This is a genomic window from Salmonella sp. A7, assembly GCF_020181675.1.
Classification (GTDB): domain Bacteria; phylum Pseudomonadota; class Gammaproteobacteria; order Enterobacterales; family Enterobacteriaceae; genus Salmonella; species Salmonella enterica.
The window spans coordinates 2,805,110-3,266,482 of sequence record NZ_CP084001.1 but is presented as its reverse complement, the minus strand read 5'-3'; the positions used below and the strand labels follow the sequence as shown (position 1 = coordinate 3,266,482).

The window sequence follows — 461,373 nt, the reverse complement described above, 5'->3', positions numbered from 1 at the left end:
CGCGACGCTGGTCCGCAAGATGCCGTCCTGATGCAAATTGTGCGTCAGCGGGTAAAACACGGTACTGCCGTCATGAGCGCGCGCGCCGACTAACGACACTTCGCCGGAAAAATGGATGCCGCGCTCAACAATACATTCGCCATAGCAGTCATCCGGCAGTTGCCCGGTTTCGTCCGCGCGTAGACGCCACTGCCCGCGACCGTCGTAGCCGCCAACGCGACGCTTAATAATCGCCAGTTCGCCCAGGCGGTCAAAGATGCCGGACCACTCGTCGGCGCTGGTCAGCAGCTGCCACGGCGCGGTCGCGAGTCCCAGTTTATCGAAAAGCTGTTTTTGTGTCAGACGGTCGGCGATGATCGGAAATACATCGCGATTGACGAATGCCGGGTGGCGTGCCAGCTCGCGGGTAAGCGCGGTTTCCGGCCAGCGCTCAATCTCTGCGGTAATGACGCTCTGCTGTACCGGAACAGCAGTAGGCTCTGCATCCAGACCAACCGGCCAGACGGCGATACCCAGCGGTTCGCCCGCCTGGCGCAGCATTCGGCCCAGTTGTCCGTTGCCGAGAACGCAAACTTGCTTCATAGCGTCCCCCGCGGATCGGGGTTTTCCAGAACTTCATCGGTTTGCGCTTTGCGCCAGTCAGCGATGCGCTGATGCAGTTCCGCGTCGTGTTGCGCCAGAATCTGCGCGGCGAGCAGGGCGGCGTTAGCGGCACCGGCTTTACCGATCGCCAGCGTACCCACCGGAATGCCGCGCGGCATCTGCACAATGGAGTAAAGGCTATCCACGCCGCTTAGCGCAGCGCTTTGTACCGGCACGCCGAGCACCGGGACCAGCGTTTTTGCCGCAATCATTCCCGGCAGGTGTGCCGCGCCGCCCGCGCCGGCAATAATCACTTGATATCCGTTCTCTTCCGCCGTTTCGGCGAAGCTGAACAGCTTATCGGGGGTGCGATGAGCGGAAACCACTTCTACATGGTGCGGGACATCCAGAATTTCAAAAATTTCGGCGGCGAATTGCATGGTAGCCCAGTCGCTTTTGGACCCCATCACGATGGCGACACGCGCCGGATTATTGCGGGAAGACATGCGTCTTAAAACTCCTGTGGTGCGGGACACGCTGCTTTTGAGGTGTCAGAGAATAGCATGATAATCAGGCAAGGAAAACGGTTGCGTGTGCGCCGTAACGGACGATTCGACGAACATTTACAGGGGGAAGGCGATTAACTCTACGTTGTCCGGCGTGACTTTTACCATTGAACCTTCATGATGCCATGCGCCTAACACCACGCGGAATGCGGGCTGGTCGTTGGCGGAAAGTTCATGCACTGCCGGGCGGTGGGTGTGACCGTGAACCAGCCACTGTACGCGGTGTTTTTCCATTTCGGCGACGACGGTCTGTGCATTGACGTCCATAATATCCAGCGATTTGCTGCTGTTGGCGGCTTTACTGCCGGCGCGCATTCTGGCGGCGATACGGCGGCGGATAAACAGCGGCAGGGTAAGGAATAGTCGTTGAACCCACGGATTATGGACTTTGGCGCGAAACGCCTGATAACCGGCATCATCGGTACAGAGCGTATCGCCGTGCATAATCAATACATTGCGGCCATACAGGTCGAGCACCTTTTCCTGCGGCAGTAGAATCATGCCGCTTTCGCGGGCAAAGCGTTTGCCAATCAGGAAGTCGCGATTACCATGAATAAAGAAGCAGGGGACGCCGGAATCAACCAGCGATTTAATGGCAACGGCCATTTCACGATGTAGCGGGTTGGGGTCGTCGTCGCCAATCCAGGCCTCGAAGAGATCGCCAAGAATATACAGCGCGTCGGCCTGACGGGCTTCCACGGCTAAAAAACGCAGAAAACCGGCGACGATCGCCGGTTCTTCCGTTTGCAGATGCAAGTCTGCAATAAACAGTGTCGCCACGATTACTCGCTGACGGTCACGTTTTCAATGATGACGTCTTCTTTTGGTACGTCCTGGTGCATACCGCTACGGCCAGTGGCGACGCCTTTGATTTTATCTACCACGTCCATACCTTCTACGACTTCCGCAAAGACGCAGTAGCCCCAGCCCTGCAGACTTTCGCCGGAGAAGTTCAGGAAGTCGTTGTCTGCCACGTTGATGAAGAATTGCGCGGTAGCCGAGTGTGGTGCCTGAGTACGCGCCATCGCCAGCGTACCACGGGTATTTTTCAGACCATTGTTGGCTTCGTTTTTGATCGCCTCTTTGGTGGCTTTCTGTTTCATGCCCGGCTCAAAGCCGCCGCCCTGAATCATAAAACCGTTAATCACACGGTGGAAAATGGTGTTGTTGTAAAAACCTTCGCGGCAGTAGTCCAGGAAGTTTTTAACTGTTTCAGGCGCTTTATCATCAAAGGTTTTGATTACGATATCGCCGTGATTAGTGTGGAAAGTAACCATTTTTGCATCCTGTTCCAAGAGAGTGGTGCTTTAGCCCGCAATGGGGCACATATAGGGGCTTGTTATAGCATAACCGTAAGCTGCGATCACCTTGCAAAGTGTGCTGCTTCGATTACGAATAATATGTATCATACGGAGATTATTACCCACACACGTCTATACGGAATCTTCGATGTTAAAAATTTTTAATACACTGACGCGCCAAAAAGAGGAATTCAAACCCATTCATGCCGGGGAAGTCGGCATGTACGTGTGTGGTATCACCGTTTACGATCTCTGCCACATTGGCCACGGACGCACGTTTGTCGCTTTTGACGTTGTCGCGCGCTATTTGCGTTTTCTCGGTTATAAGCTGAAGTATGTGCGTAACATTACCGATATCGACGATAAAATTATTAAACGCGCCAATGAAAACGGCGAAAGTTTTGTCGCGCTGGTCGACAGAATGATTGCGGAAATGCATCAGGACTTTGACGCGCTGAATATTCTGCGTCCGGACAGCGAGCCGCGTGCGACGCACCATATTCAGGAAATTATCGAGCTCACCCGCACCTTAATCGAGAAAGGGCACGCCTATGTGGCGGATAACGGCGATGTGATGTTCGATGTACCGACCGATCCGACTTATGGGCAGCTTTCCCGTCAGGATCTTGAGCAGCTTCAGGCGGGCGCGCGCGTGGATGTCGTTGACGTGAAGCGTAACCCGATGGACTTCGTGCTGTGGAAAATGTCGAAAGAGGGCGAGCCGAGCTGGCCGTCGCCGTGGGGCGAAGGGCGTCCGGGCTGGCACATTGAATGTTCGGCAATGAACTGTAAGCAGTTGGGCAACCATTTTGATATTCACGGCGGCGGTTCCGATCTGATGTTCCCGCACCATGAAAACGAGATTGCCCAGTCTACCTGCGCCCACGACGGCGAATACGTCAACTACTGGATGCACTCCGGTATGGTGATGGTGGATCGCGAGAAGATGTCCAAATCGCTGGGCAACTTCTTTACCGTGCGCGACGTGCTGAAATACTACGATGCGGAAACCGTGCGCTACTTCCTGATGTCCGGGCATTACCGTAGCCAACTGAACTACAGCGAAGAGAACCTCAAGCAGGCGCGCGCCTCGCTGGAGCGGCTATACACTGCATTGCGTGGAACGGATAAATCAGCGGCCCCGGCGGGCGGCGAGGCGTTTGAAGCGCGTTTCGTCGAGGCGATGAATGACGATTTCAATACGCCGGAAGCCTACTCCGTCCTGTTTGATATGGCGCGTGAAGTCAACCGTCTGAAGGGCGAAGATATGACCGCCGCGAATGCGATGGCGTCTCATCTGCGGAAGATTTCCGGCGTGCTGGGACTGCTGGAGCAGGAGCCGGATGTTTTCCTGCAAAGCGGTGCGCAGGCGGATGACGGTGAAGTTGCGGAAATTGAAGCCTTGATTCAACAGCGTCTGGATGCCCGTAAAGCGAAAGACTGGGCGGCGGCGGACGCGGCGCGCGATCGTCTCACTGAAATGGGCATTATTCTGGAAGATGGCCCGCAGGGCACCACCTGGCGACGTAAGTAAGCGCTTTTACAGGCCGCTCTATTTGGCATAGAACGGCCTGTTTTTTATTTTTTCGCGCCGGGCGAAAGATAAACGCACACCGACTCCCCCAGATTCTGATGTTCACATCCGGATATTGCCCGACTGTAACGGGCAATAAAGCGGATGACGCTGTCGCCGCTGTTTAGCCCCACATCTCCTTTTCGCAGCAATTCTGCTGGCTGATCGTCGGTGAAAACGTTAGGGGTGAACAGTTTTGCGCCTAATCGTTCAAAAGTGCCAGCACTAACGATAGAGGGTTGATAACCCTGAAGCTGCAGCCAGCGGCGGGCATCATTACGTGACCAAACCTGCGCATCGTTTGCTCGCGCAAACACTTCGAGAAGCCAGCCATTCGAATTCTGATAAGGGCCGGAAAAAGGCCACGCAATCAGGTTATAGCGGGGACTGTGGAAGAGATTGAGTTTGATAGCGCTATGTAAGAGCGTTTGTAATGCCGTCGCGATATCTGAACGCGGGCGCAAAACGGCAATGCTCTGATTCACCAGGTCATCAGCCAGAAACTCATACAGACCTTGTATATAGAGCGCTGATTCAGCGGTTCCGCAAGTATTCAGATTATGGTAAACCCGCCAGTCTCCGTTTGGCTGGCGCATGGCATAGCCAGCATGTGACCAGATTAAATGTCGGCTCGACATATCTTGCCCCTGGCGAACCAGAATGACGACCGGATCGGGTTGACTGTTAAGCTGCTGTTTGAGTTGTAACGCCTGATCCATTGTCGCTGCGATGCTCTCCGGCGTGTTTGCTTTTTGGTGACAGTTAGCACTGTCTGCATAAGCGTTGAGCGAGATTGCGCTGAGCCACAGGGCAAACGCGAATCGCTTCATTTGGCCGGTACCGTCTGGTTGCTGGAAAGTCCTGCGTCGTCCTGATTTACCATATGGGCAAGGACTTTGCCCTCTTTTTTCAAATAAGCGCCGGTGCCTTCCTGCGTTTTTTCCAGAGTGACTTTATCACCTGCTTTGAGGTTGCCTTCTTTGACGACATTTAGCGGAACTTGCATTTTAATGTCTTTGTTATCGGGAGACTTAGTGGTTATCAGCGCGGTTTTTTGCTTTTTATTTTCGACAACAGATCCAATGATCAGGTTGAGCGGCAGCAGTACGGGGGAGAGTATAATTCCGCTAACCAGTGCGGAACTGCCCACGCTGACAACCGCAGACGATGCCGCATACCAGCCAGTGGCAGACATTTCTTCGCTATAGCTGGCGTGGGAAAATGAGAAACAGACGACCGCGGCGGCGAATGTCATTTTATTCATATTGATTCCTTTTAATATGCGTTTTAAGTACCCATAGAAATAACACTAAAATACTTCCCGGCAACCACACCCACAGCAATTCTGAGAGAATGACCTGATGTCCATACGGCGTGATGTAGCTTGAAAGCGCGAACGGCGCGACTTTAATCACCTGCCATGGGGCAAAGAAACGTTCATCTGACCACGGCCACAGCCAGCCGACGCCTTTACCACCCGTGGTTATCGAATCCAGCAGGCTGTGCGACAACAATGAAACGGTTAAAAACAGCCAGCAGCGCACCTGCCCCGCTCGAAACCATCGTCGTCCCGCGAGTACGCACAACAGGGGGAGGACGAATGCGAAAAGTAAAGAGTGGGTAAATCCGCGATGGCCGAAAACGTTGCCGTAGGCGATGCCAAATTTAAAGGCCAGCACGTCGGCATCGGGGAGCATCGCCAGCACAACACCGGCAAACAGCAGGCGAGGAGGGATAACTTTCAGGCCTAAGCCTGCGCCAAAACACAGGGGAACGGCGGCGTGGGTGATAACGGTAGGCATAGCGATGGTTCACAGGGAAATAGCCATGCTAGCAGTTGGAACGCAGAGGATTAAGTGGATGATTATCTGAAAAGACAGCGTAATCAGGCCGGATAAGACGCTTTGCGTCGCTATCCGGCACTCTGTATCAGGCCACGACGTTCACACTTTGGCCTTCAAAGCTAACGGTTTGCCCGGCGACAATTTTGCAGCGTTTACGCGTTTCAACCGCGCCATCAACCTTCACCAACCCGTCGGCAATGGCGATTTTCGCCTGTGCGCCGCTTTCGCTCCAGCCTTCCAGCTTGAGCAGATCGCACAGCTCGACGTGCGGGTGCTTGCCTAAAGAGAATGTCGCCATGTTATTTTCCTTGTGGATCGTGATATTCAATGCACGCCTGCAGCGTGTTTTCGATAAGCGTAGCGACCGTCATCGGGCCGACGCCGCCCGGTACTGGCGTGATGTATGACGCGCGCGCCGCGGCTTCGTCAAACACGACGTCGCCAACGACCTTGCCATTTTCCAGACGGTTAATACCGACATCAATCACAATTGCGCCTTCTTTAATCCATTCGCCGGGAATAAAGCCCGGTTTACCTACGGCGACAATGAGCAAATCAGCATGCTCGACATGGTGACGCAGATCTTTGGTAAAGCGGTGCGTAACGGTAGTCGTACAGCCAGCCAGCAGCAGCTCCATGCTCATCGGGCGTCCAACGATATTGGACGCGCCAATGACCACCGCATTCAGGCCGTAGGTATCAATATTGTAACGCTCAAGCAGGGTCACAATACCGCGGGGCGTACAGGGACGCAGGCGCGGCGCACGCTGGCACAGACGACCGACATTATAAGGATGAAAACCGTCTACGTCTTTATCTGGCGCGATACGCTCCAGCACTTTAACGTTGTCGATGCCTGCCGGTAAAGGCAACTGCACCAGAATACCGTCGATCGTGTTATCTGCATTCAGAGTATCGATAAGCGCCAGCAGTTCGGCTTCGCTGGTGGTTTCTGGCAGGTCATAGGAGCGGGAGACGAATCCCACTTCGTCGCACGCTTTACGTTTGCTTGCGACATAAATCTGTGAGGCCGGATTGCTGCCGACCAGCACTACAGCCAGGCCGGGAGCGCGAAGACCTGCTGCGACACGTGCCTGAACTTTTTGAGCAACCTCAGATCGCACCTGCTGCGCAATCGTTTTACCGTCAATAATCTTTGCTGCCATCAGAGAGAAGATTCCATCTGTTACTTCAAGTCAAAGGGGATAACGCTATTTTGTCAGAAGCGGGCCTCGCTGTCAGTTAACGTTTGTGTTTCCGATGCAAACGCGACGTCTCCCCCGTCTGTTGACGATACTGAGACGTGACCAGTAAGCGCGCCATGATTAACCAAAAAGAAACAATTCATCACCCTGGCTATGGTTACCGTAATCCCTCGTCGTTAATAGCATCGGGCGGCATAATGCGACATTTTATACAAAATAAGATTAGACCCTTCTTATATCCCAATAAGAATTAGCTTAGGTCATTAAAAGAGTTTGCGGCTATTTTTTATTTAGCGAAATGTTTAATTTATTACCGTGACGAAATGTCATATTCGCAAAGATTAATTACTGCGTCTGATACTCAGGGGAGAAACAGAAAACTAATTAATCTGCGATATCTATCTTTACAGGATGCAGAGATAACTTTTCTGACATGCTATGTCGATAATAATTCAAACGGAGCCGACAGGATGCCGAAACCGGGTGTGTGTAATTCAAGGGAAATCCATGAAACATAAATTAATGACCTCTACTATTGCGAGTCTGATGTTTGTCGCTGGCGCAGCGGTTGCGGCTGATCCTACTCCGGTGAGCGTGAGTGGCGGTACTATTCATTTCGAAGGTAAACTGGTTAATGCAGCCTGTGCCGTTAGCACTAAATCCGCCGATCAAACGGTGACGCTGGGTCAATACCGTACCGCCAGCTTTACGGCGATTGATGATACGACCGCGCAGGTGCCTTTCTCCATCGTCCTGAATGACTGCGATCCGAAAGTGGCGGCTACCGCTGCCGTGGCTTTCTCTGGTCAGGCAGATAACACCAACCCTAATTTGCTGGCTGTCTCCTCTGCGGACAATAGCACTACCGCAACCGGCGTCGGGATTGAGATTCTTGATAACACCTCCTCACCGTTGAAACCGGACGGCGCGACCTTCTCGGCGAAGCAGGCGCTGGTTGAAGGCACCAATACGCTGCGTTTTACCGCACGCTATAAGGCAACCGCCACCGCCACGACGCCAGGCCAGGCTAATGCCGACGCCACCTTTATCATGAAATACGAATAATCCCGTCTGGGAACGCCAGGGAAGGGAGGCGCCTCAACGGAAGAGGCTATCGGGGATAAAAGAGAACATAGCAGATGATAAGGAAAGGCGCGGCGCTAGTGGGGCTTGTTTTGATGTCGCCCGTTATTGCGCAGCCGGTAATGGTGGAGAGCGGGCGTATTCACCTGCGCGGACAACTGGTCAATGGCGGCTGCGCTGTCGCCACAGAAAGCCAGGATTTGCGCGTACTGATGGGACAGTACCGCACGAATGCGTTTACCGGTCCTGGCAGCTTCGCTCCCGTCAGCGTTCCATTTTCGTTACGGTTAATCTCCTGTAGCGCGGAGGTCTGGCGTCATGTCGGCATTGCGTTTGCCGGCGTTACGCCTGCGGAAGATCCCCATGTTTTTCTGGCCAGCGGCGAGGGTATCGGTAATGCCGGAATCGGCCTGGCATTATTTGATGACCAGCAGCGGCAAATCATACCTAACACGTTACCGCTTCATTACACGCCCATTTTAACGTCAGAAATGACTTTGCATTTTACTGCCCGCTATCGGGCAATTTCAGAAAATATGACGCCGGGACGAATTCATTCAGAAGTGTGGTTTACGCTGGTTTACCCATGAATTTTCTTGCCGACGTGACTCAATGCAAAAGGTATTTTTTACCATGCTGAATAGTATAAAATTAGGCTTTATTGTTCTTCTCACGTTATTTACTTCGCTGAACGTACAGGCGGCGGGGGGGATTGCATTAGGCGCCACGCGCGTTATTTATCCCTCGGCGGCGAAACAGACTTCTCTGGCAATCAGTAATAGCGATACTCAAGAACGTTACCTCGTCAATTCATGGATCGAAAATAGCGCCGGGCAGAAAGAAAAAACGTTTATCGTTACGCCGCCTTTATTCGTCAGCGAACCCAAAAGCGAAAACACGCTGCGTATTATCTACGCCGGGCAACCGCTACCCGGGGATCGGGAGTCGTTATTCTGGATGAACGTGAAAGCCATCCCGTCGGTCGATAAAAGTCATATTGAAGGAAAAAACGTTCTGCAACTGGCGATTCTGTCGCGCATCAAACTGTTCGTGCGTCCGGCGAATTTGCCGCAGACGCCGGAAGACGCGCCGACCTTGCTGAAATTTTCCCGTGTTGGCAACCATCTCAAGATAACCAACCCATCTGCTTATTACCTCACGCTGGTCAATATCAGCGTGGGCGCGAAAAAGATTGATAACGTGATGATCGCGCCAAAAAGCGACATGCAAATTCCCTTACCGACTGGCGCGCAGGGCAGCGTGACATTTCAGACCGTCAATGATTACGGCGCATTGACGTCGGCGACAACGGCCAGTCTCGGTTAAGCAGAGAGCGTGAAGCCACACGAGAACACGATGAAGAAGACAACCTGGTTTGTAGGGCGATTTCCCGGCTATGTATCACCGTTAAGCGGCGTGGCGCTGTCGGTGCTGGCGGCGCTGTGTCCGCTGACGAGCCGCGGCGAAAGTTATTTCAACCCTGCGTTTTTGTCGGCGGATACCGCGTCTGTGGCGGATTTATCTCGCTTTGAAAAAGGTAATCATCAGCCTCCCGGTATTTACCGGGTGGATATCTGGCGTAACGACGAATTCGTAGCGACGCAGGATATCCGTTTTGAGGCGGGCGCCGTGGGCGCCGGCGATAAATCCGGCGGCCTGATGCCTTGTTTTACACCGGAGTGGATTAAACGGCTGGGCGTGAATACCGCGGCGTTCCCTGTCTCAGATAAAGGCGTCGATACCACGTGTATTCACCTTCCTGAGAAAATCCCGGGCGCGGAGGTCGCGTTCGATTTCGCGTCGATGCGCTTAAATATTAGCTTGCCGCAGGCGTCATTGCTCAACAGCGCGCGTGGCTATATCCCGCCGGAGGAGTGGGATGAAGGGATACCCGCCGCACTCATTAATTACAGTTTTACCGGTAGCCGCGGAACAGACAGCGATAGCTATTTTTTGAGTCTGTTGAGTGGTTTGAACTATGGCCCCTGGCGGCTGCGTAATAACGGAGCCTGGAACTATTCGAAGGGGGACGGCTATCATTCGCAACGCTGGAACAACATTGGCACCTGGGTACAGCGCGCCATCATTCCGCTAAAAAGCGAACTGGTCATGGGGGACAGCAATACCGGGAACGATGTTTTCGATAGCGTCGGCTTTCGCGGAGCGCGGCTGTACTCTTCTGACAATATGTATCCCGATAGCCTGCAAGGCTACGCCCCCACGGTCAGAGGGATCGCCCGGACGGCGGCAAAGCTGACGATACGACAGAACGGGTATGTTATCTACCAAAGCTATGTGTCGCCGGGCGCGTTTGCGATTACCGATCTTAATCCTACCTCTTCCAGCGGCGACCTTGAGGTGACGGTAGATGAAAAAGACGGTAGCCAACAACGTTACACGGTGCCTTACTCTACCGTTCCGCTATTGCAGCGTGAGGGCAGGGTGAAGTATGACCTGGTGGCCGGGGATTTTCGCAGCGGCAATAGTCAGCAGTCTTCGCCATTCTTTTTCCAGGGAACGGTGATTGCCGGCCTGCCTGCGGGGCTGACGGCTTACGGCGGTACGCAACTTGCCGATCGTTACCGTGCCGTGGTGGTCGGGGCGGGGCGAAATTTGGGCGACTGGGGAGCCGTGTCGGTCGATGTCACACATGCGCGTAGCCAACTGGCAGATGACAGCACCCATCAGGGGCAATCGTTGCGTTTTCTGTACGCCAAATCGCTGAATAATTACGGGACTAATTTTCAATTGCTGGGTTACCGCTATTCCACGCGCGGATTTTACACCCTGGATGATGTGGCATACCGCAGTATGGAAGGGTACGACTACGAATACGATAGCGACGGACGCCGCCATAAAGTGCCGGTGGCGCAGAGCTACCACAATCTCCGTTACAGCAAAAAAGGCCGCTTTCAGGTCAATATTTCGCAAAACCTGGGGGATTACGGGTCACTGTATCTTTCCGGCAGTCAACAAAATTACTGGAATACGGCGGATACCAATACCTGGTATCAACTGGGATACGCCAGTGGATGGCATGGCATAAGTTATTCGCTGTCATGGTCGTGGAGCGAGTCGGTGGGGATCTCAGGCGCCGACCGCATTCTGGCATTCAATATGTCCGTTCCGTTTAGCATTCTGACCGGACGGCGCTATGCGCGCGACACTATTCTTGATCGTACTTATGCCACGTTTAACGCCAACCGCAACCGCGACGGCGACAATAGCTGGCAGACCGGCGTGGGCGGCACGCTTCTGGAAGGACGTAATCTGAGCTACAGCGTGACGCAGGGGCGTAGCAGTAGCAATGGTTATAGCGGCAGCGCCAGCGCTAGCTGGCAGGCGACGTATGGCACGCTGGGCGTGGGATATAACTACGATCGCGATCAGCATGACTATAACTGGCAACTTTCCGGCGGCGTGGTCGGTCATGCGGATGGTATTACGTTTAGCCAACCGTTGGGCGATACCAATGTCTTGATTAAAGCGCCGGGAGCGAAAGGCGTGCGCATCGAAAACCAGACCGGCGTGAAAACGGACTGGCGGGGCTATGCGGTAATGCCCTACGCCACGGTATATCGCTATAACCGCGTCGCGTTAGATACCAACACGATGGACAACCATACCGATGTCGAGAATAACGTCAGCAGCGTGGTGCCGACAGAGGGCGCGCTGGTGCGGGCCGCTTTTGATACGCGGATAGGCGTAAGGGCCATCATTACCGCGAGGCTTGGCGGACGTCCGTTACCGTTTGGCGCGATAGTACGAGAAACCGCCAGCGGCATTACCAGTATGGTCGGCGATGACGGGCAAATTTATCTGAGCGGCTTGCCGCTAAAAGGTGAACTGTTCATCCAGTGGGGAGAGGGGAAAAACGAGCGTTGTATCGCCCCTTACGCCCTGGCGGAGGATAGTCTGAAGCAGGCGATTACGATAGCCAGCGCGACCTGTATCCGTCCGGCATCATAAAAGGAAAAATAGAGATGAAAATATACTCAGCGCTATTGCTGGCGGTGACCTCGCTCTTTTTCACCCATCCCGCGCTGGCGACGGTTTGCCGCAATTCAAACGGGACGGCGACCGATATCTTTTACGACCTGTCAGATGTTTTCACCAGCGGCAATAATCAGCCGGGACAGGTGGTTACGTTGCCGGAAAAATCAGGTTGGGTCGGCGTAAACGCGACGTGCCCGGCGGGGACAACGGTAAATTATACCTACCGAAGCTATGTATCAGAATTACCGGTACGAAGCACCGAAGGAAATTTTAAATACCTCAAGTTGAATGACTACCTTCTGGGCGCGATGAGCATAACCGATAGTGTCGCTGGCGTATTTTATCCGCCCCGTAACTATATTCGCATGGGCGTCGACTCTAACGTGTCGCAGCAAATGCCGTTTGGCGTGCAGGACTCAAAGCTGGTTTTTAAATTAAAAGTGATACGGCCTTTTATTAATATGGTGACGATCCCTCGCCAGACAATGTTTACCGTCTATGTGACGACCTCTACCGGCGACGCGTTGAGCACGCCGGTGTATACCATTAGCTACAGCGGCAAAGTGGAAGTGCCGCAAAACTGCGAAGTGAATGCCGGACAGGTCGTGGAGTTTGATTTCGGCGATATCGGCGCGTCGTTATTTAGTCAGGCGGGAGCGGGTAATCGTCCGCAAGGCGTCACGCCGCAAACGAAAACCATCGCTATCAAATGTACCAACGTCGCGGCGCAGGCCTATTTATCGATGCGGCTTGAAGCCGAAAAGGCCTCAGGGCAGGCGATGGTGTCCGATAATCCGGATTTAGGTTTTGTAGTTGCTAATAGCAACGGTACACCGCTCACACCCAATAATTTGTCGAGTAAAATTCCGTTTCATCTTGATGATAACGCCGCCGCTCGCGTAGGTATTCGCGCCTGGCCGATCAGCGTGACGGGGAATAAACCGGCGGAAGGGCCGTTTACTGCGCGCGGCTATCTACGAGTCGATTATGATTAAGGAGGCATAATGATCCTTCGGCGCGTTTTCATCGCTATCGGTTGTGTTTTGTTAAGCCCGCTGAGTCAGGCCACCTCATCTCTGGGCGAAGTGAATATTGAACTGCGCGGTAACGTGGTGGATTTTACCTGCGCCGTGGTGGCGGGCGACAGTAACAAGTCGGTTAATCTCGGCACCTGGCCGACAAAACAGCTTCACGCCGTCGGTGACGCCACGCAACCGGTAGCCTTTAGCCTAAAACTTGAAGGTTGCCCGCCGGGGTCGGCGTCTATAACGTTTTCCGGGACGCCAGCGCCTGGCACGGCATTACTGGCGCTTGCTGATACGGCAATGGCGCAAAAACTGGCGATTGAAATTCGCGATGGCGATCAACGTCGATTGCCACTTGAACAGGCCAGCAAGGCCGTCGATATTGACAACAACGGCAATGCTACCCTGAAATTCTATGCGAACTATATCGCCTTAGCCGATGGCGTGCAGCCCGGACTTGCTAACGCGGATGCGACTTTCCTGATCAATTACAATTAATGCCCGTTATTGTGTCTCCCGAACGATAATTCGCCGGGAGTACCTTTACAATAATTCGTGTGATTTGGCGTAATCGATAAGCTCAACGATAGAGTGAAGGCCAAGTTTAGAAAATATATTGGCCTTATGCGCGCTGATAGTCTTGTTACTCAATAAAAGTTGCTCGGCAATTTCTTTGTTAGACATTCCATTGGCCAGATAGCGCAGCACGGTGACTTCGCGGTTAGAAAGTGGCATATCATGGTGCCCGCCTTTGGGGGGACGGGCATTACTGATAAAGTTAAGCGTCTCAGATGGAAAAAAAGAATAGCCGGATAAAATCATTTTTACCGCATTATAAATATCATTGAGGTCTTTGCGTTTACTTACAAATCCGTTTGCGCCCGCTCTTATTGCTCTTCCGGCATAAAAAGCCTCTGATTTTGACGATAAAAAAAGTATCCGGGTATGTTCCTGGATAGATTTGATTCGTTTAAGTAAGGTAAAGCCGTCGGTGCCCGGTAATTCAATATCCAGAATGACAAGGTCAACAGGATAAGTGCGCAGATACTCTATCGCTGTTCGGCTATCATCCGTTTTCAGGACAACCTGAATATTGCTATTTTTACCGAGTAAAACTTCGATCGACATTCTTACAATAGGGTGTTCGTCCATAATGATAACAGATGCAGGTTTCATTGTTGTATGCCTCAGACTGTTATGCGTCCTTCGTTTTAGAATAAGCGTCAGACACCTTAAAGATTGTGAAATAGCCAGATCTACACACCACACAGTGGAGCAATAATAAAGAATGAGACATCCCTGTTGACTGGCTATTTTGCGTAAGAGTAATAAATATGTGGAATATCCATTTCGCACCAACAAAAAAGAAATTTCTGATTAAGTAAAAACAATATGGATTATACCTGGTCTGATTTCTCGGAAAAGTCTTGCGAAATGCGAATTATGGATAGCGGGTAGGATGTTCTGTGGCGTTATAGAAAATTTGTTCGTGGTAGAGCTATTTTCTTTAGAGTTGACATTGAGTAGTTTAAACTGTTGTTTTTAAGTATAAAAATAATATGAAAGACTAATTGTTTAGTATTTGTTATGTAACAACAGAAAGATGTTGACGCTGGAGACCTCAAAAAACGAGGAGGGACAGGGGACGATGTAAGAAAAAAATTTTTATCGCTTACCAGGACGAGTTGTAAATATTAATTTTATGTGAAATATTTACATTTAATGGAAGTGAAAATAAGTAATTTCTTAAAAAATCTTATTCACCAAAACGTTACTCCGTTAAAAAATATCGTGGAAAGTAACGTTTAGCTGCTGGATCAGCCGAAGAAAGCTTTGCCTGTGGGGAAGGTTAAGGAGGGTGATAAGTTGTTTAAGCCGGTAAACTACACGATGATAAGGTACGCTTTGCTGACGTGCTATTTCTTTTAAAGAGGCGCCTTGCGCTAAAGTTTCAATCATCAACCAGTCAGTACGGCTAAAGCTTTCCGATAAGCGAGGTTTAGCGGCTGATAACAAGGCTTCGCGTACTGAAGCCAGATTTTGTCGTCGTGACAGAACAAAAAAACGCCCAGCCATACGGATAAACTGTGTTATAGCGGCGGTTTTATCTGATACCAGCAGGTAAATCTGGATATCGCTTTGTTGCCAACTGAGCGCGCGTAGCTGGTTAAGCGCCTCAATACAGGAGACAGGTAGCGTCTCCATATCTACAATCAGTTGTCTGAGCGACCCCTTTTCAATCCACAAAGAAATGTCATCTAATGAGCGGAATGCTGCGGTACGTTTTCCGGAAAATAAGTAGTGACTCAATGAATAGCCGAGGTAGTTATCAGTTGTAATTATTGCCTGGGAAATGATACCAACCGGCAAGGCATAATTAAGCTGTTGGTCCAGTAACTCAAGGCGATCAAATATCTGCGGCGTTGGAGAGTGATAACGGCAGGCGCAGTCTTTGGCATTTCTTAAACGGCGGTGTCTTTCCCTGCGTGGTACGCTGCGCATCCTGCTTTTTCCATTGCTCTAATATATATCTGGTAATATGGCTGGCCATAAATAACCTTGTCCCATCGTTGCACCAGCGTAAAAAGCAATGCTTCGTTGCTCTGATGTTTCAATGCCTTCCATCAGCATTAACTGCTGAAAAAAAACTTCGCTATCATGTTCTGACGAAAGTTGCGTCAGGACCTCATAGCCGATTAATTGCGCAGTTGAGAGATGAACGATTGGCTCAGATTTTAACAATCCGCTGTTGAGATATGAATGGCGTGTTGGCGAAGATGCCAGGTGTGGGGGATTTATCCTTTCCTTTAATAAAGTACCCTGTGCCACCAAACACTCCTCCAGGCATTTATGATGCAGCCATATATTTTCGACCCCTGAATCTATCAGGATATTATGGGCATCATTGTGGCAGCGTTAAAAAAATGCCTGTAGGTATCGTTACTTAATTATTGGTGAGATATTTCGTAAGCCTTGTAAAAAGTTAAGTGAGTTTACTTACTGAGTAAGAAATGAAGGTTAACTCTAATATACTTTAAAAACTGCTGCTCCGTTTTAACATGTAATTTTCGCATAATGCTCCGGCGGAGTGACTTTGTCTGCTCTTCAGAAAGCGAAAGTAAAGCGGCCGTTTCGCTTAAATGATAACCGCTGGCGATCAGTTTTAATAAGTGACGTTCTGTTACTGAAAAATGACGAGTCGTGCAATAGTGGCAAATGCCAGAAGGGACGCTATGTCGAAGCGCTCGCTTATGTAAGATCAATATCATTTTCCGGGTAATTTCTTCAACATCATCTTCCCGATAAATATGCGGCAGCATATACAGACATGGTCTGAACATGAGCTTTTCTTTATCGCATTTATTACAAATAATTACCCGTAGCTGATGTTGGGTATGCATAGGTATCTGGTAACAGCCTGCGCTGAACCAATCATCATCCAGGGCCAGGAAAGCGATATCGGCATTATCTATCTCTTCTGGCGGCAGAAAGTCAATTTTCTGCTGCCATTGATTCGCCAGACGCGTCATGATGATTTTCAACCCATGCTCAAAGTGACTGTTTTGTTCCTTAATAGCGATACTCAGCATAAAAAATATCCTACACGGCAGGTGAATCATGGTGAAATATTAAAGAAACTGATTGATTATCTAAATACTGGCGGCCTTAATTCCCACTTTATGCGTGCTGAGATGTGTCCAGGCGATTTCCTGGAACCTGGCATTGCGCCAGAAAAGACGATATTCGTACACTTAGTCAGCAACCAGAACAAAAGCCATTGACTCAGGAGTACCTGACCGTATAATTCTCGCGTTTCGTCTACACGAAGTCTTCACTTCACAAGGCGCCCTTAGCTCAGTTGGATAGAGCAACGGCCTTCTAAGCCGTGGGTCGCAGGTTCGAATCCTGCAGGGCGCGCCATTGATAAATCAAGCAGTTACATCAAAAAAACTATCATCTAAAATTATCCTGCAGTGTAAGTATCAGGGTAAGTTTTAAATCATCCCTGTATTTGCGCATTATCTCGCAACAGGTGTCGTTACGGGTGCTGTTTTATTTCCCTCAAATACAACGCTGAACTGTTTGTAATCAAATAAAAATTTATGCTTCTCTAAAAAAGAGTCGGGTCATTGTGATTCCGTCTTGCTGCTTAGTCTGTCAACCGCTGTATTTTTCGGGATTATCGCCTACGTAGAGCGTCTATTAGTGTTGAGACCGCCACGGGGCAGGTTGCAGAGTCGACGTAAGGGAAGCGTTATTGAACATTACCAGCGTTCCCTTTGCGATGATCGGCGGCATGATTACCGCGCCGTTGCTGTCGCTGTTCATCATTCCGGCAGCCTACAAGCTGATGTGGCTGCGCAGGCATCGTCGCCTTGCGGCATAACGTGTGTCGCCCGCCTGCGGCGTCAAACTGCAGGCGGGTTCAGCCTACGTTTATCGTCCGAGCGCGTTGACCCGTTTGCGGTATTCGCCTGGTGTACAACCGAATTCACGGACAAACGCTTTGTGAAAAGAAGATTCGCTCGCATAACCTACCGACTCGGCAATCACCATCACCGGCAGCGCTTCACGCGACAGGGTCTGGGCGGCGATTTGCAGGCGCAGCGTTGTTAACACGGCTAAGGGCGTCGTCGCGGACACGTCGCGAAATAGCTGGGCGAAGCTCGCCCGCGACATGTGTACCCGTTGCGCCAGCGTTTCGACCGTCCAGGGATGCGCCGGTGTTTCCAGCATGTGAAGGATCACGCGGCCCAGCCGGGGATGCAGCAATAAATTGAGCACGCTTTTCGCTGTGCCAGCCTGCGATAGCCAGTCGCGAACGGCGAGGGTAAACAGCGTGGCGCACTGCTGACTGTATAAGACCTCAGTGCCAGGTAAATGGCGTTCTGACTCCTGCTGTAACAGCAAAATGGCGGCGTTAAGCCAGATACTGGCGGGGCTATGCGGCGGCGGGGCAAGACATAACACTTCCGGCAACGCGGTAAGGAAATAACGTGACGTCGTGTGCAGACGTAGACTACCGCACACGATATGTGTCGGTGCTTCGCCAGACTGGCGCAAACGGTGGGCGGAGTTTTGCGGCAGAATCACCACCTTTCCCGGCGTAAGCGTCATGGCGTCGCCGGTAGGCATTTCCAGTTGCGCTTCGCCCTGCGTAACGGTATGCCAGCGAATCACCGATAGTTCGCCAGCGGCGTGCGGCAACTGCCAGTCGCCGCCTAACGGGCAATTCTTGTCGATTGAGCCCTGAGGGGCGTTAAGCGTCAATAGCCGACTAAGCGCATCCATATAGACTCCAGAACAGATTCTTTTTCAAAAATAGGGATAACCATTTCTGTCTATTTTCACTATATTTCGGACTTGATGTCATTTCTACTCTTGTTTTTGCTAACCGCCAATTTAGACGATAAGACAAAAAATGACGCGTTGCAGATAACCCTGTCTTTTTTGACGTTACTTATACTTGTCCTGACAAACAGATGGTGATTTGGCGGAGAAAGAAGATGACACAGTATCAGGCGCTCATTATTGGTTTTGGCAAGGCAGGAAAAACGTTGGCGGCAACTCTGGCGAAGACGGGATGGCGCGTGGCGATTATCGAACAGTCCGCCAGTATGTTCGGCGGAACCTGCATCAACATTGGCTGTATTCCAACGAAAACGCTGGTGCATGATGCGGAACGTGAGGGCGATTTTTCTGTCGCCATGCAACGCAAAGCGGCGGTCGTAAATTTTTTACGCGACAAAAATTTTCATAATCTTGCCGACCTGGACAATGTCGATGTGATTGAGGGAAGGGCAGAGTTTATTGATAACCATACCTTACGGGTATTTCAGGCGGACGGCGAGCGGGTGTTACGGGGAGAAAAGATCTTCATTAATACTGGCGCAGAGTCGGTGATCCCGGCTATTACGGGCTTAACAACGACGGCAGGGGTGTTCGATAGCACCGGGCTACTCAGCCTGAGCCAGCGTCCGGCGCGGCTGGGGATTTTAGGCGGCGGTTATATTGGCCTTGAATTTGCCTCAATGTTCGCCAACTTCGGTACGAAGGTCACTATCTTTGAAGCAGCGCCGCAATTCCTGCCTCGTGAAGATCGGGATATCGCGCAGGCAATTACCCGCATTTTACAGGAAAAGGGCGTCGAGCTGATTTTAAACGCCAACGTACAGGCCGTATCCTCAAGGGAGGGCGCGGTACAAGTAGAAACGCCGGAAGGCGCGCATCTTGTGGATGCCCTGCTGGTGGCGTCGGGGCGAAAACCGGCGACGGCTGGCTTACAGTTGCAGAACGCCGGCGTGGCGGTGAACGAACGCGGCGGGATCATCGTGGATGATTACCTGCGTACCACGGCGGACAATATCTGGGCGACGGGCGACGTTACCGGTGGGTTGCAGTTTACCTATATTTCACTGGATGATTTTCGTATTGTACGCGACGGATTATTAGGAGATGGCAAACGCAGTACCCGCGATCGCCAGAACGTTCCGTATTCCGTCTTTATGACGCCGCCGCTCTCTCGTGTCGGGCTGACGGAAGAACAAGCGCGGGCAAGCGGCGCAACGGTGCAGGTGGTGACATTACCGGTGGCGGCGATCCCTCGCGCCCGTGTTATGAACGATACCCGTGGCGTACTAAAAGCGGTAGTGGACGTGAATACGCAGCGTATTGTAGGGGTGTCATTGTTATGCGTCGATTCTCATGAAATGATTAATATCGTTAAAACCGTTATGGATGCAGATTTACCTTATACGGTGTTACGCGACCAGATATTTACCCATCCTACAATGAGTGAGTCTTTAAACGATCTCTTCTCTCTCATTAAGTAAAACATAAATAACGTAGCCCTGTTAATCAGGGCTTTTTTTTGCCTGTCAGGCTATAAAAATACGCCAGGACAAATATGCTGGCGTCTGAAAGAAAAGGCTTTAGTCAGGCGTAACGTATTATAACACCATTGAAATAACCCACGACTGGAAATCTCGATGTTAAAAGTTACCACACTTATTGCTTCATTATTGGCTGCGCCGCTGGCGTTTTCCGCCTCCGCCCAGCCGCTAACTGACGTTGAATATATCAGCGTTTCTGCGGTGTCAGCAACGCCGTCAATGCTTGAGGACGCTATTGCCAGACTGGCGCAAAGTAAACAGGCGTCGTCATGGAAAATTACGTCCATGCGTATTGATAATACGGGTTACGCCACTGCGATATTATATAAATAAGGAGAGCCTGAGATGGATAAATATCTTCGTCTGTTAAGTCAGGGGGATCGGCTGGGATTAACATTAATTCGCCTGAGTATCGCCATCGTTTTTATCTGGATTGGACTACTAAAATTTGTGCCCTATGAGGCAGACAGTATTACCCCGTTTGTGGCGAACAGCCCGTTTATGTCTTTTTTCTATGAACATCCTGAAGAATATCGTCAGCATCTGACTCATGAGGGCGAACTAAAACCGGAGGAACGCGCCTGGCAAACGGCCAATAATACGTATGCGTTTTCGGATGGTCTGGGCGTGGTGGAATTGATTATCGCGGCGCTGGTACTGGCCAACCCTGTTAGCCGCTGGTTAGGGCTGGCAGGCGGCGTGCTGGCATTCCTGACGCCATTTGTCACGCTGTCGTTTTTAATCACCACGCCGGAGGCCTGGGTTATGCCGCTGGGCGATGCGCATTATGGTTTTCCGTATTTATCGGGCGCCGGACGGCTGGTATTAAAAGATACGTTAATGCTGGCAGGTGCGGTGATGATCATGGCGGACTCCGCCCGTTCGTTACTTTTACAGCGACAGTAGCGACCCTCTTACCCTCTTTATGCCGCGATTCGTCGGATGGCGCTTGCGCCATCCGACAATGTGTTGATGAATGATGGACTACCCTGACAGAAGTTCCTGTTCCACCTGTTGAACCTGCGCCTCCAGCGTATTGCGAATTTCGGTTAGCGCCCGTTCCTGCTCGGAGAAATAGGCTTCCTTATCCGCAACGGAAGAGGCGAGCCGCCAGGCGTTTTCCGTTTCCAGTTGCGTTATCTCTTTCAACAGCGCGTCGATTTGCGTGCGGAGCTGGCGTATTTTATGGCGCAGATGTTCCAGGTTATTTAGCCTGTCGCTTGCCATCATCGGTTCCAGACCGCTTTGCAGCTGCGTCAATAACGCGCGAATTGCCGCCAGATCGGCATTCTGCCGCGCCTGATTAAGCTGTACCATCATCTGGTGCGCTTTTTCTTTTAATTCATCGGCGACCACATCCGGGTGACACAGGCGGCTGGCCTGACGCCACAAACGTTTTAATTCATTGCGTTCGTCAGCCGACAAACGTTGATCGCGGGCGTAGCGGAATTGCGCTTCCTGCTGCTGCTCCCGGTACTGGTGATAGTCCTGTTCCGCATTTTCCTGCGCCTGGCGGAATGCGCTGTCGTCCTGATGGGAAAAATCCGCTTCCAGCTCGCGAATTTCCGCCAGCAACGCGGTAATTAATTCCGTCTGCTGCTGGATTCGCTGACGGATGCCCACCGCTTCGCGCGAGGCGGCATTCAATCCTGTCCACTGCTGTTTTAGCGTTGCCAGTTGATCCACGGCCTGGGAAATAAATTGCAGGCAGGATTGATAATCCTTTTCCCGGCGTTTTATTTCGGCCTCTTGCTTACGCTGCATACTCACCGCGAGCTGTTTACGCAACTCCAGAATACGGCTCATCAACGGCCCGAGACGCAGATGATAGAGGTCGTTGAAATCGTCGAGGATTTGTACCCGCGCATTTCGTTTGTCAATCAGATCGCGAAGCTGGGCTTCAAGCGCTTTCAGCTCCAGTTTACTGGCGGCAATAGAGGGATCTTGCCACGTCGAGAGCGCCCGTTGAGCCTGTAGCCAGGCGGCGATCTCTTGCATGGCGTCACTGAATCGACGAGCTTCAATCGCCTGGGCAATCGCGCTGATTACGGCATCCTGCGGCTCATTTTTCAGGTAGATGAGCTGCTGACGGATAATCTCTTCGTCCTCAAGTTCAATGGCGCTTTTGATGATCTCTAAACGTTTGATGATCTTATTCATGACGTTGATGCCTGGCGTGGCTCAAAAACGGATAACAGATACCAGGTCTGATTCACCTTTTTGAAAATACTGAAAAAATACTAAATGTATTCTGTAGGGTGTCGTACTTTTCGTCCAGAGTTATTCACATGTTTTATACTCGGCGTCTGTCACCCGTAACGTTCTATATCGGCGCGCACTCTTTTCTTTTTACTCCCCGCGACATCTTTTTTTACACGATAACGTTAACGTCCGGAGTTGAGCCTTGACAAACGATTGCGCCTTGCGGCAGCGAGAGCGAAATGTTAAAAGGTGCCCCTCAATAAAAACGATACAGGGGTAGGACGTGAAAAACGCGTCAACTGCATCCGGCGCCAGCGTGTCGGATGCCGCGTCGAAGAATGAACCGACGCTTCAACGGGGGTTGCAAAACCGCCATATTCAGCTAATTGCGCTGGGCGGCGCCATTGGCACCGGACTGTTTCTGGGCATCGGCCCGGCGATTCAAATGGCGGGGCCGGCTGTTTTGTTGGGCTATGGCGTTGCCGGGATTATCGCTTTTCTCATTATGCGCCAGTTGGGTGAAATGGTTGTGGAAGAGCCGGTTTCCGGATCGTTTGCCCACTTCGCCTGGAAATATTGGGGGCCGTTTGCGGGCTTTTTGTCGGGCTGGAACTATTGGGTCATGTTTGTGCTGGTCGGGATGGCGGAGCTGACCGCGGCGGGCATCTATATGCAGTACTGGCTGCCTGACGTACCAACATGGGTATGGGCGGCGGTGTTTTTTATTATCATTAATGCCGTGAATCTGGTGAACGTTCGTCTGTATGGCGAAACGGAATTCTGGTTCGCGCTGATTAAAGTGCTAGCGATTATCGGCATGATAGGTTTTGGTCTGTGGCTGCTGTTCTCCGGCCACGGCGGCGAACATGCCAGCATTGATAACCTCTGGCGTTATAACGGTTTCTTCGCTACCGGTTGGCATGGTTTGCTTCTGTCGCTGGCGGTGATTATGTTTTCTTTTGGCGGACTGGAGCTGATCGGCATTACTGCGGCGGAAGCGCGCGATCCGCAAAAAAGCATCCCGAAAGCGGTGAATCAGGTGGTATACCGTATTTTGCTGTTCTACATCGGTTCGCTGGTGGTGTTGCTGGCGCTCTATCCGTGGGTAGAGGTGAAATCCAATAGCAGCCCTTTTGTAATGATCTTCCATAACCTGGACAGTAATGTGGTGGCTTCGGCGTTGAATTTCGTTATTCTGGTCGCGTCGCTTTCGGTGTATAACAGCGGCGTTTATTCGAATAGCCGAATGCTGTTCGGCCTGTCCGTACAAGGCAACGCGCCGAAATTTTTAACCCGCGTCAGCCATCGCGGCGTGCCGGTGAACTCGCTGATACTTTCCGGAGCGATTACCTCGCTGGTGGTGCTGATCAACTATCTGTTGCCGCAAAAAGCGTTTAGCCTGTTGATGGCGCTGGTTGTCGCGACGCTATTGCTAAACTGGATAATGATCTGTCTCGCGCATTTACGTTTTCGCGCGGCGATGCGTCGTAAAGGGCGCGAGACGCAATTTAAGGCGCTGTTCTATCCCGCCGGAAACTATTTGTGCATTGCGTTTCTGGCGCTGATTCTGGTGTTAATGTGTACGATGGACGATATGCGATTGTCGGCGATTTTGCTGCCGGTATGGATTGTATTCCTGTTTATCGCGTTTACAGTTTTGCGCCGTAAGGCTCATTAACTTTTTTGCCCGATCCCATGCTCATGCGATCGGGCAATCCATTAATGCCGCAATGTCCCTGACAGCGCGCGAATATCGCTGCCGGTCGGCGTCTGATGAATACGCAAGCCGAACTCTTCCACCACCGCAAATATATGGTCGAAAATATCGGCCTGAATGCTCTCATATTCCAGCCACACGACGGTATTGGTAAAGGCGTAGATCTCTATCGGCAAACCATGATCGTCAGGCGCCAGTTGGCGTACCATCAGCGTCATATCTTTACGGATGCGCGGATGGTGGCGTAAATATTCGTTCAGATAGGCGCGAAATGTCCCGATATTAGTCATTCGGCGGTGATTTAAGGCTGATTCCGGCGCATCCAGTTGTTTATTCCATTCATCGATTTCCTGATGACGGCTGGTAAGGTACGGCTTTAACAGTTGCGCGGTTAACAGCCGTTGTTTTTCATCATCATCCAGAAAATGGATACTGGTCGCGTCAATATTAATGCTGCGTTTAATCCGGCGTCCGCCGGACGCAGACATGCCGCTCCAGTTTTTGAACGAGTCGGAAACCAGCGACCAGGTGGGAATGGTGGTGATGGTATTATCCCAGTTGCGTACTTTTACCGTGGTTAAGCCAATATCAATGACCGCGCCATCTGCGCCATATTTCGGCATTTCCAGCCAGTCGCCCAGTTTGAGCATATCGTTGGCGGAAAGCTGGATACCGGCAACCAGGCCAAGAATCGGGTCTTTAAAGACCAGCATTAATACCGCGGCCATCGCGCCCAGCCCGCTGATTAAAATTGCTGGTGACTGGCCAATCAGCAGTGAGATCATCAGAATGCCGACGATAATGGCGCCGATGAGCTTAATACCCTGAAATATTCCTTTTAGCGGTAACTGAGAGGCGGCGGGCCATTTTTGCGATAGATTGAAAATCACGTCCAGCAGAGAAAATAACGACAGCAGGGCGTAGGTCATAATCCATAACTGCGCGCAGGTCGTCAGGATATCCGCAGCCTCACTGCCTTTTTGTAGCCAGAGCGCGGCCTGAATATTGACAATGATGCCTTGCAGCGTAAAAGCCAGACGATGGAATAATTTATTCTGGGTAATAATTTGCAGCCACAGGCGGGAACTGGCGCTGGCACGTTTTTCGAAAGCGCGCAGTACTATCCAGTGCAAAATAATATGCACGACAACTGCCGTCAGAAAAATAATACCAAATATCACCACCAGCGACGTGGTGTGATTCATTTCAATTCCCGCTAAATCTTCTACCTGGGATATCAATTCCTGCATAATCTCTCCTTTATAAACAGCAGCCTATGATGACTGCTGAATGGCATTTATGCAAATCAGGACGCTCGCGCTTCAGGCATAATCAGCAACAGACGGGTAAAAGCGCTTCAGGGGTTATCCATACGCTATATTTTATCCAGCGCCCCATAAACGTCGTTATTTTACGCCACCCCATTTTTTTGAACAGGCGCCAGTTCGTCAACAATGGATGAAAACATTTTAACCAGAATGCTTAAAACGATTGCAATGTTTCTGTCGGATGATGATTAGCACCGTCGTACCTCTCAACAATAACATTAAGGAACATCGGATGACCCAAAAGCGTACCCTGCTAAAATACGGCATACTCTCGCTGGCGCTGGCCGCGCCATTATCTGCCTGTGCGTTTGACTCTCTTACGGTATTTGGCGATAGCCTTAGCGATACCGGGAATAACGGTCGCTGGACCTGGGATAGTGGTCAAAATAAGCTCTACGACGAACAGTTGGCCGAACGATTTGGGCTGGCATTAAGCCCTTCCAACAATGGCGGTTCTAATTATGCCGCCGGCGGCGCGACGGCGACCCCGGAATTAAACCCGCAGGATAATACCGCGGATCAGGTACGGCAGTGGCTTGCCAAAACGGGGGGAAAAGCCGACCACAACGGTTTGTATATTCACTGGGTCGGCGGAAACGATCTGGCGGCGGCCATCGCGCAACCAACCATGGCACAGCAAATAGCCGGGAATAGCGCCACTAACGCGGCGGCGCAGGTAGGACTGTTACTGGATGCCGGCGCCGGGCTGGTTGTGGTGCCAAACGTACCGGATATTAGTGCGACGCCAATGCTTCTGGAGGCGGTAATCACCGCCGGGCTGGGCGCAGCGGCGCCTCCGGCGTTAAAAGCGGCGTTAGACGCGCTGGCGGAGGGTGCTACGCCCGATTTCGCCAGTCGGCAACAGGCGATCCGCAAGGCGTTGCTGGCGGCGGCTGCAACGGTAAGCAGCAATCCGTTTATTCAGCAACTGCTCGTTGAGCAACTGCTGGCGGGCTATGAAACGGCGGCAGAGCAGGCGTCAGCTCTGACCGATTATTATAATCAGATGGAAGAGAAGGGGCTGGAGCAACACGGCGGCAATATAGCCCGTGCCGATATCAACGGCCTCTTTAAGGAAATTCTTGCCAACCCGCAGGCGTTTGGTCTGACAAATACCGTAGGTATGGCCTGCCCGCCGGGCGTATCCGCTTCGGCGTGCTCCTCGGCAATGCCTGGATTTAATGCGTCGCAGGACTATCTGTTTGCCGATCATTTACATCCCGGTCCGCAGGTCCATACCATTATTGCGCAATATATCCAGTCGATCATTGCCGCGCCGGTACAGGCGACATACCTGAACCAAAGCGTTCAGTCGATGGCGCAAGGCAGTCGTACCACGCTTGACAGCCGTTATCAGCAGCTTCGCCAGGGGGAAAATCCTGTTGGTTCACTGGGCATGTTCGGCGGATACAGCGGGGGATATCAACGTTATGATAATAATGAGGCCGACGGGAACGGTAATCATAATAATCTGACGGTTGGCGTCGATTATCAGCTTAACGAGCAGGTACTGCTGGGAGGGCTGATAGCCGGTTCTCTGGATAAGCAACATCCTGACGATAATTATCGTTATGATGCCCGCGGTTTTCAGGCCGCCGTATTCAGCCATTTGCGCGCCGGTCAGGCGTGGCTGGATAGCGATTTACACTATCTGTCCGCTAAATTCAGTAACATTCAGCGCAGTATAACGCTCGGTGCGTTAAGACGGGTGGAAGAGGGCGAAACCAACGGTCGGCTGTGGGGCGCGAGGTTAACCAGTGGTTATGATTTTGTCATGATGCCGTGGTTAACGACCGGACCGATGCTGCAATATGCATGGGATTACAGCCACGTTAATGGTTATAGCGAGAAGCTCAATACCAGTACATCAATGCGTTTTGGCGACCAAAACGCCCATTCGCAGGTGGGTAGCGCTGGTTGGCGTCTGGATCTCCGCCACAGCATCATTCACTCCTGGGCGCAGATTAATTATCGCCGTCAGTTTGGCGATGATACGTATGTGGCGAACGGCGGCCTTAAATCGACCGCGCTGACGTTTAGCCGCGACGGAAAAGCGCAGGATAAAAACTGGGTTGATATCGCGATTGGCGCAGATTTTCCGCTGTCGGCAACGGTGTCCGCTTTCGCCGGGCTGTCGCAAACGGCAGGGTTAAGCGATGGCAATCAAACCCGTTATAACGTTGGGTTTAGCGCCCGATTTTGATGACACGCCAGGGAGGACCAACCCCGTGGTGACAATATCGCCATCGTAGGCGCAAACCGGTGTCACGCCGTGTTCTCCTTCATCCAGATAGGGGGTATCCAGATATAGCAAACGGCGTGCCAGTTTTAAATATTATTTATTTTCAATAGGTTGAAAGAGGAAGTTAACACTAGCGATGTAAAACCTGGCACTTCGCGCCATTGATCATTGAGGAACCTGGCAGAAAGGTGAAAAAAGCCGGACGGGCGTCCGGCTTAGGCAGGGGATTAGACTTCCGTCAGTGTGGTTTCAAGCGGCAGACGTGATTTCGGCAGCCCGGCGTTGAAATCCTCGACGCTATGATGGCCGACCGGCACCACGACCAGACTGGTATAGCCTTTTTCTTTCAGACCAAATTCAGCGTCGAGCACCTCGGCGTCGAAACCTTCAATGGGGACGGCGTCGAGACCCATCGCGGCGACGCCCAGCAGAAAGTTGCCGACGTTCAGATAGACCTGTTTCGCCATCCACTGGTGGTCATCTTTCAGCGAGACGCGGTGCATATCGGCGAAAAAGCGGCGACCTTTATCATTTGCCGCTTTAGCTTCCGGCGTAGCGAAACGGCCATCGGCTTCTTCCTGATCGACGACGCGCTCAAGCCATGCGTCATCCATTGCGGTTTTTGCGCAGAAGACCACCACATGGGAGGCGTCTAACATTTTACGTTCGTTAAACACATAATTGGCGGCGGCGGATTTTGCGACACGCGCTTTGCCCTCTTCCGTACTGGCGACAATAAAGTGCCACGGCTGGGAATTGGTGCTGGAGGGGCTGTACTGTAGTAGTGTTTTTATTTTATCCGCTTCTTCGGCGGTCAGTTTTTTGCTGGGATCGAACGCCTTAGTGGAGTAGCGCTTTAAGGCGACAGAAACGATATCCATAAATGCTCCTGGTTGGTTTAGTACCCTTTTGTATCAGCAGGGTACCGGGTTATCGGTAAAAAGATAAGGGAGGAAAATGCGGAAACGGTTATTGCATCAGCGCGGCCGCAGGCGCAGTTGCTCTCTTTTAGGCAGCCCGTCTACGACCAGATTCCATGAGTCATTTATCAAATCGTTGAGTAGCGAGACGGTGATATCCTCGCCCGCATAGACTGAAATCCAGTGTTTCTTATTCATGTGATAGCCAGGCGCAATGCTGGGGTAAATTTGTTGATTTACCAGGGATTTTTGGGGATCCGACTTCAGGTTCACCACTGGACGGCAGTGATGTTCAGTGAAAAGCATGAATATTTTGCCGCCGACTTTAAACACATCGTACTGTGGGCCGAAAGGCCAGCAGTGTTCGGTAAAAGGCAGTTCCAGCGCAAAGCGTTTTGCACAGGCGTGCAGTGTTTGACCGTCCATTATTGCTCCTCGCGAGTCAGCGCGCGCCACATGGCTTCGAATCCCAGCGCAATATATTCGCCAGCGCGAGCGGGATCGCGCGCGGCGAAATCCATTGTTGTTTCAGCCAGCGCCAGAAAAAGGCCGTCGCCGAAGGCGCGGTACTCATCCGACATAAATACCATCAAAACGGAACGATGACATAAATCGCGCAATTCGGGGAACATATCGTCGGCCCGTTGTTCCGTCTCTTTGGTGAGCTTTTCGCTGACGGCCAGTTGACGGATCGCCCGATGGCGCGCGGGATGGTTCAGACCCCAACTGATGTAACTGTTCCAGATAAAACGGGTCATCATTTTGGCATCGGTAATGGATCGATCCAGCTCCATTATCATTGACTGGCAGAGATCCTGCTTTAAATGCAAATACAACGTGTTAATCAGCTCATCTTTGGTCGCGAAATAGCGAAACAATGTTCCTTCTGCAACACCTGCGTTACGCGCAATCACCGCCGTTGAGGCGGCGATACCGGATTGCGCTATCGCCTGGGTTGCCGCTTCCAGTAATGCTTGTTTTTTGTCTTCACTCTTCGGACGAGCCACTACACGTTACCCTTATGTCTGAAAAAACATGATTGAATCATGCCCGTTGTCGCGTCGCAACGGTGAATGTCAACCTTTGAAAAGTACCTTGACGGCGTATCTTTGCTTTCTATAATGAGTGCTTACTCACTCATAATCAAGGGCTGCCGCATGAAGTGGTAGAAAAGCATATTGCAGGCCATGCGATAAGCTGTCTCACAATTTGTGTGGTTATTACTATGCTTATTGCTGTTGCCGTAAATGTGCGGTGCGGGAGCCGCTGACGAGTTTGATAGAGGGGAGAGCACGATGACCATTTCCGCTCAGGTTATCGACACGATTGTCGAGTGGATTGATGATAATTTGAATCAGCCGTTACGTATTGATGATATTGCCCGTCATGCGGGGTATTCCAAGTGGCACCTGCAGCGCCTTTTTATGCAGTACAAAGGGGAGAGTCTGGGGCGCTACGTGCGTGAACGGAAGCTAAAACTGGCGGCGCGCGACCTGCGCGACACCGACCAGAAGGTGTATGATATTTGTCTAAAGTATGGTTTTGATTCGCAGCAAACCTTTACGCGCATTTTTACCCGCACGTTCAACCTGCCGCCAGGCGCTTATCGTAAAGAAAATCATGGCCGTACGCATTGAAATGTTTAATTGGCCAGCGAAAACCAGCGCCGCCAGATAAAGCGAATAACATAATATTCCAGCGCGCCGAGCAAAAGAAACCATAAACAAAACAACAAAGTATAAAGCTGGTTGAGATCCATAAGATGAAAGATCCCGACCAGTTTTTGCGCCAGCGCAAGGCCGAGCGAAGGGGCGGGCAGCAGCAGGCTGGAGAGCAACGCCATCAGCAAAATACCGGCAGCGGTCATCAATGATTCAAGCGGGTGTTTCATGGCTTTGTTAAACGTAAGTTAAAACGCCATTGTCCGGGATATCGCCTGGTAAGGCAAATATGCTGTCTATTGTCCCGCCCAGATTTCACAATGTTTTTGTACCAGGCCTATCAGCGATCCGCCGTCGGCAATAAACTCCCGCATATATTGCGCTTCGTTACCGCCTTTTTTCACCTGCAGACGTAGCGCGTCAATGGCGCTGTCGGCGCCCAGCTTGCGCGCTGAGGGGGTAACGTTGTCCAGCAGGCGCAGCGTATCATCTGCCAGGCGACGGCGGTCGCCGGTATAGGCATCGGTTAGCACGCCCTCCAGACCATAGCGGCAAGCCTGAAAACGGTTGAATTTATATAACAGATAGTCTTGTTCCTGCGGTTTAAAGGGACGCTCGGTCAGCAGCCAGTGCGCGGTCGCCTGAATCAATCCTGCCATATTGATGGCATGATCAAGGGTGAGCGGCGTATCCATCACCCGAACTTCAACCGTGCCAAAGGCCGGGCTGGGGCGGATATCCCAGTGCAAATCTTTGATGCTGTCGATCATCGTGGTGTAAGACAGACGGCGAAATAGTCCGGCAAACTCTTGCCAGTTACTGACCCACGGCATGGGACCGTTATCGGGAAAAGCGGAAAAAATATTCAGGCGCGCGCAGGCAAAACGGGTGTCAGATCCTTGCATATAGGGAGACGCGGCGGAGAGCGCAATAAAGTGCGGCACAAAATGCGACAGCCCGTGTAAAAGATAAATCGCATCGTCGCCGTTCGCGCAGCCGACGTGGACATGCTGACCGAAAACCGTCGCCTGTTGAATTAAATAGCCGAAATTTTCCAGCGTGCGTTGATAGCGCTCATTATCACAGACCTCCTGACGCTGCCATTTTTGAAAAGGGTGCGTACCGCCGCCGCAAATGCCGAGATGGTGTTCCGACGCCGCCTGTAAAATAACGTGCTGCATGGCAGAAAGTTGGGCCGCCGCCTGGTCAATATCGCGGCAGACGCCCGTGGCCATCTCCAGCATACTTTCGGTAATATCGTGCTTAATTTCTCCCGCAGTAAGTTGGGGCTTAACGGCGTCGATCAGTGTAGAAGAGTCCTGACTTAAATCGTAGCCAGGTGGATTGATCACCTGCATCTCCAGCTCAATACCAAGCGTATAAGGTTCAGAAACGTGAAAATCATTCAGCGTCATAGTGATCTCATTTATCGGGGTATTGCGCTAAGTATAGAAGCGGGAGCGCTCCTGTCGTGGGGAAAGCGCGTTATTGCAGAAACAAGAGTAATAACGCTATTGTCACGTTGAAACCATTCTGTACGGACGGTACGTTCAGCCATCGTGGCGGCAAAGGCTGGCAGCAGATGTAACGAGATGTGCGTGGCGGTAAGCGAGGTAACTTTTGCGCTATCGAATCCCGGGAGCGTGACGCGGTCTGAAAAGGCTTTATAAACGCTCTCTTTGGCGGAGAAGGCCAGCGTCAGGGCAAGCGGAAAAGGGAGCGAGCTCGCCTGGAGAATTTGGTGCTCATCGCTATCGATAATGGACGGCGCCAGCTCTGTCGCCGTGTGCTGACTCATGATTTTTTCTATATCAATGCCGATACGCTGTCGGGATATGACGGCCAGCGCCGTTGACGCACAGTGGCTGATGCTGCCAAATAGGCCGTCCGGCCATAGCGGCTGTCGCTTGTCGCCAATACCGGGCACTGTCCTGACGCCCACCTCGCGTAGCGCATGAACGGCGGCGATGCGGCCTGCCAGATGTTCAGCTTTACGCTTGCGTCCGGCAGACCGGAGCCGATCGTGATGAGGCAGCCATAACAGGTCGTGCTCGTGAAAGCTGCTCGCATCAAAGTCGACGATATGCAGCCTGTGTCCGGCAAAGGGAAGGGGAAAATGAGATGTCCGCATCGTTTTTTGCTAATTCCCTCCCCCGAATGAGGGAGGGAAGGTTGCCATCAGAAATGGGTATTAATGCTCATATACCACGTACGTCCCGGTTCGTTATAGGTGTACGCGCCAGCGCCCGCCATATAAGCGCCAGTTTGAGTATCCCTGACGGTTTGCGCGTTACCTTCACGCCACAGACGTTTGTCAAAGAGGTTATCCACGCCACCGGTCAGGCTGACATTTTTGGTCACGTCCCAGGTCGCGCTCAGGCCAACAATACTGTATGGGCTGACCGCTTGCTTATCTGTTCCGGTAACGGGGTTACCCTGATAATCATATTTCTTCGGCTCTTGTTTGCCGTACCAGGTGAAGGTCGATTGCAGAGAAACGTCCTGACGTACCTGCCAGCTCAGGGTTGAGTTAAGCGTGTACTGTGGAATAATCGACAGGCGTTCGCCGGTCTCTTTGTTTTTACTCTGCAGCATATACGTAACGTTATTCGTCCAGTTGACGGTGTCGCTAACCGGTACGTTTAACGTGCCTTCCAGACCTTCAACGACCGCTTTCGGCACGTTCTCCCACTGATAGACATCCGTTTTGCCGTTGTTGATACGCTGCAACGGCACCGTACCCGCTTCAATCTTATTGCGGTAATCATTGCGGAACCAGGTGATGCCGGCCAGCCAGCCATCGCGTTTAAATTCCAGACCGATCTCTTTATTGATGCTGGTTTCGGCTTTCAGATCATCGTTACCCATCATATAGCAGCCGATGCCGGTACCCGCGCCAGTCGCGTAGCAACCCTGACCTTTACTGTACAAAATATAGTTTGGGTTAGTCTGGTACAGACTCGGGGCTTTATAAGCGCGGGCGATCCCCATTTTCAGGGTAAAGTCATCCCCCAGACCTTGCGACAGGTTCAGCGACGGGCTCCAGTTATCCCCCACAATACTGTGATGATCGAAACGTAGCCCCGGCGTCAGCATGGTGCTGTCGGTCAGTTCCATGTTGTTTTCAGCAAACAGAGAGAAAATTTCCGCTTTTGAATAGGGGCTACGATTGGTACTGCTGTAACCCGGGATATTTCCCCCCATAAAGGTTTGCGAGTTGGAGAGCTCGTCTTTCATACGCTGTTGGGCCCATTCGCTACCCAGCGTCAGGTTTTGATTGACCAGCAGATCGAAAGGAAGGCTCACTTCGCTGTGTAGGGTGACGTCATTCAAATCGGCATCGGCATATTTTTGCGATGCTTTGGGATCGAAAATTCCTTCGGTGCCGCCTGCCAGGCCTTCCGGCATCCGGGAGTTACGGGTATGTTCGTATTGCACCCAGTTACTGGTGGTTACGCCATTATTCCAGCCGCCGTTCCAGGTCAGAGAGTAGTTCTGCCGATAGAGGCGGTTCGTCTCTTTTCCGTAATTATCTTTCACCAGTTGGTTCGTATTGGTGTTCTGAGTATCACCGGCATAGAGGTTGCCCTGGCGACTGTAACCGGCCTCCAGCTCCAGAGACTGAAGCGGAGCAAAATCCCAACGAACCACGCCGTTGATATCTTTGTTAATGACCCCCTCGCGTCCTGCCGGTAGCGTGTCGGCGTAACTCCCGGTACGTTCAGACTGATGCCCCTGGTTAATATTACGCGCATCCGCCTGCGTTTTGTCGAGGTTGCCATACAGACGGAAGCTGAAATCCCCGCCCAGCGGGCCGTTCAGGCTAAAGTTAGTGCGTTTGGTCGCGCCTTCGTCTTTATGTTCCGGCGCGTTGAAATAGGTATTCCAGGAACCGTGCCACTCGCTACCGCCTTTTTTGGTAATGATATTGACCACGCCACCCGCCGCGCCGTTACCGTAGCGTGCGGCGGCAGGGCCACGCAGCACTTCAATGCGTTCGATCATCTCCGGCGGCACCCACGCGGTATCGCCGCGGGTATCGCGTTCGCCGCGCCAGCCCAGGCGCACCGAGTTACGGCTGGTGACGGGTTTACCGTCTATCAGGATGAGGGTGTTTTCCGGCCCCATGCCGCGAATATCGATTTGGCGGTTATTCCCGCGCTGACCGCTGGTGGAGTTGCCGGTCAGGTTTACGCCTGGCATGGTGCGGATGATTTCTGACACGTCGCGCGCGGGCGGATTTTTGCGGATCTCATCGGCGGTGATGGTGGATACGCCTGGCGCCTGTAGGTTTTGCTGGGCAGCGGTCACCACGATGGTGTCTTCATTGGTGAGCGCAGCGCTATCGGTTTTTTCTTCCGCCATCACGGGCAGAGCGGCCCCGTAAATCCCTAAATTGACCAGTAAGGTCAGGGAATGAATCTTCTTGTTCATTGTATATCCTGCTTTTCTTTAGCCACATAAGCCAAAGCGCCCGTCAAAGGCATTGGCCGGGTGGTGAAATTGTGTTCGCGCGTCCCATAGCGCGACAATACGCTATTGCAAATGCAAATAGTTATCAATAATATTATCAATATATTTCACCTTTTATATACAAAATTCATAATAAACACAGGGTTATAATGAAAGAGGCGCTGGCAACGGGAAGTGAGGCCTGGTGGAGGACGAAAACCGGGCCGGAATGGATACGGGAAAAAGACGGAAATTATCGGGTCACTTTTTGGTGGCGCGACCCGCAGGGAAACGAAACACACTCCCCGATACGGCATGTCTGGGTCTACATCACTGGCGTAACCGATCATCATCAAAACGCGCAGCCTCAGACGATGGCGCGTATTGCCGGAACGGATGTCTGGCGCTGGAGCACGGCGCTTAGCGCTAACTGGCGCGGCAGCTACTGTTTTATTCCTACCGAGCGCGATGACGTTTTTGCCGCTTTTGCGCCGGGCGAAACGCCCGATCGGAACGCACTGCGTGAAGGCTGGCGACAGCTATTACCGCAGGCGATTGCCGACCCGCTTAATTCGCAAAGCTGGCGGGGAGGACGTGGTCATGCGGTTTCAGCGCTGGAAATGCCGGATGCGCCCCTTCAGCCGGGATGGGATCGTCCTGAAACGCCGTACTCGCCGCCTTTGATGATGCAGTGGCATAGCGCACGTCTGGGCAATTCCCGCCGCGTATGGATATTGACGACCGGAGACGAGGCGCCGGAGGAAAGACCGTTGGCTATTCTGCTGGACGGTCAATTCTGGGCGGAAAATATGCCCGTCTGGCCCGCGCTCGCCTCGCTGACTCATCAACGCCTGCTTCCCGGTGCCGTCTATCTGCTGATTGACGCGATTGATACTCAACACCGCAGCCAGGAGTTGACCTGCAATGCCGACTTCTGGCTGGCGGTGCAGCAGGAACTGTTGCCGCAAGTCAGAGCCGTGACGCCTTTTAGCGATGATGCCGGGCGAACGGTGGTCGCCGGACAGAGTTTTGGCGGCCTGTCGGCGCTGTATGCCGGCCTGAACTGGCCGACGCGTTTTGGCTGTGTACTAAGCCAGTCAGGATCGTTCTGGTGGCCCCATCGCATCACCCCGCCGGAGGGGGAAGTCATTACCCGGCTGAAAACCGGCGCATTATGCGCGCGCGGACTGCGTATCGTACTGGAGGCCGGCGTGCGTGAGCCGATCGTGTTTCAGGCGAATCAGGCGCTTTATGCCCAACTGAATACCTCGCAGCAGTCCATTTTCTGGCGTCAGGTTGACGGCGGACACGATGCGCTTTGCTGGCGCGGCGGGCTAACGCAAGGGCTGATGCTGCTTTGGCAGCCGCTTATCGACACGCTTTAACCGGGCACATGTCCATGACAGGAGTTGAGTATGGAATTCAGTAATCCCTTCGATAATCCGCAGGGACAGTTTTACATCCTGCAAAATACGCAGCGTCAATTCAGCCTTTGGCCAGCGGCGTGCGCGCTTCCCGCAGGCTGGAACGTGGTATGCGAAGCGCAATCGCAGGACGCGTGCCAGCAGTGGCTTAATACGCGCTGGACAACACTGAATCCGGCGCATTATGCCGATAAGCAGGAGGCGAAATGACGCAGCGTTTACCATTAGTCGCCGCTCAGCCGGGGATCTGGATGGCGGAAAAACTCTCTGATTTACCCTCCGCCTGGAGCGTGGCGCACTACGTGGAACTGAATGGCGAGCTGGATGCCCCCTTGCTGGCAAAAGCGGTAGCGGTAGGGATGCAACAGGCGGATACGCTACGGATGCGTTTTACCGAAGAGAACGGCGAGGTCTGGCAATGGATAGATCCTGAGCGCACCTTCGGCGAGCCCCCGATTGCCGATTTACGCGACCAGCCCGATCCGCATCACGCGGCGCTGACGTTAATGCAGGCGGATTTACGGCAAAACCTGCGCGCAGATAGCGGTAAGCCGCTGGCTTTTCACCAGTTAATCCGCATTGATGATACCCGCTGGTATTGGTATCAGTGCTATCACCATTTGCTGGTGGATGGCTTTAGCTTCCCGGCGATAACCCGCCAGATTGCGGCGATTTATCGCGCCTGGCAGAGCGACGCCCCTACGCCGGAGTCGCCTTTTACCCCCTTTGCGGATGTGGTCGAGGAATATCAGCGCTATCGCCAGAGCGAGGCCTGGCAGCGTGACGGCGCCTTCTGGGCGCAGCAGCGACGCGAGCTGCCGCCGCCGGCGTCAATTTCTGCCGCGCCGCTGCCGGGGCGGTCGGCGAGCGCGGATATTCTGCGTATGAAATTGAGCGCGCCGGCGGGGGCGTTTCGCCAACTGGCGGCGCACATGCCTGAGATACCGCGAGCGGATCTTGCCCTGGCGCTGGTGACGTTGTGGCTGGGACGATTATGCGGGCGAATGGATTATGCCGCCGGATTTATCTTTATGCGGCGGATGGGCTCGGCGGCGTTAACGGCGACCGGGCCTGTCCTTAACGTGTTGCCGCTGGCGGTTAACCTTCATGCGACGGAAGATCTGCCAACGCTGGCGAAGCGTCTTGCGGCGCAGTTAAAGAAGATGCGCCGCCACCAGCGTTACGACGCCGAACAGATTGTACGCGATAGCGGGCGAGCCGCAGGGGAGACGCCGCTATTTGGCCCGGTGCTCAATATAAAAGTGTTTGATTATCATCTGGATCTTCCTGGCATACAGGCGCAAACCCATACCCTGGCGACGGGGCCGGTTAACGATCTTGAACTGGCGCTTTTTCCGGATGAAAACGGCGGTCTGGATATTGAATTGCTGGCGAATGCACAGCGTTACGATGACGCCACGCTCTCCCGCCATGCCTTACGATTGATGGCGCTTATCACGCAGTTTGCGGATAACCCGGCGCTGCGCTGCGGCGATGCGCAAATGCTGCTGGCGGAAGAACAAACGCAATTAGCACACCTTAATAATACGGCGGTAACGATTCCCGCCGCCACGCTTAGCGATTTGGTGGCGCAGCAGGCGCAAAAAACGCCAGAGGCTTCCGCGTTGGCAGATGCGCATTATCACTTTACCTACCGTGAAATGCGCGAACAGGTTGTGGCGCTGGCGTACGCGCTGCGGGAACGCGGCGTTCAGCCTGGCGATAGCGTGGCGGTGGCGTTGCCGCGGTCGGTTTTCCTGACCTTAGCGCTGCATGGCATTGTCGAGGCGGGCGCCGCCTGGCTGCCGCTGGATACCGGTTATCCTGACGATCGGCTGCGAATGATGCTGGAAGATGCGCAGCCGAAACTGTTAATTACGACTCAGGCGCAGCTGGCGCGCTTTCACGATATTCCGGGGATGGAATATTTGTGTTATAGCCAACCGCTACCGGTCAGTGACGCCACTCCGCTGGGGCTGTCGTTACCGCATCATACCGCTTACATCATTTTCACCTCTGGTTCGACGGGCAGGCCGAAAGGGGTGATGGTGGGACAAACGGCGATAGTCAACCGGTTGCTGTGGATGCAGGATCACTATCCGTTGACGGCGGATGATGTAGTAGCGCAAAAAACGCCGTGCAGTTTTGACGTCTCAGTATGGGAGTTTTTCTGGCCGTTTATCGCCGGGGCGAAACTGGTGATGGCTGAACCGGAAGCGCACCGCGACCCGCTCGCGATGCAGCGGTTCTTTGCGCAATACGGCGTCACGACCACCCATTTTGTGCCGTCGATGCTGGCGGCCTTTATTGCCTCGCTCACGCCAGCGTCGGCTGGGAAAAGCTGCGCTTCCTTAAAGCGCGTTTTCTGTAGTGGCGAGGCCCTGCCGACGGCGCTGTGCCGCGAATGGGAGACGTTAACCAACGCGCCGCTACACAATCTGTACGGGCCAACGGAGGCCGCGGTGGATGTGAGCTGGTATCCGGCCTGTGGCGATGAGCTGGCGGCTGTTGACGGCAACAGCATCCCGATTGGTTATCCCGTCTGGAATACCGGTTTACGTATTCTCGATGCGCATATGCAGCCAGTGCCGCCGGGCGTGGCTGGCGATCTCTATCTTACCGGTATCCAACTGGCGCAGGGCTATCTGGGGCGTCCGGATCTTACCGCCAGCCGTTTTATCGCCGATCCTTTTGCGCCAGGCGAACGGATGTACCGTACCGGAGATGTGGCGCGCTGGCTGGATTCCGGCGCGGTAGAATACCTGGGGCGCAGCGACGATCAGCTCAAAATTCGGGGTCAACGTATTGAACTGGGCGAGATTGACCGCGTCATGCAAACGCTGCCGGATGTTGAACAGGCGGTAGCACATGCCTGCGTCTTTAATCAGGCGGCGGCGACGGGCGGGGATGCCCGGCAACTGGTCGGCTATCTGGTGTCGCACTCCGGTTTGCCGCTGGATTTACCAGCGCTGCAGGAAAAATTACGCCAAAAACTTCCCGCGCATATGGTGCCGGTTGTGCTGTTGCAACTTGCCAGCTTGCCGCTTAGCGCTAATGGCAAGCTGGATCGTAAAGCCCTGCCGCTGCCGGACCTGACGCCGCGCGTGAAAGGGTGTGCGCCGCAGTCCGCAACGGAGATTGCTGTCGCCGCGGCGTTTTCCCGCCTGCTGGGCTGTGAGATTAACGATGTTGAAAGTGATTTCTTTGCGCTGGGCGGACACTCGCTGCTGGCGATGAAACTGGCCGCGCAGCTAAGCCAGACGTTTAATCGCCAGGTGACGCCGGGGCAGGTGATGGTGGCGTCTGACGTGGCGCAGTTGAGTAAGCTGCTCGATACTGACGATGACGAACGCTCGCGCAATCTGGGGTTCGGGCCGCTGTTGCCGCTGCGTGAAAGCGATGGTCCAACGTTATTTTGTTTCCATCCGGCGTCGGGGTTCGCCTGGCAATTTAGCGTATTATCACGCTATCTCAGCCCGTCGTGGTCGATTATGGGGATTCAGTCGCCGCGCCCCGCTGGCCCTATGCAAACCGCAACCACCCTTGATGAGGTATGTGAACATCATCTGGCGACTTTGCTCGCCCGGCAGCCGCATGGCCCTTATTATTTATTAGGCTATTCGCTGGGCGGGACGCTGGCGCAAGGGATCGCCGCCCGGTTGCGCGCACGCGGCGAAACCGTAGCGTTTTTGGGGTTACTGGACACCTGGCCGCCGGAAACGCAAAACTGGCGGGAAAAAGAGGCGAATGGCCTCAATCCGGACGTATTGGCGGAAATTGAACGTGAACGCGCAGCGTTTGTCGCCGCTCAGCAGGGAAATGCCTCCGAAGCCTTATTTACCGCCATTGAAGGCAATTATGCGGATGCCGTCCGTTTGCTGACGACGGCGCATAGCGTACCGTTTGATGGACATGCTACGCTCTTTGTGGCGGATAAAACGGTGCCGGAAGGCGTATCGCCTGAACAGAGCTGGTCGCCGTGGATAGCGTCTTTGGCTATTTATCACCAGCCGTGCGCGCATGTAGATATTATTTCTCCCTCCGCTTTTGAAACTATCGGGCCCATCATCAGCGAGCTCATTAATAAATAACGGGCGTTGTTTCTGCCTTTAAAAAATTAAATCCTGAAACCCATAATAATTACTAATTATTATGGGTTTTTTATTGCAACGATTAATTCTTTTAACATAAGTGATACATGCTACAGGCAAGTTTAATTCCGAATATTTAGCTTTTCGGGCACTGGCGCGCAAAGAGTGTTTCGGATAATTCTGACTTGCTGTTAGAATCTCTGACAGGAATGTGTTCTTTCATTGGATAAAGTTTTCAGGTCATACGGCATGCCATCTCTTAATGTAAAACAAGAAAAACATCAGTCACTTGCAGGTTACTCACTGCCGCCCGCCAACAGTCATGAAATCGATTTGTTTAGCCTTATAGAGGTGTTATGGCAGGCGAAACGTCGTATTCTTGCTACCGTTTTCGCCTTTGCGTGCGTGGGGTTACTTCTGTCCTTTTTGCTGCCGCAAAAATGGACCAGCCAGGCGATTGTCACACCGGCGGAGTCGGTACAGTGGCAGGGACTGGAGAGAACGTTGACCGCGCTGCGCGTGTTGGATATGGAGGTAAGCGTTGATCGGGCCAGCGTCTTTAATCTGTTTATTAAAAAGTTTAGCTCGCCCTCGCTGCTGGAAGAATATCTTCGTTCTTCTCCGTATGTCATGGATCAATTAAAAGGCGCGCAAATAGACGAGCAGGATCTTCACCGGGCGATTGTCGTGCTGAGCGAAAAAATGAAAGCGGTGGACAGCAATGTCGGCAAGAAAAATGAAACGTCATTATTCACGTCGTGGACGTTGAGTTTTACCGCGCCGACGCGGGAAGAAGCGCAAAAAGTGCTGGCTGGCTATATTCAGTACATCTCTGATATCGTCGTGAAAGAGACGCTGGAAAATATTCGTAACCAACTGGAAATCAAAACCCGCTATGAGCAGGAAAAGCTGGCGATGGATCGAGTGCGTCTCAAAAACCAGCTTGATGCCAATATTCAACGTCTCCATTATTCGCTGGAAATCGCCAACGCCGCTGGCATTAAGAGACCGGTTTACAGTAATGGTCAGGCGGTAAAAGATGATCCGGATTTTTCTATTTCTCTCGGCGCGGATGGTATTTCCCGCAAACTGGAAATTGAAAAAGGGGTAACGGACGTGGCCGAGATCGACGGTGATTTGCGTAACCGTCAATACCATGTTGAACAACTGGCGGCAATGAATGTGAGCGACGTGAAGTTTACCCCGTTTAAATATCAACTGTCGCCGTCTCTGCCAGTGAAAAAAGATGGCCCGGGTAAAGCGATCATTATTATTCTGGCGGCGTTGATTGGCGGTATGATGGCCTGCGGCGGCGTATTACTGCGTCACGCGATGGTCTCGCGTAAAATGGAAAACGCGCTGGCGATAGATGAACGGTTAGTCTGATTTATATGAAAAGCCGGATAGCGATTATCCGGCTTTTTCATCTGTGTGAACGACTATCGCCGCCCCAGCGGTACCACCAGCGGCGTCCCGGCAACCGGATCGTCGATAATCATACAGCGCAGCCCATAGATTTTTTCGATAAGCTCTGCGGTAACAATCTCTTTCGGCGCGCCCTGCGCGACAATGTTACCTTCGCGTAATGCAATCAAATGCGTGGCGTATCGGCAGGCTTGATTCAGGTCGTGCAGGACGGCGGCGAGCGTATAACCTTTTTCGCGGTTGAGATCGCTTAACAATTCCAGCAAATCAATTTGATGGCTAATATCCAGCCACGTTGTCGGCTCATCCAGCAGCATGATGGACGTTTCCTGCGCCAGCACCATGGCTATCCACGCCCGCTGGCGTTGGCCGCCGGACAGAGTATCTACGCTTTGCGTCGCCAGTGAGGTGATACCTGTTGCACGCATGGCACTGGCGACGGCGTCGGCATCTTCCTTGCGCCAGCGGGTAAATAACGGCTGGTGCGGATAACGCCCTCTGGCGACCAGCTCTTGTACGGTGATATCGCCCGGCGTAGTGGCGTTTTGCGCCAGCAATCCGATGCGCCGCGCCACCTCTTTACTGGCGTAACGCTGTATTTGTTCGCCATCCAGCCAGACATGGCCGTCAACAGGCGTCATCAGACGGCTTAGCGTGCGTAGCAACGTTGACTTGCCGCAGCCGTTAGGGCCGATGATGGCGGTAAAATGGCCGTCCGGAATCGAAACATTAAGGTTTTTTGCGACGGTATAGCTGCCATAACCCAGCGTTAACTGGTCGCCGCGCAAACGGGCTACGGATTCGGTCATTTTTTGCGGGACTCCTGAATTAACAAGACGATAAGGTAAATACCGCCGAGGCTGACGGTGACCACGCCTACTGGAAGCTGATAAGGCATAAACAGTTGCTGCGCGCACGCATCGGCGGCCAGTAGTAACAACGCGCCGCACAGCGCCGACTGGGTTAATCCCCAGCGCGCTGTGCCGCTAAGACGGCGGGCGATGTGCGGCGCGACAAGGGCAATAAACGAGATGGGGCCAGCCAGTGCCGTTGCCGCAGCGGTGAGCGACACCGCCACCAGCATCAGCATCAGGCGTGACCGCTCCACGCTAACACCCAGCGCGCAGGCGCTGTCATCGCCCATCTCCAGCAGCCGCATACGACGCACCAGTAGCGCGGCGCCTGTCAGCATCACAATAATCAGCGGCGCCGAAGGCCAGGTTTTTGCCCATGTCAGACCGTTGAGCGACCCGGCGTTCCATAAGCCGGCGGTGAGCGCCGTTTCCAGCGACGCCTGCAACAGAAGCCAGGTATTAAAGGCGACTAACATCGCGCGGATGCCGATACCGATGATAATCAGCCGGAAAGTTTCAATCCCGTTACGCCAGGCGAGCAGCCAGACAAGCAATGACGTGACGATACCGCCCGCCATTGCCGCCAGCGCGATCGCGGTAAGATGCTGGCCAAACAGGACCATTGCGACCAGTACGCCGCTCCAGGCGCCGGTATTAAAGCCCATCACATCAGGGCTGCCTAGCGGGTTACGCATCAGCGACTGAAAAATCGCGCCACTGACGCCAAGCGCAGCGCCAATCAGCAACGCCATTAATACGCGCGGTAGTCGCCATTCGGTTACGACAAGGGTGATGTTACGCGGCGCGTCGCCCAACAGCGCGGCAATAATCTGCCCGGTCTCAAGAGGCACGGCGCCGCTTTGCAGGCTCCATAAACCAATGGCGAAGCAGCCAGCCGCCAGAAGCAGGCAGCTTACGATAAGCCGACGAGAAAGAAACATCACAGGCCGCCTCCGTTCGATTTACGGCGTACCAGAAAAATAAGTACCGGCGCGCCGATAAATGCACTGACAACCGATACGCGGAGTTCGCCCGGCACCAACAGACGACCAATAATATCGGCAAAAAGCAGCAGAGCAGGGGTTGCCAGTAGCGTCACTGGCAGCGACCAGCGGTGGTCTGCGCCCACCAGCCAACGCGCCATATGCGGCATCATCAGACCAATAAAGGCGATAGGGCCAACCAGCGCCGTTGCGCTGCCGCACAAGACGGTAATCGCCAGTAAACCGATAAGTTGGGTGCGCGCCACTTTACTCCCCAGCGCCGTCGCGGTATCGCTGCCGAGGCTCAGGCTGTTCAGCGCTCGGCTCAGAAATAGCGCCACGATCCCAGCGATAACCACGGGCGCAAGCGCGACTTTCAACGTTTGCAGGCTGCGAATGTCCAGCGATCCCGCCTGCCAGAAGCGAAGCTGGTCATAGACCTCTGGATTTAACAGCGCGATGCCGCTGGTCAGCCCTTCCAGTACCGCGCCAAGCGCCACGCCCGCCAGTGTCAGGCGGACCGGGCTTAACTGGCCGCCGCCCTGACTACCGGTGAAGGCGACAATCAGCGATGCGATAAGCGCGCCGCTAAATGCCATGAAAAGCTGTTCCAGCGGCGTGGAGAAACCAAACAGCGCCGCGCCCAGTACAATGGCGAAGCTGGCGCCGTTGTTAACGCCCAGAATCCCCGGGTCGGCGAGCGGGTTGCGAGTAAGTGTTTGCATGAGCGCCCCGGCGAGACCCAACGCGCCGCCTGCCAGTAATCCGGCCAGCGTACGCGGCAAACGCGCATCCAGGACGATGGTGCAATCGGCGCTTTGGCATACGCCGGTGAACGCCTCCAGCACGGCGGCGGCGGGCAGCGGTTTCGCGCCAATGACCAGGCTTAAAACCGCGGCGAGACTCAGTAATAACAACAATCCGGGCACGGCAAACGCGCGCGTCACGGAAAATGAGCATGACATAGTAACTTCCCTGATAATGATAGTAATTATCGTTATCTATCTTATTTGGTTATGTTAGCATGTGCAGCCATTGAATGGATATTTAAAAAAACTCGCATTAAGGCGTTGTAATGAATCGACAATCCTGGCTGCTCAATCTCAGCCTGTTGAAGACGCACCCTGCATTTCGCGCAGTATTTCTGGCCCGTTTTATCTCTATTGTCTCGCTGGGGCTGCTTGGCGTGGCGGTTCCGGTACAGATCCAAATGATGACGCACTCCACCTGGCAGGTAGGGCTGTCGGTAACGTTAACCGGCGGCGCCATGTTTATTGGCTTAATGGTGGGCGGCGTACTGGCCGATCGCTACGAACGTAAAAAGGTGATTCTGCTGGCGCGCGGTACTTGCGGTATTGGCTTTATTGGCCTGTGCGTGAACGCGCTGCTGCCGGAACCATCATTGCTGGCGATATATCTCCTTGGCCTGTGGGACGGCTTTTTCGCGTCTCTGGGCGTGACCGCGTTACTGGCGGCGACGCCAGCGCTGGTCGGAAGAGAAAATCTGATGCAGGCCGGCGCGATTACCATGCTGACGGTACGTCTGGGATCGGTTATTTCGCCGATGTTGGGGGGCATATTGCTTGCCAGCGGCGGTGTAGCCTGGAACTATGGGCTGGCGGCCGCCGGGACGTTTATTACGCTATTGCCGTTACTGACGCTGCCGCGACTGCCTGTCCCTCCGCAGCCGCGGGAAAATCCATTTATCGCGTTACTGGCGGCATTTCGTTTTTTGCTCGCCAGTCCGCTTATCGGCGGTATTGCGCTGCTTGGCGGCCTGGTGACGATGGCAAGCGCGGTACGCGTCCTCTATCCGGCGCTGGCGATGAGCTGGCAGATGTCGGCGGCGCAAATCGGTTTGCTGTATGCGGCAATTCCGCTGGGGGCGGCCATTGGCGCGCTGACCAGCGGACAACTGGCGCATAGCGTTCGTCCGGGGCTCATTATGCTGGTTTCGACAGTGGGTTCTTTTCTGGCTGTGGGGCTGTTCGCCATCATGCCGGTCTGGATCGCAGGTGTTATCTGTCTGGCGCTGTTTGGCTGGCTTAGCGCCATCAGTTCGTTATTACAATATACCCTGCTGCAAACCCAGACGCCGGAAAATATGCTGGGGCGAATGAACGGCCTGTGGACCGCGCAAAACGTCACGGGAGACGCTATCGGCGCGGCGCTGTTAGGCGGTCTTGGCGCAATGATGACGCCGGTCGCTTCCGCAAGCGTGAGTGGATTCGGGCTGGTAATTATTGGTTTGCTGCTGCTGTTAGTGCTGGGCGAGCTACGTCGTTTTCGCCAGACGCCGCCGGTTAGCGATGCTGGCTGATGAAGAGGCGTTTATCCGACTGACAAAATCGGTCTGGTCAGTCGGATAAGACTCCGATAAGGCTAAAACAGGGCGGCCAGCCGGTTAAGCAGCAACGTTGCGCTGTAATAATCCAGACGGAACGTCTCCGTGCCCAGGGCATAGACGCGCTTATTTTGCACCGCTGGCAGGTGCGCCAGCAGCGGATTGGCGTAAAGGGCCGCGACATCTTTGTTGTCGCCGGCAAACAGGAAAAGAGATTGGCCGTTTAACCCGGCGGCCAGATTTTCACCGCCAAGCTGAATGATATCGTGGCGCTTACCCTGGCTTTTGCTGGTTTGCAGCCCTCGGGGCAATGTCGCCAGCGTAAAGCCTAACTGCGTCAATAGCTTGCCTTGTGCTGATTCTGGCGTCCACAAATTGGCGCTATGCGCGGCAGGGGTATACACCAGCGCGCTAACCGGTTGCGGCGGCAGGGCGATTCGCTGTTTAACCGTCGTCAGTTGCGCCTCAAATTCCGCTATTCGCGCGGCGGCCTGTTTCTCCTGACCGGTGATCTCGCCAAGCTGCGTGAGCAAACTCTGCCAGCTTTTATCGTCATAATTGATGACGAGCGTCGGCGCGATAGCGGAGAGCTGATCGTAAAGCGCCAGCGCGGAGTCGCCGCCGGTGGCGCTAATCAAAATGAGATCCGGCATTTGCGCGGCGACCGTTTCGGCATTCGGTTCGCCGATATACAGCCGGGCGACATGGCGAGCCTTTGCTACGTCGCTCCACTGGCGCATAAACCCTTGATCGTCAGCAAAGCGGTTATTCGGCGTAGTGGCCCCGCTGGCGACGACGGGGGCATCAATCGCCAGCAGCGAGCCTGTTAACGTCACGCTGGTAGAGACGATACGCGTGGGTTTGTGGTCCAGAGTATGAACGCCGCGGCTGTCCTGGATTTGCCGGGGCCAACTGGCGTCCTGGGCTAAGGATATTCCTGAAATTGATAAACCAACCACTAAAAGCAGCCAACGATAAAAGGCGGGGAGTCTCACAATAGCGTCCTGTTATTAATAAAGTTAATGCTTCTCATTTTCATGTCAGCGGCAGCGAGATGCAAGCCTTAGTGCCATTTAACTCATGACCAGAGTTGACAGAGCGACGTTTTACTCTTAGGTTAGCGCACTAAAAATAGAAATAATAATCATTATTATACACAAAATCATTCAAGAAGCATCGCAACGGCAAGGGAAGAAATCCCCGCGAGCATAGATAACTGTGTGACCGGGGTTTCTGAGCGCAGCCAACAAAGAGGCAGCTTGAAAGATGAAGTGTATATAAGCCTTTATCATTGGAGGATGATATGGATATGTCACTGGCCGAGGACGCTCAGGAGACAATGGCAACGCTTGCTCCCGATCGCTTTTTCTTCATGTCGCCGTATCGCAGTTTTACCACTTCCGGGTGCTTCGCCCGTTATACCGAGCCTGCGGTTGCCGGAGATTCGCCGGATAGCCCTTTCCAGCAGAAATTGCGCCAGCAGTTTGCCGAGGCCAAATCGCAGGGCATCGCCAACCCTATCCTGGTGGGGGCGATCCCCTTTGATACCCGTCAGCCGTCGTCGCTATTTATCCCGATGGCGTGGCAGTCCTTTTCCCGCCAGCAAAAGCAGCGCACGGCGCGTTATTTTACTGACCATCAGCCACTGACGGTGACGGCGCGAAAGGCGATTCCGGAGCAGGATGCTTTTGAAGCAATGGTCGCACGCGCGGCTATGCTGACCGCCACGCCAGACGTCGATAAAGTGGTGCTTTCCCGGCTAATAGATATCACCACTGATGTGGCGGTGGATAGCGGAGCATTGCTGGAGCGGCTGGTTGCGCAGAATCCAGTTAGTTACAACTTCCATGTGCCACTGGCGGATGGCGGCGTTCTGCTGGGCGCCAGCCCCGAATTGTTGCTACGCAAAGAGGGCGAGCGGTTTAGTTCGCTGCCGTTAGCAGGCTCGGCACGCCGACAGCCGGATGACGTTCTGGATCGCGAGGCGGGAAACCGACTACTGGCTTCACAAAAAGATCGCCATGAACATGAGCTGGTGACGCAGGCGATGAAGCAGATCCTGCGCGATCGCAGCACGGAACTGCAATTACCTTCCTCTCCGCAGTTGATCACCACGCCGACGCTATGGCATCTCGGTACGCCGTTTGAGGGCAAGGCCAACGCCGGAGAAAACGCGCTGACGCTGGCCTGTCTGCTGCATCCGACCCCTGCGTTAAGCGGTTTCCCCCATCAGGTCGCGAAAAAGCTGATTGCTGAACTGGAACCGTTCGATCGTGAACTGTTTGGCGGCATTGTCGGCTGGTGCGACGCCGAAGGAAACGGCGAGTGGGTAGTGACGATTCGTTGTGCGAAATTGCAAGGTAATCAGGTGCGCCTGTTCGCCGGCGCCGGGATTGTCCCTGCCTCTTCGCCAGTCGGCGAGTGGCGGGAAACCGGCGTCAAGCTCTCTACGATGTTGAACGTTTTTGGACTGCATTAAGGAACGATGATGCGTATACCTTTCACCCGTTGGCCGGATGAATTTGCCCGCCGTTATCGTGAAAAAGGCTACTGGCAAGACGTGCCGTTGACCGATATTCTGACCCGCCACGCTGACAGCGATAAGACGGCGGTCATTGAAGGCGAGCGCGCATTCAGCTATCGCCAGCTCAACCAGGCCGTGGATAATCTGGCCTGCAGTTTACGCCGTCAGGGCATCAAACCTGGCGAAACCGCTCTGGTGCAACTGGGGAATGTACCGGAACTGTATATCACCTTTTTCGCCCTGTTGAAGCTTGGCGTAGCGCCCGTTCTGGCGCTGTTTAGCCATCAACGTACCGAACTTAACGCCTATGCGATGCAGATCGCGCCGACGCTGGTGATTGCCGATCGCCAACATACGCTGTTCGCCGGGGAGGACTTTCTCAACACGTTTGTGGCTGAACACCGCTCTGTGCGGGTGGTGTTATTGCGTAACGACGACGGCGATCACAGCCTGGACGCGGCGATGCGGCAGGCGGCGGAAGATTTCACCGCCACGCCATCACCTGCTGACGAAGTGGCCTACTTTCAGCTTTCCGGCGGTACTACCGGCACGCCAAAGCTTATTCCCCGTACCCATAACGACTATTACTACAGCGTGCGCCGCAGCAATGAGATTTGCGGTTTCAACGAGGAGACGCGTTTTCTGTGCGCGATTCCCGCCGCGCATAACTACGCCATGAGTTCGCCGGGCGCGCTGGGCGTTTTTCTCGCCAAAGGAACGGTAGTGCTGGCGACCGATCCCAGCGCCACGCTCTGTTTCCCGCTGATCGAAAAACACCAGATTAATGCCACGGCGCTGGTGCCGCCCGCGGTCAGTCTATGGCTACAGGCTATCCAGGAGTGGGGCGGCAATGCGCCGCTGGCGTCATTAAGGTTATTGCAGGTTGGCGGCGCGCGGCTTTCTGCGACGCTGGCCGCCCGTATTCCGGTTGAAATTGGCTGTCAGTTGCAGCAGGTCTTCGGTATGGCGGAAGGGTTAGTGAACTATACCCGGCTGGACGATAGTCCGGAACGGATTATCAATACCCAGGGAAGACCCATGTGTCCGGACGACGAAGTGTGGGTGGCGGATGCCGACGGGAATCCACTGCCGCCGGGCGAGATTGGTCGTCTGATGACGCGCGGCCCCTATACTTTTCGCGGCTATTTCAACAGTCCGCAACACAATGCCAGCGCCTTTGACGCCAACGGTTTTTACTGCTCCGGCGATCTGATCTCCATTGATCAAGACGGCTACATCACCGTTCACGGGCGTGAAAAAGATCAGATCAATCGGGGCGGCGAGAAGATAGCCGCCGAAGAGATAGAAAACCTGTTACTGCGCCACCCGGCGGTGATCCATGCGGCGCTGGTCAGCATGGAAGATGAACTGCTGGGGGAAAAAAGTTGCGCATATCTGGTGGTAAAAGAGCCGCTGCGAGCGGTACAGGTACGCCGTTTCCTGCGAGAGCAGGGCGTGGCGGAATTTAAATTACCGGATCGCGTGGAGTGCGTTGCGTCACTGCCACTGACGCCGGTTGGTAAAGTCGATAAAAAACAATTACGCCAGCGGTTGGCGTCACGTTCACCGCTCTGAAGGAGAAAGAGAGATGGCCATTCCGAAACTACAGTCTTACGCGCTGCCCACCGCACTGGATATCCCGACCAACAAAGTGAACTGGGCATTTGAGCCGGAGCGCGCGGCGCTGCTCATCCACGATATGCAGGATTACTTTGTCAGCTTTTGGGGCCGCAACTGCCCAATGATGGACCAGGTGATTGCCAATATCGCCGCTCTGCGCCAGTACTGTAAGGAACATCATATCCCGGTCTATTACACCGCTCAGCCGAAAGAGCAAAGCGATGAAGATCGCGCGTTACTCAATGATATGTGGGGACCGGGACTGACGCGCTCTCCGGAACAGCAGAAGGTGGTAGAAGCCTTAACGCCGGATGAGGCGGATACGGTGCTGGTGAAGTGGCGTTATAGCGCGTTTCACCGCTCGCCGCTGGAACAGATGTTAAAAGATACCGGACGCAATCAGCTCATCATTACCGGTGTGTATGCGCATATTGGCTGTATGACCACCGCTACCGATGCGTTTATGCGCGACATTAAGCCGTTTATGGTGGCGGATGCGCTGGCGGATTTCAGCCGGGAAGAGCATCTGATGGCGCTGAACTATGTGGCGGGGCGTTCCGGTCGCGTCGTCATGACTGAATCGCTGCTGCCGACGCCGGTTCCTGCCAGTAAAGCGGCGCTGCGGGCGTTGATTCTGCCGTTGCTGGATGAGACTGACGAGCCGCTGGATGATGAAAACCTGATTGATTATGGCCTGGATTCAGTACGCATGATGGGGCTGGCGGCGCGCTGGCGTAAAGTACATGGCGATATCGACTTCGTGATGCTGGCGAAAAATCCGACCATTGACGCCTGGTGGGCGCTGCTTTCTCGCGGGGTAGAGTAATGGCCAGCTTTGATTTTTCAGACAAAACGGTATGGGTGACCGGGGCGGGGAAAGGAATCGGTTATGCGACGGCGCTGGCGTTTGTTGACGCCGGGGCGCGGGTGATCGGCTTCGATCGCGAATTTACGCAAGAGAATTATCCCTTTGCTACCGAAGTCATGGATGTGGCGGATGCCGCACAGGTTGCGCAGGTGTGTCAGCGTGTGTTGCAAAAAACGCCGCGGCTGGATGTGCTGGTCAACGCCGCCGGTATTTTGCGTATGGGAGCGACCGATGCGCTTAGCGTCGACGACTGGCAGCAGACGTTTGCGGTTAATGTGGGCGGGGCATTTAACCTGTTTTCGCAGACGATGGCGCAGTTTCGCCGTCAGCAGGGAGGGGCGATTGTCACCGTAGCCTCAGATGCGGCGCATACGCCGCGTATCGGTATGAGCGCTTACGGCGCCTCTAAAGCGGCGCTGAAAAGCCTGGCGCTAACCGTAGGGCTGGAGCTGGCGGGCTGCGGGGTACGCTGTAATGTGGTGTCGCCGGGTTCGACTGACACCGATATGCAGCGCACTTTATGGGTGAGTGAAGATGCCGAACAGCAGCGTATCCGCGGTTTCGGCGAACAGTTTAAGCTCGGTATTCCGCTCGGTAAAATCGCCCGTCCGCAGGAGATAGCCAATACCATTTTGTTTCTTGCCTCCGATCTGGCCAGCCACATTACCTTGCAGGATATCGTGGTGGACGGTGGTTCAACATTGGGAGCCTGACGATGATCTGGAAACGGCATTTAACGCTGGATGAATTGAACGCTACCAGTCAGAACACGCTGGTGGCGCATCTGGGCATTGTTTACACCCGTCTGGGCGATGACGTGCTGGAGGCGGAAATGCCCGTCGATGCCCGCACTCATCAACCGTTTGGTCTGCTACACGGCGGCGCATCGGCAGCGCTGGCGGAGACGTTAGGATCAATGGCGGGTTATCTGATGACCCGCGACGGGCAGTGCGTGGTCGGGACCGAGTTAAACGCCACCCACCACCGCGCCGTCTCGCAGGGGAAAGTACGCGGCGTTTGCCTGCCGCTGCATCTGGGGCGGCAGAATCAAAGCTGGGAAATTACGCTCTTTGACGAGCAGGGGAGGCGCTGCTGCACCTGTCGCCTGGGAACGGCGGTAATGGGATAGTTCTGGCAAAGTAAAATGCAATTGCAGCGTTAACGAAGAAAGGAAGTGATCTGGTTAACACTGTAATGTAAAAAATGGGTAACGATCCGGTTTTATCATGTTGTTGTGTTGTTAATTACGGTAAAGGTGTTATAGAAACAAAATGTAACATCTCTCTGGAACACCCAAACGGACAACAACTATGAATAAATCAGGGAAATACCTCGTCTGGACAGCGCTCTCAGTATTGGGTGCGTTTGCCCTGGGCTATATTGCGTTAAATCGTGGGGAACAGATCAACGCGCTATGGATCGTGGTGGCGTCGGTCTGTGTCTATCTTATTGCGTATCGTTTTTATGGGCTCTATATCGCCAAAAAAGTGCTGGCGGTTGACCCAACGCGTATGACGCCCGCGGTACGTCATAATGATGGTCTGGATTATGTCCCGACCGATAAAAAAGTGCTTTTTGGTCACCATTTTGCGGCCATTGCTGGCGCAGGTCCGCTGGTCGGGCCGGTACTGGCCGCGCAGATGGGCTATCTGCCGGGGATGATCTGGCTGCTGGCGGGCGTTGTGCTGGCGGGAGCGGTGCAGGACTTTATGGTGCTGTTCGTCTCGACCCGGCGTGATGGGCGTTCGCTTGGCGAGCTGGTTAAAGAGGAGATGGGCGCGACGGCCGGGGTGATCGCGCTGGTGGCCTGCTTTATGATCATGGTGATCATTCTGGCCGTCCTGGCGATGATCGTGGTGAAAGCGCTGACCCATAGCCCGTGGGGAACGTACACTGTTGCGTTCACCATTCCACTGGCGATTTTTATGGGCATCTACCTGCGTTATCTGCGTCCGGGGCGCATCGGCGAGGTGTCGGTCATTGGGCTGGTATTCCTTATTTTCGCTATTATTTCCGGCGGATGGGTGGCGGCAAGCCCAACCTGGGCGCCGTACTTTGATTTTACTGGCGTGCAGCTTACCTGGATGCTGGTGGGGTATGGTTTTGTCGCGGCGGTACTGCCGGTCTGGCTGCTGCTCGCGCCGCGTGATTACCTCTCTACCTTCCTGAAAATTGGTACGATTGTCGGTCTGGCGGTCGGGATTCTGATCATGCGTCCGACGCTGACTATGCCGGCGCTGACCAAATTTGTTGATGGTACAGGACCGGTCTGGACAGGCGACCTGTTCCCGTTCCTGTTTATCACCATCGCCTGCGGCGCGGTATCCGGTTTCCATGCGCTCATCTCCTCCGGCACGACGCCGAAGATGTTGGCCAACGAAGGCCAGGCCTGCTTTATCGGCTACGGCGGGATGTTAATGGAATCTTTCGTCGCCATTATGGCGCTGGTCTCGGCCTGTATTATCGATCCGGGCGTTTACTTTGCGATGAATAGCCCGATGGCGGTACTGGCGCCAGCGGGGACTGCGGATGTCGTTGCTTCTGCTGCGCAGGTGGTCAGCAGTTGGGGTTTCGCTATCACGCCGGATACGTTACACCAGATTGCCAATGAAGTCGGCGAACAATCCATTATCTCCCGCGCAGGCGGTGCGCCAACTCTGGCGGTAGGGATGGCCTACATTTTACATGGCGCGTTGGGCGGCATGATGGATGTGGCGTTCTGGTATCACTTTGCCATTCTGTTTGAAGCGCTGTTTATTCTGACGGCGGTGGATGCGGGTACCCGTGCGGCGCGCTTTATGTTGCAGGATTTGTTGGGCGTAGTGTCGCCAGGGCTGAAACGTACCGATTCGCTGCCAGCGAACCTGCTTGCTACGGCATTGTGCGTGCTAGCGTGGGGGTATTTCCTCCATCAGGGCGTGGTCGATCCGTTGGGCGGTATTAACACCCTGTGGCCGCTGTTTGGCATCGCTAACCAGATGCTTGCGGGGATGGCGCTGATGCTTTGCGCCGTGGTACTGTTCAAAATGAAGCGTCAGCGTTATGCGTGGGTCGCGCTGGTGCCAACGGCCTGGCTGCTGATTTGTACGCTGACGGCGGGCTGGCAGAAAGCGTTTAGTCCGGATGCGAAAATCGGCTTCCTGGCCATTGCCAATAAGTTCCAGGCGATGATCGACAGCGGCAATATTCCGCCGCAGTACACCGAATCGCAGCTCGCGCAGTTGGTATTCAATAACCGTCTGGATGCCGGGCTAACCATCTTCTTTATGGTGGTGGTCGTGGTGCTGGCGGTCTTCTCTATTAAAACGGCGCTGGCCGCTCTGAAGATTGATAAACCGACGGCGAATGAAACGCCGTATGAGCCGATGCCGGAAAATGTGGATGAGATCGTGACGCAGGCGAAAGGCGCGCACTAATCTTTTTTCATCAATAGCCCTCTCCAGAATAAGGGGAGGGCATTTGAATGACAGGTGACAACGATGTTCGATACGCTTTCAAAAGCCGGAAAATATCTGGGACAGGCCGCAAAAATGATGATTGGCGTGCCAGACTACGACAACTATGTGGAACATATGCGCATAACGCATCCGGATCAGACGCCGATGACCTATGAAGAATTTTTCCGCGAGCGGCAGGATGCGCGCTATGGTGGAAAAGGCGGCGCGCGTTGCTGCTGAGTGTTGCCAGGCCTGATAAGCGCAACGTCACCAGGCTATATTCTGAAAAATTCAACTTTTTCAAACGCCGCACGCAGGGTGTCAGGCGTTAACGTCACCGGTAAATAGTGGATGGATTCGACCGGGCGCAGGGTATGTGCGATTACCCTATCGATCTCGGCGGTGTTATGAATATCCACGTCCAGTTCGCTAAGTCTGGCCGGCAGATGAAATCGCCGGTACGCTGCAATCAATTGCGCCAGCACGTCATCTTGTCCCAGTAGCGCGCTTTGCACCAGAATGCCATAAGCCACTTTCGTTCCGTGCAGGAATTTTTCCGTTTGCGGCAGGACGGTCAGACCGTTGTGTACCGCATGGGCGGCGGCGACACGGGTATAGCGTTCCCCGAGGCCGCCGACCATACCGCCGCCAGCGATAATCGCATCCACCACGTCGCAAAATGCCTGGGTCAGCCGACGCTGCTGTTTATCCGCTAATGCTTGTTCGCTGCTGGTCAGCAGGAGATCGCGAATAGCGTACGCGCTGTTAATGCCCAGTCTTACGGTCAATGGCAACGTTTCAGGCTGCGGCGCAAGCACAACGGCTTCATACCATTTCGCCAGCGTATCGCCAATGCCAGCTAACAGATAGTCATCGGGCGCCTGCAGAATAATGCGCGGTTCGACCAGCACCAGAAAATTGGCATCATCAAAAATTTCGAACTGTAACGCCTGTCCCGCGTCGTTATACCAGACGGAAAGCGGTGTCCAGGCGGCGCAGGTCGCCGCGATGGTCGGGATAGCGACAAACGGCAGCGCCAGACGGCGGGCGAGCGCTTTGGCGGTATCGAGCAGCGCGCCGCCGCCGACGCCTATCACCACCTGACGATCGTCGTTGCAGGCGTGCGCCAGTTGGGCAACATGGCGTTCGCTACAATGGCCGGTAAACGGCAGATGTTTTGCGCCAGCACGTTCAAACGCTTCCGGCAGGTAAGGACGGGCGGCGGCAATCGCGCGTTCGCCGAACACCCAAACGGCGTGGGAAAGCTGTTCCGGCGTGAAAAAGTCTGTCAGTCTTCCGAGGCTTCCAGCATGGGAAAAATAATTCGCCGGGCCGGTAACGACGCGGATTTCAGTGTGGTTCATGTTGTGTTGTCCTTAGGGTCTTCTCACCGTTGTTATTATATTTAGACATCTAAACGTCTTGATTGCCAAATACTAACACCCTGTGATAGTGTGTCAACAACCACATCACTGGCGGGTATGAAGATAATGAGAAATAACCCACTGATTCCAAAAAGCAAATTGCCCAATCTTGGCACCACGATTTTTACGCAAATGAGCGCGCTGGCGCAGAAACATCAGGCAATAAATTTATCGCAGGGCTTCCCTGATTTTGATGGTCCTCGTTATTTGCACGAGCGGTTGGCTTATCATGTCGCGCAGGGCGCGAATCAATATGCGCCGATGACGGGCGCGCAGGCGCTGCGGGAGGCCATTGCCGATAAAACGGCGGAAATATATGGTTATCGACCCGATGACGTCAGTGATATCACCGTCACGGCGGGCGCGACAGAAGCGCTGTATGCGGCGATTACCGCGCTGGTGCGGGCAGGGGATGAGGTTATCTGTTTCGATCCCAGTTATGACAGCTATGCCCCGGCCGTGGCGCTTTCCGGCGGCGTGTTAAAACGCATAGCGCTCACGCCGCCGCATTTTCGCGTCGACTGGCAGGCGTTTTCGGCGTTGCTTAGCGAGCGCACGCGGCTGGTGATCCTCAATACGCCGCATAATCCCACCGCTACCGTCTGGCGTCAGGCGGATATCGAGGCGCTGTGGCAGGCTATCGGCGAGCGGGAAATTTATGTGTTAAGCGATGAAGTGTACGAACATATTTGTTTTGCCGTCGAAGGTCATGCCAGCGTATTGGCGCACCCTCAGTTACGAGAGCGGGCGGTTGCCGTTTCATCGTTTGGTAAAACCTTTCATATGACAGGATGGAAGATTGGTTACTGCGTTGCGCCTGCGGCCATTAGCGCCGAAATACGCAAAGTTCACCAGTACCTGACGTTTTGCGTCAATACGCCGGCGCAACTGGCGCTGGCGGATATGCTGCGCGCCGCGCCGGAACACTATCGCGCGTTACCCGATTTTTATCGGAAAAAACGCGATGTGCTGGTTAACGCGCTGGCGCAAAGCCGATTAAAAGTGCTGCCCTGTGAAGGTACCTATTTTCTGTTAATCGATTACAGCGCAGTGTCGACGCTAAATGACGTTGAGTTTTGTCAGTGGCTAACCGAAGAAGTCGGCGTCGCCGCTATTCCGCTCTCTGTCTTTTGCGCCGCCCCTTTCCCGCATCAGCTTATACGTTTATGTTTCGCTAAACAGGAATCAACGCTGCTGGCCGCCGCAGAGCGCCTGTGTAAACTGTAGTTATTTAACCGTCCACGCTCTGGAGAATCGACGGTCTGCAAAAAGCTCCTGCAGGCCGTTGATCTGTTTCAGGCGCAGGACTTCATCGGCGTCCATACCTAACTCCTGGCCGATTTTGCTTTCGTCCCAGCCTAGCAGAGAAAGTTCGCGCACGATTTCTGACATGGCGTGGATCTGGTGGCGTCCGCGCGCGCGGTTATGCCGAATGGTTGCCGCCATGCGTTCGTGACGTTCTCTGTCCAGACACGTTATCGGCAGGTAGCCTTTCAGACGCCTTTTCAGGACCGTTTTTCCTTTGCCCAGCTCATGACGGTGAAAACCGTCCACAATCTCGTACTCCTCCGCATCGGCCTTTACCACCACTATCGGCTGAGTAAACCCATCTTGTTCAATCGATTTAAGCAGCAGTTTTTTCTCCGGCGGCGCAACGTTATTCGGGTTGTAGTCATTAGGCGAAATATGATCGTTTTTCACCCACAGGACACAATCGACAGGCTCATCGCGAAAAGGACTAACGTTATGTATCGCCATTCTAAATTCATTAATGGCGGCGATTCTCTCTTCTTCAGGCAGTTCAGAGAGAAAGTGAGTTATTTCGGTTGTGAGTCGGTGTTGCATAAGATCCCCCATTCCTGGCGTTTAGCTTTCATACGTTCGTTATAACGCTGGTAATTCTTAGGTTTTGTCGGACTGAATGACAGCGCCCGGCACCAGTAATCATTGTTCAGTAAAACTTTGCAGATCCGTCGCCACGACGGAATATCGCGCGATCCGATATCGCCCTGCTGCGTCTGTGGGATGGTGTTCATGCCTTTTTTCTTATACCACTGCAAATAAACGGCGATTTTATTACGGTAATGTTCGGCAGTGACTTCAGGCATACTGTGTAGCAGGAGCAGCGCGTACTCTTCCCAGTTAAGGTGATCGGGTTTTAAAATTTTCCGGTGGCCATAAAAATGGTTGTCTTGTCCAGCGTAAATACCTCCGCTGAGCACGCCGCTGACTCTGGCGCACATGGCCGCCCAGCGCTCAGGTTCGATAACATGATACAGCCATAACCCCTGTCGTTGTTCCGGGCCGAACGGTTCGCAAATACGCATGTAACGGGGCGGTACGCCAGCCTGATACATCAAATTATACAAAGGGTTACATGGTTTACCTGTTTTGGCGAACCAGGTCCAGATATCTGCGGTTTTCCAGTCATAGATGGGGTAGATATACCAGGTGTGACCCTTAGGGGCTAACGTGGTCCAGGGCTTGTCGTCGGCAAAGCGCAGCTTATGCGAGTTAGCGATAGCGGCAAATCGGTTATAGGATTCGTCGGAACGAATACCGACCAGCATAGCGGCAGGACGCTTTTCTGAAAACCAGTCGGCAAAATCGCGAACGAACTGTTCAAAGGTCATGCCGTGTTGATAAAAGGAAAAAAAGGCCGGATCGGTAATCGCATCTTCTGGCGGTTGTCGTACCCAGTCGGCACCCGGCTGCCAACACTGCCACTCCGGCTGGTATTGTGAAAGGGAATTTTGTGTGGTTAAGGGTAATGCGACCCAATAAAAACGCTCGATAACGTCCGCGTAGTATTCACGTAATGATTCAATATAGGCGATGGTACAGGAGAATTGCGCTTCCCAGTCAATGAAGAGAACGTGGATCTTTTTATTCATTTTGCGCGCCAACGTTGCCGTCAGGTGCAGCATAAGTCCTGAATCTTTACCACCGGAAAATGAGACGCAGACCCGGGGTAAGGTTTCCAGGGTCCACATTATACGCTCTTGAGCCGCTTCCAGAACATTTTGCTCAAGCGGAACTTTATAAACCGACATCTCTGGATAGTCTCCGATGTGTTAACTACAGTATATTCGAAATAATTAACATAAAGGATAAGCAGATTAGATGAACTTGCAATGCTTTATTATATTTACTAAATAAATGCATTCTATAAATATATAGATTGAATTTATGTTAATGCCCGTTACCTGACCTTTTTATTCATGCTTTTTTGTAATGTACTCAATGAGCTCAGTAAATCCGCTATTATTCATCGAAGCTCTATTATACATAAGATAGAGTTGTACAGGAGCAATGGTAAAAGGTATGGAGACTTTTTTAAGTTTGATAGTGGATGAGTAATAGTCAACAAGTGATTGTGGTAAAAAACCAATAAGCTCCGTGGCGCTGATGGCGTTGGCGATGGTTATCAGCGATTTGCTTCTGAAACCAATTATTCTTTCCCCCAGCATATCATGGATAACTGAATGATGCTCTTTTATATCGTTTTTCCGGGCGACGAATTGCGTAAATGACTCTTGTAGAATTTCGTCGATAGTTGCGGTTTCACCTAGCCGGGGATGGTTTTCACTGCAAGCCAGGATACATTCCACCTTATTAAAGTGAGTACAAACAATAGAACGATTATTGAGTGGGGCCATTGAAACCACAATATCTGCTTTGCGGTAGGCAAGAAGATCTTCAGGCTGTTCGTCAGTGGTCAAAATGTCGTGATGTTCAATTTCAACCTGTGAATCTTTGCGAATATATTCAACTAATTTCATCACATATTGGGTGATCAACAGCTGTGGGCTATAGATAATAAACTTTTTCTTCAGACTGGACTGATTCATTATATTAATAGTTTGTTCCAGACTGTTAAGGTTATTTTCTAAATGATAATGTAAATTAATGCCTGTTACGGTAGGCGTAATTCCTTTACCTGAACGAATAAATAAAGGGTCATTGAATTGCGTGCGCAGGCGTTGCAATGACTGGCTTACGGCAGAAGGTGTAATATAGAGAGTTTCTGCCGCTTTGCTAATGCTTAAATGTTGATAAATACATTCAAATATAACCAACAAGTTAAGATCAAATTTTTTAAGGTCGTAAAGATTAGCCATAGTATCTTCCAGGCATAATCATGGTATCTTCCATGATTATGACTTAATCTCAATAATTTACCAGAATTATGTTTATTAAACTTAATGTAGAGTTTATTTAAACTAAAATACCACAGTTATGAATATTTTAGCGAGTAAATAATCACAGTAAAGACGAACATAACTTACACTTTTATAATCACGCCGTTAGTCTAAAAAAGCTGTGCTGGATGATATGCTGGTCTGGCGTCGCGTTAATGCCAGGAGGAGGTTGGCCCGACAAACGCAGCGCTATCGGGCGTGGTACGGTTAAGCTTCTGCCTTGCTAATTTCTGCGTTAAGGCTGCCCCATCATGGCGTCCAGTTGCGCTTTTTCCGGTAAACCCACAACCTGTTGCAACGTCTTATCTTTATTCATGTAATAAATTGCTGGCGTCGCGTTAGCGCCAAGATCGTCCATTAACTGCTGATTCTGATTAATGACTTTCATCTGCGCCGGGGGGATGGACGCCGGAACCTCCAGCTTCATCTTTCCTGCGGAGGCTTCATAGTCATGCCATGTTTTCGCCGGGTCTTTCGCGCCTAAAATCGCTGCGGCTGTGGCCGGGCTTTCCGGTTTAATCACGCCGACCAGTAACGTACGTAATTGTACCTTGCCGGATTCGACCCACGGGCGAGCTTGCTGCCAAAACTGCTTACAATAGGGGCAGAAAGGGTCGGCGAAGACATACAGCACCACCGGCGCGTCTTTTTTACCGTCGAGTATCCATGACGCCTTTTCCATTTTCTGCCACATTTCTCGTCCGGCCGGCGCATAGATCTCTTTTTCTATCAGGGCGTTGCTAAGATTTTCACCTTTTTCATTATACATATAGCCGGAAATCGCGTGTTTGCCGTCCGGCGTCAGGTAAATCGTGACGCCCATATCCTGATACTTTCCGAGATAGCCCTTCATGCCCCCCGGCGCCTCGAAGGATTTCAGGATTGTTATGCCCTGTTTTTCAATGGCTTTAACCGGCGCAGGCAGTTCTTCCGCGTGGGCGAGAATGGGCAGCATAGCAAGCAGCAATGTACGTTTAATCATATTTTTTCCTTTTAAGATCAAAGCGAAAAGAGTATTAATGATGATGCCTATCACAGACATAGGTAAGAGCTGGCGTGCCGGGATTGCCCTTTCTATGCTGGGGTGATGTAATCCTTTTCGCTGTTACAGCCTTTGTTAAGGTAATGTAGAGCGCAACACTTAGCCAGCATATACGCTATGGATTTCGAGTTGCAGACAATACGTCTGTAATTTGCAAGACGAGTCGTACTGGCTCTGAAGTTACCTACGGGTAGTTCAGGTAATGGGGCCGCCTGTCAGGCGGCCTTTTTACTTTAGATGGCTGACAGGGCGCAGTGTTCACAATGTCGCCCGAATCGGGTTGTTAGTTAACGCTTATTGATTTGATAATGGAAACGCATTAGCCGAATCAGCAAAATTTCGTTAACTTACTCCTCAACGAAAACACGGAGGAAGTATAGATGTCCTTAATTAACACCAAAATCAAACCTTTCAAAAACCAGGCGTTCAAAAACGGTGAATTCATTGAAGTCACCGAGAAAGATACCGAAGGCCGCTGGAGCGTCTTCTTCTTCTACCCGGCCGATTTTACCTTTGTTTGCCCGACTGAACTGGGTGACGTTGCCGACCATTACGAAGAACTGCAGAAGCTGGGCGTAGACGTTTATTCCGTCTCAACCGATACTCACTTCACGCACAAAGCATGGCACAGCAGCTCTGAAACTATCGCAAAAATCAAATATGCGATGATCGGCGACCCGACTGGCGCCCTGACCCGTAACTTCGACAACATGCGTGAAGATGAAGGTCTGGCAGACCGTGCGACCTTTGTTGTTGACCCGCAGGGTATCATCCAGGCGATCGAAGTTACCGCTGAAGGTATCGGCCGTGACGCGTCTGACCTGCTGCGTAAAATTAAAGCAGCACAGTATGTTGCCGCTCACCCAGGCGAAGTATGCCCGGCGAAATGGAAAGAAGGTGAAGCGACTCTGGCTCCATCTTTAGACCTGGTCGGTAAAATTTAAATTTCCGTCGTCTTTCACGCCATAGCTGCGTTGGCGTCGCCTGCTCACCCCGGTCACTTACTTCAGTAAGCTCCCGGGGATTCTCAGGCTAGCCGCCTTACTCTGACGTGAAATACTTTGGAAATTGTTTCAGTCATGGGCGCACCCGCGCCCATTTCATTTCAGCACCATGACGCAAGTTGTATTAATGCAGTCCCGCGAAGTCGGCTTGCATGATGATGTTTTCAGAGAGGGAAGAAGAATGCTCGACACAAATATGAAAACCCAGCTCAGGGCTTACCTTGAGAAACTGACCAAACCTGTTGAGCTGATTGCCACGCTGGATGACAGCGCTAAATCGGCGGAAATCAAGGAACTGCTGGCTGAAATCGCCGAGCTGTCCGACAAAGTCACATTTAAAGAAGACAATACTCTGCCGGTGCGCAAGCCGTCTTTCCTGATTACGAATCCAGGTTCTCAGCAGGGGCCGCGCTTTGCCGGTTCTCCGCTGGGCCACGAATTTACCTCGCTGGTTTTGGCGCTGCTGTGGACCGGCGGTCATCCGTCAAAAGAAGCGCAGTCGCTGCTGGAGCAGATTCGCGATATTGATGGCGATTTTGAATTCGAAACTTATTATTCACTCTCCTGCCATAACTGCCCGGATGTCGTGCAGGCGCTGAACCTGATGGCGGTGCTGAACCCGCGTATTAAACATACGGCAATTGATGGCGGCACCTTCCAGAACGAAATTACCGAACGTAACGTGATGGGCGTTCCGGCGGTGTTTGTCAACGGTAAAGAGTTCGGCCAGGGACGTATGACTCTGACCGAGATTGTCGCTAAAGTGGATACTGGCGCAGAAAAACGTGCGGCGGAAGCGCTGAACAAACGCGATGCGTATGACGTGCTGATTGTCGGCTCCGGCCCGGCGGGCGCGGCGGCGGCGGTCTACTCGGCGCGCAAAGGTATCCGTACCGGTCTGATGGGCGAGCGCTTCGGCGGTCAGGTGCTGGATACCGTGGATATCGAAAACTATATCTCGGTGCCGAAAACCGAAGGCCAGAAACTGGCGGGCGCGCTGAAAGCGCATGTCAGCGATTACGACGTTGACGTTATCGACAGCCAGAGCGCAAGTAAACTGGTTCCGGCCGCGACAGAAGGTGGCCTGCATCAGATTGAAACGGCGTCCGGCGCAGTCTTGAAAGCGCGCAGTATCATCATCGCCACCGGCGCGAAATGGCGCAATATGAATGTGCCGGGCGAGGATCAGTATCGCACCAAAGGCGTCACCTATTGTCCGCACTGCGACGGTCCGTTATTTAAAGGGAAGCGTGTGGCGGTCATCGGCGGCGGCAACTCCGGCGTTGAGGCGGCTATCGATCTGGCAGGTATTGTAGAACACGTTACGTTGCTGGAGTTCGCGCCGGAGATGAAGGCGGATCAGGTGCTACAGGACAAAGTGCGTAGCCTGAAAAATGTCGATATCATTTTGAATGCGCAAACGACAGAAGTGAAGGGCGACGGTTCGAAAGTGGTGGGGCTGGAGTATCGTGACCGTGTCAGCGGCGATATTCATAGCGTCGCGCTGGCAGGGATTTTTGTGCAGATTGGTCTGTTGCCGAATACCCACTGGCTGGAAGGCGCGCTTGAGCGTAACCGCATGGGCGAGATCATTATTGACGCCAAATGTGAAACCAGTGTTAAGGGCGTCTTCGCCGCAGGCGATTGTACCACCGTTCCTTACAAACAGATTATCATCGCCACAGGCGAAGGGGCGAAAGCCTCGTTGAGCGCCTTTGATTATCTGATTCGCACCAAAATCGCATAAAAAGAAGTAAGCACACCTGCAAGGTCAGTTAACTGGCCATCGTAAATGGCCCGATAGTGTAAGCTATTCGGGCCTGCGCTGTTTATGCCTGGGGCTCGCCGCCAGCTAAAACACATTCTTCATTATCAATACTCTGAAACCGTCTGTTAATAACAGACGGTTTTTTATTTCAACGGTCTTCTGTTTTTAAAATTTGAAACAATAAAAACCTCTTCTACGGATTTAACGGGAATTTTTCTGTTTTTTTATCAAAGAAAGATTAAGCGCTTCCGTTAACATGCCCATTCTTTTTTCTTGATTTATATTGCATTTGTATGTGAGGTTATTTATTCATGGATTCAATCTATGAATCACTGACGGAATTAGAAAAAACAGGGCTTACATTGCGTGATTTTTTTAATTCTCATGATAGTCGTTCACTGAAATCTGCCTACGTGAGATTAAATCCCACTGCTGCGGTAAACCTTACCGATCGGGCGTGGCTGGAGGCGGAGTATGACTTTAATGCGCTATTCGTCGGTCCTGGCAAGCTGCTGGCTGCGCCTTTCGCTTCAGTGTATCTGGAGGACGATGCGCTGGTGATGGGAAAGGCGACGCTGGAGATACGGGATTTTATGGCAGCGTTGGGATTATCGGTTAATCAGGAGAGCAATATCCCTGACGGTCATATTTCCTGCGTGCTGGAATTGACCACACTATTACTGGCTAATATCCGGCAAACGTCACAATACCGAACTACTCTCACTCAATATATCAATAACTATTTAACAAAGTGGGTGCCATTATATATCGAAAAAATAAAAACTCATGCGCAAACGACCACGTTATATACGGTGGCGGACATCTTATTTTATTGGCTTGATGAATTAAAACGAGAGTATCAATATGAGTAATGAGACAGGACATCTGAACAGACGTTCTTTTTTAAAGGGGATAGTGGCACTGGGCGCCGTTGCGGCTTTACCCGGAGGATTACTGACCTCCCGATGCGCGCTTGCGCAGCCGCCTGTTCCCTTTAACCCTAAAACGTACAAAATTTATCGTAACGCGTGTCCGCGTAACTGCTATGACACCTGTAGCCTCAAGACATGGGTAAAGGACGGGGTCATTACTTTCGTGGAAGGCGCGCCGGAATCAACATTTACTCACGGTACCCCTTGCGTCAAAGGGTTAAGCTATCCGCGCCGGGTTTATAGCCCCGATCGTATTAAATATCCCATGGCGCAGGACGTTCGCGGTAGCGGCAACTGGCGTCGCATCTCATGGGAAGAGGCGATGCAGCGCATTGCCGCCAGGATGCTGGAGATTAAGAAAAAAGACGGTTCTATGCTCGGTCTGGCGCTGACCAAATATTCCGGTAAGTTTGGCGTGCTGAACTATGCCGTTGAAGGGATGATGTCCTCGCTTGGCTACACCACCCGTTTCGCCGGTACGCCGTGCTGGCCTGCCGGTATCGACGCGCAAAACTACGACATGGGCGACATGTGGTGTAACGACCCGGAAGATATGGTGAAAGCGAAATACATCATTATCTGGGGCGCCAACCCGGCCTGGTGCTCAATGCACAGCATGAAGTACATCTATCAGGCGCGCGAGAAAGGGGCGAAGGTCGTGGTTATCGACCCGCTGCTGTCGCAGACTGCCGCCAAAGCCGATCTCTACCTGCGCGTGCGGCCTGGCTCAGACGGCGCGCTGGCGCTGGGAATGGCGCGCCACCTGGTGGATAAAGGGCTGGTGGATCAAGATTTTGTCAACAACGATGCTCACGGCTATCCGGAATTTGAAGCCTATCTGCGTAACCATGTGACCGTGGAGTGGGCATCAGAAATCTGCGGCCTGTCTGCGGATGTCATTCGCCAGCTGGCGGAAGAGTTTACGGCGGTTAAGCCGGCCACGGTCTGGATTGGTTACGGGATGCAGCGTCATGTCAACGGCGGCGCCAACGTTCGCGCTATCGATGCCTTTGTCGCTATGTCCGGCAACATCGGTGTCGAAGGCGGCGGCGCGCGTTATGGTCATCTGCACACCTGGGGCTTTAACTACAACGCCATGCTGCAGAAGCCGCCGGAGGGCGCTATTGGCATACCGGGAGCGGCGGGCACCACCAGTGAATTCGGGGCTTCCGCTGGCAGCGACGCCGTGCAGTACTCCGATCGCTCTCTGAATATCAACCAAACGGCGCAGGGGATTCTGGAGGCCAACGATCCGCCGGTTCGTATGCTGTGGGTCGCCTGTAAAAACCCGTTTGCCCAGGATTTCGATCGCAGCAAGATGAAGAAAGCGTTTGAAAAACTGGAAATGGTGGTCTGCGCCGATCAGTTCTTCAACGAAACGGTGCAACACGCTGATATCGTGCTGCCCGTTACCACCGCGTTTGAAGAGTGGAACGTGGATGCTTCTTACTGGCACTACTGGCTTTCCATTAATCAGCCGGCGATTAAGCCGATGTATGAAGCGAAATGCGACCTTGAAATCGCTACCATGCTGTCGCGCGCCATTAATAAGATGGCGCCGGGTTCCTGTACTTTCCCGCAAGAGTTCGATCATAAGCGCTGGCTGGATCAGGAGTTCAACGACGGTATGGCGAAAATGTTCGGCATCTCTTCCTGGGACGATCTGCTGGACGGGCCGAAAAAAGCGATCCTGCCAAGCTCTGCCGCCTGGTATGACCGCAAGTTCAAAACGCCGTCAGGCAAGTATGAATTTAAATCTGAACTGGCGGAGAAAAACGGCCACACCGCGCTGCCGGAATACAAACCGGAAGCCGAGAGCAAACTGCCGTTCCATCTGTTTACGCCGCACGTGCAGTTTGGTCTGCACTCGCAGTTTATCAACCTGGACTGGATGCAGGTGTTCTACCCGGAACCGTTCGTTTATATCCATCCTTCTTCCGCACAGAAAAAAGGCATCAGCGAGAACGATCTGGTCAAAGTTTTCAATGGCACCGGTGAAGTTGAGCTGCGGGCAAAAGTCACCACCAACGTGCCGGAAGATTTTCTGGTGATGTATGAAGCCTGGTTCCCGAAACGGCAGTACAACGTGCAAAACGTCGTGGCTGATACGCCTGCTGATATGGGGCTGATGAAAACTGGCGCGCCGGGCGCCGCTATCCACAGTCAGTTTGCTGACGTTGTATTGATCGGTAAAGGGGAGTCCGTAGCATGAGACGTGCGTTTTTAGTGAATAGCGATAAGTGCATCGGCTGCCGCGGCTGTGCTATGGCGTGTAAAAGCTTTAACCAACTGGAGCCGGATCGCTTCTGGCGCTACGTTTATCCGTTGGATAAAGACATCTATCCACATGAAGAGCGGGCGTTTTACTCGCTGGCCTGTAACCACTGCGAACATCCGGCCTGTGTCGCCGCCTGTCCGGTCGAAGCCTATACCAAACGTGAAGATGGCGTGGTGGTGCATAACCCTGAGCGCTGCATCGGCTGTAAAAACTGTATTCGTAACTGTCCTTATGGCGCGCCGCGTTTTAATGAAGAGACGCGTAAAGCGGAAAAATGCAGTATGTGCTACGAGCGTCTTGATATCGGTATGAATCCGGCGTGCGTGAACGCCTGTCCGGTGGGCGCCTTGTCGATTATCGATTTGGATGTCGATCCTGTGCCCGATAATGCGGTGCAGTATCCGCCAGGGTTCCCGCATATGCCACAGCTCAATCCAGGAACGCGCTTTATTCTGGCGCGCCAGCCTAAGCAGCCGGAGGACAAGTAATGGAAAAATATGAACTGCCGCTGGTGTTTTTTACGGTATTAAGCCAGATGTCTGTCGGGATGGCTTTGGTACTGACATGGCGTACGCTGCGTGGTGAAGTGGAAGGCCAGCGTTTCTATTGGTTGGTCACTGGGCTGGTGCTGGCACTGGCGTCTATTGCCGCGATTCTGCATCTGGCGCATCCCGATCGCGCTTATAATGCGCTGATTAATCTGCGACATGCTTGGTTAAGTCGGGAAATCCTTGGTGCTACGTTGTTTGGCGCAGCGGTCGGCGTAACGTTCCTGGCAAAGGGACATAAAGCGATGACTCTTATCGCCTCCGTGTTCGGCGTGTTACTGGTGGCGGTGCAGGGGATGACCTACGCCGCGCCAGCGATGGTGGCTATCGCTAATGGATTTACCATGCTGTTATTTTTTATTACGGTATGGGTCATGGGTTGCGCGGCGATTCCGCTGTTAAAACTCAGGCCTGCCGTTCCTGCGTTACGCCAGGGAATTGTGGTGTGTATCGCGGTACTTATCGCGGCGCCGCTGGTGTGGTTAAGCGGGGGAACGGTCATGCAGATGACGGCGCATTCATGGCTGGCTTCACCGTTTTATCTGGCAAGCCTGGTTTGCCTTGCGCTCGCTTTTGTCGCCAGCCGTCACGGTGATTCGCGCCCGAAACTCCTGTTCGTCTTGTTATTCGTTGGTGTATTTCTGAGTCGGCTGGTCTTTTTTGGCGACACGGTGAGTACTATTGTGAATATCGGGCATTTGTACTAACGATGATGCAATAAAAAGCCCTGCCAGGCGCGACCTGGCAGGGCGTGTCAGTTTTTAGCCACCAGAGTTAACGCACAACCAATACCGGCAGCGTCGCATGGCGCACCACGCTTGAGGCGTTAGACCCCAACAGGTGTGTCGTGATGGACGGATTACGCGAACCGATTACCACGACATCCGCATCCAGTTCTTCGCCCATCTCATTGACGACATCGCGCACGCTACCAAAGCGAACATGTGTTTTAATTCGTGAAGGATCGATACTGAAGTGTCCCACCATCGTTTGCAGACGCGTTTCCGCCTCATGCTGTAAATGTTCTTCAAAGCGACGCACGTCGGCGGCAAAACGGTGCAGACTCATGCTCGCGGACCCAGGCAGTACATGCAACAGATGAATGACGCCATCCTGTTGCGCCAGAAACTCAGCGTGGCGAATAGCTTTATCGCTAAGTTCCATTTCAAAAACATCAACCGGCATAATGATTGTCTTATACATACCCGTTACTCCCTGTTAATCAATACTGAATTTATTCAAGCATATAATAATGTTTCTTTCTGCTATTTGTCTGGCAATTTTAAATATTGCGACAACCTGGCGCTAAAAAATCGTATATTTTCCAGGAAAAATCCTAAAGCCGCCTGTTTTGCCGGCAGTCTCTCCGGGATAGCTACCCTTTTATAGTCGAACGCAACATTCACCGTTACCCCGGAGGCTGCATGAAAGCATTGACGTATCACGGTCCACATCACGTAAAGGTTGAAAACGTACCCGATCCCGGCATTGAGCAGCCTGACGATATCATTTTGCGTGTTACCGCCACCGCGATTTGCGGATCTGATTTGCATCTCTATCGCGGCAAGATCCCACAGGTAAAACATGGCGATATTTTCGGCCATGAGTTTATGGGCGAGGTGGTGGAAACCGGACATGATGTAAAGAATATTCGGAAAGGGGATCGGGTCGTTATCCCGTTTGTCATTGCCTGTGGTGACTGCTTTTTCTGTCGGCTACAGCAATATTCAGCGTGTGAAAACACTAACGACGGACACGGCGCGGCGATGAATAAAAAACAGATCCCGCCACCGGCGGCGCTGTTTGGGTATAGCCATCTGTATGGCGGCGTTCCCGGCGGACAGGCCGAATATGTTCGCGTGCCAAAAGGTAATGTTGGTCCATTTAAGGTGCCGCCGCTGTTATCTGACGATAAAGCGCTGTTTCTTTCTGATATTTTGCCTACCGCCTGGCAGGCGGCAAAAAATGCCCAGATTCAGCAAGGTTCCAGCGTGGCGGTTTTTGGCGCAGGGCCGGTAGGATTACTGACTATCGCCTGTGCGCGCCTGCTGGGCGCGGAGCAGATCTTCGTCGTTGATCACCACGCCTGGCGCTTGCGTTTCGCCGAAGAACGCTATGGCGCGATACCGATCAACTTCGATGATGAGAACGATCCGGCGGAAAAAATCATCGAGCAGACGGCAGGACACCGCGGCGTGGACGCGGTAATTGATGCCGTAGGCTTTGAAGCGAAAGGCAGTTTGACGGAGACGGTGCTGACGAACCTTAAACTGGAAGGCAGTAGCGGCAAAGCGCTGCGACAATGTATCGCGGCGGTCAGACGCGGCGGCGTGGTCAGCGTACCCGGCGTGTATGCCGGTTTTATTCACGGCTTTTTATTCGGCGACGCCTTTGATAAGGGGCTAACTTTTAAAATGGGTCAAACCCATGTTCACGCGTGGCTGGGGGAGTTATTACCGCTTATTGAAAAAGGGTTGCTGAAGCCGGAGGAGATTGTCACGCACTATATGCCGTTTGAAGAGGCGGCGCGCGGCTACGAAATTTTCGAAAAACGTGAAGAAGAGTGCCGAAAGGTTATCCTGGTGCCGGGAGCGACGTCGGCACAAGCGGCGCAGAAACAGGCGACGGGAGTAATCAACCCGATGCCAGGCGGCGTTGTCTGAAACAGGCAGAAATGAAAGGGCTAACGGAAAGAGGATGCGTAGGCATCCTCTGTGTAAACGCATTAACGCTTATGCAGATGGGGTTTAACGCAGGAAGTCGCCCGCGGCTTCAGGCTGATATTCGAGTTCCAGCACTTCGAGATGGGTGGAGGCGCCGCCCGGCAGTTCCCAGTGAATGGTGTCGCCGACGCGCAGTCCCAGCAACGCCGCGCCGACGGGCGCCATTACCGAAAGCTGGGTACTGCTGTCCGTCATATTGGCGGGGTACACCAGCGTCCGCACGCGTGTTTCACCATCGCTCAAATTGCGGAATTTAACGCGGCTGTTCATGGTGACGACATCGTTCGGCATCTCTTGTGGCGAACACATTTGCGCGCGATCCAGTTCGGCGTTGAGCGCGTCGGCAATCGGCAGATCCGCATACGCAGGCTGTTCCAGAAGACGATCAATACGTTCGGCGTCAAGGTCGTTAATGATAATAGTGGGTCTGGACATTTCTTACTCCATGTCATCGATACTGCGAGTAGTGCAGGTAAATGGTCCCAAAAGAAAACCCTCACCGTCTGGCGGCGAGGGTTTAACTCTCATGATGATACTGAGACTTCCCCCGTCTTTGAAGTGATTTAGTTCACATTCGGGTAAATCCTCAAACGTCATAGCCTTGAGTGAATTTTAGTCTACATTCGGGCGTGTTCTCAAATGTGGCTACGGTTTTAAACCTCTGCTTCGTCAATAACCGGCTTTATCGATAATAAACTGTTTCCCGCAGTTGCCGGGATGCGGCTGCGGCTGAAATGAGGCAGAGGAGAGCGGGGCGTTAATCATCGACGCCTTTAGTGAAAACTGAATCTCTGTTAAATAGGCGGGGTTGCCATGGCAGTTTACTTTAACGGCTTTGACATTATCCTGGCCCCACATTTGTGCGACGACGCTATCAAACTCAGCGCGGCTAACGGTTTTGCCGTAATTATCCGCCAGAAACTGCCCCAGCGAGCTGTCTTTTATCGCCTTATCCAGCCGTATCATGGTGCCGAAATAGGCATTGGGATCAAACCCGAAACAGGCGCCATGTTTGGCATATTCGTAGCGCTCCAGACAGGAATTCCCCCCCGCGCCGGGCATCACTTCCTTAAGCGCTGCCGCGATGTCAGGCGAAAGTCCGGGGGCGGGGGCGGAGCATTTCCGGCTGGCCTTGACTTCAGGCAGATTCGGGATTGGCCGCGTCGCACAACCAAAGCGCTGCCAGCGTCGCTGGTCAACACCGCGTGCGGCGATAGATTTGGGTAATCCAGGCCACAGGCCGTGGACGGTCAGAAAGTCTGCTTTGTTGGCTGGCTCTTTTTGCAGACGGCACTCATCGGGCTCCCGATGGCGGCGTTCATGCTGGCTTTGACAAAAACCGGTTTGCCAGGAAAGCGCCAGCACATAGTCAGTGAAATCACCGTACTGTTGCGCCTGAAGTTCGTCGGCGTTGGCGGCAAAAATCGGGGTTAAGAGGGCAGCCAGCAGCGGGCTGTAATGCCATATTGTGTTCATGGTGAATTCGATAATTTATACACATTATGAATGTTACCCATTTAATCATAAAAAATGCCGCTCAGGTGAACCTGAACGGCATCATTTTTAACCTACGTTGGCGTAATGTTTAATTCCACATTGCCAGAATCGGCCAGCCCACCAGCAACAGCATCGCGATATAGATAACGCCAAAGATTGCGCCAAGCCGCCAGTAGTCTTTGGATTTCACGTAACCGCAGCCGTAGATAATCACACCAGGGCCGGTGGCATACGGCGTCAGACAGCCCATGATACCGATAGACAGCACCAGCAGAATACACAGTTGTTCCATCGGAACGCCCGGAATGCCTTTACCCACCGCCAGAATGACCGGCAGCATGGTCGCGGTGTGAGCGGAAAGGCTGGCGAACAGGTAGTGCGCGAAATAGAACACCAGTACCAGTACAATGACGGTTGCATCCGGCGAGAAACCTTCCAGATGTGTACTCATGGTATTGGCGAACCAGTCAATAAAGCCGGAGCGGGTTAAGCCATTGGCCATGACCACCAGCGTAGCGAGGTTCACCAGGGTGTTCCAGGCGCTGTTGTAGCGCGTAATGTCTTTCCACGGCACAACATGCAACGCCAGCATCAGCGAGACGGCCAGCAGACCCACGGCAGTGGCGTTGATGATTTTTCCACCAAAAACCCACAATCCTAAGCTAAGCAGCACCAGGCCAATCAGCGTCCACTCTTTGCGGGACAGACGCCCCATGTTTTTTAACTCGCCGCCAGCCCAGGCTGCGACTTCCGCACTGTGGGTCACTTCGGGTTTATAAAGCACATAGGAGAGCCACGGCGCAACGATCAGTAAAATAATCCCTACCGGCAGAAAGCTGAGAAACCACTGCAGCCAGCTAATCTGGACGCCGGCGATCTTGCTGACGAACTCCAGACCTAACACGTTTGGCGCCGCGCCAGTGACAAACATCGAAGAGCTCAGGCTGGTACTGATCACCATCATCCACATCAAATAACCGCCGATGCGGCGTGCGGAAGGATCGTTTGGAAACGATTTAAACAGCGGCGGCAGGTTCTTGATGACCGGGAAGACAGTCCCGCCGGTACGAGCCGTATTGGAGGGAGTAAATGGCGCCAGCAAAATATCGATAATGACAATCGCATAGCCGAGCGTCAGCGTGCGTTTACCCATGAATTTTACCAAAAACAGCGCAATGCGGCGCCCCAGCCCGGTCACTTCGTAGCCCAGCGCGAAAATAAACGCGCCGAAAACCAGCCAGACCGTGGTGCTGGAGAAACCGGCAAGCCCCCATTTCAGCGCCTGTTTACTGGCGTTAAACGCCGGATCGGCCAGTTCTGAAGCGTCAAATAGCAGGTAATTGCTGCCGATAACGCAAATGGTTACGGCGATAAAACTGATCGCTGTCGCCGGGATCGGCTCCAGGATCATACCGACAATCATCGCGACGAAAACCGCAAAATAGTGCCAGGCCTGCGGCGGCATACCATCTGGAACAGGAATTAGCAACATGACGCCCATCACCACTAATGGGGCCAACAACTTCCATATATTATCTTTGGATAAAGACATAAATGACTCTCCGGAAAGGATATTTTCTATAATTGTGTTAATGATTAACTTGCGAAATTTGCGCTAAAAACCAGGTCACGATCAGCAGATCGGCGCTACCGCCTGGGCTGAGATTGCGTTCAATGCATTGCTGATCGAACCGGTGGAGATAAACGAGATCGTCAGGCGTCCGTATGCCGCCCTGATGTAATAAGAAAGCCGCCTGCTGCTGTAACCAGCGCAGACCGTCCGCCCCGCCGCGCGACGCGACGTTGGTATCGCCGTTAAGCGACATCAGCAGCAGTAAGGTATCAAGCAGCGCCAGTTCGGGATCGCGCCCCTGCGCCAGCAATGCGCGGTAGTGCGGCAACGCGTGGCGGATGACCAGCGGATAGCCTGCTTCCGCTTCGCCGCGCGCGCCGGTTAATCCCAGTTGCTGATACAACCGCTGACCTGCGGTGAGCTGTAGGTTGTTCTGGCGCAGTTCGCGCGTGGTCAGGCCGCGGCAAAAATCGGCGGCGGTAGCGCAGAGTGTTTCTGCGGCGATCGGCTGGCGTAGCTGATACAGGCGGCCAATGGCGGCGCACAGTAACCCCAGCGAGAAAATGCTGCCTTTATGGGTATTGACGCCCGCCGTTGCGCGAAACATCGCTGCTTCACAGGCCATCCCCAATGGACGCAGGCCCGCCAGAACTGACTCTGGTGGCAGGCGCGTGCAGCTGGCGCCATATTCCATAAAGCGCGGCAGCCAGTGTCGAATCGCCTCCGCGCTGCGGTGAAAATCCGCCAGCGCCATATCTTTGTGCGCGCCGCAGTTTAGTCGGTCTACCAGACCGGGTTTTGGCGATAAATTTACCTCGGTCAGCATGGCGCGCCAGGCCAAATCGGCCCAGGCGTCATACAGCGACTGAGGCTGAATGGAGGCGTTAGTCGGGTTGACGGGAATCGGCATCATGCAGCAGCGCCTCCATATGAGTCAGTAAATCAGTCAGCGCGTGGGTTTTACCCCGCGCGCATTCAGCCGCGCTTTGCCCGCACAGCAGACAGCGGCGAGCGGGAAGCGCGAAATGGCGGCGAGAGAGTATTTCGCCTTCCGCCGTCAGGACATCGATATCCCACAGGCGCCCCAGTGGATAACGCTGTTCCAGCGCGATGGTCGCCTGTTTGAGCGCCTGAGCGGGCGCGTCAATCGCCAGCAGTCCTTCCGGCCCGCTGGCGGAAGCCAGTGCAGCCTGCTCCCGGATGGTCCAGCCATACTCTTCTGCCAGCGTGTGCAGGGCAGTCACGCCGTGATTAAAGATCCGGCGGGTTAACGCGCTGTCTTTCATCGGGCCTGGCGCCACCACGGTAAAGGAGACCAGCGGAGTAGCGTGGCGCGTTAGCCAGGCGCGCTGTCTTGCTTGTCTCTCATCCCGGCTGGCGAGCAGCTCAGGAATAGAAACGTTGTGACAGGCGGCGAGTTCCGGAAGCAGGCGCATGGCTTATTCCTTCACCTGATGCACCACATCGATCACTGAACCGTCGCGATAACGCACGACAGCAATCACGCGGTCAGTGAATTCGATAGGGCGGGGCTGACCGGTAAGCAGTTGCGCGCGTTCGCGCAGCCACTCAATCGATACCACTTTCATTCCCGCAGCTTTCAGGCGTTCAGCCAGCTCCGGACGCGCCGGATTGACGGCGATACCGTGATCGGTGACCAGAATGTCAACGCTGGAGCCTGGTGTGACGCAGGTGGTGACGTTATCAACCAGCGTTGGGATGCGACCGCGCACCAGCGGCGCGACGATGATGGACAGCGCCGCCGCGACGGCGGTATCGCAGTGACCGCCGGACGCGCCGCGTAGAACGCCGTCGGAGCCGGTCAGCACGTTAACATTGAAGTGGGTGTCTACTTCCAGCGCGCTCAATACCACCACGTCCAGACGGTCGACGGAAGCGCCTTTAGAGCCCCAGTTGGCGTACTGGTTAGCGCTGATTTCGATATGGTTCGGGTTGCGGGCCAAAGATTGCGCAGCGTTACGATCGAAGCTCTGCACGTCAAGCAGTTTGCGGATTAAGCCTTTTTCATGCAGGTCGACCATGGTGGCGGTGATTCCGCCCAGCGCGAAATTAGCCACAATGTTGCGGCTACGCATTTTGTCTTCCAGGAAGCGGGTGACCGCCAGCGATGCGCCGCCAGTGCCGGTTTGCAGGGAGAAACCTTCGTTGAAGTAGCCGGAGTGAGCAATGACTTCCGCCGCGCTGCGGGCGATCAGCAGTTCACGCGGATTAGTGGTCATGCGGGTCGCGCCAGCGCCGATTTTGTTTGCATCACCGACTTCTTCGATTTGCACAATCAGATCAACCTGATCCTGAGCGATGCTTGCCGGGTTATGCGGATACGGCAGCAGTTGCTCCGTCAGCATTACGACCTGTTTCGCGCTGTCGGCATCCACCATCGCGTAGCCCAGTGAACCGCAGCAGGCCTTGCCGGTATAACCGTTAGCATTACCGAATTCATCGCAGGAGGGCACGCCAAGAAACGCAACATCAATATTGAGTTCGCCGCTTTGTACCAGATGTACACGACCGCCGTGGGAGTGAATCTGAACCGGCTCAGCCAGCAGGCCGCGAGAAATTTCTTCCGCCAGCGGGCCGCGCAAGCCTGACGTATAGATGCGACTGACCACCCCGTTACGAATGTGTTCAACCAGCGGCGCATGGCAGTCGCTTAGCGAACTGGAGGCCAGGGTCAGGTTTTTGAAGCCCATCTTCGCGATGGTTTCCATCACCAGGTTAATCGTCAGATCGCCGCCGCGAAACGCGTGGTGAAAAGAGAGCGTCATGCCGTCGCGTAAACCGGAACGGCGGATGGCCTCTTCCAGGCTGGCGCACAGTTTGTGGTCGCGCGGTTTTTGCGCTTGTAGATCCAATTTTGCCGCACTTTGGTAAGCGCTCAGTTCGCTTTCAGCGTGACGGCTCCAGGCTGCTACGCGATCCTGGCGTTGAGATTCATTTTTCTGCGTCATTGTTTTGCCTTATTCTTCGCGAATACCGGAAAGTTCTGCACGGGAGAGCACCAGACGGGCGCGTTCAATCACCGGGCTGTCGACCATCTTGCCGTTAAGGGAAACGACGCCAAGACCTTCGCGGGCGGCGGCTTCTGCGGCTTCAACGACCAGACGCGCATGGGCGACCTCTTTACGCGTCGGCGCATAAAGGTTGTGCAGCAGCTCTATCTGGCGGGGGTTGATCAGTGACTTACCGTCAAAGCCCAACTGTTTAATGTGGGCGGCTTCTTGCAGGAAACCGGCTTCGTTGTTGGCGTCGGAATAGACGGTATCGAAGGCCTGAATGCCGGCGGAACGCGCGGCCTGCAAAATGGAGCAGCGGGCGAACAGCAGTTCGGTGCCTTCCGGAGAGCGTTCGGTGCGCAGGTTGCGAACATAGTCTTCCGCGCCCAGCGCAATCCCGATCAACCGTTCAGAGGCGTGGGCGATTTCTACCGCGCGGGTAATACCCAGCGGCGATTCCACGGCGGCTAACAGGCCGGTACTGCCCGGTTCGCGACCGCAGGCGTTTTCAATGCGCAGAATTTCGTTTTCGATATCAATGACGTCCTGCGCGGTGTCGGTTTTCGGTAAACGCACCACGTCCGCGCCGCCGCGCACGACCGCTTCCAGATCGTTGACGCCCCATTCGGAGTCCAGCGCATTCACGCGGACGATGGTTTCGACGTCACGGTAAAGCGGATGTTGCAGCGCGTGATATACCAGACGGCGCGCCGCGTCTTTTTCGCGTAATGCAACGGAGTCTTCCAGGTCGAACATCAGCGCGTCGGCCGGATAGATAAACGAATTGCTCACCATCGCCGCGTTGGCGCCCGGTACGAATAACATACTGCGGCGGGTGCGGGTTTTACGTTGTTGCAGAGAGGCGGAAATCATTGGCGATCCTCCCAGGGCAGAGCGGCAATACCGCTGGCGCGCGCCAGTAGCGTTTCCAGTCGGGCGCGCAAAATGCAGTCCAGAGCGCCTTTATCATCGACGTTCAGTTGTACGCCGCGCACGTCGTAGCGAGAAAGCACCTCCAGGATGGTGGCGCGAATGGCCTCGCCAAACTGTTTTTCAACGCTACTGCTGATTTGCAGGTCAATATCCTGCGTATCGAGCGGCGCAATGCGTATCATCACATCGCCGGACTCAAGCGTGCCTGCGACGGCTAGCTGGTTTATTTTCATTTTTCACCTGTTGCTAATACGGGGGACTTTTGACGGGCTGCCGCGCTGCCCGGATGGCGTTCGACCATGCCCTGCAAATAGCGCAGGGTGGCGTCGGGAACCAGCGGCGCGATAGCCGTGAGATCGTGTTTAACCAGCAGCTTGCGTACCCAGGAGGCGGATATCGGCGTCTCCTGGAAGCAAAGCCGCTCTATTTCCACCAGCGTAATGGGTGGGGCGGGAAGCGTTGGCGTCTCCAGCCAGAAACGCATATCAAGGTTATACTGGGCGGTAACGGTACAAAATGGTTCCGTACCGACAAAGCGGTGTGTGATGCCAAGCGCGGGCGCCAGATACTGGCGGAAAATCTTCAGGTCGATTTCGGTATAACAGTGATTAATAACGCTCTGCTCTTTAATGAAATAGCAGGGGAACGTCGCCCGAGAAATAATGTATTCGGAGCCGCGGTGAACGGTTAAGCGCGGGATATCGGTGGTCCCTTTAAGAACCAGATCGAGTCGGTCTTCATAGGGAAAGCGTGACGTATCTTCTTTGACCAGGAACAGATGCAGCCAGTCGCACTGCGCAGCCGCCTGTTGGATCAGATAGCGATGGCCGTTCGTGAAAGGATTGGCGTTCATCACAATACAGCCAATTTTCTTTCCCTCGTGACGTAATGTCGCCAGCGATTCCGCATACCGTTTCAACCGGGTCGCGCTATTTTCCATTAAGACCATCACGCCGGGGACGCTGGCTATCGTCGAAAAGCTGCACTGTTTAAACAGCGCTTCGTATTCCGTTTTGGTATAAATAAAAAGATGGGTGCAGTGCCGTTCCCAGGCGAGATTAATCAATTCCGTCGCTAGCGTTAACGCTAAGCCTTCGCCGCGTACTGATTCGCTAATGGCCACGCATTTAATGATATTTCCAGCAATACCGCCGCAGGCAATAAGACGGTCATCACGGCTGACGGTAATAAACACCTCTACAGTGGTATCGACGCTTAAATCATTCTCTTTGAGAAAGTGAGCGATCTCCGCCATTTTTTTATTTTCAGAGCGTTTTACCCGAGTGAATACATTATTGCCAAACATAGTAAGAAATATCCTGGTGATATGCTTGTTGCCACTTTTCTGTATATGTTGCGCTGTGTTGCAACTTGATAACTTTTTCTTTTCAGTCAGAGTAGGAGTATTTTTATGACGAGTTATTTATTTTTTCTCACTGACGTATACATCGTAAGGAGTATTTTGGTGGTAAATTTTGATTTATTTCACAAAGCGTTAGATGGTTTTTAAGTGTTTTATGGTTTTAAGTTTTTTAATTAATTTAATCGCCATTCCGGCGATGGGTTTTAGTTGTTTAATTGATTTAATGTGGGGAATCTGTAACGATTGGTTTTTATAGGCTTCAAGATGCTCAAAACATTTTTATTACATTTGCGATAAATCTGCAGAGAAATACCCATAAGGAACCTTAATGTCCTATCAGAAAAATAAAAAGCTGTTTCCTTTTTTTCGGCAACTCGCGTTTCCGTTACGTATTTTTCTGCTCATTCTGGTGGTTTCTGTTTTCATCGTGGCAGCGTTAGCACAATATTTGTCTGCCAGTTTCGAAGATTATCTGGCGTCCCATGTTCGTGATATGGCGATGAATCAGGCAAAAATTATTGCTTCTAACGACAGCATTATCGCCGCCGTAAAAAACCGGGACTATAAACGCCTGGCGATAATTGCGAATAAACTGCAGCGCGGGACGGATTTTGACTATGTGGTGATAGGCGATCGCCACTCGATCCGGCTTTACCATCCGAATCCGGAAAAAATCGGCTATCCCATGCAGTTTACGAAACCCGGCGCGTTGGAAAGAGGAGAAAGTTATTTCATTACCGGTAAGGGCTCAATAGGGATGGCGATGCGCGCCAAAACGCCTATCTTTGACAACGAAGGCAACGTGATCGGCGTTGTTTCAATTGGCTATCTGGTCAGTAAAATCGACTCCTGGCGGCTGGACTTCTTATTACCGATGGCGGGGGTTTTTGTCCTGTTGCTGTTGGTATTAATGCTGCTTTCCTGGTTTTTCGCCGCGCATATCCGCCGACAAATGCTGGGCATGGAGCCGAAACAGATTGCGCGCGTGGTACGCCAGCAGGAGGCGTTGTTTAGCTCGGTTTATGAAGGGCTGATCGCCGTTGATCCGGAGGGACATATCACCGCGATTAACCGCAATGCGAGAAAAATGTTGGGGCTGCCGTCGCCGGGGCGTCAGTGGCTGGGCAAGCTGATAGCGGAAGTCGTCAATCCGGCAGACTTTTTTACCTGCCAGATCGCAGAAAGACGCCAGGACGTGATGGCCAACTTCAATGGCCTGAGCGTCATCGCCAATCGTGAAGCTATCCGTTCCGGCGAGGAGTTGCTGGGCGCTATTATTAGTTTTCGCAGCAAAGATGAAATCGCGACGTTGAACGCGCAGCTAACCCAGATTAAACAGTATGTTGAGAGCCTGCGCACGCTACGCCATGAGCACCTGAACTGGATGTCGACTCTGAACGGCCTGCTGCAAATGAAGGAGTATGATCGGGTCAGAGAGATGGTGCAGGGTGAGTCGCAGGCGCAGCAGCAACTTATTGATAGTTTACGCGGCGCCTTCGCCGATCGTCAGGTGGCCGGTTTGCTGTTTGGCAAAGTTCAGCGCGCGCGTGAACTGGGGCTCAAGATGGTGATTGTTCCCGGCAGCCAGCTACATCAACTGCCGGAGGGGCTGGATAGCACGGAGTTCGCCGCCATCGTCGGGAATCTGCTGGATAACGCGTTTGAAGCGAGTTTGCGTACACAGGAAGGCGACAATACCATCGAACTTTTCCTGAGCGACGAGGGCGACGAGGTGGTGATAGAGGTCGCCGACCAGGGCTGCGGCGTTCCTGAAGCGCTGCGGGAAAAAATTTTTGAACAGGGCGTAAGTACCCGAACCGACGAACCCGGTGAGCATGGTATCGGGTTATATCTGATTGCAAGTTATGTGGGGCGCTGTGGCGGGGTCATTACGCTGGAAGACAATGATCCTTGTGGCACCTTATTTTCTTTATTCCTTCCGAAAGTGAAAAAAAACGATGACAGAACCATTAACCCTATTGATCGTTGAGGATGAAACGCTGCTGGCGGAGATGCACGCAGAATATATCCGCCATATTCCTGGCTTTAAGCAGATATGGCTGGCGGGCAATCTGGCGCAGGCGAGAATGATGATTGACCGGTTCAAACCTGGATTAATTCTGTTGGATAATTATCTGCCGGATGGGAAGGGGATTACGCTGCTGCATGAATTAATGCAGTCGCGCTATCCCGGCGGCGTCGTGTTTACGACCGCCGCCAGTGACATGGAGACGGTAGCGGAAGCGGTACGTAGCGGCGCGTTTGATTATCTGGTCAAACCTATTGCTTATGAACGTTTGGGACAGACGCTGACCCGCTATCAACAGCGCAGACGTATGCTGGCGAGCGCGGATAGCGCAAGCCAGAAGCAGATAGATGAAATGTTCAACGCCTATGCGCGCGGCGAACCGAAAGGGGATTTGCCGACCGGTATTGATGCCTTAACCCTTAATGCGGTGATGAAGCTGTTTGCCGATCCAACCGTACGCCATACGGCTGAAACGGTTGCGCAGGCCTTAACGATAAGCCGCACCACATCCCGACGTTACCTGGAATATTGCGCGAGTCAGCACCTGATTGTCGCAGAGATTATTCATGGCAAAGTGGGCAGGCCGCAGCGTATTTACCACGGCGGCTAAGCTTGGTTTAAGATGCCGGGGCGATGTTTTCCCTCGCCCCGGCTTACCGGCTATCAGCCGCCAGTAACGGCGGAAGAGGCGCCTGGCACCATAATTTCCGTGGCGATAATGACGATCAACAGACCGACGATGACCGGAACGGACGTGCGCTTCACCACTTCAAACGGTGATATTTTAGCCATCCCGGCGACAGCGACCACCACGCCGGAGACCGGCGAAATCGTGCGCCCCAGGTTTGAGGCTTGCAGCATTGGGATGGATAAATAGGCTGGGTTGATGCCGGAGGAGTGCGCCAGTTTAGGGATCATCTCAACAAAGGCGTAAAAAGGCGCATTGCCTGAACCGGTGGTCATCGCGGCCAGCATGGTTAAAATCACTAATACCAGCATCAGAATAATGCTGGCGGAGCCAAAAGAAGTGGCAATCGAGATCAGACTTTGGATAAAGCCAATGGTGCTCAGCCCCTGGGCGAAAACGCCCGCCGCGACCAGCAGCATCACGACGCCGGCAAACGCATCCGCCATGCCGCGATAAGCCACTTCCAGGCCGGAAAACACATTTTGCGTGTTGAAGCCGCGCACGAATTCCAGCACGGCGGCCAGCAGCATACAGATCACCAGGATGGTAATAATGTGCAACTGCGGCCCCCATTTACCGTCAAAAATCAGTACGCCGATAATGGGCGTGAACGGCAAAAGGGCATAAAACGCCGGGGCCGTGGTGGTAATCTCCGCAACGTCCAGCATCTCATGTGAAATGTTCTCTTTTTTATCCAGATAGCGTTGCCAGAAAAAGTGCGCAATCGCCATACCGATAATTGCGGCGATGGAAATCGGCAGCGTGGTTTTGAACGCGAAATCGATTAACGGCATCTCCGCCGCTTTTGCGGCTAAAACCACATCGCCAGACGTTGGCGAGAGGATGATGGCGGCCGGAGAGGCGCAAATAGCCGCCGCCGCGCCGCGGCTAATGCCGACGTTGACCATCACCGGGAAGAGAGTAGCCATGAGCAGTACGCCAAGCCCCGTCGCGGAAGAGACGGCCAGCGACATCAGGCAGGCGACAAAATAGGCGGCAATCATCAACAGGTAGGGCGAGTTTATGTACTGTAAAGGTTTCGACGCCAGCTTCACGACCATATCATTCGCGCCGATATGCGTCATATAAGCGGCAAAGCCGCACAGCATCATGATCATCATGCCAAGATCGCCGCCGCGACTCATGAGCAAAATTTTGATGTATTCAACAATATCTGTTGCGGTATAGCCGGTACTGGTTTCGCTGGCAGGTAATACCTTATGCCCCATCAGTGCGCTGATAATAAGCAGAACCAGACCGCCGACAAATAAAACGCCAGTGGCGGAATATCCCTTAATGATGTAGCGCGCTACACCCACAATAACGACGACTCCGATAAGGAGCTCTATAACTGTTAGCATTGTTTCCCCTGTCTTATCGACACCCAGAGTAAAAATAAGAACCACAAAAGTGGTATAAAAATGTACCGAATAAAGGATGGCGCCTTACTGATTAAAATCACGGCGCGGTTATTTTTTCATGTCATCGCTAAAGATGAAATATGCTTATACGAATTTTCTGTAGCGCTATAAGTATTAATTTATTGTTATTTTATTGTTTTGTTTGTTGTGCTTTGTTTTGTGTTTTTTGTGAAAACTTAGTAAGGAGAGCGCGACGGTTCTGAGTGCTAAATCAAACGCCGTTAACCCGATACTTTCTCAGATTATTCTCTGTTTATAGTTTGTTAAGATTTTATTCAGGTTAATGTTGTTATTATCACGGTCGAATTTTTGAACGGTATGGCTGTTGTGATGATTATCAGAAAGTATTTTCTTATTATTGCTCTCCTTGTTATGCCATGGCTGGCTATTCCTTCAGTCTCTGCGGCGGATAAAGGGTGGTTTAACACGTTTACCGATAACGTCGCAGAAACGTGGCGACAGCCTGAGCATTATGATTTGTATGTCCCCGCCATTACCTGGCATGCGCGCTTTGCCTACGATAAAGAGAAAACGGATCGCTATAACGAGCGGCCGTGGGGCGTTGGTTTTGGTCAGTCGCGCTGGGACGACAAAGGCAACTGGCATGGCCTCTATATGATGGCCTTTAAAGATTCATTTAACAAATGGGAACCCATAGGCGGTTATGGCTGGGAAAAAACCTGGCGACCGCTGGAAGACGATAATTTTCGTCTGGGACTGGGCTTTACCGCAGGCGTTACCGCGCGCGACAACTGGAATTATATTCCCATCCCTGTACTGTTGCCTTTAGCGTCGATAGGCTATGGTCCCGCTACCTTTCAGATGACCTACATTCCGGGTTCGTATAACAACGGAAACGTCTATTTCGCCTGGATGCGTTTCCAGTTTTGACGGGGAAGGACATGCTTCAGTTGTGAATAAAAAAGCCTTAAAAAACAATAAGTAGACAGGGTTAGCTAAAAATTAACGCGATATTTATCACTTTTTCGCAAAGTTCGACTGGACAAAATGCATCACAATTGTTGTACTGGTATCCGACACAGCATTTGTGTCTATTTTTCATGTAAAGGTAATTTTGATGTCTAAGATTAAAGGTAACGTTAAGTGGTTTAATGAATCCAAAGGATTCGGTTTCATTACTCCGGAAGATGGCAGCAAAGACGTGTTCGTACACTTCTCTGCAATCCAGACCAATGGTTTTAAAACTCTGGCTGAAGGTCAGCGCGTAGAGTTCGAAATCACTAACGGTGCCAAAGGCCCTTCCGCTGCAAACGTAACTGCTCTGTAAGCATACGTCCGACAGCAAGATTTCAAAACCCGTCCTTTCGGCGGGTTTTTTTTTTTGCGCTTAACGCGCCGCTGCGGCGGAAAATAGCCAGAATGCCAGCGCTGTCATGGCAAACGAACCCAACAGGTTAATCAGCACATTCAGCAGCGCCCAGCCAAAGCGCCCCTCTTGCAGCAAGAATACCACTTCAGCAGAAAAAGTAGAAAAGGTCGTCAGGCCGCCGCAAAAGCCGGTCGTAATGAGCACTTTCCACATCGGATCGATATGTGTCATGCGGTTAAACCAGGCGAACCCCATGCCGATAATAAACGCGCCAAGCAAATTTGCTGTTAGCGTACCGATGGGAATCGCCTGATGAAGCGGATTAAAACGCATACTTAGCATCCACCGGGCTACGCTCCCCGTTCCACCGCCGATAAAAACTGCTAAAAGAAGCTGTAACACTGCCGAATCCTTTATTTAATTGCTATACAGGAGGAGTGTAACGCCGAACACGCATAATTGGCGAGTCCTGACAGAGGTGTGGGAGGGGATATGTTCGTTGCAGCCGGGCAGTTTGTGGTGAGTTCTGTATGGGAAAAGAATGCGCAAGTTTGCGTTTCGTTAATGGCTCAGGCGGCGGGCCGCGGCGTATCGCTTCTGGTGCTGCCTGAGGGGATATTAGCGCGAGATGACATCGACCTTGACCTGCCGATTCGCGCCGCGCAGCCGCTGGATGGCGCGTTTATGACGCGGCTTCAGGAAGAAAGCGCTCATAATAATATGACGACGATATTCACTATCCTTGTCCCGTCAACGCCTGGACGGGCGGTTAATATGCTGGTGGCGCTACGGGCAGGTCACATTGTCGCGCGTTACGCGAAGCTGCATCTCTATGATGTGTTTTCGATGCAAGAATCCCAAAGTATTGATGCCGGAACCGCTATCGCGCCTGTGCTGGACGTGGAGGGGGTTAAGGTGGGGCTTATGACCTGTTATGACCTGCGCTTTCCTGACATGGCGTTAGCGCTGGCTTTACAGGGGGCTGACGTATTGGCGCTGCCGACGGGCTGGGTTCGCGGCCCGTTGAAAGAGCAGCAGTGGTCGACGCTGCTGGCGGCGAGAGCGCTGGATACCACCTGCTATATGATTGCGGCCGGGGAGTGTGGTAATCGTAATATTGGTCAAAGTCGTATTATCGATCCGTTGGGGGTAACGATAGCCGCAGCAGCCGATCGTCCGGCGCTGATCGTCGCGGAAATATTCAGAGAACGAATAGACCAGGTGCGGGAGCAACTTCCTCTTTTGCAGCAACGACGATTTGCGCCACCGCAATTATTATGATGTTTTTTTACGCAAAGCTTGATTCACCTTGTTACAGATTGCTATTGTGTGCGCGCGTCGAAAGACCGTTAATATTCTCAGGTTAATCCGGCGCGTTACGCAGCCTGTTTTTAGTGAAGAAGGTATCTATGGGTGAGATTAGTATTACCAAACTGCTGGTGGTTGCCGCACTGGTTGTTCTGCTGTTTGGTACCAAGAAGTTACGTACGCTGGGCGGAGACCTGGGCACGGCGATTAAAGGATTCAAGAAAGCAATGAACGATGAAGACGCGGGCGTTAAGAAAGACGTCGACGGTAGCGTTCAGGCTGAAAAACTCTCGCACAAAGAGTAATAGCGCGATGCGCTTGCTCCGCAGAGTAAAAAAACCGGCAAGTTGCCGGTTTTTTTTGCCTGAAATGTAAGCGTCTATTACACGATCATTTCACTTCCATGCCTTTGGCCTGGAGATCAGCATGGTACGAAGAACGTACAAAGGGGCCACAGGCGGCATGGGTAAAGCCCATCGCCAGGGCTTCCGCTTTCATCTCGTCAAACTCTTCCGGGCTGACATAACGCTGTACCGGCAGGTGATGGCGGCTTGGCTGTAGATACTGACCAAGCGTCAGCATGGTGACGCCATGACGGCGTAAGTCGCGCATAACCTCAATGATTTCCGCATTGGTTTCGCCTAAGCCCACCATCAGACCCGATTTTGTCGGAATTTCCGGGTGCGCTTCTTTGAAGCGTTCCAGTAATTTCAGCGACCAGTTGTAATCGGCGCCCGGACGAACCTGGCGGTAAATACGCGGCACGTTTTCCAGGTTGTGGTTAAACACATCCGGCGGCGTCGCGTTAAGAATATCCAGCGCGCGATCCATACGTCCACGGAAGTCTGGCACCAGGGTTTCTATTTTTATCTCCGGGCTTTTGGCACGGATAGCGGTGATGCAGTCAGCAAAATGCTGGGCGCCGCCGTCACGCAGATCGTCACGGTCGACAGAGGTGATGACCACATAGCGTAGCGCCATGTCGGCGATCGTTTGCGCCAGTTTCTGCGGCTCTTCCGCATCCGGCGCAACGGGGCGGCCATGGGCGACATCACAGAACGGACAGCGGCGAGTGCAAATGGCGCCAAGGATCATAAACGTAGCGGTGCCGTGGTTGAAACATTCAGCCAGGTTTGGGCAAGACGCTTCCTCGCAGACAGAATGCAGGCCATTTTTGCGCATTGCGGCTTTGATGCCCTGGATACGGGTAGAATCCGCCGGAAGTTTTATTTTCATCCATTCCGGTTTACGTAGTAGAGCGTCGCGCTCTGTGACCACATTTTTAACCGGGATAAGAGCCATCTTATCGGCATCGCGGTATTTTACACCGCGTTCCATCACAATGGGTTTACTCATAGCGTGCGTGTTCCAGTTGCGAATAACGAAGGAAAGCGTTTCAATTCAAGGGAAAGTTGTATTTATCAACTATTTTTGAATTTGTGACACGCAGTATATCATTGATAAGGGCCATAAAGCAGCCTGACAGCCCGGCAAAATGTAAAATAGTTGTTGTTTTGTGCTGTTTGCCCATATCTTCCGTGACCTGAATGCAACATTTTTGTCAGAACGCCTCACGAATGATATCAATGACGTTCTCCAGCACCGGATCGCGCAGACTCAGTTTATTGTAATGCAGCGAGAACTCGACCTGTTCACTATTCACCGGCGCGTAGGGAAGGCGTTCAAGCGGCCAGCAGCGGCTAAATAAGTCGTAGAAGCGGGTGGGCATCAGTCCCAGCAGATCGCTGCTGGCGATCAGCGAGGCAATGGTAAAAATATTGTAGCTGCTAAAACTGATTTGCTGATCGGGAAATGTCTCCTGCAGTCGCTGGCGCAGTAGGGAAAGATGTTGTCCCTCCAGCATCAGAAAGGTGTGATCCGCGCTGTTCAGTCTCTCTTCAGTAATGGCGTTCGCCAGACATGGGTGATGCTGGCGGCAGACAATCTCAAGCGTATCGCTAAACAGGACGTGATGCTGGATGCTCCGGTTGTTATAGCTATGGGTATTGATAATGAGATCGGTCTGAAACTGACTAAGCTGGCTTTCGGCATCGTCTACCGGAATGTTGCGCAGCAAAAGCTGAGGATAACGCGGCCTGATGGCCTGGTAAATAATCGGCATCACTAGCGCGCCGACCGAAGGCGTCGTGCCAATTGTAATGGTACGCTGCTTATCGTAGCTGCCCGTAAGATCCAGGGCGCCAAGAATAGATTCCAGCCCCTGGCTGATGTATTCGTGCAGATGCGTAGCATACGTCGTGGGCGTTACGCCCTGGCCTTTGCGAATAAACAGCGGATCGGGAAATATAGTCCGTAATTTTTGAATGGACTGGCTGATGGCTGACGGCGTCAGGTTAAGAATTTTCGCGGCATTGACGATCCCTTTATGGACATATACGGCCTCGAAAATCGTCAACAGATTGAGGTCAATATTTCTCAGTGTTCTGAAAATTTGCGGTTTGTCTTGTAGATGTTGATCGGCCGGTTGTCTTTCTGCCTGATTATTATCACTCACGCTCTGGCTCCGAATTCATTCGTATTATGAATAATAGATGAAATAGTATATTTTGCATTTATGAGTTGGTTTTAAAATTACTCTTATGAATGTATTTTAAGTCATTTCAATAAGATAAGTAACAGCAAGGCCGGGATTTTGTTCACGGAAAATTCCTCATCATGAGGACTGAAGAGGCCATGCCGCCTGGCGGCTACAGCAGGGATATAACGAAAATATAGAAAGCGGGGGGAGAAGTAAAGCATTCAAATCATATATGATTAATGACCCATAAATTTCTTGGGCCATTATATTTTACGCATTAAGCAGCAATATATTCATACGATGGATTATTTAGCAGAGCTAAAATATTCGCCAGCAAGCGGGGCGCAATATTATCCGTGGTAGCGTCTTCTTTCCACTGTGTTATTTTGGCCATTTCCATGCCGGCATAACCACACGGGTTGATGCGCAGGAAAGGAGAAAGATCCATGTTAACGTTTAGCGCTAAACCGTGGAATGAGCAGCCGCGACGGATACGTAAACCCAGCGAGCAGATTTTCTTTTCACCCACATAGACGCCCGGCGCATCGGCGCGCGGATGCGCCTCAATACCAATTTCAGCCAGCGTATTCACCACGGTCTGTTCAAGTAGGGTGACTAAATCACGCACGCCCAGTTTACGTCGTTTCAGGTTAAGTAAAACGTACATTACCTGTTGGCCCGGACCATGATAGGTCACCTGTCCTCCACGATCGCTCTGCACAACGGGAATATCGCCAGGCATCAATATATGTTCCGCTTTACCGGCTTGGCCCTGGGTAAACACCGGGTAATGCTCAACCAACCAGATTTCATCATGGCTGTTTTCATCGCGCATATCGGTAAAGTTATGCATGGCCTGAGAGATAGCTTCATAGGGCTGAAGGCCGAGCTGGCGGACAAGGATTTTATCCTGATACAAAACGGCATCTCCGTAGAGAATGAAAAAAGAGAGGAAAGTATATCACAGCGGGGGAGGCGGGGAGTTACCCGGATAAGACCGGGTAACCGTCTGGATGTATTACAATACCATTCGCACGATATCAATATTGCCCAGTTCTTCGTACAGCGTTTCAACCTGTTCAATATGGGTGGCATTAATGGTGATAGAGACCGAGTGGTAGTTGCCTTTGCTGCTCGGTTTTACCGTCGGAGAGTAATCACCAGGCGCATGGCGCTGTACCACTTCAACCACCTGATCAACCAGCTCAGGTAACGCCTGCCCCATTACTTTGTAAGTAAATGGCGTAGGGAATTCAAGCAGTTCGTTAAGTTTGGTTTTCATGTCAGCTCCGGCATTACGTAAAAAAAATAACAACTCCCGCCACAGGGCGGGAGTTTTACTGATGCATAGTATATGGGGACGAAAATCACACTTTCAAGCGTTCAATTTTTATCCAAACCAGTGATGGAACATTAATTTAATGTAATCAATGATTTTACCGAAGAAGTTCCCTTCCGGGATCTCTTGCAGTACGACCAGCGGACGCTGCTCGATGGTTTTACCGTCCAGCTGGAAGTTGATGGTGCCGACCACCTGGTTTTTCTGCAGCGGCGCGTGCAGTTCTGCGGTATTCAGTACATAGCTCGCTTTCAAATCTTTCATGCGACCACGAGGGATCGTCAGGTAAACGTCTTTATCGACGCCCAGCGAGGCGCGATCGGTATTACCAAACCAGGCGGGTTCAGAGGCGAACTCTTTACCAGCCTTCAGCGGATTAACGGTTTCAAAGAAACGGAAGCCCCACGTCAGCAGTTTTTTGCTTTCTGTTTCACGGCCTTTATAGGTCCGTCCGCCCATCACGGCGGAAATCAATCGCATCTGGCCTTCGGTTGCGGAAGCGACCAGATTATAGCCCGCTTTGCTGGTATGGCCGGTTTTGATGCCGTCCACATTCAGGCTGTTATCCCACAGCAGACCGTTACGGTTTAACTGGCGAATGCCGTTAAAGGTGAACTCTTTTTCTTTATAAACGGCATATTCGTTAGGCACATCGCGAATTAACGCCTGACCAATCAGCGCCATATCGCGAGCTGAACTGTATTGTCCGTCGGCGTCCAGGCCGTGTACGGTCTGGAAGTGGGTATTTTTCAGCCCTAACGCGTTCACATAGCTATTCATCAGCCCGACGAAAGCATCCTGGCTACCGGCGGCGAAATCAGCCATTGCCACACAGGCGTCATTGCCGGATTGCAGATTGATGCCGCGTATCAACTGAGAGACCGGTACCTGCATTCCCGGCTTGAGGAACATCAGCGAGGAGCCTTTAAATACCGGATTGCCGGTGGCCCAGGCGTCATTACCGACGGTAACCAGGTCGGTTTCTTTAAATTTACCCGCTTTCATTGCCTGTCCGATGACGTAACTGGTCATCATCTTCGTCAGACTCGCCGGGTCGCGACGTTCGTCGGCGTTTTGTTCCGCCAGAACTTTACCGGAGTTGTAGTCGATCAGGATGTAGGATTCCGCATCGATCTGCGGAACACCCGGGATCATAGTTTTGATATTCAGGTCATCGGCATGTGCGGTTGAGATAAACGCGGCACAAAGCGCCGTGGTGAGCGCCATGCGCTGCATAAAACGAGCGGAAAAAGTGGTCTTCATGGTCTGAACTACGACGTCCGTGATGAAATTAAAAAAAGAGCCCTACTATAGCAAAAGCATAACTGGCAGGCATCTGACTTTCCGCGTGACTTTGTTAATGTCATTTACAGAAATTGACAGTACAGATACCTGCGATCGGTTACTGCGCGCTGGCGATAAAGGACTGTAATTGTGCTTCTGTTTGCAAACGTTGCTGTAACGCGCTGGCTTCGGCTTTACTGGCAAAAGGCCCCAGTTGAATACGCCAGACCGCGCCGTTTTGTATTACGCGTCCTGGTACGCTGAACTGCTGGCTTAAACGCTGTTGGTACTGCTGCGCACGCGTTTGATCGCTGACGGCGCCGACCTGGACGACGAAACGGCCGCTCGCCGCGGCGACAGGCGCGCTCACCGGGGCAGATACCGGGGCCGTGGCGGCAGGCGCGCTAACCGGCGTCGCAGTCGCTGGAGCCGTCACCGGCGCGGAAACCGGCGCTGGCTGTGGCGCTGGCGTCGGTTCATTACCCTCCAGCACGCCAGGCGCCAGCGTGGTCGGCGCGCCGAGGAAGCCGCTGCTGCTCACCGGCGCGCCGGTGGTATCGTCACTTTTCAACGTGGCATTGCTGACCGGAAGCACGTCGCCTTGCGGTTGCGCAGGCGCTGAAGAGGCGCTTCCCATTCCGCCGCTTAAATCAGGGCGCGGGGGCAGAGCGTAGGTCTGTTTCGCCACCGTCGTACAGGCCATCCCCGGGCCGGAGAGCGAACCATCCGGCGCCACGATAATGGGGTCAATCCGTACTTTAGTATTATTCGAGGTATTCAGACGATCCGCCGCTGCGCGGGACAGGGAGATGACCCGATCGGTGCCATAGGGGCCGCGATCGTTAATACGCACGACGATCATGCGACCGTTGGCCAGGTTGGTGATTCGCGCATAGCTGGGGATAGGCAGTGTCGGATGGGCGGCGGTAAGCTGCATCGGATCGAACATCTCCCCGGAGGCGGTTAAATTACTGCCGGGTTCCGCATCATAAATAGCGGCCAGGCCAGCCTGGCTAAAGCGGGACGGGTCCTGAACGATTTTATAACTTTTACCGTCACGCTGATAATCCTGGTTTGCGGTCGGATTCAGAGGTTCATAACGCGGTTCCGCTCCGCTGATTTCCACAGTCGGACCATTACATACCGCAGGTTGCGGCGCGACGGTGGTTTGCTGCTGACCGCCGTCATTAGTACATGCCGCGAGTAGTACTATCCCTGCCGCGACGCAGATTACAGGCAACTGCTTACGCATTGCGCACCCCTTATACGCTTTTCGACAACATTTTTCTGTGGGTGTGGATCGACATCACAATCCCGAACCCGGCCATCAGCACAATCAGTGCGGAGCCCCCGTAGCTGACCAGGGGTAAAGGTACTCCAACCACAGGCAGAATACCGCTCACCATACCAATATTTACGAAGACATAAACGAATAATATTAACATTAATCCGCCAGCCATCACGCGACCAAATGTAGTTTGCGCTCTGGCGGCAATCCACAGACCGCGCATTATCAGCAAAATATAGAGCGCGAGCAGAATCAGGATGCCCACCAGACCGAGCTCTTCCGCCAGTACCGCGAAGATAAAGTCGGTATGGCGTTCGGGTAAAAACTCCAGCTGCGACTGGGTGCCGTGGAGCCAGCCTTTACCGCGCAGGCCGCCTGAGCCAATGGCGATTTTAGACTGAATAATATGATAGCCCGCGCCCAGCGGATCGGTCTCCGGATCAAGGAGCATCATGACGCGCTGGCGTTGGTAATCGTGCATCAGGAAAAACCACAAAATAGGAATAAATGCAGCGATCAATACAATGGCGACCCCAATTAAGCGCCAGCTCAGACCAGACAAAAATAGGACAAAGAGACCGGAAAGGGCGACCAAAATAGACGTCCCGAGGTCCGGCTGGGCGGCAACCAGCAGGGTAGGCATAAAGATTAATACCAGGGCGATGGCGGTATTTTTCAGCGAGGGCGGGCAGACGTCGCGGTTAATAAAGCGGGCGACCATCAGCGGCACGGCGATTTTGGCTATTTCCGAAGGCTGAAAGCGAACGATTCCCAGATCGAGCCAGCGCTGCGCGCCTTTGGATATTGCGCCGAAGGCATCAACGGCGACCAGCAAAATGATACAAATGATATAGAGATAGGGCGCCCAGCCTTCATATACGCGCGGCGGGATCTGCGCCATCACCACCATAACCACCAGCCCCATCGCAATCTGACCGATTTTACGCTCCATCATGCCGATGTCCTGGCCGCTGGCGCTCCAGATGACCAATGCGCTGTAAACCAGTAACGCCAGCAGAATGAGTAGCATCGTGGGATCGATATGAATTTTATCCCAGAAGGTTTTTTTGTTCGGATTATCCGTCATGATTATTGGTCCTCCGCCGCTGCAACCACCGGGTTTTCCGCAGGCAAATGGGTGTTGTTGTCGCCCAGCATGATGTGATCAAGGATTTGGCGCATGATCGTGCCTACTGCCGGGCCTGCGCCGCCGTTTTCAAGGATGATCGCGACGGCGACCTGGGGATTGTTATACGGCGCAAAGGCGGTCATTAATTTATGGTCACGCAGGCGCTCGGCGATTTTATGCGCATTGTACGTTTCGTTGGCCTTCAGGCCAAAGACCTGCGCGGTGCCCGACTTCGCCGCGATTTTATAGGGCGCGCTGGCAAAATATTTATGAGCCGTGCCGTTAGGGCGGTTGGCGACGCCATACATTCCATCTTTCGCAATTTCCCAGTAGCCGGAGTGAATATCGCCCACCGGCGGCTCATGCGGCTGTACCCACGGCACCTGCTTACCGTTTTCCGCGGTGCTCATTAACAGATGCGGGACTTTAACTACACCGTCGTTAATAAGGATCATCAGCGCCTTACTCATCTGAATCGGCGTTGCCGTCCAGTAGCCCTGGCCGATGCCCACCGGAATCGTATCGCCCTGATACCACGGTTTTTTAAAGCGTTTCTGTTTCCACTCGCGGGTCGGCATATTACCAGAGCGCTCTTCTGCGAGATCAATTCCCGTATAGTGCCCATAGCCAAACTTACCCATCCATTCTGACAGGCGGTCGATTCCCATGTCATAGGCCACCTGATAGAAGAAGGTATCCGCCGACTCTTCAAGGGATTTGGTGATATTCAGATGCCCGTGGCCCCATTTTTTCCAGTCGCGGTAGCGTTTCTCAGACCCCGGCAACTGCCACCAGCCAGGGTCGAAAAGACTGGTGTTACGGGTGATGACGCCAGCGCTTAACGCCGATACGGCGACGTAAGGCTTAACGGTAGAAGCGGGTGGGTAGACACCCTGAGTCGCGCGGTTCACTAATGGCGTGTTCGGGTCGTTAAGCAGCCCGGAGTAATCTTTGCTGGAGATGCCATCCACGAAAAGGTTAGGGTCGTAACTTGGCATGGAGACCAGCGACAGCACGCCGCCGGTACGCGGATCGGTGACAATCACCGCCGCGCGACTGCCTGCCAGCAGCGTTTCAATATACTGCTGGAGCTTGAGATCCAGCGTCAGGTAGATATCGTGTCCGGCCTGCGGCGGCACCTCTTTGAGCTGGCGAATGACGCGGCCGCGGTTGTTGACTTCAACCTCTTCATAACCGGTTTGCCCATGCAGAATATCTTCATAGTAGCGCTCAATGCCCAGCTTGCCGATGTCATGGGTGGCGGCGTAGTTTGCCAGTTTGTTTTCTCTGTCGAGACGCTCGACGTCTTTATCATTGATTTTCGATACGTAGCCGATAACGTGGGTCAGCGCCGATCCGTATGGATAATAGCGGCGTTTATAGCCTTTGACTTCAACGCCCGGAAAACGGTACTGGTTGACGGCAAAGCGCGCGACCTGAACTTCCGTCAGGTTTGTTTTCACCGGAATAGAAGTAAAGCGATGGGATCGGGCGCGCTCTTTTTTAAAGGCGGCGATATCGTCGTCGTTTAAATCGACCACACTGCGTAGCGCATCCAGCGTTTGCTGAACGTTATCCACCTTTTCCGGCATCATTTCAATCTGATAGATAGTGCGGTTCAGCGCAAGGGGAATGCCGTTACGGTCGTAGATTATCCCGCGGCTTGGCGCAATTGGCACCAGCTTGATACGGTTTTCGTTCGAGCGGGTCTGGTAATCGGTAAAACGGAGGATTTGCAGATTATACAAATTGGCGATCAGTACGCCGGTCAGCAGCAAAATACCCAAAAAGGCGACCAGCGCCCGACGCACAAACAGTGCGGACTCAGCCGTATAGTCACGAAAAGAATTTTGTCGTTTCATCCGCTGCTTAATCTTCTCAAGACTTCACGATCACTCACGGTGATAAGGGTGGTTGGTTGTGATGCTCCACGCCCGGTACAAACTCTCCGCGACCAGAACCCGAACCAGTGGGTGAGGGAGCGTTAACGCCGAGAGCGACCAGCTCTGTTCCGCTGCCGCTTTGCAGGCGGGAGATAATCCTTCCGGGCCGCCAATCAGCAAACTGACGTCGCGCCCGTCCTGTTTCCAGCGCTCCAGCTCATTGGCTAACTGCGGCGTATCCCACGGCTTGCCTGGAATATCCAGGGTAACAATGCGATTCTTACCGGCGGCGGCCAGCATCTGCTCGCCCTCTTTGTCGAGAATGCGTTTGATATCCGCGTTCTTGCCGCGTTTGCCCGCAGGGATTTCGATCAGCTCAAAGGGCATATCTTTCGGAAAACGACGCAGATATTCCGTAAATCCCGTTTGAACCCAGTCGGGCATCTTCGTGCCGACAGCGACAAGTTGCAGCTTCACGCATTAACTCCAGAGTTTTTCCAGTTCATACAGGCGGCGACTTTCTTCCTGCATGACATGCACAATCACATCGCCCAGATCGACGACAATCCAGTCAGCCGCATTCTCGCCTTCGACGCCTAACGGCAGCATACCGGCCGCGCGCGACGACTGCACCACGTGGTCGGCAATAGACATAACGTGACGGCTGGAGGTGCCGGTACAAATAATCATACAGTCGGTGATACTGGATTTACCCTGAACATCTAAGGCGATGATGTCCTGACCTTTCAGGTCATCAATTTTGTCGATAACAAAATCCTGGAGTGCTTTACCCTGCAAGTTTTCCCCCTGGGTGAATAATTGCGTTATAACGATAGAAAAAGGCCAACAGGCTGGACCGGTAAGGCGTTGCGAGTTAACGCTAACCTTCCGGCGGGACGCCGTGTAGTATACCTGAATCAGCGGCGATACCGGGACTTATGTCGCCGGATCGGCGTTTAAAACCAGATTATCATCCCATCCCACGTCACAGAAAGCATCGCCATTTTTGTAAAACAATTTCTGCAAAGCTCTGCAAGGTGAAAAAAGCCTGGCTGCGGAGAATAACAGCCTGTCGGGGGCTGTCAATGGGCGAAACCGCTGCGGCGAGAAAAAACGGAAAATTCATCACTCAGGCCGCCAGACGGCACGACTATTTAATACTTTCAGGGTGGCGAACCCTTCGCATATGTCGATTGCGCTCCAGCATCCCTGTTCTACCCGGAAATGCCATAGCGAGGCGGCGGGCATTGCGAGCAGACGGGCAATCAACAGGCTGAGTACGCCCTGATGGCTGACGATCAGCAGGTTCTGGCAATCGCTAAACGCGTCGAGTCGCGAGATAAAGCGCTCTACGCGCCGGGTAAAAGCCTGAAAACCCTCGCCATTGGTCGGAACCGCATTCTGCCAGTCCGTACACCAGGCGGCATAGCTTTCGGCATCTTCATGGGTGAGGTCGCGGTGATGGCGCATTTCCCAGTCGCCGAAGTACATCTCATTAAGCTCAGGTAAGATGTGTTGCGGCGTATCCCGGCCCTCCAGTACGAGCCGGGCGGTATGGCGCGCGCGCTCCAGCTCGCTGCATAACACCCGGTCAAATGGCGCGTGGCGCAATAAAGTATGTAGCGTTTTCGCCTGGCCAATCCCTTTTTCCGTTAACGGCGTGGGAGCATGTCCGCTATACAACCCGGCGACATTGGCCTCGGTTTCGCCATGACGCACCAGCCACAATCGCATGGTATTCCTCATGAGGTTAAATGCGCAAAACATGATAATGCCCCTGATTGCGCAACGTTTTTTTCACTAAAATAGCATTTTTTGGCCGGAGGCATAATGGCGTTATTCAACAGCGCGCATGGCGGTAATATTCGGGAAGCCGCGACGGTGTTGGGCATCTCGCCTGACCAGTTACTGGATTTTAGCGCAAACATTAATCCGCTGGGTATGCCTGTCAGCGTGAAACGCGCGCTTATCGACAATCTGGACTGCATTGAGCGCTACCCGGACGCCGATTATTTTCATTTGCACCAGGCGCTGGCGCGTCATCATCAGGTGCCGGCATCGTGGATACTGGCGGGAAATGGCGAGACGGAGTCAATCTTTACCGTGGCGAGCGGTCTTAAACCGCGTCGTGCAATGATTGTCACGCCAGGTTTCGCGGAGTATGGCCGGGCGCTGGCGCAAAGTGGCTGTGAAATTCGTCGTTGGTCTCTACGCGAAGCGGATGGCTGGCAGCTTACCGATGCCATTCTTGAGGCGTTGACGCCCGATCTGGACTGCCTGTTTCTGTGTACGCCCAATAATCCTACCGGCCTGCTGCCGGAGCGGCAGTTATTACAGGCCATTGCCGATCGCTGCAAATCGCTGAACATTAACCTGATCCTGGATGAAGCGTTTATCGATTTTATTCCGCATGAGACGGGCTTTATTCCTGCTCTTAAAGATAATCCGCATATCTGGGTGCTGCGTTCGCTGACCAAATTTTATGCCATTCCCGGCCTGCGGTTGGGATATCTCGTCAACAGCGATGACGCGGCGGTGGCGCGGATGCGTCGCCAACAAATGCCGTGGTCGGTTAACGCGCTGGCGGCGCTTGCCGGTGAGGTAGCGTTACAGGATAGCGCCTGGCAACAGGCGACCTGGCATTGGTTACGGGAGGAGGGCGCCCGGTTTTATCAGGCGCTTTGTCAGCTCCCCCTGCTGACGGTCTATCCCGGGCGGGCAAACTATCTGTTGCTACGCTGTGAGCGAGAGGATATTGACCTGCAGCGACGGTTGCTGACGCAGCGGATTTTAATCCGTAGCTGCGCTAACTACCCGGGGCTGGACAGCCGCTATTATCGTGTGGCGATACGCAGCACTGCGCAAAACGAGCGTCTGCTGTCGGCGCTGCGCAATGTGCTTACTGGTATAACCCCTGCTGATTGATGTAGTTCAGCACGTTTTCCGGCAACAGATCGTCGCAGGATTCGCCTTTTTCCAGACGTTCGCGGATGAGGGTTGCGGAGATATTAAGCCAGGGCGTTTCCGCCAGGTAAATTTTACCGGCTGGCAACTGGTGCAGATCGTCCGGCGTATGGGTCAGATGCTGTTCCAGCCACTGCTGGTGTTGCGCCTGCGTCATTTCAAGGGGATAGCCCGGACGACGACAAACGATCAGGTGAGTGTTATCAAGGATGGTGTCGTAATCATGCCAGGTGGGGAAGTTAAGCAGAGAGTCCTGGCCGATAATAAACGCCAGCGGCGCTTCGGGGCCCTGTTCTTCGCGCCATGCTTTCAACGTTTGCGCAGTGTAAGAGGGCGCGTTTCGCTGTAGCTCGCGTTCATCCAGCGTAAAAAGCGGCTTATCGGCGATAGCCAGCTCCAGCATATATTTACGCTGCGCGCTGGAAGCTTCCGGCTGGGGGCGATGCGGCGGCACATTGTTAGGCATAATAATCACCCGCGATAAGCCGATCAGATTCGCCAGCGTTTCAACAGGTTTAAGATGTCCATAATGCACCGGATCAAAGGTGCCGCCGAATAAAGCCTGTAACGATTTCATATCACCCATCAATAAATACGTCTGCCAGCGCCTTATGGCAGAGCAGGAGCGACAGCCCTTCAAGATCTGCCCATACCGACTGACCATAATCCTGTTTGAGCGTAATTTCTGTACGCGTCAGTAACTGCACGGCCTGGCGAAGCTGTGCAGGATGGAGACGCTGCAACGCGTCGCCGATCATGGGGCGACGGTTTTGCCAGACCCGGTGTTTATCAAACAGCGCGCGTAACGGCGTATGCGCGGACTGACGTTTGAGATTTACCAGCAGCAGCAGCTCTCGCTGGAGGGTCCGCAGCAGAATAACCGGCTCGCTGCCTTCAAGGCGTAGCTGTTGCAGAATATGCAGCGCGCGTTTGCTTTTCCCCATCAGTAACGCATCCACCCAGTGGAAAGGGGTAAAGTGGGCGGCGTCATTGACGGCCTGCTCCACGCGAGGAAGCGTTAACTTACCGTCAGGCCAAAGCAGCGACAGCCGTTCCAGCGCCTGCGCCAGCGCCAACAGATTGCCCTCATAGCAATAGCACAGCAGTTGGTTCGCGGCGTCATCCAGTTGCAAATTCTGTGCTTTCGCTCTGGCGGCCACCCAGCGGGGAAGCTGCGCCTGCTCCGGCGTCTGACAACTGACCTGAACGCTACGGTCTGCCAGCGCGGTATACCAGGCGGCGTTTTCCTGCGCTTTGGTGAGCTTGTTTCCGCGTACTATTAATAACAGGTCGTCATGCAGCAGCTCGCTCAGGGTGGCGAGTTGCTCATTCATTGCCGCGTTAGGCCCGTTTTCCGGTAGTTGCAGCACCAGCGTTTGACGACTGGCGAACAGACTCATCGCCTGGCAGAGTGAGAAAAGCGATCCCCAGTCGGTACTGGGATCGAGAGTAAAAGCGTGGTGCTCTTCGAAGCCTTGCGACGCAGCCGCCAGACGAATAGCGTCCTGACTTTCCTGCAGCAGCAGCGGATCGTTGCCCAATAATAAATATGCCGCACGCAGCCCTTCGTTGAGCTGCGCGCGGAGTTGTTCAGGATACAACCTGATCATTAGTTACTCAGCGTAGTGGAGATGCGTGCTGGCGTAGAGGCGGGCGCCGCCGTCTCATTGTCGGCGGTAGCCTCCTCTTTCGTCGCCTGAATATCCGCCGCGCGGACGCTGGTCAGCTTACGAATCAGCTGTTCAGCGGCTTTGTCGTACATCTCCTGAACGATCATGGCCTGCTCGTTATCCTTCGCCAACGCCATCTGCGGGTTATCGAAGAACGAACGGTACACTTTCGTGCTGATAGGATAGATGTCATGGCCAGGAATCAATACCGAGGCATTGACGGTCATTACCATCTGATATTCCGCCGTCTGGCCATCCTGGAACACTGACGCCGTATCCTGCGAAATAGTCACCGTTCCAAGCCGCAGAGACGGAACGTCTTTGCGCGTTGTGTCTTTATCAAGCAGGTTTACGTTATTCAGCCGTAACTGATTACGTACCGCACGACTTAGCGGACCGTTCGGATCGCCTGAATCGAGGATCATCGTTTTCATTGAAGCCGGAACCTGCGTAGTGCTACGCAGATGCCAACCGCATCCGGCGGTGACCAGCACCGCCAGAGATAACAACAGTGTTACCAGATATCGCACGCTTCCTCCCGCGCTTAGCCAACAACCAGATTGAGGAGTTTACCCGGAACGTAAATCACTTTACGCACGGTAACGCCATCAAGATATTTTGCCACCAGATGTTCCTGGCCTGCACGTTCACGCACCTGTTCTTCAGTGGCATCCACCGCAACGGTGATCTTACCGCGAACTTTACCGTTAACCTGCACGACAACCAGCGTGGTGTTTTCCACCATTGCCTGCTCGTCGGCAACCGGCCACGGCGCGTTGTCGATATCGCCTTCGCCACCCAGTTCCTGCCACAAGGTAAAGCAGACGTGCGGGGTGAACGGGTTAAGCATACGCACGACGGCCTGCAGCGCTTCCTGAAGCAGTGCGCGGTCTTGTTCGCCTTCCTGCGGGGCTTTCGCCAGTTTGTTCATCAACTCCATGATCGCCGCAATGGCGGTGTTGAACGTCTGACGGCGGCCGATATCATCGGTCACTTTGGCAATGGTTTTATGCACATCGCGACGCAGCGCTTTTTGATCTTCGCTCAGCGCATCGACGTTCAGCGCCGCGACAGGACCTTTAGCGGTGTGTTCGTAAACCAGCTTCCAGACGCGTTTAATAAAGCGGTTTGCGCCTTCTACGCCGGACTCCTGCCATTCCAGAGTCATATCCGCCGGAGAAGCGAACATCATAAACAGGCGTACCGTGTCCGCGCCATAACGTTCAACCATTACCTGCGGGTCGATACCGTTATTTTTCGACTTGGACATTTTACTCATGCCAGTGTAGACCAGCTCATGACCCGCTGCGTCTTTTGCTTTGACGATGCGGCCTTTTTCATCGCGCTCGACGATAGCGTCAACTGGCGAAACCCAGTTACGTTCGCCGTTCTCGCCGACATAATAGAACGCATCCGCCAGTACCATGCCCTGGCACAGCAACTGTTTAGCCGGCTCGTCAGAGGTGACCATGCCCGCATCGCGCATCAGCTTATGGAAGAAGCGGAAGTAGAGCAGGTGCATGATGGCATGTTCAATACCGCCGATGTAGATGTCGACTGGCAGCCAGTAGTTTGCCGCTTTCGAATCCAGCATTCCTTCCTGATACTGCGGGCAGGTGTAACGCGCGTAGTACCATGACGATTCCATAAAGGTGTCGAAGGTGTCGGTTTCACGCAGCGCCGGCATACCGTTAACGGTGGTTTTCGCCCACTCAGGATCGGCCTTGATCGGGCTGGTGATGCCGTCCATGACGACATCTTCCGGCAAAATAACCGGCAGTTGATCTTCCGGCGTCGGCAGCACGGTGCCGTCTTCCAGGGTGACCATCGGGATCGGCGCGCCCCAGTAACGCTGACGGGAAACGCCCCAGTCACGCAGACGGTAGTTCACTTTACGCTCGCCGACGCCTTTTTCCGCCAGTTTATCGGCAATGGCGTTAAACGCTGCTTCAAAGGCCAGGCCGTCAAACTCGCCGGAGTTAAACAGCACGCCTTTTTCGGTCAGCGCCTGTTCGGAAAGATCCGGCTCGGAACCGTCGGCGGCCAGAATCACCGGCTTGATGGTCAAACCGTATTTGGAGGCAAATTCGTAGTCGCGCTGATCGTGACCCGGAACGGCCATCACCGCGCCAGTGCCGTACTCCATCAGGACAAAGTTTGCCGCCCAGACCGGGATCTCTTCGCCAGTTAACGGATGAATCGCTTTAAAGCCGGTGTCGACGCCTTTTTTCTCCATGGTCGCCATTTCGGCTTCGGCCACTTTGGTGTTACGGCATTCGTCGATGAACGCCGCCAGCTCGGCGTTGTTCGCCGCCGCTTTTTGCGCCAGCGGATGACCGGCGGCCACCGCCAGGTAAGTGGCGCCCATAAAGGTATCCGGACGGGTGGTATAGACGGTCAGGGTGTTATCGTAACCCTTCACATCGAAGGTGATTTCCACGCCTTCAGAGCGGCCAATCCAGTTGCGCTGCATCGTTTTTACGGTATCAGGCCAGTGGTCCAGCTTATCCAGATCGCGCAACAGCTCGTCTGCGTAAGCGGTGATTTTGATAAACCACTGTGGGATCTCTTTACGCTCAACTTTGGTGTCGCAGCGCCAGCAGCAGCCGTCGATCACCTGTTCGTTGGCGAGAACGGTCTGATCGTTCGGGCACCAGTTAACGGCAGAAGTCTTCTTGTACACCAGGCCTTTTTTATACAGCTCGGTGAAGAATTTCTGTTCCCAGCGGTAGTATTCCGGGGTGCAGGTCGCGATTTCACGGCTCCAGTCATAGCCAAAACCCAGCGTTTTGAGCTGGTTTTTCATGTACGCGATGTTGTCGTACGTCCACGGCGCCGGCGCGGTGTTGTTCTTCACCGCCGCGCCTTCCGCCGGCAGGCCGAAGGCGTCCCAGCCGATTGGCTGCAGCACGTTTTTGCCCAGCATACGCTGGTAGCGGGCAACCACGTCGCCGATGGTGTAGTTACGTACGTGGCCCATGTGTAGTCGGCCAGAAGGATAGGGAAGCATCGACAGGCAGTAATACTTCTCTTTGCTCTCGTCTTCGGTCACTTCAAATGTGCGCTTCTCATCCCAGTGAAGCTGTACTTTGGATTCTATCTCTTCCGGGCGGTATTGCTCTTGCATGGCAGCCAGTAGTCCTGTTTTCGATACAGCTACAAATGTAGCTTTAGAGGTGGTGTTTAGATCCGCATAGCATAGCCCAAACACGCACGTCAAAACAGGGGGTAGAACATTTGTCGCGCCAGGCGTTCATGAGGAGGTGACGCAAAATGCGACACGACTGAGGCAAATTACCGCAGTTCCTGTCACCGCCAGATCGGCCCATAAAAATAAAGTCATATAAACCATGCAGTTAAAAAATGGCACGCCTTTTGATTAGGGAAGACAGGACTAAAGCAAAGGAGTTAATCGTGAAAAAAAATGCAGTGGTGATTCACCCTCAGGATTGCGTCGCGACGGCTATTACGGCGCTCAAGGCCGGCGAAACCGCCACAATGTTCATTGGCGAACGCGAGATAAGCGTTGTGTTACATCAGGATGTGCCATTTGGCCACAAATTCGCCATCTGCGATGTGCCTTTTCATGGCGAAGTTTATAAATATGGCGAATCCATTGGCCGCGCCACTCAGGAAATAAAAAGTGGCGACTATGTGCACGTCCACAATGTGGAAAGCGAACGCGGACGTGGTGACTGGAAATAATATAAAACAAGGGAAAATGATTATGAGCAATGAGACTTTTTTGGGTTTCCGCCGCCCTGACGGCCGTTTTGGCATCCGTAATTATGTACTGATTTTACCTACCAGCGTTTGTGCGAATAAAGTCGCCCAGGATATTGCCCGGCAGGTAAAAGGCGCGACATGGGTGAATAACGATTTTGGCTGCTGCCAGGTGGCAGGCGATGCGCGTCTGACGGAAAAGACATTGATTAATGTGGCGAATAATCCCAACGTCGGCGCTATTGTGGTTGTGGGCTTAGGCTGTGAAGGCGCGGAGCCGCTGCGCATCGCAGAAGAGATTACCGCATTTGGCAAACCGACCTCCTGCATCACCATTCAGGAAGAGGGCGGCACGCTTAAATGTCAGGCCAGGGGGATTTCGCTGGCCCGCGACTATGCGCAACAACTCTCCATGCAAAAACCGCAGCAAGCACCGGTTAGCGAGCTGCTGCTGGCGATGGAGTGCGGCGGGTCAGATACGACATCGGGGCTGGCGTCTAACCCTTCCTGCGGGGTCGCCTCGGATAAGCTGATACGCTGCGGCGGAAGCTCAATTCTTTCTGAAACGACGGAATTTATTGGCGCCGAGCATGTGATGGCGAAACGTGCGGTGACGCCGGAGGTTGGTCAACAGCTCATTGATTTAGTGGTCGGCTGCGAGGCGCGAGCAAAAGCGCTGGGCGAGGATATTCGCGGGGGACAGCCGACGCCGGGCAATATTAAAGGCGGGTTGACTACCATTGAAGAAAAATCGTTAGGCTGTATGCATAAAGCGGGTCATGCGCCACTACAGGGTGTACTGGAATATGCCGATAGTCCAACGCATCCGGGCCTGTGGATTATGGATACCCCGGGGCAGGATATTGAATCTATTTCCGGCATGGTGGCGGGTGGAGCGCAGATCGTTATTTTTACTACCGGTCGCGGAACGCCTGCCGGTAACCCAATAGCGCCGGTAATAAAAATTACGGGTAATAAAGCAACGTGGGAAATGATGCAGGACAATATTGATATTGATGTGTCCGCCATTATGTCTGGCGAGGCTTCTATTACGCAAATGGGCGAGGAAATTTATCAGGAAATTTTACGCGTCGCGAATGGGAAAACGACTAAATCAGAAGATTTAGGTCATAACGAATTCTCTATTTATAAGATCGCGCCGACGTTCTGATACCAAATCGGGCAGCACAAGCTGTCCGGTTATCTCCTGGGAATAAGCTATGAAAATTAAAAAAACACTGGAACGTTTTCCTGGTGGTATGATGGTTGTACCGCTAATCATCGGCGCATTGTTTAAAACCTTTGCGCCGGAGGCGCTGGAAATAGGCGGTTTTGTCACCTCTATTTCGCATGGTGCAATGGCGATTTTAGGCATGTTTTTAGTCTGTATGGGCGCGGATATCCAGTTTAAAGCCGCGCCGAAAGCGCTGAAAAAAGGCGCTGCGATCACCTTTGCGAAATTTGCCAGCGGCGTGATTATTGGCATTCTGGTCGGAAAATTTTGCGGCCCGGATGGGTTATTAGGTCTGTCGGCTTTAGCGATTATTTCGGCGATGACCAACTCGAACAGTGGGTTATATGCCGCGTTGGTTGGGGAGTACGGCGATGAAACTGACGGCGGCGCGATTGCGGTAATATCGTTGAACGATGGTCCCTTTTTCACCATGCTGGCGTTAGGGTCGGCAGGCATGGTGTCGATACCCTTTATGAATCTGGTGGCGGTTATTATTCCCATTATCATTGGCATGATTTTGGGCAATCTGGATGAGGACATGCGCAAGTTTCTTAAACAGGGCAGTGTGGTAACGATTCCCTTTTTTGCCTTTGGGTTAGGATACGGTATTGATTTCGCAAGACTTATCACGGCAGGTTCTTCAGGCATTTTACTGGGACTCATGACGGTGGCGATTGGCGGATTTTTTAATATTTTCGCCGATCGTCTGACGGGAGGTAGCGGCGTGGCAGGCGCGGCGGTCTCCACTACCTCTGGCAACGCCGTCGCGACGCCAGCGGCAATCGCGCTGCTCGATCCGCATTTTACCGACCTGGCGTCGACGGCGGCGGCGCAGGTGGCGGCCTCGACGATTATTACCGCTCTGTGCGCCCCATTCCTGACCGTATGGATAAAAAAACGCTACGATCGTAAACTGAACCCAGCCGCCGCAGGCGGTTAGCGTTTCGGCGGAAAATAAATCACGACGGGCGGTCTCGCCCGTTCATAAACCAACAGGATGGTGAGTGATGAATAAGACGAAAGATATAGCCGCATCTCCTCTCTGTTTTGTCTCTCCTTACCCTCAACTGGCAAAGGCTGCCGAGGCGCTGGTCGCGCGGTTGGATTACGCCGTCACTATTCATCAAACGACGCTTAATCGTATCCTGGATGAGCTACCTTTATTAGAGTCTCGTGGGCACCAGGTACTGATTAGTCGTGGCGGCTGTGCGGAAATATTAAAAAAGCACAGTAAATTACCGGTAGTCGAAATTAAAATGTCCGGCTACGACATTCTTGATGCGCTTATCCCTTTTAAAGGACAAAAAGGCACTGTCGGTATTGTCGGCTTTTCCAGTGTGATCAAAGGATGCGCGCGCGTAGCGGAACAGTTAAATATTAACTATAAAATTTTTACCTTACAGGGAAATGATAAAGAAACGATTTCTTGCCTGAAGCAACAATTAGCGTCCACGCCATTAGATTGCATTGTTGGCGATACCGTTTGTCAGGATTATTTTTCACCGCTGGGCTCGCAATTCCGTTTACTTGATTCCAGCCCCGCCTCAATAACCGAAGCTCTGGAAGAGGCCCGCTCATTATATCTGGCTTTTCGCAGCCAATTACTCGAGCGTCATCATCTGCAGCTGATTCTCGATCAGTTTGATAAAGCTGTTATCACGCTTGATGATACCGGCGCGTTACTGCATTACAATAAATATGCGAGCCAACTTTTTAAAGTTAACGCCTCCGGTGAAATTTATGACGCGTCTTTCCTGAAACAGGTATTGCACCAGGAGCGGCATACATTACGCGAGGGAAAAACCGTCAGCGCGAAAGTCGTCGATACGCCGCAAGGCGCGATGGTGGTTAATCTGTATCCGGTATTTGCGGCCAGACAGTTAAGCCGGGTAGTGTTGACGATGCAAACCGTCTCCAGTTTACAGGGGGCGGAACATCATGTTCGCCGCCAGGAACTGTCTCGCCGCGGCTTGAGCGCCCGCTATCATTTCGACGATCTGCTTACCGAAAACCCGGAAATGCTGCGTCGTCTGGCGATCATTAAAAATTATGCCGGTACGGACGCGACTATCTTAATTAATGGCGAAAGCGGGACGGGAAAAGAGGTGCTGGCGCAAAGTATTCATAATGCCAGCCAACGCGTCAACGGCCCGTTTGTCGCCATTAACTGCGGCGCGATGGCCCCTCAGATTCTGGAGAGCGAACTCTTTGGCTATGTCGCCGGCGCATTTACCGGCGCGTCGCCGAAAGGCAAAATAGGCCTGTTTGAATTAGCGCACCACGGTACCATTTTTTTGGATGAGATTAGCGAACTGGATAAACCGCTACAGACGCGCTTATTACGGGTATTGCAGGAGCGGCAGATTATGCGGCTGGGCTCAGACCAGATGATACCTGTTGATATTCGCGTGATTGCAGCGACCAATCAGACATTAACGAAGCTCATTGCGGACGGGACATTTCGCGAAGATCTTTACTATCGGCTTAACGTATTAAAAGTGACCACCATCCCGCTACGCAAACGTCCGGAGGATATCAAAGCCATCGGCCTGTCGCTGCTTACCAGTTTCAGCCAGCATTATAAACGCCCGGCACTAACGTTAACCCCGGCGCTGTGGCAAGAGCTTCAGCGCTTCGCCTGGCCCGGAAACGTCAGGCAGTTAAGCAATATTATCGAACGGCTGGTGCTCTCTATTGATCACTCCCCGGCAACGCTGGATGAGGGCCGCCTCTTGCTGGACGATCTGGAAGAGGGGAGCCGACGCGAGCCAAGTACCTGCCACGACTGCCAGATGTTGGCTGGCGATTATAAAACGATTCGCCTGCGTATTTTGAGAAAATTATTAGAGGCGGAAAGGGATAATAAATCGTTAGTGGCGAAACGATTAAATGTCGATCGTACCTCGCTGACGCGCTGGATACGCGAGTCGGCCTGACAAGAATTTACAGACTCTGTGGGCAGCCTTGCAAAGCGTAACGCAAATAACGTCTATTATTATAGGCAGTTAACGATCCAAGAGGTGAAGTGATGAACAAGGTTGCTCAATATTACCGTGAACTGGTGGCCTCATTAAGCGAGCGTTTACGCAATGGCGAGCGCGACATTGATGCGCTGGTGGAGCAGGCGCGCCAGCGCGTGATGCAAACAGGGGAGTTAACGCGAACCGAGGTGGACGAACTGACGCGCGCTGTCAGACGCGATCTGGAAGAGTTCGCCATGAGCTACGAAGAGAGCCAGGAAGATAGCGTCTTCTTGCGGGTGATTAAAGAGAGTCTCTGGCAGGAACTGGCGGACATTACCGACAAAACCCAGCTGGAATGGCGCGAGGTATTCCAGGATTTGAATCACCACGGCGTGTATCACAGCGGTGAGGTGGTGGGATTGGGGAATCTGGTGTGCGAGAAGTGCCACTATCATCTGGCGGTTTACACGCCGGATGTGTTGCCGCTGTGCCCGAAGTGTGGGCACGACCAGTTTCAGAGAAGACCGTTTGAGCCGTGAGAGGAAGAGCACCGGTGCGTCTTATCCGGCCTACCAAAAATCGTTCACGTAGGCCGGATATGGCGAAGCTGCCATCCGGCAAATATTACGCGTAAAACTTCAGCCGTTCCGCCAGCAAATCGACAAATCCCTGGCGGTCTACATCGACCATCACCGTTGCATTCGGCTTATTCCCCGTCAGGAAATAATAATCCACCACCGTCATCCCCTGGGTGTATTTCCCCTGGGTTTCCACGCCAACCCAACGCTCAACGGTGGTGAAAATCTCGGGTTTCAGCAGCCAGGCGATGGTGCATGGGTCATGCAGCGGCGCGCCGACAAATCCCCATTTTTCGTCTTTGTGGTACTCCATAAAGAAGTCCAGCAGTTCGGCAACGATGGTGGAAATCGGGTTGCCAATAGCGCGAAAGCGTTCGATATCGGCGGCGTGAATCTGCGCCTTATGGGTGACGTCCAGCCCGGCCATCACCACCGGAATGCCTGACTGGAAGACAATTTCTGCCGCTTCCGGGTCGACGTAAATATTAAATTCCGCAGCGGGCGTCCAGTTACCCAATCCCATTGCTCCGCCCATGATCACAATGCGGGCGATTTTCGTATGCAGTTCCGGATGGCTATTCAGCAGCAGCGCCACGTTAGTCTGTGGGCCAGTGGAGACGATGGTGACTGGCTGTGAACTCTCACGCAGTGTTTTTGCCATCAGCTCAACGGCAGTGCCGCTTTGCGGGGCGAATGACGGCTCGGGCAGCGCCGGGCCGTCAAGACCACTTTCGCCGTGAACGTTATCGGCGATAATCAGTTCGCGCATGAGAGGTTTCACCGCGCCGCCCGCCACCGGAATATCCGGGCGTTTGAGCAGTGTCAGCATCCGCAGCACGTTGCGCAGGGTCTTATCCGGCGTCTGGTTGCCGGCGGAAGAAGTGATCGCTTTCACTTCCAGTTCAGGGGAGGCGAGGGCGAGAACGAGGGCGATCGCGTCATCATGACCCGGATCGCAATCAATAATAATGGGCAGTGCCATAGCGGTTCCTTGTAAGCGGTACTTTGTGACAAGGTTAACGCCCGGCTGGATACGTTTCGAGAAGCGAAGCGGTAAAGCGTGAGATAGCGCGCACTCTGACGTGCGCGCCGGGAAGATTAGTGCAGGATTTTCGCAAGGAAGTCTTTTGCGCGATCGGAACTGGGGTTAGCGAAGAACTCCTCTTTTGGCGAATCTTCGATGATTTTACCTTCATCCATAAAGATCACCCGGTTAGCCACTTTACGGGCAAAGCCCATTTCGTGCGTCACCACCATCATGGTCATCCCTTCGTTCGCCAGTTCGACCATCACGTCCAGTACCTCGTTGATCATTTCCGGATCGAGTGCGGAAGTCGGTTCATCGAATAACATGGCAATGGGGTCCATACATAGCGCACGGGCGATGGCGACACGCTGCTGCTGACCGCCGGAAAGCTGCGCCGGGAACTTGTTGGCATGTGCAGACAGACCAACGCGCTCCAGCAGCTTCAGGCCTTTATCGCGGGCGGCGGCCTTATCGCGTTTCAGCACTTTCACCTGCGCCAGCGTCAGGTTTTCGATGATCGACAGGTGGGGAAATAGCTCGAAGTGCTGGAATACCATGCCCACGCGGGAACGCAGTTTCGCCAGATCGGTTTTTTTGTCGTTCACAATAATGCCGTTAACGGTAATTTCGCCTTTTTGCACCGGTTCCAGACCGTTGACGGTCTTAATTAGCGTGGATTTACCGGAACCCGATGGCCCGCAGACTACCACCACCTCACCTTTTTTCACTTCTGTTGAACAATCGGTCAGCACCTGAAAGTGACCATACCATTTTGAAACATTTTTCAGGGTAATCATTAAACTGTCCTTTTCTTCAAATAGCTGACCAGCAACGACGCGCTCAGGCTGATAACAAAATAAACGGCGCCGGCGAACAGAATCATTTCGACCTGAGTTCCGTCACGCTCGCCGATAGTCGACGCGGTGCGGAAGAAGTCCGCCAGGCTGAGTACATAAACTAAAGAGGTGTCCTGAAATAGCACGATGCCCTGCGTAAGCAACAGCGGCACCATCGCCCGAAACGCCTGCGGCAGAATAATGAGCTTCATCGACTGCCAGTGGGTCATCCCCAGCGCCAGCGCGGCGCTGGACTGCCCGCGGGAAATACTTTGAATACCGGCGCGAATAATCTCGGAATAGTAGGCCGCTTCAAACATAGAGAATGCCACCATCGCGGAGATCAGGCGGATATCGGTTTTCGGCGATAGTCCCAGCACGTTTTGCAGAAAGCCGGGTACAATCAGATAGAACCACAGCAAGACCATCACCAACGGGATGGAACGGAAAACGTTAACATACGCTTTAGCAAACCAGGCGATAGGGGTAAAGCTTGAGAGGCGCATGACGGCCAGAATGGTTCCCCAGACTATCCCCACGACAACGGCGGTGACGGTGATCTTCAGCGTGATGACCAACCCGGCCAGCAGGTAAGGCAGTGAGGGGATAATCGAACTCCAGTCAAATTCGTACATTATTTGCTCCCCACGTTGCCCGGCAGGCGGACTTTGCGTTCAACCAGGCTCATGACCAGCATGATAACGGCGTTAATCAGCACATAGGCCAGCGTAATGGCGGTGAAGGATTCCCAGGCGTGCGCCGAGTAATCCAACAGTTTGCCTGCCTGCGCCGCCATATCCACCAGGCCGATGGTTGAGGCAATAGCCGAGTTTTTCACCAGGTTCATCATCTCTGACGTCATTGGCGGCACGATAACGCGATAGGCATTCGGCAGCAGGACATAGCGATAAGCCTGCGGCAGCGTTAGCCCCATCGCCAGCGCCGCGTTCTTCTGCCCGCGAGGCAGAGACTGAATCGCGGCGCGCACCTGTTCGCAAACGCGGGCGGCGGTAAACAGTCCCAGACAGATCATTGAGGAGAGGAAAAACTGAATATTGGGATCGAGTTCCGCCTTAAACCACATGCCAAGATCTTCCGGCAACAGTTCAGGCACCACCAGGTACCAGGTGAAGAATTGCACGATCAGCGGCACGTTACGGAACAGTTCTACGTACAATGTGCCCAGTCCGGAGAGGAAACGGTTGGGAACGGTACGTAAAATGCCGAAAATAGATCCTACCAGGAAAGCGATAATCCAGGCGGTAATCGAAAGGGCTACGGTGACCTGAAAACCACTCCATAGCCAGCCGAGATAGGTGGTATTGCCGAAGGGGGCTTCCTGTAAAAAAATACCCCAGTTCCAGTCTATTGACATACATCTACTCCGAAAAAAAAGGGTAGCAGTGCTACCCTCGAAGATTGTTGCCCGGCGATTTGCGGTTTCAGGCCCGAGGGGGAACGACCATCAGGCTTATAGTCTGTCCGTGCTGAGCGACAATCGAGAGGACAGGAGTCCCGTCCCATTTAGTTTTAGTTAGTTAAGCGCTTTATCATTCGGTGCTTTGAACAGGGCTTTCATCTCGTCAGACAACTCGAAATTCATGTTCAGGTTTTTCGGTGGGATCGGATTTTTAAACCACTTATCAAACCACTTTTCCGCTTCGCCGGAGGTTTGCGCCTGAGCGATGGTATCGTCCATCAACTTTTTAAACTCAGGGTCGTTTTTACGCAGCATACAGCCGTAGGCTTCCTGGGACTGCGGTTTACCGACAATCTCCCAGTTATCCGGTTTCTTGGCTTTGGCGCGCTCGCCGGCCAGCAGCGCGTCATCCATCATAAAGGCGACGGCGCGACCGCTTTCCAGGGTGCGGAACGAGTCTCCGTGGTCTTTCGCGCTAATAATACGCATCCCCATCTTTTGCTCTTCGTTAAGCTTATGCAGCAGAATTTCAGAGGTCGTCCCGGAGGTGACGACGACCGCTTTGCCTTTCAGATCCGGGAAATCTTTAATATCGCCGCCTTTTTTAGTCAGCAGTCGCGTCCCGACGACGAAAATCGTATCGGAGAAGGCGGCCTGTTTCTGGCGCTCAAGGTTGTTAGTCGTTGAACCACATTCAAAATCGAAGGTTCCGTTTTGCAACAGCGGAATACGGTTTTGCGAGGTGATCGGAATCAGCTTCACCTGCAGATCCGGCTTGTTAAGTTTCTTTTTTACCGCTTCCACAATGGCGTTGGAGTAGTCCTGGGAATAGCCGACCACTTTCTGCTGGTTGTCGTAATAAGAAAAGGGCACAGAAGATTCGCGATGCCCGACGACGATCACGCCATTTTTAGCGATCTTGTCCAGGGTGCTACCAGCGGCAGGCGCGCCATCTTCTGCGTGCGCAAGGCCCGCAGACAGTCCCATGACCAGCATTGCTGTGGTTAGCTTACGTAATTGCATATCCAACTCCTTTATCATCTGCGCCGTCGACGCATTGATAGCTATTGTGATGTTGTTATTGCCTGCAACTTGCGCGTGCAGTGTTATGTGTGTTTGTTAACATTTAGTGTGGCTTGTTGTAAATATTTTGCTGCGATATTGTTTATTTTTGCGAAGTGCGCCGCACCGTTCAGAGGCAAAAATCCTACATTGCACCGTTCAGGTGCTACCAATGATCGATTTTGGTGCGACCAGGTTGCACAAACAGCCAGAACAGGTTTGCCATGTTTAACAAAGCAATAGACGTGCCAGAATGGGGGAAAAAGGAGGATTTTCAGGCCGGATAAATGAAGCGCTATCCGGCCTGGGGAGATATTATTTCCGTCGTTGTCGCAGACTCATCACTACCGCGCCAAAAGCAAACAGCGCGGTCAGTACCCATAGCGGGCAGTTGCCGGTACGAGCATAGGGAGTTAACCCCGTGGTTGGCGTGACGTGGGTGGTCAGCACCTGGCGTGTGAACTGCGGAATCATCGCCTGGATTTCGCCCTGCGGGCCAATCACCGCCGTAATACCGTTATTAGTACTGCGCAGTAACGGACGCGCCAGCTCCAGCGAACGCATCCGCGCCATCTGGAAATGTTGCCACGGGCCAATGGACTTACCAAACCAGGCGTCGTTAGAAATCGTCAGCAGATAGTCGGTGTCCGGGCGGAAGTTATCCCGCACCTGTTCGCCAAGAATAATTTCATAACAGATTGCCGCCGTCAGCTTATAGTCGTGCGCATGTAACTGCGGCTGGATATAAGGGCCGCGGCTAAAGGAGGACATGGGCAGATCGAAGAACGGCGCCAGCGGACGCAGGATAGACTCCAGCGGAACGAACTCGCCAAAGGGCACAAGGTGATTTTTATTGTAGCGATTGGGCGAATCATAACTGTATGGATTATCTTTGCCCAACGTAATAATCGTATTGTAGGTGTCGTATCGATTCTGTTTATTGAGACGCGCATCGACAATACCGGTGATCAGCGTGCTATTTTTTTCGCGTAACATCTCGTCCAGCGAACGAAGGAAAGGCTGCTGATTGATTTCGAGATCCGGAATCGCCGACTCAGGCCAGATAATAATCTGTGATTTGCCTAACTCTGGGCGAGTTTCGTTGAGATAAATTTTTAGTGTATTCAGTAGCTGGTTTTCGTCCCACTTCAGCGACTGCGGGATATCGCCCTGCACCAGCGATACCTGGGTCGCTTTGGCCGGTTCCAGCGTAAACCACTGGATATAACGTAGCGGAAAGGGCAAAGCAAACAGAATCACGGCGACAGCCAGCGGACGCCAGTTCCGCGTCGCCAGTGCCAGCGCTAACAGGCCGCTGATCATCATCAGCAGAAAGTTGATCGCTTCGACGCCCATTACCGGCGCCAGGCCTTTTAGCGGGCCGTCGACCTGACTATAGCCAAATTGCAGCCAGGGGAAGCCGGTCAGCACCCAGCCGCGTAAAAATTCGGTGATTTGCCATATTGCAGGCGCGGCGATAGCGACGCGCAGCCAGTTGGTTTTTGGCCACAGGCGCGACAAAATCCCGGCAAACAGTCCGGTATACAGCGAGAGATAAGCTGCAAGCAGCACCACCAGAAAAACGTTAACCGGGACCGGCATGCCGCCAAACTGCGCGATACTGACATAAACCCAGTTAATCCCGCTACCGAAAAGTCCGAGTCCCCAGCAATAGCCGATGGCGGCAGACTGGAGCGGGCGGCGATTAAACGTTAAGGCCTGCAGCCCGATAAGCGACACTATCGCTGCGGGCCAGACGTCATACGGAGAGAAAGCCAGTGTTCCGCAGGCGCCGAATAATAACGCCAGCAGCAGGCGAATACGCTGGCGTTCAATTAACGAGGCAAATGCCATTTTTAGTCCACTATTGCTGTTATTCGTCCAGTTTTGGCTGGGGCGAGTCATCCGGGATCCTGACATGCACCTGAATAATACGACGACTATCGGCCATCGCCACTTTGAACTGGTAACCATCAATGTCAATGGTTTCGCCGCGGGCCGGTAAATGGCCGAACGCCTGCATCACCAGCCCGCCGATGGTATCGACTTCTTCATCGCTGAAGTGGGTGCCGAAAGCGTCATTGAAGTCTTCAATCGACGCCAGCGCGCGAATCGTCCAAGTATGGCGGCTAAGCTGACGGAAGTCAATATCGTCTTCTTCGTCATACTCATCTTCAATTTCACCGACAATCAGTTCGAGGATGTCTTCGATAGTCACAAGGCCGGAAACGCCGCCAAACTCATCAATCACGATCGCCATATGGTAGCGCTGGGAGCGGAATTCCTTGAGCATACGGTCAACCCGTTTACTTTCCGGTACGACAACCGCGGTGCGTAACACTTTGTCCATGCTGAAGGCTTCGGCATCGCTGCGCATAAACGGCAGCAAATCTTTGGCCATCAGAATCCCTTCAATGTGATCTTTATCTTCGCTGATCACCGGAAAACGCGAGTGGGCGGACTCGATGATAACATCGAGACATTCGTCCAGCGTCTGGTTGCGTTTCAGGGTAATCATCTGGGAGCGCGGGATCATAATATCGCGAACGCGCTGGTCGGCGATGTCCATTACGCCTTCGAGCATATCGCGCGTATCTTCATCGATAAGCTCGTTCTGCCCGGAATCACGGATCAGCGCCAGCAACTCATCACGGTTTTTAGGTTCACCGTGGAAAAGCTGGCTGAGTAGCAGGGAAAAAAATCCCTTTTTACTGTTTACTGTGTCACTACTGTGTGAATTGTCGTCGCTCATGGCGTCGTATGGGTTCTCATGTTAGTTAATACAAAGCTCGTCATGCGCATACTCAGCTGTGACGGCATGTTTTGCCTGATGGCGCTACGCTTATCAGGGCTACAAAAGGCATGAATGTAGGCCGGATAAGGCGCAAGCGCCGCCATCCGGCAAGCTACTATTCTGCAATCTTCTCGGCAATGTACGGATCCTCATAGCCCATAGCAAGCATAATCTCCGTTTCGAGAGACTCCATCTCTTCCGCTTCGTCATCGTCGATATGATCGTAACCCAGCAAATGCAGGCTACCGTGCACGACCATGTGCGCCCAGTGCGCCTCCAGCGGCTTGCTCTGTTCCTGCGCTTCCTGCTCCACGACCTGACGGCAAATAATCAGATCGCCCAGTAGCGGCATTTCAATGCCGGGGGGCGCTTCAAACGGGAAGGAGAGAACATTAGTGGGTTTATCTTTCCCGCGGTACGTTAAATTAAGGTCGTGGCTTTCGGCCTCATCCACCAGACGGATTGTGACTTCCGCCTCTTCCTGAAACTGCGGAATAACGCCGTCCAGCCAGCGTTGAAACTGAGCTTCATCCGGCAGGCCCGCGTGGTTTTCACAGGCCAACTGTAAATCGAGGATCACCTGGCTCATTTCTGCTCCTGCTCCTGGGCTTCACGCTTACGCTCTGCCGCCAACGCCGCTTTGCGTTTTTGTTCTGCCTCTTCCCAGGCTTCATAGGCGTTAACAATGCGGGCAACGACAGGATGGCGCACCACGTCTTCGCTGTGGAAGAAGTTAAAGCTGATTTCATCGACTTCCGCCAGCACTTCAATGGCATGACGTAAGCCGGATTTGGTGTTGCGTGGCAGGTCAATTTGCGTCACGTCGCCGGTGATCACCGCTTTCGAGTTAAAGCCGATACGCGTCAGGAACATCTTCATCTGTTCGATAGTGGTGTTCTGGCTTTCATCCAGAATGATAAAGGCGTCGTTTAATGTGCGTCCGCGCATATAGGCCAGCGGCGCGACTTCAATTACATTGCGTTCAATCAGCTTCTCGACTTTTTCAAAGCCGAGCATTTCGAACAACGCGTCATACAGCGGACGCAGGTACGGGTCCACTTTCTGACTTAAATCGCCTGGCAGAAAGCCCAGTTTTTCGCCTGCTTCCACCGCCGGACGGGTCAGCAGAATACGGCGAATCTCCTGGCGCTCCAGGGCGTCTACCGCAGCGGCGACCGCAAGATAAGTTTTACCGGTACCCGCCGGGCCGACGCCAAAGGTAATATCGTGATCGAGAATATTGGCGATGTACTGCGCCTGGTTCGGGGTCCGCGGTTTAATCACGCCGCGCTTGGTTTTGATATTAATCGCTTTGCCATAGTCAGGCACGCTTTCCGCGCTCTGTTCCAGCACCCGCGCTTCTTTGATCGCCAGATGAATTTGTTCCGGTTCGATATCCTGAGTCTGGCCGCGCATCGGTGCGGTATCGACATACAGACTTCGCAAAATATCTGTCGCCGCGGTCACGCAAATCGGACGACCGGTCAGTTTAAAGTGATTGTCACGGCGGTTGATTTCAATACCGAGACGACGTTCGAGCTGTTTAATATTGTCATCAAACGGCCCGCAAAGGCTCAACAGACGGGCGTTGTCTGCGGGCTCAAGGGTAATTTCGCGAGTGTCTATATTCAAACTGTTCCTCTTGTGTCTGTATCGCCGGACGCTGAACATTTACCGGCATCTAAGGAAATTATTCACGCCATAGGGAAAAGGCGCAAGCATTGCAATGAAGATGGGGGTGGAGATAGAAAATTGCAAGGCCCGTCGGGCGACAGGCCATGACCAGGAAGCCCGACAGGCGTAGCGCCATCGGGCATTATTGCCTTTCCAGCAGGATTAAGGCTGGTAGAATCCTACCCCCAGCTCATTTTCTTTACGGGTACGGGCAATGACGGACTCCGGCGTTTCGGCGACGCGCAGACCCATTTCATCTTCGGTACGCACCACTTTTCCGCGCAGCGAGTTCGGATAGACGTCAGTAATTTCCACATCGACAAACTTACCAATCATCTCCGGCGTGCCTTCAAAGTTCACCACCCGATTGTTTTCGGTACGGCCAGATAGTTCCATAATGTTTTTACGTGACGTGCCTTCCACCAGAATGCGCTGTGTCGTGCCGAGCATACGGCGGCTCCATGCCATCGCCTGCTGATTGATACGCTCTTGCAGAATATACAGACGCTGCTTTTTCTCTTCTTCCGGTACGTCATCAACCATATCGGCAGCCGGCGTTCCCGGACGCGCAGAGAAGATAAAGCTGTAGCTCATATCAAAGTTGACGTCAGCGATAAGCTTCATGGTTTTTTCGAAATCATCGGTAGTTTCGCCAGGGAAACCGACGATAAAGTCAGAGCTTATCTGAATGTCCGGCCGCGCCGCGCGCAGTTTACGGATGATTGCTTTATATTCCAGCGCAGTGTGGGTGCGCCCCATCAGATTCAACACGCGATCGGAACCGCTCTGTACCGGCAGATGCAGGAAACTGACCAGTTCCGGCGTATCGCGATATACCTCGATAATATCGTCGGTGAACTCAATCGGATGGCTGGTGGTAAAGCGAATACGGTCAATGCCGTCGATGGCGGCAACCAGACGCAGCAGATCGGCAAAGGTGCCGGTGGTGCCGTCGTAGTTTTCTCCGCGCCAGGCGTTAACGTTCTGGCCCAGCAGGTTGACCTCACGCACGCCCTGCGCCGCTAACTGGGCGATTTCGAACAGGATATCGTCTGAGGGACGGCTGACTTCTTCACCGCGGGTATACGGCACCACGCAGTAAGTACAATATTTATTGCAGCCTTCCATGATAGAAACGAAAGCGGTCGGGCCTTCTGCGCGCGGCTCCGGCAAACGATCGAACTTCTCGATTTCCGGGAAGCTGATATCGACCACCGGGCTGCGGTCGCCACGCACGGAGTTAATCATCTCCGGCAGGCGGTGTAAGGTTTGCGGGCCAAAAATAATGTCGACGTAATGGGCGCGTTGACGAATGTGCTCGCCTTCCTGGGAAGCCACGCAGCCGCCGACGCCGATAATCAGATCGGGATTTTTCTCTTTTAACAGTCTCCAGCGACCTAATTGATGGAAGACTTTTTCCTGAGCCTTCTCGCGGATTGAGCAGGTATTCAACAGCAGCACATCCGCCTCTTCCGCCACGTCGGTCAGTTGATAGCCGTGGGTGGCGTCCAGCAGATCGGCCATCTTCGATGAATCGTACTCGTTCATCTGACAGCCCCAGGTTTTAATATGGAGTTTTTTAGTCATCGACTTGCTCTTGCGAAATAGTGGCTGAAAAGCAGGGCGCATAGTGTAATGCTTTGGCGCGGTTGTGACCAGTATGACTGACGTCAGCCCTAATGGGTAAAAAATCCTGTAAACTTGTCTAAAACGTAACAGGATGAATGACCATGACAAATCAACCAACGGAAATTGCCATTGTCGGCGGGGGAATGGTCGGCGGCGCGCTGGCGCTGGGTCTGGCGCAGCAAGGGTTTACGGTGATGGTAATAGATCATGCCGCGCCTGCGCCGTTTGTGGCTAACAGCCAGCCTGACGTGCGGATTTCGGCCATTAGCGCGGCATCCGTGGCGCTGCTCAAGGGACTGGGCGTTTGGGAGGCGGTGCAGGGGATGCGTAGCCATCCTTATCGGCGACTGGAGACCTGGGAGTGGGAAAACGCCCATGTGGTGTTCGACGCCGCTGAACTCAAGCTGCCGCTGTTAGGCTATATGGTGGAGAACAATGTCCTGCAACAGGCGCTATGGCAGGCGCTGGAAGCGCACCCCGGCGTGACGCTGCGCGTTCCGGCTTCACTGTCGGCATTGCACCGCCGCCACGATGGTTATGCGCTGGAACTGGCCGACGGCGAATGGGTAACGCCGAAGTTAGTGATTGGCGCCGACGGCGCGAATTCGCAGGTTCGGCAAATGGCGGGAATTGGCATTCATGCCTGGCAATATGCGCAGTCGTGTATGCTTATCACCGTCAAGTGTGAAAATGCGCCAGGCGACAGCACCTGGCAGCAGTTTACGCCGACGGGGCCGCGCGCCTTTTTGCCGCTGTTCGACGATTGGGCGTCGCTGGTGTGGTATGACGCTCCGGCACGTATTCGCCAGCTACAGAGTTTATCGATGACGCAATTGCAGGTGGAAATTAACCAGCATTTTCCGGCGCGTCTGGGGGCGGTGATGCCGGTCGCGGCGGGCGCGTTTCCGCTAACCCGTCGTCACGCGTTGCAGTATGTACAACCGGGGCTGGCGCTGGTAGGCGACGCGGCGCATACCATTCATCCGCTGGCCGGGCAGGGCGTCAACCTGGGGTATCGGGATGTTGATGCGTTGATTGATGTGCTGGCGAGTGCCCGTAGCTATGGCGAGTCCTGGGTCAGCCATTCGGTGTTGAAACGCTATCAGACGCGGCGCATGGCAGATAATTTTATGATGCAAAGTGGAATGGATCTGTTTTATGCCGGGTTCAGCAATGAATTGCCGCCGCTGCGTATTTTACGCAATATGGGGCTGATGGCGGCGCAGCGCGCAGGCGTGCTAAAACGTCAGGCGCTGAAGTATGCGTTGGGGTTGTAGTTTGTGTTATGCCGGGTGGCGGCAATACCTTACCCGGCCTGTATTCGCCCGTAGGCCTGATAAGCGTAGCGCCATCAGGCAGTCCGAATTACCAGAAAAGCAAAAAGCTCGCCGAAGCGAGCTTTTTAAAGGTGGCTGGGGTACGAGGATTCGAACCTCGGAATGCCGGAATCAGAATCCGGTGCCTTACCGCTTGGCGATACCCCAATTGTCGTACTTCTTGCGCTCATTAGCAGAGCGTCTTTAAAACTGGCTGGGGTACGAGGATTCGAACCTCGGAATGCCGGAATCAGAATCCGGTGCCTTACCGCTTGGCGATACCCCAACAAATTATTTTCGAACCGGTCGAATACCTCGACGCGTTCTGAATATGGTGGCTACGACGGGATTCGAACCTGTGACCCCATCATTATGAGTGATGTGCTCTAACCAACTGAGCTACGTAGCCAGATGATTTCTTCGATGGCTGGGGTACCTGGATTCGAACCAGGGAATGCCGGTATCAAAAACCGGTGCCTTACCGCTTGGCGATACCCCAATACCGTCGCGGTGAACCGCAAACTCGAAGAAATATGGCTGGGGTACCTGGATTCGAACCAGGGAATGCCGGTATCAAAAACCGGTGCCTTACCGCTTGGCGATACCCCATCCGTACAACGCTTATCGGTGAATGGTGCGGGAGGCGAGACTTGAACTCGCACACCTTGCGGCGCCAGAACCTAAATCTGGTGCGTCTACCAATTTCGCCACTCCCGCAAAAAAGATGGTGGCTACGACGGGATTCGAACCTGTGACCCCATCATTATGAGTGATGTGCTCTAACCAACTGAGCTACGTAGCCATCTTTTTTTCGCGTTACCTTATCGGCGTTGCGGGGCGCATTATGCGTATTGAGCCTTGAAGCGTCAACCTCTTTTTCATCGAAAAACGTCGGAAAGTGTCTGTTTGGTTAGGTTGCGAACAGCGTGGCGCAATATTCGGCAATTATTGGTTATTAATCGTTTTTCCGAAAGTGGTTTGCTATAAAAAAAGAGCCCCTAAGGGCTCTTTCGTCATCGTTAATTTACTGGTACGCCGACTGATGCACGCCGACCGCGCGGCCTGATGGGTCATCCATCGTTTTGAATGCTTCATCCCACTCAATGGCTTTGGCGGAAGAACAGGCGACGGACGGGCCGCCGGGTACGCATTCCGCCGCGCTTGGCACCGGGAACAGCTCTTCAAAAATTTCCCGGTACAAGTACGCTTCTTTAGACGACGGCGTGTTGTATGGAAAGCGGAAGCGGGCGGTTTCCAGTTGTTGATCGGAAATCTGTTTCGCCGCCACCTCTTTCAGCGTATCAATCCAGCTGTAGCCTACGCCGTCAGAGAACTGCTCTTTCTGACGCCACGCGACGCTTGCTGGCAGATAAGACTCGAAGCACTCGCGCAGCACGTGTTTTTCCATCTTGCCGTTGCCGCACATTTTATCCTGTGGGTTGATACGCATCGCCACGTCGAGGAATTTTTTATCCAGGAACGGTACGCGCGCTTCCACGCCCCAGGCGGACATCGCTTTGTTGGCGCGGGCGCAGTCATACATATGCAGCGCCTGTAGCTTACGGACCGTCTCTTCATGTAACTCTTTGGCGTTCGGCGCTTTATGGAAGTACAGGTAGCCGCCAAACACCTCATCGGAGCCTTCGCCGGAGAGCACCATTTTGATGCCCATCGCTTTGATCTTACGCGACATCAGATACATCGGCGTTGAGGCGCGGATAGTGGTCACGTCATAGGTTTCGATGTGGTAGATAACATCACGAATGGCATCAAGGCCTTCCTGCACGGTGAAGTGAATTTCATGATGCACGGTGCCGAGGTGGTTAGCCACTTCCTGGGCCGCCTTCAGGTCAGGCGAACCTTCCAGACCGACCGCAAAAGAGTGCAACTGTGGCCACCAGGCTTCGGAGCGCTCCTGATCTTCGACGCGACGGGCGGCGAATTTTTTGGTGATAGCCGAGATAATCGACGAGTCCAGACCGCCGGAGAGCAGCACGCCGTAAGGGACGTCGGACATCAGGTGGCTTTTCACGGATTCTTCCAGCGCCTGGCGCAGCGCGTTTTTGTCGGTAACGTTGTCTTTTACCGCATCGTAATCGAACCAGTCGCGCTGATAGTACTGACGAATTTCGCCGTCTTTGCTCCACAGGTAGCTGCCCGCCGGGAACTCTTTAATGGTGCGGCAGACCGGGGTCAGCGCTTTCATTTCTGACGCTACGTAGAAGTTGCCGAATTCGTCATAGCCCATGTAGAGCGGAATAATACCGATATGGTCACGACCAATCAGATAAGCGTCTTTTTCGCTGTCATACAGGGCGAAGGCGAACATCCCCTGTAAATCGTCAAGGAAATCCGGCCCTTTTTCCTGATATAGCGCGAGGATAACTTCGCAGTCGGAGCCTGTCTGGAACGCGTAACGATCGCCATACTCCGCGCGTAACGTCTGATGGTTATAAATTTCACCGTTCACCGCCAGCACGTGGGTTTTTCTGGCGTTATACAGGGGCTGGGCGCCGGCGTTAACATCAACAATCGACAAGCGTTCATGTGCGAGAATCGCGTTATCGCAAGCGTAGATGCCGGACCAGTCCGGGCCGCGATGGCGCATCAGGCGTGACAGTTCAAGGGCTTTTTTACGCAGTTCCGCTGCATCTGTTTTGATATCGAATACGCCGAAAATAGAACACATAGCCTTCTCCGTTAATCTGTTGCGTCGTACTTTTTGTGTTTGCTTGACTAAAAAATGCCGCAAAGGCGTGGAAGGCGCAAGGGGATTACGGTCTGAAAAATGAAAAATGCAATCGTCATTGTTGATTAGTGAAAAATGATTACGTATTGCGTGGATTTATTGATGGATCTTCAGTTTTATCGTGGTTTAATTGAATTATGTTTTTCCTGATGGCGTTTCGCTTATCAGACCTACAATGTTGTTCGAACCGTAGGCCTGAAAGCGGCGCGTCATCAGGCAGGGGACAGGTTTAGATAACGTCGATCTCAGCGACGGAAGGGTAAATCCAGCTTGGGCGGAACGGCATACTGTCAATATCATTGATTGTTGATACGCCTGAAAGCACCAGAATGGTCTCCAGACCGGCCTGGAATCCCGCCAGAATGTCGGTGCGCAGGTTGTCGCCGACGATAACGGTCTCTTCCGAGTGCGCCTGCATTTTGTTTAACGCCGCGCGGATGATCCACGGGCTGGGTTTGCCGACATAAAACGGCTTCCGGCCGGAAATTTTTTCAATGCCTGCGCACAGCGCGCCGCAGGCCGGATAAAAGCCGCGACCGTGGGTATCCGGATTGGTGGCGATAAAGCGCGCGCCATTGGCGACGAAAAATGCCGCTTTATGCATCATGTCCCAGTTGTAGGAGCGGGTTTCTCCAACGATGACAAAATCAGGGTTCACATCGGTAATGGTAAAACCCGCTTTATAGAGCTCGTGAATAAGCGCGCCTTCGCCCACGACATACGCTTTCTTACCTTCCTGACGGCGCAGAAAATCGGCTGTCGCCATTGCTGAAGTATAAAACACGCTGTCCGGCACGTTAACGCCAGCGGTAGCAAAACGGTTCGCCAGATCCTGGCCGGTTTGCGACGGGTAATTGGTCAGCAGCACCAGCGGCAGACCTTTTTCCAGAATCCCCGTCAGAAATTCCGCCGCACCGGGTACGGCTACGTTGTCGTGCATCAGCACGCCGTCGATATCGCAGATTACATTCTTGATGGTCATGAACTACCCAGGGAATTTGTGAATAATCCGATACTATAAGAGCGCATCAACTTTCCAGCAAACGTTGCAGCAATGTTCCGTTGAGCATGGCGCGTTTAACTAAGGCAAATGCGCCGATAGCAGAACGGTGATCCAGCGTGGAGCGTACCACCGGCAAATTTTTGCGAAATGCCTTTAACGCCTGCGTATTGATACAGCTTTCGATAGCGGGCAACAGGACTTTATCGGCTTCAATGATCTCGCCGGCAATGACGATTTTTTGCGGATTAAACAGGTTGATAGCAATGGCGATCGTTTTGCCCAAATGGCGACCAACATGCTCAATGACTTCCGAGGCCAGGCTGTCGCCCCGGTTTGCCGCCTTACAGATGGTTTTAATCGTGCAGTCGTCAAGCGGAACACGGCTTTGATACCCTTGTTTAAGTAAATTCAGCACCCGTTGTTCAATCGCCACATTGGCGGCAATGGTTTCCAGACAGCCGAAATTACCGCAGTGGCAGCGCTCGCCCAACGGCTCCACCTGAATGTGCCCAATTTCGCCGACGTTGCCGTTACGGCCAATGAAGATGCGCCCGTTGGAGATAATCCCGGCGCCTGTACCACGATGGACGCGCACCAGAATCGAGTCCTCGCAATCCTGACTGGCGCCGAAGTAGTGTTCCGCCAGCGCCAGGCTACGAATATCGTGTCCCACGAAACAGGTAACGTGAAACCGTTTTTCCAGCGCTTCGACCAGTCCCCAGTTTTCAACCTGAATGTGCGGCATGTAACGAATCACGCCGCTTTCCGGATCGACAAGCCCTGGCAGGATCACCGAGATAGCGATCAATTCACGAATTTTACGCTGACAGCTATCAATAAAGACGGCGATGGTGTTGAGCAGCGCATGTTCCAGCGTCTCCTGAGTGCGCTCCGGTAGCGGATAATGCTCCTCAGCGACCACTTTACTGCTCAGATCGTAGAGCGTTAAAGTGGTGTCATGACGCCCCAGGCGAACGCCAATGGCATGGAAGTTACGGGTTTCCGTGACGATAGAGATAGCGCGGCGGCCTCCGGTAGAGGCCTGCTGATCGACTTCTTTGATCAGCCCGCGTTCAATGAGTTGACGCGTAATTTTCGTTACGCTGGCGGGAGCAAGCTGGCTTTGCTCGGCAATTTGTATGCGCGAGATAGGACCATGCTGGTCAATCAGGCGGTAAACGGCCGCGCTGTTAAGCTGTTTTACGAGATCAACGTTACCTATCTGAGCTTGTCCGCCTGGTGTCATATTCTCACTTACTCAAGTCAACGACCTCGTCACCATTAACGATGGTCTTGATAATTTTAAAATCGTGGGTGAACGCGGTCAGGTTGGCGACTTTACCCGGCGCAATGCTACCGAGATGTTTATCAACGCCGATAGCGCGTGCCGGATAGAGCGTTGCCATGCGCAGCACTTCATCCAGCGCGATGCCGCAATGCGCGACCAGGTTACGTACGCCTTCAATCATGGTTAAGGACGAACCGCTCAACGTACCGTTTTCATCCACACACAGTCCATTGCGGTAGTATATTGTTTTACCTGCGAAAATGAACTGCTCAATATTGGCCCCCGCCGGTGCGGTGGCGTCTGTCACCAGACAAAGTTTGTCGCCTTTCAGGCGTTTGGCATTGCGAATGTTGGCGTAGTCGACATGCAGACCATCGGCGATAACGCCGCAATAAATATCCGCTTCGTCCAGAACGGCGCCAGCAAGGCCCGGCTCACGCCCTGTAATGTACGGCATCGCGTTAAACAGGTGAGTCGCAAAGGTAATCCCGGCGCGGAAGCCCGCTTTTGCCTCTTTTAACGTCGCGTTGGAGTGGCCTGCGGAAACCACAATGCCCGCATTCGCCAGTTTAGCGATTACGTCAGCAGGCACCATTTCCGGCGCGAGTGTAACTTTGGTGATGACGTCGGCATTATCGCACAAGAAATCGACCAGCGCAGCGTCTGGTTTACGCACGAAATCAGGATTATGGGTGCCTTTTTTTACCAGATTAAGCCAGGGGCCTTCCAGGTGGAGACCCAGCGCCTGGTGCGGATGTTTTTCCAGGTATTCGCGCATGACGCGAATACCCTGTTTCATCAATTCGTCGCTGGTAGTGATAAGCGTTGGCAGAAAGTTAGTACAGCCCGATTTTTCATTGGCTTTCTGCATAATTTCCAGCGTTTCAACGCTGACGGCTTCTGCGGTATCGTTAAACTGCACGCCGCCGCAGCCGTTTAACTGCACATCAATAAAACCGGGGGAGAGAATGGCCCCATTCAATGAGCGTTGTTCTATTCCCGGCGGCAGTTCGGCCATCGGACAAACGCGGTCAATCAGGCCATTAGCGACAACAAGCGCATGGTCATCAAGAATTTCGTGACCGGTAAAGATCCGGCCCTGGGTTAAAGCATACATTCTGACCCCCGATATCAAAAATTTACCGCCCCGCATTGACTGGCGGGGCGGAGACAACATTACAGACCTTTAATATTTTCTGCTTCTAATTCATTGAAATATTTCAATGTTTTAACTTTAAGTTCCATTGTGGACGGCTCATCGCATACCACAACCGCTTTCGGATGGAGTTGCAGGCAGCTAATAGTCCACATGTGGTTGACGTTGCCTTCAACCGCCGCCTGCAGCGCCTGGGCTTTCTGATGGCCCAGCACCAGAATCATCACTTCTTCCGCATCCAGCAGCGTGCCCACGCCTACCGTCAGCGCGTATTTCGGCACCTGGTTTACGTCGCCGTCAAAGAAGCGGGAGTTCGCTACGCGAGTATCATGGGTTAACGTTTTGATACGGGTACGGGAAGCCAGGGAAGACGCCGGTTCGTTAAAGGCGATGTGACCGTCGTTGCCGACGCCGCCCATAAACAGATGGATTTTACCGTAAGAACGAATTTTTTCTTCATATTGACGGCATTCTGCATCGATATCCGGTGCGTTACCGTTGAGAAGATTGATGTTTTCTGCTGGAATATCAACGTGATCGAAAAAGTTACGATGCATAAAGCTGTGGTAGCTTTCCGGGTGCTCTTTCGGCAGGCCAACATATTCGTCCATATTAAAGGTGACCACATGCTTAAAGCTGACCTCGCCCGCTTTGTGCATCTCAACCAGCGCTTTGTACGCCGTTAGCGGCGTGCCGCCGGTAGGCAGTCCAAGGACAAACGGACGATCGGCGGTCGGTTTGAACGCATTAATACGGTTAACGATATGGCGAGCGGCCCATTTGCCAACCTGTTCTGCGGTACTCAGGGGGATCAGTCTCATTCTTCACCTCAATAATCAATGTCAAAATTTGGCGGATCGTATTAAGCGTAACCTGGATATCCAGGGTTCGTGTTCAATCCGTCCTGATTTTTTGAATCATAAAATAAGTTTTCCGTGTTAGCCAGTGGATGGTGGGGGTGATTACGATATTTAGTGATTATAATCACAAAAAACACCCGTTTAATTTGCGAGGCGAATTAATTTTCCACACACTCTGCAGAAGATGATCTCACCGTTCGATTACAGAACATCACGTTTTTAACGTTTGCAGCACAATAAAAAACGGCTTCAAAGAAGCCATATCGGCGTCTCGTAGGGGGAATAAGATGAATGTTTTAGGTTTTTTCCAGCGGCTGGGTAGGGCGTTGCAGCTCCCTATCGCCGTGTTGCCGGTGGCAGCGTTGTTGCTGCGATTCGGCCAACCAGATTTGCTGAATATGCCGTTTATCGCGCAAGCGGGCGGGTCTATTTTCGATAACCTGGCGCTGGTTTTCGCTATCGGCGTGGCATCCAGTTGGTCTAAAGATAGCGCGGGCGCGGCAGCGCTGGCGGGAGCCGTGGGTTACTTCGTCATGACCAAAGCGATGGTGACGATTAACCCGGAAATCAACATGGGCGTGCTGGCGGGGATTATTACCGGTCTGGTCGGCGGCGCGGTTTATAATCGCTGGTCTGGTATCAAACTGCCTGATTTTCTCAGTTTCTTCGGTGGAAAACGTTTTGTGCCGATCGCAACGGGCTTTTTCTGTCTGGTGCTGGCCGCTATTTTCGGTTACGTCTGGCCGCCGGTACAGCATGGCATCCATGCGGGCGGTGAATGGATCGTTTCCGCAGGCGCGCTGGGTTCCGGTATCTTTGGCTTCATCAACCGTCTGCTGATCCCAACCGGTCTGCATCAGGTACTGAACACCATCGCCTGGTTCCAGATTGGCGAATTCACCAATGCCGCAGGCACTGTATTCCACGGCGACATCAACCGCTTCTATGCTGGCGACGGCACGGCGGGGATGTTTATGTCCGGCTTCTTCCCGATCATGATGTTTGGTCTGCCGGGCGCCGCTCTGGCGATGTATTTCGCCGCGCCGAAAGAACGTCGTCCGATGGTGGGCGGTATGCTGCTGTCTGTCGCGATCACCGCGTTTCTGACCGGCGTAACCGAGCCGCTGGAATTCCTGTTTATGTTCCTGGCGCCGCTGCTGTACCTCCTGCACGCCATTTTGACCGGTATCAGCCTGTTCGTCGCGACGTTGCTGGGTATCCATGCGGGCTTCTCTTTCTCGGCAGGCGCGATCGACTATGTTCTGATGTATAACCTGCCAGCGGCCAGCAATAACGTCTGGATGTTGCTGGTGATGGGCGTTGTATTCTTTATCATCTACTTCCTGCTGTTCAGCGCGGTTATTCGTATGTTTAACCTGAAAACGCCGGGCCGCGAAGATAAAGTTGATGAGATGGTAACGGAAGAAGCCAACAGCAACACCGAAGAAGGGTTAACGCAACTGGCGACCAGCTATATTGCTGCGGTTGGCGGTACGGACAACCTGAAAGCGATCGATGCGTGTATTACCCGTCTGCGCCTGACCGTGAATGACTCTGCTCGTGTCAACGATGCGGCCTGCAAACGCCTCGGCGCTTCCGGCGTGGTGAAACTGAACAAACAGACCATTCAGGTTATTGTCGGCGCGAAAGCGGAATCGATTGGCGATGAAATGAAGAAAGTGGTGGCGCGGGGGCCGGTCGCGGCAGCGTCTGCTGATGCGGCTCACGTTGCAACACCTGCTCCGGCGGCCAAACCCCAGGCGGTGCCGAATGCGGTGACTATCGCTGAACTAGTCTCTCCGATTACCGGTGAGGTAGTGGCGCTGGATCAGGTACCGGATGAAGCTTTCGCCAGCAAAGCGGTCGGCGACGGCGTAGCAGTGAAACCCACCGATAAAACCGTGGTTTCTCCGGCCGCGGGTACTATCGTGAAAATCTTCAACACTAACCACGCGTTCTGTCTGGAAACCGAAAAAGGCGCGGAGATCGTTGTCCATATGGGTATCGATACCGTCGCGCTGAACGGTCAGGGCTTCAAGCGTCTGGTAGAAGAGGGTGCGGAAGTCACGGCGGGTCAGCCGGTTCTGGAACTGGATCTGGACTTCCTGAATGCCAATGCGCGTTCCATGATAAGCCCGGTTGTTTGTAGCAACAGCGATGACTTCAGCGCTCTGGTCATCAAAGCGGATGGTCACGTGGTAGCGGGTCAAACGCCACTGTACGAGATCAAGAGCAAATAATCGCTTCCTGGCCGGATAAGGCGTAAGACGTCATCCGGCGATATCACAGAAAACATAAGCGGCAGAGGGGAACCTTCGCCGCTTTTTTTTACCGCAATTAGCCCCAATATTTTCTGCAAAGCCACTTTTTAAGTAACTAAAGGTTGTCAGTCTGTCCGGCTTATAAGATCATATGCCGTTATACGTTGTTTACGCTTTGAGGAATCCACGATGAGTGAGGCTGAAGCCCGCCCGACTAACTTTATTCGTCAGATTATTGATGAAGATCTGGCGAGTGGTAAACATACCACTGTCCATACCCGTTTTCCGCCGGAGCCGAATGGCTATCTGCACATCGGCCACGCGAAATCTATCTGCCTGAACTTTGGCATCGCGCAAGATTATCAGGGCCAGTGCAACCTGCGTTTCGATGACACCAACCCGGTAAAAGAAGATATCGAGTACGTTGATTCGATCAAAAACGACGTCGAGTGGTTAGGCTTTCACTGGTCTGGCGATATTCGCTACTCCTCCGATTACTTTGACCAACTGCACGCCTATGCGGTCGAGCTGATCAATAAAGGCCTGGCCTACGTTGATGAGCTGACGCCGGAGCAGATCCGCGAATACCGCGGTACGCTGACCGCGCCGGGTAAAAACAGCCCGTTCCGCGATCGCAGCGTGGAAGAAAACCTCGCGCTATTTGAAAAAATGCGTACCGGCGGTTTTGAAGAGGGTAAAGCCTGTCTGCGCGCTAAAATCGACATGGCGTCGCCGTTTATCGTGATGCGCGATCCGGTGCTGTATCGCATTAAATTCGCCGAGCATCATCAGACCGGCACGAAGTGGTGCATCTACCCGATGTACGACTTTACTCACTGCATCAGCGATGCGCTGGAAGGTATTACTCATTCTCTGTGTACGCTGGAGTTCCAGGACAACCGTCGTCTGTACGACTGGGTACTGGACAACATCACCATTCCGGTTCACCCGCGCCAGTACGAATTCTCGCGGCTGAATCTGGAATACACCGTGATGTCCAAGCGTAAGCTGAACCTGCTGGTGACCGACAAACACGTCGAAGGTTGGGACGATCCGCGTATGCCGACTATTTCCGGTCTGCGCCGTCGCGGCTATACCGCGGCTTCTATTCGTGAGTTCTGCAAACGCATCGGCGTCACCAAGCAGGACAACACCATTGAGATGGCGTCGCTGGAATCCTGCATTCGCGAAGATCTGAACGAAAACGCGCCGCGCGCAATGGCGGTAATCGATCCGGTAAAACTGGTTATCGAAAACTACCCGCAGGGTGAGAGCGAAATGGTTACCATGCCTAACCATCCGAATAAACCGGAGATGGGCAGCCGTGAAGTGCCGTTTAGCGGTGAGATCTGGATCGATCGCGCAGATTTCCGCGAAGAAGCGAACAAGCAGTACAAGCGTCTGGTGATGGGCAAAGAAGTGCGTCTGCGTAATGCCTACGTCATTAAAGCGGAGCGCGTAGAGAAGGATGCCGAAGGGAATATCACCACCATCTTCTGTACCTATGATGCCGATACGCTGAGTAAAGATCCGGCTGACGGGCGTAAAGTGAAAGGCGTAATCCACTGGGTTAGCGCAGCACATGCGCTGCCGATTGAAATTCGTCTCTACGACCGTCTGTTCAGCGTGCCGAATCCAGGCGCCGCGGAGGACTTCCTGTCCGTTATCAACCCCGAATCATTAGTGATTAAGCAGGGTTATGGCGAGCCGTCACTGAAAGCGGCGGTAGCAGGGAAAGCTTTCCAGTTTGAACGTGAAGGCTACTTCTGCCTCGACAGCCGCTATGCAACGGCCGATAAGCTGGTCTTTAACCGCACTGTGGGCCTGCGTGATACCTGGGCGAAAGCGGGCGAATAAGCACTGCGCCAACAGGCGAATGCTGTAAAAATACCTTGTCAACGCCGCGTTCTGCGGCGTTTTTTCTCTGCATTTCCAAGAGCCTATCCCATTAGGGCTATTTTACTTGCCATTTTGGACCTGGGCAGTGCTCAAAATCCTCACGTACTACGTGTACGCTCCGGTTTTTGCGCGCTGTCCGTGTCCAAACTGGCTGCGCCAATAACGCCTGGTGGGATAGGCTCTAAGTCGATTCTCTTTTTTGCGAGGCGAATTAATTATTCTCTGAAAATTATTGATCTGATAAATGATTATTAATCTAAATGTTATAAGCGTCAGGTCAACAGGAGACAATTATTTTCATGCCTATGGAAAACAAGTCAATTTTCTTTCTGGCGGTCTGCTTCCCCCACCAGCAGTTGAATGTAACAGAAAGCAATTAAATATGTGCGGTTGCTCATATTATTACATACTGGTTACAGAAAGAGATTGATAATTCGCATCGCGAAAAATAGTCTATTTAACGTAGTAAATGAGGTTTCTCAGCGCTACTTTTTATTTTTATTTTTTCGCTGTTCGCTTTTGTCGGCAGCAATTTATACGTCAAAGAGGATTAACTTATGCGTACGTTTAGTGGCAAACGTAGTACGCTGGCTCTGGCTATCGCCGGTATCACAGCAATGTCGGGGTGGATCGTTGTTCCGCAGGCGCAAGCCTCCGGCTTTTTCGACGACTCCACGTTAACGGGCGGCATCTATTATTGGCAGCGTGAACGCGATCGCAAAGATGTGACCGACGGCGACAAATATAAAACTAACCTTTCTCATGCGACCTGGAACGCTAACCTGGATTTTCAGTCTGGTTACGCTGCGGATATGTTCGGTCTGGATATCGCAGCGTTTACCGCGATTGAAATGGCAGAAAACGGCGACAGCGGTCATCCAAACGAAATTGCCTTCTCGAAAAAGAATAAAGGCTACGACGAAGACTATTCCGGCGATAAGAGTGGTATCAGTCTTTATAAAGCCGCCGCGAAATTTAAATATGGCCCGGTCTGGGCGCGCGCCGGTTATATTCAGCCTACCGGTCAGACGCTGTTAGCGCCGCACTGGAGTTTTATGCCAGGTACCTATCAGGGTGCGGAAGCCGGCGCCAGTTTTGACTATGGCGATGCGGGCGCGTTAAGTTTTTCCTACATGTGGACTAACGAATATAAAGCGCCGTGGCATACCGAAATGGATAAGTTTTATCAGGCGGATAAAAAAACCAATGTGGATTATCTCCACTCCATCGGCGCGAAGTACGACTTCAAAAATGATCTGGTGCTGGAAGCGGCGTTTGGTCAGTCCGAAGGCTATGTCGATCAATATTTCGCGAAGGCCAGCTATAAATTTGATTTAGGCGGCAATCCGTTCACCACCAGTTACCAGTTCTACGGCGCGCGCGACAAAGTAGACGATCGCAGCGTGAATGATATTTACGACGGTACGGCCTGGCTGCAGGCGTTGACCTTCGGCTACAAAGTCGCGGAAGTGGTTGACCTGCGTCTGGAAGGCACCTGGGTGAAAGCGGACGGTCAGCAGGGCTATTTTCTGCAACGTATGACGCCAACCTACGCCTCTTCAAACGGTCGTCTGGATATCTGGTGGGATAACCGCTCCGACTTTAACGCTAACGGTGAAAAGGCGGTTTTCTTCGGCGCGATGTATGACCTGAAAAACTGGAATCTGCCGGGCTGGGCTGTGGGCGCGTCTTATGTTTACGCCTGGGATGCTAAACCGGCAACCTGGCAAAGTAACCCGGATGCTTACTACGACAAAAACCGCACTATCGAAGAGTCCTCATACAGTCTGGATGCGGTTTATACCCTGCAGGAGGGGCGTGCCAAAGGCACCATGTTCAAACTGCACTTCACCGAATATGACAACCACTCCAATATTCCAAGCTGGGGCGGTGGTTACGGCAACATCTTCCAGGATGAGCGTGACGTGAAATTTATTGTTATTGCGCCATTCACTATTTTCTGATGTCAGATGCGGCAGGCTGCCGGTCTGCCGCGCTGTTGAGGAACGACCTATGAAAAAAATTTTACTCATCGCCAGCATGACCGCCGGTTTGACGGCCTGTGCGTCATCACCCGCGCCGGAAGAAGATAGCCGGCTGAAAGAGGCGTACAGCGCCTGTATCAATACCGCACAGGGCTCGCCTGAGAAGATAGAGGCCTGCCAAAGCGTACTGAATGTCCTTAAAAAAGAGCGCAAACATCAGCAATTTGCTAACGAAGAAAGTGTGCGGGTACTGGACTATCAGCAGTGCATTCAGGCGACGCGCACGGGTAACGATCAGGCGGTCAAGGCTGACTGCGATAAGGTCTGGCAGGAAATTCGCAGTCATAATAACGTGCAATAAAACCCTGCTTTGCCACCCACGGGCGAATGTTTTCCGCCCGTGGTTTTTTCAGGCTTTATTTTCTGCCGCGATATAGCCGCGACTCAGACGTACAAACAGCATCGCCGTCGCGGCAAGTCCACATAACGCCGCGCACATCAGCCACCAGCCGGGCGAGCTTTTATCGCCGGTTAACTTTACCAGCGCGGTAGAGATGGCCGGCGTCAGGCCGCCAAAAATCGCTGTCGCCAGGCTAAAGGCCAGTGAGAAACCAACGGTACGCACATAGACTGGCATCACTTCGGTTAACGCCGCGACCATTGCGCCGTTATACATGCCAAAAAAGAAAGAGAACCACAGCAGTACCAGCGTCATGCGGGTAAAGTCGGGCGCGGCGGTCAGCCACTGCATGACTGGCCAGGTGGTGATTAGCGCCAGCAACGTAATGCCCATTAACACGGCGCGACGGCCAATCCGGTCGGAAATCGCGCCGCCAATGGGTAACCAGATAAAATTGGACACCCCCACCAACATGGTAACGATCAAACTGTCCCGCGCGCTGAGATTAAGCACGGTTCTGCCATAGGTCGGCGTATAAACGGTGATAAAATAAAACGTTGTGGTGGTCATCGCCACCAGCAGCGTTCCGGCCGTAATAATGCGCCAGTTTTTGGCGATAGTTGCAAAAATTTCCCTGGTGTCGGGGCGATGCTTGCGTTGTAAAAACGCTTCTGTTTCTTGTAATGAACGACGTAAAACAAATATCAGCGGAATGATCATACAGCCGATAAAGAACGGAATTCGCCAGCCCCACTCCGATATCGCGTCGTGTCCCAGCGTGATATTCAGGCTATAACCAATCAACGCGGCGACAACAATCGCGACCTGCTGACTGGCGGATTGCCAACTGGTATAAAACCCTTTATTGCCTGGCGTTGCGATTTCGGACAGATAGACCGAGACGCCGCCTAACTCAACGCCCGCAGAAAATCCTTGTAATAACCGGCCCAACAGCACCAACGCAGGCGCTGCCAGGCCGATCGTTTGGTAGCCGGGGACGAGGGCGATGAGCAACGTACCGCAGCCCATAATCGCCAGCGTCACCATCAGCCCTTTACGACGTCCGATTCTGTCAATATAGGCGCCAAGCACAATCGCGCCGACGGGGCGCATTAAAAAACCGGAGCCAAAGACGGCAAAGGTCAACATTAATGAGGCAAATTCGCTTTCCGCCGGAAAAAACGTTCTGGCGATATAGGTGGCGTAAAATCCGAACAAGAAAAAATCAAACTGTTCAAGAAAATTGCCGCTTGTCACGCGCAGTATTGCGCCGAACGTGCCGGCGCGCGATGTTGCAGGTGTGTGTTGTGCCATAGGGTTTGCTCTCCACTGTCTTTATTGTTTTATGGGTAAGATGTTGCGGGTCAGTTGCCTGTATCCCCCGCATGTTTTCCGCGTCGCTTCTCAATTGCCCATTTGAGTAAGGCCGCGCAGCGGAAAAATCCGTGGGCGAATTTTCCGTAGGGAAGGGTGAGAAAGAGCGCCATCACCACGCCTAAATGGAGCGCCAGCAGTATGCCCATTCCGCTGGTGTCTCTGCCTGCCAGCAGCGCCAGCCCGGTAAGACTGGTTAAGAACAGCAGCAGAATAAAGCTGCGATCCATGGGTTTCTGGCGCGCATCGCCATGTAACGGCGACCGCCGCAGATTGAGCCACAGTAGCCCGGCCGGGCCGATAAGCAGACCGATACCGCCCAGAGTGCCGAGCATGACCGGCAGGCTAAAAAACGGGTAGGGCGCTTCCCAACCGGCGACATAGTGATAGCCCGTCGCCACGACCGTGGCGGCAAAACAGAGCATAAAACCGTAGAAGGTAAAGTGATGAAAGCGACGGCGCAGCAGCGTGAACGCATCGTCCGCTTCGTTACAACCTTTGCCGTGACCGCCGTCGAGATATTTCAGCGTTAACGCATTGTGCGACGCTTCCGCAATCTCCGCCGAACGCGGTACGCCCGGCGAGATCTCACGCCAGAAGCGAATTACGCCCGCCATAAGCAAACCGATTGCCAGCACAAAAACTGAGCCAAACATCCATGCCAGCAGGCTATGCGGAAAAATTTGATAGAAGTCACCGGCCAGCGGTGGATGAATCAGCGACCCTTTCAGCGCCATCGCCAGTAATAAAAAGAGCGTCAGACCGACTATCAGCGCCAGCGCGACGGTGATCCCCGCCCGGCGGTATAACGCGCCAAAAGCGGCGGGCTGGGCATACTGTTGATACGTCTCCAGGCGGGCTTGCGCCATCGCTTTCGGCACGTTAATGGCAAATTCATGGGGTGGCGCGTACTGGCACGCGTGCAGGCAGGCACCGCAGTTATGACATAAATTCGCCAGATAATGAATATCGGCTTTACCGAATTCGAGCCGCTGGGTCATCGCCGGAAATACCGCGCAAAAACCTTCGCAGTAGCGACATGCGTTACACACTTGCATGACGCGTTCGACCTCGGCTTCCGGTTCGGTAAGCACGGTGGCCTCAATGATTAATTTTTCAAGCTGTTTCATGCTGCGCCTCCTTGTGCGCCGCGCGGGCGGCTTCTATTCCCGCAATGCGGCCAAAGGTTGTGCCGATAGACATGCCTACGCCTGCGGTATACCCCTTGCCCAGAACATTTCCTGCCATCATCTCGCCGGCAACAAACAGGTTGCGGCTTGGATGACCGGCAAAATGCACCGCGGCACGTTCGTTAACTTTCAGGCCCAGGTAGGTAAACGTGATGCCGGGTCGCAGCGCATAACCGTAGTAGGGCGGCGCATCAAGCGGGCGCGCCCAGTGGGTTTTCGCCGGCGTCAGGTTTTTGGTGGCGCAGTCATCAAGCAAGGTATGATCAAAATGACCGGGTTGGCAGGCCTGGTTATACTGCGTGACGGTATGGGTAAATTTTTCCGCGTCCAGCCCCAACTGGCAGGCCAGTTCTGCCAGCGTATTGGCCTGCGCGCCAGGAAAAACCGGCGGCATAAAGTGGCCGATGGCTTTGCTGTCAATAATCGAATAGCCAATTTGTCCTGGCTGTTGAGCCACCAGCCGCCCCCAAATGGCGTAACGCTTCGGCCAGAAATCTTCGCCTTCATCATAAAAACGTTCGGCGTCGCGATTCACGACAATACCCAGCGATACGCAATCCACGCGAGTACAAATACCGCCGTCGTACAGCGGCGCCCTGGCATCAATCGCTACGCAGTGCGACTGGGACGGATCGCCAATGATATCCGCGCCGGCATCCATCATAAATTTGAGTAATACGCCCTGGTTAAAACGCGTGCCGCGAATCAGGAAATTATCCGCGGGCCATTCGCCGCGGGCGTTTTCTCCCCAGGCTTCCCGCAGCCATTCACGGTTTGATTCGAAACCGCCAGCCGCTAATACGCAGGCTTTGGCGGTAATACGTTCGCTACCCGCCAGCGCTGCCACGAATTCGCCGTCATGAAGTTCAAGCGCGTGAACCGGCGTGTTATAGCGAATCTGTACGCCCAGCCGTTCGGCGCTACGGTAATAGGCATTGACGAGCGCTTTCCCGCCGCCCATAAAAAACGCATTGGTGCGCGCAACGTGGAGCGCCCCAGACAGTGGCGGTTGAAAGTTAACGCCATGTTTGCGCATCCAGTCGCGGCATTGCGAAGAGGTGCGAATGACCAGCCGCGCCAGCGCCTCGTTGGTGTTGCCGTCGGTGACTCGCCACAGATCCTGCCAGAATTCCTCTTCAGGATAGCTTTCTACCAGCACATCCTGCGGCGCATCATGCATACAGCGCAGGTTTCGTGTGTGCTGAGAATTTCCGCCGCGCCATTCCCGCGGGGCAGCCTCCAGCAGCAGAACCGATGCGCCCGCTTCCCGTGCGGTCAGGGCGGCGCATAATGCGGCATTGCCTCCGCCTATCACCAGTACATCAACCATCTTATACTCCCGTACCATTTAACTATTTGTTAAATTTGTAATTGAAATGTATACGGATAAATAAGCGGCGCGCTATCAGGTAGCGCTAAACAGGGGTTTAGTAAGCGTAAAGGGTTGCGCCTGGCCATTCACCGGCGTCGACTAACTGACGCATAACTTTGGTAAGGACTACTCTGGCTGCAAGGCCGGCGGGCGTCAGTTCATCATCCGACAGGCTGACTAAAAAATTGGGGCGGCTGAGTACCGGATTATGGACGCCGATCACGCGTAGCGCGTCGTTATCCAGATGAGAAATCGCCGCGCCGGGCTGCAACGTGGCGCCAAGACCGTCGCGCACGGCGCGCATCAACAACGCCAGGCCGTCAATTTCCGCGACGATTTCAACGTTAAGCGCATGTTCCTGGCAGACAGCGTCCAGCCTGCCGCGCAGCCCGTGTCCCTGGCTTGGCATAATGAGCGGAATGCCTGCCAGTTGTTCAGGTGTGATCGGGTTATCAGGAAGCGCCGCCAGCAGGGCATGGGAGCCAATCAGAAAAAGCTGTTCTTCAAGGATCGGTCTGGCGCTCCAGCGCAGGATTTTATCTTTTTGAAAGACAACGGCTAAATCAATCTGGCGGGTATTGATCATTCTTTCCAGATTACCGGACAAGCTTTCCACCACATGCAGTCGGACATCGGCATAGTTTTCCTGCATGGCATGGATAAACGGTATACCCAGTATGGAGGCGGTACTGGGGGCCATTCCTACGCTCACATGACCAGAAAGGCGCGCTTCTCTGGCGGCGAGAATCGCGTCGTCAGCATGACGCAGGGCGAGTTGCGCCTGTGAATAAAAGGCCAGCCCGGCGTTGGTTGGCGTTACGCCGCGCGAGGTGCGCTGCAGCAGACGGATGGCGAGCTCGTTTTCCAGACGGGACATCTGTTGACTTAATGCTGAAACGCCAATATCAAGATCCTGTGCGGCGCTGCCCATACTGCCGGTTTCAATAATACGCACGAAATAGCGTAACTGGCGAAGCTCCATTCCTGCTCTCCTGAGATGCGATAGCGTTTTTTACATTAAATCAACATCAAGCGGCAGGAAAGAGGAGGATATAAAAAAGCCAACCGGGCGGTTGGCTCTTCGAAAGATTTACACTTATTTAGTCGCGTCATCGTGCGCGTGCTCGTCTTCGCGGCAGTCGCCTTCAGCGCAGTGGCCGTAAAGATAGAGGCTGTGATTAGTTAAACGAATACCGTGTTTCGCCGCAATTTCACGCTGGCGCGCTTCAATAGAGTCATCACTAAATTCAATCACTTTTCCGCAGTCAAGGCAGATAAGATGGTCGTGATGATGCTGTTGCGTCAGTTCAAAAACGGATTTACCGCCTTCAAAATTATGGCGGGTCACGATACCGGCATCGTCAAACTGGTTCAGCACACGGTATACGGTTGCCAGACCGATTTCTTCACCCATGTCGATCAGGCGTTTGTATAAATCTTCCGCACTGACGTGATGGTTATCTGGTTCCTGAAGAACTTCCAGAATTTTTAAACGAGGAAGCGTTACTTTCAGGCCAGCCTTCTTTAATGCGGTATTGTTGTCAGTCATGCGGAATCTGTCCTGTTGCTAAACGATTCACTTCATTAGAGAAGTGACAGAAATTGCACTCAAGATAATGCGTATCATTATAGGACTGCCATGCCGAAATGAAAACCGCAAGTCTCTCGCAGATGTTAATAAAACTGTGGTTTTGCCTGCAAATTCTGGCGCCACCTGATTACACCCGGACATTGTACAGGGATGGGTGCGAAAGTTACAAATTTGTAGCAATTATTTTGATTGGTCTTGTCTATTGATGCGGCGCAGATATAACGCTGCGCCGCATAAGATTAGGCGTTGAGGATGTCGTCGAGGTGCAATTCAGCTGAAACTTGCTTAACCCATTTTTCAACACGCTCGGCGGTCAGTTCAGGCTGACGGTCTTCGTCAATCGCCAGGCCGACAAAATGATCGTCGTCAGCCAGACCTTTAGAGGCTTCAAAATGATAGCCTGCGGTTGGCCAGTGACCCACAATCGTGGCGCCGCGCGGCTCAATAATGTCGCGAATCGTGCCCAGCGCATCACAGAAGTATTCCGCGTAGTCTTCCTGATCGCCACAGCCAAACAGCGCCACCAGCTTACCGTTAAAGTCAATCTCTTCGAGAGTCGGGAAGAAGTCATCCCAGTCACATTGCGCTTCGCCATAGTACCAGGTTGGGATGCCCAGCAGCAGAATGTCATACCCTTCCAGGTCTTCTTTACTGCTTTTTGCAATGTCATGCACATCGGCAACGTCTTTACCAAGCTGTTTTTGAATCATTTTTGCGATATTTTCGGTATTACCGGTGTCGCTGCCGAAAAAGATGCCAGTGATTGCCATGAGTAAAATAACCTCTTGAAACTTATTGAAATGGTGGTGGCGAATTGCCCACGGATAAGGGCAATCATAGCAGAACAGGCAGATATGCGGAAACAGCAATCACGCGGGACTGCACGCTCTGCTACACGAAATATGAAACAAAACTTATTTTCAGACTAAACCCTGGCCGCGCAGCGCCATAAGCTGCTTCATTAATATTTCTTCAATGAGCTCGCTGCGGCTAATGTTGCGCGCTTCGGCCAGCTCATTCAGCGCGTCAACCGCTTGTGCGTTGAGTTTTAATTCGACACGCTTGAGGCCACGAACTTTGTCGCGTTTTAACTGGTTGCGCTTGTTGATGCGTAACTGTTCATCGCGCGAAAGCGGATTCGTTTTAGGTCGTCCCGGGCGACGCTCGTGCGCGAACAGATCTAATGTCGTACGGTCCGTTTGTTCTTTGGCCATGATTTTGGTGACTTCGGGGGAAACAATCAGCCAGGCTTATGCCCGGATGGATAGCGCGCCATCATACATCAGCGAGGAAGCGACGCCAACGCCCGCGCGCGTAATCGCGCACAGGCGATGAGTTTTTAATCAGTTAGCGTTTATCGTGCAGATAACGGCGGATGGCGCGCAGAACCGCCTCTGGTTTTTCAGCATGTACCCAGTGGCCCGCGCCGGCGATCACATGCGCGCGCGCCAGAGGGAATTGCGCCAGCAGCGCGTCGCGGTACGCTTCGGTCACGTACGGCGAGTTACCGCCTGGAATAAACAGCGCCGGATATTCCCAGGGCGGAATGGTTTCCCAGCCGACGATATGCGGATACTGCTCCCATAATACCGGAACATTAAAACGCCATTCGCCTTCAGCCCAGGATTTTAACAGAAACTGGATCACGCCTTCTTCGTTGAGGTGCTGGCGCATAATCCCTGCCGCCTGTTGGCGGGATGTCGCGTCGGATTCGCTGACGGCGTTAATGGCCGCGAAAATGCGATCGTGGCGGCGAACGTGATAATCCACGGGGGCGATATCAATCGCGACCAGACGATCGATGCGATCGGGCGCCAGCGCCGTCAGCGCCATTACCGCTTTTCCGCCCATGGAATGACCAATAAACGTCGCTTTTTCAATCTGCTGCGCGTCAAGCGTATCCAGAAGATCCTGGGCCATTGCCGGATAATCCATGACCGGATCGCGCGGCGATAAACCATGATTGCGCATATCGACCTGAATAATGTCGTGATCGGTCACCAGATCGCGCGCCAGTACGCCGAGGTTGTCCAGGCTGCCAAACAGACCATGAACGAGAACGATGGGGGAATTATTGTGCAGGTTTTGTGCAGATTGCGCTCGGATGTTTAATTTCATGGCAAAGTTCTTTTTTTCGCTCTGTCGGGTTAGGGTATTATGTTGACCATTCTGCCACTGGGCTGCAACCTCTAAGGTTTACTCCGAGTTTTTTTGTCAGCCGGGCTTAACGCTATCCGCTGTTGGGATTTGTTCCTATAATCCCAATGACTTGTATTCAGCAAAGACATCGCACTGGATTAAGATGAAAACGATTGAAGTTGATGATGAACTCTATAGCTATATTGCCAGCCACACCAAGCATATCGGCGAGAGCGCATCCGACATTTTACGGCGTATGTTGAAGTTTTCCGCCACGACACAGCCAACGGCTTCAGCGGTGAAGGGGACGCCTGCGGCGCAACCCGTTGCCGAAGCGAAACCGGTCAACCCGGTAAAAGACAAAGTTCGCGCGATGCGTGAGCTGCTGTTGTCTGACGAATATGCCGAGCAGAAAAAAGCGGTCAACCGCTTTATGCTGATTCTGACTACACTCTATTCACTGGATCACCACGCGTTTGCGGAGGCGACGGAGTCGTTGCATGGCCGCACGCGCGTCTATTTTGCGGCGGATGAACAAACGCTGCTGAAAAATGGGAATCAAACTAAACCTAAGCACGTTCCCGGCACGCCGTACTGGGTGATCACCAACACCAACACCGGCCGTAAATGCAGCATGATCGAACACATCATGCAGTCAATGCAATTCCCGGCGGAATTGATTGAAAAGGTTTGCGGAACAATTTAATCCTTGCATTAGAAGGACCAGGCAATGGCAATCCACAACCGCGCAGGACAACCCGCGCAACAGAGTGATTTGATTAACGTCGCCCAACTGACGGCGCAGTATTATGTACTGAAACCGGAGGCAGGGAATGCAGAACATGCCGTGAAATTTGGCACTTCCGGCCATCGCGGTAGCGCAGGTCGTCACAGTTTCAACGAACCGCATATTCTGGCGATCGCCCAGGCGATTGCTGAAGAGCGGGCGAAGAATGGCATTACCGGCCCCTGCTATGTGGGGAAAGACACCCATGCGCTCTCGGAACCGGCCTTCATTTCCGTGCTGGAAGTGCTGGCGGCAAACGGCGTAGACGTTATCGTGCAGGAAAATAATGGCTTCACGCCAACGCCTGCCGTGTCAAATGCTATCCTGGTCCATAACAAAAAAGGCGGCCCGCTGGCTGATGGTATTGTCATTACGCCGTCGCACAACCCGCCGGAAGATGGCGGTATTAAATATAATCCGCCCAATGGCGGCCCGGCGGACACCAACGTCACTAAAGTGGTAGAAGATCGCGCCAATGCGCTGCTGGCGGATGGCCTGCAAGGCGTTAAGCGCATCTCTCTGGATGCGGCAATGGCCTCGGGCCACGTTAAAGCGGTAGATCTGGTACAGCCGTTTGTCGAAGGGCTGGCGGATATCGTTGATATGGCGGCGATTCAGAAAGCCGGTCTGACGCTGGGCGTTGATCCGCTGGGCGGCTCCGGTATTGAATACTGGAAACGTATCGCAGAGCATTACAAGCTTAACCTGACGTTAGTCAACGATCAGGTTGATCAAACCTTCCGCTTTATGCATCTGGATAAAGACGGCGCGATCCGCATGGATTGCTCCTCCGAATGCGCGATGGCGGGTTTGCTGGCGCTGCGTGACAAGTTTGACCTGGCCTTCGCTAACGACCCGGACTACGACCGTCATGGCATTGTGACACCTGCAGGGCTGATGAACCCGAACCATTATCTGGCGGTCGCCATTAACTATCTGTTCCAGCATCGTCCGCTGTGGGGCAAAGACGTGGCTGTCGGTAAAACGCTGGTCTCTTCCGCGATGATTGACCGCGTGGTGAATGATTTGGGACGCAAGCTGGTGGAAGTGCCGGTTGGCTTCAAATGGTTTGTTGACGGTTTGTTCGACGGCAGCTTTGGTTTCGGCGGGGAAGAGAGCGCGGGCGCTTCGTTCCTGCGTTTCGACGGTACGCCGTGGTCTACCGATAAAGACGGTATCATCATGTGCCTGCTGGCGGCGGAAATCACCGCCGTTACCGGGAAAAACCCGCAAGAGCATTACAATGAACTGGCAGCGCGTTTTGGCGCGCCGAGCTATAACCGTCTGCAGGCGGCAGCGACCTCGGCCCAGAAAGCGGCATTGTCTAAACTGTCTCCGGAAATGGTCAGCGCCAGCACGCTGGCAGGCGACCCGATTACCGCGCGTCTTACCGCAGCGCCGGGTAATGGCGCATCGATTGGCGGCCTGAAGGTAATGACCGATAACGGCTGGTTCGCCGCGCGTCCATCCGGTACGGAAGACGCTTACAAGATCTATTGCGAAAGCTTCCTGGGGGAAGAACATCGCAAGCAGATTGAGAAAGAAGCCGTTGAAATCGTTAGCGAAGTATTGAAAAACGCCTGATGGGTGATACGAAAGAAAAAGGAGCCTTACGGCTCCTTTTTTGTATTAACGGCGCTGCGCTTATCAGGCCTGTAAATCGCCTCCAGGCCGGATAAGGCGCGTGTGATATCAGACTTATTCGCTCTGAGTCGCCAGGTGTCGGCGGCAGGTGAGGGTGTCGCATTCGATACGCACCACGCAAACCGCTTTCATCATATCTTCCCGATAACTGAAGGTTTTTCCCGGATCGGTCTGGCGCATAATGACGTCCAGGCCGTAGCGCATCTCCTCGCGTGTTTGCAATATCGATGCCAGTCCGGTGGCGAAAACGCTGGTGTAGGCGTAGCTATAATCACAGGGGTCATCGGCACGTAGTAATGCATGGTCGCCGTCCATTTCAATGCATACTGCCGGGTTCTTACGTAACAGACGCATCTTTTTCCCGGTGCGTGCGCCGTGAAAATAAAATATCCAGCGTCCGTTCTGATACTCGTAGCCAAAATTTACGGGGACAACATACGGGCAGAGATTGTCGTTAAACCCTATCCGACACACTTCGTGTTTACTGAGAATAGCCAGTATTTCTGCTATATCAGTGACTTCCCGTTCTGGATTACTCATTTCTATTATCTTATTCAAAGAGTGAAAATGCCCGGACTACTGTTACCGCAGCCCGGGCGCGCCATCAGCCGTGTTTATTTTTCAATTCAAAACGCGGTGAGACCAGGCCGTATAACGTCCAGCCGAGGAAGGTCACAATTGAGCCGTACAGCATGGCTTCTTCACCGGAGGAATATAGCGCGTAGAAGCTATACATGGCGCCAACGAAGGCCACGAAGTTAGCGACTTTCGCTTTTGATGACGGCACATTCGCCATTTTCTGAATGATAACCAGCGCGGCCATCGACAGAATATACGGAATAATGTTCGTCACCACCGCCAGGTTAACCAGGACGTTAAACTGACTATTCAGCGACGGGCTAATGGTCATCAGCGACAGGCCAGTCTGAATAATCACAATAATCAACATCCCCTGAACCGGCGCGTCGACTTTCGTTACACGAGAGAAGACTTTCGGGAAATAGCCTTCGTCAGCGGAGGATTTAAAGACCTGAGCGATAGTGAACTGCCAGCCCAGCAGCGAGCCGCAGCAGGACATTACCATCAGCGCCATGATCACTTTACCTACCGCAGGCGTGAACATCTGTGCAAACGCCAGACCAAACGGCGCCGTGGAGTTCGCCAGATCCATGTTCGGCACAATCCCGGCAATCACGTTAGTCGAAACGATATAGATGACCGCCGCGCCCAGCGTACCGCCCAGTACCGCAATGGGGACGTTCTTTTCCGGATTCTCGACCACGTCTGCGTTGGCGCAGGCGGATTCCAGTCCAAGAAATGCCCACAACGTCATGGCGATGGAAGAACCGACCGCGCTAAAGAACGGAACATGGTGCGGGTTCCATGACGCTACGTACATGCTGGGGCTAAACCAGAACCAGCCAATGATGCACAGGCCGACAACCGGAATGATGACGCCCCAGACGGTAACGCTACTGATCTGTCCGGTAATACGCGCGCCGCCAAAGTTTGCGATGGTACAAACCCACAATACGGCGATAGTCGCCAGACCGATCTGGAGCGGCGTCAGCGCGGCGCCGAACAGTTCGGTGCCATAGCCGACAGCAGAGATGGCGATAGCCACGTTGGCGATCAGCAGCGAGACGCCGTAGGTATAGTTCGCCATAAAGTTGCCGGATTTACCGAAGGCATATTCGGCGTAACCGCCCATGCCGCCGGATTTACGGCTAAACATACCGCATTTCGCAAACGCCCAGGCCAGCGCCATCGAGCCGACGGCGGTGACCAGCCAGGAGATAATGGATATCGTGCCGACTTCAGACAGTTTGGTCGGTAGCATGATGATCCCGGAGCCCATCATGTTGACCATAGTCAGAATTGTGAGCTGCACGACACCCATTTTATTGGATTTAGGTTTACTCATAATTTTTCCTCCTTCAGCAGGGAGCGTTGCGCGTCACGAGGTTTAATGACGTAGCACCAGACCTGCTTACGGCCGTCGTGTTCTTCGATATAAACGCCCTGCAGTTCAGGCGCAAAGCCCGGCAGCAGGTTGATCCCTTCTTCCAGGGCGCTGAAGTAACGCAGGACAGAACCGCCCCAGATTTCACCCGGAACTACACACAGCACTCCCGGCGGGTAAGGCAGAGCGCCTTCAGCCGCGATACGACCTTCCGCTTCCGGCAGGCGAACCAGTTCGACCTCGCCGCGCAGATAGGCATAGTTGGCCTCTTGCGGATTCATACTGACTTTCGGGAAATGCGATTTACGGAACATCTCTTTTTGCAGTTGTTTCACGTTGTGCCGCGCATAGAGATCGTGCATCTCCTGGCAAAGCTGACGCAGGGTATAGCCGGCATAACGCGCTTCATGCTGTTTGTAGATGGACGGTAATACTTCCGCTAACGGCGCATCAGCTTCCAGCAGTTTTTCGAAACGAGCCAGCAGGGCGACAAGCTGTTGTAACTTCGCCATGTCTTCTGCCGGCGTCAGCAGGAACAGAATGGAGTTGAGGTCGCATTTTTCCGGCACAACGCCGTTCTCGCGCAGGAAGTTGGCGAGAATCGTGGCAGGAACGCCAAAGTCTTCATATTCGCCGCTCGCTGCATTAATGCCCGGTGTGGTGAGCAGCAGTTTGCAAGGGTCGACAAAGTACTGATGTTCGGCATAGCCTTCAAACGCATGCCAGTGTTCTCCCGGAACGAAGTGGAAGAAGCGCAGATCGCTGGCGATCTCTGACGTCGGGTATGACTGCCACGGCTTACCATCAATCAGTTCCGGTACGAACGGACGGATGTGATGACAGTTTTCGAGGATCAATTTACGGGCATCGATGCCGTTAACCACGCAATCCATCCACATATTGCGACCGCTGACGCCTTCGTGCATTTTGGCGTTAACGTCCAGCGCGGCGAACAGCGGATAGAACGGGCTGGTGGAGGCGTGCATCATAAAGGCGTTGTTCATGCGCTTATGCGGAACGTAGCGCGATTGCCCTTTGATATGGCTATCTTTTTTATGGATCTGCGAGGTCTGGGAGAAACCGGCTTGTTGTTTGTGAACGGACTGCGTCACCAGAATACCCGGATCGTTTTCGTTCAGTTCCAGCAGCAGCGGCGAACAATCAGCCATCATCGGAATAAATTGTTCATAGCCGACCCAGGCGGAGTCAAACAGGATGTAGTCGCACAGATGACCAATTTTATCGACGACCTGACGGGCGTTATAAATGGTACCGTCGTAGGTGCCTAACTGGATGACGGCCAGACGGAATGGACGTGCTTCGCGGGCACGCTGCGGCGCGACTTCGCTAATCAGCTCGCGCAGGTAATCTTCTTCGAAGCAGTGAGCGTCGATCCCGCCGATAAAACCATACGGGTTACGCGCGGTTTCCAGATAAACTGGCGTTGCGCCCGCCTGCAATAATGCGCCGTGGTGGTTAGATTTGTGGTTGTTACGGTCAAACAGTACCAGATCGCCCGGCGTTAACAGCGCGTTGAGTACGACTTTGTTAGAGGAGGAGGTCCCGTTCAGCACAAAGTAGGTCTTATCGGCGTTAAAGACTTTCGCCGCATGTTGCTGCGCAATGCAAGGCGCGCCTTCGTGAATCAGCAGATCGCCCATCGCCACGTCCGCGTTGCATAGGTCGGAGCGGAAGAGCGTTTCGCCAAAGTATTCCACGAACTGATTACCGGCAGGATGACGGCGGAAGAATTCGCCGCCCTGATGCCCCGGGCAGTCAAATGCGCTGTTGCCCTGGTTGACATAATCCACCAGCGCGCGGAAAAACGGCGGACGTAACTGCGTTTCGTAGTGGCTTGCTGCGGTTTCCAACTGGCGACCATAGAAGGCAGTACGGGATTCATTATATTCGAATACACCAGAGATACGCGGCAAATACTCAGGCGGTACGCGCCCTTCGTCATGAGTCGCGACAAACACGGGAATACCGTAACCCGTTGCGTCGATTTCATCGAGTTTTCCGTGTTCAATGTCGTCGATGGATAACACGATGGCAGCCACGTCGATGAAACGACTCTCATCAACATTTACAATATTACGGTGTGTAGAAAAACAATCCGGGCAATGACGGCTAACGGCAATTTTTAATTCTGACATTTTTTCATCTCTTTATTTCAGGTAATAGCAAGCCCTCAATTTCTCGCATGAGAAACTGATTCTTCCGGAAAAAATCAAAGCTATCCCGCTGATAAAAAAATCAGTAAATTAGCTTTATTTTAGATGTAATAAATCCCAACCCGTCCGGTTGCAGGAAATTCAGGATTTAAGGAGTTGAGTACTACGATATACAGGCAGAAACCGTGATAACTAAAATTGCGCTGAGTCGGAATTTCTTCTATCAAACCAGATGGTTAGCTGGCTTGGTGTAAAGGAATTACCGTGCTGTCGCTTTTAACAATTCGAGTTATTTAGGCAATAGACCTGAATGACATAAGGGTCGGAAAGACCTGTATGCTGAAGTACCCGTAGCAGAAAAACTACCGGGCATTAAAGAAATGAAAATCGAAACTATTACGGTGGGCAAACATCATAATATGCGTTGTCCGCCTTATATGGGGCATAAAACGATTATTATTTTCCATTTTGAGGTCCTTTCATTGATTTATTGAAAGCATGGATATTTTATCCAGGGAGCGCCAGCGATCTGTGAACCAGATCAACAAAAAACGATCATTTGAAAAATAATTAGTCGGCGATTATGCATATCGTGCTGTGAAATAACGGATTGTTTCTTAAATGTTAATTATATGTTTTTTGTATCCTTCATAAAATATAATATCGCCGCGAAAATAATTATTCGCGACGCCGAAAATAAATGACATAAAAATTAGAAGTTATTTAAAAATAATGAATGGCTATTCACGGCATAAAGCGATAGCCAATTCCGGTTTCGGTAATAAAATGGCGTGGGCGGGTGGGATCTTGTTCCAGTTTCTGGCGTAAATGTCCCATATAGATGCGCAAATAGTGGCTATGCTCCACGGCGTTAGGGCCCCAGACCTGGTTTAATAACTGCCGTTGGGTTAATACCTTGCCGGCATTATTGAGTAATACCGCCAGCAGGCGGAACTCAATCGGCGTCAGATGGATTTCTTCGTCGCCACGGTGGATCAACCGTGCGGCGAGATCGACCGTCACGCCGGAAAAGCGGACGATCGGATCGGCGCAAGGGCTGGCGGCGTGCCGTCGCAGCGCGACACGCAAACGCGCCTGCAACTCGCCAATGCCGAATGGCTTGCTCAGGTAATCATCAGCTCCGGCGTCAAGCGCGGCAATCTTATCGCTTTCTTCGCTGCGGGCGGAAAGGACAATCACCGGTATTGCGCTCCACTGACGCAGGTCGCGAATAAAATCGATTCCGTCGCCGTCCGGCAGGCCGAGATCGAGAATAATCAGATCGGGCTTTCGCGTGGCGGCTTCCAGTAAACCACGTTGTAATGTTTCAGCTTCATACACGCGCAGGCCGTCGCCTTCCAGCGCGGCGCGCAGAAAGCGGCGGATGGCCTGTTCATCTTCAACAATCAGAACGTTTGTCACATATCCTCATGAAAATCATCAAGTTCAGGTGGCTTTCCTTGCGGCAGCGTCACACGGAAACAGGCGCCGCCCTGCGGTCGATTATAGGCGGTAAGCGTGCCGCCGTGTACCTCTACGATAGCATGGCAAATCGCCAGCCCCAGCCCCACGCCGGGGACGGAGGACTCTTTGTTGCCGCGGGCGAACTTATCGAAAATCTTCTGTTCTTGCCCCGCAGGAATACCCGGCCCGTTATCCCAGACATCCAGTTGTAAACGATCGTCCTTAACCGCAGCATCAATGCCGATACTGGCCTGCGGCCCGGCGTACTTAACGGCGTTTTCCAGCAAGTTGATCAGGACACGCTCAAATAAGGGGCCATCGACATGGATAAGCGTTAACTGTTGCGGCAGCGACAATGTAATCGGATGCAATAAACCCGGCTCTAACATCTGTAACGCGCTACCGACGACCTCTTCCAGCGTCAGCCACTCTTTTTTAAGATTAAACCCGCCGGACTGAATACGCGCCATATCCAGCAAATTATTCACCAGCCGGGTGGTGTTGAGAATATGCTGGCGGATTTCACTGGCCTGACGCGCGTGGGGCGATCCTGCGCTGGCTAAATCCAGCGTCAAAATTTCCGCCTGGCCGAACAATACCGTCAGCGGCGTGCGTAAATCATGCGATAGCGCCGCCAGCAGAGCGTTGCGAATACTTTCGCGCTCGCTGGCGAGACGCGCCTGTTCTTCGCTGGCGGTTAGCGTCAGTCGTTCCAGCGCGTTGGCGACAAGCAGAGTAAATGTTTCCAGCAGGCGTTGCTGTTCCGGCACCATTAACTGACGCAAATTACCCGGTTCGACGATAGCCAGACCGTATGTTTTATCGGCGCTTTTCAGCGGCAGGATTTGATAAGGCACGCCTGGGAGGGTATCGGTGCCTGCGCCGGCAGGCTGGCCTTTATCAAAACTCCAGCGCGCAATTGCGTCGTCCCACGGCGTCATGCCTTGCTGGTGGGTGAGAGGCCGCAACTTACCGTTAGCATCAGGTAATAAAATTTGGCTGCGCGCCTGAAACGTCGAGGCGATAAACCGCTCGCTGGTCGCGGCGATATCATGTTCGCTACGCCCGACGGCCAGTGCTTTAGACATTTCATATAAATGGCGGGTACGTTGTTCCCGATAACGGGCGACGCGCGCCTGATAGCGCACCCCGGCAGTAAGATTACCAATTACCAGACCAACCGTCAGCATCACAGCAAAGGTCAGCAAATACTGCACGTCCGAAACGGCGAGCGTACCGCGTGGCGCGATAAAAAAGAGATCGAAACTCGCCACGTTAATCACCGTCGCCACCACCGACGGCCAGCGTCCGTAAAGCAGCGCAATCACCACTACGCCCAGCAAATAGAGCATCACCAGATTGGCGGCGTCGAAGGTGACAAGCCACTGCATAGCGATAAGCGTGGTGATGGCGCAAAGCGCCACGGCGACCAGACAGCCCTGAATCTGCCCACGCCATTTCTCTTTAAAAGGTCGGTTATCAGGCGTTTGCGCCAACGCGCGGGCAGGCGGTTCTTCCAGCGCGACGATCACCTGATCGAGATCCGGCGCGCGCCTGGCAAGACGGTCGGCGAAAGCGTCACGTCGCCACCAGCGTCGCGACGCCGGGCGGCCCATGACGATTTTCCCCAGATTATGCTCGCGGGCATAGCGCACGACCGCTTTCTCTTCGGCGGGATCGGACAGGGTGGCGGTTTCCGCGCCAAGCTCCTGCGCCAGGCGCAGCGCGCTTAAAATGGCCCGTCGTTGCTTTTCCGGTAAGCGGTGTAACGTTGGCGTTTCGACATAGACGGCGTGCCAGACGCTGCCGAGCCGGGAGGCCAGACGCGCCGCGGTACGCACCAGTTTTTCGCTGCCGGTGTTATGCCCGATACACAGTAAAATCGCATCGCGGGTATGCCATACTTTTTCTTCGCCCGGATGCGCGCGCCAGGCGCGCATCTGATCGTCCACGCGATCGGCTGTCCGGCGTAGCGCCAGCTCGCGGAGGGCGATCAGATTGCCCTTGCGGAAAAAATGTTCAATAGCGCGTTCCGCCTGACCGGCGATATACACTTTACCTTCGTTGAGCCGTTGGCGCAGATCGTCGGGCGGCAGATCGACCAGTACGACTTCATCGGCGGCATCAAAAAAGGGATCGGGGACAGTTTCGCGCACCTGAATCCCCGTGACGCCGCTCACCACATCGTTCAGACTTTCCAGATGTTGTACATTCACGGTGGTGAAAACGTCGATTCCCGCTTCCAGCAGCTCTTCAATATCCTGCCAGCGCTTAGGATGGCGTGAGCCAGGCGCGTTACTGTGCGCCAGCTCATCCATTAAAATCAGCGCCGGACGCCGGGCGAGGGCGGCATCCAGGTCAAATTCGCGGATTTGCCGCCCCCGGTGCGAGTGACGTTTTGGCGGCAGAATGGTCAGCCCGTCAAGTAGCGCGGCGGTCTCTTTACGGCCATGTGTTTCTACCACGCCGATCACCACATCCAGCCCCTGCGCTCGCAGCCGCTGCGCTTGCGCCAGCATCGCCCAGGTTTTTCCGACGCCTGCGCAGGCGCCGAAGAAAATTTTCAACTTCCCCCGGTGGGGCGGGGGCGTTTGTTCCAACAAGCGATCCGGATCAGGACGCAAGGGTTCGTCGTTCATTTCGCTCTGTGTCCCTGTAGCGCATCCAGCGCCAGATTAAGCTCAACAATATTCACCACTGGTTGCCCAAGAAAGCTCGCCAGCGGCCTGTGCGTATATTCTGCAACCAGTTGCGCGACCTGTTCAACGGGAAGCTGGCGAGCCGCCGCCACGCGGGGGAGTTGCCATGCCGCGGCGCCGGGCGTCAGATTATTATCCAGCCCGCTTGCCGACGCCGTCGTCAGCTCAACCGGAACCGCGGAACTCGCCTGGGGGTTAGCGGCGCGTAGCGCGGCGACGCGGGCCTGAATTTGCGCATCCAGTTCGGGATTGCTGGCGGCCAGGTTGCTTCCGCCCGACGCCAGTGGATTATAAGGCGTATCGGCGGTGGCGGAGGGCCGGCCATGAAAATAGCCCGCGGCGGTAAACGATTGTCCGATAAGCGCTGAGCCGCGTATCACATTGTCTTTATGAATCAGCGAGCCATTAGCCTGCCAGGGAAACCACCACTGCCCCAGCGCCGTGGTCAGAAGCGGATACACGCCGCCGGTCAATAACAGCAGAAATAACATTGTCGAAAAAGCAGGACGTAAACCGATCATCATACACCTCACGCCAGACCCAGCAGGGTCAGCAGCACATCAATCACTTTGATGCCAATAAACGGCACCACCAGACCACCCAGACCATAGATCCATAAATTACGGCGCAGCATGGCCGATGCGGAAAGCGGCTTATAACTCACGCCTTTTAATGCCAGCGGGATCAGAAAAATAATAATCAGGGCGTTAAAGATCACCGCGCTCAGAATGGCGGAGTTCGGCGAATGCAGCCCCATCACGTTGAGCGTGTTTAGCTGCGGATAGGTAGCGGCAAACGCGGCGGGAATAATGGCGAAATATTTCGCTACATCATTCGCGATACTGAAGGTGGTGAGCGAGCCGCGCGTCATCAGCATCTGCTTACCGATATGCACCACTTCAATCAATTTGGTCGGGTTAGAGTCCAGATCCACCATATTACCGGCTTCTTTTGCCGCCTGGGTGCCGGAGTTCATCGCCACCGCGACGTCAGCCTGCGCCAGCGCCGGGGCATCGTTAGTGCCGTCGCCGGTCATGGCGACCAGCCGTCCTTCCGCCTGATATTGACGGATCAGCGCCAGCTTGGCTTCCGGCGTGGCTTCGGCAAGAAAATCGTCCACACCGGCTTCGGCGGCAATCGCTGCCGCCGTCAGGCGGTTATCGCCAGTGATCATCACCGTTTTAATGCCCATCTTTCGTAGCTGGGCGAAACGTTCTTTAATACCGCCTTTAACGATATCCTTGAGGGCGATAACACCCAGTACGCGCGCGCCTTCCACGACCACCAGCGGCGTCGCGCCAAGACGCGCCACGTTCTCGACGTTTTGCTCGACATCGGCGGGAAAATGGCCGCCATTGCTCTCGACATGACGCCGAATCGCGTCCACCGAGCCTTTACGGATCATCCGGTTATCGATATTAATTCCGCTCATGCGGCTTTGCGCGGTAAACGGAACAAAGGTGGCATGAAGCGACTGCACATCGCGTTCACGCAGGTTAAAGCGCTGTTTGGCGAGGATCACAATGCTGCGGCCTTCCGGCGTTTCGTCGGCCAGCGAAGCGAGCTGCGCGGCGTCAGCCAGCGTGCGTTCGTCCACCCCTCGGGCGGGAATAAAATCGGACGCCTGGCGATTGCCGAGCGTGATAGTGCCGGTTTTATCCAGCAGTAACACGTCGACATCGCCCGCGGCTTCTACGGCGCGGCCGCTGGTGGCGATGACGTTCGCGCCCAACATTCGGCTCATTCCGGCTACGCCAATGGCGGAGAGTAGCCCGCCGATGGTAGTGGGGATCAGGCACACCAGCAACGCCACCAACACGGTGACGCTGACCGCGTTACCGCCCCAGGCGGAGAAGGGCCACAGAGTGGCGGTCGCCAGTAAAAAGACAATGGTCAGGGCAATGAGCAAAATCGTCAGGGCAATCTCGTTAGGTGTTTTCCGCCGCTGTGCGCCTTCCACCATCGCGATCATCCGGTCAAGAAAGGTTTCGCCAGGATTGACGCTACAGGCAATCACCAGCCAGTCGGAAAGAATTCGCGTGCCGCCGGTGACAGAGGCGAAATCGCCGCCGGACTCGCGGATCACGGGGGCGGATTCGCCAGTAATCGCACTTTCATCCACCGACGCGCCGCCTTCGATCACCTCGCCGTCGCAGGGAATAATATCGCCCGCTTTGACCAGGACAATGTCGCCTTTCCGCAGTTCAGCGGCGGGCACGTTATCGGCCTGCGCATCATGGCGCGGGGCGCGCAGGCGGCGAGCGAACGCGGTCTTTTTCACTCCTTTCAGACTGTTTGCCTGAGCTTTGCTGCGGCCTTCCGCCAGCGCTTCGGCAAAATTGGCGAACAGTACGGTGAACCATAACCACAGGCTGATAATCCCTGTAAACAAGGCGCTTCCCGCTATTTGTCCTGTTACCATAGCGAGCGTTAACAGAGTGGTTAGCACGCTGCCGGCCCAGACCACAAACATCACCGGGTTACGCCACTGGGCGCGTGGGCTTAATTTTTTTACGGCATCCGTTAGCGCCTGTACGAGTAAAACAGGCTCAAACAGCGCCAGTTGCTTGCGACTCATATCAATGTACTCCGCATCGCTCAAGGTAAAGAGAAATGTTCCGCTACCGGGCCAAGCGCCAGGGCAGGAATAAACGTCAGCGCGCCGACCAGCAGTACCGTGCCGATGAGCAGTCCAATAAATAGCGCGCCGTGGGTCGCCAGCGTTCCCTGACTGGCCGGCTGTACTTTTTTACTGACCAGCGATCCGGCGATGGCCATGACAGGAATAATCACGCCGAAACGTCCGACGAACATGCAGAACGCCAGCAAACAGTTCCAGAAAGGCGAGTTAGCGCTCAGACCCGCAAAGGCGCTACCGTTGTTGTTGGCGGCAGAGGAGACGGCATATAGCACTTCGCTAAAACCGTGCGGGCCAGGGTTCAGCATTGCGCTGCGTCCGGCATCCGTCATCATCGCCAGCGCCGAACCCAACAAGACCAGCATCGGCGTGACCAGAATCGCCAGCGCGGTCATTTTCATTTCGCGCACGTCGATTTTTTTCCCCAGATATTCCGGTGTGCGACCGATCATCAGCCCCGCGATAAACACCGCCAGCAGGACAAACAGCAACATGCCATACAGGCCTGAACCGACGCCGCCAAAGACCACTTCGCCAATTTGCATCAGCCACATCGGCACCATACCGCCCAGAGCGGTAAACGAGTCGTGCATGGCATTTACCGCCCCGCAGGATGCCGCGGTCGTGACGACGGCAAACAGGCTGCTGGCCAGCACGCCAAAGCGTGTTTCTTTACCCTCCATGTTGACGCTACTGTCCGCGCCTGCCACCAACAGATGTGGATTTCCCTGAACTTCCGCCCACATCACTACCGCTACGCAGACCACAAAAATGAATGACATTGCCCACAGTAGCGCGCGTCCCTGACGGCGATCGCCCGCCGCTTCGCCAAAGGCGAAACAGAGCGCGGCTGGAATCAAAAATATCGCCAGCATCTGCGCCAGATTAGTGAGCGCGGTGGGGTTTTCGAACGGATGCGAAGAGTTGGCGTTAAAGAAACCGCCGCCGTTGGTGCCAAGCATTTTGATCGCCTCCTGCGAAGCAACCGGACCCATCGGCAAGAGTTGTTTAGCGCCTTCAAGAGTGGTGATGGGCTGATAAGCCGACAGGTTTTGCGGTACGCCTTGTTGGATAAAAAACAGCGCGATAATTAACGCGACAGGAAATAATATCCATAGCGTAATGCGTACCAGATCTTGCCAGGCATTACCCAGCGTGTGCACATTCTGGCGCGTAAAGGCGCGGATAAGTGCAAAAACCACCGCAATCCCGGTCGCCGCCGACAGGAAATTTTGCACCGTCAGCCCCGCCATCTGGCTAAAGTAGCTCAGCGTGCTTTCGCCGCTGTAGGCTTGCCAGTTGGTATTGGTGACAAAGCTGACGGCGGTATTCAGCGCCAGATCCCAGGACAGACCCGGTAGCCGCTGCGGATTTAAGGGCAGCCACTCCTGCCAGAACAGCAGGCAAAACAGGATGCCCAGTCCCAGCAGATTGAGCGTCAGTAGCGCCAGTAAATACTGAGGCCAGTTCATTTCGTGGTCGGTAATGCCAAGAGTTCGCCAGAGGATACGCTCAATGCCAGCCACGCCCGGCAACGGAACGGCGGCGATGAGCCTTGCCAGGCCCGAACCCAACGGTTTCGCCAGTACCAATAAAATCAGTAAAAAACTGGCGATCAGTAAAAATCCTTGCGCGGCCATCAGAACGCCTCCGCATTAATCAGGGCATAGACCAGATAACCTAAAAGTAAGAAAACCAGCACGATGCCGGTTATCACGCCTGCACTCACAGAGCACCTCCAGTGGCATTGTTTTACTCCTGAGAAAGGTAATTTTTTGGCTGCAAAGATTTCGCAAAAATTGGCGGGCGGAGTGTAAAAAAAGTATAAAAATGGCAAAGACCATTATTTAACTAATGATTAGTATTAATTTAACCTTTTTGTAACTAATTTACGCTTTGAATGTAAATCTGCTGGAAAAGCGTGAAAATAAGTGGTCGGATGAGTAGTAAAATTACACCGAAAGCGGTACTATTTTAATCAGGTAACGAGGTTCAATTTTTCGGTGCTATTCACCGATTCAATCTATACCGGGGCGGGTAGCGTCGGTATAAAGGGGGAAAACGTATGGAACACTATAAAGACTATCCGGCGCATGTCATTTTTGCCCGTCGTGCTTTCGCGGTGATCGCAGGCGTGCTGGCGCTGCCGGTGATGCTCTTCTGGAAAGACCGCGCGCGTTTTTATAGTTATCTGCACCGTGTCTGGTCGAAAACCAGTGATAAGCCGGTATGGATGGCGCAGGCTGAAAAAGCCACCTGCGACTTTTATTAATCGCGACCAGCCTGAAAAACCGTCAGCCGCCACGCTGGCGGTTTTTTTATGCGCCAGGGTCTACACTGTTTAACGCTATTCGCCGTGACGTTTCATCTTTCAGGAGTTGTATGCCCACCCATTTAGTCTGGTTCAGGCGCGATCTGCGTTTACAGGATAACCTTGCGCTGGCCGCCGCCTGCCGCGATGCATCCGCGCGGGTGCTGGCGCTTTATATTTCCACCCCCGCGCAGTGGCAGGCCCATGATATGGCGCCGCGGCAGGCGGCATTCATCAGCGCGCAGCTCAATGCGCTACAGGCGGCCCTTGCAGAGAAAGGGATTCCGCTGCTGTTTCATGAAGTGGCGGATTTTAGCGCCAGTATTGAAACGGTCAAAAACGTTTGCCGACAGCATGACGTCAGCCATCTGTTTTATAACTATCAGTATGAGTTTAACGAGCGTCAGCGTGATGCGGCGGTGGAAAAAACGCTGCCCTCTGTCATCTGCGAAGGCTTTGACGATAGCGTGATTCTGGCGCCCGGCGCGGTGATGACCGGCAATCATGAAATGTATAAAGTTTTTACGCCGTTTAAAAACGCCTGGTTGAAACGGCTAAAAGAGGATATCCCGCCGTGCGTTCCGGCCCCGAAGATCCGGGTGAGCGGCGCGCTTTCTACACCCTTAACGCCAGTCTCGCTTAACTACCCGCAACAGGCGTTTGACGCCGCGCTTTTCCCGGTGGAAGAAAACGCGGTCATCGCGCAGCTACGTCAGTTTTGCGCGCAGGGCGCAGACGAGTATGAGTCACGGCGGGATTTCCCTGCGGTCGACGGCACCAGTCGGCTTTCCGCCAGCCTGGCGACGGGTGGCCTGTCGCCGCGACAGTGCCTGCACCGATTACTGGCGGAGCAGCCGCAGGCGCTGGACGGCGGGCCGGGAAGCGTCTGGTTGAATGAACTCATCTGGCGGGAATTTTACCGTCATTTAATGACCTGGTATCCGGCATTATGCAAACACCAGCCGTTTATCCGCTGGACAAAACGCGTCGCGTGGCAGGAGAACTCGCACTATTTTCAGGCATGGCAGAAAGGCGAAACCGGTTATCCCATTGTCGATGCGGCGATGCGCCAGCTTAACGCGACGGGCTGGATGCATAACCGTTTACGCATGATTACCGCCAGCTTTCTGGTAAAAGATCTGTTGATTGACTGGCGGTTGGGGGAGCGCTATTTCATGTCGCAGCTTATTGACGGCGATCTTGCCGCCAATAATGGCGGCTGGCAGTGGGCCGCTTCAACCGGTACTGATGCCGCGCCTTATTTTCGTATTTTTAATCCCACGACTCAGGGAGAGAGGTTCGATCGCGACGGCGAATTTATCCGCCAGTGGCTACCGGCATTACGCGATATCCCTGGAAAAGCGATTCACGAGCCGTGGCGGTGGGCGGAAAAAGCGGGAGTCGTGCTTGATTATCCTCGGCCTATTGTGGAGCACAAACAGGCGAGAATCGCGACGCTTTCCGCCTATGAGGCGGCGAGAAAAGGGGCGTGATACAGGCCCGGTAGCGCAAACTACCGGGCCTTCTGCTATCAGGATTCGACGGCCAGCGCGCGGCTTTTGAATTTGAAGGACTGATACAGCCAAATCAGCAGGACAACCCCTACGCAGGCTAACGCGCCCCAGGTGATCTGTTCAAAAACATCCACATAGGCGTTGATGGCGTAATTAACCGCGCCGCTGGCGTCGAAGGCGCTTTGCGAAGTCTGGTCAGCGATGACGCCTGCCAGATAGTTAGCTATCGCGCCGGACAGCAGCATATAAATTCCGGTTAATACGCCGGTGACGCCGGGGATGTCAATGCGCGTAATTTGCGACATGGCGACCGGGTCGATAAACAGCTCGGCAAAGCCCATCACCGCCAGTCCCAGCACCATTAGCGGCATTGAAGAGTGTCCGTAAGCGGCGGACCAGCGTGCGCTCAGGGTCAGAATACAGAATCCGGCGCTCATCAGACCGAGACCCAGCGCGAATTTGCCCCAGATACGCACGGTGCGATTACCGCTTACGCTCTCTTTAACCAGCCAGGCCAGGACGACCCCACACAGCATCACGGCAAAGGCGTTCACCGACTGGAACATGGCGGTAGGAACGGAATAGCCCAGAATATCGCGGTTCACAAAGCGGTCGATATACAGGCTGATAGAACTGCCGCCCTGCTGGGCAAACGCCCAGAACAGCATACTGAACAGGGTCAGGGTGACAATCAGCCCCAGTTCTTTGCGTTGTTTGGCCGTTTGCGCCTGGCGATAAATTTTTGCCAGCACGACCAGGCCGATCGCGGTCGCCACGATTAAGGCATAGACAGACCATTCTTTCCAGAACAGAACGGTAATCAGCAACGGCGCCGCTACCAGCAGAATTAACAGCCAGCCCCAGTTCGGCAGCAGGTAGTTTCTGGCGCACAACACGGCTTTATTCACGCCGGTGGTGTGGGTGAAATGACGATTTCCACACAGGAAGATCACTAACCCCGCCAGCATACCAATGGCGGCGAGCGCAAAGCCCATCGCCCAACTGTACTCCTCTTGCACATAGCCGCAGGCGATAGGCGCCACGATCGAACCAATATTACCCGCTGCGTAAAGCAGCGAGAACCCGCCGTCGCGGCGCGGATCTTCCGGCTGGTACAGTTCGCCCAGCAGGCAGCTAATATTCGATTTAAACAGGCCGTAGCCGCAGACAATGATCGCCAGCGACAGATAAAGGAATGTCGGCGCGATCTCACTGGCGCCCAGCACTAAATGACCTATAGCCATTAAAAATGCGCCCAGCATGACTGCCATTCGGTTGCCAAGCACCTTATCCGCCAGATAGCCGCCAAGAATCGGCGTTACGTAGACCAGCGAACAATAAGCGCTGAATAACTCATAGGCGTGGTTATCGTCGTATTTTAGCTGATTGGTGAGATAAAGAATCAGTAGGGCGCGCATACCATAAAAGCTGAAGTACTCCCAAATTTGCAGGGCGACAACGTAGTAAATAGCGCGGGGTTGAGATGCTTGTTTATTCATCGTATTTCCGGGATAGAGACGCTGCGGCAAGAACGCGGCATTCTCAGATAATGCCTTTCTTTGTGGGCTTATTAAGCCTGCCGTATCGCCGTGTTTCCTTAAAGTTACCAACATGATACAGAACTGATTTTTTCTGCAATATGCGTTCTGATTGCATAAATATACATGAAACCGATCGTGTTTTGCTAAGTAATTTGCGCCAAACCCGGGGGTGATTGTTTCTTGATGTGTCAAACAAATGTTTATCGACGAACGGCTAACGGGAGGCTATGTTAACGGAGACTGAACCCGTAACGGGAAAGTAGAACGTGGGTTAAAGGGAGCGATGATGAAAAACACCGAGCTGGAACAACTGATTAACGACAAGCTGAACAGTGCGGCAATAAGCGATTATGCGCCGAATGGTTTACAGGTCGAAGGAAAAGAGACGGTACAGAAAATCGTTACCGGCGTGACCGCAAGTCAGGCGCTGCTCGATGAGGCGGTGCGTTTGCAGGCCGATGCGGTCATTGTTCATCATGGTTACTTCTGGAAAGGCGAGTCTCCGGTTATTCGCGGCATGAAACGCCGTCGCTTAAAAACGTTACTGGCAAATGATATTAACCTTTACGGTTGGCATCTGCCGCTGGATGCGCACCCTGAGCTGGGCAACAATGCGCAGTTGGCGGCGCTATTGGGCATTACCGTGAAAGGAGAAATTGAGCCGCTGGTGCCGTGGGGAGAGCTCTCAATGCCGGTGCCGGGGCTGGAACTGGCCTCATGGATTGAAGCGCGTCTGGGGCGTAAACCGCTATGGTGCGGCGATACCGGGCCAGAGAATGTGCAGCGTGTCGCCTGGTGTACCGGCGGCGGACAAAGTTTTATTGATAGCGCCGCCCGCTTCGGCGTGGATGCTTTTATTACCGGCGAGGTGTCTGAACAGACCATTCATTCCGCGCGCGAACAGGGGCTGCATTTTTATGCCGCCGGGCACCATGCCACTGAACGCGGCGGTATTCGCGCCCTGAGCGAATGGTTGAACGAAAACACGGCGTTGGATGTGACGTTTATTGATATCCCTAACCCGGCATAACTGAGAGGTAATAAAGTGCAGCGAGCGCGTTGTTATCTGTTAGGCGAAACGGCAGTCGTCCTGGAACTTGAACCGCCGATTACGCTGGCGAGCCAGAAACGCATCTGGCGTCTGACGCAGCGTCTGGTCGATATGCCGAACGTGGTGGAAGCCATTCCCGGGATGAACAATATCACCGTGATCTTGCGGGAACCGCAAACCCTGGCGCTGGATGCGATTGAGCGTCTGCAGCGCTGGTGGGAAGAGAGCGAGGCGCTGGAGCCGGACTCGCGTTCGATTGAGATCCCGGTGATCTATGGCGGCGCAGGCGGGCCGGATCTGGCGGCGGTGGCACGGCACAGCGGTTTGAGTGAAAAGCAGGTCGTGGAGCTACATGCCTCCGTTGAATATGTCGTCTGGTTTTTAGGCTTTCAGCCCGGCTTTCCCTATCTTGGGAATTTACCAGAACCGCTCCATATGCCCAGACGCGCGGAGCCGCGCCTGCAGGTTCCGGCTGGTTCTGTCGGCATCGGCGGCGCGCAGACGGGGATTTATCCATTATCCACGCCGGGCGGCTGGCAGCTGATCGGCCTCACGCCGTTGAAGTTATTCGATCCGATGCGGGAGCCTCCGGTTCTGCTACGCCCTGGCGATAGCGTACGCTTTGTGCCGCAAAAGGAGGGAATATGCTGAATATTATTCGCGCGGGGATTTACACCTCCGTGCAGGATAGCGGACGTCACGGCTTTCGTCAGTCGGGGCTGAGTCACTGCGGTGCGCTGGATAAACCCGCCTTTCAGACCGCTAATCTCCTGGTCGGGAACGATGCGAATGCCCCGGCGCTGGAAATCACTCTCGGTCAACTGGTTGTCGAATTTGAAAATGAGACCTGGTTCGCTCTTACCGGCGCAGGCTGCGAGGCGCAGTTGGATGATCAACCGGTCTGGACAGGCTGGCGATTGCCGGTAAAAGCGGGTCAGCGCCTCACGTTGCATCGACCGCTTCACGGGATGCGTAGCTATCTGGCGGTAGCGGGCGGTATTGCTGTGCCGGAGGTGATGGGATCGTGTAGTACCGATCTGAAGTCCGGTATCGGTGGGCTGGAAGGACGGCTGCTAAAAGATGGCGATCGGCTGGCGACGGGTAAACCATCGCGACAGTTTAGCGGGCCGCAGGGCGTGAAGCAGTTACTGTGGGGGAATCGCATTCGTGCGCTGCCGGGGCCGGAATACCGTGAGTTCGATCGCGCCTCGCAAGAAGCGTTCTGGCGTTCGCCGTGGCAACTCAGTCCACAAAGTAATCGCATGGGCTATCGGTTGCAGGGACAATCGTTAACGCGGACAACGGATCGCGAACTGTTGTCGCACGGTTTGCTGCCCGGTGTCGTACAGGTGCCTTACAACGGTCAACCTATTGTGCTAATGAATGATGCCCAGACAACTGGCGGCTATCCGCGCATTGCCTGCATCATCGAGGCAGATATGTACCATCTGGCGCAGATCCCGCTAGGGCAACCGATCCATTTTGTGCAATGTTCGCTGGAAGAGGCGCTCAACGCGCGCCGCGAGCGTCAGCGCTATCTGGAACAGCTTACCTGGCGACTTCAGCATGAACATTGATTTAAATGCGGATTTGGGCGAAGGTTGCGCCAGCGACAGCGAATTATTAACGCTGGTCTCCTCCGCCAATATCGCCTGTGGTTTTCACGCCGGTGATGCGCAAACCATGCTGACCTGCGTGCGCGAGGCGCTGAAAAACGGCGTGGCGATCGGCGCGCATCCCAGCTTTCCGGATCGGGATAATTTTGGGCGGACGGCGATGGCTTTGCCGCCGGAAACGGTATACGCCCAGACGCTGTACCAAATCGGCGCGCTGGGGGCGATTGTTCAGGCGCAAGGCGGCGTGATGCGCCATGTCAAACCGCACGGTATGCTCTATAACCAGGCGGCGAAAGATCCCCATCTGGCACAGGCGATTGCGAAAGCGGTACACGACTATGATCCGTCACTGATACTGGTTGGACTGGCGGGAAGTGAGCTGATCCGGGCCGGTGAACGCTATCGCCTGGTGACGCGGCAGGAGGTGTTTGCCGATCGCGGCTATCAGGCCGACGGTAGCCTGGTGCCGCGCACGCAACCTGGCGCGCTGATTCACGACGAAGAGCAGGCGCTGGCGCAAACGCTGGATATGGTGCAAGCCGGGAGAGTGAAAAGCGTTACTGGTGTGTGGACGACTGTCACGGCGCAAACGGTGTGCATTCATGGCGACGGCGAATATGCGCTTGCATTCGCACGCAGGCTACGCGCCGCGTTCAATGCGCGTAATATACACGTTATTGTCTGAGAGCCAGACGATTGAAGCTATTATATTACGGCTGCTAAAAATTATCGTGTTCTGTTCTCTTAATGTCAGGAAGAGGGATTTATTCAATACTATATAAATCCCCTTATAATATATTATTTTAAAAATAACCAAGTGATGCTGTAATAGCCAGTATGATGAGCTTATTGCTGTTAGCAGCAGAATTTTTGAAAATCACTATGATATTGTTAGCTATCGCCATCTAATCAAACCTCCGGGGCGGGTAAACTACCTGACTCTCTATTACCCCTTTCTGATTGATTTACCTCACGATAGCCTCATTTTTAGCATTTATATTCCTCGTCATGACAACTTATCAGGAGACTGAAGCCAGATTGATTCGCTGTTTCACTATCACGTCATGGATAGCGTGCCAGATTGTCAGCTATATGGATTTTAAGCTGTTTACGCATAGCAACTTTTTTAGCGAAAATTAAACTCATCTGATCAGTGATTTTTTAGTATATTACTCATTTTGTTATGATGGATTTGTTTTGTGAAAAGAAAATATCTTACGCAAGAAGAGATTGAAAAACTGCTGTCAGCGACCGACAGAATGCCCTTCCCGGAAAGAAACCGCTGCTTAATCCTGATGGCGTTTATTCACGGCTTCCGGGCCAGTGAGCTGCTGGGGCTGCGCTTGTCGGATATTGATCTTGCAGGAAGACAGCTTTATATCCGGCGCCTCAAAAATGGCTTTTCAACGTGTCACCCCCTCCTTCCCGATGAGTATAACGTACTGAAAAGCTGGCTCAGGGCCAGGAAGTATCTTGAGAAAGGGGCTGACGGAGACTGGCTGTTCCTGTCGCTGCGACGGCATCCGCTCAGCCGGCAACAATTTTTTTACATACTTCGTGAGGCAGGGCGGTTAGCCGAATTAACGATAGCGCCACATCCTCATATGCTGCGACATGCCTGCGGCTACGCCCTTGCTGATAAAGGGATTGATACACGGCTCATACAGGACTATCTGGGGCACAGGAATATCCAGCACACCGTAAGATACACCGCAAGTAACGCCGGGCGTTTTCATGGAATATGGCGAAAAAAACGTCGAGTATAACCGTACGTTCTGATTCAAAAAGTTAAGTCCGCTTCGCGCTTTCATCATCCTCTCAGATTTACCCCTTCCACACAAGAGTCATGCAATCGTAATCTCTTGCTTATTAAGAAGTTATCCATATAACAATAAAAAAACTAAGGGAAAATTTACCTGGTCCAACCAGCACTATGCTGTATCCATTTTTGTCCTGCCTGCACAAAATGTTAATTTTAAGTGTTAAAAAAACGTATTAAATAATATTTAATGCTGATTAATCATCATATCAAAGAATTAAATCCTTTATTTAACTTTTTGAATCATATTGTTAAATCACAGAGAAGTCTGTTCAGGGAAAGCTGATTTACATAATAAATATATAAATCAATAGATTACTGTGTTTTTTATTTGTCATTTTGTACTCCGCACAGGGCAGAATTACCCTGCGGCAGGAGCATTTACTACCAGGGGGACTGACGGCCTGTGCAGCCGAAAAGCAGAACCGGACAGGGTGTCAGAGTGCTGTGTTTAGATAGGGCCAGACGTCATTTTTCATACAGACATGGAATGGCTCCCGGTCCACGAAAGGGTGCGGACATGTTGTTTCCACAACACGAAGCTGCCGTTGCTGGCGCAGTGCCGGGTCGGCAATGGCCAGAGGAGAACAATCTGATGACGCAAGAATATGCGGAAATGTCCACCGGAAGGGGGGGCACCAGTAAGTGTCGGTACAGTATGGGCGCGAAAATATTTTTGCTCCTGCTGTCGGTCTCCACCGTCGCAGCGTTGTTCAGCCTGTACCAGGTTCTGACGTACTGATATGCAGACGTTAACCAGAGTACTGCCGCCTCTCCGGCTGATTATGTTTTGTCAGTCAGGCGAAAATCCTGCGCAGTTTCCGGATACCGGTGGCCTTTGCGTGGAGGACTGCGTTCGTCTCAGGACACCAGAAGGGCTGCTGGATCGGTTGCGTCGGTGGCCCGGCGCGATGGTGATATCCGCCGGACGGCCATCAACTCAGCTTCTGCTGTGGCAACAGGTTTTTCAGCGTTATCCGCGGACAGTGGTTTTTTGCAGCAGTAACGCGTTTTTACCGGTTGACGTCAGCGTGGAAGGTTATTTCCGCCATCTGAGGTTGATTAAACGCGCTATGTCGGTAAGGGTTCTGGCCAGAATGGCTGAGCTTGCCATATGGTCATCACTACAGACATCGCCTTACGAGGAGGAGATGAAAAACGCGTTGAGCGTACCGGAGCTGGTGATGGAGATAAACAGCCGCACGCTGGTCAGGTTACTGTCAGAGCGTCTGCCAAAACAGGGACGGCGGGTGCTGGGATTACTGTTGTCAGGCTGTAGCCCGGAAATGACGGCCCGTATGCTGGGAACCGGCGTGAGGCAGGTCTGGCTCGCGGAGCAGACGCTGAAACAACGCTGGGATATCCCGACAGGAGTACCGCTATCTGATGCGGTAAGAATAAGGATACCGGACGTCGGCCCGGACATCAGTCAACAGAGTGCGTTGGTAAAAACTGGGGCCGGTAACGCACCGGATTTATGCTGACAGCATATTTACATCATGCCGCGCGGTATTCAGACCCGTTATGTTGCGTTCTGAATGAGTTATCTTCGCAAAATAAATATGGCAATCATCGTTGTCCGGAAATACCGCATAACGTGTGACATTAATGAATCTGTAATCAGTGCGAGGGTTTACGCGCTGTGGCGGTAGCGTGGAATTATCTGGATGCGTTGAGTAAATTTCACTTTACCCTACTGATATAAATGACAATGATTCTGGATAAACCATCTAATATTATCTGTGTCTGCGAACAGAGTGACAAAAATAATGCAACGTAAAAAGATACTAATTGTAGGTGCGGGCCTTTCAGGCGCAGTAATAGCACGCCAGTTAGCCGAGCAGGGACATGTAGTCAATATTATTGATCAACGTTCGCATATCGGTGGTAACGCTTATGATGCCCGAGATGAGCACACGGGTATTATGGTGCACGTTTATGGTCCTCATATTTTTCATACTGATCATACTGATAATGAAACTGTATGGAATTATGTAAATAAATACGCTGCGATGATGCCTTATATCAATAAGGTTAAGGCCACAGTAAATGGTCAGGTATTTTCTCTACCTATCAATCTTCATACCATTAATCAATTTTTTGGTGTCGCCTGCTCACCTGATGACGCCAGGAAATTACTGCTTCAAAAATGTGATAGCACCATTCTGGAACCACAAAATTTTGAGCAACAGGCCTTGCGTTTCATTGGTGAAGAGTTATATGAAGCCTTTTTTAAAGGTTATACCATTAAACAATGGGGGCTTCATCCTTCTGCGTTACCCGCTTCTGTATTGAAACGTATCCCTGTTCGCTTTAATTATGATGATAACTATTTCAATCATAAGTTTCAGGGAATACCAAAATTTGGTTATACACAAATGGTCAAGTCCATTGTCGAACACGAAAATATCGCTGTTGAACTATGTCGCTCCTTCACTCAGGAAATGCGGACAGATTATGATCATGTTTTTTTCAGTGGCGCGCTGGATGCCTTTTACTCCTGTCAATATGGCCGACTGGAATATCGTACATTAGACTTTAAAAAAATAATTTGTCAGAGTGATTATCAAGGATGCGCAGTAATGAATTATTGTTCAATAGATACTCCTTATACTCGGATTACTGAACACAAATATTTTTCTCCGTGGGAGAGACATGAAGCTTCAATATGTTATCAAGAATATAGTCGGGAATGTGAAGCTGGTGATATACCCTACTATCCTGTTCGCAGGGCAGATAAAATGGATTTACTGAATAAATATCTGTCGCGGGCTAAAAAAGAAAAGAATATTACTTTCATTGGCCGTCTTGGCACTTATCGTTATCTCGATATGGACATCACGATAGCTGAAGCATTACAGACGGCGGACGTATACTTAACGTCGCTATATGAACAAAAAGAAATGCCAGCTTTTACAGTTACCGTTTGATGAAGTGTACAGCGCTAATCGTAACTTTTAACCGTCTTGAAAAATTAAAAAAAAGTGTGCGAGAGACTGTTAAGGCGGGTTTTTCCTCTATTGTTATCGTTAATAATGGCTCAAACGACGGTACCAGGGAATGGCTTTCTTCATTAAGTGAACCTGGCATCACGACACTTAATCTTAAAGATAATCTTGGTGGTGCTGGCGGATTTAAAGTAGGTAGTCAATATATATGCTCATATAGTAATGCCGATTGGGTATTTTTCTATGATGATGATGCTTACCCGGAAATTAATATTTTAAAGCATTTCTCGTTATTAGATACCTCAAGATACCGTATATTTGCGTCGCGAGTTCAGGACACCTATGGACGGTCTTGTCGGATGAATTTGCCTTTCATCAGGGTTCCATCTACGGTGTTTGAGACTATTTATTATGTGATACGCCCAGAGAGGTTTTCTCCAGTAAGAACTCAGGTTACTGATGTTCAAACTGTGTCATTCGTTGGTATGATTATTGATCGAAAGGTATTGAATAACCATCTTAACGATATCCATGATGAACTTTTCCTTTATTATGATGATTTTTTCTTTGGTTATAAGCTAGTATTGTCCGGGCAGAAAATTCGTTACTCCCCAGAAATTAAATTTATTCATGATATCTCTATTCATGGAAGGTGTATCTGCCCCGAATGGAAAGTATATTATCTTTGTAGAAATTTGTTGCTGCTGAGAAAACTTTTACCCGTTCCCAGGATATTCAGTGTTCTTTCTATAGTATTACGCCTCTCTAAATATCTCGCCATATTACCATGGCAGCGTAAGAAATTTCATTATCTATATTTTATCTGGCAGGGAATACTTCATGGACTTAAAGGTATTAGCGGGAAATATCATTAGCAGGACGAAGAGATGAAAAGGTTATGTTATTTTGTAAATTCAGACTGGTACTTTGATTTACATTGGACAGAACGTGCGATAGCGGCAAGGGATGCGGGTTATGAAATTCATATCATAAGTCATTTTATTAGTGAAGAGATTATAAAAAAATTCAAAACGCTTGGTTTTATTTGTCACAATGTGTCTCTTGTTGCTCAGTCATTTAATATGTTTGTTTTTTTTAGAGCATTCCTTAACGCTCGGAAAATTATTAAAGAGATTAATCCTGACTTATTGCATTGTATTACGCTCAAACCTTGCCTGATTGGTGGGGTTAGCGCCAGGAGAAGTAATAGTCCAGTTGTTATCAGCTTTGTCGGACTTGGTCGAATCTTTTTATATAATACCGTGCCAATGAGAATATTGCGTGCGTTAACCGTTTTGGTTTACAAATACATTGCCGGTAATAAGCGTAGCGTTTTTATTTTTGAACATGATAAAGATCGACGAAAAATATCGCGTTTAGTAGGTATTGATTATCATAAAACTATCGTTATCGAAGGTGCTGGAATTAACCCGGATATTTATAAATTCTCTATAGAGAAAAAACATGAGATACCGATAGTCCTTTTTGCAAGCCGAATGTTATGGAGTAAAGGTCTTGGCGATCTCATTGAAGCAAAAAAGATCCTCAGACAAAAAAATATTCATTTTGTTTTAAATGTTGCAGGTATATTGGCCGAGGACGATAAAGATGCTATCCCTTTGGAACTCATTCATCACTGGCATCATGAAGGGCTAATTAACTGGCTGGGACGCTCTTCAAATGTATATGAACTTATTCAGAAATCGAATATCGTTGCATTACCATCTGTTTATCCGGAAGGAGTACCACGGCTTTTATTAGAGGCATCATCTGTAGGACGCGCATGTATTGCTTATGATACCGGCGGATGTGATAGCTTAATTATTCATAACTATAATGGGTTGATCGTAAAAAGTAATTCAGCTCAGGAGTTAGCGGTAGAATTAGAGTATTTGTTAAAAAATCCACAGATTCGCTTAGAGATGGGGGCGAATGGAAGAAAACGTGTAAAGGAATTGTTTTCCAGCATATTAGTCATTAATAAGACATTGCAAATTTATAAAGACACTATTGGTTGCTAACACCATAAAGTGCTTATGAAGTAGGTCAGTGTTTAGATAAATAGTATGTAAATATATAGAAAATAAATAAGTTATATTTTCATATCGTTAAAGAATAAGTTCTTCAGGTAAAGGTGACACGGAAACAATGAATGATTTGAAAGAAGCTCTGGCCAGGCACCAACTTTGGATTTCGCTAGGTTGGAATGATGTCCTGGGGCGATACCGGCGTTCGGTGTTAGGGCCTTTTTGGATAACGATTTCGATGGGGGTCACCATATCAGCGATGGGACCTCTTTACGGTTCGCTGTTCAGTTCTGGTTCTGAAAATTTTATCATGCATCTTACTTTAGGTATGATCTTTTGGGCCTTTCTATCAGCAACTATTAATGAGTCATGCGGAATATTTAATGAGTCCGCATCAATTATTAAACAATCTGACCTTCCGCTATATTTATATATATTACGTGTTTTCTATCGGCAGTTTATGATTATGTTGCATAATTTTATCATTATACCTTTCGTGATTTTTTTTACCAATACATCGGTAAATCTTGATATTCTCCTTTTTATACCTGCAATTATAATAACATCCATCTCATTAATTTCTACAGGTATGATTCTCGCCATTTTTTGCACAAGATATCGTGATATGGGACCGGTTGTTCAAAGTGTAGTAACGTTGTGTTTTTTTATAACTCCCATCATTTGGACATCGGAACAATTACCAAAGGGAAGAAAGGAATTTGTTGATTATAATATTTTTTATTACTTTATGGAGATGCTCAGGAAACCATTAATGGGAACTGTACCAGATGTAACTATATGGTTTTACACAATAATAACTTCTATTATTATGTTGATGGTCTCAACCTTAGTGTTGACTAAATATCGCTCAAGAATCGTATACTGGTTATAATTAATGAAAATCTCTTGCAAAAACGTTGGCGTAATACTCCCCATATTTAACTCCAGCCACCGTTCATTTAAAAAAACTTTTCTACAGGCTGCTTCAGGTGGACGAATTGGCTCATCGAATACCGGGATTATTGAAGTAGGGGCATTAAAAAAAATTGATTTTACGCTTACCGAAGGTAACCGTCTTGCACTTATTGGACACAATGGTTCGGGCAAAACAACTCTTCTGAGAGTACTTGCAGGGGCCTATAAACCAACTTCAGGGAAGTATGAATGTATCGGTCGAGTCACCAGCCTCATTGATCCCATGATGGGAATGGATGGTGAGCTTACCGGCTTGGAAAATATAAAACTGAGGGGACTATTTCTCGGTCTGTCAAAAAATGAAATAAAAAATATTACAGAAGATGTCATCGAGTTCAGCGAGTTAGGTGATTTTATTAAAGTCCCCGTTAGAACGTATTCTAGTGGTATGGTTCTGAGGCTTGGTTTTTCTATTTCCACTGCAATCAATCCTGAAATTTTACTGATGGATGAATGGATGAGCGTGGGTGATAGTGATTTTAAAAGAAAAGCAGAGATGAGATTAAATAGCTTTATCTCTAAAGCGGGCATTATGGTAATGGCCACTCACGATGATGAACTGGCTAAATCTGTATGTAATAAGTTCATCAGGCTTGAGCACGGTGAGATTGTTAGCAAAGGCGGATTTTAATATTCTTATTGCAGTATTTATATCACTACGCGGTGAGTAATTTACTATTTTATAATAGCGTTACCCCGGATAATATAAATTTATAGGTTCGTTATGTATTTTTTACTTCAAAAAGTAATTTTACCAAACATTGATCTATGCACGGAAGAGCAGCTTTATTTCAGAACTCAGGGCGGGAAGTATAACTATACCTCACGTAACTTACTTGTTCCGCGTCATAATGTTGCATGTTTTGATACTTTTTTTAATGCATTCTCAGTTAAGAAATGGAAAAAATATACAACCTTAACATCACTTTTTTTGCGGTTTAATATAATTGGTCGCGGAACTATAAACGTAAGGCACAAAGAGAATGGTGTCATTAGAGTATTAAAGCAAATTGATTTTAAATCGTCATGCAATATTAGTGATGAGATTGAGATTGATATATCAAAAATAAATTTCGGATATATCTATGTGGAGTGGCAATCAGACGAAGACTCTGTTTTAAATGGATTTGAATTTCTGACTAAAGATCATGTTAGTAAATCATCTATGGCTTTAGTTATAACAACTTATAATAGAAAAGAAGCTGTTACTAAAACAATCAATAGAATTAATAAAACACTCTTAACCCAGAGCGAATTTAAAGATCGTTTTAAATTGATTGTCGTTAATAATGGCGAGGCGATTAATCACCCGTCAGGAAACGGCATTATGGTTATCAATAATGAAAACCTCGGTGGATCAGGCGGGTTTATGAGAGGTTTGATAGAGGCAGGGAAAATCAACGATGTTAAACATGTCATATTTATGGATGACGACGGCTCATGTGAAATTGAATCGATTTGTCGAACTCATGCTTTTTTACTGATGGCTAAAGACAAAAATACAGTTGTTACTGGCTGTATGCTTTTTGAGGATAACCCGGCAATCATACATGAATCTGGTGCCATATGGCATAGAGATTTTTTACATTACCCGGATAAACATTATCTGGATGCTCGGGAAATAGATTCTTTAGATAATTTTGATAATGAAAGAAAAATAGGCTACGGTGGATGGTGGTTTTTTGCCTTTAATATTAACGCTATTGAATATTACTCATTTCCTTTCTTTGTTCGTGGAGATGACCTGCTATTTGGATATATGCATAAAAAACATAATATTGTCACACTTAATGGTGTGGCTTCGTGGCAAATGGATTTTGAAAGAAAAATATCGGTTCTAAATAGCTATTTGAACTTCAGGACTGTTGCTGTACCTGCATTAATTAGTAAAAGAAAGTTTGCTGCACTACTGTTAAGTGTTTTCTTTGTGCGGGAAGTCTTTCTTGCGAGTTTTTCATGCCGCTATGAACTTGCCAGAGCAATGATTATGTCATATAACGATTGTCTTTCTGGGCGGAAGTTTTGGGAAGATAATGTAGATCTTCTGGAGATAAGAAAAAGAATTAATGCAATAACTCATAATGAAAAATTCAATGTAGAAGGTATTGATATTGTTAATGGTTGTGTTGATTACCCATGTTCTGGTAAAGAAAAAGCCATCTACAAATTTTTTAGATGCATAACCCTTAATGGACACTTAATTCCAGCTTTCTTTTTAATTAAAAAACCAATCGTGGTTGATTATCGTCATTATCACCCTACTAAGTTTTCATTCCGGAGAATTACTATCTATCATTTAAATATAGAAAATGGTAAATTATTAAAACTTACCCACTCAAAAATGGAGTTTTTTAAAGTTATTATTAATGGTTTGTTTACGGCAGTCAAAAATTTTTATCGGTTTAAATCTGCAAAAAAAGAAATGAAAAATAGTTTGCCCTATCTTACCTCAAAGCTCTTTTGGTATAAAAAATTCAATAAAAAATCTGAAGATAAATATTAAACATGATGTAAGTGGTGTTGATGAGAATTATACCGATTTTTTAATTATATGACTATGATAATCTTAGGTATGGTTCTGTTGCTACACCTTATCTGGTGTCAGTCTAATAAAATATTATAATCCTTACCCAATGTCAGCATTCATTCATAGGGTGTTAATTTTATATATACCGTAAAACGCGAAATCAGAATATGGAAAAGAGTCTTTTAGTTATTGTCCGACATAAACCTGGGCGTACTCGGCTATTAATGCGGGCCTTGCAATCCATTAATGACCAGACGTTCAAAAAAATAAATATCATCATTTTCTGCATGGGGGAAGAATTGAAATGTCACAATGTGGATGATTTTTATCTGAAAGAACTGTCAAATATATATAGTGTTATCTACGACGAAAGCTGTATCTTTAATGCTATTAAGATGTCTGAATCTAATTATTTATGCTTTATGGATGATGACGACTCCTGGGCCCCTGAATATGTGTCAAGGCTACTCAGTGTTTTGGCGAATATACAGTCAACGTATTCATCTGTAAATGCAATAGCATGCCATACAAATAAAGTTGCTGAGATTGCGGAAAATAATAGAATAATTATAAATTCAACGCAACCATGGAACCACTATTTAAATGCTGGCCCTGTTAGTTTTGATGTTATTTATTACAGGAATTCTATTCCACTGTCCTCGTGTTTATTCGATAAAAATTCTGTTATCGATGTGATTGAAAGTCATAAATTATCCTCTCCTGCATTTTTCTGGCCTTTTTTTATTCATTACCTGGCAGAAAATGATGTTTGGATCTTACCTGAAGCACTGGCATTTTATCATTTCAGAGAAAATGATGACTTTGAATTTGGCAATTATACCGTAATTAACAATGAGTTATTTGATATAGAATGCAAAATTGCAGAAAATAAAATGATGAGAAGTATTGATGACTCATCATTACTCAATGTGTTACTTTCAAATATTGCTAACAATAGTCTTTTTCATAAAATTTCTTATATTGAAAATAAGATTAAATAAAATATGGATATGAACTTTAAAAAATACAAGACCGTAAGCTTTGATATCTTTGATACATTGGTTAGCCGGAGGATTTACCGTCCCAGAGATTTGTTTTCATTAATGCAATCAACTTTAGCAACTGAGAAATTTTTTATATCAGCGTACGAGATTGGTATTATTGATAATTTCCCAGAGATAAGAGTTCAGGCGGAAGTAAGTGCCAGAGAGAATAGGGTCAGGCGTTTTGGCGGCGAGCCGGAAATACTTATATCTGAAATATACGATGAAGTTTTAAAAAAGCATCCGCAGCTTTCACCAGCGACAGTAAAAAAGATAATCGATCTGGAAATACAAATGGAGAAGATTGTTTTATATAAAAATGCGCGTGGAAGCTGTTTGTTTGAAAAGGCTATTAGTGATGGTTGCAAAGTCATTTTAATTAGTGATATGTACCTTCCATCAGCAATATTAAAGGAGTTGTTAACATCATGTGGCTATGATATCAGTAACATTCCAGTTTATTCATCTGGCGAAGAGCGGTACTCTAAAAATAGTGGTAAATTATTTTCAATAGTCAAGAAAAATGAAAATGTAGATATTGCATCATGGATGCATGTTGGCGACAATGTTCATGCTGATATTCTGAATGCTAAAAAACTCGGCATAAATACTCTCCATGCTGATTGGTCAGAGTATAATCATGGGGTATCTAATCATTGGAAAACTAAAGATATTATTGGTGAATCTATTTGTAAGACTTTATTACTTAAACAAGTTTCTGCTTTCCATCAAAATGATCCTTTAAATGAGATAGGATTTAAAGTATTTGGTCCGTTATTATTAGGTTATGTATCCTGGTTAGCGAATCAGTTAAAGATTCATAAAATTGATAAAGCGCTTTTTTTAGCACGCGATGCTCACTTAATCTATAAAATTTATAATGAATACTTTTCAGAAGAACATGTAAAATGTGAATATTTATATATATCCCGCGCATCAGCTTATATGGTGGGGATGACTGATTGGCCGATGCACAGGATTTGGCATCTTTTTGGTGGTAAGAATAAGAAAAGTATTAAAAAGATACTTGCTATCGCGGGGTTAGATGCGAGTGAGCATATTTCAGATATACATCATGTTGGCTTTCCTGACGAGGAATATATTCCTGTTTCAGGAGAGGAACATAAGGTTCACTGGCTTATAAATAAATTATTTCCATATATTTTATTAAAAAATACTCAGCACAGGGAAGTTTACGCTGATTACTTTAAGACGGCCTGTGAAGGTTATAAAAATATAGCACTTATCGATGTAGGATGGATGGGTAATATTCAATCAGTATTTGCTCGTTCTTTAGGTGCGCAATGGGCAGAAAAACAAATACATGGGTTTTATTTGGCAACTTTTGCTGGCGCCAATGATAACCGATCTATTTATAATAAGATGTTTGGTTGGCTAACCAACTATGGCCATCCCCACGATAAATGTGATCTTTTCTTATCAGGAGGGGTGGAAATAATGGAGTTCGCTATGGCTGACAATACCGGGTCAACAATTGGTTATAAAAAAACGAATAATGGAATAATTCCTGTACGTGAAGATAGCAGTGGTTCTGAAATTGAGTATTTAAAAAAAGCGGCAAGATTGCAATCAGGGATTATTTCTTTTTTTGAGTACATCAAACCGCTCATACAAAAAGAAAATTATGCAGCACTTAGTAGTGTTGTATTGTCAGAACCTTTTTTTGAATTGATAGCCAGACCCTCAAGCGCTCAACTGGACGCCTTATCTTCCCTCACACATTCAGAGTCCGCGGGATCTAACGCAGAAAGAATCGTGCTAGCCAAAAAACTGCCTTTAAAGGATAAACTTTTTCCCGGAGAAAAGTATATCAAAGAGTTGAATGCCAGTTATTGGAAAGAAGGCTTTAAAAGGATCAACAGAAAAAAATTTTGGGCAAAATATAACTAAGCGTCATTTAATTCCGGTAGGCAGACAATCATTATTGGGCGCTTGCCCGACAAGGGCTGAGTCGATTATGCCCTGGCGCGATCACGTTAACCCTGACGGGGAAGTGGTCTCGTGCTGCGATAATGTTATTATCACTGGATACCACCGCTTGTTTGTCCATCCGCTGTGGATGTTCATTATGGCGTTCGATGTGCATTCCAGACAGTCAGAGGCGGTGTAGTCCATTAATCAACTGTTAACAAAGGATATTATCATGCCTGAAGGCCCGGAAATTCGTCGTGCGGCGGATAATCTGGAGGCGGCAATCAAAGGCAAACCCTTAACCGATGTCTGGTTTGCCTTTGCACAGTTAAAACCGTATGAATCGCAGCTTACCGGTCAAATTGTTACCCGGATAGAGACGCGGGGAAAAGCGTTATTGACCCACTTTTCAAATGGCCTGACGCTCTACAGCCACAACCAACTCTATGGCGTATGGCGGGTGATCGACACTGGTGAAATACCGCAGACCACGCGTATATTGCGCGTCAGGCTACAAACGGCGGATAAAACTATACTGCTTTATAGCGCGTCTGATATCGAAATGCTGACAGCAGAGCAGCTCACGACGCACCCCTTTTTACAGCGAGTCGGTCCGGATGTGCTGGACGCGCGTCTCACTCCGGAAGAGGTTAAAGCTCGATTGCTGTCGCCGCGTTTTCGCAACCGACAATTTTCCGGACTGTTGCTGGATCAGGCCTTTCTGGCGGGATTGGGGAATTATCTGCGCGTTGAAATCCTCTGGCAGGTAGGGTTAACCGGACAGCATAAAGCGAAAGATCTCAACGAGGCGCAACTGAATGCGCTTTCTCACGCGCTGTTGGATATTCCGCGCCTGTCCTACACGACTCGCGGTCAGGCGGATGAAAACAAGCATCATGGCGCACTGTTTCGCTTTAAGGTTTTCCACCGTGACGGCGAAGCGTGCGAGCGGTGTGGCGGCATTATTGAAAAGACAACACTGTCCTCACGCCCGTTTTACTGGTGCCCGCATTGCCAGAAATAGCCGGAACCGCCATCGGCGAGCGGCTATTGCCTGATGGCGCGACGCTTATCAGTCCTACAAAGGTTGTCTGGGCGCATAGGTTGATATAAAACGGGCCACTGCTGGCCCAGTTAACAGAATGCTGAACAGCCGTAGGGTTTGCATTGCCATGATGAGCGCCATATCGGCACTGCTTCCTGCCGCGATCGCGGCAACCGTATCCAGACCCCCGGGACTGGTGGCGAGATAAGCCGTCATAAAATCAATCTGCATGTAGTAAGCCATTCCCCACGCCATCGCGGCGCAAATCGCCATCAGCGCGAAAATTGACAATAAGATTTGCGGCAATGGCCGCAGCGCCATAAAAAACACCTGTCTGTCAAAACCCAGCCCAATACGCCAGCCTATCGCCATATACGCCACGGCCAGCAGCCATTCGGGTAATTCAATCTCAATGATGCCTTGCGAATGGAGAAGCGCGCCTGCCAACATGGGGAGCAGCATCGTGCCGGAAGGGATACGCATCAGGCGACCGGCAATGCCCGCCACGATCGCTAATAGCAGCGTCGTCAATAAATTACCGCTAAGCGGCGGAAACCAGATCACCTGTTGGCTGACCGCTGCCGCGCTGTCGCCGAGTATCAGGCGTGTCACCAGCACCGCCGCGCCAGCCACAAACAGTACCCGTAGATACTGCATAAACGCCACCAGGCGGATATCCGCCCCGTAATCTTGCGCCATCGCTACCATTGCCGCTGCGCCGCCCGGCGATGACCCCCATGCGCCGGTGTTGCCGGGCAGCGAGCTGTAGCGTACCAGCAGCCAGCCGACTATCGCGCTGGAAAGCAGCGTCACCAGCAACACTAAAAGCACGACCGGCCAGTAGAGGGCGAGGGTGGTCAATATCGAACCGGTTAGATTTTGGGCGATCATACAGCCGAGAATCGCCTGTGCGGCGAGAAAAATACCGCGCGGAAGTTGTAGCGTACTACCTCGCAAACTCAACACGATACCCGCAATCATTGGACCGAGCAGCATCGCCGCCGGAAGGTGCAGATAGAGAAAAATAAGGGAAATGAGCAGCGATAACAGGAACAACAAAAACCACTGCAGAATCGGCATTCCATGCTCCCTGAATGATATTTAGCGAAACCTTAATTAATCATAGAGAGTAACGGGGTAAGAATAAAATAATGAGGATAAGAAAAAAGGGAAAATGTAACGGATGGCGAGGGTTGCGTCGCCATCCGGTTGTCAATTAACGCTTCAGCGCCGATTTAAAGTCGCGTTTATCGTAGCCGGTATACAGCTGACGAGGACGGGCGATTTTCATGCCGTCAGTGTGCATTTCATTCCAGTGTGCAATCCAGCCAACGGTACGCGCCATGGCGAAGATCACGGTGAACATGGAGGACGGAATGCCCATCGCTTTCAGAATGATGCCGGAGTAGAAGTCTACGTTCGGGTACAGTTTCTTCTCGATGAAGTACGGGTCGTTGAGCGCAATGTGCTCAAGCTCCATCGCCACTTCCAGCAGATCGTCTTTGGTGCCCAGCTCTTTCAGCACTTCATGGCAGGTTTCACGCATCACGGTGGCGCGCGGATCGTAGTTTTTGTAAACACGGTGACCGAAGCCCATCAGGCGGAAAGAATCATTCTTGTCTTTCGCACGGCGAACAAATTCCGGAATGTGTTTAACAGAGCTGATTTCTTCCAGCATTTTCAGCGCGGCTTCGTTGGCGCCGCCGTGCGCGGGTCCCCACAGGGAGGCGATCCCGGCGGCAATGCAGGCGAACGGGTTGGCGCCGCTTGAACCTGCGGTACGTACCGTTGACGTAGAGGCGTTCTGCTCATGGTCAGCGTGCAGGATCAGAATACGGTCCATCGCGCGCTCCAGTACCGGATTCACTTCATAGGTTTCACACGGCGTGGAGAACATCATGTTCAGGAAGTTACCGGCGTAGGAAAGGTCGTTGCGCGGATAAACAAACGGCTGACCGATGGAATATTTGTAACACATCGCCGCCATGGTCGGCATTTTGGACAGCAGGCGGAACGCCGCGATTTCACGGTGGCGCGGATTGTTCACATCCAGCGAGTCGTGGTAGAACGCCGCCAGCGCGCCAGTGATCCCGCACATTACCGCCATCGGATGTGAGTCGCGACGGAAAGCATGGAACAGGCGAGTGATTTGCTCATGGATCATCGTATGGCGGGTGACTGTCGTTCTGAACTCGTCATACTCTTCCTGCGTCGGTTTTTCGCCGTACAGCAGGATGTAACAGACTTCCAGATAGTTGGAATCGGTAGCAAGCTGGTCAATCGGGAAACCGCGATGCAACAAAATGCCTTCGTCGCCGTCGATGAAGGTGATTTTAGATTCGCAGGATGCGGTAGAGGTGAAACCAGGGTCAAAAGTAAAAACTCCTTTTGAACCGAGACTACGAATATCAATAACATCTTGACCGAGTGTACCTTTTAGCACATCCAGTTCAATAGCAGTGTCACCAGTAAGGGTGATTTTTGCCTTTGTATCAGCCATTTACGGTCTCCTTAGCGCCTTATTGCTTAAGACTGCCGGAACTCAGACTTGCCTTCTCCACGTCATCTTCCTTGTCGTTAGTGCAGGGAAGATTCTGTGTATGCATCAATCAACCGTTACCAGTTTGTTATTTGGCTCGCCGCTCTGTGAAAGAGGGGATGACCTGGGTACAGAGCAATGGGCGCTTGCAGGTAACGGCTTGATTAATTTCGAATTAGCAGCAAATCAGGAACGTAGCAATCCGAGTAATGTAACCTGTCTATCACTAATAACTGTCCTGAAAGAATGGGTCAATATCATTGTACTGTTGCATAACTTATTAACAGGTGAAAGAGTGACCCCATAACTTTTACGCATTATATGCTTTTTCTGGTGTCGTTTGTAACAATTTTGTTTAATGTTTGTCAAATCAGATGATTGAAAATTAAAAAAATGTTGTTATCGTGACCTGTGTCACTGTTCAGGATAAAACCTGACAAACTATATGTAGGTTAATTGTAATGATTTTGTGAACGTCCTATACTGCCGCCAGGTCTCCGGAATACCCTGCAATCCCGAGCCACCCAGCGTTGTAACGTGTCGTTTTAGCTACTGGAAGCAGTGTTTTACATGACGCGCAGTTATAGAAAGGACGCTGTCTGACCCGCACGCAGACCGGAGGAAGGAAATCCCGTCGTCTTTCTGGCTACAGGTAGATTCACCTCTGTAACCGAAGTCTTAAGGGAATAATAAGAACAGCATGTGGGCGTTATTCATGATAAGAAATGTGAAAAAACAAAGACCTGTCAATCTGGATCTACAAACGATTCGGTTCCCCATCACAGCGATAGCGTCCATTCTCCATCGCGTATCCGGTGTGATTACTTTCATCGCAGTCGGCATACTACTGTGGCTACTGGGCACCAGCCTCTCTTCTCCGGAAGGATTCCAGCAGGCCGCCGATATCATGGACGGCTTCATCGTTAAATTTATCATGTGGGGCATCCTTACCGCGCTGGCGTATCACGTCATCGTGGGAATTCGTCACATGTTAATGGATTTTGGCTATCTGGAAGAAACATTCGAAGCGGGTCAACGCTCTGCCAAAATCTCTTTTGTTATCACTGTCGTGCTTTCACTTCTCGCAGGAGTCCTCGTATGGTAAGCAACGCCTCCGCATTAGGACGCAATGGCGTACATGACTTCATCCTGGTCCGTGCTACCGCTATCGTTCTGACGTTATACATCATCTACATGGTGGGTTTTTTCGCCACGAGCGGCGAACTGACCTTTGAAGCCTGGACCGGTTTCTTCTCATCGGCCTTCACCAAAGTCTTCACCCTGCTGGCGCTTTTTTCCATCTTGATTCATGCCTGGATCGGCATGTGGCAGGTGTTAACCGACTACGTTAAACCACTGGCAGTGCGTCTGATACTGCAACTCGTTATTGTTGTTGCGCTGGTGGTTTACGTCATCTATGGATTTGTTGTGGTGTGGGGTGTGTAATGAAACTGCCAGTCAGAGAATTTGATGCTGTTGTGATTGGTGCCGGTGGCGCAGGTATGCGCGCGGCGCTGCAAATTTCCCAAAGCGGCCAAACCTGTGCGCTGCTCTCGAAAGTCTTCCCGACCCGTTCCCATACCGTTTCCGCGCAGGGCGGTATCACCGTGGCGCTCGGCAATACCCATGAAGATAACTGGGAATGGCACATGTACGACACCGTTAAGGGGTCGGACTACATTGGTGACCAGGATGCCATCGAATATATGTGTAAGACCGGACCGGAAGCGATTCTGGAACTGGAGCACATGGGGCTACCGTTCTCCCGTCTTGATGATGGACGTATCTATCAGCGCCCGTTCGGCGGCCAGTCGAAAAACTTTGGCGGCGAGCAGGCGGCACGTACCGCGGCAGCGGCTGACCGTACCGGTCACGCCTTGCTACATACGCTGTATCAACAGAATTTGAAAAACCACACCACGATTTTCTCCGAATGGTATGCGCTGGATCTGGTGAAAAACCAGGATGGCGCGGTGGTAGGGTGTACCGCACTGTGCATCGAAACCGGTGAAGTGGTGTACTTCAAAGCCCGCGCGACGGTGCTGGCGACCGGCGGCGCAGGCCGTATCTACCAGTCCACCACCAACGCTCACATCAACACCGGTGACGGTGTCGGTATGGCGCTGCGTGCCGGTGTCCCGGTGCAGGACATGGAAATGTGGCAGTTCCACCCGACCGGTATCGCCGGGGCGGGCGTACTGGTGACAGAAGGCTGCCGCGGCGAAGGCGGTTACCTGCTGAACAAACACGGCGAGCGCTTTATGGAGCGTTATGCGCCGAACGCCAAAGACCTGGCGGGTCGTGACGTGGTGGCGCGTTCCATCATGATCGAAATCCGTGAAGGTCGCGGCTGCGACGGCCCGTGGGGGCCGCACGCTAAACTGAAACTGGATCACCTGGGTAAAGAGGTGCTGGAATCTCGCCTGCCGGGTATCCTGGAGCTGTCCCGTACTTTCGCCCACGTCGATCCGGTGAAAGAGCCGATTCCGGTTATCCCGACCTGCCACTACATGATGGGCGGTATTCCGACTAAAGTGACCGGTCAGGCGCTGACGGTGAACGAGCAGGGCGAAGACGTGGTGATTCCGGGGCTGTTTGCGGTAGGCGAAATCGCCTGTGTATCGGTTCACGGCGCCAACCGTCTGGGCGGTAACTCACTGCTGGATCTGGTGGTCTTTGGCCGCGCGGCGGGGCTGCATTTACAGGAATCCATCGCCGAGCAGGGCGTGCTGCGCGACGCCAGCGAGTCTGACGTTGAAGGTTCTCTGGAGCGCCTGAATCGCTGGAACAATAACCGCAATGGCGAAGATCCGGTGGCTATCCGCAAAGCGTTGCAGGAGTGTATGCAGCATAACTTCTCCGTATTCCGTGAAGGCGACGCGATGGCGAAAGGGCTTGAGCAGTTGAAAGTGATCCGCGAGCGTCTGAAAAACGCCCGTCTGGATGACACGTCCAGCGAGTTTAATACCCAGCGTGTTGAGTGTCTGGAGCTGGATAACCTGATGGAAACTGCCTACGCCACTGCCGTATCAGCCAACTTCCGAACGGAAAGCCGCGGCGCGCATAGCCGCTTCGATTTCCCGGAGCGTGATGATGCCAACTGGTTGTGTCATACCCTGTATCAGCCGCAAACGGAATCCATGACGCGCCGAAGCGTCAATATGGAACCGAAACTGCGTCCGGCGTTCCCGCCGAAGATTCGTACTTATTAATTGCGGAGACAGGATGATGAAACTCGAATTTTCGATTTATCGTTATAACCCGGATGTCGATAACGCTCCGCGTATGCAGGACTACACCCTGGAAGGCGAAGAAGGGCGTGACATGATGCTGCTGGATGCGTTAATCCAGCTTAAAGAAAAAGATCCAAGCCTTTCTTTCCGCCGTTCCTGCCGCGAAGGCGTGTGTGGTTCTGATGGTTTGAATATGAACGGTAAGAATGGTCTGGCCTGTATTACCCCTATTTCGGCGCTGACTCAGCCGGGTAAGAAGATTGTGATTCGCCCGCTGCCCGGTTTGCCGGTGATCCGCGATTTGGTGGTAGACATGGGGCAATTCTACGCACAATATGAGAAGATTAAGCCTTACTTATTGAATAATGGGCAAAATCCACCGGCTCGTGAGCATCTGCAGATGCCGGAGCAGCGTGAAAAACTCGATGGGCTGTATGAATGTATTCTTTGCGCCTGTTGCTCAACATCCTGCCCGTCATTCTGGTGGAACCCGGATAAGTTTATCGGTCCGGCGGGGCTGCTCGCGGCGTATCGATTCCTGATCGATAGTCGTGATACCGAGACTGACAGTCGTCTGGAAGGGATGAGCGATGCATTCAGCGTATTCCGCTGTCACAGCATTATGAACTGCGTCAGTGTATGTCCTAAGGGACTGAACCCGACGCGCGCTATCGGCCATATTAAGTCGATGCTGTTGCAGCGTAGTGCGTAAGTAGTTGTAGTGGTTGCCGGATGGCGACGTACCGTCTTATCCGGCCTACAGGCGCAATCCCGTAGGCCTGATAAGCGCAGCGCCATCAGGCAATAGAAGTGCAGGAAACCTCTAAAAACTGCCATATGATTAGTAATAATCGAGATGTTCAGAGCGAGACAAGGCGCGGTCTGAACGAATCTTCGGGAGCATAGTTAACTATGTGACCGGAGTGAGCGAAGGCCGCAACGCAGTCGTAGCCTGAACAGCGAAGATTATTAGACAGTTTTTAAAGGTTCCTTAGCGGACGCAGATGACACGACAGTCCGCAACAAGTGAACCCCGGCACGCATACAGCGTATGCGTGGTTAGTATCCACGGCGAAATACTCGTCATAGATCACGTTGCATGTGCGTTGGCTGCACTTGCTCACCCCGGTCACTTACTGGATGTAAGCTCCCAGGGATTCGCAAGCTTGCCGCCTTCCTGAAACGTGACCTATTTAGAGTATTAAATAAGCAGAAAAGATGCTTAAGGGATCACGATGCAGAACAGCGCTTTGAAAGCCTGGTTGGACTCTTCTTACCTCTCTGGTTCGAATCAGAGCTGGATAGAACAGCTCTATGAAGACTTCTTAACCGATCCTGACTCGGTAGACGCTAACTGGCGTTTGACGTTCCAGCAGTTACCTGGTACCGGAGTCAAACCGGATCAACTCCATTCAAAAACACGTGAATATTTCCGGCGGCAGGCGTTGGCTGGCTCACGTCACTCTTCTACGATTTCCGACCCTGACACCAATGTGAAGCAGGTTAAAGTCCTGCAGCTTATCAACGCTTATCGTTTCCGTGGCCATCAGCATGCAAACCTCGATCCGCTGGGTCTTTGGAAACAAGAACGTGTGGCGGATCTGGACCCTTCTTTCCATGATTTGACCGAGGCCGATTTCCAGGAAACCTTCAATGTCGGCTCCTTTGCCAGCGGCAAAGAGACGATGAAGCTGGGCGAGCTGCTCGACGCGCTCAAACAGACCTACTGCGGCCCGATTGGCGCTGAGTATATGCACATCACCAGCACCGAAGAGAAACGCTGGATCCAACAGCGCATCGAATCCGGTCGTGCGGCCTTTAGCGCTGACGAGAAAAAACGCTTCCTGAACGAACTGACCGCCGCTGAAGGGCTGGAACGTTATCTGGGTGCCAAATTCCCCGGTGCGAAACGTTTCTCGCTCGAGGGGGGAGATGCGCTGATACCCATGCTGAAAGAGATGGTTCGCCATGCGGGTAACAGCGGCACTCGCGAAGTGGTGCTGGGGATGGCGCACCGCGGTCGCCTGAACGTGCTGATCAACGTACTGGGTAAAAAACCGCAGGATCTGTTCGACGAATTTGCCGGTAAGCATAAAGAGCATCTGGGTACCGGCGACGTGAAGTATCACATGGGCTTCTCGTCAGATATCGAAACCGAAGGCGGTCTGGTTCACCTGGCGCTGGCGTTTAACCCATCGCATCTGGAAATTGTGAGCCCGGTGGTGATGGGCTCCGTGCGTGCCCGTCTGGACCGACTGGACGAACCGAGCAGCAACAAAGTGTTGCCGATCACTATTCACGGCGACGCCGCGGTGACCGGCCAGGGCGTGGTTCAGGAAACTCTGAACATGTCGAAAGCGCGCGGTTACGAAGTGGGCGGTACGGTACGTATCGTTATCAACAACCAGGTGGGCTTCACCACCTCTAACCCACTGGATGCGCGTTCAACGCCTTACTGCACCGATATCGGTAAAATGGTCCAGGCACCGATTTTCCACGTCAATGCGGACGATCCGGAAGCCGTAGCTTTTGTGACCCGTCTGGCGCTGGACTTCCGTAATACCTTTAAACGCGATGTGTTCATCGATCTGGTGTGCTACCGCCGTCACGGCCACAACGAAGCCGACGAGCCAAGCGCAACCCAGCCGCTGATGTACCAGAAAATCAAAAAGCATCCGACGCCGCGTAAAATCTATGCCGACAAACTGGAAGCTGATAAGGTCGCAACGCTGGAAGATGCCACCGAAATGGTCAACCTCTATCGCGATGCGCTGGATGCAGGCGAATGCGTGGTGAAAGAGTGGCGTCCGATGAATATGCACTCGTTCACCTGGTCGCCGTATCTAAACCACGAATGGGATGAAGCATACCCGAACAAGGTAGAAATGAAGCGCCTGCAGGAGCTGGCAAAACGTATCAGCACCGTGCCGGAAGCCATTGAAATGCAGTCTCGCGTGGCGAAAATTTATGGCGACCGTCAGGCAATGGCGGCAGGCGAGAAATTGTTTGACTGGGGCGGCGCGGAAAATCTGGCTTACGCCACGCTGGTCGATGAAGGCATTCCGGTGCGCCTGTCCGGGGAAGACTCCGGTCGCGGCACCTTCTTCCATCGTCATGCGGTGATCCACAACCAGACGAACGGCTCAACGTATACGCCGTTGCAGCATATTCACAGCGGTCAGGGACAGTTTAAAGTCTGGGACTCCGTGCTGTCTGAAGAAGCGGTACTGGCTTTTGAATACGGTTATGCCACGGCGGAACCACGTACCCTGACTATCTGGGAAGCGCAGTTTGGCGATTTTGCCAACGGCGCGCAGGTAGTGATTGACCAGTTCATCTCCTCCGGCGAGCAGAAATGGGGCCGGATGTGCGGTCTGGTGATGCTGTTGCCGCATGGCTATGAAGGGCAGGGACCGGAGCACTCCTCCGCGCGTCTGGAACGTTATCTGCAACTTTGCGCCGAGCAGAATATGCAGGTTTGCGTGCCGTCCACCCCGGCGCAGGTCTACCATATGCTGCGCCGTCAGGCGCTGCGCGGGATGCGTCGTCCGCTGGTGGTGATGTCGCCGAAATCGCTGCTGCGTCACCCGCTGGCGGTTTCCACGCTTGATGAACTGGCGAACGGTTCCTTCCAGCCGGCCATTGGCGAAATTGACGAGCTGGACCCTAAAGCCGTAAAACGCGTGGTAATGTGTTCTGGTAAGGTTTATTACGACCTGCTGGAACAACGGCGCAAAAACGACCAGAAAGATGTCGCTATCGTGCGCATCGAACAGCTCTATCCGTTCCCGCATAAAGCGGTGCAGGAAGCGCTGCAACCATACGCTCACGTCCATGATTTTGTCTGGTGCCAGGAAGAGCCGCTCAACCAGGGCGCATGGTACTGCAGTCAGCATCATTTCCGTGAAGTGATTCCGTTTGGGGCCGCTCTGCGTTATGCAGGTCGCCCGGCCTCCGCCTCTCCGGCGGTAGGGTATATGTCCGTTCACCAGAAACAGCAACAAGATCTGGTTAATGACGCGCTGAACGTCGATTAAATAAAGGATAAATAATGAGTAGCGTAGATATTCTTGTTCCCGACCTGCCTGAGTCCGTAGCGGACGCGACCGTCGCCACCTGGCATAAAAAACCGGGCGATGCGGTTGTTCGTGACGAAGTGCTGGTAGAAATCGAAACTGACAAAGTGGTACTGGAAGTACCGGCATCAGCGGACGGCATTCTGGATGCGGTTCTGGAAGAGGAGGGGACGACTGTCACCTCTCGCCAGATCCTGGGTCGCCTGCGTGAAGGCAACAGCGCGGGTAAAGAGACCAGCGCGAAATCTGAAGAGAAAGCGTCTACGCCGGCACAGCGCCAGCAGGCGTCGCTGGAAGAACAAAACAACGATGCGCTCAGCCCGGCGATCCGTCGCCTGCTGGCTGAACACAATCTGGAAGCCAGCGCCATTAAAGGCACTGGTGTGGGTGGGCGTCTGACCCGTGAAGATGTGGAAAAACATCTGGCGAAAGGTGAGTCTAAAGCACCCGCTGTTGAACCTGCAGCACAACCCGCTCTGGGCGCGCGCGGCGAAAAACGCGTGCCAATGACCCGCCTGCGTAAGCGCGTGGCCGAGCGTCTGCTGGAAGCGAAAAATTCCACCGCCATGCTGACGACCTTCAATGAAGTCAACATGAAGCCGATTATGGATTTGCGTAAGCAGTATGGCGAAGTGTTTGAAAAACGTCATGGTATCCGCCTGGGCTTTATGTCCTTCTACGTGAAAGCGGTAGTGGAAGCGCTGAAGCGTTATCCGGAAGTGAACGCCTCTATCGACGGCGATGACGTGGTGTATCACAACTACTTTGATGTGAGCATGGCGGTGTCTACGCCGCGCGGCCTGGTCACGCCGGTCCTGCGTGACGTGGATACGCTGGGCATGGCTGACATTGAGAAAAAAATTAAAGAACTGGCTGTCAAAGGCCGCGACGGCAAGCTGACCGTAGAGGACCTGACCGGTGGTAACTTTACCATTACCAACGGCGGCGTATTCGGTTCGCTGATGTCTACCCCGATCATCAACCCGCCGCAGAGCGCGATTCTGGGAATGCATGCTATTAAAGACAGGCCGATGGCGGTGGATGGCAAGGTAGAAATCCTGCCGATGATGTACCTGGCGCTCTCTTACGATCATCGCCTGATCGATGGTCGCGAATCCGTGGGCTTCCTGGTCACCATCAAAGAGTTGCTGGAAGATCCGACCCGTCTGCTGTTGGACGTGTAGTCAGCAAGAGCATCACCTGCTACCTGTAGGCCGGACAAGGCGTTCACGCCGCCATCCGGCGATGGTGTAATGCCTGATGGCGCGCAGCTTTCAGGCCTACAGGTCTAAAGATAACGATTACCTGAAGGATGGACAGAACACATGAACTTACATGAATATCAGGCAAAACAACTTTTTGCCCGCTATGGCTTACCGGCGCCGGTGGGTTATGCCTGTACTACTCCGCGTGAAGCCGAAGAAGCCGCGTCTAAAATCGGTGCCGGCCCGTGGGTAGTGAAATGTCAGGTTCACGCTGGCGGCCGCGGCAAAGCGGGCGGTGTGAAGGTAGTAAAAAGCAAGGAAGAGATTCGCGCCTTTGCGGAAAACTGGCTGGGCAAACGTCTGGTGACCTATCAAACAGACGCTAATGGCCAACCGGTAAACCAGATTCTGGTTGAAGCGGCGACCGACATCGGCAAAGAACTGTACCTCGGCGCGGTGGTTGACCGTAGTTCTCGTCGCGTGGTCTTTATGGCGTCTACCGAAGGCGGCGTAGAGATCGAAAAAGTCGCGGAGGAAACCCCGCATCTGATCCATAAAGTCGCGCTCGATCCGCTGACCGGCCCGATGCCGTATCAGGGGCGTGAACTGGCGTTCAAACTGGGTCTGGAAGGTAAACTGGTGCAGCAGTTCACCAAAATCTTTATGGGCCTGGCAACCATTTTCCTTGAGCGCGACCTGGCGCTAATCGAAATTAATCCGCTGGTGATCACTAAGCAGGGCGATTTGATTTGCCTCGACGGCAAGCTGGGCGCTGACGGCAACGCGCTGTTCCGCCAGCCGGATCTGCGTGAAATGCGTGACCAGTCTCAGGAAGACCCGCGTGAAGCGCAGGCGGCGCAGTGGGAACTGAACTACGTCGCGCTGGACGGCAACATCGGTTGCATGGTGAACGGCGCGGGCCTGGCGATGGGCACTATGGACATCGTTAAGCTGCATGGCGGCGAACCGGCTAACTTCCTTGACGTGGGCGGCGGCGCAACCAAAGAGCGCGTCACCGAAGCGTTTAAAATCATCCTCTCGGATGACAACGTGAAAGCGGTTCTGGTTAACATCTTCGGCGGTATCGTCCGTTGTGACCTGATTGCCGACGGTATCATCGGCGCGGTGGAAGAAGTGGGCGTGAACGTTCCGGTGGTGGTGCGTCTGGAAGGCAACAACGCCGAACTCGGCGCGAAGAAACTGGCTGACAGTGGCCTGAATATTATTGCAGCGAAAAGTCTGACGGATGCAGCTCAGCAGGTTGTTGCCGCAGTGGAGGGGAAATAATGTCCGTTTTAATTAATAAAGATACCAAGGTTATCTGCCAGGGCTTCACCGGTAGCCAGGGGACTTTCCACTCCGAACAGGCGATTGCTTACGGTACGCAAATGGTCGGCGGCGTAACGCCGGGCAAAGGCGGCACCACGCATCTGGGTCTGCCGGTGTTCAACACCGTGCGCGAAGCAGTAGAAGCTACCGGTGCGACCGCATCCGTTATCTACGTCCCGGCGCCGTTCTGCAAAGACTCCATTCTGGAAGCGATCGACGCAGGCATCAAACTGATTATCACCATCACCGAAGGTATTCCGACGCTGGATATGCTGACCGTGAAAGTGAAGCTGGACGAAGCGGGCGTACGCATGATCGGCCCGAACTGCCCAGGTGTGATCACCCCGGGCGAATGCAAAATCGGCATCATGCCGGGTCACATTCATAAGCCGGGTAAAGTGGGTATCGTTTCCCGTTCCGGCACGCTGACCTACGAAGCGGTTAAGCAGACCACCGACTACGGTTTCGGCCAGTCCACCTGCGTGGGTATCGGCGGTGACCCGATTCCGGGCTCTAACTTCATCGACATCCTGAAACTGTTCCAGGAAGATCCGCAGACTGAAGCGATCGTGATGATCGGCGAGATCGGCGGTAGCGCAGAAGAAGAAGCGGCTGCTTATATTAAAGACCACGTGACCAAGCCGGTTGTTGGCTATATCGCGGGCGTTACCGCGCCGAAAGGCAAACGTATGGGCCACGCTGGCGCCATCATTGCCGGTGGTAAAGGTACCGCTGATGAGAAATTCGCTGCTCTGGAAGCGGCTGGCGTGAAGACGGTTCGCAGCCTGGCCGATATCGGCGAAGCGCTGAAAGCAATTATAAAATAAAACTCGCTGTTCCTGCGGGAACAGATAAATGTCCGTTTTCGACATGGTTGGCCACCTTTACGGTGGCCTTTTTTATGGCTTTATTGTTTGTGGCAAAGTGCGGGTGAAGCATCCGGGATATAAAATTATTGGCTTTGTAAATATTGAACTATAGGAAAATAATGCCTCATTAAAAAACATGGTGGAGTCTAAAAATAATTGATAATAACCGTCTGGCAGCGGCAGTAAATTTACTCAGTTTGCCGGTTAACTCTTTTGCAGCAAATACAGATGCTGTCTTAGTGAAAGACCTGCCGACCTCACTGGAGACGGATTATGCGCTTTCCGCCATGAAAAAAACGCATTGCAGCATTACACTATGTTGACGCTAACCTCTATAGTAAATTGACGCTTGACTCTGTGGCCGCGCATGTTTGCCTGAGCGCGAACTACATGTCTCCTCAGATGTATCGCGCTTACACAGACTGCTTGTTTAATGGCAGAATAAAACAGCTATTTTAATCATAAGAGTACCGGCATTATTTCCCTGAAGTATTAAAGATATCGTTTAATAAATTATATGAACTTTTGCTGGTTAAAAGAGGTTAACTTTAAAAATTATTAAGAACTTATTGACACTATTCGTTCGTGATTAATCATGTTTAAAGGGTATTTATGGCTGCGAATAAACAGAATTATCACTATGAGTGACGTAGAAATTGAGGGTAAATCTGTGAAGGTGATAACAGAATCTTCACTATAATAATTATAGAGAGGCAAATACGGTGTTATTGAAATAAAGAAAAATTAGCGAATAAAATGTTTGTTTCTGGCTATCTGGAAAGCTTATTAGCGATAATTAAGGCGATAACCTGGCAAGATGATCCTGGCCGTTAGTCGTCGGGAAAGGGAAGTTGGGGCAGGGTAATCCCGGTGGGATGATGGCGCGTGTGCAATGAGATAGTTTCTTTGCGGTGTTAATTATAAGTAAAATAAAAATAGATTAAATGTATAAAATAATAAGTGTTGATAACCTACAGAAAAAATCTGTGAGCTATTTAGCAATAATTGAACATCAATGTGCAATGTTTTTTACGGGATGCGGGGCAGTAAAAAACGCACAAAATGTTTAGCCTTACCGAATAAGCCTCTTTTTACAGGGAGTTTGAAATTACTCTTTGCAAAAACAAAAAGTTAACAAAAAATTCACCATGCATTCAATGAATAAACATTATTAACATTAACTTCAAAAATTGATTTTAATCAATATTTAAATGTTGGAAAAGAGCATCAAAACTGGTTAAATTGTCCGTGATCAAATTCCCTGAAAAGCGATAGATTAGCCATAAATTGATCGCTGTCGAAAAAAGCAAATCTGACCCACTAAAAACCTGTTTATTGTAAGGGTTTTACGGCGTAATATATTTGCGGGATCAATTTGGGTTTTTTATTAACATGTTTGTAACTTTTCATCATTACTGTTTCCTTCCCGAGGGGATAGTACGATGAGAGGCCGCAAATAAATTTGTATTGGGGCATGCGTGTGACCCTTTCTAACGGGGTTCACTCTCGGAGTCTTCATGCGATGAGCAAGGAGTCATGATGTTAGATATAGTCGAACTGTCGCGCTTACAGTTTGCCTTGACCGCGATGTACCACTTCCTGTTTGTGCCGCTAACGCTCGGTATGGCGTTCCTGCTGGCCATTATGGAAACGGTATACGTCCTTTCCGGCAAACAGATTTATAAAGATATGACCAAGTTCTGGGGCAAGTTGTTTGGTATCAACTTTGCTCTGGGTGTGGCTACCGGTTTGACCATGGAGTTCCAGTTCGGGACAAACTGGTCGTACTACTCCCACTATGTTGGGGATATCTTCGGTGCGCCGCTGGCCATCGAAGGTTTGATGGCCTTCTTCCTCGAATCCACCTTTGTAGGTCTGTTCTTCTTCGGCTGGGATCGTCTGAGTAAAGTTCAGCATATGTGCGTCACCTGGCTGGTGGCTCTGGGGTCCAACCTCTCCGCGTTGTGGATTCTGGTAGCGAACGGCTGGATGCAAAACCCAATCGCTGCGGATTTCAATTTCGAAACCATGCGTATGGAAATGGTGAGCTTCTCTGAACTGGTGCTGAACCCGGTAGCACAGGTGAAATTTGTTCACACTGTGGCGTCCGGCTATGTCACCGGCGCGATGTTCATCCTCGGTATTAGCGCTTACTACATGCTGAAAGGTCGTGACTTCGCCTTTGCTAAACGCTCCTTTGCTATTGCCGCCAGCTTCGGTATGGCTGCCGTACTGTCCGTTATCGTACTCGGTGACGAATCCGGTTACGAAATGGGCGACGTGCAGAAAACCAAGCTCGCTGCGATTGAAGCTGAATGGGAAACGCAACCTGCTCCGGCCTCCTTTACCCTGTTCGGCATTCCTGACCAGGACAAACAGGAAAACCATCTGGCGATTCAGATCCCTTATGCGCTCGGTATTATCGCTACGCGTTCCGTGGACACGCCGGTTATTGGCCTGAAAGATCTCATGGTTCAGCATGAAGAGCGTATCCGTAACGGGATGAAAGCCTATGAACTGCTGGAACAGCTGCGCGCCGGTTCTACCGACCAGACCGTTCGCGACCAGTTCAACAGCATGAAGAAAGATCTCGGTTACGGCCTGCTGCTGAAACGCTATACGCCTAATGTGACTGACGCGACCGAAGCGCAGATCCAGCAAGCGACGAAAGATTCCATTCCTCGCGTTGCGCCGCTGTACTTCGCTTTCCGTATCATGGTGGCGTGCGGCTTCCTGCTGCTGGCGATCATCGCACTTTCCTTCTGGAGCGTGATTCGTAACCGCATCGGTGAGAAAAAATGGCTGTTGCGCGCGGCGCTGTACGGTATTCCACTGCCGTGGATTGCGGTTGAAGCAGGTTGGTTCGTCGCCGAGTATGGTCGTCAGCCGTGGGCGATCGGCGAAGTGTTGCCGACAGCCGTGGCGAACTCATCGCTGACCGTAGGCGATCTGCTGTTCTCCATGTTCCTGATTTGCGGCCTGTATACCCTGTTCCTGGTGGCAGAATTGTTCCTGATGTTCAAATTTGCACGCCTTGGCCCAAGCAGCCTGAAAACCGGTCGCTATCACTTTGAGCAGTCCACCGTGACTTCTCAGCCGGCACGCTAAGACAGGAGTCGTCAAATGATCGATTATGAAGTACTACGTTTTATCTGGTGGCTGCTGGTTGGCATTTTGCTAATTGGTTTCGCTGTCACCGATGGGTTCGACATGGGGGTGGGGATGCTCACCCGTTTCCTCGGTCGTAACGACACCGAACGTCGAATTATGATTAACTCTATCGCCCCGCACTGGGACGGTAACCAGGTGTGGTTGATCACCGCGGGCGGCGCGTTGTTTGCTGCCTGGCCGATGGTTTACGCTGCGGCGTTCTCCGGTTTCTATGTGGCGATGATCCTGGTGCTGGCGTCGTTGTTCTTCCGTCCGGTCGGTTTTGATTACCGTTCCAAGATTGAAGACCCGCGCTGGCGCAACATGTGGGACTGGGGCGTGTTCATCGGTAGCTTTGTGCCGCCGCTGGTGATTGGCGTGGCCTTTGGCAACCTGTTGCAGGGCGTACCGTTCCACGTAGATGAGTATCTGCGTCTGTACTACACCGGTAACTTCTTCCAGTTGCTGAACCCGTTTGGTCTGCTGGCGGGCATCGTAAGCGTAGGGATGATCATCACGCAGGGGGCGACTTACCTGCAAATGCGTACCGTTGGCGAACTGCACCTGCGCGCGCGCGCCACCTCGCAGATTGCGGCGCTGGTGACATTAGTGTGCTTTGCGCTGGCGGGCGTTTGGGTAATGTATGGTATTGATGGTTATGTCGTGACATCCGCGATTGATCATCATGCCGCCTCTAACCCGCTGACTAAAGAAGTGGCGCGTGAAGCTGGCGCCTGGCTGGTGAACTTTAATAATGCTCCGATCCTGTGGTTGGTTCCGGCTCTGGGCGTGGTTCTGCCGCTGCTGACTATCCTGACTTCCCGTATGGAGAAAGGCGCGTGGGCATTCCTGTTCTCTTCGCTGACCCTGGCCTGCATTATTCTGACGGCGGGTATCGCTATGTTCCCATTTGTGATGCCGTCCAGCACGATGATGAATGCCAGCCTGACCATGTGGGATGCGACATCCAGCCAGATGACGCTGAACCTGATGACCTGGGTTGCGGCGGTGTTCGTACCGATCATTCTGATCTACACCAGCTGGTGTTACTGGAAAATGTTCGGTCGTATCACTAAAGAACATATTGAAAGCAACACCCACTCTCTGTACTAAGTAAGGAGCTTAAAATGTGGTATTTCGCATGGATTCTGGGAACGCTTCTTGCCTGTGCATTCGGGATCATTACCGCCCTGGCGCTTGAGCACGTTGAAGCGGGTAAAACCGGTCAAGAAGAAAGCTAATGACCCATATTATCGCAAAACTGTATGCGGTAATGGACAAGCGCCCGTTAAGGGCGCTTTCCTTCGTGATGGCGATAGTGCTGGCAGGATGTATGTTCTGGGACCCGTCACGGTTTGCCGCCAGGACCAGCACGCTTGAAATCTGGCACGGATTATTGCTGATGTGGGCGGTTTGCGCAGGCATAATCCACGGCGTGGGTTTTCGCCCTGAATCCGTACACTGGCAAGGGATTTTTTGTCCGCTCCTTGCGGATATCGTCCTTATCGTCGGCCTGATTTTCTTCTTCTTGTGAATAAGAAACCTCCTTAAAAATATAGGGGCTTGCATAAGCCCATATATTTTTACTCTCCCTTAACTTCCCCCCATTCCCAAGCCTCATTCCCGCGCGTATAGTAGCAACGTTTAAAAGCTCTACTTTTGTTGCATTACCGGGATGTAAAGTGAATACAAGGCGATATACAACGGCATTCTTGAGGCATTACGGCGGCAAGCGGATGACGCCAACAAAGAGGCTGCAGGGATGAATAAGTATATGTTTCGATGGCCAATTCGAGTTTATTACGAAGACACGGACGCCGGCGGTGTGGTTTATCACGCCAGCTATGTCGCTTTTTATGAAAGAGCGCGCACGGAGATGCTGCGTCACCATCACTTCAGCCAACAGGTGCTGCTGGCGGAGCGGGTCGCCTTTGTGGTGCGCAAGATGACGCTGGAATACTATGCGCCTGCGCGGCTCGACGATATGCTTGAAGTTCAAACAGAAATTACGTCAATGCGTGGCACCGCTTTGGTTTTCACGCAACGCATTGTCAACGCAGAGAACACGCTGCTAAATGAAGCAGAGGTTCTGATTGTTTGCGTTGATCCACTCAAAATGAAGCCTCGTGCGCTTCCTAAGTCTATTGTCGCGGAGTTTAAGCAGTGACTGACATGAATATCCTTGATTTGTTCCTGAAGGCAAGCCTTCTGGTTAAACTTATCATGTTGATTTTGATTGGTTTTTCAATAGCATCCTGGGCCATCATTATCCAGCGAACGCGTATCCTGAACGCCGCTGCGCGTGAGGCGGAAGCGTTTGAAGATAAATTCTGGTCCGGAATCGAACTATCGCGTCTGTACCAGGAAAGCCAGGGGAGACGCGATAGTCTGTCGGGCTCGGAACAAATCTTTTATAGCGGGTTCAAAGAGTTTGTCCGGCTCCATCGCGCCAACAGCCATGCGCCGGAGGCAGTGGTAGAGGGGGCGTCGCGTGCGATGCGCATCTCCATGAACCGAGAGCTGGAAACGCTGGAAACGCATATCCCGTTTCTTGGCACGGTAGGCTCTATCAGTCCTTATATCGGTCTGTTTGGCACCGTATGGGGGATTATGCATGCGTTTATCGCCCTGGGCGCGGTAAAACAGGCGACTCTGCAAATGGTTGCGCCGGGTATTGCCGAAGCATTGATTGCCACGGCGATTGGTCTGTTTGCCGCCATCCCTGCGGTTATGGCTTACAACCGACTGAATCAGCGCGTGAACAAGCTGGAACTGAATTACGACAACTTTATGGAAGAGTTCACCGCGATTCTGCACCGCCAGGCGTTTACCGTAAGCGAAAGCAACAAGGGGTAAGCCATGGCCAGAACGCGTGGACGAGGTCGCCGCGAACTTAAGTCCGAAATCAATATTGTACCGCTGCTCGACGTACTGTTGGTGCTGCTGCTGATCTTTATGGCAACCGCGCCGATCATTACCCAGAGCGTGGAAGTCGACTTGCCGGAGGCGAATCAGTCGCAGGCGGTCAGTAGTAACGACGATCCACCGGTCATTATTGAGGTTTCCGGAGTAGGGCAATACAGCGTAGTGGTTGATAAAGATCGAATGGATCAACTGCCGTCTGAACAGGTGATCGCAGAAGTAAAGCGTCATCTGCAGGCTAATCCGAAAACAGTCTTTTTAATCGGCGGCGCGAAAGAGGTGCCGTACGATGAAATAATTAAAGCGCTGAACTTGTTACACAGCGCGGGCGTAAAATCGGTTGGCTTAATGACGCAGCCAATCTGAAGTCTGCGTCCCGTTGGCTTGAAAGACGGCGAGTAACAGGCGAACAGTTTTTTGGGAACCGAGAGTGTCAAAGGCAACCGAACAAAACGACAAGCTCAAACGGGCGATAATTATTTCAGCCGTGCTGCATATCATCTTATTTGCAGTGCTGATCTGGAGTTCGTTTGATGAGCATATAGAGGCTTCTGCCGGCGGCGGCGGTGGTTCCGCTATCGACGCGGTGATGGTCGATCCTGGCGCCGTTGTGCAGCAGTACAACCGTCAGCAGGATCAACAGGCCAGCGCCAGACGCGCGGAAGAAGAGCGTAAAAAGCTGCAACAGCAGCAAGCAGAGGAGCTGCAGCAGAAGCAGGCTGCCGAACAGGAGCGGTTGAAACAACTTGAGAAAGAACGTTTAGCGGCTCAGGAGCAGCAAAAGCAGGCTGAAGAAGCGGCAAAACTGGCGCAACAGCAGCAGCAACAGGCCGAAGAAGCGGCGAAAGCGGCGGCGGACGCGAAGAAAAAAGCGGAGGCCGAGGCGGCGAAAGCGGCGGCGGACGCGAAGAAGAAAGCAGAGGCCGAGGCGGTAAAAGCGGCAGCGGACGCGAAGAAGAAAGCGGAAGCCGAAGCGGCGAAAGCGGCGGCGGACGCGAAGAAGAAAGCAGAGGCCGAAGCGGCGAAAGCTGCGGCGGAGGCGAAGAAGAAAGCGGAGGCCGAGGCGGCGAAAGCGGCGGCGGAGGCGAAGAAGAAAGCGGATGCCGCGGCGGCGAAAGCGGCGGCGGAGGCGAAGAAGAAAGCGGATGCCGCGGCGGCGAAAGCAGCGGCGGACGCTAAGAAGAAAGCGGCTGCCGAAAAAGCGGCCGCCGCAGAAGGCGTCGACGATCTGCTTGGCGATCTCAGCTCGGGTAAGAATGCGCCGAAAACCGGCGGCGGCGCGAAAGGGAATGGCCAGCCATCGAAAGATAGCGGTACATCGGGCGCTAACGGTGGGGCGACAGGCGCTGATATCAGCGCCTACGCGAAACAGATTCAGGTCGCCATTCAGAGCCGCCTGTATGATGCGAGCCTGTATCAGGGCAAACAATGTGTCTTGCATATTAGCCTGGCGCCGGATGGCTCATTAAAAAGCATTACGTCTGAGGGCGGCGATCCGGCGCTTTGTCAGGCGGCGTTAATGGCGGCAAAAACCGCGAAAATTCCTAAACCGCCAAGCCAGGCTGTTTATGAGAAAATAAAGGATGCCAAACTAGACTTTAAACTGTAGATACTTTTCTTTATGGAAGTTGGAGCAGTTGAGTTGTTACTGGTCCTGGTGGTTTTGTGTATTTGAGTTTGTTAACATTCTGCTAAATTATCGTGGGTCGCAGGCCCAGGTATGGGAGATATGATGAAGCAGGCATTACGAGTAGCATTTGGTTTTCTGATGCTGTGGGCGGCGGTGCTGCACGCAGAAGTCCGTATCGAGATCACCCAGGGGGTGGACTCGGCGCGACCGATTGGCGTTGTGCCTTTTAAATGGGCCGGGCCGGGCGCTGCGCCTGAAGATATCGGCGGCATCGTGGCGGCAGATTTACGCAATAGCGGTAAATTTAATCCGTTAGACCGGTCCCGACTGCCGCAGCAGCCAGCCACCGCTCAGGAAGTTCAGCCTACCGCATGGTCTGCGCTGGGTATTGATGCCGTCGTCGTTGGGCAGGTCACGCCGAATCCGGACGGTTCCTACAATGTTGCTTATCAGCTGGTTGACACTGGAGGCGCGCCGGGGACTGTACTGGCGCAAAACTCTTATAAAGTGAACAAGCAGTGGTTGCGTTATGCAGGTCATACCGCCAGTGACGAAGTCTTTGAAAAACTGACGGGCATTAAGGGCGCGTTCCGTACTCGTATCGCCTATGTGGTACAGACTAATGGCGGTCAGTTCCCGTATGAACTGCGTGTGTCGGATTACGATGGTTACAATCAGTTTGTGGTGCACCGTTCTCCGCAGCCGTTGATGTCTCCGGCGTGGTCTCCGGACGGCTCAAAACTGGCTTACGTGACATTTGAAAGCGGTCGCTCCGCGCTGGTTATCCAGACGCTGGCAAACGGCGCAGTGCGTCAGGTTGCGTCCTTCCCGCGTCACAACGGCGCGCCGGCCTTCTCGCCGGATGGGACGAAACTGGCGTTCGCGTTATCGAAAACCGGAAGTCTGAACCTGTACGTTATGGATCTTGCTTCCGGCCAGATTCGTCAGATAACGGACGGGCGTAGCAACAATACGGAGCCGACCTGGTTCCCGGACAGCCAGACTCTGGCCTTTACCTCTGACCAGGCTGGACGTCCGCAAGTGTATAAAATGAACATTAACGGCGGTGCGGCGCAGCGTATTACCTGGGAAGGTTCGCAAAACCAGGATGCGGATGTCAGCAGCGACGGTAAATTTATGGTAATGGTAAGCTCAAATAACGGGCAGCAGCACATTGCCAAACAAGATCTGGTGACGGGTGGCGTACAGGTTCTGTCGTCAACGTTCCTGGATGAAACGCCAAGTCTGGCACCTAACGGCACGATGGTAATCTACAGCTCTTCTCAGGGGATGGGATCTGTGCTGAATTTGGTTTCTACAGATGGGCGTTTCAAAGCGCGTCTTCCGGCAACTGATGGTCAGGTGAAATCGCCTGCCTGGTCGCCGTATCTGTGATAATAATTAATTGATTACTAAAGGAATTAAAGAAATGCAACTGAACAAAGTGCTGAAGGGCCTGATGATTGCCCTGCCTGTTATGGCAATCGCGGCATGTTCTTCCAACAAGAACGCCAGCAATGACGGTAGCGAAGGCGGCATGCTGAACGGCGCCGGCACTGGTATGGACGCTAACGGCAACGGCAACATGTCATCTGAAGAGCAAGCGCGTCTGCAGATGCAGCAGCTGCAGCAGAACAACATCGTTTACTTCGATCTCGACAAGTACGATATCCGTTCTGACTTCGCGGCAATGCTGGATGCGCACGCTAACTTCCTGCGTAGCAACCCGTCTTACAAAGTCACCGTAGAAGGTCACGCGGACGAACGTGGTACGCCTGAATACAACATCTCCCTGGGCGAACGTCGTGCTAACGCCGTTAAAATGTACCTGCAGGGTAAAGGTGTTTCCGCTGACCAGATCTCCATCGTTTCTTACGGTAAAGAAAAACCTGCCGTACTGGGCCACGACGAAGCGGCTTACGCTAAGAACCGTCGCGCTGTACTGGTTTACTAAGAGAATTGCATGAGCAGTAACTTCAGACATCACCTGTTGAGTCTGTCGTTACTGGTTGGCATAGCGGCCCCCTGGGCCGCTTTTGCTCAGGCGCCAATCAGTAGTGTCGGCTCAGGCTCGGTCGAAGACCGCGTCACTCAACTTGAGCGTATCTCTAACGCTCACAGCCAGCTTTTAACCCAACTTCAGCAGCAGCTCTCCGATAATCAGTCCGATATCGATTCTTTGCGCGGCCAAATCCAGGAAAATCAGTATCAACTGAATCAGGTGATGGAACGCCAGAAGCAAATTATGCTGCAGCTGGGGAGCTTAAATAATGGCGGCGCAGCGCAGCCAGCAGCTGGTGACCAGAGTGGGGCGGCAACCGCTGCGACCTCCGCTCCGGATGCCGGTACGGCAACCTCAGGGGCGCCGGTACAAAGTGGCGATGCGAATACCGATTACAATGCGGCAATTGCGCTGGTGCAGGATAAGTCTCGCCAGGATGATGCGATTGTGGCGTTTCAGAACTTCATCAAGAAATACCCTGATTCTACTTATCAGCCGAACGCCAATTACTGGCTGGGCCAGTTGAATTACAACAAGGGTAAAAAAGATGATGCCGCCTATTATTTCGCCTCGGTAGTAAAAAACTATCCTAAGTCGCCGAAGGCTGCGGACGCGATGTACAAAGTTGGCGTTATCATGCAGGACAAAGGTGATACGGCAAAAGCGAAAGCGGTTTATCAGCAGGTGATTAACAAATATCCTGGCACTGATGGCGCGAAACAGGCGCAAAAGCGTCTTAACGCGATGTAATGCGTACCATGCGACCAGAAAACGCCTTTTTTCTGGTCGCGTCGTGCGATTCCTAAGCAGTTGAGCCCCCTGCGTCGAAATTTTTGTTGCGCTCAAATCTGAAATCAGTAATATATGCCGCCGTTGCCACGGGATATTAAACAACTCGAAAGCAACGCAAAAGTGGGTCGTTAGCTCAGTTGGTAGAGCAGTTGACTTTTAATCAATTGGTCGCAGGTTCGAATCCTGCACGACCCACCAATCGTTCGGTGGAAACGAGAATAAAACGTGAAGGATAACGTTGCGTCAGCAACGGCCCGTAGGGCGAGGCGAAGCCGAGTCATCCTGCACGACCCACCGCTAACTTCGGTTAGTCAGTAATATCCAGCGTAGTATTGGGTGATTAGCTCAGCTGGGAGAGCACCTCCCTTACAAGGAGGGGGTCGGCGGTTCGATCCCGTCATCACCCACCACTCGGGTCGTTAGCTCAGTTGGTAGAGCAGTTGACTTTTAATCAATTGGTCGCAGGTTCGAATCCTGCACGACCCACCAATTTTCTAATTGGTGCCGAGTAAAAATATTTCAGGTAGTCCCCACCGTATGGGTCGTTAGCTCAGTTGGTAGAGCAGTTGACTTTTAATCAATTGGTCGCAGGTTCGAATCCTGCACGACCCACCAATATACAAGGTGGTAACTGGTAGAGAACGTGAAGGATAACGTTGCTTTAGCAACGGCCCGAAGGGCGAGGCGAAGCCGAGTCATCCTGCACGACCCACCATCCTGAATGATTGAAGCAGTAACCCTTATCCAAGGGGTCGTTAGCTCAGTTGGTAGAGCAGTTGACTTTTAATCAATTGGTCGCAGGTTCGAATCCTGCACGACCCACCAATGTAAAAAAGCGCCCTAAAGGCGCTTTTTTACTATCTGCAATATGGAAGATTCGAACCTGCCGCAGGTTTGGGTCTCACGCAGTGAGACAACGGAGCCGCTTGCGGCGACGGCCCGAAGGGCGAGCGAAGCGAGTCATCCTGCACGACCCACCAATGTAAAAAAGCGCCCTAAAGGCGCTTTTTTGCTATCTGCGATATGGAAGATTCGAACCTGTCGCAGGTTCGGGTCTTGCCTGATGCGCTGCGCTTATCAGGCCTACAGACGGCACCGCTCACGTAGGCCAGATAAGACGTTACGCCGCCATCAGATACGGGGCTACGTAATTATTGTGACTTTCCTTATTGAATCAGCTATCTTGTTTAGCATATAAAACAAATTAACCGATTGTGGCGTTTATTACGCTTTCATTCGGTTGTTTCGTTAAGTCAGTAAAACGAGAAGCCACGATGAGCGTAATGTTTGACCCACAAGCCGCAATCTACCCGTTCCCGCCGAAACCAACGCCGTTGAACGACGATGAAAAGCAATTTTATCGTGAGAAAATCAAGCGGTTGCTCAAAGAGCGCAATGCCGTCATGGTGGCGCACTACTACACCGATCCGGAAATTCAACAGTTGGCAGAAGAAACCGGCGGCTGTATTTCCGACTCGCTGGAAATGGCCCGTTTCGGCGCGAAGCACGCCGCATCCACGCTGCTGGTAGCGGGCGTACGGTTTATGGGGGAAACCGCCAAAATCCTCAGCCCGGAAAAAACCATTCTTATGCCTACCCTGGCGGCGGAATGTTCGCTGGATTTAGGCTGCCCAATAGACGAATTTAGCGCTTTTTGTGATGCGCATCCTGACAGAACCGTAGTGGTCTATGCTAACACCTCGGCTGCTGTTAAAGCGCGTGCGGACTGGGTTGTGACCTCCAGTATCGCCGTAGAACTGATTGAGCATCTGGATAGTTTGGGGGAAAAAATTATCTGGGCGCCGGACAGACACTTGGGGAATTACGTGCAAAAACAGACCGGGGCCGATGTACTGTGTTGGCAAGGGGCATGTATCGTGCATGACGAGTTTAAAACCCAGGCGTTGACCCGTTTAAAAAAAATCTATCCCGATGCCGCTCTTCTGGTTCACCCTGAATCGCCGCAGTCCATTGTCGAAATGGCCGATGCGGTGGGCTCCACCAGTCAGCTTATTAAGGCGGCAGAAACGCTGCCGCACAGACAGCTTATCGTGGCGACCGATCGCGGCATCTTCTACAAAATGCAGCAGGCGGTGCCTGAAAAAGAGCTGCTTGAAGCGCCCACGGCTGGCGAGGGGGCGACCTGCCGTAGCTGCGCGCACTGTCCGTGGATGGCGATGAATGGCCTGAAAGCCATTGCTGAAGGGCTGGAGCAGGGAGGCGCGGCGCATGAAATACAGGTTGATGCGGCGCTACGCGAGGGCGCATTACTGCCCCTCAACCGGATGCTGGATTTTGCGACTACACTTCGGGCGTAAAGACGGAAATCTTTGGGGGAGAGAATGGATTTTTTTAGTACGCACAACATACTGATTCATATTCCGATTGGCGCTGGCGGGTACGATCTCTCGTGGATTGAGGCGGTAGGAACCATCGCCGGCCTGCTCTGTATTTGGCTTGCCAGTCTGGAGAAGATCAGCAACTACTTTTTTGGGCTGGTTAACGTCACCCTGTTTGCGATTATTTTCTTTCAGATCCAGCTTTATGCCAGCCTGTTGCTGCAACTCTTTTTCTTTGCCGCCAATGTTTATGGCTGGTATGCGTGGTCTCGGCAAACAAATGATAATGAAGCCGAGCTTAAAATCCGCTGGCTGCCGTTGCCAAAAGCAATGGCATGGCTGGCGATATGTGTGATAGCCATTGGTTTGATGACGCGATATATCGATCCCGTATTCGCCGTCCTGACGCGCGTGGCCGTCGCCATTATGCAGATGCTGGGGTTACAGGTGACAATGCCCGTACTGCAACCGGACGCTTTCCCGTTCTGGGACTCTTGCATGATGGTGCTGTCTATCGCGGCGATGATTCTGATGACACGCAAATATGTCGAAAACTGGCTCCTGTGGGTGGTAATCAACGTGATCAGTGTGGTGATTTTTGCTTTGCAGGGCGTCTATGCGATGTCGCTGGAATATCTGATCCTGACATTTATCGCCGTGAACGGTAGCCGCCTGTGGATAAACAGCGCGCGGGAGCGAGGATCGCGCGCGCTTTCCCGTTAATGGTGATGAACATGCCCGGATGGCGTCTGATTCAGATGACAGTCCGGGCCGTGACACACTTGATACTCCATCTGAATCGTAGCGTGCGCAATATGGTATTCGTGCATCAGAAAATCCTGGATACGTTCCAGCAGCGCATCATGGTCGTGTGGCGGAATGACCTGAGCGTGCAACGTCATGACCGGTTTTTCGCCGACCATCCAGACATGCACATGGTGTACGTTGCGGACTTCGGGGATTTCCCGGCTTAAATGGCGCTGTAAGGCATTAATATCCAGCGAAACCGGCGCGCCTTCCAGCAATTCGTTGACGCTATCTTTTAACAAACGCCAGGCGCTGCGTAGCACCAGTACCGAAACCAGAATAGAGAGAATCGGGTCCGCTGGCGTCCAGCCCGTCCAGATAATGATCAACGCGGCGACTATTGCGCCGACGGAACCCAGCAAATCGCCCATCACATGTAGCGCGGCAGCGCGCACGTTCAGATTTTTTTCATCGCTTCCCCGATGGAGAATCCAGAATGCAAACAGGTTCGCCAGCAGACCCGCGACCGCAATCACCATCATCAGATTACCCGCCACCGGACGTGGCGTGTAAAAGCGCTCTATCGCTTCCCAGACAATGAGAAGGGTAATGACCACCAACGCAATGGCATTCACAAAGGCCGCCAGTGTGGTGAGTCTTAGCCAGCCAAAAGTGTGGCGAACAGTCGGGGGGCGACGGGAAAATTGAACCGCCAGCAGCGCAAAGAGAAGGGCCGCCGCGTCGGTGAGCATATGTCCCGCATCCGCCAACAACGCCAGAGAGCCGGAGAGTATCCCGCCCACCACCTCAAGGAGCATAAATCCGGCAGTGACGATAAAGGCGAAAAGCAGGCGACGAGCATTATTATCTTTCGGCAGGTGTGAATCGGCATGAGAGTGTGAGTGCGCCATAACGTCATTCCTTTGTTATTCTCATCAATACTGTAGACATCATACTGATTTTTCGCTGACAAAATAAAAAGGAGAGCGAAAGCTCTCCCGTTATCAGACTTTTTTCTGCATTACTGTGTGGTACCGTCGGTTTTGGTATTCACGTCATTATTGACGCCATTACCGGTTTCCACTTTTTTATTAATATCCGGGCAGCGACCGTCTTTACACATGGTATTTTTATGCTCTTCATCCTTGGTCATTCCATCATGATTCATGGTTGAACCGTCCGGATGCTGCATCGTGCTGTTAGTATTGCCGTTGGTATTGATGTCGTTGTTATTCACATCATTTGGCGCCACATTCTGGCGGGCGTCCGGGGCAACCTGACCGGCATTTGCCGCCGAGTTCGCCTGGCCATTACTGGATTGCGCGTTAGATTCAGCAGCTAACGCTGCGCCGCTGGCAAGGCCGAGGGTAGCGGTGAGTAAAAGCGTAGTCAGTTTTGTCATTTTCATAAGATGCTCCTGTTATGGTGGATATGTCGGATAACCTCTTCCAACAGTGCACGTGTCAGTCAAATCCTCAAATAAGGGATAAAAAGCGTTCGCCGCCGCAGGTTAACGCAGCAGAGAATCTTGCAATAATTCATAAACAGAGTGGTTACAGTTAAAAAGTGTAGGTTAGATCCCATTTTTCGCTACATTTGTGCGTTTTTTTCCTGAATTCCAGGATTATTCCGTTCAAAGTGTAAAAGCCCGTTTACACTATTTAATTGAAGAGATAGATTGGAGGGATTGCATTCATTGGGATAAGTACGGCAACACTGGAATAAACATGAATTATCAGAACGACGATTTACGCATTAAAGAAATCAACGAGTTATTACCTCCGGTCGCGCTGCTGGAAAAGTTTCCCGCCACGGAAAATGCAGCAAATACCGTTGCTCACGCGCGCAAAGCCATCCATAAAATTCTCAAAGGCAATGACGATCGTCTGCTGGTGGTGATCGGTCCTTGTTCAATTCATGATCCGGCAGCGGCGAAAGAGTATGCCGCCCGTTTGCTGGCGCTACGCGATGAGCTTCAAGGCGAGCTTGAAATTGTTATGCGCGTCTATTTTGAGAAACCGCGTACTACCGTCGGCTGGAAAGGGCTGATTAACGATCCGCACATGGATAACAGCTTCCAGATTAACGACGGTCTGCGTATTGCGCGCAAACTGCTGCTGGATATTAACGACAGCGGCCTGCCTGCCGCCGGCGAATTCCTCGATATGATCACGCCGCAATATCTGGCCGATCTGATGAGCTGGGGTGCCATTGGCGCGCGGACTACTGAATCCCAGGTTCATCGCGAACTGGCGTCTGGCCTCTCTTGTCCGGTCGGTTTTAAAAATGGTACTGATGGCACGATTAAAGTCGCCATTGACGCCATCAACGCCGCCGGCGCGCCGCATTGCTTCCTCTCCGTCACTAAATGGGGTCATTCGGCGATTGTGAATACCAGCGGCAACGGCGACTGCCATATCATTCTGCGCGGCGGTAAAGCGCCAAACTATAGTGCGCAACATGTTGCTGAGGTGAAAGAAGGCCTCACCAAAGCGGGACTGACGCCGCAGGTCATGATCGATTTCAGCCATGCCAACTCCTGTAAGCAATTTCAAAAGCAGATGGAGGTTTGCGCCGATGTCTGCCAGCAGATAGCGGGCGGTGAACAAGCGATTATTGGCGTGATGGTAGAGAGTCATCTGGTAGAAGGCAACCAGAGTCTGGAAAGCGGTCAGCCGCTGACCTACGGTAAAAGCATTACTGACGCCTGTATTGGCTGGGAAGATACCGATGCGCTGCTTCGTCAGTTGTCGGCAGCGGTAAAAGCCCGTCGTGGCTAATCTTTATTACGTCTTAAACCGGCCCGTAAGGCCGGTTTTTTATTTGGAAACCGGTGAGATAGGCCACCGTGTCATCAATCGAAATATAAATAAATATATAACGAAATAATTCGGCGCTATAATTCTCCTCTGATTAATAACGTAGCCCGAACCATGACCTGTCAGGACAAATCACTTTTAGCCCCCGGTTTCGCTTCCACGCCCGTCATTCCGCGCTATCGCCAGATCATACGCAAACGGGCTGTGCTCATGTTAGCTATTGCGCTGGCGATGATGGCTTCACTGATGGTGGATGTAACCTGTGGGTCTTCTGGTTTACCGCTCAGTGCGCTGTGGCAGGCCCTTTTCCAGCCGGAAAAGGTGAATGCGGGCATACACGTTATTGTCTGGGATATTCGTTTACCCTATGCCCTGATGGCGCTGCTGGTAGGCATGGCGTTAGGGTTAGCGGGCGCCGAAATGCAAACCATTTTAAATAATCCGCTGGCGACGCCGTTTACCCTTGGCGTATCGTCCGCGGCGGCTTTTGGCGCTGCGCTGGCGATTGTGTTGGGGATCGGTATTCCCGGTATTCCAGCCGCCTGGTTTATCCCGGCCAATGCGTTCATCTTTGCACTTTTATCCGCGTTACTACTGGACGGTATTACCCGTTGGACAGGCGTCGCCGCATCCGGAGTGGTGTTGTTCGGCATTGCGCTGGTATTCACCTTTAACGCGTTGGTCGCCATTATGCAGTTTGTGGCTGATGAAGATACGCTGCAGGGGCTGGTATTCTGGACGATGGGGAGCCTGGTCCGCGCGTCGTGGGAAAAATTGGGCGTACTGGCCGTGGTGTTTATTGCTGTGCTTTTTTGCGCGTTACGAAGCGCCTGGCAACTCACGGCATTACGTCTGGGCGAAGAGAGGGCGATGAGCTTTGGGATTCATGTCCGCCGTTTACGCCTGCTGTCATTGTTGCGTATCAGCTTGTTATCAGCGCTGGCGGTAGCTTTCGTCGGGCCGATTGGTTTTATTGGTCTCGTTGCGCCGCACATTGCGCGAATACTTTTGGGGGAAGATCACCGTTTCTACCTTCCGGGCAGCGTGCTGATAGGCGGGCTGGTGTTATCGCTGGCCTCTATTGCGGCGAAAAATAGTGTTCCGGGCGTCATGGTGCCGGTGGGGATTGTCACCTCGCTGGTCGGGGTTCCGTTCTTTTTAAGCATTGTATTGCGACATCGGGGGAGTCTCTGATGCGCGGGTTAATGCTCCGCTCATTTAGCGCCGGCTATTCCACTCAGCCGGTTATTGCAGATCTCAACGTTCCCTTACTGCCGCGCGGGAAAATTACCATTTTGCTGGGGCCGAACGGCTGTGGTAAATCGACGTTACTACGTTCGCTGGCCGGGCTGAATAACGCCGACGGCGAGGCGCTGCTTGATGGCGAAGATCTCATGTCGTTATCGTTTGCCGAGCGGGCGCAGAAAGTTGTGTTTTTGCCGCAGTCATTACCGCAGGGCGTGCATCTGCATGTACTGGAGTCGATTATCGTGGTACTGCGGGCATCAGGCGGCAGAGACAATGCGCAGGGCAGAGCGCAGATACTGGCTATCCTTGAGCAATTGGGCATAACGCATCTGGCGTTGCAGTATCTCGACCAGCTTTCCGGCGGTCAGCGGCAGTTAGTGGGGCTGGCGCAATCGCTGATTCGTCGCCCTGAACTTCTGTTGCTGGATGAGCCGCTCAGCGCGCTGGATTTAAACTATCAGTTTCACGTAATGGATCTCGTGCGTCGGGATACCCAGGCGCAAAATAGGGTAACGATAGTCGTGGCGCATGACATTAATATTGCACTGCGTCATGGTGACCATGTCCTGATGCTAAAAGACGGCAGGCTGGTCGCCAGCGGCGCGCCGGAGACGGTGATTACTGCGGAGCGTCTGGCTGAAGTGTACCGGGTACGAGGACGCGTGGAGCGCTGTTCGCAGGGGAAATTGCAGGTGGTGCTGGACGGCGTGATCGCTGTTTAAGACATATTGCCTGATGGCGCTGCGCTTATCCGGCCTACCCATTGCTCGTAGGCCGGATAAGGCAGTTATACCGCCATCCGGCAAAGGTGATTACTTCGCTTTACCCTGATTCGCCACGGCAGCCGCTTTCGCAGCGATCTCGTCAGCGTTGCCCAGATAGTAATGTTTGATCGGCTTGAAGTTTTCGTCGAACTCATACACCAGCGGCACGCCGGTCGGGATGTTTAACTCAAGGATCTCATCTTCACTCATGTTATCCAGGTATTTCACCAGCGCACGCAATGAATTACCGTGAGCGGCGATGATCACGCGCTCACCGCTCTTCATACGCGGCAGGATGGTGTCGTTCCAGTAAGGAATAACGCGGTCGATGGTCAGCGCCAGACTTTCGGTCAACGGCAGCTCTTTCTCGCTCAGTTTGGCATAACGTGGATCGTGACCCGGATAACGCTCATCATCTTTGGTCAGTTCCGGCGGCGTCACGGCAAAACCGCGGCGCCACTGTTTAACCTGCTCGTCACCATATTTTTCTGCCGTTTCCGCTTTATTCAGCCCCTGCAACGCGCCATAGTGACGTTCATTGAGTTTCCAGGATTTTTCCACCGGTAGCCACGCCTGATCCAGTTCATCCAGTACGTTCCACAGCGTATGGATAGCGCGTTTCAGTACGGAAGTGTAGGCAAAATCAAAGCTGAAACCTTCTTCTTTTAGCAGTTTACCCGCTGCTTTTGCTTCGCTTACGCCTTTTTCAGACAGGTCAACATCATACCAGCCGGTGAAACGGTTCTCTTTGTTCCATTGACTTTCACCGTGACGTACCAGAACCAGCTTAGTTACAGCCATACTCTCACTCCTATAAATCATATGTAATGATAATAATTCTCATTATATTGCCGCGAGGTGTTGGCGGCAATGCTTACGCATAACCATAGCGAAAATAGTGGCGCAGTGTAAGGTTCTTGTGAACTCAGAGTTGCGATTTTGTCTTTAAGTGGTGGAGGTTTGAGCAGGGCAATGGCGCGTAGGCCCGATAAGCTTGCGCCATCGGGCATGTAGCGGCATATCGTTAGAACGGAATAAACTGATACTCGGTCAGGCTGGCGTACTCCTCGCCAGGGCGAAGGATACAGTCAGGCTGCGGCCATTCAGGATGATTCGGACTGTCCGGCAGCAGTTCGCTTTCCAGCGCCAGCCCTTGCCAGTCGGCATAAGGTTCCGGCCCGCGGGAAGGCGTACCCGCCAGATAATTGCCGGAATAAAACTGTAGCGCCGGGGCGGTGGTGTAAACCATCATTTGTAGCTTTCCATCCTGTGACCACAGACGGGCCGCCGGCTTTTTGCCATCACCCTGCGTCTGTAGCAGGAAAGCATGATCGTAGCCTTTAACCTTGCGCTGATCGTCATCGGCGAGAAACTCGCTGGCAATGACTTTTGGCATCCGGAAGTCAAACGAGGTATTGGCTACCGATTTTAGCCCCTGGCGTGGAATACCGGATTCATCTACCGGCAGATACTCATCCGCCAGAATTTGCAGCTTATGTTGGCGCACGTCAGTCCGATCGCCGTCCAGATTAAAATAGACGTGGTTGGTCAAATTCACCGGACAGGGTTTATCGACCGTTGCCCGGTAAGTGATGGAGATTCTATTGTCATCGGTCAAACGATATTGCGCCGTGGCGCAAAGATGGCCAGGAAAGCCCTGGTCGCCGTCATCAGAGGTGAGCGCGAATAATACCTGGCGATCGTTCTGGTTCACAATTTGCCAGCGGCGCTTGTCAAAGCCTTCCGGTCCGCCGTGTAGCTGGTTCTCGCCCTGGCTTGGGCTTAACTGTACGGTTTCGCCGGCAAACGTATAACGGCTATTGGCGATACGGTTCGCGTAACGGCCAATAGAGGCGCCGAGGAACGACGTCTGTTCAGGGTAGTGTTCCGGGCTGGCGCAGCCCAGCAATGCTTCCCGAACGCTGCCGTCAGACAGCGGAATACGGGCGGAAAGAAGAGTGGCTCCCCAGTCCATCAGCGTTACCACCATCCCTGCGCTGTTGCGCAGGGTTAGCAGGCGGTACGGTTGACCATCGGGGGCCAGTGCGGGCGTTTCATTTAGCACTGTCCTGCTCCTTGTGACGGTTTGCATACATAAAAGGTTTCTTTGATTCCGGTTTTCGCTTCGTACTGTTGCGCAACGGCCTGCTGCACAGCGGGAACCAGATCTTCCGGGATCAGCGCGACAACACAGCCGCCAAAGCCGCCGCCGGTCATGCGCACGCCGCCTCGATCGCCGATGGTCGCTTTGACAATGTCTACCAGCGTGTCTATCTGCGGGACGGTAATTTCGAAATCATCGCGCATTGAGGCATGGGACTCCGCCATCAGTTGGCCCATACGTTGCAAATCACCTTTCTCCAGCGCGCTTGCCGCTTCAACGGTGCGCGCATTTTCGCTCAATACATGGCGAACGCGTTTTGCGACTACCGGGTCCAGTTCGCTGGCAACGGCATTGAACGCCTCAAGGCTGACATCGCGCAGGGCCGGCTGCTGGAAGAAACGGGCGCCGGTTTCGCACTGTTCACGGCGGGTATTATACTCGCTGCCCACCAGAGTGCGCTTAAAGTTACTGTTGATGATCACCACGGCGACACCTTTCGGCATGGAAACCGCTTTGGCGCCGAGCGTACGGCAATCAATCAGCAGCGCATGATCTTTTTTGCCGAGCGCAGAGATGAGCTGATCCATAATGCCGCAGTTACAGCCGACAAACTGGTTCTCGGCCTCTTGTCCGTTGAGCGCAATTTGCGCGCCGTCCAGCGGCAGGTGATAAAGCTGCTGGAAGACGGTGCCCACCGCCACTTCCAGCGAGGCGGAGGAGCTTAACCCGGCCCCCTGCGGCACATTGCCGCTGATGACCATATCCACGCCGCCAAACGCGTTGTTACGCTGCTGCAGGTGTTTCACTACGCCGCGCACATAGTTTGACCACTGCTGGCTATCGTGGGTCACGATCGGCGCATCCAGTGAAAATTCGTCCACCTGATTGTCGTAATCGGCGGCAATCACCCGTACGGTACGATCGTCGCGCGGCGTACAGCTAATTACGGTCTGGTAATCGATAGCGCAGGGCAGAACAAAACCATCATTGTAATCAGTGTGCTCGCCGATCAGATTGACGCGGCCTGGCGCCTGAATCGTGTGGGTGGCAGGGTAGCCGAAAATTTCAGCAAACAGCGCGCGCGTTTTCTCTTTCAGATTCATTTTTATACTCCGGATTCGCGAAAATGGATGTCGCTGACCGCGCGCAGGCGTTCAGCCGCTTGTTCTGCGGTTAAATCACGCTGGGTTTCCGCCAGCATTTCATAGCCGACCATAAATTTACGGACGGTCGCAGAGCGCAGCAGCGGCGGATAAAAGTGCGCGTGCAACTGCCAGTGTGCGTTTTCTTCACCGTTAAACGGCGCGCCGTGCCAGCCCATTGAGTAGGGGAAGGAACACTGAAACAGGTTGTCATAACGACTGGTCAGCTTTTTCAACGCCAGCGCCAGAGAGTCGCGCTGCTCGTCGCTTAAATCGGTAATGCGCAGGACATGCGTTTTGGGTAACAGTAGCGTTTCGAACGGCCACGCTGCCCAGTAAGGCACCACCGCCAGCCAGTGTTCGGTTTCGACCACGGTGCGGCTGCCGTCCGCCAGTTCCCGCTGGACATAATCCACCAGCATTGGCGAGCGCTGCTCGGCGAAGTAGGCTTTTTGTAAACGATCTTCGCGTTCGGCCTCATTCGGCAGGAAGCTGTTGGCCCAGACCTGTCCATGCGGATGCGGGTTCGAACAGCCCATCGCCGCGCCTTTATTTTCAAAGACCTGCACCCACGGATAGGTTTTGCCTAACTCGGCGGTCTGCGTTTGCCAGGTTCTGACGATTTCCGTCAGCGCGGGCAGGCTCAACTCCGGCAGCGTTTTACTGTGATCGGGAGAAAAACAGATCACGCGGCTGGTGCCGCGCGCGCTCTGGCAGCGCATCAGCGGATCGTGGCTGTCCGGCGCATCCGGCGTGTCGGCCATCAGCGCCGCGAAATCGTTAGTAAAGACGTAAGTCCCTTTGTAATCGGGATTTTTATCGCCGGTGACACGCGTATTGCCCGCACACAGGAAGCAGTCCGGATCGTGGGCCGGCAGCATTTGCTGGGACGGCGTTTCCTGCGCCCCCTGCCAGGGGCGTTTTGCGCGATGCGGCGAAACCAGAACCCACTGGCCGGTAAGCGGGTTATAACGGCGATGCGGATGATCGATGGGATTAAATGGGGTCATAACAACGTCCTTAATCTGGGTATCCCTGCGGATGGCGTGACTGCCAGTGCCAGGTGTCCTGCGCCATTTCGTCAAGCGTGCGGGTGACGCGCCAGTTCAGCTCGCGATCGGCTTTGCTGGCATCCGCCCAATACGCCGGGAGATCGCCGTCGCGGCGCGGCGCGAAGTGGTAATTAATGGGTTTACCGCAGGCTTTACTAAAGGCGTTGACCACATCCAGGACGCTACTGCCGACACCCGCGCCGAGGTTATAAATATGTACGCCGGATTTGTCCGCCAGTTTTTCCATCGCCACGACGTGCCCGTCGGCTAAGTCCATAACGTGAATGTAATCGCGTACGCCGGTGCCATCCTCGGTCGGGTAATCGTTGCCGAAAACGGCGAGCGATTCGCGACGACCCACGGCGACCTGGGCGATATAGGGCATCAGGTTATTCGGAATACCTTGCGGATCTTCTCCCATGTCGCCCGACGGGTGCGCGCCGACCGGATTGAAATAACGCAGCAGCGCAATACTCCACTCCGGCTGGGCTTTTTGCAGATCGGTGAGGATCTGTTCTACCATCAATTTACTTTTGCCGTAGGGGCTTTGCGGCGTGCCGGTAGGAAAACTTTCGACGTAAGGAATTTTGGGCTGATCGCCATAAACGGTGGCGGAGGAGCTAAAAATAAGGTTTTTAACGTTGGCCGCACGCATGGCGCTGACCAACCGCAGCGTACCGTTGACGTTGTTGTCATAGTACTCCAGCGGCCTGGCGACCGATTCGCCGACGGCTTTCAGGCCGGCAAAGTGAATCACGGTATCAATCGCGTGATCGTGCAGAATTTCGGTTATAAGCGCTTCGTTGCGAATATCGCCTTCGACAAAGGTCGGGTGCTTACCGCCCAGACGTTCAATAACGGGCAGCACGCTGCGCTTGCTGTTGCAGAGGTTATCGAGGATGACGACGTCATGACCATTTTGCAGCAATTGTACGCAGGTATGACTTCCAATGTAACCGCTACCACCTGTAACCAATACTCTCATAATTCGCTCCGTTAAGCCTATGGTATGGAATAACCATAGCATAACAAAGATGCGAAAAGTGTGACATGTAATAAATTAGTGGAATCGTTTACACGCTGGTGATTTTACGCATTTATATCAATTAAATGATTACAAATCATCTGGCTTGAGAATGCTTCTGCTTTTTATCCGAAAAAAGGCGCGTTACGCGCCTGGGAATGAAACGGACGGGGCAGGAGCTGTCAGTCTTTTTTACGCGAGAGTAGCTTCCTGGCGAGCGCCCCGACAGCGACGACGCCGATGGCGGTCACTTTCCAGAATTTAAGTAACGCGATACCGAGCATAGCAAGCAGACCTACTTTTTTGGCCGCGATACCGCCAATCAGCGCGGCGAGCCCATACTCCGCTATTTTGTCCGTTGATTCGTTGAAGTCAGCGTAGCGTTGTCCAGGGTTGAACTTGACGGAACTGAGAATTCTTTTCGCCAGCGGGATTTCGTGGTCAACAGAACCTCTGTCGGTCACCAGATTTAAAGAAAAATAGCCTTCACGTCCCAGCAGATAGGTGTTGTAGTTCACGCCTTGTTCATTCAGTGGTTCGTTGGTGCCGATATCCTGGATGGCGGCGGACCAGATCAGACGATGATTGGTTGCATCGTAGGTAGGCTTCTCGATCCAGCTAATAATTTCTATCGGCTCAATGCCTTTTGCAATACGATCTTTATTCGCTTCTTTTGTGCCTTTGCGCAGGTTATCCATTAATTCATCGGCATCCCAATTTTTTGCATCATCATCTTTTACATAACCAGAATCATCATATTCGATAGAAATAAATCCATTCATTTCCTTTTTAAATACGAGACCGTAAAAATATTCATCGTCAACATAGTTACCAATTTCACGCATAAATACCGCCGCTTCTTTTGCGGGTATCCAGGTAAATCCTTCCGGCAGATTAAGCGTGGCTTTATCACCTAAACTAATTTTTGTCGGACCCGCAACGGCGGCGCGACTCATGCCTTCAACAGCGACCTCAACGGCGGTTTTACGCGCTTCCTGCGCAGCGGTCGGCTTTTGCTCAGCATAACTGCCGGGGCAAAATAACATGGCTGCCAGTAAAAATAGTATTATTTGTGGAAAACGAAAAGCCATAATAAATCCCTTATATTCACATACGACATCATTGTCGAAAATTTCAGGATTATTATGACAATGAGGCGGTCAGTGATTCAAGAGATAGTAAGCTTATCGACCGTTATTATTATTCATAATAAAAGGAGAGTGGTTCCAGAATGGCGCGCGGCGCCATTCTGATAATACATTTAATTATTGCATCGTCCGGAAACGTACTTATAACGTTCGCCCTCTGGTACAAATTCCAGTCGGTGGGTAATACAGGCAGGCGCATCCTCTGCATGATGGGAAACGAACAGCAGTTGGGTCTCTCCCTGGCGAATTAATACATCTACAAAACGGCGTACCAGTTGGCGGTTCAGCGGATCCAACCCTTGCAGCGGTTCATCCAGAATCAACACTGTCGGATGTTTAACCAGCGCGCGCACGATCAGCGCCAGCCGCTGCTGTCCCCAGGAGAGACTGTGGAAAGGGGCATCCGCCGTGCGCTTATCGATTCCCAGAATATCCAGCCACTGTTGCGCCAGTTTTCGTTGCCTGTCTGAAACGGCCTGGTAAATGCCGATAGAATCGAAATAGCCGGAGAGAATGACATTGCGCACAGTGGTACTTACGCGGTAATCCAGATGTAAACTGCTGCTGACGTAGCCGATATGTTTTTTGATATCCCAGATTGTTTCGCCGCTTCCTCGCCGCCGCCCGAACAGCGTAAGATCGTTGCTGTAGCCTTGCGGATGATCGCCAGTAATAAGGCTAAGCAATGTAGACTTACCCGCTCCGTTAGGACCGACGATCTGCCAGTGTTCGCCCGGATTGACTCGCCAGCTTAGGTGGTGGAGGATAGGGCGATCGTTATACGAGACTACGCCATCGTTAAGTACGATCCGTGGTTCGCCATCGGGTAACGCATGGCGGGCGGAAGGTTGGTCCGGTTCGGGTAATTGTACGTCTGTCAGACGCTCGCTGTGCGCGAGTTGAGCGACCAACGCCCGTTGCAGTAACTCTGTCGTCGTTCCGGTTTCCGCCAGCGTACAGTCGGCAAGCACGCCGGCAAACTGCACGAAGTCCGGGATTTCATCAAAACGGTTGAGTACCAGCGCCAGGGTAATACCCGCCTGGTTCAACGCCGTCAGGCGTTGCGCCAGTTGTTGACGGGCGGTCACGTCAAGCCCGTCGAACGGTTCATCAAGGATCAATAACTCCGGCTCAGACATCAGCGCCTGACACAGCAGCGCTTTTCGCGTCTCGCCGGTAGAAAGGTATTTAAAACGCCTGTTGAGTAAAGCGGAAATGCCGAACTGCTGCGCCAGCATCGCACAGCGGGCAGGATGGTGAACATCATCCTGAATAATTTCCGCGGTAGTGCGCCCGGTATCGTCTTCGCCAGGACTGAGCATATCGGTGTTATTACGTTGCCACTCATCGCTGACCAGCTTTTGCAATTGTTCAAAGGACAGACGAGTAATGCGGGTAAACCGACACTGGCGCTCGCCTGTTAATAACGGCAGTTCGCCCGCCAGCGCGCGGGCGAGCGCCGACTTCCCGCTCCCGTTAGCCCCAACGAATGCCCAGCTATCGCCCGTATTGAGCGTCAGCGAATCCAGATGAAGTGTTTTTGTATCGCTCAGACGAAACGTGCCTTGCGAAATTTGCAACGATGACATTTTGCATCCCATTTTTTGCAGCGATGAATGACAGGGATACGTCTTTCGGCAACGGATGTCAATGTGCTTAGCACAACGTTGCAATAATCACTCTGTCCGCATTAAACCAGGCAATCACGTCATCGCCTTCCTTTAACGTGGCGGCATCCGCAGTCGGTATCGTAGCGCACAGCGTCTGGCCGTCCGGCAGCGCCATCAACACTTCACACTGTTCCGCGCCGCGCTCGATATGGCTGATCGTTCCCGACAACTGATTGTCAGCGGCGCGCGCAACGGCTGCATCCCGGGTAATGCCAACCCACGGCGCTTTTAGCAGGATCAGCACTTCTTTACCTTCCTCCAGGCCGAGACGCTCGCCGCTTTGCGCCGTCAGCGCAACTTTGAGCCGCGTTTTGCCGTCGGCCAGCAGTACGTCGACATGCTGTTGCACCTGATCGCGATCGCGGGCGGTAATGGTGCCGAACCACTGATTTCGGGCGCTGGTTTGCAGTGAAAAGCGGGAAATAGCGGCCAGCAGACTGTCAAGCGGCAGGGCGTCATCGTCGCTTAACACATCGAACGCTTTTTGCTGAATTTGGCCCAGCAAATCGTAAAGCTGGATCAGACGCTGACCATAGCGGGTTAATACCGCGCCGCCGCCGCCTTTGCCGCCCGTTGCGCGTTCAACCAGCATATGTTCACTAAGCTGGTTCATGTCGTTTATCGCATCCCAGGCGCTCTTATAGCTGATTCCCGCGTCTTTCGCGCCCTGACTAATCGAGCCGGAAAGCGCAATGTGTTTCAGCAGAGAGATACGTCGGGGATCGGCAAAAAGCTTTTGCTGAAGTTTCAGGGTAAGAAGGATTTCGGCCTGCATAACCAGCTCCTGGTAAAAAGACTATTGTGACTGAAAAGCGCGTCAGCGCAAAGCCGACCGCACAAAAGGGGAGTGCTTTTCTGTGTGATGCGGTTAAAATACAAAAAGGACTATATCTGGAGTTGCCCATGTTAGAGTTATTAAAAAGTCTGGTATTCGCCGTCATCATGGTACCGGTAGTGATGGCCATCATCCTCGGTCTGATTTACGGTCTGGGTGAGGTGTTCAACATTTTTTCCGGTATCGGTCAGAAAGACCAGTCCAGACAGAACCGCTGATTTCCCCAAACGCCCGCTCAGTCGGGCGTTTTTGTTACTCAAGATCCTGCTTTTCCTGCCGATATTTTCTGTGTTTAATCGTTAATGGGTATGAATAACCGCTGGGAAACCCCTGAGATTATCGTTATATTGTCGTTTACATAACGAAACGCACAAGGAGTTACAGATGGCGCATTCCTGGTTACGCCTGGTCGCAGGGGCGACATTATCTTTCGTCATCGCTGGCCATGCGCTGGCGGATGAAGGCAAGATCACCGTATTCGCCGCCGCGTCGCTAACGAACGCGATGCAAGACATTGCGGCAGAATATAAAAAAGAGAAAAATGTGGATGTGGTCTCCTCATTCGCCTCCTCTTCAACGCTGGCGCGCCAGATAGAAGCGGGCGCGCCGGCGGATCTGTTCATCTCTGCTGACCAGAAATGGATGGATTACGCAGCCGATAAAAAAGCGGTGGATACCACGACGCGCGAAACATTGCTTGGCAATAGCCTGGTGGTGGTGGCGCCGAAAGCCAGCGAGCAAAAACCGTTTACCATCGACAACAAAACGGACTGGATTCGTCTGCTGAACGGCGGGCGTCTGGCGGTGGGCGATCCGCAACACGTACCGGCGGGAATTTATGCCAAAGAAGCGCTGCAAAAGTTGGGCGCATGGCAAACGCTTGAACCGAAACTGGCGCCGGGCGAGGATGTGCGCGGCGCGTTGGCGCTGGTCGAACGTAACGAAGCGCCTTTGGGCATTGTATACGGTTCTGATGCGGTCGCCAGCAAGGGGGTCAACGTGGTGGCGACGTTCCCGGAAGACTCACATAAAAAAGTGGAATACCCCATCGCTATCGTGGAGGGGCATAAAAATGCGACCGTCAGCGCGTTCTATGATTACCTGAAAGGACCGCAGGCCTCGGCAATCTTTAAACGTTATGGATTTACGACGAAGTAATGATACTGACCGATCCAGAATGGCAGGCTGTCCTTCTTAGCCTGAAAGTGTCTTCCCTGGCCGTGCTGTTTAGCCTGCCGTTTGGGATCTTTTTTGCCTGGTTACTGGTGCGATGCCGGTTTCCGGGCAAAGCCTTACTTGATAGCGTCCTGCATCTGCCGCTGGTGCTGCCGCCGGTGGTGGTCGGCTATCTGCTGCTGGTGTCGATGGGGCGACGCGGGTTTATTGGCCAGTGGCTGTATGACTGGTTCGGTCTCACGTTTGCCTTTAGCTGGCGCGGCGCCGTGCTGGCGGCGGCGGTGATGTCCTTCCCGCTGATGGTGCGGGCCATTCGGCTGGCGCTGGAGGGGGTGGATATCAAGCTTGAACAGGCCGCCAGAACGCTGGGCGCCGGGCGCTGGCGCGTTTTCCTGACTATCACCTTACCGCTTACCCTGCCGGGCATTATTGTCGGTACGGTGCTGGCGTTTGCCCGTTCGCTTGGCGAATTTGGCGCAACCATTACCTTTGTTTCCAATATTCCGGGCGAAACCCGCACCATACCTTCCGCCATGTATACCTTGATCCAGACGCCGGGCGGGGAGAGCGCGGCGGCGAGGCTGTGCGTGATTTCGATTGTATTAGCGCTGATTTCGCTGTTGATTTCTGAATGGCTGGCGCGGATTAGCCGTGAACGGACGGGGCGCTAACCATGCTGGAGCTTAATTTTTCCCAGACGCTGGGAACGCACTGTTTAACCCTCAACGAAACGCTGCCAGCCAGTGGGATCACGGCTATCTTTGGCGTCTCCGGCGCGGGAAAAACCTCGCTGATTAATGCCATCAGCGGTTTAACTCGCCCGCAAAAAGGACGCATCGCGCTGAATGGCCGGGTGTTGCATGACGCGGAAAACGGTATCTGTTTAACGCCGGAAAAGCGCCGCATCGGTTATGTTTTCCAGGATGCGCGCCTGTTCCCCCATTACAAAGTACGCGGCAATTTGCGCTACGGCATGGCGAAAAGCATGACCGGTCAGTTTGATAAGCTGGTGTCGCTGTTGGGAATTGAAGCGTTGCTTGATCGCCTGCCGGGGAGCTTGTCCGGCGGAGAAAAACAGCGCGTAGCGATAGGCCGGGCATTGCTCACTGCCCCGGAGTTGCTGCTGTTGGACGAACCGTTGGCCTCACTGGATATCCCGCGAAAACGCGAATTACTGCCGTACCTGCAACGGCTGGCGCGAGAAATCAATATTCCCATGCTGTATGTCAGCCATTCTCTTGATGAAATTCTCCACCTGGCGGATAAAGTCATGGTGCTGGAGGATGGACAGGTTAAAGCGTTTGGCCCGCTGGAGGAGGTCTGGGGAAGCAGCGTTATGCACCCGTGGCTGCCGAAAGAGCAACAGAGCAGTATTCTGAAAGTCAGCGTGCTGGAGCATCACCCGCATTATGCCATGACCGCTCTGGCGCTTGGCGACCAGCACCTGTGGGTAAATAAACTCAATCAGCCGCTGCAATCCACACTGCGTATTCGTATACAGGCGTCGGATGTCTCGCTGGTACTACAGCCGCCGCAGCAGACCAGTATCCGCAACGTATTGCGGGCAAAAGTGGCAAATTGCTATGACGATAACGGACAGGTGGAAGTCCAGCTTGAGATAGGCGGCAGAACGCTGTGGGCGCGAATAAGCCCGTGGGCCAGGGATGAGCTGAATATCAAGCCTGGCCTGTGGCTTTACGCGCAGGTGAAAAGCGTTTCTATCACCGCCTGACTATAGCAGGTGGGTGTAAATAAATTTGGCGATGCTGTCGGTAGTGTTATCGCCGATCACAACGTCAGCGCGCGCTTTCACCGTCTCATCGGCGTTGCCCATCGCAACGCCGGTGCCTGCCGCCTCCAGCATACTGATGTCGTTGTAGTTATCGCCGCTATAATTAATACTTCAGTATACGGATTTACAATGGCTTCATTAAAGTACTTATCCTTTCTTTTTCTGATGGTTAAGTACTGGAACGGATCGCCTGAATCACGTACTCGCCAATCGCGGGTTTCCATCTGCAAGCCATTAATACCATTAGTTTCTATCCGTACTTCCTCTGTAATATAGAGAAAGTAGTATGTTCCATCATCGTATGTATTAAATTCCATTCTAATCATTCTGTAAATCCCATAGTTGGTTAGTACTGCTAACCATTCTATGTATTTACTAGTAATCATGAAAATATACGCCTAATCATATTACCATTATGATAATAAAAATTCCCAAATAATGGGCGTTTAAAATATAATAAATTTATTCTTCAACTATATAACCAACGTCCAGCTTTAGCACTTTCAACGAGCATACCAACTGTTAGTGGCTTACGCGGATCAGGCTCTTTACTTCCAAAGTACTCTGGATTCAGATAGTTAAGTATGTCAAATCCTTCTGAATCTACATTCCAACGCTTGAAGTACTCTTGTAGAAGTTCTTCACTATCTTCAAAAACGAGTTTAAGATCATCCCTAATACTGGTATCAAGTATGATGGTTCGCTTTGGCCCAAAGAGAAAGTACTTTTTAGTGTTATATTCCTGATCGATAAAATCGATAATTTCTTTCTCAATATCTCTCATTAGAAATACGTCCACTGAATGCGATCTTTAGGAACCGCCACACGATTAAATGTATCTTTAATATCACGCTGGATATCATAAATCGTAGTGAATGTCATAACCCAACCGAGCCAGGGTACATTACGACCAATGAAACGACCTAAATTATTCGTTGAGCTTAGCTGTAATGAGTTGATGGTTTTGCCTGTCAACGTTGGTAATCTGATTCCAGGTGGCAGTTTATAGTTCAACCAATTACTGATGTACTTAGAAGCAATTGATGTTCCTGGAGTTGTCCCACGAGGTTTACCCCTCGTAGGTAGAATTGGTTGCCCTGAGATAACCAGTGCAGCATCAACCGCTGAGATCCCCAGACGATCGCTCACAACGGCGATGGTGATAGCCCACCATAGCTGTTGTGGTGTCAGGTTGGATAACCCGCCGTAGAAGTACGTACCATTCAATGTTTCAGTAGTGTCCATTTACTCATCCCTTCTAGCCATGACCAACAATTATATAACACCCAATCTCTTGTTCTAACTAACAATTACGGGGGTAGTAAGCGATTCAATATGCCTTTTCTGTTCCCTTAGGCACTTGAATTCTTGGTAGTTAGATTACTATTCTTCTTTTAATACTTGGTATCTTTCTTTGTAATGCAAAAACAGTCTTTAATTTTTCAAGTGTTGTTAAGCCATTATTAAATTGAAAACCAAATTGTTCTAACTGTTCATCAATATAAGTTCGCATTCCAATTTCTGGTTTAAATTCTATCATTACACACCTCCCTGTTTCAGTGTCACGCTGTTATTTTCTCTTCTGAAAAGTACTGATTAACTACATCAGCTATACCAGCTTCAGCATTATTACCTATAACCAAATCAGCACAGGCTTTGACTTCATCAACAGCGTTACCCATAGCAACACCCAAACCAGCAGACTTCAACATACTAAGATCGTTGAAATTATCGCCAAAGGCTATAACTTGATCCATTGATAAACCTTGTGATTCTGCCCATTGTGCCAAGCGTTTACCCTTACTGTTTCCGGCTTGTGCTATGTCTACTTGATCGTGCCAGGACCATTCACAGGCAAGGCCAAGCTCACGTTCTACAATTTGACCAAAGCTATGCAGTTTCTCAGTATCAGAGTCAGTAAGGGCGAATTTCCAGATAGCATCAACGTTCTGAGATGCTTCACTAAGAGAGGGTACTTGTTTGAAGATTGGACGTTGTGACTCTGGGAGAGATTTAGCCCAATTTTCTGTACGGATAATATGCCCCGTAGGTTCTTGGTAGAACATGGCATCATCGGCATACATCAGACTATGAACATTGTAACTATCAAGAAGGGAAATTAGTTGTGAAGCTTGTTCTGCTTGCAGGGGATCAGACTCAAGCACCTTCTTTTCTTGGTAATCGTATAATAATGCACCATTGCAACATATTGCAGGAGTATCTAATCTAAGTGATTGATAAAAAGGATGAATTGCAACAAAATGCCTTCCGGTAACAATGACGACTTTTGCACCAGATTTTCGGGCATTTTCTAAGGCAGTGAGTGATTCAGGGAGGATTTTTTTTCCAGGTGTTAATAAAGTACCGTCCAGATCGAGAGCTATTACCTGATAATTCATGCTATTTTCGCTGTGTCCATTTTAGAAGTTGCACTGATAGTACACCGCTCACTTTGTTGATCAATAGTTGTATGTCATGGGATGGGAAGCGAAGCATGAGTAAGATTTTTATTGTAGTAATGCTTCACTTATACAAATAGGTGCCGTTGCAGCAAATAGCAGGTGTTTCCAGCGCCAGCGCCTTGGCGCGTGATAGCGCGTCAAGCGAGGAGGGGAGTAAGGTTTTATGCGGGGTTAATAATGTTCCGTCTAAATCGAGGGCAATCACGCGTGCAGTCATAATTTTTTCCAGATTAAGAGTAATAATTCCGTCTGTCGGCATGGTACACCGGGACGGTAAGCAGACAAAATTCTGCGTCTGAATTCAGCATTCGCCGTCAAAAGCGACTACGTTAAGCTGTGTCCTGTTATTGCAGCTACATGCCATATGCAAAGGAGTATTCATGAAACAAACAGTCTATACCGCCAGCCCTGAGAGTCAGCAAATTCACGTCTGGAGCCTGAACCACGAAGGGACGCTGACGCTGGTGCAGGTCGTGGATGTGCCCGGTCAGGTTCAGCCGATGGTGGTCAGTCCGGATAAACGCTACCTCTATGTCGGCGTGCGCCCGGAGTTTCGTGTCCTGGCGTATCGTATTGCGCCGGATGATGGCGCGCTGACGTTTGCCGCCGAATCCGCCCTGCCGGGTAGCCCGACCCATATTTCTACCGATCATCATGGTCGTTTTGTCTTTGTCGGATCGTATAACGCCGGTAATGTCAGCGTGACGCGCTTACAGGATGGTCTGCCGGTTGAGCTGGTGGATGTGGTGGAAGGGCTGGACGGCTGCCACTCGGCAAATATTACGCCTGATAACCGTACCCTGTGGGTGCCTGCGCTAAAACAGGATCGCATTTGTCTGTTTACGCTAAGCGATGACGGCCATCTGGTGGCCCAGGAGCCGGCGGAAGTAAATACAGTCGAAGGGGCAGGCCCGCGTCATATGGTCTTCCACCCGAATCGACAATATGCGTATTGCGTCAATGAACTGAACAGTTCGGTGGATGTCTGGCAGCTTAAAAATCCGCATGGCGAGATAGAGTGCGTACAAACCCTGGATATGATGCCCGCCGATTTTTCCGATACCCGTTGGGCGGCGGATATCCATATTACGCCGGATGGACGGCATCTGTATGCCTGTGACCGCACCGCCAGTCTGATTACCGTCTTTAGTGTCTCCGAAGACGGCAGCGTACTGAGCGTTGAAGGCTTCCAGCCGACGGAAGCCCAACCGCGCGGCTTTAATATCGACAATAGCGGAAAATACCTGATTGCTGCGGGTCAAAAATCACATCATATCGCGGTCTATGAAATTACGGGCACTCAGGGGTTGCTGACGGAAAAAGGTCGTTATGCCGTCGGCCAGGGGCCAATGTGGGTTGTGGTGAACGCGTACTAAAGCGCTGTGTGCCGGAGGGCGGCGGGATGCCTGATTAATTTCAATAAACATCGCTTGCAGTAAAACCACGGGCCGCCACATCTGCTGCGGCGGCCCGTTTATAAGCCTGAACCGGAACGGCGATTACTGCTTAGGTTCTGCCACCACTTTACTGCCTACACCGCGGTTGTTGTATTCCCACATGCGGTTGTAGTTAGTGTCGTTCAGATTACGCAGCACCTCGCCTTTGTCATCCACGGTTCCCGTATTTCCGGCAAACGGACGTTTCGAGATGACCGCGTCGGCCCACGGTTTGGCAACGTTAAAGCCCTCGTTAATCACGCTGTCGCGGATCACTACCTGACCGTTGGTGTTGGCGTCGACATCCAGCGAGCGGCCAAGCTGCGCAACGCCATCGCCGGAGGCGTTAAAGCGGCTGTTGATCGCCAAAAAGCCATAGTAAATATTGGACAGCGTCGCCGGGGCGAAGACGTAGGCTTCCTGCTGTGTGCGGGAGTTGACGACCTGGAAGTTGGTGTTATCGAACACCACGGCGCCGCGTCCGGAAACCATATCCACATCGCCTTCAATATAGCTGTTCGTCACCAGCGTACGCGGCTGGCGATCGGTTTGCAGACGGTTCTGCACGCCGCTGTTGGTCACAAAGAAGGTGTTCTGGCGGCCAAGGATATTGACCTTGTTAATCTGGACTTTGTCGCCATCGGTACGCAACGCCACCGCCGGATGGTTTCCGGCATCGACACTGTCGCCCAGCGTGTTCTCGATGGTCAGATTTTGTAGCTGCAGACCGTTATTCTGCGACCAGAACGCGGCAGAACACATCACACCGATCGTCGCGGCGTGTTTGCTTTGGCAGTTATCGAACATATACCAGGCGGGTTTACCAGGCATATATTTCCCGCCGGGATTCACCGCGCGGCGCCAGTCAGCGACGCTCATTTCACCATCAATCGCCATCCCTATTTTCACATCGATCGGTTTTTCACCGGTCCCGTACAGGGTCAGACTTCCCGGCGCGGCGGGAACATACACGGTCCCCTGATAGTCGCCCGGCATAATAGCAATGTACTGGCGTTTGTTCGTGCGTTTAACCATTGCCGCATCGACCGCGGCCTGAATCGAAGTGTGCGTAACGCCTGGCGTACCTGCCGGCCCCACCACAAAGTCAGGCTGTGCGGGCAGGGTAATCGGCGACGGCGACCACGGGGTGGTATTCGGCGTCAGGGAGGCAAAATAGTGCGCCGCAACGAAGTTTTTCGCTTCATTTGCCGACAGAATTGGGCGCGAGGCGGTGCCAGGCGCGGTTTGATCGGAAGGGATCTGATCGGGTGGCGTAGAGCTACAGGCGCTCAGCGTCACGCCAAAAGCCAGTGCCAGCGCCAGACGGGAAACCGATAATGTATTCACAGGTTGCTCCGGGCTTGAAAAAGTTAAATGACATCCATTGAAGCCTGCTTTTTTATACTAAGTTGAACGAAACGGGAAGGCGAAAAGGTAAAAAGTTCCTTTTCAGGCTGGAAACACCTGTAGCATCAGATAGTTTTATCACAATTAAGCAACAACTTTCGCGCTTTGAGTTGACAATCCGGAGCAGAAAGAAAATAAATGTCTATACAACTCATGACAGGCAAGAGAGCGACAGGAATGCGGCAACTTTTACCGGGCGATACTGTCTGGCGAAACATCAGGCTGGCGACAATGGACCCGCAGCGGCAAGCCCCGTATGGGCTGGTGGATAACCAGGCGCTGATTGTACGCGAAGGGTATATTTGCGATATCGTGCCAGAGACGCAGCTTCCTGTCAGTGGGGACAATATCCATGATATGCAGGGACGACTGGTAACCCCGGGACTTATCGATTGCCACACGCATCTGGTGTTTGCCGGTAACCGCGCCGCAGAGTGGGAACAGCGGCTTAACGGCGCGTCATACCAGCATATTAGCGCTCAGGGCGGCGGCATTAACGCGACGGTATCAGCAACCCGCGCCTGTGCGGAGGAGACGCTCTACCTGCTGGCGCGCGAACGCATGATGCGCCTTGCCAGCGAAGGCGTTACGCTGCTGGAGATTAAATCCGGCTATGGTCTGGAGCTGGCGACAGAAGAAAAGCTGTTGCGCGTCGCTGCAAAACTTGCCGCCGAAAACGCTATCGACATTAGCCCCACGCTACTTGCCGCTCATGCTACGCCAGCGGAGTATCGTGACGACCCGGACGGCTACATCACTCTGGTCTGCGAGACGATGATTCCGCAGCTCTGGCAAAAAGGGTTATTTGATGCGGTAGACCTCTTTTGCGAGAGCGTCGGCTTTAATGTGGCGCAGAGTGAGCGCGTGTTGCAGACGGCGAAGGCGTTAGGTATTCCCGTTAAAGGCCATGTTGAGCAGCTTTCGCTGTTGGGCGGCGCGCAGTTGGTGAGCCGTTATCAGGGCTTATCGGCGGATCATATCGAATATCTTGATGAAGCGGGCGTCGCGGCGATGCGTGACGGCGGTACTGTCGGCGTATTATTGCCAGGCGCGTTTTATTTTCTGCGCGAGACGCAGCGCCCGCCGGTAGAACTGCTGCGCCGCTATCAGGTGCCTGTCGCCGTCGCCAGCGATTTCAATCCCGGCACCAGCCCGTTTTGCAGTTTGCATCTGGCGATGAATATGGCCTGCGTACAGTTTGGTCTGACGCCGGAAGAGGCATGGGCGGGCGTTACGCGCCATGCCGCTCGTGCGCTGGGAAGACAGGCGACGCATGGGCAGCTCAGGGCCGGCTACCGGGCGGATTTTGTGGTGTGGGATGCTGAACAGCCGGTAGAGGTTGTGTATGAGCCGGGGCGTAATCCTTTATATCAGCGGGTATACAGAGGACAAATCTCATGACGCAATGGTATCCGGCTTCTCCGGCGCTCTGGCAGGGGCGCGATGACAGTATAGAATCGCCGGATGCGCGGCGTCTGTTTCAGACCGTCACGCGCAGCGAGACCTTTTCCCCCGAAAACTGGCAGCAAAAGATCGCGTTAATGGGATTTGCCTGCGACGAGGGGGTAAAACGCAATGCAGGTCGTCCCGGCGCGGCAGGCGCCCCGGACGCGTTGCGTAAAGCGCTGGCGAATATGGCCAGCCATCAGGGACATGAACGGCTGGTGGATTTAGGCAATTGGGTTGCGCCGACGCCCGATCTGGAAGGCGCGCAGCAGGCCTTGCGCGATGCGGTAAGCCGCTGTCTGCGGGCCGGGATGCGCACGCTGGTGCTGGGCGGCGGGCATGAAACCGCGTTTGGACACGGCGCGGGGGTGCTGGACGCGTTTGCGCAGGAAAGCGTAGGGATCATTAATCTTGATGCGCATCTGGATCTCCGTCAGACCGACCGGGCAACATCCGGGACGCCGTTTCGTCAACTGGCGCAGCTATGCGACGCGCAGAGCCGCGCGTTTCATTATGCCTGTTTCGGCGTGAGCCGTGCGGCCAATACGCAGGCGTTGTGGCGGGAAACGCAGTGGCGGAATGTTACCGTGGTGGAGGATCTGGACTGCCATGACGCGCTGGCGCAGATGACGCAGTTTATCGACAAGGTGGATAAAATTTATCTGACTATCGATCTCGACGTATTGCCTGTCTGGGAAATGCCGGCCGTCTCCGCTCCCGCAGCGCTGGGCGTGCCACTGATACAGGTTCTGCGTTTAATTGAGCCGGTTTGCCGCAGCGGAAAATTACAGGCGGCGGATCTGGTTGAATTTAATCCACGCTTTGATGAAGATGGCGCAGCGGCGCGCGTGGCGGCGCGGCTTGGCTGGCAAATCGCGCACTGGTGGCGTTAATCTGTCATCCGGAAAACACTATCCGCATAAGGAAGGCTTCACGCATGTATTCATCCCGCTCCCGTTCTGCACCTGCGCCTTTTTACGAAACGGTGAAACAGGACATCTGTAAAAAAATAGCCGGCGGCGTCTGGCAGCCGCACGATCGCATTCCGTCGGAAGCTGAACTGGTCGCGCAGTATGGCTTTAGCCGAATGACCATCAACCGGGCGCTGCGTGAGCTGACGGATGAAGGGTGGCTGGTGCGTTTACAGGGCGTGGGGACGTTTGTCGCCGAACCAAAAGGCCAGTCCGCGCTGTTTGAAGTCCGCAGTATCGCCGAGGAGATTGCCGCCCGCCGTCATCAGCATCGTTGTGAGGTGCTCACGCTGGAGCGCGTGCGGGCAAACGCCATCCAGGCCAGCGCTCTCAACGTCAATGAGAGCGATGTCATTTTCCATTCCATCATGGTGCATTATGAAAACGATCTGCCGGTACAAATTGAAGATCGCTGCGTGAATGCGGATATTGCCGTGGATTACCTGACGCAGGATTACCGTCAGACCACGCCGCACGCTTATTTGTCGCGGATCGCGCCGCTAACGGAAGGGGAACATATTGTGGAGGCGGTGCGCGCCACGGCGCAAGAGTGCGCGTGGTTAACTATCAAAGAGCATGAGCCTTGTCTGCTCATTCGTCGTACAACCTGGTCCGCGTCGCGGATTGTTTCTCACGCCCGCTTACTTTTCCCCGGGTCGCGCTACCGGCTACAGGGACGATTTATCTCCTGAGCGGACTGCTGCCGGAAAACGTGATTGCTGACACAATATAACAAAATTGTATCATTTTTGTTAATTCTATTCTTGTGCTTACTTGTATAGACAAGTATATGTCTGATTCTTATCTGTGGGTCTGCGGCGGTGCCTGATAGTGGCGTTTTAGCGTTATTTGGCGATGGCAGACCGATAACAATGAGGAGTCATTGCTATGCCTGAAAGCAAGTATCGTCAGCAGACTATCCGCGCGCCCCGAGGCACGGTATTAACGGCGAAAAGCTGGCTGACAGAAGCCCCGCTGCGGATGTTAATGAATAATCTCGATCCTGATGTGGCGGAAAATCCGCATGAGCTGGTGGTCTACGGCGGGATTGGTCGCGCCGCGCGCAACTGGGAATGCTATGACGCTATTGTTGATGCGCTCACCCGGCTGGAGGCGGACGAAACGTTGCTTATTCAGTCTGGCAAACCGGTCGGCGTATTTAAAACGCACGACAACGCGCCGCGGGTATTAATCGCCAACTCCAACCTGGTTCCCCACTGGGCGACATGGGAACACTTTAACGAACTGGATGCGAAAGGGCTGGCGATGTACGGTCAAATGACGGCCGGAAGCTGGATCTATATCGGCAGTCAGGGAATCGTGCAGGGAACATACGAAACCTTTGTGGAGGCGGGGCGTCAGCACTATAACGGCACGCTGGCGGGACGCTGGGTGCTGACCGCCGGGCTGGGCGGCATGGGCGGCGCGCAACCGCTAGCCGCGACGCTGGCCGGAGCGTGTTCGCTGACGATTGAATGCCAGCAAAGCCGTATCGATTTTCGTCTGCGTACTCGTTACGTGGATGAGCAGGCCGCCACGCTGGATGACGCGTTGGCCCGCATTACGCGCTACACCCGCGAGGGGAAAGCCGTGTCCGTCGCCCTGTGCGCGAACGCGGCGGATATCCTGCCGGAACTGGTTAATCGCGGCGTGCGCCCGGACCTGGTGACCGATCAGACCAGCGCCCACGATCCGCTACATGGCTATTTACCCTCCGGCTGGCGCTGGGAGGAGTATCAGAAAAACGCGCAATCCGATCCCCACGGGACGATGCAGGCAGCGAAACGTTCCATGGCGGCGCATGTTCGGGCGATGCTGGCGTTCAGTCAAATGGGCGTGCCGACCTTTGACTATGGCAACAATATTCGCCAGATGGCGAAAGAGATGGGGGTGGAAAACGCCTTTGATTTTCCGGGATTTGTGCCAGCCTATATTCGTCCGCTGTTCTGTCGTGGCATCGGGCCGTTTCGCTGGGTGGCGCTGTCCGGCGATCCGCAGGATATCTATAAAACCGATGCCAAAGTCAAAGAGATAGTGGCTGAGGATAAACATCTGCATCACTGGCTGGATATGGCGCGCGAGCGCATTCATTTTCAGGGGCTACCGGCGCGTATCTGCTGGGTAGGCCTGGAGTGGCGGCAAAAACTGGGGCTGGCGTTCAACGAAATGGTGCGTTGCGGTGAGGTATCCGCGCCTATTGTGATTGGCCGCGATCACCTGGATTCCGGTTCTGTCGCCAGCCCTAACCGTGAAACCGAAGCGATGCGCGACGGTTCCGACGCGGTTTCCGACTGGCCGCTGTTAAATGCGTTGCTGAATACCGCCAGCGGGGCGACATGGGTATCGCTCCATCATGGCGGCGGGGTGGGGATGGGTTTTTCGCAACACGCCGGTATGGTGATTGTCTGTGATGGCACTGACGAGGCCGCCGCGCGTATTCGCCGCGTGTTACACAACGATCCGGCGACGGGCGTCATGCGCCATGCCGATGCCGGATATGATCTCGCGGTGGAATGCGCTGTTGAGCAAGGTCTGAATTTACCGATGGTTGCGGCGACACAGGGGGAAAGGCTGATATGAACACCATGACACTCACTCCGGGGCAGTTAAGCCTCTCTCAACTGTACGATGTCTGGCGTCATCCGGTACAGCTTCGGCTGGACGCCAGCGCCATTGACGGCATTAACGCCAGCGTCGCGTGCGTCAATGATATCGTTGCCGAAGGGCGTACCGCCTACGGCATCAACACCGGTTTCGGTCTGCTGGCGCAGACGCGCATCGCTGATGAAGACTTGCAAAATCTACAGCGATCGTTGGTGCTGTCTCACGCCGCGGGCGTAGGCGACCCACTGGATGACGCGATGGTGCGTCTGATCATGGTATTGAAAATCAATAGCCTGGCGCGCGGGTTTTCCGGGATTCGGTTGAGCGTGATAGAGGCGCTCATCGCTCTGGTTAATGCCGGCGTGTATCCGCTGATTCCGGCAAAAGGCTCGGTTGGCGCGTCGGGCGACTTAGCGCCGCTGGCGCATCTGTCGCTGACGCTGCTTGGCGAAGGAAAAGCGCGCTGGCAGGGTGAATGGCTTCCGGCGCAGACGGCGCTAAAAAAGGCCGGACTGGAGCCTGTCGCGCTGGCGGCCAAAGAGGGGCTGGCGCTGCTTAACGGCACCCAGGCGTCAACGGCCTTTGCGCTGCGCGGTTTGTTTGAGGCACAGGAGTTATTTGCCTCCGCCGTTGTCTGCGGCGCGCTGACTACCGAAGCCGTGCTGGGATCGCGCCGTCCTTTTGATGCGCGCATTCATGCCGCGCGCGGACAAAAGGGGCAAATTGACGTCGCGCGGTTGTTCCGGCATCTGCTGACCGATACCAGCGCCATTGCTGAATCACATCACCACTGTCATAAAGTTCAGGACCCGTATTCCCTTCGCTGCCAGCCACAGGTAATGGGCGCTTGTTTGACCCAGTTACGTCAGACGAAAGAGGTACTGCTGGCTGAGGCCAACGCGGTGTCCGATAATCCGCTGGTCTTTGCCGATGCGGGGGAGGTGATCTCCGGCGGTAACTTCCATGCTGAACCGGTTGCCATGGCGGCGGATAATCTGGCGCTGGCGATAGCGGAAATCGGCGCGCTATCGGAGCGGCGCATCGCGCTGATGATGGATAAACATATGTCGCAGTTACCGCCGTTTCTGGTGAAAAATGGCGGCGTTAATTCCGGTTTTATGATTGCCCAGGTCACCGCCGCAGCGCTCGCCAGCGAGAATAAAGCGCTGGCGCACCCGCACAGCGTGGATAGCCTGCCGACCTCGGCGAATCAGGAAGATCATGTCTCAATGGCCCCGGCGGCAGGACGGCGACTCTGGGAAATGGCGGCGAATACCCGCGGCATCATTGCCGTGGAGTGGCTGGCTGCCTGTCAGGGGATAGATTTACGGGAAGGGTTAACCTCCAGCCCGTTACTGGAACAGGCGCGGCAGACACTGCGCGAGCGGGTGGCGCACTATACGCAGGATCGTTTTTTCGCACCCGATATTGAGTGTGCGACGGCGCTGCTGGCGCAAGGCGCGTTACAGCGTCTGGTGCCGGACTTTATGTGAATGCTGCCGGATGGCGAGGCGCTTATTCGGCTTACCCAACCCGTTGGCAGGGTAAGACGTTTACGCCGCCATCCGGCACAGCGTTTAACTGAACATCGCCGTGATCGAGGCGCTGGCGAGCGAATGGAAATGCACGTTAAAGCCGACCATCGCGCCGCTGGCGTCTTCATCAACGTCAAGACGCTCGACGTCCAGCGCGTGAACCGTAAAGATATAGCGGTGCGTTTCCCCTTTAGGCGGCGCCGCGCCGCCGTAGCCGGCTTTACCGAAATCGGTACGCGTCTGAATGACGCCGTCTGGTACGGCTACCAGGTCTGAGCCGAACCCCTGGGTCAGTACGCGCGTATCCGCCGGGAGGTTCACCACCACCCAGTGCCACCAGCCGGAGCCGGTCGGCGCGTCGGGATCGTAACAGGTCACGACAAAACTTTTGGTGCCCATCGGCACGTCGTCCCAGGCCAGATGCGGCGAAATATTATCGCCATCATAGCCCATACTGTTAAAAACGTGGCGATGAGGAAGTTTATCTCCATCGCGCAAATCGTTGCTGATAAGTTTCATGCGCTCTCCTTTTGACTCACCAGAAGTGTAGCCAGAAGCAGCATCGCTTACCGCTGATTAATGGCTAAAAAATGTTTCATTGTGTACCGCGTCATTGACCGCCTGGGTCAAACAGCGCAGTTGATCCGGACGAATAATGTAGGGCGGCATCAGGTAGATTAGCTTGCCGAACGGCCTGATCCAGACGCCTTGCCCGACGAAGAAGCGTTGAAGCGCCGCCATATTGACCGGATGCGTGGTTTCAACCACCCCAATCGCGCCCAACACCCGCACATCTGCCACCCAGGGAGAACTTTGCGCGGGGGCTAACTCAGCGTGTAACTGAGACTCGATAGACGCCACCTGCTGACGCCATTCGCCGCTTTCCAGCAGCGTCAGGCTGGCGCAAGCGACGGCGCAGGCCAGCGGATTCCCCATAAACGTCGGGCCATGCATAAAACACCCCGCCTCGCCGTTGCTAATAGTCTCTGCAACCTGGCGTGTCGTGAGCGTTGCCGAGAGGGTCATGGTGCCGCCGGTTAAGGCTTTGCCGAGACACAGAATATCCGGCGCGATCCCGGCGTGCTCGCAGGCGAACAGTTTGCCGGTACGGCCAAACCCGGTGGCTATTTCATCGGCAATCAGCAGAATGCCTTCGCGATCGCACATGTTACGAATACGCCTGAGCCATTGTGGATGATATATGCGCATCCCGCCCGCGCCCTGAACGATAGGTTCCAGAATCACTGCGGCGATTTCATGGCGATGCGCGGCCATCAGGCGGGCAAATGGCGCGATGTCGCTTTCATCCCATTCGCCATCCATCCGGCTTTGCGGCGCCGGCGCGAACAGGTTTTCCGGCAGATAGCCTTTCCACAAGCTGTGCATGGAGTTATCCGGATCGCACACCGACATCGCGCCGAACGTGTCGCCATGATAACCGTGGCGAAACGTCAGAAAACGCTGACGCGATTCGCCGCGCGCCTGCCAGTATTGCAGCGCCATCTTCATGGCCACTTCTACCGACACCGAACCAGAGTCGGCCAGAAAGACACACTCCAGCGGCTCAGGCGTTATCGCGACCAGCTTACGGCACAGATTCACCGCAGGTTGATGGGTTATGCCGCCGAACATGACATGCGACATGGCATCAATTTGCGCTTTCATCGCCGCGTTCAATTGCGGGTGGTTATAACCATGAATGGCCGCCCACCACGAGGACATCCCCTCAATCAGGCGTTCGCCCGAGGTGAGAACCAACTCGCAGCCTTCGGCCCGCTCAACGGGATATACCGGCAGCGGCGAGGTCATGGAAGTGTAAGGATGCCAAATATGGCGTTTATCGAAGGCCAGATCGTCCGTTGTCATAATCGACTTGTAAACCAAATTAAAAAGATTTAGGTTTACGAGTCTACACCATATCAAAAACAAACAACATATTTTGGAGAAGCCCGATGGCTCGCCACCCACGCTGGACACTGTCGCAAGTAACCGAATTATTTGAAAAACCACTGCTGGAATTGCTGTTTGAAGCGCAGCAAATTCATCGCCAGCATTTCGATCCGCAGCAGGTACAGGTTAGTACGCTGCTGTCGATCAAAACCGGCGCCTGCCCGGAGGATTGTAAATACTGCCCGCAGAGCTCGCGCTATAAAACCGGGCTGGAAGCCGAGCGTTTAATGGAAGTAGAGCAGGTACTGGACTCCGCCCGTAAAGCGAAAAACGCCGGTTCGACCCGCTTCTGTATGGGGGCGGCCTGGAAGAATCCGCATGAACGCGATATGCCTTATCTGGAGCAGATTGTACAGGGCGTCAAAGCGATGGGGCTGGAAACCTGTATGACGCTCGGTATGTTGAACGAGAGCCAGGCGCAGCGTCTGGCTAACGCCGGGCTGGATTACTACAACCACAACCTCGATACCTCGCCGGAGTTTTACGGCAATATCATCACTACCCGTACCTATCAGGAGCGCCTCGACACGCTGGAAAAAGTCCGTGAAGCAGGGATTAAAGTGTGCTCCGGCGGCATTGTGGGTCTGGGCGAAACGGTTACCGATCGCGCCGGACTGTTGTTGCAGTTGGCGAACCTGCCGACGCCGCCGGAAAGCGTGCCAATCAACATGTTGGTGAAGGTGAAAGGCACACCGCTTGCGGATAACGATGACGTGGATGCGTTTGATTTTATTCGTACTATCGCCGTGGCGCGCATCATGATGCCGACCTCATACGTGCGTCTTTCCGCAGGACGTGAACAGATGAACGAGCAGACCCAGGCGATGTGCTTTATGGCCGGGGCGAACTCGATTTTCTATGGCTGCAAATTGTTAACTACGCCAAATCCGGCAGAGGACAAGGATCTGCAGTTATTCCGTAAGCTGGGGCTGAATCCGCAGCAGACCAGGGTGCTGGCGGGCGATAACGAGCAGCAGCAACGTCTGGAGCAGACGCTGATGACGCCTGACACCGATGATTATTACAACGCGGCAGCCTTATGAGTTGGCAACAACGCGTCGACGATGCGCTGACGGCGCGTCGGGCGACGGATACATTGCGCCGCCGCTATGTGGTGTCGCAGGGCGCCGGACGCTGGCTGGTAGCGAACGGGCGACAGTATCTTAACTTCTCCAGCAATGATTACCTCGGCTTAAGCCAACACCCGCAGATTATTCGCGCCTGGCAACAGGCAGCGACGCGTTTTGGTGTCGGCAGCGGCGGGTCGGGTCATATCAGCGGTTATTCCGTGGCGCACCGGGCGTTAGAGGAGGAACTGGCGCAATGGTTAGGATATCCGCGCGCGCTACTGTTTATCTCTGGCTTTGCGGCGAATCAGGCGGTCATTACCGCCTTAATGAAAAAAAATGACCGGATTGTGGCCGACAGGTTGAGTCATGCTTCCCTGCTGGAGGCCGCCAATCTGAGTCCGGCGCAGCTTCGCCGCTTTATCCATAACGATACGCAGCATCTGTCGCGTTTACTGCAATCGCCCTGCGTGGGCCAGCAACTGGTGGTGACAGAAGGTGTATACAGCATGGACGGCGACAGTGCGCCGCTGGCGGAAATCCAGCACATTGCCCGCAGGCATCATGCCTGGCTGTTGGTTGATGATGCGCACGGCATCGGCGTGACTGGCGATGAGGGGCGGGGCACCTGCTGGCAACGGGGGGTGAAGCCTGAGTTGCTGGTAGTGACTTTCGGTAAGGGGTTTGGCGTCAGCGGCGCAGCGGTGCTCTGCTCGGAAAGCGTCGCGGATTATCTGCTGCAATTCGCCCGCCATCTGGTTTACAGCACCAGTATGCCGCCCGCCCAGGCGCAGGCGTTAAGCGCCTCGCTGGCGGTGATCCGTAGCGATGAAGGTGGTGAACGGCGCGAAAAACTCGCCGCTCTGGTTCAGCGCTTTCGGGCCGGCGTTAACGCGTCCCGATTTACGCTACTGAATGCCCATAGCGCCATCCAGCCGTTAATCGTGGGCGATAACAGCCGTGCATTGCGCCTGGCGGAGGCGCTGCGTCAACAAGGATGCTGGGCGATGGCGATTCGTCCGCCGACGGTGCCTGTCGGTACGGCGCGCCTGCGCTTAACGTTAACGCAGGCGCATGAAGCGTGCGATATAGACCGTCTGCTGGAGGTGCTGCATGGCGCAGGTGAATAAGCAGGCTATTGCGGCGGCGTTTGGCCGGGCCGCATCGCAATATGAACAACACGCCTCTTTGCAGCAACACAGCGCGGATGCGCTGCTGACGCTGTTGACAGGCCGCCAGTTTGCCAGTGTGTTGGACGCAGGCTGCGGCCCCGGACGTATGAGTCGTTACTGGCGAGAGCGGGGGAGCGAAGTGACCGCCCTGGATCTTTCGCTGGCGATGCTGCAACAGGCGCGCGATCGTCAGGCGGCGCATCACTATTTGCTGGCGGATATCGAAGCGATTCCCCATGACGCCGAAGTTTTTGACCTGGCCTGGAGCAACCTGGCGGTTCAGTGGTGCGGCGATTTACGTGATGCGTTGAGCGAGTTGTACCGGGTCGTACGGCCCGGCGGCGTGGTGGCGTTTACCACCTTGTGCCAGGGGTCGTTGCCGGAGCTGCGTCAGGCATGGCAGGCCGTCGATAATCGCGCTCACGCGAATAGCTTTTTGCCGGAAGAGGCAATTGACCACGCGCTGCGCGGCTGGCGGGCGTCTCGTCATACTCAGGCGATGACATTGTGGTTTGAGGATGCCCTGAGTGCGATGCGCTCGCTTAAAGGCATTGGCGCCACCCATCTTCATGAAGGGCGGGAGTCGGATGTATTAACCCGCGCCCGGCTCAGACAGATTCAACTGGCATGGCCGCAGCGGCAGGGGAAATATCCGCTGACGTACCATCTTTTTATGGGAGTGATTGAACGTGACTAAACGCTATTTTGTGACCGGTACTGATACTGAAGTCGGTAAAACGGTTGCCAGTTGCGCCTTATTGCAGGCCGCAACGCAGTTAGGTTATCAAACCGTAGGCTATAAGCCCGTCGCTTCCGGCAGCGAAATGACAACCGACGGGCTACGCAATGGCGATGCCCTGGCCTTGCAGCGTAACAGCAGCCTGCCGCAACCTTATTCCGCTATCAATCCTTATACTTTTGCCGAGCCTACCTCTCCCCACATCGTTAGCGCCGACGAAGGCCGGGCGATAGACGCGGCGGTATTATCACGCGGATTGCGAACGCTGGAGGCGCAGGCAGACTGGGTGTTGACAGAAGGGGCGGGCGGCTGGTTTACACCGCTCTCTGCCACGCTGACGTTTGCCGACTGGGTACAGACGGAGCAGCTGCCGGTGATTCTGGTTGTTGGCGTCAAGCTGGGCTGTATTAATCACGCCATGCTGACGGCGCTGGCGGTAGAACAGGCCGGATTACCGCTTGTCGGATGGATAGCCAACGACATACAGCCGCCGGGCGCGCGTCATGGTGAATATCTCGCGACGCTTCGCCGCGTCATACCGGCCCCGCTGTTAGGAGAAATCCCGTGGCTGGGCGTTTCTCCATCGCAGGCGGCGACAGGACAGTATCTGGACCTTAGCCCCCTGGAACGCGCCTGACCGCGCTTAAAAACCGCCTTCTTGCAGGATCAGACGATCCTGCTGTTCTTTCGCCAGACCCTCCTGACGTCGCCAGGCTAAAAATGTGCAAAATGTGAGCGTCTACGCCTCAATTTTTCCCTTCTCGTTAGCCAATAATCTGCCAAAAATAGCGATAATTTTTTTTTATCGCCCGGCGAAAACGTCAGGGGCTGATTTTGCCAGGCGGCAGGGGATACGGGCTGGAAGCAGTTATCCACTATTCCTGTGGATAACCTTGTGTATTAGAGTTAGAAAACACAACGTAAGCGAGAGGCGACGCGGCCTGCGACTAAATTGGCGCGAAAGACGGCTTGAGAAAATATCCCTTTCTAGACAGTAAGTTATATAAAATCAATGGTTGTAAAGGAAGGGGGATACGTTGACATAAAACTTTCATCATCCGACTTGACAAATGTTAAAAAAGATTCTGGTCTGGGGATAACCAGCACACTGCTGGAATTTTACCCCGCGACTGTCTATGTTTTACCTCTAAATAGCGTGGGGTATCTGCCGATAGCCATTATACACTGGAGTGTTACTGTTTTTTCATCCAGTATTTTTTATTGGCAATATTCACCGTCGAGAGTAAAATTACACCCCTGCCCGCTCACTCCTTCAGGTAGCCGCTCATGAGTAAACCGTTCAAACTGAATTCCGCTTTTAAACCTTCTGGCGATCAGCCGGACGCTATACGTCGTCTGGAAGAAGGGCTGGAGGACGGGCTGGCGCATCAGACGTTATTGGGCGTGACCGGTTCCGGGAAGACATTCACCATTGCCAACGTCATTGCGGACTTGCAGCGGCCAACGATGGTGCTTGCGCCCAATAAAACCCTGGCGGCGCAGCTCTACGGCGAAATGAAAGAGTTTTTCCCGGAAAACGCGGTGGAGTATTTCGTCTCCTACTATGACTACTATCAGCCGGAAGCGTATGTGCCAAGTTCGGATACGTTTATCGAAAAAGACGCTTCGGTAAACGAACATATTGAGCAAATGCGGTTGTCGGCAACGAAAGCGTTGCTTGAGCGACGCGATGTCGTGGTGGTGGCTTCCGTGTCCGCAATTTACGGTCTGGGCGATCCGGATCTCTACCTGAAAATGATGCTGCATCTGACGGTGGGAATGCTGATTGACCAGCGCGCGATTTTGCGTCGGCTGACGGAATTGCAATACACCCGTAACGATCAAGCTTTTCAGCGTGGTACCTTTCGCGTGCGCGGCGAAGTGATCGACATCTTCCCGGCTGAATCTGACGATATCGCGCTACGCGTTGAGCTGTTTGATGAAGAAGTGGAACGCCTGTCGCTGTTCGACCCGTTAACCGGGCAGGTAGAGTCAACGGTGCCACGTTATACCATCTATCCCAAAACGCACTACGTGACGCCGCGCGAGCGTATTCTGCAGGCGATGGAAGAGATAAAAGATGAGCTGGCGGACAGGCGTAAAGTCTTGCTGGCAAATAATAAGCTGCTTGAAGAGCAGCGATTAAGCCAGCGCACGCAGTTCGATTTAGAGATGATGAACGAGCTGGGCTACTGCTCAGGCATTGAAAACTATTCCCGCTTTCTGTCGGGCCGCGGGCCGGGCGAACCGCCGCCAACCTTGTTCGATTATCTGCCCGCCGACGGACTGCTGGTGGTGGATGAGTCTCATGTCACCATCCCGCAGATAGGCGGCATGTATCGCGGCGACCGGGCGCGCAAAGAGACGCTGGTCGAGTATGGCTTCCGTCTGCCTTCGGCGCTGGATAACCGTCCGCTGAAGTTTGAGGAGTTTGAAGCCTTAGCGCCGCAAACTATCTATGTTTCCGCCACGCCCGGCAACTATGAGCTGGAAAAATCTGGTGATGAGGTGGTGGATCAGGTCGTGCGACCGACCGGGCTGCTGGACCCGATTATTGAAGTGCGTCCGGTGGCGACCCAGGTGGACGATCTGCTGTCCGAAATTCGTCAGCGTGCGGCCATTAATGAGCGTGTCCTTGTCACTACGCTCACCAAACGGATGGCGGAAGATTTGACCGAATATCTGGAAGAGCACGGCGAGCGCGTGCGTTACCTGCACTCAGATATTGATACCGTGGAGCGCATGGAAATCATCCGCGATTTGCGTCTGGGCGAGTTTGACGTTCTGGTGGGGATTAACCTGCTGCGCGAAGGGCTGGATATGCCGGAAGTCTCGCTGGTGGCGATTCTGGACGCTGACAAAGAAGGGTTCCTGCGCTCCGAGCGCTCCCTGATTCAGACCATAGGACGCGCGGCGCGTAACGTTAACGGTAAAGCGATTCTGTATGGCGATAAAATCACGCCGTCGATGGCGAAGGCGATTGGCGAAACCGAGCGACGTCGCGAGAAGCAGCAGAAGTACAACGAAGAGCACGGTATCACTCCGCAGGGGCTGAACAAAAAAGTGGTCGACATCCTGGCGCTGGGGCAGAACATTGCGAAAACCAAAGCGAAGGGGAAAGGCAAGGGCCGTTCTACGGCAAAAGCCGGAATTGTCGAACTGGATATGACGCCGAAAGCGTTGCAGCAGAAAATTCATGAACTGGAAGGGCAAATGATGCAGCACGCGCAAAATCTGGAGTTTGAAGAAGCCGCGCAAATTCGCGACCAGTTGCACCAGTTACGCGAGTTGTTTATCGCGGCGTCCTGACAATGTGTCGATCGCCAGCGAGTTATCGTTACCATGGCTCGCTTTTGAGAATTTCAGTGCAATAGTAAGGGCTAAGTCAGTCAGGAATGAAAAACAGTGACAGGCTTTGACTAACGAGATTGTCGAAAAACTCAAAACATCAATGGGGTAGCTAGTTTAATCACCACTGAAGAAAATTAGCGTTGAGGCTGAACCCAACGCTAATTTTCCCTCTCTCCTCGGCTATGAAAAAAACGCCCCGTATTATCGGTATAGCTATCCTTATGATCGTCATTTTAATCTTATGTGAGTTCGTTGAAAGCGTGTCATGGCAACAGATTACATCATTCTACTTAAAAAAGAGGTGATGGAAGCGCGAGCATTTATAAGTCAAGCGCTGCAAATACTGAATGATTTGTCCGAAATAATGATGACTATGACCTCTTGTTTAAAGTTGAGAATATCCTTATCTGTTACTTTAGGTTACGTTCAGATCAGGTAGGGAAAATATGTTTAATATTACTAATATACAATCTACGGCAAGGCATCAAAGTATTAGCAATGAGGCATCAACAGAGGTGCCTTTAAAAGAAGAGATATGGAATAAAATAAGTGCCTTTTTCTCTTCAGAACATCAGGTTGAAGCACAAAGCTGCATCGCTTATCTTTGTCATCCACCTGAAACCGCCTCGCCAGAAGAGATCAAAAGCAAGTTTGAATGTTTGAGGGAGTTAGCCTTCCCGGCGTATGCGGATAATATTCAGAGTAATAGAGGGGGGACAGACCAATACTGTATTTTGAATGAAAATAGTCAGGAAATTCTGTCTATAATTTTTAATACAGAGGGCTATACCGTTGAGGGAGGGGGAAAGTCAGTCACCTATACCCGTGTAACAGAAAGCGAGCAGGCGAGTAGCGCTTCCGGCTCCAAAGTTGCTGTGAATTATGAGTTAATCTGGTCTGAATGGGTAAAAGAGGCACCAGCGGAAGAGGCAGCAAATCGTGAAGAAGCCGTACAACGGATGCGTGACTGCCTGAAAAATAATAAGACGGAACTCCGTCTGAAAATATTAGGACTTACCACTATACCCGCCTGTATTCCTGAGCAGATAACTACTCTGATGCTCGATAACAATGAACTGAAAAGTTTGCCGGAAAATTTACAGGGAAATATAAAGACCCTGTATGCCAGCAGTAATCAGCTAACCAGTATCCCTGCCACGTTACCGGATACCATACAGAAAATGGAGCTGAGCATTAACCGTATTACTGAATTGCCGGAACGTTTGCCTTCAGCGCTTCAATCGCTGGATCTTTTTCATAATAAAATTAGTTCCTTACCTGAAAATCTACCTGAGGAACTTCGGTACCTGAGCGTTTATGACAATAGCATAAGGACACTGCCAGAACATCTTCCGTCAGGGATTACCCATTTGAATGTGCAGAGTAATTCGTTAACCGCTCTGCCTGAAACATTGCCACCGGGCCTGAAGAATCTGGAGGCCGGCGAAAATGTCTTAACCAGTCTGCCCGCATCGTTACCACCAGAATTACAGTTCCTGGATGTAAGTAAAAATCAGATTACTGTTCTGCCTGAAACACTACCTCCCACGATAACAACGCTGGATGTTTCCCATAATGCTTTGATTAATCTACCGGAAAACCTCCCGGCGGCATTACAAATAATGCAGGCCTCTCGCAATCGCCTGGTCCGTCTCCCGGAGTCGTTACCCCATTTTCGTGGTGAAGGACCTCAACCTACAAGAATAATCGTAGAATATAATCCTTTTTCAGAACGAACGATACAGAATATGCAGCGGCTAATGTCCTCTGCGGGTTATCAGGGACCCCGGGTATTGTTTGCCATGGGCGACTTTTCAATTGTTCGGGTAACTCGGCCACTGCATCAAGCTGTCCAGGGGTGGCTAACCAATCTCGAGGAGGAAGACGTCAACCAATGGCGGGCGTTTGAGACGGAAGTAAACGCGGCAGCCTTCAGCATGTTTCTGGATCGTCTTGGCGATACGCAGAACACCCGACATTCGGATTTTAAGGAGCAAGTCTCCGCCTGGCTAATGCGCCTGGCTGATGATAGCACACTAAGAGAAACCGCATTTATTATAGCGATGGATGCAACGATAAGCTGTGAAGATCGGGTCACACTGGCATACCACCAAATGCAGGAAGCGACGTTGGTTCATGATGCTGAAAGAGGCGTCTTTGATAGCCACTTAGCGGAACTGATTATGGCGGGGCGTGAAATCTTTCGGCTGGAGCAAATAGAATCGCTCGCGAGAGAAAAGGTAAAACGGCTGTTTTTTATTGACGAAATCGAAGTATACCTGGGTTTTCAGAATCAGTTACGAGAGTCGCTGTCGCTGACAACAATGACCCAGGATATGCGATTTTATAACGTTTCGGGTATCACTGAGTCTGACCTTGACGAGGCGGAATTAAGGATAAAAATTGCTGAAAATAGGGATTTTCACAAATGGTTTGCGCTGTGGGGGCCGTGGCATAAAGTGCTGGAGCGTATAGCGCCAGAAGAGTGGCGTGAAATGATGGCTAAAAGGGCTGAGTATATTGAAACGGATGAGTATCAGAGCCGGGTCAATGCTGAACTGGAAGCGTTAGGAATAGCGGGTGATCCTGACGCAGAGCGCATGGCTGGGATGCGGATAATGGAAGAGATCAATCAGACCCACTTTACTGGGATCATGGAGAATATATTGCTGAAAAAAGAGGTGAGCTCGCTCATGAGCGCCTACTGGCGATAGCTGAACGCAGTTTATCAGAAGGGGGAGAGAGCCTGTTTACCCTTCGGTGTAAACAGGCATCTGATAAGCGCAGCGTCGTCGGTAAACGGGCTTAACCCAACGCCTGTAGCGCTTTTTCCAGCGCATTGTGTAGTAACTGACGATCGTGGCGATAGGGGATATCGCTGGCCTCCAGCACTTCCTGAATCACCAGCCGATCGTTCACCGCACTGACGTCAACTTGCGGTCCAACCACCACTGCGTCAATGACTTTTTTGCCAATATATTGCTCCATCATCGCCAGCTTATCGACCAGCGTTAAACTGGCGGCGGGCAGACTCAGTTCGCGGCCCAGATTGCCGATATACACCATTGGCGCCGGGGTGCGCCGCAGCGCCTGCGCCAGTTCATCAAGCAGCAGGCAAGGCATCAGGCTGGTATAAAAACTGCCAGGGCCAATCAGAATCAGATCCGCGTCATTAATGGCCTGTACCGCTTCCCGCGTCGCCGGAACGTTTGGCGTTAACATGATCTCCTGCGGCGGCGTCGCTAACTGATCGATATTCACCTCGCCATAAATCTCATGCCCCTGATCGTCAATCGCCATCAGATCTACCGGTAGCTCCGACATCGGGATCAGCTGCGCGTCCACTTTAAGCAGATTACGAATTAAATTAATCGCTTCCAGAGGCCGCACGCTCAGGTGATCTAACGCCTTTAACATCAAATTTCCGAGGTTATGACCAGAAAGTTCGCCATTACCGCCAAAACGATACTCAAACATAGCGGATGCGACGCTGGGTTCGGTTATTAACTGATTCAGACAGTTGCGCATATCGCCCCAGGCGATTCCGCCTTCCGAGCGGCGAATACGGCCAGTTGACCCCCCGTTATCTGTGGTAGTCACAATGCCGGTCAGGCGCGAACCTAATGAAGAAAGCGAGGAGAGGACGCGTCCTAATCCATGCCCTCCGCCGAGGGCAACGACACGATCAAGGTCAGCCAGCGTACGATTGCGCATAAAAATTCCTGAAGTCAAATGAGCAGCGCTACAGTAGCGCAAGTCGCGGGTTTTCAGCAATTAGCCGACCGGCTAAAAGACAATTAATTATTCCCGACTACCCCTTTATAGCGAGGGCGTTACCACGGCTAAATGATATATATCAATGTAAAAGTGTGATTTTCACGTATTCTGTCGCTAAATAGCACGATCATATCGCTATGTATATGTTTATATAGCGAAAGCGTGATGGCGAAATTGTCATTTACACGCTAGTATCGGCGTAACCACAGTAAACACTCTAGCCTCTGCACCTGGGTCATTTTTGATATGGTGCTTTGGCCGTGACAACGTTTAACGTTTGCCACCAGGGCGCAGGAAGAAATGACTCCGCCTCCCGTATTTGGAAAGGTGTACATGGCTTCACAACTTACCGATGCTTTCGCGCGTAAGTTTTACTACTTGCGTTTGTCGATTACCGATGTGTGTAACTTTCGTTGCACCTACTGCCTGCCGGATGGCTACAAACCTGGCGGCGTCACTAACAACGGTTTCCTTACCGTTGATGAAATTCGTCGCGTTACGCGCGCTTTTGCCAGTCTTGGCACGGAGAAGGTGCGTCTTACCGGCGGCGAGCCTTCATTACGCCGCGATTTTACCGACATCATTGCCGCCGTGGGTGAAAATGATGCTATTCGCCAGATCGCGGTGACCACTAACGGTTATCGACTGGCGCGCGATGCCGCGAACTGGCGCGAAGCGGGGCTGACGGGCGTCAATGTTAGCGTGGATAGTCTGGATGCGCGTCAGTTCCATGCGATTACCGGTCAGGACAAATTCCGCCAGGTGATGGCGGGCATCGATGCCGCCTTTGACGCCGGTTTCGAAAAGGTGAAAGTCAACACCGTGCTGATGCGCGACGTGAATCACCATCAGTTGGATACCTTCCTTGCCTGGATTCAGCCTCGCCCCATTCAGCTACGCTTCATTGAACTTATGGAGACGGGCGAGGGGAGCGATCTCTTCCGCAAACATCATATTTCGGGTCAGGTATTACGCGACGAGCTGATTAAGCGCGGTTGGATCCACCAGCTCCGCCAGCGCAGCGATGGCCCGGCGCAGGTTTTTTGTCACCCCGATTACGCCGGTGAGATCGGCCTCATTATGCCGTATGAAAAAGATTTCTGCGCCACCTGTAATCGCCTGCGTGTTTCGTCTGTCGGTAAGCTGCATTTATGTCTGTTTGGCGACGGCGGCGTAAGTTTACGCGACCTGTTACAGGATGATGCGCAGCAATACGCGCTTGAGGAACGTATTTCCGACGCGTTGCGGGAGAAAAAGCAGACCCATTTCCTTCACCAGAGCAATACTGGTATTACGCAAAATTTATCTTACATTGGCGGTTAATCCTTAATAAGGAGATTTCAGATGAGTCAGGTCAGCGCTGAATTTATCCCGACCCGCATCGCTATTCTTACTGTTTCCAGCCGACGCGGCGAAGAAGACGACACCTCCGGTCATTATCTGCGTGATTCGGCGCAGGAGGCCGGGCATGAAGTGGTGGCGAAAGCCATCGTTAAAGAGAACCGTTACGCGATTCGCGCCCAGGTTTCCGCCTGGATCGCCAGTGATGAGGTGCAGGTCGTATTGATAACTGGTGGGACCGGTTTGACCGAAGGCGATCAGGCGCCGGAAGCGCTGTTGCCGCTGTTCGATCGTGAAGTGGAAGGATTTGGCGAAGTGTTTCGCATGCTCTCGTTTGAAGAGATCGGTACCGCAACTCTGCAGTCGCGCGCGGTAGCTGGCGTGGCGAATAACACCTTGATTTTCGCCATGCCGGGCTCCACAAAAGCGTGCAGAACCGCATGGGAGAATATCATTGCGCCGCAGCTGGATGCCCGTACACGCCCATGTAATTTTCACCCTCATTTAAAGAAATAACGATGTCGCAATTAACCCATATAAACGCCGCAGGCGAAGCGCACATGGTGGACGTTTCCGCGAAAGCGGAAACCGTTCGTGAAGCGCGTGCGGAAGCATTCGTTACCATGCGTAGTGAAACGCTGGCGATGATTGTTGATGGCAAACACCACAAGGGCGATGTTTTCGCGACCGCCCGAATTGCCGGTATTCAGGCCGCCAAACGCACCTGGGAGCTGATCCCGCTGTGCCACCCGCTACTGCTAAGTAAAGTGGAGATTCAGCTTCAGGCCGAGCCGGAGCATAACCGTGTACGTATTGAGTCTCTGTGCCGTCTGACCGGTAAAACCGGCGTCGAAATGGAAGCATTAACCGCGGCGTCCGTCGCGGCGTTAACCATCTACGACATGTGCAAAGCGGTACAAAAAGATATGGTAATTGGTCCGGTGCGCCTGCTGGCGAAAAGCGGCGGCAAATCGGGGGATTTTAAGGTGGATGCGCATGATTAAGGTGCTTTTCTTCGCCCAGGTTCGCGAGCTTACAGGAACTGATGCGCTGGATCTTCCAGCAGATTTTTCCACCGTTGAGTCTCTGCGACAGCATCTGGCGACAAAGAGCGATCGTTGGGCGCTGGCGCTGGAAGACGGCAAGCTGTTGGCGGCGGTCAACCAGACGCTGGTAAGTTTTGACCATCCGCTGACGGCGGGCGATGAAGTGGCGTTTTTCCCGCCAGTCACGGGGGGCTAACATGCACGAAACGCGAATTGTAGTCGGCCCCGCGCCGTTTAGCGTCGGGGAAGAATATTCCTGGCTGGCGGCGCGCGACGAAGACGGCGCGGTCGTCACCTTTACCGGAAAAGTGCGCAATCATAACCTGGGCGATAGCGTTAAGGCGCTGACGCTGGAGCATTATCCCGGCATGACTGAGAAAGCTCTGGCGGAGATCGTCGCGAAGGCGCGTTCCCGCTGGCCGCTGGGGCGGGTCACGGTGATTCATCGCGTTGGCGAATTATGGCCGGGCGATGAGATTGTGTTTGTCGGCGTCACCAGCGCGCACCGCAGTAGCGCGTTCGACGCCGGCCAGTTCATTATGGATTATCTGAAAACCCGTGCGCCGTTCTGGAAGCGTGAAGCCACGCCGGAAGGCGATCGCTGGGTCGAAGCGCGCGACAGCGACCAGCAGTCGGCGAAACGTTGGTAGCAGAATGTGATACGCTTTAGGGTATCATTTCCACACAGGAGTTCATCATGGACAGATTTCCACGATCTGATTCAATAGTGCAGGCGCGGTCCGGCCTGCAGACCTATATGGCGCAAGTGTATGGCTGGATGACGGTCGGACTGTTACTGACCGCGTTTATCGCGTGGTATGCGGCTAATACGCCAGCCGTCATGATGTTTGTCTTTTCCAGTAAGATCACCTTCTTTGGCTTAATTATTGCCCAGCTTGCGCTGGTGTTTGTTCTGTCGGGACTGGTGCATAAACTTAGCGCCGGAATGGCGACCACGCTGTTTATGCTCTATTCGGCGCTAACCGGATTGACGTTATCCAGTATTTTTATCGTTTACACCTACTCCTCTATCGCCAGCACCTTTGTGGTGACGGGGGGAATGTTTGGCGCCATGAGCCTGTACGGGTACACCACTAAGCGCGATCTTAGCGGTTTCGGCAATATGCTGTTTATGGCGCTTATTGGTATCGTTCTGGCGTCGCTGGTCAATTTCTGGCTGAAGAGTGAAGCGCTGATGTGGGCGGTAACCTATATCGGGGTGGTGGTGTTTGTCGGTCTGACGGCCTATGACACGCAGAAACTGAAGAATATCGGCGAGCAAATAGATACCCGCGATAGCGCTAATCTGCGTAAATATTCGATTCTCGGCGCGTTAACGCTGTACCTGGACTTTATCAACCTGTTCCTGATGTTACTGCGTATTTTTGGCAATCGCCGCTAATTATATTGATCTCTTAAAATCCTGGCCCTGCGCCAGGATTTTTTTAGGAATATATTTAGGGCGAAACAGCATAAATATCTTAGAAATGTTTTCCTGCGCTTGCCATTCTTATCACCGTGATCATGTGAAGAGTGATAAATGACAAGTGGGCCCTCTGGCTGCAATACGTATACGGCAAATAGCATTTATTCCCGAGACAATGTTATCCCTTACCTATTGGTATACTGCGTTGGGACTATGGTGTACCGCCGGCATTATATGGTTAACGTTGTATACTCATTTTTTGATAACCTACGTTCAACCTGTTGTTGTTTTGTGGGTATCAGCACTTTTGCTTGGCCTGGGGTATGGGGCCGTTACCTGTCTTTCCCGCTTTGGCACTGTTGCCGTAACGTTGATATATATTGCCATCATTACGCTTACCGGCGTGTCATTAGCTTACCTTTTCTCAGGTGGCGCGACCATTTTCGTGATTGTTGGAATCATGTTTAGTCTTAATGCTTTATTTATTTTCTACCTGAATATCAGTTCTCGTCTATTCAGGCCGTTAATTTTTATGGCGGTAAGCGGGATCATCGCTGCGATAGTTGTCAATAGCCTGGTGGCCAGTAGCACTCTGGTCTGGATAGTCAGTGTGGTGACGGTATTGGTGTGGACATTGATTACAGCGCTAGAAAAATCGACACTTCATGGTTATGCCCGCATGTTATACCACAGCGAGTTTTCATCCCTGCCTCGTTGCGCTTTATTTGGCGCGCTGACGCTTTACCTTGGTATTATTAATGCTGTGGTTACGCTGTGTCGTTATATCATTTTGATGATTCTGGAAATACTATTATCTTTCAGGCCGTAGGCGTTGCAGGTTTTTTATTCAGGTTGGTGATGATGGGTATAATGAGTAAATTATGTGGCAAACAATTTTGGTTAGCGTTTTGTGAAGCTAAAGACGTCACTCGCGCCATTAAAAATGGCGGCGAGGATTTTAATAAGAAATGCCCACCAGCGCTGATTTCTCATTTCATTACCGGATTTTCATGGGAATATGAACGGGGTCATTATTTACCGGTATGCGCTATTGCTGGCCATTATTTCCGTTACGTTGGCAACGTTCTGTACCCTGTCATCAGTATTCATGGGCGAGTTTCACGAAGTGCTCCTGCTGCTGTTTAGCTGGTCATTGCTGCTTTTTTCCCGCTTACAGATGAATACGTCTTTTTTCTCAGCATATGTTTATTTTTACCGGATAAAACGCGTTGTGCTGGAAAGCGAAAACGCGTCTGCTTAGATTTATTTCGCCATCGCCCGCTCGTTTTTCGCCCGCAGCTTCTTCGCCCGGCTTTCCAGGATCAGGTAGCACACCAGCGCCAGCAACAGGGGAATAAAATAGTAAAGCACGCGATACGCGAGCAGGGCGGCGATAATCGTGCCTTGCGACGTATGTTCGCCCGCCAGCAACGCGAGGAATACGGCCTCCAGCACGCCGATGCCTGCCGGAATATGCACGATGACGCCCGCGATACTGCTCACCAGCAGTACGCCCAGCACAAAGAAATAGTTCACATCCTGACCCATCAGCAGCCAGATGATGGCGCCCATCGCCATCCAGTTCGCGCTGGAGATCGCCATCTGCGCCAGCGCGAATTTCCATGATGGCAGCACCAGTTTCTGCCCTTTAATCGTCATATGCCGCCGCTTTGCAAAGGCGCAAAACCACAGATAGACCGCGATAATCAACAATAAAACGATACCGAGAATACGTAGCGTGCCTTCATCGATATACCAGTGGTCGGGAAGCTGGACAACGCCGAAGGTAAAAATGATGCCGCCCAGCAGAATATAGCCCAGCCAGTTAGTGGTAATGCTGAGCGAGAAAATGCGCGTGATAGTACTGCCGGGCAACCCGAGGCGAGAGTATAGTCGGTAACGCATCCCGATCCCGCCGACCCAGGTGCTGAGGGTCAGGTTAAAGGCATAGCAGACGAACGATACCAACATCACCTGTCGCTTCGCCAGTTTATGGCCGCAATAAAGCCGTCCAAGCAGGTCGTAGCAGCCGTACAGAAGATAGCTAACGATCACCAGTCCTACAGCGCTTAAAAGCGCCGTGCGGTTATAGTCGCGGATGACGGTCCAGACATCACCCCAGTCGACCTTTTTAGCATAAACCACCAGCAGAACGACGACCGCAATAAAAAACAGCCAGGTCAGCACTTTTTTAGCCAGCCGCCAGCGCGGATGCGATTTAGCCATTAGGGCTTCACTCCTGTATTTTCTGGATCAACGCGATCCTGGGTTTCCATTTCTGGCTGGGCAGGCGGGGGAACCTGCGCCAGATGCGGGGTATGCGCAGGTAGCCAGCCGACCAGCGCCGGGAAATGACGTAAAAAGTGGAACGCCAGCACGCTTTTGGTCAGGTTCCACCAGGTGCGTTTCGGCAGCATAGACTCATCGACCTGCTTACAATCGTTCACGATGATGCCTTGTAAATTATCGCGCAGGGTCTGGTTAAAGGTACGATCGTGAATGATCAGGTTAGCTTCAAGGTTAAGCGACAGGCTGAGCGGATCGAGATTACTCGACCCTACCGTGGCCCAGTGATCGTCCATCAGCGCCACTTTGCCATGCAGCGGACGGCGTCGGTATTCATAAACCTGCACGCCGCCCTTCACCAGATAGTTATAGAGCAACCGCGCGCCGACTTTGACTATCGGCATGTCTGGTTCCCCCTGGACAATCAGTTTTACGCTCACGCCACGGCGGGCGGCTTTACGCATTGCGTGGAGCAAGCGATAGCCGGGGAAAAAATAGGCGTTAGCGATAATCACTTCACGCTTTGCCTGGGTCAGCATTTTCAGATAATGACGTTCGATATCGTCACGGTGCTCTTCGTTATCCCGCCAGACAAACAGCGCCTGCGCTTCGCCGGGGTGACGGTTTTCTTCAGCCTGGTGATGGCGCTTCCACCAGCGGCGCGCGGGGCTTTGCCCCGGCAGATTCTCGACTTCGAATTGCAGGATATCGGCCACAACAGGCCCTTCGACCCGTACCGCGTAGTCTTGTTTCGCCTGCGGGCCGTAATCCGACATATGCTCGGCGGAGTAGTTAATGCCGCCGACAAAGGCAATACGATCATCAATTACCACAATTTTGCGGTGCATTCGGCGGAAGATATTGGTTCGCAACCCCAGTAGACGCGGGCGGGGGTCGTAATAGCGAAAAATCACGCCCGCCGAGGTTAATTCGCCGACAAACGCGTCGCTGAGATCGGGAGAGCCGTAGCCGTCGAGTAATACTTCGGCTTTTACGCCGCGCTGTGCGGCTTTTAGCAGAGCGGCATGGAGTTTTTTACCCACCTCATCTTCAAACAAGATAAAGGTTTCCAGAATGATTTTTTGCTGTGCCTGAGCGATAGCCTCAAACACGGCAGGATAGAACTGGTCGCCGTTTTCCAGTAGCTGAATTTGATTACCTTCACGCCAGCCGCATTTCATAGATGGATCTCCGCGCTAAGGGGGGCATGGTCTGATAAATGTCGCCAGTTCCGCAGCGGTAGCGCCGTAGGAGAACTGGCGTTCGCATTCTTGACGTAAATACGATCGAGTCGCAGCAGCGGCATACTCACCGGGAATGTGCGCGCCGGTCGGCCATGGGCACGGGTGAATATCTCCTCCAGCCCGGCCGCGTTTAACGGCGGGCCGGCCTTTTGCCGCCAGTCATTAAAGTCTCCGGCCACCAGCACCGGTTCTGATTCCGGCAAGGCATTCACCCATCCCGCCAGCATGGTTAGCTGTGCCTGGCGGTGACTCTCCCGCAGGCCGAGATGTACGCACATGACGTGGATAGGGCGGTTGAGCATGGGCGGCGTAATGCGGCAATAGAGCACGCCGCGTTTTTCGCTACCGCCGACCGAGACGTCGCGATTTTCATAATGTTCAATGGGATAGCGAGAAAGAACCGCGTTACCGTGGTGGCCTTCCGGATAGACCGCATTGCGGCCATAGGCGAAATCGCTCCACATGGTGTCGGCCAAAAATTCATAGTGGGTAGTGTCCGGCCAGTTTTCGATATGCAGCGGATGTACTTCATGCGCGCCCATCACTTCTTGCAGACAGACGATATCGGCGCCGACCGTTCTGACGGCGTCGCGCAGCTCCGGCAGGATGAAGCGTTTATTAAAGGCGGTAAAACCTTTGTGCGTATTAATTGTGAGCACTTTGAATGAAAAATTTCGCGTGTGTTGAGTCATTTTCTTCCTGTCCGCGTCACTATCCTGATTGAAATAGTGTAGTCGTCGTCACAAAAAGATGCGGTCTTACGGAATTTTCCGTAAAGTTCGGTACTCTGAATAATGAGAGAAAAATGCTTCAGGAGAAAAGCCATGAAGTGGCAACAACGCGTTCGTGTCGCAACCGGCCTCGGTTGTTGGCAGATTATGTTGCATTTACTGGTAGTGGCGATGCTGGTAATAGGCTGGATGAGCGGCACATTAGTGCGCGTCGGCCTGGGATTATGCGTGCTTTATGGCGTGACGGTACTGCTGATGCTGGCGTTGCAGCGCCATCATGAGCAACGCTGGCGCGATGTGGCGGATGTGCTGGAAGAGCTGACTACCACCTGGTACTTCGGCACCGCGCTGATTGTCCTCTGGCTGCTATCCCGCGTATTGCAAAACAATGTCTTACTGGCTCTGGCGGGGCTGGCTATCCTGGCCGGGCCCGCCGTGGTCTCGCTACTGGCGAAAGATAAAAAGCTACATCACTTTGCGTCTAAACATCGCATACGCCGCTGAACCCGTGGTGGCCGCTATCACCAGTAGCGGCCACAAACTTCCCCAGACAATCCCCAGACTCGCGTCCTTAAGATAAATTTGCTTGGTAATATCAGTAAAGTGGCGGATAGGGTTTATCCACGTCAGGTTTTGCAGCCAGACCGGCATATTTTCCACCGGCGAGACATAACCCGAGAGCAAAATCGCCGGCATCATAAAGACAAAGACGCCGATAAACGCCTGCTGTTGCGTGGCGCAAAGCGATGATATCAGCAAGCCAAAGCCTACCAGCGACAGCCCGTAAATCACCATCGTGAAATAAAACAGCGCTAACGAACCGGCGAAGGGAATTTGGTATGCCCAAATGCCGATAGCCAGCACGATCGTGGCCTGGAAGGTCGCGACAATCAGCGCCGGCACCGCTTTACCAACGAAAATCTGCCAGGTGGTGAGCGGAGAGACCAGTAGCTGATCCAGAGTGCCTTGTTCACGCTCGCGGGCGACGGACAGCGAAGTGACGATCATCACGCCAATAGTGGTGATCATGGCGATCAGCGAGGGCACCACAAACCACTTGTAGTCCAGATTCGGGTTATACCAGTTGCGTACCACCAGTTCGCTATTGTTGGGCTTTGGCTTGCCGTCCATCAATGTCTGCTGATACTCCTTGACGATCTGTTGCAGATAATTGGCGGCGATTTGCGCGCTGTTGGAGTTACGTCCATCAAGAATGAGTTGCATCGGCGCAGGCTGGAAGGTATCCAGATTTCGCGAGAAATCCGCCGGGAAGCGTACCAGCAGCAGCGCTTTTTGCGTATCGATAGTCGGCTGGATCTCCTGCGGACTGTTCAGCAATAGCACATGGGTAAACGCTTTCGCGCGGGCAAAGCGCTGGGTAAGTTCTACCGAATGTTTGCCGTTATCTTCGTTATAGATGGCGATAGTCGCGTTAGTGACTTCAAGCGTTGCGGCGAACGGAAACAGGATGACCTGAATCAGCACCGGCAGAATCAGGATCGCGCGCGTTTGCGGTTCGCGTAAAAGCGATTGCAGTTCTTTGCGAATTAACGTCCATAAACGATGAAACATGTCCGTCCTCTCGGTCCAGTTTGTAGGCCTGATAAGCAAAGCGCATCAGGCATAATGCCGGATGGCGGCGTGAACGCCTTATCCGGCCTACGACGACAATTATCCATACACATATTTAATCCAGCCGTCGTTTGGTTTTTAGCCACGTCAGGCCAATAAACATCACCGCCGAGGCGATTAAAAACAGTACGTTAACGCCTAACACGACCGGAATATTGCCGGCCAGAAACAGACTTTGCAGGGTGCTGACAAAATAGCGCGCCGGAATAATATAGGTCACCGCGCGGATCACCGCAGGCATACTGTCTATCTGGAAGATAAATCCGGACAGCATAATCGAGGGTAAAAACGCGGCGTTCAGCGCCACCTGCGCGGCGTTAAACTGGTTGCGAGTGATGGTGGAAATCAACAGCCCCATCCCCAGCGTACTCAGTAAAAACAGACTGGTGATGATAAACAGAATCACCAGCGAACCGCGATACGGCACGCCGAGAATAAACACCGATACCAGCATACAGAGCAGCATTGCCAGCATACCGAGAAAGTAATAGGGAATAAGCTTACACAGCAGCAGTTCAACACGCGTCACTTCGGTTGAGAGCAGCGCCTCCATCGTGCCGCGCTCCCATTCGCGGGCAACGACCAGCGAGGTGAGGATTGCGCCAATTACCGTCATGATAATGGTCACCGCCCCGGGAATAATAAAATGCTGACTGATCGCCGCCGGGTTAAACCAGTAGCGCGTCTGGACGTCGATGAGCGGTTCAAAGGTGTCGCCGCGATCTTCCGCCCGCTGCTGTTGCCAGATTTGCCAGATGCCTTCAACATAACCCTGAACGAAGTTGGCGGTGTTTGGCTCGCTGCCGTCGGTAATCACCTGAATCGGCGCGCTGTCACCGTCGCGCGCCATTTGCTGCGCGAAATCCACCGGAATCACCACCAGTCCGCGAATGCGTCCGGCCTGCATTTTTTCAATTAATTCATGACGATTATCGCTAATGGTCGCGTCGATATAGGGTGAACCGGTCATCGCATGAGTGAAATCCAGCGCCTCCTGGCTTTGCTGTTCAAGCAGAATCCCCACGCGCAGCTTGCTGGAGTCAAGGTTAATGCCGTAACCAAAAATAAACAGCAACAGCAGCGGGATCACCACCGCAATCAGCCAGCTACTGGGATCGCGCACGATCTGGCGCGTCTCTTTGACGCACAACGCACGCACGCGGCGCCAGGAGAGAGACTTACTCATGCGTATGCTCCTTATCCCAGTCATTGATGAGAGTGATAAAGGCCTGCTCCATCGTCGGATCGGCCTGTTGCTCATCGGCGGCCTGCGCTTTGAGATCGTCCGGCGTACCGCTGGCGATAAGCTTCCCGCGATAAACCAGTCCGATGCGATCGCAATATTCCGCCTCATCCATAAAGTGGGTCGTCACCATTACCGTGACCCCTTTTTCCACCATGCTATTAATGTGCAGCCAAAATTCACGGCGGGTGAGGGGATCAACCCCGGATGTTGGTTCATCAAGGAATAAAATATCCGGTTCGTGCATCAGCGAGCAGGCCAGCGCCAGTCGCTGTTTAAAACCCAGTGGCAGCGCATCGGTGGGATGCGACGCGATGCTTTTCAGACCAAATGCTTCACTCATGCGCTGAATTTTTTCATTTTGCGCGCGGCCCCGCAAACCGTAGACGCCGGAGAAAAAACGCAGGTTCTGCTCAACCGTCAGGTTGCCGTAAAGCGAAAATTTTTGCGCCATATAGCCCAGATGCTGACGGGCTTTGCCGGAGCTGACTTTCAGATCCATATCCAGCACCAGCGCCTTGCCGGATGTCGGCACCAGCAGGCCGCACATCATTTTAAAGGTGGTTGATTTACCCGCGCCGTTCGGGCCGAGCAGGCCAAAAATCTCGCCGCGTTGTACGACGAAATTAACATGGTCCGTGGCCGCGAAATCACCAAATTTTTTTGTCAGTTCCTGCGCTTCAATCACCGTTTCGCCGGCAGTGCCTTCAACCGTATGCAGGATTGAACCCAGCGGAGACTCCGAGGTTCCCGCTCCGCCAAGCAGATCGATAAACGCATCTTCGAAACGCGGCGCGGTCTCATTGAGGGTGATTTCCGGCATCCCTTCGGCCTGACGAATATCTGCTGCGGTCGCCTCTTTTTTCAGGATCAGGCGTACCGAACGTCCCTGAATCATGCCGTCGCTCACCTGCGGCAGTCTGAGCGCTCTCTGTAGTAACTTACGGTTGTTTTCCTGTGGACTGCTCATCAGAAAGCTACGCCCGGCCATCGTTTGCGTCAGCGCTTTAGGTTCGCCCTGATAGAGCAGCTCGCCTTCATTCATCAGCAGTACATCGCAACACTGTTCGGCTTCATCCAGATAGGAGGTGCTCCATAAAATCAGCATCCCGTCGCCCGCCAGTTCGTGGACCATTTGCCACAACTCGCGCCGTGAAATCGGGTCAACGCCAACGCCCGGTTCATCCAACAGCAGCACTTTCGGTTCGCCGACCAGCGTACAGGCCAGCCCCAGTTTTTGCTTCATCCCGCCGGACAATTTCCCCGCCAGACGGCCAGTGAAAGGGCCGAGGGCGGTAAACTCCAACAAACGGGCAAAGGTCTTTTCCCGTATCTCGCCGGTAACGCTGCGCAAATCGGCATAGAGATTAAGGTTCTCCATGACGGTAAGATCTTCATACAGACCGAATTTCTGCGGCATATAGCCCAGAACCGCGTGCAGCTCGCTGTCGTTTTGTATCGGGTCGAAGCCTAATACGGACGCGTTGCCGCCATCGGCTTTGAGCAGGCCCGCCAGCATACGCATCAGCGTGGTTTTTCCTGCGCCGTCCGGCCCTACCAGCCCGGTGACATAACCGGAATGAATGGTACAGTCGAGCGGCGCGACGGCGGGTTTATCCATTCCCGCAAAGCGCTTCGTCAGACCGTGCAGCGTAATAACGGCCTCACTCATGCCGTGCCTCGTCATTAAATTTCACCGTGACTGGCATCCCCTGGCGTAACGCATCGTCCGCATCGGTGACGATAATGCGCAGGCGATAGACAAGATCGGTACGCAGATCCGGCGTTTCGACGGTTTTCGGCGTAAATTCCGCGGTGGGCGAAACGAAACCAATCTTGCCGTGGTAAGGTTTGTCAGGACGACCGTCGGTATACAACAGAATGTCGCGCCCCGGTTGCGTCTGACTGAGGTTGCGTTCATCGACATAGGCGCGCACCCAGACGGGGCGGGTCAGCGAGAGCGTTAATACCGTGCTGCCGGCGTTCAGCATACTGCCAGGCTCGACCGCGCGGGTGAGCAAGGTTCCGTTGGCAGGCGCGATAAGCGTGGTGTCCTGTAAATCAAGCTGCGCCTGCGCCAGTTGGGCCTTTGCCTGTTCCAGGCTGGCTTTCGCCTGGGCGATATCCTGTTCACGATTACCGGTACGGTACTGGCTCAGTTTATCCTGCGCGGACTTCAGAGTCGCCTGCGCCTGATCGCGCGATGAGCGGGCGTTTTCCAGATCGTTAGCGGAAATGGTGCGGCTTTTCCACAATCCTTGCTGACGGTTATAAAAGTTTTGCGCGTAGTCATAGGCGGCTTGTGCCTGTCTGACGGCGGCGGCGGCCTGGGCTATCTCTTCATCGCGATAGCCTGCCAGCATCAAATCATATTGCGCCTGCGCGACCGACACGCCAGCTTTCGCCTGCATCAGCGCGTTTTCGTATGGCGCGTGATCCAGTTCGCCGAGCACCTGTCCGGCTTTGATGGCATCGCCTTCATCAACATTCAGCGACGCCAGCCTGCCGCCGACGCGAAAGCTGATATTGACGGTACGGATATCGACATTACCGTATAGCGTCAGCCCATCGTCCTGCCGACTTTGATACCACCAGGTTCCACCGGCAATCACAGCGACGATCGCTGCGATTGCCAGTCCGATAACGACAGGTTTTTTCATCAGTCCAGACTCCTTTGCGTTAAACCATGCAGAATAAGATCGATGTGGCAGGTTACCGTCTGGTAAATCAGCTCCGCTTTTTCTTCATCAAACTGCGGCCAGCCGGTACGTAACAGAATAGTTTCTTTGCCGAGACGAAACGCCAGCACTTCGCCCAGTAAGGCATGGGTATGCAAAATCATGCGCGTATCATTGGCGTCGCAGCCGGTATAAGCAGCAACCAATCTTGTCAGATGGGTGTGCAACGGATCGATAACCTGTTCATGAACCAATTGATAGGCCGACGTGGGAGAGAGCTGCTCGCGTGAAATGAATTTGCTCAGGTTAACGGTGTCTTCCTGCGTCAGCAGCATAATCATGTTCTTGCAGGCGAGCAGAATAAGCTCGCGTATGGCGTCCCGGTCAGGGACAGGCTGGCTAAACAGACGTTCCGCTTTTTCAGCATGGGGGCGAAATTTTTCGCCAAGAAAATCGGCAATCCACTGGGCGCAGGCGAGGTATAAATCCTCTTTTGAGCCGAAATAGTAAGTAATAGCGGCAATATTTTGCCCCGCCAGCGCGGCGATATCGCGCGTGGTGGCATGGAGGCCATACTCGCCAAACTGCGCCAGCGCGGCGGCAATGAGCTGACTTTTCGCCTGCTCGCCCTTGGTGGTCGTGGTGGGAATATTCATCACACGCCCTAATTTTTAATCAATCGATTGATTAAGATTATGACTCATAATGGCACTTGTCCAGTGTGGTCGATTAATTTGTCTTTGCCACCTTCCGGGATAATTTATGCGCCGCATCACAAAAACTGCTACACTCCGCCCCTTCATGACATTGTGGTTTTTGTCATTCCAAATTTGAGCATCTCCCTGAAAACTACACCGGCAACGGTCGGGGCGGTCCGGAGTAGTTATGTCTTTTGATTCCCTGGGATTAAACCCTGATATCCTGCGCGCCATTGCCGAGCAGGGTTACCGTGAACCTACCCCTATTCAGCAACAGGCGATTCCCGCCGTGCTGGAAGGCCGCGATCTGATGGCCAGCGCCCAGACCGGAACCGGTAAAACGGCGGGTTTTACCCTGCCATTGTTGCAGCATCTGATTACCCATCAGCCGCACGCTAAAGGTCGTCGCCCGGTGCGCGCATTGATCCTCACGCCAACCCGCGAGCTGGCGGCGCAAATTGGCGAAAACGTCAGAGATTACAGTAAATATCTCAACATTCGCTCGCTGGTGGTATTTGGCGGCGTAAGCATCAATCCGCAGATGATGAAACTGCGCGGCGGCGTGGATGTGCTGGTGGCGACGCCGGGACGTCTGCTCGACCTGGAACATCAAAATGCCGTGAAGCTGGATCAGATTGAGATTCTGGTACTGGATGAAGCCGACCGTATGCTGGATATGGGCTTCATTCATGACATTCGTCGCGTGCTGGCGAAACTGCCGGCGAAGCGTCAGAATCTGCTGTTCTCCGCCACGTTCTCCGACGACATCAAAGCGCTCGCCGAAAAGCTGTTGCGCAACCCGCTGGAAATCGAAGTGGCGCGCCGCAACACGGCCTCAGAGCAGGTGACGCAGCACGTGCACTTTGTCGATAAAAAACGTAAGCGCGAACTGCTGTCACAAATGATTGGCCAGGGCAACTGGCAGCAGGTGTTGGTCTTCACCCGCACCAAGCATGGCGCGAACCATTTGGCGGAACAGCTTAACAAAGACGGTATTCGCAGCGCGGCGATCCACGGTAATAAATCGCAGGGCGCACGTACCCGCGCGCTGGCCGATTTTAAATCCGGCGATATTCGCGTGCTGGTGGCGACGGATATTGCGGCGCGTGGTCTGGATATTGAAGAGCTGCCGCACGTGGTCAACTATGAGCTGCCGAACGTGCCGGAAGATTATGTACATCGTATTGGCCGTACCGGTCGCGCGGCGGCAACTGGCGAGGCGCTGTCGCTGGTCTGTGTTGACGAGCATAAACTGTTGCGTGATATCGAAAAGTTGCTGAAAAAAGAGATCCCACGCATTACGACGCCGGGCTATGAGCCGGACCCGTCGATTAAAGCGGAGCCGATTCAGAATGGCCGTCAGCAGCGCGGCGGCGGCGGTCGTGGTCGCGGACAAAATCAGGGGGGAGCGGGGCGCAGTCAGCAGCCGCGACGTCAGGATAGCGGGGCGGCGAAGGCGAAACCAAAACCGCGCACAGGCGAGGGGAAACCCGCTGGCGACAAAGCACGTCCGCCGCGTCGCCCGCGCAGAATCACGCCTGCCCAGTAAATTTTATCCGGCAACATGCCCGGTAGCGCGACGCTTACCGGGCCTACGGACTATGCAAATACGTAGGCCGGATAAGGTGCTTGCACCGTCATCCGGCAAAATACACATCGCGTTGCGAGCCGCCTTCCAGAACCGGTAAAAAAGGTACTTCCCGCCCCTGAAATGTGACACAATAGTGGCTGTTTATACAGTACTTCAGGTTTTCTCATGGCATTGACCGCTGCGCTGAAAGCGCAAATCGCCGCCTGGTATAAGGCGCTTCAGGACCAGATTCCCGACTTTATTCCCCGTGCGCCGCAGCGGCAGATGATTGCTGACGTCGCCAGAACGCTGGCCGGGGAAGAAGGGAGACATCTGGCTATTGAAGCGCCGACCGGCGTCGGGAAAACCCTCTCCTATCTTATTCCCGGTATTGCCATTGCCCGGGAAGAGCAAAAAACACTGGTGGTCAGTACCGCTAACGTGGCGTTACAGGATCAGATCTTTAGCAAAGATTTGCCGCTGCTACGAAAAATCATCCCCGATCTGCGTTTTACCGCCGCCTTTGGCCGCGGGCGCTACGTGTGTCCGCGAAACCTGGCGGCGCTCGCCAGTAGCGAGCCTACGCAGCAGGATCTGCTCGCCTTTCTTGATGACGAACTGACGCCTAACAACCAGGAAGAGCAAAAGCGCTGCGCCAGGCTGAAAGGGGATCTTGACGGTTACAAATGGGATGGTCTGCGGGATCATACCGACATTGCTATTGACGACGATCTGTGGCGGCGATTAAGTACCGATAAAGCCAGTTGTCTGAACCGCAACTGTCACTATTACCGCGAATGTCCATTCTTTGTCGCCCGACGTGAAATACATGAAGCGGAAGTCGTGGTGGCGAATCACGCGCTGGTAATGGCGGCGATGGAAAGTGAAGCCGTACTGCCGGAACCAAAGCATCTGCTGTTGGTACTGGATGAAGGTCATCATCTGCCCGATGTCGCTCGCGATGCGCTGGAGATGAGCGCGGAAATTACCGCCTCCTGGTATCGCTTGCAACTGGATCTGTTCAGCAAACTGGTGGCGACCTGCATGGAGCAATTTCGCCCTAAAACCACGCCGCCGTTAGCGAATCCTGAGCGACTTAACGCCCATTGCGAGGAGGTATACGAACTGATCGCCTCGCTCAATGCCATTCTTAATCTGTATATGCCCGCAGCGCAGGAGGCGGAGCACCGTTTTGCAATGGGCGAGTTGCCTGATGAGGTCATGGAAATCTGTCAGCGACTGGCGAAGCTGACCGAGACGCTGCGTGGGCTGGCGGAATCCTTTCTCAACGATCTCAGCGAAAAAACCGGGTCGCACGATATTGTGCGTTTGCATCGGGTGATTTTACAGATGAACCGGGCGCTGGGAATGTTCGAGGCGCAAAGTAAATTATGGCGGCTGGCTTCGATGGCGCAGTCTTCAGGCGCGCCGGTGTCCAAATGGGCGACGCGTGAAATACGCGAAGGGCAACTCCACGTCTGGTTCCATTGTGTCGGTATCCGCGTCAGCGATCAGCTGGAAAGATTGTTATGGCGCAGCGTACCGCACATTATTGTCACCTCGGCGACACTGCGCTCGCTCAATAGCTTTTCGCGCCTGCAGGAAATGAGCGGCTTAAAAGAAAAAGCCGGCGATCGCTTTGTGGCGCTGGATTCGCCGTTTAATCATGTGGAACAGGGGAAACTGGTGATTCCTCAAATGCGCTACGAACCCACCATTGATAACGAAGAGCAGCATATTGCCGAAATGGCGGCCTATTTTCGTGAGCAACTGGAGAGCAAAAAACATCATGGTATGCTGGTACTGTTCGCCAGCGGGCGGGCGATGCAGCGTTTTCTGGAGCATGTCGCTGATGTGCGCTTACTCCTCCTGGTCCAGGGCGACCAGCCGCGTTACCGGCTGGTGGAGCTGCACCGTAAACGGGTGGAGAGCGGCGAACGCAGCGTGCTGGTTGGGCTTCAGTCTTTTGCCGAAGGGCTGGATCTTAAAGGCGAGCTGCTGACGCAGGTCCATATCCATAAAATTGCCTTCCCGCCGATCGACAGCCCGGTCGTGATCACCGAAGGCGAATGGCTAAAAAGCCTGAATCGTTATCCGTTTGAGGTACAAAGCTTACCAAGCGCGTCTTTTAATTTAATTCAGCAGGTAGGGCGATTGATCCGTAGCCATGCCTGTCGGGGAGAAGTGGTCATTTATGATAAGCGGTTGTTGACCAAAAACTACGGACAGCGTTTACTGAATGCCTTACCTGTTTTTCCGATAGAGCAGCCTGCCGTGCCAGACGTTATAGTAAAACCAAAAGCAAAACCTGCACGCCGCCGACGGCGTTAATGCTGTGAGCACACTTCAAGGAGCTTTCAATGGATTATCGCAAGATCATCAAAGAGATCGGGCGAGGTAAAAATCACGCCCGCGATCTGGATCTGGACACCGCGCGCGGTTTGTATACCCGAATGCTGAATGGCGACATCCCCGACCTGGAAATGGGCAGTATATTGATGGCGCTGCGTATTAAAGGCGAAGGCGAAGCCGAAATGCTGGGCTTTTATGAAGCCATGCAGAATCATACCATCAAACTGACACCGCCCGCAGATAGGCCGTTGCCGGTCGTTATTCCCAGCTATAACGGCGCGCGTAAACAGGCGAATTTAACGCCGCTGCTGGCTATCCTGCTGCATAAATTGGGCTTTCCAGTCGTAGTACACGGCGTCAGTGAAGATCCGACCCGTGTACTGACGGAAACAATATTTGAGCTGATGGGGATTGTCCCCACTCTACACGGTGGACAAGCGCAGGCCAAACTGGACGGGCACCAGCCGGTGTTTATCCCGGTGAGCGCGCTCTGCCCGCCGCTGGAAAAACAGCTGGCGATGCGCTGGCGGATGGGCGTGCGCAACAGCGCACATTCACTGGCCAAGCTGGCGACGCCATTTGCTGAGGATGCCGCGCTGCGTTTATCAAGCGTTTCTCACCCTGAATATGTCCCGCGTGTGGCGACCTTTTTTAGCCGCATTGGCGGGCGGGCTTTGCTGATGCATGGTACCGAAGGCGAAGTCTATGCCAACCCGCAACGCTGTCCGCAAATCAGCCTGATTGATAGCCGTGGCGTGCAGGTACTACATGAGCGTCAGAGCGACACGCACGACGAGCCGCTTTTACTGCCTGCGACTAAAGATCCTGAAATCACCGCGCGCTGGATTGAGCGCTGCCTTGCCGGCCACGAGCCGGTGCCGCAATCATTAAAAACGCAAATGGTCTGTTGTCTGGTTGCGACGGGAGAGGCGGCGACGTTAGAAGACGGGATTGCGCGCGTCGAACAGGCTTTTAGCGAATAAAAAAAGCCCGTCCAGTGGCGGACGGGCAAATAAGGGTAACAAACAGGGTTAATGAGGGTTGGAGCAGTGGGTGTCTGTTGGCAAACAGACGAGGGTAATACCCGTCAGAATTCAAACAACAGCGATGTTACAGCCTGAAATCTGGCGGGCAGGTAAATTATTTATAAATCACCGCAGTGCCGCTCATTTTGTCATTACCCACGGCGGAGGTGATGTTATAAGCGCTTGCGCCAGCAGCGGCGGCTTTTTCAGCCAGTTTAGCTTCCAGGCCATCCAGCGTGGTGGCGCCATCGGCAGACACTACGCCGATTTTATGCAGGTTTTGCGTCTGAGACGCGCTAACCGGTTCTGCGGCAAAAGCGCCAAAAGAAAGGGTGGAAAGCGCGATGGCTGCAACAGCATATTTAATGGTTTTCATGATTAATCTCTCGCAGGTTATTCTGTTTATGGGACGATGTTCCGTCGATGTGATGAGTATCACGGTTTTTTGCGAAAGATAAAATCGAATAGAATTGACGGCCTTGCTCAAAATTTTTGAATGACAAATAACCTATTGATTATTAATTAATTCAACGGTGGAATTTACCTTTCTTGTCATCTGGCTTTACAGAGTCGATGTTAACGGCACATTCTGCGACGCAGAACGCTAAAAAGCATGAGCGTAAAGGAATGGGTGATACTGGCGGTTTCGGTAAAGAAAAGTCAGCGTAACTGGCTGTCTTTTGAACCTCTACGATTATATCCTGAAAATGTTGCGTTATGTAAATCTTTCTCCTGTTGACAGGATATGCATAACCGAACGCCCGGTACGGCTTTACGCCGCGCTTCAGGGATAGGATCGCCGCAAGATTCGCATTCATCGCGACTTTCGCCGTGGGGAAGTTCGCCGCGAGCGCGGGCAACAGCATCTTCAATGGTATTGTTGATTTGTTCATTCACTGCGTCGTCATTTGCCCAGCCGGATGCCATCACGCTCTCCTGATTTTAGGGTACCTGAGGTTAAGTGTAGCGCCGTCAGGTGAAAAAATCGCATCGCGCGATCTTTTCAGACCATGAGCAGAACCAATGTCATTCAGATATCCGATCAAACGAGCGAGGCAGGGAATTCGCGGTGGTATATTTACCCCGTGGCGTTATACGGGTATCTTACGCCGCTGCTAAAAGGAGAATGCCATGTCCGCCCAGAAACCGGGGTTACACCCGCGCAACCGCCACCAACACCGTTATGATCTCGCCGCACTGTGTCAGACCACGCCAGAATTGACGTCCTTTCTTATCCGCACGCCCGCCGGTGAACAGAGCGTTGATTTTGCTAATCCGCAAGCGGTAAAAGCGCTCAATAAGGCGTTGCTGGCGCATTTTTATGCCGTTACACACTGGGACATTCCGCCAGGGTTTTTATGTCCGCCGGTGCCTGGTCGTGCGGATTATATCCATCATCTGGCGGATCTGCTTGGCGAAACGACAGGGAGTATTCCGGCGCAGGCAACTATTCTGGACGTGGGGGTGGGCGCCAATTGTATTTATCCGCTTATCGGCGTACATGAATATGGCTGGCGATTTACCGGTAGTGAAGTCAGCGACGCAGCGATGTCCAGCGCGCAGGCTATCATTCAGGCTAATACGGGGTTAAGCCGCGCCATTCGTCTGCGTCGGCAAAAAGATCCGGCGGCCATTTTTACCGGTATTATTCATAAAAATGAATTTTATGACGCAACGCTTTGTAACCCGCCTTTTCACGACTCCGCCGCCGCAGCCCGCGCGGGCAGCGAGCGTAAGCGCCGCAATTTGGGGCAGAATAAAGATGATGCGCTGAACTTTGGCGGTCAACAGCAGGAGCTATGGTGCGAAGGCGGCGAAGTCGCCTTTATTAAAAAAATGATTGCTGAAAGCCAAACCTTCCGCCGTCAGGTGTTGTGGTTTACGACGTTGGTGTCGCGCGGCGAGAATTTACCGCCGCTTTACCGGGCGTTGACGGAGGCTGGCGCGGTGAAAGTGGTGAAAAAAGAGATGGCCCAGGGGCAAAAGCAAAGCCGCTTTATCGCCTGGACCTTTATGGATGACGACCAGCGTCGCCGTTTTATCACCCGTAAACGCTAAATCGTCGGTTCGCGCGGCGGCAGTGAATCAGGCGACGGGCCGCCGGCGGGGGAGGGCAGAACCTGATACGTTTGCACCGGCGCGCGCACATTGGCCAGATCAAAATGCTTTTTCACCTGGCTATCAAGGGCAAAACGCACCGTCCACTGCTTGAGCGGTAGGGTGGTGAACGATACGCGTAAAGTAAACGCCGTGTTCGTTAAACCGACAATACCGGCGAACGTGGGTTCACCGATAATCAGCCCGCGAATATCCTCCGTCTCCATCAGCGCCGTTACCGCGTCTTTCAGCGCCTGATTCGCTTTATCCGCATCCTCATGGCGATCCACGTCATAGTTGGCGACAACTGAGCCGATACCGCGCACAAAGTTGGCGAAAGTGGTGATCGAGGACCACGGGATAATATGGTATGCCCCGGTATCCTGCCGCACGCCGACGGAACGAATCGACATTCTTTCGACCGTCCCCGTCAGCGGGCCTATGGTGACTAAGTCGCCGGTATTCATCCCGTTTTCAAACTGAATAAAGACGCCGGTAATAATATCTTTCACCAGGGTTTGCGAACCGAAAGAGATAGCCAGACCTAACGCCCCCGCGCCAGCCAGCAATGGCGCGATATTGACGCCGATTTCCGATAACACGATCATGATGGTTATGGTACTGATAATCACTGCCAGCGCATTGCGGAACAGCGTCAGCAGCGTGCGCGTGCGGGCGCTGGGTAGCGGGCGGCCATGAATATCGGAGGCCAGGCGATTCTCAATCAGACTGGCGAGAATCGTCCATCCCACGGCGGAGAAGAATAAGATTAACGCGATACGGATGAGGATATCGACCATCTTTTCCCCCGCGCCATAATGTAGCCAGTGCCAGAAATCGAATAATCCCCAGGCGTTGAGCAACAGCATAACGGCGACGCAGACGGTCAAAAAGCGTGCGACTTTTAGCGCCGAGGAGAGCCAGCCGTTAAGCCGCTTTTGTAATTCCGGGTAATTGCGCTGCGTGTGGGGCGACAGGGTGATGGTTTTCGCTATCCAGCGGGTAAACATACCGGAGATAAACGCCGCGATGCCAATAATCGCCAGACTGCGCACGGTCGCGCCCATCATAAACTTCAGACTATTGCCTGGGTCGAATAACGAGAAGAAAAACAGCACGATAAAGTAGGCGCTGGCCAGCCAGTGCCACACCAGCGCAAAGGCGCGGATAAACAGGCTAAAAAAGGCTAATGATCGTTCCGCCAGACTTAATAAATGTTGCGTAATCTCCGCTTTGTTTTTAAAGATCAGGTACAGCGCCCAGATGGTGATGCAGAGCATGATCGCCACATTAGCCATCGCGCCAACCTGAACATTCACCTGGTTGGAAATAATCGGAACGGCAACAATCAGCCCGTAGCCAATCAAACTGCTAAGGGAACTCATACGGCGATTCCAGTAACGCGCTGTCGCATCCTGAATCGCGAATGGGCGTAATTCCGGTACATTAGGGCAAAAAATAAGCCGCAGAATCGCTTTAAAGAACTCTATCAGCGCGAAGGCATTCAGGAACAGGCTTTGCTGAAAAGCGATAGTTCGACTTCCCGCATGGAAATTATCACTGAGCATCTGACCGATAAATAAGGTGAGCGCCAGTAGCAGCAGGTCGATAATAAACGCGCCGACGATCATCGCCGGGAGCTGTAACCAGTTGCTGCGTTCACGGTTTTTCTTGCGCGCCCACAGGCCCATTTTTCGATATAACGGCAGGGCGCAAAGCCGTATCACGCTATAAAAACCAAATACCGCGACGGCCAGAAATAAAAAGTGGGTTAACGCGTTGGTGAAGGTTTGCGAGTTAAACGGCTTGTGCGGCGCATCGGTGATGTTGCGATAAAGCTGGGCGAAACGGGTAGCGAAAGCATCGCCGTACTGACGGGTAACGGTGGTGACGTTCTCCAGTACCGTTTTCTCATCTTTGGCCGCAGGCGGCGCAAGCGCTGGCGACGGCTCGGTCGGCGGCGTGGTTGAGGCTTCGCGGAGTTGCGCTATTAATTCGTTACGTGAAGCCTCGTTCTCCAGTACGTCAGCCAGGGCCGCATAGGCCGCTTTTTTTTGTTCAGGACTGGGCTCTGGCGCTGCTTGCTGGCTGGTTGATGTCCCCGTGGTCACGCCGGGTATGGCGACCGCATGGGCAGGCGCGCCCAGTAGACAAAAAAGGATGAACAGGGTCCACCGCATGACTCCTCCAGTGAGAAAAGAGACGCAAAACACTAAGTATAGATGGCGCAGGGGAGGGAAAATGAAATGGGACTATTCCATGATGCCCTTCCTGCCGCAGGGCAGGAAGGGCGATATCTCAGGAGACGTGCTGTAAAAATTCCTGTAAACGTGGGCTTGGCGGGTTTTCGATCAACGCCTGCGGACTGCCATCTTCGGCAATACGGCCTTTATCGATGAAAATCAGCCGTGAGGCGACTTTTTCGGCAAAGCCTATTTCGTGAGTGACAATGACCATGGTCATGCCTTCTTCCGCCAGATCCTGCATGACTTTCAGCACTTCATGGCGCAGTTCAGGGTCCAGAGCGGAGGTTGGCTCGTCAAAGAGCATCATTTTCGGCTTCACTGCCAGCGCTCGGGCAATGGCGACGCGCTGTTGTTGACCGCCGGAAAGCTCGGAGGGGTAGTGGTGCGCCCGTTCCGCCAGTCCAACTTTCGCTAATAGTGTTTTCGCCTGTTTTTCCGCTTCTTCTTTCTTTACGCCGCGCACGCGCAGAGGACCGAACATCACGTTTTCGAGCGCGGTCAGATGCGGGAACAGATAAAACTGTTGAAACACCATGCCGGCTTCCTGGCGAATCAGCCGTTCGTCTACTTTAGGATCGTTGACTTTCAGACCATCGACAATCAGATCGCCGGAGGTGATCTCTTCCAGTTTATTGATACAGCGTAATAACGTGGATTTACCCGAACCGGAAGGGCCGATAATCACAACCACTTCGCCCTGACGGATGTTTAAATCAATGTTATGCAGCACCTGGGTGGGGCCAAAGTGCTTGGAGACGTTTTTAAATTCAATCACAGGATTTTCATCCTTCTTTCAAGACGACGCAAAATAAAGCTCAGCACCAGCGTAATGATCAAATAGAAGACGGCCACGGCGCTCCAGATTTCCAGGGCGCGAAAGTTACCGGCAATAATTTCCTGGCCCTGACGGGTCAGCTCGGCTACGCCGATAACAATAAACAACGAGGTGTCTTTGATGCTAATGATCCACTGGTTGCCCAGCGGCGGCAGCATACGGCGCAGAGCAAGCGGTAAAATAACATGGCGGATGGTTTCCCGGCGAGAAAGGCCCAGCGCCAGACCCGCTTCGCGAAAACCTTTGTGAATGGATAGTACTGCGCCGCGAGTAATTTCCGCGATATAAGCGCCGGAGTTAATCATAATTGTCACGACCGCTGCGCTGAACGGATCAATACGCAAATCATTAAATGCCATCGGCAGGGCAAAGTAGATAAACATGACCTGGACAACGATGGGCGTGCCGCGAATAATTTCAATGAAAACCAGGGCGATGTGGTTGGCGAACCAGCCGCCAAACGTACGGGCAAAACCTGCCGCCAGTCCAATAACCAGGCCGCCAGCCAGACCGAGGACCGAGATCCACAGGGTCATTTTAGCGCCCTCAAGCAAAAGCGGAATGGCGGGCCAGATGGCGCTCCAGTCAAACTGCATATGTCGTTCCTGTTACCGTGGTGTAAATAGTCAAATGCTCTATCCGGCGCGGAAATGGCGTGAAAGTGTCTTATCCGTCACGAAAAAGAGCTGTAGGCCCGGTGAGCGTCCTCACTACCGGGCCACAAGCCAACATCAGGTCGTTTTATTTAGGTTCTGTACCGAACCATTTTTTGTAGATTTCGTTATAGGTGCCATTCTCACGCAGCGTTTTCAGCGCGCCGTTGACTTTCTCGCGCAGTTCATCGCTGCCTTTCGGGAAGGCAACTCCGTATTGCTGTGCTTCCAGCGATTCGCCTACCGCCTTGAACTGGCCGTTGCCTGCGGTTTTGATAAAGTACAGGATGTTCGGCGTATCGTGCAGAACGGCGTCTGCGCGGTTGGTGCCTAATTCCATGTACGCGTTATCAATGTTCGGGAACTGACGCAGGTCTTTGGTTTTGATATTCGCTTTCGCGTAATCCACCGACCCGGTTCCGCTCTTCACGGCAACGACTTTGCCATCGAGGTCTTTAACGCTTTTAATGTCGTTATTGTTGGCTTTCACCATCACGAGCAGACCGCTTTTGTAATAGCCATCGGAAAAATCGATCGCTTTTTTACGCTCGTCTGTAATCGTAATACCCGCCAGCGCCAGATCGATATTTTTGGTTTGTAATGCCGGAATAATGCCGCTGAAATCCATCGGTTTCAGGGTGTAGTCCAGCTTCAGTTCTTTCGCGATAGCGTCCCACAGATCAACATCAAAACCGACGTATTTGTCGCCCTGTTTAAATTCAAACGGAACGAACGCCGTATCGGTTGCCACAACGAGTTTCTTATCCGCGGCGTGCGAAGACACCGCAAAAGCCAGGGTAAGTGCAGCCAGTGAAACTTTTAATAGAGACTTCATAGCATTTCCTTTTCTATCCACGGGGCGATCCCCTGCGAGAACATGTAGCATAATGAAAAAATCATGCCAATTATGTAACTCATTGTTTTAACAGAAGCGTGAATCATTCCTGTGCACAATAAGTCGGGCAAAACCAGTATGCCGCACCGTTTTGGGGCACTGATTTAGTGCATGAATAACAAAGTAGAGATACAGGGTCTATTTAGCGTAAAAATTGTTGTTAAAACAATCTTTAATTAACGATTGTGTGATGTAATTATTACAAATAATTCACTTTTATTGAGGGGGAGTACAAGACGTGTGCACTATTTAAGTGCAAAACCCCTGTGCCAGGCAGGGGTATAGGGATGACTTATATACCTGTGTACATCAAGTTGCAGGTGCGTTCGCTTCAGTGACCGACGGAAGTCAGGCTCCTGCGGATTCGCTGCGTTTGTACCTTCCTGCAACTCGAAGTATTCAGGGTAGAGATAGATTTATTCGATGTTGGATTCGATAAACCACAGGAATTTATCGAGGTCGCGTGATGCGGCGGTAAAGATATCGGCAGTGTCTTCATCTTTGGCTTCACCGATAGCTTTGCGAACATCATTAGCGACAACAGCGTAGCGATCGGCCAGTTCTTTTAAGTGATCCTGCACGTTATGGATGTCCAGCGGATAGCTTTTCAGCGGAGTTTTGCTGTTGATAACTTGCGTGGTGCCTAACGCCACACCGCCAAGCTGTACGGCGCGCTCGGCCATAGTATCCAGATGATCGGTCAGTGCGGTACGGAAGCCATCCAGCATCTCATGAACGGCAATAAAGTTAGCACCGCGCATGTTCCAGTGGGCCTGTTTCGTGATCAGCGACAGGTCAATGAACTGGATCACCTGACGATTAAGCAACTCAACCGTCGCTTTTTTATCGCTCTCTGATACATCGTTACGGGTATAAAGCAGATTAGACGCTTTTGTTTTTACCAGTTTAGCGGTACTCATAATCTCATATCCTCTTGATGTTTGTGTCCCAGGTAATTAACGAAAATAAGTATAGCACCGGTTTTTAACTTTGCTTTTTTGAATTTACCTATCACTTTAATAGTACAGACAAGATTTAATATTTATTTTGATTGTAAATCAATTAGTTAGGCGAGCTTGTTGTTTGTTGGGTAATAATTCTCATTTTAATGTAAAAAATGAGAAAAAATATGACAAAAAATGACGAAGTAATAGCGCGATAATAAAAGGTGAATAACGAGGTGATATTCTGCATGATTATGCACATCATGCAGAATAAGAAACTATTTTACGTCAACTTGTTTAATTTGCGGTTCGCGGCGAATCGTTAGGGTAGATCCCATTGAGGCGGCAATGATGGCGCACAGGGCCATGATTTGTATGCCCGTAAGCGTTTCGCCCAGAAAAATCATCCCGGAAACGGCGGCCAGCGCGGGTTCCATGCTCATCAGCGTACCGAAGGTGCGGGTTGGTAGACGCGTCAGCGCAATCATTTCCAGTGAATAAGGCAGTGCCGTAGAAAGCACAGCGACCGCTAACCCTAAGGGAAGAATCGACCAGTGCCATAGCGCGTCGCCAGCCTGAACTGCGCCAATCGGCACGAAAATGATGGCGGCAATCAGCGAGCCTACCGCCACCGTGGCCGGACCATGTTCCGCGCCTGCTCGCTGGCCGGTAAGAATATAGACAGCCCAACAGGCGCCAGCGCCGAGCGCCAACGCGGCCCCGGTAAGATCGACGTGAGACATATCTTGCCCTAATGGCAGCAGGAACCAGAGTCCAAGCACAGCCAGTACGACCCAAATAAAATCTACCGGCCGCCGGGATGAAAACAGCGCGACCGCCAGAGGACCGGTAAATTCCAGCGCGACCGCAATACCCAACGGCACCGTCTGAATCGACAGATAGAATAGATAGTTCATCCCGCCCAGCGACAGACCATAAAACAGCAAAGGCAGTCGCTGCTCTTTGGCAAAACGCAAACGCCAGGGTTTGAAAAAGGCGATAAGGATAAGCGTTCCCAACGCCAGACGAAGCGCCGTTACGCCCGGCGCGCCGACAAGAGGAAATAACGATTTCGCCAGTGAAGCGCCACTCTGAATAGAGGACATGGCAATGAGCAAAACCAAAATGGGCAACCAGACTGGTAGTTTACGTGTTGACCCCGGCATCCTTTCTCCTGTCAAAAAATGTCAGTACGAGTAAAGGTGGCAGTGTAATGGAAATTCCCCGTGGCGGTTGAGGATTCGTTGAAAAAAAATTTCCAGGATTCCATAAAATGAACTTAAATTGATGGATAAATAGACTGTTAGTTTAGGAATAATCTGGATGAATGTATCGCGTCGCACGCGCATTATTGGTGCAATCAGCCGGAAAAGTGATGTTAATTGAATAAGATAGCGCGATATGGAAACGTTCTGTTACATGAAAGGCGCCCTTAGACACCGTGAATCGCAAAGAGTTTCCCATTAATTTTTGATATATTTAAAACTTAGGACTTACTTGAAGCACATTTGAGGTGGTTATGAAAAAAATTGCATGTCTTTCAGCACTGGCCGCTGTTCTGGCTTTTTCCGCAGGTACTGCAGTAGCTGCTACTTCTACCGTTACCGGTGGTTACGCTCAGAGCGACGCGCAGGGCGTAGCGAATAAAATGAGCGGTTTCAACCTGAAGTATCGTTACGAGCAGGACGACAACCCGCTGGGCGTAATCGGTTCCTTCACCTACACCGAAAAAGATCGTACTAACGGTGCGGGCGATTACAACAAAGGTCAGTACTACGGCATCACTGCCGGCCCGGCTTACCGTCTGAACGATTGGGCGAGCATCTACGGTGTAGTCGGTGTGGGTTACGGTAAATTCCAGACGACCGATTACCCAACCTACAAGCATGACACCAGCGATTATGGCTTCTCCTATGGCGCTGGTCTGCAATTCAACCCGATGGAAAATGTTGCTCTGGACTTCTCTTACGAGCAGAGCCGTATTCGTAGCGTTGACGTTGGCACCTGGATTGCTGGCGTGGGTTACCGCTTCTAATCACGTCGGTGAAAATGAAAAATCCGCCTTTCGGGGCGGATTTTTTTTGCCTGAAACATGCATTATTTTAGTGAAAAAATATCGCTGCCCAGATGGTTATAGTCCACTTTCTGTAATTTGAAATTGGTGATATAAACGGGCCCGGCTTTCTGTTCCGAAATAAATCGATAGCGATTTTTGATCTCTTTAGCGCTAATTCCTGTCCATTGCGAGAAAAAACTCAGGAAATCGTTCGCGGAACGGCGAGCTTTAATGATCCGATGCGCTTTACTGTCGCTGGATAGCACCATAAACGGCACCTGGAAGTTTTGCTGGAATTTGTCGTCATGCGCCAGGTACTGTACCGCTTTGCCGCGCTCTTTAAACGCCAGCCCGTGATCGGAGAAATACACGAGCGAAAAACTGTCGCCGCTATGACGAAGCTGAGTATAGAGCTGACGGAGCAAATCGTCGGTTTGCGTCATGGTGTATAAATAACAAGACGTCTCTTTCGACTGGACAAACGTCGCGTATTTTCCCTGAGTACGGTCACAGGCCTGGGGATGCGATCCCATTAAATGCAACACAATCAACTGCGGTTGCGTGCGTTCTGTCGCCAATACCTGCGCCGTCATGGTTAACAGCGCGTCGTCGCGAGTATTTTTATCCGCTTCAAAATCGCCGTTTTTCAGGAAATGCGCTTCATCGGCGCGTTTGGCGATACTGGCGATGGCCGTGTCGTATTCACCGATTTGCCCCTGATTGGAAAACCACCATGTCTGAAAACCGGCGCGGTTAGCCAGCGTGACGAAGTTATCCTGATACTGCGGTTTGTTATCCACCACGCGATTGAGCGTTAAACCGAGCGATTTTTGCGTTGAGCCGCTGGCGGCGATGTAATCCATAAAGAAGTCGCCATTCACATGGCTGGCGAAGGGGGTATTATCCCAGTGGCCGCCGAAAGCGCCCATGGCATCCCGTCGCGCGCTTTCACCTATCACCACGACATAGATGTGATATCTGGGTTTCACCGTAGTAACCGTCCAGCTATCTTTTATGCCGGATAGCTGCGCCATACGGTGCTGCTCTTCAATGACTTCGTTGTTATTGACGATAACGTCTTTAGCGAAGCGAAAAACCGGATAGCCGGTATCAATAACCTTAAAAACGCCGCCCCATGCCAGATTTTGTACCGGCGCGACGAAAAATGCCGCGACGCTAATCAGCAGGCACAGGCTGTCGAGGCTATTCCAGCGCGGCCTGACCTCTTCTTTTCGGCGGCGAAGCGCAATAATACCCAGCGCAAAAATAAAAAGTCCGGTCAGGTAGCTATACCACGGGAAGATGGTCAGGATTTCGCTCGACTCTTCCATATTGGTGGAGTGCAGCGCCAGCAGCGTATTAAAGTTCGGGGCGCCGTAAGCCTGGCCAAAGGGAAAATAGCAAGCGGCTACCAGCGAACAAATGCCGAGCAGCGCTTTTTGTCCGCGGGGCAGGTAGCGCCAGAGCAGCAGCAACAGGCAGGTAAACGCCGCGGTATAAAGCAGGCTAAAGGGGTAGCCGAGCGCGAGGTTAATCAGCAGCGACTGTAAAAAGTAGAGGCCCGCCCACGGGCTTACAGCCCGACGACGGGCGAGAAGTGAATCGATAAGGGTTGAATTCATATGCCACTATTGCAAAAACGCCATGTGCTAACCCTGGCGCGAAGGGTCATTACCTGCCTGATTATGCGTAAAAAAGGTATTGGGTTCGCAACGGCGAGTCGCAAAATATTCAGGGCTGCCAGAAGATAGAGCGTGCGGGTAAGAAGGTCAACCGCCGGAAAGAAAATGTTTTGCGAAGAGAATAGCAAAACCACAAAAAAACAGGGGAAATGGGCGCCATTTCCGTTGAGGATGCAAAATAAAGCGGCGTACCGCACCGCCGCGTTATTTCGTGGAAGGGTTATCCTGTTCCGGTTTGCCGTTGATCATATCGCACAACATAGAGAGCAGCATTAACCGGACTTTAAAGGGAGAGTGACTGAACACGCGTATACACCTCTTAAATTCGTTCATATAAACCTCCTGATGTTTCTATCCCATCGATCCGTGAGGGATGTCTGCATTACATACAGATATAGCACAGGCTATGTTTTATAGCTATTGCTAAAACGTTAATTTTTTGTGCCCGGACAACTCTGGTTTACAATGAGCGCTCTGTCAGCTGACGCGTTAACGCGTCACAGAAACGAGGAAGCAAAATGGGTCGTCGCGCAGGTACGCCAACAACAAAAAAAGTGACGCAATTGGTGAACGTAGAAGAACACGTTGAAGGATTTCGTCAGGTCAGAGAGGCGCATCGCCGTGAGTTGATAGACGATTACGTTGAGCTGATTTCCGATTTAATTATTGAGGTAGGGGAAGCGCGTCAGGTGGATATGGCGGCTCGGCTCGGCGTCTCCCAGCCAACTGTGGCCAAAATGCTTAAGCGCCTGGCATCGTTAGGATTTATTCAAATGATCCCCTGGCGCGGCGTTTTTCTGACGCCGGAAGGGGAGAAGCTGGCGCAGGAAAGCCGCGAGCGGCACCAAATTGTCGAAAATTTTTTACTGGTGTTAGGCGTAAGTCCGGAGATCGCGCGTCGTGATGCGGAAGGGATGGAACACCATGTCAGCCAGGAGACATTGGATGCCTTTTTGGCCTTCACGCAACAGCATGGAACATCTGCAGAATGAATCTGGCTTTTTTACGGGCGCTGCGGCGTGACCGTTTTTTTCAGTTGTTGATCATTGTGGGGATGGCGTTAAGCCTGTTTGTTCCTTTTGCGCCTCGCGCCTGGCCTGGCGCGATTGACTGGCACACCATTATTACCCTCAGTGGGTTAATGTTGCTCACTAAAGGCGTTGAGCTGAGCGGCTATTTCGATGTGCTGGGACGCAAGATGACGCGCCGATTTCATACCGAGCGGCAACTGGCGATGTTCCTGGTGCTGGCTGCGGCGGTGCTGTCGACCTTTCTGACAAACGATGTCGCGCTGTTTATCGTTGTGCCGCTGACGATAACGTTGAAAAAACTGTGTGCGATTCCGGTCAACCGATTGATTATTTTTGAGGCGTTGGCGGTGAACGCCGGTTCGCTGCTGACGCCTGTCGGTAATCCGCAAAATATTCTATTGTGGGGACGCTCCGGCTTAACCTTTGCTGAATTTAGCGGGCAAATGGCGCCGCTTGCCGTCATGATGATGCTGACGTTACTGCTCCTGTGCTGGTTTTGTTTTCCGGGTAGGGCGTTACAGTATCATACCGGTACGCGTTCGCCGCAGTGGCAGCCCCGTCTGGTGTGGAGTTGCCTGGGATTATATGTCGTTTTTCTTACCGCGCTGGAGCTCAGGCAAGAGTTATGGGGACTGGTGTTGGTGGCGGCTGGGTTTATTGTGCTGGCGCGCAGGGTGATAGTCAGCGTGGACTGGACGCTGCTGCTGGTATTTATGGCGATGTTTATTGATGTCCATCTGCTAACGCAATTGCCGGCGTTGCAGGGCGTTTTCAACCAGGTTGGCGCACTGTCTCACCTGGGACTTTGGCTAACCGCTATCGGCTTGTCTCAGGTTATCAGTAATGTGCCCAGTACCATTCTCCTGCTGAACTATGTACCGGCCTCGACGCTGCTGGCGTGGGCGGTGAATATCGGCGGGTTTGGTCTGCTGCCGGGGTCGCTGGCAAATCTTATTGCTTTACGGATGGCGAACGATCGCCGAATCTGGTGGCGATTTCATTTCTATTCGCTGCCGATGCTGGCATGGGCGGCGCTGGTGGGATATGGATTATTGCAACTGATGCCGTAAGAGAAGCCCGATAGTGTCTATCGGGCTTCGCAGGCAGAGTCTGTCAGTTCAGACGAACCGGCATCCCGGAACGATCCTGAACCGCCTGTTGTACGACGGCCTGATCAACGTCAGGCTCGTTGGTGACGGCCAGGATACTCTTATTAAGCGTGATCGGCACCGCTTCCTTACCTTCAAACTGCGCTTCCGTCGTTGACAGCGGGTTATGCACCTCAATGTAACGGCTACCGTCCGGCTCGGTGGTGGCTTTTACCGGTTCATCGATAAACTGCACGCGGGTGCCGACCGGCACATTTTCAAACAGGAATTTGATATCGTCGTTGCGCAGACGCACGCAGCCGTGGCTCACGCGAAGCCCGATGCCGAAGTTGGCGTTGGTGCCGTGAATAGCATACAGGCGACCAATGTACAGCGCGTACAGGCCCATCGGGTTATCCGGGCCCGCAGGCACGACGGCAGGCAGCGGCTCGCCGGCGGCGCGATATTCAGCGTGCATTTTTGCCGTAGGCGTCCAGGTCGGACCGGCTTTTTTACGTTCAACTTTGGTCGTCCAGTTGATAGGCGTGTCTTTACCTAACTGACCGATCCCAATCGGCAGGACGATAACGGTGTTTGTGCCTTTCGGGTAGTAATAGAGGCGCATTTCCGCGCTATTAATGATAATGCCTTCGTGTACGGTATCCGGCAGGATCAGCTGCTGCGGAATATTCAGCACGGTACCGCCCTTCGGCAGGAAGGTATCCACGCCAGGGTTGGCTTCCAGCATGTTGGAGAGCCCCATCTGATACTCCGCGGCAAAATACTCCAGCGGCTGGGTATTGCCCTCCGGAACGGTGATGACCTGATTTTGCCCAATTAAACGGCTACCATCGGTAGGCAGCGGGTAAGTGACTGCTGAGGCTGTTTTACAAAAACCAACTACAGCGAAAGCCGCCGCGAAAAGCGTTGTTAATTTCATATTCATGTTATGCGAGATTCTGTGCCAAGCAGGCTAGTAGGTTGAGAATTCTGTCATGTTGGGAGCGCATTATAGGTGCATTCCAGTAAACAGGGAATTCAGATGTGTACGAAATCACGTTTTTTTCCCTTACGGTTCAGTGTAGCCCTTTGTACAGGGCGCGATCTTATTTCAGACTTGTGGCATAATAAGCGGTTTGTCACATCTTTTTTCAGGATAAGCCTGTGTTAGTTTCCAGCAACGTTACCATGCAGTTCGGCAGTAAGCCGCTGTTCGAAAACATTTCCGTCAAATTTGGCGGCGGCAACCGTTACGGCCTGATCGGCGCCAACGGTAGCGGAAAGTCCACTTTTATGAAAATCCTCGGCGGCGACCTGGAGCCGACGCTGGGCAATGTTTCCCTCGATCCGAATGAGCGGATCGGTAAGCTGCGTCAGGACCAGTTCGCTTTTGAAGCATTCACCGTACTTGATACTGTCATTATGGGGCATGGCGAACTGTGGGAAGTCAAGCAGGAGCGCGACCGTATCTATGCCTTGCCGGAAATGAGCGAAGAAGACGGCTATAAAGTCGCCGATCTGGAAGTAAAATACGGCGAGATAGACGGTTATTCCGCTGAGGCGCGCGCGGGCGAACTGCTGTTGGGGGTGGGCATCCCGCTGGAGCAGCATTACGGTCTGATGAGTGAAGTCGCGCCAGGCTGGAAATTGCGTGTGCTGCTGGCGCAGGCGTTATTCTCTAATCCGGACATCCTGTTGCTCGACGAACCGACCAACAACCTGGATATTGATACTATCCGTTGGCTGGAGCAGGTGCTGAACGAGCGCGATAGCACGATGATCATCATTTCGCACGACCGTCACTTCCTGAACATGGTTTGTACGCATATGGCGGATCTGGATTACGGCGACTTGCGCGTCTATCCGGGTAACTATGATGAGTATATGACGGCGGCGACCCAGGCGCGTGAACGTCTGTTGGCCGATAATGCGAAGAAAAAAGCGCAAATTGCCGAGCTGCAATCTTTTGTTAGCCGTTTTAGCGCCAATGCCTCTAAATCGCGTCAGGCAACGTCGCGCGCGCGGCAGATTGATAAAATCAAGCTGGAAGAGGTGAAAGCCTCCAGCCGTCAGAACCCGTTCATCCGTTTTGAGCAGGATAAAAAACTGTTCCGTAACGCTCTGGAAGTGGAGGCGCTGACGAAAGGTTTTGATAACGGTCCGCTGTTTAAAAATGTCAATTTGCTGCTCGAAGTCGGCGAGAAGCTGGCGGTACTCGGCACCAATGGCGTGGGTAAATCTACGCTGCTGAAGACGCTGGTTGGCGATCTGGACGCCGATCATGGCACCGTTAAATGGTCGGAAAACGCGCGTATTGGTTACTACGCGCAGGACCACGAATATGAATTCGAAAATGACCTGACGGTGTTTGAATGGATGAGTCAGTGGAAGCAGGAAGGCGACGACGAGCAGGCAGTGCGCAGTATTCTGGGCCGCCTACTATTTAGCCAGGATGATATCAAAAAGCCTGCGAAAGTCCTTTCCGGTGGCGAGAAGGGCCGTATGCTTTTCGGCAAACTGATGATGCAAAAGCCGAATATCCTGATTATGGACGAACCGACTAACCACCTGGATATGGAGTCGATCGAATCGCTGAATATGGCGCTGGAGCTGTATCAGGGCACGCTGATCTTTGTTTCGCACGACCGTGAGTTCGTCAGCTCGCTGGCAACCCGCGTCATTGAAATTACGCCGGAGCGCGTGGTGGACTTCAGCGGCAACTACGACGATTATTTGCGTAGTAAAGGGATTGAAAGCTAAACACTGACGCCCGGTGGCGTTGTGCTTACCGGGCCTACGTATCCTGGCGCGTAGGTCCGGTAAGACGGGTGCGCCCAGACAAAGGGCGCACCGCAGTTAAGCGGGCAGGGCTGTACGACCATCAAACGTCCATACCTAATGCCCGTTTACCGTGAATATTCAGATCGCGCAGCGTGAAGCGCCCTTCCCAGGTGGTTTCATAGTCCTCGCGCGGGAAATCGCCCGGTGATGCGCCTGTCTCCAGCGCCGCTTTCACCTTACGCGCATAGGCCAGATTTTTCTCACACATTGGCGCGGCAGGAATGTACATCACATTGCCCCAGCCCTGCTGATTTTCTACGGGGGCGACGGAGTGGATGACATCGCAATGCCACCACACGGAATCCCCGGCTTCCAGTGGCGGAATGCTGGTTAACGCCGCCATCAGTAAAGGATGCCACTGTTCAGAAATCGGCAGCACCCGGCCCGGCGCGACGCCGCATAATTCATCTTCCGGGACATCATCCAGCAGCGGGCGCAACAGAATATACGCCATCGCCTCCGGGATAGGGACGACATGAAGCAACCCCTGACCGGGCAGCATATCGGAGAGCGCGGTCCAGCCCTGGAAGGTGCGAAATACCGAGCATTTTGTGGTGTTATCCACCGTATACTCTTCAACTTCGGTACGGTGTGCCGCATTCCACGGATCGTACTGTTCGATGTTGCCGTTAAACACACTGGCGAATACCTGCTGATAGGCTGGCAGCAGCCAGCGTTCCAGCGCGCCGGAGTCGGTATGCGCTCCCAGTCCTTTGGATGTGGTGCCCGGCGGGCGGCGACGGATGCGATCCGGATAAATGATGCTGATATCCGGATTAAACCATCGCTTGCCGTCGTGCTCTACCTGCCACAGACGGTTGAGGAACGACTGCGCCAGCGCCATCTCTTCACTTTGGCGGGCCTGCATTTGCGCCTGCGACCAGTAGACAGGATAGATTTCAGGCCGGGAGGCGCTCAGCGTACCGAAAAAATTATCCCCCGGTCCTTTATACACCTCGTCAAAATGGTTCTTGTCCAGATAGTCGAGCATCGACTGGTCCCACGCCAGCGCCTGTTCGCGTGGAAAATGACCTTTAATCACCGCGCACCCGCGGCGCTTAACCTCGGCGCGGGTGGCATCGCTAATGTTGCCCATCGCCAGTTCGCTAAAAGGGATAATTGGCCATACCGGCTGTCCCTGCGCCTTCAGATCGTTAATTTCCGCCACCCGGGCTGCTATGGTGGCGCTCAAACGGTCGAACACCGCCTGTACGTCGCCGATTTGCGCGCGTAGCGCCTGCTTCATCTGACGAATGGCCGCTTTTGGGTCGGCGGGCAGCGTTTCGTGGGTAAAAGGAGTCGTCATATCAACCTCATCGTCTTTCGTTCGAAAGTAAAATTAGTTACATGTGATACTTTAAGTTAAAATAAGGTTAATGCAAGTTTAAAATATTGCAGGGGAACACAAAGAGGGAAGCGAGAGGAAAACGTAAGGTGGCCAGGACGCCTTAATGTCTTATGCGGCTATTCCTTTCGTTCAGCCACTTTTCATTCGAAATAAATTTGTGGTTCTGCTCACATTGTTATTAAAATGTTTCTGGTCGCAGTTACAGCCAGGAGCTTAAGTATGACCGTTAACGTTGTCGTTACCGATATGGACGGCACTTTTCTCGACGATGCCAAGCAGTACGATCGTGTACGCTTCATGGCGCAATACCAGGAACTGAAAAAACGTAATATCGAATTTGTGGTCGCTAGCGGTAATCAGTACTACCAGTTGATCTCCTTCTTCCCCGAGCTGAAAGACGAAATTTCCTTCGTCGCAGAAAATGGCGCGCTGGTGTATGAACATGGCAAACAGTTGTTTCACGGGGAGCTAACCCGGCATGAATCGCGTATTGTGATTGGCGAACTGCTGAAGGATAAGCAGCTTAATTTTGTCGCCTGCGGTCTGAAAAGCGCTTATGTCAGCAAAAACGCTCCCGAGACTTTCGTGGCGCTGATGGCCAAACATTATCACCGCCTGCAGCCGGTAAACGATTATCACGACATTGACGATATCCTGTTTAAGTTCTCCCTGAATTTGCCTGATGAACAAATTCCGCTGGTTATCGACAAACTGCACGTATCTCTGGATGGCATCATGAAGCCCGTCACCAGCGGCTTCGGTTTTATCGACCTGATTATCCCGGGACTGCATAAAGCGAATGGCATCAGTCGTCTGTTAAAGCGCTGGAACAGGTCGCCACAGAATGTCGTCGCCATTGGCGACAGCGGTAATGATGCGGAAATGTTGAAAATGGCGCATTACTCTTTTGCCATGGGCAATGCTGCAGACAATATCAAAGCGCTTTCACGCTATCACACTGATGATAATAACCATCAAGGCGCGCTCAACGTCATTCAGGCCGTGCTTGACGGCACCGATCCCTTCTGATTAACAGGCCTGCGCAGGCCTGTTAAGCGTAGCGCCATCAGGCAATTCGGACATATTGCCGATGGCGCCAGGGCAAATTACAGCATATGTTCGGTACGGGCGATGATATCGTCCTGCGCATCCGGCGACAGCGCGGTGAAGAAGGCGGAGTAGCCTGCCACACGCACGACCAGATCGCGGTACTGGTCCGGATGTTTTTTCGCATCCAGCAGCGTTTCGCGTGACACGATGTTGTACTGAATATGCCAGCCTTTATGCACCTCAAAGAACGTCCGTAGCAGAACCATCAGTTTCTGTTTGTCGGATTCGTTTTCCAGCGTCGTTGGGTTCAGTTTCTGGTTGAGCAGCACGCCGCCGAGAATGGAACCGGTAGGTAATTTGCCTACGGAACCAATCACCGCCGTCGGGCCGAGATGATCCGTACCTGATGCAGGGCTTGCGCCTTCCGCCAGCGGTGTATGCGCTTTGCGACCGTCCGGGGTAGCCATGGTTGCGGCGCCAAATGGCACGTTTGCTGAGATAGAGGACGTACCGGCGTAATAGTTGCCGCCGACAGGGCCACGACCATAGCGCGGGTTATGATATTGCTTCAGCTCATCAATATAGGTCTGATAAGCGCGCGCCAGCAGGGTATCGACACTGTCATCGTCGTTGCCGTACTTCGGCGCGCCGTTAATCAGACGCTGGCGCAACTGCTCATGGGTCAGGCCGTCAAAGTCATCGGCCAGCGCGGCGGCAAGCTGCTGTTGACCGATAACGCCCTGTTCGAAGACCAGTTTTTTCACGGCGGCGAGGCTGTTGCCCAGGTTGGCGATACCGACCTGGAGACCGGATACCCAGTCATATTTCGCGCCGCCTTGCTTGATACTTTTCGCTCGCTCAATACAGTCATCTACCAGCGCTGAGCAGAGAATATCGTGGACATTCTCTTCCAGCATGGTGTCGACCACATACTCAATTTCGATCGATTTGCGCGTGTAGTAGCGAATTTGGGTATCCCAGGCGGCCATCACTTCGTCAAAATTGTTAAAGTTGCCTGCGGAGAGCGCCTTTTCCTGCGGCAGAAATACTTTGCCGCTGGTGGCGTCGCGACCGCCTTCCAGCGCCGCCAGCATGACGCGGGCGAAGTTAATAAAGCTCATGCCGGTGCAGCGATAACCCCATTTCCCGCCGACGGCGGTTTCGATACAGCCGATCGCCGCGTAATCGTAAGCGTCCTGCGGTTCGATCCCCAACTTGATAAATTCCGGGATGACGATTTCATCATTGTTAAACGCCGGCATCCCAAAGCCGCAGCGGATGACCTGGACGCAGGCGTCAAGGAAATCGTTACTCATTCCGGCGTGATAACGCACACTGAGGTTGGGCTGGGTAGAACGCAGACGTCCGCAGGACTCCAGAATGGCGTAAGACAGCGGATTCACTGCGTCCATTGGCTGACCGTTGATGAGATTCTGACCGCCAATGGTGACGTTTTGATACAGCGGGCTGCCCGCGGAAGCTTTAGAGTGCGAACCGGAACGGATCTTGTTTACTTCCAGCAGTTTCAGCCAGCAGCTGTGCAGCAGTTCAATGGCGTGCTCACGATCCAGCGTCTGGTTTAGTTCGACATCGCGACGATAATAGGGGTAAAGATACTGGTCCATACGACCAAATGACACCGAGTGACCGTTAGACTCAATTTGTAGAATCAGTTGAATGAAGTAGCACAATTGCAGTGCTTGCCAGAAGGTCTGCGGCGGTTGGTGGGCGATCACCTCGCAGTTTTCCGCGATGGTAAGTAGCTCTTTACGACGGCTTTCACGGGACTCTTCGCCTGCCATCTGGCGCGCCAGCGCGGCAAAGCGCGTGATGTGCTGGCTTACCGCGTCCAGCACTATATCAATCGCCTTCAGGAACTGCTCGCCATGCAGATCTTCCAGCACGGTCAGGTTGATGCGTGAGCGGCGCTCGGCGACTTTATCGCGCAGGCCATCAAGCCCTTTTTCCAGCAGCAGCGGGAAGTTCACCGCCAGGTGCGCGTCACCGGAAGTCATATTGCCTTCGGCTTTGATAATGCCAGTCGCCAGAAGCCCTTTTTGTTCATCGGTAAACATGCCGTAGCAGCGATCCTGGACGGTTTGACCGCGCCACCACGGACAGATGTCGTGCAGAATACGTTTGTTTTCTTCACTTACGGAAAAACCTGCGCCGGGCCGGTCCGCCAGGTCGTCGATCTCTTTTTCAATCCACGAGACGGTATATTCCGGGAAAATCGGCGCGGCGCGGACTTCACTTGCCTGGTTGCCGACGATCAGTTCATCGTGTTTTATCCAGATAGTGCGTTCCGCCAGGTGATGGGCCAGCGCCAGCGCGCGGCGTACCGGAATCGGTTTATCCAGATGCTGCTGGTACATTTCGGTATAATGCTGTGCGCGTTCGGTACAGACCGGCGGTTTCACGATATGTACCAGCGCGGTTTTGTGCGCCTTAATGCGGTCGCTGAGCGTGTCCAGTTTCAGTTGGGTCATGATAATTATCCTCGTAGGGTCGCGGTTAAACCTTTTTGGCAGGCGTACTTCTGGGCAAAATCAAGTAACGCCGGCGCATCCAGTGGTTTATCCGGGGCATGATAGGGCTGACTGAGTAAGTGGTATTTATTGATGCCCAGCGTGTGGTAGGGCAGAAAATGAATTTCCCCGACGTGCAGTTCGTCGGCGGCAAAGTCGGTAATGGCTTTAATGGCCTCCTCATCGGCATTAAATCCCTGAATCAGCGGGACGCGAATCACCATTTTTTTGCCCGCGGCGGCGAGTTTCCTGAGATTTTCCAGCACCCGCGAGGCGCTGCCATCGGTCCACTGCTTAAACGGCCCGTCGGCGACATGCTTCAAATCAGCCAGAAACAGATCGATATAAGGCAGTGAGGGCGCAATGTATTTCCATGGAACATGCAGACAGGTCTCAACCGCAGTATGAATACCGGCGTCATGGCTGGCTTTAAACAGCTCTGCCGCCAGTTCCGGCTGCATAAACGGTTCGCCGCCGGAAAGCGTAAGACCGCCGCCGCTGCGATCGTAAAAAGGTTTATCGCGCAGTACCGTCGCCATGATCTCATCCACGCTTTTTATTTCGCCGCACACGGTTAACGCCTGTGTGGGGCAGCAATGCGCCAGGATGGAAAAATGGGCGTCGGTCAGTTTCTCGCGATGGATGAGCAGGCCGTTTAGCGCGCGCTCAATGACGTCCGGCGCGGCTTGCGCGCACAGGTCGCATCCTTCGAGACACAGCCGCGCGTCGTATAACAGATCCTGAGCGCGGGCGCGGCTTTCCGGGTTCTGGCACCAGCGACAGCCCAACGAACAGCCTTTGAGAAATACTACGGTACGGATACCGGGGCCATCGTGGGTAGAATAGCGCTGAATATTGAAGATCATAAACGGCCTCTCTTATTTCATATAAAGATTAAATTACTTTCGAATGAAAGTTATCTTGATGTGCGTCAACGAATGGAGAGGTTCTGACAAAGAGGCGTTAAATGAGGTACAACATCACGGTTTGAGGTTGTGGTATGGCGTTTAAGATGATGCCGCGCTGCTTGAGCCGATCGTCAGTCGGAGCTTGGGTAAGCTGGCTTTGCGTCTGATGACAGTAATTATCTGTTGATACAGCACGGCCATAAACCGTGCTTCGGTATGTTTATCTGTAAAGTGACTACTGCCCGCAGACCTCACAGCCGGGGTTGCGCATCAACTTCATTTCGCGGAACTGACAGGTCATCGCATCGTACATGACGATTTTTCCGCTAGCGGGCTGACCGTAATGCGCCAGCAGCTTAATGGCCTCCATTGCCTGTAGCGAACCGATCACGCCAATCAGCGGCGCCATCACCCCTGCCTCTACGCAGGTCAGAGCGTTTTCGCCAAACAGACGGCTCAGGCAGCGGTAACAGGGTTCGTTTTCCTGATATGTAAAGACGGTAACTTGTCCTTCCATACGAATGGCCGCGCCGGAGATTAGCGGCACTTTCGCGGTATAGCACCCGGCGTTAAGTTGATTACGTACGCTAACGTTATCGGTACAGTCCAGTACCAGCGAATGCCCGGCAATCAGGCTGGTCATGGCGTCGTCGTCCAGCCGCGCGTTAACGGGCGTAATGGTAATATGCGGGTTGATTCGCGCCAGCGCGTCGCGGGCGGACTCTACCTTTGGCTGCCCGACCGTGGCGTCGCTGTGCAAGGTTTGACGCTGGAGATTGGAAACGGAAACGGTATCAAAATCGAGTAGCGTCAGTTGCCCGACGCCAGCGCCGGCCAGATACTGCGTTGCCGCGCAGCCGAGTCCGCCCAGCCCGACCACTAATACCCGCGAATCTTTTAACGCTTCCTGCCCTTCAAAATCGAAGCCGCGCAGAATAATTTGTCGGTTATAGCGCAGCATCTCCTGGTCGCTAAGTTCCGCCATTACAGGCCTCCGAACAGAGCATTAAACGGCTCGACTTCCACCCATTCTCCCGGCTCAACATTGCCGCGTTCACGCTCCAGCACAATAAAGCAGTTGCCCAGACTAAACGAGCTGAAAATATGTGAACCCTGGTGCCCGGTGGTCGTGACCTCCAGTTCGCCGTTGGCGCTACGTTGCAGGATGCCGCGCTGGAAATCGAGACGCCCCGGCGTTTTCTTCAGGCGAGATGTTGTGCGTACACGCTGGCGCGGCGGTACAGCGCTTGCCGTGTTGCCGCCAAGCTTCGCCAGTAAAGGCTGAACCAGTTGATAAAAAGTGAGCGCCGCAGAGACTGGATTCCCCGGCAGGCCACAGAACCAGCTATTACTGAGTTTGCCGAAGGCAAACGGTTTGCCTGGCTTGATAGCCAGCTTCCAGAAGGCGATTTCGCCCAACTCCTCAAGGATGGTTTTGGTATAGTCCGCTTCACCAACCGAGACGCCGCCGGAGCTTATCACTACATCGGCCTGGCTGTCGGCGTCGATAAACGCGGCGCGAAGCTTACCGGGATCGTCAGGAATAATGCCTAAATTGATCACTTCGCAGCCAAGCTGTTGCAGCATCAAATGTATAGTTAGACGGTTAGTGTCATAAATTTGTCCCGCCTCTAGCGGCTGGCCCGGAAGCTGGAGCTCGTCGCCGGTCGAGAACAGCGCTACGCGCACTTTACGTACAACCTGCGCATCGGCAATTCCCAGCGACGCCAGCACCGGCAGTTCGGCAGTAGTCAGGCGCGTACCGGCCGGAAAGACCACCGCATCCTGGCGAATATCCTCGCCGCGGCGGCGGATGTTTTGTCCGCAACGAACATCGGCGGTAAAACGCACGCCATCATCGGTTTGTTCCGTCTGCTCTTGCATGACTACCGCCTCGCAACCTGCCGGTACCGGGGCGCCGGTCATAATGCGAATGCAGGTTCCCGCAGGCCACTCTCCCTGGTAAGGCTGACCGGCAAATGCTTTGCCGGCGACGGGCAGCGGCTTATCGGCGGACAAATCCGCCACGCGTACCGCATAACCATCCATAGCTGAATTATCAAAGCCGGGGACATCAAGGGGAGATACGATATCGGTCGCCAGGATGCGGCCAAAGCAGTTCACCAGCGGCAACGTTTCTACGGCGGTGAGCGGGGTAATACGTGAAAGCATCTGGGTCAGCGCCGTTTCAAGCGGCATCAATCCGGCGGAAAATTCCATGAACATACTCCTGCGAGGCAAAATCGAATCCGGCTATTATGTCAGAAAACAGTGGCGGGCAGTATGCTACCTCGGTCTTAGAGACGGCCTTGCGCCTTTACATACCTTACGCATCTTTCTATATTCAAAAATCGAATGAATAACTCACAACAATTCTGATAGTTATAGTAAAAGTTGTGTGCCACCGTTAATGGACCCTAAAAATGAATAAAGCAGTGATTGCGATTCACGGCGGCGCAGGCGCGATTGCTCGCGCGCAAATGAGCCATGAGCAGGAGCTACGCTATATCCAGGCGCTGTCAGAGATTGTCGAAAGCGGGCAAAAGATGCTGGAAGCAGGTGACAGCGCGCTTGATGTAGTGACGGAAGCGGTGCGCCTGCTGGAAGCGTGTCCGCTCTTCAATGCGGGTATCGGCGCGGTCTATACCCGAGACGGAACTCATGAACTGGATGCCTGCGTGATGGACGGCAATACCCTGAAAGCCGGAGCCGTCGCGGGCGTGAGTCATGTTCGCCATCCTGTGCTCGCCGCCAGACTGGTGATGGAGCGCAGCCCGCATGTACTCATGGTGGGGGAAGGGGCGGAAAACTTTGCCTTTTCACAGGGGATGGCGCGCGTTTCGCCGGATATCTTTTCCACCCCGGCGCGTTACGAGCAATTGCTGGCGGCGCGTGCGGCGGGCGAAATGGCGCTCGATCACAGCGGCGCGCCGCTGGACGAAACGAAAAAAATGGGTACAGTCGGCGCGGTGGCGCGGGATAAATTCGGCAATCTGGCGGCGGCAACGTCTACCGGTGGGATGACCAATAAATTGCCCGGGCGCGTCGGCGACAGCCCGCTGGTCGGCGCAGGGTGTTATGCCAACAACGCCAGCGTCGCCGTTTCCTGTACCGGAACGGGAGAGGTCTTTATTCGCACGCTCGCGGCTTACGATATCGCCGCATTGATGGAATATGGCGGACTCAGCCTTGCCGACGCCTGCGAGCGCGTGGTGATGGAAAAATTACCGGCGCTGGGCGGCAGCGGTGGATTAATCGCCGTTGATCACGAAGGTAATGTCGCGTTGCCGTTTAACAGCGAAGGGATGTATCGCGCCTGGGGATATGCCGGGGATACCCCTACCACAGGAATTTACCGGGAATAAGGAGCCGCAGGTGCCGCACAGCGATGAACTGGATAGCCGCGATGTTCTGTCCGTCAGTGGCCTGAATATCGCGTTTCACCACGAAGGGCAACAGATAGACGCCGTGCGTAATGTGTCATTACGCCTGAAGCGTGGAGAGACTCTGGCGATTGTCGGCGAGTCGGGATCGGGAAAATCGGTGACGGCGCTGGCGTTAATGCGGCTGATTGAGCAGTCGGGCGCGAACGTGCGCTGCGGCGAAATGCTGTTGCGTCGGCGTAATCGCCAGGTGATTGAGCTGTCTGAGCAGAGTGACGCGCAGATGCGGCGTGTGCGCGGCGCGGATATCGCCATGATTTTCCAGGAGCCAATGACCTCGCTCAACCCGGTATTTACCGTTGGCGAGCAAATTGCCGAATCTATTCGTTTGCATCAGGGCGCCAGCCACGAAGAGGCGCTGGCGGAAGCGAAACGTATGCTCGATCAGGTACGGATCCCGGAGTCGCAGGCGATTTTATCGCGTTATCCGCATCAGCTTTCCGGCGGGATGCGCCAGCGAGTCATGATCGCGATGGCGCTATCCTGCCGTCCGGCGGTATTGATTGCCGATGAACCCACCACGGCGCTGGATGTCACTATCCAGGCGCAAATTCTGCAACTTATCAAAGTGTTGCAGCAAGAGATGTCGATGGGTGTGATTTTTATCACCCACGACATGGGCGTCGTGGCGGATATTGCCGATCGCGTGCTGGTGATGTATCAGGGCGAGGCCGTGGAAACCGGCAGCGTAGAGCAGATTTTCCATGCGCCGACGCATCCTTATACCCAAACGTTGCTGGCCGCCGTCCCTCAGCTTGGCGCGATGCGCGGCCACTCGCTGCCACGCCGTTTCCCGTTGATTTCCGCTGACGAACCGGCCCTTTATGAATCGCAGATTGAGCAAGACACGGTGGTGGAAGGCGAGCCTATTCTCCAGGTTCGGGGGCTGGTGACGCGATTCCCGCTGCGTAGCGGTCTCTTTAACCGCGTTACGCGTGAAGTTCATGCCGTTGAGAATATCAGTTTCGATCTCTGGCCGGGCGAAACGCTATCGCTGGTGGGCGAGTCCGGTAGCGGAAAATCGACGACCGGACGCGCGCTGCTGCGGTTGGTTGAATCCCGGCAGGGGGAGATTATCTTTAACGGCCAGCGCATTGACACGCTGTCTGCGGGTAAACTCCAGCCGTTGCGCCGCGATATTCAATGTATTTTCCAGGACCCTTACGCCTCGCTCGACCCGCGCCAGACCGTGGGGTATTCCATTATGGAACCTTTACGGATTCATGGCCTGGGGCAGGGGGACGCTGCGGCAAAGCGCGTGGCCTGGTTGCTTGAGCGTGTCGGATTACGTCCTGAACATGCCTGGCGTTATCCGCATGAGTTTTCCGGTGGTCAACGTCAGCGCATCTGCATTGCTCGCGCGCTGGCATTGAATCCTAAAGTGATTATTGCTGATGAGGCGGTCTCCGCGCTGGATGTTTCCGTTCGCGGACAGATCATTAATTTACTGCTCGATTTACAACGGGAAATGGGGATCGCCTACCTGTTTATTTCGCATGATATGGCGGTCGTGGAGCGAATTAGCCATCGCGTAGCGGTGATGTATCTTGGTCAAATTGTTGAGATGGGGCCGCGGCGCGCCGTTTTTGAAAATCCGCAGCATCCTTATACGCGTAAATTGATGGCGGCGGTGCCGGTTGCCGATCCCTCCAGACACCGGCCGCGGCGCGTTCTGCTATCAGATGATATACCCAGCAATATTCATAAACGTGGCGAAGAGACGCCCGCCGTTTCATTACAGTTGGTCGGGCCGGGACATTATGTTGCGCGGCCGCTGCAGGATAATGCGCTCTCGCGCTTATAACATTCAGACAGGCAGGGTTTCAGGAGAACAACATGACGCAATTTATTACGCATAAATGGCTGGCGGCGCTGGGACTGGCCTCATCCATTGCGGCTTTTCCGGCCCTGGCGGCCAAAGATGTGGTGGTGGCGGTAGGGTCTAATTTCACTACGCTCGATCCGTATGACGCCAACGATACGCTCTCGCAGGCGGTGGCGAAGTCATTTTATCAGGGGCTGTTTGGCCTGGATAAAGACATGAAGGTAAAAAACGTCCTGGCGAAAGGCTATACCGTTTCTGATGACGGTCTGACCTACACCATTACCCTACGGCAGGGGGTGAAATTTCAGGACGGCGCGGATTTTGATGCGGCGGCGGTGAAAGCGAATCTCGATCGCGCCAGCAATCCGGATAACCACCTCAAGCGTTATAACCTGTATAAAAATATCGCAAAAACGGAGGTTGTCGACCCGGCAACGGTAAAAATTACCCTGAAACAGCCGTTCTCCGCTTTCATTAATATTCTGGCGCACCCGGCGACGGCGATGATCTCGCCGCAAGCGCTGGAAAAATATGGCAAGGATATTGGTTTTCATCCGGTCGGTACCGGTCCATACCAGCTTGAAACCTGGAATCAGACCGACTTTGTCAAAGTGAAAAAGTTCGCCGGTTACTGGCAGCAGGGCTTACCCAAGCTGGATTCTATTACCTGGCGTCCGGTTACTGACAACAATACCCGCGCGGCGATGCTGCAAACCGGCGAAGCGCAATTTGCTTTTCCTATCCCTTATGAGCAGGCCGCGTTACTGGCGAAAAATAAAAACCTCGAACTGGTCGCCAGCCCGTCCATTATGCAGCGTTACATCAGTATGAATGTGACGCAGAAGCCGTTTGATAATCCTAAAGTGCGTGAGGCGTTGAATTACGCTATCAATCGTCAGGCGCTGGTTAAAGTGGCGTTTGCCGGATACGCCACGCCGGCGACGGGCGTGGTGCCGCCGTCGATAGCCTATGCGCAAAGCTATCAGCCGTGGCCCTATGATCCGGCTAAAGCGCGCGAACTGTTGAAAGAGGCGGGGTATCCAGACGGTTTCAGTACCACGCTGTGGTCATCGCATAACCATAGCACCGCGCAAAAAGTGTTGCAGTTTACCCAACAGCAACTGGCGCAGATTGGCATTAAAGCCCGGATAACCGCGATGGACGCCGGCCAGCGCGCCGCGGAAGTTGAGGGCAAAGGGCAAAAAGAGAGCGGCGTGCGAATGTTCTATACCGGCTGGTCAGCGTCGACGGGCGAAGCTGACTGGGCGTTATCGCCGCTCTTCGCATCACAAAACTGGCCGCCGACGCAGTTTAATACCGCTTTTTACAGCAACAAGCAGGTCGACAGCGATTTGGCGGCGGCCTTAAAGACCAACGATCCGCAGGAGAAAACACGATTGTACAAAGAGGCGCAGGATATTATCTGGAAAGAGTCGCCCTGGATACCGTTGGTGGTGGAGAAATTGGTTTCTGCGCACAGTAAAAATTTGACCGGTTTCTGGATTATGCCGGATACCGGTTTCAGCTTTGACGATGCGGATTTGAAGTAAGTAATGCGATGGGGCTGGATGGCGCGCGCGTTGTCCGCCATCCGGTAAAAGGTTCGTGTGATGCTTAACTATGTTCTCAAGCGCCTGCTGGGATTAATTCCTACGCTGTTGATTGTGGCAGTGCTGGTGTTTTTATTTGTTCATTTGTTGCCCGGCGACCCGGCGCGGCTGATAGCCGGACCGGAAGCCGACGCGCAGGTGATCGCGCTGGTTCGTCAGCAGCTGGGGCTTGATCAGCCGCTTCATGTCCAGTTTTGGCATTACATCACTCATGTTTTACAAGGCGATTTCGGTACGTCAATGGTTTCCCGCCGCCCGGTTTCTGAGGAGATCGCCAGCCGCTTTTTGCCGACGCTGTGGCTGACGATAACCAGTATGATATGGGCGGTTCTGTTTGGCATGGCGATCGGCATCGCCGCCGCCGTGTGGCGTAATCGCTGGCCTGACCGGGTAGGAATGACGCTTGCCGTGACCGGCATTTCTTTCCCGGCTTTTGCGCTGGGAATGTTGTTAATGCAGATTTTTTCCGTGGATCTGGGCTGGCTACCGACCGTGGGGGCGGATAGCTGGCAACATTATATTTTACCCTCCCTGACGCTTGGCGCGGCGGTGGCCTCCGTCATGGCGCGTTTTACGCGCTCCTCGTTTGTCGATGTCCTGAGCGAGGATTACATGAGGACCGCGCGGGCGAAAGGCGTCAGTGAAACGTGGGTGGTGTTAAAACATGGCCTGCGCAATGCGATGATCCCGGTCGTCACCATGATGGGACTGCAATTTGGCTTTTTGCTTGGCGGCTCGATCGTCGTCGAAAAAGTGTTTAACTGGCCGGGGCTTGGGCGATTACTGGTCGACTCCGTCGACATGCGCGACTACCCCGTGATTCAGGCGGAAGTGCTGCTGTTTTCTCTGGAATTTATTCTTATCAACTTAGTGGTGGATGTGCTCTATGCCGCCATTAATCCGGCTATCAGGTATAAGTAAGGATGCGATTATTTAACTGGCGCCGTCAGGCGATTTTACATGCTATGCCGGTGGTAAAACCTGACCAGATACGCACGCCGTGGCGGGAGTTCTGGCGTCGTTTTCGCCGCCAGCATGTCGCGTTGGTCGCCGGGGGATTCGTACTGGCGTTAATTCTGGTGGCGATTTTTGCCCGCTGGCTGACGCCCTACGATGCGGAAAACTATTTTGACTACGATAGCCTGAACAATGGCCCCTCTTTGCAGCACTGGTTTGGCGTTGACTCGCTGGGAAGAGACATCTTTAGCCGGGTTCTCGTTGGGGCGCAGATCTCACTGGCGGCGGGCGTGTTCGCGGTATTTATCGGCGCGATAATCGGCACGGTGTTGGGATTGCTGGCGGGATATTATGAAGGCTGGTGGGATCGTTTCATTATGCGCATTTGCGATGTGCTGTTCGCCTTCCCCGGCATTTTGCTGGCGATTGCCGTTGTGGCGGTGTTAGGCAGCGGTATTGCTAATGTGATCGTTGCGGTGGCGATTTTCTCTATTCCGGCGTTTGCACGTTTGGTGCGCGGAAATACCCTGGTCTTAAAACAGCAGACGTTTATTGAGTCTGCCCGCAGTATCGGCGCCAGCGACACGACGATTTTGTTTAGCCATATCTTGCCGGGAACGGTCTCGTCAATTGTGGTTTTCTTTACGATGCGTATCGGTACGTCAATTATTTCCGCGGCAAGCCTGTCATTTCTCGGATTAGGCGCGCAGCCGCCAACGCCGGAGTGGGGAGCGATGCTCAATGAAGCGCGGGCGGATATGGTCATCGCGCCGCACGTAGCGCTCTTCCCGGCGGTGGCGATTTTCCTGACTGTGCTGGCGTTTAACCTGTTAGGCGACGGGTTGCGCGATGCGCTGGACCCGAAGATTAAGGGGTAAGCCAGCCCGGTGGCGTTGACGCCTGGCGGGCCTGGAACGGGCTCGCCAGGTGGGGTAACACATCCGACACCCGCGCCGGGGGAGGTGGCGTTAAACCCGACTGCCCCACAAATCATATTCGTCGGCGTTTTCCACTTTCACGCGCACGATATCGCCCGGCTTGACGTTGGTTTCGCCGTTCAAATAGACCGCGCCGTCAATTTCCGGCGCATCCGCCATGCTACGCCCGATAGCGCCTTCTTCGTCAACCTCATCGACGATCACCAGAATTTCGCGGCCCACTTTTTCCTGCAAGCGCTCAGCGGAGATTTGCTGTTGCAGTTGCATAAAGCGGTTCCAGCGCTCTTCTTTCACCTCTTCCGGCACCTGATCCGGCAGGTCATTCGCGCCTGCGCCTTCCACCGGGCTGTACTTGAAGCAGCCTACACGATCGAGGCGCGCCTCTTTCAGGAAGTCGAGCAGCATTTGGAAGTCTTCTTCCGTTTCGCCGGGGAAGCCGACAATAAAGGTGGAGCGTAGGGTCAGTTCCGGGCAGATTTCGCGCCACTGCTTAATGCGCGCCAGTTGGCGGTCAACGGAACCGGGACGTTTCATCAGTTTAAGAATCCGCGGGCTGGCATGTTGCAGCGGAATGTCCAGATAGGGCAGGATTTTGCCTTCCGCCATTAGCGGAATCACATCATCAACGTGTGGGTAGGGGTAGACGTAGTGCAGACGTGTCCAGACGCCCAGTTTTGATAACTGTTCGCACAGGCTCACCATACTGGTTTTCACCGGTTCGCCATTATGGAATCCGGTGCGGTGCTTCACATCTACGCCGTAGGCGGAGGTATCTTGCGAAATCACCAGAATCTCTTTGACCCCGGCATCAACCAGACGTTTCGCTTCGCTTAATACGTCGCCAATCGGACGGCTGACCAGATCCCCGCGCATCGACGGGATGATGCAGAACGTGCAGCGGTGATTACAGCCTTCAGAAATTTTCAGATACGCATAATGGCGCGGCGTCAGTTTTACACCCTGTTCCGGTACGAGGCTTAAAAATGGATTGTGCTTCGGCTTCGGTACGTAATGATGTACGTGCTGCAGAACTTGCTCATAGCTATGCGGCCCGGTGATTTCCAGTACTTTCGGATGCACTTCGCGGATCTGATCTTCTTTTGCGCCCAGGCAGCCGGTGACGATTACCTTACCGTTTTCGTTCAGCGCTTCGCCAATGGCTTCCAGCGACTCTTGTACCGCGCTGTCAATAAAGCCACAGGTATTAACGATAACCATATCCGCATCGTCATAGCGTGGCACAACGTCATAGCCTTCGGTACGCAGCTCAGTCAGGATGCGTTCCGAATCAACGAGGTTTTTCGGACAGCCCAGGGAAACGAAGCCGATCTTTGGCTGGTGGGTTACATTACTCATAGCTTAAAAAGTGTTCATTTATTGGAATGGTCAGGGCAGGGATTCTACAGATATCCGAACAAAAATTGTATCGCAATCTCATCAGGAGTGGCGGCATCAACCGTTGTGGTTGTCAGCAAAAGGTGAAAAAGGGCAATTCTAAGAAAATTCTTGATCTCTGACACCCCTTTGTCTAAAAAACGACCATACTATTAAGTTGAACCCTGGTAGAAAAGAGGAGGAAAAAAGGTATGGTCGTTGACAGACTGAGAACCGATCTTCTCAATAAGCTGATAAACGCGCGTATCGATCTTGCCGCTTATCTGCAATTGCGAAAAGCGAAGGGGTATATGTCAGTCAGCGAAAGTGACACTCTGCGTGACAATTTTTTTGAACTGAATCGCGAGCTCCACGATCACGCTTTACGGCAGGGACTGCATCTCGATCAGGAAGAGTGGAACGCGCTGCGCCGTGCCGAAGGCGCGCTTGCAGCCGCCGCCGTTTGTTTAATGAGCGGACACCATGATTGTCCGACCTTTATTGCCGTCAACGCAGATAAACTTGAAAACTGTCTGACAACTTTGACGCTGAGTATTCAGAGTCTGAAAGCACATTCACCGCTTACACAGGTCTGAATAAGGGGGAGGCGACTCCTGAGGAATCCCCAGCAAACCAGGACAGGCATAGTGTTATGTGATCTAATTGATTGCGCTAACACTTTCAAGGAAATCATCACTATGCCTGCTCGTTCATTATGCCAAAAATCCTTTAAAAATATACTGGAGCCTTTGCACCTTTACCGCCGTCAATCTCTGATTGAGGCTACCAGTGTAGTGATTAACGGTGCATCTCTTACACTTATTCAGTATTGGGCGTGATTTGTCAGGAGTAGCATCGGTCAGGCACAAGATAAAACGTATCGATCGACTTCGGGGAAAGTCTCACTTGCAGAATGAAGTTTCAGATACTTTTTCAGCGTGTTACTAAAAAATCACGGAGGGAATGACCCGGGTTGTCATGCTCTCCTATATGCCAGCCTGTTCTCCACCAAAGGTGACTAAATTCGGTTCACCAGACAATCGTTGATGTTCTTAGGGAACGGTATAGTCGAATTCACTCCTGAAACAGGTACGGAATGTCGGCCGTTTACTATTCTGAAACGTTATTTATATCAAATAATTAAATTTTATTTTTATCTTTGTTATTGTAATAATAAATTACATGTTTCTTTCTGTTATCAGCGAACCTGAACCAATTTTAATGGGGGGTTAGATAAAAGCTAATTCAGAAAATTATTTTTTTAAGATATATTGAATTATCAGATGCTCCATTCAAATGAGAGACGAGAATGCAAACGTTAGAACGGTTTTTTCTTTTCGTTACGGGGGACCAACCTGAACGATTTGAAAAAGCAAATAGCAGTTGTGCTGATAGCGTAATCCTTGATTTAGAAAATGCGGTGTCATCTGAGAAAAAAATAATTGCCAGAGAAAATGCTCTGAATTTCATGAGTAATGATGAAAAAGTACTGATTGCTGTACGTGCAAAAATTGTAATAACTTCACGCCTGGCTGGATCATATCCTTCTGTTGACGGTATCACAACTGAATTTATGAAAAACGAGTTGACAATACAAAATGCTATTCACTCCTGTAAAATGGGGTTCAGTGGCAAGGTATGTATTCACCCTCCACAAATTTCACATGTAAACAGAGCATTCAGCTATTTAAAACAAGAAATCGAGTGGGTTCCCCAGATTATGCGACTGGCTCAATATCCCCATGGAGCGTTCAGTCATGAAAGGCAAATGGTGGATAAACCGTTACTGGAAAAAGCAAAAAGGATTTTGGCTCATAGCATTTAGTAAATATATGAAGGAGTCACCAATGAAAGCTTTAGTTTGTGTAAAACAAGTTGTCGATCATAACGTTAGAATTAGAATAAAGCAAGATCATTCTGATGTTGATATTTCTGATTCAAAACTCAGTATCAATCCATTTGATGAAATTGCAGTTGAAGAAGCAGTACGTTTAAAAGAACGGGGATTAATCAGTGAGGTTGTTGTAGTGTCTATAGGAAACACAGGTGTAGGGGATGTATTGCGTACAGCACTGGCAGCAGGGGCAGACAGGGCAATACACATATTAACAAAAAACTCTCTTACACCACTAATTGTGGCCAAAACTATCACCGCTATTACCCGGAATGAAAAACCCGATATTATATTATTAGGCAAGCAAGCTATTGACGATGATTGTAATCAGGTAGGCCAAATGCTGGCAGCATTACTCGATCTTCCCCAAGCCACTAATGTTAGTGAAATTACTATTTCTGATAATTCATTAACTGCTGTTCGTGAGGTTGATGGAGGATTAGAAACGTTAAATTTATCCCTGCCTGCAGTACTCACTACAGATCTACGTCTGAATACACCGAGGAATATCAGCTTGCCGAATGTTATTAAAGCCAAAAAGAAACCTGTTAAGGAGATAGATTTCGATTCACTTGGTATTAACCCGTCATCCAGATTGACTATTATTAAAGTTGATGAGCCAGCAAGAAGGAAAGCAGGCATAATCGTTCCAGATATTAACACGCTGCTAGATAAATTAAAAAACGAAGAAAAAGTAATTTAAGGAGAAAAATATGGCTTCTTTAGTTATTGCTGAACATAACGGCAATACTCTTTTACCTTCAACACTCAGTACTATCACTGCGGCAAAAGCCATTAATAGTGATATAGATATACTTATGTTAGGATATGGTATAGAAAGTATTGCAGTTAAAGCCAGTCATATTCAGGGGATATCCACTGTATTTGTTGCTGACAGCCCACTATTCGAACACCTTCTGGCAGAGAATGTGGAAAAACAGATCAGCTATTTTTTGAATAGTGGGAAAAATCATTATCAGTCCATTCTTTTTCCTGCAAGCTCTTTTGGAAAAAACTGTGCGCCACGCTTAGCAGCAAAACTTGATGTATCTCAGATTAGTGATATTACGCGTGTCATTGATCAACATACCTTTGAACGTCCAATCTATGCGGGTAACGCTATTGCCACAGTACACAGTGATGATGAATATAAAGTGATAACTGTTCGTCCTACCTCATTTGCGGCTGCGGCTGCGGTTGCGGAAGATGAGGGAAAAGCCCCCATTGAATTTACAGAGGTTGTTCTTGGTTCAGATCAGGTAAAATTTATTAGCCAACATGTTAATAAAAGTAACCGTCCAGACTTACAATCCGCCAGAGTTGTAGTATCAGGTGGACGAGGAGTAGGAAGTGCACAGGCATTCAAAGAACTTGTTGATAACCTGGCAGATAAATTAGGCGCTGCCGTGGGGGCAAGCCGGGCTGCTGTAGATGCTGGTTATGCACCAAATGATTATCAGATTGGCCAGACCGGAAAAATCGTTGCGCCTCAACTTTATATTGCTCTGGGAATTTCTGGCGCCATACAACATCTTGCCGGGATGAAAGAGTCAGGCGTCATTGTCGCTATTAATAAGGATCCTGACGCTCCTATCTTTTCTATTGCGGATTATGGTTTGGTAGCTGATATTTTCAAAGCTGTACCTGAACTTATCGATAAATTATAAATCATATTTTTTCCTCCTTAAAGGTAACTTTTATGCAATATACTGATATTCAAATTTGGCAGCCTGGCATTCTGCGCAACACCGATTATCTTAACCCCGGTCCCGCTAAGCTGCTGGCCGCCACTCTGGATAAAGACATCAAAATCTTTAAAGAGGGGGGCGTTCTGCCAGAATTATGGCACTGGCTCTATTTTCTTCCTGTCGACCGCCAGTCAGATCTATCTGCTGATGGTCATCCGATAAAAGGTCATTTTCTACCCCCTGTTGGCGCTGGTTTATTGAGGAAAAAATTATGAAAAGTATTGAAAAGGATAAATATCAGGATATTCGTGATGCGGTTCGTTCATTATGTAGTGAATTTGATGATAAATATCACCGTAAGATAGATGAAGCAAAAGCCTATCCTGAAGAGTTTGTTAATAAACTAACCAAAGCTGGTTGGCTGGCTGCGCTCATCCCGGAGGAATTTGGAGGGTCAGGGCTTGGTTTAACTGAAGCATCTATTATCATGGAAGAGATCAATAGATCGGGTGGAAACTCTGGAGCCTGCCATGGTCAGATGTATAACATGAATACGTTGTTACGTCATGGATCCGATAAACAGAAAGAATTCTGGCTGCCACGGATAGCTACTGGTGAATGGCGCCTGCAGTCGATGGGCGTCACAGAACCCACAGCAGGTACAGATACCACCAGAATTAAAACTACAGCTGTAAAAAGAGAAGACCGGTATGTGATAAACGGACAAAAAGTCTGGATTTCACGTGTTCAACATTCAGACTGGATGATTCTTCTGGTTCGAACTACTCCGCTTGCAAATGTAAAACGTAAATCCGAAGGGATGTCTATTTTCATGGTTGATATTAAAGAAGCTATGAAAAATGGAATGACAGTACGACCTATTCCCAATATGGTCAATCATGAAACCAACGAGCTCTTTTTTGACAACCTGGAAATTCCCGAAGAAAATCTTATTGGTGAAGAGGGTATGGGTTTTCATTACATACTTGATGGTTTAAATGCAGAGCGTACCTTGATTGCGGCAGAATGTATAGGCGATGGATATTGGTTTATGGATCGTGTTACCCGCTATACCTGCGAGCGTGAGGTTTTTGGTCGTCCCATTGGTCAGAACCAGGGGGTGCAGTTTCCTATTGCAGAAGCATTTATTGCAGTGGAAGCGGCTAATCTGATGCGTTTTAAAGCGTGCGAGCTTTTTGATCAGCATCTTGATTGTGGAGCACAGGCTAATATGGCGAAATACCTTGCTGCGAAAGCCAGCTGGGAAGCAGCCAATGCCTGCCTGCAATTTCATGGTGGATATGGTTTTGCCTGTGAGTATGATATCGAACGAAAGTTTAGAGAAACACGTTTATATCAGGTTGCTCCCATATCTACCAACCTGATCCTGAGCTATATCGCTGAGCATGTGCTGGAGATGCCACGTTCATTCTGATGTCAAATCAATTGGAAAAATATTATGAAACAGTTACCTCTGTCCGGAGTCATTATAGTCTCGATTGAACATGTCATTGCCGCTCCCTTCTGTACCCGACAGTTGGCTGATTATTTCTCGCGGGTAACTATAATAGAATGCCAAGAAAATAGGGACTTTTCCTGCAATTATGATGAACGGCTTAAAAATGATTTGTGTATATTATTTTTCATCTGAGGGAGAAAGCTAAATATAAATGTTATGGAATGCTTCATCATCACCGACATTTTTTTAATAGTTGATAACTGGCTATATAGTCTTATAGGCACCTTTTTCTAAGGTTGAACATTCCTATACCATTTCATCTGTTTTATCACTATGATATTTATTTCATTGGTTACAATATGAATGCAATTTTATTTACATAATATAGCTGTTCCTACGGTGCTGAAAAATTAAGGAGTTAATAATGAACGATACACTTTCTAATACCCAGCAATCACGTGAGACAATAGAATGTGATGTTCTTATTGTGGGAGCAGGACCCGCCGGATTATCTGCAGCTCTTAAACTTAAATTACAGGCAAATGACGCAGGAAAAGAACTGTCCATTATCGTCCTTGATAAAGGAGCTGAGCCTGGTTCTCATATTCTCAGTGGGGCAGTCATGGATCCCCGAGCGCTGAATGAACTAATTCCTGATTGGCAGGAAAGAGGCGCACCCATTAAACAGCCTGTTACTCAGGATAAATTACTGTTACTGACGAATGAAAAATGTATTAATTTGCCGGATGCATTGATTCCTGATAATTTTCGCAACCATGGAAACTTTATCGTAAGCCTCGGTAATCTCATTAAATGGCTCGCCGGTCAGGCAGAAACGTCAGGCGTGGATATTTATGCAGGCTTTTCGGCAACTGAGATACTGTATGATCAGGATACTAACATTATCGGTGTAGTAACTGGTGATATGGGACGTCATCGGGATGGCAGCAAGAAAGAGGGGTTCCAGAGTGGAATAGAAATTCTGGCAAAATATACAATTTTTGCCGAAGGGGCCCGCGGTAGTCTGGCTAAAGAACTGATCAAAAAATTTCATCTTGATACAGGCAAAGCACCCCAGAGTTTTAGCATAGGCATAAAAGAGTTGTGGGAGGTTCCATCAGACCAGTCCCATCCGGGGCTTGTAATTCACACCACAGGTTGGCCTCTGGATAAAGAGTCGTTCGGGGGTGGGTTTCTCTATCATCTTAATGATAATAAAATTGCACTAGGTTTGGTTGTGGGACTTGATTATTCAAATCCCTGGTTAAGCCCTTTTCAGGAAATGCAGCGCCTGAAAACACACCCTTCTATACGCAAATACATTGACCGGGGTAAGCGTATTGGTTATGGCGCAAGAGCAATCAATAACGGCGGGATTGCGTCTATGCCTGATCCCTGTTTACCTGGTGGTCTGCTGATTGGTTGTAATGCCGGTACGCTCAATGCAAGTAGAATCAAGGGCATCCATACAGCTATCAAAAGTGGCATGATAGCGGCTGACGCTATATTTAATGCTTTGCTGGACAACAGGAAAAACGACATACTGACAGAATATCAAACATTACTGCGACAGAGCTGGCTTTGGCAGGAACTGGAAAATGGTAGTAATTTCAAACCCTGGTTTAAAAAAGGGCGTGTGATAGGTTTTATCATGACTGGCATTGAGCATTGGCTGCTTCCCCGAATGGGTATAAAAAAAATCCCCTGGCGTGTAAAAAATAACCGACCGGACAATATCACTCTGCAACCGGCCAACAAAAGCCAGAAAAAACTGTACGACAAACCTGACGGTAAACTGACGTTTGATATTTTGTCATCCGTCTATCTCAGTAACACCTGGCATGATGACGACCAGCCAGTACATTTGAAAATCAGTGATCAGAATATCCCTATATCCATTAATCTGGATATTTATGGTGGCCCCGAAGAACGATATTGCCCTGCCGGAGTATATGAATTTTTACAGGATAGTGAAACACAAAACATGCGTCTGCAAATAAATTCACAGAACTGTATTCACTGTAAAGTTTGTGACATTAAAGATCCTAAACAAAATATAACCTGGACTACGCCTGAAGGTGGCAACGGACCAAATTATACAGGGATGTAACGCTATCACTCAGTCTGAGCTGTGAGCATAGTAACCAGTTTTTGTGTGAAGCCGGGTAATTTGTCAAAGCTTCTGGCGCAGATTTGTAATTTTCTTAATGACCAAAATTCATCAAGATCAATAATCGAAAATTCATGCAACTGACGCAAACGGGATGCAGCAGAGTGAGGCATTATACCAATGCCCACTTTTGCTTCAACCATACGGCAAAATGTTTCAAAGTTGCCGACCTGTATTCTAATTTTCAGTTTAGATGGTACTAGTTCTGCCTTTTTTCGGATAAATTCAAACATTCCTGTCCCTTCAGGCAGGCTGATTTGTTCATATTGAATTAATTCATGAAAGGTCACGCTTTTTCTGTCAGCAAAGGGATGGTCTGTCGCGGTGATAAGCACTAGCCTATCAGTACGGAACGGCAGTATTTCAAGATTATCTGTTGTAATATTACCAGCAACAATTCCGAGATCAGTTTTCCCCTCAATAACAGAACGTACAATTTCCGGACTTGGATACTCCCTGAGATCAATATTCACATCGTTATATAGTGTAAGGAAATGGCTCAACAATGGGGGGAGATACTCTGCAATAGCAGTTATACTGGAAAATATTCTGACATGTCCTTTGATGCCTTTAACATGCTCCTGCATATCGCTACGTAACATTTCCATCTGATTCACAATAAGGCTGGCGTGGTGTTTAAATGTTTCACCAGCAGAGGATAACGTTATCCCCTTGCTACTACGATACAGCAATCTCAGATTGATACTCTGTTCAAGATTACGTATACGCACGCTACCAGATGCGGCAGACATGTAAGTTTTTTCCGCTCCACGTGTTAAGCTCCCTTCTTCACTGATAGCAAGGAATAATTTTAAATCTTTTATATCAAAGTGCATCGTTGTGGCTCATAATTAACGTATAATACAGTGTGCTGCTTTTTTATAGACTCAGTCAGACTGAGTATTTCGGCCTATCCGAATTCCTGTCACGTCGAGATAACTACAAAATGTAGGCTGACGGTGTCACCGCCCTACCATGATCCGGGGCGGATCTGGTAGGACGCTGGTGACCGCTGACAGGGGGTCAGGTCAGACATATTGTCGGAACCGTTGTAACGTAGATGCTAATACCTGCTCCCCGTGGTCATCAGGTTAACCCGTTTACAGCGGTTTTTTCAGCCCCGGCAGATTTATCATAAACTGATCACCGTAAATATGTGGAATCAGCCAAGTAAAGAACAGATTGGCAAACGCCACCACAAACAATGATACGCCTCCATAGGTCAATAAAGCGCATACAAGAATAATCATCGGCATGGCTTTGTTCTGGCCCACCATACAGGTCACAGCACTGACAATTGAGTAGTAAAAACCAGCAAATTCAATCAGCTTGCCAAATACTGCACCCAGCAGAAAGACAGGAAAATAAAGTTTTACAAAACCGATCAACTTATCCATAAATATATCACTGAAAACCGGGGCGACCGTCACTGGACGGGTGAACAGAACTGCGCCAAGTGCTACCAGCGGAGCAAAAAGGATCACACTGTAACCACGATAAGCGACCAGCATCAGTAATGAATACATTCATTGTCTTATCTCGCTAGCATGACTACCCATTTTATCCATGTTATGCAACAGCTTGTGTCATATTTTTCTGATCTCCATTTTAGATCAGACAGGCTATTACTCAGGGATTCCGGCGCGAAGAATGGAACATACTCTAAAAAGTACTCGGCGGATTCAAGTCGGTATCACTCCGTTAATAATCTTTATTCTCGACCCGCTGCATGTTGATTTTACGGTTAAACGCCGTTCTCTTATTCATCGCAGGAGTAAACCATCATGACATGCAGTGAAATCCCCAGAAAACGATCATGTATTCAATCGTTGATTATCGTTTCGAATACCGACTTTTATCGCAGGATTTATGATGGCTAAAGTCGATGTGAAATGCCCGTTTTGCGCGCAAACGGCATCCGTTAAAAAGTATGGTCCGGGGAGTGCAGGGCACCAGCATTACCGCTGTCAGGCATGTTGCCGCAGCTTTCAGGTCGACTATGAATACCGCGCCTGTCAGCCCGGCATGAAAGGGCAGGTTGTTGATCTTGCCATGTACAATGCCGGTATTCGTAATCCGCAGGGGCTGGCCATCAATCCCTGGAGCGGCGCGCTATGGCTGCATGAACACGGTCCGCGCGGCGGCGATGAAATTAACATCCCGGAAAAAGGCAAAAATTATGGCTGGCCGCTGGCCACATGGGGCGTCAACTATAGTGGTCTGAAAGTGCCGGAAGCCAAAGGTGAAATTGTCGAGGGAACGGAGCAACCGGTTTACTACTGGAAGGATTCTCCGGCGATCAGCGGGATGGCTTTTTATGCCAGCGACGTTTTTGCGCCGTGGCGGCACAAACTGTTTATCGGCGCGCTAAAAGATAAAGAGGTCATTGTGATGCGCGTCGATGGCAATACGGTGACGGAAGAAGGCCGTATTCTGGGTGACAGAAAGCAGCGTATTCGGGATGTGCGTGTCGGACCTGACGGCTACTTATATGTGTTAACCGATGAGTCCGACGGGCAGTTACTCAAGGTAAGTCCTGCAGCCACGCGTTAGGTCACCGGGATCATCACCACTTTACGAAAAGCAGGGCGCTCGGTAAGCTGCTGATACCAGCGCTCCAGATTCGGGCGCGGCGTCCACTTCAGACCCACGTTCAACAGGTTATAGACGAAAGGCGCAATAGCGATATCGCCGGTGCCAAAGTTATCTCCGGAGAACCACGGCTGGCGGGCCAGAGCATCATCAAGAAGCGCAAACAGGCTGTCACACTTTTCGATACCGGCTTCAATTGCCGCCTGGTCGCGTTTTTCCGGCGGGGTTCTGACCAGTCCCATCAGGATCACGCGGTGCGCCGGGCTTAACGTTTGATTCGCCCAGTCCATCCATTTTTCGCCCTCCGCACGCCGCGCCGGATTATCAACCCATAGCCGGTTCTGGCCGTATTGCGCCGCCAGATAGCGGACAATGGCATTGGATTCCCACAATAACAGGTCGGTTTCATCATCTTTAAGCAGCGGCACCAGCCCATTAGGATTCATCGCCAGATAGTCGGCATCCTGGTTAACGCCGAATTTTCCGCCTGCCAGAATTTGATCGTATGGCAGTTCCAGCTCTTCAAGCGTCCACAACACTTTTTTAACATTAGTCGAGTTGTTCCGGCCCCACAGCGTAATCATATTAACCCCTTCTGTTTTATCAGGATGATGACAGTAATCGGCCTACCGTGAGATAAACCTAACATTTACACAATGGTCTGTAAAAAAATCGTTATGAAGGAAGCGTAACGGGATGTTATTGCATAAACTTTAAAAACTTTACCAAGTTACGGTTTCTTTAACGTCGTGAGTGCGTTATTACTCACCGCACTTATTACACGGTGGTGTGACGTGTGTTTTTGGAATGGATACTCGGGTGGTACTATGACGCAATACGCTTCTTCCCTTCGTAGCCTCGCGGCAAGTTCGGTTCTCTTATTCCTTTTCGCTTCGCCTGTAAAGGCAGAGGAACAAACGATCGCGCCGCCGGGCGTTGATGCGCGAGCCTGGATCTTAATGGATTACGCCAGCGGTAAAGTACTGGCGGAAGGCAATGCCGATGAGAAACTCGACCCTGCCAGTTTGACAAAAATTATGACCAGCTACGTGGTGGGCCAGGCGCTGAAGGCAGGGAAAATCAAGCTGACCGATATGGTGACGGTGGGCAAAGATGCCTGGGCGACGGGGAACCCGGCGCTACGTGGGTCGTCGGTGATGTTTCTGAAGCCAGGCGATCAGGTGTCGGTTGCGGATCTTAATAAAGGCATCATCATTCAGTCAGGTAATGATGCCTGTATCGCGCTTGCCGACTACGTCGCCGGAAGCCAGGAGTCCTTTATCGGCCTGATGAACGCCTATGCGAAACGACTGGGGTTAACCAATACAACCTTCCAGACGGTACACGGTCTTGATGCGCCAGGGCAGTTCAGTACCGCTCGCGATATGGCGCTGCTCGGCAAGGCCTTGATTCACGATGTGCCTGACGAATACGCCATTCATAAAGAGAAAGAGTTTACTTTTAATAATATTCGTCAACCGAACCGCAACCGCCTGTTGTGGAGCACCAATCTGCATGTCGACGGCATGAAAACGGGGACAACGGCAGGCGCTGGGTATAACCTTGTCGCCTCCGCTACCCAGGGCGATATGCGCCTGATCTCTGTCGTGCTGGGGGCGAAAACGGACCGTATTCGTTTTAATGAGTCAGAAAAACTGTTGACCTGGGGTTTCCGCTTCTTTGAAACGGTCACGCCGATTAAACCTGACGCGACATTCGTGACGCAACGGGTCTGGTTTGGCGATAAGCCTGAGGTCAATTTGGGGGCGGGCGATGCGGGGTCTGTGACGATTCCGCGTGGGCAGCTTAAAAACCTGAAGGCCAGCTTTACGTTGAACGAACCACAGCTCACGGCGCCGTTGAAGAAAGGGCAGGTTGTCGGCACCATCGATTTCCAGCTTAACGGAAAATCCATTGAGCAACGCCCGTTAATGGTGATGGAAAACGTCGAGGAGGGGGGATTTTTCAGCCGGATGTGGGATTTTGTGCTGATGAAACTCCATCAGTGGTTTGGCAGTTGGTTCTCGTAAAATAACCCCGTTGCCGGGTGCGCGTCGCATCCGGCAACGGGCGGTTAATACATCAGAGTAATTTGTTGCGCTTTAGCGTAGGCCACAAAGGCCTCATCGGGACGGCGGTCGCTGATAATCGTATCAAAGCGTGATAGTTCCCCCATCCGCGCCGGACGTACCTTGCCGAATTTACTGTGATCCACCACCAGTACATGGCTCTGTGCCATTGTCATGGCCCAATGTTTTACCGGCAGCTCTTCCAGATTAAAGCAGGTAGCGCCTTTACTGGTATGAACGCCGGCGGCGGAATAAAACGCGATATCCGGACAAATATTGTTTAACGTTTCATGGAAATCAAGCGGTTTGAAAATGGCGTTGCTGGCGTGAAACTCCCCGCCGCTGAGGATGGCGCGGCAATGGGGTTTGTCCTGCAGCGCCAGGAAGGTATTAAGTGAATAGCACACCGCCGTAAAGGGAAGGTCATTATCAATGGCTTCAATGATCCACGGCGTGGTGGTGCCACAGTCAATAAATACCGTCTGATGCGCTTGTACCAGGCCCGCAGCCAACTGAGCGGCTCGGCGTTTTTCTTCCACCAGACGAGATTTTTGATCGCTTAACAGATAATGACTGGCGCTGCGGGGCTCCAGTACGATATAGCCGCCCAGCAACACGACAGGCGCGCTTTTATGGTTCAGGTCGCGACGAATGGTCATTTCAGAGACGCCCAACAGGGTCGCGGCTTCTTTAAGGTGAAGTTTATCGCTGCGTTTTAAGGCCTGCAGCAATTGACCAATACGCTCGTCGCGTCGCGTTTCCATAGTTCCCCTGGAGAGTTAAATAAGCGCTCCGCACCATACAGAGCGCTTAATATTACTCTTTTTTTCGCTGTTTAGTCACGTACCCAGCCTTTTCGAATGGGCAACGCGAAACAGAAACGGTAACAACGTTGCAGCGCCTGGTAGAGCGGCGCGCCGTACCATTGCCAGATCAGCTGTGCGCTCAGGCAGCCAAGCATCGCTACCAGCAGCGCGCCAATCATATCTAACGGCCAGTGTACGCCGAGATAGACGCGCGACCAGGCGATGGTAATGGCTATCGCCATCATCACGATGCCTGACCAGAGGCGGTGCCAGAACAAAAACGCCAGCGCAAAGGTAAAAATCACCGTACCGTGATCGCTGGGGAACGAGTCATCGGCGGCATGATGCAGGAAGTTATAGCCGATATGATCGACAAATGGACGGTCGTGCGGGAAAAGGTGTCCCATTGTCCAGGAGACCGCCAGACTGATAATCAGCGCGATGCCAATTTTAACGATCAGCTGACGCTGGGCGCAGACCCGATCGCGGGGACCCCACAGCCAGAGTACAACGGCTAAGAGCGGGACGATGTTGATAAGATCTTTGGCGATAAAGATAGCGAGCGAAATTGTCCACTGCGCGGAATCAGGCGTGGCGTTAATAAAATAAAACAGCGAGTTGTTAAGGTTTTCCAGCATAACATCCAGGCTCGGAGCAATGAAATCAAAAGGGATAGCCAGCTCATCCCCGTGCAAACTGAGCATAAATGCAGCGTAACAGGGAGGAAAAGCAGTATTGTCTTATTTGGCGGCAACATGAAGAGATTTAAGACAATGGCATAAAATAATGTCGATGATAACGGCGCAAACTTAAATTAACCTTAAAGTACGCAAGCGCTAAGTGGCTTTCTGTAAAAATGTGCGCTATTTCCCTTGCAGCCTCATAATTCGCTATCTCAGTTCCCCGACTTTCATTACACTCTGCGCGGTTTTTATTGGCGAAGAGATGGTATGCAGAATCGTTTACAATCAGGCGGCAGGCTGGGACGTCAGGCGTTGCTTTTTCCTCTCTGTCTGGTGCTGTACGAATTTTCTACTTATATTGGCAACGACATGATCCAGCCGGGTATGCTGGCGGTGGTTGAGCAGTATCAGGCGGGCCTGGACTGGGTTCCGACGTCCATGACCGCTTATCTGGCGGGCGGTATGTTCTTACAGTGGCTGCTTGGCCCGTTGTCTGACCGGATTGGCCGTCGTCCTGTGATGCTGGCGGGCGTTGTGTGGTTTATTGTCACCTGCCTGGCGACGTTACTGGCGAAAAACATCGAACAATTTACCTTCCTGCGTTTTTTGCAAGGGATTAGCCTGTGTTTTATCGGCGCTGTAGGGTATGCCGCGATTCAGGAATCCTTTGAGGAGGCGGTGTGTATAAAAATTACCGCGCTGATGGCGAACGTGGCGTTAATCGCGCCGCTATTGGGACCACTGGTTGGGGCGGCATGGGTGCATGTTCTGCCGTGGGAGGGGATGTTTATTTTATTTGCCGCACTGGCCGCTATCGCCTTTTTCGGGCTACAGCGCGCAATGCCGGAGACCGCCACGCGGCGGGGCGAAACGTTGTCATTTAAGGCGCTGGGCCGGGATTATCGGCTGGTGATAAAAAACCGGCGGTTCGTCGCAGGGGCGTTAGCGCTGGGATTTGTCAGCCTGCCGCTGTTGGCCTGGATTGCGCAGTCGCCGATTATCATCATTAGCGGCGAACAGCTCAGCAGCTATGAATATGGTCTGCTACAGGTGCCCGTTTTTGGCGCGCTCATTGCCGGTAATCTGGTGTTGGCGCGTTTAACCTCCCGACGTACGGTTCGCTCGCTGATCGTGATGGGCGGCTGGCCTATCGTCGCGGGGCTGATCATCGCCGCGGCGGCGACGGTGGTTTCATCCCATGCTTATTTATGGATGACGGCGGGATTAAGCGTATACGCTTTTGGCATTGGGCTGGCGAATGCCGGACTGGTGCGTCTGACGCTCTTTTCCAGCGATATGAGTAAAGGAACGGTCTCGGCGGCGATGGGAATGCTACAAATGCTGATTTTTACCGTTGGCATTGAAGTCAGTAAACACGCCTGGTTAAGCGGCGGCAATGGGCTATTTAGCCTGTTTAATCTGGCAAACGGTATTCTTTGGCTACTGCTGATGCTGGTCTTCTTAAAAGATAAGCGGACGGGGAATTCGCAAACAGTCTGAGAGAGCGGCTACGCCTGATAAGCTTTCTGTTATCAGGCGTAGAGAGGCATCCGCTAGACGTTGAACGGCGGCTCGTTGTTTAATACGCTGTCGATGATATCCAGCACGCCTTCCTGATTGTTCGATCCGGCGCGGTATTTCGCCGCCGCCGCGACCGCTTCGCTGGCGTGCGACATGGCAAAACTAAACCCGGCCTGACGCAGCATCTCAATATCGTTGCCGCCGTCGCCGAATACCACCACTTCACTATTATGAATGCCCCAGCGCTGCTGTAACAGACGCAGGCCGTTGGCTTTATGCACGCCGGGAATTATTAAATCAATACTGCCATAGCCGGTATGAACGGGGACCATGATATCGCCAATAGCGTCGTGCAGTGCCGCCTGTACTTCCGGTATCCGATCATCGGTAATATTAAGGCCGAATTTGAAAAAGATATCGTTGATATTATTAAAATTATCCACAAACTCCAGACGATGATAATACATTGCCGCAACGGCTTTTAACGCATCGTCGTAGCGTTTCAGCGTGTAGGCGCTGTTTTTTCCACAGGCGATGATCTCCACATCGGCGCGTGTGAGCAGGTGTTCGACAACCGCCTGGAAGTCGGCTTTTGTCAGCTCGCCGTTAAAAATATCCTCGCCTTCGCTGACCACCCAGCCGCCGTTTTCCGCGACAAAAGCGATTTCGTGCGCAATTTCCGGAAAGAAGGAGATTAACTGGTAATACTGGTTGCCGCTGGCCACGACAAAGCGAATGCCTTGCCGCTTCATGTGTTGGTACTGCGCCATAAACCGGTCACGGTTATAGGTTTTTTGATCGCTCAGAAAAGTGCCGTCCATGTCGACGGCGATTAATTTGATACTCATGCGTTATGCTCCATCACCGGTTGCGGAGTCGATACAGGTTTGGCGACGGCCTTCGCCACCAGCGCCGCCAGAATAACCAGCGCCAGCACAACCATCATGGCGCTGCGTAATCCATAGTGTTCTCCCAGATAGCCCAACAGCGGCGGCCCGACCAAAAACGCCAGATAGCCGGTCGTGGCGACAACGCTCACGCGCGTCGGCGCGTCGGGACCGGTATCGCTGGCGGCGGAAATGGTCAGCGGGAAGCCGAGCGAAGCGCCTAAGCCCCAAAGAATGACCGAGACGCCGGCAACCCAGTCGCTATCGACAAAAATAATCAGACCAATGCCCAGCGCTCCCATCAACGCGCTGGCGCGAACAACCGTCACCCGGCTATAGCGGTCAATAAACCAGCCGCCGGTAAAGCGGCCAACGGTCATACCTAGCGTGAAACCGGCGTAGATCAGAGAGCCGGAGGTTGGGCTAAAACCGTGTCCGTCTACCATCAGTAGCGGCAGCCAGTCATTCGCAGAGCCTTCGGCGAATGCCATTGCCAGCACCACCACGCCAATAAGCAAAAGCTGGATGTCCCGATAAAAAGGTAATCCTTTTTCCTGAAGGTGAGCATCTTCCGATGCGTTTTTACCTGTACCGTCAGGGATCGCCCGAATGGCGATAAAAATGGGCGCGATCGCCACGGCAGCCGCGAGGATGATATGGATGTTAGCCGGGACGCTTAATGCGGTTAACGCCATGCCGACACCAGCGCCCGCCAGCGTGCCGAAACTGTAGAAACCATGCATCATCGGCAGAACGGTTTTATTCAGCTCGCGTTCGACCGCCGCGCCTTCGACATTAATCGCCACTTCGGCGGCGCCAAAACTGGCGCCGAAAACGGCTAATCCAAGGGCAAAAATCAGCGGCGAGGCGCACCACAGCGCGACGCTAAGAATAACCATCCCGGTTACTGCGCAGGTCATCGTCGTGCGAATAACCTTTCGGGTGCCAAATCGTTTCACCAGCCAGGCGGAACAAAGAATACCGCTCATTGAACCGATAGAAAGCCCGAATAAGACCGCCCCCATTTCCGCGGTAGAGACGGAAAGAATATCCCGAATAGCAGGCGTTCGGGTTGCCCAGGAGGCCATCAGCAGTCCGGGTAAAAAGAAGAACATAAACAGCGCCCAGGTACGGCGTTTTAAGGCGTTACGTGAGGAGAGGACGGTCATAGCGTCAGGCCAGAAAATAGAAGCGAGAGGTAAACATTAGCAAGCTTGTGTACATTTGTACATATCGTCGTCATACTTCGTTGTGCAGACAGTTTTTACTGTCTGTTTTTTCAGCGTAAGCGGCAGGTTACTATAGCCTGCATCCTGAATGAGATGTGGAACTCATCATGAAAGAAAATGCCGTAAGACGCGCCAATGATCCTAAGCGACGGGAAAAAATAATTCAGGCCACACTGGAAGCGGTAAAGACCTATGGCGTTCATGCCGTGACGCACCGGAAAATCGCCGCTATCGCTCAGGTGCCGCTTGGCTCGATGACCTACTATTTTGCCGGTATGGATGCGTTATTGAGTGAAGCTTTTACACTTTTCACCGAGAACATGTCGCATCAATACCAGGACTTTTTTGCGCAGGTGACGGATGCGGAGGGGGCGTGCCAGGCGATAACGGAAATGATTTACGGCTCGCAGGTTACGACGCCGGATAATATGGCGTTAATGTATCAGTTATATGCCTATGCCAGCGATAAGCCAGCGTTAAAAATAGTCATGCAAAACTGGATGCAGCGTAGCCAAAATACGCTGGCGCAGTGGTTTGACGCGCAGACCGCCCGCGCGCTGGATGCGTTTATCGAGGGGATGACGTTGCATTTTGTGACGGATCGAACGCCGCTGGCGCGTGAAGCGATTTTACAGATGGTAAAGCGAATCGCCGGAGAGTCAATGTCGTGTCACTCTGCGTCGGGCAACAAAAAACCCACCAACCTTGAACCGAAATGGCGGGGTTGATGGGCTCCACAAAATGGGGACATCAAAGAAAAGCAGTGGCAATAGGTATGACTGATGCTTTAACGAAAAGTTCGACCTATTGGCAAAATTTTTTCACTTAAAGGCAAACTTCAGTTTTATCCTAACCCCGGCCAGATGATGACAATAAGCGTCCCCGCCAGCGTTAGCAGAACGTTGGCGATGGCGTAAGTCCCCGCATAACCCAGCGCTGGAATATTGCTGCGCGCCGTATCGCTAATGATTTCCATCGCCGGGGCGCAGGTACGCGCGCCCATCATGGCGCCAAACAGCAGCGCCCGGTTCATGCGCAGCACATAAGCGCCAAACAAGAAGCAGATCACCACCGGTACCAGGCTGACGACAAGCCCGGCGATCAGCATTTGTCCGCCGACCGCGCCCAGACCGTTGCTGATACCGCTGCCGGCGCTTAAACCAACGCCTGCCATAAATACCATCAAGCCGAATTCTTTCACCATGTTAAGCGCGCCCTGCGGAATATAACCAAAGGTAGGATGGTTAGCGCGCAGGAAACCGAGCATGATCCCGGCGAACAGCAATCCGGCCGCGTTGCCGATGCCGAAACTAAAATTGCTGAACTGGAAGGTAATCATCCCGATCATTAACCCGATGATAAAAAAAGCGCAGAAGGCGAGCAGGTCCGTCACCTGGCTATGGATCGAAATAAAACCAATGCGATCGGCGATGGTTTTTACGCGTCTGGCGTCGCCGCTCACCTGTAACACGTCGCCTTTATTCAGCACGACGTTATCGTCGATAGGCATTTCGATCTGGCTGCGGATGACGCGGTTAAGGAAGCAGCCATGATCGGTCAGCTTGAGCTGAGCGAGGCGGCGACCGACCGCATTGTGGTTTTTCACCACAATTTCTTCCGTCACGATGCGCATATCAAGCAGATCGCGATCAAACACTTCCTTACCATTACGGAAGCTGGGATCGAGCCTGGCGTGCGCGTCCGGATAGCCGACCAGCGCAATCTCATCGCCCATTTGCAGCACTGCATCGCCATCCGGGTTCGCCAGAATACCGTTACGACGAATACGTTCGATATAGCAACCTGTCTGGCGGTAAATACCCAGCTCGCGCAGGTTTTTGCCGTCAGTCCAGGCCACCAGTTCCGGACCAACCCGATAGGCGCGGATAACCGGCAAATAAACTTTGCGATTAGCATCGGTATCCAGACCGCGCTCGCGAGCAATTTGCTGGGCGCTGGTTTGCAAATCCTGATGCTGTAGTTTAGGCAAGTAGCGCGCGCCCACGATCAGACTGACTAGCCCAATCAGATAGGTCAGGGCATAACCCAGGCTCAGATTATCAAGAGCGGAGGAGAGTTGCGTGCTGGCGATGCCGGAATGTCGCAGGGTATCGCCTGCGCCAACCAGCACGGGCGTGGAAGTCATTGAGCCGGCCAACATACCGGCCGTCAGGCCGATATCCCAGCCGAATAGCTTACCAAGGCCTAAGGCGATTAGCAGAGCGCTACCGACCATGACCAGGGCAAGCATCAGATAATTTTTACCGTCGCGAAAAAAAATCGAAAAAAAGTTGGGGCCAGCCTCGACGCCGACACAAAAAATAAACAGCATAAATCCCAGATTTAGCGCGTCGGTGTTAATACTGAAGTGTTGCTGCCCTAATAATAGAGAGACCACTAAAACGCCAATGGAATTACCAAGTTGGACTGAACCCAGACGTAACTTGCCAAGACACAGGCCAAGAGCCAGGACCACAAATAATAACAGGATGTAATTCCCATTTAACAAATCTGCGACGTTTATATTCACGGAGACTAACTTCTTGTTTACGAGTAAGCTGTTGAAAGAAATGGTAATTTACGCTACTGTTTTTATCATGAATTAAGGGTGCAATCGTATTGCATACAGCATCCAAATAAAAACAACACAACAATATATCCTGCTAGTTTAATCTTATTGCGTACTAACGGCTATAAGAATCGTGCAGGTGTGTTTTTGGCATGGAATGCCACATGACTTTATCTGACTGGATGCCTCACGGCGGAAAGCGTGTTCGATAGAGAGTGTCAGGAGGAACGATTGAAACATAAACACGGGTGGGCAAGCGTTGTCTGCTGCTTTGTACTCTTTATTGTGGTGTGTCTTTCATTAACTATGCATGTACAAGGCGCTTTTCGCGCGGCAGGGCATCCTGAGATTGGACTGTTATTTTTTACGTTACCTGGCGCGGTGGCCAGTTTTTGTTCTCACCGACGCGAGGTGATCCGACCGCTGATCGGGGCGATGCTGGCGGCACCGTTTTGCCTGGTGTTAATGCGCGTGGTATTTATGCCTACCCGATCGTTTTGGCAAGAACTGGCGTGGTTATTTAGCGCCGTATTCTGGTGTGCGTTAGGCGCGCTCTGCTATTTGTTTATTAGCAGCCTGTTTAGCCACCGGCGAAAAAAACGCCGATAGCGCCCTCCGGTAGAGGGCGTTGCCAGAGCAATCAGGCGAAAAGATTCAGATTTTCTTTTGCCCATGCTTCAAAATCCGTACAGCCGCCGATATGTTTTTGATCGACAAAAATCTGCGGTACGGTTTCTACAGGTTTACCTACGGTTTTTTCCAAATCCGCTTTAGTAATGCCTTCGGCATGGATATCAATATAGCGGTAGTTGAAATCGTCGCGTTCTTTGCTCAGTTTTTCCGCCAACTCTTTTGCACGCACGCAATAAGGGCACCCTGGGCGGCCAAAAATAACAGTAAACATATCTCTCCTCGAACATAAAGCCAGACGGCGAACAGGTGTTATCATGCCGCGATTTACGGCAGATGAAAAGCAGGTTACGCCTGTTCCTTTGATAACCCAGGGCTATATCTGTTAAGCACGCCGGACCAGAACGTTCTACACTGTGCGTCAGTTTACCGGGAGGCTTGATATGCGCACGATTGGCGTGTTACCCAAAAGCGTACTGATACTGGAATGCCTCGGTATGATTTTGCTGGCGCTTGCTCTGCTATCGCTTAATCATTACCTTACGCTGCCCGCGCCGTTCAATACGCCGCTGGCTGGCGTATTGATGGTTTTCCTGGGCGTCGTGTTGATCCTCCCCGCCGCGGTGGCGATGATGTGGCGTATTGCGCAGTTACTGGCGCCGCAGTTGATGAAACGTCCACCCGACATTTCTTCCCGTTCAGATAGAGAAAAGCATAATGAGTCCGACCATTGAACTTCTTTGTGGCCATCGTTCTATTCGCCATTTCACCGATGAACCCGTGACTGACGCGCAGCGAGAGGCCATTATTGCCGCCGCGCGCAGCACGTCCAGTTCCAGTTTTTTACAGTGCAGCTCTATTATCCGTATTACCGATCGGGCGCTGCGCGAGGCGTTAGTGCCCCTGACGGGCGGGCAAAAGCATGTGGCGCAGGCCGCTGAGTTCTGGGTATTTTGCGCCGATTTTAATCGTCATTTGCAGATCTGCCCTGACGCGCAGTTGGGGCTTGCCGAACAACTGCTGCTCGGTGTCGTCGATACGGCGATGATGGGGCAAAATGCGCTGACGGCGGCGGAATCACTGGGGTTAGGCGGCGTGTATATCGGCGGCATTCGTAACAATATTGAATCTGTTACCGAACTGTTAAAATTGCCGAAGCATGTATTGCCGCTCTTTGGCCTGTGTTTGGGATGGCCTGCGGATAATCCGGATCTGAAACCGCGCCTGCCTGCCGAGCTTGTGGTTCATGAGAACCAGTATCAACCGCTTGATGAAAAGCTGCTGGCGCGCTATGACGAGCAGTTGGCTGAGTATTATCTGACCCGCGGCAGTAATACGCGACGCGATACCTGGAGCGATCATATCCGTCGCACCCTGATTAAAGAAAATCGCCCATTTATCCTTGAATATTTGCATAAACAGGGCTGGGCGACGCGCTAAAACCTGCGGGCCAGTGTATGATACGCGGGCTTTTCAGGGTTTTCAGCGAGGTGCAGGGTGAAAATTGCCATATTGTCCAGGGATGGAACGCTCTATTCTTGCAAACGTCTGCGCGAAGCGGCGATGCGGCGCGGCCATCTGGTCGAGATACTCGATCCTCTTTCCTGCTATATGAATATTAATCCGGCTGCGTCGTCGATCCATTACAAGGGGCGTCGTCTGCCCCATTATGACGCCGTTATTCCCCGTATTGGTTCGGCCATTACCTTTTATGGTACCGCTGCGCTACGTCAGTTTGAGCTACTGGGTAGCTATCCGCTGAATGAATCCGTCGCCATTACCCGCGCGCGCGATAAGCTGCGATCGCTACAACTTCTGGCGCGCCAGGGGATCGATCTTCCCATTACCGGGATCGCCCATTCTCCGGATGACACCAGCGATCTTATTAAGATGGTTGGCGGGGCGCCGCTGGTCGTGAAGCTGGTAGAAGGCACGCAAGGGATCGGCGTGGTATTGGCGGAGACGCGTCAGGCTGCTGAAAGCGTTATTGATGCGTTTCGGGGGCTGAATGCCCATATTTTGGTTCAGGAATACATTGCCGAAGCTAAAGGATGCGATATTCGTTGTCTGGTCGTCGGCAATGAGGTTGTGGCGGCGATTGAGCGGTGCGCGAAAGCCGGTGATTTTCGCTCCAATCTTCATCGCGGCGGGGTGGCCAGCATCGCGACGATCACGCCCCGTGAACGGGATATCGCCATCAAAGCCGCACAGACGCTGGGGCTGGATGTGGCGGGTGTCGATATTTTACGCGCCGCGCGCGGGCCGCTGGTGATGGAGGTGAATGCCTCGCCGGGACTGGAAGGTATCGAAAAGACTACGGGCGTGGATATCGCGGGGCGAATGATTCAGTGGATAGAACGTCACGCTACGCCTGAATTTTGCCTTAAAATCGGCGGCTAATCGCAATCGTGGATTCCGCCGTAGTACGAAGCACGCTTTTTGCGTAAGCTGTGCCGGTAATTTTTCATCGTCATCGTAAGAGGTAGCACATTATTATGATATCACTGGTCGTTCCCACTCTGGATACGTTGCGTCAATGGCTCGACGACCTGGGCATGAATTTCTTCGAATGTGATACCTGCCAGGCGCTGCATTTGCCGCATATGCAGAATTTTGACGGCGTCTACGATGCTAAAATCGATTTGGTGGACAACACCATTCTTTTTTCCGCGATGGCGGAGGTCAGGCCTTCCGCGTTGCTGCCGCTGGCGGCCGATCTCTCTGCTATCAACGCCAGTTCGTTGACGGTAAAAGCCTTTCTCGATATGCAGGATGATAATCTGCCAAAACTGGTTGTGTGCCAGTCTTTATCCGTTATGCAAGGCGTCACCTACGAACAGTTCGAATGGTTTGTTCGCCAAAGTGAAGAGCAGATTTCTATGGTGATCCTTGAGGCCGGGGCGCATCAGCTTCTGTTTAACGCGGAAGAAGACGCGCAAAAAACCAGCGCGGTTGACCATTTTCTTCACTGATCCCTCCCGATAATCAGGCAGTCGCTGCCAGCGCGGCTGCTGTTTACGTTTTTTTATGCTGCCATTAACCTTTATTTAAAGAATTATTCACCTCCTTTCTGACCATTTCGCTTTATCACATAGACAAAACCTGCATAAAAAATTGATAAAAGGCGTTTTTTAATCTGGGCTATAGCCTCAAACCTTAGCTAAAGTTATTCTTGCGAAGCTTCTATAGCGAGCTTGATGGCAGGGAGGGCGACCTCTCTTCTTCATTTGTATCAAATGAAAAGGTATGCACATTTCAGGCATGTTTTAAACCACGCCTAATGGGTTCATTTGTTAACGGATTTCAGAAGGAAAGCGATGATGACCGCCTTAAAGAAAAAATGGCTATCGGGTCTGGTTGCGGGTGCTCTGATGGTCGTCTCTGTCGGCACGCTCGCTGCCGAACAAAAAACGCTGCACATTTATAACTGGTCAGATTATATCGCGCCGGACACGGTGGCGAACTTTGAAAAAGAGACCGGGATTAACGTTATCTATGATGTCTTTGACTCTAACGAAGTGCTGGAAGGCAAGTTAATGGCAGGCAGCACCGGGTTCGATCTGGTGGTGCCATCGGCCAGTTTTCTTGAGCGCCAGCTCACCGCGGGCGTTTTTCAGCCGCTGGATAAAAGCAAACTTCCCGGCTGGAAAAACCTCGATCCTGAACTGCTGAAACTGGTAGCGAAGCACGATCCTGACAACAAATACGCCATGCCCTACATGTGGGCCACGACGGGCATTGGCTATAACGTTGATAAAGTGAAAGCGGTGCTGGGGGATGATGCGCCAGTGAATAGCTGGGATTTAGTCCTCAAGCCGGAAAATCTGGAGAAGCTAAAAAGCTGCGGCGTCTCTTTCCTTGATGCGCCTGAAGAAATTTTTGCTACCGTGCTGAACTATCTGGGTAAAGATCCGAATAGCAGCAAAGCGGATGACTACACCGGCCCGGCAACCGATCTGTTGTTGAAGCTACGGCCAAACATTCGCTATTTCCACTCCTCGCAATACATTAACGATCTGGCTAATGGCGATACCTGTGTGGCCATCGGCTGGGCGGGCGATGTCTGGCAGGCCGCTAACCGGGCGAAAGAGGCGAAAAATGGCGTCAATATCTCTTTCTCGATCCCCAAAGAGGGGGCAATGGCATTTTTTGATGTGTTTGCCATGCCGGCTGACGCCAAAAATAAAGACGAGGCCTACCAGTTCCTTAATTATCTGCTGCGCCCTGATGTGATTGCTCATATTTCCGATCACGTTTTCTACGCCAATGCGAATAAAGAGGCGACGGCGCTGGTCAGCCAGCAGGTGCGCGATAACCCGGGAATTTATCCGCCGGCGGATGTGCGGGCCAAGTTGTTTACCCTGAAAGTGCAGGAGCCGAAGATTGATCGCGTCCGCACCCGCGCATGGACGAAGGTGAAAAGCGGTAAGTAATTTATTAACGGTATGGCCTGATAAGCGTGCGCTATCGGGCATTCCACCGTTTGTATCGTTTGATTGTGTTATGCCGGAGAGCGCCTTGTGAATGATGTCCCCCACCGCCCGCAGGTGAAAATCCGTAAAGCGCTGACGCCGCTTCTGGAAATTCGCAACCTGACGAAGTCATTCGACGGGCAACATGCTGTCGATGATGTCAGTCTGACTATCTATAAAGGTGAGATTTTTGCCCTGCTGGGCGCGTCAGGTTGTGGAAAATCGACTCTGCTACGGATGCTGGCAGGTTTTGAACCGCCGAGCAGCGGGCAAATTATGCTCGACGGCGTCGATCTGGCGCATGTTCCGCCGTATCAGCGTCCGATTAATATGATGTTTCAGTCCTATGCGTTGTTTCCGCATATGACGGTAGAGCAGAACATCGCTTTTGGTCTGAAGCAGGACAAACTGCCGAAGGCGGAGATTACCAGCCGCGTCAATGAAATGCTGGGTCTGGTGCACATGCAGGAGTTTGCGAAACGTAAGCCGCATCAGCTTTCCGGCGGTCAGCGTCAGCGCGTGGCCCTGGCGCGCAGCCTGGCGAAACGTCCTAAGCTGCTCTTGTTGGATGAACCGATGGGCGCGCTGGATAAAAAATTACGCGACCGGATGCAGCTTGAAGTGGTGGATATCCTTGAGCGCGTCGGCGTGACCTGCGTCATGGTGACGCACGATCAGGAAGAAGCGATGACGATGGCGGGGCGCATTGCCATCATGAACCGTGGAAAATTTGTGCAAATTGGCGAACCGGAGGAGATTTACGAGCATCCGACGACCCGCTACAGCGCCGAATTTATCGGATCGGTAAATGTTTTTGAGGGCTTACTGAAAGCGCGTGAAGAGGACGGTCTGGTCATTGACGCGCCCGGTTTGGTTCATCCGTTAAAAGTCGATGCAGATGCCTCTGTCGTTGATAATGTGCCGGTATATGTGGCGCTACGTCCGGAAAAAATCATGCTGTGTGAGTCGCCGCCTGCCGATGGCTATAATTTCGCCGTCGGCGAAGTGGCGCATATTGCGTATCTCGGCGATCTGTCTATTTATCATGTGCGGCTAAAAAGCGGGCAGATGATCAGCGCTCAACTGCAGAATGCGCACCGTTACCGGAAAGGGTTACCGACCTGGGGCGATGAAGTGCGTTTGTGCTGGGAAGCGGATAGCTGCGTGGTCCTGACGGTATAAGGGGGAAACATGAGCACACTTGAACCTCCGGCACGCATCAGTAAACCTGGCGGCGCGGCGCTATGGTTGGCGCGAATGCAAATGAAACATGGGCGTAAGCTGGTTATTGCTTTGCCTTATATCTGGCTCATTCTACTGTTTTTACTGCCGTTTCTTATCGTCTTTAAGATAAGCCTGGCGGAAATGGCGCGGGCGATCCCGCCGTATACCGATCTGCTGGAATGGGCTGACGGTCAGTTGTCGATTACGCTCAACCTCGGCAATTTTTTGCAACTGACCGACGATCCGCTCTATTTCGAAGCCTATCTGCAATCGTTACAAATTGCCGGTATTTCCACGATCTGCTGCCTGCTGCTGGGCTACCCGCTGGCGTGGGCGGTGGCGCACAGCAAGCCCTCCACGCGCAATATCCTGCTGCTGTTGGTGATTCTGCCCTCGTGGACGTCTTTTTTAATACGCGTCTATGCCTGGATGGGCATTTTGAAAAACAACGGTGTGCTGAACAATGTGTTGCTGTGGCTAGGGGTTATCGATCAGCCGCTGACGATCCTGCACACTAACCTGGCCGTCTATATCGGCATTGTTTATGCGTATCTGCCGTTTATGGTTCTGCCCATTTATACCGCGTTGACGCGCATTGATTATTCGCTGGTGGAAGCGTCGTTGGATCTCGGCGCCCGACCGCTGAAAACGTTTTTTAGCATCATTGTCCCGCTCACCAAAGGCGGAATCATCGCTGGCTCGATGCTGGTTTTTATCCCGGCGGTGGGCGAATTCGTGATCCCGGAACTGCTTGGCGGGCCGGACAGTATCATGATTGGTCGCGTCCTGTGGCAGGAGTTTTTCAATAACCGCGACTGGCCGGTGGCTTCTGCGGTCGCCATTATTATGTTGCTGCTGCTGATAGTACCGATCATGTGGTTCCATAAACATCAGCAAAAAAGTGTGGGGGAGCACGGATGAATAACTTACCGGTCGTTCGCTCGCCCTGGCGCATTCTGATTCTGGTGCTGGGGTTTACTTTTCTCTATGCGCCGATGTTAATGTTGGTGATTTACTCGTTTAACAGTTCGAAGCTGGTGACGGTGTGGGCGGGATGGTCGACGCGCTGGTATGGCGAGCTCTTTCGGGATTCCGCCATGATGAGCGCAGTGGGACTAAGCCTGACAATTGCCGCCTGCGCGGCGACGATGGCGGTGGTGCTCGGTACTATCGCTGCGGTGGTGATGGTGCGATTTGGACGATTTCGCGGCGCAAACGGCTTTGCGTTTATGATCACCGCGCCGCTGGTGATGCCGGATGTGATTACCGGGCTGTCGCTGCTGCTACTGTTTGTCGCGCTCGGTCATGCTATCGGCTGGCCCTCCGATCGCGGAATGCTGACCATCTGGTTGGCGCACGTCACTTTCTGTACCGCCTATGTGGCAGTGGTGATCGCTTCGCGATTACGCGAACTGGATCGTTCGATTGAAGAGGCGGCGATGGATCTTGGCGCGGCGCCGTTGAAGGTCTTTTTTGTCATTACGTTACCGATGATCATGCCAGCGGTGATCTCGGGCTGGCTGTTGGCCTTTACGCTCTCCCTTGACGATCTGGTGATTGCCAGCTTCGTTTCCGGTCCCGGCGCCACCACGCTACCGATGCTGGTTTTCTCCAGTGTGCGCATGGGCGTGAACCCGGAAATCAACGCGCTGGCGACGTTAATCCTCGGCGTGGTAGGAATCGTCGGATTTATTGCCTGGTACCTGATGGCGCGAGCGGAAAAACAGCGGATTCGCGATATCCAGCGTGCAAGACGCGGCTGAAGCCACTAAAATCTTCCACTATGGCAATGCGTTGCCGCGCGGGTCGCGGCATCATTTTCAGGGAAGACATTCATTGGGATTTATAAAGCAATCAACCTCATCACATGCCCGTTTAAATGTGCCTACGCTGGTGCAGGTTGCGGCTATGGCGATTATTTTGATTCGCGGTCTCGATGTGCTGATGATTATGAATACCCTCGGCATACGTGGGATGGGCGAGTTTATTCATCGCAGTGTGCAGACGTGGAGCTTAACCCTGGTCTTTCTGGCAAGCTTAGTGCTGGTCTTTGTTGAAATTTATTGTGCGTTTTCGCTGGTGAAAGGCCGTAGCTGGGCGCGCTGGGTGTACCTGGCGACACAAATTATTGTGAGTGGGTATCTGTGGGCGGCGTCGTTAGGCTACGGGTATCCGGAGTTGTTTAGCATCGCGGGAGAATCGAAGCGTGATATCCTGCATTCCCTGGTCATGCAAAAACTCCCCGATCTTTTAATTCTGTTTCTGCTGTTTATTCCCGCTCCCAGCCGTCGGTTCTTCCGGCTGCAATAATGTGTATAATCGTCGCCCCGGATAATATGAAGGTTTTTTGGTATGCAGTGCGCACTCTATGACGCGGGTCGCTGCCGTTCCTGTCAATGGATTACGCAGTCGGTTAACGAACAACTTTCCGCAAAAACAGCCGATTTACATCGTTTGCTGACCGGGCTGCCTGTTGAACAGTGGTGCGCGCCGATTGGCGGCCCGGAACAGCATTTCCGCAACAAAGCGAAAATGGTCGTGAGCGGTAGTGTAGAAAAACCGCTCTTCGGGATGCTGCATCGCGACGGTACGCCAGTCGATCTTTGCGGCTGCCCGCTGTATCCCGCCTCCTTTGCCCCCGTATTCAGCGCGCTAAAACCTTTTATTGCCCGTGCCGGACTCACGCCTTATAACGTGGCGCGAAAACGCGGCGAACTGAAATACCTGTTGCTGACGGAAAGTCAGTTCGATGGCGGCATGATGCTACGCTTCGTGTTGCGTTCAGAAACCAAACTTACGCAACTGCGCGCGGCGTTACCGTGGCTGCGTGCGCAACTGCCGCAGCTCAGGGTGATCACCGCAAATATTCAGCCGGTACATATGGCGATTATGGAAGGGGAGAAGGAAATCTACCTGACGGATCAGCAGGCGCTGGCGGAACGTTTTAACGATGTGCCGCTGTGGATTCGTCCGCAAAGTTTCTTTCAGACCAACCCTACGGTCGCCAGCCGATTATATGCGACGGCGCGTGACTGGGTAGGGCAACTGCCGGTACGCCATATGTGGGATCTTTTTTGCGGAGTGGGCGGATTCGGCCTGCACTGCGCGACGCCGCAGATGCAATTAACCGGTATTGAGATCGCGCCGGAGGCGATTGCCTGCGCGAAGCAATCCGCTGCCGAGCTGGGATTGACCCGCCTTCATTTCCAGGCGCTGGATTCCACCCAATTCGCCACCGCACAAGGTGAAACGCCCGATCTGGTGTTGGTGAATCCTCCCCGCCGCGGCATTGGCAAGCCGTTGTGCGATTACCTTGCACAAATGGCGCCGCGTTTTATCATTTATTCAAGCTGTAACGCGCAGACGATGGCACAGGATATTCGCCATCTGCCGAACTACCGTATTCAACGTGTTCAGCTTTTCGATATGTTCCCGCATACCGCGCATTATGAAGTGTTAACATTGCTTTACAGGCTGTAGCGCCAAAAGCTAGACATACAAAATATCTATATTAACTGTCTAATTATCCATAAATAATAATAACCATGATCGATCGATAAAAAACTCCGATCGATCATGGTTATATATTACCCTATTTTTGCAAATCAAATCACAAATAATCACTTTAAATCTTTTAATGACTAATTTTGATTATTACAGTGCGTGTAAGGCAAAATTAGACAAGGTGGTTTATCGGGTAAATTTCAATAGCATCAGCGAAGCAATACGCAACGTCAGTAAAGGGGTCAATCATGACAACGAATAGGCACGCTTATGGAGGGCGTTCAGACGATGTTTGCCAAATTTATAGATGTTATTCAAACGTTTTTAACTGAACCGGCAATATTAATTGGGATATTAGTCGGTGTTGGCTATGCGCTGGATAAAAAGACGCCTATAAAAATTATCACCGGTATGATCAGCGCGATGGTCGGTTTGATGATGGTGTTATTTGGCGGCTTTCAATTTTCAGCCACTTTTAAACCGGTTGCAGAGGCAGTCAGCAAGGCTTATGGCGTGCATGGATACTTAATGGATTCATACGCCATGAAAGCCGCGACGCAAATAGCGCTGGGCGATAATTTCGGCTATGTAGGATACGTTTTTGTACTGGCGTTTTTTACTAACCTGATATTAGTTTTATTTGGTCGTTATACTGGCGCAAAAGGTATATTTCTTACCGGTAATACCGGGGTCTCACATTCACAGGCGGTACTGTGGTTAATTGTCTTCTGGCTGGGGTTCGGTTGGGTACAATCCATTGTGATTGCCGGGGTATTGACCGGGGTCTTTTGGGCGTTTTCAACCACGCTTATTGTTAAACCCATCGCCAAAGTGACCAATAACGCCGGTTTTACCATCGCGCATAACCAGATGTTGGGACTGTGGTTTTTCTCGAAATTCGCGCATAAATTCGGCGATCCGGAAAAGCATGACGCCGAAAACCTGAAACTTCCCGGTTGGTTAGCCATTTTTAACCACAACGTGACGGCAATCGCCATTGTGATGACGCTCTTCGTTGGCGGTTTTTTATTGGCGACAGGAATCGATAACGTACAGTTAATGGCGAAAGGCAAACCCTGGTATATCTATATCATCAATCTGGGCCTGCAATTCTCTATGTATATGGTCATCTTGCTGCAGGGCGTGCGGATGATGGTAGGCGAAATTAACGGTTCGTTTAAAGGATGGCAGGATCGCTTTATTCCTAACGCTATACCGGCTGTGGATGTTGCTGCTTTATTACCTTTTTCGCCGAACGCGGCCACGCTGGGATTCGTCTTTTGTACCTTCGGCACGATTTTTTCCATGGGCATTCTGCTGCTCATCCATAGCCCTATTATGGTATTGCCTGGTTTTGTTCCGCTCTTCTTTTCCGGCGGTCCCATCGGCGTATTAGCCAACCGAATGGGGGGATATCGTTCCGTTATTATTTGTACTTTCCTGTTAGGGATTATTCAGACTTTCGGTACGGTATGGGCCATTCCTTTAACCGGGCTGGCAAAAGAAGGCGTGGGCTGGACGGGAATATTTGACTGGGCGACTCTGTGGCCTGCGATTTGTGAATTACTGAAATTTATTGCTTCAACGTTCCATCTTGGTCCTTATTCCATTTAATTGATTCGGTTTATATAAAGGATTTTATTATGAAAGATTCTGTAAATATTTTATTCGTATGCGGTTATGGTGTAGGCAGTAGCGTAATGTTACAGACTGTGGTTAAAAAAGCGTTAGCAAAATATGACTTCTCTTTTGATATGGAGCATACGGCAGCGGGAGAGGTCGGTGGATTTACCGACTGGGCAGATATTTATGCGATTTCGAAAAAATTGCTTGATGTTGTTAGCCTCGATCCTAAACACGGACAATATCTCATTCCCATTGAAAATATCATGGATGGCGAATCAATAGGTAAACAGATTTACGATGTGGTAGAGAAAAATTTTCCGCACCTGCTCAACAAATGAGGGTGAGTCATGAAAGCGATTATTCTGCTGTTTGACAGTCTGAATAAAAACTATTTGCCGCCCTATGGCGATTTGCTAACGAAAGCGCCTAACTTTCAACGCCTGGCGGCACATGCCGCCACCTTTGACAATAGTTATGTCGGCAGTATGCCCTGTATGCCAGCCCGTCGGGAACTGCACACCGGGCGCTATAATTTCCTGCATCGTGAGTGGGGGCCGCTGGAACCCTTTGATGATTCCATGCCGGAATTATTGAAAAAAGCGGGGATCTACACCCATCTTATCAGCGATCATTTGCATTACTGGGAAGACGGCGGCGGTAACTACCATAACCGCTATAGCTCCTGGGACGTAGTACGCGGTCAGGAGGGCGATCACTGGAAGGCGAGCGTTGGCGAGCCGCCCATTCCGGAAGTATTGCGCGTTCCACAAAAACAAACCGGAGGCGGCGTTTCCGGGCTATGGCGTCACGACTGGGCGAACCGCGAATACATCCAGCAGGAAGCCGATTTTCCCCAGACGAAAGTTTTTGACGCCGGGTGCGATTTTATCCATAAAAATCATGCCGAAGATAACTGGTTATTGCAGGTTGAGACGTTCGATCCGCATGAGCCGTTTTATACCACCGAGGAATATTTATCGCTCTATGACGATGAGTGGCAAGGCCCGCATTATGACTGGCCGCGCGGCAAAGTCAGTGAAAGCGAGGAGGCGATAGCGCATATTCGCTGTCGTTATCGGGCCCTGGTTTCCATGTGCGACCGCAATCTTGGACGTATCCTTGATCTGATGGATGAACACGATCTCTGGCGCGATACGATGCTGATTGTCGGTACCGATCACGGCTTCTTGCTGGGGGAGCACGGTTGGTGGGCTAAAAATCAAATGCCCTATTATAACGAGGTGGCTAATAACCCGCTGTTTATCTGGGACCCGCGCAGCGCGGTATGCGGAGCGCGGCGGCAGTCGCTGGTGCAGATGATTGACTGGGCGCCAACGCTACTGGATTATTTTCAGCAACCTATTCCCGCAGATATGCAGGGCCAACCGCTGGCGAAAGTCATTGCCAGTGATGAACCCGTCAGGGAAGGCGCGCTGTTTGGCGTGTTTAGCGGACATGTTAATGTTACCGACGGACGCTATGTTTATATGCGGGCCGCGCAGCCGGGGCGTGAGCATGACATTGCGAACTACACGTTAATGCCGATCAAGATGAATGCGCGTTATGACGTGGATGAACTGGGAAAATTATCTCTGGCACCTCCGTTTAAATTCACTAAAGGGCTTCAGGTATTACGTATTCCGGCCAGGGAAAAATATAAAGGTGTGAATAGCTTTGGTCATCTCTTGTTTGATCTCAGAGACGATCCGCAACAGCAACATTCTATTCATGATGAGGCCATCGAAGCAAGGATGATCAACTTACTTATCCGTTTGATGAAAGAAAATGATGCTCCGGCGGAGCAGTATCGCCGTCTGGGTCTGGATGTTATCTAAAAACGTAACAATGTTATAAGCCGGGTACGCGTCAGCGTCACCCGGCAAGTATTAGTCCGAATCGCCTGTTGATGCAGGCGTTTGAGACTGATGACAAACTGTAGAATGCTCAATGGCGCTGCGCTTATCAGGCCAGGATGATTTCGTGGTCTGAATAAGGTATTTATACTGCCATTTCGCAACACGGTGGGCTAATCACATACGTCTTACTGCGGGAACCACTGATCGCTGATTTTCTGATAAGTGCCGTCCGCTTTAATGGCGGCCAGCGCATCATTCAGTTTTTCCAGCAACGCCTTATTGTCCGGGCGCACCGCGATGCCAAGTCCGGTACCGAAGTATTGCGGATCGGTCACTTTCTCTGTTGCCGGACCCAGTTGCGGATTCGTTTTCAGCCACTCATTGACCACTGCGGTATCGCCAAAGACACCGTCAATACGGCCATTTTTCAGGTCGATAATCGCATTCTGGTAGCTGTCGTAGGCCACGGTTTTGACCTCCGGATGTTTATCCTGGAGATATTTTTGATGCGTGGTGCCATTTTCCATACCGATACGCTTACCTTTTAGATCGGTAAAGGTTTTATAGGTGTCTTTTTTGGCAATCACCAGCGCGGAGTTCGCATAATAGGGATTGCTAAAGGCGACCTGCTTACTGCGCTCCGGGGTAATGTCCATTCCGGAAATGACGGCATCATATTTTCTGAATTTCAGCGCCGGGATAAGACTATCGAAAGCATGATTGGTAAAAGTACATTCTGCCTGCATTTGCTTGCATAATGCGGTTGCCAGATCGATATCGAAGCCCACAATTTTATTACTCGCATCCAGGGATTCAAACGGGGGATAGGTGGCGGAAACCCCGAAATTGATTTTTTCAGCGGCGATGCTGCCAGTGGCGAAAGAGGCGAGTAATGCGGCCAGAACTAACTTTTTCATGATGTCACTCCCGTAATCTTATGATTATGCGCCGTGTCTGCGGCATAGATTTACAATGCCATTAATTGAATTTGTATGCAATAAAAATGATTAAATATTTTAAAATGGATAAAAAAAGACGGACAAGTTAACCACTTGTCCGTCGGGTTTATTCAATATTATGCATCGTAGGCTTGATAAGCGCAGCGCCATCTGACCATTGTCGAACGGCGGCGAGAATGCCTTATCCTGCCTGGTTAATTGCGCCGCTCAAACGCCAGGGCTTTACGCTCAATCAAACGCATCATCAGCGTCAATAGACCGTTGACGACCAGATAAATTACGCCTGCCGCGCCAAATACCATCACATCGTAGGTACGACCATAGAGCAACTGACTGTACCCCATGACTTCCATCAAGGTGATGGTATAGGCCAGCGAGGTACTTTTGAAGACCAGTACCACCTCATTTGAATAGGAGGAGAGGGCGCGTTTAAACGCATAGGGCAACAAAATCGCCAGCGTATCTTTCTTACTCATCCCCAGCGCGCCGCAGGACTGCCACTGACCTTCCGGAATCGCGCGAATCGCGCCATAAAATAGCTGCGTGGTGTAAGCGGCGCTGTTTAGCGACAACGCGATCAGTGCGCACAGCCACGGTTCAGACAGTAGATGCCAGAGTAGCGGATACTCTTGCAGTGTCGGGAATTGACCGGGTCCGTAGTAGATCAGGAAAATTTGCACCAACAACGGCGTACCGGTAAACAACGTGATATAGCCGCGCACCAGCCACACCACGAACGGCGTTTTTAGTGTCAGGATAATGGTAAAAACTAACGCCAGCACCAAAGCGACGGCAATAGAAGCCACGGTCAGCGTCAGGCTGGTGTGTAGCCCTTTTAGCAGTTCAGGTAAGTACTCAAGCATTAGTCCGGCCTCCGCTCAAAACGTGTCGCGCGCAGGTCTATGCGTTTGAGAATGTACTGACTGATCAGCGTAATGACCAGGTAAATAGCCGCCGCAATAATGTACCAGTTAAACGGTTCCTGGGTGCGTGTGGCAATACTTTTGGTCTGTAACATCAGATCGTTAACGCTGATAAGGCTGACCAGAGCCGTATCTTTTAGCAACACCAGCCACTGATTACCCAGCCCTGGCAGGGCGTGACGCCACATCTGCGGCATCACCAGACGGAAAAAAATCGCCGTCTTTGATAATCCCAGTGCCTGACCCGACTCCCACTGACCAGATGGAACGGCTTTCAGCGCGCCGCGTAGCGTCTGCGACGCATAGGCCGCATACAGCAGGGACAACGCAATCACGCCGCACAGGAACGGACTGACGTCAAAGTTCTCAATCTCCATTTGCACCGGGATCTGCGTAAAGCCGAGATGGAGGGTAAACCCGTCAGACAGCGTAAGCAGGAGTTGCGAGGAGCCGAAATAGATAAACAGCACCACCAGAATTTCCGGCAGGCCGCGTAAAATAGTGACCAGCGCGGAGCCTATCCAGGCAATCGGGCGCCATTTTACGGACTCCCAGACGGCAAAGAACATGGCTAACGCGAGGCCAATGATCAGCGCGCAGACGGCAAGGCCGACGGTCATCCCGGCGGCGCTTGCTAAAGGAAAAAATTCGTTCATCAAAGATTACTTCTGGAACCATTTGTTATAGATGGTCTCGTAAGTCCCATCTTTCTTCACTTTTTCCAGCGCAGTATTGAATTTCTGCTGCAGCTCGGTGTTGCCCTGACGTACCGCGATACCCAGGCCGGTGCCGAAATAATCTTTATCGGTGACTTTATCGCCGACCGGTGCCAGCTTAGGATTGGCTTTCAGCCATTCGGTCACGACCGCCGTGTCGCCGAAAACAGCGTCGATACGGCCATTTTGTAGATCCAGCTTCGCGTTCTGATAGCTGTCATACGGTACGGTGGTGATTTCCGGATGCTTATCCATGATGAATTTCTGGTGCGTCGTACCGTTCTGCACGCCGACTTTCTTGCCTTTCAGTTGATCGACGCTGGTGTATTTGCCCTGCTGACCCACGAACAGCGCGGAGTTGTCGTAATATGGCGTGGTAAACAGCACCTGCTTTTCACGTTCCGGCGTGATATCCATTCCCGCCATTACAGCGTCGAAGCGGCGGAATTTCAGGCTGGGGATCAGGCTGTCGAACGCCTGATTGGTAAAGGTACAGGAGGCGTCGATCTCTTTACATAGCGCGTTGGCCAGGTCGACGTCAAAGCCGACAATCTTGTTATTAGCATCCATCGATTCGAACGGCGGATAGGACGCTTCGGTCGCAAAACGAATGGTCTGGGCTGCTGTAGCGGAAAGGCTAAAGCCTGCAATTAGCGCGGCAATCAGAACTTTTTTCATTGTCATTGTCCCGAATCTTAGTGAGAGAGATAGTTTTTGAACGCTTCGGTCTGAGGGTGGGCAAAGCAACCCGCATCACCGTGCTCGACGATGTGACCATTTTCCATATAAATCACACGACTGGCGGTCTTACGCGCCACTTCGACTTCATGCGTAACGATCACCTGAGTAATGTTCGTTTCCGCCAGCTCATGAATAATGCTGACGATTTGAGCGGTAATTTCCGGGTCCAGCGCGGCGGTCGGTTCATCAAACAGCAGCACCTGCGGCTCCATCATCAGCGCGCGGGCAATCGCGACGCGCTGCTGCTGACCGCCGGAAAGGTGCAACGGATAACGATCGCTATAGGGCTTCAGACGTAAACGCTCCAGCAGCTTTTCTGCGCGCGCCAGCGCCTGATCTTTTGTCAGACCCAGTACGCGGCAGGGCGCTTCAATCAGATTCTGCACAACGGTGAGATGCGGCCAAAGATTATATTGCTGAAAGACCATTCCGACATTTTGACGTAGCTCACGAATCGCCTTATCGGACGGCGTTTTCGTAAAGTCAAAATGGTTCCCGGCGATAGTCAGAGTGCCGGAGCGCGGCATCTCAAGCAGATTGAGTACACGCAGCAGCGAACTTTTACCCGCCCCGCTTGGGCCAAGCAACACCAGCGTTTCGCCTTCGGGGCAATCCAGCGTGATATCGAACAGCGCCTGATGCGCGCCGTAAAAGCAATTAATGCCGTTTAATTGAATACTCATTGACACTCGTATACAGGCAGTCTGATAGCTATTGAAGCCGCAGATAGTACCTTTCGCAGAATAGTTATGCAATATTTATGCGTTAAAAGTTAAATATATCCCACATTCTTCCCTAAACATAGCACAAAATAGCAGGAGGAATAGTAGGTAAGAAGAATTGTCGGCATCCCGGGCAGAATGCCAGACAATTTACGGGGTTATGGGTGCAAAAGCGGGGAATACTGGCTGTTAACGGTTTTCTATCGACTGGCGCAGCGTACCGGCAGGGGCATGGACATCTCCGCCCAGATAGCGAACGTCGTCAATCACCCAGCATGAGCCTTCGTGAATCATAAGCACTTCATCCTGCCAGCTTTGATCGCCCTGTTTTAACGCCACCCGCAGAGGAATGTTGCGCGCATCTCGGTTCGGAATGGTTGATGCGCTGGCGACGTTGGCGCTATCCGGCAGCGTAGCGCGGCTGGAGAACAGATCGCCGCTCATCAACTGGCGGTGCTCCGTATCGCGGCTGGCGTCGGTCAACAATTTCGCCAGGTTATCACTCAAGTAGGGGCGAAGCGCGGCGATATCATTGCTGTGGTGTTGAATACGGTAGTCGTAAAATTGTTGAGCCACGCTGTCCGGGCCGCCTTCCACACACGCGCCGATACGCGGGCCATTATCTTTGTAGGCGGGAGTGACGGTCGTACAGGCGCTAAGCAGAAGCGCGCACGGGATGAGCAAAGAGAGTTTAGAATAGCGCATGATGATTTCCTTATAGGCGATCGAGCAAAAACCGATCTACGATAATCAATTATATCCTTTCAATGATAGCGTATCAGCTTGATAATGCGTTTGAGATCGTGTGCTTAGCTAACCCGGGAGATTCACTATGCAGTTTTCAACAACCCCAACGCTGGAAGGACAAAGCATCGTGGAGTATTGCGGTGTGGTAACGGGCGAAGCCATTTTAGGCGCCAATATTTTCCGCGATTTTTTCGCCGGCATTCGGGATATCGTCGGCGGACGTTCCGGCGCGTATGAGAAAGAGCTGCGTAAAGCGCGTGAAATCGCTTTCCAGGAACTTGGCGAGCAGGCTAAAGCGTTGGGCGCCGATGCGGTGGTAGGCATCGATATTGATTACGAAACTGTCGGCAAGGATGGCAGTATGCTGATGGTCAGCGTCAGCGGAACGGCGGTGAAAACGCGCCGATGAGAGCGCTACTGTGGCTGGTGGGTCTCGCGTTGCTGTTAACAGGCTGCGCGAGCGAAAAAGGAATTATCGATAAAGAGGGATATCAGCTTGATACCCGACATCGCGCGCAGGCGGCCTATCCGCGCATTAAAGTCCTGGTGATTCACTATACGGCGGAAAATTTTGACGTTTCGCTGGCGACGTTAACGGGTCGCAACGTCAGTTCGCATTACCTGATTCCCGCAACCCCGCCATTATATGGCGGTAAACCGCGCATCTGGCAACTGGTGCCGGAACAGGATCAGGCCTGGCATGCGGGCGTCAGTTTCTGGCGAGGCGCCACGCGTCTCAATGATACGTCTATTGGCATTGAGCTGGAAAATCGCGGCTGGCGAATGTCCGGCGGGGTGAAATCTTTCGCGCCGTTTGAATCCGCGCAAATTCAGGCATTGATTCCGTTAGCGAAGGATATTATCGCGCGCTATAACATCAAACCGCAGAATGTGGTGGCCCATGCGGATATCGCGCCGCAGCGTAAAGACGATCCCGGCCCGCGCTTCCCGTGGCGCGAGCTGGCGGCGCAGGGGATTGGCGCCTGGCCTGACGCCCAGCGTGTGGCGTTTTATCTGGCTGGACGCGCGCCGTATACGCCAGTCGATACCGCAACGGTGCTTGCGTTACTCTCGCGCTATGGCTATGAAGTCAAAGCCGATATGACGGCGCGCGAGCAGCAGCGGGTGATTATGGCGTTCCAGATGCACTTCCGTCCGGCGCAATGGAACGGTATCGCAGATGCCGAAACGCAGGCGATTGCCGAAGCATTACTGGAGAAGTACGGCCAGGATTAACGCGGTAAATTTCCGTGATCGCGCAGCCAGGCGGCGGTGCGCTCAATGCCTTCGTCCAGCGTGACGATGGGCTGGTAGCCCAGCTCTTCCTGCGCGCGAGTCGTATCGAGCGTAAAATCAAAATTCAGTTTTGACACGCCGTAATGCGTTAGCGGGGGCTCTTTGGCGGATTTTTTGCCGAAGCGCTCCATACTGCGGGCGATCATATCCAGCATCGGGTAAGGCACAGAGCGAATGCGGCAGTCGATAGTCAGTTCATCAATTAACTTTTGTACGATGCTGCGTAAGGTGCGGTTTTCGCCGTTAGTGATGTTATAAGCGCGGCCAGAAGGCAGATGATCGCAGCCCGGCTGGCTGGCCAGCCACATGGCGTGGATCGCATTTTCATAGTAGGTCATATCGACCAGCGCGCTGCCCCCGTGCGGTAATAAGACGCTACCGTAATGGTGCATCATATGCGCCAGACGTGGGATAAATACTTTATCGTGCGGGCCAAACAGGCTTTGCGGACGCAACACCGTAAAACGTGTTTGCGGATTAGCCTGCGCCAGCAGATTAATCACCTCTTCACCGGCGGCTTTACTGCGGGCGAACTCATTGGCAAACCGATGCGGACGGAAATCCTCTTTGATATCACGGTGATGGTGGTAATCAAAATAGAGCGAGGGAGAGGAGATATGAATAAAATTGCGCACGCCCCAGGCGACCGCCCATTCTCCCAGACGGCGGGTGGCGCGAACATTCGCCAGATCGAAAGCTTGTTGGGTTCCCCAGGGCGAGGTAAAGCTGGAGCAGTGCCACAACGTGTCGATCCCGGCGAGCATCACTTTAGCCTGCGAGGAGACCAGTTCGGTTAAATCCGCATGGACGAATTCCGCGCCCATTTTTTCAAGCAGCTTGCCCATCGCTTCATTGCGACCCGTCGCTCTGACGCTGATGCCTTTATTGCGCAAAAATTCAACCGCGTTTCGACCTAAGCCGCTGGTGGCGCCGGTAACCAGTACCTTCATATCAATCCACTGTGTTTAATAAACCGTCGTGCGCATTCTTCCGTGAATTACGTCGGTATGCAATGGGAAACACGAAAGAATACAGCAACTTTTTCTCATTTTTCTGTGATTTGTTCTGCAAGTCGGGCAATACGCCTTGCCATTCCCCGGAAAATAAACAGGTGCGCCGGGATCATCAGTAGCCAGTAAATCAGGCCCGGCATTCCGTGTGGATGCCACCAGGCGCGCACGTCAATTTCGCGGTAGCGACCTTTATCGTGCAGCGTGAAGCTAAGCCGCCCCAGACCCGGCGCTTTCATACCAAACAAGAGCGTGAGCTGTTTTTCTGGCTCGACAATGATCACTTTCCAGCTATCTACCGTATCGCCAGGCTTGAGCAAGGTATGCGACGGGCGGCCTTTCGCCAGTTTATGCCCCACCAGACGGTCCATCGCGGCGCGCGTCTGCCACAAAATATTGCCGAAAAAATAGCCCTCTTTGCCACCCAGCCGATTTACGACCTGCCATAGCGCCGATAGGCTGGCCGGGGTCTGCGCGGTAAAGCCCGCCTGCTTTGGAAAATAGCCGTATTCGGGACGCCAGCGGGCGAAGGCCAGCGCGTCGTAGCCCCAGTCGCTGGAGTTCACCAGTTTTTCTTCTTCTTTCAGCGTGCGGCGAACGGCGTCATCAAAGGTGATAAGCGTTTGGGGGATCAACTTTTTTAACGCGGCGTCATCGGCCAGCAAATCGTGCCTTAACCCCTGGATTAAGGCTTTTGCGGTAGTCGGCGGCACGGAGGTAATGACGTTTAAAAACCAGACCGAAATCCAGCGGGTCGGAAAAGGAACCGGGATTAGCGGACGCCGTTTACCGCTGACGGCCATAAAACGTTCAAACTGCTGCTGATAGCTTAATACCTGCGGCCCGGCGGCTTCCAGAATACGATGCTCGCGCGCAGGGTGGTCCAGCAAGCCGACCAGGTAGTAGAGTAAATTTTCCAGAGCGATGGGCGTGGTGCGCGAACGCACCCAGCGCGGCGGCGTGAGTATTGGCAGGTTGTAAACCATGTCACGCATGACTTCGAAGGCGGCGGAGCCTGCGCCGACGATGATCCCGGCGCGTAATTCCGTCACCGGCACGCCTGCGTCGCGCAGCGTGTCAGCCGTAAGCTGGCGGGCGCGCAGGTGATCGGATTGCTCATGCGCCGGCGCCTGCAATGAACTGAGGAAAATAAGTTGCTTAACCGGCGTCTGGCGCAGCGCGTCGCGCACGTTGAGCGCCGCCTGACGCTCATGGGCGATAAAATCGCCGCCTTCGCCCATGCCGTGTACCAGATAGTAAACGGTATCAATGTCGCGAAGCAGTGCGGGTAAATTTTCCGGCCAGTGCAGATCGACCTTATGACAACTGACGTTGGCGAGGCGCTGTTTTTCCAGACGTTCGACGCGCCGCGCCGCCGCCCGCACCTGATGCCCTTGCTGACTTAGCGCAAAGGCCAGGTGCTGGCCGATATAGCCGCTGGCGCCGAGAACCAGAATGCGTTGCGCCACGTTGCTCTCCTTAGCGGGCTAAAAAGGCGCGCCAGTGGGCGACGACGTCGGCAAGCTGTTCGCGAGAAACATCCAGATGCGTCACCAGACGCACAATCGGCGCGGCGTTAATCAGGATATTCCGTTCCCGTAAATAGTCGCCAAGCGCGGCGGCCTGTGCTTCGCCAACGCGAACAAACAGCATATTCGTTTCGTGGCGCATGACCTCCGCACCTGCTTCCCGAAGCTGCTGCGCCAGCCAGGCGGCGTTATCATGGTCCTCTTGCAGACGCGCCACGTTATGCTTCAGCGCATACAGTCCGGCCGCTGCCAGAATCCCGGCCTGACGCATTCCGCCGCCGACCATTTTACGCCAGCGCGTCGCGCGTTTAATGTAATCGCGGTTGCCGACCAGCAGCGAACCGACCGGCGTTCCGAGACCTTTTGACAGGCAGATGGTAAAAGAGTCGCAATACTGCGTAATCTCTTTTAACTCACAGCCGTAGGCAACCACCGCGTTAAAAATTCGGGCGCCGTCAACGTGCAGCGCCAGTCCACGTTCGCGGGTAAATGTCCAGGCGTCTTTCAGATACGCGCGCGGCAGCACTTTCCCGTTATGCGTATTTTCCAGACTGAGCAAGCGCGTGCGCGCGAAGTGGATGTCATCCGCTTTAATCTTCGCCGCCACGTTCTCCAGCGGCAGTGTACCGTCCGCGGCGGTGTCGATGGGCTGCGGCTGAATGCTGCCGAGCACCGCAGCGCCGCCAGCTTCATAGAGATAATTATGCGCGCCCTGACCGACGATATACTCTTCGCCGCGTTCACAATGGCTAAGTAGCGCGACCAGATTGGCCTGGGTGCCGGTGGGTAAAAAAAGCGCCGCTTCTTTACCGGAAAGGTCGGCGGCGTAGCGCTGAAGGGCGTTAACGGTAGGGTCATCGCCGTATACGTCGTCCCCGACCGGGGCGGTCATCATCGCCTCGAGCATGGCGCGGCCCGGTCGGGTAACGGTATCACTGCGTAAATCAATCATGGCACATCCCTGGATTTTAAAAGGTGATGTGCACTGTTTTACCTTAGCCAGTTCGTTTTCGCCAGTTCGATCACTTCATCGCCGCGGCCGCTAATAATGGCGCGTAGCATGTACAGGCTAAAGCCTTTCGCTTGTTCCAGTTTGATCTGCGGCGGGATCGCCAGCTCTTCTTTTGCCACGACCACGTCAACCAGTACCGGGCCGTCAATGGAAAACGCGCGCTGTAGCGCTCCGTCCACGTCTGCGGCTTTTTCCACACGAATACCGGTAATGCCGCAGGCTTCGGCGATACGCGCGAAATTGGTGTCGTGCAGTTCGGTACCGTCGGTAAGGTAGCCGCCGGCTTTCATTTCCATCGCCACAAAGCCCAGCACGCTGTTATTAAAGACGACGATTTTTATCGGCAGCTTCATCTGTACCACCGAGAGAAAATCGCCCATCAGCATACTGAAGCCGCCATCACCGCACATCGCGATAACCTGACGATCAGGCGCGGTGGCCTGAGCGCCGAGCGCCTGCGGCATGGCGTTGGCCATTGACCCGTGGTTAAACGAGCCCAGCAGGCGGCGCTTGCCGTTCATTTTTAGATAGCGGGCCGCCCAGACGGTCGGCGTGCCGACATCGCAGGTAAAAATAGCGTCGTCAGCGGCGAAATGGCTAATTTGTTGCGCCAGATATTGCGGATGGATGGCTTTGTCGCTGAGTTTGGCTAAGTCATCAAGTCCCTTACGGGCGTCCCGATAGTGCTCCAGAGCTTTATCGAGGAATTTACGATTGTTTTTTTCTTCCACCAGCGGCAGCAGGGCGCGAAGCGTGGCTTTAATATCGCCCACCAGCGCCATGTCGACTTTGCTGTGCGCGCCAATACTGCCCGGGTTGATGTCAATCTGAATGATTTTGGCATCGCTCGGATAAAAGGCGCGGTAGGGGAACTGGGTGCCGAGCAGGATCAGCGTATCGGCGTTCATCATGGTGTGGAAGCCAGAAGAGAAGCCAATCAGGCCGGTCATTCCCACATCATAAGGATTATCGTACTCAACGTGCTCTTTGCCGCGCAGGGCATGAACGATTGGCGCTTTTAGTTTTGCCGCCAACGCGACCAACTCCTCATGCGCGCCCGCGCAGCCGCTACCGCACATCAATGCGATATTGCTGGAGTAGCGCAGCAGTTGCGCCAGTTTTTTCAGCTCTTCTTCCGCCGGCGTGACGACGGGGTGCGGGGCATGGTACCAATGAGTGACGGCGTTTTCAGGCGCAGGTTTTAGCGCCACGTCACCCGGAAGTACGACCACGGAGACGCCGCGATTTAACACCGCTTTGCGCATGGCGATGGCGAGTACCTGCGGGATCTGCTCCGGGCTGGAAACCAACTCGCAATAGTGGCTGCATTCACGGAACAACTCCTGCGGGTGGGTCTCCTGGAAATAACCGCTGCCGATTTCACTGGACGGAATATGGGCGGCGATCGCCAGAACAGGGACGTGGTTACGGTGGCAATCAAACAGGCCATTGATCAGGTGCAGGTTGCCCGGTCCGCATGAACCGGCGCACACTGCCAGCTCGCCGGTAAGCTGCGCTTGTGCGCCGGCGGCGAAAGCGGCAACCTCTTCGTGGCGGGTTGGCATCCATTCAATGGTTCCCATACGATTAAGACTATCGCTCAGGCCGTTCAGGGAGTCGCCAGTGACGCCCCAGATTCGTTTTACGCCAGCCTGTTCCAGCGTTTTGGCGATAAAAGCAGCAACGGTTTGTTTCATGGTTCTCCATCTCCTTAAATGTGATAACGGTTACAAGTTTAGTTGAAGATGACGATGACGTTTTTCTTTGGCGGAGAGAGGGGCGAAAGGATGAAGCGAGTGGTAAATCGCCCGGTGGCGATAACGCTTACCGGGCCTATGATGGAACGTTTACCGATTATGCGAGAACAAGATCACCCTGCGGATGGCAGGAGCAGGCCAGTACGTAACCTTCGGCAATCTCCGCCTCGCTCAGCGTCATGGTGCTGCTCACCGTATAGTCGCCGGAAACGACTTTGGTTTTACAGCAGCCGCAAACACCTGCCCGACAGGCAGCGGCAACCGGTACTTTATTACTCTCCAGCGCCTCCAACAGCGTTGTACCGATCGGGGCATAAAATTCCTGCGCTGGCTGTAGTTTGGTGAATTTCAGGCCGCTGGTTGCCGTTTCCGCCACCGGCGTGAAGAACTTCTCTTTAAAGAAGCGCGTTACGCCAAGCGCTTTCACTCCCTGTTCGACGAAATCCATATAGGGCGCCGGGCCGCAGGTCATGATGGTGCGCGATGCCAAATCCGGTACGCGCTGTAACAATTCCGTGGTCAGACGGCCCGCGACAAAACCTTCCGTGGCATGTTTTTCCGCCACTAGCGTGACCGGATACTGTTGCCACTCGTCGGCAAAAATCACATCATCCGGCGAACGGACGTTAAAGATGACCTGCACATCGGCCTGCGGGCGGTATTTCGCCAGCCAGCGACGCATCGACATGATTGGCGTTACGCCACAACCGGCGGCGAGCAGCAGAAACTTATCTTCTGTTTTATCGTCACAGGTAAAATCGCCCATTGCATCAGACAGCCAGATGTAATCGCCGCGCTTGATGTCATGGGTCAACCACTGTGAACCCGTGCCATCTTCAATCCGACGAACGGTCAGCGTGATATATTCACTGACGCCCGGCGTAGACGAAAGGGTGTAGGCGCGCAGCGTTTCCGCTGAATTACGCACGCTCACCAGCGCATACTGCCCGGCGCGGTAAGGGTAGTAGTCATGGCATAATAGCGCAATTGTCCATACATCCGGCGTCTCCTGACGGATGTGATGCACCTGCATTCGCCAGGGACATTGTGAGGTTGGCATCGTCATCATTGGCCTCCTTACGCGCTCAGCAATTGCTTCATGTCTTCTTCAACGGTGGTCACGGAACGCAGACCGAACTTCTCGTTGAGGATAGCCAGCAGATCCGGCGTGAAGAAGCCCGGCGCGGTCGGCCCGGTGACAATATTTTTCACGCCTAATGACAGCAGCGTCAGCAGAATCACGATCGCTTTCTGCTCAAACCAGGAGAGCACCAGCGATAGCGGCAGATCGTTGACGCCGCAGCCCAGTTTTTCCGCCAGCGTCACCGCCAGGATAATCGCGGAGTAAGCATCGTTACACTGACCGGCATCGACCAGACGCGGCAGCCCTTCGATGTCGCCGAACTCCAGTTTGTTGAAACGGTATTTACCGCACGCCAGAGTCAGGATCAGGCAGTCATCCGGTACGCTGGTGGCGAAATCGGTAAAGTAGTTACGCTCGCCGCGCGCGCCGTCACAGCCGCCGACCAGGAAGATGTGGCGCAGTTTTTCACGACTGACCAGATCGATGAGCGTATCGGCAGCTCCGAGCAGGGTCTGACGGCCAAAACCGACGGTGATGAGATGCGGAATTTCGCTATACGGGAAGCCCGCCATCTGCTGCGCCTGGGCAATGACCGGCCCGAAGTCATCACCTTCAAGATGGCTAACGCCCGGCCAGCCGACGATGCTACGAGTCCAGATACGGTCGTCATAGCTGCCCACGGTCGGGTCGATAATGCAGTTAGAGGTCATCACGATTGGGCCAGGGAAGCGGGCGAACTCGACCTGCTGATTCTGCCAGCCGCTGCCGTAGTTACCGACCAGATGCTTGAATTTACGCAGTTCCGGATAGCCATGTGCGGGCAGCATTTCACCGTGAGTGTAGACGTTAACACCGGTGCCTTCGGTCTGCTCCAGCAGGTTGTAGAGATCTTTCAGATCGTGACCGGAGATCAGAATGCACTTGCCTTCAGTCGCTTTGACGTTGACCTGAGTCGGCGTTGGGTGGCCGTATTTGGTGGTTTCACCGGCATCCAGAATGCTCATCACTTTAAAGTTCATCTGGCCGATTTCCATTGCGCACTCCAGCAGCGCGTTCATATCAGCAGGCCAGGTGCCGAGCCAGGCCATGATTTTGTGGTACTGGGCGTAAATGTCGTTGTCGTATTGACCGAGAACGTGCGCGTGCTCCATATACGCCGCCGCGCCTTTCAGACCGTACAGGCACAGCAGACGCAGGCCGAGGATATTCTCGCCAATGGCGGCTTTGTCTTTATTCGGGGTAAATTCCGCCGCCTGACGTTGCAGTTCGCCCAGATCGTCGCTAACCAGTTGCAGATCGGCCATCGGATTGTCGCAATGCGCATTGGCATCCACGCTCAGGCACTGCGCTTTCAACGCTTCACGCAAGGCAATCGCTTCACGGGCGTAGCCGACGATACGCGGAGAGTCGAAGTTAACGTTGGTCAGCGTGGAGAAAAACGCGCGCGGCGCAAAGTTATCAACGTCGTGATTAATGATGCCATATTCACGGGCCTTCACCGCCCAGGCAGACAAACCTTGCAAAGCCGCAATCAGCAGATCCTGCAGATCGGACGTTTCAGCTGTTTTACCGCACATTCCCTGCGCGTAGGAGCAGCCGTTTCCGGCTGGTGTACGGATGGTTTGTTCACATTGCACACAAAACATGGTCACACCTTTTAAAGTTATATTTAATATACATGTTTAAGGTTATGCCTGTGAACAAAGGGATAAAAGGGATTTCTGCCATAATGTGCAAGGAGATTGATTTAGCGCAATTTTGGCGGCAGATGCCTACCGCCAAAGAGGTATCAGGCCGAGAAGAACGCCATTAAGAGGGGGACCAGCAGGCTGAGGATAAAGCCATGTACGATAGCCGCCGGAACAATCTCTACGCCGCCGGAGCGCTGTAATACCGGCAACGTAAAGTCCATTGAGGTCGCTCCGCACAGGCCCAACGCCGTTGAACGGCTGCGGCGAACCAGGCCGGGAATAAGCATAATGGCTAAGAGTTCGCGGGCCAGATCGTTAAAAAATGCCGCGCTGCCGATAACCGGTCCAAACGACTCCGTCAGCAAAATACCGGAAAGAGAGTACCAGCCGAAACCTGACGCCATCGCCAGGGCGGTTTTTAGCGGTAAATCCAGGATAAACGCATTAATCACGCCGCCCAGTAATGAGCTTGCCACGACAACGACCGCGACCATCATTCCCCGGCGGTTAAGCACAATTTGCTTTAAGGTCATGCCGCTATTTCGTAGCTGAATCCCCACCAGGAACAATAAAAAGATCAGCGTATATTCACTGGCTTCGGTGGCGTGCTGTAAAACAGAGAGTCCGCTCAGGCCGATAACAAACCCCAATACCACTACGCCGCACAGTTGCAGCGACTCCAGCGCCATGGCAATACGCGAAGGCAGTTTTTCCTGCTGATGATGGTGACGCCACGGGAGGATACGTTCCAGCCACAATAAGGCAGCGATATTACACAATAAAATAATCGTAATACTGACGGCGGAATAATGAAAAATCGCCACCAGATTACTGGCGAGGTTATCCAAAAACGCCAGGCTTATTCCCATAAAAAAGAGAATAAGATACACGATCCAGCTCAGTAGCCGGTTAATAAGTTGTAATGCGGCTTTATGTCGCAGTGGAATGAGATAGCCCACAATCAGTGGAACCAGAATGATTAAAAGTCCTGAAAACATGAACAGCCGGGCCCTTTTTTATTGTTTGAATAGCGTACATGACACTACCGAATTCCAGACTATCAGTAAAGCGACACCGTCAGCCGTACATTTATCATACAGTTGCCTCAGGCAAAGGGGGGAATATCACGCCAGGCGGAAGCATTTGCCGTTATACTGCGGTGAGTTTAATGGAGTGGTGACGCTTTTCTGGAGGAAGCATGATTCTCGAACGCGTTGAAATAGTGGGATTTCGCGGTATCAACCGACTGTCGTTGATGCTGGAGCAAAACAACGTGCTGATTGGGGAAAACGCCTGGGGCAAATCCAGCCTGCTGGATGCGCTGACTCTGTTATTGTCGCCGGAACTCGATCTCTACCATTTTGTCCGTGAGGATTTCTGGTTTCCGCCTGGCGACATAAAAGGACGCGAGCATCACCTGCATATTATTCTGACTTTTCGCGAAACGCAGCTAGGGCGGCATCGGGTACGTCGTTATCGAGCGCTGGAAGCATGCTGGTCGCCTTGCGAGGATGATTTTCACCGTATTTTTTATCGGCTAGAGGGCGAATGCGGCGCCGATGGTAGCGTGATGACGCTGCGCAGTTTTCTCAATAGCGATGGGCAGCCATTGCCGGTGGAAAATATTAACGATCAGGTGCGCCACCTGGTTCGTCTGATGCCAGTGCTACGTTTGCGCGATGCGCGCTTTATGCGACGTATTCGCAACGGTACGGTGCCCAATGTGCCGGATGTTGAAGTCACGGCCCGACAGCTGGATTTTCTGGCGCGTGAGCTGGCGACCCGGCCGCAAAATTTAACCGACGGGCAGATTCGTCAGGGACTGTCCGCGATGGTGCAACTGCTTGAACACTATTTCTCAGAGCAGGGCGCAGGACAGGCGCGTCACCGACTCATGCGCCGACGTTCGCAAAATGAGCAGCGTAGCTGGCGCTATCTGGATATTATTAATCGGATGATCGACAAACCGGGCAGCCGGTCGCATCGGGTGATCCTGCTGGGGCTTTTCTCCACGCTGTTACAGGCGAAAGGGACGCTGCGGTTACATAAAGACGCGCGACCATTACTTCTGGTGGAAGATCCGGAAACCCGTTTACATCCCATTATGCTTTCAGTCGCCTGGCAATTGCTCAATCTGTTGCCGCTACAGCGGATAGCGACGACTAACTCAGGCGAATTGCTCTCGCTAACGCCGGTGGAGCATGTCGTACGGCTGGTGCGCGAATCTTCCCGCGTCGCCGCCTGGCGTTTGGGCCCGGGCGGGTTAAGCGCGGAAGATGGACGGCGCATCGCCTTTCATATCCGCTTTAATCGCGCGTCGTCGCTGTTTGCGCGTTGCTGGCTACTGGTGGAAGGCGAGACGGAAACCTGGGTTATTAATGAGCTGGCGCGTCAGTGTGGACATCATTTTGATGCGGAGGGCATTAAAGTCATTGAGTTTGCTCAGTCCGGTCTGAAACCGCTGGTGAAGTTCGCCCGCCGTATGGGAATCGAGTGGCATGTCCTGGTGGATGGCGACGAAGCGGGGAAAAAATATGCCGCGACGGTCCGCAGCCTGCTTAATAACGATCGGGAAGAAGAACGCGAACATCTCACGGCGCTGCCTGCGCTGGATATGGAACATTTTATGTATCGTCAGGGCTTTGCCGATGTTTTTCACCGGGTTGCGCAGCTTCCGCCTAATGTACCGATGAATACCCGGAAAATTATCACTAAAGCTATCCACCGCTCGTCAAAGCCGGATTTGGCGATTGAAGTCGCGATGGAAGCCGGGCGGCGGGGAATTGACGCCGTGCCGCCGCTGTTCAGAAAGATGTTCTCGCGCGTGGTTTGGCTGGCGCGGGGCCGGGCGGATTAGCGTTTGAATGTGGCCGGAACCTGTTCGACAACGCTATCGAGTAAAGCATAGCGGCGGCGATACTCGGCCCGTTTTTTACTGGCGATCTCCGCTTCGCTTTTTCGGGCGATCGCCAGCGGTAGCGCATAGTAATTTCCTTTAATTCTTTCACCGCCTAACGATTCCCAAAACGCGTCATAGTCGGCATGCATTTGCGTCTTTTTATCCATGTATCGCCAGCTACGGTAAACGTGCGCATCGTTACTCACGGCTATAATCTGCTCCGCCTGAAAGACTTGCGCAAACTGACAGAGAGCCTCCATCACGATGCGTTTGGGAAAAAGACCATGGCAGGCTTTGGTCGCCTGCTGGATAATTTCGTGAGGAACGTCGTTTGCCGCGCCCTGTAATCCGCCGATAAATAGTGTGCGTTGTTGGTTAAAGCGACACAGGGTAAATGTGATCTCTGCCAGAATACGTAACTGTGCGTCGCGAACAACAATAGTGCTTTCACCTTCTTTATCCAGTGAGACCAGACTGACTAAATCAAGTTGAAACAACTCGCCGGTTTTAGTTTCAAATTTAGCAAGATTCAGGCCATACTGACTTAAATAGCTAACCTGTTGTTCCCGCGATAAAAGTTGGCGCATCTGTTGATAATGAAAACACAGCGCATCTAAGGCGAAATCGCGTTTAATATTTACAGCCATATAAGGACGATGTAGCCGAATAGGCAAACGCGGCTGACGAGCAAGTAACGTATTTAACTCCGGCCATTGGGTGAGATTGGTCAGTAATTGGCTGGTCGCACGCGGCATGACTAATGAGCGGATTAAAAACTTGCGACGAAAGCTGGCTTTACGCCAGAATTTTCCTGGCTGTAATTGCCCGCGCGTCAGACGAATAAATAATTGTAAAGGAGAGATGTGATCTGAAGTGTACCAGGTATTATCTGTAAGCTGTGTCATGATCGTAATCCGCGACATAAGATTGTCGAGATTGAACCACAGGAAACATTAACCAATCGTCAATACAGCCGACGCTATCTTTATTGTGTCAGGTTTGTTTAGATACGGTTTACTTTCTGGTTAAAATTTTGCCGTCAGGGTTTCTATGCGTGCTAAGGGAAAGAAATTTAAAAAGCGTTATCTGGTCATTATTTTAATTCTTTTAGTGGGGGGGATGGTTAGCTGGCGAATGATAAATGCGCCGCTGCCAACTTATCAGACATTAATCGTGCGGCCAGGCGATCTTGAACAGAGTGTACTGGCGACTGGAAAACTGGACGCGTTGCGTAAAGTGGATGTCGGCGCGCAGGTGAGCGGCCAGTTGAAAACGCTGCTGGTCTCCATTGGAGATAACGTTAAAAAAGATCAGCTACTCGGCGTGATTGACCCAGATCAGGCGGAGAACCAGATAAAAGAGGTCGAGGCCACCCTGATGGAGCTGAACGCGGAGCGTCAGCAGGCAGCCGCTGAGTTAAAGCTGGCGCGGGTTACGCTGGCGCGCCAGCAGCAGTTAGCTAAGACTCAGGCGGTATCGCAACAGGATCTGGATACCGCGGCGACGGAGATGGCGGTTAAACAGGCGCGTATTGGCACCATAGATGCCCAGATCAAACGTAATCGGGCCTCGTTGGACACCGCGAAAACCAACCTGGAATATACCCGTATTGTTGCTCCCATGGCGGGGGAAGTGACGCAAATCACTACCCTGCAAGGACAAACGGTGATTGCAGCTCAGCAGGCGCCCAATATTCTGACGCTGGCGGATATGAGCACCATGCTGGTAAAAGCGCAGGTCTCGGAAGCGGACGTGATCCATCTTCGGGCGGGGCAGAAAGCATGGTTCACCATTGCAGGCGATCCGCAAACGCGCTATGAAGGCGTTTTAAAAGATATTCTGCCGACGCCGGAAAAGGTCAACGACGCTATTTTTTATTACGCCCGGTTTGAAGTGCCGAATCCCAAAAGAATCTTGCGTCTTGATATGACCGCACAGGTTTATATTCAACTCATGGATGTCAAAAATGTGCTGATTATTCCTCTCGCCGCGCTTGGCGAACCGGTGGGCGGCAATCGTTATAAAGTGGCGCTGTTGCGTAACGGCGAAAAACGTGAGCGCGAAGTGATCATTGGCGAGCGTAACGATACAGACGTGGAAGTGGTTAAAGGTCTGGAAGCGGGCGATGAGGTGATCATCGGCGAAAGCAGGCCAGGAGCGACGCCATGACGGCATTGCTTGAACTGCGCAATGTGAGTCGCAGCTACCCCTCCGGAGAAGAGCAGGTGGCGGTGTTAAAAGATATCTCCCTGCAAATCCACGCCGGGGAGATGGTGGCGATCGTCGGCGTTTCCGGTTCTGGAAAATCAACGCTGATGAATATCCTCGGGTGCCTGGATAAACCGACCAGCGGCACTTATCGGGTGGCGGGGCGGGACGTCTCGACGCTGGACCCGGACGCGCTGGCGCAGCTGCGGCGTGAGCATTTTGGCTTTATCTTTCAGCGCTACCATCTGTTGTCGCATTTAACGGCAGCGCAAAATGTTGAAATCCCCGCCGTCTACGCCGGCATTGAACGCAAAAAACGCCAGGCGCGCGCCAGAGAGTTACTTCTGCGGCTGGGATTAAGCGATCGCGTCGATTACCCACCTTCACAGCTTTCTGGCGGACAGCAGCAGCGTGTCAGTATTGCCCGCGCGCTGATGAACGGCGGACAGGTGATTCTGGCGGATGAGCCGACCGGCGCGCTGGATAGTCATTCCGGCGAAGAGGTGATGGCGATTTTGCGCCAACTGCGCGATCGCGGACATACGGTGATCATTGTGACGCACGATCCGCTGATTGCCGCCCAGGCGGAGCGGATTATTGAAATTCACGATGGCAAGATTGTCCATAATCCGCCCGCGCAGGAAAAGAAACGCGAACAGGGCGTTGACGCTGCCGTAGTTAATACGGCTCCCGGCTGGCGGCAATTTGCCAGCAGCTTTCGCGAAGCGCTGTCGATGGCGTGGTTAGCGATGGCCGCTAACAAAATGCGTACTTTACTGACCATGCTGGGAATTATTATCGGTATTGCGTCGGTGGTGTCGATTGTGGTGGTCGGCGACGCCGCAAAAAAGATGGTACTGGCGGATATCCGCGCTATGGGCACTAACACGATTGATATTCATCCAGGCAAAGATTTTGGCGACGACAACCCGCAGTATCGACAGGCGCTGAAATATGACGATCTGGTGGCTATTCAGAAACAGCCGTGGGTTAACTCTGCGACGCCCAGCGTTTCAAAGAGCCTACGTCTTCGCTATGGCAATATTGATATTGCCGTAAATGCTAATGGCGTCAGTGGCGATTATTTTAACGTTTACGGCATGTCCTTTAGGGAGGGGAACACCTTCAATGCTGTACAGCAACAGGATCGCGCGCAGGTGGTGGTGCTGGATGCCAACACGCGACGCCAGCTATTTCCAAATAAAGCGAATGTCGTAGGGGAAGTGGTGCTGGTGGGTAATATGCCGGTTATTGTTATTGGCGTGGCGGAAGAGAAACCGTCCATGTACGGCAATAGCAATCTGTTGCAAGTTTGGTTGCCCTATAGCACGATGTCAGATCGCATAATGGGTCAGTCATGGCTTAACTCGATCACCGTTCGTGTGAAAGATGGCGTTGATAGCGATCAGGCTGAACAGCAGCTTACCCGCCTGCTCACCTTACGCCACGGTAAAAAAGACTTCTTCACCTGGAATATGGACAGCGTCCTGAAAACGGCTGAAAAAACCACCTATACTCTTCAGTTATTTCTGACGCTGGTGGCCGTCATTTCGCTGGTTGTCGGCGGCATCGGCGTTATGAATATTATGCTGGTTTCCGTCACCGAGCGAACGCGTGAAATCGGCATCCGTATGGCGGTAGGCGCGCGCGCCAGCGATGTGCTACAGCAGTTTCTTATTGAAGCGGTGCTGGTTTGCCTGGTTGGGGGAGCGCTGGGGATTAGCTTGTCGATGTTCATCGCATTTATGCTACAGCTTTTCCTGCCCGGCTGGGAGATCGGTTTTTCACTGACTGCGCTGGCGAGCGCGTTTTTATGTTCGACGTTTACTGGGATACTGTTTGGTTGGCTACCGGCGAGAAACGCGGCGCGACTGGACCCGGTGGATGCGCTGGCAAGGGAGTAATCTTGCTGACGTCATTTGTCGGCCTGATAAGATGTAACAGTGTTGCTATCAGGAACTGGCGTTAAATAAAAATGCCAGCCGATCGGGCTGGCATTTTGCCTCCTGGATGTACACAATGAGACAGAGGAGCTATGCAACGGCCTCTGCTTCGATGGGCACGATGACGCTGGCGTGATTGCCTTTTGGCCCCTGGTGTACATCAAACCGGACAGACTGTCCGGCTTTAAGCGTTCTGTAACCATCCATTTGAATGGTGGAATAATGGGCGAAAATATCCTCGCCGCCGCCTTCAGGGCAGATGAAACCAAACCCTTTGGCATTATTGAACCACTTTACAGTACCCGTTTCCATGCTTCGACATCCTTCGTAAATCTTATATAAGTAAGATGGAATGAACCGGTGACGGAGTGGGGGCTGTTCAAAACCTCACCAACTCTCGACATTACAATTTAGAGAAATCAGGCGAGGCGTCAAGCATCAGGCAGGGGGGATCGGGTAAAAATGAATCAAAAATTTGAAGCAGTTAACGCTATTGCCGGGAATGTGACAGATGTCGCGGATGGTACTGATAGATGTTAGTTATCTATCAATTGAGGTAGATTGATTGTGTGCATAGACTCTGGTCAGCGGCAGATTTTCCTGCCGACAACCGTAACCGATAATGACGACTGACGATGGGTAAGACGAACGATTGGCTGGATTTTGACCAGCTGGTGGAAGATAGCGTGCGCGACGCGCTAAAACCGCCATCTATGTATAAAGTGATATTAGTCAATGATGATTACACTCCGATGGAGTTTGTTATTGACGTGTTACAAAAATTCTTTTCTTATGATGTAGAACGTGCAACGCAATTGATGCTTGCGGTTCACTATCAAGGCAAAGCCATCTGCGGCGTGTTCACCGCCGAGGTGGCGGAAACCAAAGTGGCGATGGTGAACAAGTATGCAAGGGAGAACGAGCATCCGTTGCTGTGTACGCTGGAAAAAGCCTGAATGCAGGTATAAAAATTGGGGGAGGTGCCTATGCTCAATCAAGAACTGGAACTCAGTTTAAACATGGCTTTCGCCAGAGCGCGCGAGCACCGTCATGAGTTTATGACCGTCGAGCATCTGTTGCTGGCGCTGCTCAGCAACCCATCGGCTCGCGAAGCGCTGGAAGCATGCTCCGTGGATCTGGTGGCGCTCCGTCAGGAACTCGAAGCCTTCATTGAACAAACCACACCCGTACTGCCTGCCAGTGAAGAAGAGCGTGATACGCAGCCGACGTTAAGTTTCCAGCGTGTCCTGCAACGTGCCGTCTTCCACGTTCAGTCTTCCGGGCGTAGTGAAGTGACTGGCGCGAATGTGCTGGTGGCTATCTTTAGCGAACAGGAATCACAGGCGGCTTATCTGCTGCGTAAGCATGAAGTGAGCCGTCTGGATATCGTGAACTTTATTTCTCACGGGACGCGAAAAGACGAACCGAGCCAATCTTCCGATCTCGGCAATCAGCCAACTGGCGACGAACAAGCTGGTGGGGAGGAACGTATGGAAAACTTCACGACGAATCTTAACCAACTTGCTCGCGTGGGCGGCATCGATCCGCTGATTGGTCGTGAAAAAGAACTGGAACGCGCGATCCAGGTCTTGTGTCGTCGCCGTAAAAATAACCCGCTGCTGGTGGGGGAATCCGGCGTTGGCAAAACGGCGATTGCCGAAGGGCTGGCCTGGCGTATCGTGCAGGGCGATGTGCCGGAAGTGATGGCCGATTGCACCATTTACTCGCTGGATATCGGTTCGCTGCTGGCGGGCACCAAATACCGCGGCGATTTTGAAAAACGGTTTAAGGCGTTGCTGAAACAGCTTGAGCAGGATACCAACAGCATCCTGTTTATCGATGAAATCCATACCATTATCGGCGCTGGCGCGGCGTCGGGCGGACAGGTGGATGCGGCAAATCTGATTAAACCGCTGCTTTCCAGCGGCAAGATCCGGGTGATCGGCTCAACGACCTATCAGGAGTTCAGCAATATTTTTGAGAAAGACCGCGCATTAGCGCGCCGTTTCCAGAAAATTGATATTACCGAGCCTTCGGTAGAAGAGACGGTGCAAATTATCAACGGCTTGAAACCTAAGTACGAAGCGCACCACGACGTGCGTTATACCGCGAAAGCGGTGCGTGCGGCGGTCGAGCTGGCGGTAAAATATATCAATGACCGCCATCTGCCGGATAAAGCCATTGACGTGATTGACGAAGCGGGCGCGCGGGCGCGTCTGATGCCGGTGAGCAAACGTAAGAAAACGGTCAACGTGGCGGATATTGAGTCCGTAGTGGCGCGAATTGCGCGAATTCCTGAAAAGAGCGTCTCGCAGAGCGATCGCGATACGCTGAAGAACTTGGGCGATCGTCTGAAAATGCTGGTCTTCGGCCAGGATAACGCGATTGAGGCGCTGACCGAAGCTATTAAGATGAGTCGTGCGGGTCTGGGCCATGAGCATAAACCTGTCGGCTCATTCTTGTTCGCCGGGCCAACTGGTGTAGGGAAAACTGAAGTTACGGTACAGCTTTCAAAAGCGTTGGGTATTGAGCTGTTGCGCTTCGATATGTCCGAATATATGGAGCGTCATACGGTGAGCCGTTTGATCGGCGCGCCTCCGGGATACGTCGGTTTCGACCAGGGTGGGCTGCTGACGGATGCGGTGATTAAGCATCCTCATGCGGTGCTGTTGCTGGATGAGATCGAAAAAGCGCACCCGGATGTCTTTAACCTGCTGCTGCAGGTGATGGATAACGGTACGCTGACCGATAACAACGGCCGTAAGGCGGATTTCCGCAACGTGGTGCTGGTGATGACCACCAACGCCGGCGTGCGAGAAACCGAACGTAAATCTATTGGTCTTATTCATCAGGACAACAGTACCGATGCGATGGGCGAGATCAAGAAAGTGTTTACGCCGGAGTTCCGTAACCGTCTCGACAACATTATTTGGTTCGATCATCTGTCTGGCGAGGTGATTCATCAGGTTGTCGATAAGTTTATCGTCGAGTTGCAGGCCCAGTTGGATCAGAAAGGCGTCTCCCTGGAAGTCAGTCAGGAAGCGCGCGACTGGCTGGCGGAAAAGGGCTATGACCGGGCGATGGGCGCACGACCGATGGCGCGTGTGATTCAGGATAACCTGAAAAAACCGCTGGCCAATGAGTTGCTGTTTGGATCGCTGGTTGATGGCGGACAGGTCACCGTCGCGCTGGATAAAGAGAAAAATGCGTTGACGTATGGCTTCCAGAGTGCGCAAAAGCACAAGCCGGAAGCCGCGCATTAATCTTCGTTTCACTGCCGTACAAACCGGGCCTTAGCGCCCGGTTTTTTTACGCCGGCTAATAGTTAGCCTGATGGCGTTGTGCTCGCGGTAGGCGGACAAGGCGCTTGTAAATTGCGTCATCATCCGGTAATCGACGGGGGGGTAATGCGAAAAAAAAAACCGTACATTCGTACGAGCTCTTTCTTAAATATGGCGGTGAGGGGGGGATTGACTCGCTGCGCTCGCCCTTCGGGCAGTCTCCTCGCAGGCTCGTCGTCTGTCCAACTGGCTGCGCCAGTTGTCGAACCCCGGTCGGGTGTTCTCATCCCCCCTGTAGGGTGGCTTTATGTGAAAAAAAAGCCCGTACTTTCGTACGAGCTCTTTCTTGAATATGGCGGTGAGGGGGGGATTCGAACCCCCGATACGTTGCCGTATACACACTTTCCAGGCGTGCTCCTTCAGCCACTCGGACACCTCACCATATTGTATTGCTGCCTGACCACTTGGGGGGCAACGGGGCGCTACTATAGGGAGTTGCGCTAAAACGGTCAAGCAGAATTTACATATTCACTGTCGTTTGCTCATGCAATAGACATAATCCCCGCCCAAACTGGCGCGGGGAGGCAAATTAGCGCTGTGAATCCAACATTTCGTTGTTTTTCACCACATCCTGCGCTTTGCTGTAGCTTTCGATCAGCAGTTGATAGGCCGGGAATACCTGAGTATAAACGTCGGCCCACGCGGCGGCGTCTTCACGGTTCCAGGTGCCTTGCAGCTCAGAGGCGACCGCGGCAGTATCCATCGGTACGACGCCAGCCTGTACGATACGCGCCAGGGTGATCTCCTGCGCCATCTTACTGTAGGTACCGGATGCGTCGATCACGGCAAATACCTTATAACCTTCCGCTACCGCGCTAATGGCCGGGAATGCCATGCACACGCTGGTAATCGTCCCGGCAATGATCAGCGTCTTACGACCCGTCGCTTTTACCGCCTTAACGAAATCTTCGTTATCCCAGGCGTTAATTTCACCTTTGCGCGCAATATACTGCGCATGTGGCGCATTAGCGTGGATCTCCGGGATCAGCGGGCCGTTCGGACCTTGCGGTACGGATGCCGTGGTAATGACCGGCATTTTCGCTAACGTCGCCATCTTCGCCAACGCCGCGGCGCGAGCGCGTAATTCCGGCATTGGCATATCGCCTACGGTCTGGAAAAGACCGCTTTGATGATCGATTAAAAGCATCACGGAATCGTTAACATCAATTACCGGGCGCAAACCATTAAAATTAGCAGGACTTGACATCGTGTTCTCCTTCATGTTTTCAGATTTGGCCAAAACGGCCGGAGTTGAAATCGCGGACTGCTTCTGCGATCTCTTGTTTCGTGTTCATAACAAATGGGCCGTAACCCACAATCGGTTCATTCAGCGGCTCGCCTGATAACAGCAATACGCTGGCGTCGCTGCTGGCCTCAAGGTGCAGCGTTTTCCCTTGCTGGCTCAATACCACCAGTTGCGCTTCGTTGACCGGCGTCGTGCCGTTCACCGTGATATTGCCTTTCAGTACCACCAGCGCGGTGCTCCATCCTTCCGGCTGTGCCAATGTAAGCTGGCGATTGCGTTGCAGGCGCATATCCCAGACATTGAGCGGCGAGAAAGTGTGCGCTGGGCCTTTTGTCTCTTCATAACGCCCTGCGATGACCCGCACGACTCCGGCGTCATCCGGCAACGTAACGGTCGGGATAACATCGTGGGTAATGCTTTGATAACCCGGGGTGGTCATTTTGTCCTTCATGGGAAGGTTAACCCACAACTGCACCATTTCCAGTTCGCCGCCCCGACGGGTAAACGCGTCGGAGTGGAACTCTTCATGCAAAATGCCTGCGCCTGCGGTCATCCACTGAACGTCGCCCGGGCCGATAACGCCGCCGCGACCGGTAGAGTCCCGGTGCTCGACTTCGCCACTATAAACAATCGTCACGGTCTCGAAACCGCGGTGTGGATGCTCTCCAACGCCGCGTTTTTCATTACCCGGCGTAAATGTGTGCGGCCCGGCATAATCCAGCAGCAGGAATGGACTCAACTGCTGCGCATGTGACTGATAAGAAAAGAGTGAACGAACCGGAAATCCATCGCCAACCCAGTGCGGGCGAGGTGCGGTATAGACGCCTGTAATCTGTTTCATGGTGTTCTCCTCAGTGGCGTTGTCTTGATGTGAATAAGCTTATATTCATGACAAAAGGTTCGGTAGTGGCTAAAATGGCTCATACCGTTCCATTAATAGGACAATGTAATGATAAAAACGGATCTCAATGATTTTGCGTGGTTTGTGCATGTGGTCGAAGAGGGTGGGTTTGCCGCGGCGGGGCGTGCGCTTGATGAACCAAAATCAAAACTGAGCCGGCGTATTGCGCAACTGGAGGAACGGCTGGGCGTGCGATTGATTCAGCGAACCACCCGGCAGTTTAACGTTACCGAAGTGGGACAAACATTCTATGAGCACTGTAAAGCGATGCTGGTGGAAGCTCAGGCGGCGCAGGATGCCATTGCCGCATTGCAGGTAGAACCTCGCGGTATCGTGAAGCTGACCTGCCCGGTTACGCTGCTGCATGTACACATCGGCCCAATGCTGGCGAAGTTTATGGCGCGTTATCCTGATGTTTCGCTACAGCTTGAAGCGACCAATCGTCGGGTGGACGTCGTAGGGGAGGGGGTGGATGTGGCGATTCGCGTCAGGCCGCGCCCGTTTGAGGATAGCGATCTGGTGATGCGCGTCCTGGCTGACAGAGGGCATCGCCTGTTTGCCAGCCCGGATCTCATCGCACGGATGGGAATCCCTTCCGCGCCGGCGGAGTTGAGTCATTGGCCAGGGCTAAGTCTTGCATCCGGCAAGCATATCCACCGCTGGGAACTTTACGGCCCGCAGGGCGCGCGTGCGGAAGTCCATTTTACCCCGCGTATGATTACTACAGACATGTTGGCGCTACGCGAGGCGGCGATGGCGGGCGTGGGGCTTGTGCAGTTACCTGTCTTAATGGTGAAAGAACAACTGGCCGCCGGTGAACTGGTCGCGGTGCTGGAAGAGTGGGAGCCCCGGCGGGAGGTTATTCATGCTGTGTTCCCATCCCGGCGAGGATTATTACCTTCCGTACGCGCGTTGGTCGATTTTTTGACGGAAGAGTATGCGCGGATGGTGGAAGAGTAACCTGCTCGTCATTCATCGACTTAATGGACGCAAAAAAGGCCGGTTAAACCGACCTTTTATCCAGCCGCCCTTCAGGGCGTGAGGAGACAATTAGCGACTACGGAAGACAATGCGGCCTTTGCTCAGGTCGTACGGGGTCAGCTCAACGGTCACTTTGTCGCCCGTCAGGATGCGGATGTAGTTCTTACGCATTTTACCGGAGATGTGTGCAGTAACCACGTGACCGTTTTCTAACTCTACGCGGAACATGGTATTAGGTAACGTTTCGAGAACGGTACCTTGCATTTCAATATTGTCTTCTTTGGCCATCTAATCCTCTGGGGTATCACTACCATAATTTGAACCGGCAAGATAATGCCGAACTTCTTTTGATAAGTAAAGATTTGTGCGTTTAAAACACAGCAAACCAGGTTTAGCACATGATTCCGCGACACACGACAACGCCGCGTTATACACCTTTTCCCTGATACTACCGCCTGATGTATCGACATAAGCGCAACATATAAGGGAACGGTGAAATAAACGATGGGCGTTACCTGACAACGGGCTGCGGGATAATATGCTAAACCAATTCTGCGGCAGCAATTATAACACCCCAATAAAAAATGTGCCGAAAACATTCACTTCCGGGGCAAAAATAATGTCCGCGGCACCCAAAAACGGGAGGCCAGCGGTTGTTGGCGTAAGGCTGCGAGGTGATCGAGGTAGTCACGACGTGGAATTTCAATGGCGCCGAGCGAGGCGGTATGACTATTAATTACCTGACAATCAATAAGTTTACCGCCGTGACGGGTAAATTCAGCGCAAAAAACCAGCAGTGCGGTTTTAGAGGCATTCTCCTGGCGGCTAAACATCGATTCGCCGCAAAACAGCGCCCCCTGCGAGACGCCATACATCCCGCCGACCAGTTCCTGATCACGCCACACTTCAATGGAGTGCGCGTGGCCCAATTCATGTAATCGGCGATAGGCTTCCTCAATACCACGCGTTATCCAGGTGCCTTCGTCACGGTGATTGGCGCATCCATCAATGACCCGATCGAAAGCGTAATTGAGCGTCACGCGGTAAGGGGATGCGTTGTGAAAGCGCTTCATGCTGCGACTGAGGTGAAACTTTTCAGGCCACAGCACGGCGCGCGGATCGGGCGACCACCACAGAATCGGGTCGCCCGGCGAAAACCACGGGAAAATCCCGTGCTGGTAGGCCATTAACAACCGGGCAGGGCTGAGATCGCCGCCCAGCGCCAGTAAACCGTTAGGCTCGCGTAAAGCGCCTTCCGGCGAAGGGAAGGCGATAGAATGTCGGGAAAGCTGAACCAGACGCATGACGGCGAAACTCCAGTACGCAAGTCGGATCGTTCAATAATAGCTTACAGACGTTGTTTAAACTGATAATAGCGCCCTTGTCCGGCTAACAATTCTGCATGAGTGCCTCGCTCAATGATGCGCCCGTCGTCCATTACGATGATTTGATCAAAACGGGCCAGGCCGTGCAAACGGTGAGTCACCATCAGGACGGTTTTCTCGCGCATCACATCGGCAAGTAATTCCAGCATTTCGCTCTCGGTGGTCGCATCCAGCCCCTCAGTGGGCTCATCCAACAGCATTAACGGGGCATCGTGCAACAGCGCGCGGGCGATGGCCAGGCGACGAAGTTCGCCGCCGGACAGCAGACGACCGCCTTCGCCAAGCCAGCTATTAAGCCCACTATCTTCGAGCAGATTTTCGAGGCCGACGCGACGCAGCATGTCGGAAAGGGCTTCGTCGCTGGCATTGGGCGCCGCCAGTAATAAATTATCACGCAGTGTGGCGCTGAACAGGTGGACACGCTGCGGCACCACGCTGATAGTCTGGCGTAAGGCGGATTCGCTCAGCGAGGATAGCGGAAGATCGTTGAGCAGAATTTCGCCTTGTTGCGGGTCCCAGGCGCGGGTGAGTAGCTGCAACAGCGTTGATTTTCCGCAGCCGGTACGCCCCAGAATAGCGACATGCTCGCCAGGATTAGCCTGTAATGAGAGGGAATTGAGCGCATTAATCGGCTGGTCGGGATAACGAAACGAAACGTCCCGCAGGGTGAGTGTGACCTTTTCCGGCGCGGGAGTTTCTGCCTGTGGAAAGGTCACCTCCGGTTTTTGCTCCGTTAATTCAGTGATACGAAGCGCAGAGGCGATAACCTGCCCCAGATGCTGGAATGCGCCGGTAACGGGCGCAAGCGCCTCGAAAGCCGCCAGCGCGCAGAAGACAAACAGCGCGATGAGCGCGCCGGGCTGCGTATTGCCGCCAACGCCGCCGGAGGCCATCCACAACATTAACATCACCGCCAGCGCGCCAATCAGCAGCATTAACGCCTGCGATAAGGCGGTCAGTTCAGACTGTCGGCGTTGGGCCTCATGCCATTGTAATTCGGTGGCTTCCATTTGCGCCCGATAGCGTTTGCTGGCGCCAAAAATGGTGAGTTCCGCCTGGCCCTGTAACCATGACGTGAGCTGTTGGCGATACTGACCTCGTAGATGCGTCAGATTTTGGCCGGTATTTTTGCCGGCGCGATAAAACACCGGCGGCATAATAAACAGCGTCAACAGCATAATGCCGCCCAGCGTGATCGCCAGCGTCACGTCGAGAACGCTAAGCCCCAGGGTGACAATCATAATCACTACAAAAGCGCCGACCAGCGGGGAGATGACGCGCAAATAGAGATGGTCCAGCGTGTCGACGTCGGCAACGATGCGGTTCAGCAGTTCACCTTGCTGATAACGCGCCAGACCCGCGGGGGAGAGCGGTAAAAGTTTGCTGAAGGTATAAATACGCAGATGTTGCAGCACGCGGAACGTGGCGTCATGACTTACCAGACGTTCAAAATAACGACCAGCGGTACGGGTAATGGCCGCGCCGCGCACGCCGGCTGCCGGGAGCATATAGTTAAAACTGTAAATTCCCGCGAAGCCTGCGATAGCGGACGCGGACAGGAACCAGCCGGAAAGCGTCAGCAGCCCGATACTGGCAAGCAGGGTCAGGATTGCCAGCGCAATTCCCAGCGTTAGCATCCATTTGTGGCGTTTATAAAGCGTCAGATAAGGGAGTAGCGCGCGCATTTAAATATCCTCCTGACGGTGAGCCAATAACGTCGCAAAAGCGCCGTTGGCAGCGCTGAGTTCGGCATAACTGCCTTGTTCGACAATCGCGCCATCTTGCATAACCCAGATAGCGTCCCAGTCGGCGAGATCTTCCAACTGATGCGTCACCATTAATGTGGTCTGGCGTTTTGACGCCGCTTTTAACGCCTGCATGACGCGTTGCTCGCTGTGAGCGTCCAGGCTTGCCGCCGGTTCATCCAGCAGTAGCAGTTGACAGGGATTAAGTAGCGCACGGGCGACCGCTACACGCTGTGCCTGGCCGACGGAAAGTCTGCTGGCATGATTGCCGAGCGGGGTGTCTACTCCCTGCGGCAGCAGCGGTAAAAACTCGCTTACCCATGCGGCGTCAAGCGCGGCATAAAGTTCCTGCTCGCTGGCGTCCGGGCGCGCCAGTAATACATTTTCGCGTAGCGTCGCTGCAGGTAATTGCGGGTTTTGTCCGACCCAGGAGAGATGCTGGCGCCAGGATTCCGGCGAGAGATCGCGAAGCTCGACACCGTTAATACGCAAAGATCCCTGATAGGAGAGAAAACCGGATAATACATTCAACAGAGAGCTTTTACCGGAACCGCTGCGTCCTACCAGGACGGCGCGTTCTCCTGCCGCTAATGAGAAATTCAGCGGCCCGGCAAGCGTTTTGCCTTCTGGCGAGGTGATAATAAGATTGACTGCGTCAATGGTTACAGGTTCGTTTTCCGCCAGCTCAACTTCGCCGCGCGCCGGGTGGGCGAGGGGTGTTTCCAGAAATGTCTTCAGACTATCCGCCGCGCCAACCGCCTGCGCCTTAGCATGATAAAACGTGCCGAGGTCGCGTAACGGCTGGAAAAACTCCGGCGCGAGGATCAAAGCGAGGAACCCGGCGGCGAGCGTCACACCAGTACCGTAATGACCAAAGTTCAGCTCGCCCAGGTAAGAGAAGCCAAAATAAACGGCGACCAGCGCAATAGAAAGCGAGGTGAAAAACTCCAGCACGCCGGAAGATAAAAAGGCGAGGCGCAGTACTTCCATCGTGCGTTGACGAAAATCCTGCGATGCTGCGCGAATGTTCTCGGTTTCCGCTTCTCCACGACCGAAAATTCGCAGCGTTTCCATCCCGCGCAGACGGTCAAGAAAATGGCCGCTTAGCCGGGCAAGCGCCAGGAAATTGCGGCGGTTGGCGTCAGCCGCGCCCATCCCCACCATTGCCATAAATAGGGGAATGAGCGGGGCGGTGCCCAGCAGAATCAGCGCCGCCGCCCAGTTTGACGGGAAAATCGCCGCCACGATTAAGAGCGGTACGCAAACGGCAAGCGCCATTTGCGGCAGATAGCGCGCATAATAGTCATGCATATCGTCAATCTGTTCCAACACCAGCGTCGCCCAGCTACCGGCGGGCTTGCCCTGAATCCAGGCTGGGCCGGCTTGCTGCAGACGATCCAACACCTGACGGCGGATCTCAAAGCGAATATGTTGTCCGGCATGAAAACCGACACGCTCGCGCAACCACACCACCCAGGCGCGAAGGACAAAGACCAGTATCAGCAGGATAAAAGGGAGCAACAGCGCTTCCCGTGGAATGTTCTCCATGATCATATGTTGCAGGATACGCGCCATGATCCAGGCCTGAGCGACAATTAATACGCCACTCATGAACCCCAACAGGCGGGAAATATTCAACCACCGTTGGGAGATTACGCTTTGCTGTTTTAACCAGCGGGTCAGCTCTTTTTGACGGGTTTTATTCATTGCACGCTTAGCAGGTGAGTTATTAGAATTTCAGGCAGGGGCAATGTTACAACGACGCAAAAATAAAGGCGACTTATAGTCGCCTTTTTTACTTTTGTTACTGATTTGTAAAAACTATTTGCTCGCGTCGGCCAGACCATCGAGATAGCGTTCAGCATCCAGCGCCGCCATACAGCCCGTACCTGCAGAGGTGATCGCCTGACGGTAAATATGATCCATAACGTCACCCGCCGCGAATACGCCAGGGATGCTGGTTTGTGTGGCGTTGCCATGGGTGCCGGACTGAACTTTGATATAACCATTTTCCAGCTCAAGCTGGCCTTCGAAGAGCGCCGTGTTTGGGCTATGACCGATGGCTACGAAAAGTCCGGCGATATCCAGCGTCTCGATATTATCGCTCTGCTGCGTGTCGCGAAGACGCAGACCGGTGACGCCCATCTGATCGCCGGTCACTTCTTCCAGCGTCCGGTTGGTGTGCAGAATGATATTGCCATTTTCAACTTTATCCATCAGGCGCTTAATGAGGATTTTTTCAGCGCGGAAACCGTCACGGCGATGGATAAGGTGCACTTCCGAAGCGATGTTGGACAGATAAAGCGCTTCTTCAACTGCGGTGTTGCCGCCGCCGATCACCGCCACTTTCTGGTTGCGGTAGAAGAAACCGTCGCAGGTTGCGCAGGCGGAAACGCCGCGCCCTTTAAAGGCTTCTTCCGATGGCAGCCCCAGATAGCGCGCGGAAGCGCCGGTCGCAATGATCAACGCATCGCAAGTGTACTCTGCGCTGTCACCTGTCAGACGGAACGGACGATTTTGCAGATCCACTTTGTTGATGTGATCAAAAATTATCTCGGTTTCAAATTTTGCCGCATGTTCATGCATGCGTTCCATCAGCAGCGGGCCGGTCAAATCGTTTGGATCGCCGGGCCAGTTTTCCACTTCCGTCGTGGTAGTCAGTTGACCGCCTTTTTCCATACCGGTAATAAGTGCTGGCTGTAAATTTGCGCGCGCGGCATACACCGCCGCGGTATATCCCGCCGGTCCTGAGCCCAGAATAAGCAGCTTACTGTGTTTGGTCGTGCCCATGAGATCCCCATAGTTGTTGGCAGACAATGAGCAGAATTGTAGGGAATTTACAGACGTAAAAAAAGAGCATAACGATTTTGTTAACAATATGTGTAATAGCATGAACCGATGAACGACCGGGACAGCGACGTTATCATCACAAATTTTACTTGAAATCGGTAACTTATAAGGTGACGAAATGACAGTTTACCGCCCTCTCTAATGAATAACTGGCATGTTGTACTAAAAATCGATGTTTTGCTTTGACAATCACCTGCTGTTTTGCGAAAACATTCGAGGAAGAAAAAAACTGTGTTATGTATGTGCTGCATAATCATGCATGTAAATACCATGTTTACCGGGCTAGTGAAATCTACGCATGGCGTGGACAGACGCCATTCGTGATGTCGATAGCTGCCGCGAGGCAACGGTCTTCTCACCATAGACCAGGCATTGCGCGCCGTTAATCCCTCTGGGTTTCGGTCTATTGTGATGGGCAGCGACTCTGAACAGTGATGTGAGTAGAGTCAGGCAGGAGTAGGGAAGGAATACAGAGAGACAATAATAATGGTAGATAGCAAGAAGCGCCCTGGCAAAGATCTCGACCGTATCGATCGTAACATTCTTAATGAACTGCAAAAGGATGGGCGTATTTCCAACGTCGAGCTTTCTAAACGAGTAGGGCTTTCGCCGACACCTTGCCTTGAGCGTGTGCGTCGGCTGGAGCGACAGGGGTTTATCCAGGGCTATACGGCGCTGTTGAACCCGCATTATCTGGATGCGTCACTTCTGGTATTCGTTGAGATTACCTTAAATCGCGGCGCGCCGGATGTGTTTGAACAGTTTAATGCCGCCGTGCAAAAGCTTGAAGAGATTCAGGAGTGTCATTTGGTTTCCGGCGATTTCGACTACCTGTTGAAAACCCGTGTACCGGATATGTCAGCGTATCGAAAACTATTGGGAGAGACGTTGCTGCGCTTGCCAGGTGTGAACGACACCCGAACTTACGTAGTGATGGAAGAGGTAAAACAGAGTAATCGTCTGGTTATTAAGACACGCTAACACGGAACAGGTGCAAAATCGCCGTAGTTTGATTACACTCCTGTTAATCCATACAGCAACAGTGCCGGGGTAACCCGGTGCTGTTGTCCGTTTTAGCATCGGGCGGGAAAAGCCTGGAACCTGGAGAGCCTTTTTTGAGCCAGGAATATACTGAAGACAAAGACGTCACATTGACGAAGTTAAGCAGCGGGCGCCGACTTCTGGAAGCGTTGTTGATACTTATTGCCCTTTTTGCCGTCTGGCTGATGGCGGCCTTGTTGAGCTTTAACCCTTCGGACCCCAGTTGGTCGCAAACCGCCTGGCATGAACCCATCCATAATTTAGGCGGCGCGCCGGGCGCGTGGCTGGCCGATACACTGTTCTTTATTTTTGGCGTAATGGCCTACACCATCCCTGTCATTATTGTCGGCGGGTGTTGGTTTGCGTGGCGTCATCAGTCTACGGATGATTACATCGACTATTTTGCTGTGTCGCTACGCCTTATCGGCGTGCTGGCGCTGATTCTCACTTCCTGCGGTCTGGCGGCCATTAATGCCGACGATATCTGGTATTTCGCCTCCGGCGGCGTAATTGGCAGCCTGTTAAGCACCACGCTGCAGCCGTTGTTGCATAGTAGCGGCGGAACGATAATGCTTCTCTGTATTTGGGCTGCCGGGCTGACGCTCTTTACCGGTTGGTCCTGGGTTAGTATCGCCGAAAAATTAGGCGGCTGGTTGCTTAATATACTGACCTTCGCCAGCAACCGTACCCGGCGTGATGATACGTGGGTTGACGACGAAGAGTATGATGACGAATACGATGAAGAAACCGACGGCGTGCAGCGTGAATCTCGCCGGGCGCGTATTTTGCGCGGCGCGTTGGCGCGTCGTAAGCGACTGGCTGAAAAATTCAGCAATCCACGGGGCCGTCAGACCGATGCCGCGCTCTTTTCCGGCAAACGGATGGATGATGACGAGGACATTCAGTATAGCGCGCGCGGCGTCGCTGCCGATCCCGACGACGTTCTGTTTTCGGGCAACCGTGCGACGCAGCCGGAATATGATGAATATGATCCGCTGTTAAACGGCCATTCTGTCACCGAACCGGTTGCCGCCGCTGCGGCCGCAACTGCCGTCACCCAGACGTGGGCAGCGTCCGCCGATCCCATAATGCAAACGCCGCCCATGCCGGGGGCTGAGCCGGTTGTCGCGCAACCGACCGTGGAGTGGCAGCCCGTACCGGGGCCGCAAACCGGCGAGCCGGTTATCGCGCCTGCGCCGGAGGGGTATCAGCCGCATCCGCAATATGCTCAACCGCAGGAGGCGCAAAGTGCGCCGTGGCAGCAACCTGTGCCTGTCGCTTCCGCGCCGCAATACGCCGCGACGCCAGCGACCGCAGCAGAGTATGACTCTCTTGCGCCGCAGGAAACACAGCCGCAATGGCAGGCGCCGGATGCCGAACAACACTGGCAGCCGGAGCCGACCCATCAGCCGACGCCGGTTTATCAGCCGGAGCCGATAGCGGCTGAACCTTCCCACATGCCGCCGGTTATCGAACAGCCGGTTGCCACCGAGCCTGAACCTGTCATAGAAGAGACCAGACCCGCCCGTCCTCCGCTTTACTATTTTGAAGAGGTGGAAGAGAAACGCGCCCGTGAGCGCGAACAACTGGCGGCATGGTATCAACCGATTCCGGAGCCGGTAAAAGAGAACGTGCCGGTCAAACCTACGGTATCTGTCGCGCCATCCATACCGCCAGTGGAAGCGGTAGCCGCCGCCGCGTCGCTTGACGCAGGTATTAAGAGTGGCGCTCTGGCAGCAGGCACCGCGGCCGCTGCGCCTGCATTTGGTCTGGCTACCGGCGGCGCGCCGCGTCCGCAGGTGAAAGAGGGGATTGGTCCGCAACTGCCGCGTCCGAACCGCGTTCGCGTGCCGACCCGACGGGAACTGGCGTCGTACGGTATTAAGCTGCCGTCACAGAGGATTGCAGAAGAAAAAGCCCGCGAGGCGGAGCGCAATCAGTACGAGACGGGCGCGCAGCTAACCGATGAAGAAATAGATGCAATGCATCAGGACGAGTTAGCCCGTCAGTTTGCGCAGTCGCAGCAGCATCGTTATGGTGAGACGTATCAGCATGATACTCAACAGGCAGAAGATGACGATACCGCTGCGGAAGCTGAATTAGCCCGCCAGTTTGCCGCTTCGCAACAGCAGCGATATTCCGGCGAGCAACCCGCTGGCGCGCAGCCGTTCTCACTGGACGATCTGGATTTCTCGCCAATGAAAGTATTGGTTGATGAAGGTCCGCACGAACCGCTGTTCACGCCGAGTGTCATGCCCGAATCAACGCCTGTTCAGCAGCCGGTAGCACCGCAGCCGCAGTATCAACAGCCGCAACAGCCGGTAGCGCCGCAGCCGCAGTATCAACAGCCGCAACAGCCGGTAGCGCCGCAGCCACAGTACCAGCAGCCGCAGCAGCCGATAGCACCGCAACCGCAGTATCAGCAGCCGCAACAGCCGGTAGCGCCGCAGCCACAGTATCAGCAGCCGCAGCAGCCGGTAGCGCCGCAGCCACAGTATCAGCAGCCGCAGCAACCGACAGCGCCGCAGCCGCAGTATCAGCAGCCGCAACAGCCGGTAGCGCCGCAACCGCAGTATCAGCAGCCGCAACAGCCGACAGCGCCGCAAGACAGCCTGATTCACCCGCTGTTGATGCGTAACGGCGACAGTCGTCCATTACAGCGTCCGACGACGCCGCTGCCTTCGTTAGATCTTCTGACGCCGCCGCCGAGCGAAGTTGAACCGGTAGATACCTTTGCGCTGGAGCAAATGGCGCGTCTGGTTGAAGCGCGTCTGGCGGATTTCCGCATTAAAGCTGATGTGGTGAACTATTCGCCAGGCCCGGTCATTACTCGCTTTGAACTGAATCTGGCCCCGGGCGTTAAAGCGGCGCGTATCTCCAACCTTTCCCGGGATCTGGCGCGCTCATTGTCAACGGTAGCCGTACGCGTTGTGGAGGTCATTCCAGGCAAACCTTACGTAGGGTTGGAATTGCCGAACAAGAAACGGCAAACCGTTTATCTGCGCGAAGTGTTGGATAACGCCAAATTCCGCGAGAATCCGTCGCCGCTTACCGTGGTGTTAGGTAAGGATATCGCGGGCGATCCGGTAGTGGCGGATCTGGCGAAAATGCCTCACCTGCTGGTGGCCGGTACGACCGGTTCCGGTAAGTCGGTCGGAGTTAACGCCATGATCCTCAGTATGCTGTATAAAGCGCAGCCGGAAGACGTTCGCTTTATCATGATCGACCCGAAAATGTTAGAACTCTCGGTCTATGAGGGTATACCGCATCTGCTGACAGAAGTTGTTACCGACATGAAAGACGCGGCTAACGCGTTACGCTGGAGCGTCAATGAGATGGAGCGTCGCTATAAGCTGATGTCCGCGCTCGGCGTGCGTAATCTGGCTGGGTATAACGAGAAAATCGCCGAAGCGGCCCGCATGGGACGCCCGATTCCGGACCCGTACTGGAAGCCGGGCGACAGTATGGATGTTCAGCATCCGGTTCTGGAAAAACTGCCGTATATCGTGGTACTGGTTGATGAATTTGCCGACCTGATGATGACCGTCGGTAAAAAAGTTGAAGAGCTGATCGCGCGTCTGGCGCAGAAAGCGCGCGCCGCGGGGATTCACCTGGTACTGGCGACGCAGCGTCCGTCGGTCGATGTGATTACTGGTTTAATTAAAGCCAACATACCAACCCGTATCGCTTTTACCGTATCCAGTAAGATCGACTCCCGCACCATTCTTGATCAGGGTGGCGCTGAGTCGCTATTGGGAATGGGGGACATGCTCTATTCCGGACCAAACTCCACCATGCCGGTACGTGTCCATGGGGCGTTTGTGCGTGACCAGGAAGTCCATGCGGTGGTGCAGGACTGGAAAGCGCGCGGTCGTCCGCAATATGTGGATGGCATTACCTCCGACAGCGAAAGCGAAGGTGGCGGTGGCGGTTTTGACGGCGGCGAAGAATTAGATGCGCTATTCGATCAGGCCGTTAATTTCGTCACCCAGAAGCGTAAAGCGTCCATTTCCGGCGTTCAGCGTCAGTTCCGCATCGGCTATAACCGTGCGGCGCGTATTATCGAACAGATGGAAGCGCAGGGTATTGTCAGCGCTCAGGGGCATAACGGTAATCGTGAAGTGCTGGCTCCGCCGCCTTTTGAGTAAACCTGTAAGCCGGATGGCGCTGTGCAGGCTGCCATCCGGCAACAAAATTCAGTATTTTCTTCTTTCCTCATGCTGATTTTTGGCCTGGAATAGAAAGCAAAAGGAGCTCCTGGTCGGGAGTGTCGAAACCTGAGGAATAATGATGAAAAAAATGGCAATCGCCTGTGCATTACTTTCAAGCGTTGTAGCCAGCAGCGTATGGGCTGACGCCGCCAGCTCTCTGAAAAGCCGTCTGGATAAAGTGAGCAGCTTTCATGCCACCTTTACTCAAAAAGTCACCGATGGCAGCGGTGCCGCGGTGCAGGAGGGACAGGGTGATTTATGGGTTAAGCGGCCAAATCTATTCAACTGGCATATGACGCAACCTGACGAGAGTATTCTGGTTTCTGACGGCAAAACGTTATGGTTCTATAACCCGTTTGTAGAACAGGCTACCGCCACGTGGTTGAAAGATGCCACCGGAAATACACCGTTTATGCTGATTGCCCGCAACCAGGCCAGCGACTGGCAGCAGTATAATATTAAGCAGGATGGCGATAATTTTGTGCTGACGCCGAAAGCCAGCAACGGCAATCTGAAACAGTTCACCATCAATGTGGGACGCGACGGGACTATCCACCAGTTTAGCGCCGTAGAACAAGACGATCAGCGTAGCGCCTATCAGCTAAAATCCCAGCAAAACGGCGCTGTTGATCCGTCAAAATTTACGTTTACTCCGCCGCAAGGGGTAACGATAGACGACCAACGTAAGTAGAGGCGATGAGTGAGCAATCTGTCGCTCGATTTTTCTGATAATACGTTTCAACCGCTGGCCGCGCGAATGCGGCCGGAAAATTTAGCGCAGTATATCGGCCAGCAGCATTTGCTGGCCGCAGGTAAGCCGTTGCCTCGCGCTATTGAGGCCGGGCATCTGCACTCCATGATTTTATGGGGGCCGCCAGGGACGGGGAAAACCACGCTCGCTGAAGTGATCGCCCGCTACGCCAGCGCCGATGTCGAGCGTATTTCCGCCGTCACTTCTGGGGTAAAAGAGATTCGCGAAGCTATCGAGCGCGCCCGCCAGAATCGTAATGCCGGTCGCCGTACCATCCTGTTTGTTGATGAAGTGCATCGCTTTAACAAAAGCCAGCAGGACGCCTTTTTACCGCATATCGAAGATGGCACTATCACCTTTATCGGCGCGACCACGGAAAATCCCTCTTTTGAGCTGAACTCGGCGCTCTTGTCGCGAGCGCGGGTCTATTTGCTGAAATCGTTGACCACTGACGATATTGAGCAAGTACTGGACCAGGCGATGCAGGACAAAACGCGTGGTTACGGCGATCAGGATATCGTGTTACCGGATGAGACACGGCGAGCGATTGCTGAGCTGGTCAATGGCGACGCGCGGCGCGCCTTAAATACGCTGGAAATGATGGCCGATATGGCGGAGGCGGATGATAGCGGCAAACGCGTTTTATTGCCCTCCTTGTTGACCGAGATCGCCGGCGAGCGCAGCGCGCGTTTTGATAACAAAGGCGATCGCTTCTACGATCTTATTTCCGCCTTACATAAATCAGTGCGCGGCAGCGCGCCGGATGCCGCCCTCTATTGGTATGCCCGTATCATTACCGCGGGAGGCGATCCGCTGTACGTGGCGCGTCGCTGCCTGGCGATTGCCTCGGAAGATGTGGGTAATGCCGATCCGCGCGCGATGCAGGTCGCTATTGCCGCGTGGGATTGTTTCACCCGCGTTGGTCCGGCTGAAGGCGAAAGGGCGATCGCGCAGGCTATCGTTTATCTCGCCTGCGCGCCGAAGAGCAACGCCGTCTATACCGCCTTTAAGGCTGCGCTGGCCGACGCGCGCGAACGTCCTGATTATGACGTTCCTGTCCATCTGCGTAATGCGCCAACCAAACTGATGAAAGAGATGGGTTATGGCCAGGAGTACCGCTATGCCCACGATGAGCCCAATGCCTATGCTGCGGGTGAAGTGTACTTCCCGCCGGAAATCGCGCAAACGCGCTATTATCATCCGACAAATCGTGGTCTGGAAGGCAAGATTGGCGAAAAGCTCGCCTGGCTGGCTGAACAGGATCAAAATAGCCCCACAAAACGCTACCGCTAGTGTAAACGTTGCGGTAAGGTTATCTCTAAATATGATGCTCCAGGTATCATGGCGTTGATGATGAATCTCGTTATGCCTGATAGCACGTTGCTTATGAGGTCCGCAGGTATAGCGCAATGGATGCGTTGTTGCTGTCGTCGGTCAGGTAAGGCGAAAACGTCGCTATTACGTAAACGCGGTTTACGTTCATCAATACAATCAGAGGCGATCATCAATTGATCGCGTTTCCTTTTATTATTCGATAAGCACAGGATAAGCATGCTCGATCCCAATCTGCTGCGTAATGAGCCAGACGCAGTCGCTGAAAAACTGGCACGCCGGGGCTTTAAGCTGGATGTAGATAAGCTGCGCGCTCTTGAAGAGCGTCGTAAAGTTTTGCAGGTCAACACGGAAAACCTGCAGGCGGAGCGTAATTCTCGATCGAAATCCATCGGCCAGGCGAAAGCGCGCGGGGAAGATATCGAGCCTTTACGCCTGGAAGTGAATAAACTGGGCGAAGAGCTGGATGCGGCGAAAGCCGAGCTGGATACCTTGCTGGCGGAGATCCGCAATATCGCGCTGACCATCCCAAACCTGCCTGCGGATGAAGTGCCGGTAGGTAAAGATGAAAACGACAACGTTGAAGTCAGCCGCTGGGGTACCCCGCGTGAGTTTGATTTTGAAATCCGCGATCACGTCACCTTAGGGGAAATGCACTCCGGCCTCGACTTTGCCGCCGCGGTTAAGCTGACCGGCTCCCGTTTTGTAGTGATGAAAGGACAGATTGCGCGTATGCATCGCGCATTGTCGCAGTTCATGTTGGATCTGCATACGGAACAGCACGGCTATAGCGAAAACTACGTGCCGTATCTGGTTAACCACGACACGCTGTATGGCACCGGTCAACTGCCGAAATTCGCAGGCGATTTGTTCCATACCCGTCCGCTGGAAGAAGAAGCAGACAGCAGCAACTATGCTTTGATCCCGACGGCGGAGGTTCCGCTGACCAATCTGGTACGCGATGAAATCATCGACGAAGATCAGCTGCCAATTAAAATGACGGCGCATACGCCTTGTTTCCGTTCTGAAGCAGGTTCTTATGGTCGTGATACCCGTGGCCTGATTCGTATGCATCAGTTTGACAAAGTGGAAATGGTGCAGATCGTTCGCCCGGAAGATTCTATGGCTGCGTTGGAAGAGATGACCGGTCACGCGGAAAAAGTGCTCCAGCTACTGGGACTGCCGTACCGTAAAATTATTCTGTGCACTGGTGATATGGGCTTCGGCGCCTGCAAAACCTATGACCTCGAAGTCTGGGTTCCGGCGCAGAATACCTACCGCGAGATCTCTTCCTGCTCTAACGTCTGGGACTTCCAGGCGCGTCGTATGCAGGCACGCTGTCGCAGCAAGTCCGACAAAAAGACCCGTCTGGTCCATACCCTGAATGGTTCTGGTCTGGCGGTAGGTCGTACCCTGGTGGCCGTGATGGAAAACTATCAGCAGGCTGATGGTCGCATTGAAGTGCCGGAAGTATTACGTCCGTACATGAACGGACTGGAATATATCGGCTAATCCTCGCTTTCTCTTCTTCTAAAAAGCGCCTTCGGGCGCTTTTTTTATGCCAGTTTGATACCGGACAATAATCCCTACCCTATTAGGGGTAATACTGATTTCGAATGAAGGTCAGTTTTTAACGCTATTTTTCTATTTTTCGGTATATATCAGACTTTATAGCGACGTTATCGCTATATAAAATTCTATACATCGTTTTATTGTTTTTTTTATTGTGAGCAGCAGAGTGAGCCCTTATGAAAACTAAGATCCCTGATGCCGTGCTGGCAGCCGAGGTGAGCCGTCGTGGTTTAGTCAAAACCACCGCGATAGGCGGCCTGGCGATGGCCAGTAGCGCATTTACCCTGCCATTTACCCGCATCGCTAACGCCGCAGAGGCGATAAGCCCGGCGAAAACCGGCGAGAAAGTCGTCTGGAGCGCCTGTACGGTAAACTGTGGCAGCCGTTGTCCGCTACGTATGCATGTTGTGGATGGCGAAATCAAATATGTAGAAACGGATAATACCGGAAACGATGATTACGATGGCCTGCACCAGGTTCGCGCCTGCCTGCGCGGTCGTTCTATGCGTCGTCGCGTCTATAACCCGGATCGGCTCAAGTATCCGATGAAGCGCGTCGGCGCGCGCGGCGAAGGTAAATTTGAGCGTATTAGCTGGGACGAAGCCTACGATATCATTGCTACCAATATGCAGCGTCTTATCAAAGAGTATGGCAACGAGTCCATTTATCTGAACTATGGCACGGGTACGCTGGGCGGCACTTTGACACGTTCATGGCCGCCAGGAAAAACGCTGGTCGCCCGTCTGATGAACTGCTGCGGCGGTTATCTTAATCACTACGGTGATTACTCTTCCGCGCAAATCGCAGCGGGTCTGAATTACACCTATGGCGGCTGGGCGGATGGCAATAGTCCATCCGACATTGAAAACAGTAAGCTGGTGGTGTTGTTTGGTAATAACCCTGGCGAAACCCGCATGAGCGGGGGCGGTGTAACGTATTATCTTGAACAGGCGCGGCAGAAATCAAACGCGCGGATGATCATTATCGATCCTCGTTACACCGACACCGGCGCCGGTCGCGAAGATGAGTGGATTCCGATTCGTCCAGGTACCGATGCGGCGCTGGTCAATGGTCTGGCATATGTCTTAATCACCGAGAACATGGTCGATCAGCCGTTCCTGGATAAATATTGCGTCGGTTATGACGAAAAAACCTTGCCTGCCAGCGCGCCGAAAAACGGTCACTACAAAGCCTATATTCTGGGCCAGGGTAAAGACGGTATTGCGAAGACGCCGGAGTGGGCGGCGCAAATTACCGGTATTCCGGCGGATCGCATTATTAAGCTGGCGCGAGAAATCGGCAGCGCTAAACCCGCCTATATTTGCCAGGGGTGGGGACCACAGCGTCATGCTAATGGAGAAATCGCCACGCGCGCCATCTCGATGCTGGCGATCCTGACGGGTAATGTTGGGATTAACGGCGGTAACAGCGGCGCGCGCGAAGGGTCTTATGCCCTGCCATTTGAACGTATGCCCACGTTAGAAAACCCGGTTGAAACCAGCATCTCCATGTTTATGTGGACCGATGCCATTGAACGCGGCCCGGAAATGACGGCGCTGCGTGATGGCGTGCGGGGGAAAGATAAGCTGGACGTGCCGATCAAAATGATCTGGAACTATGCTGGCAACTGTTTGATTAACCAGCACTCTGAGATTAACCGCACCCACGAAATCCTGCAGGATGACAAGAAATGCGAAATGATCGTCGTTATCGACTGTCATATGACATCGTCGGCAAAATACGCCGATATTCTGTTGCCTGATTGCACTGCTTCTGAGCAGATGGACTTTGCGCTGGATGCCTCCTGCGGGAACATGTCTTACGTTATCTTCACTGACCAGGCGATTAAACCGCGCTTCGAGTGTAAGACGATTTATGAGATGACCAGCGAACTGGCGAAACGTCTTGGCGTGGAACAACAGTTTACCGAAGGACGGACGCAAGAAGAGTGGATGCGTCATCTGTACGAACAGTCGCGTAAATCCATTCCGAATCTGCCCACCTTTGAGGAGTTCCGTAAGCAAGGCATCTTCAAACAGCGTGACCCCGAAGGCCACCATGTCGCCTATAAAGACTTCCGCGAAGATCCGCAAGCGAATCCACTTACAACGCCATCGGGCAAGATTGAAATCTATTCACAGGCGTTGGCGGATATCGCCGCCACCTGGGAGTTGCCGGAAGGTGACGTGATCGATCCATTACCGATCTATACGCCAGGTTTTGAAAACTATAACGATCCGCTAACGGATAAATTCCCGCTGCAGTTGACGGGTTTCCACTATAAAGCGCGTGTGCATTCCACTTATGGCAACGTAGACGTACTGAAAGCCGCCTGTCGCCAGGAAATGTGGATTAACCCAATGGATGCGCAGAAACGCGGTATCAACAATGGCGATAAAGTCCGCATCTTCAACGATCGCGGCGAAGTACATATCGAGGCTAAAGTGACGCCGCGCATGATGCCGGGCGTGGTCGCCCTGGGAGAAGGCGCATGGTACGACCCGGATGCAAAACGCGTGGATCAGGGCGGATGTATTAACGTACTGACGACCCAACGTCCTTCTCCGCTGGCGAAGGGGAACCCGTCACATACGAACCTCGTTCAGGTTGAAAAGGCGTAAGGAGTAACCGATGACAACCCAGTATGGATTTTTTATTGATTCCAGCCGTTGCACCGGTTGCAAAACCTGCGAACTGGCCTGCAAGGACTACAAAGATTTGACCCCGGATGTCAGCTTCCGCCGCATTTATGAGTATGCAGGCGGTGACTGGCAGGAAGATAACGGCGTCTGGCACCAGAACGTCTTTGCCTATTATCTCTCTATTTCATGCAACCACTGCGAAGACCCGGCCTGTACCAAAGTCTGCCCGAGCGGCGCGATGCACAAGCGCGATGACGGTTTTGTGGTGGTGAACGAAGAGGTCTGTATCGGTTGCCGCTACTGCCACATGGCCTGCCCGTACGGCGCGCCGCAATACAACGCGGCCAAAGGTCATATGACCAAGTGCGACGGCTGTTATGACCGGGTGGCGGAAGGCAAGAAACCGATCTGCGTCGAATCCTGTCCGCTGCGGGCGCTGGATTTCGGCCCGATAGACGAACTGCGCAAAAAACACGGTGAGCTGGCTGCCGTCGCGCCGTTGCCGCGCGCGCATTTCACGAAGCCGAATATTGTGATTAAACCCAACGCCAACAGCCGCCCGACCGGGGACACCACCGGTTATCTGGCCAATCCGAAGGAGGTATAAGATGGGAAGTGGATGGCATGAATGGCCGTTGATGATCTTCACGGTCTTTGGTCAGTGCGTGGCCGGTGGTTTTATTGTTCTGGCTCTGGCGCTGATGAAGGGCGACCTGCGCGCGGAAACGCAGCAGCGGGTGATCGCCTGTATGTTTGGTCTGTGGGTGCTGATGGGGATTGGCTTTATCGCCTCGATGCTGCATCTGGGCTCGCCGATGCGCGCGTTTAACTCGCTTAACCGCGTAGGTGCTTCCGCACTGAGCAATGAAATTGCCAGCGGCTCGGTGTTTTTTGCGGTCGGCGGGATTGGCTGGCTGCTGGCGGTACTGAAAAAGCTGCCGCCGGCACTGCGCACACTCTGGCTGATTATCACGATGGTACTGGGCGTCGTCTTCGTCTGGATGATGGTACGCGTCTATAACAGCATCGATACAGTACCGACCTGGTATAGCGTCTGGACGCCGCTGGGCTTCTTCCTGACGCTCTTTATGGGGGGGCCGCTACTGGGTTATCTGCTGCTGCGCATCGCGGGCGTGAACGGTTGGGCGATGCGTCTGTTGCCTGCGGTGTCGGTGCTGGCGCTGGTGGTTATTGCCATTATGGTGGCCATGCAGGGCGCGGAACTGGCGACGATTCACAGTTCCATTCAGCAGGCGTCTGCTCTGGTGCCGGATTATGGCTCGCTGATGGCTTGGCGTATGGTGCTGCTTGCGGCGGCGTTGTGCTGCTGGATTGTGCCACAGTTAAAAGGGTATCAACCTGCGGTACCGTTGCTCTCTGTCGCCTTCATTCTGATGCTGGCGGGGGAATTGATTGGCCGCGGCGTATTCTATGGGCTGCATATGACCGTGGGCATGGCGGTAGCCAGCTAACGCGTTGACGCGTATTCGGCCTGCAGAACGTGCAGGCCGAATACGCCTTTAGCCGCCATCAATTTAAGGGATATAACCGGGGCGGAGAAGGTGCATATAAATCCATAGAGAAGAAAACGAAGCTAAAGGAACCATGAAATTTTTCGACTGAACAAAACGCCGATTTTGCGGGTTAGATCAATAAAAACAAGGGGATGAATTTTTAGCCTTTTAATATATTCACGTGCAGAATAAGTAAATCAAATCGATAGTCTCAAAACTTGCGGATCGCCCATGCGGAGCCGATTGACAATGTTTTTGGCGATGGCATGATGCGCATGAAATTTGAACTTCCTCACGGTTTTTATTCATGTCCACCTATACCCGTCCCGTCATGCTTTTGCTGTGCGGGCTACTTTTGTTGACCCTGGCCATTGCGGTACTGAATACGCTTGTGCCGCTGTGGCTTGCTCAGGCAAACCTTCCGACCTGGCAGGTGGGGATGGTCAGCTCGTCTTATTTTACCGGCAATCTGGTCGGGACGTTATTTACCGGGTATTTAATTAAACGCATTGGGTTTAACCGTAGCTATTATCTTGCCTCGCTGATCTTCGCCGCGGGTTGTGTCGGGTTGGGCGTGATGGTGGGGTTCTGGAGCTGGATGAGCTGGCGTTTTATTGCCGGTATCGGCTGCGCCATGATTTGGGTGGTTGTCGAAAGCGCGTTGATGTGCAGCGGAACCTCGCATAATCGCGGGCGCCTGCTGGCTGCCTATATGATGGTCTATTACATGGGGACCTTCCTTGGACAATTATTGGTCAGTAAAGTATCTGGTGAATTGCTGCACGTTCTTCCCTGGGTGACCGGAATGATTCTGGCGGGAATTCTGCCGCTACTCTTTACCCGAATTGTAAATCAGCAAACGCAGGCACGTCATTCCTCTTCTATTAGCGCCATGCTGAAGCTACGCCAGGCGCGTCTTGGCGTGAATGGTTGCATTATTTCCGGCATTGTTCTTGGTTCATTATATGGCCTGATGCCGTTATATCTGAAGCATCAGGGGATGGCTAACGCCAGCATCGGTTTCTGGATGGCGGTGCTGGTGAGCGCCGGCATTTTGGGGCAATGGCCAATGGGACGTCTGGCGGACAAATTTGGTCGCTTGCTGGTGTTACGCGTACAGGTCTTCGTTGTCATACTCGGTAGTATTGCCATGTTAACCCAGGCGGCGATGGCGCCAGCTCTGTTTATTCTGGGGGCGGCGGGTTTTACGCTTTATCCCGTCGCAATGGCCTGGGCCTGTGAAAAAGTCGAACATCACCAGCTTGTGGCAATGAACCAGGCGCTGTTGTTAAGTTATACAGTAGGGAGCCTGTTGGGGCCGTCTTTTGCTGCGATGTTAATGCAGAATTATTCAGATAATCTGCTGTTTATTATGATCGCCAGCGTATCGTTTATTTATCTGCTGATGCTGTTACGTAACGCCGGCCAGACGCCTAATCCTGTCGCCCACATCTAACTGTTCTCTGAATCGTATGCAGGACGTGAGTCTTGCATACTCTTTGTTTATGTTTTACGTAAAATAATTGACCTGCATAATTTTCTTGCTTTACTGAAAAATAAAATGTGCCGAAGGTTATAATTTTGCGCTCCTCTATTTTCTCTCTTCGTCTTTACCGCGCATAATTCCCCGCTTCATTTATAGTAATAGCATTGTGTTCACGAAGGATCACGTTATGCCGAATGTGCAGGAAAAACAGTTGCGATGGTACAACATCGCCCTGATGTCGTTTATTACCGTTTGGGGATTCGGCAATGTTGTCAATAACTATGCTAACCAGGGGTTAGTGGTTGTCTTCTCCTGGGTGTTTATTTTTGCGCTCTATTTTATTCCTTATGCCTTAATCGTGGGGCAACTGGGCTCAACCTTCAAAGAGGGAAAAGGGGGCGTCAGTACCTGGATTAAGCATACGATGGGGCCGGGGTTGGCTTACCTTGCGGCATGGACGTATTGGGTCGTGCATATTCCCTACCTGGCGCAAAAGCCGCAGGCGATACTCATTGCATTGGGATGGGCTTTAAAAGGCGACGGCTCGTTGATAAAAGAATATACCGTCGTTGCCTTGCAGGGGCTGACGCTGGCATTGTTTGTTTTCTTTATGTGGGTTGCTTCCCGGGGGATGAAATCGCTAAAGGTTGTTGGATCTGTGGCCGGAATTGCCATGTTTATCATGTCAATTTTATATGTTGTGATGGCAGTGACCGCGCCAGCAATTACAAACGTTGAAATTGCGACCACTAACATCACCTGGCAGTCATTTATTCCTCATATCGATTTTACCTATATCACCACCATCTCTATGTTGGTCTTTGCGGTTGGTGGGGCAGAGAAGATCTCGCCTTACGTTAACCAGACGCGGAATCCAGGAAAAGAATTTCCGAAGGGGATGCTCTTTTTAGCCGTCATGGTTGCGGTCTGCGCTATCCTCGGTTCGTTGGCGATGGGAATGATGTTTGATTCCCGGCATATACCTGACGATTTAATGACCAATGGGCAATATTATGCATTCCAGAAATTGGGTGAGTATTACCATATGGGTAATTCATTAATGGTGATTTATGCCATTGCCAATACTCTGGGGCAAATCGCCGCGCTGGTGTTTTCTATTGATGCGCCACTAAAAGTATTGCTGGGTGATGCAGACAGTAAATATATCCCGCAGCGCTTATGCCGTACTAACGCTTCAGGTACGCCAGTTAACGGTTATTTGCTGACATTGGTGTTGGTCGCTATCTTGATTATGTTGCCAACGCTTGGCATCGGCGATATGAACAACCTGTACAAATGGCTGCTTAATCTCAACTCAGTTGTTATGCCGCTGCGCTATCTGTGGGTATTTGTCGCCTTTATTGCTGTCATTCGACTGGCGAAAAAGTACAAACCCGAATATGTGTTTATTCGCAACCGGGCGTTGGCGTTAACTGTGGGAATATGGTGTTTTGCCTTCACCGCGTTTGCCTGCCTTACCGGTATTTTCCCCAAAATGGAGGCGTTCACACCGGAGTGGACATTCCAGCTGACGTTGAACATCGTGACGCCTTTTGTCCTGGTCGGGTTGGGGTTAATTTTCCCACTGCTGGCGCGTAGAAACACATAACGACGCTCTTTTCCACGGCGCTCCTGTCAGGCGAGCGCCTTTTAAGGTCACAGGTGCCTGGGTTCCAGGCGGAGACCATGGTATTAACAGGCACCGGGTCAGCAATAGTTGTCAGACCTTCAACCCAGCAGCAGATAAGCGACTCTGTATTTAATACCTGGTAAGCGCAATATTGTTAACCAGGCCTGTCTGACGGCGGAGTCGGGTATTTTAGCGGTAAGAGCGTTATCCAGACAGCAAAACGGCTACCGTCACGGGTAGCCGTTTAAAAGCGGATAAGATAGCAGGCGATTAATACATCACTTTATGACCATACTGCTCAAGAATGCCCTTCACACGCTCCATGGTCTCTTTTTTAGGCGGCTTCACGCCATCCAGTTTATATTCTTCGCCCATTGCCACCCATTTATGTTTGCCCAGCTCATGATAGGGCAGCAGTTCGATTTTTTCGACATTCCCCATATCGCGGGTAAACTCACCCAGGCGATGCGCGGAATCATCGTCGTCAGACCAGCCGGGAACGACAACGTAACGGATCCAGACCTTCACATTTTTCTTTGATAAATACTGAGCGAATTCCAGCGTCCGGTGATTAGAGACACCGACCAGATTCTGGTGGATCTCATCATTCATCTGCTTGAGATCGAGCATCACCAGATCGGTAACGTCCAGCAATTCATCAATCACCGGGTCATAACGGCGCACAAAGCCGTTGGTGTCGAGACAGGTGTGGATACCTTCTTTTTTACAGGCGCGAAACCAGTCGCGTACAAATTCTGCCTGCAAAATGGCCTCGCCGCCGGATGCCGTCACGCCGCCGCCAGAAGCATTCATAAAATGCCGATAGGTCACCACCTCTTTCATTAAGTCTTCAACGGTGATTTCTTTACCGCCATGCGTATCCCATGTGTCGCGGTTATGGCAATACAGGCAGCGCATCAGGCAGCCCTGGAAAAAGGTAATAAAGCGGATGCCTGGGCCATCAACGGTGCCACAGGATTCAAAGGAGTGAATGCGACCAATAACCGGCTTTTTATCAGCAGTTACTGCAACACTTTCATTTGTAATACAATCGGTTAAGTTACTCATATCGCTTCGGCTAGCTCTAAATAACATGGGGTTTATGGACACATTCCGGGCATGTTGAGCACCCTGGTAAGGGGGTTGCATCCTGTAAAAAAGCGGTACTGCGAGCGTAAATTTTGGACTACAGAATGTGTGGCTGTTCCAGAATGTGCTGCAATGGAGCTATTTTACCTCTATTCAGTATAAAATATACGGCAAATCTATGCTGTATAACTTGCACCACCAGAAATTCTGGCTCATTCATCAGCTCGTAACGCCCGAACCGCAATACATACTGCAAGTGTATCATCCATAGCGCCCTGGTTTTGCTGTTTATGATCCGCCTCTTTTTTCAAATGGTTGGCGCCGTTTTGTTGTGGTCAGAACGAAAATAATTCTCAACATAATTCAGATGTGTCCAAAGAACGTTATGCGCTGTCCAGCGCCTGGCGCCGCATTCAACATGCAATCAGGTCTAAATCTGATGTTATTTCTAAAGCCGGACTGATTCAATCTCTTAAATAGAGTGTGGCTTTAATCAAAAAATGAGAGCAACGGATTGAATTTTGCTTTCGCGGTAAATAATCAAAGGAGTTATTATGCCAGTTACGTTAAGTTTTGGTAATCGTCATAACTATGAAGTTAATGCTTCACGGCTAGTCCGTTTGATGAGTTCTGACAAAGAAGAAGCGCTATACATGGGGGTATGGGATAGATTTAAGGACTGCTTCAGAACACACAAAAAAAGAGAGGTACTGGAGGTATTATATACACTCATCCATGGATGTGAACGTGAAAATCAAGCTGACCTTAATGTTGATACAGTCGGTATGGAGAAGATATATGCCTTTGCACAATTAAAACAATATGCTAATCCATCTCAACAAGACCGCTTTGTTATGCGTTTTGATGTGAGTCAGACACAAGTTTCATTTGAGATTGATGGCAAGGTTATTGATAAATGTAATTTGCATCGTATCCTCAATGTTTCAGAAAACTGTATTTTTAAAGTGATGGAAGAAGATGAAGAAGAGTTGTTTTTTAAAGTATGTATTAAGTATGGAGAAAAAATTGCTTGCTATCCAGAATTATTAGAAAACTTTGCTTTTAAACTTAGGCAGGAAGTTAATGAAGATGATGAAATTAAGGATGAAGTTTATAAGCTTATGCGATCTGGAGAAGATCGAAAAATGGCATGTGTTGAATGGAATGGTACGCTTACTGAGGATGAGATGGATAAACTACGCTGTCTTCAAATGGGGTCTTTTGAGATTTCTACCCAATTTTGTAAAATAGGTTACTGGGAATTAGAGGGAGAAGTCCTGTTTGATATGTTTCATCCAACACTTATCTATCTGCTACATGGATATATGCCGTCATTGTCATGTGATTTTACAGAAGCTAACACCATGCTGTTTTCTGATGTATTAAATAAGGATTATGATGATTATCAAAATAATAAAAGAGAAATTGATGCTATTCTGAGAAGAATATATAGATCACATAATAACACTTTATTTATAAGTAAAAATTCTGGTTGTCGAAATATGCTTTTATAAAAATTAAAAAGGCCCCACTGACATGGAGCCTTTTTTGTACGCTTTTTATGGCGTAATTTCAGTCAAACCCATTACATGGTCTGCGTGAAGGTACGAGTAATAACGTCCTGCTGCTGTTCTTTCGTCAGGGAGTTAAAACGTACTGCGTAACCAGATACACGGATGGTCAGCTGCGGATATTTTTCCGGATGTTCCATCGCGTCCAGCAGCATTTCACGGTTCATGACGTTGACGTTCAGGTGCTGACCGCCTTCGATGGACGCTTCGTGGTGGAAGTAACCATCCATCAGACCTGCCAGGTTAGTCTTACGAACTTCGTCGTCTTTACCCAGTGCGTTCGGAACGATAGAGAAGGTATAAGAAATACCATCTTTCGCGTAAGCAAACGGCAGTTTAGCAACGGAGGTCAGAGAAGCGACAGCGCCTTTCTGGTCACGACCGTGCATCGGGTTAGCACCTGGTCCGAACGGCGCGCCAGCACGACGACCATCCGGGGTGTTACCAGTTTTCTTACCATACACAACGTTAGAAGTGATGGTCAGAACAGACTGCGTCGGGATAGCGCCACGGTAGGTGGTCAGTTTCTGAATTTTCTTCATGAAACGTTCTACCAGGTCAACCGCCATGTCATCTACACGAGCGTCGTTGTTACCAAACTGCGGGTATTCGCCTTCGATTTCGAAGTCGATAGCCAGACCATCTTCGTCACGAATCGGTTTAACTTTCGCATATTTGATGGCAGACAGGGAGTCAGCCGCAACGGACAGACCTGCGATACCACACGCCATGGTGCGGATAACGTCACGGTCGTGCAGCGCCATCAGAGAGGCTTCGTAGCTGTACTTGTCGTGCATGTAGTGGATAACGTTCAGCGCGGTGACATACTGTTTAGCCAGCCAGTCCATGAAGTGATCCATGCGATCCATCACTTCGTCGAAGTTCAGAACATCGCCTTTGATCGGTTCGGATTTCGGACCAACCTGCATTTTCAGTTTTTCATCAACGCCGCCGTTGATTGCATACAGCATGGTTTTCGCCAGGTTTGCACGCGCACCGAAGAACTGCATTTGTTTACCAACGATCATCGGGCTTACGCAGCATGCGATAGCGTAGTCATCGTTGTTGAAGTCCGGACGCATCAGGTCATCGTTCTCGTACTGCAGAGAAGAGGTGTCGATGGAGACTTTAGCGGCGAATTTCTTGAAGTTCAGCGGCAGTTTTTCAGACCACAGAACGGTGATGTTCGGCTCCGGAGACGGCCCCATGGTGTACAGGGTGTTCAGGAAGCGGAAGCTGTTTTTGGTGACCAGAGTACGGCCGTCAACGCCCATACCACCGATAGATTCGGTTGCCCAAATCGGGTCGCCGGAGAACAGTTCATCATATTCAGGAGTACGCAGGAAGCGAACCATACGCAGTTTCATGACCAGGTGGTCAATCATTTCCTGTGCGTCTTGCTCGGTGATTTTGCCTGCTTTCAGGTCACGTTCGATGTACGCATCCAGGAAGGTGGATACACGACCGAAGGACATTGCTGCGCCGTTCTGAGATTTAACCGCAGCCAGGTAACCGAAGTAAGTCCACTGGATTGCTTCCTGAGCGTTAGTCGCCGGGCCAGAGATATCGCAGCCGTATTTAGCCGCCATTTCTTTGATCTGACCCAGAGCGCGGTGCTGTTCAGCGATTTCTTCACGCAGACGGATAGTCGCTTCCAGATTTACGCCGTTTTCCAGATCGGATTGCAGAGACGTAAACTGCGCGAATTTGTCTTTCATCAGGTAGTCGATACCGTACAGCGCTACGCGACGGTAGTCACCGATGATACGGCCACGGCCATACGCATCCGGCAGACCGGTCAGAACGCCAGATTTACGGCAACGCAGGATGTCCGGAGTATAAACATCGAATACGCCCTGGTTGTGGGTCTTACGGTATTCGGTGAAGATTTTTTTGAGCATTGGGTCCAGCTCGCGATTGTACGCTTTGCAGGAACCTTCAACCATTTTGATGCCGCCGAACGGGATAATCGCACGTTTCAGCGGAGCTTCAGTCTGCAGACCAACAATTTTCTCAAGCGCTTTGTTGATGTAGCCAGCGTCGTGAGAAGTGATGGTGGAAGCAACGGAGGTGTCAAAGTCAACAGGCGCGTGAGTGCGGTTTTCCTGTTTAACGCCTTCCATTACGCTGTCCCACAGCTTGGTGGTCGCGTCAGTAGCGCCAGCCAGGAAGGACTCGTCACCCTCATACGGAGTGTAGTTTTTCTGAATGAAGTCACGGACGTTTACTTCATTCTGCCAGTCACCTTTGGTAAAACCTTCCCAGGCTGTGGCTAACTTTTCATTAAGCTCGGACATGTAACACCTACCTTCTTAAGTGGATTTTTTATTTACTGCGTGTAATGGGCATCAACAGATTAATGATGCTCGTTACCACGCAGGTAAATGACCCAGTATGTCAACCCGACCAACAAACCGCCGCCGATAATATTACCGATCGTGACCGGAATCAGGTTATCAGTGATGAAGCTCATCACGGTCAGGTGAGAAAAACTTTCCGGAGACGAACCGACTGCGGTCCAAAACTCCGGTGTAGCGAAATCGCGTATTACAATACCCATAGGAATCATAAACATGTTTGCGATACTGTGCTCAAAACCGCTGGCGACAAACATGGCGACGGGCAGTACCATGATGAACGCTTTGTCCATCAGGCTACGACCTGAGTAGCTCATCCACACGGCCAGACAAACCATCAGGTTCGCCAGAATACCGAGGCAGACAGCTTCAATAAAAGTGTGGTGCATTTTGTGGTCGGCGGTTTGCAGGACGTTAAGTCCCCATTGACCGTTGGCAGTCATATACTCGCCGGAAAGCCACATCAGTAACACGAAAAGCAGAGCGCCAATCAGGTTACCAAAATAGACGTTTAACCAGTTTTTAGCCAGTTGCCCCCAGGTGATGCGACCGCTAGCTTTAGCTACAACGATCAGAACAGTAGAGGTGAAAAGATCAGCGCCGCAAATAACACAGAGAATCAGTCCCAAAGAGAAACAGATACCCCCGATAAGTTTCGCCATACCATAAGGCATCGCGCCAGTACCGGTTGTCGCAGTAATATAAAAAACAAAGGCAATTGAAATGAATACGCCGGCGGTAATCGCCAGATAGAAAGTCTTAAGCGGATGTTTCGTTGCTTTATAGACGCCTGCTTCTTCAGCCACTTTGGCCATTGCTGCAGGGAGTAAAAGGTCAAAAGGGTTGTCAGCTTTCACACTAACTCTCTCTTTATTAAGTCGGCGACGAGATACTAACAAAGCATTATAGATGAGAATTTGATATAGATCATATCTCGCCTGGCTTATAGGCCCGTAAGTCGCATGGCTTTTATGCAATTACGGTGTAACTTTTTGATTATCCTAATAAAAATAAATTTTAAAAATTATAAATAGAGTTGAATTTTTTCCTGACTCCTCCTGCTGCACGGTTAATTAATATGGAGTAATCAACAAATAAAGTAACATCACTATGTCAATTAATTTAATATCAACAACCAATATTTAACCTTGTTATTACATTTTTCGCCGTTTAGCGAAAATAAATAAAACGGGGCCGCAAAGGCGCCCCGTAATATAACGCAGCCGAGAGGGTAAACCTACCCTAAGTCACTCATATGGCCTTATTTTGACCAGTATGCCGCTTTCGCGCGCTGTAATTTATCATACGCTTTTAACAAGGACTGATGCGCCGGGAACGCTTGTAGATCGTGGTCGACAGCTGGTAGCCCGTAAAAAGCCGCTTCACCGCTAAGCGCAGCGCTGGCGGCTTCTACAGCCTCCGCGCCATACATTTTTATAAAAGCATTGAGATATTGCAGCGGCTGACGCGCATCCTCTTGCGACAGGAGCAGCAGCGTTTGCAGGCAACGGTAATAGTTTGCGCGTGCCGGACTAAAGACCGACGAATTGAACTCCATCGTCCATTCTGTCCAGATTAGCGCCTGCTCCAAATCGCCGCCCGCTAACGCTAGCATTGCTTTTAATTCGCCGACGCGCAGTGTATACCAACCATTGTCCGCTCCGGTCGCCAGACCCAACAGTTCACGCACGCGGGTGAAATCGTCAAAACCTTCTTCATCCAATTGTTCAATCAGATTGAGATAGTCTTCTTTATTCCAGGCGCTACCGGGCAGCGAAAGCAGAGTCTCACGAAGATGGCTACCCATATTGTTGTTGGCCAGCCACAGATCTTCGGCAGGATAAATATCAGACATTCCCGGTACGATAATACGACAGGCGTATACGCCGAGATGCTCGTAATCGGCAATGTAAACTTCTTTATCTTCAGCAGCAAAGATGGCCATCAGCGTGGCGAATTCTTCTTCGGTAGTGCCGGAAAAACTCCAGTCCGTGAACGGGTAATCGGCGTCCTGTTTGAACAGATCCCAGGAAATCAGGCCGCTGGAGTCGATGAAGTGGGTCTCCAGATTAGTGTGCTCCGCGACTTCTTCATCATCGAACGTTGGCGGGGTGAAGACATCAAGATCTTTCAGACCGCGTCCCTGGAGTAGTTCGGTCACTGTACGTTCCAACGCAACGCCAAAGTCAGGATGGGCGCCAAAAGAAGCAAAGCAGGTACCGTTAGCCGGGTTGAACAGCACGACGCAGATAACCGGATACTTACCGCCCAGCGAGCCGTCATAGGCGAAAATCGGGAAACCCTCGGCTTCCAGCGTGGCGATTGACTCCATTACCGCCGGATAACGCGCCATCACCTCTGCGGGAATCTCCGGCAGACTGATACTTTCTGCAATGATACGATTTTTCACATAGCGCTCGAAGACTTCCGACAGTCCCTGAACGCGGGCTTCATTACGCGTATTGCCGGCGGACATTCCGTTAGAGACATACAAGTTGCCGATAATATTCATCGGAATATACACGGTCTGGTTATCGGACTGACGGGTAAATGGCAGGCCGCAGACGCCGCGTTCTTCATTGCCGGACTGAAGATCAATTAACTGGCTTCCGGTGAGTTCATTTTCCGGATCGTAAAACGCGCGCAGACGGGCATCAAGCAAGCCTTCCGGTACGTCGTCATTTTCAGTCAGCGGGAACCACTTTTCATTCGGATAATGCACGAATGGCCCGTTGGCAACCGTTTCGCCAAGCCAGAAATCAGCAAAAAAGTAGTTGGTTGACAGACGCTCGAAGTATTCGCCCAGCGCCGAGGCCAGCGCCGCTTTTTTGGTCGCGCCTTTTCCGTTGGTAAAGCATAACGCGCACTCTTTATCGCGAATATGCACTGACCAGACGTTTGGCACCGGGTTCAGCCAGGAGGCCTCTTCGATGTGAAAGCCGAGGTCGAGTAACTTTTGCTGGAAGCGGGCGATGGAGTCTTCCAGCGCGGCGTCTTTGCCGGGAATAAATGTTTGCGTCATGAAAATCACTTTTGTCGTACGGAAAGCGCGCAATGATACGGGTTTTATGTGACGGGCGCTATCTCGCCGGGACATCGGCGGAAATAAAAGTATTGGCTATGCTTTTACACTGGAATTCACAGGAAGAGCATAAAAAATGAAAGCATTTGATTTGCAACGAATGGCGCTGGATAACGTGCCGGTAGCGTTTTTGGGGGAAGTGGCGCTACGTAGCTTTTACACCTTTGTTCTGGTGTTTCTTTTCTTAAAGGTGACAGGACGACGCGGCGTACGGCAAATGTCGCTTTTTGAAGTGCTGATCATTTTGACATTGGGGTCGGCGGCAGGCGACGTCGCGTTTTATGATGACGTTCCGATGCTCCCTGTTCTGGTGGTATTCATCACCCTGGCGCTGCTCTATCGCCTGGTCATGTGGCTGATGGCGCATAGTGAAAAGTTGGAAGATCTGCTGGAAGGCAAGTCGGTAGTCATTGTTGAAGACGGCGAACTGGCGTGGGAAAAACTGCAGCGCTCGAACATGACGGAGTTTGAGTTTTTTATGGAGCTTCGCTTGAATGGCGTTGAGCAACTGGGGCAGGTCAGACTGGCTATCCTGGAGACAAACGGACAAATCAGCGTCTATTTCTTTGAAAATAAAGACGTTAAGCCGGGGTTAAGCATTCTTCCTGAGCACTGTACGCCACGCTTTATCGTGGTGCCGGAGGCTGGCGACTATGCCTGCGTACGTTGCAGTGAAGTGATACGCATGAACGTCGGGGAAAAGCAATTATGTCCGCGCTGCGCAAATCCAGAATGGACGAAGGCAAGCCGGGCTAAACGCGTTGTTTAACAGCGAAAATATCGGATTTATACGGTTAATCCGGAAGATTCTGTTGTGTGACGCATGCCGCATTTTCTCCTCGCATTGTTTTACCCATTGCGGCGCGTGTCACTGAATGATAAAACCGATATTCACATGAATAACGTTTGCCTGATGTCTGTCAGGCAGGAAACAATGCAGCGTGGTGAGGGGAAATGGCTCAGGTCTTTAATTTTAGTTCAGGTCCGGCGATGCTACCGGCGGAAGTACTTAAACTGGCGCAACAGGAACTGCGTGACTGGCACGGTCTTGGTACGTCGGTAATGGAAATTAGCCATCGAGGCAAAGAGTTTATCCAGGTCGCTGAAGAAGCGGAGCAGGATTTTCGCGATCTCCTTAATATCCCCTCCAACTATAAAGTTTTATTTTGTCACGGCGGCGGTCGCGGGCAGTTTGCTGGCGTGCCGCTCAATCTGCTGGGCGATAAAACCACGGCGGATTATGTCGATGCTGGTTACTGGGCGGCGAGCGCCATCAAAGAAGCCAAAAAATACTGTGCGCCGCAGATTATCGACGCCAAAATCACCGTGGACGGCAAACGTGCCGTAAAACCGATGCGCGAGTGGCAGCTTTCCGATAACGCCGCTTATTTACACTATTGCCCGAATGAGACCATTGACGGCATCGCCATTGATGAAACGCCTGATTTTGGCCCAGAGGTGATCGTCACGGCGGACTTTTCTTCTACCATCCTGTCTGCGCCGCTGGACGTCTCTCGCTATGGCGTAATTTATGCTGGCGCGCAGAAGAATATCGGTCCGGCAGGACTGACGCTGGTTATCGTCCGGGAGGATTTGTTAGGCAAGGCGCATGAGAGTTGCCCGTCCATCCTCGACTACACCGTCCTGAATGATAACGACTCGATGTTTAATACGCCGCCGACTTTCGCCTGGTATCTTTCCGGCCTGGTGTTCAAATGGTTGAAAGCGCAGGGCGGCGTGGCGGCGATGCACAAAATCAATCAGCAAAAAGCGGAGTTGCTGTACGGTGTGATTGATAACAGCGATTTCTACCGTAACGATGTCGCACAGGCCAACCGTTCGCGGATGAACGTTCCGTTCCAGTTAGCGGACAATGCGCTGGACAAGGTCTTTCTGGAAGAGTCTTTCGCCGCCGGTCTGCACGCCTTAAAAGGGCACCGTGTTGTTGGCGGTATGCGCGCCTCTATCTATAACGCCATGCCGATTGAAGGGGTAAAAGCGCTGACCGATTTCATGATCGATTTTGAGCGTCGCCACGGCTAATACGTTTCTTTTTTCATCCCCACGGCCAGTCTGTGGGGTTTTTATTTCTGTTTTTTGAGAGTTGAGTTTCATGGAATCCCTGACGTTACAACCCATCGCGCGGGTCGATGGCGCCATTAATTTACCTGGCTCCAAAAGTGTTTCAAACCGTGCTTTGCTCCTGGCGGCTTTAGCTTGTGGTAAAACCGTTCTGACGAATCTGCTGGATAGCGATGACGTCCGCCATATGCTCAATGCCCTGAGCGCGTTGGGGATCAATTACACCCTTTCTGCCGATCGCACCCGCTGTGATATCACGGGTAATGGCGGCGCATTACGTGCGCCAGGCGCTCTGGAACTGTTTCTCGGTAATGCCGGAACCGCGATGCGTCCGTTAGCGGCAGCGCTATGTCTGGGGCAAAATGAGATAGTGTTAACCGGCGAACCGCGTATGAAAGAGCGTCCGATAGGCCATCTGGTCGATTCGCTGCGTCAGGGCGGGGCGAATATTGATTACCTGGAGCAGGAAAACTATCCGCCCCTGCGTCTGCGCGGCGGTTTTACCGGCGGCGACATTGAGGTTGATGGTAGCGTTTCCAGCCAGTTCCTGACCGCTCTGCTGATGACTGCGCCGCTGGCGCCTGAAGACACAATTATTCGCGTTAAAGGCGAACTGGTATCAAAACCTTACATCGATATCACGCTAAATTTAATGAAAACCTTTGGCGTGGAGATAACGAACCATCACTACCAACAATTTGCCGTGAAGGGCGGTCAACAGTATCACTCTCCGGGTCGCTATCTGGTCGAGGGCGATGCCTCGTCAGCGTCCTATTTTCTCGCCGCCGGGGCGATAAAAGGCGGCACGGTAAAAGTGACCGGGATTGGCCGCAAAAGTATGCAGGGCGATATTCGTTTTGCCGATGTGCTGGAGAAAATGGGCGCGACCATTACCTGGGGCGATGATTTTATTGCCTGCACGCGCGGCGAATTGCACGCCATAGATATGGATATGAACCATATTCCGGATGCGGCGATGACGATTGCCACCACGGCGCTGTTTGCGAAAGGAACCACGACGTTGCGCAATATTTATAACTGGCGAGTGAAAGAAACCGATCGCCTGTTCGCGATGGCGACCGAGCTACGTAAAGTGGGCGCTGAAGTCGAAGAAGGGCACGACTATATTCGTATCACGCCGCCGGCGAAGCTCCAACACGCGGATATTGGCACGTACAACGACCACCGTATGGCGATGTGTTTCTCACTGGTCGCACTGTCCGATACGCCAGTCACGATCCTGGACCCTAAATGTACCGCAAAAACGTTCCCTGATTATTTCGAACAACTGGCGCGAATGAGTACGCCTGCCTAAGTCTTCTGTTGCGCCAGTCGACGGGCTGGCGCGCCGAGTCCGTATTCGCACTATTTTTATAATTATGACTAATGCTAATTTGTTGATGATTTAACACATTGATTTATGTGTTTTTTATAATAGTTATCAACGGAAGATTAGTATGAAAAATAAATCATTATTACTGGCGGTGGCGATTTCCGCTACGCTACTGGCAGGATGTAAAAATGGCGTGAATGGCAATTTAATCGCCAGTTCCGGCATGTCAGCCTACAAAGCCGCCACACTGTCCGATGCGGATGTTAAGGCATTATCTAATAATGCCTGTAAACAAATGGACAGCGAGAATCAACTGGCAGGTTCGAAAAGCAAATACACCAAACGTCTGAGCAAAATCGCCAAAGCGCTGGGTAACAACATTGACGGTACGCCGGTTAGCTATAAAGTCTATATGACCAGCGATATCAACGCATGGGCGATGGCGAACGGTTGCGTTCGCGTATACTCCGGCCTGATGGATCTGATGACCGATAATGAAATTGAAGGCGTACTGGGCCATGAACTGGGCCATGTCTCTTTAGGGCACTCCCGCAAGGCAATGCAGACCGCCTATGCCACGCTGGCGGCTCGCGATGCGATTTCCGCCACCAGCGGTGTCGCAGCGCAGCTTTCCCAGTCTCAATTGGGCGATCTGGCGGAAGGCGTCATCAATTCGGCGTTTTCTCGCAGTCAGGAGTCGGATGCGGATGATTTCTCTTACGATCTGCTGAAAAAACGCGGGATTAACACCCAGGGCTTAGTCACGGCATTCGATAAATTCGCCACAATGGACGCAGGTCATGCAAAATCATTGATGGACTCCCACCCGGCTTCAGCCGATCGCGCGCAGCATATGCGCGACAGAATTGCCGAAGATAAAAAGTAAATCATTGTCATCTTTCGGGCTGGTTTCTCGCCGGCCCGCTATAATTGCGCAATTATTCCGCATCTGATTACAGACAAAACTGGTTTTTGCACGCAACGTTAACGGTCGCGAGCGTTGGCGCGTATAATGCGCGGCGTTTACGTTAACGGTACGCCTGTTTAAGGAGATAAAGATGACGGCAATTGCCCCGGTAATAACCATTGATGGCCCAAGCGGTGCAGGTAAAGGCACCTTGTGCAAAGCAATGGCGGAAGCATTGCAATGGCATCTGCTGGATTCCGGCGCGATATACCGCGTACTGGCGCTGGCGGCATTGCATCACCATGTCGATCTTGCCTCTGAAGATGCGCTGGTGCCGCTGGCGTCCCATCTGGACGTGCGTTTCGTCTCAACGGACGGCAACCTGGAAGTTATCCTGGAAGGAGAGGACGTTAGCGGCGAAATTCGTACGCAGGAAGTCGCGAACGCGGCATCCCAGGTGGCGGCATTCCCACGCGTGCGTGAAGCGCTTCTTCGCCGCCAACGTGCATTCCGCGAAGCGCCTGGTTTAATCGCCGATGGACGCGATATGGGGACCGTGGTCTTCCCGGATGCGCCGGTAAAAATTTTCCTTGACGCCTCCTCGGAGGAACGTGCGTATCGACGTATGCTACAGTTGCAGGAGAATGGCTTTAGTGTTAACTTTGAACGCCTTTTGGCCGAGATCAAGGAACGCGACGATCGCGATCGTAATCGCGCTGTAGCACCGTTAGTTCCTGCTGCTGATGCATTAGTTTTGGATTCTACCCGATTAAGCATTGAGCAAGTGATTGAAAAAGCGTTACAATATGCGCGCCAAAAATTGGCTCTCGCTTAAATGCGACCGAATTTGTAGTACCCCCGTTGCAAAGGATTGACAGCGGGTATGTTAAACAACCCCATCCGGCACGGAGCCAGGTGGACGTTAAATATGAAACCTGAAGATTAAACATGACTGAATCTTTTGCTCAACTCTTTGAAGAATCCTTAAAAGAAATCGAAACCCGCCCGGGTTCCATCGTTCGTGGTGTTGTTGTTGCTATCGACAAAGACGTAGTACTGGTTGACGCCGGTCTGAAATCTGAGTCTGCCATTCCGGCTGAGCAGTTCAAAAACGCCCAGGGCGAACTGGAAATCCAGGTTGGTGACGAAGTTGACGTTGCTCTGGATGCAGTAGAAGACGGCTTCGGTGAAACTCTGCTCTCTCGTGAGAAAGCTAAACGTCACGAAGCATGGATCACGCTGGAAAAAGCTTACGAAGATGCTGAAACTGTTACCGGTGTTATCAACGGCAAAGTTAAGGGTGGCTTCACTGTTGAGCTGAACGGTATTCGCGCGTTCCTGCCGGGTTCTCTGGTAGACGTTCGTCCGGTGCGTGACACTCTGCACCTGGAAGGCAAAGAGCTTGAATTCAAAGTAATCAAGCTGGACCAGAAACGTAACAACGTTGTGGTTTCTCGTCGTGCCGTTATCGAATCCGAAAACAGCGCAGAACGCGATCAGCTGCTGGAAAACCTGCAGGAAGGCATGGAAGTTAAAGGTATCGTTAAGAACCTCACTGACTACGGTGCATTCGTTGATCTGGGCGGCGTTGACGGCCTGCTGCACATCACTGATATGGCCTGGAAACGCGTTAAGCATCCGAGCGAAATCGTGAACGTTGGCGACGAAATCAACGTGAAAGTGCTGAAATTCGACCGCGAGCGTACCCGTGTATCCCTGGGCCTGAAACAGCTGGGCGAAGATCCGTGGGTAGCTATCGCTAAACGTTATCCGGAAGGTACCAAACTGACCGGTCGCGTGACCAACCTGACCGACTACGGCTGCTTCGTTGAAATCGAAGAAGGCGTTGAAGGCCTGGTTCACGTTTCCGAAATGGACTGGACCAACAAAAACATCCACCCGTCCAAAGTGGTTAACGTTGGCGACGTAGTGGAAGTGATGGTTCTGGATATCGACGAAGAACGTCGTCGTATCTCCTTGGGTCTGAAGCAGTGCAAATCTAACCCGTGGCAGCAGTTCGCAGAAACCCACAACAAGGGCGACCGCGTTGAAGGTAAAATCAAGTCTATCACTGACTTCGGTATCTTCATCGGCCTGGACGGCGGCATCGACGGCCTGGTTCACCTGTCTGACATCTCCTGGAACGTTGCAGGCGAAGAAGCAGTTCGTGAATACAAAAAAGGCGACGAAATCGCTGCAGTTGTTCTGCAGGTTGACGCAGAACGTGAACGTATCTCCCTGGGCGTTAAACAGCTCGCAGAAGATCCGTTCAACAACTGGGTTGCTTTGAACAAGAAAGGCGCTATCGTAACCGGTAAAGTCACTGCAGTTGACGCGAAAGGCGCAACCGTAGAACTGGCTGACGGCGTTGAAGGTTACCTGCGTGCTTCTGAAGCATCCCGTGACCGCGTTGAAGATGCGACTCTGGTTCTGAGCGTTGGCGACGACGTTGAAGCTAAATTCACCGGCGTTGATCGTAAAAACCGCGCAATCAGCCTGTCTGTTCGTGCGAAAGACGAAGCTGACGAGAAAGATGCCATCGCAACTGTTAACAAACAGGAAGATGCAAACTTCTCTAACAACGCAATGGCTGAAGCATTCAAAGCAGCTAAAGGCGAGTAATCCTCTGAAACTTCGGGCCTTTTAGTCCGAAGTATAACGAGATTACTTGACAGATTGCAGGTTTCGGCCTGTAATCAAGCACTAAGGGCGGCTACGGCCGCCCTTAATCAATCTCACGGCTGCAGCCAATTTGCCTTTAAGGAACCGGAGGAATCATGACCAAGTCAGAATTGATTGAAAGACTTGCAACCCAGCAATCTCACATTCCCGCTAAGGCGGTTGAAGACGCGGTAAAAGAGATGCTGGAGCATATGGCCTCGACTCTTGCGCAGGGCGAGCGTATTGAAATCCGCGGTTTCGGCAGTTTTTCTTTGCATTACCGCGCGCCTCGTACCGGACGTAACCCCAAGACCGGCGATAAAGTGGAACTGGAAGGAAAATACGTTCCTCACTTTAAACCGGGTAAAGAACTGCGCGATCGCGCCAATATTTACGGTTAAGTTTTAACGCAAAACTTGAACCCGAAAAAAGCACCTCCAGGGTGCTTTTTTCATTTATACGCCGTCAGGCGCAAACGCTATTCGACCGAAAACTGGAAAACGTTTCGCATTTTTTGCTGCGTCTTACATTTATCAGGTAAAAAACCTGGAATCCGCGCCGTATAGCACAAAATCCCCTCCAGACAATGGCGTCCTGAACCTGCACACTTTCCCGCACAGGGAGGTGTCTATGAAGATAACGACGGTCAGCGTATGCGTAGTATGCGGCATACTTCCGCTCATGATATTGCCAGTATTACCTGACACGTGGATTCTGGCGGTGCTGTTTTGTCTGGCATGTTTGCTTTGCCTCATACCTCATCACTATGCGCGCTACGCGGCATTAACTTTGCTCTTTTTCATGTGGGGGATATTTGCCGCCAGGCAGGCCATCTGGGCGGGAAACGTCCTGCCCGCCGCGACGCAGGAGGCGACAGTCGTCATTACTGCCACCGATCATATGACCACTCATTATGGGCGAATCACCCATTTGCGCGGAAAGCCGCTCTTTCCTGCTGTAGGGATTGTCCTGCATGGCCAGTACTTACCCACGGAAGTGTGTGCCGGGCAACAGTGGGCGATGACGCTGAAGGTCAGAGCGGTACACGGACAGCTTAACGAAGGCGGTTTTGATAGCCAACGTTACGCGCTGGCGCAGCACCAACCATTGACCGGGCGTTTTCTACAGGCTAAAGCGATTAACCCTGAGTGTAGTTTGCGTGGGCGCTATCTTGCTTCGCTTCGCGCTACGCTTGCGCCTTATCCGTGGCAACAGGTTATTCTGGCGTTGGGAATGGGGGAGCGGGGAGAGGTGTCGCAGGAGGTGAAGGCCGTTATGCGCGATACGGGGACTGCCCATTTGATGGCGATTTCCGGCCTGCATATCGCTTTTGCCGCGTTATTGGCTGCCGGATTAATCCGTGGCGGACAATTCTTTTTGCCGGCCAGATGGATTCGTTGGCAGACGCCATTGCTGGGCGGCATTCTTTGCGCGATATGTTATGCCTGGCTTACCGGTTTACAACCGCCTGCGCTGCGCACGGTGGCGGCACTGAGCGTCTGGGGAGGATTAAAATTAAGCGGACGACAGTGGAGCGGCTGGCAAGTCTGGTGCTGCTGTCTGGCCGCGATTATTTTCGCCGACCCTGTGGCGGTTATATCACAAAGTCTTTGGCTGTCAGCATTTGCGGTTGCCGGCCTGTTATTCTGGTATCAGTGGTTTCCTGCGCCAAACGGAAATTTTCCACGGGGCTTACGCTGGTTGCTTAACCTGCTTCACCTACAGGCAGGCATTACACTTCTGCTTTTGCCTCTCCAGGTGGCGCTTTTTCATGGCATAAGCGTTACCGCAATGCTGGCGAATCTTTTTGCCGTACCCTGGGTCACATTTGTGACGGTTCCACTCATCCTGGCGGGAATGATTCTGCATTTAACCGGGCCGTTTTTTCTTGAAGAGTGGGTATGGTACCTGACCGATCGCGCGTTAGCCGCGCTATTTTACCTGTTGAATGCTTTACCGCAGGGCTGGGTGAATATTGATAACCGTTGGCAGTGGCTGACGTTTTTGCCCTGGCTAATGCTTATCGCGTGGCGATTAAACGTCTGGCGTACCTGGCCGGCGGTCTGTTTATGCGGGTTATTGTTGATGAGCTGGCCACTCTGGCGACCGATAAACGCCAGCGGATGGCAGGTGCATATGCTGGATGTCGGTCAGGGGCTGGCGATAGCGATCGTCAGGGGCGATAAAGTAATACTCTACGATACCGGTCGGGCATGGCCGGAGGGCGACAGCGGGCAACAGGTTATTATTCCCTGGTTGCGCTGGCATAATCTGACGCCGGAGGGCGTTATTTTGAGTCATGAGCATCTGGATCATCGGGGCGGGCTGCGTTCGCTACAGCAGGTCTGGCCGTCAATGTGGATTCGCAGCCCATTAGGCTGGCAGGGACATTTGCCCTGTTTTCGCGGCGAGCAGTGGCAATGGCAGGGGCTAACGTTTCAGGCGCACTGGCCGTTACGCAAAAGTGCCGATCGAGGAAATAACCGCTCCTGTGTGGTCAAAGTGGATGATGGCGTACATAGCATCCTGCTCACGGGCGATATCGAAGCGGGCGCTGAACAAAAAATGCTAAGTCGTTACTGGCGACATCTTGCGGCGACGTTTATCCAGGTGCCGCATCATGGTAGTAATACGTCGTCGTCGCTACCATTTATTCAGCGCGTACATGGTGAAGCGGCGCTGGCGTCCGCATCGCGCTATAACGCATGGCGGCTGCCGTCCCGCAAGGTAAAACAGCGCTACCGACAACAGGCGTATCAGTGGTTTGATACACCCCACCAGGGGCAAATTTCGCTGCGGTTTTCTCCGCAGGGCTGGCGCATACAAGGCTTGCGGGATCAAATTTTACCTCGCTGGTATCATCAGTGGTTTGGCGTGTCCGAGGATAACGGGTAGAATATGCGGCTATTTCAACAAATGCTGGTTTTTTGAATGCATAACGATAAAGATCTCTCTACGTGGCAGACCTTCCGCCGACTGTGGCCAACCATAGCGCCTTTTAAAGCAGGTCTGATCGTGGCGGGCATAGCGTTAATTCTCAACGCAGCCAGCGATACCTTCATGCTATCGCTCCTCAAGCCATTACTGGATGATGGTTTCGGTAAAACGGATCGCTCAGTGTTGCTGTGGATGCCGCTGGTGGTTATTGGGCTGATGATATTACGAGGCATCACTAGCTATATCTCCAGCTACTGTATTTCATGGGTGTCAGGCAAGGTGGTAATGACCATGCGCCGTCGCCTGTTTGGCCATATGATGGGAATGCCCGTCGCCTTCTTTGATAAACAGTCTACCGGTACGCTGCTGTCGCGTATTACATACGATTCAGAACAGGTTGCCTCTTCTTCATCTGGCGCGCTGATTACCGTGGTGCGTGAAGGGGCATCGATCATCGGATTGTTTATCATGATGTTCTATTACAGCTGGCAGCTGTCGATCATCCTGGTTGTTCTGGCGCCGATTGTGTCGATTGCGATTCGCGTTGTCTCAAAGCGGTTCCGCAGCATCAGTAAAAATATGCAGAACACGATGGGACAAGTGACTACCAGCGCTGAACAAATGCTGAAAGGACACAAAGAGGTACTGATTTTCGGCGGTCAGGAAGTCGAAACTAAACGCTTTGATAAAGTCAGCAATAAGATGCGACTGCAAGGTATGAAAATGGTCTCTGCCTCGTCAATTTCCGATCCTATCATTCAGCTCATTGCCTCGCTGGCGCTGGCGTTTGTTCTCTATGCTGCGAGCTTCCCAAGTGTAATGGATAGCCTGACGGCAGGGACCATCACCGTGGTGTTCTCCTCCATGATCGCGCTGATGCGTCCATTAAAATCTCTGACAAACGTTAACGCGCAGTTCCAGCGTGGGATGGCGGCTTGTCAGACGTTGTTTGCGATTCTGGACAGCGAACAGGAGAAAGATGAAGGTAAACGTGTCATTGACCGCGCGACCGGCGATCTCGAATTCCGCAATGTGACGTTTACTTACCCGGGCCGTGAAGTGCCGGCATTGCGTAACATCAATTTGAAAATTCCTGCCGGGAAAACCGTGGCGCTGGTGGGGCGTTCCGGATCGGGTAAATCAACTATCGCCAGTCTGATCACCCGTTTCTACGATATTGATGAAGGACACATCCTGATGGATGGTCACGATCTACGCGAATACACTCTGGCCTCTCTACGTAATCAGGTGGCGCTGGTTTCGCAAAACGTGCATCTGTTTAACGACACGGTCGCTAATAACATTGCTTATGCCCGGACGGAAGAATACAGCCGCGAGCAGATTGAAGAGGCGGCGCGCATGGCCTATGCCATGGACTTTATCAACAAGATGGATAATGGCCTGGATACCATTATCGGCGAAAACGGCGTACTGCTTTCCGGCGGTCAACGCCAGCGTATCGCGATTGCCCGCGCCTTACTGCGCGACAGCCCGATTCTGATCCTTGATGAAGCTACGTCCGCGCTGGATACCGAGTCCGAACGTGCGATTCAGGCCGCGTTGGATGAGCTGCAAAAAAACCGTACCTCTCTGGTGATTGCGCATCGTCTCTCCACCATCGAACAGGCGGATGAGATCGTTGTGGTCGAAGACGGTATTATCGTTGAGCGCGGCACTCATAGCGAGCTGCTGGCACAACACGGCGTTTACGCCCAGCTACATAAGATGCAATTTGGCCAATGATTGCGCGTATCTGGTCGGGTGAATCCCCGCTATGGCGGTTACTGCTGCCGCTCTCCTGGCTGTATGGCCTGGTGAGCGGGGCGATTCGTCTGAGCTATAAGCTTGGTTTTAAACGCGCCTGGCGAGCGCCGGTACCGGTGGTTGTGGTAGGGAATCTTACGGCTGGCGGTAACGGTAAAACACCCGTAGTTATTTGGCTGGTGGAAAAGCTGCAACAGCGTGGCGTGCGCGTGGGGGTCGTTTCCCGCGGCTACGGCGGCAAAGCTGCCGCTTATCCGCTGCTCCTGACGCCGGAGACGACAACCGCAGAAGCGGGAGATGAACCGGTATTGATTTATCAACGGACCGGCGCGCCTGTCGCGGTGGCGCCTGAACGCGCCGCGGCGGTGAAAGCGATTCTGGCGGCGCATAATGTGCAGATTATTATCACCGACGATGGGTTGCAGCATTACCGACTAGCGCGAGATATTGAAATTGTGGTGATTGACGGCGTGCGCCGTTTTGGCAACGGCTGGTGGCTTCCTGCCGGTCCTATGCGCGAACGCGCCAGTCGCCTGAAAACCGTGGATGCCGCTATCGTCAATGGCGGCGTCGCCCGGGCAGGCGAAATACCCATGCAGCTAGCGCCTGGACTGGCGGTGAACTTACGTACGGGAGCGCGTTGCGATGTGGCGCAACTGAGCAATATTGTGGCGATGGCGGGCATCGGTCATCCGCCGCGATTTTTCGCGACGCTGGAAGCCTGTGGCGCGCATCCGCAAAAGTGTGTCCCGCTGGCCGATCATCAAACGCTCGCCCCTGCTGACGTTCAGGCGTTGGTCGGTGAAGGGCAGACCCTGGTAATGACGGAAAAAGACGCGGTGAAATGCCGCGCTTTTGCCGAAGATAACTGGTGGTTCTTACCGGTTGATGCGCGTTTGTCCGGTGAGCAGCCTGATAAGTTGCTTCAACATATCACCTCGCTGGTTCGCTAGCGTACCCCAATGCAGCGGCAGTGATGAATTTATGGAGCCATGAATGTCATTGCCGTACCTTTCTCTTTCCCAGGCCCGGTGTCTTCACCTTGCTGCGCAGGGGCTATTGAAAAAGCCGCGCCGTAACGCGATGCCTGGCGATGTTCTTGCCGCCATCTCACGCATGGCGTTGTTGCAAATTGATACCATCAATGTTGTCGCACGTAGCCCCTATCTGGTGCTGTTTAGCCGTCTCGGTTCGTACCCGCAGGCCTGGCTGGATGAGGCGCTGCGACGCGGCGAGTTAATCGAATACTGGGCGCATGAGGCCTGTTTCTTACCACGCCGCGACTTTAAACTTATCCGCCATCGTATGCTGTCGCCGGAAAAGATGGGCTGGAAATATCGCGCGGCATGGATGCATGAGCACGCGGAAGAAATAGAACAGCTAGTGCGGCATATTCAGGAGCACGGTCCGGTGCGTTCTGCCGATTTTGAACATGCGCGGAAAGGCGTCAGCGGCTGGTGGGAATGGAAACCACATAAACGCCACCTTGAGGGTTTATTTACCGCCGGAAAAGTCATGGTTGTTGAGCGGCGTAATTTTCAACGTGTATATGATTTAACGCCCCGTGTGATGCCGCACTGGGATGATGAACGCGATGGACTGTCACAGCCGCAGGCGGAAAGCCTGATGCTGGATAATAGCGCGCGCAGTCTGGGGATTTTCCGTGAACAGTGGCTGGCGGATTACTACCGCCTGAAACGTCCTGACCTGAAGGGATGGCGGGAGAGCCGGGCGGAACAGCAGCAGATTATTCCGGTCGAGGTGGAAACGTTGGGGCGGATGTGGCTTCATGCCGATCTTCTTTCGCAGCTTGAACCGGCGCTAAATAACGCCTTAAAGGCGACCCATAGCGCAGTGCTGTCGCCTTTCGATCCTGTGGTATGGGATCGCAAGCGGGCAGCGCAGCTTTTCGGATTTAACTATCGGCTGGAATGTTATACGCCTGCGGCGAAGCGCCAGTACGGTTATTTTGTGCTGCCGCTATTATACCAGGGCCGTTTAGTCGGGCGAATGGATGCCAAAATGCACCGTAAAACGGGGGTGCTTGAGGTTATCTCGCTGTATCTGGAGGACGATATCCGCCCTGGCGTTAGTCTGCAAAAAGGAATCTGGCAGGCTATTAGCGCGTTTGCTGCCTGGCAACGGGCATCGCGCGTGACGCTGGGACAATGTCCGCCAGGCCTGTTTAGCGCCATGCGTCATGGCTGGGAAATAGACCCTGCATCATAACCGATTATGTTAATATTGAAGGATTCACAATCCGGTCCATCTGGAGGAACTATGGATCATCGTCTGCTTGAAATCATCGCCTGCCCGGTATGTAACGGCAAACTCTGGTATAACCAGGAAAAGCAAGAATTAATTTGCAAACTGGATAATCTCGCTTTCCCGTTACGCGACGGCATTCCTGTATTGCTGGAAAATGAAGCTCGCGCCCTGACATCTGATGAGAGTAAATCATGAGTTTCGTCGTCATCATTCCGGCCCGTTTTTCATCTACCCGACTGCCAGGCAAACCATTAGTGGATATTAATGGTAAGCCCATGATTGTTCATGTCCTGGAGCGGGCGCGTGAATCTGGCGCGGAACGCATTATTGTCGCGACCGATCATGAAGACGTGGCTCGTGCGGTAGAAGCGGCTGGCGGCGAAGTGTGCATGACGCGCGCCGATCACCAGTCCGGCACCGAACGGTTGGCGGAAGTGGTAGAGAAGTGCGGATTCAGCGACGATACCGTTATTGTGAACGTTCAGGGCGATGAGCCGATGATCCCGGCGGTTATTATTCGCCAGGTCGCGGAAAATCTGGCGCAGCGCCAGGTTGGCATGGCGACGCTGGCGGTGCCGATTCACAGCGCCGAAGAAGCGTTTAACCCGAATGCGGTAAAAGTCGTGTTGGATGCCGAAGGCTATGCGCTTTACTTTTCCCGGGCGACGATTCCCTGGGATCGCGACCGCTTTGCAAAAAGCCTGGAAACGGTAGGGGATACTTGCCTGCGTCACCTGGGCATTTATGGCTATCGAGCGGGTTTTATCCGCCGTTACGTGAGCTGGCAACCCAGCCCGCTGGAACATATTGAAATGCTGGAGCAACTCCGTGTGCTGTGGTACGGCGAAAAAATTCATGTCGCCGTCGCCAAAGCGGTGCCCGGCACGGGCGTAGACACCGCCGACGACCTGGAGCGCGTGCGCGCTGAAATGCGTTAACATGATCCTGTTCATGATCGTCTTAGACGGTCATGAACAGCGCGGTATGATAGCGCAAAGATGAATACTCACGTCTGCTCACTAGTGGCGGCTTTCTCGTACCGTTACGATTTTCCTCATTTTTCTTTTCTTCCCTTGATCTGATACGGGTGACATCTGTCCATACGACGCTCATTATTAAAGCAGTAGCACTAATGGGGGTAATCTGGAATGGAACAGTTGCGGGCCGAACTCAGTCATTTGTTGGGTGAAAAACTTAGCCGTATAGAGTGCGTGAATGAGAAAGCGGATTCCGCATTGTGGTCATTATATGACAGCCAGGGAAATCCGATGCCGCTGATGGCGCGAAGCTTTACCACTCCCGGCGTTGCGCAGCAACTGGCATGGAAAACCTCAATGCTGGCGCGTAGCGGTACGGTGAGGATGCCGGTAATCTATGGCGTATTGACGCATGAAGAGCATCCTGGTCCGGATGTGCTGCTACTGGAACGACTGCGCGGTGTGCCGGTCGAGGCGCCGGCGCGCACTCCGGAACGCTGGGAACAGCTAAAAGATCAGATTGTCGAAGGCTTGTTATCCTGGCATCGGCAGGATAGCCGCGGTTGCGTTGGCGCCGTAGACCATACTCAGGAGAATATCTGGCCTTCCTGGTATCGTCAGCGGGTGGAGGTGCTGTGGACGACGCTAAATCAGTTCAGCAATACCGGCCTGACGATGCAGGACAAACGCATTCTGTTTCGTACCAGAGAATGTCTTCCTTCGTTATTTGAAGGGTTTAACGACAACTGCGTACTGGTGCATGGCAATTTCTGCCTGCGCAGTATGCTTAAAGACGCCCGTAGCGATCAGCTTCTGGCGATGGTCGGCCCCGGGCTGATGCTGTGGGCGCCGAGAGAGTTCGAACTGTTTCGCCTGATGGATAATCCATTGGCGGAGGGATTGCTTTGGCATTATCTGCAACGCGCGCCAGTGGCGGAGTCCTTCATCTGGCGGCGTTGGCTCTATGTGCTGTGGGACGAGGTTGCGCAATTGGTCAATACCGGACGTTTTAACCGTACCAATTTTGATCTGGCGGCGAAATCATTACTCCCCTGGCTTGCCTGATATGCCTTTCAGCCATTGCCAAAGTCGCCCTAATGTTTCATACCCAGCGCGATCGCTGTGCATCAGCCAGACCGGGGACGGAATTGCCCGCTCCCAGGGATTGAGCGGCGAATCGATCGCCAACTGATTCGCCGGTGCGGGAAGCGGATTCAGCCCGGCATGCTGAAAGAAAATCATCGCACGCGGCAAATGCGAGGCGGAGGTTACCAACAGGAAAGGGGCGTCGCCGATGGCCTGCTTAACGGCGGCGGCTTCTTCTTCCGTATCTTTTGGCTTATCCAGCGTAATAATATCGTTACGCGGTACGCCCAGCGACTGCGCCACCCGCGCACCGACTTCCGCCGTGCTTACCGTATTGGTTTTTGCTACGCCGCCGGTAAAAATCAGCTTTGCTCCCGGATTCGCACGCCACAGCCGAATGCCTTCCGCCAGCCGCGGTAAGCTATTGTTAATTAAATTGGAGCTCGGCGCCCACTGCGGGTTCCAGGTATAGCCGCCGCCGAGAACCACAATATATTCCACCTTTTGCGGACCCTGCCAGGTAGGGTAGCGGTTTTCTATTGGGCGCAGCAAATGGTCAGAGACGGGTTGCAGGCTTAATAGCAATAGCGCCAGCCAACCTACGCTGATAAATACTTTTCCGGTCTTCTGAAAGCGGCTAAACCAGACCAGCGCCAGGCCGACGCCAATCATCAGCAACATCAGCGGAAGCGGCAATAACATACCGCCAATCACTTTCTTTAGCGTAAAAAGCATCCTTTTTGGTTCCTTTTTTAACCATATAGCGGAGGATTAACGATGATATTACACCAGACAGGTTCATTCTCGCCGTGGCTGTGACAAAATAGCGGTTTTATCAGATAACGCCTAAGCCAGCCTGTGGAGAGTCCGATGCAGGATCGCAATTTTGATGACATTGCTGAAAAGTTTTCCCGTAACATTTACGGCACGACCAAAGGACAACTACGGCAAGCCATTCTGTGGCAAGACCTGGATCGCGTGCTGGAGGAGATTGGCGGGCGAAAACTGCGGGTACTGGATGCCGGCGGCGGCGAAGGGCAAACGGCGATTAAGATGGCGGAACGCGGCCATCAGGTGACGTTATGCGATCTGTCTGGCGAAATGATCGCCCGCGCGCGGCAGGCGGCCGAGGCAAAAGGTGTGAGCAAAGACATGCATTTTATACAATGCCCGGCTCAGGACGTCGCTTCGCATTTGGAAAGCCCGGTTGATCTGATATTGTTTCATGCTGTGCTGGAGTGGGTAGCCGATCCTGTCGGCGTATTAGAAACGCTCTGGTCAGTATTGCGCCCTGGCGGCGCGCTGTCGTTGATGTTCTATAACGCTAACGGTTTGCTGATGCACAATATGGTGGCGGGTAATTTTGACTACGTGCAGGCGGGGATGCCTAAACGCAAGAAGCGCACGCTGTCGCCTGACTACCCGCGCGATCCCGCGCAGGTGTACCAGTGGCTGGAGGCGATTGGCTGGCAGATTACCGGTAAAACCGGCGTGCGTGTGTTTCATGATTATCTGCGTGAAAAACACCAGCAGCGTGACTGTTATGAGACCCTGGTCGAACTGGAAACGCGTTATTGCCGCCAGGAGCCGTATATTAGCCTTGGGCGCTACATTCATGTCACCGCGATTAAAAGCCCGGCGCTAGCCGCAGATGCAAGGATAACCTATGAGTGAATTTTCCCAGACAGTCCCCGAACTGGTTGCCTGGGCCAGAAAAAACGACTTTTCCATCTCGCTGCCGGTAGACAGACTTTCCTTTCTGCTGGCGGTCGCCACGTTGAACGGCGAACGCCTTGACGGCGAGATGAGTGAAGGTGAGCTGGTGGATGCATTCCGCCATGTGAGTGATGCGTTTAAGCAAACCAGCGAAACCATCGGCGTGCGCGCGAACAACGCGATTAACGATATGGTGCGTCAACGTCTGCTGAACCGCTTTACCAGCGAGCAGGCGGAAGGCAATGCGATTTACCGATTAACCCCGCTCGGGATTGGCATCACCGATTACTACATTCGTCAACGCGAATTCTCTACGCTGCGTCTTTCTATGCAGTTGTCGATTGTGGCCGGCGAATTGAAGCGCGCGGCGGATGCGGCAGCGGAGGGTGGCGATGAGTTCCACTGGCATCGCAACGTTTACGCGCCATTGAAATATTCGGTGGCGGAGATTTTCGACAGTATCGATCTCACCCAGCGCATCATGGATGAACAGCAGCAGCAGGTGAAAGACGATATCGCACAACTGCTGAATAAAGACTGGCGGGCGGCGATTTCCAGCTGTGAACTGCTGCTTTCCGAAACGTCCGGTACGCTGCGCGAATTGCAGGATACGCTGGAGGCGGCGGGCGATAAGCTGCAGGCTAACCTGCTGCGCATTCAGGATGCCACGATGACGCACGACGATCTGCATTTTGTCGACAGGCTGGTGTTTGACTTACAAAGTAAACTTGACCGCATTATCAGTTGGGGTCAACAGTCTATTGATTTATGGATCGGCTACGATCGTCACGTGCATAAATTTATCCGTACCGCGATCGATATGGATAAAAACCGTGTCTTCGCCCAGCGGTTGCGCCAGTCCGTGCAGACTTATTTTGACGATCCGTGGGCGCTAACCTACGCGAATGCCGATCGTCTGCTGGATATGCGCGATGAAGAGATGGCGTTGCGTGACGATGAAGTCACCGGGGAGTTGCCGCCGGATCTGGAATATGAAGAGTTTAACGAGATCCGCGAGCAGTTAGCGGCCATCATTGAAGAACAGCTGGCTATCTACAAAACCAGACAAACGCCACTGGATCTTGGGCTGGTGGTGCGCGAGTATCTGGCGCAATACCCGCGCGCGCGTCATTTCGACGTGGCGCGTATTGTTATCGATCAAGCGGTACGTCTTGGCGTAGCGCAAGCAGATTTCACCGGACTGCCAGCCAAATGGCAGCCGATTAATGATTACGGAGCCAAGGTACAGGCGCATGTCATTGACAAATATTGAACAAGTGATGCCGGTTAAGCTGGCGCAGGCGCTGGCGAATCCGTTATTTCCGGCGCTGGATAGCGCATTACGTTCGGGCCGCCACATCGGGCTGGACGAACTGGATAATCATGCCTTTCTGATGGATTTTCAGGAATACCTGGAAGAGTTTTACGCGCGTTATAACGTGGAACTGATTCGCGCGCCGGAGGGGTTCTTCTACCTGCGTCCGCGTTCTACCACGCTTATCCCGCGCTCGGTGTTATCCGAACTGGATATGATGGTCGGTAAAATTCTCTGCTACCTCTATCTTAGCCCGGAGCGTCTGGCTAACGAAGGGATCTTTACTCAGCAGGAGTTGTACGACGAGCTGCTTACCCTTGCGGACGAAGCCAAACTGCTAAAGCTGGTGAATAACCGCTCGACGGGATCTGACGTTGATCGTCAGAAACTGCAGGAAAAGGTGCGTTCTTCTTTGAACCGCCTGCGTCGTTTGGGCATGGTATGGTTTATGGGCCACGATAGCAGCAAATTCCGCATTACCGAATCGGTCTTCCGCTTTGGCGCGGATGTCCGCACCGGCGACGATCCTCGCGAGGCGCAGCGTCGTCTCATCCGCGACGGGGAAGCGATGCCCATTGAAAACCATCTGCAACTTAATGATGAGACCGAAGAGAATCAGCCGGACAGTGGAGAGGAAGAATAATGATTGAACGCGGTAAATTTCGCTCGCTAACGCTGATTAACTGGAACGGTTTTTTTGCCCGCACTTTTGACCTGGATGAACTGGTCACGACGTTATCCGGGGGCAACGGCGCCGGGAAATCCACGACGATGGCGGCGTTCGTCACGGCGCTGATCCCGGATCTTACATTACTGCACTTTCGTAACACCACGGAAGCCGGCGCCACCAGCGGTTCGCGCGATAAAGGTCTGCACGGTAAGCTGAAGGCGGGCGTCTGTTACTCCATGCTCGACACCATTAATTCCCGCCATCAGCGGGTGGTGGTTGGCGTGCGTCTGCAGCAGGTCGCTGGGCGCGATCGCAAAGTGGACATCAAACCGTTCGCTATCCAGGGGCTGCCGATGTCGGTACAGCCGACACAACTGGTGACGGAGACATTAAACGAACGTCAGGCGCGCGTACTGTCGCTTGCTGAGTTGAAAGACAAGCTTGACGAGATGGAAGGCGTGCAGTTTAAGCAGTTTAACTCCATCACCGATTATCATTCGCTGATGTTTGACTTAGGGATTATCGCCCGTCGTCTGCGCTCCGCTTCCGATCGTAGTAAATTCTATCGTTTGATAGAGGCCTCGCTGTACGGCGGGATCTCCAGCGCCATTACCCGATCGCTACGCGATTATTTATTGCCGGAAAACAGCGGCGTGCGCAAGGCGTTCCAGGATATGGAAGCGGCGCTGCGCGAGAACCGACTCACGCTGGAAGCGATTCGTGTTACCCAATCCGATCGCGATCTGTTTAAGCATTTGATCAGCGAAGCCACCGATTATGTGGCGGCGGATTATATGCGCCACGCCAATGAGCGTCGGGTTCACCTTGATCAGGCGTTGGCGTTTCGACGCGAACTGTACACATCGCGCAAACAACTGGCGGCGGAGCAGTACAAGCACGTCGATATGGCCCGTGAGTTGGGCGAACATAACGGCGCCGAAGGTTCTCTGGAAGCGGATTATCAGGCGGCGAGCGATCACCTGAATCTGGTGCAAACCGCGCTGCGCCAGCAGGAAAAAATTGAACGCTACGAAGCGGATCTTGAAGAGCTGCAGATTCGACTCGAAGAGCAAAATGAAGTGGTGGCGGAAGCCGCCGAAATGCAGGACGAAAATGAAGCGCGTGCCGAAGCCGCCGAGCTGGAAGTCGATGAACTCAAAAGCCAGCTTGCGGATTACCAGCAGGCGCTGGATGTACAGCAAACGCGCGCGATTCAGTATAACCAGGCGATATCAGCGCTCGCCCGCGCTAAAGAACTTTGCCATCTGCCGGATCTAACGCCGGAAAGCGCCGCCGAATGGCTGGATACTTTCCAGGCAAAAGAGCAGGAAGCTACGGAAAAACTGTTGTCGTTGGAACAAAAAATGAGCGTGGCGCAAACCGCGCACAGCCAGTTTGAGCAGGCTTATCAGCTGGTGGCGGCGATCAACGGCCCGCTGGCACGTAGCGAAGCCTGGGACGTGGCGCGCGAGCTGTTACGGGACGGCGTGAACCAGCGTCATCTGGCGGAACAGGTACAGCCGCTGCGGATGCGCCTGAGCGAACTGGAACAGCGGCTGCGCGAGCAGCAAGAGGCGGAACGTCTGCTGGCGGAGTTCTGTAAGCGACAGGGCAAAAATTTTGATATTGACGAACTGGAAGGGCTGCATCAGGAGCTGGAAGCCCGCATCGCGTCCTTGTCTGATAGCGTATCGTCAGCCAGCGAACAGCGTATGGCCTTGCGTCAGGAGCAGGAGCAGCTTCAATCCCGTATCCAGCATCTGATGCAACGCGCTCCTGTCTGGCTGGCGGCGCAAAACAGCCTTAACCAGCTTAGCGAACAGTGTGGCGAGGAGTTTACGTCCAGCCAGGAAGTGACCGAATACCTGCAACAGCTGCTGGAGCGTGAGCGCGAAGCCATTGTCGAACGCGACGAAGTGGGCGCGCGTAAAAATGCGGTTGATGAAGAGATCGAACGTTTAAGCCAGCCGGGCGGCGCGGAAGATCAGCGTTTGAATGCGCTGGCGGAGCGTTTTGGCGGGGTACTGCTGTCGGAAATCTACGATGATGTCAGTCTTGAAGATGCGCCGTACTTTTCCGCACTGTATGGCCCGTCGCGCCATGCGATCGTCGTACCGGATTTATCGCAAATAGCCGAACAGCTTGAAGGTCTGACCGACTGCCCGGAAGATCTGTACCTGATCGAAGGCGATCCGCAGTCTTTTGATGACAGCGTATTCAGCGTTGACGAGCTGGAAAAGGCGGTGGTCGTGAAAATTGCCGACCGTCAGTGGCGTTATTCGCGTTTCCCGTCGCTGCCTATTTTTGGCCGCGCGGCGCGCGAGAACCGTATTGAAAGTCTCCATGCGGAACGGGAAGTGCTTTCCGAGCGCTTTGCCACGCTCTCGTTTGACGTTCAGAAAACCCAGCGTTTGCACCAGGCGTTCAGCCGTTTTATCGGCAGCCACCTTTCCGTTGCTTTTGAGGACGATCCGGAAGCGGAAATTCGCCGACTGAACGGGCGTCGCGTCGAACTGGAGCGCGCGCTGGCGACGCATGAAAGCGACAACCAGCAGCAGCGCCTTCAGTTTGAGCAGGCGAAAGAGGGCGTTTCCGCGCTTAACCGTTTGCTGCCGCGGCTGAATTTATTGGCCGATGAAACGCTGGCCGATCGGGTCGATGAAATTCAGGAACGGTTGGATGAGGCGCAGGAAGCGGCGCGATTTGTGCAGCAATATGGCAACCAGTTAGCCAAACTGGAGCCGGTGGTTTCCGTTCTGCAAAGCGATCCGGAACAGTTTGAGCAGTTAAAAGAAGACTATGCATGGTCGCAGCAAATGCAGCGCGACGCGCGCCAGCAGGCTTTTGCGCTGGCTGAAGTCGTCGAACGTCGGGCGCATTTCAGCTATTCCGACTCGGCGGAAATGTTGAGCGGCAACAGCGATCTCAACGAAAAGCTGCGCCAGCGGCTGGAGCAGGCGGAAGCCGAGCGTACCCGCGCCCGCGAAGCGCTGCGCAGCCATGCCGCGCAGTTAAGTCAGTACAGCCAGGTCCTGGCCTCGCTAAAAAGCTCTTACGACACGAAAAAAGAGCTGCTTAACGATTTGCAGCGCGAATTACAGGATATTGGCGTTCGCGCCGATAGCGGGGCGGAAGAGCGCGCTCGCCAGCGTCGCGATGAACTGCACGCTCAGTTGAGCAATAACCGTTCGCGTCGCAATCAGCTTGAGAAAGCGCTCACTTTCTGCGAAGCGGAGATGGAGAACCTGACCCGTAAGCTGCGCAAGCTGGAGCGCGATTATCATGAAATGCGCGAGCAGGTCGTAACCGCGAAAGCCGGCTGGTGCGCAGTCATGCGGATGGTGAAAGACAATGGCGTGGAACGCCGTCTGCACCGTCGTGAGCTGGCTTATCTGTCGGCGGATGAACTGCGCTCCATGTCGGATAAGGCGTTGGGCGCGCTGCGCCTGGCCGTCGCGGATAACGAACATCTGCGCGACGTATTGCGTCTGTCGGAAGATCCGAAACGCCCGGAACGTAAAATCCAGTTCTTTGTGGCCGTTTACCAGCATCTGCGCGAACGTATTCGTCAGGATATTATTCGTACCGACGATCCGGTTGAAGCCATTGAACAAATGGAGATTGAGCTGAGCCGTCTGACGGAAGAGCTGACATCGCGTGAGCAAAAGCTGGCGATCAGTTCCCGCAGCGTGGCAAACATCATCCGCAAGACTATCCAGCGTGAGCAGAACCGTATTCGTATGCTGAACCAGGGTTTGCAAAGCGTCTCGTTTGGCCAGGTGAATAGCGTGCGGTTAAACGTCAACGTGCGTGAAACGCATGCCACCTTGCTGGATGTGCTTTCAGAACAGCAAGAGCAGCACCAGGATCTGTTTAACAGCAATCGTCTGACCTTCTCTGAAGCGCTGGCGAAACTGTACCAGCGTCTGAATCCGCAGATCGATATGGGGCAACGCACGCCGCAGACCATCGGCGAGGAGTTGCTGGACTACCGTAACTATCTGGAAATGGAAGTTGAAGTTAACCGTGGGTCTGACGGCTGGCTGCGTGCGGAATCCGGCGCGCTATCCACGGGTGAAGCTATCGGGACCGGGATGTCAATTCTGGTGATGGTGGTGCAAAGCTGGGAAGACGAAGCGCGCAGACTGCGCGGGAAAGATATTTCGCCATGTCGCCTGCTGTTCCTCGATGAAGCGGCGCGTCTGGATGCGCGCTCTATCGCCACGCTGTTTGAACTATGCGAACGTTTGCAGATGCAGCTCATCATCGCCGCGCCGGAAAACATCAGTCCGGAGAAGGGCACGACGTATAAACTGGTGCGTAAAGTGTTTCAGAATACTGAGCATGTTCATGTTGTCGGGCTGCGTGGCTTTGCGCCGCAGCTTCCGGAAACGCTTCCCGGTACGCGGACGGAAGATACGCCTTCAGAAGCGAGTTAAATACGGCAGAAATAATGAAGTGCCCGATGGCGCCTCGTTTATCAGGCAAGGCCGGATAAGTCGGTTACGCCGCCATCCGGCACAACAAGTTCTGCTTTATCATTACCCTGGGGCGGCGAAAGCCGCCTTTTTCTTTATCTGAAAAATCTCTCCGGGTAGTGCATTTTCTTTAAACTTCTTTACATTAGGTTAGGCAAAAACGTAACGAACTTTATATACTGGAGTTAAGCCTGACGAGTGAGCAGGCTGACTCGTCATACTAAACAAAAGCATCGGTTGAGGTTGACCCGCGCTGCGGGCAGCACAGTCATGCGGAGTATGATAACGAAAACAGGGGGCAAGGGATGTTGCTTAACAAGATGTGTGGTCGTTGTCTGTCGGCAATCAGTTTATGCCTGGCCGTAACATTCGCTCCACTGTTCAATGCGCAGGCCGATGAGCCTGAAATGATACCTGGCGATAGCGCCGTTGCCGCGACGGATCAGGCTGGGCCGCAGAAGCAATCCGCCGCGACGGCGATTATGGCCGGGATTCAGCCGCTGCCGGAGGGCGTTTCAGCCGAGAAAGTCCGGGCTGATTTACAGTCGCAGCTTCCTTCCGGCTATACGCCGGTCTATATGAGCCAGCTAACATTGCTGTATGCCGCGCGCGACATGAAGCCCATGTGGGATAATCGCGATGCGGTGAAAGCCTTCCAGCAACAGTTGGCGGAGGTGGCGATTGCCGGATTCCAGCCGCAGTTTACCGCCTGGGTGGCATTGTTGACCGATCCCGCCGTAAACGGTATGGCGCGCGATGTTGTGTTGTCAGACGCCATGATGGGCTATCTCCATTTCATTGCGAATATCCCCGTCAAAGGCCAGCGCTGGTTATATAGCAACAAACCTTACGCATTGGCGACGCCGCCAGTCTCGGTGATTAACCAGTGGCAAATCGCGCTGGAAGAGGGGCAGTTGCCGATGTATATCGCCAGCCTGGCGCCGCAGCATCCACAGTATGCGCCCATGCATGACGCGCTACTGAAGCTGGTGGCGGACTCTCGCCCGTGGCCGCAGTTGACCAATACCGCGACGCTGCGCCCGGGGCAATGGAGTAACGATGTGCCTGCGCTGCGCGAAATATTACAGCGTACGGGGACGCTGGATGGCGGTCCAAAGATAGCCTTACCCGGCGATAACACTGCTGATAGCGCCGTCGTCAGCCCCTCCGCCGCGGTAGTCGAAACATCGGTGGCGCAGCCGGTCGACGAACAAACGGCCCGCCGTAGTAAGTCGGCTCCGGCGGCACGCGCCTACGATCGTGAACTGGTCGAGGCGGTAAAGCGTTTTCAGGCATGGCAAGGGCTGGGGGCGGATGGCGTTATTGGCCCGGCGACGCGTAACTGGCTTAATATGACCCCCGCGCAACGCGCAGGCGTACTGGCACTGAATATCCAACGTTTACGCCTGCTGCCGGCGGAACTCTCTACCGGTATTATGGTAAACATTCCCGCTTATTCGCTGGTCTACTATCAGAATGGCAACCAGGTGCTGGCTTCGAGGGTGATCGTCGGGCGTCCTGACCGTAAAACGCCGATGATGAGCAGCGCGCTGAATAATGTGGTGGTGAACCCGCCGTGGAACGTTCCGCCCACGCTTGCGCGTAAAGACATTTTACCGAAGGTGTGGAATGACCCAGGCTATCTGGAGCGCCATGGCTACACCGTGATGCGCGGCTGGAACAGCAAAGAAGCGATCGATCCGTGGCAGGTTGACTGGGCCACCATTACGCCATCGAATCTTCCGTTCCGTTTCCAGCAGGCGCCAGGCGCGCACAATTCGCTGGGGCGTTATAAATTTAATATGCCGAGTTCAGATGCGATCTATCTGCACGATACGCCCAACCATACTCTCTTTCAGCGTGACGCCAGGGCGTTAAGTTCCGGCTGCGTGCGGGTCAATAAGGCCTCTGAACTGGCGAATATGCTCTTGCAGGATGCTGGCTGGAACGATGCGCGGATCTCAGGCGCCCTGAAGCAAGGCGACACGCGGTATGTCAATATCCGGCAGAACATTCCAGTAAATCTTTACTATCTGACCGCGTTTGTCGGCGCAGATGGACGTATGCAATATCGTACAGATATTTACAATTACGATCTCACAGCGCGATCCAGCGCACAAATTGTGCCAAAGGTTGAACAATTAATCAGGTAAATGAAGAAGTTCTGGTAAATATGTTGTCCTAATGTTTGGCTTCAACGGGGCGTTTCGCTGTAGACCCCCCGTTGTGGCTGGGGGAGGGCCATCTTGACGCGGGCTTTATCGGCAGTTAAGGTGCCTTTCGTGCGCCAGAAGTGCATATACAACAACCTTTAAGTCGACCGGGCCGTTCAGAAGTCTGTGCCAGCCGGTATCATGTCTGCTTAAAGGTAGAAGTGTATTAACGATAACATTGACCTGTAGACCTGATTATCATGGACAAATTTGACGCTAATCGCCGCAAGCTGCTGGCGCTTGGTGGTGTCGCTCTCGGCGCCGCCATCCTGCCCGCGCCAGCGTTTGCCACACTCTCGACCCCACGCCCGCGCATTTTGACGTTAAACAATCTCCATACCGGAGAGTCAATCAAGGCGGAGTTTTTCGATGGAAGAGCCTACATTCAGGATGAATTAGCAAAGTTAAACCATTTTTTCCGTGACTATCGCGCGAATAAAGTCCGATCAATCGATCCCCGCCTGTTTGACCAACTTTACCGACTTCAGGGGCTGTTAGGGACGCGTAAACCTGTGCAGCTCATCTCGGGCTACCGTTCTCTTGATACCAATAATGAATTACGCGCCCGTAGCAGCGGCGTAGCGAAAAAAAGCTACCATACAAAAGGGCAGGCGATGGATTTTCATATTGAGGGCGTGGCGCTGAGCAATATTCGCAAAGCGGCGTTATCTATGCGCGCAGGTGGTGTAGGATATTACCCACGTAGTAACTTTGTGCATATTGATACCGGGCCGGCGCGGCACTGGTAATCAGCGAGGCTTAATCAAAGGAGCAGTATGAACTATCGTATTATTCCGGTCACCGCGTTCTCCCAGAACTGCTCATTAATCTGGTGCGAACAAACCCGGCTGGCGGCGCTGGTCGATCCGGGCGGCGACGCGGAAAAAATTAAACAGGAAGTGGACGCCAGCGGCGTGACGTTGATGCAAATTTTACTCACGCATGGGCATCTCGATCATGTCGGCGCGGCGAGTGAACTGGCGCAGCATTACGGCGTTCCTGTTATCGGTCCGGAAAAAGAAGATGAGTTCTGGCTGCAAGGGCTGCCGGCGCAAAGCCGCATGTTTGGTCTGGATGAGTGTCAGCCGCTGACGCCTGATCGCTGGCTGAACGACGGCGATCGCGTCAGCGTAGGGAATGTGACGTTACAGGTGTTACATTGTCCGGGACACACGCCGGGACACGTGGTTTTCTTTGATGAACAGTCGCAACTGCTGATCTCCGGCGATGTGATTTTCAAAGGTGGCGTCGGGCGCAGCGATTTCCCTCGCGGCGATCACACCCAGTTGATTGACGCCATTAAGCGTAAATTGTTGCCGCTTGGCGATGATGTGACCTTTATTCCTGGCCACGGCCCGCTCTCTACGCTCGGGTACGAGCGTCTGCATAATCCCTTCCTGCAAGATGAGATGCCGGTCTGGTAAGCAGAATGAAAAAGCCTGCAATGTGCAGGCTTTTTTATCGGTCACGCCAGTCGGCAGCTTTTTACAGTACCGCGACAATGGCTTCGCACAGCGGCGCCATATTATCCGGGGTCATGCCCGCCACGTTCACGCGACCAGAAGCCACGGCATAAACGCCGAACTCTTCACGCAGACGCAGCACCTGATCTTTGGTCAGACCGCTGAATGAGAACATCCCGTTCTGCTTGATAATAAAGCTGAAGTCACGGTTCGCGCCTTTTTCCTGCAAGGTATTCACGAACAGTTGACGCATACGCTGAATACGCTGGCGCATATCCGTCAGTTCCTGTTCCCAGATCGCGCGCAGGGCGTCATTACTCAGGATAGTCGCGACGATGGACGCGCCGTGCGCTGGCGGGTTGGAGTAGTTAGCGCGAATGGCGGATTTCATCTGGCTAAAAGCGCGATCCACGGTTTCCGCATCGGCGGCAACGAGGGTGCAGGCGCCGACGCGTTCATTATATAAGCCGAAGTTTTTGGAGTAGGAGCTGGCGACAATGAGCTCTTTATGCAGCGCGGCAAAGGCGCGCAGACCTTCCGCATCTTCTTCCAGGCCGCGGGCAAAGCCCTGGTAAGCGAAATCGAATAGCGGCAGCCACCCTTTTTCAACGGAAAGCTCAGCCAGAACCTGCCACTGTTCCAGAGTAGGGTCAATGCCGGTTGGGTTATGACAGCAACCGTGGAACAGAACCACATCGCCGGCCTGAGCTTCGTTCAGGCTGGCTTGTAACGCTTCAAAATCCAGCGTGTGATTTTCCGCATCGTAGTAAGCGTACTCCCGAACTTCCAGGCCGGCAGCGTTAAACACGCTTTTGTGGTTCGGCCAGCTGGGGTTGCTCACCCACACCCGTTTTACCGGAGTATTTTTTGCCAAAAAGTCGGCGGCAATGCGTAACGCGCCGGTACCGCCCGGCGTTTGCGCCGTGCGTGCGCGCTTATCGTTAATCAGCGCGCTGCCTTTGCCGAACAGCAGTTCCTGAGTGCAGCGAGCAAATTCCGGAATCCCGTCAATGCCGAGATAGTTTTTCGTCGTTTCATTTTCCAGTAAATACTGCTCGGCTTTTTTAACGCTGGTGAGCACCGGTGTTTTGCCGGTTTCATCTTTATATACGCCAATGCCAAGGTTAATTTTCCCTGGACGGTCATCGGCGCGAAACAGATCGGCCAGGCCCAAAATTGGGTCGGCAGGAGCGGCGGTTATGTTCTCAAACATGACGAGGTTCCATTATAGTTACAGAAGGGAAATCCGCTATCAGGTTAACGGCAGATTTACAAAATGCCAACCGTTAGCGCTAAAAAGCCCGCCTGTTTTTGAAAGACGCACATTTTCTCTAAGAGAGATAAAAAAACAGGACCGAAGTCCTGTTTTTGAGGCATAAAACAAAGGGGTCTGCTGATCAGAACTGGTAAGTAATACCGACAGCCGCCTGATCGTCGGTGCCAACGTAGCTGGAGCTATAGTCGTTTTCGTCCAGCAGGTTGAAACGGTAGTCAACCCATACGTTCATGTTTTTGTTGAAGTAGTAAGTCGCGCCCGCCTGAATATATTTCGCCAGATCGGCCGAGCCGTCGGCGCCGTTCAACTGCTTACCTTTACTCTGCACATACGAGATTGCCGGACGCAGGCCGAAGTCAAACTGGTACTGAGCGACCACTTCCAGGTTCTGCGTTTTGTTTGCCATTTCCACGGTATCGGTAACCGTATTTTCAACAATGCTCATATTGCGGGTTTCAGCATATACGGCAGCCAGGTAGACGTTGTTTGCATCATATTTCGCGCCAACGGCCCACGATTCTGCGCGATCGCCATTACCATCGCGATCCTGCTGGTCGTTAGTACGCTTGCTGTTGCTGTACGCTGCGGTGACGCCAAAGCCGTCGAACTCATATGCCATGGTGTAACCTACGCCATCGCCATTCTGAGAGTTAATGCTGTGGTTGTCCTGATTTTTACCCTGATACTGGATACCGAAAGAGAGACCGTCCACCAGACCAAAGAAGTCAGAGTTACGATAGGTCAACAAACCGCCAGCACGGCTGGTCATGTAGTTATCGGTATAGGCGCCACCCCAGGTTTCGCCGGAGAAGTAGGGGGCCATATCGGTATAGGATTCAACATCGTAAACGATACCGTAATTACGACCATAATCGATTGAACCCACTTCCGCGTATTTCAAACCCGCGAAAGCCAGACGGACCAGATTCGAGTTCTGCTGTTCGCCTTCAGCGCGGTCTGCTTTAGTACGGTATTCCCACTGACCGAAACCGGTCAGATCGGTGTTAATCTGCGTTTCCCCTTTAAAACCAATCTGGGCATAAGTCTGGTCGGCATTTTTGCTATCGCCGGTCGTTGTCCATACGTGACGACCCACGGCTTTACCGTACAGATCCAGCTTATTACCATCTTTATTATAAATTTCTGCTGCGTTTGCAGTTGCAGCAGCCAGCAGGGCAGGGATCACCGCTGCCAGGATTTTGCGCTTCATCATTATTTATTACCCTCATTGGTTTTTTTATATGACACCTGCCACTGCCGTCAATAAATTCCGTCAATAAAACTTTACAGAAATATTGATGAGAGTTTGGTGTCTTTATGTGTCTGACAGGCATCTTTCCATTCAAACTAACGTTTCGCTACCGTGAAAGTGCTACAAATATAAAGATTTAGTTTCAAAAGGAAAAAATATGTAAACAAATGTTATTTTCGCGGAACTTTGTGAACAACGTCAAACTTCCCCTGAGTTCTCGCTTTGATTTGATCGTTTTTCTTTTATCACTATGATTTTATTGCAATTATTGGCTTGTAGAACCGTTGTGTCTGAAAAAGCAGCAGGCGAGCTATTTCATAAAAATAGCCATTTGGAAGTCTTGATGTCTGAAATTGTGGTTAAAAATTGTGCTATTAGAACAGAAAAATCTAATCCGCAATAAAATTAAGGATTAATTTTTATGTGTAAATATTTTCGTGAAATATACAGTAACAAGATGTGGTAATTCAGAGGGTTGTAATTAAATTTATTTACTTATTGATAATAAAACTGACATTCAGGCGAAAAAAAAGGCCAGCATAGCTGGCCTTGAGTGTGACGTAAAAATCAGAAGCTGGCGTTGCGTGGGGTCCGTGGGAACGGAATAACATCGCGCACGTTTTGCACGCCCGTGACGTAAGCGATAAGGCGTTCAAAGCCCAGGCCAAAGCCGGAATGCGGTACAGTACCGTAGCGACGCAAGTCGCGATACCACCAGTAATCCTCTTTATTCAGCCCCATTTCGGCCATACGGGCATCCAGCACATCCAGACGCTCTTCACGCTGGGAACCACCGATGATTTCGCCGATTCCTGGCGCCAGCACATCCATGGCCGCCACGGTTTTGCCATCTTCGTTAAGGCGCATGTAAAACGCTTTAATTTCCTTCGGATAGTTTTTCACCACTACCGGCGCTTTGAAATGCTCTTCCGCCAGATAACGTTCGTGTTCGGAAGAGAGGTCGACGCCCCAGAACACCGGGTTTTCAAATGTCTTACCACAGCGTTCCAGAATGGCGACCGCATCGGTGTAATCCACCTGAGCGAAGTCGGTAGAGACAAAACGCTCCAGACGAGCGATAGCGTCTTTATCCACGCGTTCGGCAAAGAACTTCATGTCATCCGCACGCTCTTCCAGAACCGCGTTGAAGACATATTTCAGCATGGCTTCCGCCAGACGGGCGTTGTCTTCCAGATCGGCGAACGCCACTTCCGGCTCCAGCATCCAGAACTCCGCCAGGTGGCGGCTGGTGTTGGAATTTTCCGCGCGGAAGGTCGGCCCAAAAGTATAGATTTTGGACAGCGCACAGGCATACGTTTCACCGTTGAGCTGGCCGGAGACGGTCAGGAATGATTCTTTGCCAAAAAAGTCTTTGTCAAAATCTACTCTGCCCTGGTCGTTACGCGGCAGGTTTTCCAGATCCAGCGTTGAAACGCGGAACATTTCGCCAGCGCCTTCGGTATCGGAAGCGGTAATCAGCGGGGTAGAGACCCAAAAGAAACCCTGCTCATCGAAGAAGCGATGCAGCGCCTGCGCCAGAGTATGGCGGACGCGCGCTACCGCGCCAATCAGGTTGGTGCGCGGGCGCAGATGCGCGACCTCACGCAGATACTCAATGCTATGGCGTTTTGCCGCCATCGGGTAGGTATCCGGATCTTCCACCCAGCCTGCAACCTCTACTTTCGTGGCCTGGATTTCGAAACTTTGCCCCTGTCCCGGCGACGCGACAACCTTACCTGTTACTACCACGGAGCAGCCTGTCGTCAGGTGTAATACTTCTTCATTATAATTGGGCAGAGAATTATTAATGACAGCCTGTACAGGATCAAAGCAGGAGCCGTCATAAACGGCGAGGAAGGAGATGCCAGCTTTTGAATCTCGGCGGGTACGCACCCATCCGCGCACGGTGACTTCTTGGTCAACGGCTACACGGCCCTGGAGTACGTCGGCTACAGGCACAACGCTCATAATATTCTCTCTAGTTAATAGTCGGAAAAAATAAACACTTGTCCACCCGAAATGGGGGTATTCCTATGTTACCTGGCATCTGCAATCAGACAAGCAGAAATCGCAGCTGAAGTGAAAGATTTCGGAAATAAACCTGAAAAAGGAGCCCAGGCAGGCTCCCTGGAAAGAATTAACTGGCTTTGCGGATCTGCGGGAGATCAAAGGCTTTACGCAGCGCGCGCACAAACGCTTTATCATGACAGATCGTTTTACCGGGGCTGTCGGAAAGTTTAGCCACCGGCTTTCCGTTACATTCCACGAGTTTAATCACAATATTGAGCGGTTTTACCTGAGGGATATCGCAGGTCAGGCGGGTACCGATGCCGAAGCTTAACTGCACGCGAGAGGCGAAATGGCGATAGAGCTCGACCGCCTTTTGCAGATCAAGGTTATCTGAAAAGACCAGCGTTTTTGTCAGCGGATCAATCCCCAGCTTTTCATAATGGGCAATCGCCTTTTCGCCCCATGCGACAGGGTCTCCTGAGTCGTGGCGTAACCCCTGATAACGGCTGGCGAATTCAATGCCGAAATCGCGTAAAAACGCATCCATTGTAATGCAATCTGTCAATGCGATACCAAGCTGGTCCGGATATTCGTTAAGCCAGGCGGCCAACGCGGCACGCTGACTGGTCGCCAGGTCCGGACTGATTTGTTGATGCGCCTGGAACCATTCGTGCGCCTGAGTGCCCATCGGCGTCAGCGCCAGGCGACGCGCGAGATCATAGTTGCTGGTGCCGACGAACCATGACTCTTGCTGGAGACGTTTAACTATCGCCTGCTGCACTTCACGAGAGAAACGGCGGCGGGTGCCGAAGTCCATCAGGTGGAAGCGGGACATATCGAGATTGGCGGTTAACGCAGTGAAATCAACCAGCTTACTTTCCAGCGCGTCGAGCGCCTGATCAACGCCCGCGTTTGGCGAGCGGTAGTGATGAACCAGCTCACTGATCACAGCCAGCAGCGGCACTTCCCACATAATGACTTCACGCCACGGGCCGGTTAAGCGAATATTCAGCTTGCCGTTATCGTTGGTGACACAGACTTGAGCTGGGTTATAGCGAAACTCGCGTAACCAGTTCAGATAATCCGGTTTAAAAAAGGGCAGGCCGGAGAGCCACTGGAACTCGTCCTCCTGGAGGCGCAGGTGCTGCATCGCGTCCACCTGCTCGCGAATAGCATCGGCATAAATACCCAGCAGGTCGTCGCCACGGCAACGAAACTCAGCCGCTACCTGCACATCATAGTAGTGGTGAAAAACGGCTTGCTGCATATGCAACTTATAAGCATCTGTATCCAGCAACGAGTGCAGAACAGGAGAAGCGAATTGTGTCATAGGTGCGCTGTAGCGTCCTCTCACGGGAGCGTTTAGTACAATAAACAACTAAGAAAACCGCTGGAGTATACCTTGTTTAGCGATTTATTGAACCCCGATCACACCATAAGCTGTCTTTAGGGTCGAGCGCATTTCGTGCCCCATGTTATAAAAATGTAGCAAAGAGGCCGTTTGTGCCTGAAAAGATGAACATTCTGCGTAGCGCGATTTGCGCAACAGGAATAGACTGGAGTCGACACTCTACACAAAGATGCGAAAGGTTTTTTATGACACAACAGCCACAAGCCAAATACCGCCATGACTATCGCGCGCCGGATTACCAGATTACTGATATTGACTTGACCTTTGACCTCGATGCCGAAAAAACCGTGGTCACCGCAATAAGCCAGGCTGTTCGTCATGGCGCGCCTGATGCGCCTCTTCGCCTTGATGGGGAAGATTTAACGCTGGTATCTATCCACGTCAACGATGCGCCGTGGACAGCATATAAGGAAGAAGAGGGCGCGCTTATCATCCGCGACCTGCCAGAGCGTTTTACGTTACGCATTGTCAACGAGGTAAGTCCGGCGGCGAATACGGCGCTGGAAGGATTGTACCAGTCCGGCGATGCGCTCTGTACCCAGTGTGAAGCGGAGGGCTTCCGCCATATTACCTGGTATCTTGACCGCCCGGACGTACTGGCGCGATTTACCACCAAAATTATTGCCGATAAAAGCAAATATCCCTTCCTGCTCTCCAATGGCAACCGTGTTGCGCAGGGCGAACTGGAGAATGGCCGTCACTGGGTTCAGTGGCAAGATCCGTTCCCGAAACCGTGTTATCTGTTTGCGCTGGTGGCCGGTGATTTTGACGTGCTGCGCGATACCTTTACCACCCGCTCCGGGCGTGAAGTCGCGTTAGAACTGTACGTTGACCGTGGCAATCTGGATCGCGCGCCGTGGGCAATGACCTCGCTGAAAAATTCCATGAAATGGGATGAAACGCGTTTTGGGCTCGAATATGACCTCGACATCTATATGATTGTCGCGGTGGATTTCTTTAATATGGGCGCGATGGAGAATAAAGGTCTCAATATCTTTAACTCCAAATACGTGCTGGCGCGAACCGATACCGCGACGGATAAAGATTATCTCGATATTGAGCGCGTGATAGGCCATGAGTATTTCCACAACTGGACCGGCAACCGCGTCACCTGCCGCGACTGGTTCCAGTTGAGCCTGAAAGAGGGGCTAACCGTGTTCCGCGATCAGGAGTTTAGCTCTGATTTGGGGTCACGCGCGGTGAACCGCATCAGTAACGTGCGTACCATGCGCGGTTTACAATTCGCGGAAGACGCCAGCCCGATGGCGCATCCTATCCGCCCGGATAAAGTAATCGAAATGAATAACTTCTACACCCTCACCGTTTATGAAAAGGGTGCGGAAGTCATTCGCATGATCCACACGTTGCTGGGTGAGGAAAATTTCCAGAAGGGGATGCAGCTTTATTTTGAGCGCCATGACGGCAGCGCCGCGACGTGTGATGACTTCGTACAGGCGATGGAAGATGCTTCTAATGTCGATTTGTCCCATTTCCGCCGCTGGTACAGTCAGTCCGGCACGCCGATTGTAACGGTAAAAGATGATTATAATCCGGAAACCGAGCAGTACACGTTGACCATCAGCCAGCGCACTCCGGCGACGGCGGATCAGGCGGAGAAGCAGCCGCTGCATATTCCATTCGCCATCGAACTGTACGATAACGAAGGCAACGTCATTCCGTTGCAAAAAGGCGGTCATCCGGTCAACGCTGTGCTGAACGTCACGCAGGCGGAGCAGACATTTACCTTCGATAATGTCTACTTCCAGCCTGTTCCGGCCTTGCTGTGCGAGTTTTCAGCGCCGGTGAAACTGGAATATAAATGGAGCGATCAGCAGTTGACGTTCCTGATGCGCCATGCGCGCAATGATTTCTCCCGTTGGGATGCGGCGCAAAGCCTGCTGGCCACATACATTAAACTGAATGTGGCGCGTCATCAGCAGGGGCAACCGCTATCGCTTCCGGTGCATGTCGCTGATGCGTTCCGTGCAGTACTGTTGGATGAGAAAATCGATCCGGCGTTGGCCGCAGAAATTTTAACGCTGCCTTCGGCCAATGAAATTGCGGAGCTGTTTGAGGTCATCGACCCGATCGCTATTGCGCAAGTTCGTGAAGCGCTAACGCGTACGCTGGCGGCAGAACTGGCGGATGAGTTCCTGGCTATCTATAACGCCAATCATCTGGATGAGTATCGTGTTGATCACGGCGATATCGGTAAGCGCACGCTGCGCAATGCTTGCCTGCGCTTCCTGGCGTTTGGTGAGACGGAGCTGGCTAATACGCTGGTCAGCAAACAGTATCGCGACGCCAATAATATGACCGATGCGCTGGCGGCCCTGTCTGCTGCGGTGGCGGCGCAGTTGCCGTGCCGCGATATGCTGATGCAGGAGTATGACGATAAGTGGCATCAGGACGGCCTGGTGATGGATAAATGGTTTATCCTGCAATCCACAAGCCCGGCGGAAAATGTACTGGAAACCGTACGCGGCCTGCTCAAACACCGTTCTTTCAGTATGAGCAACCCGAACCGCATCCGTTCATTAATTGGCGCATTTGCTGGCAGCAACCCGGCGGCGTTCCATGCGCAAGACGGTAGCGGATACCAGTTCCTGGTCGAGATGCTGACCGATCTGAATAGCCGTAACCCGCAGGTAGCATCTCGCCTCATTGAACCGCTGATTCGTCTGAAACGTTATGATGATAAGCGTCAGGAGAAAATGCGTGCGGCGCTGGAGCAGTTAAAAGGACTGGAGAATCTTTCCGGCGATCTGTACGAGAAGATAACTAAAGCGTTAGCCTGACAGTATCTGCTATAAAGAGGTAAGACATGCCCGGTAAGCGTTAGCGCTGCCGGGCATTTTTTTGCCGGACGATGACGCTCGCTGGCGAAACGTGAAGTGAGAATGAAGGAAAACGATTGCTATTTATTGCCGTAGGTCAATTCCCTTTTGCTTTGTTATCGCCCATAATACGCCCCCGGTTTGCACACCGGGAATCCAGGAGAGTTCATGTACTATCCCTTCGTTCGTAAAGCCCTTTTCCAGCTCGATCCAGAGCGCGCTCATGAATTTACATTTCAACAATTACGCCGCATTACAGGTACGCCGCTGGAAGCGCTGGTGCGCCAGAAAGTACCGACAAAGCCGGTTACCTGCATGGGACTTACCTTTAAAAATCCACTGGGGCTGGCTGCCGGTCTGGATAAAGACGGGGAGTGCATCGACGCGTTAGGCGCGATGGGGTTTGGCTCCCTGGAAATCGGCACCGTGACGCCGCGCCCACAGCCGGGTAACGATAAGCCGCGTCTTTTTCGTCTGGTGGATGCTGAAGGTCTGATCAATCGGATGGGCTTTAATAATCTGGGCGTCGATAACCTGGTCGAGAATGTTAAAAAAGCCCATTTTGATGGTATTCTGGGAATTAACATCGGTAAAAATAAAGATACGCCTGTCGAAAATGGCAAAGATGACTACCTGATTTGTATGGAAAAAGTCTATGCTTATGCGGGTTATATCGCCATTAATATTTCTTCGCCGAATACGCCAGGGCTACGTACGCTCCAGTATGGTGATGCGCTGGACGATCTGTTAACTGCCATTAAAAATAAGCAAAACGATCTTCAGGCGATCCATCATAAATATGTGCCGGTAGCAGTAAAGATCGCGCCGGATCTTTGTGAAGAGGAATTGATCCAGGTTGCCGATAGCCTGCTTCGTCATAATATTGATGGGGTGATTGCGACAAATACCACCCTCGATCGTTCTCTGGTACAAGGAATGAAAAATTGCCAGCAAACGGGGGGATTAAGTGGCCGGCCATTACAATTAAAAAGCACAGAAATTATTCGCCGTTTATCCCAGGAGTTAAAAGGACAATTGCCTATTATCGGCGTCGGCGGCATTGACTCAGTTATCGCCGCGCGCGAGAAGATAGTGGCAGGAGCTACGCTGGTACAAATTTATTCCGGCTTTATTTTTAAAGGCCCGCCATTGATTAAAGAAATCGTAACGCACATCTAAACTTTAGCCTTTATCAGACAACCAGGGCTTTATTTCCGGCGCTGGTTGTTTTATATTTCTCCACTGTTGCTTATTTAGACATTTTAGGCTTTTATTATTGGGGTAATAAACGAAGCGGCAAAAGGACAATGCTGTTACGAGTTGCTTAAAAGCGGGAGAGAGGTAATGCGAATTAAACCTGACGATAACTGGCGCTGGTATTATGATGAAGAGCACGATCGTATGATGCTCGATCTCGCCAATGGTATGCTTTTTCGCTCGCGCTTCTCTCGTAAAATGCTTACGCCGGACGCGTTTTGCCCGACCGGTTTTTGTGTGGATGACGCTGCGCTCTATTTTTCCTTTGAAGAAAAATGCCGGGATTTCGAATTAACCAAAGAGCAACGCGCGGAGTTGGTGTTGAATGCGCTGGTGGCGATTCGCTATCTCAAACCGCAGATGCCAAAAAGCTGGCATTTTGTGGCGCATGGCGAAATGTGGACCCCGGGAACGGGCGATGCCGCAAGCGTCTGGTTAAGCGATACGGCGGAACAGGTTAATTTGCTGGTCGTTGAGCCGGGAGAAAATGCCGCGTTGTGTCTGCTGGCCCAGCCGGGCGTGGTGATAGCAGGCCGAACCATGCAGCTTGGCGATGCGATTAAAATTATGAACGACAGGCTGAAACCGCAGGTTCACTGTCACAGTTTCAGCCTTGAACAAGCGGTTTAATTCTCCAGTCGTAACGCGGTCTTAGGCACGCAGCTACAGCTCAGAATCGTACCATCGTCACCCATAGCCGATTTTTTCAGCGGACTTACTTCGCCTTCCAGCAAACGTATCCGGCAGCAACCACAGATACCAGCCCGGCAAGAATACGGAATACGAATCCCCTGATTCTCCAACTGTTCCAGTAGTACCTGTTGATTATTCCCGCAGAAGGTTTGCCCCTGCCAGTCGATGGTTACACTCGCGTCCGGGTGTTTCTCTGGCGTAACGCTGTCGTCGACCGTTGTGGCGCCATAAGCTTTTGCTGGGGCTGTCGCCAGAATCTCCACTTCATCGCCGACGCGAATGACGCCGCTATTGCGGGCAATCAGATTCTGACCGAAATCCACATCGCCATTGTCCTGGGCGGTACGAAAAGCTTGCAGTGTCGCCAGCGGTTCTCCGGAAGGATGTTTTTGCCCCTTTTCAGGGCTGACGGTCGTAAAAATACAGCGGCTACAGGGTTTCACGACGTCAAAAATCACATCGCCAATGCGAAGCACTTTCCAGCTATCTTCCTCCCAGGCCGCTACGCCGGAAACCACTAAGTTTGGGCGGAATTGTTCCATTTGTACGCCTGCCGGACAACGCTGTTGCAGATCGCGCAGCGAGGCTTCGTTGGTCAATAAATACGGGTAGCCATCGGCAAATCCCAGCGGCACCGCGTTATGCCGTTTAACCCGGCGCGTCAACTGCGGCCCAACCCAGCGCAACTGGACATCGCGGGAGAAAAAGCCGCTCAACCATTGATTAATCGCCGTCGGGGCGACGCGAGCGGTAAAATGGTTTCCCCAGACCTCGGTCGGCGCATCCTGTGGGGTGAAATCCGTAAAGCGAACCAGCGCGCCATTACCGTCTGGCGCGGTCAAATGAAGGCCGTCGTGTAAGGGAGAGGGGGTAAAACGTACCATTTGTGGAAACTGGCGGGCGGTAATAAATGTGCCGTCAGGCTCGGTTACCATGAAGATGCGATCAAAAGCCAGGCCGCTGATATCTGCCAGCGCATGAGTCAGGCCAATGCCGCGCATGGATTTGACCGGATGAATAAAGAGCCGTGATAACGTCGCCACCGTACAGTCCCTCAAATGAAAATAAGCCTTCAACTTTATGACATGGGCGTGAGATTAGCTATAATGCGCAACAATTTTCTTAGCGTAAAAGTGACAATATGAATTCTCTGTTTGCCAGTACGGCCCGCGGGCTGGAAGAGCTGTTAAAAACTGAACTGGAAAAACTGGGCACCGTAGGGTGTCAGGTTGTTCAGGGTGGGGTCCATTTTCAGGGCGACACGCGGCTTATTTACCAGAGCCTGATGTGGAGCCGCCTGGCCTCGCGTATTATCCTGCCGATGGGTGAGTGCAAGGTCTACAGCGATCTCGATCTTTACCTCGGCGTTCAGGCGATAAACTGGACAGAGATTTTTAATCCTGGCGCGACGTTTGCGGTGCATTTCAGCGGCCTGAACGACACCATCCGTAATAGTCAGTATGGCGCGATGAAAGTTAAAGACGCGATTGTCGATGCGTTTACGCGGAAAAATCTTCCGCGTCCAAATGTGGACCGCGAATCGCCGGACCTCCGTATTAACGTCTGGCTGAATAAAGAAACTGCCAGCATTGCGCTGGATCTCAGTGGTGATGGCCTGCACCTGCGCGGTTATCGCGATCGCACCGGGCTGGCGCCAATTAAAGAGACGCTGGCGGCAGCGATTGTTATGCGTTCCGGCTGGCAACCCGGTACGCCGCTGCTCGACCCTATGTGTGGTTCGGGGACACTATTGATTGAGGCCGCGATGTGGGCGACCGATCGCGCGCCGGGCCTGCACCGTGGTCACTGGGGATTTAGCGGCTGGGCGCAGCATGACGAGGCTATCTGGCAGGAAGTGAAAGCCGAAGCGCAGACCCGGGCGCGTAAGGGACTGGCGGAGTATTCCTCTCATTTCTACGGTTCCGACAGCGATGCGCGCGTCATTGAGCGGGCGCGCAGCAACGCCCGTCGCGCCGGTATCGGCGAGCTTATCACCTTTGAAGTGAAAGATGTGGCGCAACTGAGTAATCCATTGCCGAAAGGCCCGTATGGTACGGTGATCAGTAACCCGCCTTACGGCGAACGTCTGGACAGCGAACCGGCGCTGATTGCGTTGCACAGCCTGCTGGGCCGTACCATGAAAAATCAGTTTGGCGGCTGGAACCTGTCGCTGTTCAGCGCTTCGCCCGATTTGCTGGGCAGCCTGCAATTACGTGCCGACAAACAGTTTAAAGCCAAGAATGGCCCGCTGGACTGCGTGCAGAAAAACTATCATATTGCGGAAACCACGGCGGACAGTAAACCGGCGACGGTGGCGGAAGATTACGCTAATCGCCTGCGTAAAAATCTTAAAAAGCTGGAGAAATGGGCGCGCCAGGAAGGGATTGAATGCTATCGCTTGTATGATGCCGACCTGCCGGAATATAACGTGGCGGTAGACCGTTACGGCGACTGGGCAGTGATTCAGGAATATGCGCCGCCGAAAACGGTGGATGCGCAAAAAGCGCGGCAACGTCTGTTCGATATTATTGCGGCAACCTTGTCAGTGCTCGGTATTCCGCCGAATAAACTGGTGTTAAAAACCCGTGAACGACAAAAAGGAAAAAACCAGTATCAGAAAATGAGCGAGAAGGGCGAGTTCCTTGAGGTCAGCGAATATAATGCGCGCTTATGGGTAAATCTGACGGATTATCTCGACACCGGTCTGTTCCTCGATCACCGTATTGCCCGCAGAATGCTGGGAGAAATGAGCAAAGGCAAAGATTTCCTGAATCTCTTTTCTTATACCGGCAGCGCCAGCGTACATGCGGGGCTGGGCGGCGCGCGCAGCACCACAACGGTGGATATGTCCCGCACCTATCTGGAGTGGGCCGAACGTAATTTGCGTCTGAACGGACTGAGTGGCCGCGCGCATCGCCTGATTCAGGCCGACTGCCTGGGCTGGCTGCGCGAGGCGAATGAACAGTTCGATTTGATCTTTATCGATCCGCCAACGTTCTCTAACTCAAAACGTATGGAAGAGTCGTTTGATGTTCAGCGCGATCATGTTGCGTTAATGAAAGATTTAAAACGCCTGCTGCGTAAAGGCGGCACCATCATGTTCTCAAATAATAAGCGCGGATTCCGTATGGATCTGGAAGGGCTGGCTGAGCTGGGGCTTACCGCACAAGAAATTACGCAAAAAACGCTTTCCCCGGATTTTGCCCGTAACCGTCAGATTCATAACTGTTGGCTGATCCGCGCCGCCTGAAAGGAAAAGTAAATGTCATTAATCAGTATGCATGGCGCATGGCTGTCGTTCAGCGACGCGCCGCTTCTCGATAACGCAGAGTTGCATATCGAAGATAACGAACGCGTCTGTCTGGTGGGGCGTAACGGCGCCGGGAAATCCACCTTGATGAAGATCCTCAACCGCGAACAGGGTCTGGACGATGGGCGTATTATTTATGAGCAGGATCTGATCGTCGCGCGTCTGCAACAGGACCCGCCCCGTAATATTGCGGGCAGCGTCTATGACTTTGTCGCCGAAGGTATCGAAGAACAAGCGGAATACCTCAAGCGCTATCATGAGATTTCCCGTCTGGTGATGACCGATCCCAGCGAGAAAAACCTCAATGAAATGGCGCGCGTACAGGAACAGCTCGATCATCATAATCTGTGGCAGCTGGAAAACCGTATTAATGAAGTGCTGGCGCAGCTTGGCCTCGATCCTAACGCCGCGCTGTCGTCGCTCTCTGGCGGCTGGCTGCGTAAAGCCGCGCTGGGTCGGGCGCTGGTCAGCAATCCGCGCGTATTGTTACTGGATGAACCGACTAACCATCTGGATATCGAAACTATCGACTGGCTGGAAGGGTTTCTGAAAACCTTTAACGGAACGATTATTTTTATCTCTCACGATCGTTCGTTTATTCGCAATATGGCAACCCGCATTGTCGATCTCGATCGTGGCAAACTGGTCACCTATCCGGGAAATTACGATCAATACCTGCTGGAGAAAGAAGAAGCGCTGCGCGTAGAAGAATTACAAAACGCGGAATTTGATCGCAAACTGGCGCAGGAAGAAGTCTGGATTCGCCAGGGTATCAAGGCGCGCCGCACCCGTAATGAAGGGCGCGTGCGGGCGTTAAAAGCGATGCGTCGTGAACGCAGCGAGCGTCGGGAAGTGATGGGCACGGCGAAGATGCAGGTCGAGGAGGCGACGCGCTCCGGTAAAATCGTTTTTGAGATGGAGAATGTCGATTACCAGGTAGAAGGAAAACAACTGGTAAAAGATTTCTCCGCTCAGGTACAGCGTGGCGACAAAATTGCGTTAATTGGCCCGAACGGCTGCGGTAAAACCACGCTACTGAAACTGATGCTGGGACAGCTTCAGGCTGACAGCGGGCGCATCCACGTAGGAACGAAGCTGGAAGTCGCCTACTTCGATCAGCATCGCGCCGAACTGGATCCGGAAAAAACCGTGATGGATAACCTTGCGGAAGGCAAGCAAGAGGTGATGGTAAACGGTAAGCCGCGCCATGTACTGGGCTATTTGCAGGACTTCCTGTTTCATCCCAAACGGGCGATGACGCCCGTTCGCGCGCTTTCCGGCGGCGAACGTAACCGTCTGCTGCTGGCGCGACTGTTCCTCAAGCCGAGCAATCTTTTAATTCTCGATGAACCAACGAACGATCTTGACGTCGAAACGCTGGAACTATTAGAAGAATTAATTGATGGCTATCAGGGCACGGTACTACTGGTCAGCCACGATCGGCAATTTGTCGATAATACCGTGACGGAATGCTGGATTTTCGAGGGCGGCGGCAAAATCGGACGTTATATCGGCGGCTACCATGATGCGCGTGCGCAGCAAGAGCAGCATCTGGCGACGAAACAGCCGATGGCGAAAAAAAATGAGGAAGTTATTGCCCCTAAAGCAGAAATTGTAAAACGTGGCAGTAGCAAACTAAGCTATAAACTGCAGCGCGAGCTGGAGCTGTTACCCGGTCAGCTTGAAGACCTGGAAGCGAAGCTGGAAGCGCTACAGGCGCAGGTTGCGGATGCGGCCTTTTTTAGCCAACCCCATGAGCAAACGCAAAAAGTTCTGGCCGATTTAAGTCAGGCGGAGCAAGAACTTGAGCAAGCCTTCGAACGTTGGGAGTATCTTGAAGGCCTGAAAAACGGGGCATAACGAAAGGAGCGCCTATGTGTGAACATCACCATGCTGCGAAGCACATATTGTGCCCGCAATGCGACATGCTGGTGGCTTTACCCCGCCTCTCGCATGGGCAAAAAGCAGCATGTCCACGATGCGGCGCAACGTTAACGACCGAGTGGGACGCGCCCCGGCAGCGTCCTACCGCCTATGCGTTAGCGGCACTATTTATGTTGCTGCTTTCTAACCTTTTTCCCTTCGTGAATATGAATGTCGCGGGCGTCACCAGCGAAGTCACGCTTCTGGAAATCCCCGGCGTCATGTTTTCTGAAGATTACGCCAGCCTCGGCACGTTCTTTTTATTATTTGTCCAACTGGTGCCGGCATTTTGCCTGGTGACCATTCTATTACTTGTCAACCGCGCCAATCTGCCGTTGTCGGTAAAAAAAACGCTGGCAAGGATCTTTTTCCTCCTCAAATCGTGGGGAATGGCGGAAATATTTCTCGCCGGGGTGTTGGTCAGTTTTGTTAAGCTGATGGCCTACGGCGATATCGGCATCGGCAGCAGTTTTATTCCCTGGTGCTTATTTTGTCTCGTTCAACTGCGGGCGTTCCAGTGTGTCGATCGCCGCTGGTTGTGGGATGATATCGCCCCGCAGCCTGCACTGGCGCAGCCGTTAACGCCGGGGATTACCGGTATCCGGCAGTCTTTGCGTTCTTGCGCCTGCTGCACGGCGATCCTGCCTGCGGAGAGTCTCGTCTGTCCGCGTTGCCATACGAAAGGCTATGTCCGGCGTAAAAACAGTTTGCAGTGGACGCTGGCGTTATTATTTACCTCGATCATGCTTTATCTGCCCGCCAATATTTTGCCGATTATGATTACCGACTTACTGGGCTCTAAAATGCCGTCGACCATTCTGGCTGGCGTGATTTTGCTGTGGAGCGAGGGGTCTTATCCGGTGGCGGCGGTTATCTTTCTCGCCAGTATTATGGTGCCGACGCTAAAAATGATCGCCATTGCCTGGCTTTGTTGGGATGCGAAAGGCCACGGTAAACGCGACAGTGAACGGATGCATTTTATTTATGAAGTAGTGGAGTTTGTGGGACGCTGGTCAATGATTGATGTCTTTGTCATTGCTGTACTCTCTGCGCTGGTGCGCATGGGAGGGTTAATGAATATTTATCCTGCGATGGGTGCGTTGATGTTTGCTTTAGTCGTCATAATGACAATGTTTTCTGCGATGACCTTTGATCCGCGTCTGTCGTGGGATCGTGAATACGAACCAGGCCATGAGGAGTCCTGATAGCATGGAACCTAAAAAAGGGGAAGCCAAAGTACAAAAGGTGAAAAATTGGTCGCCTGTCTGGATATTCCCGATTGTTACTGCGCTTATCGGAGCCTGGATTCTGTTTTATCACTACAGCCACCAGGGACCGGAAGTTACCTTAATTACCACCAATGCGGAAGGTATTGAAGGCGGAAAAACGACGATCAAAAGTCGCAGCGTGGATGTCGGCGTGGTTGAAAGCGCGACGCTGACTGACGATCTGACCCATGTACAAATCAAAGCGCGGCTTCATTCCGGCATGGAAAAGTTGCTGCATAAAGACTCGGTATTTTGGGTCGTAAAACCGCAGGTGGGGCGTGAAGGCATCAGCGGGCTTGGGACGCTGCTATCAGGCGCGTATATTGAACTACAACCAGGAAGTAAGGGCAGTCAGCCGGAAAGCTATCAGCTTCTTGATTCACCGCCGTTGGCGCCGCCCGATGCCAAAGGCATTCGTGTGATTCTGGACAGCAAAAAGGCCGGTCAGCTCAGTCCTGGCGATCCCGTTCTGTTCCGGGGCTATCGGGTAGGATCCGTTGAAACCAGCTCTTTCGATCCGCAAAAACGGACAATGAGTTATCAGTTGTTCATTAAGGCGCCAAACGATCGATTGGTTACCAGTAATGTCCGATTCTGGAAAGATAGCGGTATCGCTGTGGATCTGACATCGGCGGGAATGCGCGTGGAAATGGGATCGTTGACGACATTGTTTGGCGGCGGCGTGAGTTTTGATGTGCCGGAAGGACTTGAGCAGGGGCAACCTGTCGCCGAAAAAACGGCGTTTAATCTCTACGACGATCAAAAAAGTATTCAGGATTCGCTGTACACCGATCATATCGATTACCTGATGTTCTTTAAAGATTCGGTGCGCGGATTACAACCTGGCGCGCCGCTGGAGTTCCGCGGTATTCGTCTGGGGACGGTAAGCAAAGTGCCTTTCTTTGCGTCTAAAATGCGCCAGGTATTTAACGATGATTACCGTATTCCTGTGCTGGTGCGCATTGAACCGGAGCGTCTGAAAGCGCAACTGGGAGAAAATGCGGATGTTGCCGCGCATTTGGCGGAGCTGCTTAAGCGCGGTCTGCGTGCATCGCTTAAAACCGGTAACCTGGTGACCGGAGCGCTGTATGTCGATCTGGACTTTTATCCTAAGGAACCGCCGATTACCGGGCTACGCGAATTTGATGGTTATGAAATTATTCCCACCGTCAGCAGCGGCCTGGCGCAAATTCAACAGCGACTGGTGGAAACGTTGGATAAGATCAACAACCTGCCGCTGAATCCGATGATTGAACAAGCGACCAATACGCTGTCTGAAAGCCAGCGTACTATGCGTCGGCTGCAAACCACGCTGGATAATATGAACAAGATTACCTCCAGTCAGTCGATGCAGCAGCTTCCGGCGGATATGCAAACGACGTTACGCGAACTTAACCGCAGTATGCAAGGCTTCCAGCCTGGATCGGCGGCGTATAACAAAATGGTGGCGGATATGCAGCGTCTCGATCAGGTGCTTCGTGAGTTACAACCGGTGTTGAAAACTCTGAACGAGAAGAGCAACGCGCTGGTATTTGAAGCGAAGGATAAAAAAGATCCTGAGCCTAAGAGGGCGAAACAATGAAAAAATGGCTAGTCGTGATAATGGCGTTCTGGCTGGCGTCATGTAGCTCCGGCGGAGAGAATAAAAGCTATTATCAGCTCCCGATAGCGCAAATCGGTGTGCAAAGCACCGCAAGTCAGGGCAACCGTCTCTTATGGGTAGAGCAGGTTTCCGTACCTGACTATCTGGCAGGTAACGGCGTGGTGTATCAAACCAGTGATGTTCAGTATGTGATTGCCAATAACAATCTGTGGGCCAGCCCGCTGGATCAGCAATTGCGTAACACGCTGGTGGCGAATCTTAGCGCCCGGCTTCCTGGCTGGGTCGTCGCTTCCCAGCCGTTGGGAACCACCCAGGATACGTTAAACGTTACCGTAACCGGATTCCATGGACGTTACGATGGTAAGGTTATCGTCAGCGGGGAGTGGCTATTAAACCACAACGGACAACTGATTAAGCGGCCTTTCCATATCGAAGCCAGCCAGCAGAAAGATGGCTATGATGAGATGGTCAAAGTACTGGCAAGCGCATGGAGTCAGGAAGCAGCCGCTATCGCAGATGAGATAAAGCGCCTTCCCTGAGATAAAAGTAATGTAAATTTAACCGCTTCAGGTCGTACGCCTGAGGCGGTTTTTTTATTTTTGACGCCGGAAAAATAGTTGTTATGGCTCACATTTTTTGTACAAATGATTTACCGTATAGCTCACAAATATGACATTGGTGTGAATTTTGCGCATTGACGGGCGATCCATTTAGAGGTATTCGTGTAGTGTGATTGCACATTTTGTAATCACTGTTTTCTTTTCCACCAGATACAAATATGAGGGAAACGAGGCATGAAGAGACAAAAACGAGATCGCCTGGAACGGGCACATCAACGTGGATATCAGGCCGGCATCGCCGGACGATCAAAAGAAATGTGTCCCTATCAGACGCTGAATCAACGGTCATACTGGTTGGGAGGTTGGCGACAAGCCATGGAGGACAGGGCGGTAATGGCCTGATTCTGTCTCTTTAGAAAAAGAAACCTCCGCAGTGCGGAGGTTTCGCCTTTATTGGCTTTGCAAGCATGATACCGATAGCGCGGAATATCAATTCAACACTTAGAACGCGGAAGTATCCTGGAACAAACCGACTTTCAAATCGTGTGCGGTATAGATCAGACGACCATCCACCAGAACCTCACCGTCCGCCAGGCCCATGATCAGGCGACGGTTTACGATACGTTTGAAATGAATGCGATAGGTGACTTTCCTGGCTGTCGGCAGAACCTGGCCGGTAAATTTCACTTCGCCCACGCCCAGAGCGCGGCCTTTGCCTTCGCCGCCCAACCAGCCCAGGTAGAATCCCACCAATTGCCACATAGCATCCAGACCCAGGCAACCGGGCATCACCGGATCGCCGATAAAGTGGCATCCGAAGAACCATAGGTCCGGATTGATATCCAGCTCGGCTTCGACATAGCCTTTGTCGAAATTGCCGCCCGTTTCGGTCATCTTAACGACGCGGTCCATCATCAGCATGTTCGGCGCAGGGAGTTGCGGCCCTTTAGCGCCAAACAGTTCACCACGACCAGAGGCAAGAAGGTCTTCTTTTGTATAGGATTCGCGTTTATCTACCATGTTTTATGTAAACCTTATTTTATTGAAGCACGCAGGATAGCTAACACGTGTACGCTGAACAAGTCCGATCAGTTCGGAATAAAAGCGTTCAGCCAACGTAATGGCCACGGGAAACGATGACGGCCTTCCTGTTGCGTCGCCTGCGCGATACGCTCCTGGATAGTCTGCATCAACGTCGTTTGACCTTCGCCATCCCACACCAGATTTAACAGTAGCGGTAAGGCGTCGGTCACGTCGTCTACCGCCCAGATAGTGAACTTCTCTTCTTTAACCGCTTGCAGCAGTTCAGATTTAAGACTGAGATGGCGGACATTGGCGGCAGGGATAATCACGCCCTGTTTACCGTTTAATTCCCGCTGCTCGCAGATGGCGAAGAAACCTTCAATTTTTTCGTTTAGCCCGCCCACCGGTTGCGCGCGACCAAACTGATCGACCGAGCCGGTAATCGCAATGTTTTGATTCACTGGCACATTGGCCAGCGCGCTGATAAGCGCACATAATTCCGCCATTGAGGCGCTATCGCCATCCACTTCGCTGTAGGATTGCTCAAAGGTTAACGAGGCAGAGAAGGGAATTTGTTGCTCCAGCTGCAACTCCGACATCAGGAAGGCCTGCATAATCATCATTCCCTTAGCGTGGATATTTCCGCCAAGTTCGGCCTTGCGCTCAATATCGTTAAATTCGCCATCGCCGATATGCACAACACAGCTAATTCGCGACGGTTCGCCAAAGGCGCGCGGATGCCCGGGAAACTCAATGACGGAAAGCGCATTGATTTGTCCAACGCGTTCGCCTTCGGTTTCAATCAGGATCTGCTCTTGCAGAATCTCATCCTGCATCCGTTCCGCCAGAAAGCCTTCTCGCCATTCGCGTCGGGCAAGCATCAGACTGAGCGCTTCTGCGCCGCAGGTATCGCCTTCGCATAAAGGCGATGCCTCCTTAAACTGGCGGGCTATCCACAGTGGGCAAAGAGGCAGCGTATCCTGTTCGCCGGTATAGCGCACAGCCTCGCGTATCAGGACGGGCCAGGCGTCTGGTGCCGGAGGGGGCAAATTATCGCGTAAAGCGATACGCGTCACCCATTGACACCATAGGGTCATAGCTTCTGCGTCCGCTATTTGTAAATTGTCTTCAAATTCACTGTAGATAGCCTGTTCCGCGAGCTCCGGTTCCATTTCCTGAAAATCAGCCAGTGATTCACGTTCGCCAACCAGAATCACCTTCAGTTTGAGCGGCATTGATGGCACGGAGACCGGTAATGGACGCGACTCGTCAAACGCCACCCAGTCAAAACGCTCGCGGCTAACGATGGCTTTCAGACGCATCCATAGCAACGGCTGCGCCAGAAGGGTTCGTAAGGAAATAATCAGCACGCCGCCGTTCGCCTGATGAACCAGTCCCGGCTGCAGGGTAATGTCGCCGTTATACTGCCGCAGGCAACCAAAGAGCTGTTCGGCTTCGACCCAGTCCGCGCTGACGACTTGTGTGACGGTGGCAAAGTTGTCTTGCGCATTCTGCGCGGCGCGGTAATGAACAGTATGCCCGGAAACGTCATAATGTCCGCCGGTTAATTGTCCGGCATCGGTTTGCAGAGCGCGGACGGCATCTGAAAGTAAAGTGAGATACTCTTGCTCTTCAGGCGCTTTAGTCAGCATAAAAGAGGATGAACTCCACGGCTGAATAAGCTGCTCAAGCGCAAATTGCAGTCGTGGCTGAGTATCACTGAGTAAGGTGTCGTTTTCGTCAGTCGCGTGTGGCTGTGCAAATATCTCCTGATAGCTTTCGCTATCCGGAACCAGATCACGCCATGCAAGTTTCGTAATGGTCAAAGTTGAGGTTTTTTAGTCTGTTGTAAAAGGGGGGATTATAGCCTAACCCGTCACGCTGCACACGCGGAAAGCGAATGCAAAGTAATATGAAGACGTGTAACCATTCACAGGTTCGAGATTCTTTTCTTCAGATGGCTAAAAAACTGATATTCTGATAACAGTTACACGGTAACATTGGGATCGCAATGAAATATCAACAACTTGAAAATCTTGAAAGCGGTTGGAAATGGAAATATCTGGTGAAAAAGCACCGCGAAGGGGAGTTGATCACCCGCTACGTGGAAGCCAGTGCTGCCCAGGAAGCCGTCAATTTGTTGTTGGCCCTCGAAAATGAACCGGTGCGGGTAAATGTCTGGATAGACAGGCATATGAATCCTGCCTTGCTTAATCGGATGAAACAAACCATTCGGGCAAGACGCAAACGACACTTCAATGCGGAACATCAGCATACGCGCAAAAAATCTATCGATTTAGAGTTTATGGTCTGGCAGCGTTTGGCAGGCCTTGCGCAGCGACGCGGTAAAACATTATCCGAAACGATAGTGCAACTGATAGAAGACGCGGAGCATAAAGAGAAATATGCCACGCAAATGACCACGTTAAAGCAGGATTTACAGGCGTTATTAGGCAAGAAGTAACGCTGAAAGGCGTTGTCATCCAGACCAGAGCAAAAAACCCCGCGACGCGGGGTTTTTTATCAGACGGAAACTTAAGCCTGCGGCTGAGTTACCACGTCTTTAACGCCTTTAACTTCGATCTCTACGCGACGATCCGGAGCCAGGCAATCGATCAGGGCAGCGCGAGGTTTCACGTTGTCACAGGTGTTGCCGGTAACCGGGTTAGATTCGCCCATACCACGTGCGGAGATTTTGTCAGACGGAATACCTTTGGAGATCAGGTAATCAACAACAGACTGAGCACGTTTCTCGGACAGACCCTGGTTGTAAGCGTCAGAACCGATACGGTCAGTGAAGCCCAGAACGACGACGGAACCGTCTTTCGGATCTAGGTTGCTCAGCTGGCTGTACAGCTGATCCAGAGCCTGCTGGCCTTCTGGTTTCAGAGTTGCTTTGTTGAAGTTGAACAGTACGTCAGACTTCAGAGTGAAGTGCTTGGTCTGTACTTCCGGAGCCGGAGCCGGTGCCGGAGCTACTACCGGAGCAGCTTCTTGCTGGCCGAAACGGTAGGAAACACCTACGCTCAGCAGGCCGTTGTCCGGACGGGTGCCGATGGTGTTGGCATCACCGATGTTGTTAGTCCACTGGTATTCCAGACGGGTTGCGATTTCAGGGGTGATGGCATACTCGATACCGCCCGCGAATACCGGGGAAACGCCGGTGTCGTGGTCTTTAGTAGACGCGCCGCCAGGGACGTTAGACTTGGTGTCTGCACGCCATACCATACCACCCAGACGGGTATAAACGTCCAGATCGTCAGTGATTGGATAACCCAGTTTAGCGGTCAACTGAACGCCCTGAGCTTTATAAGCGCCATTGATGTTGTCGCCTTTGTACGGCATACGGCCTAACCAGTCGTAGCCCATTTCAAAGCCAACGTACGGGTTAACCTGGTAACCACCAAAAGCACCTGCGCCCAGTTGGTTTTCATGAGTCGGGCCATCATTGTTAATGAAGCCGGTGTCATGGTACTGAGACCAGCCCAGTTTAGCACCAGCGTACCAGGTGTTATCTTTCGGAGCGGCCTGCGCTACGGTAGCGAAACCAGCCAGTGCCACTGCAATCGCGATAGCTGTCTTTTTCATTTTTTGCGCCTCGTTATCATCCAAAATACGCCATGAATATCTCCAACGAGATAACACGGTTAAATCCTTCACCGGGGGATCTGCTCAATAGTTACTCTACCGATATCTACGGCTTATGCTGAGCACCCCTGGCGATGTAAAGTCTACAACGTAGTTGGAAACTTACAAGTGTGAACTCCGTCAGACATGTGAAAAAAACATGCTGGATATACACATCATTTAACAGTTTCAGATGATAAATCGTACAGCAAAAATTGCGGAAACCGCTTCTGGCAAGCTTTCTCGCAAAAAAAACGTTACCACTCAAAGGAGATGCGTTCGCGTAAAAAAAAGTCCAGGATAAATCCTAATTTTACTTAATGATACAAATTAGAGTGAATTTTTAGCCCGGAATGCTGTCTCCTGGGTAAAGCGTGCGCACGTACAGGGCGCATGATAAACCCTACCGCATTACCTACCTTCGCTGCTTCAACCAGGCTGGCATGTTCTTCTTCTGTCAGTTCTTCAGTCATCCAACCAATTACCACGCTGTAATTTCCTGTACGCAAAGCGCGGATCATCGACTCCAGCGTATGACGAGGCGCAAGCTGGCTAATTTGCATCACTTTCGTTAATGGCAAACCTGAAGACTGTACCCACTCTCGGCTGAGCTTTTGCTGTGGCGTGAGCCAGAGCTGCCAGCGTGATTGTTGGCCTAACTGACGAAGTAAAGGCAAAAGCAGGAGCTGCGCCATCATGGGCTGGTCTTCGTGGTAGACAACTTCACTGACCAGTCCTGCCGCGGCATTTTCCGTAGCGGTGCGCGCTGCGTTGTGGGTAGTGGTAGGAAATGACGAAGAACGATTTGCATAACCTGAAGTGTACATAATCAATCCAGCCCTGTGAGTTACTGTATATTCATACAGTACCCCTGTGGCGATGAAAGATCAACTCTATTTTCGGAAACTGTCTCGCAATTTTTATTCTTAGTGGCGTCAAAAATAAAAATCATCTTGCTCGCGGAGTATAAGTTGCCTATTTTCGTCATTAACGGATCCGTTACTGCAAATCATTCTTTTACTTTATGATTTAAAAGGAATTTTATGAGAGCACTCTCTTATGACAGGATCTATAAATCGCAAGAATATTTGGCCTCTTTGGGGACGATCCAGTATCGATCTTTATTCGGTAGCTATAGTCTGACCGTGGAGGATACCGTCTTTGCGATGGTGGCTAATGGCGAGCTTTATCTCCGCGCCTGTGAAGAAAGCGTACCCTACTGTGTGAAGCATCCTCCCGCCTGGCTCATGTTTATGAAATGTGGACGTCCCGTTATGCTCAACTATTACCGGGTGGATGAAAGCCTGTGGCGCGATCAGCAGCAGCTGGTACGTTTATCGAAGTATTCTCTTGACGCGGCAATGAAGGAAAAACACAGCCGTATTTTACAGCACAGACTCAAAGATCTCCCCAATATGACCTTCCATCTGGAAACATTGCTCAATGAGTCAGGGATAAAGGACGAAAATATGTTACGCATACTGGGCGCGAAAATGTGCTGGCTAAGGTTGCGACAAAGCAATCCCTTGCTGACAGTGAAAGTTTTGTATGCCCTGGAAGGCGCAATTGTCGGCGTACATGAAGCGGCGCTCCCGGCGAGTCGTCGCCAGGAGCTTGCCGACTGGGCTCATTCGCTTACGGCTGGGTAATTAATGTAGAAGTCGGCGGTGAAATTTGCCGTTGCAAGCGTCCAATCTCGGGCAGTAAGGCAATGAGCAAACCAATTTGTTGAACAACCAGAGGTTCTTTGCTGTCCGGACGTGTTTCCAGCGACTGAACTCGCTGCTTTAAACCCTCCAGCGCCTGGTGTACGCGCTGTTCGTCTTCAGGTTGATGATGAAGCGCATCATCAACGTAGCAGACCGCGTCATCCAGAAGCCCCAACACGTCCGGATTACTGAGCTTTTCGCGGTGCGCGCCGAGGGCGGAGATATAGCTGGTAAAAGTGTGATTGAGGCAAAGCAGCCTGAACGCCGCCTCCCGGGTTTCGGCCGTGACGTCGGGTTCGCTCGACATATTAGAAACCACGGATGCCAGTTCTGCATCGCGGTTGTGCGCGTCGCGTCTGGCAATGCGATAGGCCAGGCGGTTATCCCGTCCCTGGTGATATTGCTCAAGGATCGCATCAAGGTAGCGGCAATTAGCATCGGTGGCGCGCTGGAGTACCCGGGGAAGGTTGCGAAAGCGCCAGTCCGGCCAAATAAAGCTGACCGCAGCCCAGGCGATAGCGCAGCCAATTAACGTGTCGACGACGCGCGGTAACGCTACCTCGAAGCCTTCGCCCAGGAGGTTAAAGCAGAGTAATACCAGCAGGGTGATGAACATCGTCGCATGGGCATACTGCACATTACGGAATGCGAAGAAAAGCACGCCGGTAATCACCAGCAGAACTAACTGTCCTTCAAGCGAAGGGACAAACCATAAAATCGGCAGGCCGATCGCAACGCCTACCAACGTACCGATAATCCTGAGCGCAAGGCGATGGCGGGTCGCGTTATAGTTAGGCTGGCAAACAAACAGGCTGGTGAGCAATATCCAGTACCCGTGGCGCATCCCGGTAATTTGGATGAGAGCATAACCGATGCACAATACCAGCGACATGCGTACCGCATGGCGAAAGAGAGCGGACTCCGGGGTAAAATTACGGCTCAGACGCAGCCAGATGTCGCTAAACCCGTGCAGGCTATCATCAGCCAACTGGTTTTCTGACTCATTGCGCGGCATTGCCTGGGCCTGCTCCGACTCGATCGTCGCCAGTTGCGCATCAATGGCGCGTAGGTTGGTTAATAAGAACCCAAGCGTATTTAACAGCTCTAAAGAAGCGCCGCTGGCGCGCATACGTTCAAGCGCGGCGTCAATGTGGGTAAAGGCGCGTTCAAAACGCGGATCATGCTGGTACGGCGTACGCAGTAAGATACAGCGCGCCAGCTGCGTACAGGCCTGCGCCTGCATCGACATCAGACGTTGAAAGCGGAACATGACGTCGCTATGGCGAAAATAATCGCGCAGCGTCTGGTATTGAATATGCGAAGAACTGGCGCGTTCATGAATATCCTGCGCCACAAAATAGTAATGGAGGGTGCGGCGCGTACCGCGTTGACCGCGATCGCCGCGCAGGCGAGTCAACAACGACACTTTCGTTTGGTTCAGCGTCGCCATTAACTGCCCGTTCGCTAACGCTAAATCATAGAGCGGCGCCTGGCTTTCATCTTCAATATCAGGATCAAACAGACGTGATTTCAGTTCCAGATAGTGCGCTAACTGTTCGTAACTGCGTGCCAGATTATCCTGCAACGGACGGATCGGAAATAGCAGATGCCCGGTTAGCGTCAGTAGGTTATACCATACTGCGCCTGCCAGCAGGAGCAGTGGTTGCTGATACCAGTGATCGTATAAAGAGGTACCCAGCATCGTATAGATGGCAATGAGTAACGCGCCGAACGCGATGGTAGCATAGCGTTGCCCTAATCCTCCCAACAGAATAAATCCGCTGGTGGATAACGTTAAGCCCAACGCAAATAGCCACGGCCAGGGAAAGAGCAGCTCCACAGAAGCCGACGCGATAAAAAAGCAAATTAAGGTAATGATTAAATTACGCAAGCGTCCGGCAAGGCGGTCGTCGAGATCGGTTAGCGCTGCGGCAACCATACCGAGCGTGAGCGGGATGGTAAGTTTGACGTCGCCCAGCCACCAGGGCAGGGCGGTGGTGCCGCACAGAGCGATAAAAATGCGGATGTAATACAGCCAGGCACTGTTCCAGGTATAACGGCGAATCAACGGACTTAACATAAAGGCTATTTGTCCCGATCATTCAAAACGGCGGCGCGCGTTAGCTTCTCGCGCGGCGCGAGCGGTTTCTACAGAGACGACGCGGCGACCGACAGGCCAAAGCGCAATCGCGGCAATTTTAAAGTTCGCAATACCGACAGGTATCCCGATGATAGTGACACACTGCGCGATACCGGAGGCAATGTGCATCAGGCATAGCCACCAGCCGAAAAAAAGTAACCAGAAAATATTCAGCAAAGTACCGCCAGTATTCATTAATACGCTTTTCGCCGCCGGATTAAGTTCGTCAACGTGAATGGCTTCATTACCGTAAGGGAACAGGGACAGTTTGGTTATCTCCCAGCAGGAGCGGGTCAACGGCAGGGTGAAAATAAGCACAATACTGACCAGCGTCGCCAGCAGCCAGGCCAGCGTAGTGGCAAAGCCGCCCAGTACAAAGTTTAAAATATTCAGAACGGTACGCATAAACCCTCAGTTCATTCCGGTTTTCTATCACTGCGGGCAATTGTAACGTTTTTTTAGACTGGAGCACGTTTTCTCTGGCGGTTACACTGATAAGCACATCTTTACGTCTGGATTCGCTGAGTCATGGAACTGAAAGCAACTTCTCTTGGAAAACGTCTGGCGCAACACCCGTATGATCGTGCCGTGATCCTCAACGCTGGGGTGAAAGTGTCTGGCGACAGGCATGAATATCTTATTCCATTCAATCAGTTATTGGCGATTCACTGTAAGCGTGGGCTGGTATGGGGCGAGCTGGAGTTTGTCCTGCCGGAGGATAAAGTCGTGCGTTTGCACGGTACCGAGTGGTCGGAAACCCAGCAATTCCATCGCTATCTGGACGCGCACTGGCGTCGCTGGAGCCAGGAGATGAGTGATGTCGCCGCGCAGGCATTACAAGAGCAATGGGCGCGTATTAGTGAGCGAACGGGCGAAAACCAATGGCTTACCCGTGAACGCGTTCGGGGGCTGGAACACGAAATTCGCCAGACGTTTGCCGCCTTGCCGCTACCGGTCTCACGTCTGGAGGAGTTTGCTCACTGTCGCGAGATATGGCGTAAGTGTCTGGCCTGGTTACAGGATAGCGAGGGAAGTCGGCAGCAGCATAATCAGGCGTATGCTGATGCCATGCTGGAAGCGCATGCCGACTTTTTTACGCAGATAGAATCCTCTCCGCTTAATCCCTCCCAGGCCAGGGCGGTGGTTAATGGCGAATCATCGTTACTGGTACTGGCGGGGGCGGGAAGCGGCAAAACCTCGGTGCTGGTGGCGCGCGCGGGTTGGCTGTTGGCGCGCGGACAAGCCGATGCGGGGCAAATTCTTTTACTGGCGTTTGGCCGCAAGGCGGCAGAGGAGATGGATGAGCGTATCCGCGAGCGCTTACATACGGAAGAGATTACTGCCCGTACGTTCCATTCGCTGGCGCTATATATTATTCAGCAAGGCAGTAAAAAAGCGCCGGTTGTCAGTAAGCTGGAAAGTGACGCCACCGCGCGGCATCAGCTATTTCTGCACACCTGGCGTCAGCAGTGTAGCGAGAAAAAAGCGCAGGCCAAAGGCTGGCGTCAGTGGCTGGAAAAGGAGATGCAGTGGGCGGTGCCGGAAGGTAATTTCTGGGACGATGAGACATTGCAGCGGCGTCTGGCCCCTCGTCTGGATCGTTGGGTCAGCTTGATGCGTATGCACGGCGGCGCGCAGGCAGAAATGATCGCTGGCGCGCCAGAGGAGTGCCGCGAGCTGTTTGGCAAACGCATTAAGCTGATGGCGCCGCTGCTGAAGTCCTGGAAAAGCGCGTTGAAAGCGGAAAATGCCGTTGATTTCTCCGGGCTGATCCATCAGGCAATGGTGATCCTCGAAAAAGGGCGTTTTATCAGCCCGTGGAAGCATATTCTGGTCGATGAATTTCAGGATATTTCCCCGCAACGGGCGTCGCTGTTAGAGGCGCTGCGCAAGCAGAATAGCCAGACTACACTGTTTGCCGTTGGCGATGACTGGCAGGCGATTTACCGTTTTAGCGGGGCGCAGCTCTCCTTAACGACGGCGTTTCATCAGACGTTCGGCGAGGGCGAGCATTGCCACCTGGACACCACGTACCGTTTTAACAGTCGGATTGGCGATATTGCCAATCGCTTTGTACAGCAGAATCCGCACCAGCTTAAAAAACCGTTAAATAGTCTGACCCCAGGCGATAAAAAAGCGGTGACGTTATTAGATGAAAGCCAGTTGGACGCGTTACTGGATAAATTATCCGGCTATGCGAAGGAAGATGAACGTATCCTGGTGCTGGCGCGCTATCATCATCTGAAACCCGCGAGTCTACAAAAAGCGGCGACTCGCTGGCCGAAGTTACAGATAGACTTCATGACTATCCATGCCAGCAAAGGCCAACAGGCCGATTACGTGATTCTTGTCGGATTGCAGGAGGGTAACGACGGTTTCCCCGCCCCGGCGCGAGAATCCATTATGGAAAGTGCGCTTCTTCCTCAGGTTGAGGATTTTCCGGACGCTGAAGAGCGGCGTTTGTTATATGTGGCGTTGACGCGCGCGCGTGCGCGGGTCTGGCTGCTTTTTAATAAAGATAATCCCTCGCGCTTTGTGGAGGCGCTTAAACAGCTGGATGTGCCGGTGGCGAGGAAGCCCTAAAGCGCGGGCGGTACAGCATCCCGCCCGCGTAGCGGTTATTTCAGGCGCTCGGCCAGATAACGCGCATAATCCGGAATAAGAATATCTACAGCGTCATTAAAATGCGGGGACTGGATGATAAAGTCCGCCGTTGAGACATTAGTGGCGACAGGAATATTCCATACGGTGGCCAGACGCAGTAGCGCTTTGACATCGGGGTCGTGCGGTACCGCGTTAAGCGGGTCCCAGAAGAAAATCAACACGTCGATTTTCCCTTCTGAAATGAGCGCGCCAACCTGCTGGTCGCCGCCCATCGGGCCGCTCAGCATCGCATTAACGTCCATACCGGTTGCGCGCTGGATCAGATTCCCCGTGGTGCCGGTTGCATAAAGAACGTGTTTTTCCAGCAACGGCTGATGGCGTTCCACCCAGTTCATTAACATCTGTTTGCAGTGGTCGTGAGCAACCAACGCGATATGTTTGCGCGTCGGCAAGGTGCGAGTCGTCAGTTCCATAATTCGATTCCGTAGTTAACCTGTCTACAGATTACTGGAAGCGCTTGATGCTGCAAGAGAAAGACAAAAAAATTGCGCGCTGGGACAACTCATATCAAGAGGGCGGCTGTTTTTCCGCCCATTGCAGAAAATGATGGCGTGTCTGCGGGTCGGCCAGTCGGAACCAATATTTCAGCCGCTGTTCTGTCAGAGTTTGTGATTGCGGCGGTACGGTATCAAGCTCTGAGACGTCGGAAAGTAATGTGCTGTCGTCTGCCATCATCGTGGCGAACTGAGGAAGCGAGGCGCGTTTCGCCGATTTATTATAACGCTCGGTCTCTATTTCATAATCGACCACTTTAGCCGTAGAAGTAATGGCCAGAATATCGAGTTTTACCGGAATGGGCATGGCGTCGCCGTCCAAAAGCGCCAGACGCGGCGCCGCGTTAAAATGCGAGGCTTCGCGCTCGTTTTCCAGCCGCGGGAGCTGAAAATTGACCTGACTTATCAGCTGGGTATCGAAACTTATCACCAGCGGCGGAGAAATATAAAGCCGCTCTTCATTACCGGGCAGGCGGATGGTTTTTTCCACCCGGAAAACGAGTTGATGCGGCCCGTTTTCCAGTTCGATGCTCTCTGCGCCGCGTAATAAAGAGCTGGACACCTTTTTACCGTCCAGCACCAGCAGATCAACCTCATTCGACAAACGGAGCGTTGTGGCAAAAACAGTCACCGGCAAACAGAGAGCAAGGAAGGTGGTTAGCGCGCCGGTTTTCATAAGGTTCTCCTGTCCAAAGGCCGTCTGGCTAATAATGTATCGAAATTTTTCTTAGATCATGTTTACTAACATATAGACATATTTTGGCGTTTTGCTCTCATACATCGGTATGGGATGAATGGTTGCTATGTCAGGTTTGTCGTACACTTTGCAAAACAGCCAGGAGAAAGATGATGAAAGAGACCGATATTGCTGATGTATTGACGTCCACTCGCACTATCGCGCTGGTAGGTGCGAGCGATAAACCCGATCGTCCAAGTTATCGGGTAATGAAATACCTGCTTGAGCAGGGTTACCATGTGATTCCGGTTGCGCCAAAAGTCGCGGGTAAGACATTGCTGGGGCAACAGGGGTATGCCACGCTGGCGGACATTCCAGAAAAAGTCGATATGGTGGATGTTTTTCGCAACTCTGAAGCTGCATGGGGCGTTGCGCAGGAAGCTATCGCTATCGGCGCAAAAACGCTGTGGCTACAGCTTGGCGTGATCAACGAGCAGGCGGCGGTACTGGCGCGGGATGCAGGCATGACCGTGGTGATGGATCGCTGCCCGGCGATTGAGATCCCTCGCCTGGGGCTGGCGAAATAAAAGTTTAAATGGCCGGATATCGCCCTCCGGCCTTTTAAATACAATCAGTTACGTAGTCGCGGCGCCTGAAGCTGTTTGCGAATGGTACGCGCCAGTTCATCCATCGATGGCTGTTCTGGATGCTCGTCCCGCATTTCGCTTCGCAACTGGGCCTCGGCCAGATAAGTATGCACTGGCTGACCATCATCATCTTCCATTACCACGTGGTACCACGGAGCGGCGCGAAGTTCGTCGTTAACCGCCAGTTCATCAGGCGACGGCTCATCAAGCGAATATTCCGGGTCGATATCGACGACCACTCCGAGGTAACCTAACAGGGAATGGCGGACCTGTTGGCCGATACCGAATTTGCTGGCTATCATAGTCACCTCCCGGGAAATAGATACCCTTTATATGAGGATACTATTCCACTTTTCAAGTTACATGACGCGACAGGCAAACCCTTTCAGATACAGCCCTTCCGGGTAGGTGGCGATCACCGGGTGATCGGCGGCCTGACGGAACTGCTCTATAAATTGTACATCACGACCGGCATCTATTGCGGCATCGGCAATGATTTTCTGAAATAAATCGCTGGTCATCAGTCCGGAGCAAGAGAATGTCAGCAGTATGCCGCCCGGATTGAGCAGTTGAATCGCTAACATGTTAATGTCTTTATAGCCCCGGCAGGCACCCATTAACTGGCTTTTATTTTCGACGAATTTGGGCGGGTCCATGATGATGACGTCGAATTTTTCGCCGTGTTCACGGTAAGCGCGCAGCAACTTAAACACGTCATCGCGCACGAATTCGGCTTTGCTCAAGTCCAGTTGGTTCAGTTCAACGTTTTGCCTGGCGATATCCAGCGCATCCTGTGAGGTATCCACGCTGACAACCTGGCGACAACCGCCCATTAATGCCGACACGGCAAAACCGCCGGTATAAGAGAAGCAGTTCAGTACCCGCTGATTTTCCACGTAGCGGCGCGTCGCCAGACGACTGTCGCGCTGATCAAGATAATAACCGGTTTTGTGGCCGCCCTGGATATCGACCAGTAATTTCATACCGTGTTCTTCAATTGGCAGAAGCGCAGGCGGCAGTTCGCCAGTGACCGGACCTTGCGTCAGCGCCATCCCTTCTTTTTTCCGCACGGCGACGTCGCTGCGATCGTAAATAGCGCAATCCGGATAGCATGTTTGTAGAGCGCTAATTAATGCGGCGCGTTGATATTCGGCCCCGGCGCTGAGCAGTTGCAGCACCAAAAAATGACCAAAACGATCGATAGTGACGCCAGGCAGGCCATCGGACTCACCGGCGATCAGACGATAGCTATCCAGGCCGTCTTTTTTCGCCAGCCAGTCGCGCCACTGCTGCGCCTGGCGCAGGCGGCGGGTGAAAAACGCAATATCAATGGATTCTGCTTTATCAAATGTCCAGACGCGCGCGCGGATCTGGGATGCTGGCGACCAGGCGCCGCGTGCTAACCACTTTCCCTGATGGTCAACGATATCGATAGTTTCACCGAGGTTGGCTTTGCCTTCCAGGCGGGATACGGCACCGGAAAAGACCCATGGGTGGCGGCGGAGTAAAGATTTTTCTCGCCCTTTGCTGAGGACTAAACGGGGATATTGCGGAAATGTAGATTCAGTCATGCGGAGTAACCTCTCACAAACAGTGACGCGAGCCGGATAATAGCTCCAGCCAGGGACCGTGAAAACGAAATGGCGCGTAGGGTAGCACAGATGAGAGAGGCAATCACCAGCGTATGGCGGTGAGCGTTTCTGCACAAAATAGAATCGTAAAGGCACAGTTTCTTCAGCGGACGCTTTTTATAGTGTTCTTTCTTTACACGAAGAAGGAAATACAATGAAAACAGTCTTCTCTTTGACCGCAGCCGCAATGATGGCATTGAGTGGCGGCGTATCTGCCGCGTCGGCGTTTAGCCTCAGTAGCGCGGATATTCCGGCGGATTTTCGTTTAACGCAACAGCACGTCTTTAAAGGATTTGGTTGTAGCGGAGAAAATATTTCGCCGCAGCTGAGCTGGCGCAATCCGCCTGCCGGAACCAAAAGCTACGCTATTACCGTCTTCGATCCTGATGCGCCCACCGGAAGCGGCTGGTGGCACTGGACGATGGTGAATATTCCTGCGCAGATCCACGACCTGCCGACGGGGGCTGATAAAAAAACGTTACCCGCTGGAGTGGTGCAGGGACGGAATGATTTCGGTTATGCTGGCTTTGGCGGCGCCTGTCCGCCGCCGGGCGATAAGCCTCATCGCTATCAGTTTACTGTGTGGGCGCTGAATACGGCAACACTGCCGCTCCACAGTGAGTCGAGTGGCGCGTTGGTAGGGTTTATGCTTAACGCGCATGTGATTGCGAAAGCACAATTCACGGCCACATACGGAAGATAAAATAGAGGACGGCACGGTGCAGGAGATGCATATTCGACATCAGGATCTTACGACGGCAGAGGTGCGTTCCAGTCATCTGCACCGTTTGCATCGTGTTACGCTTTTTTCCGCCGCTATCTGCCATATTACGCAGGGCAGTAAAGTCATCATTCAGGATGATAGCCGCCTTGTCGCCGGGCCGGGCGAGTTGATTATTATTCCGGCGAACACGCCGCTGGAGATTATTAATCAGCCTGCGCAGAACGGTTTTCGCTCCGACCTGTTGTTACTTTCACCGGAGATTATTGCTCGCTTTAAAACGATGTACGTTCAGGATTATCCACCGGCAAACCTGACATCGCTGTGTACGCCGATGAGCCGTAGCCTGACATTTATGTGGGAGAACGTGTTGGATGCTGTGCGCCAGGGTTTACCCGTTGGGCTACAGGAACATCAGGCGATGGGGTTACTGTTAGCGCTTTTGCATGATGGCGCGGCAGGACCGCTGCTTATTGAACGGCGTTACACCCTCACGGAGCAGGTGCGGCAACTGATTATGCTCTCGCCTGCTAAGCTATGGACAGCCCAGGAGATAGCCCGCCGTCTTGCTATGGGAACATCGACGCTGCGTCGGCGTTTGCAGCGCGAATCGCAGAGTTATCGACAAATTGTTGAAGAGGTGCGCATGTCCTGCGCGCTTTCTCAACTGCAATCGACGACGCTGCCGATCGGCGAAATAGCGCTACGGTGCGGTTACCTGTCGGGGTCGAGATTTACGGCCAGATTCCGCCAACATTATGGGTGTCTGCCCAGTCAGGTACGTTAAGTATGTCCTGTATGAGCCTCCACCACTGATTATGAAAGGAGAACCATCATGTCGAACGTCTGCATTATCGCCTGGGTTTATGGTCGCGTTCAGGGAGTCGGGTTTCGCTATACCACGCAGCATGAGGCGCAGCGGCTGGGGTTAACCGGCTATGCGAAGAATATGGATGACGGAAGCGTAGAAGTGGTGGCCTGTGGCGACGCAGCGCAGGTGGAAAAACTCATCAAGTGGCTGAAAGAGGGCGGGCCGCGCTCTGCTCGTGTGGACAAAATCCTCACTGAACCGCACAGCCCTCGCGAGACGCTAACAGGCTTTAGTATTCGGTATTAAATACATTTTACCGGCTTGGGCAGACCGGCGATTTTGGTCGCTTGCTTTGCCGGGCCTTTCGGGAACAGACGATACAGATAGCGGCTGTTGCCTTTTTCTTCGCCGAACTTATTCGCCATCGCCTTTACCAGCATTCGGATGGCGGGAGAGGTATTAAACTCCAGGTAAAATTCGCGCACGAAGCGCACGACTTCCCAGTGTTCCGCAGAGAGCTCAATGCCTTCATTGGCGGCGATAGCGACTGCCAGCGCTTCACTCCACTGCGTCGTCTCTTTCAGATAGCCTTCGCTATCAGTACTGATTTCTTTACCTTCAAAGATCAACATAACGTTTCACTGCGTAATCAACACGGACGGCAGTGTAGCAAAAAATAAAGCCCTGCATAAGCAGGGCTGGAAGAGGGGAATGTCGATTAGTCGCGGCTGGCGAAGCCCAGAATGCTGAGCAGGCTGACAAAGATGTTGTACAGCGAAACGTACAGGCTGACGGTCGCACGAATATAGTTGGTTTCACCGCCGTGAATGATGTTACTGGTTTCATACAGGATAGCGCCCGAGGAAATCAGGATAAACACCGCGCTAATCGCCAGGTGCAATGCAGGCAGTTGCAGGAAAATATTCGCCACCATACCAATCAGCACGACGACGATCCCGGCCATTAACATACCGCCCAGGAAAGACATATCCTTACGGGTGGTCAGAACGTAAGCGGAGCAGCAGAAAAATACTAACGCGGTACCACCCAGCGCCAGGCCAATGACATCGCCCATGCCTGCTGACAGATAGGCGTTAAGAATGGGGCCCAGGATATAGCCGAGGAAGCCGGTAAACGCAAAAGCAGACAGGATACCGACCGGCTTATTGGCGGTTTTATAGGTCAGGAACATCAGCCCATACATACCGACCAGCGTCAGAATCAGGCCGGGGGAGGGCAGCATCAGTACCGTACTGGCTGTCGCGGTAATTGCGGAGAAAGCCAGCGTCAGGCTCAACAGAAAATAGGTGTTGCGCAGTACTTTGTGCGTACTCAGTAGCGAGCTACGATCACGCGATGATGTAATGATACGATCCATTAGTCACTCTCTTATGACAGATGTAATTAATAAAGGAGAATAATAAAAACAGTCACTGTCACCCAGTGGTTTTACCCATCTTTACGCATTCGTTTACGTTTAGTTTCCTTAAGAGATTTCAGGTGATTACAGTCGTTAAAACGGTCTTCTCATGCCTGGCGCTACGCCATAAAACAGGCGGCAGCGCCAACCACGCGTTACCGATAAAAAATTGATAATCACAGCGGTAAAACAGTGGGGACGATCAACACGTATTAAGCCAGTTTTTGTGTTGAAGAAATGGTCAATGTGCCGCTATTTCAGGCAATTAACGAAATTTTGCCTGTTTTTCACGCAAACGAACACATTCGGTCTTTACATGACGCACCGGGATGTTTATAGTGCGCCTCATTCCGGAAGTGTGGCCGAGCGGTTGAAGGCACCGGTCTTGAAAACCGGCGACCCGAAAGGGTTCCAGAGTTCGAATCTCTGCGCTTCCGCCAGATTAAACAAGGGGTTACCGAAAGGTAGCCCCTTGTTTTTTTAGGCGCTTAGAATATAGTTAGAAAATACTGCTAGAATATTTCCCGAAAAAACGGACTACGCGGGTCTTTAGTTTCTTTTCGTTTCCTGATGTGTCTATTTATTGAAGATGTAGGCCATTCCAGGAGGTGAAGGATGCCCCATCTCTTTCAGAATAATGTTGGTATATTCGACAACAGGGTCTCCTGGATGATTTTTTTCTTTATCCTGAAGATGGCTCAGTGCATGTACAACTTCATGAATAAATGAACGTTTTATGTCAAAAAGTTGTGGTCCTTCGTTACTTTCATAATGTTCGGTATATGAATCATCAGAATCGTCCAGATTGAGACAAATAACGTTCCTGCCTTCTGAAAGTTTGAAGTGTTCCTGAGCCACGGTAGTTTCAAAGGCTTCGCCTGCCCCCGATAGCCAGCGCTGCTCCACATCATGTAGTTCTTTTTCATATGCGTAATTCATCAGTCTGCGGAATGTTTCGATTTGGGTATACGCATTTTGAAGTACGGAGGATAGTTCATCGTAGCATTCGTCATAAGTGTCGTCATCAATTTCTGTATCAGGGTCTATTCCACCCGCGCCTGAGATAAGGTACTCCACAGCCTGGATATTTTTAATCAAAGAGCTTATTCTGCTACGCTCTCATATCAACAATGTAAAAATACGCTGAAAATGTTATTTATAATGAAACTTAGGGGCGGGGTTTATTTAATAAAACAAGGGGGGCTTCTGTTTGAATACTTCTTGTTTATAAAATCCCTTTATCTCGACTAAAATATTGGATGGGGGAAAAGCGTTTTATCATTGTAATCCGGGAGTGGAGTAGGGGTATGTTGACTACCTGTCAGATCGGCTCCTGTTAATGCTTTCGCTAAAGTTAGAGCTATCTTATCTAATTTTGCACCATTTAGTTTGGTGTCAGTTAAGTCTGAGCCGAATAGAATTGCAGCGGTTAAGTTTACACCGGACATGTTAGCGCAAGTCAGGTCTGCGTGAGTCAGGTTTGCTTTAGTCATGTTTGAACCCATTAGATTTACAGCGTGTAGATTTGCACAACACAAATTTGCACCGACTAAATTTACATTAGAAAGAGTTGTTTCACGGAAATCTGCATTAGAAGCATCTATTTTTGACAAATCTTCCCCCTGGAAATCTTTATGAGCCAGGTTTACTCCGCGCAGGTTCAGAAAACCATCCTCGGTTATAAGTGAATCAGGCTGTTGTATATTATGTTTACTCATCAGCTTTAACATTCGACATACATTCCAAAATCTCTCACTATCAACGTTATCCGTTACAGTTTTTCCATTTTTGTTCACTTCAATAATGACCATGGGATCCGTATTTTCGGATGCTGCTCCACATGACAGACATATAGTACACCCGTTGACATCCTCCAGAAATATTTTATTACCATCGAAGAAAGCATCTTTATTTACATATAATAATGATGTGGTCAGTTTTCCAATTACCTCCTGAAAGCATCTTTCATTGCTTCTTCTTACTCCACCACAGGTAAAAAAATTGACAAACCATTCCAGTATACCGCGTGGTGAAGTTGCACTTTTCATTGCTTCTTTCGTACCGGTACCGGCCGCATGCAAATATCTTAATATATTTTCTGGGGACGCGTTAGTTATTGGCATTTTGATTCCTTCTTATGGAAGTGAGTCGATTCCTTATAGGTGTGAGTCAAGTCACATTTATACAAGGAATAATAAAAAAAGATATAAGGTGATTTTTGTATTTAGAGCTTTGGTTGGGTATGAGTAGGTGTCTGGCATCTGACAAGAGGCGATGATATCTGCCATAACGGTGAAGCAGAAGTAATATCACCCGTGAATAATAAGATTATCCTTACTATTGACTTCCTTCATTTCCAGCATAGCTTACGCTTCATCATCAATGAATAAACAATTAAGTTTGTTGAGCGAAAATTTACCTAAAGAAAAAATAATAAGCCTTAATATTTTTTTTGCAGTATTTCAACTTATAGCAGAATAAATGTGCGTAGATGGCGTAAAAACCTGACGAGCAGAAATACTTACACACTAAAAATGCTCCCGCAAACAGAGCAAAATGAGAAAGAGGAACGTTTGCCCCTTACATTTCCACCAAAGATTCTGGTTTTGTCTCTTGTAAAGGGCATACGTATCGCGTTTTATCTCATTAAGAAAGTATGTTGACGTATTAAATTAAGCATAATGCTCTTTCAATTGCTTCACGTTTGAAATGAATAATTCAAAACCAGTGAGCGCCTCTTCTTCGGTACTGGTTTGCGGCAAGCGATAAAGCGCCACTAAAGCAGTATTGTCTGCGTCAGCGCCGATAGTGACGGCGCTGGTGTAGTTCAGACGTAAAAAATGCTGCAAAGTCAGGATGTCGTCAGGCAATGGCATAAAGGGACAGCACATTTCCAGTGTATGATCGGATTCATTAAAATAAACCTGTATCCCATCATCAATGATAAGCAGTGGCTCATCTTCTGGCGCATCCAGGCCTAACGCGTCATATAAACGATTTAATAGACTTTCCATATAGTTACCTCAAGACTCAAGATGTGATTAATGAAGAAATGCCTTTTACTGACTGCCAAATATTTTCATCCCCAACTCGTTTTTGATAGGAAAGATTGAGCACCTCTGGCGATAAATTTTTCATTACTTTGTTTCCCGCCCCGCCCGTATTTTGTTTCTGAATCTCCAGGTTGCCGCTATTCAGTAATACTTTTTGGAAAATTTTCTGTCCACCGCTATCCGGAAGACTACCAGGCGCACTTAACATATGGGTCTGATGTAAAGAAATGTGCTCTCGCTTGATTTCTGAATCCATCATCCCTGTACGATCTTTGCCGCTTTTACAATTCCAGGCGGGCACCGCGTCAATTTCATGGGCTAACATGGCAAGGCGTTGTGCGAGTTTATAGGGTTCACCGCCATCTTTATGATGTAGGTTATTTTTCCAGATATCCTTAATCTGGCGCGCTAATGTATTGACGACCTCATAATTATCCGGGTATTGCGCCAGCCATTCGCCAACCCAGCCACCAGGTCTGGCTTCAGGGCGTAAATCATTGCCTAATAACTGATGTAGCGCTTCGGCATTATATCTATCCGATGCCTTAAGGCCAAAGCCGAGCTTGAGCGCCAGCTCATTAACACCCACATTAAATGCGGCGACGTCCGGTTTTATTTTTACCGTCTGTAGATCGCCATCTTTATTGCGGATTTTTAAATGAATCATTTTTCCCGGCTGGGTCAACGATTGCCATGCGCGCATTTGATCCTCGACCATCGTTCCCTCTTTGCCGAAAATATTCGACGCGGTGAGTAACCCGACGGATACCAGTTTCAGGCTTACCGCTTCGCCCTCTAAGGCTCTGTTAAGCAACTCAGGTTTACTAAAAAGTGCCGCAGTTAATACTTCTTTGGCTTTGTTTTCAGCGCCGACCTGACGCAGAAGCGGATCTTTTTCATGATAGGGGGAAAGCACGCCATGACGTATCCCGCAAAAGAGCGTTTTATCTTTACCATCCTCATGCACACTCACCGTGGACATCCACAAATTGTTGGCGTGATGAATATTCCTGGTATCCCAACTGCATACGCCCTTTCCCTGATAAGCACTGGGAAAGATATCTTTTGCGCCAATTTTCATCTCTGCGGCAGGGAGCTGCGTGTTGGTATAGTGATGCCCGTTATGCGTGAGTGTATTTTTTATGGTTTGCCAGGGCTGGTTATTAAGCTGCTTGACCTGAGCATCTCTAAACGCTACTGCCGCAAAGCGATGAGCTTCTTTTGCAGGTAGGCCATTTTGCTGCTGAGTGCGTGCTGCAATAAGTTCGATAAGATTTTTCTTCAATGCTTTTGCCGCGGCTTCTTCTTGTTTTGTTGCTGGCCGGTCCGCTTTAACTTTGGCTAACTCCATTTGGTTTGCCATTGACGTTAGAACCGGGTCTTGTTTACCCAGAACGGTTGCCGCGACGGTAAGAAGATCGCGCTGTAAGTTATAGAGGTTATGCAGCGAGTGGTTAGACGTCTTCTGATGCTGTAGATAATTCCCCCATGTCGCGCCGGGTTCTCGCAGGACAATAATTTCCGGGCGAACGTCGGGCGCTTTAGCCGGCGCTTTGCCCTGGCCTGAGAGAATCTGCATTCCGTTGTATAAGGTTTTTTGTAGGCTTTTAAAAGCCTCCTGGGTTTTTAGTGAAGCTGAGTGATAGAAGCTCTGTATTTGCATAGCGTTTTTAATATTCCTGAATAGGGGAGTGGGAACATTCAACAGGGTTAACAACCCTTTAAAAGAATGTGACTTTTATGCGCCAGGAACTTTAAAAAAATGTCCTTTTTAATGAGAAAGCGCTTCTGATCAGGCGGGGAGGTGTCCTGACGTGTCCATACGTAGTGGCGATCATGGGGGGAGATCGGTACATCAAATGTTCATAAAATCTACAAACTTCACAATTTAGGGCACAACTTTTATTGAAAACCCACCTTCTTGACTCAGATCAAATTCACCGATTTACTCCTGCGTAAAGTAACGGCGTTACATCAAATGTTATACAGGTGTGTGTATGCCAGCAAAGCCCCGGACAAGTAAGACCGTGACGAAGAATATTCGTTTTTCCTATTCCATGCTTGAACAGATAGAATTCGCGTTGAAATCTGAAAAGACGCGGAATTTTTCAGCGTGGGTAAAAGAGGCCTGTCGGGAAAAGTTATGTAACACGGGACATAAGTTGTAGTTATCGTTTTATGCGAGAGGAGGCGGCCATTTTGAAAAGAACAACGTGCTTATATACCTCCTGGGTTTTTGCCGCTTTTGTCTCTCTGCTGATATTTGCCTGGAGTGTCATAAACTATCCTCTCTATGACTCCATAATAATTATTGTCTTTTATATCTGGCTAATTCTGGTGCCGCTTTATCTTATTGTGTATGAGTGGCTAATAGATTGTCATTAAATTTATGGTTGCGTACTTGAAAAGTGATATTTCATATCTGTGCGGTAAGTCATTGTCGTAATAATATTATTGGTCAGGCGACGGGCGAGCGTCTGCGCATTTTGCATCGTTTTATCTTCAAAATTTTGCAGTAAGCGTTGCGCTTCTTTCGGATGCGACGCATATAATCTCAGATAGCTCTGCTCCATCTTATACTGCTGCTTAGCTGTTTGCTGTTCAAATGTTTTCCAGGCGTGTTGCACATCTGGCGCAAACGCATTGTAGTCCTGCATAACCAGCGTTTGCAGCGTGCGGAATGTCCAGTAGGTAGAGTCGTTGCTCGCCCGATCGGTTCCTTTATCATCTCCGGGTTGATAATGACGCATTCCCTGATAATAGGGGAGATAGACGCTAAGAGATGGCATTCCATAGGCGATGTATTCTACGTTGCCGATAGCCTGCGGTAATTTCGGTCTGACCTGTAAAATATGTGACTCCTGGGTACGAAAAACGGATATAGGTCGCCATGGTTCTTGTGGATTATGACTGGCATAAGGGTCGTGCGACGTTCCCTGATAGTGATTGCGTAACGCGTTTTTTACTGCCGCCACGCTAATTTTCGTTATTGGCGTTAAAAAAACAGGAAATGTTTCTCCTTCGCTAACGGCCGTATCCAGATGCGGATTAAACTGATGTTGTAGCGTCCAGACGCGCGGATAATTATAGGTGGTATCGTTTTTGTTATCCTGCGAATAGGCTTGATGAAAGTCGAATTCGCCGCGGGCCGGATCATATAATCCCTGCTTTTTCGCAAAGCTTACTAACGTTGGTGACGCCATATAATTCGCGTTATCATTCGGATCGTAATGGCGTAAACGTCCCTGATTGGCGGAAACGAAATAGCTATCTGCCGGAAGTCGTACTGCCAGCCATTGATGACCGCTTCCCGTCTCCAGATACCATATCTCTTTGCTATCAATAAACGCGACGCCGAAACCTTCGCCAGCGCCTTTTTGTTCAATAATGTCTCCCAGTAATTTGGCGCCCTGACGCGCCGATTGCGCCACTGGCAGGATCACGGACTCAATGGCGTCTTCCGTGATTCCCGTTTTTGTCACGTAAGGATCGGCAGCCAGCGCCGCTCTGCCGTTATAAATGGTTTCCGTTGCGCTCATTCCGACGCCCGCCGAATTGAAACCGGCTTCACCCATGGCGTTATCGTTAGTATCAAAGTCATGAATCGCCGTATAGCGCATCGCTGTCTCCGGAAGCGGCCAGCTAAAATTGTTCCGATGTGCTTTATACTCGCCTTGTTGATGAAACGCGACGGGATGAATAACCTTATGCTTGGCGTTATTTGCCGAGCCATCCTCGTTGCGCGCGATAATAAAGGAGCCGTCAGCCGAAGCCTGATTGCCTACCAAAAGGGTAGTACAGGCGATGACTTTACCCATACCCAGCAGCGTAACGGCGAATGCAAGATACTTTTTCATAAAGGTTCCCACTGAATAACGCGTTATGGGATGAATTGACCCTGGATTGGAAACCGAGAAAGTGATCGAGCCAGCAATATTCTTTGCCGGCATCCTTTATTTTCTCTTTATTGAGGTTGTATTGATAACCACAGCCCTGTGGCAGGGAAGGGGAACAGAACCTGTACTGACCTTAGCTATCACCGCTATCAGGCAGACGAACCGAAAAGATATTATGTTCATCGGCATAGCGGTAAGATGCCGAACCACCGTGTAATAGAGCAATCGCGTTAACTAACGATAACCCCAGGCCGAAACCGGCAGTGTGGCGGGCATTATCTCCTCGCCAAAAACGCCGGAAAAGCTTATCCGCATCGGCGGGGTGGCTGCCCGGATTAGCGACCCGAATTTCTGCAACGTTATCATCATAAGCGCTTTCAATACGTATCACGGCGTTTTCATCAGAATAACGGATGGCATTCGTCAGCAGGTTTGAGAGCACTCTTTGTAATAATATTTCGTCAGCCCATACCGTTCCCTGACATTGATTTATAAAACAGATGCGCTTCTCCTCGGCAAGGGGGCTAAGATAATCCAGCATATTTTCGACCAGCGCATTGAGCGAAACAGGCTGTTTTTTTACCGCTATATTCTGGTGCTCCGCGCGTGCCAGAAAGAGAATATTTTCTGTCAGTCGCGACAGTCCCTCCAGCTCTTCAATATTATCGACAAGGGCTTGTTGATACTCTTCGGCGCTGCGTTCCTGACTCAGCATCACCTGATTCTTCCCCAGTAAAATATTAATCGGCGTGCGCAGCTCATGCGCCAGATCGTCAGCAAATTGGTTCAGGCGTTCAAAATCGTCGGAAAGCTTCTGGCGCATGGTATTTAGCGCTTGTCCAAGCGGCCTGAGCTCGACGGGTAACGCCTGTTCCGCCAGCGGCTGGCGAAGTGTGCCGCTATCAGTCGCCGCGGTGAGTCGGCTGAGCGACGTAATGGCCCGCAGCCCGTTTCTGATGACTAATGGACTGAGCGCCGAACAGACGAGGATCGCGATAAGGCTAATCAGCAAACTGTTGCGGCGATATTGCGTCAGCATTTGCCGCCTTTCCGTCGCCAGCCTGGCAATAGTAAGGGTCAGCGGGTCATCGCCGCTTCTGGCGTTTACTCGTACCGCGGTCAGCTCCGTGCCTTGTACCGCCTGGCGAAATAAGGTTTCGCGGGTGATGTTTTTAGCCAGCGGAATCTCGTTAAAGCGTTGGTCGGGGATGCCGCTATGATTAATCGCAACATTGTGGCCTGTTGCTGAATGGATCAATAAGATATCCTGCTTCGTATCCACCATCCGATTGAAATAGAGCGGCAGATTTTCCGGCCTGGCGCCATCCAGTAACAGTTGCTGCATTTGCGCCGCCCGATTTATTAGCGTCATATCATCCCGATACGTTAATTCTTTGCTCAGCGCGTTATAGAGCGTCCAGCTAATGCCGGTACAGGCGAGGATAAGTATGGCGATAAAAGAAATTGTCAGGCGCAGCGTCATTGATAACTTAACCATTCTGCGACGTTTCCGCCTGTAATCGATAACCCATCCCCCGGACGGTCATAATGAGCTTCTTTTCAAATGGATCGTCTACTTTGGCGCGCAGCCGACGAATCGCGACATCAACGGTGTTGGTTTCACTATCAAAGTTAATTCCCCAAACTTCGCTGGCGATCGCGGTTCGGGGCACAATTTCTCCTGCCCGGGAGGCCAGTAACCAGAGGAGCAGGAATTCTTTGCGGGTCAGGGAAATCGGTTTGCCATTTCGTGACACCGATTGCTTTGTGGCATCCATGTCCAGACCATTGATCGTCAGTCGGGTAAAGACCGGGACGTGCTGTCTGAGTTGAGCTCTCACCCGGGCCAGCAGTTCGGCGAAGGAAAAAGGCTTAACAAGGTAATCATTAGCGCCCGCCTCAAGACCTTTGACGCGATCCTCAACCGAGTCGCGCGCCGTCAGGCAAATAACGGGGGACTGATGCGCAGTGCGTAACGCGCGTAAAACCTGCCATCCATCAAGCCCCGGCAGCATAATATCAAGAATAATCAATGAATAATGTTCCTGAAGGGCCAGGTGTAATCCGTCTCGTCCATCACAGGCATAATCAACCACATAGCCTGCCTCCGTGAGTCCCTGACGTACCCACTGAATGGTTTTCTGGTTATCTTCAATCAATAAAATCTTCATCAACGCAGTATGCCATAGGCTTGGTAGCGAATCCGTAAATCTCCAACAAGATGACATAATTGTCATGTCCGTGTAAGGTTAATCCTGGACGCGCCAGATATATTTTCCTGCATCAATACCGTAAAGGAGTGAAGCATGAAACGATATATACTGGCTACCGCGATAGCATCTCTTGTTGCAGCCCCTGCAATGGCGCTGGCCGCTGGCAACAATATTCTCAGCGTACATATTCTCGATCAGCAAACAGGCAAACCGGCGCCCGGCGTGGAGGTGGTACTGGAGCAGAAAAAGGATAACGGATGGACGCAATTAAATACCGGGCATACCGACCAGGATGGACGTATTAAAGCACTGTGGCCCGAAAAAGCTGCCGCGCCGGGGGATTATCGCGTTATTTTTAAAACCGGCCAGTATTTTGAAAGTAAAAAACTGGATACGTTTTTCCCGGAGATTCCCGTCGAGTTTCATATCAGCAAAACGAATGAGCACTATCATGTGCCGCTGTTATTAAGTCAGTATGGTTATTCAACCTATCGCGGGAGCTAATTTAGAGCCTATCCCATTAGGGCTATTTTACTTGCCATTTTGGACCTGGGCAGTGCTCGCCAAAACGCGTTAGCGTTTTGAACGCCGCTAGCGGCGGCCCGAAGGGCGAGCGTAGCGAGTCAAACCTCACGTACTACGTGTACGCTCCGGTTTTTGCGCGCTGTCCGTGTCCAAACTGGCTGCACCAATAACGCCTGGTGGGATAGGCTCTTAGATTGTATTAATCGCCGCGATTTATGGCGATCAAACATTGCGGCGGGAATAAAAATCTTCAGCGTATCGACTCTTCTCCCACAAGCGGTGGTTATCCCG

At 52.4% G+C, this 461,373-nt stretch carries 418 protein-coding genes, 15 tRNA genes, 1 other RNA gene, 11 pseudogenes and 1 riboswitch (1 of these 446 running past the window's edge); of the genes and pseudogenes, 234 read left to right on the top strand and 211 right to left on the bottom strand.

Features of this window, described 5'->3' with window-relative positions; genetic code table 11:
* The 4 genes from purK to ppiB form a co-directional block, all read right to left on the bottom strand.
* On the bottom strand, nucleotides 1-582 hold the 5' portion of the coding sequence (purK, locus tag LCS67_RS16070) for a 5-(carboxyamino)imidazole ribonucleotide synthase (RefSeq protein WP_031564395.1). Its footprint begins 486 nt before the window's first position; the window shows 582 of its 1,068 coding nt (coding positions 1-582); it begins with the start codon at nucleotides 580-582; the stop codon falls past the left edge of the window.
* A complete protein-coding gene (gene purE, locus LCS67_RS16065; RefSeq protein WP_000098736.1) occupies nucleotides 579-1,088 on the bottom strand; it encodes a 5-(carboxyamino)imidazole ribonucleotide mutase in 510 nt (169 codons plus the stop codon). The genes purK and purE overlap by 4 nt, the downstream gene beginning before the upstream one ends.
* A gap of 117 nt (nucleotides 1,089-1,205) precedes the next feature.
* Nucleotides 1,206-1,928, bottom strand: coding sequence for a UDP-2,3-diacylglucosamine diphosphatase (lpxH, locus tag LCS67_RS16060; protein WP_001603020.1), 723 nt, complete (start codon nucleotides 1,926-1,928; stop codon nucleotides 1,206-1,208).
* Between the two features lie 2 nt (nucleotides 1,929-1,930).
* On the bottom strand, nucleotides 1,931-2,425 hold the full coding sequence (gene ppiB / locus LCS67_RS16055) for a peptidylprolyl isomerase B (protein ID WP_000255991.1): 495 nt from the start codon (nucleotides 2,423-2,425) through the stop codon (nucleotides 1,931-1,933).
* A gap of 172 nt (nucleotides 2,426-2,597) precedes the next feature.
* Here ppiB and cysS point away from each other — a divergent pair, with 172 nt between their 5' ends.
* A complete protein-coding gene (gene cysS / locus LCS67_RS16050) occupies nucleotides 2,598-3,983 on the top strand; it encodes a cysteine--tRNA ligase (RefSeq protein WP_000912377.1) in 1,386 nt (461 codons plus the stop codon).
* Between the two features lie 44 nt (nucleotides 3,984-4,027).
* Here cysS and LCS67_RS16045 read toward each other — a convergent pair whose 3' ends face one another.
* From LCS67_RS16045 to folD, 5 genes are all read right to left on the bottom strand, one after another.
* Complete coding sequence (locus LCS67_RS16045) at nucleotides 4,028-4,852, bottom strand: DUF2145 domain-containing protein (protein ID WP_000818110.1); 825 nt, start codon at nucleotides 4,850-4,852, stop codon at nucleotides 4,028-4,030.
* A complete protein-coding gene (locus LCS67_RS16040; RefSeq protein WP_001038577.1) occupies nucleotides 4,849-5,286 on the bottom strand; it encodes an STM0539 family protein in 438 nt (145 codons plus the stop codon). The genes LCS67_RS16045 and LCS67_RS16040 overlap by 4 nt, the downstream gene beginning before the upstream one ends.
* Nucleotides 5,279-5,824, bottom strand: a complete 546-nt coding sequence (locus LCS67_RS16035) for a metal-dependent hydrolase (protein ID WP_001143505.1) — start codon at nucleotides 5,822-5,824, stop codon at nucleotides 5,279-5,281. Before LCS67_RS16035 ends, LCS67_RS16040 begins: the two co-directional genes overlap by 8 nt.
* A gap of 127 nt (nucleotides 5,825-5,951) precedes the next feature.
* Nucleotides 5,952-6,164, bottom strand: coding sequence for a ribosome-associated protein YbcJ (gene ybcJ, locus LCS67_RS16030; RefSeq protein WP_000190278.1), 213 nt, complete (start codon nucleotides 6,162-6,164; stop codon nucleotides 5,952-5,954).
* 1 nt (nucleotide 6,165) lies between these two features.
* Nucleotides 6,166-7,032 (bottom strand): bifunctional methylenetetrahydrofolate dehydrogenase/methenyltetrahydrofolate cyclohydrolase FolD, encoded by an 867-nt coding sequence (gene folD / locus LCS67_RS16025; protein ID WP_000729165.1) that lies wholly within the window; start codon nucleotides 7,030-7,032, stop codon nucleotides 6,166-6,168.
* Between the two features lie 546 nt (nucleotides 7,033-7,578).
* Here folD and fimA point away from each other — a divergent pair.
* The 6 genes from fimA to sfmF all read left to right on the top strand — a co-directional run bounded on the left by fimA (nucleotide 7,579) and on the right by sfmF (nucleotide 13,673).
* Nucleotides 7,579-8,136 (top strand): type 1 fimbrial protein subunit FimA, encoded by a 558-nt coding sequence (gene fimA, locus LCS67_RS16020; RefSeq protein WP_000681026.1) that lies wholly within the window; start codon nucleotides 7,579-7,581, stop codon nucleotides 8,134-8,136.
* A gap of 74 nt (nucleotides 8,137-8,210) precedes the next feature.
* A complete protein-coding gene (fimI, locus tag LCS67_RS16015; protein WP_000619614.1) occupies nucleotides 8,211-8,744 on the top strand; it encodes a type 1 fimbrial protein subunit FimI in 534 nt (177 codons plus the stop codon).
* A 43-nt stretch (nucleotides 8,745-8,787) separates the two neighbouring features.
* Nucleotides 8,788-9,480, top strand: a complete 693-nt coding sequence (gene fimC, locus LCS67_RS16010; protein WP_001519112.1) for a type 1 fimbria chaperone FimC — start codon at nucleotides 8,788-8,790, stop codon at nucleotides 9,478-9,480.
* A gap of 30 nt (nucleotides 9,481-9,510) precedes the next feature.
* The gene (locus tag LCS67_RS16005) at nucleotides 9,511-12,123 is read left to right on the top strand and encodes a fimbrial biogenesis usher protein (RefSeq protein WP_000754240.1); all 2,613 of its coding nucleotides are present in this window, start codon (nucleotides 9,511-9,513) and stop codon (nucleotides 12,121-12,123) included.
* Between the two features lie 14 nt (nucleotides 12,124-12,137).
* Complete coding sequence (gene fimH, locus LCS67_RS16000; protein WP_000708678.1) at nucleotides 12,138-13,145, top strand: type 1 fimbria D-mannose specific adhesin FimH; 1,008 nt, start codon at nucleotides 12,138-12,140, stop codon at nucleotides 13,143-13,145.
* Nucleotides 13,146-13,154: 9 nt separating this feature from the next.
* Complete coding sequence (gene sfmF, locus LCS67_RS15995) at nucleotides 13,155-13,673, top strand: fimbria assembly protein (RefSeq protein WP_000603409.1); 519 nt, start codon at nucleotides 13,155-13,157, stop codon at nucleotides 13,671-13,673.
* Nucleotides 13,674-13,718: 45 nt separating this feature from the next.
* Here sfmF and fimZ read toward each other — a convergent pair whose 3' ends face one another.
* The 4 genes from fimZ to fimW form a co-directional block, all read right to left on the bottom strand.
* Entirely contained in the window at nucleotides 13,719-14,351 is a 633-nt protein-coding gene (gene fimZ, locus LCS67_RS15990; RefSeq protein ID WP_000801271.1) for a fimbria biosynthesis transcriptional regulator FimZ, read from the bottom strand.
* Nucleotides 14,352-14,954: 603 nt separating this feature from the next.
* Entirely contained in the window at nucleotides 14,955-15,677 is a 723-nt protein-coding gene (gene fimY / locus LCS67_RS15985) for a fimbria biosynthesis regulator FimY (protein ID WP_001258113.1), read from the bottom strand.
* 18 nt (nucleotides 15,678-15,695) lie between these two features.
* Complete coding sequence (locus LCS67_RS15980) at nucleotides 15,696-16,007, bottom strand: hypothetical protein (protein ID WP_000226498.1); 312 nt, start codon at nucleotides 16,005-16,007, stop codon at nucleotides 15,696-15,698.
* Between the two features lie 161 nt (nucleotides 16,008-16,168).
* Nucleotides 16,169-16,765, bottom strand: coding sequence for a fimbria biosynthesis transcriptional regulator FimW (gene fimW / locus LCS67_RS15975; protein ID WP_000948629.1), 597 nt, complete (start codon nucleotides 16,763-16,765; stop codon nucleotides 16,169-16,171).
* A 254-nt stretch (nucleotides 16,766-17,019) separates the two neighbouring features.
* On the opposite strand from fimW, the gene LCS67_RS15970 reads away from it, so the two are divergent.
* A tRNA-Arg gene (locus LCS67_RS15970) sits at nucleotides 17,020-17,096 on the top strand.
* A gap of 364 nt (nucleotides 17,097-17,460) precedes the next feature.
* Nucleotides 17,461-17,562: pseudogene (locus LCS67_RS15965) on the top strand (cation transporter); the annotation flags it as partial.
* 50 nt (nucleotides 17,563-17,612) lie between these two features.
* On the opposite strand, the gene rclR reads toward LCS67_RS15965, so the two are convergent.
* On the bottom strand, nucleotides 17,613-18,467 hold the full coding sequence (gene rclR / locus LCS67_RS15960) for a reactive chlorine-specific transcriptional regulator RclR (protein WP_000339628.1): 855 nt from the start codon (nucleotides 18,465-18,467) through the stop codon (nucleotides 17,613-17,615).
* A gap of 215 nt (nucleotides 18,468-18,682) precedes the next feature.
* Here rclR and rclA point away from each other — a divergent pair, with 215 nt between their 5' ends.
* The 3 genes from rclA to rclC all read left to right on the top strand — a co-directional run bounded on the left by rclA (nucleotide 18,683) and on the right by rclC (nucleotide 20,974).
* On the top strand, nucleotides 18,683-20,008 hold the full coding sequence (gene rclA, locus LCS67_RS15955) for a reactive chlorine resistance oxidoreductase RclA (RefSeq protein WP_000195934.1): 1,326 nt from the start codon (nucleotides 18,683-18,685) through the stop codon (nucleotides 20,006-20,008).
* Nucleotides 20,009-20,164: 156 nt separating this feature from the next.
* Nucleotides 20,165-20,401: a reactive chlorine resistance periplasmic protein RclB gene (gene rclB, locus LCS67_RS15950; RefSeq protein WP_000922170.1), complete on the top strand. Its 237-nt coding sequence runs from the start codon at nucleotides 20,165-20,167 to the stop codon at nucleotides 20,399-20,401.
* Nucleotides 20,402-20,413: 12 nt separating this feature from the next.
* The gene (gene rclC / locus LCS67_RS15945) at nucleotides 20,414-20,974 is read left to right on the top strand and encodes a reactive chlorine resistance membrane protein RclC (protein WP_000362177.1); all 561 of its coding nucleotides are present in this window, start codon (nucleotides 20,414-20,416) and stop codon (nucleotides 20,972-20,974) included.
* Nucleotides 20,975-21,052: 78 nt separating this feature from the next.
* On the opposite strand, the gene LCS67_RS15940 is transcribed toward rclC, so the two are convergent.
* Complete coding sequence (locus LCS67_RS15940; protein WP_001033453.1) at nucleotides 21,053-22,228, bottom strand: DnaJ family molecular chaperone; 1,176 nt, start codon at nucleotides 22,226-22,228, stop codon at nucleotides 21,053-21,055.
* 325 nt (nucleotides 22,229-22,553) lie between these two features.
* Here LCS67_RS15940 and pheP point away from each other — a divergent pair, with 325 nt between their 5' ends.
* Nucleotides 22,554-23,948 carry a phenylalanine transporter gene (pheP, locus tag LCS67_RS15935; RefSeq protein ID WP_000786291.1) on the top strand — a complete coding sequence of 465 codons (1,395 nt, stop codon included), beginning with the start codon at nucleotides 22,554-22,556 and terminating at the stop codon, nucleotides 23,946-23,948.
* A 41-nt stretch (nucleotides 23,949-23,989) separates the two neighbouring features.
* Here the strand turns inward: pheP and LCS67_RS15930 are convergent, their stop codons facing one another.
* Complete coding sequence (locus LCS67_RS15930) at nucleotides 23,990-25,237, bottom strand: mechanosensitive ion channel family protein (protein WP_001156971.1); 1,248 nt, start codon at nucleotides 25,235-25,237, stop codon at nucleotides 23,990-23,992.
* A 310-nt stretch (nucleotides 25,238-25,547) separates the two neighbouring features.
* Between LCS67_RS15930 and LCS67_RS15925 the strand changes: the two genes are divergently transcribed.
* Nucleotides 25,548-27,518: an autotransporter domain-containing esterase gene (locus LCS67_RS15925; protein WP_023197012.1), complete on the top strand. Its 1,971-nt coding sequence runs from the start codon at nucleotides 25,548-25,550 to the stop codon at nucleotides 27,516-27,518.
* 266 nt (nucleotides 27,519-27,784) lie between these two features.
* Here LCS67_RS15925 and nfsB read toward each other — a convergent pair whose 3' ends face one another.
* From nfsB to LCS67_RS15910, 3 genes are all read right to left on the bottom strand, one after another.
* Complete coding sequence (gene nfsB / locus LCS67_RS15920; protein WP_000355868.1) at nucleotides 27,785-28,438, bottom strand: oxygen-insensitive NAD(P)H nitroreductase; 654 nt, start codon at nucleotides 28,436-28,438, stop codon at nucleotides 27,785-27,787.
* Between the two features lie 96 nt (nucleotides 28,439-28,534).
* Nucleotides 28,535-28,903 (bottom strand): MmcQ/YjbR family DNA-binding protein, encoded by a 369-nt coding sequence (locus LCS67_RS15915; RefSeq protein WP_000348989.1) that lies wholly within the window; start codon nucleotides 28,901-28,903, stop codon nucleotides 28,535-28,537.
* A complete protein-coding gene (locus LCS67_RS15910) occupies nucleotides 28,903-29,484 on the bottom strand; it encodes a TetR/AcrR family transcriptional regulator (protein ID WP_000113609.1) in 582 nt (193 codons plus the stop codon). The genes LCS67_RS15915 and LCS67_RS15910 overlap by 1 nt, the downstream gene beginning before the upstream one ends.
* Nucleotides 29,485-29,772: 288 nt before the next feature.
* Here LCS67_RS15910 and LCS67_RS15905 point away from each other — a divergent pair, with 288 nt between their 5' ends.
* Nucleotides 29,773-30,114, top strand: a complete 342-nt coding sequence (locus LCS67_RS15905; protein ID WP_000155635.1) for a RamA family antibiotic efflux transcriptional regulator — start codon at nucleotides 29,773-29,775, stop codon at nucleotides 30,112-30,114.
* Nucleotides 30,115-30,119: 5 nt separating this feature from the next.
* Here the strand turns inward: LCS67_RS15905 and LCS67_RS15900 are convergent, their stop codons facing one another.
* From LCS67_RS15900 to LCS67_RS15885, 4 genes are all read right to left on the bottom strand, one after another.
* Nucleotides 30,120-30,368: a DUF1158 family protein gene (locus tag LCS67_RS15900; protein ID WP_000682498.1), complete on the bottom strand. Its 249-nt coding sequence runs from the start codon at nucleotides 30,366-30,368 to the stop codon at nucleotides 30,120-30,122.
* A gap of 66 nt (nucleotides 30,369-30,434) precedes the next feature.
* Complete coding sequence (locus LCS67_RS15895) at nucleotides 30,435-31,553, bottom strand: YbdK family carboxylate-amine ligase (protein WP_000174090.1); 1,119 nt, start codon at nucleotides 31,551-31,553, stop codon at nucleotides 30,435-30,437.
* A gap of 11 nt (nucleotides 31,554-31,564) precedes the next feature.
* On the bottom strand, nucleotides 31,565-32,269 hold the full coding sequence (gene entD, locus LCS67_RS15890; protein ID WP_001260562.1) for an enterobactin synthase subunit EntD: 705 nt from the start codon (nucleotides 32,267-32,269) through the stop codon (nucleotides 31,565-31,567).
* A gap of 47 nt (nucleotides 32,270-32,316) precedes the next feature.
* A complete protein-coding gene (locus tag LCS67_RS15885) occupies nucleotides 32,317-34,572 on the bottom strand; it encodes a TonB-dependent siderophore receptor (RefSeq protein ID WP_001034969.1) in 2,256 nt (751 codons plus the stop codon).
* A gap of 188 nt (nucleotides 34,573-34,760) precedes the next feature.
* Here LCS67_RS15885 and fes point away from each other — a divergent pair, with 188 nt between their 5' ends.
* The 4 genes from fes to wzz(fepE) all read left to right on the top strand — a co-directional run bounded on the left by fes (nucleotide 34,761) and on the right by wzz(fepE) (nucleotide 41,491).
* Nucleotides 34,761-35,975 (top strand): enterochelin esterase, encoded by a 1,215-nt coding sequence (gene fes, locus LCS67_RS15880; RefSeq protein WP_000656588.1) that lies wholly within the window; start codon nucleotides 34,761-34,763, stop codon nucleotides 35,973-35,975.
* A 30-nt stretch (nucleotides 35,976-36,005) separates the two neighbouring features.
* The gene (locus LCS67_RS15875; protein WP_000396015.1) at nucleotides 36,006-36,224 is read left to right on the top strand and encodes an MbtH family protein; all 219 of its coding nucleotides are present in this window, start codon (nucleotides 36,006-36,008) and stop codon (nucleotides 36,222-36,224) included.
* The gene (gene entF / locus LCS67_RS15870; RefSeq protein ID WP_100521826.1) at nucleotides 36,221-40,105 is read left to right on the top strand and encodes an enterobactin non-ribosomal peptide synthetase EntF; all 3,885 of its coding nucleotides are present in this window, start codon (nucleotides 36,221-36,223) and stop codon (nucleotides 40,103-40,105) included. The genes LCS67_RS15875 and entF overlap by 4 nt, the downstream gene beginning before the upstream one ends.
* Before the next feature lie 249 nt (nucleotides 40,106-40,354).
* Complete coding sequence (gene wzz(fepE) / locus LCS67_RS15865) at nucleotides 40,355-41,491, top strand: LPS O-antigen length regulator Wzz(fepE) (protein ID WP_001139571.1); 1,137 nt, start codon at nucleotides 40,355-40,357, stop codon at nucleotides 41,489-41,491.
* A 53-nt stretch (nucleotides 41,492-41,544) separates the two neighbouring features.
* Here the strand turns inward: wzz(fepE) and fepC are convergent, their stop codons facing one another.
* Genes fepC through fepD form a run of 3 tightly spaced genes read right to left on the bottom strand, consistent with a single transcriptional unit; the run spans nucleotide 41,545 to nucleotide 44,332 of the window.
* A complete protein-coding gene (fepC, locus tag LCS67_RS15860; RefSeq protein ID WP_000140622.1) occupies nucleotides 41,545-42,339 on the bottom strand; it encodes an iron-enterobactin ABC transporter ATP-binding protein in 795 nt (264 codons plus the stop codon).
* Nucleotides 42,336-43,325 (bottom strand): iron-enterobactin ABC transporter permease, encoded by a 990-nt coding sequence (gene fepG, locus LCS67_RS15855; protein ID WP_000480068.1) that lies wholly within the window; start codon nucleotides 43,323-43,325, stop codon nucleotides 42,336-42,338. Before fepG ends, fepC begins: the two co-directional genes overlap by 4 nt.
* Nucleotides 43,325-44,332 (bottom strand): Fe(3+)-siderophore ABC transporter permease, encoded by a 1,008-nt coding sequence (gene fepD, locus LCS67_RS15850; RefSeq protein ID WP_001277869.1) that lies wholly within the window; start codon nucleotides 44,330-44,332, stop codon nucleotides 43,325-43,327. Before fepD ends, fepG begins: the two co-directional genes overlap by 1 nt.
* A 110-nt stretch (nucleotides 44,333-44,442) precedes the next feature.
* On the opposite strand from fepD, the gene entS reads away from it, so the two are divergent.
* Nucleotides 44,443-45,687, top strand: coding sequence for an enterobactin transporter EntS (gene entS, locus LCS67_RS15845; protein ID WP_001081661.1), 1,245 nt, complete (start codon nucleotides 44,443-44,445; stop codon nucleotides 45,685-45,687).
* A gap of 62 nt (nucleotides 45,688-45,749) precedes the next feature.
* Here the strand turns inward: entS and fepB are convergent, their stop codons facing one another.
* A complete protein-coding gene (gene fepB, locus LCS67_RS15840; protein WP_023215207.1) occupies nucleotides 45,750-46,706 on the bottom strand; it encodes a Fe2+-enterobactin ABC transporter substrate-binding protein in 957 nt (318 codons plus the stop codon).
* Between the two features lie 308 nt (nucleotides 46,707-47,014).
* Between fepB and entC the strand changes: the two genes are divergently transcribed.
* From entC to LCS67_RS15805, 7 genes are all read left to right on the top strand, one after another.
* Entirely contained in the window at nucleotides 47,015-48,190 is a 1,176-nt protein-coding gene (gene entC, locus LCS67_RS15835) for an isochorismate synthase EntC (protein WP_000367597.1), read from the top strand.
* A 9-nt stretch (nucleotides 48,191-48,199) separates the two neighbouring features.
* A complete protein-coding gene (entE, locus tag LCS67_RS15830; RefSeq protein WP_001222461.1) occupies nucleotides 48,200-49,810 on the top strand; it encodes a (2,3-dihydroxybenzoyl)adenylate synthase EntE in 1,611 nt (536 codons plus the stop codon).
* Between the two features lie 13 nt (nucleotides 49,811-49,823).
* Nucleotides 49,824-50,681, top strand: coding sequence for an isochorismatase (locus tag LCS67_RS15825; protein WP_001007166.1), 858 nt, complete (start codon nucleotides 49,824-49,826; stop codon nucleotides 50,679-50,681).
* Nucleotides 50,681-51,436 (top strand): 2,3-dihydro-2,3-dihydroxybenzoate dehydrogenase EntA, encoded by a 756-nt coding sequence (entA, locus tag LCS67_RS15820; protein ID WP_000135728.1) that lies wholly within the window; start codon nucleotides 50,681-50,683, stop codon nucleotides 51,434-51,436. The genes LCS67_RS15825 and entA overlap by 1 nt, the downstream gene beginning before the upstream one ends.
* A 2-nt stretch (nucleotides 51,437-51,438) precedes the next feature.
* A complete protein-coding gene (gene entH, locus LCS67_RS15815) occupies nucleotides 51,439-51,852 on the top strand; it encodes a proofreading thioesterase EntH (protein ID WP_000637966.1) in 414 nt (137 codons plus the stop codon).
* 181 nt (nucleotides 51,853-52,033) lie between these two features.
* A complete protein-coding gene (gene cstA, locus LCS67_RS15810; RefSeq protein ID WP_001043108.1) occupies nucleotides 52,034-54,139 on the top strand; it encodes a pyruvate/proton symporter CstA in 2,106 nt (701 codons plus the stop codon).
* Between the two features lie 63 nt (nucleotides 54,140-54,202).
* Entirely contained in the window at nucleotides 54,203-54,400 is a 198-nt protein-coding gene (locus LCS67_RS15805; protein WP_000460619.1) for a YbdD/YjiX family protein, read from the top strand.
* Nucleotides 54,401-54,435: 35 nt separating this feature from the next.
* Here the strand turns inward: LCS67_RS15805 and LCS67_RS15800 are convergent, their stop codons facing one another.
* Entirely contained in the window at nucleotides 54,436-55,524 is a 1,089-nt protein-coding gene (locus LCS67_RS15800) for an oxidoreductase (RefSeq protein WP_001016863.1), read from the bottom strand.
* A 126-nt stretch (nucleotides 55,525-55,650) separates the two neighbouring features.
* On the opposite strand from LCS67_RS15800, the gene LCS67_RS15795 reads away from it, so the two are divergent.
* Nucleotides 55,651-56,811, top strand: a complete 1,161-nt coding sequence (locus LCS67_RS15795; protein WP_001245597.1) for a pyridoxal phosphate-dependent aminotransferase — start codon at nucleotides 55,651-55,653, stop codon at nucleotides 56,809-56,811.
* On the opposite strand, the gene LCS67_RS15790 is transcribed toward LCS67_RS15795, so the two are convergent.
* The 4 genes from LCS67_RS15790 to dsbG form a co-directional block, all read right to left on the bottom strand.
* Nucleotides 56,812-57,429: an IbrB-like domain-containing protein gene (locus LCS67_RS15790; RefSeq protein WP_001164754.1), complete on the bottom strand. Its 618-nt coding sequence runs from the start codon at nucleotides 57,427-57,429 to the stop codon at nucleotides 56,812-56,814.
* Nucleotides 57,402-58,637 (bottom strand): phosphoadenosine phosphosulfate reductase, encoded by a 1,236-nt coding sequence (locus tag LCS67_RS15785; RefSeq protein WP_000118134.1) that lies wholly within the window; start codon nucleotides 58,635-58,637, stop codon nucleotides 57,402-57,404. Before LCS67_RS15785 ends, LCS67_RS15790 begins: the two co-directional genes overlap by 28 nt.
* A gap of 162 nt (nucleotides 58,638-58,799) precedes the next feature.
* A complete protein-coding gene (gene citR, locus LCS67_RS15780) occupies nucleotides 58,800-59,705 on the bottom strand; it encodes a DNA-binding transcriptional repressor CitR (protein ID WP_000002494.1) in 906 nt (301 codons plus the stop codon).
* 316 nt (nucleotides 59,706-60,021) lie between these two features.
* On the bottom strand, nucleotides 60,022-60,768 hold the full coding sequence (dsbG, locus tag LCS67_RS15775; protein WP_000597129.1) for a thiol:disulfide interchange protein DsbG: 747 nt from the start codon (nucleotides 60,766-60,768) through the stop codon (nucleotides 60,022-60,024).
* A gap of 440 nt (nucleotides 60,769-61,208) precedes the next feature.
* Here dsbG and ahpC point away from each other — a divergent pair, with 440 nt between their 5' ends.
* The 6 genes from ahpC to LCS67_RS15745 all read left to right on the top strand — a co-directional run bounded on the left by ahpC (nucleotide 61,209) and on the right by LCS67_RS15745 (nucleotide 68,065).
* Entirely contained in the window at nucleotides 61,209-61,772 is a 564-nt protein-coding gene (gene ahpC, locus LCS67_RS15770; RefSeq protein WP_000052802.1) for an alkyl hydroperoxide reductase subunit C, read from the top strand.
* A gap of 241 nt (nucleotides 61,773-62,013) precedes the next feature.
* Nucleotides 62,014-63,579, top strand: a complete 1,566-nt coding sequence (gene ahpF, locus LCS67_RS15765) for an alkyl hydroperoxide reductase subunit F (protein ID WP_000887644.1) — start codon at nucleotides 62,014-62,016, stop codon at nucleotides 63,577-63,579.
* A 332-nt stretch (nucleotides 63,580-63,911) separates the two neighbouring features.
* Nucleotides 63,912-64,472 carry a molecular chaperone gene (locus LCS67_RS15760; protein WP_100521825.1) on the top strand — a complete coding sequence of 187 codons (561 nt, stop codon included), beginning with the start codon at nucleotides 63,912-63,914 and terminating at the stop codon, nucleotides 64,470-64,472.
* Nucleotides 64,465-66,744: a molybdopterin-dependent oxidoreductase gene (locus tag LCS67_RS15755; RefSeq protein ID WP_080183811.1), complete on the top strand. Its 2,280-nt coding sequence runs from the start codon at nucleotides 64,465-64,467 to the stop codon at nucleotides 66,742-66,744. The genes LCS67_RS15760 and LCS67_RS15755 overlap by 8 nt, the downstream gene beginning before the upstream one ends.
* Nucleotides 66,741-67,298 carry a 4Fe-4S dicluster domain-containing protein gene (locus LCS67_RS15750; RefSeq protein WP_001250387.1) on the top strand — a complete coding sequence of 186 codons (558 nt, stop codon included), beginning with the start codon at nucleotides 66,741-66,743 and terminating at the stop codon, nucleotides 67,296-67,298. The genes LCS67_RS15755 and LCS67_RS15750 overlap by 4 nt, the downstream gene beginning before the upstream one ends.
* Complete coding sequence (locus tag LCS67_RS15745; protein ID WP_000417108.1) at nucleotides 67,298-68,065, top strand: dimethyl sulfoxide reductase anchor subunit family protein; 768 nt, start codon at nucleotides 67,298-67,300, stop codon at nucleotides 68,063-68,065. Before LCS67_RS15750 ends, LCS67_RS15745 begins: the two co-directional genes overlap by 1 nt.
* Before the next feature lie 67 nt (nucleotides 68,066-68,132).
* On the opposite strand, the gene uspG is transcribed toward LCS67_RS15745, so the two are convergent.
* The gene (uspG, locus tag LCS67_RS15740) at nucleotides 68,133-68,561 is read right to left on the bottom strand and encodes a universal stress protein UspG (RefSeq protein WP_000278499.1); all 429 of its coding nucleotides are present in this window, start codon (nucleotides 68,559-68,561) and stop codon (nucleotides 68,133-68,135) included.
* A 221-nt stretch (nucleotides 68,562-68,782) separates the two neighbouring features.
* Between uspG and LCS67_RS15735 the strand changes: the two genes are divergently transcribed.
* Nucleotides 68,783-70,021, top strand: coding sequence for a zinc-dependent alcohol dehydrogenase (locus LCS67_RS15735; RefSeq protein WP_000646115.1), 1,239 nt, complete (start codon nucleotides 68,783-68,785; stop codon nucleotides 70,019-70,021).
* A gap of 84 nt (nucleotides 70,022-70,105) precedes the next feature.
* On the opposite strand, the gene rnk is transcribed toward LCS67_RS15735, so the two are convergent.
* The 9 genes from rnk to citC form a co-directional block, all read right to left on the bottom strand.
* Entirely contained in the window at nucleotides 70,106-70,516 is a 411-nt protein-coding gene (gene rnk / locus LCS67_RS15730) for a nucleoside diphosphate kinase regulator (protein ID WP_000089748.1), read from the bottom strand.
* A gap of 234 nt (nucleotides 70,517-70,750) precedes the next feature.
* Nucleotides 70,751-71,557: a ribonuclease I gene (rna, locus tag LCS67_RS15725; protein WP_001092571.1), complete on the bottom strand. Its 807-nt coding sequence runs from the start codon at nucleotides 71,555-71,557 to the stop codon at nucleotides 70,751-70,753.
* A 109-nt stretch (nucleotides 71,558-71,666) separates the two neighbouring features.
* On the bottom strand, nucleotides 71,667-73,130 hold the full coding sequence (gene citT / locus LCS67_RS15720) for a citrate/succinate antiporter CitT (RefSeq protein ID WP_000059039.1): 1,464 nt from the start codon (nucleotides 73,128-73,130) through the stop codon (nucleotides 71,667-71,669).
* Between the two features lie 37 nt (nucleotides 73,131-73,167).
* A complete protein-coding gene (citG, locus tag LCS67_RS15715) occupies nucleotides 73,168-74,064 on the bottom strand; it encodes a triphosphoribosyl-dephospho-CoA synthase CitG (protein ID WP_000982668.1) in 897 nt (298 codons plus the stop codon).
* Complete coding sequence (citX, locus tag LCS67_RS15710) at nucleotides 74,036-74,587, bottom strand: citrate lyase holo-[acyl-carrier protein] synthase (RefSeq protein WP_001238275.1); 552 nt, start codon at nucleotides 74,585-74,587, stop codon at nucleotides 74,036-74,038. The genes citG and citX overlap by 29 nt, the downstream gene beginning before the upstream one ends.
* A 3-nt stretch (nucleotides 74,588-74,590) precedes the next feature.
* A complete protein-coding gene (citF, locus tag LCS67_RS15705) occupies nucleotides 74,591-76,120 on the bottom strand; it encodes a citrate lyase subunit alpha (RefSeq protein WP_000192323.1) in 1,530 nt (509 codons plus the stop codon).
* 9 nt (nucleotides 76,121-76,129) lie between these two features.
* A complete protein-coding gene (gene citE, locus LCS67_RS15700) occupies nucleotides 76,130-77,038 on the bottom strand; it encodes a citrate (pro-3S)-lyase subunit beta (protein ID WP_000622347.1) in 909 nt (302 codons plus the stop codon).
* Nucleotides 77,035-77,331, bottom strand: a complete 297-nt coding sequence (gene citD, locus LCS67_RS15695; RefSeq protein WP_000700685.1) for a citrate lyase acyl carrier protein — start codon at nucleotides 77,329-77,331, stop codon at nucleotides 77,035-77,037. Before citD ends, citE begins: the two co-directional genes overlap by 4 nt.
* Entirely contained in the window at nucleotides 77,328-78,404 is a 1,077-nt protein-coding gene (citC, locus tag LCS67_RS15690) for a [citrate (pro-3S)-lyase] ligase (protein WP_000467874.1), read from the bottom strand. The genes citD and citC overlap by 4 nt, the downstream gene beginning before the upstream one ends.
* 385 nt (nucleotides 78,405-78,789) lie before the next feature.
* Here citC and dpiB point away from each other — a divergent pair, with 385 nt between their 5' ends.
* Nucleotides 78,790-80,451, top strand: coding sequence for a sensor histidine kinase DpiB (gene dpiB / locus LCS67_RS15685; RefSeq protein ID WP_000121807.1), 1,662 nt, complete (start codon nucleotides 78,790-78,792; stop codon nucleotides 80,449-80,451).
* Nucleotides 80,420-81,100, top strand: a complete 681-nt coding sequence (dpiA, locus tag LCS67_RS15680) for a two-component response regulator DpiA (RefSeq protein ID WP_000138778.1) — start codon at nucleotides 80,420-80,422, stop codon at nucleotides 81,098-81,100. Before dpiB ends, dpiA begins: the two co-directional genes overlap by 32 nt.
* Before the next feature lie 53 nt (nucleotides 81,101-81,153).
* On the opposite strand, the gene dcuC is transcribed toward dpiA, so the two are convergent.
* Entirely contained in the window at nucleotides 81,154-82,539 is a 1,386-nt protein-coding gene (dcuC, locus tag LCS67_RS15675) for an anaerobic C4-dicarboxylate transporter DcuC (RefSeq protein WP_000958619.1), read from the bottom strand.
* A 378-nt stretch (nucleotides 82,540-82,917) separates the two neighbouring features.
* Between dcuC and pagP the strand changes: the two genes are divergently transcribed.
* Together pagP and cspE are read left to right on the top strand one after the other, a co-directional pair.
* Nucleotides 82,918-83,490, top strand: coding sequence for a lipid IV(A) palmitoyltransferase PagP (gene pagP / locus LCS67_RS15670; protein ID WP_001623090.1), 573 nt, complete (start codon nucleotides 82,918-82,920; stop codon nucleotides 83,488-83,490).
* A gap of 187 nt (nucleotides 83,491-83,677) precedes the next feature.
* Complete coding sequence (cspE, locus tag LCS67_RS15665; protein ID WP_000034826.1) at nucleotides 83,678-83,887, top strand: transcription antiterminator/RNA stability regulator CspE; 210 nt, start codon at nucleotides 83,678-83,680, stop codon at nucleotides 83,885-83,887.
* Between the two features lie 60 nt (nucleotides 83,888-83,947).
* Here cspE and crcB read toward each other — a convergent pair whose 3' ends face one another.
* The gene (gene crcB, locus LCS67_RS15660; protein ID WP_000939753.1) at nucleotides 83,948-84,331 is read right to left on the bottom strand and encodes a fluoride efflux transporter CrcB; all 384 of its coding nucleotides are present in this window, start codon (nucleotides 84,329-84,331) and stop codon (nucleotides 83,948-83,950) included.
* 90 nt (nucleotides 84,332-84,421) lie between these two features.
* Between crcB and LCS67_RS15655 the strand changes: the two genes are divergently transcribed.
* Nucleotides 84,422-85,210, top strand: coding sequence for a deaminated glutathione amidase (locus tag LCS67_RS15655; protein WP_079906012.1), 789 nt, complete (start codon nucleotides 84,422-84,424; stop codon nucleotides 85,208-85,210).
* Between the two features lie 128 nt (nucleotides 85,211-85,338).
* Nucleotides 85,339-85,542, top strand: coding sequence for a twin-arginine translocase subunit TatE (gene tatE, locus LCS67_RS15650; protein ID WP_000503938.1), 204 nt, complete (start codon nucleotides 85,339-85,341; stop codon nucleotides 85,540-85,542).
* An 85-nt stretch (nucleotides 85,543-85,627) separates the two neighbouring features.
* Here tatE and lipA read toward each other — a convergent pair whose 3' ends face one another.
* The 11 genes from lipA to LCS67_RS15595 all read right to left on the bottom strand — a co-directional run bounded on the left by lipA (nucleotide 85,628) and on the right by LCS67_RS15595 (nucleotide 96,433).
* On the bottom strand, nucleotides 85,628-86,593 hold the full coding sequence (gene lipA, locus LCS67_RS15645; RefSeq protein ID WP_000042640.1) for a lipoyl synthase: 966 nt from the start codon (nucleotides 86,591-86,593) through the stop codon (nucleotides 85,628-85,630).
* A 205-nt stretch (nucleotides 86,594-86,798) separates the two neighbouring features.
* Nucleotides 86,799-87,752, bottom strand: coding sequence for a YbeF family transcriptional regulator (locus tag LCS67_RS15640; protein ID WP_001282817.1), 954 nt, complete (start codon nucleotides 87,750-87,752; stop codon nucleotides 86,799-86,801).
* Nucleotides 87,753-88,053: 301 nt separating this feature from the next.
* A complete protein-coding gene (gene lipB, locus LCS67_RS15635) occupies nucleotides 88,054-88,695 on the bottom strand; it encodes a lipoyl(octanoyl) transferase LipB (RefSeq protein ID WP_000284011.1) in 642 nt (213 codons plus the stop codon).
* Between the two features lie 99 nt (nucleotides 88,696-88,794).
* The gene (gene ybeD, locus LCS67_RS15630; RefSeq protein ID WP_000850547.1) at nucleotides 88,795-89,058 is read right to left on the bottom strand and encodes a DUF493 family protein YbeD; all 264 of its coding nucleotides are present in this window, start codon (nucleotides 89,056-89,058) and stop codon (nucleotides 88,795-88,797) included.
* Between the two features lie 108 nt (nucleotides 89,059-89,166).
* Nucleotides 89,167-90,378, bottom strand: a complete 1,212-nt coding sequence (gene dacA, locus LCS67_RS15625; RefSeq protein WP_000858711.1) for a D-alanyl-D-alanine carboxypeptidase DacA — start codon at nucleotides 90,376-90,378, stop codon at nucleotides 89,167-89,169.
* Between the two features lie 139 nt (nucleotides 90,379-90,517).
* A complete protein-coding gene (gene rlpA / locus LCS67_RS15620) occupies nucleotides 90,518-91,651 on the bottom strand; it encodes an endolytic peptidoglycan transglycosylase RlpA (protein WP_001529015.1) in 1,134 nt (377 codons plus the stop codon).
* A 10-nt stretch (nucleotides 91,652-91,661) separates the two neighbouring features.
* On the bottom strand, nucleotides 91,662-92,774 hold the full coding sequence (gene mrdB, locus LCS67_RS15615; protein ID WP_000131713.1) for a peptidoglycan glycosyltransferase MrdB: 1,113 nt from the start codon (nucleotides 92,772-92,774) through the stop codon (nucleotides 91,662-91,664).
* A 2-nt stretch (nucleotides 92,775-92,776) separates the two neighbouring features.
* On the bottom strand, nucleotides 92,777-94,678 hold the full coding sequence (gene mrdA / locus LCS67_RS15610) for a peptidoglycan DD-transpeptidase MrdA (protein ID WP_000828700.1): 1,902 nt from the start codon (nucleotides 94,676-94,678) through the stop codon (nucleotides 92,777-92,779).
* A 30-nt stretch (nucleotides 94,679-94,708) separates the two neighbouring features.
* A complete protein-coding gene (gene rlmH, locus LCS67_RS15605; RefSeq protein ID WP_000776107.1) occupies nucleotides 94,709-95,176 on the bottom strand; it encodes a 23S rRNA (pseudouridine(1915)-N(3))-methyltransferase RlmH in 468 nt (155 codons plus the stop codon).
* Nucleotides 95,177-95,179: 3 nt separating this feature from the next.
* Nucleotides 95,180-95,497 carry a ribosome silencing factor gene (gene rsfS / locus LCS67_RS15600; RefSeq protein ID WP_001161670.1) on the bottom strand — a complete coding sequence of 106 codons (318 nt, stop codon included), beginning with the start codon at nucleotides 95,495-95,497 and terminating at the stop codon, nucleotides 95,180-95,182.
* Nucleotides 95,498-95,824: 327 nt separating this feature from the next.
* Nucleotides 95,825-96,433 (bottom strand): adenosylcobalamin/alpha-ribazole phosphatase, encoded by a 609-nt coding sequence (locus LCS67_RS15595; RefSeq protein WP_001241918.1) that lies wholly within the window; start codon nucleotides 96,431-96,433, stop codon nucleotides 95,825-95,827.
* Between the two features lie 96 nt (nucleotides 96,434-96,529).
* Between LCS67_RS15595 and cobD the strand changes: the two genes are divergently transcribed.
* Nucleotides 96,530-97,624, top strand: coding sequence for a threonine-phosphate decarboxylase CobD (gene cobD / locus LCS67_RS15590; RefSeq protein ID WP_001173261.1), 1,095 nt, complete (start codon nucleotides 96,530-96,532; stop codon nucleotides 97,622-97,624).
* On the opposite strand, the gene nadD is transcribed toward cobD, so the two are convergent.
* From nadD to leuS, 4 genes are read right to left on the bottom strand one after another with little or no spacing between them, the layout of a single operon-like run.
* Complete coding sequence (gene nadD, locus LCS67_RS15585) at nucleotides 97,599-98,240, bottom strand: nicotinate-nucleotide adenylyltransferase (protein WP_023137128.1); 642 nt, start codon at nucleotides 98,238-98,240, stop codon at nucleotides 97,599-97,601. The two genes, cobD and nadD, sit on opposite strands and share 26 nt — an antisense overlap.
* A 1-nt stretch (nucleotide 98,241) precedes the next feature.
* The gene (gene holA / locus LCS67_RS15580; RefSeq protein WP_000620491.1) at nucleotides 98,242-99,273 is read right to left on the bottom strand and encodes a DNA polymerase III subunit delta; all 1,032 of its coding nucleotides are present in this window, start codon (nucleotides 99,271-99,273) and stop codon (nucleotides 98,242-98,244) included.
* Complete coding sequence (lptE, locus tag LCS67_RS15575; protein WP_100521824.1) at nucleotides 99,273-99,863, bottom strand: LPS assembly lipoprotein LptE; 591 nt, start codon at nucleotides 99,861-99,863, stop codon at nucleotides 99,273-99,275. Before lptE ends, holA begins: the two co-directional genes overlap by 1 nt.
* Nucleotides 99,864-99,877: 14 nt before the next feature.
* Entirely contained in the window at nucleotides 99,878-102,460 is a 2,583-nt protein-coding gene (gene leuS, locus LCS67_RS15570) for a leucine--tRNA ligase (protein ID WP_001157912.1), read from the bottom strand.
* Nucleotides 102,461-102,696: 236 nt separating this feature from the next.
* Here leuS and LCS67_RS15565 point away from each other — a divergent pair, with 236 nt between their 5' ends.
* From LCS67_RS15565 to LCS67_RS15545, 5 genes are all read left to right on the top strand, one after another.
* Nucleotides 102,697-103,038, top strand: a complete 342-nt coding sequence (locus LCS67_RS15565) for a UxaA family hydrolase (protein ID WP_001574029.1) — start codon at nucleotides 102,697-102,699, stop codon at nucleotides 103,036-103,038.
* Nucleotides 103,039-103,054: 16 nt separating this feature from the next.
* On the top strand, nucleotides 103,055-104,227 hold the full coding sequence (locus LCS67_RS15560; RefSeq protein WP_001670689.1) for a UxaA family hydrolase: 1,173 nt from the start codon (nucleotides 103,055-103,057) through the stop codon (nucleotides 104,225-104,227).
* A gap of 49 nt (nucleotides 104,228-104,276) precedes the next feature.
* On the top strand, nucleotides 104,277-105,230 hold the full coding sequence (locus LCS67_RS15555) for a 2-keto-3-deoxygluconate permease (RefSeq protein WP_000694477.1): 954 nt from the start codon (nucleotides 104,277-104,279) through the stop codon (nucleotides 105,228-105,230).
* A 67-nt stretch (nucleotides 105,231-105,297) separates the two neighbouring features.
* Nucleotides 105,298-107,226: a sigma-54 interaction domain-containing protein gene (locus LCS67_RS15550; RefSeq protein WP_001044197.1), complete on the top strand. Its 1,929-nt coding sequence runs from the start codon at nucleotides 105,298-105,300 to the stop codon at nucleotides 107,224-107,226.
* A gap of 92 nt (nucleotides 107,227-107,318) precedes the next feature.
* Nucleotides 107,319-107,792, top strand: coding sequence for a zinc ribbon-containing protein (locus tag LCS67_RS15545; protein ID WP_001044885.1), 474 nt, complete (start codon nucleotides 107,319-107,321; stop codon nucleotides 107,790-107,792).
* An 85-nt stretch (nucleotides 107,793-107,877) separates the two neighbouring features.
* On the opposite strand, the gene rihA is transcribed toward LCS67_RS15545, so the two are convergent.
* The 10 genes from rihA to miaB all read right to left on the bottom strand — a co-directional run bounded on the left by rihA (nucleotide 107,878) and on the right by miaB (nucleotide 118,231).
* On the bottom strand, nucleotides 107,878-108,813 hold the full coding sequence (gene rihA / locus LCS67_RS15540) for a pyrimidine-specific ribonucleoside hydrolase RihA (protein WP_001207417.1): 936 nt from the start codon (nucleotides 108,811-108,813) through the stop codon (nucleotides 107,878-107,880).
* A 116-nt stretch (nucleotides 108,814-108,929) separates the two neighbouring features.
* Entirely contained in the window at nucleotides 108,930-109,655 is a 726-nt protein-coding gene (gene gltL, locus LCS67_RS15535; protein WP_031564225.1) for a glutamate/aspartate ABC transporter ATP-binding protein GltL, read from the bottom strand.
* Nucleotides 109,655-110,329 (bottom strand): glutamate/aspartate ABC transporter permease GltK, encoded by a 675-nt coding sequence (gene gltK / locus LCS67_RS15530; RefSeq protein WP_000272802.1) that lies wholly within the window; start codon nucleotides 110,327-110,329, stop codon nucleotides 109,655-109,657. The genes gltL and gltK overlap by 1 nt, the downstream gene beginning before the upstream one ends.
* Nucleotides 110,329-111,069: a glutamate/aspartate ABC transporter permease GltJ gene (gene gltJ, locus LCS67_RS15525; protein WP_000020930.1), complete on the bottom strand. Its 741-nt coding sequence runs from the start codon at nucleotides 111,067-111,069 to the stop codon at nucleotides 110,329-110,331. Before gltJ ends, gltK begins: the two co-directional genes overlap by 1 nt.
* Nucleotides 111,070-111,228: 159 nt before the next feature.
* Nucleotides 111,229-112,137 carry an amino acid ABC transporter substrate-binding protein gene (locus tag LCS67_RS15520; RefSeq protein ID WP_001518176.1) on the bottom strand — a complete coding sequence of 303 codons (909 nt, stop codon included), beginning with the start codon at nucleotides 112,135-112,137 and terminating at the stop codon, nucleotides 111,229-111,231.
* A gap of 354 nt (nucleotides 112,138-112,491) precedes the next feature.
* Nucleotides 112,492-114,030 (bottom strand): apolipoprotein N-acyltransferase, encoded by a 1,539-nt coding sequence (gene lnt, locus LCS67_RS15515; protein WP_024151552.1) that lies wholly within the window; start codon nucleotides 114,028-114,030, stop codon nucleotides 112,492-112,494.
* Between the two features lie 19 nt (nucleotides 114,031-114,049).
* Nucleotides 114,050-114,928, bottom strand: coding sequence for a CNNM family magnesium/cobalt transport protein CorC (gene corC, locus LCS67_RS15510; protein ID WP_001278615.1), 879 nt, complete (start codon nucleotides 114,926-114,928; stop codon nucleotides 114,050-114,052).
* A 157-nt stretch (nucleotides 114,929-115,085) separates the two neighbouring features.
* A complete protein-coding gene (ybeY, locus tag LCS67_RS15505; RefSeq protein ID WP_000084477.1) occupies nucleotides 115,086-115,559 on the bottom strand; it encodes an rRNA maturation RNase YbeY in 474 nt (157 codons plus the stop codon).
* A complete protein-coding gene (locus tag LCS67_RS15500; RefSeq protein ID WP_001018045.1) occupies nucleotides 115,556-116,602 on the bottom strand; it encodes a PhoH family protein in 1,047 nt (348 codons plus the stop codon). Before LCS67_RS15500 ends, ybeY begins: the two co-directional genes overlap by 4 nt.
* A gap of 204 nt (nucleotides 116,603-116,806) precedes the next feature.
* Entirely contained in the window at nucleotides 116,807-118,231 is a 1,425-nt protein-coding gene (gene miaB / locus LCS67_RS15495) for a tRNA (N6-isopentenyl adenosine(37)-C2)-methylthiotransferase MiaB (RefSeq protein WP_001519200.1), read from the bottom strand.
* 143 nt (nucleotides 118,232-118,374) lie between these two features.
* On the opposite strand from miaB, the gene ubiF reads away from it, so the two are divergent.
* Nucleotides 118,375-119,550, top strand: a complete 1,176-nt coding sequence (ubiF, locus tag LCS67_RS15490) for a 3-demethoxyubiquinol 3-hydroxylase (RefSeq protein WP_023262949.1) — start codon at nucleotides 118,375-118,377, stop codon at nucleotides 119,548-119,550.
* 132 nt (nucleotides 119,551-119,682) lie between these two features.
* On the opposite strand, the gene LCS67_RS15485 is transcribed toward ubiF, so the two are convergent.
* The 12 genes from LCS67_RS15485 to nagB form a co-directional block, all read right to left on the bottom strand.
* A tRNA-Gln gene (locus LCS67_RS15485) sits at nucleotides 119,683-119,757 on the bottom strand.
* Between the two features lie 43 nt (nucleotides 119,758-119,800).
* Nucleotides 119,801-119,875, bottom strand: a tRNA-Gln gene (locus LCS67_RS15480).
* 46 nt (nucleotides 119,876-119,921) lie between these two features.
* Nucleotides 119,922-119,998: transfer RNA gene (locus LCS67_RS15475), tRNA-Met, on the bottom strand.
* Nucleotides 119,999-120,013: 15 nt separating this feature from the next.
* Nucleotides 120,014-120,088 (bottom strand) — tRNA-Gln (locus tag LCS67_RS15470).
* 35 nt (nucleotides 120,089-120,123) lie between these two features.
* Nucleotides 120,124-120,198 (bottom strand) — tRNA-Gln (locus LCS67_RS15465).
* 23 nt (nucleotides 120,199-120,221) lie between these two features.
* A tRNA-Leu gene (locus LCS67_RS15460) sits at nucleotides 120,222-120,306 on the bottom strand.
* An 8-nt stretch (nucleotides 120,307-120,314) separates the two neighbouring features.
* Nucleotides 120,315-120,391, bottom strand: a tRNA-Met gene (locus tag LCS67_RS15455).
* Nucleotides 120,392-120,613: 222 nt separating this feature from the next.
* Nucleotides 120,614-122,278, bottom strand: a complete 1,665-nt coding sequence (gene asnB / locus LCS67_RS15450; RefSeq protein ID WP_000337032.1) for an asparagine synthase B — start codon at nucleotides 122,276-122,278, stop codon at nucleotides 120,614-120,616.
* 289 nt (nucleotides 122,279-122,567) lie between these two features.
* On the bottom strand, nucleotides 122,568-123,320 hold the full coding sequence (nagD, locus tag LCS67_RS15445; RefSeq protein ID WP_000153143.1) for a ribonucleotide monophosphatase NagD: 753 nt from the start codon (nucleotides 123,318-123,320) through the stop codon (nucleotides 122,568-122,570).
* A 46-nt stretch (nucleotides 123,321-123,366) separates the two neighbouring features.
* Nucleotides 123,367-124,587, bottom strand: a complete 1,221-nt coding sequence (gene nagC / locus LCS67_RS15440) for a DNA-binding transcriptional regulator NagC (RefSeq protein WP_000187579.1) — start codon at nucleotides 124,585-124,587, stop codon at nucleotides 123,367-123,369.
* Nucleotides 124,588-124,591: 4 nt separating this feature from the next.
* Complete coding sequence (gene nagA / locus LCS67_RS15435; protein ID WP_000271186.1) at nucleotides 124,592-125,746, bottom strand: N-acetylglucosamine-6-phosphate deacetylase; 1,155 nt, start codon at nucleotides 125,744-125,746, stop codon at nucleotides 124,592-124,594.
* Nucleotides 125,747-125,805: 59 nt separating this feature from the next.
* Complete coding sequence (nagB, locus tag LCS67_RS15430; RefSeq protein WP_001237059.1) at nucleotides 125,806-126,606, bottom strand: glucosamine-6-phosphate deaminase; 801 nt, start codon at nucleotides 126,604-126,606, stop codon at nucleotides 125,806-125,808.
* Between the two features lie 326 nt (nucleotides 126,607-126,932).
* Here nagB and nagE point away from each other — a divergent pair, with 326 nt between their 5' ends.
* The 4 genes from nagE (at nucleotide 126,933) to chiQ (ending at nucleotide 133,151) form a co-directional block, all read left to right on the top strand.
* A complete protein-coding gene (gene nagE / locus LCS67_RS15425; protein WP_023262936.1) occupies nucleotides 126,933-128,885 on the top strand; it encodes a PTS N-acetyl glucosamine transporter subunit IIABC in 1,953 nt (650 codons plus the stop codon).
* Nucleotides 128,886-129,095: 210 nt separating this feature from the next.
* Entirely contained in the window at nucleotides 129,096-130,763 is a 1,668-nt protein-coding gene (gene glnS, locus LCS67_RS15420; protein ID WP_001287186.1) for a glutamine--tRNA ligase, read from the top strand.
* A 599-nt stretch (nucleotides 130,764-131,362) separates the two neighbouring features.
* On the top strand, nucleotides 131,363-132,769 hold the full coding sequence (gene chiP, locus LCS67_RS15415; RefSeq protein WP_001258803.1) for a chitoporin ChiP: 1,407 nt from the start codon (nucleotides 131,363-131,365) through the stop codon (nucleotides 132,767-132,769).
* 49 nt (nucleotides 132,770-132,818) lie between these two features.
* A complete protein-coding gene (gene chiQ, locus LCS67_RS15410; RefSeq protein ID WP_000722260.1) occupies nucleotides 132,819-133,151 on the top strand; it encodes a ChiQ/YbfN family lipoprotein in 333 nt (110 codons plus the stop codon).
* 48 nt (nucleotides 133,152-133,199) lie between these two features.
* On the opposite strand, the gene tcuC is transcribed toward chiQ, so the two are convergent.
* The 9 genes and pseudogenes from tcuC to ybfF all read right to left on the bottom strand — a co-directional run bounded on the left by tcuC (nucleotide 133,200) and on the right by ybfF (nucleotide 140,835).
* Nucleotides 133,200-134,504, bottom strand: a complete 1,305-nt coding sequence (gene tcuC / locus LCS67_RS15405; protein WP_000057014.1) for a tricarballylate/proton symporter TcuC — start codon at nucleotides 134,502-134,504, stop codon at nucleotides 133,200-133,202.
* A 50-nt stretch (nucleotides 134,505-134,554) separates the two neighbouring features.
* A complete protein-coding gene (gene tcuB, locus LCS67_RS15400) occupies nucleotides 134,555-135,694 on the bottom strand; it encodes a tricarballylate utilization protein TcuB (protein WP_000811136.1) in 1,140 nt (379 codons plus the stop codon).
* Entirely contained in the window at nucleotides 135,681-137,084 is a 1,404-nt protein-coding gene (gene tcuA, locus LCS67_RS15395; protein WP_000228705.1) for an FAD-dependent tricarballylate dehydrogenase TcuA, read from the bottom strand. Before tcuA ends, tcuB begins: the two co-directional genes overlap by 14 nt.
* Nucleotides 137,085-137,181: 97 nt before the next feature.
* Nucleotides 137,182-138,108 carry a tricarballylate utilization LysR family transcriptional regulator TcuR gene (tcuR, locus tag LCS67_RS15390; protein ID WP_000423371.1) on the bottom strand — a complete coding sequence of 309 codons (927 nt, stop codon included), beginning with the start codon at nucleotides 138,106-138,108 and terminating at the stop codon, nucleotides 137,182-137,184.
* Between the two features lie 114 nt (nucleotides 138,109-138,222).
* Nucleotides 138,223-138,675, bottom strand: a complete 453-nt coding sequence (gene fur, locus LCS67_RS15385; protein ID WP_000131699.1) for a ferric iron uptake transcriptional regulator — start codon at nucleotides 138,673-138,675, stop codon at nucleotides 138,223-138,225.
* Nucleotides 138,668-138,753, bottom strand: a pseudogene (locus LCS67_RS15380) (ryhB-regulated fur leader peptide). The gene fur and the pseudogene LCS67_RS15380 overlap by 8 nt, the downstream one beginning before the upstream one ends.
* Nucleotides 138,754-138,956: 203 nt before the next feature.
* Nucleotides 138,957-139,487: a flavodoxin FldA gene (gene fldA, locus LCS67_RS15375; protein ID WP_001018621.1), complete on the bottom strand. Its 531-nt coding sequence runs from the start codon at nucleotides 139,485-139,487 to the stop codon at nucleotides 138,957-138,959.
* A gap of 150 nt (nucleotides 139,488-139,637) precedes the next feature.
* On the bottom strand, nucleotides 139,638-139,931 hold the full coding sequence (gene ybfE, locus LCS67_RS15370; RefSeq protein ID WP_001040939.1) for a LexA regulated protein: 294 nt from the start codon (nucleotides 139,929-139,931) through the stop codon (nucleotides 139,638-139,640).
* A gap of 133 nt (nucleotides 139,932-140,064) precedes the next feature.
* Nucleotides 140,065-140,835 carry an esterase gene (gene ybfF, locus LCS67_RS15365; protein ID WP_000773249.1) on the bottom strand — a complete coding sequence of 257 codons (771 nt, stop codon included), beginning with the start codon at nucleotides 140,833-140,835 and terminating at the stop codon, nucleotides 140,065-140,067.
* Nucleotides 140,836-141,019: 184 nt separating this feature from the next.
* On the opposite strand from ybfF, the gene seqA reads away from it, so the two are divergent.
* Together seqA and pgm are read left to right on the top strand one after the other, a co-directional pair.
* Nucleotides 141,020-141,562 carry a replication initiation negative regulator SeqA gene (gene seqA, locus LCS67_RS15360; protein WP_000848395.1) on the top strand — a complete coding sequence of 181 codons (543 nt, stop codon included), beginning with the start codon at nucleotides 141,020-141,022 and terminating at the stop codon, nucleotides 141,560-141,562.
* 24 nt (nucleotides 141,563-141,586) lie between these two features.
* Complete coding sequence (gene pgm, locus LCS67_RS15355; RefSeq protein WP_000974372.1) at nucleotides 141,587-143,227, top strand: phosphoglucomutase (alpha-D-glucose-1,6-bisphosphate-dependent); 1,641 nt, start codon at nucleotides 141,587-141,589, stop codon at nucleotides 143,225-143,227.
* Between the two features lie 114 nt (nucleotides 143,228-143,341).
* On the opposite strand, the gene LCS67_RS15350 is transcribed toward pgm, so the two are convergent.
* The 10 genes from LCS67_RS15350 to kdpF form a co-directional block, all read right to left on the bottom strand.
* A complete protein-coding gene (locus LCS67_RS15350) occupies nucleotides 143,342-143,827 on the bottom strand; it encodes a pyridoxamine 5'-phosphate oxidase family protein (RefSeq protein ID WP_000070057.1) in 486 nt (161 codons plus the stop codon).
* Between the two features lie 64 nt (nucleotides 143,828-143,891).
* Nucleotides 143,892-145,211: a putrescine-ornithine antiporter gene (gene potE, locus LCS67_RS15345; RefSeq protein ID WP_000042658.1), complete on the bottom strand. Its 1,320-nt coding sequence runs from the start codon at nucleotides 145,209-145,211 to the stop codon at nucleotides 143,892-143,894.
* A complete protein-coding gene (gene speF, locus LCS67_RS15340) occupies nucleotides 145,208-147,406 on the bottom strand; it encodes an ornithine decarboxylase SpeF (protein ID WP_001292402.1) in 2,199 nt (732 codons plus the stop codon). The genes potE and speF overlap by 4 nt, the downstream gene beginning before the upstream one ends.
* Before the next feature lie 380 nt (nucleotides 147,407-147,786).
* Nucleotides 147,787-147,891, bottom strand: coding sequence for a leader peptide SpeFL (gene speFL, locus LCS67_RS15335; protein ID WP_015632840.1), 105 nt, complete (start codon nucleotides 147,889-147,891; stop codon nucleotides 147,787-147,789).
* 277 nt (nucleotides 147,892-148,168) lie between these two features.
* Nucleotides 148,169-148,846 carry a two-component system response regulator KdpE gene (gene kdpE / locus LCS67_RS15330; protein ID WP_000186053.1) on the bottom strand — a complete coding sequence of 226 codons (678 nt, stop codon included), beginning with the start codon at nucleotides 148,844-148,846 and terminating at the stop codon, nucleotides 148,169-148,171.
* Complete coding sequence (gene kdpD, locus LCS67_RS15325; RefSeq protein ID WP_023215223.1) at nucleotides 148,843-151,527, bottom strand: two-component system sensor histidine kinase KdpD; 2,685 nt, start codon at nucleotides 151,525-151,527, stop codon at nucleotides 148,843-148,845. Before kdpD ends, kdpE begins: the two co-directional genes overlap by 4 nt.
* Nucleotides 151,524-152,108: a potassium-transporting ATPase subunit KdpC gene (gene kdpC / locus LCS67_RS15320; RefSeq protein ID WP_031564162.1), complete on the bottom strand. Its 585-nt coding sequence runs from the start codon at nucleotides 152,106-152,108 to the stop codon at nucleotides 151,524-151,526. Before kdpC ends, kdpD begins: the two co-directional genes overlap by 4 nt.
* An 8-nt stretch (nucleotides 152,109-152,116) precedes the next feature.
* Nucleotides 152,117-154,165, bottom strand: a complete 2,049-nt coding sequence (gene kdpB, locus LCS67_RS15315; RefSeq protein WP_000088029.1) for a potassium-transporting ATPase subunit KdpB — start codon at nucleotides 154,163-154,165, stop codon at nucleotides 152,117-152,119.
* A gap of 20 nt (nucleotides 154,166-154,185) precedes the next feature.
* A complete protein-coding gene (gene kdpA, locus LCS67_RS15310) occupies nucleotides 154,186-155,865 on the bottom strand; it encodes a potassium-transporting ATPase subunit KdpA (protein ID WP_031564158.1) in 1,680 nt (559 codons plus the stop codon).
* Entirely contained in the window at nucleotides 155,865-155,954 is a 90-nt protein-coding gene (gene kdpF, locus LCS67_RS15305) for a K(+)-transporting ATPase subunit F (protein ID WP_001670793.1), read from the bottom strand. Before kdpF ends, kdpA begins: the two co-directional genes overlap by 1 nt.
* Before the next feature lie 336 nt (nucleotides 155,955-156,290).
* Here kdpF and LCS67_RS15300 point away from each other — a divergent pair, with 336 nt between their 5' ends.
* Nucleotides 156,291-156,497, top strand: a complete 207-nt coding sequence (locus LCS67_RS15300; RefSeq protein ID WP_000401433.1) for a YbfA family protein — start codon at nucleotides 156,291-156,293, stop codon at nucleotides 156,495-156,497.
* A gap of 110 nt (nucleotides 156,498-156,607) precedes the next feature.
* Nucleotides 156,608-158,029 (top strand): deoxyribodipyrimidine photo-lyase, encoded by a 1,422-nt coding sequence (gene phrB / locus LCS67_RS15295; protein WP_031564155.1) that lies wholly within the window; start codon nucleotides 156,608-156,610, stop codon nucleotides 158,027-158,029.
* Between the two features lie 38 nt (nucleotides 158,030-158,067).
* On the opposite strand, the gene LCS67_RS15290 is transcribed toward phrB, so the two are convergent.
* On the bottom strand, nucleotides 158,068-159,549 hold the full coding sequence (locus tag LCS67_RS15290) for an MFS transporter (protein WP_001041123.1): 1,482 nt from the start codon (nucleotides 159,547-159,549) through the stop codon (nucleotides 158,068-158,070).
* A gap of 328 nt (nucleotides 159,550-159,877) precedes the next feature.
* Between LCS67_RS15290 and ybgI the strand changes: the two genes are divergently transcribed.
* The 18 genes from ybgI to nei all read left to right on the top strand — a co-directional run bounded on the left by ybgI (nucleotide 159,878) and on the right by nei (nucleotide 176,553).
* A complete protein-coding gene (gene ybgI / locus LCS67_RS15285; protein WP_000798844.1) occupies nucleotides 159,878-160,621 on the top strand; it encodes a radiation resistance protein YbgI in 744 nt (247 codons plus the stop codon).
* A 15-nt stretch (nucleotides 160,622-160,636) separates the two neighbouring features.
* Entirely contained in the window at nucleotides 160,637-161,293 is a 657-nt protein-coding gene (pxpB, locus tag LCS67_RS15280) for a 5-oxoprolinase subunit PxpB (protein WP_001188367.1), read from the top strand.
* Nucleotides 161,287-162,219 carry a 5-oxoprolinase subunit PxpC gene (pxpC, locus tag LCS67_RS15275; RefSeq protein WP_000932044.1) on the top strand — a complete coding sequence of 311 codons (933 nt, stop codon included), beginning with the start codon at nucleotides 161,287-161,289 and terminating at the stop codon, nucleotides 162,217-162,219. The genes pxpB and pxpC overlap by 7 nt, the downstream gene beginning before the upstream one ends.
* A complete protein-coding gene (gene pxpA, locus LCS67_RS15270) occupies nucleotides 162,209-162,943 on the top strand; it encodes a 5-oxoprolinase subunit PxpA (RefSeq protein WP_001017905.1) in 735 nt (244 codons plus the stop codon). The genes pxpC and pxpA overlap by 11 nt, the downstream gene beginning before the upstream one ends.
* A gap of 323 nt (nucleotides 162,944-163,266) precedes the next feature.
* The gene (locus LCS67_RS15265) at nucleotides 163,267-163,398 is read left to right on the top strand and encodes a hypothetical protein (protein ID WP_001528846.1); all 132 of its coding nucleotides are present in this window, start codon (nucleotides 163,267-163,269) and stop codon (nucleotides 163,396-163,398) included.
* Between the two features lie 59 nt (nucleotides 163,399-163,457).
* Nucleotides 163,458-164,024, top strand: a complete 567-nt coding sequence (locus tag LCS67_RS15260) for a tyrosine-type DNA invertase (RefSeq protein WP_000824704.1) — start codon at nucleotides 163,458-163,460, stop codon at nucleotides 164,022-164,024.
* A 459-nt stretch (nucleotides 164,025-164,483) separates the two neighbouring features.
* Nucleotides 164,484-164,819 carry a hypothetical protein gene (locus LCS67_RS15255; RefSeq protein WP_077906418.1) on the top strand — a complete coding sequence of 112 codons (336 nt, stop codon included), beginning with the start codon at nucleotides 164,484-164,486 and terminating at the stop codon, nucleotides 164,817-164,819.
* Between the two features lies 1 nt (nucleotide 164,820).
* Entirely contained in the window at nucleotides 164,821-165,561 is a 741-nt protein-coding gene (locus LCS67_RS15250; RefSeq protein ID WP_001194235.1) for a hypothetical protein, read from the top strand.
* A gap of 285 nt (nucleotides 165,562-165,846) precedes the next feature.
* Nucleotides 165,847-167,007, top strand: coding sequence for a UDP-galactopyranose mutase (gene glf / locus LCS67_RS15245; protein WP_100521882.1), 1,161 nt, complete (start codon nucleotides 165,847-165,849; stop codon nucleotides 167,005-167,007).
* On the top strand, nucleotides 167,004-167,900 hold the full coding sequence (locus tag LCS67_RS15240; protein ID WP_164972846.1) for a glycosyltransferase: 897 nt from the start codon (nucleotides 167,004-167,006) through the stop codon (nucleotides 167,898-167,900). The genes glf and LCS67_RS15240 overlap by 4 nt, the downstream gene beginning before the upstream one ends.
* 12 nt (nucleotides 167,901-167,912) lie before the next feature.
* Nucleotides 167,913-169,046 (top strand): glycosyltransferase family 4 protein, encoded by a 1,134-nt coding sequence (locus LCS67_RS15235; protein ID WP_080183746.1) that lies wholly within the window; start codon nucleotides 167,913-167,915, stop codon nucleotides 169,044-169,046.
* A gap of 127 nt (nucleotides 169,047-169,173) precedes the next feature.
* Nucleotides 169,174-169,944: an ABC transporter permease gene (locus LCS67_RS15230; RefSeq protein WP_000998822.1), complete on the top strand. Its 771-nt coding sequence runs from the start codon at nucleotides 169,174-169,176 to the stop codon at nucleotides 169,942-169,944.
* Nucleotides 169,945-169,947: 3 nt separating this feature from the next.
* A complete protein-coding gene (locus LCS67_RS15225; RefSeq protein WP_080183745.1) occupies nucleotides 169,948-170,658 on the top strand; it encodes an ABC transporter ATP-binding protein in 711 nt (236 codons plus the stop codon).
* A 93-nt stretch (nucleotides 170,659-170,751) separates the two neighbouring features.
* Nucleotides 170,752-172,530, top strand: coding sequence for a glycosyltransferase (locus LCS67_RS15220; RefSeq protein ID WP_031564141.1), 1,779 nt, complete (start codon nucleotides 170,752-170,754; stop codon nucleotides 172,528-172,530).
* A gap of 191 nt (nucleotides 172,531-172,721) precedes the next feature.
* A complete protein-coding gene (locus LCS67_RS15215; protein ID WP_023139969.1) occupies nucleotides 172,722-173,555 on the top strand; it encodes a glycosyltransferase family A protein in 834 nt (277 codons plus the stop codon).
* Nucleotides 173,556-173,612: 57 nt separating this feature from the next.
* Nucleotides 173,613-175,508: an HAD family hydrolase gene (locus LCS67_RS15210; protein ID WP_077914925.1), complete on the top strand. Its 1,896-nt coding sequence runs from the start codon at nucleotides 173,613-173,615 to the stop codon at nucleotides 175,506-175,508.
* Between the two features lie 67 nt (nucleotides 175,509-175,575).
* Nucleotides 175,576-175,728: a hypothetical protein gene (locus tag LCS67_RS15205; RefSeq protein ID WP_001145918.1), complete on the top strand. Its 153-nt coding sequence runs from the start codon at nucleotides 175,576-175,578 to the stop codon at nucleotides 175,726-175,728.
* Between the two features lie 33 nt (nucleotides 175,729-175,761).
* A complete protein-coding gene (gene nei, locus LCS67_RS15200) occupies nucleotides 175,762-176,553 on the top strand; it encodes an endonuclease VIII (RefSeq protein WP_001113962.1) in 792 nt (263 codons plus the stop codon).
* Nucleotides 176,554-176,607: 54 nt separating this feature from the next.
* Here the strand turns inward: nei and LCS67_RS15195 are convergent, their stop codons facing one another.
* Nucleotides 176,608-177,654 carry an AbrB family transcriptional regulator gene (locus LCS67_RS15195; protein ID WP_001122054.1) on the bottom strand — a complete coding sequence of 349 codons (1,047 nt, stop codon included), beginning with the start codon at nucleotides 177,652-177,654 and terminating at the stop codon, nucleotides 176,608-176,610.
* 136 nt (nucleotides 177,655-177,790) lie between these two features.
* A complete protein-coding gene (locus LCS67_RS15190; protein ID WP_000785811.1) occupies nucleotides 177,791-179,074 on the bottom strand; it encodes a citrate synthase in 1,284 nt (427 codons plus the stop codon).
* A 100-nt stretch (nucleotides 179,075-179,174) separates the two neighbouring features.
* Between LCS67_RS15190 and LCS67_RS15185 the strand changes: the two genes are divergently transcribed.
* The 28 genes from LCS67_RS15185 to pnuC all read left to right on the top strand — a co-directional run bounded on the left by LCS67_RS15185 (nucleotide 179,175) and on the right by pnuC (nucleotide 203,383).
* Complete coding sequence (locus tag LCS67_RS15185; protein ID WP_001539488.1) at nucleotides 179,175-179,420, top strand: hypothetical protein; 246 nt, start codon at nucleotides 179,175-179,177, stop codon at nucleotides 179,418-179,420.
* 393 nt (nucleotides 179,421-179,813) lie between these two features.
* Nucleotides 179,814-180,218, top strand: coding sequence for a succinate dehydrogenase cytochrome b556 subunit (gene sdhC, locus LCS67_RS15180; protein ID WP_000263340.1), 405 nt, complete (start codon nucleotides 179,814-179,816; stop codon nucleotides 180,216-180,218).
* The gene (gene sdhD / locus LCS67_RS15175; protein ID WP_000254356.1) at nucleotides 180,212-180,559 is read left to right on the top strand and encodes a succinate dehydrogenase membrane anchor subunit; all 348 of its coding nucleotides are present in this window, start codon (nucleotides 180,212-180,214) and stop codon (nucleotides 180,557-180,559) included. Before sdhC ends, sdhD begins: the two co-directional genes overlap by 7 nt.
* Entirely contained in the window at nucleotides 180,559-182,325 is a 1,767-nt protein-coding gene (gene sdhA, locus LCS67_RS15170; protein ID WP_000775561.1) for a succinate dehydrogenase flavoprotein subunit, read from the top strand. Before sdhD ends, sdhA begins: the two co-directional genes overlap by 1 nt.
* 16 nt (nucleotides 182,326-182,341) lie before the next feature.
* A complete protein-coding gene (gene sdhB / locus LCS67_RS15165; RefSeq protein ID WP_001537859.1) occupies nucleotides 182,342-183,058 on the top strand; it encodes a succinate dehydrogenase iron-sulfur subunit SdhB in 717 nt (238 codons plus the stop codon).
* A gap of 523 nt (nucleotides 183,059-183,581) precedes the next feature.
* Nucleotides 183,582-186,383, top strand: a complete 2,802-nt coding sequence (gene sucA / locus LCS67_RS15160) for a 2-oxoglutarate dehydrogenase E1 component (protein ID WP_001181500.1) — start codon at nucleotides 183,582-183,584, stop codon at nucleotides 186,381-186,383.
* A gap of 14 nt (nucleotides 186,384-186,397) precedes the next feature.
* On the top strand, nucleotides 186,398-187,606 hold the full coding sequence (odhB, locus tag LCS67_RS15155) for a 2-oxoglutarate dehydrogenase complex dihydrolipoyllysine-residue succinyltransferase (protein ID WP_000099858.1): 1,209 nt from the start codon (nucleotides 186,398-186,400) through the stop codon (nucleotides 187,604-187,606).
* Between the two features lie 141 nt (nucleotides 187,607-187,747).
* Nucleotides 187,748-188,914: an ADP-forming succinate--CoA ligase subunit beta gene (gene sucC / locus LCS67_RS15150; protein ID WP_001048590.1), complete on the top strand. Its 1,167-nt coding sequence runs from the start codon at nucleotides 187,748-187,750 to the stop codon at nucleotides 188,912-188,914.
* Nucleotides 188,914-189,783, top strand: coding sequence for a succinate--CoA ligase subunit alpha (gene sucD / locus LCS67_RS15145; protein WP_000114631.1), 870 nt, complete (start codon nucleotides 188,914-188,916; stop codon nucleotides 189,781-189,783). The genes sucC and sucD overlap by 1 nt, the downstream gene beginning before the upstream one ends.
* Nucleotides 189,784-191,364: 1,581 nt before the next feature.
* Complete coding sequence (cydA, locus tag LCS67_RS15140) at nucleotides 191,365-192,933, top strand: cytochrome ubiquinol oxidase subunit I (RefSeq protein WP_000884375.1); 1,569 nt, start codon at nucleotides 191,365-191,367, stop codon at nucleotides 192,931-192,933.
* A gap of 15 nt (nucleotides 192,934-192,948) precedes the next feature.
* Nucleotides 192,949-194,088 (top strand): cytochrome d ubiquinol oxidase subunit II, encoded by a 1,140-nt coding sequence (gene cydB, locus LCS67_RS15135; protein ID WP_000568258.1) that lies wholly within the window; start codon nucleotides 192,949-192,951, stop codon nucleotides 194,086-194,088.
* 14 nt (nucleotides 194,089-194,102) lie between these two features.
* Entirely contained in the window at nucleotides 194,103-194,216 is a 114-nt protein-coding gene (cydX, locus tag LCS67_RS15130) for a cytochrome bd-I oxidase subunit CydX (protein WP_000270278.1), read from the top strand.
* Nucleotides 194,216-194,509 (top strand): cyd operon protein YbgE, encoded by a 294-nt coding sequence (gene ybgE, locus LCS67_RS15125; RefSeq protein WP_000148790.1) that lies wholly within the window; start codon nucleotides 194,216-194,218, stop codon nucleotides 194,507-194,509. Before cydX ends, ybgE begins: the two co-directional genes overlap by 1 nt.
* Nucleotides 194,510-194,737: 228 nt before the next feature.
* Nucleotides 194,738-195,142: a tol-pal system-associated acyl-CoA thioesterase gene (gene ybgC, locus LCS67_RS15120; RefSeq protein ID WP_001046240.1), complete on the top strand. Its 405-nt coding sequence runs from the start codon at nucleotides 194,738-194,740 to the stop codon at nucleotides 195,140-195,142.
* Complete coding sequence (gene tolQ, locus LCS67_RS15115; RefSeq protein WP_000131318.1) at nucleotides 195,139-195,831, top strand: Tol-Pal system protein TolQ; 693 nt, start codon at nucleotides 195,139-195,141, stop codon at nucleotides 195,829-195,831. Before ybgC ends, tolQ begins: the two co-directional genes overlap by 4 nt.
* A gap of 3 nt (nucleotides 195,832-195,834) precedes the next feature.
* On the top strand, nucleotides 195,835-196,263 hold the full coding sequence (tolR, locus tag LCS67_RS15110; protein WP_000124676.1) for a colicin uptake protein TolR: 429 nt from the start codon (nucleotides 195,835-195,837) through the stop codon (nucleotides 196,261-196,263).
* Between the two features lie 64 nt (nucleotides 196,264-196,327).
* Nucleotides 196,328-197,506, top strand: coding sequence for a cell envelope integrity protein TolA (gene tolA / locus LCS67_RS15105; RefSeq protein ID WP_000030588.1), 1,179 nt, complete (start codon nucleotides 196,328-196,330; stop codon nucleotides 197,504-197,506).
* A gap of 123 nt (nucleotides 197,507-197,629) precedes the next feature.
* Entirely contained in the window at nucleotides 197,630-198,922 is a 1,293-nt protein-coding gene (gene tolB / locus LCS67_RS15100) for a Tol-Pal system beta propeller repeat protein TolB (protein WP_001562341.1), read from the top strand.
* A gap of 34 nt (nucleotides 198,923-198,956) precedes the next feature.
* Nucleotides 198,957-199,481, top strand: coding sequence for a peptidoglycan-associated lipoprotein Pal (gene pal, locus LCS67_RS15095; RefSeq protein ID WP_001176621.1), 525 nt, complete (start codon nucleotides 198,957-198,959; stop codon nucleotides 199,479-199,481).
* Between the two features lie 9 nt (nucleotides 199,482-199,490).
* On the top strand, nucleotides 199,491-200,279 hold the full coding sequence (cpoB, locus tag LCS67_RS15090; RefSeq protein WP_000097551.1) for a cell division protein CpoB: 789 nt from the start codon (nucleotides 199,491-199,493) through the stop codon (nucleotides 200,277-200,279).
* 164 nt (nucleotides 200,280-200,443) lie between these two features.
* Nucleotides 200,444-200,519: transfer RNA gene (locus LCS67_RS15085), tRNA-Lys, on the top strand.
* 136 nt (nucleotides 200,520-200,655) lie between these two features.
* Nucleotides 200,656-200,731: transfer RNA gene (locus LCS67_RS15080), tRNA-Val, on the top strand.
* A 3-nt stretch (nucleotides 200,732-200,734) separates the two neighbouring features.
* Nucleotides 200,735-200,810, top strand: a tRNA-Lys gene (locus LCS67_RS15075).
* A 50-nt stretch (nucleotides 200,811-200,860) separates the two neighbouring features.
* A tRNA-Lys gene (locus LCS67_RS15070) sits at nucleotides 200,861-200,936 on the top strand.
* Between the two features lie 134 nt (nucleotides 200,937-201,070).
* A tRNA-Lys gene (locus tag LCS67_RS15065) sits at nucleotides 201,071-201,146 on the top strand.
* A 29-nt stretch (nucleotides 201,147-201,175) separates the two neighbouring features.
* Nucleotides 201,176-201,301, top strand: a non-coding RNA gene (locus LCS67_RS15060) — RtT sRNA.
* A 294-nt stretch (nucleotides 201,302-201,595) separates the two neighbouring features.
* Nucleotides 201,596-202,639 (top strand): quinolinate synthase NadA, encoded by a 1,044-nt coding sequence (gene nadA, locus LCS67_RS15055; RefSeq protein ID WP_000115342.1) that lies wholly within the window; start codon nucleotides 201,596-201,598, stop codon nucleotides 202,637-202,639.
* 24 nt (nucleotides 202,640-202,663) lie between these two features.
* Nucleotides 202,664-203,383 (top strand): nicotinamide riboside transporter PnuC, encoded by a 720-nt coding sequence (gene pnuC, locus LCS67_RS15050; protein ID WP_000345376.1) that lies wholly within the window; start codon nucleotides 202,664-202,666, stop codon nucleotides 203,381-203,383.
* Here the strand turns inward: pnuC and zitB are convergent.
* A complete protein-coding gene (gene zitB, locus LCS67_RS15045; RefSeq protein ID WP_000951250.1) occupies nucleotides 203,380-204,318 on the bottom strand; it encodes a CDF family zinc transporter ZitB in 939 nt (312 codons plus the stop codon). The two genes, pnuC and zitB, sit on opposite strands and share 4 nt — an antisense overlap.
* A 110-nt stretch (nucleotides 204,319-204,428) precedes the next feature.
* Nucleotides 204,429-204,815, bottom strand: a complete 387-nt coding sequence (locus tag LCS67_RS15040) for a YbgS-like family protein (RefSeq protein WP_000784380.1) — start codon at nucleotides 204,813-204,815, stop codon at nucleotides 204,429-204,431.
* A gap of 319 nt (nucleotides 204,816-205,134) precedes the next feature.
* On the opposite strand from LCS67_RS15040, the gene aroG reads away from it, so the two are divergent.
* The 3 genes from aroG (at nucleotide 205,135) to LCS67_RS15025 (ending at nucleotide 208,196) form a co-directional block, all read left to right on the top strand.
* On the top strand, nucleotides 205,135-206,187 hold the full coding sequence (gene aroG, locus LCS67_RS15035; RefSeq protein WP_001528822.1) for a 3-deoxy-7-phosphoheptulonate synthase AroG: 1,053 nt from the start codon (nucleotides 205,135-205,137) through the stop codon (nucleotides 206,185-206,187).
* A 153-nt stretch (nucleotides 206,188-206,340) separates the two neighbouring features.
* Complete coding sequence (locus LCS67_RS15030; RefSeq protein ID WP_023137459.1) at nucleotides 206,341-207,420, top strand: FecCD family ABC transporter permease; 1,080 nt, start codon at nucleotides 206,341-206,343, stop codon at nucleotides 207,418-207,420.
* Nucleotides 207,420-208,196 carry an ABC transporter ATP-binding protein gene (locus tag LCS67_RS15025; protein WP_001214710.1) on the top strand — a complete coding sequence of 259 codons (777 nt, stop codon included), beginning with the start codon at nucleotides 207,420-207,422 and terminating at the stop codon, nucleotides 208,194-208,196. The genes LCS67_RS15030 and LCS67_RS15025 overlap by 1 nt, the downstream gene beginning before the upstream one ends.
* Nucleotides 208,197-208,286: 90 nt before the next feature.
* Here LCS67_RS15025 and gpmA read toward each other — a convergent pair whose 3' ends face one another.
* The 8 genes from gpmA to modE all read right to left on the bottom strand — a co-directional run bounded on the left by gpmA (nucleotide 208,287) and on the right by modE (nucleotide 217,153).
* Nucleotides 208,287-209,039, bottom strand: a complete 753-nt coding sequence (gene gpmA, locus LCS67_RS15020) for a 2,3-diphosphoglycerate-dependent phosphoglycerate mutase (RefSeq protein ID WP_000301554.1) — start codon at nucleotides 209,037-209,039, stop codon at nucleotides 208,287-208,289.
* Between the two features lie 223 nt (nucleotides 209,040-209,262).
* Nucleotides 209,263-210,303: a galactose-1-epimerase gene (gene galM / locus LCS67_RS15015; protein ID WP_000931428.1), complete on the bottom strand. Its 1,041-nt coding sequence runs from the start codon at nucleotides 210,301-210,303 to the stop codon at nucleotides 209,263-209,265.
* Nucleotides 210,297-211,445: a galactokinase gene (galK, locus tag LCS67_RS15010; protein ID WP_031570061.1), complete on the bottom strand. Its 1,149-nt coding sequence runs from the start codon at nucleotides 211,443-211,445 to the stop codon at nucleotides 210,297-210,299. The genes galM and galK overlap by 7 nt, the downstream gene beginning before the upstream one ends.
* A gap of 2 nt (nucleotides 211,446-211,447) precedes the next feature.
* On the bottom strand, nucleotides 211,448-212,494 hold the full coding sequence (galT, locus tag LCS67_RS15005; protein ID WP_000187473.1) for a galactose-1-phosphate uridylyltransferase: 1,047 nt from the start codon (nucleotides 212,492-212,494) through the stop codon (nucleotides 211,448-211,450).
* Between the two features lie 10 nt (nucleotides 212,495-212,504).
* Complete coding sequence (galE, locus tag LCS67_RS15000; protein ID WP_001265465.1) at nucleotides 212,505-213,521, bottom strand: UDP-glucose 4-epimerase GalE; 1,017 nt, start codon at nucleotides 213,519-213,521, stop codon at nucleotides 212,505-212,507.
* 221 nt (nucleotides 213,522-213,742) lie between these two features.
* Nucleotides 213,743-214,651, bottom strand: coding sequence for a DUF2167 domain-containing protein (locus tag LCS67_RS14995; protein WP_080183787.1), 909 nt, complete (start codon nucleotides 214,649-214,651; stop codon nucleotides 213,743-213,745).
* A 170-nt stretch (nucleotides 214,652-214,821) separates the two neighbouring features.
* Nucleotides 214,822-216,297 carry a molybdate ABC transporter ATP-binding protein ModF gene (modF, locus tag LCS67_RS14990; RefSeq protein ID WP_031570054.1) on the bottom strand — a complete coding sequence of 492 codons (1,476 nt, stop codon included), beginning with the start codon at nucleotides 216,295-216,297 and terminating at the stop codon, nucleotides 214,822-214,824.
* A gap of 67 nt (nucleotides 216,298-216,364) precedes the next feature.
* Nucleotides 216,365-217,153 (bottom strand): molybdenum-dependent transcriptional regulator, encoded by a 789-nt coding sequence (modE, locus tag LCS67_RS14985; RefSeq protein ID WP_001147416.1) that lies wholly within the window; start codon nucleotides 217,151-217,153, stop codon nucleotides 216,365-216,367.
* Between the two features lie 128 nt (nucleotides 217,154-217,281).
* Between modE and LCS67_RS14980 the strand changes: the two genes are divergently transcribed.
* The 4 genes from LCS67_RS14980 (at nucleotide 217,282) to modC (ending at nucleotide 220,121) form a co-directional block, all read left to right on the top strand.
* The gene (locus tag LCS67_RS14980) at nucleotides 217,282-217,431 is read left to right on the top strand and encodes an AcrZ family multidrug efflux pump-associated protein (RefSeq protein WP_000891513.1); all 150 of its coding nucleotides are present in this window, start codon (nucleotides 217,282-217,284) and stop codon (nucleotides 217,429-217,431) included.
* Nucleotides 217,432-217,597: 166 nt separating this feature from the next.
* Nucleotides 217,598-218,371: a molybdate ABC transporter substrate-binding protein gene (modA, locus tag LCS67_RS14975; protein ID WP_000951416.1), complete on the top strand. Its 774-nt coding sequence runs from the start codon at nucleotides 217,598-217,600 to the stop codon at nucleotides 218,369-218,371.
* Nucleotides 218,371-219,060 (top strand): molybdate ABC transporter permease subunit, encoded by a 690-nt coding sequence (gene modB / locus LCS67_RS14970; RefSeq protein WP_000604026.1) that lies wholly within the window; start codon nucleotides 218,371-218,373, stop codon nucleotides 219,058-219,060. The genes modA and modB overlap by 1 nt, the downstream gene beginning before the upstream one ends.
* 2 nt (nucleotides 219,061-219,062) lie before the next feature.
* Nucleotides 219,063-220,121 carry a molybdenum ABC transporter ATP-binding protein ModC gene (gene modC / locus LCS67_RS14965; protein WP_000891710.1) on the top strand — a complete coding sequence of 353 codons (1,059 nt, stop codon included), beginning with the start codon at nucleotides 219,063-219,065 and terminating at the stop codon, nucleotides 220,119-220,121.
* On the opposite strand, the pseudogene LCS67_RS14960 reads toward modC, so the two are convergent.
* From LCS67_RS14960 to LCS67_RS14935, 6 genes and pseudogenes are all read right to left on the bottom strand, one after another.
* Nucleotides 220,122-220,277: pseudogene (locus LCS67_RS14960) on the bottom strand (HAD hydrolase family protein); the annotation flags it as partial.
* 373 nt (nucleotides 220,278-220,650) lie between these two features.
* On the bottom strand, nucleotides 220,651-220,980 hold the full coding sequence (locus LCS67_RS14955; RefSeq protein WP_077912235.1) for a DUF1493 family protein: 330 nt from the start codon (nucleotides 220,978-220,980) through the stop codon (nucleotides 220,651-220,653).
* Nucleotides 220,965-221,426: an STM2901 family protein gene (locus LCS67_RS22840; RefSeq protein WP_024151559.1), complete on the bottom strand. Its 462-nt coding sequence runs from the start codon at nucleotides 221,424-221,426 to the stop codon at nucleotides 220,965-220,967. Before LCS67_RS22840 ends, LCS67_RS14955 begins: the two co-directional genes overlap by 16 nt.
* Before the next feature lie 130 nt (nucleotides 221,427-221,556).
* Entirely contained in the window at nucleotides 221,557-221,721 is a 165-nt protein-coding gene (locus tag LCS67_RS14945) for a hypothetical protein (protein ID WP_023139965.1), read from the bottom strand.
* A 22-nt stretch (nucleotides 221,722-221,743) separates the two neighbouring features.
* The gene (locus LCS67_RS14940) at nucleotides 221,744-222,580 is read right to left on the bottom strand and encodes a pyridoxal phosphatase (protein WP_001109271.1); all 837 of its coding nucleotides are present in this window, start codon (nucleotides 222,578-222,580) and stop codon (nucleotides 221,744-221,746) included.
* A 130-nt stretch (nucleotides 222,581-222,710) separates the two neighbouring features.
* Nucleotides 222,711-222,860: pseudogene (locus tag LCS67_RS14935) on the bottom strand (HAD hydrolase family protein); the annotation flags it as partial.
* A 163-nt stretch (nucleotides 222,861-223,023) separates the two neighbouring features.
* Here LCS67_RS14935 and pgl point away from each other — a divergent pair.
* Nucleotides 223,024-224,019: a 6-phosphogluconolactonase gene (gene pgl / locus LCS67_RS14930; RefSeq protein ID WP_000815468.1), complete on the top strand. Its 996-nt coding sequence runs from the start codon at nucleotides 223,024-223,026 to the stop codon at nucleotides 224,017-224,019.
* Between the two features lie 123 nt (nucleotides 224,020-224,142).
* On the opposite strand, the gene LCS67_RS14925 is transcribed toward pgl, so the two are convergent.
* Entirely contained in the window at nucleotides 224,143-225,426 is a 1,284-nt protein-coding gene (locus LCS67_RS14925) for a putative acyl-CoA thioester hydrolase (protein WP_001094764.1), read from the bottom strand.
* Nucleotides 225,427-225,663: 237 nt separating this feature from the next.
* On the opposite strand from LCS67_RS14925, the gene hutI reads away from it, so the two are divergent.
* The 5 genes from hutI (at nucleotide 225,664) to hutH (ending at nucleotide 232,000) form a co-directional block, all read left to right on the top strand.
* Entirely contained in the window at nucleotides 225,664-226,887 is a 1,224-nt protein-coding gene (gene hutI / locus LCS67_RS14920; RefSeq protein WP_001249490.1) for an imidazolonepropionase, read from the top strand.
* Nucleotides 226,884-227,825, top strand: a complete 942-nt coding sequence (hutG, locus tag LCS67_RS14915) for a formimidoylglutamase (RefSeq protein ID WP_080183921.1) — start codon at nucleotides 226,884-226,886, stop codon at nucleotides 227,823-227,825. The genes hutI and hutG overlap by 4 nt, the downstream gene beginning before the upstream one ends.
* A gap of 44 nt (nucleotides 227,826-227,869) precedes the next feature.
* Complete coding sequence (locus tag LCS67_RS14910; protein WP_000287413.1) at nucleotides 227,870-228,595, top strand: histidine utilization repressor; 726 nt, start codon at nucleotides 227,870-227,872, stop codon at nucleotides 228,593-228,595.
* Between the two features lie 196 nt (nucleotides 228,596-228,791).
* The gene (hutU, locus tag LCS67_RS14905) at nucleotides 228,792-230,483 is read left to right on the top strand and encodes a urocanate hydratase (protein WP_001115216.1); all 1,692 of its coding nucleotides are present in this window, start codon (nucleotides 228,792-228,794) and stop codon (nucleotides 230,481-230,483) included.
* Entirely contained in the window at nucleotides 230,480-232,000 is a 1,521-nt protein-coding gene (hutH, locus tag LCS67_RS14900; protein ID WP_023136835.1) for a histidine ammonia-lyase, read from the top strand. Before hutU ends, hutH begins: the two co-directional genes overlap by 4 nt.
* 84 nt (nucleotides 232,001-232,084) lie before the next feature.
* Here hutH and LCS67_RS14895 read toward each other — a convergent pair whose 3' ends face one another.
* The gene (locus LCS67_RS14895; protein WP_023136836.1) at nucleotides 232,085-232,561 is read right to left on the bottom strand and encodes a kinase inhibitor; all 477 of its coding nucleotides are present in this window, start codon (nucleotides 232,559-232,561) and stop codon (nucleotides 232,085-232,087) included.
* Between the two features lie 57 nt (nucleotides 232,562-232,618).
* A complete protein-coding gene (gene bioA, locus LCS67_RS14890; RefSeq protein WP_001611216.1) occupies nucleotides 232,619-233,908 on the bottom strand; it encodes an adenosylmethionine--8-amino-7-oxononanoate transaminase in 1,290 nt (429 codons plus the stop codon).
* Between the two features lie 86 nt (nucleotides 233,909-233,994).
* Between bioA and bioB the strand changes: the two genes are divergently transcribed.
* The 7 genes from bioB (at nucleotide 233,995) to slrP (ending at nucleotide 243,035) form a co-directional block, all read left to right on the top strand.
* On the top strand, nucleotides 233,995-235,035 hold the full coding sequence (bioB, locus tag LCS67_RS14885) for a biotin synthase BioB (protein WP_000090727.1): 1,041 nt from the start codon (nucleotides 233,995-233,997) through the stop codon (nucleotides 235,033-235,035).
* The gene (gene bioF, locus LCS67_RS14880) at nucleotides 235,032-236,189 is read left to right on the top strand and encodes an 8-amino-7-oxononanoate synthase (RefSeq protein WP_023212643.1); all 1,158 of its coding nucleotides are present in this window, start codon (nucleotides 235,032-235,034) and stop codon (nucleotides 236,187-236,189) included. The genes bioB and bioF overlap by 4 nt, the downstream gene beginning before the upstream one ends.
* Nucleotides 236,173-236,928 carry a malonyl-ACP O-methyltransferase BioC gene (gene bioC / locus LCS67_RS14875; protein WP_000079908.1) on the top strand — a complete coding sequence of 252 codons (756 nt, stop codon included), beginning with the start codon at nucleotides 236,173-236,175 and terminating at the stop codon, nucleotides 236,926-236,928. The genes bioF and bioC overlap by 17 nt, the downstream gene beginning before the upstream one ends.
* Complete coding sequence (bioD, locus tag LCS67_RS14870; RefSeq protein ID WP_000167212.1) at nucleotides 236,921-237,607, top strand: dethiobiotin synthase; 687 nt, start codon at nucleotides 236,921-236,923, stop codon at nucleotides 237,605-237,607. Before bioC ends, bioD begins: the two co-directional genes overlap by 8 nt.
* A 650-nt stretch (nucleotides 237,608-238,257) precedes the next feature.
* Nucleotides 238,258-240,279 (top strand): excinuclease ABC subunit UvrB, encoded by a 2,022-nt coding sequence (gene uvrB, locus LCS67_RS14865; protein ID WP_031570028.1) that lies wholly within the window; start codon nucleotides 238,258-238,260, stop codon nucleotides 240,277-240,279.
* A gap of 307 nt (nucleotides 240,280-240,586) precedes the next feature.
* Nucleotides 240,587-240,760 carry a hypothetical protein gene (locus LCS67_RS14860; protein WP_001563585.1) on the top strand — a complete coding sequence of 58 codons (174 nt, stop codon included), beginning with the start codon at nucleotides 240,587-240,589 and terminating at the stop codon, nucleotides 240,758-240,760.
* Between the two features lie 7 nt (nucleotides 240,761-240,767).
* Nucleotides 240,768-243,035, top strand: a complete 2,268-nt coding sequence (gene slrP / locus LCS67_RS14855; RefSeq protein WP_000482002.1) for an SPI-1 type III secretion system effector E3 ubiquitin transferase SlrP — start codon at nucleotides 240,768-240,770, stop codon at nucleotides 243,033-243,035.
* Nucleotides 243,036-243,126: 91 nt separating this feature from the next.
* Here slrP and yvcK read toward each other — a convergent pair whose 3' ends face one another.
* Nucleotides 243,127-244,035 carry a uridine diphosphate-N-acetylglucosamine-binding protein YvcK gene (yvcK, locus tag LCS67_RS14850; protein ID WP_001246031.1) on the bottom strand — a complete coding sequence of 303 codons (909 nt, stop codon included), beginning with the start codon at nucleotides 244,033-244,035 and terminating at the stop codon, nucleotides 243,127-243,129.
* 264 nt (nucleotides 244,036-244,299) lie between these two features.
* A riboswitch (molybdenum cofactor riboswitch) is annotated at nucleotides 244,300-244,444 on the top strand.
* On the opposite strand from yvcK, the gene moaA reads away from it, so the two are divergent.
* From moaA to LCS67_RS14805, 9 genes and pseudogenes are all read left to right on the top strand, one after another.
* Entirely contained in the window at nucleotides 244,432-245,421 is a 990-nt protein-coding gene (gene moaA / locus LCS67_RS14845) for a GTP 3',8-cyclase MoaA (RefSeq protein WP_000168180.1), read from the top strand. (Overlaps the previous riboswitch by 13 nt.)
* A 21-nt stretch (nucleotides 245,422-245,442) precedes the next feature.
* The gene (moaB, locus tag LCS67_RS14840) at nucleotides 245,443-245,955 is read left to right on the top strand and encodes a molybdenum cofactor biosynthesis protein B (protein WP_000084604.1); all 513 of its coding nucleotides are present in this window, start codon (nucleotides 245,443-245,445) and stop codon (nucleotides 245,953-245,955) included.
* A 2-nt stretch (nucleotides 245,956-245,957) separates the two neighbouring features.
* Entirely contained in the window at nucleotides 245,958-246,443 is a 486-nt protein-coding gene (gene moaC / locus LCS67_RS14835) for a cyclic pyranopterin monophosphate synthase MoaC (RefSeq protein ID WP_000080894.1), read from the top strand.
* On the top strand, nucleotides 246,436-246,681 hold the full coding sequence (gene moaD, locus LCS67_RS14830; protein WP_000598596.1) for a molybdopterin synthase sulfur carrier subunit: 246 nt from the start codon (nucleotides 246,436-246,438) through the stop codon (nucleotides 246,679-246,681). The genes moaC and moaD overlap by 8 nt, the downstream gene beginning before the upstream one ends.
* Before the next feature lies 1 nt (nucleotide 246,682).
* Nucleotides 246,683-247,135, top strand: coding sequence for a molybdopterin synthase catalytic subunit MoaE (moaE, locus tag LCS67_RS14825; RefSeq protein WP_000545204.1), 453 nt, complete (start codon nucleotides 246,683-246,685; stop codon nucleotides 247,133-247,135).
* 47 nt (nucleotides 247,136-247,182) lie between these two features.
* Nucleotides 247,183-247,887, top strand: a complete 705-nt coding sequence (locus tag LCS67_RS14820) for a Bax inhibitor-1 family protein (protein ID WP_000373611.1) — start codon at nucleotides 247,183-247,185, stop codon at nucleotides 247,885-247,887.
* A 145-nt stretch (nucleotides 247,888-248,032) separates the two neighbouring features.
* Nucleotides 248,033-248,740, top strand: a complete 708-nt coding sequence (locus tag LCS67_RS14815) for a Bax inhibitor-1 family protein (protein WP_000529072.1) — start codon at nucleotides 248,033-248,035, stop codon at nucleotides 248,738-248,740.
* Nucleotides 248,741-248,763: 23 nt separating this feature from the next.
* Nucleotides 248,764-248,997 (top strand): annotated as a pseudogene (locus LCS67_RS14810) (hypothetical protein); the annotation flags it as partial.
* Nucleotides 248,924-249,172, top strand: a pseudogene (locus LCS67_RS14805) (hypothetical protein); the annotation flags it as partial. The pseudogenes LCS67_RS14810 and LCS67_RS14805, both read left to right, overlap by 74 nt.
* A 2-nt stretch (nucleotides 249,173-249,174) precedes the next feature.
* Here the strand turns inward: LCS67_RS14805 and LCS67_RS14800 are convergent.
* From LCS67_RS14800 to LCS67_RS14790, 3 genes are read right to left on the bottom strand one after another with little or no spacing between them, the layout of a single operon-like run.
* On the bottom strand, nucleotides 249,175-250,137 hold the full coding sequence (locus LCS67_RS14800) for a lysylphosphatidylglycerol synthase transmembrane domain-containing protein (protein WP_001129824.1): 963 nt from the start codon (nucleotides 250,135-250,137) through the stop codon (nucleotides 249,175-249,177).
* Nucleotides 250,137-251,378, bottom strand: coding sequence for a cardiolipin synthase ClsB (gene clsB / locus LCS67_RS14795; protein ID WP_000649639.1), 1,242 nt, complete (start codon nucleotides 251,376-251,378; stop codon nucleotides 250,137-250,139). Before clsB ends, LCS67_RS14800 begins: the two co-directional genes overlap by 1 nt.
* Nucleotides 251,375-252,133 (bottom strand): endonuclease/exonuclease/phosphatase family protein, encoded by a 759-nt coding sequence (locus LCS67_RS14790; protein ID WP_000192039.1) that lies wholly within the window; start codon nucleotides 252,131-252,133, stop codon nucleotides 251,375-251,377. The genes clsB and LCS67_RS14790 overlap by 4 nt, the downstream gene beginning before the upstream one ends.
* A gap of 132 nt (nucleotides 252,134-252,265) precedes the next feature.
* Here LCS67_RS14790 and LCS67_RS14785 point away from each other — a divergent pair, with 132 nt between their 5' ends.
* Nucleotides 252,266-252,676: a YbhQ family protein gene (locus tag LCS67_RS14785; protein ID WP_000871970.1), complete on the top strand. Its 411-nt coding sequence runs from the start codon at nucleotides 252,266-252,268 to the stop codon at nucleotides 252,674-252,676.
* Here the strand turns inward: LCS67_RS14785 and LCS67_RS14780 are convergent.
* From LCS67_RS14780 to cecR, 5 genes are all read right to left on the bottom strand, one after another.
* Complete coding sequence (locus LCS67_RS14780) at nucleotides 252,638-253,744, bottom strand: ABC transporter permease (RefSeq protein WP_000469050.1); 1,107 nt, start codon at nucleotides 253,742-253,744, stop codon at nucleotides 252,638-252,640. The two genes, LCS67_RS14785 and LCS67_RS14780, sit on opposite strands and share 39 nt — an antisense overlap.
* 115 nt (nucleotides 253,745-253,859) lie before the next feature.
* Nucleotides 253,860-254,990 carry an ABC transporter permease gene (locus LCS67_RS14775; RefSeq protein WP_000045765.1) on the bottom strand — a complete coding sequence of 377 codons (1,131 nt, stop codon included), beginning with the start codon at nucleotides 254,988-254,990 and terminating at the stop codon, nucleotides 253,860-253,862.
* The gene (locus LCS67_RS14770; protein WP_001287609.1) at nucleotides 254,983-256,719 is read right to left on the bottom strand and encodes an ATP-binding cassette domain-containing protein; all 1,737 of its coding nucleotides are present in this window, start codon (nucleotides 256,717-256,719) and stop codon (nucleotides 254,983-254,985) included. Before LCS67_RS14770 ends, LCS67_RS14775 begins: the two co-directional genes overlap by 8 nt.
* Nucleotides 256,712-257,707: a secretion protein HlyD gene (gene hlyD, locus LCS67_RS14765; RefSeq protein ID WP_000743431.1), complete on the bottom strand. Its 996-nt coding sequence runs from the start codon at nucleotides 257,705-257,707 to the stop codon at nucleotides 256,712-256,714. Before hlyD ends, LCS67_RS14770 begins: the two co-directional genes overlap by 8 nt.
* Complete coding sequence (cecR, locus tag LCS67_RS14760) at nucleotides 257,707-258,381, bottom strand: transcriptional regulator CecR (protein WP_001025260.1); 675 nt, start codon at nucleotides 258,379-258,381, stop codon at nucleotides 257,707-257,709. The genes hlyD and cecR overlap by 1 nt, the downstream gene beginning before the upstream one ends.
* A 229-nt stretch (nucleotides 258,382-258,610) precedes the next feature.
* Here cecR and rhlE point away from each other — a divergent pair, with 229 nt between their 5' ends.
* The 3 genes from rhlE (at nucleotide 258,611) to ybiB (ending at nucleotide 263,328) form a co-directional block, all read left to right on the top strand.
* Nucleotides 258,611-259,972, top strand: a complete 1,362-nt coding sequence (gene rhlE / locus LCS67_RS14755; RefSeq protein WP_000007065.1) for an ATP-dependent RNA helicase RhlE — start codon at nucleotides 258,611-258,613, stop codon at nucleotides 259,970-259,972.
* 207 nt (nucleotides 259,973-260,179) lie between these two features.
* Nucleotides 260,180-262,324, top strand: coding sequence for an ATP-dependent DNA helicase DinG (gene dinG / locus LCS67_RS14750; RefSeq protein ID WP_001218626.1), 2,145 nt, complete (start codon nucleotides 260,180-260,182; stop codon nucleotides 262,322-262,324).
* A 29-nt stretch (nucleotides 262,325-262,353) separates the two neighbouring features.
* Nucleotides 262,354-263,328, top strand: a complete 975-nt coding sequence (ybiB, locus tag LCS67_RS14745) for a DNA-binding protein YbiB (protein WP_023230665.1) — start codon at nucleotides 262,354-262,356, stop codon at nucleotides 263,326-263,328.
* 157 nt (nucleotides 263,329-263,485) lie between these two features.
* Here the strand turns inward: ybiB and ybiJ are convergent, their stop codons facing one another.
* Both ybiJ and LCS67_RS14735 read right to left on the bottom strand, forming a co-directional pair.
* Nucleotides 263,486-263,746, bottom strand: a complete 261-nt coding sequence (gene ybiJ, locus LCS67_RS14740; RefSeq protein ID WP_000849089.1) for a DUF1471 family protein YbiJ — start codon at nucleotides 263,744-263,746, stop codon at nucleotides 263,486-263,488.
* A gap of 284 nt (nucleotides 263,747-264,030) precedes the next feature.
* Complete coding sequence (locus LCS67_RS14735) at nucleotides 264,031-264,297, bottom strand: DksA/TraR family C4-type zinc finger protein (RefSeq protein WP_000146332.1); 267 nt, start codon at nucleotides 264,295-264,297, stop codon at nucleotides 264,031-264,033.
* Nucleotides 264,298-264,501: 204 nt separating this feature from the next.
* On the opposite strand from LCS67_RS14735, the gene rlmF reads away from it, so the two are divergent.
* Nucleotides 264,502-265,428 carry a 23S rRNA (adenine(1618)-N(6))-methyltransferase RlmF gene (rlmF, locus tag LCS67_RS14730; RefSeq protein ID WP_001275964.1) on the top strand — a complete coding sequence of 309 codons (927 nt, stop codon included), beginning with the start codon at nucleotides 264,502-264,504 and terminating at the stop codon, nucleotides 265,426-265,428.
* Here the strand turns inward: rlmF and ybiO are convergent.
* From ybiO to rhtA, 6 genes are all read right to left on the bottom strand, one after another.
* A complete protein-coding gene (gene ybiO / locus LCS67_RS14725) occupies nucleotides 265,425-267,647 on the bottom strand; it encodes a mechanosensitive channel protein (protein WP_023137166.1) in 2,223 nt (740 codons plus the stop codon). The genes rlmF and ybiO overlap by 4 nt on opposite strands.
* A 118-nt stretch (nucleotides 267,648-267,765) precedes the next feature.
* Nucleotides 267,766-268,488, bottom strand: a complete 723-nt coding sequence (glnQ, locus tag LCS67_RS14720; RefSeq protein WP_023137167.1) for a glutamine ABC transporter ATP-binding protein GlnQ — start codon at nucleotides 268,486-268,488, stop codon at nucleotides 267,766-267,768.
* A complete protein-coding gene (gene glnP, locus LCS67_RS14715) occupies nucleotides 268,485-269,144 on the bottom strand; it encodes a glutamine ABC transporter permease GlnP (RefSeq protein WP_001159076.1) in 660 nt (219 codons plus the stop codon). Before glnP ends, glnQ begins: the two co-directional genes overlap by 4 nt.
* Before the next feature lie 145 nt (nucleotides 269,145-269,289).
* Complete coding sequence (gene glnH, locus LCS67_RS14710) at nucleotides 269,290-270,036, bottom strand: glutamine ABC transporter substrate-binding protein GlnH (protein WP_000838671.1); 747 nt, start codon at nucleotides 270,034-270,036, stop codon at nucleotides 269,290-269,292.
* 476 nt (nucleotides 270,037-270,512) lie between these two features.
* On the bottom strand, nucleotides 270,513-271,016 hold the full coding sequence (gene dps / locus LCS67_RS14705; RefSeq protein WP_000100805.1) for a DNA starvation/stationary phase protection protein Dps: 504 nt from the start codon (nucleotides 271,014-271,016) through the stop codon (nucleotides 270,513-270,515).
* Between the two features lie 302 nt (nucleotides 271,017-271,318).
* The gene (rhtA, locus tag LCS67_RS14700; RefSeq protein ID WP_001119555.1) at nucleotides 271,319-272,206 is read right to left on the bottom strand and encodes a threonine/homoserine exporter RhtA; all 888 of its coding nucleotides are present in this window, start codon (nucleotides 272,204-272,206) and stop codon (nucleotides 271,319-271,321) included.
* A gap of 353 nt (nucleotides 272,207-272,559) precedes the next feature.
* Between rhtA and ompX the strand changes: the two genes are divergently transcribed.
* Nucleotides 272,560-273,075, top strand: coding sequence for an outer membrane protein OmpX (gene ompX / locus LCS67_RS14695; protein WP_000716763.1), 516 nt, complete (start codon nucleotides 272,560-272,562; stop codon nucleotides 273,073-273,075).
* A 62-nt stretch (nucleotides 273,076-273,137) separates the two neighbouring features.
* Here ompX and LCS67_RS14690 read toward each other — a convergent pair whose 3' ends face one another.
* Nucleotides 273,138-274,718 (bottom strand): phosphoethanolamine transferase, encoded by a 1,581-nt coding sequence (locus LCS67_RS14690; protein ID WP_023137168.1) that lies wholly within the window; start codon nucleotides 274,716-274,718, stop codon nucleotides 273,138-273,140.
* A gap of 264 nt (nucleotides 274,719-274,982) precedes the next feature.
* Nucleotides 274,983-275,111, bottom strand: coding sequence for a manganase accumulation protein MntS (mntS, locus tag LCS67_RS14685; RefSeq protein WP_001001755.1), 129 nt, complete (start codon nucleotides 275,109-275,111; stop codon nucleotides 274,983-274,985).
* Nucleotides 275,112-275,296: 185 nt separating this feature from the next.
* Here mntS and mntR point away from each other — a divergent pair, with 185 nt between their 5' ends.
* Nucleotides 275,297-275,770 carry a manganese-binding transcriptional regulator MntR gene (mntR, locus tag LCS67_RS14680; protein WP_000533542.1) on the top strand — a complete coding sequence of 158 codons (474 nt, stop codon included), beginning with the start codon at nucleotides 275,297-275,299 and terminating at the stop codon, nucleotides 275,768-275,770.
* On the top strand, nucleotides 275,767-276,879 hold the full coding sequence (locus LCS67_RS14675) for an anion transporter (protein WP_001046525.1): 1,113 nt from the start codon (nucleotides 275,767-275,769) through the stop codon (nucleotides 276,877-276,879). Before mntR ends, LCS67_RS14675 begins: the two co-directional genes overlap by 4 nt.
* Nucleotides 276,880-276,922: 43 nt before the next feature.
* Here LCS67_RS14675 and ldtB read toward each other — a convergent pair whose 3' ends face one another.
* Nucleotides 276,923-277,843 carry a L,D-transpeptidase gene (gene ldtB, locus LCS67_RS14670; RefSeq protein WP_001056401.1) on the bottom strand — a complete coding sequence of 307 codons (921 nt, stop codon included), beginning with the start codon at nucleotides 277,841-277,843 and terminating at the stop codon, nucleotides 276,923-276,925.
* 218 nt (nucleotides 277,844-278,061) lie between these two features.
* On the opposite strand from ldtB, the gene LCS67_RS14665 reads away from it, so the two are divergent.
* On the top strand, nucleotides 278,062-279,657 hold the full coding sequence (locus tag LCS67_RS14665) for an ABC-F family ATPase (protein WP_100521880.1): 1,596 nt from the start codon (nucleotides 278,062-278,064) through the stop codon (nucleotides 279,655-279,657).
* 121 nt (nucleotides 279,658-279,778) lie between these two features.
* On the opposite strand, the gene LCS67_RS14660 is transcribed toward LCS67_RS14665, so the two are convergent.
* Nucleotides 279,779-281,044, bottom strand: a complete 1,266-nt coding sequence (locus LCS67_RS14660; protein WP_000210949.1) for a DUF1479 domain-containing protein — start codon at nucleotides 281,042-281,044, stop codon at nucleotides 279,779-279,781.
* A 261-nt stretch (nucleotides 281,045-281,305) separates the two neighbouring features.
* Between LCS67_RS14660 and LCS67_RS14655 the strand changes: the two genes are divergently transcribed.
* Complete coding sequence (locus LCS67_RS14655) at nucleotides 281,306-282,115, top strand: Cof-type HAD-IIB family hydrolase (RefSeq protein ID WP_000217910.1); 810 nt, start codon at nucleotides 281,306-281,308, stop codon at nucleotides 282,113-282,115.
* A 77-nt stretch (nucleotides 282,116-282,192) separates the two neighbouring features.
* On the opposite strand, the gene LCS67_RS14650 is transcribed toward LCS67_RS14655, so the two are convergent.
* The 4 genes from LCS67_RS14650 to moeA all read right to left on the bottom strand — a co-directional run bounded on the left by LCS67_RS14650 (nucleotide 282,193) and on the right by moeA (nucleotide 287,792).
* A complete protein-coding gene (locus LCS67_RS14650; RefSeq protein ID WP_023137169.1) occupies nucleotides 282,193-284,625 on the bottom strand; it encodes a glycyl radical protein in 2,433 nt (810 codons plus the stop codon).
* Between the two features lie 5 nt (nucleotides 284,626-284,630).
* On the bottom strand, nucleotides 284,631-285,530 hold the full coding sequence (locus LCS67_RS14645) for a glycyl-radical enzyme activating protein (RefSeq protein ID WP_000576947.1): 900 nt from the start codon (nucleotides 285,528-285,530) through the stop codon (nucleotides 284,631-284,633).
* A gap of 277 nt (nucleotides 285,531-285,807) precedes the next feature.
* The gene (gene moeB / locus LCS67_RS14640; protein WP_000829283.1) at nucleotides 285,808-286,557 is read right to left on the bottom strand and encodes a molybdopterin-synthase adenylyltransferase MoeB; all 750 of its coding nucleotides are present in this window, start codon (nucleotides 286,555-286,557) and stop codon (nucleotides 285,808-285,810) included.
* Nucleotides 286,557-287,792: a molybdopterin molybdotransferase MoeA gene (moeA, locus tag LCS67_RS14635; protein WP_000395792.1), complete on the bottom strand. Its 1,236-nt coding sequence runs from the start codon at nucleotides 287,790-287,792 to the stop codon at nucleotides 286,557-286,559. Before moeA ends, moeB begins: the two co-directional genes overlap by 1 nt.
* A 203-nt stretch (nucleotides 287,793-287,995) precedes the next feature.
* Between moeA and iaaA the strand changes: the two genes are divergently transcribed.
* The 5 genes from iaaA to gsiD are packed head-to-tail and all read left to right on the top strand — an operon-like array spanning nucleotide 287,996 to nucleotide 294,285.
* On the top strand, nucleotides 287,996-288,937 hold the full coding sequence (iaaA, locus tag LCS67_RS14630; RefSeq protein WP_001030503.1) for a beta-aspartyl-peptidase: 942 nt from the start codon (nucleotides 287,996-287,998) through the stop codon (nucleotides 288,935-288,937).
* Nucleotides 288,938-288,947: 10 nt separating this feature from the next.
* Nucleotides 288,948-290,819, top strand: coding sequence for a glutathione ABC transporter ATP-binding protein GsiA (gene gsiA, locus LCS67_RS14625; RefSeq protein WP_001120575.1), 1,872 nt, complete (start codon nucleotides 288,948-288,950; stop codon nucleotides 290,817-290,819).
* Between the two features lie 32 nt (nucleotides 290,820-290,851).
* Nucleotides 290,852-292,390: a glutathione ABC transporter substrate-binding protein GsiB gene (gsiB, locus tag LCS67_RS14620; RefSeq protein ID WP_000191439.1), complete on the top strand. Its 1,539-nt coding sequence runs from the start codon at nucleotides 290,852-290,854 to the stop codon at nucleotides 292,388-292,390.
* A gap of 60 nt (nucleotides 292,391-292,450) precedes the next feature.
* Entirely contained in the window at nucleotides 292,451-293,371 is a 921-nt protein-coding gene (gsiC, locus tag LCS67_RS14615; protein ID WP_000936066.1) for a glutathione ABC transporter permease GsiC, read from the top strand.
* Nucleotides 293,372-293,373: 2 nt separating this feature from the next.
* Nucleotides 293,374-294,285, top strand: coding sequence for a glutathione ABC transporter permease GsiD (gsiD, locus tag LCS67_RS14610; protein WP_001236024.1), 912 nt, complete (start codon nucleotides 293,374-293,376; stop codon nucleotides 294,283-294,285).
* A 90-nt stretch (nucleotides 294,286-294,375) separates the two neighbouring features.
* Here gsiD and rimO read toward each other — a convergent pair whose 3' ends face one another.
* A complete protein-coding gene (rimO, locus tag LCS67_RS14605; RefSeq protein ID WP_000073314.1) occupies nucleotides 294,376-295,701 on the bottom strand; it encodes a 30S ribosomal protein S12 methylthiotransferase RimO in 1,326 nt (441 codons plus the stop codon).
* Nucleotides 295,702-295,931: 230 nt separating this feature from the next.
* Between rimO and bssR the strand changes: the two genes are divergently transcribed.
* From bssR to LCS67_RS14565, 8 genes and pseudogenes are all read left to right on the top strand, one after another.
* Complete coding sequence (gene bssR / locus LCS67_RS14600) at nucleotides 295,932-296,315, top strand: biofilm formation regulator BssR (RefSeq protein ID WP_000259651.1); 384 nt, start codon at nucleotides 295,932-295,934, stop codon at nucleotides 296,313-296,315.
* A gap of 102 nt (nucleotides 296,316-296,417) precedes the next feature.
* A pseudogene (locus LCS67_RS14595) lies at nucleotides 296,418-296,703 on the top strand (IS4 family transposase); the annotation flags it as partial.
* A 325-nt stretch (nucleotides 296,704-297,028) separates the two neighbouring features.
* Complete coding sequence (locus tag LCS67_RS14590) at nucleotides 297,029-297,544, top strand: CoA ester lyase (protein WP_023137170.1); 516 nt, start codon at nucleotides 297,029-297,031, stop codon at nucleotides 297,542-297,544.
* 22 nt (nucleotides 297,545-297,566) lie between these two features.
* Entirely contained in the window at nucleotides 297,567-298,316 is a 750-nt protein-coding gene (locus LCS67_RS14585; protein WP_001523061.1) for an electron transfer flavoprotein subunit beta/FixA family protein, read from the top strand.
* A gap of 10 nt (nucleotides 298,317-298,326) precedes the next feature.
* Entirely contained in the window at nucleotides 298,327-299,280 is a 954-nt protein-coding gene (locus tag LCS67_RS14580) for an electron transfer flavoprotein subunit alpha/FixB family protein (RefSeq protein WP_000157772.1), read from the top strand.
* Between the two features lie 32 nt (nucleotides 299,281-299,312).
* Nucleotides 299,313-299,576: a hypothetical protein gene (locus LCS67_RS14575; RefSeq protein WP_001528824.1), complete on the top strand. Its 264-nt coding sequence runs from the start codon at nucleotides 299,313-299,315 to the stop codon at nucleotides 299,574-299,576.
* On the top strand, nucleotides 299,573-300,736 hold the full coding sequence (locus LCS67_RS14570; protein ID WP_000835387.1) for an acyl-CoA dehydrogenase family protein: 1,164 nt from the start codon (nucleotides 299,573-299,575) through the stop codon (nucleotides 300,734-300,736). The genes LCS67_RS14575 and LCS67_RS14570 overlap by 4 nt, the downstream gene beginning before the upstream one ends.
* A 448-nt stretch (nucleotides 300,737-301,184) precedes the next feature.
* A complete protein-coding gene (locus LCS67_RS14565) occupies nucleotides 301,185-302,870 on the top strand; it encodes an electron transfer flavoprotein-ubiquinone oxidoreductase (protein WP_001000306.1) in 1,686 nt (561 codons plus the stop codon).
* 5 nt (nucleotides 302,871-302,875) lie between these two features.
* Here LCS67_RS14565 and LCS67_RS14560 read toward each other — a convergent pair whose 3' ends face one another.
* Together LCS67_RS14560 and LCS67_RS14555 are read right to left on the bottom strand one after the other, a co-directional pair.
* On the bottom strand, nucleotides 302,876-303,766 hold the full coding sequence (locus tag LCS67_RS14560; RefSeq protein WP_000545335.1) for a LysR family transcriptional regulator: 891 nt from the start codon (nucleotides 303,764-303,766) through the stop codon (nucleotides 302,876-302,878).
* Nucleotides 303,767-304,030: 264 nt separating this feature from the next.
* On the bottom strand, nucleotides 304,031-304,456 hold the full coding sequence (locus tag LCS67_RS14555) for a GntP family permease (RefSeq protein WP_000287110.1): 426 nt from the start codon (nucleotides 304,454-304,456) through the stop codon (nucleotides 304,031-304,033).
* A gap of 343 nt (nucleotides 304,457-304,799) precedes the next feature.
* On the opposite strand from LCS67_RS14555, the pseudogene LCS67_RS22835 reads away from it, so the two are divergent.
* Together LCS67_RS22835 and LCS67_RS14545 are read left to right on the top strand one after the other, a co-directional pair.
* Nucleotides 304,800-304,895 (top strand): annotated as a pseudogene (locus LCS67_RS22835) (IS1 family transposase); the annotation flags it as partial.
* A 60-nt stretch (nucleotides 304,896-304,955) separates the two neighbouring features.
* Complete coding sequence (locus LCS67_RS14545; protein WP_369700138.1) at nucleotides 304,956-305,483, top strand: PQQ-dependent sugar dehydrogenase; 528 nt, start codon at nucleotides 304,956-304,958, stop codon at nucleotides 305,481-305,483.
* On the opposite strand, the gene LCS67_RS14540 is transcribed toward LCS67_RS14545, so the two are convergent.
* Complete coding sequence (locus tag LCS67_RS14540; RefSeq protein ID WP_000631910.1) at nucleotides 305,480-306,106, bottom strand: glutathione S-transferase family protein; 627 nt, start codon at nucleotides 306,104-306,106, stop codon at nucleotides 305,480-305,482. The genes LCS67_RS14545 and LCS67_RS14540 overlap by 4 nt on opposite strands.
* Nucleotides 306,107-306,349: 243 nt before the next feature.
* On the opposite strand from LCS67_RS14540, the gene dacC reads away from it, so the two are divergent.
* Nucleotides 306,350-307,552 (top strand): serine-type D-Ala-D-Ala carboxypeptidase, encoded by a 1,203-nt coding sequence (gene dacC, locus LCS67_RS14535; protein WP_000195715.1) that lies wholly within the window; start codon nucleotides 306,350-306,352, stop codon nucleotides 307,550-307,552.
* Between the two features lie 44 nt (nucleotides 307,553-307,596).
* Here dacC and deoR read toward each other — a convergent pair whose 3' ends face one another.
* Both deoR and ybjG read right to left on the bottom strand, forming a co-directional pair.
* Nucleotides 307,597-308,355 (bottom strand): DNA-binding transcriptional repressor DeoR, encoded by a 759-nt coding sequence (gene deoR / locus LCS67_RS14530; protein WP_000450106.1) that lies wholly within the window; start codon nucleotides 308,353-308,355, stop codon nucleotides 307,597-307,599.
* Between the two features lie 71 nt (nucleotides 308,356-308,426).
* Nucleotides 308,427-309,035 (bottom strand): undecaprenyl-diphosphate phosphatase, encoded by a 609-nt coding sequence (ybjG, locus tag LCS67_RS14525; protein WP_001528832.1) that lies wholly within the window; start codon nucleotides 309,033-309,035, stop codon nucleotides 308,427-308,429.
* Between the two features lie 312 nt (nucleotides 309,036-309,347).
* Between ybjG and LCS67_RS14520 the strand changes: the two genes are divergently transcribed.
* Nucleotides 309,348-310,580: an MFS transporter gene (locus LCS67_RS14520; RefSeq protein WP_001181285.1), complete on the top strand. Its 1,233-nt coding sequence runs from the start codon at nucleotides 309,348-309,350 to the stop codon at nucleotides 310,578-310,580.
* A 53-nt stretch (nucleotides 310,581-310,633) separates the two neighbouring features.
* Here LCS67_RS14520 and LCS67_RS14515 read toward each other — a convergent pair whose 3' ends face one another.
* Both LCS67_RS14515 and LCS67_RS14510 read right to left on the bottom strand, forming a co-directional pair.
* Nucleotides 310,634-311,449, bottom strand: a complete 816-nt coding sequence (locus tag LCS67_RS14515; RefSeq protein ID WP_000023540.1) for a Cof-type HAD-IIB family hydrolase — start codon at nucleotides 311,447-311,449, stop codon at nucleotides 310,634-310,636.
* Nucleotides 311,446-312,657, bottom strand: a complete 1,212-nt coding sequence (locus LCS67_RS14510) for an MFS transporter (RefSeq protein WP_000217430.1) — start codon at nucleotides 312,655-312,657, stop codon at nucleotides 311,446-311,448. Before LCS67_RS14510 ends, LCS67_RS14515 begins: the two co-directional genes overlap by 4 nt.
* A gap of 167 nt (nucleotides 312,658-312,824) precedes the next feature.
* Between LCS67_RS14510 and LCS67_RS14505 the strand changes: the two genes are divergently transcribed.
* The gene (locus LCS67_RS14505) at nucleotides 312,825-313,445 is read left to right on the top strand and encodes a TetR/AcrR family transcriptional regulator (RefSeq protein ID WP_000661867.1); all 621 of its coding nucleotides are present in this window, start codon (nucleotides 312,825-312,827) and stop codon (nucleotides 313,443-313,445) included.
* A gap of 116 nt (nucleotides 313,446-313,561) precedes the next feature.
* Here LCS67_RS14505 and LCS67_RS14500 read toward each other — a convergent pair whose 3' ends face one another.
* Nucleotides 313,562-315,247: an aspartate:alanine antiporter gene (locus LCS67_RS14500; protein WP_001024853.1), complete on the bottom strand. Its 1,686-nt coding sequence runs from the start codon at nucleotides 315,245-315,247 to the stop codon at nucleotides 313,562-313,564.
* Between the two features lie 270 nt (nucleotides 315,248-315,517).
* On the opposite strand from LCS67_RS14500, the gene LCS67_RS14495 reads away from it, so the two are divergent.
* Complete coding sequence (locus LCS67_RS14495) at nucleotides 315,518-315,895, top strand: inner membrane protein YbjM (RefSeq protein ID WP_000680850.1); 378 nt, start codon at nucleotides 315,518-315,520, stop codon at nucleotides 315,893-315,895.
* 31 nt (nucleotides 315,896-315,926) lie between these two features.
* Here the strand turns inward: LCS67_RS14495 and LCS67_RS14490 are convergent, their stop codons facing one another.
* Nucleotides 315,927-316,190, bottom strand: coding sequence for a GrxA family glutaredoxin (locus LCS67_RS14490; RefSeq protein WP_000495513.1), 264 nt, complete (start codon nucleotides 316,188-316,190; stop codon nucleotides 315,927-315,929).
* Between the two features lie 169 nt (nucleotides 316,191-316,359).
* Here LCS67_RS14490 and LCS67_RS14485 point away from each other — a divergent pair, with 169 nt between their 5' ends.
* From LCS67_RS14485 to LCS67_RS14425, 13 genes are all read left to right on the top strand, one after another.
* Entirely contained in the window at nucleotides 316,360-316,650 is a 291-nt protein-coding gene (locus LCS67_RS14485; protein ID WP_001259131.1) for a YbjC family protein, read from the top strand.
* A complete protein-coding gene (nfsA, locus tag LCS67_RS14480) occupies nucleotides 316,634-317,356 on the top strand; it encodes a nitroreductase NfsA (protein ID WP_000075300.1) in 723 nt (240 codons plus the stop codon). The genes LCS67_RS14485 and nfsA overlap by 17 nt, the downstream gene beginning before the upstream one ends.
* A 57-nt stretch (nucleotides 317,357-317,413) precedes the next feature.
* A complete protein-coding gene (gene rimK, locus LCS67_RS14475) occupies nucleotides 317,414-318,316 on the top strand; it encodes a 30S ribosomal protein S6--L-glutamate ligase (protein WP_000684366.1) in 903 nt (300 codons plus the stop codon).
* Nucleotides 318,317-318,411: 95 nt separating this feature from the next.
* Nucleotides 318,412-318,888: a YbjN domain-containing protein gene (locus LCS67_RS14470; protein WP_000624810.1), complete on the top strand. Its 477-nt coding sequence runs from the start codon at nucleotides 318,412-318,414 to the stop codon at nucleotides 318,886-318,888.
* A gap of 348 nt (nucleotides 318,889-319,236) precedes the next feature.
* Complete coding sequence (gene potF / locus LCS67_RS14465) at nucleotides 319,237-320,349, top strand: spermidine/putrescine ABC transporter substrate-binding protein PotF (RefSeq protein ID WP_000125769.1); 1,113 nt, start codon at nucleotides 319,237-319,239, stop codon at nucleotides 320,347-320,349.
* Nucleotides 320,350-320,436: 87 nt separating this feature from the next.
* Nucleotides 320,437-321,570 (top strand): putrescine ABC transporter ATP-binding subunit PotG, encoded by a 1,134-nt coding sequence (gene potG / locus LCS67_RS14460; RefSeq protein WP_001000690.1) that lies wholly within the window; start codon nucleotides 320,437-320,439, stop codon nucleotides 321,568-321,570.
* A gap of 9 nt (nucleotides 321,571-321,579) precedes the next feature.
* On the top strand, nucleotides 321,580-322,533 hold the full coding sequence (potH, locus tag LCS67_RS14455; RefSeq protein WP_000105453.1) for a putrescine ABC transporter permease PotH: 954 nt from the start codon (nucleotides 321,580-321,582) through the stop codon (nucleotides 322,531-322,533).
* Nucleotides 322,530-323,375 (top strand): putrescine ABC transporter permease PotI, encoded by an 846-nt coding sequence (gene potI, locus LCS67_RS14450; protein WP_001061621.1) that lies wholly within the window; start codon nucleotides 322,530-322,532, stop codon nucleotides 323,373-323,375. Before potH ends, potI begins: the two co-directional genes overlap by 4 nt.
* A gap of 73 nt (nucleotides 323,376-323,448) precedes the next feature.
* Complete coding sequence (locus LCS67_RS14445) at nucleotides 323,449-323,922, top strand: YbjO family protein (protein ID WP_000505788.1); 474 nt, start codon at nucleotides 323,449-323,451, stop codon at nucleotides 323,920-323,922.
* Nucleotides 323,923-323,964: 42 nt separating this feature from the next.
* Nucleotides 323,965-325,092, top strand: a complete 1,128-nt coding sequence (gene rlmC, locus LCS67_RS14440; protein ID WP_001149800.1) for a 23S rRNA (uracil(747)-C(5))-methyltransferase RlmC — start codon at nucleotides 323,965-323,967, stop codon at nucleotides 325,090-325,092.
* 294 nt (nucleotides 325,093-325,386) lie between these two features.
* Nucleotides 325,387-326,730 (top strand): PTS sugar transporter subunit IIC, encoded by a 1,344-nt coding sequence (locus LCS67_RS14435; RefSeq protein ID WP_000399318.1) that lies wholly within the window; start codon nucleotides 325,387-325,389, stop codon nucleotides 326,728-326,730.
* A gap of 29 nt (nucleotides 326,731-326,759) precedes the next feature.
* A complete protein-coding gene (locus tag LCS67_RS14430; RefSeq protein ID WP_000655399.1) occupies nucleotides 326,760-327,080 on the top strand; it encodes a PTS sugar transporter subunit IIB in 321 nt (106 codons plus the stop codon).
* 9 nt (nucleotides 327,081-327,089) lie between these two features.
* Nucleotides 327,090-328,577 (top strand): sulfatase, encoded by a 1,488-nt coding sequence (locus LCS67_RS14425; protein ID WP_023197601.1) that lies wholly within the window; start codon nucleotides 327,090-327,092, stop codon nucleotides 328,575-328,577.
* A gap of 206 nt (nucleotides 328,578-328,783) precedes the next feature.
* On the opposite strand, the gene artJ is transcribed toward LCS67_RS14425, so the two are convergent.
* From artJ to LCS67_RS14395, 6 genes are all read right to left on the bottom strand, one after another.
* Entirely contained in the window at nucleotides 328,784-329,515 is a 732-nt protein-coding gene (gene artJ, locus LCS67_RS14420) for an arginine ABC transporter substrate-binding protein ArtJ (protein WP_000737537.1), read from the bottom strand.
* A 236-nt stretch (nucleotides 329,516-329,751) separates the two neighbouring features.
* The gene (gene artM / locus LCS67_RS14415) at nucleotides 329,752-330,420 is read right to left on the bottom strand and encodes an arginine ABC transporter permease ArtM (protein ID WP_000895393.1); all 669 of its coding nucleotides are present in this window, start codon (nucleotides 330,418-330,420) and stop codon (nucleotides 329,752-329,754) included.
* The gene (gene artQ, locus LCS67_RS14410) at nucleotides 330,420-331,136 is read right to left on the bottom strand and encodes an arginine ABC transporter permease ArtQ (protein WP_001001677.1); all 717 of its coding nucleotides are present in this window, start codon (nucleotides 331,134-331,136) and stop codon (nucleotides 330,420-330,422) included. Before artQ ends, artM begins: the two co-directional genes overlap by 1 nt.
* 6 nt (nucleotides 331,137-331,142) lie before the next feature.
* Nucleotides 331,143-331,874: an arginine ABC transporter substrate-binding protein ArtI gene (gene artI, locus LCS67_RS14405; RefSeq protein WP_000756586.1), complete on the bottom strand. Its 732-nt coding sequence runs from the start codon at nucleotides 331,872-331,874 to the stop codon at nucleotides 331,143-331,145.
* A gap of 17 nt (nucleotides 331,875-331,891) precedes the next feature.
* Nucleotides 331,892-332,620 (bottom strand): arginine ABC transporter ATP-binding protein ArtP, encoded by a 729-nt coding sequence (artP, locus tag LCS67_RS14400; RefSeq protein WP_000027186.1) that lies wholly within the window; start codon nucleotides 332,618-332,620, stop codon nucleotides 331,892-331,894.
* Between the two features lie 228 nt (nucleotides 332,621-332,848).
* On the bottom strand, nucleotides 332,849-333,364 hold the full coding sequence (locus LCS67_RS14395; RefSeq protein ID WP_001270724.1) for a lipoprotein: 516 nt from the start codon (nucleotides 333,362-333,364) through the stop codon (nucleotides 332,849-332,851).
* A gap of 127 nt (nucleotides 333,365-333,491) precedes the next feature.
* On the opposite strand from LCS67_RS14395, the gene LCS67_RS14390 reads away from it, so the two are divergent.
* Nucleotides 333,492-333,815 (top strand): heavy metal-binding domain-containing protein, encoded by a 324-nt coding sequence (locus tag LCS67_RS14390; RefSeq protein WP_001160725.1) that lies wholly within the window; start codon nucleotides 333,492-333,494, stop codon nucleotides 333,813-333,815.
* Nucleotides 333,812-334,642, top strand: coding sequence for an N-acetylmuramoyl-L-alanine amidase (locus tag LCS67_RS14385; protein WP_023203679.1), 831 nt, complete (start codon nucleotides 333,812-333,814; stop codon nucleotides 334,640-334,642). The genes LCS67_RS14390 and LCS67_RS14385 overlap by 4 nt, the downstream gene beginning before the upstream one ends.
* Here the strand turns inward: LCS67_RS14385 and LCS67_RS14380 are convergent.
* From LCS67_RS14380 to LCS67_RS14350, 7 genes are all read right to left on the bottom strand, one after another.
* Entirely contained in the window at nucleotides 334,639-335,652 is a 1,014-nt protein-coding gene (locus LCS67_RS14380; protein ID WP_000866907.1) for an NAD-dependent epimerase/dehydratase family protein, read from the bottom strand. The two genes, LCS67_RS14385 and LCS67_RS14380, sit on opposite strands and share 4 nt — an antisense overlap.
* A gap of 95 nt (nucleotides 335,653-335,747) precedes the next feature.
* Nucleotides 335,748-337,181: an SDR family oxidoreductase gene (locus tag LCS67_RS14375; protein ID WP_031569925.1), complete on the bottom strand. Its 1,434-nt coding sequence runs from the start codon at nucleotides 337,179-337,181 to the stop codon at nucleotides 335,748-335,750.
* A 10-nt stretch (nucleotides 337,182-337,191) separates the two neighbouring features.
* A complete protein-coding gene (gene ltaE, locus LCS67_RS14370) occupies nucleotides 337,192-338,193 on the bottom strand; it encodes a low-specificity L-threonine aldolase (RefSeq protein ID WP_031569921.1) in 1,002 nt (333 codons plus the stop codon).
* Nucleotides 338,194-338,231: 38 nt separating this feature from the next.
* Nucleotides 338,232-339,950, bottom strand: a complete 1,719-nt coding sequence (gene poxB, locus LCS67_RS14365) for a ubiquinone-dependent pyruvate dehydrogenase (protein ID WP_000815321.1) — start codon at nucleotides 339,948-339,950, stop codon at nucleotides 338,232-338,234.
* A 157-nt stretch (nucleotides 339,951-340,107) separates the two neighbouring features.
* Nucleotides 340,108-341,076, bottom strand: coding sequence for an NADH oxidoreductase (gene hcr / locus LCS67_RS14360; protein ID WP_024151567.1), 969 nt, complete (start codon nucleotides 341,074-341,076; stop codon nucleotides 340,108-340,110).
* An 11-nt stretch (nucleotides 341,077-341,087) separates the two neighbouring features.
* A complete protein-coding gene (gene hcp / locus LCS67_RS14355; RefSeq protein WP_000458785.1) occupies nucleotides 341,088-342,740 on the bottom strand; it encodes a hydroxylamine reductase in 1,653 nt (550 codons plus the stop codon).
* A gap of 143 nt (nucleotides 342,741-342,883) precedes the next feature.
* Nucleotides 342,884-343,783 (bottom strand): lysine exporter LysO family protein, encoded by a 900-nt coding sequence (locus LCS67_RS14350; RefSeq protein ID WP_000491118.1) that lies wholly within the window; start codon nucleotides 343,781-343,783, stop codon nucleotides 342,884-342,886.
* Between the two features lie 200 nt (nucleotides 343,784-343,983).
* Here LCS67_RS14350 and LCS67_RS14345 point away from each other — a divergent pair, with 200 nt between their 5' ends.
* Entirely contained in the window at nucleotides 343,984-345,642 is a 1,659-nt protein-coding gene (locus LCS67_RS14345; RefSeq protein ID WP_000599759.1) for an ATP-dependent endonuclease, read from the top strand.
* On the opposite strand, the gene LCS67_RS14340 is transcribed toward LCS67_RS14345, so the two are convergent.
* Nucleotides 345,639-346,589 carry a VirK/YbjX family protein gene (locus tag LCS67_RS14340; protein ID WP_001542594.1) on the bottom strand — a complete coding sequence of 317 codons (951 nt, stop codon included), beginning with the start codon at nucleotides 346,587-346,589 and terminating at the stop codon, nucleotides 345,639-345,641. The two genes, LCS67_RS14345 and LCS67_RS14340, sit on opposite strands and share 4 nt — an antisense overlap.
* 145 nt (nucleotides 346,590-346,734) lie before the next feature.
* On the opposite strand from LCS67_RS14340, the gene macA reads away from it, so the two are divergent.
* The gene (gene macA, locus LCS67_RS14335; protein ID WP_023212628.1) at nucleotides 346,735-347,853 is read left to right on the top strand and encodes a macrolide transporter subunit MacA; all 1,119 of its coding nucleotides are present in this window, start codon (nucleotides 346,735-346,737) and stop codon (nucleotides 347,851-347,853) included.
* Nucleotides 347,850-349,796, top strand: coding sequence for a macrolide ABC transporter ATP-binding protein/permease MacB (gene macB / locus LCS67_RS14330; protein WP_000125891.1), 1,947 nt, complete (start codon nucleotides 347,850-347,852; stop codon nucleotides 349,794-349,796). The genes macA and macB overlap by 4 nt, the downstream gene beginning before the upstream one ends.
* 129 nt (nucleotides 349,797-349,925) lie before the next feature.
* Here the strand turns inward: macB and cspD are convergent, their stop codons facing one another.
* A complete protein-coding gene (gene cspD, locus LCS67_RS14325; protein WP_000447499.1) occupies nucleotides 349,926-350,147 on the bottom strand; it encodes a cold shock-like protein CspD in 222 nt (73 codons plus the stop codon).
* A gap of 150 nt (nucleotides 350,148-350,297) precedes the next feature.
* Here cspD and LCS67_RS14320 point away from each other — a divergent pair, with 150 nt between their 5' ends.
* The 3 genes from LCS67_RS14320 (at nucleotide 350,298) to clpA (ending at nucleotide 353,098) form a co-directional block, all read left to right on the top strand.
* The gene (locus LCS67_RS14320; protein WP_212742690.1) at nucleotides 350,298-350,375 is read left to right on the top strand and encodes a hypothetical protein; all 78 of its coding nucleotides are present in this window, start codon (nucleotides 350,298-350,300) and stop codon (nucleotides 350,373-350,375) included.
* Between the two features lie 95 nt (nucleotides 350,376-350,470).
* A complete protein-coding gene (clpS, locus tag LCS67_RS14315; RefSeq protein ID WP_000520789.1) occupies nucleotides 350,471-350,791 on the top strand; it encodes an ATP-dependent Clp protease adapter ClpS in 321 nt (106 codons plus the stop codon).
* A gap of 30 nt (nucleotides 350,792-350,821) precedes the next feature.
* On the top strand, nucleotides 350,822-353,098 hold the full coding sequence (gene clpA / locus LCS67_RS14310) for an ATP-dependent Clp protease ATP-binding subunit ClpA (protein ID WP_000934064.1): 2,277 nt from the start codon (nucleotides 350,822-350,824) through the stop codon (nucleotides 353,096-353,098).
* Between the two features lie 371 nt (nucleotides 353,099-353,469).
* Here the strand turns inward: clpA and LCS67_RS14305 are convergent.
* The 3 genes from LCS67_RS14305 to LCS67_RS14295 form a co-directional block, all read right to left on the bottom strand.
* A tRNA-Ser gene (locus LCS67_RS14305) sits at nucleotides 353,470-353,557 on the bottom strand.
* Between the two features lie 148 nt (nucleotides 353,558-353,705).
* Nucleotides 353,706-354,383: a hydrolase gene (locus tag LCS67_RS14300; protein WP_000097893.1), complete on the bottom strand. Its 678-nt coding sequence runs from the start codon at nucleotides 354,381-354,383 to the stop codon at nucleotides 353,706-353,708.
* Between the two features lie 19 nt (nucleotides 354,384-354,402).
* On the bottom strand, nucleotides 354,403-355,263 hold the full coding sequence (locus LCS67_RS14295; protein WP_000809969.1) for a pirin family protein: 861 nt from the start codon (nucleotides 355,261-355,263) through the stop codon (nucleotides 354,403-354,405).
* Between the two features lie 108 nt (nucleotides 355,264-355,371).
* Between LCS67_RS14295 and LCS67_RS14290 the strand changes: the two genes are divergently transcribed.
* Nucleotides 355,372-356,283, top strand: coding sequence for a LysR family transcriptional regulator (locus LCS67_RS14290; protein ID WP_000597928.1), 912 nt, complete (start codon nucleotides 355,372-355,374; stop codon nucleotides 356,281-356,283).
* A 90-nt stretch (nucleotides 356,284-356,373) separates the two neighbouring features.
* On the opposite strand, the gene infA is transcribed toward LCS67_RS14290, so the two are convergent.
* The 5 genes from infA to trxB form a co-directional block, all read right to left on the bottom strand.
* Nucleotides 356,374-356,592 carry a translation initiation factor IF-1 gene (gene infA, locus LCS67_RS14285; protein WP_001040187.1) on the bottom strand — a complete coding sequence of 73 codons (219 nt, stop codon included), beginning with the start codon at nucleotides 356,590-356,592 and terminating at the stop codon, nucleotides 356,374-356,376.
* A gap of 311 nt (nucleotides 356,593-356,903) precedes the next feature.
* Nucleotides 356,904-357,608, bottom strand: coding sequence for a leucyl/phenylalanyl-tRNA--protein transferase (gene aat, locus LCS67_RS14275; RefSeq protein WP_001241643.1), 705 nt, complete (start codon nucleotides 357,606-357,608; stop codon nucleotides 356,904-356,906).
* Between the two features lie 44 nt (nucleotides 357,609-357,652).
* Nucleotides 357,653-359,374, bottom strand: a complete 1,722-nt coding sequence (cydC, locus tag LCS67_RS14270; protein ID WP_100521879.1) for a heme ABC transporter ATP-binding protein/permease CydC — start codon at nucleotides 359,372-359,374, stop codon at nucleotides 357,653-357,655.
* Nucleotides 359,375-361,141 (bottom strand): heme ABC transporter permease/ATP-binding protein CydD, encoded by a 1,767-nt coding sequence (cydD, locus tag LCS67_RS14265; protein ID WP_001044531.1) that lies wholly within the window; start codon nucleotides 361,139-361,141, stop codon nucleotides 359,375-359,377. It lies immediately after the preceding gene.
* Nucleotides 361,142-361,255: 114 nt separating this feature from the next.
* Nucleotides 361,256-362,224 carry a thioredoxin-disulfide reductase gene (gene trxB / locus LCS67_RS14260; RefSeq protein ID WP_000537393.1) on the bottom strand — a complete coding sequence of 323 codons (969 nt, stop codon included), beginning with the start codon at nucleotides 362,222-362,224 and terminating at the stop codon, nucleotides 361,256-361,258.
* A gap of 546 nt (nucleotides 362,225-362,770) precedes the next feature.
* On the opposite strand from trxB, the gene lrp reads away from it, so the two are divergent.
* The 10 genes from lrp to LCS67_RS14210 all read left to right on the top strand — a co-directional run bounded on the left by lrp (nucleotide 362,771) and on the right by LCS67_RS14210 (nucleotide 378,442).
* Entirely contained in the window at nucleotides 362,771-363,265 is a 495-nt protein-coding gene (lrp, locus tag LCS67_RS14255; RefSeq protein WP_000228469.1) for a leucine-responsive transcriptional regulator Lrp, read from the top strand.
* A 134-nt stretch (nucleotides 363,266-363,399) separates the two neighbouring features.
* Nucleotides 363,400-367,473 (top strand): DNA translocase FtsK, encoded by a 4,074-nt coding sequence (gene ftsK / locus LCS67_RS14250; protein WP_023212493.1) that lies wholly within the window; start codon nucleotides 363,400-363,402, stop codon nucleotides 367,471-367,473.
* A 142-nt stretch (nucleotides 367,474-367,615) separates the two neighbouring features.
* Nucleotides 367,616-368,227: an outer membrane lipoprotein chaperone LolA gene (lolA, locus tag LCS67_RS14245; protein ID WP_001519746.1), complete on the top strand. Its 612-nt coding sequence runs from the start codon at nucleotides 367,616-367,618 to the stop codon at nucleotides 368,225-368,227.
* A 9-nt stretch (nucleotides 368,228-368,236) separates the two neighbouring features.
* Nucleotides 368,237-369,580, top strand: a complete 1,344-nt coding sequence (rarA, locus tag LCS67_RS14240) for a replication-associated recombination protein RarA (protein ID WP_000067786.1) — start codon at nucleotides 368,237-368,239, stop codon at nucleotides 369,578-369,580.
* Nucleotides 369,581-369,838: 258 nt separating this feature from the next.
* A complete protein-coding gene (serS, locus tag LCS67_RS14235) occupies nucleotides 369,839-371,131 on the top strand; it encodes a serine--tRNA ligase (RefSeq protein ID WP_000886699.1) in 1,293 nt (430 codons plus the stop codon).
* A 236-nt stretch (nucleotides 371,132-371,367) separates the two neighbouring features.
* Complete coding sequence (gene dmsA / locus LCS67_RS14230) at nucleotides 371,368-373,812, top strand: dimethylsulfoxide reductase subunit A (RefSeq protein WP_000850250.1); 2,445 nt, start codon at nucleotides 371,368-371,370, stop codon at nucleotides 373,810-373,812.
* A gap of 10 nt (nucleotides 373,813-373,822) precedes the next feature.
* The gene (gene dmsB, locus LCS67_RS14225) at nucleotides 373,823-374,440 is read left to right on the top strand and encodes a dimethylsulfoxide reductase iron-sulfur subunit DmsB (protein WP_000213069.1); all 618 of its coding nucleotides are present in this window, start codon (nucleotides 373,823-373,825) and stop codon (nucleotides 374,438-374,440) included.
* 1 nt (nucleotide 374,441) lies between these two features.
* Nucleotides 374,442-375,305, top strand: a complete 864-nt coding sequence (locus LCS67_RS14220) for a dimethyl sulfoxide reductase anchor subunit family protein (RefSeq protein WP_000534681.1) — start codon at nucleotides 374,442-374,444, stop codon at nucleotides 375,303-375,305.
* A gap of 349 nt (nucleotides 375,306-375,654) precedes the next feature.
* Complete coding sequence (locus tag LCS67_RS14215) at nucleotides 375,655-376,803, top strand: MFS transporter (protein ID WP_000109271.1); 1,149 nt, start codon at nucleotides 375,655-375,657, stop codon at nucleotides 376,801-376,803.
* Between the two features lie 217 nt (nucleotides 376,804-377,020).
* Nucleotides 377,021-378,442 (top strand): APC family permease, encoded by a 1,422-nt coding sequence (locus LCS67_RS14210; protein WP_001134263.1) that lies wholly within the window; start codon nucleotides 377,021-377,023, stop codon nucleotides 378,440-378,442.
* 291 nt (nucleotides 378,443-378,733) lie between these two features.
* Here LCS67_RS14210 and pflA read toward each other — a convergent pair whose 3' ends face one another.
* Both pflA and LCS67_RS14200 read right to left on the bottom strand, forming a co-directional pair.
* Complete coding sequence (gene pflA, locus LCS67_RS14205) at nucleotides 378,734-379,531, bottom strand: pyruvate formate lyase 1-activating protein (protein ID WP_000067928.1); 798 nt, start codon at nucleotides 379,529-379,531, stop codon at nucleotides 378,734-378,736.
* A 118-nt stretch (nucleotides 379,532-379,649) separates the two neighbouring features.
* Nucleotides 379,650-379,976 (bottom strand): annotated as a pseudogene (locus tag LCS67_RS14200) (cytoplasmic protein).
* 130 nt (nucleotides 379,977-380,106) lie between these two features.
* Here LCS67_RS14200 and sopD2 point away from each other — a divergent pair.
* Complete coding sequence (gene sopD2 / locus LCS67_RS14195; RefSeq protein WP_001145572.1) at nucleotides 380,107-381,066, top strand: type III secretion system effector SopD2; 960 nt, start codon at nucleotides 380,107-380,109, stop codon at nucleotides 381,064-381,066.
* A gap of 71 nt (nucleotides 381,067-381,137) precedes the next feature.
* On the opposite strand, the gene pflB is transcribed toward sopD2, so the two are convergent.
* The 3 genes from pflB to ycaO form a co-directional block, all read right to left on the bottom strand.
* Nucleotides 381,138-383,420 carry a formate C-acetyltransferase gene (gene pflB / locus LCS67_RS14190; protein ID WP_001292803.1) on the bottom strand — a complete coding sequence of 761 codons (2,283 nt, stop codon included), beginning with the start codon at nucleotides 383,418-383,420 and terminating at the stop codon, nucleotides 381,138-381,140.
* Nucleotides 383,421-383,479: 59 nt separating this feature from the next.
* Nucleotides 383,480-384,337: a formate transporter FocA gene (gene focA, locus LCS67_RS14185; protein WP_000642539.1), complete on the bottom strand. Its 858-nt coding sequence runs from the start codon at nucleotides 384,335-384,337 to the stop codon at nucleotides 383,480-383,482.
* A gap of 404 nt (nucleotides 384,338-384,741) precedes the next feature.
* Nucleotides 384,742-386,502, bottom strand: coding sequence for a 30S ribosomal protein S12 methylthiotransferase accessory factor YcaO (ycaO, locus tag LCS67_RS14180; RefSeq protein WP_001530487.1), 1,761 nt, complete (start codon nucleotides 386,500-386,502; stop codon nucleotides 384,742-384,744).
* Nucleotides 386,503-386,638: 136 nt separating this feature from the next.
* Between ycaO and LCS67_RS14175 the strand changes: the two genes are divergently transcribed.
* The 14 genes from LCS67_RS14175 (at nucleotide 386,639) to LCS67_RS14110 (ending at nucleotide 402,556) form a co-directional block, all read left to right on the top strand.
* Nucleotides 386,639-387,331, top strand: coding sequence for a DUF421 domain-containing protein (locus LCS67_RS14175; protein ID WP_000642870.1), 693 nt, complete (start codon nucleotides 386,639-386,641; stop codon nucleotides 387,329-387,331).
* Nucleotides 387,332-387,516: 185 nt separating this feature from the next.
* Nucleotides 387,517-388,605, top strand: coding sequence for a 3-phosphoserine/phosphohydroxythreonine transaminase (gene serC / locus LCS67_RS14170; RefSeq protein ID WP_000079585.1), 1,089 nt, complete (start codon nucleotides 387,517-387,519; stop codon nucleotides 388,603-388,605).
* A 70-nt stretch (nucleotides 388,606-388,675) separates the two neighbouring features.
* Entirely contained in the window at nucleotides 388,676-389,959 is a 1,284-nt protein-coding gene (aroA, locus tag LCS67_RS14165) for a 3-phosphoshikimate 1-carboxyvinyltransferase (protein ID WP_079822313.1), read from the top strand.
* Between the two features lie 142 nt (nucleotides 389,960-390,101).
* Nucleotides 390,102-390,863: a M48 family metallopeptidase gene (locus LCS67_RS14160; RefSeq protein ID WP_000792301.1), complete on the top strand. Its 762-nt coding sequence runs from the start codon at nucleotides 390,102-390,104 to the stop codon at nucleotides 390,861-390,863.
* Between the two features lie 172 nt (nucleotides 390,864-391,035).
* Nucleotides 391,036-391,719 carry a (d)CMP kinase gene (gene cmk, locus LCS67_RS14155; RefSeq protein WP_031564999.1) on the top strand — a complete coding sequence of 228 codons (684 nt, stop codon included), beginning with the start codon at nucleotides 391,036-391,038 and terminating at the stop codon, nucleotides 391,717-391,719.
* Between the two features lie 113 nt (nucleotides 391,720-391,832).
* Nucleotides 391,833-393,506: a 30S ribosomal protein S1 gene (gene rpsA / locus LCS67_RS14150; RefSeq protein WP_000140324.1), complete on the top strand. Its 1,674-nt coding sequence runs from the start codon at nucleotides 391,833-391,835 to the stop codon at nucleotides 393,504-393,506.
* A gap of 155 nt (nucleotides 393,507-393,661) precedes the next feature.
* The gene (gene ihfB / locus LCS67_RS14145) at nucleotides 393,662-393,946 is read left to right on the top strand and encodes an integration host factor subunit beta (protein WP_000167332.1); all 285 of its coding nucleotides are present in this window, start codon (nucleotides 393,662-393,664) and stop codon (nucleotides 393,944-393,946) included.
* Nucleotides 393,947-394,175: 229 nt separating this feature from the next.
* Entirely contained in the window at nucleotides 394,176-396,440 is a 2,265-nt protein-coding gene (locus tag LCS67_RS14140) for a ComEC family protein (RefSeq protein ID WP_023212495.1), read from the top strand.
* 36 nt (nucleotides 396,441-396,476) lie between these two features.
* Nucleotides 396,477-398,225, top strand: coding sequence for a lipid A ABC transporter ATP-binding protein/permease MsbA (gene msbA, locus LCS67_RS14135; protein WP_000551246.1), 1,749 nt, complete (start codon nucleotides 396,477-396,479; stop codon nucleotides 398,223-398,225).
* Complete coding sequence (lpxK, locus tag LCS67_RS14130; RefSeq protein WP_000561681.1) at nucleotides 398,222-399,199, top strand: tetraacyldisaccharide 4'-kinase; 978 nt, start codon at nucleotides 398,222-398,224, stop codon at nucleotides 399,197-399,199. Before msbA ends, lpxK begins: the two co-directional genes overlap by 4 nt.
* 43 nt (nucleotides 399,200-399,242) lie before the next feature.
* Entirely contained in the window at nucleotides 399,243-400,475 is a 1,233-nt protein-coding gene (locus LCS67_RS14125) for a winged helix-turn-helix domain-containing protein (protein ID WP_000056923.1), read from the top strand.
* A gap of 51 nt (nucleotides 400,476-400,526) precedes the next feature.
* Nucleotides 400,527-400,709 carry a protein YcaR gene (gene ycaR, locus LCS67_RS14120; RefSeq protein WP_000350055.1) on the top strand — a complete coding sequence of 61 codons (183 nt, stop codon included), beginning with the start codon at nucleotides 400,527-400,529 and terminating at the stop codon, nucleotides 400,707-400,709.
* Entirely contained in the window at nucleotides 400,706-401,452 is a 747-nt protein-coding gene (kdsB, locus tag LCS67_RS14115) for a 3-deoxy-manno-octulosonate cytidylyltransferase (protein ID WP_000011576.1), read from the top strand. The genes ycaR and kdsB overlap by 4 nt, the downstream gene beginning before the upstream one ends.
* Nucleotides 401,453-401,662: 210 nt before the next feature.
* Nucleotides 401,663-402,556: a YcbJ family phosphotransferase gene (locus tag LCS67_RS14110; RefSeq protein ID WP_000436895.1), complete on the top strand. Its 894-nt coding sequence runs from the start codon at nucleotides 401,663-401,665 to the stop codon at nucleotides 402,554-402,556.
* On the opposite strand, the gene elyC is transcribed toward LCS67_RS14110, so the two are convergent.
* Nucleotides 402,536-403,312, bottom strand: a complete 777-nt coding sequence (gene elyC / locus LCS67_RS14105; RefSeq protein WP_000899567.1) for an envelope biogenesis factor ElyC — start codon at nucleotides 403,310-403,312, stop codon at nucleotides 402,536-402,538. The two genes, LCS67_RS14110 and elyC, sit on opposite strands and share 21 nt — an antisense overlap.
* Before the next feature lie 135 nt (nucleotides 403,313-403,447).
* On the opposite strand from elyC, the gene cmoM reads away from it, so the two are divergent.
* The 7 genes from cmoM (at nucleotide 403,448) to LCS67_RS14070 (ending at nucleotide 414,393) form a co-directional block, all read left to right on the top strand.
* Complete coding sequence (cmoM, locus tag LCS67_RS14100) at nucleotides 403,448-404,251, top strand: tRNA uridine 5-oxyacetic acid(34) methyltransferase CmoM (RefSeq protein ID WP_001154025.1); 804 nt, start codon at nucleotides 403,448-403,450, stop codon at nucleotides 404,249-404,251.
* Nucleotides 404,244-405,566, top strand: coding sequence for a chromosome partition protein MukF (mukF, locus tag LCS67_RS14095; protein ID WP_100521878.1), 1,323 nt, complete (start codon nucleotides 404,244-404,246; stop codon nucleotides 405,564-405,566). Before cmoM ends, mukF begins: the two co-directional genes overlap by 8 nt.
* On the top strand, nucleotides 405,547-406,251 hold the full coding sequence (gene mukE, locus LCS67_RS14090; protein ID WP_000060026.1) for a chromosome partition protein MukE: 705 nt from the start codon (nucleotides 405,547-405,549) through the stop codon (nucleotides 406,249-406,251). Before mukF ends, mukE begins: the two co-directional genes overlap by 20 nt.
* Nucleotides 406,251-410,717: a chromosome partition protein MukB gene (mukB, locus tag LCS67_RS14085; protein ID WP_076165875.1), complete on the top strand. Its 4,467-nt coding sequence runs from the start codon at nucleotides 406,251-406,253 to the stop codon at nucleotides 410,715-410,717. Before mukE ends, mukB begins: the two co-directional genes overlap by 1 nt.
* Nucleotides 410,718-411,061: 344 nt before the next feature.
* Nucleotides 411,062-412,909: a L,D-transpeptidase gene (gene ldtD, locus LCS67_RS14080; protein ID WP_000925894.1), complete on the top strand. Its 1,848-nt coding sequence runs from the start codon at nucleotides 411,062-411,064 to the stop codon at nucleotides 412,907-412,909.
* A gap of 260 nt (nucleotides 412,910-413,169) precedes the next feature.
* A complete protein-coding gene (locus LCS67_RS14075; protein ID WP_000357052.1) occupies nucleotides 413,170-413,718 on the top strand; it encodes a YcbK family protein in 549 nt (182 codons plus the stop codon).
* Between the two features lie 27 nt (nucleotides 413,719-413,745).
* The gene (locus LCS67_RS14070; protein WP_001109471.1) at nucleotides 413,746-414,393 is read left to right on the top strand and encodes an MBL fold metallo-hydrolase; all 648 of its coding nucleotides are present in this window, start codon (nucleotides 413,746-413,748) and stop codon (nucleotides 414,391-414,393) included.
* A 61-nt stretch (nucleotides 414,394-414,454) separates the two neighbouring features.
* On the opposite strand, the gene aspC is transcribed toward LCS67_RS14070, so the two are convergent.
* The 4 genes from aspC to pncB all read right to left on the bottom strand — a co-directional run bounded on the left by aspC (nucleotide 414,455) and on the right by pncB (nucleotide 420,300).
* Nucleotides 414,455-415,645 carry an aspartate transaminase gene (gene aspC, locus LCS67_RS14065; protein ID WP_000462649.1) on the bottom strand — a complete coding sequence of 397 codons (1,191 nt, stop codon included), beginning with the start codon at nucleotides 415,643-415,645 and terminating at the stop codon, nucleotides 414,455-414,457.
* A gap of 184 nt (nucleotides 415,646-415,829) precedes the next feature.
* Nucleotides 415,830-416,921, bottom strand: coding sequence for a porin OmpF (gene ompF / locus LCS67_RS14060; RefSeq protein WP_000977709.1), 1,092 nt, complete (start codon nucleotides 416,919-416,921; stop codon nucleotides 415,830-415,832).
* Between the two features lie 606 nt (nucleotides 416,922-417,527).
* Nucleotides 417,528-418,928, bottom strand: a complete 1,401-nt coding sequence (asnS, locus tag LCS67_RS14055) for an asparagine--tRNA ligase (RefSeq protein ID WP_000117870.1) — start codon at nucleotides 418,926-418,928, stop codon at nucleotides 417,528-417,530.
* Between the two features lie 169 nt (nucleotides 418,929-419,097).
* On the bottom strand, nucleotides 419,098-420,300 hold the full coding sequence (gene pncB / locus LCS67_RS14050) for a nicotinate phosphoribosyltransferase (RefSeq protein WP_000191405.1): 1,203 nt from the start codon (nucleotides 420,298-420,300) through the stop codon (nucleotides 419,098-419,100).
* Nucleotides 420,301-420,566: 266 nt separating this feature from the next.
* Between pncB and pepN the strand changes: the two genes are divergently transcribed.
* From pepN to zapC, 3 genes are all read left to right on the top strand, one after another.
* Nucleotides 420,567-423,179, top strand: coding sequence for an aminopeptidase N (gene pepN / locus LCS67_RS14045; RefSeq protein ID WP_001643736.1), 2,613 nt, complete (start codon nucleotides 420,567-420,569; stop codon nucleotides 423,177-423,179).
* A gap of 207 nt (nucleotides 423,180-423,386) precedes the next feature.
* Nucleotides 423,387-424,397, top strand: a complete 1,011-nt coding sequence (pyrD, locus tag LCS67_RS14040) for a quinone-dependent dihydroorotate dehydrogenase (protein ID WP_031565074.1) — start codon at nucleotides 423,387-423,389, stop codon at nucleotides 424,395-424,397.
* Between the two features lie 165 nt (nucleotides 424,398-424,562).
* On the top strand, nucleotides 424,563-425,105 hold the full coding sequence (zapC, locus tag LCS67_RS14035) for a cell division protein ZapC (RefSeq protein ID WP_001220671.1): 543 nt from the start codon (nucleotides 424,563-424,565) through the stop codon (nucleotides 425,103-425,105).
* On the opposite strand, the gene LCS67_RS14030 is transcribed toward zapC, so the two are convergent.
* The gene (locus LCS67_RS14030; protein WP_000224067.1) at nucleotides 425,102-426,211 is read right to left on the bottom strand and encodes a YcbX family protein; all 1,110 of its coding nucleotides are present in this window, start codon (nucleotides 426,209-426,211) and stop codon (nucleotides 425,102-425,104) included. The two genes, zapC and LCS67_RS14030, sit on opposite strands and share 4 nt — an antisense overlap.
* A gap of 98 nt (nucleotides 426,212-426,309) precedes the next feature.
* Here LCS67_RS14030 and rlmKL point away from each other — a divergent pair, with 98 nt between their 5' ends.
* The 6 genes from rlmKL to rmf all read left to right on the top strand — a co-directional run bounded on the left by rlmKL (nucleotide 426,310) and on the right by rmf (nucleotide 434,234).
* Nucleotides 426,310-428,418 carry a bifunctional 23S rRNA (guanine(2069)-N(7))-methyltransferase RlmK/23S rRNA (guanine(2445)-N(2))-methyltransferase RlmL gene (gene rlmKL / locus LCS67_RS14025; RefSeq protein ID WP_001086490.1) on the top strand — a complete coding sequence of 703 codons (2,109 nt, stop codon included), beginning with the start codon at nucleotides 426,310-426,312 and terminating at the stop codon, nucleotides 428,416-428,418.
* A 12-nt stretch (nucleotides 428,419-428,430) separates the two neighbouring features.
* On the top strand, nucleotides 428,431-430,338 hold the full coding sequence (locus tag LCS67_RS14020) for an ABC transporter ATP-binding protein (RefSeq protein ID WP_000053043.1): 1,908 nt from the start codon (nucleotides 428,431-428,433) through the stop codon (nucleotides 430,336-430,338).
* A gap of 14 nt (nucleotides 430,339-430,352) precedes the next feature.
* A complete protein-coding gene (gene pqiA, locus LCS67_RS14015) occupies nucleotides 430,353-431,606 on the top strand; it encodes a membrane integrity-associated transporter subunit PqiA (RefSeq protein ID WP_000333143.1) in 1,254 nt (417 codons plus the stop codon).
* A 4-nt stretch (nucleotides 431,607-431,610) separates the two neighbouring features.
* On the top strand, nucleotides 431,611-433,251 hold the full coding sequence (pqiB, locus tag LCS67_RS14010; RefSeq protein ID WP_000433412.1) for an intermembrane transport protein PqiB: 1,641 nt from the start codon (nucleotides 431,611-431,613) through the stop codon (nucleotides 433,249-433,251).
* Nucleotides 433,248-433,811 carry a membrane integrity-associated transporter subunit PqiC gene (gene pqiC, locus LCS67_RS14005; protein ID WP_000759132.1) on the top strand — a complete coding sequence of 188 codons (564 nt, stop codon included), beginning with the start codon at nucleotides 433,248-433,250 and terminating at the stop codon, nucleotides 433,809-433,811. Before pqiB ends, pqiC begins: the two co-directional genes overlap by 4 nt.
* Nucleotides 433,812-434,066: 255 nt before the next feature.
* The gene (gene rmf, locus LCS67_RS14000; RefSeq protein ID WP_001537784.1) at nucleotides 434,067-434,234 is read left to right on the top strand and encodes a ribosome modulation factor; all 168 of its coding nucleotides are present in this window, start codon (nucleotides 434,067-434,069) and stop codon (nucleotides 434,232-434,234) included.
* A 99-nt stretch (nucleotides 434,235-434,333) separates the two neighbouring features.
* On the opposite strand, the gene fabA is transcribed toward rmf, so the two are convergent.
* A complete protein-coding gene (gene fabA, locus LCS67_RS13995; RefSeq protein ID WP_000227928.1) occupies nucleotides 434,334-434,852 on the bottom strand; it encodes a bifunctional 3-hydroxydecanoyl-ACP dehydratase/trans-2-decenoyl-ACP isomerase in 519 nt (172 codons plus the stop codon).
* 68 nt (nucleotides 434,853-434,920) lie between these two features.
* Nucleotides 434,921-436,681, bottom strand: coding sequence for an AAA family ATPase (locus tag LCS67_RS13990; RefSeq protein ID WP_000156458.1), 1,761 nt, complete (start codon nucleotides 436,679-436,681; stop codon nucleotides 434,921-434,923).
* A 185-nt stretch (nucleotides 436,682-436,866) separates the two neighbouring features.
* Between LCS67_RS13990 and matP the strand changes: the two genes are divergently transcribed.
* The gene (gene matP / locus LCS67_RS13985; protein ID WP_000877172.1) at nucleotides 436,867-437,319 is read left to right on the top strand and encodes a macrodomain Ter protein MatP; all 453 of its coding nucleotides are present in this window, start codon (nucleotides 436,867-436,869) and stop codon (nucleotides 437,317-437,319) included.
* A gap of 71 nt (nucleotides 437,320-437,390) precedes the next feature.
* Here matP and ompA read toward each other — a convergent pair whose 3' ends face one another.
* Nucleotides 437,391-438,443: a porin OmpA gene (gene ompA / locus LCS67_RS13980; protein WP_001562588.1), complete on the bottom strand. Its 1,053-nt coding sequence runs from the start codon at nucleotides 438,441-438,443 to the stop codon at nucleotides 437,391-437,393.
* A gap of 356 nt (nucleotides 438,444-438,799) precedes the next feature.
* Nucleotides 438,800-439,309, bottom strand: a complete 510-nt coding sequence (gene sulA, locus LCS67_RS13975; protein WP_000288732.1) for an SOS-induced cell division inhibitor SulA — start codon at nucleotides 439,307-439,309, stop codon at nucleotides 438,800-438,802.
* 216 nt (nucleotides 439,310-439,525) lie between these two features.
* Here sulA and LCS67_RS13970 point away from each other — a divergent pair, with 216 nt between their 5' ends.
* Nucleotides 439,526-440,131: a TfoX/Sxy family DNA transformation protein gene (locus tag LCS67_RS13970; RefSeq protein WP_001202375.1), complete on the top strand. Its 606-nt coding sequence runs from the start codon at nucleotides 439,526-439,528 to the stop codon at nucleotides 440,129-440,131.
* Here LCS67_RS13970 and yccS read toward each other — a convergent pair.
* A complete protein-coding gene (gene yccS / locus LCS67_RS13965) occupies nucleotides 440,118-442,271 on the bottom strand; it encodes a YccS family putative transporter (RefSeq protein WP_023215050.1) in 2,154 nt (717 codons plus the stop codon). The genes LCS67_RS13970 and yccS overlap by 14 nt on opposite strands.
* A gap of 18 nt (nucleotides 442,272-442,289) precedes the next feature.
* Nucleotides 442,290-442,736: a YccF domain-containing protein gene (locus LCS67_RS13960; RefSeq protein ID WP_001261222.1), complete on the bottom strand. Its 447-nt coding sequence runs from the start codon at nucleotides 442,734-442,736 to the stop codon at nucleotides 442,290-442,292.
* Between the two features lie 123 nt (nucleotides 442,737-442,859).
* On the opposite strand from LCS67_RS13960, the gene helD reads away from it, so the two are divergent.
* Nucleotides 442,860-444,914 (top strand): DNA helicase IV, encoded by a 2,055-nt coding sequence (gene helD, locus LCS67_RS13955; protein ID WP_080183703.1) that lies wholly within the window; start codon nucleotides 442,860-442,862, stop codon nucleotides 444,912-444,914.
* A gap of 35 nt (nucleotides 444,915-444,949) precedes the next feature.
* On the opposite strand, the gene mgsA is transcribed toward helD, so the two are convergent.
* Both mgsA and LCS67_RS13945 read right to left on the bottom strand, forming a co-directional pair.
* The gene (gene mgsA, locus LCS67_RS13950) at nucleotides 444,950-445,408 is read right to left on the bottom strand and encodes a methylglyoxal synthase (protein WP_000424187.1); all 459 of its coding nucleotides are present in this window, start codon (nucleotides 445,406-445,408) and stop codon (nucleotides 444,950-444,952) included.
* A 94-nt stretch (nucleotides 445,409-445,502) separates the two neighbouring features.
* Nucleotides 445,503-446,165 (bottom strand): DUF2057 family protein, encoded by a 663-nt coding sequence (locus LCS67_RS13945; protein WP_000847732.1) that lies wholly within the window; start codon nucleotides 446,163-446,165, stop codon nucleotides 445,503-445,505.
* Nucleotides 446,166-446,338: 173 nt separating this feature from the next.
* Here LCS67_RS13945 and LCS67_RS13940 point away from each other — a divergent pair, with 173 nt between their 5' ends.
* On the top strand, nucleotides 446,339-446,752 hold the full coding sequence (locus LCS67_RS13940) for a CoA-binding protein (protein ID WP_001537782.1): 414 nt from the start codon (nucleotides 446,339-446,341) through the stop codon (nucleotides 446,750-446,752).
* A 44-nt stretch (nucleotides 446,753-446,796) separates the two neighbouring features.
* On the opposite strand, the gene hspQ is transcribed toward LCS67_RS13940, so the two are convergent.
* Nucleotides 446,797-447,114, bottom strand: coding sequence for a heat shock protein HspQ (gene hspQ / locus LCS67_RS13935; RefSeq protein ID WP_000561983.1), 318 nt, complete (start codon nucleotides 447,112-447,114; stop codon nucleotides 446,797-446,799).
* 57 nt (nucleotides 447,115-447,171) lie between these two features.
* Nucleotides 447,172-448,383 carry a 23S rRNA (cytosine(1962)-C(5))-methyltransferase RlmI gene (rlmI, locus tag LCS67_RS13930; protein ID WP_000140480.1) on the bottom strand — a complete coding sequence of 404 codons (1,212 nt, stop codon included), beginning with the start codon at nucleotides 448,381-448,383 and terminating at the stop codon, nucleotides 447,172-447,174.
* A 214-nt stretch (nucleotides 448,384-448,597) separates the two neighbouring features.
* On the opposite strand from rlmI, the gene LCS67_RS13925 reads away from it, so the two are divergent.
* From LCS67_RS13925 to yccX, 3 genes are read left to right on the top strand one after another with little or no spacing between them, the layout of a single operon-like run.
* Nucleotides 448,598-449,146 (top strand): YbhB/YbcL family Raf kinase inhibitor-like protein, encoded by a 549-nt coding sequence (locus LCS67_RS13925; RefSeq protein WP_000859418.1) that lies wholly within the window; start codon nucleotides 448,598-448,600, stop codon nucleotides 449,144-449,146.
* A gap of 25 nt (nucleotides 449,147-449,171) precedes the next feature.
* On the top strand, nucleotides 449,172-449,951 hold the full coding sequence (locus tag LCS67_RS13920) for a helix-turn-helix transcriptional regulator (protein WP_000548082.1): 780 nt from the start codon (nucleotides 449,172-449,174) through the stop codon (nucleotides 449,949-449,951).
* Nucleotides 449,952-449,999: 48 nt separating this feature from the next.
* On the top strand, nucleotides 450,000-450,281 hold the full coding sequence (gene yccX, locus LCS67_RS13915) for an acylphosphatase (protein ID WP_000072884.1): 282 nt from the start codon (nucleotides 450,000-450,002) through the stop codon (nucleotides 450,279-450,281).
* On the opposite strand, the gene tusE is transcribed toward yccX, so the two are convergent.
* Together tusE and yccA are read right to left on the bottom strand one after the other, a co-directional pair.
* Nucleotides 450,278-450,607, bottom strand: a complete 330-nt coding sequence (gene tusE / locus LCS67_RS13910) for a sulfurtransferase TusE (protein ID WP_000904446.1) — start codon at nucleotides 450,605-450,607, stop codon at nucleotides 450,278-450,280. The two genes, yccX and tusE, sit on opposite strands and share 4 nt — an antisense overlap.
* An 86-nt stretch (nucleotides 450,608-450,693) precedes the next feature.
* On the bottom strand, nucleotides 450,694-451,353 hold the full coding sequence (gene yccA, locus LCS67_RS13905) for an FtsH protease modulator YccA (protein ID WP_000374046.1): 660 nt from the start codon (nucleotides 451,351-451,353) through the stop codon (nucleotides 450,694-450,696).
* 394 nt (nucleotides 451,354-451,747) lie between these two features.
* Here yccA and LCS67_RS13900 point away from each other — a divergent pair.
* Nucleotides 451,748-451,835: transfer RNA gene (locus tag LCS67_RS13900), tRNA-Ser, on the top strand.
* Between the two features lie 136 nt (nucleotides 451,836-451,971).
* Here LCS67_RS13900 and LCS67_RS13895 read toward each other — a convergent pair.
* Together LCS67_RS13895 and pipB are read right to left on the bottom strand one after the other, a co-directional pair.
* Nucleotides 451,972-452,472: pseudogene (locus LCS67_RS13895) on the bottom strand (PipA/GogA/GtgA family type III secretion system effector); the annotation flags it as partial.
* A gap of 170 nt (nucleotides 452,473-452,642) precedes the next feature.
* Complete coding sequence (pipB, locus tag LCS67_RS13890) at nucleotides 452,643-453,518, bottom strand: SPI-2 type III secretion system effector PipB (RefSeq protein ID WP_001123030.1); 876 nt, start codon at nucleotides 453,516-453,518, stop codon at nucleotides 452,643-452,645.
* 217 nt (nucleotides 453,519-453,735) lie between these two features.
* On the opposite strand from pipB, the pseudogene LCS67_RS13885 reads away from it, so the two are divergent.
* Nucleotides 453,736-454,058, top strand: a pseudogene (locus LCS67_RS13885) (hypothetical protein).
* 9 nt (nucleotides 454,059-454,067) lie between these two features.
* Here LCS67_RS13885 and sigE read toward each other — a convergent pair.
* Nucleotides 454,068-454,409 (bottom strand): type III secretion system chaperone SigE, encoded by a 342-nt coding sequence (gene sigE, locus LCS67_RS13880; RefSeq protein WP_000444724.1) that lies wholly within the window; start codon nucleotides 454,407-454,409, stop codon nucleotides 454,068-454,070.
* A 16-nt stretch (nucleotides 454,410-454,425) separates the two neighbouring features.
* Nucleotides 454,426-456,111 (bottom strand): SPI-1 type III secretion system effector inositol phosphate phosphatase SopB, encoded by a 1,686-nt coding sequence (gene sopB, locus LCS67_RS13875; protein ID WP_001166958.1) that lies wholly within the window; start codon nucleotides 456,109-456,111, stop codon nucleotides 454,426-454,428.
* A 334-nt stretch (nucleotides 456,112-456,445) separates the two neighbouring features.
* Between sopB and LCS67_RS13870 the strand changes: the two genes are divergently transcribed.
* Nucleotides 456,446-456,616, top strand: a complete 171-nt coding sequence (locus tag LCS67_RS13870; RefSeq protein ID WP_001111006.1) for a YlcI/YnfO family protein — start codon at nucleotides 456,446-456,448, stop codon at nucleotides 456,614-456,616.
* Here LCS67_RS13870 and LCS67_RS13865 read toward each other — a convergent pair whose 3' ends face one another.
* From LCS67_RS13865 to hprR, 4 genes are all read right to left on the bottom strand, one after another.
* Nucleotides 456,617-456,727: a hypothetical protein gene (locus LCS67_RS13865; protein WP_000174815.1), complete on the bottom strand. Its 111-nt coding sequence runs from the start codon at nucleotides 456,725-456,727 to the stop codon at nucleotides 456,617-456,619.
* 108 nt (nucleotides 456,728-456,835) lie between these two features.
* Nucleotides 456,836-458,305 (bottom strand): C69 family dipeptidase, encoded by a 1,470-nt coding sequence (locus tag LCS67_RS13860; RefSeq protein ID WP_000760232.1) that lies wholly within the window; start codon nucleotides 458,303-458,305, stop codon nucleotides 456,836-456,838.
* Between the two features lie 172 nt (nucleotides 458,306-458,477).
* Nucleotides 458,478-459,842: a heavy metal sensor histidine kinase gene (locus LCS67_RS13855; RefSeq protein ID WP_001529185.1), complete on the bottom strand. Its 1,365-nt coding sequence runs from the start codon at nucleotides 459,840-459,842 to the stop codon at nucleotides 458,478-458,480.
* On the bottom strand, nucleotides 459,835-460,515 hold the full coding sequence (gene hprR, locus LCS67_RS13850; RefSeq protein ID WP_000698217.1) for a response regulator transcription factor HprR: 681 nt from the start codon (nucleotides 460,513-460,515) through the stop codon (nucleotides 459,835-459,837). Before hprR ends, LCS67_RS13855 begins: the two co-directional genes overlap by 8 nt.
* A 135-nt stretch (nucleotides 460,516-460,650) precedes the next feature.
* Here hprR and hiuH point away from each other — a divergent pair, with 135 nt between their 5' ends.
* On the top strand, nucleotides 460,651-461,061 hold the full coding sequence (gene hiuH / locus LCS67_RS13845; protein WP_000833182.1) for a hydroxyisourate hydrolase: 411 nt from the start codon (nucleotides 460,651-460,653) through the stop codon (nucleotides 461,059-461,061).
* The last annotated feature ends 312 nt before the right edge of the window (nucleotides 461,062-461,373 follow it).

Coding starts and splice junctions, on each gene's coding strand:
- purE (WP_000098736.1), bottom strand. CDS start 1,088: ATGTCTTCCCGCAATAATCCGGCGCGTGTCGCCATCGTGATGGGGTCC.
- ppiB (WP_000255991.1), bottom strand. CDS start 2,425: ATGGTTACTTTCCACACTAATCACGGCGATATCGTAATCAAAACCTTT.
- cysS (WP_000912377.1), top strand. CDS start 2,598: ATGTTAAAAATTTTTAATACACTGACGCGCCAAAAAGAGGAATTCAAA.
- LCS67_RS16045 (WP_000818110.1), bottom strand. CDS start 4,852: ATGAAGCGATTCGCGTTTGCCCTGTGGCTCAGCGCAATCTCGCTCAAC.
- LCS67_RS16040 (WP_001038577.1), bottom strand. CDS start 5,286: ATGAATAAAATGACATTCGCCGCCGCGGTCGTCTGTTTCTCATTTTCC.
- LCS67_RS16035 (WP_001143505.1), bottom strand. CDS start 5,824: ATGCCTACCGTTATCACCCACGCCGCCGTTCCCCTGTGTTTTGGCGCA.
- ybcJ (WP_000190278.1), bottom strand. CDS start 6,164: ATGGCGACATTCTCTTTAGGCAAGCACCCGCACGTCGAGCTGTGCGAT.
- folD (WP_000729165.1), bottom strand. CDS start 7,032: ATGGCAGCAAAGATTATTGACGGTAAAACGATTGCGCAGCAGGTGCGA.
- fimA (WP_000681026.1), top strand. CDS start 7,579: ATGAAACATAAATTAATGACCTCTACTATTGCGAGTCTGATGTTTGTC.
- fimI (WP_000619614.1), top strand. CDS start 8,211: ATGATAAGGAAAGGCGCGGCGCTAGTGGGGCTTGTTTTGATGTCGCCC.
- fimC (WP_001519112.1), top strand. CDS start 8,788: ATGCTGAATAGTATAAAATTAGGCTTTATTGTTCTTCTCACGTTATTT.
- LCS67_RS16005 (WP_000754240.1), top strand. CDS start 9,511: ATGAAGAAGACAACCTGGTTTGTAGGGCGATTTCCCGGCTATGTATCA.
- fimH (WP_000708678.1), top strand. CDS start 12,138: ATGAAAATATACTCAGCGCTATTGCTGGCGGTGACCTCGCTCTTTTTC.
- sfmF (WP_000603409.1), top strand. CDS start 13,155: ATGATCCTTCGGCGCGTTTTCATCGCTATCGGTTGTGTTTTGTTAAGC.
- fimZ (WP_000801271.1), bottom strand. CDS start 14,351: ATGAAACCTGCATCTGTTATCATTATGGACGAACACCCTATTGTAAGA.
- fimY (WP_001258113.1), bottom strand. CDS start 15,677: ATGCGCAGCGTACCACGCAGGGAAAGACACCGCCGTTTAAGAAATGCC.
- fimW (WP_000948629.1), bottom strand. CDS start 16,765: ATGCTGAGTATCGCTATTAAGGAACAAAACAGTCACTTTGAGCATGGG.
- rclR (WP_000339628.1), bottom strand. CDS start 18,467: ATGGATGCGCTTAGTCGGCTATTGACGCTTAACGCCCCTCAGGGCTCA.
- rclA (WP_000195934.1), top strand. CDS start 18,683: ATGACACAGTATCAGGCGCTCATTATTGGTTTTGGCAAGGCAGGAAAA.
- rclB (WP_000922170.1), top strand. CDS start 20,165: ATGTTAAAAGTTACCACACTTATTGCTTCATTATTGGCTGCGCCGCTG.
- rclC (WP_000362177.1), top strand. CDS start 20,414: ATGGATAAATATCTTCGTCTGTTAAGTCAGGGGGATCGGCTGGGATTA.
- LCS67_RS15940 (WP_001033453.1), bottom strand. CDS start 22,228: ATGAATAAGATCATCAAACGTTTAGAGATCATCAAAAGCGCCATTGAA.
- LCS67_RS15930 (WP_001156971.1), bottom strand. CDS start 25,237: ATGCAGGAATTGATATCCCAGGTAGAAGATTTAGCGGGAATTGAAATG.
- LCS67_RS15925 (WP_023197012.1), top strand. CDS start 25,548: ATGACCCAAAAGCGTACCCTGCTAAAATACGGCATACTCTCGCTGGCG.
- nfsB (WP_000355868.1), bottom strand. CDS start 28,438: ATGGATATCGTTTCTGTCGCCTTAAAGCGCTACTCCACTAAGGCGTTC.
- LCS67_RS15915 (WP_000348989.1), bottom strand. CDS start 28,903: ATGGACGGTCAAACACTGCACGCCTGTGCAAAACGCTTTGCGCTGGAA.
- LCS67_RS15905 (WP_000155635.1), top strand. CDS start 29,773: ATGACCATTTCCGCTCAGGTTATCGACACGATTGTCGAGTGGATTGAT.
- LCS67_RS15900 (WP_000682498.1), bottom strand. CDS start 30,368: ATGAAACACCCGCTTGAATCATTGATGACCGCTGCCGGTATTTTGCTG.
- LCS67_RS15895 (WP_000174090.1), bottom strand. CDS start 31,553: ATGACGCTGAATGATTTTCACGTTTCTGAACCTTATACGCTTGGTATT.
- entD (WP_001260562.1), bottom strand. CDS start 32,269: ATGCGGACATCTCATTTTCCCCTTCCCTTTGCCGGACACAGGCTGCAT.
- LCS67_RS15885 (WP_001034969.1), bottom strand. CDS start 34,572: ATGAACAAGAAGATTCATTCCCTGACCTTACTGGTCAATTTAGGGATT.
- fes (WP_000656588.1), top strand. CDS start 34,761: ATGAAAGAGGCGCTGGCAACGGGAAGTGAGGCCTGGTGGAGGACGAAA.
- LCS67_RS15875 (WP_000396015.1), top strand. CDS start 36,006: ATGGAATTCAGTAATCCCTTCGATAATCCGCAGGGACAGTTTTACATC.
- entF (WP_100521826.1), top strand. CDS start 36,221: ATGACGCAGCGTTTACCATTAGTCGCCGCTCAGCCGGGGATCTGGATG.
- fepC (WP_000140622.1), bottom strand. CDS start 42,339: ATGACCGAATCCGTAGCCCGTTTGCGCGGCGACCAGTTAACGCTGGGT.
- fepG (WP_000480068.1), bottom strand. CDS start 43,325: ATGTTTCTTTCTCGTCGGCTTATCGTAAGCTGCCTGCTTCTGGCGGCT.
- fepD (WP_001277869.1), bottom strand. CDS start 44,332: ATGTCATGCTCATTTTCCGTGACGCGCGCGTTTGCCGTGCCCGGATTG.
- entS (WP_001081661.1), top strand. CDS start 44,443: ATGAATCGACAATCCTGGCTGCTCAATCTCAGCCTGTTGAAGACGCAC.
- entC (WP_000367597.1), top strand. CDS start 47,015: ATGGATATGTCACTGGCCGAGGACGCTCAGGAGACAATGGCAACGCTT.
- entE (WP_001222461.1), top strand. CDS start 48,200: ATGCGTATACCTTTCACCCGTTGGCCGGATGAATTTGCCCGCCGTTAT.
- LCS67_RS15825 (WP_001007166.1), top strand. CDS start 49,824: ATGGCCATTCCGAAACTACAGTCTTACGCGCTGCCCACCGCACTGGAT.
- entA (WP_000135728.1), top strand. CDS start 50,681: ATGGCCAGCTTTGATTTTTCAGACAAAACGGTATGGGTGACCGGGGCG.
- entH (WP_000637966.1), top strand. CDS start 51,439: ATGATCTGGAAACGGCATTTAACGCTGGATGAATTGAACGCTACCAGT.
- cstA (WP_001043108.1), top strand. CDS start 52,034: ATGAATAAATCAGGGAAATACCTCGTCTGGACAGCGCTCTCAGTATTG.
- LCS67_RS15805 (WP_000460619.1), top strand. CDS start 54,203: ATGTTCGATACGCTTTCAAAAGCCGGAAAATATCTGGGACAGGCCGCA.
- LCS67_RS15800 (WP_001016863.1), bottom strand. CDS start 55,524: ATGAACCACACTGAAATCCGCGTCGTTACCGGCCCGGCGAATTATTTT.
- LCS67_RS15795 (WP_001245597.1), top strand. CDS start 55,651: ATGAGAAATAACCCACTGATTCCAAAAAGCAAATTGCCCAATCTTGGC.
- LCS67_RS15790 (WP_001164754.1), bottom strand. CDS start 57,429: ATGCAACACCGACTCACAACCGAAATAACTCACTTTCTCTCTGAACTG.
- LCS67_RS15785 (WP_000118134.1), bottom strand. CDS start 58,637: ATGTCGGTTTATAAAGTTCCGCTTGAGCAAAATGTTCTGGAAGCGGCT.
- citR (WP_000002494.1), bottom strand. CDS start 59,705: ATGGCTAATCTTTACGACCTTAAAAAATTTGATCTTAACTTGTTGGTT.
- dsbG (WP_000597129.1), bottom strand. CDS start 60,768: ATGATTAAACGTACATTGCTGCTTGCTATGCTGCCCATTCTCGCCCAC.
- ahpC (WP_000052802.1), top strand. CDS start 61,209: ATGTCCTTAATTAACACCAAAATCAAACCTTTCAAAAACCAGGCGTTC.
- ahpF (WP_000887644.1), top strand. CDS start 62,014: ATGCTCGACACAAATATGAAAACCCAGCTCAGGGCTTACCTTGAGAAA.
- LCS67_RS15760 (WP_100521825.1), top strand. CDS start 63,912: ATGGATTCAATCTATGAATCACTGACGGAATTAGAAAAAACAGGGCTT.
- LCS67_RS15755 (WP_080183811.1), top strand. CDS start 64,465: ATGAGTAATGAGACAGGACATCTGAACAGACGTTCTTTTTTAAAGGGG.
- LCS67_RS15750 (WP_001250387.1), top strand. CDS start 66,741: ATGAGACGTGCGTTTTTAGTGAATAGCGATAAGTGCATCGGCTGCCGC.
- LCS67_RS15745 (WP_000417108.1), top strand. CDS start 67,298: ATGGAAAAATATGAACTGCCGCTGGTGTTTTTTACGGTATTAAGCCAG.
- uspG (WP_000278499.1), bottom strand. CDS start 68,561: ATGTATAAGACAATCATTATGCCGGTTGATGTTTTTGAAATGGAACTT.
- LCS67_RS15735 (WP_000646115.1), top strand. CDS start 68,783: ATGAAAGCATTGACGTATCACGGTCCACATCACGTAAAGGTTGAAAAC.
- rnk (WP_000089748.1), bottom strand. CDS start 70,516: ATGTCCAGACCCACTATTATCATTAACGACCTTGACGCCGAACGTATT.
- rna (WP_001092571.1), bottom strand. CDS start 71,557: ATGAACACAATATGGCATTACAGCCCGCTGCTGGCTGCCCTCTTAACC.
- citT (WP_000059039.1), bottom strand. CDS start 73,130: ATGTCTTTATCCAAAGATAATATATGGAAGTTGTTGGCCCCATTAGTG.
- citG (WP_000982668.1), bottom strand. CDS start 74,064: ATGATGCCGATTCCCGTCAACCCGACTAACGCCTCCATTCAGCCTCAG.
- citX (WP_001238275.1), bottom strand. CDS start 74,587: ATGCGCCTGCTTCCGGAACTCGCCGCCTGTCACAACGTTTCTATTCCT.
- citF (WP_000192323.1), bottom strand. CDS start 76,120: ATGACGCAGAAAAATGAATCTCAACGCCAGGATCGCGTAGCAGCCTGG.
- citE (WP_000622347.1), bottom strand. CDS start 77,038: ATGATTTCCGCCTCTCTGCAACAACGTAAAACCCGCACCCGCCGCAGT.
- citD (WP_000700685.1), bottom strand. CDS start 77,331: ATGAAAATAAACCAGCTAGCCGTCGCAGGCACGCTTGAGTCCGGCGAT.
- citC (WP_000467874.1), bottom strand. CDS start 78,404: ATGTTTGGCAATAATGTATTCACTCGGGTAAAACGCTCTGAAAATAAA.
- dpiB (WP_000121807.1), top strand. CDS start 78,790: ATGTCCTATCAGAAAAATAAAAAGCTGTTTCCTTTTTTTCGGCAACTC.
- dpiA (WP_000138778.1), top strand. CDS start 80,420: ATGACAGAACCATTAACCCTATTGATCGTTGAGGATGAAACGCTGCTG.
- dcuC (WP_000958619.1), bottom strand. CDS start 82,539: ATGCTAACAGTTATAGAGCTCCTTATCGGAGTCGTCGTTATTGTGGGT.
- pagP (WP_001623090.1), top strand. CDS start 82,918: ATGGCTGTTGTGATGATTATCAGAAAGTATTTTCTTATTATTGCTCTC.
- cspE (WP_000034826.1), top strand. CDS start 83,678: ATGTCTAAGATTAAAGGTAACGTTAAGTGGTTTAATGAATCCAAAGGA.
- LCS67_RS15655 (WP_079906012.1), top strand. CDS start 84,422: ATGTTCGTTGCAGCCGGGCAGTTTGTGGTGAGTTCTGTATGGGAAAAG.
- tatE (WP_000503938.1), top strand. CDS start 85,339: ATGGGTGAGATTAGTATTACCAAACTGCTGGTGGTTGCCGCACTGGTT.
- lipA (WP_000042640.1), bottom strand. CDS start 86,593: ATGAGTAAACCCATTGTGATGGAACGCGGTGTAAAATACCGCGATGCC.
- ybeD (WP_000850547.1), bottom strand. CDS start 89,058: ATGAAAACCAAACTTAACGAACTGCTTGAATTCCCTACGCCATTTACT.
- dacA (WP_000858711.1), bottom strand. CDS start 90,378: ATGAAGACCACTTTTTCCGCTCGTTTTATGCAGCGCATGGCGCTCACC.
- rlpA (WP_001529015.1), bottom strand. CDS start 91,651: ATGCGTAAGCAGTTGCCTGTAATCTGCGTCGCGGCAGGGATAGTACTA.
- mrdB (WP_000131713.1), bottom strand. CDS start 92,774: ATGACGGATAATCCGAACAAAAAAACCTTCTGGGATAAAATTCATATC.
- mrdA (WP_000828700.1), bottom strand. CDS start 94,678: ATGAAACGACAAAATTCTTTTCGTGACTATACGGCTGAGTCCGCACTG.
- LCS67_RS15595 (WP_001241918.1), bottom strand. CDS start 96,433: ATGCGATTGTGGCTGGTGCGTCATGGCGAAACCGAGGCCAATGTCGCC.
- cobD (WP_001173261.1), top strand. CDS start 96,530: ATGGCGTTATTCAACAGCGCGCATGGCGGTAATATTCGGGAAGCCGCG.
- nadD (WP_023137128.1), bottom strand. CDS start 98,240: ATGAAATCGTTACAGGCTTTATTCGGCGGCACCTTTGATCCGGTGCAT.
- holA (WP_000620491.1), bottom strand. CDS start 99,273: ATGATCAGGTTGTATCCTGAACAACTCCGCGCGCAGCTCAACGAAGGG.
- leuS (WP_001157912.1), bottom strand. CDS start 102,460: ATGCAAGAGCAATACCGCCCGGAAGAGATAGAATCCAAAGTACAGCTT.
- LCS67_RS15565 (WP_001574029.1), top strand. CDS start 102,697: ATGGCACGCCTTTTGATTAGGGAAGACAGGACTAAAGCAAAGGAGTTA.
- LCS67_RS15560 (WP_001670689.1), top strand. CDS start 103,055: ATGATTATGAGCAATGAGACTTTTTTGGGTTTCCGCCGCCCTGACGGC.
- LCS67_RS15555 (WP_000694477.1), top strand. CDS start 104,277: ATGAAAATTAAAAAAACACTGGAACGTTTTCCTGGTGGTATGATGGTT.
- LCS67_RS15550 (WP_001044197.1), top strand. CDS start 105,298: ATGAATAAGACGAAAGATATAGCCGCATCTCCTCTCTGTTTTGTCTCT.
- LCS67_RS15545 (WP_001044885.1), top strand. CDS start 107,319: ATGAACAAGGTTGCTCAATATTACCGTGAACTGGTGGCCTCATTAAGC.
- rihA (WP_001207417.1), bottom strand. CDS start 108,813: ATGGCACTGCCCATTATTATTGATTGCGATCCGGGTCATGATGACGCG.
- gltL (WP_031564225.1), bottom strand. CDS start 109,655: ATGATTACCCTGAAAAATGTTTCAAAATGGTATGGTCACTTTCAGGTG.
- gltK (WP_000272802.1), bottom strand. CDS start 110,329: ATGTACGAATTTGACTGGAGTTCGATTATCCCCTCACTGCCTTACCTG.
- gltJ (WP_000020930.1), bottom strand. CDS start 111,069: ATGTCAATAGACTGGAACTGGGGTATTTTTTTACAGGAAGCCCCCTTC.
- LCS67_RS15520 (WP_001518176.1), bottom strand. CDS start 112,137: ATGCAATTACGTAAGCTAACCACAGCAATGCTGGTCATGGGACTGTCT.
- lnt (WP_024151552.1), bottom strand. CDS start 114,030: ATGGCATTTGCCTCGTTAATTGAACGCCAGCGTATTCGCCTGCTGCTG.
- corC (WP_001278615.1), bottom strand. CDS start 114,928: ATGAGCGACGACAATTCACACAGTAGTGACACAGTAAACAGTAAAAAG.
- ybeY (WP_000084477.1), bottom strand. CDS start 115,559: ATGAGCCAGGTGATCCTCGATTTACAGTTGGCCTGTGAAAACCACGCG.
- miaB (WP_001519200.1), bottom strand. CDS start 118,231: ATGACTAAAAAACTCCATATTAAAACCTGGGGCTGTCAGATGAACGAG.
- ubiF (WP_023262949.1), top strand. CDS start 118,375: ATGACAAATCAACCAACGGAAATTGCCATTGTCGGCGGGGGAATGGTC.
- asnB (WP_000337032.1), bottom strand. CDS start 122,278: ATGTGTTCTATTTTCGGCGTATTCGATATCAAAACAGATGCAGCGGAA.
- nagD (WP_000153143.1), bottom strand. CDS start 123,320: ATGACCATCAAGAATGTAATCTGCGATATCGACGGCGTGCTGATGCAC.
- nagC (WP_000187579.1), bottom strand. CDS start 124,587: ATGACACCAGGCGGACAAGCTCAGATAGGTAACGTTGATCTCGTAAAA.
- nagA (WP_000271186.1), bottom strand. CDS start 125,746: ATGTATGCTTTAACCCAGGGCCGGATCTTTACCGGTCACGAAATTCTT.
- nagB (WP_001237059.1), bottom strand. CDS start 126,606: ATGAGACTGATCCCCCTGAGTACCGCAGAACAGGTTGGCAAATGGGCC.
- nagE (WP_023262936.1), top strand. CDS start 126,933: ATGAATGTTTTAGGTTTTTTCCAGCGGCTGGGTAGGGCGTTGCAGCTC.
- glnS (WP_001287186.1), top strand. CDS start 129,096: ATGAGTGAGGCTGAAGCCCGCCCGACTAACTTTATTCGTCAGATTATT.
- chiP (WP_001258803.1), top strand. CDS start 131,363: ATGCGTACGTTTAGTGGCAAACGTAGTACGCTGGCTCTGGCTATCGCC.
- chiQ (WP_000722260.1), top strand. CDS start 132,819: ATGAAAAAAATTTTACTCATCGCCAGCATGACCGCCGGTTTGACGGCC.
- tcuC (WP_000057014.1), bottom strand. CDS start 134,504: ATGGCACAACACACACCTGCAACATCGCGCGCCGGCACGTTCGGCGCA.
- tcuB (WP_000811136.1), bottom strand. CDS start 135,694: ATGAAACAGCTTGAAAAATTAATCATTGAGGCCACCGTGCTTACCGAA.
- tcuA (WP_000228705.1), bottom strand. CDS start 137,084: ATGGTTGATGTACTGGTGATAGGCGGAGGCAATGCCGCATTATGCGCC.
- tcuR (WP_000423371.1), bottom strand. CDS start 138,108: ATGGAGCTTCGCCAGTTACGCTATTTCGTGCGTATTATTGAAACCGGC.
- fur (WP_000131699.1), bottom strand. CDS start 138,675: ATGACTGACAACAATACCGCATTAAAGAAGGCTGGCCTGAAAGTAACG.
- fldA (WP_001018621.1), bottom strand. CDS start 139,487: ATGGCAATCACTGGCATCTTTTTCGGCAGCGACACCGGTAATACCGAA.
- ybfE (WP_001040939.1), bottom strand. CDS start 139,931: ATGGCCAAAGAACAAACGGACCGTACGACATTAGATCTGTTCGCGCAC.
- ybfF (WP_000773249.1), bottom strand. CDS start 140,835: ATGAAATTAAACATCCGAGCGCAATCTGCACAAAACCTGCACAATAAT.
- seqA (WP_000848395.1), top strand. CDS start 141,020: ATGAAAACGATTGAAGTTGATGATGAACTCTATAGCTATATTGCCAGC.
- pgm (WP_000974372.1), top strand. CDS start 141,587: ATGGCAATCCACAACCGCGCAGGACAACCCGCGCAACAGAGTGATTTG.
- LCS67_RS15350 (WP_000070057.1), bottom strand. CDS start 143,827: ATGAGTAATCCAGAACGGGAAGTCACTGATATAGCAGAAATACTGGCT.
- potE (WP_000042658.1), bottom strand. CDS start 145,211: ATGAGTAAACCTAAATCCAATAAAATGGGTGTCGTGCAGCTCACAATT.
- speF (WP_001292402.1), bottom strand. CDS start 147,406: ATGTCAGAATTAAAAATTGCCGTTAGCCGTCATTGCCCGGATTGTTTT.
- speFL (WP_015632840.1), bottom strand. CDS start 147,891: ATGGAAAATAATAATCGTTTTATGCCCCATATAAGGCGGACAACGCAT.
- kdpD (WP_023215223.1), bottom strand. CDS start 151,527: ATGAACGACGAACCCTTGCGTCCTGATCCGGATCGCTTGTTGGAACAA.
- kdpC (WP_031564162.1), bottom strand. CDS start 152,108: ATGATCGGTTTACGTCCTGCTTTTTCGACAATGTTATTTCTGCTGTTA.
- kdpB (WP_000088029.1), bottom strand. CDS start 154,165: ATGAGTCGCAAGCAACTGGCGCTGTTTGAGCCTGTTTTACTCGTACAG.
- kdpA (WP_031564158.1), bottom strand. CDS start 155,865: ATGGCCGCGCAAGGATTTTTACTGATCGCCAGTTTTTTACTGATTTTA.
- LCS67_RS15300 (WP_000401433.1), top strand. CDS start 156,291: ATGGAACACTATAAAGACTATCCGGCGCATGTCATTTTTGCCCGTCGT.
- phrB (WP_031564155.1), top strand. CDS start 156,608: ATGCCCACCCATTTAGTCTGGTTCAGGCGCGATCTGCGTTTACAGGAT.
- LCS67_RS15290 (WP_001041123.1), bottom strand. CDS start 159,549: ATGAATAAACAAGCATCTCAACCCCGCGCTATTTACTACGTTGTCGCC.
- ybgI (WP_000798844.1), top strand. CDS start 159,878: ATGAAAAACACCGAGCTGGAACAACTGATTAACGACAAGCTGAACAGT.
- pxpC (WP_000932044.1), top strand. CDS start 161,287: ATGCTGAATATTATTCGCGCGGGGATTTACACCTCCGTGCAGGATAGC.
- pxpA (WP_001017905.1), top strand. CDS start 162,209: ATGAACATTGATTTAAATGCGGATTTGGGCGAAGGTTGCGCCAGCGAC.
- LCS67_RS15265 (WP_001528846.1), top strand. CDS start 163,267: ATGACAACTTATCAGGAGACTGAAGCCAGATTGATTCGCTGTTTCACT.
- LCS67_RS15250 (WP_001194235.1), top strand. CDS start 164,821: ATGCAGACGTTAACCAGAGTACTGCCGCCTCTCCGGCTGATTATGTTT.
- glf (WP_100521882.1), top strand. CDS start 165,847: ATGCAACGTAAAAAGATACTAATTGTAGGTGCGGGCCTTTCAGGCGCA.
- LCS67_RS15235 (WP_080183746.1), top strand. CDS start 167,913: ATGAAAAGGTTATGTTATTTTGTAAATTCAGACTGGTACTTTGATTTA.
- LCS67_RS15230 (WP_000998822.1), top strand. CDS start 169,174: ATGAATGATTTGAAAGAAGCTCTGGCCAGGCACCAACTTTGGATTTCG.
- LCS67_RS15225 (WP_080183745.1), top strand. CDS start 169,948: ATGAAAATCTCTTGCAAAAACGTTGGCGTAATACTCCCCATATTTAAC.
- LCS67_RS15220 (WP_031564141.1), top strand. CDS start 170,752: ATGTATTTTTTACTTCAAAAAGTAATTTTACCAAACATTGATCTATGC.
- LCS67_RS15215 (WP_023139969.1), top strand. CDS start 172,722: ATGGAAAAGAGTCTTTTAGTTATTGTCCGACATAAACCTGGGCGTACT.
- LCS67_RS15205 (WP_001145918.1), top strand. CDS start 175,576: ATGCCCTGGCGCGATCACGTTAACCCTGACGGGGAAGTGGTCTCGTGC.
- nei (WP_001113962.1), top strand. CDS start 175,762: ATGCCTGAAGGCCCGGAAATTCGTCGTGCGGCGGATAATCTGGAGGCG.
- LCS67_RS15195 (WP_001122054.1), bottom strand. CDS start 177,654: ATGCCGATTCTGCAGTGGTTTTTGTTGTTCCTGTTATCGCTGCTCATT.
- LCS67_RS15190 (WP_000785811.1), bottom strand. CDS start 179,074: ATGGCTGATACAAAGGCAAAAATCACCCTTACTGGTGACACTGCTATT.
- LCS67_RS15185 (WP_001539488.1), top strand. CDS start 179,175: ATGCATCAATCAACCGTTACCAGTTTGTTATTTGGCTCGCCGCTCTGT.
- sdhC (WP_000263340.1), top strand. CDS start 179,814: ATGTGGGCGTTATTCATGATAAGAAATGTGAAAAAACAAAGACCTGTC.
- sdhD (WP_000254356.1), top strand. CDS start 180,212: ATGGTAAGCAACGCCTCCGCATTAGGACGCAATGGCGTACATGACTTC.
- sdhA (WP_000775561.1), top strand. CDS start 180,559: ATGAAACTGCCAGTCAGAGAATTTGATGCTGTTGTGATTGGTGCCGGT.
- sdhB (WP_001537859.1), top strand. CDS start 182,342: ATGAAACTCGAATTTTCGATTTATCGTTATAACCCGGATGTCGATAAC.
- sucA (WP_001181500.1), top strand. CDS start 183,582: ATGCAGAACAGCGCTTTGAAAGCCTGGTTGGACTCTTCTTACCTCTCT.
- odhB (WP_000099858.1), top strand. CDS start 186,398: ATGAGTAGCGTAGATATTCTTGTTCCCGACCTGCCTGAGTCCGTAGCG.
- sucC (WP_001048590.1), top strand. CDS start 187,748: ATGAACTTACATGAATATCAGGCAAAACAACTTTTTGCCCGCTATGGC.
- sucD (WP_000114631.1), top strand. CDS start 188,914: ATGTCCGTTTTAATTAATAAAGATACCAAGGTTATCTGCCAGGGCTTC.
- cydA (WP_000884375.1), top strand. CDS start 191,365: ATGTTAGATATAGTCGAACTGTCGCGCTTACAGTTTGCCTTGACCGCG.
- cydB (WP_000568258.1), top strand. CDS start 192,949: ATGATCGATTATGAAGTACTACGTTTTATCTGGTGGCTGCTGGTTGGC.
- cydX (WP_000270278.1), top strand. CDS start 194,103: ATGTGGTATTTCGCATGGATTCTGGGAACGCTTCTTGCCTGTGCATTC.
- ybgE (WP_000148790.1), top strand. CDS start 194,216: ATGACCCATATTATCGCAAAACTGTATGCGGTAATGGACAAGCGCCCG.
- ybgC (WP_001046240.1), top strand. CDS start 194,738: ATGAATAAGTATATGTTTCGATGGCCAATTCGAGTTTATTACGAAGAC.
- tolR (WP_000124676.1), top strand. CDS start 195,835: ATGGCCAGAACGCGTGGACGAGGTCGCCGCGAACTTAAGTCCGAAATC.
- tolB (WP_001562341.1), top strand. CDS start 197,630: ATGAAGCAGGCATTACGAGTAGCATTTGGTTTTCTGATGCTGTGGGCG.
- pal (WP_001176621.1), top strand. CDS start 198,957: ATGCAACTGAACAAAGTGCTGAAGGGCCTGATGATTGCCCTGCCTGTT.
- cpoB (WP_000097551.1), top strand. CDS start 199,491: ATGAGCAGTAACTTCAGACATCACCTGTTGAGTCTGTCGTTACTGGTT.
- nadA (WP_000115342.1), top strand. CDS start 201,596: ATGAGCGTAATGTTTGACCCACAAGCCGCAATCTACCCGTTCCCGCCG.
- pnuC (WP_000345376.1), top strand. CDS start 202,664: ATGGATTTTTTTAGTACGCACAACATACTGATTCATATTCCGATTGGC.
- zitB (WP_000951250.1), bottom strand. CDS start 204,318: ATGGCGCACTCACACTCTCATGCCGATTCACACCTGCCGAAAGATAAT.
- LCS67_RS15040 (WP_000784380.1), bottom strand. CDS start 204,815: ATGAAAATGACAAAACTGACTACGCTTTTACTCACCGCTACCCTCGGC.
- aroG (WP_001528822.1), top strand. CDS start 205,135: ATGAATTATCAGAACGACGATTTACGCATTAAAGAAATCAACGAGTTA.
- LCS67_RS15030 (WP_023137459.1), top strand. CDS start 206,341: ATGACCTGTCAGGACAAATCACTTTTAGCCCCCGGTTTCGCTTCCACG.
- LCS67_RS15025 (WP_001214710.1), top strand. CDS start 207,420: ATGCGCGGGTTAATGCTCCGCTCATTTAGCGCCGGCTATTCCACTCAG.
- gpmA (WP_000301554.1), bottom strand. CDS start 209,039: ATGGCTGTAACTAAGCTGGTTCTGGTACGTCACGGTGAAAGTCAATGG.
- galK (WP_031570061.1), bottom strand. CDS start 211,445: ATGAATCTGAAAGAGAAAACGCGCGCGCTGTTTGCTGAAATTTTCGGC.
- galT (WP_000187473.1), bottom strand. CDS start 212,494: ATGACCCCATTTAATCCCATCGATCATCCGCATCGCCGTTATAACCCG.
- galE (WP_001265465.1), bottom strand. CDS start 213,521: ATGAGAGTATTGGTTACAGGTGGTAGCGGTTACATTGGAAGTCATACC.
- LCS67_RS14995 (WP_080183787.1), bottom strand. CDS start 214,651: ATGGCTTTTCGTTTTCCACAAATAATACTATTTTTACTGGCAGCCATG.
- modF (WP_031570054.1), bottom strand. CDS start 216,297: ATGTCATCGTTGCAAATTTCGCAAGGCACGTTTCGTCTGAGCGATACA.
- modE (WP_001147416.1), bottom strand. CDS start 217,153: ATGCAGGCCGAAATCCTTCTTACCCTGAAACTTCAGCAAAAGCTTTTT.
- LCS67_RS14980 (WP_000891513.1), top strand. CDS start 217,282: ATGTTAGAGTTATTAAAAAGTCTGGTATTCGCCGTCATCATGGTACCG.
- modA (WP_000951416.1), top strand. CDS start 217,598: ATGGCGCATTCCTGGTTACGCCTGGTCGCAGGGGCGACATTATCTTTC.
- modB (WP_000604026.1), top strand. CDS start 218,371: ATGATACTGACCGATCCAGAATGGCAGGCTGTCCTTCTTAGCCTGAAA.
- modC (WP_000891710.1), top strand. CDS start 219,063: ATGCTGGAGCTTAATTTTTCCCAGACGCTGGGAACGCACTGTTTAACC.
- LCS67_RS22840 (WP_024151559.1), bottom strand. CDS start 221,426: ATGGACACTACTGAAACATTGAATGGTACGTACTTCTACGGCGGGTTA.
- LCS67_RS14945 (WP_023139965.1), bottom strand. CDS start 221,721: ATGATAGAATTTAAACCAGAAATTGGAATGCGAACTTATATTGATGAA.
- LCS67_RS14940 (WP_001109271.1), bottom strand. CDS start 222,580: ATGAATTATCAGGTAATAGCTCTCGATCTGGACGGTACTTTATTAACA.
- pgl (WP_000815468.1), top strand. CDS start 223,024: ATGAAACAAACAGTCTATACCGCCAGCCCTGAGAGTCAGCAAATTCAC.
- hutI (WP_001249490.1), top strand. CDS start 225,664: ATGCGGCAACTTTTACCGGGCGATACTGTCTGGCGAAACATCAGGCTG.
- hutG (WP_080183921.1), top strand. CDS start 226,884: ATGACGCAATGGTATCCGGCTTCTCCGGCGCTCTGGCAGGGGCGCGAT.
- LCS67_RS14910 (WP_000287413.1), top strand. CDS start 227,870: ATGTATTCATCCCGCTCCCGTTCTGCACCTGCGCCTTTTTACGAAACG.
- hutU (WP_001115216.1), top strand. CDS start 228,792: ATGCCTGAAAGCAAGTATCGTCAGCAGACTATCCGCGCGCCCCGAGGC.
- hutH (WP_023136835.1), top strand. CDS start 230,480: ATGAACACCATGACACTCACTCCGGGGCAGTTAAGCCTCTCTCAACTG.
- LCS67_RS14895 (WP_023136836.1), bottom strand. CDS start 232,561: ATGAAACTTATCAGCAACGATTTGCGCGATGGAGATAAACTTCCTCAT.
- bioA (WP_001611216.1), bottom strand. CDS start 233,908: ATGACAACGGACGATCTGGCCTTCGATAAACGCCATATTTGGCATCCT.
- bioB (WP_000090727.1), top strand. CDS start 233,995: ATGGCTCGCCACCCACGCTGGACACTGTCGCAAGTAACCGAATTATTT.
- bioF (WP_023212643.1), top strand. CDS start 235,032: ATGAGTTGGCAACAACGCGTCGACGATGCGCTGACGGCGCGTCGGGCG.
- bioC (WP_000079908.1), top strand. CDS start 236,173: ATGGCGCAGGTGAATAAGCAGGCTATTGCGGCGGCGTTTGGCCGGGCC.
- uvrB (WP_031570028.1), top strand. CDS start 238,258: ATGAGTAAACCGTTCAAACTGAATTCCGCTTTTAAACCTTCTGGCGAT.
- LCS67_RS14860 (WP_001563585.1), top strand. CDS start 240,587: ATGGCAACAGATTACATCATTCTACTTAAAAAAGAGGTGATGGAAGCG.
- slrP (WP_000482002.1), top strand. CDS start 240,768: ATGTTTAATATTACTAATATACAATCTACGGCAAGGCATCAAAGTATT.
- yvcK (WP_001246031.1), bottom strand. CDS start 244,035: ATGCGCAATCGTACGCTGGCTGACCTTGATCGTGTCGTTGCCCTCGGC.
- moaA (WP_000168180.1), top strand. CDS start 244,432: ATGGCTTCACAACTTACCGATGCTTTCGCGCGTAAGTTTTACTACTTG.
- moaB (WP_000084604.1), top strand. CDS start 245,443: ATGAGTCAGGTCAGCGCTGAATTTATCCCGACCCGCATCGCTATTCTT.
- moaC (WP_000080894.1), top strand. CDS start 245,958: ATGTCGCAATTAACCCATATAAACGCCGCAGGCGAAGCGCACATGGTG.
- moaD (WP_000598596.1), top strand. CDS start 246,436: ATGATTAAGGTGCTTTTCTTCGCCCAGGTTCGCGAGCTTACAGGAACT.
- moaE (WP_000545204.1), top strand. CDS start 246,683: ATGCACGAAACGCGAATTGTAGTCGGCCCCGCGCCGTTTAGCGTCGGG.
- LCS67_RS14820 (WP_000373611.1), top strand. CDS start 247,183: ATGGACAGATTTCCACGATCTGATTCAATAGTGCAGGCGCGGTCCGGC.
- LCS67_RS14800 (WP_001129824.1), bottom strand. CDS start 250,137: ATGGCTAAATCGCATCCGCGCTGGCGGCTGGCTAAAAAAGTGCTGACC.
- clsB (WP_000649639.1), bottom strand. CDS start 251,378: ATGAAATGCGGCTGGCGTGAAGGTAATCAAATTCAGCTACTGGAAAAC.
- LCS67_RS14790 (WP_000192039.1), bottom strand. CDS start 252,133: ATGACTCAACACACGCGAAATTTTTCATTCAAAGTGCTCACAATTAAT.
- LCS67_RS14785 (WP_000871970.1), top strand. CDS start 252,266: ATGAAGTGGCAACAACGCGTTCGTGTCGCAACCGGCCTCGGTTGTTGG.
- LCS67_RS14780 (WP_000469050.1), bottom strand. CDS start 253,744: ATGTTTCATCGTTTATGGACGTTAATTCGCAAAGAACTGCAATCGCTT.
- LCS67_RS14775 (WP_000045765.1), bottom strand. CDS start 254,990: ATGAGTAAGTCTCTCTCCTGGCGCCGCGTGCGTGCGTTGTGCGTCAAA.
- LCS67_RS14770 (WP_001287609.1), bottom strand. CDS start 256,719: ATGAGTGAGGCCGTTATTACGCTGCACGGTCTGACGAAGCGCTTTGCG.
- hlyD (WP_000743431.1), bottom strand. CDS start 257,707: ATGAAAAAACCTGTCGTTATCGGACTGGCAATCGCAGCGATCGTCGCT.
- cecR (WP_001025260.1), bottom strand. CDS start 258,381: ATGAATATTCCCACCACGACCACCAAGGGCGAGCAGGCGAAAAGTCAG.
- rhlE (WP_000007065.1), top strand. CDS start 258,611: ATGTCTTTTGATTCCCTGGGATTAAACCCTGATATCCTGCGCGCCATT.
- dinG (WP_001218626.1), top strand. CDS start 260,180: ATGGCATTGACCGCTGCGCTGAAAGCGCAAATCGCCGCCTGGTATAAG.
- ybiB (WP_023230665.1), top strand. CDS start 262,354: ATGGATTATCGCAAGATCATCAAAGAGATCGGGCGAGGTAAAAATCAC.
- ybiJ (WP_000849089.1), bottom strand. CDS start 263,746: ATGAAAACCATTAAATATGCTGTTGCAGCCATCGCGCTTTCCACCCTT.
- LCS67_RS14735 (WP_000146332.1), bottom strand. CDS start 264,297: ATGGCATCCGGCTGGGCAAATGACGACGCAGTGAATGAACAAATCAAC.
- rlmF (WP_001275964.1), top strand. CDS start 264,502: ATGTCCGCCCAGAAACCGGGGTTACACCCGCGCAACCGCCACCAACAC.
- ybiO (WP_023137166.1), bottom strand. CDS start 267,647: ATGCGGTGGACCCTGTTCATCCTTTTTTGTCTACTGGGCGCGCCTGCC.
- glnP (WP_001159076.1), bottom strand. CDS start 269,144: ATGCAGTTTGACTGGAGCGCCATCTGGCCCGCCATTCCGCTTTTGCTT.
- glnH (WP_000838671.1), bottom strand. CDS start 270,036: ATGAAGTCTCTATTAAAAGTTTCACTGGCTGCACTTACCCTGGCTTTT.
- dps (WP_000100805.1), bottom strand. CDS start 271,016: ATGAGTACCGCTAAACTGGTAAAAACAAAAGCGTCTAATCTGCTTTAT.
- rhtA (WP_001119555.1), bottom strand. CDS start 272,206: ATGCCGGGGTCAACACGTAAACTACCAGTCTGGTTGCCCATTTTGGTT.
- ompX (WP_000716763.1), top strand. CDS start 272,560: ATGAAAAAAATTGCATGTCTTTCAGCACTGGCCGCTGTTCTGGCTTTT.
- LCS67_RS14690 (WP_023137168.1), bottom strand. CDS start 274,718: ATGAATTCAACCCTTATCGATTCACTTCTCGCCCGTCGTCGGGCTGTA.
- mntS (WP_001001755.1), bottom strand. CDS start 275,111: ATGAACGAATTTAAGAGGTGTATACGCGTGTTCAGTCACTCTCCCTTT.
- mntR (WP_000533542.1), top strand. CDS start 275,297: ATGGGTCGTCGCGCAGGTACGCCAACAACAAAAAAAGTGACGCAATTG.
- LCS67_RS14675 (WP_001046525.1), top strand. CDS start 275,767: ATGAATCTGGCTTTTTTACGGGCGCTGCGGCGTGACCGTTTTTTTCAG.
- ldtB (WP_001056401.1), bottom strand. CDS start 277,843: ATGAATATGAAATTAACAACGCTTTTCGCGGCGGCTTTCGCTGTAGTT.
- LCS67_RS14660 (WP_000210949.1), bottom strand. CDS start 281,044: ATGACGACTCCTTTTACCCACGAAACGCTGCCCGCCGACCCAAAAGCG.
- LCS67_RS14655 (WP_000217910.1), top strand. CDS start 281,306: ATGACCGTTAACGTTGTCGTTACCGATATGGACGGCACTTTTCTCGAC.
- LCS67_RS14650 (WP_023137169.1), bottom strand. CDS start 284,625: ATGACCCAACTGAAACTGGACACGCTCAGCGACCGCATTAAGGCGCAC.
- LCS67_RS14645 (WP_000576947.1), bottom strand. CDS start 285,530: ATGATCTTCAATATTCAGCGCTATTCTACCCACGATGGCCCCGGTATC.
- moeB (WP_000829283.1), bottom strand. CDS start 286,557: ATGGCGGAACTTAGCGACCAGGAGATGCTGCGCTATAACCGACAAATT.
- moeA (WP_000395792.1), bottom strand. CDS start 287,792: ATGGAATTTTCCGCCGGATTGATGCCGCTTGAAACGGCGCTGACCCAG.
- iaaA (WP_001030503.1), top strand. CDS start 287,996: ATGAATAAAGCAGTGATTGCGATTCACGGCGGCGCAGGCGCGATTGCT.
- gsiB (WP_000191439.1), top strand. CDS start 290,852: ATGACGCAATTTATTACGCATAAATGGCTGGCGGCGCTGGGACTGGCC.
- gsiC (WP_000936066.1), top strand. CDS start 292,451: ATGCTTAACTATGTTCTCAAGCGCCTGCTGGGATTAATTCCTACGCTG.
- gsiD (WP_001236024.1), top strand. CDS start 293,374: ATGCGATTATTTAACTGGCGCCGTCAGGCGATTTTACATGCTATGCCG.
- rimO (WP_000073314.1), bottom strand. CDS start 295,701: ATGAGTAATGTAACCCACCAGCCAAAGATCGGCTTCGTTTCCCTGGGC.
- bssR (WP_000259651.1), top strand. CDS start 295,932: ATGGTCGTTGACAGACTGAGAACCGATCTTCTCAATAAGCTGATAAAC.
- LCS67_RS14590 (WP_023137170.1), top strand. CDS start 297,029: ATGCAAACGTTAGAACGGTTTTTTCTTTTCGTTACGGGGGACCAACCT.
- LCS67_RS14585 (WP_001523061.1), top strand. CDS start 297,567: ATGAAAGCTTTAGTTTGTGTAAAACAAGTTGTCGATCATAACGTTAGA.
- LCS67_RS14580 (WP_000157772.1), top strand. CDS start 298,327: ATGGCTTCTTTAGTTATTGCTGAACATAACGGCAATACTCTTTTACCT.
- LCS67_RS14575 (WP_001528824.1), top strand. CDS start 299,313: ATGCAATATACTGATATTCAAATTTGGCAGCCTGGCATTCTGCGCAAC.
- LCS67_RS14570 (WP_000835387.1), top strand. CDS start 299,573: ATGAAAAGTATTGAAAAGGATAAATATCAGGATATTCGTGATGCGGTT.
- LCS67_RS14565 (WP_001000306.1), top strand. CDS start 301,185: ATGAACGATACACTTTCTAATACCCAGCAATCACGTGAGACAATAGAA.
- LCS67_RS14560 (WP_000545335.1), bottom strand. CDS start 303,766: ATGCACTTTGATATAAAAGATTTAAAATTATTCCTTGCTATCAGTGAA.
- LCS67_RS14555 (WP_000287110.1), bottom strand. CDS start 304,456: ATGTATTCATTACTGATGCTGGTCGCTTATCGTGGTTACAGTGTGATC.
- LCS67_RS14545 (WP_369700138.1), top strand. CDS start 304,956: ATGAAAGGGCAGGTTGTTGATCTTGCCATGTACAATGCCGGTATTCGT.
- LCS67_RS14540 (WP_000631910.1), bottom strand. CDS start 306,106: ATGATTACGCTGTGGGGCCGGAACAACTCGACTAATGTTAAAAAAGTG.
- dacC (WP_000195715.1), top strand. CDS start 306,350: ATGACGCAATACGCTTCTTCCCTTCGTAGCCTCGCGGCAAGTTCGGTT.
- deoR (WP_000450106.1), bottom strand. CDS start 308,355: ATGGAAACGCGACGCGACGAGCGTATTGGTCAATTGCTGCAGGCCTTA.
- ybjG (WP_001528832.1), bottom strand. CDS start 309,035: ATGCTGGAAAACCTTAACAACTCGCTGTTTTATTTTATTAACGCCACG.
- LCS67_RS14520 (WP_001181285.1), top strand. CDS start 309,348: ATGCAGAATCGTTTACAATCAGGCGGCAGGCTGGGACGTCAGGCGTTG.
- LCS67_RS14515 (WP_000023540.1), bottom strand. CDS start 311,449: ATGAGTATCAAATTAATCGCCGTCGACATGGACGGCACTTTTCTGAGC.
- LCS67_RS14510 (WP_000217430.1), bottom strand. CDS start 312,657: ATGACCGTCCTCTCCTCACGTAACGCCTTAAAACGCCGTACCTGGGCG.
- LCS67_RS14505 (WP_000661867.1), top strand. CDS start 312,825: ATGAAAGAAAATGCCGTAAGACGCGCCAATGATCCTAAGCGACGGGAA.
- LCS67_RS14490 (WP_000495513.1), bottom strand. CDS start 316,190: ATGTTTACTGTTATTTTTGGCCGCCCAGGGTGCCCTTATTGCGTGCGT.
- LCS67_RS14485 (WP_001259131.1), top strand. CDS start 316,360: ATGCGCACGATTGGCGTGTTACCCAAAAGCGTACTGATACTGGAATGC.
- nfsA (WP_000075300.1), top strand. CDS start 316,634: ATGAGTCCGACCATTGAACTTCTTTGTGGCCATCGTTCTATTCGCCAT.
- LCS67_RS14470 (WP_000624810.1), top strand. CDS start 318,412: ATGATATCACTGGTCGTTCCCACTCTGGATACGTTGCGTCAATGGCTC.
- potF (WP_000125769.1), top strand. CDS start 319,237: ATGACCGCCTTAAAGAAAAAATGGCTATCGGGTCTGGTTGCGGGTGCT.
- potH (WP_000105453.1), top strand. CDS start 321,580: ATGAGCACACTTGAACCTCCGGCACGCATCAGTAAACCTGGCGGCGCG.
- potI (WP_001061621.1), top strand. CDS start 322,530: ATGAATAACTTACCGGTCGTTCGCTCGCCCTGGCGCATTCTGATTCTG.
- rlmC (WP_001149800.1), top strand. CDS start 323,965: ATGCAGTGCGCACTCTATGACGCGGGTCGCTGCCGTTCCTGTCAATGG.
- LCS67_RS14435 (WP_000399318.1), top strand. CDS start 325,387: ATGGAGGGCGTTCAGACGATGTTTGCCAAATTTATAGATGTTATTCAA.
- LCS67_RS14430 (WP_000655399.1), top strand. CDS start 326,760: ATGAAAGATTCTGTAAATATTTTATTCGTATGCGGTTATGGTGTAGGC.
- LCS67_RS14425 (WP_023197601.1), top strand. CDS start 327,090: ATGAAAGCGATTATTCTGCTGTTTGACAGTCTGAATAAAAACTATTTG.
- artJ (WP_000737537.1), bottom strand. CDS start 329,515: ATGAAAAAGTTAGTTCTGGCCGCATTACTCGCCTCTTTCGCCACTGGC.
- artM (WP_000895393.1), bottom strand. CDS start 330,420: ATGCTTGAGTACTTACCTGAACTGCTAAAAGGGCTACACACCAGCCTG.
- artQ (WP_001001677.1), bottom strand. CDS start 331,136: ATGAACGAATTTTTTCCTTTAGCAAGCGCCGCCGGGATGACCGTCGGC.
- artI (WP_000756586.1), bottom strand. CDS start 331,874: ATGAAAAAAGTTCTGATTGCCGCGCTAATTGCAGGCTTTAGCCTTTCC.
- artP (WP_000027186.1), bottom strand. CDS start 332,620: ATGAGTATTCAATTAAACGGCATTAATTGCTTTTACGGCGCGCATCAG.
- LCS67_RS14395 (WP_001270724.1), bottom strand. CDS start 333,364: ATGCGCTATTCTAAACTCTCTTTGCTCATCCCGTGCGCGCTTCTGCTT.
- LCS67_RS14390 (WP_001160725.1), top strand. CDS start 333,492: ATGCAGTTTTCAACAACCCCAACGCTGGAAGGACAAAGCATCGTGGAG.
- LCS67_RS14385 (WP_023203679.1), top strand. CDS start 333,812: ATGAGAGCGCTACTGTGGCTGGTGGGTCTCGCGTTGCTGTTAACAGGC.
- LCS67_RS14380 (WP_000866907.1), bottom strand. CDS start 335,652: ATGAAGGTACTGGTTACCGGCGCCACCAGCGGCTTAGGTCGAAACGCG.
- ltaE (WP_031569921.1), bottom strand. CDS start 338,193: ATGATTGATTTACGCAGTGATACCGTTACCCGACCGGGCCGCGCCATG.
- poxB (WP_000815321.1), bottom strand. CDS start 339,950: ATGAAACAAACCGTTGCTGCTTTTATCGCCAAAACGCTGGAACAGGCT.
- hcr (WP_024151567.1), bottom strand. CDS start 341,076: ATGACGATGCCAACCTCACAATGTCCCTGGCGAATGCAGGTGCATCAC.
- hcp (WP_000458785.1), bottom strand. CDS start 342,740: ATGTTTTGTGTGCAATGTGAACAAACCATCCGTACACCAGCCGGAAAC.
- LCS67_RS14350 (WP_000491118.1), bottom strand. CDS start 343,783: ATGTTTTCAGGACTTTTAATCATTCTGGTTCCACTGATTGTGGGCTAT.
- LCS67_RS14345 (WP_000599759.1), top strand. CDS start 343,984: ATGATTCTCGAACGCGTTGAAATAGTGGGATTTCGCGGTATCAACCGA.
- LCS67_RS14340 (WP_001542594.1), bottom strand. CDS start 346,589: ATGACACAGCTTACAGATAATACCTGGTACACTTCAGATCACATCTCT.
- macA (WP_023212628.1), top strand. CDS start 346,735: ATGCGTGCTAAGGGAAAGAAATTTAAAAAGCGTTATCTGGTCATTATT.
- macB (WP_000125891.1), top strand. CDS start 347,850: ATGACGGCATTGCTTGAACTGCGCAATGTGAGTCGCAGCTACCCCTCC.
- cspD (WP_000447499.1), bottom strand. CDS start 350,147: ATGGAAACGGGTACTGTAAAGTGGTTCAATAATGCCAAAGGGTTTGGT.
- LCS67_RS14320 (WP_212742690.1), top strand. CDS start 350,298: ATGAATCAAAAATTTGAAGCAGTTAACGCTATTGCCGGGAATGTGACA.
- clpS (WP_000520789.1), top strand. CDS start 350,471: ATGGGTAAGACGAACGATTGGCTGGATTTTGACCAGCTGGTGGAAGAT.
- clpA (WP_000934064.1), top strand. CDS start 350,822: ATGCTCAATCAAGAACTGGAACTCAGTTTAAACATGGCTTTCGCCAGA.
- LCS67_RS14300 (WP_000097893.1), bottom strand. CDS start 354,383: ATGTCAAGTCCTGCTAATTTTAATGGTTTGCGCCCGGTAATTGATGTT.
- LCS67_RS14295 (WP_000809969.1), bottom strand. CDS start 355,263: ATGAAACAGATTACAGGCGTCTATACCGCACCTCGCCCGCACTGGGTT.
- LCS67_RS14290 (WP_000597928.1), top strand. CDS start 355,372: ATGATAAAAACGGATCTCAATGATTTTGCGTGGTTTGTGCATGTGGTC.
- infA (WP_001040187.1), bottom strand. CDS start 356,592: ATGGCCAAAGAAGACAATATTGAAATGCAAGGTACCGTTCTCGAAACG.
- aat (WP_001241643.1), bottom strand. CDS start 357,608: ATGCGTCTGGTTCAGCTTTCCCGACATTCTATCGCCTTCCCTTCGCCG.
- cydC (WP_100521879.1), bottom strand. CDS start 359,374: ATGCGCGCGCTACTCCCTTATCTGACGCTTTATAAACGCCACAAATGG.
- cydD (WP_001044531.1), bottom strand. CDS start 361,141: ATGAATAAAACCCGTCAAAAAGAGCTGACCCGCTGGTTAAAACAGCAA.
- trxB (WP_000537393.1), bottom strand. CDS start 362,224: ATGGGCACGACCAAACACAGTAAGCTGCTTATTCTGGGCTCAGGACCG.
- lrp (WP_000228469.1), top strand. CDS start 362,771: ATGGTAGATAGCAAGAAGCGCCCTGGCAAAGATCTCGACCGTATCGAT.
- lolA (WP_001519746.1), top strand. CDS start 367,616: ATGAAAAAAATGGCAATCGCCTGTGCATTACTTTCAAGCGTTGTAGCC.
- serS (WP_000886699.1), top strand. CDS start 369,839: ATGCTCGATCCCAATCTGCTGCGTAATGAGCCAGACGCAGTCGCTGAA.
- dmsA (WP_000850250.1), top strand. CDS start 371,368: ATGAAAACTAAGATCCCTGATGCCGTGCTGGCAGCCGAGGTGAGCCGT.
- dmsB (WP_000213069.1), top strand. CDS start 373,823: ATGACAACCCAGTATGGATTTTTTATTGATTCCAGCCGTTGCACCGGT.
- LCS67_RS14220 (WP_000534681.1), top strand. CDS start 374,442: ATGGGAAGTGGATGGCATGAATGGCCGTTGATGATCTTCACGGTCTTT.
- LCS67_RS14215 (WP_000109271.1), top strand. CDS start 375,655: ATGTCCACCTATACCCGTCCCGTCATGCTTTTGCTGTGCGGGCTACTT.
- LCS67_RS14210 (WP_001134263.1), top strand. CDS start 377,021: ATGCCGAATGTGCAGGAAAAACAGTTGCGATGGTACAACATCGCCCTG.
- pflA (WP_000067928.1), bottom strand. CDS start 379,531: ATGAGTAACTTAACCGATTGTATTACAAATGAAAGTGTTGCAGTAACT.
- sopD2 (WP_001145572.1), top strand. CDS start 380,107: ATGCCAGTTACGTTAAGTTTTGGTAATCGTCATAACTATGAAGTTAAT.
- pflB (WP_001292803.1), bottom strand. CDS start 383,420: ATGTCCGAGCTTAATGAAAAGTTAGCCACAGCCTGGGAAGGTTTTACC.
- ycaO (WP_001530487.1), bottom strand. CDS start 386,502: ATGACGCAAACATTTATTCCCGGCAAAGACGCCGCGCTGGAAGACTCC.
- LCS67_RS14175 (WP_000642870.1), top strand. CDS start 386,639: ATGAAAGCATTTGATTTGCAACGAATGGCGCTGGATAACGTGCCGGTA.
- serC (WP_000079585.1), top strand. CDS start 387,517: ATGGCTCAGGTCTTTAATTTTAGTTCAGGTCCGGCGATGCTACCGGCG.
- aroA (WP_079822313.1), top strand. CDS start 388,676: ATGGAATCCCTGACGTTACAACCCATCGCGCGGGTCGATGGCGCCATT.
- LCS67_RS14160 (WP_000792301.1), top strand. CDS start 390,102: ATGAAAAATAAATCATTATTACTGGCGGTGGCGATTTCCGCTACGCTA.
- cmk (WP_031564999.1), top strand. CDS start 391,036: ATGACGGCAATTGCCCCGGTAATAACCATTGATGGCCCAAGCGGTGCA.
- rpsA (WP_000140324.1), top strand. CDS start 391,833: ATGACTGAATCTTTTGCTCAACTCTTTGAAGAATCCTTAAAAGAAATC.
- ihfB (WP_000167332.1), top strand. CDS start 393,662: ATGACCAAGTCAGAATTGATTGAAAGACTTGCAACCCAGCAATCTCAC.
- LCS67_RS14140 (WP_023212495.1), top strand. CDS start 394,176: ATGAAGATAACGACGGTCAGCGTATGCGTAGTATGCGGCATACTTCCG.
- msbA (WP_000551246.1), top strand. CDS start 396,477: ATGCATAACGATAAAGATCTCTCTACGTGGCAGACCTTCCGCCGACTG.
- lpxK (WP_000561681.1), top strand. CDS start 398,222: ATGATTGCGCGTATCTGGTCGGGTGAATCCCCGCTATGGCGGTTACTG.
- LCS67_RS14125 (WP_000056923.1), top strand. CDS start 399,243: ATGTCATTGCCGTACCTTTCTCTTTCCCAGGCCCGGTGTCTTCACCTT.
- ycaR (WP_000350055.1), top strand. CDS start 400,527: ATGGATCATCGTCTGCTTGAAATCATCGCCTGCCCGGTATGTAACGGC.
- kdsB (WP_000011576.1), top strand. CDS start 400,706: ATGAGTTTCGTCGTCATCATTCCGGCCCGTTTTTCATCTACCCGACTG.
- LCS67_RS14110 (WP_000436895.1), top strand. CDS start 401,663: ATGGAACAGTTGCGGGCCGAACTCAGTCATTTGTTGGGTGAAAAACTT.
- elyC (WP_000899567.1), bottom strand. CDS start 403,312: ATGCTTTTTACGCTAAAGAAAGTGATTGGCGGTATGTTATTGCCGCTT.
- cmoM (WP_001154025.1), top strand. CDS start 403,448: ATGCAGGATCGCAATTTTGATGACATTGCTGAAAAGTTTTCCCGTAAC.
- mukF (WP_100521878.1), top strand. CDS start 404,244: ATGAGTGAATTTTCCCAGACAGTCCCCGAACTGGTTGCCTGGGCCAGA.
- mukE (WP_000060026.1), top strand. CDS start 405,547: ATGTCATTGACAAATATTGAACAAGTGATGCCGGTTAAGCTGGCGCAG.
- mukB (WP_076165875.1), top strand. CDS start 406,251: ATGATTGAACGCGGTAAATTTCGCTCGCTAACGCTGATTAACTGGAAC.
- ldtD (WP_000925894.1), top strand. CDS start 411,062: ATGTTGCTTAACAAGATGTGTGGTCGTTGTCTGTCGGCAATCAGTTTA.
- LCS67_RS14075 (WP_000357052.1), top strand. CDS start 413,170: ATGGACAAATTTGACGCTAATCGCCGCAAGCTGCTGGCGCTTGGTGGT.
- LCS67_RS14070 (WP_001109471.1), top strand. CDS start 413,746: ATGAACTATCGTATTATTCCGGTCACCGCGTTCTCCCAGAACTGCTCA.
- aspC (WP_000462649.1), bottom strand. CDS start 415,645: ATGTTTGAGAACATAACCGCCGCTCCTGCCGACCCAATTTTGGGCCTG.
- ompF (WP_000977709.1), bottom strand. CDS start 416,921: ATGATGAAGCGCAAAATCCTGGCAGCGGTGATCCCTGCCCTGCTGGCT.
- asnS (WP_000117870.1), bottom strand. CDS start 418,928: ATGAGCGTTGTGCCTGTAGCCGACGTACTCCAGGGCCGTGTAGCCGTT.
- pncB (WP_000191405.1), bottom strand. CDS start 420,300: ATGACACAATTCGCTTCTCCTGTTCTGCACTCGTTGCTGGATACAGAT.
- pepN (WP_001643736.1), top strand. CDS start 420,567: ATGACACAACAGCCACAAGCCAAATACCGCCATGACTATCGCGCGCCG.
- pyrD (WP_031565074.1), top strand. CDS start 423,387: ATGTACTATCCCTTCGTTCGTAAAGCCCTTTTCCAGCTCGATCCAGAG.
- zapC (WP_001220671.1), top strand. CDS start 424,563: ATGCGAATTAAACCTGACGATAACTGGCGCTGGTATTATGATGAAGAG.
- rlmKL (WP_001086490.1), top strand. CDS start 426,310: ATGAATTCTCTGTTTGCCAGTACGGCCCGCGGGCTGGAAGAGCTGTTA.
- LCS67_RS14020 (WP_000053043.1), top strand. CDS start 428,431: ATGTCATTAATCAGTATGCATGGCGCATGGCTGTCGTTCAGCGACGCG.
- pqiA (WP_000333143.1), top strand. CDS start 430,353: ATGTGTGAACATCACCATGCTGCGAAGCACATATTGTGCCCGCAATGC.
- pqiB (WP_000433412.1), top strand. CDS start 431,611: ATGGAACCTAAAAAAGGGGAAGCCAAAGTACAAAAGGTGAAAAATTGG.
- pqiC (WP_000759132.1), top strand. CDS start 433,248: ATGAAAAAATGGCTAGTCGTGATAATGGCGTTCTGGCTGGCGTCATGT.
- rmf (WP_001537784.1), top strand. CDS start 434,067: ATGAAGAGACAAAAACGAGATCGCCTGGAACGGGCACATCAACGTGGA.
- fabA (WP_000227928.1), bottom strand. CDS start 434,852: ATGGTAGATAAACGCGAATCCTATACAAAAGAAGACCTTCTTGCCTCT.
- matP (WP_000877172.1), top strand. CDS start 436,867: ATGAAATATCAACAACTTGAAAATCTTGAAAGCGGTTGGAAATGGAAA.
- ompA (WP_001562588.1), bottom strand. CDS start 438,443: ATGAAAAAGACAGCTATCGCGATTGCAGTGGCACTGGCTGGTTTCGCT.
- sulA (WP_000288732.1), bottom strand. CDS start 439,309: ATGTACACTTCAGGTTATGCAAATCGTTCTTCGTCATTTCCTACCACT.
- LCS67_RS13970 (WP_001202375.1), top strand. CDS start 439,526: ATGAGAGCACTCTCTTATGACAGGATCTATAAATCGCAAGAATATTTG.
- yccS (WP_023215050.1), bottom strand. CDS start 442,271: ATGTTAAGTCCGTTGATTCGCCGTTATACCTGGAACAGTGCCTGGCTG.
- LCS67_RS13960 (WP_001261222.1), bottom strand. CDS start 442,736: ATGCGTACCGTTCTGAATATTTTAAACTTTGTACTGGGCGGCTTTGCC.
- helD (WP_080183703.1), top strand. CDS start 442,860: ATGGAACTGAAAGCAACTTCTCTTGGAAAACGTCTGGCGCAACACCCG.
- mgsA (WP_000424187.1), bottom strand. CDS start 445,408: ATGGAACTGACGACTCGCACCTTGCCGACGCGCAAACATATCGCGTTG.
- LCS67_RS13945 (WP_000847732.1), bottom strand. CDS start 446,165: ATGAAAACCGGCGCGCTAACCACCTTCCTTGCTCTCTGTTTGCCGGTG.
- LCS67_RS13940 (WP_001537782.1), top strand. CDS start 446,339: ATGAAAGAGACCGATATTGCTGATGTATTGACGTCCACTCGCACTATC.
- hspQ (WP_000561983.1), bottom strand. CDS start 447,114: ATGATAGCCAGCAAATTCGGTATCGGCCAACAGGTCCGCCATTCCCTG.
- rlmI (WP_000140480.1), bottom strand. CDS start 448,383: ATGACTGAATCTACATTTCCGCAATATCCCCGTTTAGTCCTCAGCAAA.
- LCS67_RS13925 (WP_000859418.1), top strand. CDS start 448,598: ATGAAAACAGTCTTCTCTTTGACCGCAGCCGCAATGATGGCATTGAGT.
- LCS67_RS13920 (WP_000548082.1), top strand. CDS start 449,172: ATGCATATTCGACATCAGGATCTTACGACGGCAGAGGTGCGTTCCAGT.
- yccX (WP_000072884.1), top strand. CDS start 450,000: ATGTCGAACGTCTGCATTATCGCCTGGGTTTATGGTCGCGTTCAGGGA.
- tusE (WP_000904446.1), bottom strand. CDS start 450,607: ATGTTGATCTTTGAAGGTAAAGAAATCAGTACTGATAGCGAAGGCTAT.
- yccA (WP_000374046.1), bottom strand. CDS start 451,353: ATGGATCGTATCATTACATCATCGCGTGATCGTAGCTCGCTACTGAGT.
- pipB (WP_001123030.1), bottom strand. CDS start 453,518: ATGCCAATAACTAACGCGTCCCCAGAAAATATATTAAGATATTTGCAT.
- sigE (WP_000444724.1), bottom strand. CDS start 454,409: ATGGAAAGTCTATTAAATCGTTTATATGACGCGTTAGGCCTGGATGCG.
- sopB (WP_001166958.1), bottom strand. CDS start 456,111: ATGCAAATACAGAGCTTCTATCACTCAGCTTCACTAAAAACCCAGGAG.
- LCS67_RS13870 (WP_001111006.1), top strand. CDS start 456,446: ATGCCAGCAAAGCCCCGGACAAGTAAGACCGTGACGAAGAATATTCGT.
- LCS67_RS13865 (WP_000174815.1), bottom strand. CDS start 456,727: ATGACACTCCAGGCAAATATCAGCAGAGAGACAAAAGCGGCAAAAACC.
- LCS67_RS13860 (WP_000760232.1), bottom strand. CDS start 458,305: ATGAAAAAGTATCTTGCATTCGCCGTTACGCTGCTGGGTATGGGTAAA.
- LCS67_RS13855 (WP_001529185.1), bottom strand. CDS start 459,842: ATGGTTAAGTTATCAATGACGCTGCGCCTGACAATTTCTTTTATCGCC.
- hprR (WP_000698217.1), bottom strand. CDS start 460,515: ATGAAGATTTTATTGATTGAAGATAACCAGAAAACCATTCAGTGGGTA.
- hiuH (WP_000833182.1), top strand. CDS start 460,651: ATGAAACGATATATACTGGCTACCGCGATAGCATCTCTTGTTGCAGCC.